Here is a 451,376-nt window from a genome sequence, read left to right as displayed (position 1 = left end):
CGAGCTGGCGTACGGCCACGCGAAGGCGATCATCCACGAGTACGACCTGAGGAGGGCCGCGCGCAAACTGCTGTGAGCGCGCACCACCGAGCCGACAGGCATCCGGCGATCCGCACGGCACGATCCGCACATGACGACCGGCATCCCATGACGAAGGGCCCGCGAACTGGTGGTTCGCGGGCCCTTCCCTCAGCTCGTCCGGCAGCCTGCCCAGCCGCCGGCGCCTGCTAGTCCCTGCCGCTGAAGATGGCGACCAGCCGCAGCATCTCCAGATAGATCCACACGAGCGTCACGGTCAGACCGAACGCGGCCAGCCAGGCCTCTTCCTTGGGCGCACCGTAGGTGATGCCGTCCTCGATCTGCTTGAAGTCGAGGGTCAGGAAGAACGCGCCGATCAGGATCGCCAGGATGCCGACGATCGCGCCGAGCGGGCCGCTGCTGCGCAGTCCGCCGTCCGGGGCGACACCGAAGGCCACCAGCAGCAGGTTCACCGCCATGACGACGATGAAGGCGATGGCGATGGTCATGCCGATGCGCGCGTACCGCGCGGTCACCCGGATCCAGCCCGCCTTGTAGACGAGCAGGGTCGCGCCGGTGACCGCCATGGTGCCGAGCACGGCCTGGAACGGCGCTCCGTGCCACTGCGTGTTGTACATCTCGCTGACGACACCGAGGAAGACGCCTTCGAAGGCGGCGTACCCGATGATCAGCGCGGGCGAGGCGGTGCGCTTGAAGGACTGCACCATGGCGAGCACGAAGGCGACCAGCGCGGAGCCGATGGCCAGGCCGTAGCTCGTGGCGGAGACCGGCAGGAGCGCCCAGGCCAGGACGGCGCCCACGACGACGGTGCCGAGCGTCATGGCCGAGCGCACGACGACGTCGTCCATCGTCATGCGGCCGGTGGTGGCCGGGGCCTGCGGCGGAGCGCCCTGCTGAAGGTCCTGCTGTGCGTACGGGTTCTGCGCGTAGGGGTTGCCGCCCTGCTGGGCGTACGGGTTCCCCTGCGTGCCGACAGCGGGTCCCCCGGCCTGCGGCGCCGCGTTGAAGCCCGCGTAGCCGTTGTCGCGGCTGAACCCCCGTCGCGAGAAGACCGGGTTACTGCTCCTCATTTCACTCCTCCATGGCCACAAGGCGTGGCCTTGGCCTCAAGGGTAATGGGTAGGCAAAGGAATGACCCTAGTGCTTGAGGAGGATCTTTCCCTCGTTGTGCCACCGTACGCGTGTGCCACCTGCTACGCCCGCACTGGTACGAAGCCGTGACACCGCTCGCGGAAACCGCCGCCGACGAGCGCTCACGGCGTTCACACAGCGTCACGACAGGGGGTCCGTGAGAGGAACGCGCGAAGAAGGGGGAGGAGGGGCGGGGGTCGGCCGGGAAGGGGGCCGACGGACCGTCACGGAGAGGGTGACGGGAGACCGGATGCGCGGCCGGCGGGCCACGCCCGGAGACTTCCGGCTGTGGCCCGCGTCCTGCTTCGCAGGGGCGCGAAGTGCCCGGAACCGGACTTGAACCGGTACGCCCGCGAGGGGCAGCGAGGTTTAAGCTCGCCGTGTCTGCATTCCACCATCCGGGCAGACCATGGGCTCCGCATCGAGGTTCCGAGCCTATCGGGACGCGTCACCCGAACAGCGGGCGCGCGTACCGATGTTGTCTTATTTTATTGGCGTCTGAGGGTGCATCAGCACACTGCACAGGCCGTCAGCACTTGCCACCAGCCTCCCGGACGCGTTGGGCCCGCGTACGCGGATTGACGGAATTTCACCGTCCGAGCGCGGTCGCGACGCGCCCCGGACCGGATACCGGCCGCGCTCCCGGGAGTACGGCGTCGCGGCCCGCCCTCACCCGGCTCCCCCGGCGCCCTGTCCCCGAGGTGCCCGCCCGTCCCCGGGACGTCCCTCCGTGAGCGGCCCGGACGCCCTCCCCCCGTCCGGTACGCACCGTCCCCGGGTCGCTTCGCGGGAGGTCACGGACGGTTCCGCCCCCGGCCGTCGCGGCGCCCGACCCGGACCGCTCTCAGGGCGCTCCGTCATCCCCAGGTATGACTCGGCGGCTCCCGGTCCGACCCGAGACTGCCCCCGGAACCGGAACAGCGGGTGACTACAACCCGTGGATCGGCACGGACGATGGAACACGTCCCAGCAACGTCCTCGTCCCGACAGGAGCACCCTCCCGTGACCACCACCCCGCTCGCCGGCACAAGCACCGCGGTCGCAGCCCGCGCCACGGAACTGTCCAAGGTCTACGGGCAGGGCGAGACCCAGGTGGTCGCGCTCGACCGGGTGAGCGTCGACTTCCGGCAGGCCGAGTTCACCGCGATCATGGGCCCCTCGGGGTCGGGCAAGTCCACGCTGATGCACTGCGTGGCGGGACTGGACACCTTCTCCTCGGGCTCGGTGCGCATCGGCGACACCGAGCTGGGCTCCCTGAAGGACAAGCAGCTCACCAAGCTGCGCCGGGACAAGATCGGCTTCATCTTCCAGGCGTTCAACCTGCTGCCGACGCTCAGCGCCCTGGAGAACATCACGCTCCCGATGGACATCGCGGGCCGCAAGCCCGACAAGGAGTGGCTGGACACCGTCATCAGGATGATCGGCCTGGCGGACCGGCTGAGCCACCGGCCCTCCCAGCTCTCCGGCGGCCAGCAGCAGCGCGTCGCCGTCGCCCGCGCCCTCGCCTCCCGCCCCGACATCATCTTCGGCGACGAGCCGACCGGAAACCTCGACTCGCGCTCGGGCGCGGAGGTCCTCGGCTTCCTCCGCAACTCCGTACGCGAACTGGGCCAGACCGTGGTGATGGTGACGCACGACCCGGTGGCCGCCGCCTACGCGGACCGGGTCGTCTTCCTCGCCGACGGACGGATCGTCGACGAGGTCCACGAGCCGACCGCCGACTCCGTCCTCGATCGCATGAAGCGGTTCGACGGCAAGGGCCGCACGAGCTGACACGGGCCGAGCCCTCCCTCCGCTCCCCCACTCCTCGTACACCTGGACTGAGAAGACCCATGTTCCGTACCGCCTTGCGCAATGTCTTCGCGCACAAGGCCAGGCTCCTGATGACCGTGCTCGCCGTCCTGCTCGGCGTCGCCTTCGTCTCGGGGACCCTGGTCTTCACCAACACCATCTCGGACGCCTACCAGAAGAGCTCCGCCAAGGGCTTCGGCCAGGTCGACGTCGCCATCCGCCCCGAGAGCGCGGCGGACAAGGGCGACACCCTCGGCCGGACGCACAAGTTGACGCGGCCGCTGCTCGACAAGGCGGCCGGTGTCCCCGGGGCCGCCTCCGCGATCGGTGTCGTCAACGGCTTCACCGCCATCGCCGACAAGGACGGCAAGCTCATCGGCGGCGGCTTCCAGTCGCAGGGCGGCAACTACTGGGGGGACAAGGACCCCCGCTATCCCCTGACGGCCGGACACGCCCCGCACGGCACCGGCGAGATCGCGATCGACGCCGAGACCGCGAAGCGGGCCGGCTACCAGGTCGGCGACACCGTACGCCTGTCCGTCGACGGCCCCGTCCTCAAGCCCGTGGTCGCCGGCATCTTCAGCACCGACGACGGCAACGTGGCCGCGGGTGGCAGCCTCGCCCTGTTCGACACAGCGACCGCCCAGCGCCTGTTCCACTCGGCCGGCTCCTACGACGAGATCGACGTGAAGGCCGCGCCGGGCACCAGCCAGAGCGCGCTGCGCGCGGCGATCGACGCCGTCGTGCCGAAGGACACCGCCTCCACGACCACCGGCAGGCAGCTCGCCGACGACCAGGCCGAGCAGATCTCCTCGGCGATGAGCGGCATGAAGACGGGCCTGCTGGTCTTCGCCGGGATCGCGCTGTTCGTCGGCACGTTCATCATCGCCAACACCTTCACCATGCTGGTCGCCCAGCGCACCAAGGAGCTGGCGCTGCTGCGCGCCGTCGGCGCCTCCCGCCGCCAGGTCACCCGGTCGGTGCTGATCGAGGCGTTCGTGGTCGGCGCGGTCGCGGCCGTCGGCGGGCTCGCCGCGGGCATCGGCATCGGCGCCGCGATGCGCTCCCTGATGGGCACGCTCGGCGCCACCGTGCCGGACGGCCCGCTGGTCGTCTCCTCCGGAACCGTCGGCACGGCCCTGCTCGTGGGCGTCCTCGTCACGATGCTGGCCGCCTGGCTGCCGGGCCGGCGCGCCGCGAAGATCCCGCCGGTCGCCGCGATGAGCAGCGTCCACGCGAAGGCGACGGCCAAGTCCCTGGTCCTGCGGAACTCGATCGGCGCGCTGTTCTCGGCCGCGGGTGTCGCGGTGGTCCTCTACGCCACGACGATGGACGGTTCGGACGGCCAGGCCCCGATGGGGCTCGGCGCGGTGCTGCTCATCGTCGGCGTCTTCATCCTGACCCCGCTGCTGTCCCGTCCGCTGATCGCCGCCGCGGCCCCCGTCCTGCGGGTGTTCGGGATCTCCGGCAAGCTGGCCCGGCAGAACTCGGTGCGCAATCCGCGCCGTACGGCCGCGACCGCCTCGGCGCTGATGATCGGTCTCACGCTGATCACCGGCATGACGGTGATGGCCGGCAGCCTCCAGAAATCGATCGACAAGATGGCCAGTTCGGCGATCAGGGCGGACTACGTCGTGTCGATGGCGAACGGCAACTCCCTCTCCCCGGACGTCGAGAAGAAGCTCGCCGCGGTCGACGGGGTCAGCGAGGTCAGCTCGCTGCGCGACGCGCCCTCCCGCATCGACCGGCGGACGGAGTTCCTGACCGGGGTCAACGGCGCGGCCATCGGGAAGCTCACCGACCTCGACGTCACCGAAGGCGCCTTCACGGTCGGCGGCACCCGGGTCGTGGTCGACTCGGACACCGCCACCTCCCACGGCTGGAAGGCCGGTTCGGACTTCCAGGTGTCCTACGAGGACGGCGCGAAGCAGAGCCTGACCGTCGCCGGGGTGTACAAGGCCAACGAGATGATCCGCGGCATCATGCTCGACAACGCGACGCTCTCCCCGCACCAGCGGGACGCCTCCGACATGCAGGTCATGGTGAAGACGGCGGGCGGCGCCTCGGACGCGGCCAAGGACCGGCTGGCGAAGGCCCTCGGCGACAACCCGGCCATCAAGGTCCAGGACAAGCAGGACATCTCCGACGACATCGCGCAGATGTTCACGCTGATGCTGAACATGCTCTACGGCCTGCTCGCGATGGCGGTGATCGTCGCCGTCCTCGGGGTCATCAACACCCTCGCGATGTCGGTCTTCGAGCGCTCGCAGGAGATCGGGATGCTCCGCGCGATCGGCCTGGACCGCAAGGGCATCAAGCGGATGGTCCGGCTGGAGTCCCTGGTCATCTCGCTGTTCGGCGGCGTCCTCGGTGTCGGTCTCGGCGTGTTCTTCGGCTGGGCCGCCGGTGAGCTGCTGGGCAGCAGGATGCCGACGTACGAACTCGTCCTGCCCTGGGGGCGGATGGCGCTCTTCCTGCTGCTGGCGGCCACGGTGGGCGTCCTGGCGGCGCTCTGGCCGGCCCGCCGGGCCGCCCGTCTGAACATGCTGTCGGCGATCAAGTCCGAGTGAGCGGGCACGGCGAGTCCGCGCACGGCGGCCTTGCCGCGGCAGCCGCCCGGGAGAAAGCCGAGGGGGTCCCGTTCCGGACGGAACGGGACCCCCTCGGTGTGCTCCGGCCCTTCGCGCGCCTCAGTTCCAGGTTCTCGCCCGCAGCGGCATCCCGGACGCGCCGGTCCCGTCCGGGGTCTTCACCGCCAGGATCTGGTTGACGCCGATCTGGTTGCGTTCGAAGGCGACCGCGCTGGCCACCATGTACAGACGCCAGACGCGGGCCCGGCCCGCACCGGAGAGCCGGACGGCGCGCGCCCATCCGGCCTCCAGGTTGGCGACCCAGCGGCGCAGGGTGAGTCCGTAGTGCTCGCGCAGGGCCTCGATGTCGCGCACCTCGAACCCGGCCCGTTCGAGCTGCGTCACGGTCGTCCCGACGGGCGCGAGTTCACCGTCGGGGAAGACGTAGGCGTCGATGAACTCGTTGACGGAGTACGAGGATTCGTCGCGCTCGGGGCGCCGCGCGATCTGGTGGTTGAGCAGCCGTCCGCCGGGGGCGAGGAGACGGCCGAGCACCTCGGCGTACTCCAGGTAGCGCTCGGCTCCGACGTGTTCGGCCATCCCGATGGAGGAGATCGCGTCGTAGGGCCCGTCGGAGACGTCCCGGTAGTCCTGCACCCGGATCTCCACCTTGTCCGTCAGCCCCTCGTCGGCGACCCGCTTGCGGGCGAACGCGGCCTGTTCCTGCGACAGCGTCACCCCGACCACGTTCGCGCCGTGGTCGCGGGCGGCGTGCACGGCCATCGAGCCCCAGCCGCAGCCGACGTCCAGAAGCCGCTGACCGGGTTCCAGATCCAGCTTCCGGCAGACGAGTTCGAGCTTGTCGCGCTGGGCCTCCTCCAGGGTGGAGCCCTCTTCCCAGTAGGCGCACGAGTAGACCATGGACGGGCCGAGGACGATCTCGTAGAAGTCGTTGCCGACGTCGTAGTGGTGGCTGATGGCCCGCCGGTCGGTGCGCCTGGTGTGCAGGTGGTGACGGCGGCGCACCTCCTCGGCGGGCGGGGCGGGCGGCAGCGGCGGCCCGGCCATCCGCACCAGCCCGCGGACCGCCGCGCGCACCTCGGGGTCGCGCAGCGCCTCCCCGAGCCCGCGCGCGTCCGGTCCTCGTTCCCAGACGAGCCCGGACAGCAGATCCAGGGCGATGTACAGGTCGCCCTCGACGCCCAGGTCGCCGGAGACCCAGGCGCGGGCGAGTCCCAGCTCGCCGGGTTTCCACAGCAGCCGGCGCAGGGCGCGCCGGTTGCGGACGACGAGCGCCGGAGCCGAGGGAGGGCCCGCTTCCGAACCGTCCCAGGCGCGGACGCGCAGCGGGAGCGGGGCTCCCAGCAATTGTTCGACAAGGCTTCTGAGCCGCGGCGCGGCGTCCTGCATGGCGTACACCTCCGAGACAGCACTCCCGAACGCTCCGACACCCGGTAAACATCTACCCGCTCAGCGCGCAGTCCCGCTTCCGCGACACAGATTCGCAAAATGCGTGTACGCACCACACGGTGAACGGCGGCCGGGCGGGCCCGGGAGTCGCGGCGCGGGAAACGCCGAAGGGGCCGCCCGCACCACGGATGGCGGGCGGCCCCTTCGGGGCGTTCGGTGACGCAGGGTCAGGAGGCCTTGGCCTTCTCCTCGGTCTTCACCGCGGGTGCCGGGGCGGCCGGAGCCGGCTTGGCGGCCTCGTAGAACTCCTCGCGCGGAGTCTCCATGGCGCCCAGGGAGACGACCTCGCGCTTGAGGAACATCGCGAGCGTCCAGTCCGCGAAGACGCGGATCTTGCGGTTCCAGGTCGGCATGGCCAGACCGTGGTAGCCACGGTGCATGTACCAGGCGAGACGGCCCTTGAGCTTGATCTTCATCTTGCCCATGACGATCATCGCGACGCCCTTGTGCAGACCGAGACCGGCCACGGCGCCCTTGTTGGCGTGCGCGTACTCCTTCTGCGGGAAGCCCCGCATACCGGAGATCACGTTGTCGCCGAGGATCTTGGCCTGACGCAGCGCGTGCTGGGCGTTCGGCGGGCACCAGGCGTTCTCGACACCGGCCTTGCGGGCGGCGACGTCCGGCACCTGGGCGTTGTCGCCCGCGGCCCAGATGTAGTCCGTGCCCTGCACCTGGAGGGTGGTCTGGGTGTCCACGTGGCCGCGGGGGCCGAGGGGCAGACCGAAGCGGGAGAGAACGGGGTTCGGCTTGACGCCGGCCGTCCAGACGATCGTGTTGGAGTCGACCTCGAGGCCGTTCTTCAGCACCACGTGGCCGTCGACGCAGGAGTCCATCGAGGTGGAGAGGTAGATCTCCACACCGCGGCTCTCCAGGTGCTCCTTGCCGTACTGGCCGAGCTTGGGGCCGACCTCGGGAAGGATCTTGTCCGCGGCGTCGACGAGGATGAAGCGCATGTCCTCGCGGGAGACGCTGCTGTAGTACTTGGCCGCGTCGCGGGCCATGTCCTCGACTTCACCGATGGTCTCGGCGCCGGCGAAGCCGCCACCCACGAAGACGAAGGTCAACGCCTTGCGGCGGACGTCCTCGTCCGTGGTGGAGTCGGCCTTGTCGAGCTGCTCGAGGACGTGGTTGCGCAGGCCGATGGCCTCCTCGATGCCCTTCATGCCGATGCCCTGCTCGGCGAGACCGGGGATCGGGAAGGTGCGGGAGACCGCGCCCATCGCGATGACGAGGTAGTCGAAGGGCAGCTCGTACGCCTCGCCCACGAGGGGGGCGACCGTGGCGACCTTGCGGTCCTGGTCGATGGTGGTGACCCGGCCGGTGAGGACCTCCGCCTTGGGAAGTACACGCCGCAGCGGGACGACGACGTGCCGCGGCGAGATGCTGCCGGCGGCTGCTTCGGGGAGGAAGGGCTGGTAGGTCATGTACGACCGGGGGTCGACGACCGTGACGGTCGCCTCTCCGTAGCGCATCTGCTTGAGGATGCGCCGAGCTGCGTACAGGCCTACGTACCCACCGCCTACTACGAGGATCCTGGGACGCTCCGTGGTGCTCATGCCATCGAGTATCCACCCGCTTCAGGGGGGTCGCTCGTGCGCCCCTTCACAAGCTTGGGCAGGGGCTCTGCTACACTCCGCGGCCCCCGCGATCGAGGCCCTGTCAGCCCGGGTGGACCACCGTACGGTTCGTACCGTTGTCAACACCGCGTGAGCTGCGGCCCAACCCGTTCGGCCGAGCGGACCGCACCCGTGTTTCACCGCCCCGAAACGTGGCCGCAACGCTTCACGGATCATGCTGCCTGACCCCAGGAGCCCCGGGAAAGGGTCCAAGTGGCCCCTTCGTCGCCCGGCAGGGCGCTTTTCCTTGTGAAGAACTTCACGAAGTTTCTCGACGGGACCTCGTCGGAGGGGTTCCGGGACCCCTCCGGACACGCTCATACGCTATCCGTTCCGCTCAGCCGAGGCTACCGATGAGTAGTGAAGGAGACCGGTGCCACGCCCGCGCGGCACCGCCGTGGAGCGCGTCAGAGGACCCGCGCGGCCGCCGGGAACACGAACGGCCCCGGCCGCCCCGGAGGGGGAGCCGGGGCCGCCCCACGCCCGCTGCGGGCACGTCGGCGGGCGCCGGTCAGTCGCCCCGCCGGCCCGCCTCGGCTTCCTCCGCCGCCTTGAACGCGATGCCGTCGAGGATGTCGTGCTCGCTGACCACGACCTCCTGCGCGCCGGTCCGCTCCATGATCGAGAGCAGGACGAGCGCGCCGGCCCCGATCACGTCCACACGGCCCGGGTGCATCGAGCCGATCGCCGCGCGCTCGGCGTGCGTGGAGCGCAGCAGCCACGCGGTGATCTCGCGGACGCGCGCGAGGGAGACCCGGGAGTGGTGGATCCGCTCGGAGTCGTACGCGTCGAGGCCCAGCGCGATCGCCGCGATCGTGGTGACCGAGCCGGCCAGCCCCACCAGGGTGCGCGCCTCGCGCAGCGGGACCGTCTCCTCGGCGAGGTCGAGGGCGGCCTCGATGTCCGCGCGCATGGCGGCGATCTGCTCCGCGGTCGGCGGGTCGGTGACGACGCCGTCGCGGACGAGGTGGCGCTCCGTCATCCGTACGCAGCCGACGTCCACCGAGCGTGCCGCGCGCACCGCATCGGCGCCGACGACGAACTCGGTCGAACCGCCGCCGATGTCCACGACCAGATAGGGCGTGCCGAGGTCGGAGCGCCCGGCCAGCTCCCTGGTCGCGCCGGTGAAGGAGAACCCGGCCTCCTGGTCGCCGGTGACGACCTCAGGCTCGACGCCGAGGATGTCCAGCACCCCGCGCACGAACTCGTCCCGGTTCTCGGCGTCCCGGGAGGCGGAGGTGGCGACGAAGCGCAGCCGCTCGGCCCCGTGCTCCTTGATGATCCGCGCGTAGGCGCGGCAGGCGTCGAAGGTCCGCTCCAGCGCCTCGGGGGCGAGCCGGCCGGTGCGGTCGACGCCCTGGCCCAGCCGCACGATGGTCATCCGCCGGTCCAGGTCGGCGAGTTCGCCGGTGCTCGGGTCCACATCGGCCACCAGGAGGCGGATGGAGTTCGTACCGCAGTCGACGGCGGCGACGCGGGTCACCGGTCGTTCTCCGCCGACTCGTCGGACTCCGCGGAGCCCTCCGTCTTCGGCGTGTCGCCGGGGCCGGTGACGCAGGCGCCCTTGCGCCACCACTCGGGCAGCATCGCGATGGCCTCGTCGCCGAGCGGGTTGACGCCCGGTCCCGCGGCCAGCGAGTGGGCCACCAGGACGTGCAGGCACTTGACCCGGTCGGGCATGCCGCCCGCGCTCGGGAAGCCCGCGAGGACCTCGATGGCGTCACGGCGCGCGATGTAGTCCTCGTGCGCGGCGCGGTAGGCCGCGGCCAGCTCGGGGTCGGTGGCGAGCCGTTCGCTCATCTCCTTCATGACCCCGTTGGCCTCCAGGGTCCCGATCGCGGACGCCGCCCGCGGGCAGGTCAGGTAGTACGTGGTCGGGAACGGCGTGCCGTCGGGGAGGCGGGGCGCCGTCTCCACCACGTCCGGCTGGCCGCAGGGGCAGCGGTGCACGATCGCGCGCAGCCCGCGCGGCGGCCGGCCGAGCTGCTGCTTGAAGGCCTCGACGTCGGCGTCGGTGGGCTCGGTGCGCGGGGTGGTGGGCGGTGGCGTTTCCATGCCGTGAGTCACGTGTCTTTCTGGTCAGTTCATGGTCGTCAGCGGTCTGCGGCGTCGGATTTGTCCACGCCGTCCCAGACATTGGTGTACCAGGGGCGGTCGGCGGTGCCGCGTTCGGCGCGGGCCTGCTTCGCGGCGTCCGGGTCGATCACGACGTAGCCGGTCTCGCCCGGCATCACATAGTGCAGCCGCTGCCGGATCTGCTGCTTCGCGTACGCGTCGTCCTGCCAGCGCGCCTTGAGGTCGCGCAGCTGCTCGACCCGCTCGCTGGCCTGCTCCCGCTGCCGCTCCAGGTCGCCGATCTGGGCGCGCTGGGAGACGTACTGCCGCATCGGGTAGGCGAGGGCGACGATCAGGGAGCACAGGACCATGGCCAGCAGCGCGGCCCGGCCGGTCAGCCGGGAGCGGCGCGCCTGCCGTTTGGTCTGGGAGCGGTAGACCCTGGCCGCCGTCTGCTCGCCGAGCAGCTTCAGCCTGGTCGAGGTGGAGAACCGGTCCCGGTCCTTCACGGCCATGAATCCCGCCTCCCCGCTGCCGGCCCGCGGTGGGGGCCCGTCACGTGCGTACGTCCCCGCACACGGTACGGGACCGGGTACGGGGACGTACGGAGGACGCTTGCCGAGCCGTGCGGCTCGGCGCTCGCGAACGGTGCTCGCTCAGCCCTTGAAGCGGGGGAACGCCGAGCGGCCGGCGTACACCGCGGCGTCGTCGAGGATCTCCTCGATGCGCAGCAGCTGGTTGTACTTGGCGACGCGGTCCGAGCGGGCCGGGGCGCCGGTCTTGATCTGACCGCAGTTCACGGCGACCGCGAGGTCGGCGATGGTGACGTCCTCGGTCTCGCCGGAGCGGTGGGACATCATGCACTTGAAGCCGTTGCGCTGGGCCAGCTCGACGGCGTCCAGGGTCTCGGTCAGCGAACCGATCTGGTTGACCTTGACGAGCAGGGCGTTGGCCGAGCCCTCCTCGATGCCGCGAGCCAGACGCTCCGGGTTGGTGACGAAGAGGTCGTCGCCGACGATCTGGACCTTGTCGCCCAGCTTGTCGGTGATGACCTTCCAGCCGGCCCAGTCGTCCTCGTACAGCGGGTCCTCGATGGAGACGAGCGGGTACGCGGAGACGAGCTCCTCGTAGTACTCGGTCATCTCGGCGGCCGAGCGGGACTTGCCCTCGAACTCGTACTTGCCGTCCTTGTAGAACTCGGACGCGGCGACGTCGAGCGCGAGCGCGATCTGCTCACCGGGGATGTAACCGGCCTGCTTGATGGCCTCGACGATGAGGTCGAGGGCGGCGCGGTTGGACTCAAGGTTCGGGGCGAAGCCGCCCTCGTCGCCGAGGCCGGTGGACAGGCCCTTGGTCTTCAGCACCTTCTTGAGGGTGTGGTAGACCTCGGCGCCCCAGCGCAGGGCCTCGGAGAAGGACTCCGCGCCGATCGGCGCGATCATGAACTCCTGGATGTCCACGTTGGAGTCGGCGTGCGAGCCGCCGTTCAGGATGTTCATCATCGGAACGGGCAGCAGGTGCGCGTTCGGGCCGCCGAGGTAGCGGAAGAGCGGCAGGTCGGACGCCTCGGAGGCGGCGTGCGCGACGGCGAGCGAGACGCCGAGGATGGCGTTGGCGCCGAGCGAGCCCTTGTTGTCGGTGGCGTCGAGGTCGAACATCGCCTGGTCGATCAGGCGCTGCTCGGTGGCGTCGTAGCCGACGAGCTCCGGGCCGATCTGCTCGATGACGGCGAGGACGGCCTTCTCGACACCCTTGCCGTGGTAGCGGTTGGGGTCACCGTCGCGAAGCTCGATGGCCTCGAACGCTCCGGTGGAGGCGCCGGACGGAACGGCGGCACGACCCGTGCTGCCGTCGTCGAGGCCGACCTCGACCTCGACCGTGGGGTTGCCTCGGGAGTCCAGGATTTCCCGGGCTACGACGACGTCGATGGACGGCACGAGCATCTCCTTATGGGATGTGACGCGGGTACGCGGAGCTTGGCAGCCCCGCGGGATGAGCCTAACCGGCTCAGGGGGATCGGCCAGCGATCGACCACCCCTTGAGCGGAACTGAGCGTACATATTGTTTCTGAACGGAACAAAAAAAGAAATAAAAAACCCCGCTCCGGCGCGTGCGGGGGAACACGCGCCGGAGCGGGGAGCCCGTGGGGACGGGGAGCCTCGACGGGTCTCCGGTGCGTGCGGAGACCCCACGAGGGGGCTGTTGCCTGCCGGGGTCGCGGCGCGGTGCCGGTGTCCCGGCCGCCGTCCGCCGAAAGCGGCCGGGTCGACCGGCGTGCCGCGCCGTCCGGATCGGCTCAGCTCAGCTCAGGTGCAGCTGCTGGCCCGGGTAGATGACGTCGGCGTCGGCGACGATGTCCTTGTTCAGCTTGAACAGCTTCTGCCAACCGCCCTTGACGTGCTTCTTCTCGGCGATCGAGCTCAGGGTGTCGCCCTTGACGACCTTGTACTCGCCGTCGCCCTTCTTGACCTTCTTGCCGGTCGGCGTGGTGACGGTCTTCTGGGCGGCGGGGCGCTCCGCGGAACGGGAGGCGGGCTGCTCCGTCGTCCGGGTGGCGGGGGCGCTCTGCGAGGCGCTCGACGAGGAGGGCGCGGACGGGGCCGCCGGGGCGGAGCCGCCGCCGTAGGGGGTGCTCGACAGTCCGGTGCCGCAGGTCGGCCAGGCGCCCTTGCCCTGCGCGGCGAGGACCTTCTCGCCGATGGTGATCTGCTGCGACTTCGAGGCCTGGTCGGCGCTCGCGGCATAGGCGGTGCCGCCGTACGCGGCCCAGGTGGAGGACGAGAACTGAAGGCCGCCGTAGTAGCCGTTGCCGGTGTTGATCGACCAGTTGCCGCCGGACTCGCACTGGGCGACGGCGTCCCACTCGGAGGCGGTGGCCGCGGAGGCGTTGCCGGCCGCCATCAGCGGGGCGGCGATGGCGACACCGGTGACACCGGCGAGAGCGGCGACGCGGGTGGCCTTGTTCGGGCGGCGGTGCTTGCCCTTGCTGGAGAACAGCATGGAGAGATCCCCTCACCGACGCCTGCGAGGTGAGCTGTCGGGTTCGGGCCGAATGAGTTGCCCGGCCGCATGCCTCGGATCCCGTCTCCAGGACGTCCGGCACGCGGCTTCACCCCAAGCCGATCCCGGACGTCTCTCGACTCCCGGGCCCGGCACTTACCTTGGGTCCCCCGCTCCTGCCTACGGCGCATGACGCGACGACTGTTCCCGTACGGCCGTTGGCAGGATTCGGCGTTGCGACCGTCGGGGCCCGCTGTGGCGAGCGGTCACGACCGTAAGCAGTCGATCGACGGAAATTCAAAGACGATCAGGGCTTCTGAGACCCATCTCTCACTTGCACCAAATGGGACATTACCCGGCGAACCGTGACGCGAACTCCCGCTACTACTGGGCCGTTTCGGCGACGACGGCAATGCTCCGACCAGGGACGACGAGGCCGGGACCGCTGTCGGCGGCCGACGTGTCGGCAGCGGCCGGCTTGTCCCAGTCGTCACCGAGGCCGAGGTCGCCGGAACCGTCCCAGATGCTGCCCAAGACCTTTGCGGCGTACGAGTCGTCGGCGGTGTCGCTCTCGGCGCTCGCGGCGTGCCGTCCGGCCGAGCCGTCGGCGGTGTCGCCGGTGGCGTCATCGGCGGCCTCGCCGCCGCGGTGGCGCCCGCCGGTGCCGCTCGGGGTGGCGGAGGCGCTCGAAGAGGCTTCCTTCTGCCCCGACTTGGCCGAATCAGCCGTTTTGTCGCTCTTGCCCGGCGTCGCGTCCGGAGTGCCGGAGGTCTGCGAAGCACTCGGCGCCGGGGTGCTGTCGGCCGAGGTCGAGGAGTTGCCCGAACCAGACGAATCACTCGAAGCGGACGAGCTGGGCGAAGTCGACAAACCGGAGGAAGTGTATGAACTGGAGTCGTCACCACCGCTGGACGAGTCGCCGGCCAGGCCCGTGTCGACGCTGATCTCGCCCGAGCCCTTACTGAGCCCGGAGAGCGGCCCGCAGGTCGGCCAGGCCTTGAGTCCCTGGTCGTCGAGCACCTTCTCGGCGACGGCTATCTGCTGCGAGCGGCTGGCCTGGTCGGCGGTCGGGGCGTAGTCCAGACCACCGTGCGCCTCCCAGTTCTCCTGGTCGAGCTGAAGGCCGCCGTAGTACCCGTTGCCCTGGTTGGCGCTCCACGCGCCACCGCTCTCGCACTGTGCCACCCGGTCCCAGGTGGTTCCGTCGGCGGCGCTCGCGCTCGCCGCGGCGAGCAACGGGATGGCGATCGCCGATCCGGTCACCCCTGCGGCGACGATGAGTGCCGGGGCCTGACGAGGGCGACGGTGACGGCCGTTCCCGGAGAGCATGCGGAAGCCTTTCGCGTGACAGCGGGGAGCAGCGCGACTCCCGTCAATCAGGAAGCACGGGGGCCGCGTTGATGGGTGAACGTAGTCGCAGTCGATCGCTGGTTACAAGTCGATGCAGTACAGATCACGCGAAGATCACAGATTTGATGGACCGTCATGTTCCGGTAGCCGTGGGAGCGCTCCTTCCGGTATGCGGAAGGAGCGCTTCAGCAGGGGAGGCGAAGGGTCGGCGATGGGCCGATCACGGCCTATTTGACCGGGGTGAACTCCACCGGAAGTGTGCGCAATCCCCGCATAATGAGGCCTCCGCGCCAGCGCAAATCAGCCGATTCTCCAGCGAGTTGGATGTCGGGAAGACGGTCGAGGAGCGTACGGATCGCGGTCTGCCCCTCCAGCCGGGCGAGCGGCGCGCCCAGGCAGTAGTGGATGCCGTGGCCGTAACCCAAGTGCTGAAGGTCACGTCGGGAAAGATCGAGCGTGTCCGGATCCTCGAAGCGTTCCGGGTCGCGGTCCGCCGCCGCGAGGACCACGAGCACGGGGTCGCCGGCCGCGATGTCCTGCCCGCCGATCCGCACGTCCTCGGTCGCGAACCGCCAGGTGGCCAGTTCCACGGGCCCGTCGTAGCGCAGGAGTTCCTCCACCCCCGTCTCCAGCAGACCGCTCTCCCCGGCCGCGAGGGAGGACTGGAGCCGCTCCCGCTGCCCGGGGTGGGTGAGCAGGGCGTGCATCCCGTTCCCGATGAGGTTGACCGTCGTCTCGAACCCGGCGAAGAGCAGGATGAAGGCCATCGCGGCGGCCTCGTTCTCGGTGAGGTGCTCCCCGTGGTCGGAGGCGCGGATGAGCCCGGAGATGAGGTCCTCGCCGGGCTCGGGCTCCGCGGTCAGCGCCTCGCGCTTGCGGTGGATGAGCTCGGCGAGATACCCGCGCATCTTCTTCACGGACCGGGCGACCCCGCCCCTGGGGCCGCCGCCGTGCCGGATCATCATGCCCGCCCAGTCCCGGAAGTCGTCCTGGTCCTCGCGCGGGACGCCGAGCAGGTCGCAGATGGCGTAGATGGGGAGCGGGAAGGCGAACTCGTGGATGAGGTCGGCGGAGCCCCTGGCCGCGAACCCGTCGATGAGCTGATCCGTCAGCTCCTGCACCCGCGGGACGAATTCGGCCACGCGCCGGGGTGTGAACGCCTTGCTGACGAGCCGCCGCAGCCGGGTGTGGTCCGGCGGGTCGATGTTCAGCAGATGCGTCATCAGCTCGGCCTTGCGCTCCCCGGGGATACCGGTCCGGCCCTTCGCGTGCGCGGGCTCGTCGTGGTGCGCGGGGTTCTTGGACAGCCGCTGGTCGGCGAGCGTCTGCTTGGCGTCGGCGTACCGCGTGACGAGCCAGGCCTCCACGCCGCTGGGCAGCCGGGTGCGGTGCACGGGCGCGTGCTCCCTGAGCCAGGCGTAGGCCGGGTACGGGTCGGTGGCGAACTCCCAGGTGAAGAGTTCGGGGGCGGCGCTGGCGGTGGCTTCGGGCTCGGTCACTCCCCGACGGTATCCGCAGCGGCCGACGGGCTCCCGACCGCACGGTGCCGGGCCGGCCGGGGCACCCACCCGACACCCCGGCCACCCGCCTCACGGACGCTCCGATCGACGCCCTAGCCGTCGCCCTGGTCGTCGCCCTGGTCGTCGTCCTAGTCGTCGCCCTGGTCGTCGTCCTCGGTGGAACCCTCGTCCCCGGTGGTCTCCCCGTGGCCCTCCGCCGCTCGGATCGCGTCGCGGTAGGTGCGGGCAGCCGCGCGCAGGGCCGCCTCGGGGTCGACGCCCTCGGCCTCCGCCCGGACGGCCATCGCCAGCAGTTCGTACCCCACGCCCTCGCCGGCGGGCAGCGGAACGTCGAGTCCCGCCGTGCGCGCCCGGGACGACAGCTTGGCCGACAGGGCCAGGCCCGCCTGACCGAGCGGGACGCCCTGGGTGACGGAGGTGCGCCGCTTCTCCTCGGCCTTGGTCCGCAGCCAGTGCTCCTTGACCTCCTCGGGCGTGGTGGCCGTCTCGTCCCCGAAGACATGGGGGTGGCGGTGGATCAGCTTGGCGACGATCCCGCCGGCCACGTCGTCGATCGAGAACGGGGCCTCCGGGTCGTCCTCGGCGATCCGGGAGTGGAACACGACCTGGAGCAGGACGTCACCCAGTTCCTCCCGCAGCTCGTCCCGGTCACCCTCCTCGATGGCCTCGACGAGCTCGTACGCCTCCTCCAGGCCGTACTTCGCCAGGCCCTCGTGGGTCTGACGGGACGACCAGGGGCACTCGGCGCGGATGCGGTCCATCACCTGGACGAGGTCGAGCAGCCGGGCGCCCGGCAGGTCGTACGAGGCGGGCAGCAGTTCCAGGTCGGGCATCCGTATCCGGCCGGAGCCGGCGAGACGGGCCAGACCGTCGGTGAGTCCGGCATCGCCCTCACCGGTGGCGACGACGACCACCGTGCGCCCGCCGGCACACGCGTCGACCAGCTCGCGCGCGCTCGGGGACTCGGTGTCGACGCCGACGCCTGCCTCGCGCAGATACGGCACCTGAGGGTGCGCTCCGTCCGAGCACAGCACCCGGTCGGCACCGTGCAGCGCCTGCCATGCCTGCCAGGACAGCAGACCGGGAGCGACACGGTGGCTGGTGGTGAGCAGGACGATCCGGCCGGGACCGCCGTCGCTCACGTCCTCGGCGGTCGCGTCGGACGCGGTCACGGCAGCCGCGGTCACGCTCTCGGCGGTCGCGTCGGACGCGGTCCGCCGGCCGCCCTGAGCGGCCCCCGTCGGTTCACTGGTTGCGTTCACCCCTCGAACGTAACCCACACCGCCGACACCCCCGGAGTTGTCCACAGGCCGGGGGCGAGGCGGCCGGTCGCGGCCGGTCGCCCCCCTGTGGACCAGGGCCCTAGGCGGGCTGCTGCGCGGCCGCCACGGAGACCTCACGCAGCCACGGCGTCCTCGCGTCGACGCGGCTGCTCTTCTGGACGTCCCAGGTGCCGTACCGCGGGTTCAGGTCCACACGCAGCTGCTTGGAGGCGGCGGACATGGCCTTCCAGAAGGCGGCCTTGCCCGCGGTGGTGTTCATGTCGGCACCGATCGCGGCGGCGAGCTTGCGGGCCTCGATCTCGGTACGGAGGCTGTCGTCGAGGCGCTTGGGAGCCACACCGTAGTTCGACAGCCAGGCCGTCTCCAGCGCCTTCGAGCCGCCCGCCTGCTGTTCGAGGGCCGCGCGCATCTGCTGGGAGTCCTTGCGGGTCACGGTCACACCGGCGTTCCCGGCCGCCCGGTCCAGGACCCGGTCCAGCACCATGCCGTGCAGGGTGTCGCGGGTCAGGGTGGCGGTGCTCGCGACGACCTGCGCGTACTGCGCGTCGTCCTTGCTGGCGGCCCGCTGCGCCGAGCGCACCTCGCCGACCCGGCTCTCCAGCTGCGAGACGGTGATCCGGCTGTCGCCGACGACGGCCGCCGCGCCCGGATGGGCATCGCTGCCACAACCGGTGAGCACGGGGGCCGCGGCGACGATCGCGGCGGAGAGGACGAGCGCGGTGCGACGGCGGCGGTGCAAGGAAGCCTCCCGAGGAGATTGTGCGACGGTGCACAAAGTCTTGCGGTGATCGATGGTAGGCAGTGGCCCGCCTCTCGGCCAGCCATTCGACCAACGATTCACGACGACTTCGGGCACCGCCGGGTCTTCCCCGCCTCGGGGAACGGCCGTTGTCCGCCCGTACGGGTGACGGCGGGCCGACCGGTCGCCCGATCGCCCCGCCGCGTCCGTCCCCTCCGCGGCCGTCGGCGCGTCAGCCGGTGATGGCGACCGGCGCGTCCCAGGCGTCGCGGTCCACGGTGAACGTGACGCCGCCGTGCGTCTCCTTGCTGTTGACCATGTACTGGTGCGCGCGGCTGTGGCCGGTGAACTGGGTGGCGCCCCAGGGCCAGTCGGTGGTCGTGGTGTTCGTCTTGTCCCACAACGCGTACCAGAGGTTGCCCGGCAGGTCCGTCTTGTCGGCGGCGGTCGCGACGGCCTTGGCGCTGGAGCTGGTGAAGCCGTAGTACCCGGAGCGGTACGTCTTGGCGCGCAGGGCCTTGTCGAAGGAGCGCACATACGTGAGCACGGCGTCGTTGCACGCCTTGTTCGTGATGTCGTACGACTCCATGTCGAGGTAGACCGGGCTGCCGGCCTTCATGCCGAGGGCCGATGCCTTGGCGACCGCGTCCGCTCCGTCGGCCGCGCCGAGCGAGGCGGCGGTCGCGGCGGTGATCTTCTCGGGGCTGCTCCCGGTCTGGCAGGAGGGCTGGGCGCCGACGTAGAGCGGGACGAGCTTCCAGCCCATGGTGCTGACCGACTTCACCCAGGACGCGGTGAGGTTGGGCTGGTTGCACCCGCGGTTCTTGCCGCCGATGTACACGGCGGCGGCTCCGTAGAAGCCTGTGTTCCATGCCTTCATCGCGTCGGACGAGGGCGCGGCGCAGGTGTCGAAGGCGCGGCCCGTGAAGGTCTTCTGGGCGGGCCAGGTCGTGGCCGCCATGGAGCTCTGCGCGGCGATGCCGGCACCGGCGACGACGGCGGCCCCGGCCACCCCCCAGGTGATGTACCTGCGCTTGCGCGACTGACGATGCTCGGACAAGTGAACCTACCCCTGGTTGTTCGGTGGTACGGCCGGTCGCGCGATGACGGCGAACACAGCGCGCGAGGAGGCGCGCACGGCACGAAACAGGTCAACTTAACGGGCCACGCATGCCCGTTCGGAAACGAAAGCCCCTGGAGAATCACAAGATCCTCTCAGGACACGGCAAAATCTAGCCACGCACCTGCCCCAGCCATTGCAAGGTCCGCCGGACCTCGGCCGCGAGCGGGTGTCCGGGTCCGTGCAGCCGTTCCACGTCGTGCAGCAGCCGGACCAGCGTGTCGCCGGCGGCGGCGCGGTCGCCGAGCGCGAGCAGCAGATGCCCGATGCGGCGGCGGACGTCGAGGGCGAGGTCCGGGTCGCCGCCCGCGTACCGGTTCTCGTAGTACGGCAGCAGCGCCCGGTACTCGGTGAGCGCCTCCGCCGGTTCGCCCAACTGCTCAAGGCACTGGGCGGATTCGTAGCGATGGCGCAGGGACTCGGGGTCGGCGAGGCCCGCCTCGGCGGCGCGTTCGTCGGCGAGGCGGCGCAGTTCGGGCAGTGCGCGCCGGTACTGGCCGTCGTCCATGAGGGTGGCCGCGTACTGCCTGCGCAGGGTGCGTACGACCGGGGAGCGCTCGCCGTGCTGCTGTGCGGCGGTGGGCAGGATCGCGCCGAGGATGTCGACGGCCTGGGTGATGCGGCCCTCGCCCAGAAGGCGCTTCACCTCGTCGACGGCGTCGGCGACATCGGGCCTGCCCGCTTCGGGCACGACGGGTGCGGGCCGGGGCGCGGGTGTGCGCGCCCGGTCCGGCCAGGGGGCGTGCGGGCGCAGGAAGGGGCGCGTGGGGTCGAGCGGGGCCCCGGTGGGGGTCCCGCGCGGAGGCAGGAGCGGCGCCAGTTGCTCGTACACCTCCTGCGCCGAGTCCGGCCGGTGCTGCGGGTCCTTGGCCAGCAGGCGCAGCACCAGGCTCTCCAGCGCCTCGGGGACCTCGGGGCGCAGCCGGCGCACGGGCAACGGCGGCTCGTACAGATGGCGGTGCAGCACGCCGAGCGCCGTCGAGCCCGTGAACGGCACCTCGCCGCTGAGGAGTTCGTGTATCAGCACACCGAGCGCGTACAGATCGGTGTACGGGCCGACCGCGCCGCCCATCGCCTGCTCGGGCGCCATGTAGGCGGGCGAGCCGATCGGGGAGCCGGTGTGCGTGAGGCGGGTGGTGTCGCTGTCCATGACGGAGGCGACCCCGAGGTCGAGGACGGTCACCGTGCCGTCCTGCTTCACCATCACGTTGCGCGGCTTGAGGTCACGGTGGACGATCGGCACGGCGTGCACGGCGCTCAGGACGGCGCACAGTTGCGCGGCGACCGCGACCGTCCACTGCCACGGGTAGGGGTCGTGTTCGGCGAGGTGATCGGCGAGGTCGGCGCCGTCCACGTACTGCATGACGAGGAACAGCTCCTCGCCCTCGCTGCCCGCGTCGTGCACGGTGACCAGGCCGGGATGGTCGACCTGGGCGGTCACCCGGCACTCGCGCGCGAAACGGCGGCGCAGTTCGTCGGCGTCCTGGCCGACGACCCTGTCGGGGCGCAGCAGCTTCACCGCGACGCGCCGGTCGAGCCGCTGGTCGTAGGCCGTCCAGACCTGGCCCATGCCTCCCTGCCCGATGAGCGTGGCCAGTTCGTACCGGCCGGCGACGACCCGTGCGGCCGCCCCGGTCACCGTCCGCCCTCGTGTCCGCCGTGCCCCCGGTCCCCGTGCTTGCGCAGGTAGTCGCTGAGTTCGTCGAGCTCGGCGCGCACCTGATCGATGCGGGCGGGCGCGGGACGCCCCGGCGGCGGAGGCTGGGGAACGGGAAGCCGGGACAAGGGCGTACTCGGCGTGTACGGCCCCGGTACGGGAGGCTGCGGCCGCGATGCGGGCAGGCCCGGGTACGGCGGCAAGGGCCGCGGATAGCCGTACGCCGCGGGGAAGGCCTGCGCGTAGGGCGGGGCGTAGCCCGTGAACCGCCGCTCCTCGGCGCGGGAACGGATGTCGACGATCAGGTGGTACGCGATGCTGCCGGCGGCGACGGTCCACGCCACGCCCAGCGCGACATCGCCTCGGTGGTCGCTGTCCGGCACCGTGCCGACGACCATGAGCGCGCCGATGGTCACCGGCAGCGACAGCCAGGCCGCCGCCCAGTCGAACCACCGTCCGCGCTGGAGCGCGACCCGGAACAGCGGAACACAGGCGAGCAGGCCGCACGAGAGGATCGCCGCGGAGGCGATCAGCACGCGCAGGGTGATGACGGTTCCCGCACTGCGGGTGGGTGGCGCCCCGTCGTGGCCGTACATGACTGCTCCCGGGCCTGCGTTCGATGTCGGAGTTCGAGCGTATAGGCCGACGCGGAAGACCGGTCCGGGGTTGTACGGAACCGTTGTCGCGCTGATCACTTCGTACGGCGCCGCGGGTGACGTATGGGGACGGACCAGCGGCAGCCGGGCGCGCGAACCGTGCGCGCGGGGGCCTCATCCCGGGGGCACGGTCCCGTCCGTCAGCCCGTCGTACATACCGCGCACGAGCTGGTCACCGAGTCTGCCCGCGTGCCGGAGCACCCGCTCGAACTCGTCGAGCGCCCGGAACCGGGCGCCGTAGCGCCGCTGTTCGTCCAGCGGGAGCCGGGGCAACTGGAGCCTGCGCACGTCGAGCCGGGTGGCGGTGGACGCATAACTGCTGGCCTGGCGGTTGTTGGCGGTGCCCCGCAGGAACCCGGCGAGGAACCACGGGTCGAGCGCGGCGGGATCGGGGTGCAGGAGCACGAGGTTGCGCCCCAGGACGGCGCCCGCCGTCGCGGGGTCGACCACCCGGACCACCGAGCCGCCGCCGAGCACCGGCACGACCACGTCGCCGGCCTCCGTCAGCACGGCTTCCTCCTCGCTCTCGGGCAGCGTCCCCGAGGGGCCGGTGCCGGCGAGCACGTCGTGGTCGGTGAGGACGGGCACGCGCGCGTGACCGCCGTTCCCGCCCGTACGCATCACCAGGGCGCTCCCGCGGGCGAGTTCACCGACGGTGGTGAGCGGCCAGCGGGCGGGCGGCGCCTTCACGGCGGGGGGCGGGGTGAGACCGGACGTCAGGCGCAGTGTCGCGTCCAGGCACGCGCGTACGGCCGCGAGCTGCTCGGCGCCGTCGGCCGCGGCCGGGGGCGGGAGGTGACGGGCCGGGGCGAGGTCGACATCGTCGTCGAGGAGTTCGATGACGGGAACCGAACGCGCCAGACCGGGCCGCTCCGGAAGGGTGCCGTCGCGGTCGTGGGCCCGCCAGGCGTCGAGCACGACGTCCTGGACGGCCTGCCAGTCGGGACCGCCCCGCCCCTCGCCGGCGAACTGCCCGGCGTCGGCGAGCAGCACCTCGGCCGGGCCGGGCGTCCTCTCGGGCCGGCGCAGGACCCACAGGTGCAGGGGGATGTTGTACGGGGCCGCCGCGCCGACCGGCAGGGCGACGACGGCCCGCAACGCGCCGCGGCGCAGCAGGTCGGCGCGGATCCGGCGGCCGGAACGGCGGGAGGCCGTGGCGGGCGGCATGAGCAGCACGGCGGTGCCGCCGTCCCGCAGCCGGGCCAGCGCGTGCTGCACCCAGGCCAGCTCGGACTCGGCGCGGGCCGGGAAGCCGTACTCCCAGCGGGGGTCGTAGGCCAGTTCGTCATGACCCCAGTTGCGCTCGTTGAACGGGGGGTGGCACAGGACGGTGTCGGCGCGCAGCCGCGGGAACGCGTCGGCGCGCAGGCTGTCGCCGACGGCCGCCCGCACGGTGGCCCGCCCGTGCAGGGCGAGCCGGAGAGCGGTGAGCACGGCGAGTTCGGGCGCGCTGTCCTGGACGTACAGCTCCTGGCCGGGGCGGGCGTCGAGGGCGCGCAGCAGGGCGCCGGTGCCGCAGGCCGGGTCGAGGACGGTGCGGGCGGGGCCGGCGAGGTCGGCCATGAGGCGGGCCAGCTCGGTGGGGGTGGGCGTGTACTGGCGCGGGTTGGCGTCGAGATGGCGTCCGAGCAGGAACTCGAAGGTCTGGCGGGCGCCCGACTCGGCGGCGAGCTCGGCCACTCCGCGCAGGAGGGGGGTGGAGGGGAACAGCTGGGGGCCGGTGGGGAAGGGCATCGCGGAGGCGCCGGGGGTGGTGGGGGTGGTGGGGGTGGTGGGGGTGACGCCAGGGACGGTTGGGGCGGCAGGGACGGCTGGGGCGACTGAGGTGGCAGGGGCGGCAGAGGGGTACGGCGTGGCCGATCCCCCTGGAACGGCGTCCGAAGTGTTCACAGCCACCGATCGATTCACAGTCGGCGGCACCCCCTCGCCCGCCTCGGCGTGAACGCCGCCTTCACCTCGCGCCCAGCCGAACCGCGGGGCGGCCACCTGCTCCAGCGCGGCGGGCAGCAGCGCGGCGAGACGCTCGTCGGAACCGGCGCTCGCCTCCAGCCAGACCGTGGGCCGGTCATGGATGAGCAGCAGCACGAAACCGGCGTGGGTGATCGCGGTGGCCGGGCCCTCGGGGTGGCCGGCGAGTTGCTGCCATACCCGTTCCCGCAACGGCACTTCGGCGATTTTGCCCTGGTGGCGCAGCCAGGCCTCGACCTCGGCGAGCGCGAACGACGGGCTGGTCTCCGTACCGCCGACGGGCTTGGGGAAGTCGGGGTGGCGGCGGCGCCAGTTGCTCACGGCCGCACGGCCGACGCCGGCCAGTCGTGCGATCCCGGCGGCGGTCACTTCGGTCGCGTTGTCCTGCACCCGACCCGCTCCCCTCGTTCCGACATTCCCCTGTGGTGTCGAGCATACCGGCGCAGACAAGATCTATCCGTTCACAGCGTGCACACAAGATACTGGGTAAACCGTGTTGACTCGATTCACAGGCTCTGGTCTCATTGACCCAGCGAACGAGCGGCCGCCGTCGAGGCGTCCGTCGGGGGGAGGAACAGTCGTGGGTATGAAAGGCAGGGCTGCGCTGAGTGCCACGGTGGGCCTCGTGGTGATCGGTGTCGTCTCGGCGAACGCCGGCGGCCACGGCCACGGCCTCGGTCACCCCGGCGGCGGCGCCGGCAAGGACTCGGTGTCCACGACCCCGCGGCCCCCCGTCCGGCAGCACACCGGTTCGGCCGGCACGGACGCGAACACGCGCTGACCCGTCGCCGTACACCCCGCACCGCCCGCCCCGCGCCCCGGGCCGCTCGCACCGCACCGCACCGCACCGCACCGCACCGCTTCGACTCTGCCCGGCCTGTCGCGCGTTCAGAGTTCCCGCAGCCGAAAGCCCTGCCCGAACGGACACCCGGCCCGTTCCGGCCTCACCTCGAAGGACAGATTCCGATGCGTCATCCCTCCCGCGCGGCCAAGGCAGTGCTCGTCGCCGCCGTTCTCCCGCTCGCCCTGACGGCCTGCTCCTCCGCGAGCGGCACCTCGTCCTCTTCCGCCACCGCGACCAAGGCGTCCAAGGACCCGAACGCCGGTCTGCTGACCGGCGCGCGGCTCAAGAAGACGCTGGCGCCCGCCTCCTTCTTCGCCGCCGGTTTCGCGGTCGACCCGAAGGGCGCACGGGACTCCGGCCCCATGTACACGGCACCGAGCTCCGCCCCCGCGGCGAAGCCCGACTGCTCCCTTCTCGGTGGCACCAGCTGGATATCGATCACCGGTGACGCGGGGGTCTCCTTCGCCCAGAACGACTACGTCAGCAAGAACACGTCCGAGGACATCGCCCAGGAGGTCGACACCTTCCGCGGTACGACCGCGACGACGGTGATGGCGCATCTGAAGAAGGCCGTCGCCGCCTGCGCCGGCTACACCGACTCGGACACGCACACCAAGGTGAAGGTCACCGGCGCGGACACCGCGGGTCTCGGTGACGCCGCCTACACGATCACACTGACCAACAGCGCCTGGCAGAACGGCTCGACGCTGATCGCGGCGCAGTCCGGGACGGACATCGTCTCGGTGATGTCCACGGACGGACACGACAACGGCGCGGCCACGGCGAAGAAGCTGACCGCCCGGATCGTGACCTCTCTGAAGGGGGAACACGCGCACGCGTGACGCAGGGGATGGGAACATGGCGCCCCCGAGCGGTTTCTCGGGGGCCCGGGATTCCTCTCGGGGGTTCGTGGGGTCTTCGGGGGTGTGATGGACAAGCGCTTGGAAGCCGGCTGGTTCCAGCGGCTGGCGTGGTCGGTGCTGGCGGTCGGATCGTTCGGTCTGCTGGTGTGGGTGCCGTTCCTGTACGTGGCGATCCGCCGCGGGCGCGGGTCCGACTGGGGCGCCTTCATCGCGTTCGCGCTGTACGAGGTGGGGTCGCTGTCGCTGGCGAACGTCCCGGCGGACAGGGGAGACGGGGCCCTGGGCCTGGTCGCCCTCACCACCTTCGCCGTCGCCGTGTGGCTGCTGGTGGGCCCCCTGTTCGACAAGCCCACCCCGCGCAACGCCATGGCCGGCGCGGTTCCGGCCCCGTGGCCGGGCCAGGGTGCCGGCAACCCCTACCTGCGCTGACACCAGGCGGCCCGCCCTCACCGGGCCGCGCCTCGCCGGGTCCCGCGCTGGACCCCGATCACCGGATGGGCCGGCGGCCCGGCGAGTACGTCGATGAACCCGCCGAGGACCGCGTCCCGCTCGGCGGGCAGGGCGTCGGCGAAGGCGGTGACCGCGCCGCCGGTCACGCGCCGACCCGTTCCGGGGCCACCCCCCCACGGCGGCCCCACCTCGCACCACAGCACCTTCCCGTTCCGGCCGAACAGATCGTCCCCGAGCGGATGGCCGCCCCAGGCGTCCGCGTAGTGGCACACGAGGAACAGCCCACGCCCGCCGCCCGCTTCGACCGGTACGGGACCGAGCACGCCGTGCCGCCTGTCGAACGGGGGCGGGATGCGCGGGTCGCCGTCCCGGACACTGATCCGCAGCCGGCCCCCGTCGAGGGCCCGGAGCCGCAGCGTCGCGGGGCCGCCCGAGTGCCGGTAGGCGTTGGTGACGAGCTCCGAGGCCAGCAACTCGGCCGCGTCGGAGACGGCGTCCATCCCGTACCCGCCGAGAACAGCCCTGAGGGTGACCCGGGCGACGCGGGGCGCGAGCGGATCGTGCGGGAGCTGGAGGGCGTACGCCCAAGAGGGGGACGCATCGGACTTCTGCGGGGATACGGTGACCATGAACGCCTCCTGCGGCGGGGGTATTCGGGTGCGCTCTACCAGTCCGGCCGGGCGGTGGCATGTCGCGGCTGCGATGCGCTTCCGGCTTACGGGCGGGCGGAGTCGAGCGACTTGGACTCTCCGACCGTAGGGCTAAAAGTAATAGCCCTGCTACCTTCACCGTGATAATCCCGGCGGATTCACCCGTGTGAGGGACCGGAGCCGATCCGTCGCCCGACGAGAGGAACGGCAGTGCCGCCCACCAACACCCCGACGCTGCGGCAACGTCGCCTCGGCATCGAACTGCGCAAGCTCCGCGAGCACGCAGGGTTCACCTCGACCGAGGCGGCGGCCGGACTGGGCTTGCAGCAGGCGCGGCTCAGCATGATCGAGGCCGGCCGCTACCCGGTGAGCGCCGACCGCGTACGCGCCGTCGCGCGCGCCTACGACTGTGCGGACGAACCGCTGCTCGACGCCCTCACGGCGATGACCGGACGGCGGACCCGCGGATGGTGGGACGACTACCGCGACCACCTGCCCGCCGACCTGGTCGACCTCGCCGAACTCGAGCACCACGCATCACGGTTGAGGGTCTCCCTGGCCATCCACATCCCGGCCCTCCTCCAAACCCCCGACCACACGCGGGCCATGCTGCGGGAGGCCGTTCCCGCCTTCCGCGCCTACGAGATCGAGCACCGGCTCTCGCACCGCATCAAGCGCCAGACGGTCCTGCACCGCGCCGAACCCCCGCCGTACACCGCGCTGCTCCACGAGTCGGCCCTGCACATCCAGTACGGCGGACCGGCCACCGCCCGGGACCAGTTGACACATCTCCTCGCCCTCAGCGAGGAGGACCACATCACGCTCCGGGTGATCCCCTACACCTGTGGGGGCTTCCCCGGAAACGGGCAGTCGATCAACTACGTGCACGGCAGCGACCCTCACCTCGACACCGTCCAGCTCGACACCCACCACGGCTGTGACTTCCTCGACGCACAAGCCCAGTTGGCGAAGTACCGAACTATCCTCGACCGCATGGAAACCGTCGCCCTCGAGCCCAAGCCCACCCGCGACCTCGTCAACAACGTCATCCGGAGCCTGTGAGCGGTGCCCTCCATAACCCCGTACACCTGGCAGAAGTCCACGTTCAGCCCCGACGGTTCGGACTGCGTCTACGTGGCCGGCACCCCCGCCGGAACGATCCTCCTCCGCGAGAGCGATGTGCCGGAGGCCGTGCTGGTCACCGGGGCGCGGCAGCTCGGTGATCTCATAGCCGCCCTGCGGACCGCGCCCGTTGTCGGACGGGGTCGGTAGGGTCGGCGCACCTGATCGATCGAGGAGCGCGCATGAGATCTCCGGCCGAGCTGGACGCCGTCCGGTGGTCCGAGCTGACCCACGCCTACGGCCCCGCCGAGGACGTTCCCGAGCTGATCAGGGCGCTGTACGGCGACGACGAGGAAGCCGCGAGCGAGGCGATCTACGAGCTCTACGGCAATATCCACCACCAGGGCACGATCTACGAGGCCTCGGCACCGGCGGTCCCCTTCCTCGCCCACGCCGCCCTGCACACGCCGGGCAAGCGCGAGGACCTGCTGATGCTGCTCGCCGTCCTCGCCGGCCACGACCCCGCGTTCGCCGAATCGCCGCACTGGCCCGCCAGCGATGTCGCCGCGGTCTGCGCGGAACTCTGCGTGGTGCTCCCTGAGTTGCTGCCGTGCCTCGGGGACCCGGAGCGCGGGGTGCGCCGGGCCGCGCTGCGGACGGTCGCGGCCGTGGCCGACCGGCTGTCGCCCGGCCTGCGGGGCCTGGCCGCCGAGCAGGTCGAAGCGCTCTACGCCGACGATCCCGTCCCGGCGGTGCGGGCGGACGCCCTGGTGGTCCTGAACCGCTTCGGCCGGGTCCTGGAACCCCTGGACAGCCCGCTGCCCGAGGTGCGGCTCGCCGCGGCCCAGTTGAGCGCCGAACGGTCCGGTCCGCCGTACGCACCGGAACTCGTGGAGGTCTTCGCCGAGGACGGTGCCGAACCCGACCCCGGAGAGGACGAGTTCCCCTGGCCGGACACCAGCACGCGGGGGGAACGGCTCAGCGACCTGCTCACCCGGGAACCGGACGCCGCCCTCACCGTGGCCGCCCGCTGGATCGCGGCCGGGGACATCGGCTCGCGCGGTTCCTGGCTGGCCGGAGGCATCGCCGAGAAGTGGCGCGACCGCGAGCGTGACGTCCTGGACCTGTTGACGGCCGCGCTGCCCCACCAGGGCAAGCCCACCTCCCTGCTGCGCACGATCGGCTACTGGGTCGAGTGCCTGCCCGAGCCGGACGCGGCCCTCCGGGACGCGCTCCACGAACGCGCCGGGGCCGACGGCGAGGCGGCCGAACCCGCGCTCCTCGCGCTGGTGCGCTCCCGCGACCCGCGCGCCCTGGACCTGGTACTCGATCGCCCCGGCCCCCGGCTGCTCGCGGCGGCGGCACGGCACTTCCCGGAAGCCGCCGAGCGGCTGATACCCGTGATCCGGCGCGAGCTGGCCGCGGGCGCCACCGGCAACGACGGCATCGCGCTGGTCCAGGCCCTGACCCCGTTCGGCACCGCGGCCCAGGCGGCCCAGCCCGAACTGACCGCCTGCCTCAGGACCCGCCGCGCGGCCATCGTCGCCGCCCGCCGACTCGGCGCCAACGGCGTGCGCACACCGGAGATCACCGGCCTCCTGCTCGAAGCGACGCGGAGCGGCGACCCCTCACTGCGGGCGTCGGCGGCAGTGGCCCACCACCAGGTGACCGGTGACCCCGACACCGCGCTGCGCACCTACGAGGCGCTGCTCTCGTCCCAGGGCCAGACCCACTGGTATCTGAGCGGCCTGGAGCCGATGGGCCCCGCCGCCGCTCCGCTGCTCCCCCTCGTCGAGCCCCTGCTGGAAGCCGGCCACGACTGGACCCGCAAGGCGGCCGCCGAGGCCCACCACTGGCTGACCGGCTCACCGGACCGGGCGGTCCCCGTCCTCGCCGCCCTGGCCGGACCCACGCCGGTCGGCCTCGGCGCCCTCAAGGCCCTGGTCGCGACGGGCCGTTCACCGAAGGACCTCCACCCCGCCCTCCGCGCCTACATCGCCTCTCCGGAACGCCTGGTCACCGACACCCCTCTCTCGGGCCAGGACCACCCCGACGACGAACTGCGCACGCTGTCCCGCCTGTTGCTCGCCCTGGACTGAGCGGCGCGGGCTCGGTTCACTTCGCGTGGAACCGGGCCGGAGCCTCCGTCGGGTTGCCGCCCGAGGGGAGTTTCTGGCCGGGGCAGCCCGCCAGGACCTTCTTCATGGCCGCCTTCTCGGCGGCGGTGACCCACAGCGCGTACTTCTTCTTCACCGCGACCTGCGCGGCGACATACGTGCAGCGGTACGTCTTGTTCGGCGGGAGCCAGGTCGCGGTGTCGCCGTCGCCCTTGCTGCGATTGGCGCTCGCGCCCACGGCCCGCAGGTTGAGCGGGTCGTTGGCCAGCGCTATCCGCTTGCGCGCGTCCCAGTACTTGGCGCCCGTCTGCCAGGCGTCCGAGAGCGCGACGAGGTGGTCGATGTCGACCAGGCTGCGCCCGCGGACGAACGTGACGTCCTGGCCGCCGTACGGATCGGGCCGGAGCGCCCCGCCGGACACCCTGCACTTTCCGTCGCTGAACTTCACGTCCTCCAGGTCCCGCTTGAGGATGTCGTCACGGGTGTCGCACCGGTTCGCGTCGGTGTCGGCCCAGGCCGTGCCGAACCGCTCCCTGGTGTACCCGGTCTTGGGCGCGCGCCCCTTGACGGTCAGCGAGTCCACGGCGGTGAGAGCCGCGCCGCCGCCACCGGCCGCGGTCTCCTGCGGCCCCGCCGAACCCAGGGCGTCCTTCTTGCAGCCGCTGACTCCGGCACCCATGACGAGCACCACCAGCGCGGCGGCGACCGCCCCACCCCTCAGACGCAGCACGGCGTCCCTCCCCTTCGCCTCCCCGGTCCGCCCCGATCGGACGTGATTCCCGTCTGCCCAAGGTAGTGGCCCGCAATCCCCGGCCATACCAGGCATCGTTGGGCAAGAGGTGCACGCCGGGCGTATCGTCGGTCGTGAGTCACCCGGGAAGGAGCTCTGGATGGGCATCTTCGACAAGTTCAAGCACAACCGGGCTGCGCAGGACAAAGCAGCGGACATGTCCGACGCCGCCGAGAAGCAGGTCAACAAGAAGACCGGCGACAAATACTCGGACAAGGTCGACGACGCGCAGCAGAAGGCGGAAGGCTCGATGGGCATGGACCGCGACCGGCCCCCGCAGCAGTAGCCGGAACGCTTCGAGCGCCATCCCCTCCAGGCCCCACCACGGCATCCCCGCCGGGTGGGGCCGGTTCCGTCCGGTCCGGCCGGCGCCCCCGCTCCCGGGGCACCCGCGGCCCAGAACTTGGCAATGCCTAGATACGGCGTACGCTGCTGTCATGGATCCCGTGAAGACGAGCGGTCCGGCGCGTCCGTACCACCACGGGGACCTGCGGCGCGCGATCCTCGGCGCCGCTCTCGACGTCATCGCCGCCGAGGGAGCCTCCGCGGTGAGCCTGCGTGATCTGGCCCGGCGCGCGGGCGTCTCCCACGCCGCTCCCGCCTACCACTTCAAGGACCGCGCCGGGCTGCTCACGGCCGTCGCGGCCGAGGGCTTCGGCCTTCTCGCCACGGCGCTCGACGGCGCGGGCGACGTGCGCGACGCGGGCGGGCGCTACGTACGCTTCGCGCGCGAGCATCCCGCCCACTTCCAGGTGATGTTCTCCCCGGAGCCGCTCCGCGCGGACGACCTGGAGCTGACGACGGCCCGGACCCTCGCCGTCCGGCGGCTGCGGGACGCCGTCTCCGCACCGCCCGCCGAAGGCCGCGGCGCCGACACCCACTTCGCCGGCATCGCGGCCTGGTCACTCGCCCACGGCTTCGCCACCCTGCTGATCGGTCACCACCTGGACGGCCAGGTGGGCGCGGAGGACCCCGCCGAGGTCTTCGAGTCCTTGACGAGCCTGCTGTTCCGCCCTCCGGCCCCCTCCCCCACCGGTGCGCCGTCCGCCTAGGACCCCAGCACCGTGGCCAGGAACTCCCCGGTCCAGCCGAGCAGTTCGCGTCCCACCAGGGGCTTTCCGCCGACTCGCGCGGTCTTCGGGCGCGGGACGAGGACCTGGTGGGCCGTGGGCTTGATGACGGTCCCCGGGTACAGGCGCTTGAGGCGCAGCTCCTGCGACTCCCTCAACTCCACCGGCGCGAAGCGAACGTTGTTGCCCTGGAGGACGATCTCGCCGACCCCGCAGGCCCGCGCGAGCATCCTGAGGCCCGCCACCAGGAGCAGGTTCTCGACCGGCTCCGGCAACTTGCCGTAGCGGTCGACGAGTTCCTCGCGTACGGCCTTGACGTCCTCCTCCGTGTTCGCGGAGGCGATGGAGCGATACGCCTGGAGGCGCAGCCGCTCGCCCGGCGCGTACTCGTGCGGGACGTGCGCGTCGACCGGAAGCTCGATCTTGACCTCCAGCGGCGGCTCCTCCTCCACCCCGCCCTCAAGGGAGGCGCGGTAGTCCGCGACCGCCTCGCCCACCATGCGCACGTACAGGTCGAAGCCGACCCCGGCGATGTGGCCCGACTGCTCGCCGCCGAGGAGATTGCCCGCGCCGCGGATCTCCAGGTCCTTCATCGCCACGTACATGCCCGCGCCCATCTCGGTGTGCTGGGCGATCGTGGCGAGGCGTTCGTGGGCGGTCTCGGTGAGGGGCTTCTCCGGCGGGTACAGGAAGTAGGCGTAGCCGCGTTCGCGGCCACGGCCGACCCGGCCGCGCAGCTGGTGCAGTTGCGACAGGCCGAAGTTGTCGCCGCGCTCCACGATCAGCGTGTTGGCGTTCGAGATGTCGATGCCCGACTCGACGATCGTCGTGGAGACCAGGACGTCGAACTTCTTCTCCCAGAAGTCGACGACCACCTGTTCGAGGGCCTGCTCCGACATCTGGCCGTGGGCCGTGGCGATCCGCGCCTCCGGGACGATCTCGCGCAGGCGGGCGGCCGCACGGTCGATGGACTCGACCCGGTTGTGGATGTAGAAGACCTGGCCCTCACGCAGCAGTTCACGGCGGATCGCGGCGCCGATCTGCTTCTCCTCGTACGGGCCGACGAAGGTCAGCACCGGGTGCCGTTCCTCCGGCGGGGTGGTGATCGTGGACATCTCCCGGATGCCGGTCACCGCCATTTCGAGCGTACGGGGGATGGGGGTGGCGGACATGGTCAGGACGTCGACGTTGGCGCGGAGCTTCTTCAGCTGCTCCTTGTGCTCGACGCCGAAGCGCTGCTCCTCGTCGACGATGACCAGGCCGAGGTCCTTGAACCTGGTCTCCGAGGAGAACAGGCGGTGGGTGCCGATGACGAGGTCGACCGAGCCCTCGCGCAGCCCCTCCAGGACCGCCTTGGCCTCGGTGTCCGTCTGGAAGCGGGACAGGGCGCGGACGTTGACCGGGAACTGCGAGTAGCGCTCGGAGAACGTGCCGAAGTGCTGCTGCACCAGCAGGGTCGTCGGGACCAGGACCGCCACCTGCTTGCCGTCCTGCACCGCCTTGAACGCGGCGCGGACCGCGATCTCCGTCTTGCCGTAGCCGACGTCGCCGCAGATCAGGCGGTCCATCGGGACCGTCTTCTCCATGTCCTCCTTGACCTCGGCGATCGTGGTGAGCTGGTCGGGGGTCTCCGCGTACGGGAACGCGTCCTCCAGCTCGCGCTGCCAGGGCGTGTCGGCGCCGAACGCGTGGCCCGGGGCCGCCATCCGCGCCGAGTACAGCTTGATCAGGTCCGCGGCGATCTCCTTGACCGCCTTCTTGGCGCGCGCCTTGGTCTTGGTCCAGTCGGCGCCGCCCAGGCGGTGCATCGTCGGGGCCTCGCCGCCGACGTACTTGGTGATCTGCTCCAGCTGGTCGGTGGGGATGTAGAGGCGGTCGCCCGGCTGGCCGCGCTTGGCGGGGGCGTACTCGACGACCAGGTACTCGCGGGTCGCGGTCTGGACGGTGCGCTGCACCATCTCGATGTAGCGGCCGACCCCGTGCTGTTCGTGGACGATGTAGTCGCCGGTCTCCAGGGTCAGCGGGTCGATCGTCTTGCGGCGGCGGGCCGGCATCCGGGCGCCGTCCTTGCCGGCCGCCTTCTGGCCGGAGAGGTCGGTCTCGGTCAGGACGGCGAGCCGCAGCGCCGGGTCGACGAAGCCGTAGTCGATGGAGCCGCACGCCACGTGCACGACGGAGGGGCCGATGTCGGCGAGGTCGATGTCGAGGCGGGCGGCGATGCCCTCGCCGCCGAGTACCTCGACGGTGCGGGCGGCCGGGCCGTGCGCCTCGGTGACGTAGACCGTGTGCCAGCCCTCGGCCAGCCAGCCCTTGGTGTCGGCGAGCGCGCGGGCGGTGTCGCCGCGGTAGGTCTCGGGGGCGTGCATGCCCAGCTTGAGGGTGTCCCCCACCCCGCCGGCGTAGGCGTCTGTCAGTTCTCCGTCGGCGGCGAACGGCGACACCGACCACCACATCATGTCCAGCTCGCGCGCCCGGTCCCGTACGTCCGCGATGGACCACAGGGAGGCCGCGCCGACGTCGATGGGCGCCTCACCGCCGCCCGCCGTGGCCGCCCAGGAGGCCTGGAGGAACTCCTGCGAGGTCGCGACGAGGTCGGAGGCCCGGGTCCGTACCCGCTCGGGGTCGCACACGACCGTCATCGCGCCCTCGGGCAGGACGTCGAGGAGCAGTTCCATGTCGTCGACGAGGACCGGGGCGAGCGATTCCATGCCCTCCACGGCGATGCCCTCGGCGATCTTGCCGAGGAGTTCACCGAGCTCAGGGTGGGCCTCGGCGAGGGCCTCCGCCCTTGCCCGCACGTCCTCGGTGAGCAGCAGTTCGCGGCAGGGCGGCGCCCACAGCCCGTGTTCGGCGACCTCCAGCGAGCGCTGGTCCGCGATCTTGAAGTAGCGGATCTCCTCGACGTCGTCGCCCCAGAACTCCACGCGCAGCGGGTGCTCCTCGGTGGGGGGGAAGACATCCAGGATGCCGCCGCGGACCGCGAACTCGCCGCGCTTCTCCACGAGTTCGACGCGGGAGTACGCGGCTGCCGCGAGCGCCTCGACGGTCTCGCCCAGGTCGGCGCTCACGCCGGTGCGCAGGATGACGGGTTCCAGGTCGCCCAGGCCCTTGACCTGCGGCTGGAGAACGGAGCGGATGGGGGCCACGACGACGGAGACCGGGCCGGTCTCGGGGTCGTCGGGGCGCGGGTGGGCCAGGCGCCGCAGGATGGCGAGGCGCCTGCCGACGGTGTCGGAGCGGGGGGAGAGCCGCTCGTGGGGCAGCGTCTCCCAGGAGGGGTACTCCGCGACGCCGTCCGGCGGGAGCAGGGAGCGCAGGGCGGCGGCCAGGTCCTCGGCCTCGCGGCCGGTGGCCGTCACCGCCAGGACCGTACGGCCGGTCTCGCGGGCGAGCGCGGCCACGGCGAACGGGCGGGCCGCGGGCGGGCCGACCAGGTCGACATGCCTCCGGTTGCCGTCGGCGGCGGCCTTCACCGCCTCCGTGAGGGCGGCGTCCTTGACGACGGCGTCGAGCAGACCGTGCAGGCTCATGAAGGGCTTCCATCCCGGGGAGTGGGCAACGCGAGACGCCCGACACGTGGGACGGGCCGGGGGCATCCAGCCTACGACTCCGGGCCCGCTCGCGCGTGACCGTCCACGGGAGGCCGGGCCCCGTCCGGCCGACGCCCCGGCCCCCGGACGCGCCGCGGGGCCCGGTCCGGGGAGAGTGTCTCTCCCCGGACCGGGCCCCGCGGGGCCACCGCGACCCCCGTCCACGGTGGCCCCTCCGACCGCCCGCCGGACGGCTAGTCCGTGGCGATCGCGTTCAGGACGTTCATCCGGCCCGCCCGGAACGCCGGGATCAGGGCGGCGAACAGGCCCACGAAGGCCGAGCCGACGAAGACCGCGATGATGGTCGGCCAGGGGATCTCCAGGACGTTCAGTCCCTCCAGGGCGAGGAGCTTCTGGGCGGTCGCGCCCCAGCCCATGCCCAGGCCGAGGCCCAGCAGCGCGCCGAAGAGGGCGATGACCACCGACTCCATACGGATCATGCGGCGCAGCTGACGGCGCGAGAGGCCGATGGCCCGCATCAGGCCGATCTCCCGGGTGCGCTCGACCACGGACAGGGCCAGCGTGTTCACCACACCGAGGACCGCGACGATGATCGCGAGGGCCAGCAGGCCGTAGATCAGGTTCAGCATCTGGCCGATCTGGTCCTTCAGTGCCTGCTTGTAGTCGGTCTGGTCGCGCACCTGGTACTGCGGGTAGTCGTGCAGGGAGGACTTCAGGGCCTTGTACGCGGTGGCCTGCTGCCCGTCCTTGGCCGACGCGAACACCATGGCGTCCAGCGGCATCTTGTCGGCCGGCACGTACTTGGCGAGCGTGGCGATGGAGATGTACTTGGCGCCCTTGTCGATGACGGCGTCGCTGCTGGTGATGGCCCGGACCGTCAGGTCCGCGGTGGCGCCGTCCTTGAAGGCGATCCTGATCTTCGACCCGAGGTGGACGCCGTGCGCCTTGGCGAAGTTCTCGTGCACGGACATCGAGTCGGGCAGGTAGGCGTCCTGGAGCTTGCCGGCGACCGTCTTGGTCCGCAGGTCGGTGGCGTACGAGGGGTCGGCCGCCGTGATGTCGGTGTTCTTGAGCGTCTTGCCGTCGGGGGTGGTGTAGTCGGCCTCGGTGGCCTTGTACTCGGTGACGCGGGCCAGCCCCGGCGTCTTCTTCACGGCCTGGACGGCCTGCGGGGTGAACGGCTGCCCCTTGTCGTTCTGGATGATGAAGTCCGTGCCGACCGTCTTGTCGAGCTGGTCGGTGGCGGAGGCGACCATGGAGGAGCCGACCACCGACAGGCAGGCGACCAGCGCGAGGCCGATCATGAGGGCGGCGCCGGTGGCGCCGGTCCGGCGCGGGTTGCGCAGGGCGTTGCGCTCGGCCATGCGTCCCACCGGTCCGAAGGCCCGCAGCAGGACGGCGCCGAGGACGCGCACCACACCGCTCGCGAGCAGCGGGCCGATCACGACGAACCCGAGCAGGCTCAGCACCACGCCGAGTCCGAGCCACATCGAGCCCTGGCTCGCCTTGCTCGCGTCGGCGGCGAGGTAGAGGGCGAAGCCGCCCGCGCCGGTGAGGAGCAGGCCGAGCACGGCCCGTACGACACCGGCCTTGGCGTCGGCGGGGGCGCCGGCGTCGCGCAGGGCGGCCATCGGGGAGACCTTGCCGGCGCGGCGGGCGGGCAGATAGGCCGCCAGGACCGTGACGACGACGCCGAGGACCATGCCGATGACCGGGGTCGTCCAGGCCACCGTCAGATCGTCGGTGGACAGGTTCATGCCGGTCATGCTCATGAGTTTCATCAGGCCGACGGCGATGCCGATGCCCGCGCCGACGCCGAGGACCGAACCGGTCACGCCGAGGAGCAGCGCCTCGGCCAGGACCGAGCGGTTGACCTGCTTGCGGCTGGAGCCGATGGCCCGCATCAGACCGATCTCGCGGGTGCGCTGGGCGACCAGCATCGAGAAGGTGTTGATGATGAGGAAGATGCCGACCAGGAAGGCGATCCCGGCGAAGCCGAGCATCGCGTACTTCATGACGTCCAGGAAGCTGCCCACGTCCTTGCGGTTGGCGTCGGCGGTCTCCTTGGCGGTCTGCACCTTGTAGTGGCCGCCGGTCGCGGCCGTCACGTCCTGCTTGAGCCGGGCGTCGCCGACGCCGGCGGCCGCGGTGACGTTGACGTTCGTGTAGACGCCGCTCTGCCCGACGAGCGTCTTCTGGGCGGTCGGCGTGTCCAGGTAGAAGATGGCCGCGCCGGGGTTGGTGACGGTGAAGGTGGCGATGCCGGAGATCTTCGCGGTGTGGGTGCCGACCGCGCTGATCACGCCGATCTCGTCGCCGAGCTTCAGGTGGTGCTTGTCGGCGGTGTCCGCGTCGATCATCACCTGGCCGGAGCCCCTGGGCGCCGCGCCGGAGGTCACCTTCATGGTGCGGGCCTCGTTGGCGTTCCAGCTGCCGACGATGGTGGGCGCGCCGCTGGAGGGCGAGAGGCTGTCCTTGTGCGCGTCGACGACGGTCACGGCGCTGGAGAAGACGGTGCCCTCCGCCGACTTCACGCCGGGCGCCGACCGCACCTGGGCGAGGACCGAGGCGGGCATGACCGGCGGCTTGCCGTTGCCGGACGTCGTCTCGCCGGTGTCCGAGGCGCTCTTGGCGCTCACCGTCACATCGGAGGAGGTGGCCGCGAAGAGCTTGTCGAACGTCGTGTTCATCGTGTCGCTGAACACCAGCGTGCCGCAGACGAAGGCCACCGACAGCAGGACGGCGACGGCCGACAGGGCCATGCGTCCCTTGTGCGCGAAGAAGTTGCGCATCGAGGTCCTGAGGACGGTCATGACGTCCGCCCGCGGGAGTCGAAGTCCTTCATGCGGTCCAGGACCTGATCGGCCGTCGGCTGGTGCATCTCGTCGACGATCCTGCCGTCCGCGAGATACAGCACCCGGTCCGCGTACGAGGCCGCCACCGGGTCGTGCGTGACCATCACGATGGTCTGGCCGAGCTCGTCCACCGAGCGGCGCAGGAAGCCCAGCACCTCGGCGCCGGCCCGGGAGTCGAGGTTTCCGGTCGGCTCGTCGCCGAAGATGATCTCGGGGCGGGCCGCCAGCGCCCGCGCCACGGCAACACGCTGCTGCTGGCCGCCGGAGAGCTGGGTCGGACGGTGCTTGAGCCGGTCCCTGAGCCCGACGGTCTCCACGACCTGGTTCAGCCAGGCCCGGTCGGGCTTGCGGCCCGCGATGTCCATCGGGAGCGTGATGTTCTCCAGGGCGTTCAGCGTCGGCAGCAGGTTGAACGCCTGGAAGATGAAGCCGATCCGGTCCCGGCGCAGCTGCGTCAGCTTCTTGTCCTTGAGCCCGGTGATCTCGGTCTCGTCCAGGAAGATCTGGCCGGAGGTGACGGTGTCGAGCCCGGCGAGGCAGTGCATCAGGGTGGACTTGCCCGACCCGGAGGGGCCCATGATCGCGGTGAACCGGCCCCGCGCGATGTCCACGTCGACCTGGTCGAGGGCGACGACGCGCGTCTCCCCCGACCCGTACGCCTTGACGACCTGTCGCGCCCGCGCGGCGACGGCCGTACGCCCTCCAGTGCCCTCGTGCCTGGGAATGCTGACAGCCGATGTCACGGTATGTCTCCTAAGTCGGCCGGCAGGGGGACCTGCCGGGCTGCGAAAGTCTTCGAGCGGGTGCGACCGGCCGCGGACGTCCGCGCAGTTGGGACGCGGTCGCCGGGCCGTGCCTTCAAGTCTGGTGTCGGGAGGGGGTCGTGCGCGCTGGTGCACGGCCCCGTCTTCTGCTGGGGAAAACCCCACCCCCGTGGGTGCGGTCCGCACGACCGGAGCGCGACCCCGACGACGTAGAACCAGGTTAGGAACGGCTTCGGCCTGTCTCCTCCTCCGGCGGGACGAACCCTCCCCGAGCCCTGGTACGGAGGTCCCCCTAGGGGTTCTCCACCCTCCGGTGGACACCTCCTCGGGGTCGGCTCCACCCCGGGACCCGCGCGGCCGCGCCCGAGCGCACCGCTTCCACCACACGAGCACCGGAGAACCTCCAGGGCGGCTCCCACGGAACTTCACAGGTAAACGCGGGTAACACCCCAGGTCACCGAAGTAAGCGCGTACCGGCCGCCCAGTTCGGCGAAACGGTCGCGCGGCCCCGCTACCTACGAGTAGCGTGCGCGCTGCTCACCCCCCGCTCCCTGCGGTCCCGCCCCGGACCCGAGCCACGCAAGGAGAACCGGGATGCCCGACGCGTTCTCGTCCCCCGAACACCCAAGGCCCCGTCAGCAGCAACCGCATCAGCAGTCCTACCCGCCGCCCACGTCCCCGCGAGCCCCCCTGTACCAGCCGTACGAGCCCTACGCGGACGACCTTCCGCACCCCGGCCGCCCGTCGCCCGAACCGGCCCCCGACCCCACCCGGCTGACCTACCCCTGGCAGCCCCGGCCCCGGCCGCCCGAGCCCCCGCAACGGCGGGTACCGCGCCACCGGCCGCTGGGACAGCACAGCGACATCAGAGTCCTGCGCGGCGCCTACCGCCGCCAGCGCCGCGTCGCGAGCCTCACCGCTCTCGGCTACTTCACCCTCTTCCTCGTCCTGTCGGCCTTCGCTCCCTCGCTCATGACCGGCACGGTGTCCGGCGGACTGTCGACCGGCCTGCTGCTCGGCCTGCTCCAGGTCCCCGTCACCTGCCTGGCCATCGCCCTGTACGAGCACTCCGCGCGCCGCCGCCTCGACCCGATCGCGGACCGGATCCGCAGACAGAGCGAACTCGACGCGAAGAGGGGGGCGGCACGATGACGGGGTTCACCACGTCCGCGCAGACCATGTCACTCGTGGCGTTCACGGCCGTCGCCACGGTCACCCTGCTGCTGTGCGTGATGACCGGCCCGGACCGCGACGACCTGGACGAGTTCTACACCGGCTACGGATCGCTCTCCCCGATGCGCAACGGCCTCGCCATCGCCGGGGACTACATCTCCGCGGCGAGCGTGCTCGGCACCGGCGGTGTCATCGCCCTGGCCGGCTACGACGGTGTGGTGCTCGCCCTGAGCACGGCCCTGTCACTGGTGCTGCTGATGTTCCTGCTGGCCGAACCGCTGCGCAACGCCGGGCGGTTCACCATGGGCGACGCGCTCGCACGCCGTACACCCGGCCGCGCCGTCCGCAACACGGCCTGCGCGGTGACCATCGTGGCGCTGCTACCACTGATGCTGGTCCAACTGGCGGGCGCGGGCGACCTGCTGGCGTTCATCCTCGGCTTCTCCTCCGACTCCCTCAAGACCGGCTGCATCATCGGCCTCGGCGCGCTGATGATCAGCTACGCGGCGATCGGCGGCATGAAGGGCACCGCCCTCATCCAGATCCTCAAGATCGTGATGCTGCTCGGCTCGGGCACGGTGGTCGCCGTCCTCGTCCTCCAGCGCTTCGACTGGAACCCCGGCAGCCTGCTGACCGCGGCCGCGGGCAACAGCGGGGTGGGCGACGCCTTCCTGCACTCCGGCCTCCAGTTCGCGGGCGGCGCCAGCCCCCGCCTGGACATGATCACCTCGGAGCTGACGGTCGTCCTCGGCGGCGCCTGCCTCCCGCACATCACCATGCGCATGTACACGGCGGACAGCGCCCGTCAGGTGCGCAGGTCGCTGTCCTGGGCGATCCCCTGCGTGGCCCTGTTCGTCCTCATCGTCAGCGTCATCGGCTTCGGGGCCACGGCCCTGATCGGCCGTGACGCGATCGCGGCGGCCGATCCGCAGGGCAACACGGCCTATCTGCTGGGATCCCGGGCCGCCTTCGGCAGCTCCGTCTCAACGGCCGAGACCCTGCTGTTCACGACGGTCACGACAGCGATCTTCCTCACGCTGCTCGCGTCCGTCGCCGGGATGATCCTGGCCTGCGCCAACTCCCTCGCCCACGACCTGTTCGCGCACAGCCGGCTCTTTCGCGGGCGGCGCCGGGGCGACGCGCTCTCCCCGCGCCGCGAGATGCTCCTCGCCCGGCTCTCCGCGCTGGCCGTGGGGGTGCCCGCCGTGCTGCTCTCCACCCTCGCCCAGCACCACAGCCTCCAGCCCCTGGTCACCCTGTCCTTCTGCATCGGCGCCTCCGCGATCGCGCCCGCGCTCGTCTACAGCCTCTTCTGGCGCCGCTACACCCGCGCGGGCCTGCTCGCCACCCTGATCGGCGGCACCCTCACCGTCCTCGTCCTCATGCCCGGCACCAACCTCGTCTCCGGCTCCCCCATCGCCGCGTTCCCGGACGCCGACTTCAACTGGTTCCCGTTCACCACGACCGGCATCGTGTCGATCCCGCTGGGCTTCGCCTACGGCTGGCTCGGAACGGTGGCCTCGGGCCGCCGGGCGGCGGAGGAACAGCGCAGGCAGTACGAGGCCGTGGAGGGCTGGATCCTGGCGGGGGCGATACGCAAGGGACGCTGACACCGGCCGGGACGACGGGACCGTGTGACCGGCCGGGACGAGTGGGCGGGCGGCCGGGTGGGGGACCCGTCACGGAGCGGCGGAGCGTGGGGCTACTCCGCCGGGGCCCGTCCGGTGAGCGACGTGAGGCTGCTGCGTACGTGGTCCATGTGGGCCCGTACGTGATCCCACCGCTCCCCGTGCTCTCGCAGCACCCGATCGGTCTCCCGCGCGACCCGCTCCTCACAGACCCGCGCCTCGGCGACCAGCCCGGCGGCCCGCGCCGCGGCGTCCTCCTGCCGGTGCCGATCCCACTCCCTGGCTTCCGCCAGGGCCCGCTCCGCCCGCGCGAGCGACTCCAGGGCGCGGGCCTCGTCCTCGCCCCGGCCCGCCTCGGACGCGGCCTCGCGCTCCGCGAGGGCCCGCTCGGACTCCGCCGACCGCGCGGTGTGCTCCGCGTCCTGCGCGGTGACGACGGCCTCCGTCCGCCGCCGCACCTCGCGCAGCACCGTGAGCACCTCCCCCCGGTGCTCCTTCACCTCGCGCCGCGCGGAGACCCGTACCCCGTCGGCCTCGGCCCGCGCGTCCAGCAGCCGCCGAAGAGCCCACTCCTCCGCCTCGTCACGCACCTCGCCCGCGTACGCCCGCGCGGCCTCCCGCACGTCCCGCCCCACCGCCTCGGCCGTCTCGGCCTCCGCGCGGGCCTCCCGCCGGGCCTCCGCCAGCAGGGCCGCGGCCTCCTCCTCGCCGAGCGCGAGGATCCGCCGCGCCCGCTCGCCGAGCTCCTCGTACGTCTGCGGGGCGAGCCGCGTCACGACCTCCCGCAACCGCTCCGCCTCGGCCTCCATGTCCTTGGCCAGCACGGTGAGCCGGGCGGCCCGCTCCCAGGCGGCGTCACGGTCCCGGGAGAGCGCGGCGGCGTACCCGTCGACCTGTTCGGGACGGTAGCCACGCCCCCGTACGGCCACGAAGCCGTACGGCGACACCGGTGTGCTGCTCATCCTTGGACCCCTCTCCGCCCGACCCACACGAAACGACGATTTCGCGCACATCTTGATGGATCACGCGGAAGTGTTCATAACGCGACACTCCGCCCGCCCATTTGGCACGAGACGGGTCAAGGGCGTGACATTTGGGGTCAGCGCCCCCGGTGCGCACGAAAGAGGCGCCCGGCCCGTGACCCGGGCCGGGCGCCTGCTCCGTACTGCCGTCGTCCTGCTTCTCGCCGGTCCCGCGACCGGCGGCGCTCTAGAGCAGTCCGTCCCACATCTCTTCCAGCAGGACCGACCACCAGCTCTCCGGGGAGGCCAGTGCCGCCGGGTCGAGCGAGGCGAGCTGGGCCTGGAAGTCGACGGTCCAGCGGCCCGCCTGCTCCTGGTTGAGACCGAACCGCAGCCGCCACATCCGCCCGAGCAGCGCCAGACAGCGAGCGAACTCGGGCAGCCCGGTGTTCACGAACTGCGGCGGCACGGGGGCGCCCCCGGGACCGGCCTCCACCGGCACGGCGACGATGTTCGCCGTGCCGTACTGGACACAGATCGCCTTGCCGAAGTCGCTGCCCATCACGAGGTACGAGCCCGCGTCCTGGGACGCCGGCACCCCGCGCTCCTGCGCGAGTTCGGCGAGGGTGGGCACCGGGCGGCCCGGCTGGGCCTGCGCCCAGAAGAACGGCCCCATGTCGACCGGCAGTCCCGCCACGACCAGGACGTGCGCCACGATCGGCGGCACGCCCTGCCGCGACACGGCCGCCTGGTCGAACCGGAACATCCCCGGCCCGAACGCCGCCGCCAGCTCCTGCGCGATCGCCTCCGGCGGGATCGGCGGCGCGGGCTGCACCGGCGGGATCGGCGCCCGCACCGGCGCCGGACGCGCCGGCCCGTCCGCCACCTGGTGCAACTCGCCCTGGTGCGCGAGAAGTTGACGCATCCCCTGCTGACGGCTCGCGTGGTCCGTGCCGTACGGGGCGATGCTCGTGATCCGCGCCTGCGGGAAGGTCTCCCTGATCATCCGCGCGCAGTACGCGCCCGGCAGTTCACAGGACTCCAACTCCGTGTGCAGTTCCAGCACTTGCTGCGGCGGTACGTTCATCGCCCGCAGCTCGTGCAGGATCTGCCACTCCGGGTGCGGCGTACCCGGAGCGGACCGCCGGATCAGCTGCTGCTCGGAGCCGTCCTGGGCCCGGTAGCGCAGCACGGCCTGATAGCCGGGCCCGACGGTCGGCTGCCCCGTCTGCGGATAGCCGTACGCCGGCTGCTGACCCGGCATCGGCTGACCCGGGAACGGCTGTCCGGGCAGCGGCTGCGGGCCGCCCGGCGGCATGCCGGGGGCCTGCGGAGGGGGCGGCGCACCGGGACCCCCGACCGGCGGGGCGAACATCGTCGCCGCGTGGTGCACCTCTCCGGAGGGCGCGCCCCCGGGAACACCGGGCGCACCCGGCGGCTGCGGAGCACCGGGGCCGCCCGCGGGGGGACCGGCCAGCATCGTCGCGGCGTGGTGCGCTCCGCCCGCGGGCGTGGCGCCCGGCGGGACGGGCGCGCCCGGGGCGGGCTGCTGCCAGGGAGCGCCGGGGACGCCGGGGACGCCCGGCGGCTGCGGAGCGCCGGGGCCGCCCACCGCGGGGCCTGCCAGCATCGTGGCGGCATGGTGGACACCGCCCGGAGGGGGCGTGGCGCCGGGCGGCTGCGGCGGGCCGGGCACCGCCTCGGGTCCGTCCGGCCCGAGCTGCGAGACGAGCTGCGTCGGCACATAGCCGCCCGCGGGCGCGCCCGGGACACCGGGAACCCCCGGCGGAGGCGTGGCGCCCGGCCGCGCGCCGGGTACCCCAGGGGCGCTCGGCGGATGCGGAGCACCGGCCGAGCCGCCGCGCGCCGCCCGGGGCGGCTGCGCCTTGCTGGTCGCGGCGTCGGCGATGTCACCGGCGTTCGGGGCCAGGGGCCTCGACGGCACGGCGGGCGGCGGCGTGCCGGGGACTCCCGGAGCCGACGGAGCGCCGGGCGGCGGAGTACCCGGACCGGCGCCGGGACCGTGGGGGAAGCCGTACCCGGGCGCGCCCGGAGGCGGCGTCCCGTGCGGGCCGCCGGGAACCGGGGCGCCGGGCGGCGGAGTTCCCTGGCCCGCGCCGGGACCCTGCGGATAGCTGTAGGCCGCGGTGTCCGGCAGGCCGTGGCCCTGCGAAGCGCCGGACGGCGCGGGGGAGTTCGGGGGCCCGGCCACGGGCGACACCGTCGTGTGCGGAAGCCGGCTGCCGCCGGACATCATGGCGGTCCGGTCGTACGCGGCGGCGGGCGGCGGGGTGCGCGAGTCGTCGAGGTCCGTGAGCGGCGGAGCGAACACGGTCGCGGGCAGCGGCACGGAACGGTCGTCACCGGGATCGGCGTTCGTGTCCGTCCCCGCCCACGGGGTCGCGTCGGCGGGGACGTCCGGCCGTGCGTCCCGCGGAACGGGTGCGTCGTCGGTCGCGGCGTCCGGCCACGCGGTGGCCCCACCGGGAACCGGCGCCACCTCCGGCGCACCCGAAGTGCCCGGCGTACCCGGCGTACCCGGCGTACCCGGCAGCGAACTCCCTTCCCCGACGGCCCCGTTCGCGGAGCCGGCGGCCGAGGCGGCCGCGGCCGGACGGGAACCCGCCCCGTCGGAGCCGGACGATCCCGACCCGGCGCGCCGGTCCGGGATCCCCATCCTGTCCGCGGCCTCCTGCAACCACTCCGGAGGACTCAGCAGGAACGACGTCTGGTTCAGGTCGACCCGGGCCGCGGGCGCCGGCGCCGGTTCCGGAGCGCCGGAAGGCACCCCGTACTCCTCCTCGTACCGGCGGATGACCTCGCCCACGGGCAGCGCGGGCCACAGCGTGGCCTCACCGCTGTCCCGAGCGATGACGAGCCGCTGCGCGCCCCCGTCGGAACGCGGCCCCTCGGCACGGTCCTCCGCCCAGACGACGAAGCCGAGTTCGAACTCGCGCACCCGCACCTCGCGGTGCTGGTACGCGGGCACGTCCCCGTTGATCCACTCTTCCGCGCGCTCCTGCGCCTGCGCGAAGGTCACCATCGCAACGTCACTCCCCCACCGAAGACACCGAGGAGACGGGCACGGCGTGCGCGAAGCCGCCGTCCACCATCAGATTCGCCACCGTCTCCAGCTCCGGCGGATTTCCGGCCAGCCGGGACAGGAACTGGTCGAAGTCGTCGCCGCACGGCAGCAGCAGCCGCTGCACCCGCTCGGCGGGCGGCCACGCGTCCTGGTCACGGACGTCGTCGAACGCGCAGAACCAGACCGAACCGATCCGGTCGCCCTTCACCTTCACCGCCAGCAGACCGCCCTGCACGAACCCGACACCCAGGTAGTCCTTCGTCAGGTGGTCGCGCAGACACTTGTTGACGTACACCAGGTCGTTGACCGCGGCCTCGTCGCGCACGGTGAACAGCGGCTGGTCCAGCAGGAGTCCGAGCTCGGCGTCGAGCGCCGCGCCCACCGGCGCGCACCCGCCCGCCGCCTTCAGGAACGACCGGTAGGCACCGGGCAGCCGGTAGCCGAGGTCCTCCTCGACCGCCAGCACCTGCTGCTCGGTGACCGCCACCGACGACTTCGGCAGCCCGAAGTGGGCGGGCCGCGTCTCCTGCAACGGCCGCGTCCCGCGCTTGGAATGATCGACGGCCGCGGTCGCGACACCGCCGTGGTGACGGAGCAGCGCCTTCACCTCGACCGGCACCAGTTCGAGACGCCGGGTGCCCGCCACGTGGTGCCACGTCCAGCCGTGCGGGGTCGCGACCGAGGGGATCGTGTCCCACAGCTCGTGTCCGGACGCGGCGAGCACGGCGTTCGCCGAGACGTAGTCCGTCAGCCTCAACTCGTCGACGCCGAAGCCCTCCGGGGGCTCGGCGATCTCCGCCGCGGCACGCGCGTAGAGCGAGAAGTCCGGATAGCCGTGCTCGTCGATCCGTACGCCTCTGGGGTGGCGCGCTGCCCGGACCGGATCCGGGAAGTGCACGACCTGCCCGGCGTAGGCCGCGTTCGGCGGCGCGGCCTGTCCCCCAGCCTGGGGGCTGGGAGGTGCCCCCAGCCCGAGCCGACCTGTCGTCATGGCGGTTGCCCCCTGTTACGGCGTCTTCAAGAGCTGGATGGAGCCCGGATGTCGACAGCCTATTCGGTTGTACGACACCGGTCACCGGGCCTCCGGTTCCGTGACCAGCCGTCACCTCGCAGTGACCGTATGCCGAAGGCCTGGCGTGTCGCGGCGCCCCAGCTACCGCTCCCGCCACGGCATTTGGCAGTCTGTCTCCGCACCGGGGGATGCACGGGAGGGAAAGACGATCATGAACGCGACGCATACGGCCACGTCCGGGGACCCCCGGGTCGGGTGGAGCAGCGCCGAGGCACTGCACGCGCCGGCTCTGCTGTACCGCCGCGACGGCATACTCCCCACCATCGCCGCGGCCCTCTCCGTCCGCGGCGCCACCCTCACCGGCACGGCCGCCCGCGGTGACCAGCCACCCGCTCTTCACCCGCTGGTCCAGGACTTCCTCGACACCCTCACGAACGCGCAGCGCGACCGCTTCACCGGGCGCTGCGCCGAAGCCATCCTGATCTCCCGGCAGATCGCCGCCGCCGACGCCGAGCGCAGCAAGCGGGCCGGCCGCAAGCCCATGACCAACGGCGAGGCCCGCAGGGCCCTCAAGGGGGCCAAGCTCACCGCCCGCCGCATCCGCGAGGACGGCGACCCGCTGCACGGCAGCTTCGCCGCCCCCTGCCGCTCGTGCACGGCTCTCAGCGGCCACTTCGGTGTCCGCATCGTCGACCCGGCGGCACCGGACGCCTGAACTCCCCCTCCCCCGTGACCGTACGTATGACGGCGTCCCGCGACGCCGAGTCCCATCCCTCGACGAACGAAGGGCAGATGCACTCCGAACGCTCCTCCTCCAGCCTCTTCTCCAGACCCGGCCAGGGGGGACCCGCCTCCCGTTTCCCCGAACCCGTGGACGCCGTGCTGCGGTCGGCGGGATGGCAGCCCGGGCGCTGGGACATAAAGCAGGCCGAGTACTGGGCCGACGAACTGCGCGGACACGAGTCATCGGCCGGGCACCGGCACGCCGTGTTCCCGGCGGCGGTCGAGGCGTGGGCGGAGTTCGGGGGGCTGCGGATCGGCTCCGCGGGGCCTGGGCGGCAGCTCGCGCCCGCCGCGCTCCACCTCGACCCGTTGCACGGGCTCCACATGGCCCGCACGCTCGGGGATCTCGGCCGCGCGCTCGACACCGAGGTCTGCCCTCTCGGCGAGGAGCCCGACTCCCACGCGCTGCTCGCCATCGACGCCGAGGGCCGGGTCTACACCCTCGACCACACCGGCGACTGGTTCCTCGGCCCGCACATCGACGCGGCCCTCACCACCCTCCTCACCGGCACGCCCCCACCCCGCCTGACCACCACCTGACAAACGTCCCTTCGCCCCCTCCGCCCCTACCCGACCCGACCCCGGGGGCGCCGCCCCCGGCCCCCCGCTCCTCAATCGCCGGAGGGGCTGGATTGGTCCCCGGAACCCGAAGGGCGGGCCACCCCTGGGGCTCCGCCCCAGACCCCGCTCCTCAAACGCCGGAGGGGCTGAAATCAGCCGGAATTCGGCGCGAGGGGACGTGCCGGTACATCGATGCCCGTCGCCACCGACGGTCACGCCTCACCCAACGGCGACGGGCTGATGCACCGGCACGGCCCCGACCCACCCACCGGACCGCACCCGACCCCGGTGACACCCCGGAGGGCTACGCGGGGATCACCGCCGACACCCGGAACCCGCCCGCGTCCGTGGGCCCCGACACGAACACACCCCCGAGCGCGGCCACCCGCTCCTTCATCCCCAGCAGCCCGTTCCCCCCGCTGGGCAGCCCCACGGAGGACCCCGCCCCCACCTCCGGCGGACACTCGTTCTCCACCTGCATCGCGATCTCGGACACCCGATGCGCCAGCCGGACGTACGTCTTGGCGCCCGCCGCGTGCTTGTGGACGTTCGTCAGCGCCTCCTGCACCACCCGGTAGGCGGTCTGCTCGATCTCACGGGCGTACGCGCGCAGGTCGCCCTCGACCGAGAGCGCCACGACCATCCCGGCCGCCGCCGACTGCCCGATCAGCTCGTCGATCTCGGCCAGACGCGGCCCCTCACCGCCCCCGGAGGCGTCCGCGGCCCGCGAGGCCGCGGCCGCCGCCGCGGCCCCCACCGCGGCCAACGGCACCACGGGCACCCGCCGGTCGAGCCCGTCCACGGTGCGCAGCACCCCGAGCATCTCCCGCAGCTCGGTGAGCGCCTGCCGCCCCATGTCCCCCACCAGGGCGGCGTTCTTCACGGCCTTCTCGGGATCCTTGCGGGCCACCGCCTGAAGCGCCGCCGCGTGCACGACCATCAGGGAGACCCGGTGCGCGACCACGTCGTGCATCTCCCGCGCGATCCGGGTCCGCTCCTCGTTGCGGGCCCACTCCGCCCGCTCCTCGGCCCGCTCCGCGAGCAGTTGCAGCTCCCGCTCCAGCGAGTCCGCCCGCTCCCGCAGGCTCTCCATGAGCCGCCGTCTGGCCCCCATGTACAGCCCGAGCAGCACGGGCGGCGCGGTCATCCCGATCGCCGTCGTGATGGAGGCGAACGGGACCAGCCAGTTCCCCATCGGCACATCCCCGCGCACCACGCCCTGGTGGGCCCGGACGAACGTGACGATCAGCATGCCGGCGAAGGACATCCCGGCCAGCGCGGCGGTGATGCGCCGCGGCAGCTCGGACGCGGCGAGCGTGTAGAGCCCGACGAGCCCCATCAGGAAGCCCATCTGGGCGGGCGTGACGGCGATGGACACCAGGACGACCGCGATCGGCCACTTCCGCCGTACCAGCAGGACGGACCCGGAGACCGCCCCGAACGCGACACCCACCGGTGCGGGCAGTCCCGCGTCGTGCGCGAAGCGGACCCCCTCGCCGCCGCACTCGAACGCGGACACCAGAGCGAGCCCCGCGTCCAGCACGGCACTACGCCATCCGACCCACCACCACGGCCCGGTCCCGGCCGCGGTGTGCTCTTCCCCCGTCGTGGTCATGGCTCCAGCGTACGGTTGCGCCCCGGACCATTTCCGGTGAGTTTTCGCGACTGGCCTACACCACACCCCGCCGGGAATCACCGGCCCCGGGAACACCGTCGGCGCCCCGGACGGCCGACCGGACCACGTGGTCATCTGCCGCGCCGGAGGCGCCGAGTTGTACCGTCGCACGGAGGGCGCCCGGTACGGCATAGTGTTGGGTGCCGACTCGACGAGCCGACCGAATGTCCGGTTCGATCGGGTTCATTCCCCCGTGGTGTAATTGGCAGCACCGTGGCTTTTGGTGCCATTTGTCCGGGTTCGAGTCCTGGCGGGGGAGCTTCGGTCGATCCCGTCCCCGGCAGTGCCCTCAGGACCCTCTCCCACATCGCTCCTGTTTCGCCCCGGTATCCTGCGGATGTCCACACCCCAGCCATCCACAGCCGAAGGGCAACCCCGTGAGCGCCATCCGCCCGGCCGCCGTCGTCGTACTCGCAGCGGGTGAGGGCACCCGTATGAAATCGGCCACACCCAAGGTTCTGCACGACATCTGCGGACGCTCGCTCGTCGGCCATGTGCTCGCCTCCGCGCGCGAGTTGGACCCCGAGAACCTGGTCGTCGTCGTGGGGCACGCCCGCGAGAAGGTCGTCGGGCACCTCGCGGAGATCGACCCGGGCGTCCGGACGGCGGTACAGGCCGAGCAGAACGGCACCGGACACGCGGTGCGGATGGCCCTCGAAGAGCTCGGCGGCGGCGTGGACGGCACGGTCGTCGTGGTCTGCGGCGACACCCCCCTGCTCAGCGGCGAGACCCTGCTCGCGCTGGCCTCGTCCCACAGCGCCGACGGCAACGCCGTCACCGTGCTGACCGCCGAGGTCCCCGACGCCACCGGCTATGGCCGCATCGTGCGCGACGGCGCGGGCGGCGCGGTCACCGCGATCGTCGAGCACAAGGACGCGACCGACTCGCAGCGCGCGATCCGCGAGATCAACTCGGGCGTCTTCGCCTTCGACGGCCAGCTGCTCGCCGACGCGCTCGGCAAGGTCCGCACGGACAACAGCCAGGGCGAGGAGTACCTGACGGACGTGCTCGGGATCCTGCGCGAGGCCGGGCACCGCGTGGGCGCGGCCGTCGCCGCCGACCACCGCGAGATCGCCGGGATCAACAACCGCGTCCAGCTCGCCGAGGCGCGCCGCATCCTGAACGACCGGCTGCTCACGCGGGCCATGCTGGCCGGGGTCAGCGTCGTCGACCCCGCGACGACCTGGGTGGACGTGACGGTCACGTTCGAACAGGACGCGATCGTGCACCCCGGGACGCAGCTCCAGGGCGCCACGCATGTCGCCGAGGGCGCCGAGGTCGGCCCCAACTGCCGGCTGAAGGACACCCGGGTGGGCGCCGGCGCCCGTGTCGACAACACGGTGGCCGACACCGCCGAGGTGGGACCCGGGGCGAAGGTGGGTCCGTTCGCCTATCTGCGTCCGGGCACCCGGATCGGTCCGAAGGCCAAGGTCGGCACGTACGTCGAGACGAAGAACGCGACGATCGGCGAGGGCACGAAGATCCCGCACCTGTCGTACGTGGGTGACGCGACGATCGGCGAGTACTCGAACATCGGTGCCGCGAGCGTGTTCGTGAACTACGACGGGCAGGACAAGCACCACACGACGATCGGCTCGCACTGCCGTACGGGTTCGGACAACATGTTTGTGGCTCCTGTCACGGTCGGGGACGGCGCGTACACCGCGGCCGGCTCCGTGATCACCAAGGACGTGCCGCCCGGTTCGCTGGCCGTGGCCCGCGGCCAGCAGCGGAATATCGAGGGCTGGGTGGCCCGCAAGCGCCCGGGAAGCGCGGCGGCGAAGGCCGCGGAGACCGCCTCCCGGGGACCGGAAGACGAAGGCTGACCGAAAAGCGGCGCGCCTGGGACGGCGTACCGTGATAAGTGCACATCCGTACCCAGCTGAGAGACCTCTCGCAAGCCAGCCGAGAAGGCCTCTCGCGCCCACTGAGAAGACCTCTGAGGAGACAGTGCTGTGACCGGGACCAAGACGACGACCGGCGAGAAGAAGATGATGTTCTTCTCCGGCCGCGCCCACCCCGAGCTTGCCGAGGAGGTCGCCCACAAGCTGGGTATCGGGGTCGTCCCGACGAAGGCCTTCGACTTCGCCAACGGCGAGATCTACATCCGCTACCAGGAGTCCGCACGCGGCGCCGACTGCTTCCTGATGCAGAGCCACACGGCTCCCATCAACAAGTGGATCATGGAGCAGCTGATCATGATCGACGCTCTGAAGCGGGCCTCCGCCCGGAGCATCACCGTGATCGTGCCGTTCTACGGTTACGCCCGTCAGGACAAGAAGCACCGCGGACGTGAACCGATCTCGGCGCGTCTGATCGCGGACCTGATGAAGACGGCCGGTGCGGACCGCATCCTCACGGTCGATCTGCACACGGACCAGATCCAGGGCTTCTTCGACGGCCCGGTGGACCACCTGTTCGCGCTGCCGATCCTCGCGGACTACGTGGGCGCCAAGGTCGACCGTTCCAAGCTCACCGTCGTCTCCCCGGACGCCGGCCGGGTGCGGGTCGCCGACCGCTGGTGCGACCGCCTCGACGCTCCGCTGGCCATCGTGCACAAGCGCCGCGACAAGGACGTCGCCAACCAGGTCACCGTCCACGAGGTGGTCGGTGACGTGAAGGGCCGCGTCTGCGTGCTCGTCGACGACATGATCGACACCGGCGGCACCATCTGCGCCGCCGCCGACGCGCTGTTCGCGCACGGCGCCGAGGACGTCATCGTGACGGCCACGCACGGTGTGCTCTCCGGTCCGGCGGCCGACCGTCTGAAGAACTCCAAGGTCAGCGAGTTCATCTTCACGGACACCCTGCCGACCCCGGGCGAGCTGGAGCTCGACAAGATCACGGTGCTCTCGATCGCGCCGACCATCGCGGACGCGGTGCGCGAGGTCTTCCTGGACGGTTCGGTGACGAGCCTGTTCGAGGAGCAGTAGGCCCCGGCCCCGCCGGTCGCCTAGATCGATTTCATGTACGGCCTCCCCGCCCCGTAAGCTGTCACAGTTGCTCGGCGAGGGAGGCCGCACCTGTGTGCGGCGGTCCGTTATCGACGCGCTCTTCGTAGCAGGCCGTTGTTCGGCCGGGTGACCACTTTCCCCACGTTCTACGAGGAGTGAACATGTCCGAGGTCAAGCTCGCCGCCGAGACCCGCACCGAGTTCGGCAAGGGTGCCGCCCGCCGCATCCGCCGTGAGGCCAAGGTTCCCGCGGTCGTCTACGGCCACGGCACCGAGCCGGTCCACATCACGCTTCCGGGCCACGAGCTGCTTCTCGCCCTGCGTACCCCGAACGTCCTGCTCACCCTGGACATCGAGGGCAAGACCGAGCTGGCGATCCCGAAGGCCGTCCAGCGTGACGCCATCAAGGGCAGCCTCGACCACGTCGACCTGCTTCTCGTGAAGCGCGGCGAGAAGGTCACCGTCGAGGTCTTCGTGCAGACCGAGGGCGAGCTGGCCCCGGGCAGCTTCCTCGTCGAGAACGTGCTGAACACCCTCACGGTCGAGGCCGAGGCCACCCACATCCCGGAGTCGGTCACCGTCTCCATCGCGGGCCTGGAGGCCGGTGCCTCCATCCACGCCAAGGACATCAAGCTCCCCAAGGGCACCACGCTGGCGATCGACGAGGACGCGGTCGTCATCCAGGTCCTGGCCGCCCAGGCCGAGGAGCCGGCCGCCGAGGGCGAGACCGCGGGCGACGCGGCCGCCGAGGCCTGATCCCCCGGGAAATCTTCATCTGTGTCAGCCGCCGCTCCTGCCGGGAGCGGCGGCTGCCGCGTATCAAGGACATATGGGAGACACGGACGTGACGACCGACGCCAACGCGCCCTGGCTGATCGTGGGCCTCGGCAACCCGGGCCCCGAGTACGCCATGAACCGGCACAACGTGGGCTTCATGGTGGCCGATCTGCTGGCGGGGCGGGTCGGCGGGAAGTTCAAGCGTGCGGGCAAGGCCCAGGCCCAGGTGATCGAGGGGCGGATCGGCCCGCCCGGCCCGGCCAACCGCCGGGTGATCCTGGCCAAGCCGATGTCGTACATGAACCTGTCGGGCGGCCCGGTGACGGCGCTGCGGGACTTCTACAAGGTGCCGACGGCGAACATCGTGGCGGTCCACGACGAGCTCGACATCGACTACGGCGTGCTGCGCCTCAAGCTGGGCGGCGGCGACAACGGCCACAACGGTCTCAAGTCCATGACCAAGGCGATGGGCGCGGACTACCACCGGGTGCGGTTCGGCATCGGGCGCCCTCCGGGCCGTATGCAGGTCGCGGACTTCGTGCTCAAGGACTTCGGGTCCGCCGAGCGCAAGGAACTGGACTACTTCGTGGACCGGGCGGCGGACGCGGTGGAGTCTTTGGTGATCGAGGGCCTGGAACGGGCCCAGAGCACGTACAACTCCTGAGGACCGGCCCGGCAGGCCCTGGGAGGACCGCCGGGCGGTCGACGTACCCGTACAACTGCCGACTTGTCCCCCGGCGGGGTTGACCGAGCGCTCGGCCATGGCCAATGATCCCCGCCATGCGTGCCGTCACCTCTCGTCAGAGCGCGACCGCGGCGCTGCGTTTCGGACAGCTCGCGGCGATGGGCGTGGTCACCGGGCTCATCCTGATCGCGGGCGTCTGGGCCTCCTGGGGCACCGCGCAGCACGTGATGCTGAGCAAGGGCCGGGAGCAGGGCACGATCGCCGTGCGGTCCTGCTCGGGAGACATCTGCACGGGGCCCTACACGCCGGTGTCGCCCGGTTCACGGGCGCGGGCCCACGTCGTCATCGACCAGTCGGTCGCGGTGGAGAAGGGCCGGACGTACACGGTCACGGTGAAGCCCGGCAGCGACGAGGTCGTCCGCAGCGGCCCGGCCGGTCTGCTCTACGCCTGGATACCGCTCGCGGGCGCGCTGCTGCTCGCCTCGGTGGTGGTCGCGGGCGGTCTGCGGCGGCCCCGGGCCGCCTGGCTGATGGCGGGCACGGGCCTCGCGCTGCTGACGGCGACGTTCCTGGTCCTCTAGCAACCCCACGGACGCGCGAAGGCGCCCCGCGCGCTCGTACGGGTACGAGCGCGCGGGGCGCCTTCGCGCGTCCGCCGGCCGGGCCGGCGGACTGCTCGCTCAGCCGGTGTTGCGCAGGCCCGCCGCCACACCGTTGACGGTCAGGAGCAGGGCCCGCGAGAGCAGCGGGTCCGGCGTCCGGCCGGCCGCGGCCTCGTCGCGCTGGCGCTTGAGGAGGGCGACCTGGAGGTAGGAGATCGGGTCCAGGTAGGCGTCGCGGATGGCGAAGGTCTGCTGGAGCACCGGGTGGGTGTCGAGCAGCTGCTCGCCGCCGGTGATGCGCAGCACCTCGCGCACGGTGAGCTCGTGCTCGGCCTCGATGGTGTCGAAGACGTGCTTGAGGTCGTCGGGGACGAGGGTGTCGACGTAGTGGCGGGCGATCCGCAGATCGGTCTTCGCGAGGGTCATCTCGACGTTCGAGAGGAAGTTCCGGAAGAAGTGCCACTGCTCGTGCATCTCGTCGAGCACGGTGTCCAGGCCGGCCTCGCGCAGTGCCTTGAGGCCGGAGCCGACGCCGAACCAGCCGGGCACGATCTGCCGGGACTGGGTCCAGCCGAAGACCCACGGGATGGCGCGCAGTCCGTCGAGCGAGACGCCCGAGCCGGGGCGGCGCGAGGGCCGCGAGCCCAGGTGCAGGTCGGCGAGCTGGTCGACGGGCGTGGAGGCGAGGAAGTACGTCGGCAGGTCGGGGTCCTCGACGAGCCTGCGGTAGGCGGAGTGGGCGGCGTCGGAGACGACGTCCATGGCCGCGTCCCAGCGGGCGAGCGCCTCGTCGGACTGGCGGGGCGCGGTGTGCAGCGCGGACGCCTGGAGGGTGGCGGCGACGGTCAGTTCGAGGTTCTCGCGGGCGAGCGAGGGGACCAGGTACTTGTCGGAGATGACCTCGCCCTGCTCGGTCACCTTGATCTCGCCCTCCAGGGTGCCCCAGGGCTGGGCGAGGATCGCGTCGTGCGAGGGGCCGCCGCCGCGGCCGACGGTGCCGCCGCGGCCGTGGAAGAGGCGCAGGCGCACGCCGTAGCGGTGGGCGACGTCGCGCAGCCGGCGCTGGGCGCGGTGGATCTCCCACTGCGAGGTGGTGATGCCGCCGAACTTGGAGGAGTCGGAGTAGCCGAGCATGACCTCCTGGACGTCCCCGCGCAGTGCCACCAGACGGCGGTACGAGGGGTCGGAGAGCATGTCCTCCAGGATCGTGTCCGCGGCCTTGAGCTCGTCGGTGGTCTCCAGGAGCGGCACGATGCCGATCTTGGCCCAGCCGGCGTGCAGGTCGAGGAGCCCGGCCTCGCGGGCGAGGACGGCGGCGGCGAAGACGTCGTCGGCGCCCTGGCACATCGAGATGATGTAGGACTCGATGACCTCGGGACCGAAGATCTTCAGGGCCCGCTTGACGGTCTCGAAGACGCCGAGGGTCTTCTGTCCGGCGGCGTCGAGCGGCGCGGGGGTCGGGGCGAGCGGGCGCCGGGAGCGCAGTTCCTTGGCGAGGAGCTTGGCGCGGTAGTCGCGCGGCATGTCCACGTAACGCCAGGACTCCTCGCCGAGCCGGTCGAAGAGCTGGCCGAGGGCGTGGTGGTGGGCGTCCGCGTGCTCGCGTACGTCCATGGTGGCGAGCTGGAGGCCGAACGCGGCGAGCGTGCGGATGGTGCGGTTCATCCGGCCGTCGGCGATCAGGCCGCCGCGGTGCTCGCGCAGCGAGGTCTGGATGAGGATGAGGTCGCGCAGCAGCTCGGCGGTGCCGAGATAGTCGCGGCCGTCCTCGTGGGGCGTGCCCTTGGCCAGGCGGAGCTTGGTGTTCTCCAGCTTCTGCCGGATGCAGGTGGCCTTGAGGCGGTAGGGCTCCTCGGCGTTGAGGCGCTTGTAGCGGGGGCTGATCTCCGGCAGGCGCTCCAGGTCGCTCTGGAGGGACTCCAGGAGGTCCTCGTTCGCGCCGGTGTAGCGGATGGAGTTCGACAGGAAACCGCGGAGCTCGTCGATGAGCTCCAGGGCGTCGTTGATGCCGTGCTCGTGCTGGAGGATCAGCACGTCCCAGGTGACGGCGGGGGTGACGTTCGGGTTGCCGTCGCGGTCGCCGCCGATCCAGGTGCCGAAGGTGAGCGGGCGGGTGTCGTCCGGGAGGACGACGCCGACGCGTTCGAGCTCGGCGGTGAGGTCCTCCAGGACGTCGCCGACGGCACCGGCGTGCAGCTCGTCCAGGTAGTAGATGGCGTTGCGGGCCTCGTCGGCGGGCTCGGGGCGTACGACCCGGAGCTCGTCGGTCTGCCACACCAGGTCGATGTTCTCGGCGAGGCGGGTGTCGTGGCGGCGGCGGTCGGCCTCGATGACCGGGGTCTCCAGGAGCGCGGCGATGCGCCGCAGCTTGTTGAGGACCGAACGCCGGGCCGCCTCCGTGGGGTGGGCGGTGAACACGGGGCGGACGTTGAGGTTCTTGACCGTCTCGCGCAGGTGCTCGGGGTCGGCGTCCTTGAGCCGGTCGGCCGTCCGGGCGAGGAGGCCGCCCTCGGCGGCCCGCTTGGCGCGCAGTTCACGGCCGCGGTGCACCTGCTCGGTGACGTTGGCGAGGTGGAAGTAGGTCGAGAAGGCGCGGACCAGCTTGGCGGCGGTCTCCAGCTCGGTGCCGCGCAGCAGCTCGGCGGCGGCCTCGCCGTCCTCGCGGGTCAGGCGGCGGACCTTCTCGACCAGTTCCAGGAGCTCGGTGCCCTCCTGCCGTACGAGGGTCTCGCCGAGCAGGTCGCCCAGGCGGCGGATGTCGGCGCGCAGTTCGCTGCTGGTCGTCGTGGTCTGGTCGTCGGCACTGCTCACAGGTGCGGCTCCTTGCAGTGGTGAAGCTCGTCTGAAGAGTGGGGGAATCTCGTCTGAAGCTCGTCTGGGAGGGAACCCGGGTGGCGACCGCGCGCGGCGGGTGCCGCTTGGGGAGGTGGCATCCGGGAAGAATCAGAACGGACCGCGCTGTCCGACCGACTCCAAGGATAGGTGTCCCCTCGGACGCGCAGGCTCACGGGCTCTTGCCGCCGGGCTACGCGCTGACATACTTACGACGCCGTAGGTTACGGACCCGTAGGTATTCCCGTCGGGCGACGGGAGGACCCTGGGTTTCGCACCCGGACACCTCCCCGTCGTTCCTCACCCTCGAACCCCACAGGGGACGCCACCATGACCACGAGTTCCGACGTGATCGACGACGCCTCGCAGGCGCACGACGACACCTCGCTCCCCGCCGCGACCCTCGGCGGCGAGAGGAAGGGGTCACTCGAACAGCTCACCCTTCTCCTCTTCATCACTGTCCCGTTCCTCGCGCTGCTCGCGGCGGTGCCGCTGGCCTGGGGCCGGGGTGGGGTGAGCTGGCTGGATCTGGGCCTGCTGGTCTTCTTCTACTACCTGGGCTGCCACGGCGTCACGATCGGCTACCACCGCTATTTCACGCACGGCTCCTTCAAGGCGAAGCGTCCGCTGCGGATCGCCATCGCGGTCGCGGGGTCGATGGCGGTCGAGGGTCCTCTCGTGCGCTGGGTCGCCGACCACCGCAAGCACCACAAGTTCTCCGACGCCGAGGGCGACCCGCACTCGCCGTGGCGGTACGGCGAGACGGTTCCGGCCCTGATGAAGGGCCTGTGGTGGGCGCACATCGGATGGATGTTCGACGAGGAGCGGACCTCGCAGGAGAAGTACGCGCCCGACCTGGTCAGGGACCCGGTGATCCGGGCGATCTCGCGCCAGTTCCTCCTCTGGACGCTGCTGTCCCTGGCGCTGCCTGCACTGATCGGCGGCCTGGTGACGATGTCGTGGTGGGGCGCGTTCACCGGGTTCTTCTGGGGGTCCCTCGTGCGGGTGGCCCTGCTGCACCACGTGACCTGGTCGATCAACTCGATCTGCCACGCGGTCGGCAGGCGTCCCTTCAAGTCGCGTGACCGTTCGGGCAACGTGTGGTGGCTGGCCGTTCTCTCCTGCGGCGAGTCCTGGCACAACCTGCACCACTCCGACCCGACGTCCGCCCGGCACGGTGTGGACCGCGGCCAGCTCGACTCCTCGGCGCGGATCATCCGCTGGTGCGAGCAGCTCGGCTGGGCGTACGACGTGCGCTGGCCGTCCCGCTCGCGTATCGACGCGCGCCGCAACGACGGGAACGGCTCCCGGCGCAAGACGGAAACCGCTGAAGCGGCATGATTGACGGCGTGGCGACCGACTCCAGCAGCACCTCGAACAGCAACGAGAAGCCGCGGCGCGCGCGCCGCACCCGCATGACCGGCGCCGAGCGCCGTCAGCAGCTGCTGGAGATCGGCCGCACCCTGTTCGCCGCCAAGGGGTTCGAGGGCACGTCGGTGGAGGAGATCGCCGCCAAGGCCGGTGTCTCCAAACCCGTGGTGTACGAGCACTTCGGCGGCAAGGAGGGGCTGTACGCGGTCGTCGTGGACCGCGAGATGCGGCGACTCCTCGACATGGTGACCGGTTCGCTGACGGCGGGCCATCCGCGCGAGCTGTGCGAGCAGGCCGCGTTCGCCCTCCTGGACTACATCGAGGAGTACACGGACGGTTTCCGCATCCTGGTCCGTGACTCCCCCATCCCGCAGTCGACGGGTTCGTTCGCCTCGCTGATCTCGGACATCGCCACCCAGGTGGAGGACATCCTGGGCCGTGAGTTCAAGAGCCGCGGCTTCGACTCGAAGCTGGCGCCGCTGTACGCCCAGGCCCTGGTGGGCATGGTCGCGCTGACGGGCCAGTGGTGGCTGGACGTCCGCAAGCCGCGCAAGGCGGAGGTGGCCGCGCATCTGGTGAATCTGGCCTGGCACGGTCTGGACGGTCTGGAGCCGAAGCCGCGGTTGATAGGGCATCGCAAGGCCTGAGGGCCGTGCGCGCTCCCGGCTCAGTCCCGGGCCGGGAGCGGCTCCAGGAATTCGAGGCGGTTGCCGACGGGGTCCTCGGAGAAGAAGCGCCGGTGGCCGGGCAGGTCCTCGTCCCAGGTGACGGGGGCGCCGGCGGCGGCGATCCGGGCGGCGAGGGCGTCGATGCCGGTGACGCGCAGTCCGGGGTGGGCCTTCTTCGCGGGACGGAAGGAGTCCTCGGTCCCCAGGTGCAGCTGGACGGCTCCCGCCAGGAACCAGCAGCCTCCGCGTCCGGCGAGGACGGGCGGCTTGGGCGTCTCCGTCATCCCGAGGACGTCCGCGTAGTACGCCCGCAGGCGGTCCTCGGAGCCGGGCGGGGCGGCGAGCTGGACATGGTCGAGCGCGGTGAGCATCAGCTCTCCTTCCGGGCCACGGCGAACAGCCTGCGGAAGGGCAGCACGGTGCCGTAGGGCTCGGCGGGGTAGGCCTCGCGCAGCAGGTCCCGGTACTCGGCGACGAAGGCCTCGGTGGCCTCGGGGTCGTCCGCGAGGGCGGTCAGCACGGGCCGCAGCGCGGTCCCCTTCGCCCAGTCGAGCACGGGGTCGGGACCGGTCAGCAGTTGCATGTACGTGGTCTCCCAGACGTCCGTGCGGCAGCCGGCGCTCTCCAGCCGGTCCAGGTAGACGAGCGGGTCGTGGACCGAGTCCGCGGAGCGCGGGGCGTCGCCGACGAGGCCCTTCCAGCGGGGGGAGGCGGCGAGTTCGCGCAGGCGGACGTGCAGTGGGGCGTCGGTGTTGCGGGGCATCTGGAAGGCCAGGGTGCCGCCGGGGGCGAGGGCGTCGAGCCAGCCGGGGAGCGACTCCAGATGTCCCGGCACCCACTGGAGCGCGGCGTTCGAGGTGATCAGGTCGTACGTCCCGGAGGGCGCCCAGTCGGTGAGGTCGGCGTGGGCGAAATCGAGGCGTCCGCCGCCGGCCGTGGGACCGGCGTGCTCCTCGGTGCGGGCCAGCATGTCGGCGGAGTTGTCGTAGCCGGTGATGTGCGCGGTGGGCCAGCGGACGGCGAGCAGGGCGGTGACGTTGCCGGGGCCGCAGCCGAGGTCGGCGATGCGGGCGGGCTCGCCCGGAAGGCCGCCGATCTGGGCCAGGAGGTCGGCGAAGGGGCGGGCCCGGTGGCGGGAGTGACGCAGATACTGGCCGGGGTCCCAGGTGGGGGTGGGGGCGGCAGCCATGGGTGGCCTCCTCGAAAGTCGCCGCGGGGTCGTCACCGCGCGGGGGGCGGCGGTGACCGGACCGTTCACTTCCCAAGCCTCACAGGAAAACTATCTCGACGTCAAGAGACTCGTTCTCAAGAAACTTCACATCAAGAGACTTCATGTCGACACAACCACTACACTGATCGTCATGGAGGACGAGGTCGATCGGCTGGTCGCTGCGTGGCGCCGGGAGCGCCCTGACCTCGACGTGGAACCGCTCGAGGTGCTCAGCCGGGTGAGCAGGCTGGCCCGGCACCTGGACCGTGCGCGCCGGCTCGCTTTCGCCGAGCACAGCCTGGAGCCCTGGGAGTTCGACGTCCTGACCGCGCTGCGGCGAGCGGGATCCCCGTATCAGCTCTCGCCCGGACAGCTGCTGACCCAGACGCTCGTCACCTCGGGCACGATGACGAACCGCATCGACCGGCTGACCAAGAAGGGTCTGGTGGAGCGCCTCCCGGACCCGAGCGACCGCAGGGGCGTGCTCGTCCGCCTGACGGACGAGGGGTGCGACCGCGCCGACCAGGCACTGGCCGGCCTGCTCGACCAGGAACGGGCCATCCTCGCCGAGCTGAGTCGGGGACAGCGCGGTGAACTGGCCGGACTGCTACGCCAGTTGACCGCCCCGTTCGACAACATCCCCGGTTAGGTCGACGGGTCCGACCCCGGCGCGCCTGGCCAGGGCCACGGCGGCGAGCGTGGAGTGCACACCGAGCTTGCCGAGAACGTTCTGCATATGGGTGCGGACGGTGTGCGGCGACAGGAACAGCCGCTCCGCCACCGCCTTGCGCCCGAGCCCGGCGACCATGCACCGCAGCACCTCGCGCTCGCGGGGCGTCAGCGACTCGACGAGCCGCTCGCTCTCGGTGCGGTGCTTGCGCGCGGCGGTGAGTTCGCGGAGCACTCCGGTGAGCAGGGCGGGAGGCAGATGCGTCTCGTCGCGCAGCACCCCCCTTATGACGGTGAGCAGGCGCGAGAGCGAGCAGTCCTTGGCGACCCATCCCGAGGCTCCCGCCTGGAGGGCGAGCGCTGCCCGGCGCGGATCGTCCTTCTCGGCCAGCACGACGATCCGTACGCCCGGCTGCCCGGAGCGGACCCCGGCGACGAGCGAGATGCCGTCGACCAGGCCGTCCTCGTTGCTCTCCTGGACGGGCACCGCCGGACGCATGCCGGGCAGATTGCCGCCCAGGTCGGCGTCGACGAGCAGCACGTCGAAGCGGCGGCCCTCGGCCGCCGCGCGTTCGAGGCAGCGCAACGCGGCCGGACCGCTGCCGGCGGCGGACACGTCGACGTCGGGCTCGGCCGCGAGCGCGGCGGCGAGCGACTCGGCGAAGATGCGATGGTCGTCGACGACCAGTACTCGGATGCGAACCACAGAAACCCCCACTGTCGGGGGACGATCCGTACGGGTACGGCGCCCGAGGTGATCCCGGGCCCGCTTGCGACCCGGAAAACGGGGTGCCTCCACCGCACGGCCGCCGCCGTGCTGGAAGTGCTACCCCCACTTCGGGCGTCGTACCCGACTGTCTCGCCCCCTGATCAGCACCGGCCCCCACCGGCACTGTTCATCAGAGTACGGGCGGGGGCGGGGAGCGGAAGGCAATTTGCAGAACTGGTTGGCCAGCGCGTTTATGGTGAGTCGTATGTTTCGTATCGAGACAGAAGACGACAAGGAGCGTCGGGATCTGCTCCGCAGGCGGCTGCTGGACACGAACACGGCGGCGTCCCCGGTGCTGCGCGCGCTGCGCGGAACCCCAGGCGAGCGTGAACTCCCGCTCCACGTATGGGCCTTGGACGAGGACGGCGAACTGGCCGGCGGGCTGGCGGGACACACCTGGACCGCCTGGCTGCACGTCACCTATCTGTGGGTCGACGACCGCCACCGGGGCGCGGGTCTGGGCAGCCGGCTGCTCACCGAGGCCGAGCGGACCGCCGCCGAACGCGGCTGCGCCGCCGCCCGCGTGGAGACCTGGGACTTCCAGGCCCCCGACTTCTACCGCAAACAGGGCTACGAGGTGGTCTCCGTGATCCCCGACTACCCCCCAGGAATCACGGAGTACACCCTGACAAAGCGCTTCAGCCCCTCCGCCGCACCTTCCAGCCCCTGATTCCCAGCCCCCGCCGGGGAGAGTCTCAGCCCCTCCGGCGTTTGAGGAGCGGGGGTCCGGGGGCAGCGCCCCCGGGTACGGGACGGGCAGGGGCGGAGGGGGCGAAAGAAGCTCAGGTCAGCCGATCCGCCGGGCCCCCGCAGAAGGAACGGCGGGAAACACCCGCGGAGCGGTGAACCCGGCCGCGGCAAAGGCTTCAAGCACCGCCTTGGTGACCGAGTCGACGTCGGCCGCTTCGAGCAGCACCACAGCCGACCCCCCGAACCCACCCCCCGTCATCCGCGCCCCGAGCGCCCCGGCGCCGTTCGCCACGGACACCACGAGATCCAACTCGGCACAGGAGATCCGCAGATCGTCGCGCAGCGAGGCGTGACCGTCCGTCAGGACGGGCCCGATCGCCCGGACGTCCCCCGCGTCCAGCAGGGAGATGACCCGGTCCACCCGGTGGTCGTCGGAGACGACGTGGCGGACATAGCGGCGCACGCGCTCGTCGGAGAGCCGGCCGAGGGCCGCGTCGAGCCCCTCGTACGCGACATCGCGCAGATGGGACACGCCCAGCTGCCGCGCCCCCTCCTCACAGCCCGCCCGCCGCTCGGCGTACGCCCCGTCGCCGAGCGCGTGCTTGACCCGGGTGTCGACGACGAGGAGTTCGAGCCCCTGGGAGGCGAGGTCGAAGGGGACCTGGCGGATGGACAGGTCACGGCAGTCCAGGTGCAGCGCGTGCCCCTCGGTGCAGCACGCCGACGCCGTCTGGTCCATGATCCCGCAGGGCACGCCCACGAAGTCGTTCTCGGCGCGCTGGGCGAGCCGTGCCAGCTCGGGCCGGGTGAGCCCGAGCCCGTACAGCTCGTCGAGGGCGAGGGCGGTGACGACCTCCAGGGCCGCCGAGGAGGACAGTCCGGCGCCGGTGGGGACCGTGGAGGCCAGATGGATGTCCGCGCCGCCGACGGCGTGGCCGGCCTCGCGCAGCGCCCACACCACACCCGCCGGATAGGCGGCCCAGCCGGTGTCCGACCGGGGCGTCAGTTCCTCGACGCGCAGTTCGACGACGGGTCCCTCGATGTCGGCCGAGTGCAGCCGCAGCACGCCGTCGGACCGGCGGGACGCCGCCGCGACCGCCGTGTGCGGCAGCGCGAGCGGCATCACGAACCCCTCGTTGAAGTCCGTGTACTCGCCGATCAGGTTGACCCTGCCGGGCGCCGCCCAGACGCCCTCGGGCGCGGCGCCGTACAGCGCCTCGAAGCCCTCACGTACCCCCACCTGCTCCACCTGTTACCCCTTCGCCGTGCTCTTCTGTGCGAACTCCCACGCGTCCGCGACGATGCCCGCGAGATCCGCGCGGGACGGGTTCCAGCCGAGCCGCTCACGGGCGGTCGCGGCCGAGGCGACCAGGACCGCCGGGTCCCCGGCGCGGCGCGGTGCCGTGACCTCGGGGATCGGGTGTCCGGTCACCCGGCGTACGGTCTCGATGACCTCGCGGACCGAGAAGCCGTTGCCGTTGCCGAGGTTGCAGATCAGGTGCTCGCCCGGGGAGGCGGCCTCGACCGCCAGCAGGTGCGCCTCGGCGAGGTCCGCGACATGGATGTAGTCGCGGACGCAGGTGCCGTCCGGCGTCGGGTAGTCGTCGCCGTAGACGGAGATGGCGTCACGGCGGCCCTGCGCGACCTGGAGGACCAGCGGAATGAGGTGCGACTCGGGGTCGTGCCGCTCGCCGCTCTCGCCGTAGGCGCCGGCCACGTTGAAGTAGCGCAGGGAGACGGCGCCGAGGCCGTGCGCCGCGGCCTCGCCGGTGATCATGTGGTCGACGGCGAGCTTGGAGGCACCGTAGGGGTTGGTGGGCCGGGTCGGCGCCGACTCGACGATCGGGGTCGTCTCGGGCTCTCCGTAGGTCGCGGCGGTGGAGGAGAAGACCAGCCTGCGCACGCCCGCCTCGCGCATCGCGGCGAGCAGGGCCATGGTGCCGCCGACGTTGTTGTCCCAGTACTTCTCGGGCTTCACCACGGACTCGCCGACCTGCGAGAACGCGGCGAAGTGCAGGACCGCGTCGTACGAGGGGTCCAGCCACTTGGCGGCGTCGCGGATGTCGCCCTCGACGAACGCGGCACCGGCGGGCACGCCCTCGCGAAAGCCCGTCGAGAGGTTGTCGAGGACGGTGACCTCGTGGCCCGCCTCCAGCAGGTGGCGCGCGACCACGCTGCCCACATAGCCGGCTCCACCCGTGACCAGGTACTTCCCACTCATGAACTCGCTACCTCTCGCAGTCGCTGAGCCGCGGTCTCCGGCGGCACGTCGTTGATGAACACGTTCATGCCGGACTCGGAACCCGCGAGGAACTTCAGCTTGCCGGAAGTGCGGCGAATGGTGAAAAGCTCGAGGTGGAGCGCGAAGTCGTCCCGGTTGACGCCTTCGAACCCCTCCAGCGGGCCGAAGGGAGCCTGGTGCCACGCCGCGATGTACGGCGTCGGCGGCTCGCCCGTCCCGTCCTCGTCACCGTCCGGGCCGTCGAAGATCCGGTCGAAGCGCCTCAAGAGTTCCAGATAGACCTGGGGGAACTCTGTGCGCGCCGCCTCGTCGAGGCCGAGCAGGTCGGGCACGCGGCGGCGGGGGTAGAGGTGGACCTCGTACGGCCAGTGGGCGGCGTACGGGACGAAGGCGAGCCAGTGCTCGCTCTCCAGGACGACGCGTGAGCCGTCGGCGCGTTCCCGTGCGAGGACGTCGTCGAACAGATTCTCCCCGCCTGTCGCGTCCTTGTGGGCGGCCAGGGAGCGCAGCATCAGCGTGGTACGGGGTGTGACGAAGGGGTAGCCGTAGATCTGCCCGTGGGGGTGACCGAGCGTCACACCGATCTCGGGGCCGCGGTTCTCGAAGCAGAAGACCTGCCGGACGGAGGGCAGATGGGAGAGTTCGGCAGTGCGGTCCGTCCAGGCGTCCAGGACGAGGGCCGCCTGTGCCTCCGTCAGGTCCGCGAAGGAGGCGTCGTGGTCGGAGGTGAAGCAGACGACCTCGCAGCGGCCGGAGTCGCCGGCCAGCGAGGGGAAGCGGTTCTCGAACACCACGACGTCATAAGAGGATTCGGGGATCTCGCTCAGTCTGCCGCCGGAGGACGGGCACAGCGGGCACTCGTCCGCCGGGGGGTGGTAGATGCGCCCCTGGCGGTGCGAGGCGATCGCGACCGAGTCGCCGAGGAGCGGGTCGCGGCGCACCTCGGAGGTGGTGACGGTCGGGTCGAGCGGGCGCCGGTCCACCGCGTCGCGCACCTGGTCGTCGCCCGCGTCGTAGTAGATGAGCTCACGACCGTCGGCGAGCCGGGTCGAGGTCTTCTTCACAGTCGGACTCCCCATCAGCACCCGATCAAACCTTCAAACATAACCGAACACAACAAACCACAAGCCACCACCGCAGTCAACGTCACAATCAAACAAAGGTCACCATCGAGAGGGTGTGCCCGCTGGATTCGGAGGCATAGATTCCGGTCCGATAGGTTCATGCGACGAAGCGAGTTCTGATGCAGTCCCCCACACATCCGCCCCAACCGGGCACCCTGCTCGCCGTCGAGTTGCGACTCCCCACGAACGCACTCGACTACACAATCCTCGGCATCTACTTCGTGGTCGTCCTGGGCATCGGCTTCGCGGCCCGGCGCTCGGTGAGGACGAGCCTCGACTTCTTCCTGTCCGGGCGCTCACTGCCCGCCTGGATCACCGGCCTGGCCTTCATCTCCGCCAACCTGGGCGCCACCGAGATCCTCGGCATGGCCGCCAACAGCGCCCAGTACGGCGTCTACACCGTGCACTGGTACTGGATCGGCGCCATCCCGGCGATGGTCTTCCTGGGCCTGGTGATGATGCCGTTCTACTACGGCTCCAAGGTCCGCTCCGTTCCCGAGTTCCTGCTGCTGCGCTTCGACAAATGGGCGCACCTGCTGAGTTCCGTGCTGTTCGCCTTCGCCGCCGTCCTCATCGCGGGCGTCAACCTCTACTCGCTCGCGATCGTGGTCGAGGCACTGCTCGGCTGGCCGCAGTGGGTCGCGATCGTGGTCGCCGGGTTCTTCGTCCTCGCCTACATCACCCTCGGCGGCCTGTCCTCCGCGATCTACAACGAGGTCCTCCAGTTCTTCGTGATCCTGGCGGCGCTGATCCCGATCGCCGTGCTCGGCCTGCACCGGGTCGGCGGCTGGGGCGGACTGACCCACTCCCTGGACAAGACCCACGGCACCGACTTCACGACGGCCTGGGGCGGTACGGGGATCGGCAGCGCCAATCCGCTCGGCGCCAACTGGCTGACCATCGTGCTCGGCCTCGGCTTCGTGCTCTCCTTCGGCTACTGGACGACGAACTTCGCCGAGGTGCAGCGCGCACTGTCGGCCAAGAACCTCTCCGCCGCCCAGCGCACCCCGCTCATCGCGGCCTACCCGAAGATCTTCATCGTCTTCCTGGTGATGATCCCGGGCCTGGTGGCGGCCGTCCTGGTCCCGAAGATCGGTACGAGCGCCTCGGGTCTCCAGTACAACGACGCGATCCCCTATCTGATGCAGGAGTTGCTGCCGAACGGGGTCCTCGGCATCGCGGTGACCGGACTGCTGGCCGCGTTCATGGCGGGCATGGCGGCGAACGTCTCGTCCTTCAACACGGTGTTCACGACCGACATCTGGGCGAAGTACGTGGTCAGGGACCGCGAGGACGGCTACTACGTCCGCTTCGGCCGGCTGATCACCGTGGTCGGTGTCCTCGCGTCGATCGGCACGGCCTTCCTGGCCTCGTCCTTCTCCAACATCATGAGCTACCTCCAGACGCTCTTCTCCTTCTTCAACGTGCCGATGTTCGCGGTCTTCATCGTCGGCATGTTCTGGAAGCGGGCGTCCGTGAAGTCCGGCTTCTGGGGCCTGCTGGCCGGGACGACGGCCGCGATGGTGAACTACTTCGTCCTCTACAAGCAGGACATCATCGGCTTCCCCTCCGACCAGGGCGCCAACTTCGTCTCCGCGATCGTCGCCTTCGTGGCCGGTGGCGTGGTGATGGTCGGGGTCTCGCTCTTCACCGCCCCCAAGCCCGCGCGGGAGTTGGAGGGCCTGGTCTACGGCACGGTGTCCCCCGGCATGGCCGAGCCGCCCGCCGCCGGCGACGACGCCTGGTACCGCAAGCCCGCCCTGCTGGGCTGGGGCGCGTTGATCCTGGCCGCCGCCTGCTACATCCCGTTCTCGTTCTGACCTCGCTTCGACGAGTCCCGGCCCACTCCGACGAGGGAGAATAAGGAAACCATGTCCGATTATTCGGAAAGCGACGCGCAACGCCAGGTCTCGGACCTGGAGAAGAAGTCCGCGACCGCCGCCCGCCTGTTCGACATCCGCCGCATCATCGGCGGCCTGTTCGTGCTCTACGGCGTCATCGTCACCGTCGCCGGCATCACCGCCTCCGACGCCGACCTCGCCAAGGCCGGCGGCATCAACATCAACCTCTGGACCGGCCTCGGCATGCTCGCCCTCGGCCTGTTCTTCCTGGCCTGGCTGTGGCTGCGCCCCTTGCCACCCACGGCGTCGGAGAGTCCGACCGAGGATCAGGGTCCGCCGGAGGTCTGACACCCGACGCCTGACCCCCGGCGTCCGGGGCCGGGGTTCCCAGGGAGCCCCGGCCCCGGCCCATGGCGCACCTTCACCAGGCTCTTTACCTCGTCTTCACTCTGTGATCAACTTCGCTGACGTGTACAAGACGGCCTCTGGGGAGGGGCCGTGGGGCAGGGGAGAGTCAGCGATGCACACCGCCGCAGCGGAAACGGTTCAACCATGCCCCGAATGCGGGACCGAGATCCGAACGGACGCCCGGTTCACCACGTGGTGCGCCGCCTGCGACTGGAACGTCGATCCGGAGCGGGCGGAGGAGAAGCGGGGACGGCTCGCCAGAGCCCGGCGCACCCAGGCGCGGCGGCACGGTGAGCGGCTGCTGGCGGAGCTGAGCGCCGGCGGGAACCTGAGTGCCCACCGCGACACCTCCTCGCTCCTCGCCGTGGCGCTCTCGCTGGTCGTCCACGCCCTGACCCTGGCCGTGACCGCCGGTGGCGTCTGGTTCCTCGTCACGGGATGGGGCGGCTGGGGCATGATCCCGGGCATCTTCCTCCTCGCACTGGCGTGGTCGCTGCGGCCCCGGTTCGACGGGCTGCCGAAGGACACACCCGTCCTGCGCCGCGCCGACGCGCCCGAACTCTTCGCGCTCGTCGACGAGATCGCCCGCGTGGCCGGCACCCGCGGGGTCGACGCGATCGCCGTCGACAACCGCATCAACGCGAGTGTCGCGAGCTACGGCGTGCGGGGCCGCCGGCTCCTCACGCTGGGGCTGCCCCTGTGGGAAGCCCTCACACCGCAGCAGCGGATCGCGCTGCTGGGCCACGAAATGGGCCACTACGTCAACGGGGACACCCGTCACGGTCGGGTCGTCGCAGCCGCCTTCCGTTCGCTGATCACCTGGCACTACTACTTCGAACCGGTCGACCACGAGCCGCTCGACGACACCGGCGCGCTCACGCTCCTGCTCAACGTGCTCTACGTCCTGCCCCGGCTGCTCGTCCGCGGCATCCTGACGCTCCTCGACCAACTGACCCTGCGCGCCACTCAGCGGGCCGAATACCTCGCCGACCGTGTCGCCGCCCGCACCGGTTCCACCGAGGCCGCGCTGGAACTCATGGACCATCTGCTGATCGCGGACTCGGCCGCCGTGACGCTGCGCCGCGAGGTCAACCTCGCGGCCCTGAGCGGCCCGCGCCGCACAGGGGCGTCCGCCGACCTGACGGACGGGCTGTGGGAGCGTCTCGCCGCGGACCTGGCGTCCGTGCCGGATCACGAGCGCGACCGTCAGCGCCGGGCCGGTGTCCTGAGAGGTCACAGCGTCGACGACTCCCACCCGCCGACCCATCTGCGCCACGCCTGCCTGCTGATCGGCGAACCCGTGCCCCCGGCCGTCACGACCGACACCGAGCGGGAGGACCGGATCACCCGGGAACTGGCCGCCGCACGCACGAAGCTGGCCCGCCAGATCATCCGGGACGGCTACTGACCAGGCACTAGTGCCGTTCAGGGGTGAACAGGCCGGCCGGTTCGGCGGCAGATGGTGATGGCACGGGTGTCGTGGGGGATGTGCAGGGATTGACATGCTCCTTGCCCTGAAGAGCGAGGATTCCGGCCTTCCTTGACTGGTCGCTGTGCCGCTACGCGGCACGGTTTCCGGTCGGGAATCCGTGGCTTCCTGTTTCTTCGCGCCGTGCCAGAACGGGTTCTGGTCCTACCGGCGCTCCGCAGGCCGATACCGCCAGTCCGGCGGCCTGTTTAATGTTGAGCGCCGCGTTGTGGTCCCGGTCGTGGAGGGTGCCGCAGGCGGTGCAGGTCCATTCCCGGACATTGAGGGGTTTGGGTCCGTCCTTGACCCCACAGGTGGAGCAGACCTGGGAGGTTGGTTCGAACCGGCCGATCCTGACCAGGGTGCGGCCGTACCGCTCTGCTTTGTACTCCAGCATGCCGATGAACTGTGCCCAGCCCGCGTCATGCACGGACCTGGCCAGCCGGGTGCGCGCCAGCCCCGCCACCGCCAGGTCCTCCACGCCGATCGCTTGGTTGTCGCGGATCAGTCGGGTGGAGAGTTGGTGGTGGAATTCGCGGCGTGCGTCGGCGACCTTGGCGTGGGCGCGGGCGACCTTGAGGCGGGCCTTGGTCCGGTTCTTTGACCCCTTCTGTTTGCGGGACAGGTCCTGCTGGGTCTTCTTCAGCTTCTTCTCCGCCCGGCGCAGGAACCGCGGGGAGTCGATCTTCGTGCCGTCGGACAGCACGGCGAAGTGGGTCAGGCCGAGATCGATGCCGGTCGTCTGGTCGGAGTCGGGCATCCGGGCCGCATCTTGAGTGGGGTCGGTATCGATGACGAAGGAAGCGAAGTACCTGCCGGCCGCATCCTTGATCACGGTGACGGAGGTGGGGGTGGCGGGCAGGGTGCGGGACCATTTCACCTTCACCGCGCCGATCTTCGGCAGGTTCAGCCGGCCGCCGCCGGTGATCTTCCAGCAGGCGTTGGCGGTGAACCGGATCGACTGCCGGGTGTCCTTGCGGGACTTGAAGCGGGGCGCACCCAGCCTGGGGCCCTCGCGGATGCCCTTGAGGGAGGCGAAGAAGTTACGGTAGGCGGCCTCGACGTCCCGCAGAGCCTGCTGGAGCACCACCGCCGACACCTCGCCCAGCCAGCAACGCTCCTTCGTCCGCTTCGCCTCGGTGATCAGCTTCCGGGACAGCTCGCCCGCCGCCGGGAACGCCAGCCCGGCCCTGAGGGCTTCCTCACGGACGCGGACCGCGTCGTTGAACACGACCCGCGCGCACCCGAACGCCCTCGCCAACGCAGTCTGCTGACCGGCGTCCGGGTACAGACGGAAGCTGTACCGGAGCTGCATGGCGATCACACTAAGCACGTCGAACCCGTGACGTCACCGGGAACACATAAGCGATCCTTCACCGTCACCGGGCAGAGTCCGGCTCCGCCGGAACGCCGCCGCACGATTCACTTCACCCCCGGCGCGTGCCGTCTTCGCGTACCGGGTCCCCCGACTGCCCGACAACGAGATCGAGTTGCGCGTCCGCCATCGAATGGAACGCAAAACTGTCATCGCCGACCACGCCCTCGTCCCCTACACGGCGGTGATCCATGAAGCGGCCCTGCGCATCAGGGTCGGCGACCGGACATCGGCTCACCGCCAACTGGCGGGCATCGTGGAGCTCTCCGAAGCGGACCACATCACGGTGCGCGTCATCCCCTTCGAACTCGACGGCTTCGCCGGAGCCACGAACGCGATGATGTACGTCGGCGGTGCCGTGCCCAAGCTCGACACAGCGGTACGCGACGCACCTCACGGCGCGGTGTTCATCGACTCCGAGGCACAACTGGGCACCTTTCGAACGCTCTTCCATATGGTGGAGGCTGTGTCACTCGAACCCACCCGTTCGCGTGACTTCATCCACCAGTTGGCGAAGGAACTGTGAGGCCTGCCGTGACCACTCCCGACAACTGGCAGAAGTCGTCCTTCTCGGGAAGCGGCGACGGCAACAACTGCCTCGAACTCGCCACCACCCCCGCCACCGCTCACCTCCGGGAGAGCGACGCCCCGGACACTCGGCTCTCGACCGGCCCGGGGGCCCTTGTCCATCTGCTGAACCACATAAAGAACGGCACCGGCGGGGAAGGCTGAGCCCATGACCGACAAACTCACCGTCAGTGTCCTCGGCACCGGGATCATGGGGGCCGCCATGGCCCGTAACCTCGCCCGGGCCGGACACGGCGTCCGTGCCTGGAACCGCACCCGTGACAAGGCCGAGCCGCTGGCCGCCGACGGCGCGCACATCGCGGACACCCCGGAGGAGGCCGTACGGGGTGCCGATGTCGTCCTGACCATGCTCCACGACGGCCCGGCGGTCCTCGACGTCATGCGCCGGGCGGCACCCGGGATGCGCGCCGGGGCCGTCTGGGTGCAGTCCACGACCGCCGGGACCGAGACGCTCGGCGAGCTCGCCGGGTTCGCCGACGAGCACGGGCTCGTCTTCTTCGACGCACCCGTCCTCGGGACCCGCGCCCCCGCCGAGGCCGGACAACTGACGGTGCTCGCCGCCGGTCCGGGCGCGGCCCGGGACACGGTGACACCCCTCTTCGACGCCGTCGGGGCCCGTACGGTGTGGACCGGCGAGGACGGCGCCGCGGGCAGTGCCACCGGGCTCAAGCTCGTCGCCAACAGCTGGGTCCTCGCCGCCACCGCCGCGACCGGCGAGGCGCTCGCCCTGGCCGAGGGCCTCGGCGTGGACCCGAAGGACTTCTTCGGCCTCATCGAGGGCGGCCCGCTCGACATGGGCTATCTGCACGCCAAGGCCGCCCTCGTCCTTCAGGACCGGCTGTCCCCGGCCAGCTTCGCCGTCACCACCGCGGAGAAGGACGCCCGCCTGATCGTGGAGGCGGGGCGACGGCACGGCGTGCGTCTCGACGTGGCCGAGGCCGCCGCCGAACGGTTCCGCCGCGCGGCCGCCCTCGGCCACGGTGACGAGGACATGGCCGCCGCGTACTTCGCGAGCTTCGAGGAGGGGAAGCCCCCCTCCTCGTAGCCCCGTTGGCGTGGACCCGTAGGCCGGTGCCCCCTCCGCCTCAGCGGGCGCCGTCCACGGTGCCGTGCGGTGCCTGCGCCGGGATCAGGCCCGCCCGGTCCAGCAGGCCCGTGCGGGCCGCGAGCGCCGCCGCCTCCAGGCGGGAGCCCACGCCCAGTTTCATCAGGACGCGCTGGACATGGGTGCGCGCCGTGGACGGGGCGATGCCCATGCCGGCCGCGATGAGCCGGGTGTCCTCGCCGTCGGCGACCCGCACCAGGACCTCCACCTCGCGCGGTGTGAGCATCTGGAGCAGCCGCTGGCCCTCGTCGTCGGGCTGGGCGGCGGGGTTCAGCAGCTCGCTGAAGGCGCCCTGGAGCAGTTGCGGGGCCACGGCCGCCTCGCCCGCCCTCGCCTTCATGATCGCGCGCTCGACGCCCTCGATGCGCTCGTCATGGCGTACGTATCCGGACGCGCCGGCGGCGAACGCGGCGGCGATCCCGCGCGGGTTCGGTACCGGGCCGAGCACCAGGACCGCCACCTGCGGGCGTTCCTTCTTGATCCGCACGACCGGGTCGAAGATCCCCGGTTCGGCGGGTGTCGCCGTGCCGATCAGGCACACCTCGGGTGCCCGCGTGATCACCAGCTCCGCCGCCCCCGCGGCGGGTGCCGCCGCGGCGAGCACCCGGTGCCCGCGCAGCTTCAGTGCCGAGGCCAGTGCCTCGGCGAGCAGTCGGTGGTCGTCGACCACCATGAGCCGGACTCCCATCAGGCAACCCCCAGTCCCCCCAAGCATCCCCACTGGTTCCCCGTGGATGACGAGCCCCCCGGCTCTTCATCCCCCGGAAGCTACACGCTTGTTCGACGTTGCGCTTCCCCTACTGGAGAGAAGTGCCCCGGAATATCGAAATCCCACCCAATACGAAGTGATGCGGGGTACGCGTGCGGCCCCGCCCCTGAGCAGGGACGGGGCCGCACGCGGTGTTTCGGGCCGGACAAAACAATCCGGAGAAACGATCACCGGGTTCTTTCGGAGATGATCATTTCTGTTTCACTCGAAAGGCGCCGGTCTACTTCGTTCCGAAGGCGATCGTGAGGTACGCCTTGTCCGTCGCGGAGGTCGGCTTGTCCGCGTAGACCTGGGACATGTACAGCCGCCCGCCGCCGTAGAGGATCTCGGCGTAATCCGGGAGCATGCTCGACTCCGCGTCACGGGTGGACTGGGTCGCCGGGTTCTCCATCAGCGTCGTCTCCTTGAAGGAGGTCCCGTCGATGGTGACGATCTGTCCGCCCTTGTCGTACGGCGGCCGCTTGTAGGCGAGGACGTTGGTGCCGTCCATGCGCAGCGGGGTGATGGTGTAGCCGTCGCCCGCGTCCGCGCGCTGGCCGGTCTGCTTGCCCGTGGCCAGGTCGAAGGCGACGATCTCGTTGGTCCTGCTGTAGTCGCCGGAGCCGTCGTGCTCCTCCGTCGGGATGTACAGCTTGTCGTTGCCGATGGCGAGCCCCGAGCAGTACTCGATCCTCGTGATGCCGTCGCAGCGGGCCGCGTACGTCTTGCCGGGGGCCGAGATCTTCGAGCGCAGCGTGCCGGTCTTGTTGTCGATGGAGAAGAAGTCCGAGATGCCGCTGCCGTCACCGGCGGAGTCGCCGACGTCGGCCGCCACGACCAGCGGGTCGGTGGAGACGACGCTGGCGTACTCGATGCCGGGCGACATCTTGTACTCGGAGATCACCTTCCCCGACGTCGGGTCGATGGTCTGGATGTGCAGCTGGCGCGTACTGCCGTACTCGCCGCACTTGCGGACCGCGACCAGCTTGGCGCCGCCGCCGTAGCCGGCGTCGTAGCAGCTGTCGCCCGTCTTCGGCGCCCACAGCACCTTGCCGGTGGAGATGTCGAACGCGCCGCCACCGCCCGTGCTGCCCGCGGCGACCGTGTTCCCACTGATCGTCACGTTGTCGAGGTTGATCTGCTGGTCACCGGACTTGACCGTCCGGGTCCACAGCTTGACGCCCGCGTCGAGGTCGATGGCGGCGAGCTGGGTGCAGCCGTGCGAGGGCTGCGCCTTGGTGGGCATGGCCGGCTCGTAGATGATCGCCGAACGGTTGGAGTCCGTGCTGTGCCGGCTGGCCTGGCACACCGGGCCGGGGAGCTTGATCGTCCAGGTCTTGGCGCCGGTGGCCGGGTCGTAGCCGTTGATCTCGGCGTTGCCGGTCTTGGCGTACACCTTGTCGGTGAGCCAGGAGCCCACCGTGGTCACGCTCGTGATGCCCTTGGGCACGGCGGGCGCGGGGATCTGGAACAGCAGCGAGGAAGCGGTGTTCGCCGGCACCTTCTCCTTGCCGTTGCTGCCCTTCTTCTCACCGCCCTTGGCGTCGCCGCCCTTGTCGCCCTTGCCTGCGCTCGTCCCCTTGGCGGCGGGCGTGTCGTTCTTGGACTGCGAGTACAGGACACCGCCGCCGACGATCAGCGCGACGGCCACCACGGCCGCCACGATGATGAGCAACTGGCTGTTGACCTTGCGCCCGCCGCCGCCCTGCGGGGGCTGCGGCTGCATCGGCATGGTCGGCGGCTGCGGGTAGCCGTACGGGGCCGGCTGGCCCGGGTAGCCGTAGCCCGGCTGGCCCGGGGGCGGCGTCTGCGGCGGATAGCCGTAGGGCTGCTGCGGGGCCGCGGGCGGGGCCGTCTGGGGGTAGCCGTAGCCCGGACCCGCCGCGGGCGGAGGCGCCTGCGGATAGCCGTAGCCGGGGCCCGCCGCGGCGGGCGGGGGCGTCGGCGGCCCGAAACCGCCCGGGACCGACTCCTGCGGCGGGACACCGAAGCCCGGCGCGGCCGGGGTCTGCGGAGCCGGGTCCTGCGGAGCCGGGGGCTGCGGAGCACCGAATCCCTGCGGGGCCGGGCTCTGCTGGGCCGGGTCCTGCGGAGCGCCGAAGCCCGGCGCGGCCGGGTCCTGCGGAGCCGGGTCCTGCTGGGCGTCGGGGGCGGGGGGCTCCCCGTCCGGGTTCGGCTGGGAGCCCGGGGCGGGGGCAGGGTCCTGCGGGGCGCCGAAGCCCTTCGGGGGCTCGTTCGGCGGCGGGGGCGGCTGACTCATGGCGTGAATACCTCGGAATACGAAGGGACGACGGGCCTGTGCGCGTGCGGGACGCGACGGAACGGGGCGGAGGCGTCGGTCACTTGCCGTAGGCCAGCATCAGCTTCTCCTTCGCCTGGTCATTGCCCGTCAGCCGGGTGGTGGAGATGTAGAAGCGCCCGTCCACGTAGTCGACGGCCTTCGAGTAGAAGCCGGCCTCGATGCTCGCGGTGCCCGCCGGGTTCTGGAGCAGCTTCACGGGGGTGTGCGCGCCGCCGCCCGTCGGGATCGACACGACGCGGCCACCGCTGTCGTAGGACGCCTCGACGTAGGCGATGAGGTGGGTGCCGTCCGTTCTCATCGGCATCATCGTCGCGTCCGCCGGGGACTTGACGCGCCACTTCTCCTTGCCGGTGGCGAGGTCGAACGCGACGATCTCGTTGGGGCCGCTCTTGGCCTCGGTCGGCAGATAGAGCGTGCCGGCGTCGGAGGCGGTGCCGAAGCAGCCCGTCAGATCGCGGTCGAGGATCGCGAAACCGCACTCGGGCGCGAACCCGTCGCCGCTCTTGAGCTGCGAGCGCAGGGTGCCGTCGGCCTTCAGCGCGGTGATGTTCACCTTCTTCTGCGCGTCGTTCGTCAGCGAGAGCACGACCGGGTCGACGGAGTAGGCGTGCCCGACCCGCCAGCCCTTGGGGATCTTCGTGGTCCACCGGGCCTTGCCGGTGGCCGGGTCCAGTTCCTGCACCTCGTCGTGCTCGGTGCTGCTGCCGGCCCCGCAGGACGAGACGGCCAGCAGCTTGGAGCCGCCCGCGAAGCCCGCCGGGTAGCAGCCGGCGCCGTACTTCTGCTTGTCCCAGAGCTTCTTGCCGCTGCCGACGTCGTACCCCGTTCCCGACATCGAGCGGCCGACCGTCAGCGTCTTGCCGGTGATGGACAGGTCGATCGAGATCGTGCTGTCGAACAGGGTGCCGTCCGCGACCTTCCCGCTCCAGCCCTTGGCGCCGGTGTTCAGGTCGATCTGCTGGAGCTGGTTGCACTTGGCGCTGCTGCCGGGGCCGCTCATGTAGGCGATGACGATCTTGTCGTCGGCCGTCTTCTGCCCGGTGGCCGCGCAGATCTTCTGCGGGAACGTCAGCGCGGGCCAAGTCGGCTTGCCGTCACCGACGTTGAAGGCGAAGAGCTGCGTGTAGGCGGCCTTCACCGCCGTCTTGCCCGTGATCCACATCCCCGAGGCGTCGGCACCCGAACCAGGCGCGTCCGGTGCGGACTTGTACCAGAGGACCTTCGCCTCGCCCGGCTTGCGCCCGGCGTTCAGGTCGTCGTTCTCCTGGCCGCCGTCACCACTGCCGTCACCGGGGTTGACCGGGGCGTCCGAGGCGGGCGCCGACACGGAAGGGCCGTTGCTCGGGCTGTGCCGCGCGACGGGCTTCTTGCCGTCACCACCGCCGGTGACCGCCCAGACGGTGCCGCCGACGACGAGCAGGCCCGCCACCGCCGCGGCGACGACGAGCGCGGGCTTCCCCCTGAAGGGGTTCTTCGAGCCGCCGCCGGGCTGCGGGGCACCGGGGGCGCCCGGGTAGGGCGCCTGGGCCGGATAGCCGTAGCCCGGCTGCTGCTGCGGATATCCGTAGGGCCCGGTCTGACCGTAGGAACCCGGCTGCTGCGGCTGTCCGTACGGGCCCGGCTGGGCGTAGGGGCCGGGCTGCTGCGGGTATCCGTAGCCGGGCTGCGGAGGCCCGGCGGGCGGGGTGTTCTGCGGCGCGGGCGGCTGCGCGGGAGGAGGGGGCGTGCCCTGCGAGCGCGGGTCGGGCGACCCGCCATGCGGCACCCCCTGCGGTGCGCCGAAGCCGCCCTGGGACCGCGGGTCCGGCGCGCCGGCACCGCCCGTCGGCGGCTGATCCTGCGGTGCTCCGAATCCGCCCTGCGGCGGCTGACTCGGCGGCTGACTCATCAGCGCGTCCCCCTGTTCACTGATGTGACCCCCCACCGGCGGCGCCGCGTTCGCGCCTCGTCCGGTGCATCTCAGACTGTTCTCAGACCGCTCTTTCTATCACTCCGGGGGGCGCGGGAAGGGGGCCGGTGCACGCCCTGTTCCCAAGGGAGAACCGGGCTGTGATGCCGTCGTTACGCGTCTTCACGGGGCCTTCACGCCAGGCGCGCAAGGCGGGTTCACCGCCGCCGGAACGCCGTCGAACACGGCGCTTTCGGCAACTCGGGGGCGCCCGGCGGCACTTGCGCGCCCATGGAGCGGGTCGCGTGCGCCGGACGAGTGCGCCGGACGGGCGCCGCCGTCACCTTCCGGGAGGCACCGCACGTCCGGCGAGGGGCCGGCCGCCCCTCGATGTCACCCGTCCCTCACGCGTCCTCGGCCAGCTCCAGCCAGCGCATCTCCAGTTCCTCGCGCTCACCCGCCAACTCGCGCAGTTCCGCGTCGAGTCGGCCCACCTTCCCGAAGTCGGTGGCGTTGTCGGCGATCTGGGCGTGCAGCTTGGTCTCCTTCTCGGAGATCTTGTCCAACTGGCGCTCGATCTTCTGGAGTTCCTTCTTCGCGGCACGCGCGTCGGCGGCCGACGCGGCCTTCGCCGGGGCGGGAGCGGCGGCGAGCACACCGGCCGCGGCCACCTCCTCCATCTTCCTGCGCCGCTCCAGGTACTCGTCGATACCGCGCGGGAGCATCCGCAGGGCGCCGTCGCCGAGGAGCGCGAACACGTTGTCCGTGGTGCGCTCGATGAAGAAGCGGTCGTGCGAGATCACGATCATGGAGCCGGGCCAGCCGTCGAGGAGGTCCTCCAGCTGGGTGAGGGTCTCGATGTCGAGGTCGTTCGTCGGCTCGTCGAGGAAGAGGACGTTGGGCTCGTCCATCAGCAGGCGCAGGATCTGGAGGCGGCGGCGCTCACCACCGCTGAGGTCCCCGACCGGGGTCCACTGCTTCTCCTTGTTGAAGCCGAACGTCTCGCAGAGCTGCCCGGCGGTCATCTCGCGGCCCTTGCCGAGGTCGACACGGTCGCGGACGGCCTGGACGGCCTGGAGGACACGCAGGTTCGGGTCGAGTTCGCCGACCTCCTGGGAGAGGTAGGCCAGCTTCACGGTCTTGCCGGTGACGATCCGGCCGGCGACGGGCTGCGTCTCGCCCTCGGTGCGGGCGGCCTCGGCGAGGGCCCGCAGCAGGGAGGTCTTGCCCGCGCCGTTCACGCCCACCAGACCGACGCGGTCACCGGGACCGAGCTGCCAGGTCAGGTGCTTGAGCAGCACCTTGGGCCCGGCCTGGACGGTCACGTCCTCCAACTCGAAGACGGTCCTGCCGAGCCGGGAGTTGGCGAACCGCATCAGCTCGCTCTTGTCGCGGGGCGGCGGCACGTCGGCGATCAGCTCGTTGGCGGCCTCGACGCGGAAGCGCGGCTTGGAGGTGCGGGCGGGCGCGCCGCGGCGCAGCCAGGCCAGCTCCTTGCGGACCAGGTTCTGCCGCTTGACCTCCTCGGTCGCGGCGATGCGCTCACGCTCGGCGCGGGCGAACACGTAGTCGGAGTAGCCGCCCTCGTACTCGTAGACCGAGCCCTTCTGCACGTCCCACATGCGGGTGCAGACCTGGTCGAGGAACCAGCGGTCGTGCGTGACGCAGACGAGCGCGGAGCGGCGTTCGCGCAGGTGCTGGGCGAGCCAGGCGATGCCCTCGACGTCCAGGTGGTTGGTGGGCTCGTCGAGGATGATCAGGTCCTGCTCCTCGATGAGGAGCTTCGCCAGCGCGATACGGCGGCGCTCGCCGCCGGACAGCGGGCCGATCACGGTGTCGAGGCCCTGCGGGAACCCGGGTAGGTCGAGACCGCCGAACAGGCCCGTCAGTACGTCCCTGATCTTGGCGTTGCCCGCCCACTCGTGGTCGGCCATGTCCCGGATGACCTCGTGGCGCACGGTGGCCGTGGGGTCGAGGGAGTCGTGCTGGGTGAGCACGCCCAAGTGCAGGCCGCCGGAGTGGGTGACCCGTCCGGTGTCGGCCTCCTCCAGCTTGGCGAGCATGCGGATCAGGGTGGTCTTGCCGTCGCCGTTGCGGCCGACGACGCCGACGCGGTCCCCCTCGCTGACGCCCAGGGAGACTCCGTCGAGCAGCGCACGGGTGCCGTACACCTTGCTGACGGACTCGACATTGACCAGATTGACGGCCATTTCTCTCCTGAACAACGGGGACGATCGACCGGACGATCGACCCTCAAGGGTAGTCCGCGCGGCGGACCACCCCCGCCGCGCGCCGTCCGCCCCCTCAGCCGAGCACGGTCGCTCCGGGCGCCGGGGACCGTGTGACCCGGACCGCCCGGCAGGTGCCGGAGGCAAGGAGCACCCGGCCGATGGCGCTCGCGGTCTCCGCGTCCGGCGCGAGGAACGCCGTGGTGGGGCCCGATCCGGAGACGAGCGCGGCGAGCGCCCCGGCCGCCTCGCCCGCGGCGAGGGTGTCGGCGAGGGCCGGGAAGAGGGAGAGGGCCGCGGGCTGGAGGTCGTTGGAGACGGTGCGCGCGAGGGCGCACGCGTCCCCCTTGGCCAGCGCGTCGAGCAGGTCCTGCGAGGCGACGGGCTCCGGGACGCGTACGCCCTCGTTCATCCGGTCGAACTCGCGGAAGACCGCAGGGGTCGACAGCCCGCGCTCGGCCATCGCGAACACCCAGTGGAAGGTCCCGCCGACGTCCAGCAGGCTCAGCCTCTCGCCCCGGCCGGTGCCGAGCGCCGCCCCGCCCACCAGGGAGAACGGCACGTCGCTGCCCAGCTCGGCGCAGATGTCGAGGAGTTCCTCGCGCGAGGCGTTCGTGCCCCACAGGGTGTCGCAGGCGAGCAGCGCGCCGGCTCCGTCCGCGCTGCCTCCGGCCATGCCGCCCGCGACGGGGATGTCCTTGGCGATGTGGATGTGGACGGCGGGGTCGATGCCGTGGCGGCGGGCGAGTTCCAGGGCGGCGCGGGCCGCGAGGTTCGTGCGGTCCAGCGGCACCTGGGCGGCGTCGGGGCCCGTGCAGGTGACGCGCAGCTCGTCAGCCGGGGTGACCGTCACCTCGTCGTACAGGCCGACCGCGAGGAATACGTTGGCCAGGTCGTGGAAGCCGTCGGGGCGTGCGCCGCCGACCGCGAGCTGGACGTTGACCTTGGCAGGGACGCGTACCGTCACCGTCTGCGTCACGGCTGGGTCGACTCCTCGTTCTCGGTGGCGTCGTTCTCGGCGGCGTCCGTGCTCCGGCCCGCGTCGCCGCGGTCCGCCGCCGTGCGGTTCTCGGCGATCCGCACGAACTCCTCGACCGTCAGCGACTCACCGCGGGCCTGCGGCGAGATCCCGGCGGCGACGAGCGCGGCCTCGGCGGCGGGGGCGGAGCCGGCCCATCCGGCGAGGGCGGCGCGCAGCGTCTTGCGGCGCTGCGCGAAGGCGGCGTCCACCGCGGCGAACACCTCGCCCTTCGTGGCCGTCGTCCGGATCGGCTCGGTGCGCCGGGTCAGCGCCACGAGACCGCTGTCGACGTTGGGCGCCGGCCAGAAGACGTTGCGCCCGATGGAGCCGGCCCGCTTCACGTCGGCGTACCAGTTCGCCTTCACGGACGGCACGCCGTACACCTTCGAGCCGGGCGGGGCGGCGAGCCGGTCGGCGACCTCGGCCTGGACCATCACGAGGGTGCGCTCGATGCTCGGGAAGGTGTCGAGCATGTGCAGCAGGACGGGCACGGCGACGTTGTACGGGAGGTTCGCGACCAGCGCGGTCGGCGGCGGGCCCGGCAGTTCCCGGACCTGCATGGCGTCCGAGTGCACCAGCGTGAACCGGTCGGCCCGCTTCGGCATGCGGGCCTCGACGGTCGCGGGGAGCGCGCTCGCGAGGACGTCGTCGATCTCGACGGCGACGACCCGGTCCGCCGTCTCCAGCAGGCCGAGCGTCAGGGAGCCGAGGCCAGGGCCCACCTCCACGACCACGTCGTCGGGCCGCACCTCCGCGGTCCGCACGATGCGGCGCACCGTGTTCGCGTCGATGACGAAGTTCTGGCCGCGCTGCTTGGTGGGCCGTACGCCGAGGACGGCCGCGAGTTCGCGGATCTCGGCGGGGCCCAGGAGGGCGTCGGAGGTGGGGCTGGTCACGAGCCAAGGGTACGGGGGGCCGGACCCCGGCCGTGCAGCCACGGCCCGCCGTGCCGCCGCGGACCCCGCCGGTGCCGGACTCGCCGGGCCGCCCGTGCCGGTGCCGGACTGACCGTGGCCGCCCGTGCCGGTGCGGGACCTGCCGGACTCGCCGGCGCCGGGCGCGCCCCGAGGCGCCCGTGCCGGCGGGGTCCGTGGCGAGGTCAGCCGTGCAGCCGTGGCCCGCAGTGCGGCCAGGGGGTCGTCCCGCGGCGCACGTACAGCTTCTTGGCCCTGCGGGTCTGTTCCGCGGCCGGGGCGTCCTGGGGGCGCCCCGTGCCGCCCAGCTTGTGCCAGGTGTGGGTGTCGAACTGGTAGAGGCCCCCGTAGGTGCCCGAGGGGTCCACGGCCCCGGGCCGGCCACCCGACTCGCACGCGGCGAGGCCCTCCCAGTTCAGATGGTCGGCGCCCCCGGGGGACGGGGGGTGCGGCTTCGTCCCGACCCGGACCATTCGGGTCTGCGGCTGCCGCACCACCTCGGAGCCGACGAGCCGGGGTCTTTGCCGGACGCCGTTGACGGTACGCAGGGTGTAGGTCAGGCGCCGCGCTCCGTACCGGCCCGGGTGTTCGACGACCTCGACGCCCTTGAACAGCGCGTCGTCGTCGGCCCGCCTGACCTCGAAGGGAATCCGTTCCTCGCGGACCTCCCTGCTCCCGGTGACCCGCAGGACGGTGACCGTCTGCCCGTCGCGCGGGAAGCTCCCGGCCGGCACGGAGGTCGTGTCCTGCCCGCGCAGGGTGACCCCGGCCTCCTGGACCGCCTCCGCGACGCTCGCCGCGTTCGTGCGGATCGTGCGTGCCCGGCCGTCGGCCATGACCGTGACCGCGCGTTCGGTGCGCACGTCGAGCTCCAGCCCTTCGCGCCCGATGCGCCGGGAGCGCGAGGCCGAAATGTGGGCGCCCTCGGCGCGCACCCCCAGCTGGCCGAGCGCCCCCTCCACTGTGTGCGCCGTCGTCCACACCCGGCGCCGCTCCCCGTCGATGGTGAGGTGCACCGGGCGCCCGTAGCGCACCGCGACCTCGTCCCCGCTGGCCAGGGCCGTGCCCGGGGCCGGCGCGACCATGTCGTGCGGGCCCACCTTCACGCCCTCGTCGGCGAGCAGTTCGGTCACGTCGCCGGCGAACGTGTGCAGCGTGCGGGGTCGGCCGTCGATGCTCAGCTCGATGGCCTTGTCGTTGGCGACGAACGCGGAGGTGCCGCCGGCGAGGAAGGCCACGACCAGGGCCTGCGGGATCAGCCGCCGCAGCGCCTCGGGGCGCTCGGGAACCCGCCTGCGCCGGGCCGCGCGACGCGCCTCGGCCCGCCCGGTGCCGGTGCCGGTTCCGGCGACCAGGGTGTCGGGCTGCGGACGGGGCAGCCGGGGCTCGGTCGGCGCGTCGGGCGCCACCGGGACGGCACGCACCCGGCGGGCGCCCGTCACGCCGTACAGGGGGGCCGGCGGCACGTCCGGTACCGCGGGCCGGGCGGCCCGCGTCTCCTGGACCGGACGCCAGGAGTCCGGGGCGGCCCCGCCGTACGGCGCGCCGGGCCCGTACCCGGCGCCACCGGAGTACCCCTCGGGCCCGGGACCGTACGCCGAGGGACCGGAGAAACCCTGCTGAGCGGCGTACGGCTGGTGACCGGACCAGGGCTGCCGACCGCCGTAGGCCTCCTGAGGGCCATAGGTCTCCTGATCGGCGTGAGCCTCATGAGCGCCGTAGGCCTCATGACCGGTGTAGGCCTGAACGGTGTCTGCCGGAGGCTCGTGGACGCCGTACGTCCAGGGGCTCGGCTGCTCCACCTGACCGGCGTACGTCTCGTGGCCCTGGTAGACGGCCTGTTCCGGGTACGCCCCCTGCCCCGCGTACGTCCCCTGATCGGCCCCCGGCGGGGCGCCCGCGCCGAGCGGGTCGGCCGCGGTGGGCGCCCCGGCCATGGTGGGGGCGCCGATGACGGCGGTGGTGGCTTCGGGGCCACCGGTCGGGATCGGTCCGTACATCCTGTACGGCTCGTACGGCTCGTACCGCGGGCTGCTCACGACGACACGCTCCAGGGTCCGGATCGGGCGACCAGAACCTAGCGGAGCGGTCGTCACTCTCCCAAGCAACGCGGCTACGCTGTGTCGCGACACTCCCGCGCCGAGGACCCCGGCCGGACCGGGAGGAACCCCGGGAACCGTTATGGATCAGTAATCGAACGCCCGCGCCGTATTGGCGGAGACCGAGGTCGCCAGGGTGTCCTCGTCGATGCCCCGGACCGCGGCCATGGCGCGGACCGTGACCGGAATGAGATACGGCGCGTTGGGCCGTCCGCGGTACGGCGCGGGGGTCAGGAAGGGCGCGTCGGTCTCGACGAGGACGAGTTCGAGCGGGGCCACGGCCAGCGCGTCGCGCAGCGGCTGGGCGTTCTTGAACGTCATGTTGCCGGCGAAGGACATGAAGTAGCCGGCGCGGGCGCACACCGCGGCCATCTCGGCGTCGCCCGAGTAGCAGTGGAAGACGGTCCGCTCCGGGGCGCCCTCCTCCGCCAGGACGCGCAGGACGTCCGCGTGGGCGTCGCGGTCGTGGATGACCAGGGCCTTGCCGTGCCGCTTCGCGATCTCGATGTGGGCGCGGAAGGAGCGCTCCTGCGCCTCCTTGCCCTCGGGCCCGGTGCGGAAGTGGTCGAGGCCGGTCTCGCCGACGCCCTTGACGTGCGGGAGGGCGGCGAGCCGGTCGATCTCCGCGAGGGCGTCGTCCAGCGCTCCGTCGCCGCCCGGTACCCGCGCGCCCTGCCGGGACCATCCGTCGGGGTCGCCGAGCACGATACGGGGCGCCTCGTTGGGGTGCAGGGCGACGGTCGCGTGGACGGCGTCGTGCGTGGCCGCCGTCTCGGCCGCCCAGCGCGAGCCCTTCACGTCGCAGCCGACCTGGACGACCGTGGTCACCCCGACCGACGCGGCCTTGGCGAGGGCCTCCTCGACCGTGCCGGACTGCATGTCGAGGTGGGTGTGCGAGTCGGCCACGGGAACGCGCAGGGGCTCGGGGAGCGGCGGTGCGGCGTTCCTGTCGGCGGCTGAGGCGGTGGAAGGCATGCCCCGATCCTACGAAGGGGGCATGCCCGGCCTCACCTCGCGGGGAGCCGGGAGGCCGTCCCGTGGGTCCCGCCCGCCGGGGTCAGCCCGCCCGGCGGTGCTGGAACGGGTGCAGCAGGTCCGAGAGGTGCCAGTGGTGCGGCTCCTTCGGCTCGTCGGAGGACGCGGTCCGCGTCTCCCCCTCAGGGACGTCCTCGGACGGCCGGGGTACCGGACGGCGGCTGCGGTGGGCCATGGAGTGCATGGACTCACGGACGGAGGACACCTGACCGGCGCGCATGATGCGCACCACGTGACTGTCGCAGTTCAGGCAGGTCGGCCGGCTGAGGGGCGACGGCACGACCTCACCGCTCGCCACGTACACCACGAACTCGGCACCGTCCGCGTCGCGGTGGTGCTCGATCTCGTAGGACTGTTCCCAGCCGTGCCCGCAGCGCATGCAGGCGAAGGAATACGATTCGTGAACGACAGCCGTCGCCGTGCCGCGATGCCTGGTCTGTTCGGTGACCTGACCAGCGGCGATACCGCCGGTCTGTCCTGTGGTCTCACTCATGCCAGCTCCTCTTGTCCGCTGGACAAGCACCTCCGTCGGTGGAATTCCCCCGGAATTCCGCCGATTCGCCGGTGGCGAGGGACGGGTACGTCCCTTCGTCCAGTGGACGCTTCTCGCGGCGCGAACGCATCCGGCCTGTCGAGTGTTGGAGTCGTTTTGGCCTTTCCTTGTCGGAACGCCCCGCTCACACGGCCTGATCTTTGCTTTCCACGATAGTCCTTTGCCCTTTTATGGGCCGCTTCGCTCGGCGTTCTTTGCCGCCACGACGGCGTCGAAGACGTCTCTTTTGGGAATTCCCGCTTCGGCGGCGACGGCGGCGATGGCCTCCTTGCGCCGCTCCCCCGCCTCCTCGCGCACCCGCACCCTGCGCACCAGCTCGGTGGCGTCCAGGTCCTCGGCGCCCTTCTCGGGGGCGCCCTCGACGACGACGGTGATCTCGCCGCGCACCCCCTCGGCGGCCCAGGCGGCCAGCTCGCCCAGCGGACCGCGCTTGACCTCCTCGTACGTCTTGGTCAGTTCGCGGCAGACGGCGGCCCGCCGCTGGGTGCCGAAGACCTCGGCCATGGCGGCGAGGGTGTCGTCGAGCCGGTGGGGCGCCTCGAAGTAGACGAGGGTCCGGCGCTCCTCGGCGACCTCCCGCAGCCGGGACAGCCGCTCTCCCGCCTTCCTGGGCAGGAAGCCCTCGAAGCAGAAGCGGTCGACGGGCAGACCGGACAGGGCGAGCGCGGTGAGCACGGCGGAGGGGCCGGGCACGGCGGTGACCTTGATGTCCTTCTCGACCGCGGCGGCGACCAGCCGATAGCCGGGGTCCGACACGGACGGCATCCCGGCGTCGGTCACGAGCAGGACCCGCGCCCCGCCGACGAGCGCCTCGACGAGTTCCGGGGTCCGGGCGGCCTCGTTCCCCTCGAAGTACGACACGATCCGCCCCGTGGGCTGGACCCCGAGGGCCTGGGTGAGACGGCGCAGCCTGCGGGTGTCCTCGGCGGCGACGACATCGGCCCCCGCCAGTTCCGCCGCGAGCCGCGGCGGCGCGTCCGAGATGTCGCCGATGGGAGTGCCTGCCAACACAAGGATTCCTGTCACGGTTCCATCCTCGCAGGGGCGCGGCCCGGCAAGCTCATCCGATCCGAGGGGCCCATGCGCGGGACTCCCACAGACCTGTTCCCTACGATGGCGCGGTGACCAGTACCGCGTCCTCCACGGACACCCGGCAGGGGCAGGGCCAGGCCGCCGACGACCGGCGGCCGTCGTGGCAGCAGCGGCTGCGCCGATTCGGCTACACGGCGCCGCCCCGAAGTGATGTGCGCGACCGGCTCGTACCGCCGTACGCCAAGCCAGGCCCCGGGATGTGGGCCGCGCTCGGGCTGCGTCAGGAGGTCGCCGACCGTTTCAACCGCTGGTCGGGCTGGATGGGCCCGCTCCTGGTGACCCTGTTCGCCGGGTTGCTGCGGTTCTGGAACCTGGGCAGCCCGAAGGCGGTGATATTCGACGAGACGTACTACGCGAAGGACGCCTGGGCGCTCTTCCACCGCGGCTACGAGGTCAACTGGGCCAAGGACGCCAACGATCTGATCCTCCAGAAGAACGGGCACGTGGGGGTCCCGAGCGACGCCGCCTATGTGGTGCACCCACCGGTCGGCAAGTACGTCATCGGGCTCGGCGAGTGGATGTTCGGCTTCAACCCGTTCGGCTGGCGCTTCATGACGGCGCTGCTCGGCACGCTGTCGGTGCTGCTGCTGTGCCGGATCGGGCGGCGGCTGTTCCGCTCGACGTTCCTCGGCTGCCTCGCGGGCACCCTGATGGCGGTGGACGGCCTGCACTTCGTGATGAGCCGCACCTCGCTGCTCGACGGTGTGCTGATGTTCTTCGTGCTGGCGGCCTTCGGCGCCCTGGTCGTCGACCGCGACAAGGCGCGGGCGAGGCTGGCGGCGGCGCTGCCTGCGGACGAGGACGGTAGCGTCCGTCCCGACGCCCACATCGCCGAGACGACCCGTCTGGGATGGCGGCCCTGGCGCTGGACGGCGGGCCTGATGCTGGGCCTGGCCATCGGCACCAAGTGGAACGGGCTGTACATCCTCGCCGCGTTCTGCGTGATGGCGGTCCTGTGGGACGTGGCCTCGCGCCGGGTCGCGGGCGCCCGGCAGCCCTACACGGCGGCTCTCCTGCACGACACCGGCATCACCTTCCTCGCGACGGTCCCGGTCGCCGTGGCCGTGTACCTGGTCTCCTGGACCGGCTGGATTCTCTCGCCGGACAACGGCAAGGGCGGCTACTTCCGCAACTGGGCCGTGACGGACGGACGCGGCGGCAACTGGACCTTCCTCCCGGACTGGCTGCGCAGCCTGTGGCACTACGAGCACGAGGTCTACAAGTTCCACGTCGGTCTGGTGTCGCCGCACACCTACCAGTCCAACCCGTGGAGCTGGCTCGTCCTCGGCCGCCCGGTCTCGTACTTCTACGAGTCCCCGATGCCCGGCAAGGACGGCTGCCCGGCCGGCGCGGCCGACAAGTGCGCCCGCGAGGTCCTCGCGCTCGGCACGCCCCTGCTGTGGTGGGCCGCCTGCCTGGCGATCGTGTACGTGCTGTGGCGCTGGGCCTTCCGCCGCGACTGGCGGGCCGGCGCCATCGCCTGCGGCGTCGCGGCCGGCTATCTCCCCTGGTTCATGTACCAGGAGCGCACGATCTTCTTCTTCTACGCCGTCGTCTTCGTGCCGTTCCTGTGTCTGGCGGTCACGATGATGATCGGGGCGATCCTCGGCCCGCCCGGCGCCGGAGAACGCCGCCGTGTCGTCGGCGCGGCGGGAGCGGGCGTCCTGGTCCTGCTGATCCTGTGGAACTTCATCTATTTCTGGCCCCTGTACACGGGCACCGCGATCCCCATCGACCAGTGGAGATCCCGGATGTGGCTGGATACGTGGGTCTAGGCCGACCCGGCTGACCGAAAAGAAGCGCAAGGGCGCATCCGTGAACGCCGTTCACGGATGCGTCTCCGTTTTGGGCTAACGATTCGGCGAAGGTGCGCATCACAGGTCCCGTCCGCCTCTACAGTGCTGAGTGGACCGGCTTTTCTGAACGCGTTCAGAAGTTCGGAGGAGGGTTCACGGGGAGGGGTTCACGCGATGCGCAAGGGGGCCAGGGCCGCCGTCATGGGCGGCGTGTTCGCGGTGATGGTGGGCGGCGCGGGGTACGGCGCCTACACCGTGGTGACCTCGATCGACGGGAGCGGCGGAACGGGAGCCGGCGGACCCGCCCCGGTCAGGACCGGGCCACCGAGCGGCGCCGAGGTCAGGGAAGCCAGCCGCGCGTTCTTCGCGGCCTGGGAGAAGGGCGACGCGGCCGAGGCCGCCGCCTACACGAACTACGCGTCGAGCGCCGAGGGGCTGCTCGCCGGCTACCGCGCCGACGCGCATCTGACCGACGTGCGGATCACCCCGGGCACCACGTCCGGGGCCAGGGTCCCGTTCTCGGTCAAGGCGACGGTGTCCTACGGCGGGAAGAGCAAGCCGTTCGCGTACGACTCCGAACTGACCGTCGTGCGCGGCGAGACCACGGGCAAGGCGCTGGTCGACTGGAAGCCCTCGGTCGTCCACCCGGAGCTGAAGGCCGGGGACACCCTGGTCACGGGCGAGTCGGCGAGCCCGGCGATCGAGGCCGTGGACCGGAACAACGTTGTCCTGACCAAGGAGAAGTACCCGTCCCTGGGGCCGATCCTTGACGCACTGCGGGAGAAGTACGGCGACAAGGCGGGCGGCACGCCAGGCGTCGAGCTGGCGATCCGGCACGGCGGCGAGAACGCCGGCGACACGACGCTGGTCACCCTCGCCGAGGGACGGGCGGGCAAGGTCCGTACGACCCTCAGCGCGAACGCCCAGGCCGCCGCGGAGAAGGCCGTCACCCGGTTCGCCGAGTCCTCCGTGGTGGCGGTGAAACCCAGCACCGGAGAGGTCCTCGCCGTCGCCAACCACCGCGCGGACGGCTTCAACGCCGCCTTCCTCGGCAAGCTCGCCCCCGGCTCCACGATGAAGATCATCAGCGCGGCGACCCTCATCGACAACGGCATCACGACAGCCAACGGGCCAGCGACCTGTCCGCCCACCGCGACCTGGCAGAGCCAGACCTTCCACAACCTCGTGGGCATGAAGCCGCAGCTGGACGCCACGCTCTCCGACAGCTTCGCGCGCTCGTGCAACACCGCCTTCGTGAAGTACGCGGACGACGTGAAGGTCGACTCGCTGACCGACGAGGCCCAGCAGCGCTTCGGACTCGGGCAGAACAACTGGAAGACCGGCATCGAGTCCTTCGACGGCTCGGTACCCGCCTCCGGCGGCCCGGACACCGCGGCCAACATGATCGGCCAGGGCCAGGTGCAGATGAGCCCGCTGAACATGGCGTCGGTCACGGCCACCGCGATGACGGGCGTCTTCCGGCAGCCGGTCATCGTGCCGCGCGCCCTGGACGGCCGTGAACTGGCCACCGCCAAGGGCCTGTCCGGCGGTACGGTCGCCCAACTGCGGGCGATGATGAACCGCACGGCCGTCAGCGGCACCGCGGCCCAGGTGATGGCCGGGCTCGGTGGCAGCATCGGGGCCAAGACCGGCTCCGCGGAGGTCGACGGCCAGGCCAGGTCCAACAGCTGGTTCACCGGCTACCGCGACGACATGGCGGCCGCCGCCATGACCCAGGAGGGCGGTCACGGCGGACAGGCGGCGGGCCCGATCGTCGCAGCCGTGCTACGAACGGGCGGCTGACGTCGCCGCGCACGGAAGGTGACCCTAGGGTGGTGCTTCTCGTGAGAAACGAGGGGCACGTGGGCACGGGGGCTTCACACGGCATCGCGGGACACCAGGGGACGGCGGAGGACACAGGGCTGTGGGCAAGAGAAGGCGCGTCGCCGAGCGACGGAAGACGAAGCGGCCCGCCGTACTCGGCGGGGTGATCGCCGTGGCCGTCGTCGGCGGGGCACTGGGCGCCTACAGCCTCTACGGCACCGGGGCGGCGGCCGGTGAGGGCATCACGGCCACCACCCGCAAGGCCGTCAAGACCGGCCCCCTGTCGGCCTCCGAGGTCACCATGGCCTCCACCGCCTTCCTCACCGCCTGGGAGAACGGGGACGTCGCCCGGGCCGCCGCGGCGACCGACGACTCGGCCGCTGCCAAGGCCACCCTGACCGGCTTCACCAAGGACGCCCACATCAGCGGCGTGACGGTGACCGGCGGCAAGCACACGGGCGCCGACGTCCCCTTCACCGTCAAGGCCACTGTCGCCTACAAGGGCCTGACCAAGCCGCTGTCGTACACCTCGAAACTGACGGTCGTGCGCCGGACCGCGGACGGGGTGGCGATCGTCGGCTGGAAGCCGTCCGTCGTCCACCCCGACCTCCAGGACGGCGACCGGCTGGTGACCGGAGACGCCGAGACGCCTCCCATCACCGCCCTCGACCGCCACGGCGGCGAGCTGACCGCCGCCAAGTACCCCTCCCTCGGCACCGTCCTCGACGGACTGCGCGAGAAGTTCGGCAAGACGGCCGGCGGCAAGGCGGGCATCGAGCTGCGCGTGGTCCGCAAGGCCGCGGCGAAGGGCGCCCAGAAGACCCCCGACAAGACCCTCCTGACGCTCAGCGCGGGCACACCGGGCAAGGTGGCGACGACGCTCAGCCCGACCCTCCAGGCGCAGGCCGAGCGTCTGGTGGCCGCCAAGCCGAAGGCGTCGGTGGTGCTGATGCGCCCCTCGACGGGCGAGATCCTCGCCGTCGCGAACACCGACCACGGCTTCAACACCGCCTTCCAGGGCTCGCTCGCCCCCGGCTCCACGATGAAGGTCATCACGGCGTCGATGCTCTTCGAGAAGGGCCTGGCCTCCCCCGACAAGCCGCACCCCTGCCCCAAGACGGCGACGTACGGCGGCTGGAAGTTCCACAACGACGACGACTTCGAGATCAAGAACGGCACGTTCAAGGCGAGCTTCGCGCGGTCCTGCAACACGGCCTTCATCACCCAGGCCGAGAAGCTGAAGAACGACGACCTGACCAAGCAGGCCCAGCAGGTCTTCGGCCTGAGCATGAACAACTGGGCCATCGGCGTGCCTTCGGTGGACGGTTCGGTGCCGGTGCAGAGCGCCGCGCAGATGGCCGCCTCGCTGATGGGCCAGGGCGGGGTCCGCATGAACCCGCTGAACATGGCGTCCGTCGCCTCCACGGTCCAGTCCGGCACCTTCCACCAGCCCTACCTGGTCTCCGCCTCGGTCGACCACCGCACGCTCGCCACGGCGTCCCGCACCCTGTCCGCGACCACCCTGGCCCAGCTGCGCGAGGTCATGCAGTACACGGCCGCCGCCGGCACCGCCGCCGAGGCCATGGCCGGACTCGGCCCCGACTTCGGCGCCAAGACCGGCTCCGCCGAGGTCGACAACCAGAAGCAGCCCAACGGCTGGTTCACGGCCTGGAAGGGCGACCTGGCGGGCGCCGGCGTGGTCCAGCAGGGCGGCCACGGCGGCAGCACCGCGGGCCCGATCGTGGCGGCCCTCCTGAAGGCGGGCTCGGCCGGCTGACCACGGCCGGCCGTCGTGGCGACCCGGTGGGGGCCGTTCGCGTGCACGGTGCACCGACCGCTAGCGTGCCGTGCATGAACGTCACCGATGAGAACGCCGGCGCGGGCCGGCCCTCCGAGGAGAGCGCCCCCGACCCCCGTTTCGCGGAGGCCCTGCGGGAACGGGGGCTCGCCGAGGTGATCGGACGGGTCCGGCGCTTCCCCGAGGCCGTCCGCACCACCGCCGAGGCCGCCGCGGCGCTCGGCTGCGAGCCGAGCCAGATCTGCACCTCGCTGTTCTTCGCCGCGGACGGGGTTCCGGTGCTGGTCCTGCTGGACGGCGCGGCGCACGTCGACATGGAGCGCGTACGGCGGGAGCTGGGCGCCGAGAAGCTCACCCGGGCCGGCGGCCGCCTCGTACGCGAGTCGACCGGGTACGGGCCCGGCGCAGTGCCGCCCTTCGGGCACCTGACCAAGACCCGTGTCCTGGTGGACAGTTCACTGCTCGGCCACGACACCGTGTGGACCTCGGCAGGCGCCCCCTTCACCGTCTTCCCGATGGACCCGCGGAGTCTGATCGCGCAGGCGGACGGAACGCTCGTGGATGTGCGCGAGCCTGCGGCGTGACCCCGCTCGTCGCCGCGGCCGTCCTGCTCGCCGCGGTCACCCACGCCGGCTGGAACGCGCTCGCCCACCGCATCGAGGACAAGCTCGTCGGCTTCACGCTGATCGCCGGCGGCGGGATGCTGGTCGGTCTGGCCATGGCGCCGTTCGTGCCGTTCCCCGCGCCCGCGGCCTGGCCCTACCTGCTCGCCTCGGCCTGCGTCCACGTCGCCTACATGCTGCTGCTGATGCGCTCCTTCCGGCTCGGCGACTTCGGGCAGGCGTATCCGATCGCACGCGGCACGGCCCCGCTGATCGTCACCGTCCTGGCGGCCCTCTTCGTCCACGAGGTGCCCGACGGCTGGGCGGCCTCGGGTGTCGCGCTGTCCTGCGCGGGACTGACGGGTGTCGCGCTGTGGGGTCTGCGCGGCCGGCGTCCCGACTGGGCCGCGATCGGCGCCGCTCTGGCGACCGGCGTGGCGATCGCCGGGTACACCGTCGTCGACGGCCTCGGCGTCCGCGCCTCCGGCACCTCCCTCGGGTACATCGCCTGGCTGATGACGGTCCAGGGCGTGGCCATCCCCGCGTACATGCTGTACCGCAGGCGCGGCGAGACGCTCTCGCTGCTGCGACCGCACGCCGCCGTCGGCCTGTTCGGCGCGGCCCTCTCCGTCGCGGCCTACGGCCTGGTCCTGTGGGCCCAGACCCGCGCGGAACTGGCACCGGTCGCCGCACTGCGGGAGTCCTCGATCATCGTCGGCGCGGCCATCGGGGCCGTGTTCTTCAAGGAGCGGTTCGGCGCGCCCCGGATCGCGGCGGCGGGGCTCCTGGTCGTGGGGATAGGGCTGATGCTGCACACCGGGGCCGGGTAGACGCGCCTCGGCTCGCCCCGCCTCGCCGACGACAACCCGACGGGGCGGCTACGCCGCGACGGCCGTGCGCACCGCCCGTATCAGCGCCTGGGCCCGTGCGTCCGCCGTCACGCTCTTGCGGAAGCCGTTGGTCACGTAGCCGAACGCGATGCCCGACTCGGGGTCGGCGAAGCCGAGGGCGCCGCCGCGGCCGGGGTGTCCGAAGGATCCCGGGGAAAGCAGCGGCGAGGCTCCGCCGTGGAGCATGTAGCCGAGGCCGAAGCGGGTGTTGACGACCAGGACCCGGTCGGGTCCCGCGGACTGTTCCGTCCGCGCGGCCGCCAGCGTCCGCGGGGTGAACAGCCGGACGCCGTCCACCTCACCGATCAGCGCGGCGTAGAAGCGGGCGAGGCCGTCGGCGGTGGCGATGCCGTTCGAGGCGGGAAGGACGGCCGCCCGGTAGGCGGGATCGTTCTCGTCGGGCATCGGGGTGATCGCGGCGAAGGCGCGGCGGGTGAGACTGCCCGGGTCGGCGTACGCCTCGGAGACGGCCCGCTTGGGGCGCGTCCTGAGGCCGCCCGGCGTGGACGGCGCCTCGGTCTGCGCGACCCGGCCCACCCGGCCGGCCACCGCGTCCGGAAGTCCGACCCACAGGTCGAGGTCGAGCGGACCGGCCATCTCCTCCGCGATCCACCGGCCGATCGTGCGCCCGGTGACCCGCCGGACCAGTTCGCCGGTCAGCCAGCTGTAGGTCTGCGCGTGGTACCCGTGCTCGGTTCCGGGCTCCCACACGGGTGTCTGGGCGGCCACCGCCGCGGCGGCGCGGTCGGGGTCGGCGGCCTCGGCGGGAGTGAGCGGGCGGTCCAGCACGGGGACCCCGGCGCGGTGCGCGAGCAGATGCCGTACGCGCGTGTGCTCCTTGCCGTGTGCCTTGTACTCGGGCCAGTGGGCGCCGACCGGCGCGTCCAGGTCGAGCTGTCCCCGCTGGGCGAGCAGCAGGAGTACGGCGGCGGCGACGCCCTTCGTCGCGGAGCGGACGATCTGGGCGGTGCCGCGCTGCCAGGGCTCGGTGCCGTCGACGTCACGGGTGCCGCCCCACAGGTCGACGACCTTGTGTCCGTCGCGGTACACGGTGACGGCGGCGCCCCGGTCCCCGAGCGTCGCGAAGTTGGCCGCGAACGCCTCCCTGACCGGCTCGAAGCCCTCCGCCACTGTGCCGTTCACGTCCACGCCCGCGCTCCCTGTCGCCTCACCACTGTCGATGGTGAGTCCAACACGCCGCCGCGGCCTTCGATTCCTAGCCCAGCACGATCGTGACCTCGATGTTGCCGCGGGTGGCGTTGGAGTAGGGGCAGACCTCGTGGGCCGCGTCCACGAGCTTGGCCGCCTTGTCCTCGTCGAGGACGGGGAGCGAGACGCTCAGGGCGACCGCCAGTCCGTAGCCGTGCTGCTTGTTGGGGCCGATCCCGACCTTGGCCGCGACCGTGGAGCCCGAGAGGTCGAGGCCGGCGCGGCGGCCGACCAGCACCAGCGCGTTGTGGAAGCAGGCGCTGAACCCGGCCGCGAACAGCTGCTCAGGGTTGGTGCCGTTCCCGTCGCCGCCCAGCGCCGGAGGCATCGCGACCTTCAGTTCGAGATGCCCGTCCTGGCTGGTCACGAAGCCGCTCCGGCCGCCGTGGGCGGTCGCCTCGGCGACATACATGATCTTCGTCGGACGGGTGTCGACTACGGCGCCGTCGATCACGGCAGGACCTCCCCCGGAGCGGGCAACAGAAGCTCGCACAGGCGCATCGCGCACAAATGCATCGCGCACAAGGTACCGGTCGGTATGGACCCCGGGAAGCCTCGGGTGGCCATGAGCTGTCAGCGCCCGCGCGCCGCCGCCTCCTGCGCGCGCTCCGTGAGCCGCCACAGCTCCTCGCGCAGCCGCGTGACGTCGGCCTCGCTCAGACCGGTCGCCTCCAGCAGCGCCCGCGGCACGTCCTCGGCGCGCTCCCTGAGCAGCTCGCCGCGCCCCGTCAGGGCGACACGGACCGAGCGCTCGTCGGCCGCCGAGCGTTCACGGCGGACGAGACCCGCCGACTCCAGCCGTTTGAGCAGCGGCGACATCGTGCCGTAGTCGAGGCGCAGGGCGGCGCCCAGGTCCTTGACCGTGGTCTCGCCGCGCTCCCACAGGACCAGCAGGACGAGGTACTGCGGGTAGGTGAGGCCGAGCTCGTCCAGCAGCGGGCGGTACGCGGCGGTCACGGCCCGCTGGGCGGCGTACAGCGCGAAGCACAGCTGGTCCTCGAGCAGCAGCGACCCGGCCGGCGGCGCGACGTCCTCTTGTTTCGTCACGCCCCCATTGTCACGGAGCGCGGGTCGAACCCGAAGGGAAGCTCCAGACGGTGGGTGCGCATGAGCCCGTCGTCGGAGAGGACGTCACCGGTCGCGCCGTCGGCGACGATCACGCCGTCGCTGAGGATCAGGGAGCGGGGGCACAGTTCGAGGGCGTACGGCAGGTCGTGGGTGACCATGAGGACGGTGACGTCCAACGAGCGCAGGATGTCGGCGAGTTCACGCCGGGAGGCGGGGTCGAGGTTGGAGGAGGGCTCGTCGAGGACGAGGATCTCCGGCTCCATCGCCAGCACCGTCGCGACGGCGACCCGGCGCCGCTGCCCGAAGGACAGGTGGTGCGGCGGACGGTCGGCGAAGGCCTCCATGCCGACGCTCTCCAGCGCCGCGCGGACGCGTGCCTCCAGCTCGGCGCCCTTCATGCCCGCGGCGGCCGGCCCGAAGGCGACGTCCTCGCGCACGGTCGGCATGAACAACTGGTCGTCCGGGTCCTGGAAGACGATGCCGACCTTGCGCCGGATCTCCGCCATGTGCCGCTTGCCGACGGGGAGTCCGGCGACCGTCACCGTTCCGGCGCCGCCGGTCAGGATGCCGTTGAGGTGCAGGACGAGGGTGGTCTTGCCGGCGCCGTTCGGGCCGAGCAGGGCGACGCGCTCGCCGCGTCCGATCCCGAAGTCGACGCCGAACAGGGCCTGATGCCCGTCCGGGTAGGCGAAGGCGAGGCCGGAGACCTCCAGAGAAGGAGCGGCAGGGGTCACAGGGTCCATCCCAACAGGCATACGGCGAGGGCGGCGGACGGAAGGGCGAGGGCGTACGACCACTGCGCCCGGGACGCGGTCACCTCGTCGATGACGGGCATGGAACCGGCGTACCCCCGGCTCACCATGGCCAGGTGTACACGTTCCCCGCGTTCGTAGGAGCGGATGAACAGGGCGCCCGCCGACTTCGCGAGCACCCCCCAGTGCCGCACTCCGCTCGCCTCGAAGCCGCGCGACTCCCGCGCGATCCGCATGCGCCGCATCTCGTCGGTGATGACGTCGCCGTAGCGGATCATGAAGGAGGCGATCTGCACGAGGAGCGGCGGGAGCTTCAGCCGCTGGAGGCCGAGGAGCAGTTCGCGCAATCCGGTCGTGGAGGCCAGCAGGACCGAGGCGGCGACGCCGAGGGTGCCCTTGGCGAGGACGTTCCAGGCGCCCCACAGCCCGTTGACGCTCAGGGACAGTCCCAGCACGTCCACCCGTTCGCCCTCGGCCACGAACGGCATGAGCACCGCGAACGCGACGAACGGGATCTCGATCAGCAGCCGCCGCAGCAGGACGCCCGCCGGTACGCGGGCCCTGCGGGCGACCACCGCGAGCAGCACGGCGTACAGCGCGAACGCCCACATCGCCTCGCGCGGGGTGGAGACGACCACGACCACGAAGGCGAGGGCCGCGGCGAGCTTGGTGTGCGGCGGCAGGGCGTGCACGGGCGAGTCCGCGTGCCGGTACAGCTTGTGCGCGTGCCCGGCCCCCACCTCAGACGCCTTCCGGCACGGAGGCGGGCGAGGTGTCGGCCGTACGTCGCCTGCGGACCGCCCAGAAGACGCCGCTGCCCGCGGCGACGGTGGCGCCCACGCCGATCACCCCGGCGAGACCGCCCGAGAGGCGGGCGTCGGAGACGTCCTTGACGCCGTATCCGGCGAGCGGCGAGTCCTCGGAGGCGTGGGCCTTCGTCCTGGTGTCGATGCCCTTGTCCTTGGCGACCTTCTCCAGGCCGTCGGGGCTCGCGGAGGCGTAGAAGCTGACGAACCCGGCCAGGACGAGGGAGGTGACCAGGCCGGTGATCCACACCTTGCGGTGCGAGGAGCGGGCCGGGACGGGGGTGGCGGCGGGGGTGTCGACGAGTTCCCCGTTCACCCGCAGCTTGAGCCGCTGCTGGAGGCCACGGGCGCCGTACACGAGATCGGGCCGTACGGCGATGACGGCACCGACGGTGAGGGCGGTGATCACCGCCTCGCCGATGCCGATGAGGACGTGGACGCCGACCATGGCCGTGGCGACCTTGGAGAGCGCGACGTCGGTGGTGCCCCCGACCGCGTAGACGAGGGTGAAGACGACGGCGGCGGCGGGAACGGAGAGCAGGGCCGCGACGAAGGACGCGACGGTGACCGAGCGCCGCTTGCGGGGCAGCACCTTGACCAGGACGCGGAAGACCACGTACGCGACGACCGTGGTGGTGATCGCCATGTCGGTGATGTTGACGCCGAGCGCGGTGAGGCCGCCGTCCGCGAAGAGGATGCCCTGCATCAGCAGGACGACCGAGACGCACAGGAAGCCGGTGAAGGGGCCGACGAGGATCGCGGCCAGCGCGCCGCCGAGCAGATGTCCGCTGGTCCCGGCGGCGACCGGGAAGTTCAGCATCTGCACGGCGAAGATGAAGGCGGCGACCAGGCCGGCGAGCGGCGCGGTGCGTTCGTCGAGTTCGCGGCGGGCGCCTCGCAGGCTCACGGCGAGGGCGCCGGCCGCGACGACGCCTGCGGCCGCGGAGACCGGGGCATTGATGAATCCGTCAGGAACGTGCACCGTCCGATGATAATGCCTTGTTGCGAATGACTTGCAAGAGCGCGACGACGCGAACAACTTGCGAAGGGCAGGCGTACGGAGGCACTTCACGGGCGCCGGGAGGCCGGACCGCCGGACGCTCGCGGCGGATGTGACCGCCGCCGCACACATGCCGGCCCCCCGACCGGGCAGGCGTTGCCTGAGGGAGGGTCACGGACGGCCGGAGAGCGGTTTCCGCGAGATGTGCGACATTTGAATGGTGACGGGATTCACAGCCTCCACATAGGTGACGCAGCGTAAGGAGTCGGTTCATGCACGCCGTCGAACAGTACGCACGCGCTCATATCGTCACGGACACGGCCGACTCCGCCGACGACGAACACCGGGCCGTCCCGGTGGCCCTCCGGTACGACCCGGAGACGGATCCGCGGCAGGTGCGCATCACCCTGCCCGGTCCCCATGAATGGATCTTCGAGCGCGAGCTCCTGGAGCGGGGCCTGCGGGTGCCGGTCGACAGCGGTGACGTCCGCATCTGGCCGTGCGGCCGCGTCCAGGCCGTCCTGGAGTTCCACTCGGCACAAGGGGTGGCGGTCGTGCAGCTCGACACGAAGGCGCTCATGCGCTTCCTCCGCCGTACCTACACGGCCGCCACCCCGGTGGCTCACTGACTCCGGATCAGTCCGGAGGCCCGCCGCGGATCAGACGCCGACCAGCTTCCGGTCGTGGTCCCCCTCGCGCGGCTTCTCGTCGAGCGCCCGCAGCCCCTCGCCCTCGACGTCGACGTTCGGCAGCAGGCGGTCCAGCCACCCCGGCAGCCACCAGGCCCGCTTGCCGAGCAGCGCGAGCACCGCCGGGACCAGTGCCATCCGGACGACGAACGCGTCGAAGAAGACGGCGATGGCGAGGCCGAAGCCGATCATCTTGATCATCGACTCGCTGGAGCCGATGAACCCGGAGAACACGGCGATCATGATGACCGCGGCCGCCGTGACGACCCGGGCGCCGTGCTTGAACCCGGTCACGATCGCCTGGCCGGGCTTCTCGCCGTGGACGTAGGCCTCGCGCATACGGGTCACGAGGAACACCTCGTAGTCCATGGCCAGACCGAAGACCACGCCCACCATGAAGATCGGCATCATCGACATGATCGGGCCGGTCTCCTCGACGCCCATCAGGCCGGACAGCCAGCCCCACTGGAAGACCGCGACGACCGCGCCGAGCGCCGCCATCACGCTGAGCAGGAAGCCGAGAGCCGCCTTCAGCGGGACGAGGATCGAGCGGAACACCACGATCAGCAGCAGGAACGCGAGACCGACCACGAGCGCGAGATACGGGATCAGCGCGTCGTTGAGCTTCTGCGAGAAGTCGATGTTCATGGCCGTGGAGCCGGTGACGAGCACCGTCGCGTCCGTCTCGGCCTTGATGCCGGCTCCCGCGCCGCGGATCGTGTGGACGAGGTCCTCGGTCGTGACGGAGGACGGCTTCGAGTCCGGGATCACCGTGATCATCGCGGTGTCGCCGGCCTTGTTGGGGGCCGCCGGGCTCACGCTCACGACACCCTTCATGTCCTTGATCTCGTCATGGACCGTGCTGAACGCCGTCTTGGGCGCGTCGCTCGCCTTCGCGTCGACGACGACCATCAGCGGGCCGTTGAAGCCGGGCCCGAAGCCGTCGGAGAGCAGGTCGTAGGCGCGGCGCTGGGTGGTGGACACCGGCTGCGAGCCGTCGTCGGGCAGGCCCAGCTGGAGCGAGGCGGCCGGGACCGCGGCCGCGCCGAGGCCGACCACACCGAGCAGCAGCACCGCGAGCGGGCGGCGGACGACGAAGCTCGCCCAGCGCGTGCCCATGTTGGGCCTGCCCTGCTTCTTGGCGGCCCGGCGGCCGCCGAGCAGCCTGCTCTTCTGTCCGGCCGGCTGGACCCTGCGGCCCGCGTAGCCGAGCAGCGCGGGGATCATCGTCAGGGCGATGAGGACGGCGACGGCGACCGTGCCCGCCGCGGCGACACCCATCTTCGTGAGCATCGGGATGTTGACGACCGACAGTCCGACCAGCGCGATCACGACGGTCAGACCCGCGAAGACCACCGCCGAGCCGGCCGTGCCGACGGCCCGTCCGGCCGCGTCCTCGCGTTCTCGGCCCTCGGCCAGTTCGGCCCGGTAGCGGGAGACGATGAACAGGGCGTAGTCGATGCCGACCGCGAGGCCGATCATCATCGCGAGGGTGGAGGTGGTGGAGCCGAGGTCGAGCGCGCTGGCGAGCGCGGTGATCGTCGAGACGCCGATGCCGACGCCGATCAGCGCGGTCAGCAGCGGCAGTCCGGCCGCGATCAGGGAGCCGAAGGTGATGACGAGGACGACCGCGGCGATGGCGATGCCGATGACCTCGCTGGAGCCGGTCTCGGGCGTCGCCTGGAGCGCGTCACCGCCGACCTCGACGGTCAGGCCCGAGTGCCGGGCGTCCTCGGCGGCCGCCTTCAGGGCGTCCTTCGAGGCGTCCTTCAGCTCCATGCCGGAGACCTCGTACCGCACCGAGGCGTAGGCGATCGAGCCGTTCTTGCTCACGGCGTGGACCTTGAACGGATCGGTGACGGAGGTGACCTCGGAACCGGTGCCGAGCACCTTGACGGCCTTCTCGACCGCCGCCTTGTTGTCCTTGTCCGCCATCTTCTCGCCGGCGGGCGCCTTGAAGACGACCCGTGCGGTCGCCCCGTCGGCGCTCATTCCGGGGAAGCGGCTCTCCAGCAGGTCGAAGGCCTTCTGCGCCTCGGTGCCGGGGATCGAGAAGGAGGACGATCCCGCGACGGGCGCGGAGGCGGCGCCGACACCCGCGAGCGTCAGCAGTGCCACCCATATCAGGGCGGCGAAATGCCGACGCCTAAAGGCGAGTCGGCCGAGTTTGTAGAGGAACGTGGCCACGAGGGCGTACTCCCGGTCAGGTCGTGGAAGGGCAGGGGCTGGTGTGATCACCCGAGTGGGGGCAGGGGGGATCAGCCCGACGACGTGAGCGGCGCGTCAGGTGCGGGTGCGGAGGTCCGCCGGTCGGGTACGACCACGGAGATCCGGCTGGGTGGGGCAGGGGTAGGAGTGGGGTGTCAGGCGCCGAGAGCGGGGAGGACCACGGCGTCTACATACGAATGCAGGAAGGCCTGCGTCGGTGGGAGCTCGTCGATCATGGTGCGGGCGGCGAAGGCGCCGATGAGCATGTGCATCACATACTCGATCGCCGGGTTGTCCGCACGGATCTCACCTCGGTCGACACCGCGCTGGAGGACCAGGCGCAGCTCTTCCATCTCCGGCTCGATCAGCCATTCCCGGAACGCCTTCAGCAGATCCGGATTCGAGTGCGCCGCCATGGCCAGGCCCCGCATCAGCGCGGAGTCCTGCTCCATCTGGCAGTCGTCCTGCCGGAGGGTCAGTGCGTGGAAGTCGCCCCGCAGGCTCCCGGTGTCCAGGTCGGAGAACTTCAGCGGCTTCTGGTGCCGCAGCGCTTTCACGACGAGTTCGGCCTTGCCGCCCCACTGGCGGTAGAGGGTGGCCTTGCTGGAACGGGTACGGGCCGCGACGGCGTCCATCGTGAGGGCGTCGTAGCCGACCTCCCGAAGCAGGTCGAGCACGGCCGTGTAGAGCTCGGCCTCACGCTCGGGCGTGATCCGACTGCGTCGCGCCGTTGCGGCTTCAGCCATCGCACTCACCTCTCCCGCTTCGAACGACACGGATTCGTATGCCCCTGAAGATACCCTCAGACGCCAGCGAAACGAAACCGTTTCGTACGTGTGCTGGGTCACGCCGGGGTGGGCCGGGGTCGGGCGGGGCTCGGTCGGGTGGGCCGAGGGCGCGTGGGCCGGGGTCGCGTGAGTCTGCGCCGGGCGGGCGGGGGTCGCGTGCGGGGCGCGTACGTTTCCGGACGCGCCCCATGCGCACCTCCCGTCTCCCCTTCCGCACCCGCGTCCCACAACGCGCCCCCCGTGCCACGAGTTGCCGGGGTCACTCCAGCGGAAAAGCATGGGGAGGTGAGCCACGAGTACGAGAACGCGACGACGGACGAGAACTCCCCCGGCTATCTGCGCTTCCCGCATCTGAGCGGCGACCGGCTGTGCTTCGTCACCGAGGACGACCTGTGGCTGGCCCCGCTCGGCGGCCGCGGACGCGCCTGGCGGCTCACCGTCGACCGCACCAAGGTCGGCCACCCCCGCTTCTCCCCCGACGGCCGGCGGATCGCGTACACGAGCTGGCGCAGCCTCGTCCCGGAGATCCATCTGGCCCCGGTGGACGGCGGACCGGGCCGCAGGCTCACCTACTGGGGCAGCGCCGACACCCAGGTGTGCGGCTGGTCCCCCGACGGCGACATCCTCGCCGTCGCCTCGCACGGCCAGCCCTTCTCGTACTTCACCTGGGCCTACTCCGTCCCCACCGACGGCGACCCCGGCCGCAAGCAGCCCTGGGGCCCGGTCTCGGACATCGGCGTCGCCGACATCGACGGCGAGCGCAGGACCCTGCTGCTCACCGGCACCCCGCCGCACGAACCGGCCGCCTGGAAGCGCTACCGGGGCGGGGCCATGGGCCGCATCTGGCTGCACGGCCGGCAACTGGTCGCGGAGCTCGGCGGCCATCTCGCCTGCCCGATGTTCGTCGGCGGGCGCATCGCGTTCCTCTCCGACCACGAGGGTGTCGGAAACCTCTACTCGTGTTCGTACGACGGCGCCGACCTGCGCCGCCACACCGACCACGACGCCTTCTACGCCCGGCACGCCTCCTCGGACGGCACCCGGGTCGTCTACCAGTGCGCGGGCGACCTGTGGATCGTCGACAACCTGTCCCCCGAGTCGGTCCCGCGCCGCCTCGACATCGTCCTGGGCGGCCCGCGCGCGGGACGGCGTTCGTACCCGGTGCCGGCCGCCCAGCACGTGGACAGCATCTCCGTGGACGAGACGGGCCGGGCCGGCGCGGTCGTCGTGCGCGGCAGCCTGTACTGGCTCACCCACCGCGACGGCCCGGCGCGCACCATCTCGGACACCCCGGGCGTCCGGGTCCGGCTCCCCGAGATGCTCGGCTCGGGCGGCCAGGTCGCCTACGTCACCGACGCGGACGGCGAGGACGCGGTCGAGATCGCCTACCTGCCCCGCGCGAGCGGCGCCCGTGAGCCGCGCCGCCTCGCCTCCGGCCGTCTCGGCCGCGTACAGGAACTGGTGTCCGACCCCCAGGGCGAACGCCTCGCCATCGCCTCGAACGACGGGCGGCTGCTGCTGCTCGACGCCACGGAGGAACCCGGCGAGGAGGACGCGCTCGGCGGGCTCGACGCGGCGGGGGACGCGGAGGAGGGAGAGGGGGAGGGGGAGGCCGGGGGCGGTGACGCCGGTGCGTCCGGTGACGCCTCGCGGGACGGATCCGCCTCCGGGGACGAGGACGCTGACGACGGCGAGGACGATGGCGGGGACGCTGGTGGGGACGCCGACGAGAACGACGGCGGCGCGGCGGCGGGATCCGGTGACGGCACGAAGCCGGGTCCGGGAGAGGTCGTCGAGCTCATCCAGTCCATCAACGGACCGGTGACGGACCTCGCCTTCTCCCCGGACGGGGCCTGGCTGACCTGGTCGCATCCCGGGATCGGGCGCTCCCTGCGGCAGATCAAGATGGCGCGCATAAAGGACCGGCTGATCGTCGACGTCACCAACGGCCGCTTCGAGGACGAGAACCCGGTGTTCACCCGGGACGGCCGCTATCTCGCGTTCCTGTCGTGGCGCGGCTTCGACCCGGTGTACGACGTGCACACCGGGGACCTGTCCTTCCCCCTCGGCTGCCGCCCCTATCTCGTCCCCCTGTCCTCCGCCACCCCCTCCCCGTTCGCGCTGAACCCCGACGGGCGGCCCGTCGCCGGAGGCCTCGACCCGATCGAGGACGGGGCCGGCGACGGCAGCGCGACGACCGTCGAACTCGAAGGCCTGGAGAGCCGGGTGACCCCGTTCCCGGTCACGGCCTCCAAGTACTCGGCGCTGCGCCCGGTCTCGGGCGGCGGCCTGGTCTGGCTGCGCTGGCCGATCTCCGGCGCCCTGGGCGAGACGTTCGCCAACCCGGACGACACGACCGGCCGTCCGACCCTGGAGTTCTTCAACATCGCCAAGGGGAAGAAGTCCGAACTCGTCGACCATCTCGACTGGTTCGCGGTGAGCGGCGACGGGTCCCGGCTGGTCGTCGTCGACGAGGGCGACCTGCGCGCCGTGCCGTCCACCGAGTCCGGCGACAGCGACTCCACCGTCTGGATCGATCTGCGCCGCATCCTGCACGAGGTGGACCCGCCCGCCGAGTGGCGCCAGGCCTACGCGGAGGCCGGCCGCATCATCCGCGCCTACTACTGGGACCCGAACATGTGCGGCATCGACTGGGACGCGATCCTGGAGCAGTACCGCCCCCTGGTCGAACGGGTCTCCTCCCCCGACGAGTTCGCGGACCTGCTGCGCGAGGTGCTCGGCGAACTGGGCACCTCGCACGCGTACGTGAGTCCGGCGCGCCGCAACGAGGGGCCTCCCCACTACCAGCGCTGGCAGGGCCTGCTCGGCGCCAACTTCGTCTGCCGTGACGGCCATTGGATGCTGAAGCGGATCCTTCCCGGCGACTCGTCCGACTCCAAGGCGCGTTCACCGCTGGCCGGCACCGGCATCCGCGAGGGCGCCGTCCTCACCCATGTCGACGGGCGGCCGGTGAACCCGGTCACGGGACCGTATCCCCTGCTGGCGGGCGCGGGCGGTACGACGGTGGAGCTCACCTTCACCCCGGCGGAGAGCGAGGGCCGCTCCCGCCGGGTGGCCGTGGTCCCGTTGATCGACGAACGCCCCCTGCGCTACCAGGACTGGGTGGCCAAACGCCGCCAGGTGGTACGGGAGTTGAGCGGCGGACACTGCGGCTATCTGCACATCCCCGACATGGGCGGCTCGGGCTGGGCCCAGTTCAACCGCGATCTGCGGATGGAGGTCTCGCGCCCGGCCCTCATCGTCGACGTACGGGGCAACGCGGGCGGCCACATCAGCGAACTGGTCGTCGAGAAACTGACCCGCACGATCCTGGGCTGGGACCTCACGCGCGACGCCCAGCCGGTGTCGTACGCCTCCAACGCCCCCCGCGGCCCGGTGGTGGCCCTGGCCGACGAGGCAACCTCGTCCGACGGCGACATGATCACCGCCGCCTTCAAACTGCTGGAGCTGGGGCCGGTCGTGGGGCAGCGCACCTGGGGCGGTGTCGTCGGCATGACCGGCCGGCACCGGCTCGGCGACGGCACGGTCATCACGGTGCCGATGAACGCCGCCTGGTTCGACGCGTACGGCTGGTCCGTCGAGAACCACGGCGTCGCACCGGACCTGGAGATCCTGCGCACCCCGCTCGACTGGGCCGAGGGCCGTCACGCCCAGCTGGACGACGCCATCCAGCTCTCCCTCGATCTGCTCCGCACCCACCCCGCCGCCTCCCCGCCCGACCACTCGGACGTGCCCGACAGAAGAAGGCCGAAGCTCCCCCCGAGAGCGAACTGACCTCGGAGGGCGAGGGGTTCGACGGGGGCGGGGGTTCGGGTTCGAGGGGCCGAGGGTTCGAGGGTTCGAGGGGTCCGAGGGTTCGAGGGGTCCGAGGGTTCGACGCGGCGACGGACCACGGGGGCAACGGATCGCGGGCACGAGGACGGGGCGCCCTCCGTGAAGAGGGCGCCCCGTTCAGGCCGAGCGGGTGCGTCGGTCAGGCGTCGTAGTCCTGGTCGAAGCGGTCCTGGGCCTGGCGCTGAGCACGCTCGGCCTCCGGCGCGCGCTGAGCGCGCTCCGCCTCCGGCGTCGCGTGGTCACGGCCGGCCGGGGCGCGTCGGCTCGCCTCGTCCTGGCGGCCTTCGGGACGCGTCTTCTTCTTGCCGGTCTGCTGCTTCATCCGCTCGGCCTTGTCCTTGAACTGGTCCTGCATGCTCATGTTCACTCCTGTTGCGGGTGAGAGGTTCGGCCCTCGACCTCCCTTACGAACAAGGGTGGTTGTCCGGGCCTCGACCAGACTGACACGCACGGACACCGCACGCACTTCGGTCAGTCACTCACCGTGAGACACGCCGGTGGGAGGCACCGGGAGTCCCCCCGGAACACCCCCACGGCGCCCCCGTCACCGTCCGTTCGCCGCCCCTCGGCCCGTCCCCATCACGGAGCAGGCGTCTCCCGTCCCCATCACGGAGCCGGAGCCTTCCGGCCCCGACACGGAGCGGGCGCCTTCCGGCCCCTCACGGGGTGGGCGATGTCCGCTCCTGCTCGTCGGCCGCCCCGCCCGCCCCGACCAGCCCGGTGCGCACACCGCCGAGACGCGGTTCGAACCGCCGCATCTCGCGCTGCCCGACCGACCCGATGACACTCGGCAGGTACCCCCGGAGACCCTGCATCCCGCGCAGCCAGCCCTGCGCGTACACATGGCTGGAGCGGCGCTCGATCCCGGCCACGATCCGGTCGACGGCCGGTCCCAGCGGGTACGTCTTGTTGGACGGCCACGGCAGCCGCTGCCGCAACTCCCGCATCACGTCGTCCTGATCGGCCCCCCGGACCATGTCCGTGTCGGTCCAGGACAGATACCCGACGCCGACGCGCACGCCCTTGTGGCCGACCTCGGCGCGCAGACAGTGCGCGAAGGCCTCCACACCGGACTTGGAAGCGCAGTAGGCCGACATCATGGGGGCCGGAGTGATGGCGGCCAGCGACGCGATCTGGAGCAGATAGCCCCGGCTCGCCGTCAGCGCCGGCAGGAACGCCCGCGCGGTGACCGCCGATCCGATCAGGTTCACCTCGATCACCCGCCGCCAGGCGACCGGGTCGGAGTCCACGAACGGACCGCCGCTGGCGACACCCGCGTTCGCGACGAGGATGTCCACCTTCCCGAACCGCTCCTCGACCTCCCGGGCGACCCGCGCCATCGCCTCGTGGTCGGTGACGTCGGCGTACCAGTGGTCGCTCTCGCCGCGCAGCCGCTCCGAGACCCGCTTCAGTTCCTCGGCCTCCAGGCCGACCAGCGCGACCTTCGCCCCGCGCGCGGAGAGCTTGCGCGCGAGGAGTTCACCGACACCACGCGCGGCCCCCGTGACGACGGCGACCTGTCCTTCAAGACCGACCTTGCTCATGCGCCCTCCTTGATCTCTGCGTCCCGGATCTCTGCGTCCCGCTCGGCTTCCGCGGCCTTCACGGCGTACGTGGCGACGAGTTCCCTGATCCGGGCGGTCACCAGTTCCGGCGCCTCCACCGGAGTCATGTGCCCGAGGCCCGGCAGCTCGGTGCTGCCGACACAGTTCGGCAGCGCGGCCACCAGGGCTCGGGCGTGCACGACGGGGGTCAGTCGGTCCACGCTGCCCGCGATCACCGCCGTCGGCACCCTCAACTCCCTTACGCCCGCTTCGAGATCGAGCGAGGCGAGCACGGCCGACCAGGCGTGGCGCACGGCCCGCGGACAGGCGTGCACGATCCGCGCGCACGCCTCCACCATGGCGGGGGACGAACCGGGGCCCATGGTCGCGTACTTGAGGATTCGCCGGGCGAGGGGCGTGACGGGCCCGAGCGGCGCGCGCGAGCCGAGCACGGCGCCGGTGAGCCGCGTGCGCAGCCGTCCGGCACGCCAGGGCAGTACCCGCGCCTCCTCGACCAGCCGCGTGCTGCCCGTGCTGCACAGCAGCGCCGCCGCCGCGTGCTCCTGGAACCGTGGCCGCGCGGAGGCCGCCATCAGCGTCATGCCGCCCATGGAGTGACCCGCCAGCACCGCCTTCTCGCCGGGCGCGAGGGTGGCCGCGAGCACCGCCTCCAGGTCGTCGGCGAGCGCCTCGGTGCTGTACGCCGGGCCCGCGGGACTGCGTCCGTGCCCGCGCTGGTCGTAGGCGATGACCCGGTGGTCGGCGGCGAGGTCCCGGATCTGGGCCGCCCAGAAGGCGGTCGAGCAGGTCCAGCCGTGCGCGAGGACGACGGGGGGCGCGCCCTCGGGGCCGTGCACCTCGACATGCAGCCGGGCGCCGTCGGCGGAGTGCGCGATCAGTTCCCGCGCCGGCACGGGAGGCGCGTACGCCTCATGCACCTTGTGCGCCTCGTACGTCGGTCGGCTCACGCTCCTGCCTCCACCTTCTTGGTGCGGGTGCTCTTCTTGAGCGGCTCGGGCGTGGCCGCCGGCGTTTCCCCGGGTGCGGGTTCCGCGGCGCGCAGCACCTCGTACTCCCCCAGGTCGACGCGGCGCGTGGCGCCCCGGAACTCGGTCGTCGTACCGGGCCACACGGTCGTGTTGACGCCGTTGGCGTCCAGGTACCAGCTGGTGCAGCCGCCGGTGTTCCACACCGTGCGCTTCATGCGTTCCTGGACCCGGTGGTTCCAGGCGTCGACGGCCGCGGGGCGGGCGTCGAGCGCCACCCGGCCGCCGAGGACGTCCAGCTGCCGTACGAAGTCCGCCATGTAGTTCAGCTGGGACTCGATCATCAGGATCATCGAGGAGTTCCCGAGCCCGGTGTTCGGTCCGATGATCGTCATCCAGTTGGGGAACCCGGCCGCGGTGGCACCGCGCAGCGACTTCATGCCGGTCTCCCACGCCTGCGCGAGCGTCCTGCCGTCCGCGCCGACGACCCGCTCGGCGATCGGCATGTCGGTGACGTGGAAGCCGGTCCCGAAGACGATCGCGTCGGCCTCGGCCCGGGTGCCGTCGGCGGCGATCAGCGTGGAGCCGTCGATCTCGGCGAGCCCGGAGGCCACCACGTCCACGTTGGGCTGCGTCAGCGCCGGGTAGTAGGCGTTCGACAGCAGGATGCGCTTGCAGCCGATCCGGTAGTCGGGTGTCAGCTTCGCGCGCAGGTCCGGGTCCTTGACGGCCCGTGCGATGTTCCGCTTGGCCAGCCGCTCGACCAGGCCGAGTTCGTCGGGCCGCTTGGTGAACGCCTGGACCTGGAGCTCCCGGATGCCCCAGAGCAGCCCCCGCCTGGCCTGCGCGGTGAAGGGCAGCTGCCGGTGCAGCCAGCGTTCGGCGCCGCTGATGGCCCGGTCGACGCGGGGCATCACCCAGGGCGGGGTGCGCTGGAACAGGGTCAGCCGGGCGACGTCCTTCTGGATCTCGGGCACGATCTGGATCGCCGAGGCCCCGGTGCCGATCATGGCCACGCGCTTGCCGCGCAGGTCGTAGTCGTGGTCCCAGCGGGCCGAGTGGAACACCTTGCCGGTGAACGTCTCGATCCCGGGGACCGACGGGATCTTGGGGTCGGACAGCGGTCCGGTCGCGGACACCACGACGTCCGCGGTCAGGAACCCGGCGCTCGTCTCGATGCGCCAGTGCAGCTTGTCCGGGTCCCAGGTCATCATCTTGACCTCGGAGTCGAACCGCAGATGGGGGCGCAGCCGGAAGACGTCGGCCACGTGCTCCAGATAGGCGCGGATGTGCTCCTGCCCGGAGAAGGTGCGCGGCCATTCGGCGTTGGGCGCGAACGAGAACGAGTACAGGTGCGAGGGGACGTCGCAGGCGCACCCGGGATAGCTGTTGTCGCGCCAGGTGCCGCCGACGCCGCCGGCCCGTTCCAGGACCACGAAGTCGGTGATCCCCTCGCGTCGCAGCCGTACGGCGGCGCCCAGCCCGCCGAAACCGGATCCGATCACCGCCACCCGTACATGCTCGTGCTCGGTCATCCCGACGCCTCCCTGATCCACCCGACCCTGCCAGTGAACACTGGCACAATCGGGAGGGTAGAGCAGCTTCGTACTCATGGGTAGGGGTCGCGACCGGGAAAGTTACCGGGGGTACGACGTAGGGTGCGGACGTGGCCGAGGGATCAGGAAAGCGCGGCGCGGAGACGCGCGAGGGGGACGCGGAGACGCGAAACCCCGGCAGCCCCCGCGAGTACCGCATGGAGGAACTGGCCGAGGAGGCCGGGATCACCGTGCGCACCCTGCGCTTCTACCGGGAACGCAAACTCATACCCCCGCCCCGGCGCGAGGGCCGTATCGCCTGGTACGACGACACCCATCTGGCCCGGCTGCGCACCATCTCGGCGCTGCTGGAACGCGGCCACACCCTGAACGGCATCGCGGAACTCGCCGAGGCCTTCGACCACGGCCGCGACGTCGGCGAACTGCTCGGTCTCGGCGAGCCCACCGAGGAGACCCCGGTCCGCCTCTCCCCCGAGGAACTGGCCGACGTCTTCGCGGGCCAGGCGACCGGCGAGAACCTCGCCGCCGCGCTCGACCTCGGCTATCTCGGCACGGACGGCGGCGAGATCGTGCACGTCAGCCGCCGCCTGCTCGACGTCTCGGCCGCCCTGGTCCGCGAGGGCATCCCGCTCGCGGACGTCCTGACGGCGGCCCGCCGCGTCCGCGAGCACACCGAGGCCCTGGCCGAACTCTTCACCACCCTGGTCCTCACCGAGGACCGCACCCCCGACGACCTCCACCGTCTGCGCCCCCTGGCGAAGAGCGTGGTGGAATCGGAACTGTCCCTGGCGATGGACCGCCGCCTACGGGATCAGCGAAACCCCCACAAGCGCCGGGACACCCGGCCCGAAGACCGCGACGAGGCCGCTCAGAGCTCGTAGACCACCGTGACCGGCGCATGGTCGGACCAGCGCCCCTCATGGGTCGCCGCGCGCTCCACGAAGCCCTTGACCGCCTTGCCGGCGAGCCCGGGCGTGGTGACGTGAAGGTCGATTCTCCAACCTGAATCATTGTCGAAGGCCCGCCCCCGGTACGACCACCACGTGTACGGGCCCTCGGTGTCCGGGTGCAGGGTGCGTACGACGTCGGTGTAGCCGCCGTCCTCGGCGTCGAGGACGCGGCCGAGCCATTCCCGCTCCTCGGGCAGGAAGCCGGAGTTCTTGCGGTTGGCGCGCCAGTTCTTGAGGTCGGCCTCGCGGTGGGCGATGTTCCAGTCGCCGCACACGACGACCTCGCGCCCGTCGGCGGCCGCCCGCACCCGCAGTTCCCTCAGATGGATGAGGAACGCGTCCATGAACCGGACCTTCTCGTCCTGCCGCTCCGTCCCGGCCTCGCCCGAGGGGAGGTAGAGGCTCGCGACGGTGACACCGGGCAGGTCCGCCTCGACGTACCGCCCACTGGAGTCGAACTCCTCGGACCCGAAGCCGATCCGGACGCGGTCGGGCTCCCGGCGTGTGTAAAGGGACACACCCGCGCGGCCCTTGGCGGCGGCGGGCGCGTGCACGACGTGCCAGCCCTCGGGCGCCCGCACCTCCTCCGGGAGTTGTCCGGGCTCCGCCCGCACCTCCTGGAGACACAGAACGTCCGCGGAGGTCTCCGCGAGCCACTCCACGAAACCCTTCTTCGCGGCGGCCCGGAGCCCGTTCACATTCACAGAGGTCACAGTCAGCACCCGGGCACGATACTTAATCCGTACGGCCGTCCAGAAGTCGATCTCCATCGGCACGGCCGGCCGCGGACCTCGTCCGCCCACCCCATCAGCTATCGCATAGATGTACGGTACTACGCATGAATTTCCGCCCGGTCACCTTCGACCACCCCGACGCCGTGAAACTCAACGATCAGGTTCAGGCCGAATATGCCGAGCGTTACGGCGACGGCGGCGACGCCACACACCTGGACGCGCGGATGTTCCTCCCCCCGCTCGGCCTCTATCTGATCGCGTACGACGAGCGCGACCGCCCGGTGGCCACCGGCGGCTGGCGCACCCAGGACGAGAACGACGAGGCCTACTCGGACGGAGACGCCGAGCTCAAGCGCATGTACGTGGTCCCCGAGGCCCGCGGTCTCGGCCTCGCCCGGCGCATCCTGGCCGCCCTGGAGGACGACGCCCGCGCGGCCGGCCGCACCCGCATGGTCCTGGAGACGGGCTCCAAGCAGCCCGAGGCGGTGGCCCTCTACGCGTCGAGCGGCTACGAGCCGTGCCCGAAATTCGGCTACTACCGCTTCCACGAACTGAGCCTCTGCTACGCCAAAGCCCTCTAGTCACCGGGGCGGTGTCCATCCGGCACCGCCCCGGCGGACCGAGCGCCCGGAGGCCCACCCGATGTCCACGACCCGACCCTTCCCGTACGTCCGGCCCGGAACGACGGCGGTGGTGATGGCCGCGGTGGCGGGGCTGGCCGTCGCGCCGGCCCTGACCGGCTGCACCGCCGGCCGGCACGACTCCTCCCCGTCCGCCCCGTCCACCCACGGATCACCGTCGGCCGCGGCGTCCGTCGCGCGAGAGTCACCGGTCTCCGACCGGACGCGGTCCCTGCCCGGCGAGTCCGTCACGAAGGCTCCGGACCTGCCCGGCCACAAGGTCGTCGCGCGGGCCGCGAACGTCCACGGCAGCCAGGAGATGGACGTACCGGGGGGAATCGGCCCCGGATCACTGTCGATCGCCGTGAACTGCGAGGGCCGGGGAACGCTGAGGGTCTCCTTGGATCACCCCGCCATGAGCTTCCCGGTCACCTGCACCGCGGGAAAGGTCGCCGGCGTCCTCAACACCCTGGATCGGCCTCACGGCGCCACCCACGCCCACGCGACGGTGACCGTCACGGCCCCGTCCGGCGTCCGCTGGTCCATCGCCGTCGCGCGCTGACCGAGGGACCGCCAGTCCCCGGGCCACCGGCGGGAGTTGCCACCGCCCTCCGGACATGGCAAGAGGCCCGCTCCCTGACGGGAACGGGCCTCTTGGCTGCGGTGGACCTGTGGGGATTTGAACCCCAGACCCCCTCGATGCGAACGAGGTGCGCTACCAGACTGCGCCACAGGCCCTTGCAACGAGTGAAACTCTAGCACCCCGATCGAGGTGCTCGGTAATCCGTTCCTGCCTGGTCAGCCGGACAGCAGCGAACCCCCGTCGGCACGCCTGTCACTCGTTGGCGGCGCGTGGCCGTTCGCCGTCCTCGTACTGGTCGAACAGCGGTGTCCGGCCACGCTCACGGGCCCGCCGCGCGGACGCGGCCCGCCGGGCGTCGCTGCGCGGGTCGTCGCCGGCCCCGGCGCCGTCGGGTTCCTCGGAGAGGTCCTGGCCGGCCGGCTCCGCCTCGGGCGCGCTCGGCTCGGCCGCGCTGGAGCGCGCGGAACTCCACGCGTCCGGCGCCCCCAGGTCCACGCTGGACGTCGCCCGGGGCGCGACCGGCGCGGTGACATAGGTCGGCAGGGGAACCGGCACCGGGTCCCAGCTGTCCCCCTGCGCGGGCCCGCACTGGCGTTCACGCTGCTGGTCGACCCACTCGGCGTGGTCGGTCTGCTCGACGAGGGCGCGCCGGTCGGCGGCGAGCGCGAGCAGGCCGGGGTCGGTGTCGGGGACCGCGCCCTCCTCCGGTTCGTCCGCCACGGGGTCGGCGGACGGCCGCCGGCGGGGCTGGCGCTCGCGGAGCCGCTGCGCCGCGACCTCGGCCCGGCGGCGGTCCATGGTGTAGGTGAAGCGCCGCCGTTCCTGGACCCGCAGATGCACGATGTACGAGCTCAGCATCAGGGCCGGTACCGCGGGCGCCCACAGGAACGTGAGCCCGCCCACGGCCGCCACGATCGCGCCGAGGGTGAAGGCGAGGAACAGCAGGACCGTCGTACGCCGACGGCGCGCGAGGGCCTTCGTGCGCCGGGCCCGCGCCGCGGCCTCCGCCGAGACCGCCCGGCGCGCGCCGGGCGCGGACTTGGCCGGAGGTCTCGGGGCGGACGTGCCCGACGGGTGCGCCGACGCGCCCGACTGGTGCGGCACGGACCGGGCGCCGCCCGAGGTCTCGTACCCGCCGCTCTCCTTGGCCGCCGGGCGGGCGCCCGGTTCCTGTTCCGCCTGGGCCGGTTCCGGCACCTGCACGCGTTCCTGTATGTGGGGACGGTGCCGGTCCGTCGCCTGGGGCCGGGTCGGGGATACGGCGAAGGCCCGGACGTCCACCGAATCGGTGACGCCGTCCGGGTCGGCGCTGGGCTCCTCCTCCTCGGCGGAGCGTGCGCGCAGGTCCTTGGCGTATCGACGCTCCATGCCCGCCCGTCCGGACAGCAGCCGGATGGCGGTGCTGAAGCGTTCCGTCGGACGGGCTTCGTTCAGCTCGTCCTGCCTACGGAGCCACATCGGCACCAAGTAGGCGGCCCAGGCCCCGACAATGACTGCGTAGATGAGGCCGCTGCTGCTCACGCCTCACACGGTAGAGGGGTTTGTGTGAGGCCATCTGCCAATTGAGCCGGTGTGTCGCGCGATCAGGCTGATATTTCGACCTTTTTTTGTGACCGATGCGATCAGCAGGCCACCGCGAGCGCGAATTTAATGCCGTGACGCGATCGCCCACCGATCATTTTCGAACACCTATTTCATTTTCCGGTACTGCCGGGCTTGCCCGGGTGCTGCCGGCCGGCCCCTTCCGATCCCACCTGATCCGAACTCCCCTGATCCGAACGGCCCGACGCCGAGCGCCTCCGCCGCCAGCGCGCGAGCAGCCCCTCGGGTACTTCCTCCGCGGTGAGCGCGAAGACGAGATGGTCCCGCCAGGCACCGTCGATGTGGAGATAGCGCGGGCGCAGGCCCTCTTCCCGGAATCCGAGTTTCTCCACGACCCTGCGGCTGGGCCCGTTCTCCGGGCGAATACAGACTTCGATGCGGTGCAGTCCGACCGTGCGGAAGCAGTGGTCGCTCACGAGCGCCACGGCCGTGGGCATCACTCCGCGGCCCGCCACCGACTGGTCCACCCAGTAACCGATGTGCCCGGAACACATCGAGCCCCAGGTGATCCCGGCCACGGTGAGCTGGCCGACGAGCCGCCCCTGGTACTCGATCACGAAGGGCAGCATGCGGCCCGCGTTGGCCTCGGCCCGCAGATGCCGGACCATCTGCCGGTACGTCGGCCGGTGCGCGATCGGGCCGCGGGGCGTGGGGGGCGGGATGGTCGCCTCCCAGGGCCGCAGCCAGTCACGGTTGCGCCGGTTCACCTCGCGCCAGGCCCGCTGGTCGCGCAGCCTTATCGGCCGGAGGACGACATCGCCGTCCACCAGCTCGACCGGCCAGGACGGGCTGTTCAGCTCGCACCCCCGGTGCCGTCGGGTCTCTGGTGGTCGCCGCCGCGGATCTGGTCGACGGCGTGGATGAGAAGGGGTTCCAGAACGGCGAGGCCGTCCCTGACCCCGCCGGTGGAGCCCGGCAGATTGACGATCAGCGTCCCCGCGGCGACTCCGGCGAGTCCCCGCGAGAGCGCCGCGGTGGGCACCTTGTCCCTGCCGAACGCCCTGATGGCCTCGGGGATTCCGGGGATCTCGCGGTCGAGCACGCGCAGGGTCGCCTCGGCCGTGCGATCGGTGGGTGAGATCCCCGTGCCGCCGGTGGTGACGATGACGTCGTAGCCCGCCTCGACCCCGGCGCGCAGGGCCTCCTCCACCGGGTCCCCGTCGGACACGACCCAGGGCCCGTCGACCGCGAAGCCGGCTTGCGTGAGGCCCGCGGCGACCAGAGGGCCGCCCTTGTCCTCGTAGACGCCGGCGGCGGCACGGTTGGAGGCGGTGACGACGAGCGCGCTGTAGTCCGCCGGGAGGGCCCCGCCGATGACGGTGTCGCCGCTCATGCCCGGCTCCAGTCGCCCGATTTCCCGCCCGTCTTCTCTTCCACCCGTACGTCCGTGATGACCGCTCCCTTGTCGACGGCCTTGACCATGTCGATCACGGTGAGGGCCGCCACGCCGACCGCGGTGAGGGCTTCCATCTCGACGCCCGTGCGGTCGGTCGTCCTCACGGTGGCGAGGATCTCGACGGCGTCGTCCGCGACCGACAGATCAATCGTGACACCGGCCAGCGACAACGGGTGGCACAGCGGGATCAGGTCGGGTGTGCGCTTGGCTCCCATGATCCCGGCGATGCGGGCGGTGGCGAGGGCGTCACCCTTGGGGACCCCTTCGCCGCGCAGCAGCTCCACGACACGCGGCGAGACCAGGACCCGTCCGCTCGCGCGCGCGGTACGGGCGGTCACGTCCTTGCCGGACACGTCGACCATACGGGCGGCGCCGGCCTCGTCGATGTGGGTCAGCCGGTTCTGCACGGGCGGTCCGGAGGTCTCCCCCCGGGGCGGAACAGTCATGTGCGTGGGCGCTCCCGGTCAGGGCCCGTCGCGGTGCGGCGCGTGGGCCTGGTGTGCGCGACACGTTACCGCCCGCCCGTCCGCCCCTGCGAAGCCGTCGGGGACCGTGCGCCCCCGGCGTGACCTGGACACCCCGCCGCCCGCGGACCGGCCGCTCAGCCGAGGAGTACCACCTCGACCTCGGCGCCGGGCTCGACCGAGGTGTCCTGCTCGGGGACGACGATCAGCGCGTCGGCGTGCGCGAGGGCGGCGACCAGGTGCGATCCGGCGCCGCCGACGGGCGTCACGCTGCCGTCCGCGTACGTGCCGCGCAGGAACTGCCGTCTGCCCTTCGGCGAGGTCAGCGCCTTGTCGGCGGAGAGCGTCGCCCTGGTCGTGGGCCGGTGGACGTCCGTCAGTCCCATCAGGGTGCGGATGGCGGGGCGCACGAAGAGCTCGAAGGAGACGTACGACGACACGGGGTTGCCGGGGAGCGCGAGCAGCGGTGTGTGGTCGGGGCCGATGGAGCCGAAGCCCTGGGGCTTGCCGGGCTGCATGGCGAGGGTGCGGAAGTCGATGCCGGCGCCCTCCTCGTCCTCGTCGGCGACCGAAGAGAGTGCTTCCTTGACGACGTCGTAGGCGCCGACGCTGACACCGCCGGTCGTGACGACGAGGTCCGCGCGCACGAGCTGGTCCTCGATGGTCGAGCGGAGGGTCTCGGCGTCGTCTGCGACGGCACCGACGCGGTAGGCGATGGCTCCCGCGTCGCGGGCGGCCGCGCACAGGGCGAAGCTGTTGGAGTCGTAGATCTGGCCGGTGCCCAACTCCTCGTCGGGCTGGATGAGTTCGCTGCCGGTGGACAGCACGACCACGCGGGGGCGGGGGCGCACCCGGACGGTGCCCCGGCCGATCGCGGCGAGCAGGCCGATCTGGGGCGGGCCGAGGACGGTGCCGGCTTCGAGGGCGCGGTCGCCCGCCTTCACGTCGCTGCCCCTGGCGCGCACGTGCGCGCGGGCCTCGGCGGAGCGGTGCACGTGGACCTGTCCGTAGGAGCCCTCGGGGGAAGCGCTGTGCGCGCGCATCCCGGAGACCGGCCCCTCGCCGAGGCCTCCGTCCGTCCACTCGACGGGGACGACGGCCTCGGCGCCGGGCGGCAGCGGGGCGCCGGTCATGATGCGGGCGGCCTGGCCGGGGCCCACGTAGGGCTGTTCGGCCTGGCCTGCCGCGACATCGCCGACGACCGTCAGGACCGCGGGGAACTCCTCGCTCGCGCCCGCCACATCCGCGACCCGGACCGCGTACCCGTCCATCGAGCTGTTGTCGAACGGCGGCAGGGAGACCGGCACCGTGACGTCCTCGAGCAGGACGCAGCCCTGGGCGTCGAGGAGTTGGAGCTCGATGGGTTCGAGGGGGCGGACGGTGGCGAGGATGTCCTCCAGGTGGTCGTCCACCGACCAGAGGTGATCCTGGCCGGTGGTGCGGGTCGCGGCGCTGCTCAAAGTCCTACATCTCCTCGGCTACGTAACTGCGGAGCCAGGTCCGGAAGTCCGGGCCCAGGTCTTCACGTTCGCATGCGAGTCTGACAATGGCACGCAGGTAGTCACCGCGGTCGCCGGTGTCATAGCGGCGGCCCTTGAAGACGACGCCGTGCACGGGGCCGCCGACCTTCTCGTCCGTGGCGAGCTGCTGGAGGGCGTCGGTGAGCTGGATCTCGCCGCCGCGGCCGGGCTCGGTGGTGCGCAGTATGTCGAAGATGTGCGGGTCGAGGACGTAGCGTCCGATGACGGCGTAACTGCTGGGCGCGTCGGCGGTGTCCGGCTTCTCGACCAGGCCGGTGACCTTGACCAGGTCGCCCTCGGCGGTGGCCTCGACGGCGGCGCAGCCGTAGAGGTGGATCTGCTCGGGCGCGACCTCCATCAGCGCGATGACGCTGCCGCCGTGCTGTTCCTGGACCTCGACCATGCGGGCGAGCAGGGGGTCGCGGGGGTCGATCAGGTCGTCGCCGAGCAGGACGGCGAAGGGCTCGTTGCCGACGTGCGGGGCGGCGCACAGGACCGCGTGGCCGAGGCCCTTGGGGTCGCCCTGGCGGACGTAGTGCATGGTGGCGAGGTCGCTGGATTCCTGGACCTTGGCGAGCCGGCTCGCGTCGCCCTTCTTCTGGAGGGCGGATTCGAGCTCGTAGTTGCGGTCGAAGTGGTCTTCCAGGGGGCGCTTGTTGCGGCCGGTGATCATCAGGACGTCGTCGAGGCCGGCCGAGGCGGCCTCCTCGACCACGTACTGGATCGCCGGCTTGTCGACGACCGGCAGCATCTCCTTGGGAGTGGCCTTGGTGGCCGGCAGGAACCGGGTGCCGAGGCCGGCCGCGGGAATGACAGCCTTGGTGATCCTGGGGTGCGACTCAGTCATGTCCGCAACCATAACCGGTGGCTATGTGCACAATCTGTGGCTCCGGACAATTCACGATTATATGAGCTGATTACGAGAACTACAGGAGCCACCTGTGAGAAGCACCGGACCCGAACCGGAGCCTGACAAGCGAACGTTGCGCCGGGGATTCCTGTCGGTGAGAGCCGGGTTGACGGCTGATGACGTGCGGGAAACCGCCGCCGCGCTCGCCGCCCGCGCCCTGGAACTGCCCGAACTGACGCGGGCCCGCACGGTGGCGGCGTACGTGTCCGTGGGGAGCGAGCCAGGCACGCCCGCGCTCCTGGACGCGCTCCACGCGCGCGGGGTGCGCGTCCTCCTGCCGGTCCTGCTGCCGGACAACGACCTGGACTGGGGGGCGTACACCGGCCCGGAGTCCCTCGTGGAGGTCCGGCACGGCGGGAGGATGGCCCTCCTGGAGCCCTCGGGCGAGCGGCTGGGTCCTGAGGCCGTCCAGGAGGCCGACGCCGTCCTGCTGCCCGGCCTCGCCGTCGACGCGCACGGCATGCGGCTGGGGCGCGGCGGCGGCTCGTACGACCGGGTCCTGGCCCGGCTGGAGCGCTCGGGCGCCGATCCCGCGCTCGTGGTGCTCCTGTACGGCACCGAGGTCGTGGACCGCGTCCCCGCCGAGGCCCACGACCGGCCCGTCCACGCCGTGGTGACCCCCTCCGGAGTGCGCCGCTTCCCCTGACCGACGGCGGACCCGAAGGCGGCGCCCGAAAGCGGGCGGCGGACGCGAAGTGGCCCTCCACGCGTGCGTGGAGGGCCACTTCTTCCGTCAGGACCGGCCTCGGGTCGTCGAGTGCGGCGGGACCGCCGACGACCTCCGGGGCGTCAGGGCTTCAGGACCAGGGTGTCGCTCGTCTTGTCGTCGACGGCCTTCTTGCTGAAGGCCCACGGCAGGAGCTCTCCCTTGGCCCACAGCTCCGTCTGGTCGGTGTAGTGCGCGCTGTAGGCGTGCCCCGAGGCGCCCGAGAGGTTGATCCACTTGGACTTGTCGAGATCCCCGAGGTTGACGACCATCCGCATCGAGGGGACCCAGACCACCCCGTAGCCGCCCGCCGCGTTCCAGCCGGTCGCGTTGACCGTCGCCTCGCCGCCGCTGAGGTTCCAGGGGCCGCGGTTGAGCATGTACTGGAGGAAGCCGGGGCCTTCGGTGCCGAGCGTCTGGTTCTTCAGGAACAGGCGGTGCAGCCGGCCCCAGTTCCAGGTGTCGATGTCCTTGCCGAGCTTGGCGGTCAGCTCCCACCGGGCGTCCGTCATGGCCCGGGCGAGCAGCTTGTCGCGGCTGGTGGACGCGTCGTCGGTCCGCGTCCTGGGCAGCTTCCACCAGTCGTTGTGCTCGTCGTCGATGATCTTGCGGATCACCTCGAACCAGCGGTCGCCGCCGTCCGGCTGCGCCTGGTCGGGCTCGCGCTCGCCGCACTCGCGCACGGTCTGGTCCTCGTCCGCGGGCCCGGTGGTGTCGACGCGCTCGACCCACAGGCACTGGCCCTTGACCCGCAGCTCCTTGGGCAGCTTGTTGCCGAAGGCGAGCTTGAGGATGTTGCGCCAGGTGGCGTTGAAGTAGGCGGCCGCGGCGGAGTCGGCGTCCTGGGTGTAGTCCCAGCCCTCCAGGAGCTTCTGCGCGTCGCGGACGTCCTTGTCGGGCACGTCGATCTTGAGCAGCCTGGGCACGAGCAGCTTGGCGATCTCGCTGCTGTTGTCCAGCTGCATCTGGCGCATGTCGTCGGTCGAGATCTTGGCGCCGCCCTTGGTCTTCGCCTCGATCAGATCGGTGATCCGCTGACTGCGGGTGCCGTAGCCCCAGTCCGTGGTGAGCGTGTACGGGTACTTGTCCGGGTCGACGACCGCCTGGTTGGCGGTCACGATGTAACCGCGCCTGGGGTTGTACTCGTAGGGCAGCGCGGACTGCTTGATGTAGCCGGTCCAGCGGTACTTGGAGTCCCAGCCGGGCGAGGGCAGCGAGCCGTCGTCGCCCTTGGCTCGGGTGGGGATCTTTCCGGGCAGCGTGTAGCCGATGTCGCCGCTCGCGCCGGCTCCGTCGGCGTAGACCAGGTTCTGGGAGGGCACCTGGAAGGAGGTGGCCGCCTTGCGGAACTCGGTCCAGTTCGACGCCTTGTCCATCGCGAAGACGGCGTCCATGGTGTTGCCCGGATCCAGCGCGGTCCAGCGCAGTGCTATCGCGTAGCCGTCACCGCGGTCGGGCGCTCCGGAGTCGACCGTGGCCTTCTTGCCGACCTGGACGAGTTCGTCGTCGCGGTCGGAGAGCAGCGGCATTCCGTCCTGGGTCTGCCGGACGACGATCGTCTTGGCGGACCCGCCCGCGACCTTGATCGTTTCCTTGCGGGTGGTGAAGGGCAGCACCTTGCCGTCGTACTCGTAGCCCTCGCCGGTGATCTTCTCCAGGTAGAGGTCGGTGACGTCGACCCCGGAGTTGGTCATGCCCCAGGCCATCTCCGCGTTGTGGCCGATGACCACGCCGGGCATGCCCGCGAAGGTGTAACCGGTGACGTCGTACTGGCACTTGGCGGAGATCGCGGTGCAGTGCAGGCCCATCTGGTACCAGACCGAGGGCAGCGACGCCGACAGGTGCGGGTCGTTGGCCAGCAGCGGCTTGCCGGTGATGGTGTGGCTTCCGGCGACGACCCAGGAGTTGGAGCCGATGCCGTTGCCGTTCACGCCGACCGCGGTGGGCAGGCCGTCGAGGACCTTGTAGAGCCCCGAGAGCTGGCTCTGGAATCCGGAGGGTGCCGCGGTGTTGCCCGCGAGCCCCGTGCCGGCCGTGGTCGTCGAGCCGGAGCCCGTGGAGTTCGTGGAGGAGTAGGTCCCGGTGACGCTGTCGTACGAGCCCTCGCGGACGATCGTCTTGTTCCGGCTGTACGGGTACTCCGGGTACAGGTCCGCGATCTGCTTCGGGCCGAGCCGGCTCGTCATCAGGGAGCGGTCGATCTCCTCCTGCATGTTGCCGCGCAGGTCCCAGGCCATCGCCTTGAGCCACGACACCGAGTCGACCGGGGTCCACAGGGTCGGCTTGTAGTCGTTGCTGAAGCCGAGGGCGGCGTACTCCAGGGAGAGGTCCTTGCCGCTCTTGTCCTTCAGGTAGGCGTTGACACCCTCGGAGTAGGCCTGGAGGTACTTCTTCGTGGAGGCCGACAGCTTGGTGTCGTACTCCTTCTTCGCGATCCTGTCCCAGCCCAGCGTGCGCAGGAACTCGTCGTTCTTGACCTGGCCCCCGCCGAACATCTCGGACAGCCGGCCCGAGGTCATGTGGCGGCGCACGTCCATCTCGTAGAACCGGTCCTGCGCCTGGACGAAGCCCTGGGCCATGAACAGGTCCTCGTCGGACGAGGCGTAGATCTGCGGGATCCCGTTGCCGTCGCGCTGCACGGTCACGGGCCCCGACAGGCCGTCGAGCTGGATGGAGCCCTTGGTCTGCGGGAAGGAGGCGCGCACCGTGCTGACGCTCCAGTACGCGCCGAAGGCGATGCCTCCGATGATGGCGAGAACCAGGACAATCAAGAACAGTCGGGCTTTGCGCCCCTTCTTCCTGCCGGACTTGCCGGGCTGCTGGCCGGAAGAGGCGGTGGTGTTGGGGGGCATCGCTGTCCTTGCTGTCCTAACGCGAGCGGCAGGCGGTCACGGAGTGCTGGGGCAACCATAGGCGCAGGGCCAACCGCGCCTTGACGCGGAGTGGGAAACCGGGAAGCACGACTGTTCGATCTTGCCTCCGGGAACGTCAAGAAAGCGTCAAGAGTTAGGTAAGGTAACGAAGTACTTGCACTGAAGTGGCCGGCTTCCGGTGCTGGGATCCGGACGCCGCCCGCGGCGGACCGGATCGGCGAGAAAGGAACAGCCCCTGACTGTCCACCACCTCAACCAGCTCCTGCTCGTGTGCTCGCTCGTCCTGCTCTTCGCGGTCGCGGCGGTCCGGATCTCCTCACGCAGCGGGCTCCCCACGCTGCTCGTGTATCTGGGGATCGGCGTCGCGATCGGCCAGGACGGAATCGGCGACATCCAGTTCAGCAATGCCGAGCTGACCCAGGTCATCGGGTACGCGGCCCTGGTCGTGATCCTGGCCGAAGGCGGTCTCGGCACGAAGTGGAGGGAGGTCAGACCCGCCCTGCCGGCGGCCTCCGCGCTGGCGACGGTGGGCGTCGCGGTGAGCGTCGGTGTCACGGCCGCGGCCGCGCACTTCCTGATCGGTCTCGAGTGGCACCAGGCGCTCATCATCGGGGCGGTCGTCTCGTCGACGGACGCGGCGGCGGTCTTCTCGGTCCTGCGCAAGATCCCCCTGCCCTCGCGCGTGACGGGCATCCTGGAGGCCGAGTCGGGCTTCAACGACGCTCCGGTGGTCATCCTCGTCGTCGCGTTCTCCACGGCCGGACCGGTCGAGCACTGGTACGCGCTGATCGGCGAGATAGCGCTGGAGCTGACCATCGGCGCCGCCATCGGTCTGGCGGTCGGCTGGCTCGGCGCGTACGGACTGCGGCACGTGGCACTGCCGGCCTCCGGCCTCTACCCCATCGCCGTGATGGCGATCGCCGTCTCGGCGTACGCCGCCGGCGCGCTCGCCCACGGCAGCGGCTTCCTCGCCGTCTACCTCGCCTCCATGGTGCTCGGGAACGCGAAGCTGCCCCACTGGCCCGCCACCCGAGGCTTCGCCGAGGGACTCGGCTGGATCGCGCAGATCGGCATGTTCGTGCTGCTCGGCCTGCTGGTCACCCCGCACGAGATGGGCGACGACATCGTCCCGGCCCTGCTCATCGGCCTGGTGCTGACGATGGTGGCGCGGCCGCTGAGCGTGGTCGCGAGCCTGCTGCCGTTCCGCATCCCCTGGCAGGAGCAGGCGCTGCTGTCCTGGGCAGGGCTGCGCGGCGCCGTGCCCATCATCCTGGCGACGATCCCGATGGTGAGCGGCATCGCGGAGAGCAAGCGGATCTTCAACATCGTCTTCGTCCTGGTCGTCGTCTACACCCTCATCCAGGGGCCGACCCTGCCGTGGCTGGCCCGCAAGCTCCGGCTCGGGGAGTCCGTCGGGGCCGCCGACCTCGGTATCGAGTCGGCGCCCCTGGAGCGGCTGCGCGGCCACCTGCTGTCCGTCGCGATCCCCAAGGGGTCGCGGATGCACGGTGTCGAGGTGGGTGAGCTGCGGCTGCCCCCGGGCGCGGCGGTCACGCTCGTCGTCCGCGAGGCGAAGTCCTTCGTACCGATGCCGACGACGGTCCTGCGCCGCGGCGACGAACTGCTGGTCGTGGCGACCGACCCGGTCCGGGACGCGACCGAGCGGCGCCTGCGCGCGGTGGGCCAGGGCGGCAAGCTCGCCGACTGGCTGGGCATCGGCGACGGCGGGGCGGAACACCGCGCACAGCACCGGACCGGTCTCTGACCCGCCCGAGGAAATTCTTACGCGACGCCGAACACACACGCGGAAGGACGCGGCAGGTCTCGGCAGAACGAGGGGCATTCACAGGCGCGCGACCGCACCGTGCTCTTTTTCACAGGCCCGGCGCCGGGCCCACCCCCTGTACGATGAGCGCACACCTTGATCGAACCAACTCTGCCTGACGCAGAGCTGGCGCGACCGTATGGCGGCCGTGACGTCCTTCCGCAGAGGACGCCGGTATCTACCGCAGATCCGCGCAAGAGGACAGCTCTCGGCGCCCCCGCACGGGCGCGCTACCAGGCGGCAGAAAGGCACGGCCGTGGCATCCACGGTCACCTCCCGCCCTGGCTACGGACAGTTGCTGCGCACCCGCGGCGCCTGGACGTTCCTGCTCCCCGGCTTCGCCGCCCGTCAGCCGTTCGCCATGCTGACGATCTCCATCGTGCTGCTCGTGCAGCACACCACCGGCTCCTACGGAGCGGCCGGCGCGGTCGCCGCCGTCACCGGTGTCTCCATGGCGCTGTTCGCACCCTTCACCGGGCGTCTGGCCGACCGGCACGGACAGCGCGCCGTCCTGCTGCCCGGCGTCCTCGTGCACACCGTGGCCGGCGTCTCCCTGACCGCGCTCGCGCTGGCGGACGCCCCCTTGTGGGTGCTCTTCGCCGCCGCCGTGCCGACCGGTGCCTCCGTGCCGCAGATCAGCCCGATGGTGCGCGCCCGCTGGGGCGTCAAGCTCCAGGACTCGCCCCTGATGCCGACCGCGGCCGCGTTCGAGTCCGTCACGGACGAGCTGACGTTCGTCTTCGGCCCCCTGCTCGCCACGGCGCTGTGCACGGCCGTCGCCCCCGCCGCGGGCCTGCTGACCGAGGCGTCGCTGACGCTGATCGGCGGTCTGCTGTTCGCCGCGCAGAAGAGCACGCAGCCCGCGGTCACCGCCGGTCACGCGCGCGTGGAGCACGGTTCCGCTCTGCGGATCCCCGGGGTACGCGTTCTGATCATGACCTTCCTGGGCATCGGCTCCGTCTTCGGCGGTATGCAGGTCTCGCTGGCCGCGTACAGCCAGTCGATCGGCGAGCCCGGCCTGAACGGTGTCCTGTACGGCGTCTTCGCGGCGGGCAACATGCTCTCGGGCATCGTCTGCGGCGCCGTCGCCTGGAAGGTGGCCCCGCAGCGACGGCTCGTCGTCGGGTACGCCGCCCTCGCGCTGGCCGCCTCCGGGCTGTGGGCCGCGAACTCGGTGATCGTGCTCGCCGGGCTCGGCCTGGTGGTCGGCATGTGCATCGCTCCCAGCCTGATCACCGGCTACACCCTGGTCGAGAGCCTCGTCCCGCGGGGCGCCCGCACCGAGGCCTTCACCTGGCTCACCGGTGCCGTCGCCCTCGGCCAGGCGGCGGCCGTCACGGTGGCGGGACAGCTGGAGGACAGGCTCTGGGGCGGTGCCGGATTCCTCGTCCCGATGGCCGGTACCGCACTGGCCCTGGCGACCCTGGTGACCCTGCGGTCGCGTCTCGCCCCGGGGGCCCCGAGCCGAGCCGTCGCGCGTGGCGTCGGTCACCGCGTGCCGGTGACAGTGGACTGATCTCGCGGAATACGTCAGTATGGACCGTCGTTAGCACTCACTGAGTGAGAGTGCCAGGAGGAAGACAAGTGCCGACCTACCAGTACCAGTGCACCGAGTGCGGCGAGGGCCTCGAGGCGGTGCAGAAGTTCACCGATGACGCCCTGACCGAATGCCCGAATTGCAACGGCCGCCTGAAGAAGGTGTTCTCGGCCGTCGGCATTGTCTTCAAGGGCTCCGGCTTCTACCGCAACGACAGCCGCGGCTCCTCGTCGAGCAGCTCGCCGGCGTCGAAGCCGTCGACGTCCGCGCCCGCGTCCTCGACCTCGGACGCCAAGTCCGCGTCGTCGACGTCCGGCTCCGGCTCCTCGTCCTCGGGCGCGAAGTCGTCGGGCACCGGCTCGGCCGGCAGCTCCGCCGCGTAAGGACTCCCGGTCCGCCGGGGCTCGCGCTCCGGCCCGCCGTGACCGGGGCCGCGCCGCACGGCCGTGCCACATGGCTCCCCGCCGTTCGGTTTCGCCGCGTGGCGGCAAGGCCTCACAGGGCTCGTTCCACGGGACCCCGCCGTCGCACGCGACGACGGGGTCTTCGGCGTCCCTGCGGCACGGTGCCTCCGTCCGGGTCCGGCGCGGCGCCTTCGCCCGTCACAGAGCCTGGGTCCGGTTCCGGCACGGCGCCTTCGCCCGGCACGGAGCCCGCTTCCGGTTCCGGCACCGTCGCCTCGACCCCTCCCGGGCACCGGCAGCAGCGGCCCTCTCCCCTGTGTGGGGCCAGCCCGTAGGGTGCCGTTCATGGCGAACACGGAGAACCCACAGACCTCGGCCGAGATCGGCGTCATCGGCGGCTCGGGCTTCTACTCCTTCCTCGACGACGTGACCGAGCTGCGGGTGGACACCCCGTACGGCCCGCCCAGCGACTCCCTGTTCCTCGGCGAGATCGCCGGCCGGCGGGTCGCCTTCCTGCCCCGCCACGGCCGCGGCCACCATCTGCCGCCGCACCGGATCAACTACCGGGCCAACCTGTGGGCGCTGCGCTCCGTCGGCGCCCGCCAGATCCTCGGCCCGTGCGCCGTGGGCGGACTGCGCCCCGAGTACGGGCCCGGAACCCTGCTCGTTCCCGACCAGTTCGTGGACCGTACGAAGGGCCGGTCGCAGTCCTACTTCGACGGGCTGCCGCTGCCCGACGGCACGGTGCCGAACGTGGTGCACGTGTCGCTGGCCGACCCGTACTGCCCCGTCGGCCGCGAGGTCGCCCTGGAGTCCGCGCGGGGACGTGACTGGGAGCCGGTGGACGGCGGCACGCTCGTGGTCATAGAGGGTCCGCGGTTCTCCACCCGGGCCGAATCGCTCTGGCACCAGGCACAGGGCTGGTCCGTGGTCGGCATGACCGGGCACCCCGAGGCCGCGCTCGCCCGCGAACTGGAGCTCTGCTACACGTCGTTGACGCTGGTCACCGACCTCGACGCGGGCGCCGAGACCGGTGAGGGCGTCTCTCACGACGACGTGCTGAAGGTGTTCGCCGCGAACGTGGACCGACTGCGGGGTGTGCTCTTCGACGCGGTCGCGGGGCTGCCGGCGAACGGTTCGCGGGACTGCCTGTGCACGAAGGCGCTGGGCGGGATGGACCCGGGCTTCACGCTGCCGTGACCCACGCGCACGCCCGCGCATGGGCCCACGCGCACGCACGGGCACGGGCACGGACCCGGCGGGAGCACGGACCCGGGCAGGGGCGGAACCTCCCGTTCGGGTGAGGGAGTTGTCCACAGAACGCGGGTGGTCCACGGGCGCCTGCGGACTTCGCCGCGAGAGCTCATCGTGGGATCGCAAGCCGGTCCCTCGTCGCAGGTGGTGGTCACCATGGCACAGCTCTCCCAGCACATCCGCCCGCCGGGCGCGGACACGCCTCCGACATGCGAGGTGCCGCAGTTCGCGCCCGTCCGGGTGCGGGGCGGGCGCCATCGGCTGCGGCTCCTGACCCGGCACAGGAGGCGGGCTGCCGCCGCCTGTCTGGCCATGACGGCCGCCGCGCTCGTGGCGGCCGGCCCCGGAGACGACGGGCGGGGCCGCGGCCACCCGGCGTCCACGCACCCGGCGGCGTCCGCGACCGCCTCCACCGCGGCCTCCTCGCGCGTACGCGGCCCGGGAGCCGTCGAGACGGTGCGGGCGCCGGTCCGGATCGCGGACGGCGCCACGGTCGGCCTGCTGCGGCCCGGCGACCGGGTCGACGTGGTCGCGGCGGACGGCGGCGGCACGGTGCGGGTGGTCGCGGCCGCGGCGCGCGTCACCGCGGTTCCGGACGTCGGCGCCACGGAGACCGGGGCGCTGGTCGTCCTCTCGGTTCCGCGGGCGACGGCCGCGCGGCTGGCGGGCGCCGGAACGACGTCACGGCTTGCGGTGACGCTGCGATGAGCGCCGAAACCGTCTCAAGTCCCTCGTTCGAGCTACCCAGTTCACCGGGTCCGACAGGGCCTGCCGTAGGTTGCGGAGCTGTTTGTTCCACAACCTGTGCGGAGGGGCCTCCTAGTGAGCGAAAACAAGCAGCCTGGCGTCTGGGACGGCTTCAAGGCCTTTCTCATGCGGGGCAACGTCATCGACCTGGCCGTCGCCGTGGTCATCGGAGCGGCCTTCAGCAACATCGTCAACTCCGTGGTGAAGGGCATCATCAACCCGCTGGTCGGAGCTGTCGGCACGAAGGACCTCGACAACTACAGCTCCTGCCTGGAGGCCCCCTGCACGGGCACCGGGGCGACCGCCACGGGCATCCGCATCATGTGGGGCTCGGTGCTGGGATCCACGCTCAGCTTCCTGATCACCGCCAGCGTCGTCTACTTCCTGATGGTGCTGCCGATGGCCAAGTTCCTGGCCCGGCAGGCGGCCCGGCAGAAGGCGAAGGAGGGCACCAGGGAGATCATCGAGGTGTCCGAGCTGGAGGTGCTCAAGGAGATCCGCGACGAGCTGGTCGCCCAGCGCGGTCAGCACGGCCAGGGACGCCGCGAGTACTGACGGCGAAGGCTTGGGCGGGCGCACGCCCGCATGGCGAGCGTCCGCGCCCTGGACATCCAGGCCGCGACCCCGGGGGTGAGAACACCCCGGGCCGGACTCAGATGTGGTGGGGCGGCTTCTCGTCGAGGAAGCGCTTCAGGTCGGCGGCACTGTCACCGGTGCCGTCGGCCCGCTCGCCCCACCCGCGGTCCGTATCGTCCGAGGACTGCTGGTTCAGCGGATCGTCGAAGACCAGGGCCGGCTTCGGATCGCGCGGTTCGGGGGCGGGGGCGGGACTCATGCCCCCAGGATACGCCGAGGGGACGGGGGCCCACCCCGGCCGAATCGTTCACCTCGGCGGCCCGGCGGCCTCGGGTTCCCGCCGCCCCCACGGCCCGGCATGGCACCGGAACCACAGCCCGGTACGCCACCGGACCCACAGCCCGGCACCCCGCCTGACCCACGGCCCGGCATCCCGTCGGCCTCGCGACCCCGACGGCGCTTGTGAAGGCATTCACAAGAATTTCCGGGACTTTTCTGCTGTGCTTGGCCCTATGACCTCGCGTTCTGCTCCGGATTCCGCCTCGCCACCACGGCCTTCGGGCCACTGGCCGCTCCGCAGAATGACCGCCCGCGGCCGCGACGAGGAGCACCGGGTCGCCTCACCGCTGGAGCTCCTGTTCGACCTGTGTTTCGTGGTGGCCATCGCCCAGGCGGGCGCCGAGCTGGTGCACGCCGTCGCGGACGGGCACGCGGGCCAGGGCATCCTCGACTACGCGATGATCTTCTTCGCCATCTGGTGGGCGTGGATGAACTTCAGCTGGTTCGCTTCGGCCTACGACAACGACGACGTGCTCTACCGCGTGGTCACACTGGTGCAGATCGCCGGCGTCCTGGTCCTCGCGGCCGGGGTGTCCAAGGCGTTCGAGAGCCACGACTTCCTGGTCGTCTGGCTCGGCTACGTCATCATGCGGCTCGCGATGATCGCGCAGTGGCTGCGGGTGGCCCGGTCCACCGGGGGGACCGAGAGAACCGCGGCACTGCGCTACGCGGCCGGCGTCCTGCTGTGCCAGGTCGGCTGGCTCGGCCTGCTGTTCGCGCCGGAGGCGGCTCGCGTATGGGTCTTCCTGGTCGTCGCCCTCGCCGAGCTGTGCGTCCCGCTGTACGCGGAGAAGGACTTCACCACGTCCTGGCATCCGCACCACATCGCCGAGCGGTACGGACTGTTCACGATCATCGTGCTGGGCGAGACGATCGCCGCCGCCACCGTCGCGGTGAAGTCGGCCGTCGACGAGCACGACGCGCTGGGCGAGCTGCTGCCCATCGCCGCGGGCGGCCTGCTGATCGTGTTCTCCGCCTGGTGGATCTACTTCGTGGTGCCGATCCACGGCCATCTGCGCTCCAGCGGGCAGGCCTTCCTGTGGGGATACGGCCACTATCTGATCTTCTCCTCGGCCGCCGCGATCGGTGCGGGTCTCGAAGTCGCGGTGGAGCAGACGGTCGGCACGGCGCACATCTCGGCGCTCTCGGCGTCCGCCGCGGTGACACTGCCGACCGCTCTGTACTTCCTCGCCGTCTGGCTACTGCACTCCCGTCACTTCAAGGTCGGCATCGCCCAGCAGCTCGTCCTGCCGACGACCGCGCTGCTCGTCATCCTGTGCACCTTCCTGGGCGACTGGGCGGTACTGACCGCCGGCATCGTCTCCGCGCTGTCGGTGGCGGTCGGGGTGGTGATGACGACGCGGACGGCGACACGGGAGACGGCGACGGGAGCGGCGGGAGGCGCGTAGAGAAGAAGAGAGGAGCGTGACCGCGGCCGGGGAAGACTGGGCGCATGACAGTTGACGCTCTGACAGATGTCGTGGGCCTGCGGGTGGGGCACGCGACGCGCAGCGGGGACGGTTGGCTCACGGGGACGACGGTGGTGCTCGCGCCCGAGGGAGGTGTGATCGCCGCCGTGGACGTGCGCGGAGGCGGACCCGGCACCAAGGAGACGGACGCGCTCGATCCGCGCAACCTCGTGCAGAGGATCGAGGCGGTGGTACTGACCGGGGGCAGCGCGTACGGGCTGGACTCGGCGTCGGGCGTGATGGCGTGGCTGGAGGAGCGCGGGCGCGGGGTGCGGGTGGGGCCGGACCCGACGCATGTCGTCCCTGTCGTGCCCGCCGCCTGCGTCTTCGATCTCGGGCGCGGCGGCGACTTCCGGGCGCGGCCGGACGCCTCCACCGGAGCCGAGGCGGTCGGGGCGGCCGACGCGAGCGGGCTGCGCGCGCCGGTGCGCCAGGGCTCCGTCGGCGCGGGCACGGGGGCGGTGGTCGGGCAGCTCAAGGGCGGGATCGGGACGGCCGGCGCCGTGCTGGAGTCCGGTGTCACGGTGGGCGCGCTGGTGGTGGCCAACGCGGTGGGATCGGTGGTGGAGCCGCGAACGGGAGCGTTGTACGGGGAGCTGGCGCGAGGGCGTACGGCGGGTCCGTCCGCCGCGGTGCGCGAGGCCGCCCGGCTGCGGCTCGCGGAGGCCGCCGCGAGGAACGCGCCGCCGCCGTTGAACACCACGCTCGCCGTCGTCGCCACCGACGCCGCCCTGACGCGGGCGCAGGCGCAGAAGCTCGCGGGTACGGCACACGACGGGATCGCGCGTGCCGTGTGGCCGGTGCATCTGCTGAACGACGGGGACACGGTGTTCGCGCTGGCCACGGGCGACCGGCCGCTCGCCGCCGGCAACCCCCTGGCCCTCAACGAGATCCTCGCGGCGGGCGCCGACCTGGTGACCCGCGCGATCGTGCGCGCGGTCCGCGCGGCGGAGCCGGTGGACGGGCCGGGCGGGGTGTGGCCGTCGTACGAGGAGCTCTACGGAGAGGCGGGAGCGGGGAGGTCGTAGCGTCCGGGAACTGGTGCGGCAAGGGCGCCCTGCCGGACAATGGGTGCGACGGCCGGAACCTTTCGCGGGACGCGTGGAACGCCGGAAGTACCGTCTGACGAGGGGCTTTTGACGTTCCCGTGAGCCGCGGGGGAACTCGTCGCGCGGCCCGCCCGTTTTCCGTCCGTACGTTTTCTCGGTTCGCGGACATGATGTCCGACCGAGGGGCTACGGTATGCACCCACAAGGTGACATGCAGCAACGCCGGGAGAAACCTTGAGCGTTCCGTACGAGACAGCAGCGTACGAACCACCCGAGTCGCCCGAGTCTCCGGAGGAGCATCTCGCACGACTTCTGGGCCGCGCCCTGAACTCGTTCGAGCTGCCCGACGAGGCGATACGGCGGCTCGACCGCGCGCTCGCGCACGACAGTTCGCTGCATTCCGCGCACCACAGCGCGGGACTGCACCGGGAGACGTACCGGCACACCTGGCTGCTCGCCGACGGTTCCGCCGTCACGCTGTGGGAGCTGGTGCACAACACGGCGACCGGTCGCGAAGCCCAGCACGAGGTCTACGCGGACGAGGAGGAGCTGCGCACGGCCACGGCCCGGCTCCCGCTCCCGCCGGACGCGCCGGACTTCGAGCTGCCCGTCTTCGTACAGCTGTCGTCGATCCCCGAGCCGCGACACACCTATGTGCCCGACGGCTCCGCCGATCACGCGCGCCGGCTTCTGCGGCGCGCGGAGAATCCGGACCGGCCGGACGCCGAGCTGACGTCTCTGCTGCTTCGGGAGGCGTTCGCGCACCAGATCACCCAGGCCTTCGGGCGTCCTTGCCGCGCGGGGCAGGCGGGGCTGTGCTTCTCGCTCTACGAGCACGCGTTCCTGCTGCGCGACGGGCAGGAGATCTCCCTGTGGGAGGTCGAGCACACGGCGACACCGGACCGGCGGCACATGTGCGAGGTGTACGCGTCCGAGGACGCGGCCCGGGACGCGATGGAGCGCCGGGCGGCGCGACTGGGCTGAAACGGGAGGGGGCCCGGCTCCTGAGGTGCCGGGCCCCCTCCCGTTCTGACCTCCGCGTCACACGGGTACCTAGCGGCGGACCGGGGCGGGGATCAGCCCCGGTCCGCGGGGATCAGCCCTGACCCACGAACTCCGGCTTCCGATCCCGGATCTCGTCCCCGCCCACTTCCTCGCCCTCGTCCTCGCTCTTGCCATCGCTCTCGTCCTCGCTCTTGCCCACGGCCGGGTCAGCGTCCTGGCCCTGAGTGTCCGTCTCGTCCTGTGCGCCCTCCACATGCTGGGCGGGCCGCTTGGGCAGGGCGAACATCAGCAGGAAGATGACGGTCAGCACGGCGGCGACCCAGCCCAGCGCGTGCTGGAAGGCGTTCACGAAGGCCGGGCCCACCTGGGCGGCAGTCAGCCGGTCCCCGATCTCGCCGAAGAAGAGGACCGAGACCAGGCCGAGGCCGAGCGCGTTGCCCATCTGCTGCACGGTGTTGATCAGGCCCGAGGCCGAACCCGAGTGCTCGCGCGGGACCTCCGAGAGCACGGCGTCCGTCAGCGGCGCCACGATGAAGCCCATGCCGGCGCCCATGACCACGAGCGGGAGGGCCATCTGCCAGGAGGCGATGTCCATGCCGTAGCGGTCGGACTCCCAGATGTAGACCAGCACACCGAGCGCCATGACCAGCGCGCCCGTCTGGAGCACCTTGCGTCCGAAGCGCGGGACGAGCAGTTGCACGGACATGCCCGCCGCCACCGAGACCGCGATCGAGAACGGCACTCCGGTCAGGCCCGCCCGCAGCGGGCTCCAGCCCAGTCCGATCTGCATGTACAGCGTCCAGACCAGGAAGAAGATGCCGAGCGCGACACCGAAGACGGTCTGCACCGCGATGCCCGCCGCGAAGCTCTTCACCTTGAACAGCGACAGCTCGACCAGCGGGGAACCGTCCCGCGCCGCCTTCCGCCGCTCGTACGCCACCAGCGCCGCGAAGACCACGAGGGAGCCGGCCATCGACGCGTATCCCCACAGCGGCCAGCCCAGTTCACGGCCGCGGGTCAGCGGGTAGAGCAGCATCAGCAGGCCGAGCGTGACGAGGGCGACGCCGACGAGGTCGAGCTTGAGGGCCTTCGGGGCCTTCGACTCGCTGATGAAGCGGCGGCCCAGAATCAGCGCGACCACACCGACCGGCAGGTTGATGAGGAAGATCGGCCGCCACTCCAGGCCGAAGAGGTTCCACTCGGTGAGCAGCGCGCCGAGGAGCGGTCCGGAGACCGCGCCCAGTCCGACGATCGCGCCGAAGAGGCCGAAGACCTTGCCGCGCTCGTGCGCCGGGAAGGTGGCGTGCACGATCGACAGGACCTGCGGCACCATCATCGCGGCCATGGCGCCCTGGAGGATGCGCGAGGCGACGAGCATCTCCGGGTTCACCGCGAACCCGCACAGCGCCGACGCGATCGTGAAGCCGGCCACGCCGAGGAGGAAGAGCCTCTTGCGGCCGTGGATGTCGCCGAGCCGGCCGCCGGTGACGAGTCCCGCGGCGAAGGCCAGCGCGTATCCGGCGGTGATCCACTGGATCTGGCTGAAGGTGGCGCCCGCGTCGCGCTGGATCGACGGGATGGCGATGTTGACGATCGTGACGTCGACGAGGTCCATGAAGGCCGCGGTCATCACGATGGCGAGGGCGAACCAGCGCCGTCGGTCGGCGACGGCGTCCGGTGCCGGGCTGCTCGGCGGCGGGCTGCTCGGTCCCGGGCTGCTCGGTCCCGGGCTGCCGAGCGCTGTCTCGGGGGTGTCGGTGGAGGTCATGCGACCAACCTAGAGCCCGATTAGGTCAGATCATGTCCTAGTTCTCCGGCACCCTGGGAGGTATGACGACGGATACGCCGGCGAGACTTCTCCAGCTCCTCTCCCTCCTCCAGACGCCCCGCGAGTGGCCCGGCGGCGAGCTGTCCGAGCGTCTCGGGGTGTCGCGCCGCACGGTCCGCCGTGACATCGACCGGCTGCGCGAGCTGGGCTATCCGGTGCAGGCGACCAAGGGCGCGGACGGCGGCTACCGGCTGGTGGCGGGCACGGCGATGCCTCCGCTCGTCCTCGACGACGAGGAGGCCGTGGCCATCGCAGTGGGCCTGAGGGCCGGCGCCGGGCACGCGGTCGCGGGGGTGGACGAGGCCTCCGTACGGGCGCTCGCGAAGCTGGAGCAGGTGCTGCCGTCCCGGCTGCGCCGTCGCGTGTCCACGCTCCAGGCCGCGACGACCGCGCTGACCAGCGGAGACGGGGCGAGCATCGCGCCCGAGACGCTGACGGTGATGGCGTCGGCCATCGCGGGACCCGAACGGCTGCGGTTCGCCTACCGTTCCGGGGACGGGACCGGGTCGCGGCGGCTGACCGAGCCGTACCGGCTGGTCTCCACCGGCCGCCGCTGGTATCTGGTCGCCTACGACCTGGACCGCGGCGACTGGCGGACCTTCCGCGTCGACCGGGTGAGCGAGCCCTTCGCGACCGGGGCCCGGTTCACCCCCCGCGATCTGCCGACCGGGGACGCCGCGGAGTTCCTCAGGCGGTCGATGTACCGGCGCCAGGAGACCTACACCTTCGATGTCCTCTTCGCCGCCCCGGCCGAGTTCGTCGCGGCACGTGTGCCCGCGTGGGTCGGCGCGCCCGAGGCGATCGACGCGCACAGCTGCCGGCTACGGGCCTCCTCCAGCGACTCGGTGGACTGGCTGGCGGTGCGGATCGCGATGGTCGGCTGCGACTTCACGGTCCGGGAGCCACGAGAACTGGCGGATTACGTAAAGGTGTTGGGCGCGAGGCTGAGCCGGGCGGGGGAAGTGCCGCAGACTGACGGCGCTTGACGGCCGGCGGTGAGCCGCCGCACCTCAGGGGCGGTGACACCCGGTGGACCGTCGGCGACGGCAGGTTATGTCGCTGTGGCAGAATCTGCCCCCGGGTCACCCCGGGGTTCAGGTTCGGGGTGGCCCGTTCTCGTATGTCCCGCTGTCCGGCGATCCGGCTACGTCCGCTGCGGCTCTCGCTCTCCCGCGATCCGGCCCCCTCCGCCGCGCCGTGCCCCGCGGCGAAAAAGGAGCCGAGCTCCGGCGCCGGGGGGGGAGGCGCCGAAGCTCGACTCTGGGAGAGTCCCGGCGCGGGGGGGGTGTGCGTCGGGACTCGGTTCTTGGGAGCGGTGTGCTTCCGTCAGTCACGTCCGGTCGGCGCTTCCGTCACGTACGTCGATCGGTGCGTCTGCTCGGTACTTCCGCTCGGTCCTTCTGTTCGCTTCCGCCGCTCGGACAGGGCCCGAAGCGTGGACCCTGAAGTCTTGTTCCCAGGGGTCGGCACGTTGAAGCGGCCTTACATGGCCATGTCTGGACGACTTGTGGCCAACGTGCCCCGGGTTCCCGTGTGCGGACCGGGCCGGGCGGGTTCCGTGCCCGCGCGGCGAATGAACCCGTACGGCCCACTCACCCCGCCCACGCGACCCGCCCCGCAGGCTCCGCGTGCCCCGGTCCAAGCCCCCTTCCGCGTTACGCCGCCGCGTCGAATCCGGTGTCGCGCGCCAGCTTCTTCAGTTCGAGCAGCGCGTGCTTCTCGATCTGACGGATGCGCTCACGCGTGAGCCCGTGCTCCTTGCCGACCTCGGTGAGCGTCCGCTCCCGGCCGTCCTCGATGCCGTACCGCATCTTGATGATGGACGCGGTGCGCTGGTCGAGATGGCCGATCAGGTCGTCCAGCTCCTCGCTGCGCAGCAGCGTGAGCACCGACTGCTCGGGCGAGACCGCCGAGGTGTCCTCCAGCAGGTCGCCGAACTGGGTCTCGCCCTCGTCGTCCACGGCCATGTTCAGCGAGACCGGGTCGCGCGCCCAGTCCAGGACGTCGCCCACCCGCTCAGGTGTCGTGCCGAGCTCGGCGGCTATCTCCGCGTGCTCGGGCTCGCGCCCGTTCTCACGGTTGAACTCACGCTGCACACGACGGATCCGGCCCAGTTCCTCGACCAGATGGACGGGGAGGCGGATCGTGCGCGACTGGTCGGCGATGGAACGGGTGATGGCCTGACGGATCCACCAGGTGGCGTACGTCGAGAACTTGAAGCCCTTGCGGTAGTCGAACTTCTCGACCGCGCGCACCAGGCCGGCGTTCCCCTCCTGGATCAGGTCGAGCAGGGGCAGGCCGCTGCGCGGGTAACGCCGCGCCACGGCCACGACCAGACGCAGGTTGGACCGTATGAAGACGTCCTTGGCGTGCTCGCTGTCGGCGACCAGCGCCTCCAGTTCCTCGCGGGACGCGTCCGCCTTCGCCTCCGCCTCACCGTCGAGGATCTGCCGCGCGAACACACCTGCCTCGATGACCTGGGACAACTCGACTTCCTTGGCGGCGTCGAGCAGCGGTGTTCGAGCGATCTCGTCGAGGTACATGCCGACCAGGTCGCGATCGGCGATTTCGCCGCCTCCGGCGCGAACACTGCGTGCCGCGTCGCCGGTCCTGCCTGTGGCGGACTGACGACGGGCGACGGCACGGGTTGCCATGCGTGCTCCCTTGCGTGGTGGGCTTGCGGGTGGTCCTGGACATCCGGTCTCACCCTCCCGGGTGCCCGGCATCTGAAGGAAACAACGACTGGAATCAGGACAGAATTCCCAACCGGCCTCTGGATTTTTCTGATCATGCAGTACCCTGTCGCACCACACAGCAGGGCCAATACGGTCAGAACGTACAGATGTGCAGGTCAGGCCGGGAGTGGCAACCGTCCCCGGCGCGCCCACGAACTCGTACGATCCCTACGTCCGTGAGACGCCCATCACATGCGCCGATCCCGCCTTCACACCGGAACTCCGTCGTCCGCGGCTGCTTTCCCACCCTTGAGGACGGATCGCACGGCCCGAAGGTTGCCGCGGACACGGATTCACAGGCGATTCCGAGGTACGCCGCGTCCAGCGCCTTCCCCGCGCCGCCCAGCCGAACCACGCCGGTCACCCCACCGGACCGCACCGACCGCCCAACCGCACCACGCCGGCCGTTCAGCCGAATCGCACCGGCCGTTCCAGTCGAACCGCACCGGCCCGTCAGCCGAACTGCACCGACCGCTTGGCCATTCCCAGCCAGAATCCGTCGATCACGGACCGCTGGCCGTCGAGTCCTCCGACGGCGTCCGCGGCGCCCATGGTGACGAAGAGCGGGGCGAAGTGCTCGGTGCGCGGATGGGCGAGACGGCCCGCCGGGGACTTGCGCTCGAAGTCGAGCAGCGCATCCACGTCACCGGCCTCCAGCGCACGGTGTCCCCAGTCGTCGAACTCGCTCGACCAGGCGGGGACGCCCCCGCCGGTGTGGCGCAGGGCCGCGAGATTGTGGGTGAAGAAGCCGGAGCCGACGATCAGCACACCCTCGTCGCGCAGCGGCGCCAGCTTCCGCCCGATCTCGAACAGCTGGACCGGGTCGAGCGTCGGCATGGAGATCTGGAGCACCGGGATGTCGGCCTCGGGGAACATCTCCTTGAGGGGGACGTACGCGCCGTGGTCGAGTCCGCGGTCCGGGATGTCCTGCACCGGCGTACCGGGCGCGCGCAGCAGTTTGCGTACGGACTCGGCGAGCCGCGGGGCACCGGGGGCGGCGTACGTCACTTGGTAGTAGTGCTCGGGGAAGCCCCAGAAGTCGTACACGAGCGGGACCGTCTCGATCGCGCCGAGGGCGAGCGGGGCCTCCTCCCAGTGGGCGGAGACCATGAGGATCGCCTTGGGGCGGGGCAGGTCGGCGGACCAGGCTGCGAGCTGGCCGGGCCAGACCGGGTCGTCCGCGAGCGGCGGGGCACCATGGCTGAGATAGAGGGCGGGCATGCGCTCGGATGCGCGGCGTTCCTCGGTGGCGGCGGACATGGCGGCTCCCTCCGGAGAGTTCCATCGTACGGCGGCAGTGCTTGATCTTTGAAGCAGTTTGCTTAAAGTCTCAAGTTCTCAGAACGAGACTACGGCGAGTTTGTTTAAGTTTCAAGGAGAGGCTCGTACAGTGGAGTACATGAACAAGGCACCCGCTCCCGCTGAAGAGCCCCGCTGGCTCACTGACGAGGAACAGCGCATCTGGCGCGCGTACATGCACGCCACGACTCTCCTGGAAGACCACCTCGACCGTCAGCTCCAGCGTGACGCGGGCATGCCGCACATCTATTACGGCCTGCTCGTGCAGCTCGGAGAGGCGCCGGGCCGCCGGCTGCGGATGACGGAGCTGGCCATGAACGCGAAGATCACCCGCTCGCGGCTCTCGCACGCCGTCGCGCGACTGGAGAAGAACGGCTGGGTGCGCCGGGAGGACTGCCCGTCCGACAAGCGGGGTCAGTTCGCGGTCCTGACCGACGAGGGCTACGACGTGCTGCGGCGCACCGCGCCCGGCCATGTCGCCGCCGTACGCCAGGCCCTGTTCGACCGGCTCGGCCCCGACCAGCGGAAGGCCTTCGGCGAGGCCATGCGGATCATCGCCGAGGGGCTCCAGCCGAAGGACGCGGGGGCGGATCTGCCCTGGCTGCGCTAGCCGAGCCCGTAGCGGATCGCGTCGGCGACCGGGCCCGGCCCAGGGACGAGGGCGAAGACGAGGACGTCGGCGTCGGCGTCGGCTTCGACTTCGACTTCGGCGACAGAAGGCAGAAGGCGGCGGACACGGACCGCGGACTGCGGACACGAGACCGCCCCGGCTCCCACATGCGGGGAACCGGGGCGGTCTCAGGGGTCGTACGGACGAGGCGTCCCCATCCCCGTCCGTACGCGAGGCACCGTCGTACGGGCTGTGGAAGCGGAGGTACCGGAGTTCGGGGTGGCCGTCGGGTCAGTGCGCGACGACCGGCACCTTCAGCTCGTCCTCTGCGCCCTCGCCCGAGCCGACGACCGCGGAGGTGTCCGGACGGCCGGTGTTGATCAGGGTGAAGGCGAGTGCGGCGGCGACCACCAGGATGCCGACGGCGAACCAGATGGCGTTGCTGTAGCCGTGCACCATGCCCTCCGCCTGGACCAGCTGCTGCTGCGCCTTGGTACCGGCGCCCGCCATGTGGTCCTTGATGTAGGCGGTGGTCGCGGAGGCCGCGATCGTGTTCAGCAGGGCCGTGCCGATCGCACCGCCGACCTGCTGCGAGGTGTTGACCATCGCCGAGGCGACACCGGCGTCACGCGGCTCGATGCCGTGCGTGGCCAGCGACATGGCGGGCATGAACGCCGTACCCATGCCGAGGCCGAGCAGCAGCATCGCCGGGAGCACCAGGGACGCGTACGACGAGCCGATCTCCAGCTGCGCCAGGAGCAGCATGCCGACCGCGGCGACCAGGAAGCCGGGGCCCATCAGCAGGCGCGGCGCGACCCGGGTCATCAGACGGGCACCGATCTGCGTGGAGCCCGTGATCATGCCCGCGATCATCGGCAGGAAGGCGAAGCCGGTCGAGATGGGCGAGTAGCCCTTCACGATCTGGAGGTAGTACGTGAGGAACAGGAACGTGCCGAACATCGCGATGATCGCGAGGCCGAGGGAGAGGTAGACACCGCCGCGGTTGCGGTCGAGGACGACGCGCAGGGGCAGCAGCGGGGCCTTGACCTTGGACTCGGTGAGGACGAACGCGGCCAGCAGCACGGCGGAGGCCACGAACAGGCCGACGGTCAGGGAGTCGCTCCAGCCGTTCGTCGCGGCGTGGGTGAAGCCGTAGACGAGGGAGACCAGACCGAGGGTGGACAGGACCACGCCCGGGATGTCGAGCGGCGAACGGTTGCGGCCGCCCTGCGGCTCACGGATGACGAAGTACGCGCCGGCCGCGGCCACGATCGCGAACGGGATGTTGACGAAGAAGGTCCAGCGCCAGTTCATGTACTCGGTGAGGACACCGCCGAGGATGAAGCCCACGGCGCCGCCACCACCGGCGATCGCGCCGTAGATGCCGAAGGCCTTGGCGCGCTCCTTGGCGTCGGTGAACATCACGGCGAGCAGCGAGAGCGCGGCGGGCGCCAGCAGCGCGCCGAACACGCCCTGAAGGGCACGGGCGCCGAACATCATCGCGCCGCTCTGCGCCGCGCCACCGAGCGCGGACGCGGCGGCGAAGCCGACCAGGCCCACGACGAACGCGCGCTTGCGGCCCCACAGGTCGGCGATACGGCCGCCGAACAGGAGCAGACCGCCGAAGGCGAGGGCGTAGGCCGTGACGACCCACTGCCGGTTGCCGTCCGAAATACCCAGGTCCTGCTGGGCGGAGGGCAGTGCGATATTCACGATCGTGGCGTCGAGAACCACCATCAGCTGGGCCAGCGCGATGAAGACGAGCGCCTTCCAGCGGTTGCTGTGCGCGTCGGACACCGGGTCCTGCACTGCTGTGGACGTGCCTGATTCAGACATGGGGATACCCACTCCGGGACTTCGTGGCGAAAAAAGGAAAGAAAAGGGGACGGCTCGTCGACGGTGACGGCCGGACAGCGGCTCGGCGGGCTCCCGTCCCTGATGACGGGCGCGCCTCACACGCGATGAGTTCGAGTCGTGACGGCTGTGCGGGCTAGGTGAGCTGTACGGCGGTCACACGCGTCGCAGTGCCTCCAAGTCGGCTGCCACTCCCGGCAGTTCGGAGCGGGCCGGGGCCCGCATACCGTCCAGGAACAGCTGGAGATGACGGTGGACGAAGCGGTCGATGCCCTGGCACGCGGTGCCCGGCAGCGGCCTGGTGAGCTGACTGACGGCGATCATGAGATCGCCCAGCTCGACATCGGGGCGCAGCTGTCCGGCCTCGCGGGCGCGGGCCATCAACTGCTGTATCAGTACGGTGATCCGGTCGCGCGCGGCGACCAGGTCGGGATGGTTCTGGTCGAAGTTCTCGGAGAGCATCGGGCACAGGGCGCCGATCCTCTCGTCGGCGGCGAAGTGCACGAAGCCGCTCAGCGCCTCGAACGCGTCGCCGTCCGCCGCGAGAGCCTCTTCGACCCACTCCGAGGTGCGGTCCATGACCGAGCACACGACCTCGCGGGCGAGGGCGTCACGGTCGGGGAAGTTGCGGTACACCGTGGCGTTGCCGACACCGGCCCGGCGGGCGATCTCGTCGAACGGCACGTCGGCGCCGAACTCGACGAACATCTCGCGGGCGGCGGCGACGATCCGCTCCCGGTTGCGCAGGGCGTCGGCGCGCGGCCGGGCCACTCGGCGCTGCACGGGGGTCGCGGTCTCCACGGGGTACTCCTCGGTGTGTCTCGAAGCCTGATTGCGATCCGGGGATTCGGTCCCCGTTTCGCTTGGACGTATGGCTAAACGGGGAAACGATCCCCGGTTATTTCCCTGATCCGGAACTGATGAGTGTGACCTGCGTCACATCACCCTCTCTCGCTTCACTCCCCTCCCTTCCTCACCCTTGGCACCTCCCTTTCCCACCCCTCCCACCTGCCCCTCACTCCCTCCGCGGCGCCGTCTCCCTTGCCCCGCCGCCTCTTCTCGCCCCCTTCGCCGCCTCTTCTCGCCACCCTCGCCAACTTTTCTCGCCACCCTCGCCACCTCTTCTCGCCGCCCTCGCCACCTTTTCTCGCCGCTCTCTCCCCCTCCTCGCCGCGCCTTCTCCCCTCCTCCAGCGGATGAACCCGATCGGGCTCATCCAGCGAGCGCACGGCGCGTCGGCGACACAGGGTGATCGAGAGGGTGCAGTCGGACACCGGTGGCTGCCGTGGAGCGAAGGGCCCCTGCATGCAGCCGTCCAGCCGCCGCATACGCCCGCGCCGTGTGGCCGCGCTGGCCACGGTGACCGTTCTGACGCTGGCGGTCAGCACCTCCGCCGGCACCGGACATCTGACGGCCGGCTCCGCCACGGCGGGCTCCAGGGCGCTGGCCCGCTCCACGGCGCTCGGCCCCTGCATGATCAGCGGCCCGTCGGAGGTCCAGATGGGCGAGGGAATACCGACCGCCCCCGGATACGCCCGCTCCACCGGCACGCTCCGGGCCCTGACGCTGATGGTCGACTTCTCCGACGCACCCGGCAAGGGCAGCGCCCTCGACCGCTACGACGAGTTCTTCCCCAAGACGCAGGACTGGTTCCGCACCGCCTCCTACGGCCGTCTCGACTACCGCCCCGAGGCCCCCGTCCGGCACTGGCTGCGGATGCCCAAGCCCTTCAAGGCGTACGGGATAGAACGCGGCGCGCCCTTCGACCCCGGGTACCGCGAACTCGTCCAGGACATCGTGGCCACCGCCGATCCCGAGGTCGACTTCCGCTCGTACGACATCCTGAACGTGCTGGTCACACCCAATGCCGGACCCTCCGCGCTGGACACCGTGCTGTCCGTGACGTTCGCCGGCAACACCGAGGCGCCGGTTGCCGACGGCGTCCCCGTCGCCAACGCGTCCTTCGTCTACAGCCGCCAGGACGACGGCTCGGGCTCCTACGCCGACACCGGTTACCGCGTCCTGCCGCACGAGAACGGCCACACCTTCGGCCTGCCCGACCTCTACACCCAGGACGGCGGCGCCGCGGTCGGGCACTGGGACATCATGAGTGAGGACTGGGGGGCCGACAACGATCTGCTCGGCTGGCACAAGTGGAAGCTCGGCTGGCTCGACGCCTCCCAGGTCGGCTGCGCGACGGCGCGCGGCACCGGCGAGTACACGCTGACACCGATGGCCCGGCGGGGCGGCGCCAAGCTCGTCGTCATACCCGTCGGCCCCCGGAGCGGGTACGTGCTCGAACTCCGCACCCGCGCGGGCAACGACTCCGCCGTCTGCCGTCCCGGCATCCTGATCTACAAGGTCGACGCGGACGTGGACACCGGGAACGGGCCCATCACGGTGTACGACTCCCACCCCGACAGCGGCGGATGCACCCGGTCCCCCAACGTCCAGGCGGAACTCTCCGACGCGCCCTACTCCCCCGGTGAGACCTTCAAGGCCGGCAAGGCGGGGATCACCGTCCAAGTCGCGTCGGCGGACGCCGCGGGGAACTATCGGGTGTACGTGACGCGCCACTGACCACCGGGCGAGCCGCGGAGGGCTCGTCAATCGCCGAGCGGACGAGCCGATGCCCATGCCGGGAAGCGCCGGCCTGCCGCGGTGGGCGGGCCGGCACAACCGTGGCTCCTCCGGGAGCCGCATCGGAGAGCCCATGTCATCCAGCCCCCTGCCATCCGGTCCCCTGCCGTCGGGCCCCGGGTCGTCGAGTCCCGCGCGGTCCGGGGTGTCCGGCACATCCGAGGCGTCCGAGGCATCCGGGACATCCGGGATCTCCGGGGTGTCCGGGGTGTCCGGCGCAGGCCCCGCGGCCGGCCGGCGGGCGGCTTCCGGGTCCGGCGCCGCCGGGTCCGCAGTCGTCGGGTCCGGCGCTGCTCGGTCCGCCGCCGGGTCCGACGTGCCCGACGAGGCGATCACGCCGCTGATCCGCGGGATCGCCGTGCTGCGGAGACTGACCGAGGCGGACGGGACGGCCGGTCCGAGCGGGCTCGAACGGGCCACCGGGCTGGCACGGCCCACCCTCGACCGGATCACCGCGACCCTCGCGCGCATGGGATACGTACGCCTCGACGGCCGGGATGTCGTCCTGGCCCCGCGCCTGATGGAACTCGGCAACGCCTATCTCGCCGCGCTCCGGCTCCCCCGGGTTCTGGACACGCACGCCGACGCGCTCGCCGACGACCTCGGCGAGTCGGTGTCCCTCGCCGTCCGCGACCGGGACGGCATCCGCTTCATCCATCAGGCGACCCGACGCCGCGCGATGTCCCTGAGCTTCAGCATCGGCGACCTGCTCCCCGCCGAACGCACCTCGCCCGGAGCGCTGTTCGCGTCCGAGTGGACCGAGGAGGAGTGGACGCGCTGGCGCGAGCGCCGCACGGCCGATCCGGAGGACCGCGGCTTCCCGGCGGTGCCGGCCCGAAGCCGGCCGTACGAGGCGAGGTCCGACGACCCCGCCTTCCCCGCCGCCCAACGCCCCACCGTGGGAGACGACTTCGAGCAACGCGCGGCCGAAGCGGGCCGGCTGGGCTGGGCGTTGGACGACCAGCTGATCGAACCGGGCCTCGTCGCCGTCTCGATGCCCGTACGGGAGGCGGGGCGGATCGCCTGTGTGGTGAACGTGGTGAGCCACACGAGCCGGCACGACGCCACCGGACTGCGGGACACCCTGCTGCCACGCCTGCGGGCGGCCGTGACCGCGATGGAACGGGCGCTGGAGCGGGACGCACCGGAGGCATCGGACGTGCCGGACGTACGGGAGGAACCGGGCTGGGCCCGCGCCTCCCGGCAGGAGCTGGGGCGGGAGTTCGTCGAGCCGCTGGCGCGGGGCCTGAGCGTGATCACGGCCTTCGGTGAGGGCCGCGGCGAACTGAGCCTCGCGGCCGTCGCCCGGGTCACCGGACTCACCCGCGCGACCGCTCACCGTGCGCTGATCACGCTGGAACACCTCGGATACGTCACCACGCACGACCATCTCTTCCGCCTAACCCCCCGCGTCCTGGGGCTCGGCTTCCCGCCACTCTCGCGGACCTCGCTCTCCGAGATCGCGGCCCCGCATCTGACCGATCTCTCCCAGCGGGTGCACGACTCGGTGTCGCTCGCGGTGCCGGTGGGCGACGAGATCCAGTACACGGGGCACGTCCCGGCCCGCGGCGCCACGAGCGTCCACGTCACCGTCGGCACCCGGGTACCCGCGTACGCGACCTCCCTGGGCCGGGCGATCCTGGCCGGCCTTCCGGAGGCCCGCGCGACGGAGGCACTGACCGGCGGCGCGGCCGAGGTGGATTCCCGGGCACCACTCATGGACCCGGAGCGGTTCAGGGCCGAACTGGACCGGGTGCGGGCGACCGGATATTCCCTGGTGGAGGGAGAGTTGGAGCGGGGAGTGCGGTCCATCGCCGTCCCGGTGCGCGACCGGGACGGACGGACCGTGGCCGCGGTGAACGTCACCACGCACGCCAGCCGCCACACCGCGGAGGCCTGCGTCGAGGACGTACTGCCCGAACTCCGCGCGACCGCGGCCCGCATCGAGGCGGACCTGTGCGTCGCGGGCCGCTTCCGCAGGGTGCGCCCGACCTGAACCGACGTCCGAGATCCTTCAACGGGCAATAAAATTACGGGAGTTACCACGGTGGCGTGAAGATGATCCGCGCGCTCGGGGCCCCGTTGACAGATCCAAAAGCGGGTTCCTAGCGTCGCTTGCGGCAGGACAAACGGCAGCCGAACGACAAGGAGCGTCCGGGTGGTCTCGTCGTGGTGAGGCAGGAGAGGTCCGAGCGAACCAGGCGCAATCTGATCCGGGCCGCCTCGGCGGTGTTCGACCGGTACGGCTACGAACGGGCCACGCTGTCCGCGGTCAGCGCCCGCGCGCAGGTCACCAAGGGCGCCCTGTTCTTCCACTTCGCGGCCAAGTCCGATCTCGCCCGTGCCGTCCAGGCGCAGGCCTGCGCGACATCGGGCGCCGCACTCGCGAAGCTGACGCTGCTGGAGGCCCCGGCCTTCGAGATAGCCACCGCCATGGCCCACACCCTCGTGGGCCTCCTCGAAAGCGACCCGACCGTCCGTGCGGGGGCCCGTCTGGCCCAGGAGATCAGGACCCCGGACGATCCGTCGCTCCACTGCCACGTCAACTGGCTCGGCGCCCTGAACCGGGTCCTGGCCCGGGCCCGCGACGACGGCTCGTTGCTCCCCGACGTCGATGTCGGCACGGCGGCCGCACTGATGCTGTCGATGATCACCGGTACGGCCACCCTGCCCCGGCCCCCCGCTCCGCCGACACCCCGCCGCCTCTCTCCCCAACAGTCCGGCGACCTGTGGCTGACCCGCATGCTCCACCTGACCCGCCCGGCCCTCTCACACCTCCCAGCCGGCTGACCCGCACGCTCCACCCGACCCGCCCCAAGATCACCCGAGCACCCGCCGCCTGAGCCGGTACGCCCATCTCTCCGCCCTCGGATCAGGCACCACCCGCTACACTGACCGCGATGGCTACCCCCTCACGGGCTGCCACCACACCCTGTCGCCAAGCAAGCCTGACCGGTCCGCCCACCCCGGCAGACCTCCAGACACGCTTTCCGACAGATCCCCGCCTTCGTAGCTCAGGGGATAGAGCACCGCTCTCCTAAAGCGGGTGTCGCAGGTTCGAATCCTGCCGGGGGCACACCACTGAGGGCCGGTTCAGAGGTTTGAGTCTCTGAACCGGCCCTTTGTTGTGATCCTGGGTCCTGGCCGTGCCACGCGTCGGGCCGCTGGCGGTGGCGATGATGCCGGGTGCGGCGTCTCCAGGAGAGGGACCACCCGGAATCCGGTGGTGGGGTGAAGCGTCTCCGGGGCCAGCGCGCTTCGATGGACTCGGCAGCCTCCTTGCGGGGCGTACTGCGGCCGTGAGACCTCGCGCGGGTCGTGTCCGCGTGCGGTCCAGGTGAGTCAGGTCGCTGTCGGTGGGCCCGGTTGTCCCAGGCCTGACTGGTAGGCGGCTACGGCCAGTTGGGCTCGGTCGCGGGCCTGGAGCTTGGTCATGGCGCGTTGGATGTGGGTGCGGACGGTCAAGGGGCTGAGGTGGAGTTCGTCGGCGATGTCGTGTTGGACATGCCGCGGGCGGCCATGACCGACAGGGTGGCGAGGTAGCCGAGGCTCACCGCGGCGATGGCGCAAAGGCCTGTGACGACGACCGAACGAGGACGGGTCCGCCGCACAGCAGACTCCTGGACCGGCGCCGCTCCGTCGTCGTGCGGCTGTCGGCAATCCGTCCTGCTGCACGCCCAGTACCCCGGCCCGCCCGCCGGTCTGCCGCCGGAGCGCGCCCTTCTGCGCGGCAGCGGTCGGTCGCGCAGCAGCGGTCGGTACCCCGGATGAGAAAAGCCGAAAGTAAAGAAAAAATTAGCCAGACTCACAGGTAAATCTCGGCCAACACTGGATACAGTCCGGCAACCCCCTTGAAGTAAGAACGTTCCTTACCGTTCACCTTCCGGCCCGTGATCCCCCCGGTCACGCCCGTCGGCAGGCCCACGCCCAGGGACGTTTGAGTGGCCGGGAGCCCGCGAGTGTCAAGATCATCTGTGTCCCCTCGGCTGCGCGCCGCAGGTGCCCGCCTCCTGCTGCCCGCGGTGATCGCCGTGGCGTTCGCCGGGCAGGCGGTGGGCGCCTTCCTTCCCAGCGTTCCCCTGCTCGTGGCCTCCACGGTCGTGGGACTGGCGGCGGACTTCGCGATGCACCGGTGGCAGCGGAGTACGGCCACCGCTCTCGGCAGGCTGCACGCGACCGTGTTCGTGCGCCAGGTCATCCGTGACCTGCTGCTGGTGACCGCCCTGATCCGGATCGAGGATCAGGACTACGAGACGAAGTACCTGGCTCTCTTCTGCGGTCTGCTGGTCTTCTACACCCTGCACTTCTCGTGCCAGGCGCTCGCGATCGTCGTGCGCCGCACCCGCACGCTGCCCGTGCTGACCCGCAACATCGACGCGTCGGCGCTGCGGCTGAGCCCCGCTCCCCCGGCGCTGCTGATGCAGCGCTCCGAGCAGCGGCTCCTCACGCTCTCCCTGCCGTCGATGACCGGTCTGCTGATCACCGCGACGGGCGACTCGGCCTGGTGGGCCGCCGCGGGCATCGCCGTGTCCATCGCGCTCGCGTCGGCGGCCGTCGGCCGGCTGCTGCTGCGGCTGCTGCCGGGCCGCAGGCCGGCGAAGGGCGATCAGGCGCTGGAGTGGTTCGAGGCGTGGCTGGCGGAGTACCGGCCGACGGTGGGCATGTACTTCTCCGGCGGCACGAGCTCGGCGTACCAGGCGAACATGTGGCTGGAGCCGCTCTCCCGGCTCGAGGGCCGACCGCTGATCGTGCTGCGTGAGCGGTTCATGATGAAGCACATCGCGTCCACCGACATCCCGGTCGTGTGCCTGCCCAAGGTCGCCGACCTGATGCGGCTCGAACAGTCCACGCTGAAGATGCTGATCCACCCGTCGAATTCGGGCAAGACCTCACAGGTGCTGCGCATCCCGAGCATCAAGCACGCCTTCGTCAACCACGGCGAGAGCGACAAGCTGTCCAGCTGCAACCCGTACGCGAAGGCGTACGACGAGGTGTGGGTGGCGGGTCCCGCGGCGCGCGAGCGGTACGCCCTGGCGAACGTGGGCATCGACGACAAGGACGTCGTGGAGATCGGACGCCCGCAGCTCGACGCGATCGAGCCGCACACCGGCGCGCCCGCCGGCCCGTACACCACGGTTCTCTACGCCCCCACGTGGGAAGGGTGGGACGGCAATCCGGGGAACACCTCGGTCGTCGAGGCCGGCGAGAACATCGTCCGCGCCCTGCTGGCCGACCCGAAGGTCCGCCTCCTGTACAAGCCGCACCCGCTGACCGGCTCGGTCGTCCCCCAGGCGGGAGCCGCCAACGTACGGATCCAGGAGGTGATCCGCGCCGCCAACGCCCTGCGTGCCACGGAACACGCCGGCGAGCGGCCGGCTCCCTCCGCCGCGGCGGAACTGGCCGCCCGCACCGCCGAGCTGGACCGGCTGACCACGGCCTCGTTCCGGGCGGGCGCGGACGACGCCGAGCGGATGCTGCTCCAGACCGTCCCGGAACCCGGCCGGGCCGCGGCCGTGGCCGCCGCGACGGCCGCCTGGGAGACCGCGCGCGAGGCCTCGTTCCCCGCGTGGGAGCACCAGATCGTCACCGAGGCCAGGCCGACCGTCTACGCCTGCTTCAACACTGCCGACCTGCTGATCAGCGATGTCTCCAGCGTCATCTCCGACTACCTGGCGAGCGAGAAGCCGTACGCCGTCACGAACACCAGCGGTCTGAGCGAGCTGGACTTCCGCGACACCTTCCCCACGGTCCGGGCGGGCGCCGTCCTGACTCCGGACGCCTCCGGCGTACCCGCACTGCTGGAGGCCGTGCGGCAGCCCGCGAAGGACCCGTACGCCACGGCCCGCGCCGAGCTCAAGCTGCGTCTGCTGGGCCCGTCCGACCCGCCCTCCGCCGTCCGCTTCGCGGACGCGGCCCGTGCCCTGTGCGCGGTGGCCGACGAACGCCGGGCGAGTACGGCGGGCTCGCTCCCGGCGATCCCGAGCCAGCGCGAGGTGAGCGAGACGCTGGAGAGCACGGGCGTCAAGGGCTGAGACACCTGAGCGGACACCCGAGCGGATACGACGGCGTCCCCCGAGCGGCCGGCCTCCTCGGCCGCCGCCCGGTCGCCCGGCCGGGCCGTCGCCCCGTCGCGCAGTCGGTACGGCTGTCTCCCACCCCTTGTGACACGGTCCGGGAGACGGCCGTACCGGCGCGCTATTACGCAGCTGTGACGGCGGACGCACAGCGCCGTCGCTCTTGGCGGGAAGACTTTCCCCATCGCGGCGGACGGCAGGCCGAGCGGACCGGCTCCGGTCCCGGCGGGCGGTTCCCGCGAGACTCTCTCTCCGCAGCGCCGTTCACATCTCTGGGGGAACCTCGATGTCCGCTCGAAACCGTCGGAGCACCGCAGCCGTCGTCACCGCGGGAGCCGCCGCGCTGCTCGCCCTCTGCGGCGCGGCCGCCAACGCGATGGCCGCTCCCTCTTCCGGGGGCGGTGCCAAGGGCAGCGCCGCGATGGTCGCCGCAGCCACGTCCGCCCATACGCTCACCGTGCCCCGGGGACTGACCATCAGCGACGGCACGCGTCACGTCCTGGTGAACGGCAGGTCGATCGACTTCGGCACCGTCGTCCGTGACCTGGCCTGGAACCCCGCCGGCAGCAAGGCCGCGTTCGTCGACGGGCACGGCAACCTCGTCGTCTCCGACCCCGACGGCAGCCACCGCGTCACCGTCGCCGTCAACCCGGGCGGGCAGACCTGGTCCCACCCCACCTGGCAGGTGGCGGCCGCCGACCGGCAGAACCAGATCCCCGCGAAGAACAACCTGATCTTCTCGGCCAAGATCCACGGCAGGACCGTGCTGGAGAGCGTCAAGGCCACCAGCAACCACGGGCGGCCGGCCAGGATCAGCCTGAACAACGAACCGGGCGAGAGCGGCCTCCCGCAGAGCGACAACACCTGGCCGAACGCCGGCGGCGGCTACGGCACGGCCGTCTACGAGAACACCCACAACGGCGAGGTCTACATCCGCGACGACTACCTGCGGCAGCAGGGCCACGCACTGGCCAAGGGGTCCGAGCCCGCGCTCTCCCCCGACGACGAGGAAGTCGTCTTCGTCCGCTCCGTCCACGGACACGACCACCTCTTCGTCGAGGACTTCGGCGGCTCCGCCCCGGCCGTCAAGGACGTCACCCCCCACGCCACCACCGACTACACCGAGCCCGCCTGGTCGCCGAACGGCAGGACCATCGCCTTCCGCGCCCCGAACGGCGTCTACACCATCACGAAGACGAGCCACGGATTCGGAGCGCCCGTCAAGGCCTCCTCCCACAAGGGCCTGCCCGCCTACCGCGGCTGAGCACCGCCCGGCCGGCCCTCGGAGCGGGCCAGTTCGGCCCGGAGCTCGGGCAGGTGCTGGTCGGCCGTGTCGTGCGGCAGGTACTCGACCACGTCGAGGAAGCGGAACAGGACCTGGGTCTTGGTGACCGCGAACTCGTAGTCGCCGTAGCCGACCACGGCGCCCATCTCCCCACGGACGGCACCCCGGACGACATGCGCGGTCATGCCGTCCGGGGTTTCCGCCGTCAGCCCTCGGCGCGCGTTGGGCCGCGCCAGATACGGGCAGACCATCGAGGCGTAGAGCATGCACGCGCGGTGCCCCGGGGCCTCCAGGGTCGCCGCCATGTTGCGGTACGGCCGCCCGGCGGCCAGCGCGTCGCCGATCGCGGCGCTCTCCGCGGCGCCGACCACCCGCCACACCGGCCCCTTGGGCATCAGGGTGTCGCACACCGAACACAGGCGCCGGCGCGCGCACTCGGCGCTGCGTCCGTAGTCGGTGAGCGCGAACCGGGGCTCGTCGCTCTCCCACGGGGTGATGGCGGGCACGGGGTACCCACGACTGTCACGAGGCCGGACCTCGACGGCGGCAGGCATGGGAACAGAATCGAATCGCACACCCCATGGTGAACCACGTGCCCTACCGCCGTCACCGCATCGGCCGACGGTCTCGCCCCTCGCCGTGCCAGGCGTCGCCGGGCAGACGGGAGGTCAGACAGGCCCTAGGCGGCGCCGCTGATGTCCGGGGCGATGTAGCGGCGGTGGAGCGGGTTGAAGGACAGGGCGGGTTCGCCGGTCAGGCCCGCCTTCTGGATCGCGGGGGCGAGCCGCTCGGCGAAGAAGGACTCGAACGCCTGCCGGGACTCCCAGACGTCGGTGACGTGCAGGCCCTGCTGATCGAACCAGGCCACGTGCACCTGTCCGCCGGCCCCCGGGATCTCCTCCCACCCGACGGCGTCCCGCACCGTGTCGTACTGCTCCGGCGTGGCTTCCGCCCAGTGCATCGACATCACGATTGCCATGTCCGGCTCCCTGTTGCTCGTAGTGGTGACGCCGCTCTCGGACCAGCAAACAGGCACCCGCCGCCGCTCACATCTCCACGGCGGCCGAAGGCGTGCCTCCCGCCGGTACCGGACACCGGGATCGTTCCACCCGCCGAGCCACGCCGGACAGAGCGTGCGGAGGCACACCGGCGCCCGCCGAGAGCCCCGTACGCTCACGGCGGGCGCTCCGTCCACCGTTCTCAGTACGAGTAGACGCGGTCCGTTCCCGGGCCGCCCGAGAGGGTGTCCGTGCCGGGGCCTCCGTGGAGGAGGTCGTTGCCGCTGTTGCCGTAGATCCTGTCGTTGCCCGCGTCGCCGTAGAGGCGGTCGTCGCCGCGCCCGCCCTGGATCAGGTCGGCGCCCGCGTTGCCGTGGATCGTGTCGTTCCCGTCGTCGCCGTAGAGGCTGTTGTCCTGGTCGACATAGCTGCCGTCGGCCTCGCTCACCCCGCCGCTCAGGACGTCGTTGCCGGGGCCGCCGTGGCAGGTGTAGCCGCAGGAGGTGAGGGTGTCGTTGCCGGCGCCGCCGAAGGCGCCCTCGCCGTAGACGCCGCCTCCTCCGGACAGGTGGTCGTTGCCGTCCTGGCCGTAGAGGACGTCACGGCCGTGGCCGGTGAGGGTGTCGTTGCCTGTCCCGCCGTAGATGCGGGAGTACCCGTGGTTGTCGGGGTCGACCGTCGCGGTGTCGTTGCCGTCGCCGAGGCTGACGATCAGGGTGTCGAGGTCGGAGGCGGAGGTGTTCGGCTCGGTGACCGTGCAGACCGCCTGGGTGGTGTCGCCCGAGGCGGGGCGGACACAGCCCGCGCCGAGGGAGATCCGCACCGTGTCGTCGAACGTGTAGATGTAGTCGGCGAGTTGGGAGTCGGGGTCGGTCGCGCCGAGAGCCCAGGAGATCTTCAGGTGGTTCGTCTGGCCGGCGGCGGCCGTGTAGTAGAGCTTCTGGCCCGTGGAGTGCACGGTGGCGCTCCCGGCGCTCGCGGCGTGCGCCGTCGGGGCCACGACCGCGGCGGACACGGCGGCCGTGGCGGCGACGAGCGCCAGCACGCTCGGACGGACGGTGGTGCGACGACTGGACATGGTTCCCCCTCGTGGGTCGGTGCGGCCCCGGCGGTCCCGGCCTGCTCGCCGTTCCGGAGCCGTGGGTGCCGGACGTGCGCGCCGCACCTGCGAAGTGGACATGCGCGTCCAGGCATCCCGTTCGACACCCCTGAGGGATGGGGAGTTGTCATCCCTGTCGTACAACTTGGCCTGATTCAGGGAGAGTTCATCTCCGATTGCCGTCCCCGTGGTGCGGACGGCTCCGGACGTTGACCGTCCGGGGACGCGGTGCGGTGGCGGAGCAGCGCGGGGGCCAGGGTCAGCGTGACGGCGACCGAGGCGGCCGCCATCACCGTCATCGCCGTCGCGGGCGAGGCGAGTTGGGCGATCCCGCCCGCCAGTGCCGCGCTCACCCCCTGGAGGGTGACCATGCCCGCCGTGTGGAGGCCGAGCGCGTGGCCGCTGAGTTCGTCGGGGATCAGGGCCACCAGGCGCTCCTGCTGGATCAGGCTCGCCCCGAAGCCGACCGAGGCGAGAGCGGCGAGGGCGGCCGCCACGGCCACGCCCGGACGCAGGACGAAGAAGAGGTACGGCGTCGCGAGCAGCAGCAGGAACGGGACGCCCAGGCGGGCACGGATCCGGGGCGGCAGCAGGCGTCCGGTCGTCACGTCCCCGGCGAACATGCCGAGGGCCGCGAAGGCGAACAGGACGCCGGCCCTGCTCGGCGCGTACGACACGTACAGCGATTCACAGCCCACGACCAGGCCGTTCGGCACCCAGAGCGCGAGATAGAGGGTGCGGCGCTCCGGCGAGGAGAAGAGGCGGGCGTTGGCGTGCCAGGTCCGGGCGACGGACGGACGGCCGAGGACCCGGGGCGCCCGGGGGGTCAGGCCGAGCCGGGCGGTCAGGGCGGCCGCCAGATACAGCCCGGCCGCCAGCAGGAGGGTGGCGCGCGGGGACAGCAGGGCCACCAGGACGCCACCGGTCGCGTACCCGGCGATCTGGGCGATCCCGCTCATCATGTTGAACACCGAACGCCCCAGCAGGTAGCCCTCCTTGGCGAGGATCTCGGTCAGCAGGCCCCACAGGACCCCGCCGCCGAAGGACTGGACGAGGCCGAGGAACAGGAGCAGCGCGAAGACCGCCGGGACCGGGAGACCGGGGATCGCCATGGCCGCCGTGCCGAGCCCGAAGAGGAACGCGATGCCCGCCACCGTGGCGCGCGGGGGCAGTCGGTCGGCGGCCGAGAGCAGGGTGGCAGCGCCGATCAGCTGGACGAGCGAGGGGCCGAACATGCTCAGCGCGGTGAGCAGCGGCGAGCCGGTCGCCCGGTACACGAGGGTGCCGAGGGCCAGACCGCTCACCGTGGAGGCGGTGGTGCGAAGGCAGGAGGACAGGAAGAGCGGGGTGAACTCCCGCGTGCGGAAGAGCTCGGAGTAGCTGCGCATCCGCGGAGTCTGTGGGCTCGTACGGGCGGCCGATAGTGTTTCGCACAGCGGCGAAACGTCCGGGGACACTCCGGGGAAGCGGGCGGTCCTGAGACGGGAAGCGGGCGGTCCGGAAACGGGAAAGCCGGGCGGGGACGGGAAGCCGACGGCCCGGGGACAGGCAAACCGGGCAGGGACGGGGACAAAGAAGCGAGGGCGGGGGCCGACATGGGCTGGTGGCAGGTGAACGCCGACACCCTGGCCGGAAGCCGCTTCGTCCTGTCGCCGCTCGCCGAGACGTTCGCCGCGCTGAAGCTGCTGCACGTCGGCACCGCCGCGCACCCCGGTGAACGCGCCTGGCTGGACGCCCACCTGCCGGCGTACCGCGGGCGGCTGGCCGCCGACCCGGTCACCGCTCTGCTCGTGCGCTGCGGCCTCGGACGGGAGTGGATCGCCGACTTCCTCACCCCGGCCCCGTACGGCGACGAGACCTTCGAGACCGAGGTCGCCCGGGTGCGGGAGGTCCCGCCCGTGGAGGCCCGCGGCCATCTCGTCCGCGCGGTGGGCGGCCCGCTGCCCGCCGCGCTCGCGGACCGCGACGATCTGCCCGGGCGGGCCGCCGCGCTGCTCACCGCCGTCTGGGAGGAGTCCGTACGCCCCGACTGGGAGCGGCGGCGGCGGATCCTGGAGGCCGACGTGGTGGCGCGGACCGCGCGGCTGGGCCAGGGCGGCTGGGCGGCGGCGCTGGACGGGCTGCGGCCCGGGACGCGCTGGCTCGGCGGCAACCGGCTCCAGGTCAACCTGCACGAGTACCCGCCGCGCGAGATCTCCGGCGCCCAGCTCCTCTTCGTGCCCGTCACACCGACCGCCGGATGGGTGTCCTGGGAGGAGTCCCGCCGCTACGCCGTGGTCTACCCGTGCTCGGGGGCGCTGGCCGACGCGGGGGGCGCGGTGGTCCCGGAGAGTCTCGGGGCGCTGCTCGGGACGGCCAGGGCCGGGGTCCTGGTCCGCCTCGACTCGCCGCTGTCCACCAGTCAGCTGGTCGCCGTGACCGGGCAGGGGCTCGGGTCGGTCGGCCGGCATCTGCGGGTGCTCCTCGACGCGCGGCTCGTGGAGCGGCGGCGGGCGGGACGGTCGGTGCTGTACTCGCGGACGGCCGCCGGTGAGGTGCTTGTCACAGCGCAGCGCGACCGGCGGTCCCCTGGGACCGGCGGGGGCGCCGCCTACCGGAGTTAGCATCCGTTTATGACTACTGACAACACCGGTTCCTCTGTCCTCGCCATCGAGATCGGGGCCCTCCAGGGGGGTTCCGCCGACCTGTCCCAGTACGCGGGCAAGGCCGTCCTCATCGTGAACGTGGCCTCCAAGTGCGGACTGACCCCCCAGTACGCGGGTCTTGAGCGGCTGCACGCGCGCTACGCCGACCAGGGCTTCACCGTCCTCGGCGTGCCCTGCAACCAGTTCCTCGGCCAGGAGCCCGGCAGCTCCGAGGAGATCGCCGAGTTCTGCTCCGCGACCTACGGCGTGACCTTCCCGATGACCGAGAAGGTCGAGGTGAACGGTGACGCGCGGCACGGCCTGTACGAGCGTCTGACGGGCACCGCCGACGCCGAGGGCCACTCCGGCGACATCCGCTGGAACTTCGAGAAGTTCCTGATCGGGCGCGACGGCACGGTCGTCGGCCGCTTCTCGCCGCAGACCGAGCCGGAGGCGGCGGAGCTGGTCTCCGCGGTCGAGAAGGCCATCGGCTGAACAGCTGTTGACCTTGCCCCTGGGGCAAGGGGGAGCGTCCCTGTCACCGGGCGGAAGGCGCCCGGTGACGGAGGATGACAGGGTGGACGAGGACCTGCTCACCATCGGCGCGTTCGCCTCGCGGGCGCGGCTCTCGGCGAAGGCGCTGCGGCTGTACGACCGGCTGGGTCTGCTGACCCCGGCGCATGTCGACGAGGTCAGCGGCTACCGCTACTACCGTGCCGAGCAGACCGAACGGGCCCGGCTCGTCGCGCTGCTGCGCCAGCTGGACATGCCGCTGGCGCGGATCGCGGACGTGGTGGAGGCGCCCGGTCCGCGGGCGGCCTCGCTGCTCGCCGCGTACTGGGACGGCGCCGAGGCCCGGTTCGCCTCGCAGCGGGCGCTCGCCGGTTACCTCCGTGGACGTCTTTCCGGGAGGAGTTCCGAGATGTACGAGAAGTTCGCCGTCGAGAGGGCCGAGGTGCCCGAGCAGGTCGTGCTGAGCGAGAAGCGGCACGTCCTGGCGCCCGAGCTGCCGGTGTGGATCCCCGGCTCGCTGGGACGGCTGGAGGAGGGCGCGGGCGAGGCCGGGGGCGTCTCCGGACCGCCGTTCGTCGTCTACCACGCCGAGGTCAGCATGGAGAGCGACGGCCCGGCGGAAGCGTGCGTGCCGGTCGCCGACGAGGCCGCGGCACGGGCCTGGGCGGAGCGGCAGGGCCGGGCCACCGGGGCCACGGTGCGCGTCGAGCCGGCCCGGAGCATCGCCTTCGTCCGCATCACCAAGGCCCAGGTGGCCCACCCGCAGATCCTCGCCGCGTTCGAGGCGGTCGAGGCCTGGGTCGGCGAGCGGGGGCTGTCCGTCGACGGGCCCTGCCGGGAGATCTACTTCGCCGACTGGGACGCGGCCGGCCCCGGGGACCCGGTGTGCGACGTGGCGTTCCCGGTGAGGTGACGGGCTCCCCCGGCCGCACCGCCGGGTGACAGGAGGCGAGGGCGTTGCGCGGCTGCCGCGCAACGCCCACCTTCGTGTGATGCAGCGCCCACCTTCGTGTGACATTGCGGGCACCGCACCCGGGAGCCGTGTACGAGTTGGGAGTTTCGGTGGTCTCGTCCCTCTCGGGAGTTCGCTGTGCCTTCTGTCGCTTCCTCGGTCCCTGTTCTCGCCCCGGTGCCGGGAGGCGGGGCATCCACGGAAGTGGCGGAGTACCGGCTCTCGTGGGAGGGCTACGGGTACACCGCCCGGGTCGCCCGGCACGGCTCCCCCGTCACCGAGCCGCTGCTGGTGCTCGGGGGGTCCGACCAGACGCGGTACTCGTGGATGCGGCACGAGCGCTGGCTCGGTGAGCTCGGGACGATCGTCACGGTGGATCTGCCCGGGTTCGGGGACGCGGACTTCCTGCCCGCCGAGCACGGGATCGGCTTTCTGGCCGAGTGCGCGGGCCATCTGCTGCGCGAGCTGGGGCTCGGCCCGGTGAACCTGTACGCGGGCTGCTACGGCGGGGCGGTGGGACTCCGGCTCGCCCAGCGGTATCCGCATCTGCTGCGCAGGATCGCCGTGCAGGGCATGTCGGACCACATCCCGCGCTGGTTCGCCGAGGCGCTCGTGGGATGGATCGGGCTCCTGGAGCAGGGCCGCGTGGAGGAGACCGCCGAGGAGTTCGTACGGTGCTTCGTGCCGCCGCCCGGCGACCGCACCGTCCGCAAGCACGCGGCCCTGACCCGGCTGATGTACCAGCAGTTCGCGGCGCAGAGCGAGCACGCCGTCACCGTGACCGTCGAGCGGAACCGGCGGCTGCTGGCCCACGAGTGGTACCGGCGGGCGCCCGTGCCCGCCGTCCCGTACCTCGTGTTCACCGGCGAGCACGACACGCTGACCACGCCCGACATGGTCCGCTCGGTGGCGGCGGACCTGCCGGGCGCCTGGTTCACCACGATCGCGGAGTGCGGCCATCTGGCCCATCTCCAGCGGCCCCAGGACTTCTGCGATCTGCTCGTCCGCTTCTTCCGCGACGCCAGGCCCGAGGACTCCGGCCTGCCGTACTGCGGTCCGTTCGAGCGGTTCTAGGGTCGGCGGGGCCCGGGGCTCAGCGGAGCTCCTCCGGGCACGGGGTTCCCCTGGGGAGCTGGTAGGGGGCCGCGAGCCGGTAGGTGCCCGGCTTCGGGGCGAGCAGCTCCGTCCAGATGTCGCCCGCCGCGGTCTCCTCCGTCGGCATCAGACAGCCGTTGAGGTTGTCGTACGTCCTCGGGGTGCCGTTCGGGCGGTGCTTGGAGGCCTTCGTCTCCTGGGGCGCCTTGAGGCTCTTGCCCTTCTCGTCGACGACGCTCAGCCACGGCGAGTACGGGATGCGGATGAGGATGCGGCCCGCCTCCTTCACCTCGATCGTCATCTCGCCCTGCTCGGCCAGGTCGACGACGGCGTGCGGCTCGGCGAGCGGCGTGGGGTCGGTGACGGTGAAGAGCTGCCAGTTGGCGTCGCCCCAGATCTGCCGGAGATAGGGCATGCCCCGCTGGACGAGCTCGCGCTCACGCTGGCCGCCGTCGCCGTCCGGTTCACCCTTGGGCAGCACGACGTAGCGGATGGCCCAGCGCTGGAGCCACTCGTGGTAGTTCGCGGAGTTGAGCGTGTCGTCGTAGAAGAGCGGGTTGCGCTCCATGTCGGCCTGCCGGTTCCAGCCCCGGGCGAGGTTCACGTACGGGGCGAGGGCGGACGCCTCGCGGTGCGAGCGGGCGGGGACCACCTCGACGCGGCCCTTCTCGGCGTCCGCCAGCTGGAGCTGGTGGACGAGCGGGGCCAGCTCGCGCGCCCAGGAGGCCGCGGGGGTCGTGTGCACGATGTCGTCGACCGTCTTGACGCCGATCCATCCGGTGAACACGGCGAAGGACAGGACGATGCCGTACCACCGGCGTGACTTCGGGACCGTGAAGGGCAGCGCGGCGATCAGGGCGACACCGGCGAAGAGCATCGCCAGGCGCGTGATGTTCGAGCCGATCTGGGAGCTGATGAGCCAGACGAGGAGCACGGAGAGGCCGTAGACCCCCGCCGTGATCCGTACGGTCGTCCACTCCTTGGGGACCAGGAAGTACACCGCGGCGGCGGACCCGAACGGCAGGAGGACCGAGAAGAAGGTCATCGGCTGGGTGCCCGAGAAGGGGAACAGCAGGGCCGAGAGCCCGACCACGACCGTCGGGGCGATGCCGAGGGCGTAGGCACCGGGGCGGCGCTTCTGGAGGAACATGGCCGCGGCCAGCAGACCCACGAAGAGTCCGGCGACCGGCGAGGCGGCCGTGGCGAGCGCGGCCAGCGGTGCCGCGCACAGGGCCTTCGCCCAGCGTTTGTAGCGCCAGCGGTGGGGCCAGCAGAAGACGACGGCGACCGCGCCGAGCGCGAACGCCGTGCCCAGGCCGTAGGTCACCCGGCCCGAGATGGCGTTGCAGAGCAGCGCGAAGACACCCGCGAGCGAGGTGGCGACCGGGTTCCGGACGGCTCGGCTGCGGACGAGGATGAGCGTCAGCAGACCGGCCGAGATCGTCCCGGCGATCATCATCGTCGTCCGGACGCCGAGCACCGACATCAGATACGGCGACACCACGCTGTAGGAGACCGGGTGCATACCGCCGTACCAGGCGAGGTTGTACGCCGAGTCCGGGTGACGGCCGACGAACTCCGCCCAGGCGTCCTGTGCCGCGAGGTCACCACCGCTGTTCGCGAACGTGAAGAACCACACGATGTGGAGGACGCCCGCGAAGACGGTGAAGGAGAGGACGGGGTAGCGGCGCAGGAGATCGAGGGGCTTGCGGCCGGTCGGCTCCGTGGGCTCGGCCGCCCCGGCCGACTCCGTCTCCTCGGCCGGCCCGGCCGTCCCGGTGGGTTCCGCGGACGGCTCCGCCGGCTCGGTCCCGCCGCGCTTCCCGGCGGGGTCATCGCCCGGGTCCGCGTCCGCTCCTACGTCACGGACGGCCTCGCGGGTGCCCGCGTGCAGCGGTATTCGCGGGCCCGTTCCCTGGCCCGCGTCCGCGTCGTCGGCGTGTGTCGGCTCCGCTGTCGCCACTGCAAGGTTCTCCCGCTGTCCCGTGGTCCGTTCTGGGCCGGGACCCGCGGCTCGCGAGCAGCCCCGATGAGCGCGACGCTAGCACGCACTCCGCCGGACGGCCCCCGTGTGGGGCACCGTCCGGCGGAGTGCGGTGCGGGTGACGTGGCCCGCCGTACGTCACCGGTGCGTGCGCGCGTACGTCACCGGTGTGCGCGGCGGCTCAGCCGACGCGGGTCAGCTTCGCGCCGAAGCCGGGCTCGGCGAGGTCCGACCGGAGCGCCACGGGGATCCGCACGGCCTCGCTGGACCCGTCGCCGACCCTCAGCTCGCCGACGACCGTGCCGGCCTTGCCGGTGTGCGGCACGGGCGAGGTGCCCTGGCCGATGCTCAGCCGGGTCTTCAGGCCCGGCCAGCCGATCGCCGTCATGTTCTTGGTGGCGACGACCGGGGTCCGGCCGCCGAGCTGGTCGTCCACGTACCCGACGACCTGGCCCTTCTTCACCACCATGGCGGTGACCAGGCTCTTCTGGACCTTGTCGATCAGCTTCTGGCTGTTGACCAGCGCCAGGTGGAGGCTGTCCCAGACCTTGCCGGTACCGGCGTTCTGGTTCATCACCGCGCCGTAGATCGTCTGTGTCCTGCCGTCCACGACCTTGGTCGCGGCCCACACCAGGTTGCCGCCCGCGGGCGTCGACGAACCGGTCTTCAGACCGATCACGCCGACCTGCTGGACCAGCAGGTCGTTGTTGTTGTAGATCGGGTTGGCCAGGCCCGGGATCTTGGCGCTGGCCATTCCGACGATGCTGCGGAAGACGTCGTTCTTCATGACCTGCTTGGCCAGCTTGATCTGGTCGGTGGCCGTGCTGACCGTTGTCTTCTGGAGACCGCTCGGGTCGGTGTACGTGGTGTTCGTCATGCCGAGGTCCTTGGCCGCGGCGTTCATCTTGGTGACGAACGTCTTGCTGTCGGAGTCCCAGCGGGCGAGCAGCCGCGCCACGTTGTTGCCCGAGGGGATCATCAGCATCTGGAGCATCTGGCGCTCGGTGAACTGCTGGCCCTTCGACATCGCCGCCGTCGACTCGTCCGGCAGCTTCGACTCGTCCTCGGCCTGCTGGTCGACGGTGATCTTCTCGCCGTCCTCGTTCCCCTTGAGCGGGTGCTCCTGAAGGATCACGTACGCCGTCATGATCTTGGCGACGCTCGCCGTGGGGGACGGGGTCTGCTTGCCGTCGGTCCCGAGGCTGCCCACGCCGTCCACCTCGATCGCGGACTGGCCCTGACCGGGCCAGGGCAGGTCGAGGGTGCCGCCGCCGAAGGTGTACGTGCTGTCGGCGCTCAGCGCGAGGGCCGGGGTCGGCAACGGACGGAAGGCCTGCGCGACTGCAAAGATCACCGCGAGCAGGAGGACCAGCGGGGTCCAGATCTTGACCCGCCGCACCAGGGTGCGGACCGGGGTCTGCGGCGGCGGCGGCGTGTTCGTCAGCTCGGCGAGCAGGTCCAGCGGGGGCTTCGGCGGAAGCGGCAGCTGTGTGGTGCGCTCCGGGCCGACCTGCGGGATGGCCGCGGTGGCCGCCGCGGGCCGGTCGACGTGCTTGGGGGCGGGCGTCGGCGCGGCGGGGCGCTTCGGCGCGGCGGGGGCGGGGGCGGCCTTCGCGGCGGCGGGCTTCGCCGCCGGCTCGGGCTTCGCGGCGGGCTCGGGCTTCGCGGCGGGCTCGGGGGCGGGCTTCGAGCGCGCCGGCGGGAAGTCGTCGAGCCGGTTGAGGGGGACGAACTTGCTGGTGCGCACCGGGGTGCCCGCGGGCTTGGCACCGGGCTCGTCGGTGTCCTGGCCGGCGGGCTTGTCGGTGCGCTTGTCCGCGGACTTGTCCGTGGGCGCGTCCGTCGGTCCGGCCGTGGGCTTCTCGTCGGCCGGCTTCCGGGCGGCGCCGCCCAGCTTGAGCATCGTGGTGGGCTGGTCCACGGCCGGGCGCCGCGGGGTCTTGAAGACGGCGGTGGGCTGATCGACGCGGCGCTCGGGGGCGGGGGCCTCGTCGGCATCGGTGTCCGAGGTCTCGTCGGTCACCGCGTCGGAGGGCTCGTCGGACGTGGCGCCGGAGGTCTCTTCGGGCGTGGCGCCGGTGGGCTCCGCGTCCGCGGGTTCGTCCGTCGGGGCGTCCACGGGCTCGTCGGTGGGCTCGGAGCCCCCGACGCCGTCGGAACGGCCCTCGGGGGTGGCTACGGGGGCGGCTACGGGCTTGTCCTCGGGCGCGGCGTCCTGCGGCTCGTCCCCGGACTCGGGGTCGTCCTCGTCAGAGTCGGCGGACGCCTCGGTGTCGGTGTCGGTGGACGCGTCGGAGTCGGGACCGGAGGCGGGTTCGGTGGTCTCCCCGTCCGTGCCGGACGCCTCGTGTGACGCGTCGGACCCCTCCGGAGCGCTCTCGTCCGTCGCGGAGGCCTCCGAGGACTCGGAGGCACCCGGCTCATCGGCGGGCTCACCGTCGACGTCGGCGTCAGCCCTGGCGTCGGCATCGGCATCGGCGGCGTCAGCCTCCGTGCCGTCCGTGTCGGCGTCGGAACCGTCCGGGTCACCGTCGGTGGCGTCGGCCTCGTCCGTGGCCCCGTCGCGGCCCTCGGAGCCCGCGTCGGCGCCGGAGCCCGCGTCGGTGCCGCTCTCGGTGTCGGCGTCGGCCGAGTCCGGCTCGTCCGATCCGGCGACCCACGCGGCGACCGCGGCGCGCAGCCGGGTGTCGCCCTCGGCGTTCTTGCCCCCGGACGCGCCGTCGCCTTCGGCGGACTCGGAGACACGCTCCGGCTCCGCCGTACGGGGGGCGTCCGCCTTGGGGGCCGCCTCACCCGACAGCGCCTTCGTCGAGAACACCGCCGTCGCCTGATCCACCCGTACCGTGGCGGCCCGCTCGCGGGCCATCGCCATCCGGGGGTCGGCCGGAGCCGGGCTCCGGGTCGACGTCGACGCCGGCGCGGCCGCCCGCGCCGGACTCGGAACCGACGCCGGGGCCTCCGGCGTCGCTTCTGCCGACGACGCCGACGACTCGTGCTGCTTCGACCTGTCGGGGGACTCGCCCGCCACCGATGCCTCCTCCATGCGGCGCGCGCCCTCCGCGCGCCGAAAACGAACCGTCAAACCCTTGAACCGCCGCCCGGACACCGCTGTCCGAACCATGTACCAGTGTCCTGTGCCAGGGCTCGACCCATGCGGTAGACGAGAACGACATACCTGCCGGTTCCCTCATATTCCGGTCACGCGCTCTCGACAGACCAATGTGAGAGGGGTCACCCTGTCATTCATCCACGCGGGGAGGCATGGATGGGCAAGAGCCGCAGAACAATTCCGGAGGAGCTTCTGCTGCTGGCGTTGGACCCGACCACGGGTACCACCGCGCAGCCGCAGTCGCTCGACCTCGGTCTGGCCGGAGCGCAGCTAGTGGAGCTGGCGCTGGCCGGACGGATAGCCCCAGACGGGGATCGTATCGCCGTGGTGGTGCCACGGCCGACCGGAGATCCAACACTGGACTGTGCGTTGGAACTCCTTCGCCGCCGCGGGGCACCCGTACGCGCGGTCAACTGGATCGGCGGACCCCGCCTGGGGCTCCGTCAGACCTACCTCTCGCATCTGGAGAGGTGCGGCATGGTCCATGCCGTGGCCGGCCAGATGTGCGGGGTGCTTCCGACGACTCGCTACCAAGCGACGGACACGGACATCAGCCGGGAGATCCGAACCCGGCTGGACAACGCGATCCGCACCGGCGTACCGCCGGATCCGCGGACCGCGGCGCTCGCCGCTCTGGCCCACGCGGTCGGTCTCGGCAAGCACCTGTATCCGGGGAACGAGGGACGATCGTCCCGGTCCCGGCTGCGGGACCTGATCAGGCACGACCCCATGGGCGGACTCGTGGCGCACGCCGTGATGGACGTCCAGAGCGGTGTGGCCGCACAGCCGCGCCGCAACCCGGCACCACCGGCAGGCCGTCCGGCCACCGCCGGAGTCAGGTCCGCACCGGAGACCGCGCGCGGTGTTCCGGCGCAACCGCGCCATGGTTCGATGGCGCGCGCCGTGGCGCACTGAGCCGCGGGCCCCGAGGGCCCGCTTCAGGCACCACCGGCAGCATCCGCGGCGAACAGCACGCCCGCCGCCCACGCCGCCGGTACAGGCACCACCAGCACCACCAGCACCGCCATGAGAAAGCCAGCGCCGCACCGCAGTCCCCATGATCCGGTTCGGGAGCCGCAGGTTCGCGCGGGGCGGCTGGGACCGTACGTCCGGACGACGACACGGCCCCGGCGCCCCGCGCGACCGCATCCGAGGAGAGGACCGTCCGCGAGCGGGCCAGGCCCCGCGGGGAGAGCGCACCCGTCCGCGTCCGACCCGGGCGCCGGCGGTGATCTCCGCGGTCCTTCACGGGAGTTCGCGAGGTCCGGAACGACGCCCCATGGCCGCGTATACACGCAGATTCCGCGAACTTGCGCCCACCCTGCGCATATACGCCGTTTCCCAGCGGTAGAAAGCACCTTGGTGGCAATCTGCTCAACAGCAGATACGCAAAGTACAGGCCCGCAGCCGGAGGTGCACGTCCCGTGGCGTCAAGTGTCAATCCCACCGTCCGGCGACGCCGGCTGGGCCAGGAGCTTCGGCGGCTCCGCGAACTCAAGGGCATGACGGCCGAAGAGGTCGCCGAGCGTCTCCTCGTCTCGCAGTCGAAGATCAGCCGGCTGGAGAACGGCAGACGCAGTATCAGCCAGCGCGACGTCCGCGATCTGTGCGGGGTCTACGAGGTCGAGGACCACCGGATCGTCGACTCGCTGATGCAGATGGCCAAGGACTCGCGCCAGCAGGGCTGGTGGCACTCCTTCGGCGACATCCCGTACAGCGTCTACATCGGTCTGGAGACCGACGCGGCGAGCCTGCGGGTGTACGACCCCCAGGTCGTCCCCGGCCTGCTCCAGACCCGGCAGTACGCCGAGGCCCTGATCGCGGGGGCACTGCCGGAGACCGCGCCCGCCGACATCGACAAGCGCGTCCAGGTGCGGATGAAGCGGCAGGAACGAATCTCCGCCCCCGACAACCCGCTGCGCCTGTGGACCGTCCTCGACGAGTCCGCCCTGCGCCGCGCCGTGGGCAACCGCTCGCTGATGCGCGAGCAGCTGGAACACCTCGTCGAGCAGTCCCAACTCCCGCACGTCACCGTGCAGGTGATCCCCTTCGACATGGGCGCGCACCCGGGTCTCAACGGCCAGTACGCGATCCTGGAGTTCCCCGACGCGGCCGACTCCAGCGTCGTCTACATCGAGGGCGTGACCAGCGACCTGTATCTGGAGAAGGCGAACGACGTCCAGAAGTACAGCGTGATGTACGAGCACCTGCGGGCCCAGGCCCTGAACGTGGAGCAGTCGCGGCAGTTCATCGCGGACATCGCGAAGGATTACGCGCGCTGATCGGCGCGGAGGCGGCCTCACGGGGGCGCCTCCGCCGATGAGTGGCCGGACCCTACACTGTCGCCGCCCCAGCGGGGAAGACCCCCATGGAATATGCCATCCAGTCGAGTGAATAGTCGCTTCGCCAGCCGATGTTGGCGAGTAGCGTCGATCACGCCATCGAGCAACGACGTTGGCGCAATCCGGACTGCGGGTCTCCTGACGGATCCGTAGCCCGGTGACCGTGCGCCGGCGGCTTCATGGCGGCAACTCATCGACGAACGACAGCTTTCTGGAGCGATCATGGCAATTCAGCAGGGCGCCCTCGACACCTGGACCAAGTCTTCCTACTCCACCGGCAACGGCGCCTGCGTCGAGGTCAAGTCCCCGGTCGTCTCGGCGATGGCCGTCCGGGACTCCAAGGTCCCCGCCGGCCCGACCCTGGCCTTTCCCGCGGATGCCTGGAACGTCTTCGTCGCCGACGTGAGCCGGGCGGCGTCCGGTCTCGTCTGACCCGTATGGCCGGACAACTTCATAGGTTCCATCGACAGAGCCCTCTCGTCCGGCCCGCCGTCCTGGCCGAGAGGGCACCGCTCTTCCCTTTTGGCCCGGTTCACCTCAGCTGGTTCACGTAGGTGTCCGTTCCCGGGATCGTGGGGACGAACGGGGCCACCAACTCCACCTTCCCCAGGCCCGATTCGGCCACGGCCTCGTCCAGGCCCGTGAAGTGCGTCTCCCAGCACTCACGGGGATCCGCCTGGAGGAACCACAGCAGGGTCAGCCGGGTGTCGACACCCTCGACCTGCTTCACGTACGTCATGCGGTCGCCGGGGAGCGGGGTCGGCCGGAAGACGGTGACGAGGGCTGCGGGTGAGCCCGCCAGCCGCCTCGGGAGGTGGCGGGAGCGCAGCCACTCCAGCAACTCGGCGCGCCGCGCGGGGGATTCGGCGTCGACGACCTCGACCACGAGGCCGGCGTAGGGGTGGTCGAGGGCGTGGAAGTCACGGGGGCCTGCGGCACCGTCGCGGTAGACGGTGGCCTCGTGGTCCTGGAAGGCCGTGAAGACGTGCGTACGGTCCTGGTAGACGCGGCCGTCGCGGTTCAGCCGCTTGTTGATGCCGACGGTCCACCTCATGTGGTCGTCGTAGCGGCCGTCGGTGACCCAGTAGGTCGAGATGTAGCAGCCCGCGGTGACCGGCTGGGCGACGGCCGACTTCTCGGGGTAGCGCAGCAGCTGGAGGTCGCGGGTGGCCACCCAGCGGCGTCCGGCGTACATCCACGGCATGGCCATCGCGCCCGCGTAGTAGTGGTCGTCCTCGTACCAGCGGTTGTAGGCGTACTCGTGGCCCGGGTGCGGTTCGACCAGGGTGATCAGGGCGTGGCCCGGGTGGACGCCGTACGGGCCGAGGGCGGCCAGTTCCGCGTAGGTCTCGCTGCGGGTCTCCTCCGGCATGACGAACCCCTTCCTCTCCTGGACGTGCGCGGGACTTCCTTCCTCCGCCGGACGCCCATACCCTGACGCCCCGTCAGACAATGCGCCAGAGCCGAGGAGGCCCCGGATGTCTTTGCTCACCGGCAGGACCGTGGTGGTGTCGGGTGTCGGAGCCGGGCTCGGCCATCAGGTGGCGGCGGCCGTGGTGCGCGACGGCGGCAACGCGGTGCTCGGGGCGCGCACGGAGGCGAACCTCGCCAAGTCGGCGGCCGAACTGGACCCGGACGGCGCGCGCACGGCGTTCCGGGCGACGGACATCACCGACGAGGGGCAGTGCGAGGCGCTCGCGGCGCTGGCCGCCGAACGCTTCGGGCGGATCGACGCGGTGGTCCATGTCGCCGCCTGGGACAGTTACTTCGGCGGCCTGGAGGACGCCGACTTCGCGACCTGGCAGGCGGTCATCGACGTGAACCTGCTCGGCACGCTGCGGATGACCCGCGCCTGCCTGCCCGCACTGAAGGAGCGCGGCGGTTCGGTCGTCGTCATCGGTACCCAGTCGTCGGTCGCCGCGCCGAGCCAGGTGCGCCAGGCGGCGTACGCGGCCTCGAAGGGCGCGCTGACGAGCGCGATGTACTCCCTGGCCCGCGAGCTCGGCCCGCACCGGATCCGGGTCAACACCGTGCTGCCCGGCTGGATGTGGGGCCCACCCGTCGAGGCGTACGTGCAGTTCACGGCGTACACGGAGCAGGTGCCCGAGGCGGACGTCCTCAAGCGGCTCACCGAGCGGATGGCACTGCCCGAGCTGGCCACGGACGGGGACGTCGCGGACGCCGCGGTGTTCCTGGCGTCCGACCGGGCGCGGGCGATCACGGGGCAGTCGCTGCTGGTGAACGCGGGCGAGATCATGCGGTAGTCGGTGCGGCCGGCGGCCCCTCTCCCAGGCGCACGGGACCCGCATCCCGTACGGCTGTCGCGTTCTCCTCACTGGGCAGGTCTGGCGAAGTGCCCGCCCATGGTGTGGCGCACGTCACGAGCACGACAACCGCCGGGTGGGTAAAGTGGAGGCAAAATCGTTCTGCTTTCTGATCTGCGTTCATATCTGTGACCGTGCGAGGTCTTGACCGGCCGGTCGGACCGGCGGTTCAATCCCCGAAGTCCCCGCTCCCGCACGGGGCAGCCCGATGCGTCCTGGCGAAGTGCCGTCCGGCATCAGCAGGTTCACAAGGCTGACCCCTGGAGGGGGCACATGAACGGTCTCGACTGGGCCGTCCTGGTCGCGTACTTCGGCGTGATGACCGCGATCGGCGTCTGGTCCCACAAACGCGTGGACGACGTCGGCGACTTCTTCACCGCGGGCGGCAAGATGCCGTGGTGGCTGTCCGGCATCTCCCACCACATGTCGGGCTACAGCGCGGTGATGTTCACCGGCTACGCCGGCATCGCGTACACCTACGGCATCACCTCGTACGTCACCTGGGCGCTGCCCATCGCCATCGGCGTGGCCATCGGCGCCAAGGCCTTCGCGCCCCGGCTCAACCGGCTGCGCTCCCGGCTGCACGTCGCCTCACCCCTCGAATACCTCAAGGACCGCTACAACGTGCCGACGCAGCAGGCGCTGGCCTGGTCCGGCATCCTGCTGAAGATCGTGGACGTCGGCGCGAAATGGGCGGCCATCGCCACCCTGCTCAGCGTCTTCACCGGCGTCACGCTCACCCAGGGCATCCTCATCACCGGCGGCATCACGGCGGTGTACTGCACGATCGGCGGTCTGTGGGCGGACGCGCTCACCGAACTCGGCCAGTTCGTGATCCAGTTGCTGGCCGGTGTGTCGATGCTGGTCATCGTGCTGAACAAGATCTCCGACCAGGGCGGCCTGTCCAAGGCGCTGGACTCGCCGAAGCTGCACGGTCACGCGAACGGGTTCGCCGGTCCGTATCTGACGGTGTTCTTCATCGCGTACCTGTTCATCAAGCTGTTCGAGTACAACGGCGGCATGTGGAACCAGGCGCAGCGCTACATGGCCACCGGGAGCGCCAAGGAGGCCACGCGGTCGGCACTGCTGTCCGCCGGGCTGTGGTTCGTGTGGCCGGTCGTCCTGTTCATCCCGATGTGGCTCTCGCCGCTCCTGGTCACGGCACAGAAGCCGGACGGCTCGGACGCGTACGGCCTGATGACCGAACAGCTGCTGCCGCACGGGCTGCTGGGCCTGGTCGTCGTCGGTTTCTTCTCGCACACGATGGCCATGTGCTCCTCGGACGCGAACGCCATCTCGGCGGTGTTCACCCGCGATGTGATGCCGGTGCTCTCACGGGCCGCGCGTGCCTGGGACACCCGGGCGGGGCTCATCGCGGGCCGCGTCACCACGGTCGCCTTCCTCGGCTTCTCCATGGCGGTGGCGACCCAGGTCAACTCCCCCGCGTTCAAGGACATCATCACCGTCGTCATCAAGTGGGTGGCGGGTCTGATGGGGCCGATCGCGATCCCGTTCATCCTGGGCCTGCTGCGGCCGTTCCGCCGGTCGGGCCCGACGGCGGCGCTGACCAGCTGGGCCTGCGGGCTGCTCGCCTTCTTCCTCGTCAACTACCACCTGGACTTCTCGCAGCGCACGGATGTGAGGCTGGAGTACCAGGTCTCCGTCCCGATGGTCATCTCCCTCGTCCTGTACGTCCTCATCGGCTTCCTGCGGCCCGAGGACACCCCGGAGCGGGACGCGGTCATCGAACTGATCAACACGGACGACGACGGCTCGGCCGCGGCGGCGATCCCGGCACCGGCGGGAGCGGCGGAGGGCGCGGTGGGCACGCCGGTGAAGGACTAGGTCCCCGACCGTCGCCGGACCCTCAGGCGCGCGGGTAGCGGGTGAGCCAGGCCGGGGACGAGCCGGCGGGACCGTGCAGCGCGGGCCCCTGGGTCATCTCCATCGCGAAGTCGTCCGCGAGGACCAGCACCGTGGGACGGCCCTCCAGCTCGGCCAGCCAGGCCGGCGGAAGGGCCGTCTCGCCGTGCAGCGCGCCGAGCAGACCGCCGGTGAGGGCACCGGTGGCGGCGGAGGGCCCGCCGTGGTTCACCGAGAGGCACAGGCCGTGCCGGACGTCCTCACCGACCAGCAGGCAGTACACCGCGGCGGCGAGCGGCCCCTCGGAGACGCCGCTCACGGCGAGTTCCTGGACCCGCTCGGGCGAGGGCATGCCCTGCCGCACGGCGCCCAGCGTTTGCTGGAGCGCGGCGGCCACCGGCTGGTGCCCGGGGCGGACCGCGAGCAGCGCGAGGGTCTGCTGCACGGCCGCGTCGGGGTTCTCGCCGCGGGCGAGCGCGTGCACGATCACGGCGTACGCGCCCGCCGTCAGATACGCCGAGGGGTGGCCGTGCGTCTGCGCGGCGCACTCCACCGCGAGCTGCATCACGAGCTGCGGCTCCCAGCCGACGAGCAGCCCGAACGGCGCGGAACGGGCGGCGGCCTCGGCCCCCGGCTCACCGGGGTTCTTGGGCGCGTCCAGGGTTCCCATGATCTCGTCGGCGAGGCCGAGCAGACAGGCCTTGGCCGGGTCGCGGCGGGCGTAGAGCCACTCCTCGCGGGCCAGCCAGCCGTCGTCCTTGCGCCGCTCGTCGGGTCCCCAGTCGGTCTGGGTGGCCGCCCAGCGGCGGTAGGCGCGGTGCACGTCGGACGGCGGATGCCAGGCGCCCGTGTCGCGGCGCACCTGGGCGCGGACGAGCCCGTCGACGCCGAAGAGAGAGAGCTGGGTCAGATGGGTGAGAGCGCCGAGCCGGCCGTACGCCGGGGCGAGTCCCACCAGTCCCTCGGCGCCGTAGGTCTCCCGGATCGACTCCAGGGAGAGCCCGTCGACCGGCGCCCCCAACGCGTCGCCGACGGCCGCGCCCAGAAGCGTCCCGCGGACCCGGCTGCGGAAGTCCTGCTGCTCGCCCCGCCCCCAGACGGCACCGGCTGTCGCACCCACCGAGACCTCCCGCGGCACTGTCCGTACATACGTCCGACAGGTCGGCACAATAGTCGAACGGGAACCGCCGGTCCCCTCAGTCCAGCACCGGCAGCAGCTCGGGCAGATGGCCGTCGGAGGCGGTGGCCGCGAGCTGCCGCTCCTGCGGGACCTCGCCGTAGAGCGTGGTGCGAGGGCGGGCGGGGCGGCCCGCCGCCTCGGCCACCGCGATCAGGTCCTTGACCGACTTGTAGGAGCCGTAACGGGAGCCCGCCATACGGGAGATGGTCTCCTCCATCAGCGTGCCGCCCAGGTCGTTGGCACCGGAGCGGAGCATCTCGGCGGCACCCTCGGCGCCCAGCTTGACCCAGCTCGTCTGGATGTTGGGGATGTGCGGGTGCAGCAGCAGCCGGGCCATCGCCATGACCGCGCGGTTGTCGCGGGTCGTCGGGCCGGGGCGGGCGATGCCGGCCAGGTAGACGGGGGCGTTGGTGTGGATGAAGGGGAGGGTCACGAACTCCGTGAACCCGCCGGTCCGCTGCTGGATGCGGGAGAGCGTGCGGAAGTGGCCGAGCCAGTGCCGGGGCTGGTCGACATGGCCGTACATCATCGTGGAGGAGGAGCGGATGCCCAGTTCGTGGGCCGTGGTGACGACCTCGATCCAGGTCGCCGCGGGCAGCTTGCCCTTCGTCAGGACCCAGCGCACCTCGTCGTCGAGGATCTCGGCGGCCGTGCCGGGGATGGTGTCCAGGCCCGCCTCCTTGGCGGCGGTCAGCCATTCGCGGATGGACAGGCCGGTGCGGGTCGCCCCGTTCACCACCTCCATCGGCGAGAAGGCGTGGACGTGCATGCCGGGGACGCGTTCCTTGACCGCCCTCGCGATGTCGAAGTACGCCGTGCCCGGCAGGTCCGGGTGGATGCCGCCCTGCATGCAGACCTCGACCGCGCCCACGTCCCAGGCCTGGGCGGCGCGGTCGGCGACCTGCTCCAGGGACAGCGTGTAGGCGTCGGCGTCCGTGCGGCGCTGGGCGAAGGCGCAGAAACGGCAGCCGGTGTAACAGACGTTGGTGAAGTTGATGTTGCGGGTGACGATGTACGTGACGTCGTCCCCGACCGCCGCCCGGCGCACGTCGTCGGCGATCCGGCACAGGGCGTCCAGGGCCGGGCCGTCGGCGTGCAGCAGCGCGAGGGCCTCGTCGTCGGTCAGTCTCGTCGGGTCGTCGGCCGCGGTCGCCAGGGCCGCCCGTACGTCGGTGTCGATCCGGGACGGCACCATCCCGGGGGCCGCGGCCTCCTTCAGCGCCGCCCAGTCGCCGTACACGGTGTCGAAGTCCTCGCGGCGGTCGCCGGTGCGGCCCTCGGTGTCGACGGTGCGGTGCAGGTCGGTGCGCCCCGAGGACGTGAAGGCCTCCTCGGGCTCCTGCCAGGGCCGGCCCTCGACCACCGCGTCCGGCAGCGCGAGGCCGGTCTCCGGGTCCGCGAGCGCCCGTACGTGCGGCAGCAGCCGCGGGTCCAGCCAGGGCTCGCCGCGCCGCACGAACTCCGGGTAGACGCAGAGCCGTTCACGCAGCTCGAAGCCCGCCTCGGCCGACCGCTCGCGCAGCAGCTCGATCTGCGGCCAGGGGCGCTCGGGGTTCACATGGTCGATGGTCAGCGGCGAGACCCCGCCCCAGTCGTCGATCCCGGCGCCGATCAGCCGTCCGTACTCGCCGGCGACCAGGTTGGGCGGCGCCTGGAGGCAGGCGGACGGGCCCATGATGTGCCGGGCGACGGCGACGGTGGCGATCAGCTCGTCCAGCTCCGCGTCCGGCATACCGCGCATCGCGGTGTCCGGCTTGGCGCGGAAGTTCTGGATGATCAACTCCTGGATGCCGTGGTGGGCCCGGACGATCCGGCGCAGCGCGAACAGCGCGTCCGCGCGCTCCTCGTACGTCTCGCCGATGCCGATCAGCAGCCCGCTGGTGAAGGGCACGGAGGAACGGCCCGCGTCCTCCAGGACCCGCAGTCGCACGGCGGGCTCCTTGTCGGGGGAGCCGTAGTGGGGGCCGCCGGGCTCGGACCACAGCCGGGTCGCGGTGGTCTCCAGCATCATGCCCATGGACGGGGCGACCGGCTTCAGCCGTTGGAAGTCGGTCCACGACATGACACCCGGGTTCAGGTGCGGCAGCAGGCCCGTCTCCTCCAGGATGCGGATCGAGATGGCCCGTACGTAGGCGATCGTGTCGTCGTAGCCGTGCGCGTCCAGCCATTCGCGGGCCTCGGGCCAGCGGTCCTCCGGCTTGTCGCCGAGGGTGATCAGGGCTTCCTTGCAGCCGAGTTCGGCGCCCCGGCGGGCGATGTCGAGGACCTCGTCCGGGGACATGAACATCCCGTGGCCGGCCCGGCGCAGCTTGCCGGGGACCGTGACGAAGGTGCAGTAGTGGCACTTGTCCCGGCACAGCCGGGTCAGCGGGACGAAGACGCTCTTGGAGTACGTGATGACGCCGGGCCGGCCGGCCGCATCGAGGCCCGCGTCGCGCACCCGCGCGGCGGAGGCGGCCAGGTCGTCCAGGTCCGTGCCACGGGCCTGGAGCAGCACGGTGGCCTCGGTCAGGTCGAGCGCGACGCCGTCCCGCGCGCGCCGCAGCGCTCGCCGCATGGAGTTCGCCGTCGGCCCGGATCCGGGAGTCGCGCCCGTAGCGGAGGTCGTCATCCTTCGAGCATACGGTCGAGGTCGTCCGGCGCAGCGGGACACGAGGCCCTTCCCGCGCCGCGGGCGGTGAGGCCGGGTCCGGCCGCACGGCATCTGTCGGTCTCCCCGCAAGCCGTCGATTCCTTTGGTGTGCACGGGCGTTCACCGCCCGCTCGCACAGTGGTCCGTGGCACTTCGCATCACTCCATGGCACTGTCACGCCCGACCCCAGGGGAGCAGCAGTATGTGCGAGGACGACCACGGCATCGGCAGACGCGCGCTGTTCGTGACGGGGGCGGCCGCCGCCCTTACGTTGGGAGGCGTGACCTTTGGCGGCGGTGCGCACGCGGAAGCGGCGGACGAGAAGGAGACGCGGACGGTGCGCGGCACCCTGCCCACCGGCTCCCCCGACTTCGTGTATCTCCCCCTCGACGTACCGGCCGGGGTCGCGGAGATCAGGGTCTCCTACACCTACGAGAGGCCGTCGGTCCCCGCCGGCACGGCGGGCAACGCCCTGGACATCGGCATCTTCGACGAGCACGGCACGGAACTGGGCGGCCGGGGCTTCCGGGGCTGGTCGGGCGGCGCGCGCACGGAGTTCTTCATCCGCTCGGACGACGCGACCCCCGGCTACCTCCCCGGACCGGTCCGCCCCGGCACCTGGCACATCGCGCTCGGCCCGTACACGGTGGCGCCCCAGGGACTGGCCTACGAGGTCACGGTCACCCTGACCTACGGGAAGCCGGCCCCGGCGCCGGAGCCGGTGTACCCGCCCTCGCGCGCCAGGGGCCGCGGCCGTGCCTGGTACCGCGGCGACTGCCATCTGCACTCCTGGTACTCCGACGGCCGCCGCACCCCCGCGGAGATCGCCGCGCTGGCGCGGGCGGCGGGCCTGGACTTCATCAATTCCTCGGACCACAACACGCACGCGGCCCATCCGCACTGGGCGGACCAGGCGGGCGACGACCTGCTGATCATGCTGGGCGAGGAGGTCACCACCCGCAACGGGCACGTGCTGGCGCTCGGCACGGACCCCGGCACCTTCGTCGACTGGCGCTACCGGGCCCGCGACAACCGCTTCGGCCGGTTCGCGCGCCGCATCCGGGACGCAGGCGGCCTGGTGGTGCCCGCGCACCCGCACGCCACCTGTGTCGGCTGCGGCTGGAAGTTCGGCTTCGGCGAGGCGGACGCGGTCGAGGTGTGGAACGGCCCGTACACCCCCGACGACGAGGTCACCCTCGCCGACTGGGACAACCGTCTCGGCGCCTCCATGCGCGAGGGCCGCGGTTGGGTCCCGGCGATGGGCAACAGCGACGCGCACCGCGACCCCGACCAGGTCGGCTCCCCGCAGACGGTCGTCCTGGCCGACGACCTGACCCGCGAGGCGATCCAGGACGGCATCCGCGCGGGCCGCTCCTACGTCGCCGAGTCGAAGCTGGTCTCCCTGTCCTTCTCGGCGTCCGGTGCCAAGGGCGAACACGCGGGCATCGGCGAGCGGTTGCGGGTCGCCCCCGACACCCCTGTCACGATCCGCCTGGAGGCCACGGGCGCGCCCCGCTGCACGGTCCGCCTGGTCACCGACGAGGGCCTGCTGTTCACCAGCGACCCGCTGCCGGTCGCGGGCTCCGGCACGGTGGAATGGCACACGACGGCGTCCTACGCGGCGTACGTCCGCGCGGAACTCCGCCACGAGACGGCTGCGGGGCCGGTCCCGGGAGCGCTGGCGGCGTTCACGAACCCGATCTTCCTGGGGGCGTAGTCCAAGGGGAGCGTGAGGGAGACCGTGTTCCCTCACGCCCGCCCCTGGCGGCTCTGAGTTCTCTGGCCCGGCCTCTAGTTCTGGTAGACCTTGTCGGTGCCCGCTCCGCCGGAGAGCCTGTCCGTGCCGGCGCCACCGTGCAGCAGGTCGTTGCCGGTGTTGCCGCAGATCGTGTCGTTGCCGCCGTCGCCGTACAGCCTGTCGTCGCCCCTGCCGCCGTGGACGACGTCGGCACCGGCGCCGGCGTGGACGACGTCGTTGCCGTCGTCATCGTACAAATCGTTCTGGTGCCCGGTGGAAGTGCCGGTGAGACTGTCGTTGCCGGGTCCTCCATGGCACTTGGAGTCGCAGTCGGTGAGCGTGTCGTTGCCCGCGCCGCCGTCTGCGCCGTCGCCGTAGAAGCCCCCGCCGCCGTCGAGGCGGTCGTTCCCGTCGCCCCCGTACAACGCGGCGCCGGTATCGGCCTTGATGATGTCATTGCCCTTGCCGCCGTCGATCGTGGCCAACGCGCCGGCGACAGGCGGTGGAGCCAGTGGTCCTTAACGTGCGCATGCGGAAACGACCCTTCACGGAATCGGTGATGTTCAGGCCCGACGAAGAAAGCGCCGGTGGATTCGCCACCGTCGTCACGGGGTCAGCGGGCAGCGATCGGTGATCGAGTCGTGCGCCGCACCCCTGTACGGGGCTGCTGTTGTTTCTGGTTCACCCGTTTGGACACCGCACCCCGGGCGGGGGTTGTAGCGGAGTTCCGCTCGGTCCTGGCAGGCGGCCATGATTCCCCCGCCTTTGACCAGTCGGACACCGGACTGCCGCCTTCTCTTCGGTCTGTCAGACCTTCGCCGTGCCCCCGCACTCCGCCCACAGCAGCTTTCCGCCTCTCGACGCGCCCATCTCGCGCAGCACGGACACGCCCCAGGCGTCGGCGCAGGCGCGTACGAGGTGCAGGCCGCGGCCGTGTTCGGCGTCCGCCGGGGGAATGGAGGTGTGGGGCTGCCCGTAGCCGGGCGGGACGCCGGGGTCGGTGTCCCAGACGGCCACCGTCAGCCGGTCAGGACCCTTCGACAGGACACGGAGGGCGTACGGGCCCCGGGTGTGCAGATGGGCGTTGGTGAGCAGTTCGGAGGCCAGGAGCTCGGCGGTGGGGGCGAGTCCGGTGAGGTCGTGCGCGGCGAGGACGGTACGCAGGGTGGCCCGGGCGATACCGGGGGCGCGGGGATCGTGCGGGAGTTGGAGGGTGTAGGCCCACGGCGGCGATACGGTGGCCATCGGAAGTCTCCGATCACGAGAGGGGGTTGACTCTTCGTCTCCGGTGCCCAGTGACCTGGCCGCTCCGTCGAGCGGGGTTCTTCTGGGCGAGGGCGCCTGACAATCACCATAGAGCTGCGCAAGGATTGTTTTCACCCGATGACCGGATTCCTTAAGGGAGTTCCACTCGCGCGGGTGACGCCCCAACCTGGCGTACGACAGAGAGAGTTAGGACATGGCAGGCAGGGCTGCGCCCACCGCCCGACGCACACGGCTCGGTGTCGAGCTGCGCAAGCTGCGTGAGCGCGCCGGGATGACGACCACGCAGGCAGCCGCCTTGCTGGGCACCAGCTCCGGACAGTTGAGCAATATCGAAGTGGCCCGGTTCGGGGTGAGCGCGGAACGTGTCCGGGTGATGGCGCGTACGTACTCCTGCACGGAGCCGACTCTGGTCGAATCCCTGGTCGCCATGACCGGCGAGCGCAAGCGCGGCTGGTGGGAGGAGTACCGCGACATCCTGCCGTCCAAGTTGCTCGACCTCGCCGAGATCGAACACCACGGCACGAGACTCCACGCCGCGCACAGCATGCACATCCCTGGCCTGCTCCAGACCGTCGACCACGCACGCGAGATCTACCGGCAGGCTGTCCCCGAGATGACCCCTCCAGAGATCGAGCACCGGACCTCGTTCCGGCTGAAGCGACAGGACGCGCTCTACCGTGACCACCCGGCCCCCTATCGGGCGGTGATCCATGAAGCGGCCCTACGAATGAAGTTCGGCGGCCGGAACGTGGCGCGCACCCAGCTTGAGCACCTGCTCAAGGTGAGCGACCGCGATCACGTGTCGATCCGAGTCATCCCGTTCGACGCCGGCTCCTACCCCGGTTCGGGACAGTCGGTCTACTTCATGTGCGGCCCCGTACCAGCGCTCGACACAGCTCAACTGGACCAGGCCCACGGACCGGTATTCGTCGACTCCGAAGCCCAACTGGCCCAGTACCGGCTCCTCATCGACCGCATGGAATCCGTATCGCTCAGTCGCGTGGACTCACAGGATCTCATCCACGACATCGCCCAGCACCTGTGAAAGGACCCGAGATGCCCACCACGACCTGGCAGAAGTCGTCCTACTGCGCACAAGGCGAGGCCTGCCTCCATGTCTCCGGTACTTGGCAGAAGTCCTCACACTGCCAGGAAGGCGACGCCTGCCTCCACGTGGCCGCCTCCGGTGTTGCAGAAACGGTCCATCTGACCGAGAGCGCCGACCCCGCCCAGTCCATACTCTCGACCACCCCCGCCGCCTTCGACGCCCTTCTCCGCGCTCTCAAGGGCGACGGCCGCGGCTGAACCAGGGGGACTTCAGGACGCGTCCTGACCGGCCTCGGGGAGGAACAGGTCGGCCACGACGGCCGCGTGGTCCGAGGGCCACACGCCGCCGACCGGCCCGTCCCCGGCCCGCCGTACGGACCGGACGTGCCCGAGGCCGCCGGGACCCGGCGGGCCGACGTGGACGTAGTCGATGCGTGCGGCGGGGCTGTGCGGGCCGACGTGGGCGTTCGCCGGGTCCCAGGTGGCCGAGGGTGCCGTCGGGTCGGCGTACTCCCAGGCGTCGAGGAAGACCTGCCCGGGGACCACCGGGGACGTCTTGTACCCGCCGAACAGGCGGATCTCGTCGGAGTCCGGCCAGGCGTTGAAGTCCCCCGTGACGACCGGCGGGAAGTCGTCGCCGCCCCGGTGCGCGGCGACGAACTCCGCGAGGGCGGTGACCTGTTCACGGCGCACGCCCGAGGCGTGGACGGCCGAGGTGAGGTGGGTGGTGAAGAAGGGCACCTCGTGGGTGGGCGTGGCCAGCCGGGCGTACAGGGCGAGCCGTCCGTCGTACAGCCTGTCGGGCGCGGGCAGCCGCAGCACCTCCGAAGCCGTCACCGGCCAGCGGCTCAGCACGGCGTTGCCGACGTCGACCGTGGTGTCCCCGATCCGCCGCTGCCACCGGTCCGAGGCGTCGGAGGCCGCCCAGGTCCAGTGCATTCCGAGCTCGTCCGCGAGCCACCCGGCGAGGTTCTGGCCGCCGCACTCCCACACCTCCTGCAACCCGACGACATCGGGCCGCAGTTCGCGCAGCACGGTCAGGATGGCCTTCTGCCGCTCCTCCCAGGGCCCGAACCGCCACCAGAGGTTCCAGGTCACGACCCTCATCCGCAGCCACCCGCTCCCGTCGCGCCACACCGGAGGCCATTGAAACAACTCCCCCGCACCCCACACCAGTCGTCCGGAGCGGTTCCGGACACCCGCGCGGAGGGGGTCCCGGCCCGGTGGAACCCTCGGGTGTCCGGCCGCGGTGCGCGCAGGCGTCCCACCGGCATCCCAGGGTTCCGCGTTTCCGCAGATCGTCCGGGGTGGGACGGTTCCACCGTCCCAATCGGACGCCTGCCGTTGTCCCAGCCCCCCGCGAAATCCCATGCTGTGGCTGTCGCACCGGCCGACGCACGTCGTCGGCCCGGCAGCCGCACCACCCCGGCCCGCCGTTCACAGGGCACCGCCCTGTCCGCCGGTCCGGGGTGCCGACCACCGGCGCACGCGGCCTCTCCACGCATCGAGAAGGAAACGGGACACCATGAACACGCCTGCACGCAGGAACCACAAGAGCCCTCGGGTCCGGACGTCCTACACACTCGGGGCCGCGGCGGCCGCGACGCTGCTCGCGACCACGGCGTGCGGGCACGGCACGGCCGAGGCCTCGGACGGCTCCCGGCCCGCGGCCCGGCCGAGCGCGACGGCTTCGGCGAAGCCGAGCGGCGCCCCGAGCGAGGCCGGCGGCGAGAGTGCCGAGGGCGGCGGCACCACGGGCAGCGGTGGAGCCGGCGCCAAGGGCGGTGGCTCCACCGGCGGTGGCACCACGGGCAGCACGGGCAGCACGGGCACCGGCGGCAAGGGCGGCACCACGGGCGGGGGAGGCACCGCGTCCGGCGCCGGCGGCACCGTCGCCGCCTGCACCCAGAAGGAGCTCGGGGTGTCCGCCGTGAAGGAGCGGGACCTGCGTCACCTCGTTCTCACCGTGCAGAACGCGAGCGACAAGAAGTGCAGCCTCTACGGCTACCCCGTGGTGAAGCTCGGTGCCGACGCCCGGTTCACGACCCCGGTGATCAAGGACAGCGACGGGACCCCGGGCGAGCCCGTCACCCTCGACCCGGGCCGGGAGGCCTACGCCGCCCTGCTCGTCAGCAGCGGCAACACGGGCGAGTACGAGGCGAGGAGCATCACCCTCGGCCTCCAGGGCCGCACGCCGGGCAGCAGCGTGGGCAAGCCGATCGACGTCCCCCTGCCGGCCAGTGCGCTGTACGCGGACAAGAGCCAGCTCGTCACGTACTGGACGACCGCCTCCGGCTTCGCCCTGCGCTTCATCATGTCGAAGTGAGGAACCTCAGCCCGTGTTGGACAGGCGGTCCAGCCACTCCGTGAGCAGGGCCCGCTCGGCGGGGGTGAAGCCGGGGGCCGGGGTCTGGCGGAGTTGCGCGCCGAGGCGGGTCGCGGTCGCCGGAAGGCCGGGGGAGGCACCGGACGCCTGCGCGCCGGGCAGCGTGACGTCCGGGGTGAAGACGGAGGCGTGCACCGCGTCCCGTACGCGGCGCGACAGGCTCTCGTCCGTGAACGTCGCCGGGCGGGAGACCAGCATCAGGCAGACACCCACGTTCGAGGACATGATCATCTGCGCGGCGAGTTCGGGGGCGAGCCGCAGCTTGCCCTGTTCGGCGGCGCGGCGCAGGTCGCCGGTGAGGATCTGGTGGGCTTCGAGCGCCGCGGCGGGCGGGGTGCGCATCGCCGGGGAGTGCATCAGGCGGTAGAGGTTCGGGTTGCGCAGGGCGAACTCGGTGTGGCCGTCCCAGCCGTCGCGCAGGTCCAGGACCGGGTCGCTGCCGGGGTGCCGCTCCCGCTTGGCCGCCAGGTACCGCTCCCAGCCGTGGTCGACGACGGCCGACAGCAGGCCCTCCTTGTCGCCGAAGTGGCGGTAGAGGGCGGGGGCGCCGACCCCTGCGGCCTCGCACACCGCCCGGGTCGAGACGTCCCCGTCCGGGGAGTCGGCGACCAGTTCGGCGGTCACGGCGAGGATGCGCGCCTTGGTGCTCGCCGGGGCCGCGCCGGAGGTCGTGGTGTCGCTCATGACGGAGTTCCTGAGGTCGGCGGGAGGGCTGGCGGGACGGGCGCGCGGGCTCAGACGATGCCGCCGTTGGCGCGCAGGACCTGACCGTTGACCCAACGGCCTCCGGGGCCCGCGAGGAAGGCGACGACCGAGGCGATGTCCTCCGGGGTGCCGAGGCGCTCCAGGGGCGGCTGGGCGGCCAGCCGCGCGATGGTCTCCTCGTCCTTGCCGTCCAGGAAGAGGGCGGTGGCGGTCGGACCGGGCGCCACGGCGTTGACGGTGACGTCCCGGCCGCGCAGTTCGCGGGCGAGGATCTGGGTCATGGCCTCGACGGCGCCCTTCGTGGCCGCGTACGCGGTGTAGCCGGGGATGACGAGGCCCAGCACGGAGCTGGAGAAGTTGATGATCGTGCCGCCCGCGCGCAGCCGGCGCGCGGCCTGCTGGTCCACGACGAACGTGCCGCGGATGTTGGTGCGGTGCATCCGGTCCAGCGCGTCGAGGTCGAGGTCGACGAGCGGGGCCAGGGTCATGACACCGGCCGCGTGGACGACGGCGTCGACGCCGCCGAAGGTCTCCTCGGCCGTGTCGAAGAGGGCGGCGACCTCCGCCTCCTCGGCGACGTCGGCGCGGAAGGCGATCGCCTGTCCGCCCGCCTCGGCGATCGCCGCGACCGCCTTGTCGGCCTCGGCCGCGTTGCCCGCGTAGTTCACGACGACGGCGTACCCCTCGCGGGCCAGGCGTTCGGCGCTCGCGCGCCCGATCCCGCGCGAGCCGCCGGTGACGATCGCGACGCGCGGGGAGGTGCTCGGCTGCTCACTCATGGCGCTGCTCCTTGCCTCGGCCGGGATGGCGACGGCCACCACCCCGATGAGAGCAACGCTAACACTCACACCGTAGCGCCGCTACCTGAGCCGGTCGCCTCCCGCCGTAGCGCCGCGACGGAAGCCCTCCGCCTCACCCCGGCCAGACGATCGCCTGCGTCTCGCTGTACGCGTGCAGCGCGTACGAGCCCACGTCCCGGCCCACTCCGCTCTTCTTGAAGCCACCGAAGGGCGCCTCCATGTTGCGGCCGACCGTGTTGACGCCCACGCCGCCGGCGCGCAGCCGGCCCGCAACGCGGAAGGCGCGGGCCACGTCACCGGAGAAGACGTAGTCGATCAGGCCGTAGTCGCAGTCGTCGGCGAGGGCGATCGCCTCCTCCTCGTCGTCGAAGGGCAGCACGACGACGACCGGGCCGAAGATCTCCTCCCGGACGACCCTCATGTCCGGGGTGCAGTCGGCGAGAAGGGTGGGGGCCACGTAGAAACCGGTGGGCAGGGAGGGGCGTTCGCCGCCCGTCACGATCCGGGCGCCCTCCTTGCGGCCGAGTTCGACGTAGGACTCGACGCGGTCGCGGTGGGCCGCGGAGATGACCGGGCCGACCACCGTGCCCTGCTCGCGCGGATCGCCCACCGTCAAACGGGCCGCGTAGGCGGCCAGTTGACGGACGAGGGAGTCGTGGACGCCTCGCTGCACCAGGACGCGCGTCGGCGCCGTGCAGATCTGTCCGCTGTAGAACGAGAAGGTCGTGCCGATGCCCGCCACCGCCGAGCCGAGGTCGGCGTCGTCGAAGACGATGGCCGCGCCCTTGCCGCCCAGTTCCATCAACTGGCGCTTCATGCCGCGCCCGCAGACCTCGGCGATCCGCTGCCCGACCGCCGTCGAGCCGGTGAAGCTGACCATGTCGACGTCGGGTGAGTCGACCGCCGCCTCGCCGGACTCCGGCGTCGAGCCGCTGATCACGTTCACCACGCCCGGCGGCACGCCCGCCGCCTCCAGCGCCTCCGCCATCCGGTACACCGACAGCGGGTCCTGCGGGGCCGGCTTGACCACCACGGTGTTGCCCATCGCCAAGGCGGGGGCGATCTTGCCGGCCGGGTTGGCCCAGGGATTGTTGTACGAGGTGATGCAGGTGACCACGCCGACGGGCCGGCGCACGGCCAGCGCGCCCATCACGGCAGCCCGGCCGAAGGGGCCCGCCTCGTTGATCTGCGGCGGCAGCGCCGTCTCGACCGGCTCGGGCCGCGCGTAGCGCCGGAAGCGGGCCACCCCGACCCCGACCTGCATACCGCGCGCCGTCCCGGTGGTGGCCCCGCTCTCCGCCTGGGCGAGTTCGGCGTACGCCGCGAAGTTGCGCTGGACGACGTCCGCCGCCCGCGCGAGGACCGCGGCCCGCTCCTCGGCGGGTGTGCGCGACCAGGGCCCGAAGGCCTCGCGTGCCGCCGCGGCGGCCGCGTGCACCTGGGCCCGGGAGGCCTCGGGGGCGAGCCCGACCGTCTTCTCGGTCGCCGGGTCCCTCACCTCGTAGAACCCGTGGTCGGGCGCCACCCACGCGCCGCCGATGAACAGCCGCTGCCCGGTGCTCTCCGAGGCCGTCACCGGGTGCTCACCGTCCTGGTGTCGCGGCCGGAGCGCAGGACCTTGCCCGGCACCGCGCCCGTCACCACGTCGTCGCGGATCGCCTCGGTCCCGTTGACCCACACGGCGTTCACCCCGATCGCGCGGGCGTCGAGGCGTGGGCTGTCACCGGGCAGGTCGTGCACCAGCGTGGCCTTGCCCGCGTCGATCCGTTCCGGGTCGAAGAGCACCAGGTCCGCGTGGAACCCCACCTCGACGCGTCCGCGGCCGCGCAGCCCGAACAGGCGCGCCGGGTCGTCCGTCAGCATCTTCACGGCCTGCTCCAGGGAGGCCAGCCCGCGCCCGCGCAGACAGTCGCCGAGGAACCGGGTGGTGTACGGGGCCCCGCACATGCGGTCCAGGTGGGCGCCCGCGTCGGAGCCGCCGAGCAGGACGTCCTCGTGCCGCCAGGTCTCGGCGCGCAGGGCCCAGGAGTCCGGGTCGTTGTCGGTTGGCATGGGCCACAGGACCGTACGCAGCTCGTCGGCCGCGCAGATCTCCACCAGGCAGGCGAAGGGCTCCTGGCCGCGTTCGGCGGCGATGTCGCGCACCACGCGTCCGGTCAGGCCCTCGTTCGCGGCGCTGTAGGTGTCGCCGACGACGTACCGGCCGAAGTCGGCGAGCCGCCGGAAGACACCCGCCTCCTTGCTCCGCGCCCGCGCGAGCATCTCGGCGCGGACCCCGGGGTCGCGGAGCCTCGCGATGCGTTCGGGCACGGGCAGCGCGAGGACCGGTCCCCAGCCGGGGATCAGGTTCAGGGCGCAGAAGGTGCCCAGCGACATGTTCATCGGGGTGAGGATCGGCATGGTGAGCGCGACGATCCGGCCGCCGGACTTGCGGGCGCGCTCGCTCGCCTCCAGCTGGCGCGGGACGCGCTCGGGGACGGCGGCGTCGATCGTGAGGACGTTCCAGTTGAGCGGGCGGCCCGCGGCCGCGCTCATCTCCACGAACAGATCGATCTCGGCGTCGCTGAACTGGTCGAGGCAGCCGGCCGTGATCGCCTCGATCTGGGTGCCCTCGTGCTCGCCCACGGCCCTTGAGAGGGCGAGCAGCTCGGGGGGTTCGGCGTGCCGGGAGGCGACCGGCCGGCCGTCTCCGTCGGAGTGGGTGGAGGACTGGGTGGTGGACAGTCCCCAGGCTCCGGCGTCCATGGCCTCGTGGAACAGCCGCAGCATGGCGTCGAGTTGGTCCCGTGTCGGCTGTCCGCCCACCGCCTCGGGGCCCATCACGTACCGGCGCAGCGCGCAATGGCCCACCATGAAGCCCGCGTTGACCGCGATCCGGCCCTCCAGGGCGTCGAGATAGTCGCCGAAGGTGTGCCAGTTCCAGGGCGCGCCCTCTTCCAGGGCGACCAGGGACATGCCCTCGACCTTGGACATCATGCGGCGCGTGTAGTCGGCGTCCTCGGGGCGGGCGGGGTTCAGCGGGGCCAGGGTGAAGCCGCAGTTGCCACCCGCGACCGTGGTGACGCCGTGGTTGAGGGACGGGGTCGCGTAGGGGTCCCAGAACAGCTGGGCGTCGTAGTGCGTGTGCGGGTCGACGAAGCCGGGGGCGAGGACGAGTCCGTGCGCGTCCTCGCTGGTCCGGGCCGGCTCGGTGACCGCGCCGATCACGGCGACGCGGCCGTCCCGCAGTCCCACGTCCGCGGTGCGGGCGGGCGCTCCCGTCCCGTCCACGACGGTCGCGCCCTTGATCAGATGGTCGAGCATCGCGGAGGTACCCCCTGGACCTAGACGGCGGCTTGGCGGAACCGGGTGGTGCGGTGCACCGGGTCCGTGTCGATCTTCGGGATCACGTGCTCGCCGATCAGCCGGATCGTCTGGAGGGTCTCCTCCTTGGCGACGCCGACGGGCAGTCCGAAGCTGAGCTGGTCGGCGCCGGCCTGCTCCCAGCGCTTGCACTGGGTGAGCACCTCGTCCGGGTCGCCGCAGATCAACAGCTCTTCCTCGATGAGGAGCTCGACGAACTCCGCGTTGTACTCGGGGAGGGTCTCGGGCCAGACGGGGAAGCCCTCGGGGCGCGGGAAGGTGTCGTGGTAGCGGAAGACGAGGGAGGGCAGGTAGTGCAGCCCACCGCCGACCGCGATGCGGATCGCCTCGTCGTGGGTGGGCGCGCAGATGGCGGTGGTGGTCACCATCACGTTGTCGTTGACGAAGTCACCGATGGGCTCGGCGTCCACGACGGCGGTCTTGTACTGCTCCAGGACCCATTCCATGTCGGCGACCTTCTGCACGCTGAAGCCGAGCACGCCGAGGCCCTTGCGGGCGGCCATGGCGTACGAGGGCGGCGACCCGGCGGCGTACCACATCGCGGGGTGCGACTTCCCGTACGGCTTGGGCAGGATCTTGCGCGGCGGCAGCGACCAGTGCTTGCCCTGGAAGCCGACGTACTCGTCCTGGAGCCACATCTTCGGGAACTCGGCGATGGTCTCTTCCCAGATCTCCTTGGTGAAGTTCATGTCGGTGATGCCGGGGAGGAAGCCGAGGATCTCGTGCGAGCCGGCGCCGCGGCCGGAGCCGAACTCGAAGCGGTTGCCGGTGAGATGGTCGAGCATGGCGACCTTCTCGGCGACCTTGACCGGGTGGTTGACCTGGGCGAGCGGGTTGAAGATGCCGGAGCCGAGGTGGATGCGGTCGGTGGCGTGGGCGAGATAGCCGAGGTAGACGTCGTTGGCGGAGAGGTGCGAGTACTCCTCCAGGAAGTGGTGCTCGGAGGCCCAGGCGTACTTGAAGCCGGACCGGTCCGCCTGGATGACGTACTCGGTCTCCTCCATCAGCGCCTTGTGCTCGGCGAGCGGGTCGGTCTCGGCCCGCTTGCCCACATATCCCTGTACAAAGAGCCCGAATTCCAAGGCGGTTCACCGTCCCCATCCAGTTATCTGACGTACCGTCAGATTCTTTGAGCCGACTGTTCCACCGCGTGCGTGGACCGTCAATAGCTGATACGGCGTCAGAGGACACTCACGCCCGCGAGCCAGCCGCCGTCGATCACGAAGGGCTGCCCGGTGATGTACGAGGAGTCCTCGCCGGTCAGGAACAGGGCGAGGCGGGCCACGTCCTCGGGGCGGCCGATCCGGCCGAGCGGCACGAGCTTGGAGTAGAACGCGTCGAGCGCCTGCGAGGCCTCCTCGGCGTCCTGGCCCGGGGACAGCTGCGCCGGATTGCTCATCGCCGTGTCGACGGCTCCGGGGCAGACCGCGTTCACGCGGATCCCCTTCTCCGCGAGCTCCAGCGCCGCCACCCGGGTCAGACCGACGATGGCGTGCTTGGTCGCCGCGTACGCGCCCACGTACGCCATGCCCGTGAGCCCGGTGAAGGAGGCCGTGTTCACGATCGTGCCGCCGCCGGCCTCGGCGATCTCGGGTGCGAGGGTCTTGATCCCGAGGAACACCCCGACCTGGTTGACCTGCACGATCTGCATGAACTCGGTCAGCGGGGTGTCGACGAGCGCGTTGAAGCGCAGGATGCCGGCGTTGTTGACCAGCCCGTCGATCCGCCCGTAGGCCGCCTTCCCCGAGGCGACCGCCGCCGTCCAGTCCTCCTCGCGGCCCACGTCCAGGTGGACGTAGTGCGCGCCGATCTCCTTGGCCAGCTCCTCCCCCCGGTCATCGAGCACGTCCGCGACGATCACGCGCGCGCCCTCCGCCGCGAAGAGCCGCGCCTCCTGTTCGCCCTGCCCGCGCGCCGCGCCGGTGATGAGCACGACCCGCCCGTCCAGCTTGCCCATGCCGTGACTCCCTAGCCGAGGTGGGGGGCGACGTCCGCTCCGAACGCCGCCATCTGGTCCGTGAGTTCGTCGCGGCTCCGGCTGCGGAACCGCACCTGTATCTGGTGCACGCCCATCGCGCCGTACTCCCGCAGCGACGCGGCCAGGGCCTCGGGCGAGCCGCTCAGCGTGCGCCGCCCGACCTCCCAGCCGGGCTCTCCGACGTACAGCGGCTCGGTGATGGCGCCGATCGTGAGGGGTTCACCGAGGCCCGCCTCGGCGCGCAGGGCCGCGAGCCGGGCGATCTGCCCGGGCAGCCGGTCGCGCGGATCGCCCTGCGGCAGCCAGCCGTCGCCGCGCAGCGCGGCCCGGCGCACGGCGGCGGGCGAGGAACCGCCCACCCAGACGGGCACCCGCTGCCGGGCCGGCCTGGGCCGCTGGCCGAGCCCCTCGAAGTCGTACGTCTTGCCGTGGTGGACGGGGTACTCCTCGGGCCCGAGCGCGGCGCGCAGGGCGTCGATCGTCTCGTCGAGGACGGCCCCCCGGCGCTCGAAGTCGGCCCCGACCGCCTCGAACTCCTCCCGTACGTGCCCGGCGCCGACCCCGAGGATCAGCCGGCCGCCGGAGAGGTGGTCGAGGGTCGCGTACTGCTTGGCCGTGACGAGCGGGTGCCGGAGCCCGACCACCGCGACATGGCTGAGCAGCAGGACGCGCTCGGTGACGGCCGCGAGGAAGGCGAGCGTGGCGACGGGGTCGTACCAGACCGTGCTCATGGCGTCCGCGAGCCGGCGCGGTACGGCGACGTGGTCGCAGCTCGCGATGTAGGCGAATCCGGCGCGGTCGGCGGCGCGGGCGATCGCGACGAGGTCACCCGGACCCGCGTCCGCCTCCCACGGCTCGGCGTAGATGGTGCTCTGCGACTGGACGGGGAGCTGGATGCCGTACGCCAGCCGCCCTTCGGGAAGGATCTGCATGGGCCGCACCTCTTGTCTGACGGTCCGTCACTTCTTGAGCAGCGCTGCCATATTCATCGCTGACGCATCGTCAGACAAGGGGTGGGCGGATATCCGGGCGTCCGGTCCCGAGGGGCGCGGGGCGCACGCGGCCGCACGGGCGCTCAGCCCGCCCAGAGCCCTTCCGGCGTCAGGCCCAGCAGGTCGATCGCGTTGCCCCGCACGATCCGCTCGACCACGTCCGGGGCCAGGTGCCCCATCTGCGCCTCGCCGACCTCCTTCGACTTCGGCCAGGTGGAGTCGGAGTGCGGGTAGTCGGTCTCGTAGAGGACGTTGCCGACGCCGATCGCGTCCAGGTTGCGCAGCCCGAAGGCGTCGTCGAAGAAGCAGCCGTACACGTGGTCGGCGAACAGCTCGGACGGCGGCCGGTGGACCTTGTCGGCCACCCCGCCCCAGGCGCGGTTCTCCTCCCACACCACGTCGGCGCGCTCCAGGATGTACGGGATCCAGCCGATCTGCCCCTCCGCGTACATCACCCTCAGGTTCGGGAAGCGCTCGAACTTGCCGCTCATCAGCCAGTCGACCATCGAGAAGCAGCAGTTGGCGAAGGTGATCGTGGAGCCGACCGCGGGCGGCGCGTCGGCCGAGGTCGACGGCATCCGGCTGCTGGAGCCGATGTGCATGGCGATGACCGTGCCCGTCTCGTCGCAGGCGGCGAGGAAGGGGTCCCAGTCGTCGGTGTGCACGGACGGGAGACCGAGGTGCGGCGGGATCTCGGAGAAGGCCACCGCGCGCACCCCGCGGGCGGCGTTACGCCGGACCTCGGCCGCGGCGAGCCGGGCGTCCCACAGCGGCACGAGCGTGAGCGGTATCAGCCGCCCCCGGGCCGTCGGCCCGCACCACTCCTCGACCATCCAGTCGTTGTAGGCGCGCACCGAGAGAAGGCCCAGCTCGCGGTCGGCCGCCTCGGTGAACGTCTGCCCGCAGAAGCGGGGGAAGGTGGGGAAACAGAGGGCGGACTGGACGTGGTTGACGTCCATGTCGGCCAGCCGCCGGGCCACGTCGTACGAGCCGGGGCGCATCTGCTCGTAGGTGATGACTTCGAGCCGGATCTCGTCACGGGCGTAGCCCACAGCAGTGTCGAGGCGGGTGAGGGGCCGGTGCAGGTCCTCGTAGACCCACCAGTCCCCGATCGGCCCCTCATCGCCCGGCGCGCCCATCACGGGGGCGAACTTCCCGCCCAGGAAGGTCATTTCCTTCAGGGGCGCGCGAACGATGCGGGGCCCGGTGTCCTGGTACTTCGCGGGCAGCCGGTCCCGCCAGACGTCGGGCGGCTCGACCGTGTGGTCGTCCACCGAGATGATCCTCGGGAAGGCGGCCTGGGCGTCCTCCGAGGGGCTCTGCGCGGTTTCCGTGGTCTCCATACCGGCCACGGTAGCGCTGATCTGACGACCCGTCAGCTCCTTGACGGGTCCCTGTCCGAGGCCCGCCGGACCCCCTTCGCGGGCGAGTGGCGACGGCGGCTCGCGGATGAATGGGCGAGGAAGTGTGAGAAGCCTGTGTGAGGACCGTGCGGCCTCCCGGGCCGCGCCTTGTGATCGCCGTCTCGCACGGCTGACGCATCCGCCCTGAACAAGGCAAACTGGCCTCGTTGCACTGACGGTTCGGCAGGGGGAAGCGATGGACGGTGTGCCGCGCGTACCGAAGCAGTGGCGTCCGGGCTCCGAGGAGCCCGTGGCGTTGCGCTTCAGCGTGCTCGGCCCGGTGCGCGCCTGGCTCGGGGACGACCCGCTGCCGGCCGGGTCCCCGCAACAGCGCGCACTGCTGGCCGCGTTGCTGCTGCGCGACGGGCGCACGGCCACGGCCTCCGAGCTGATCGACGCCCTCTGGGGCGACGAGCCTCCCTCCCAGGCACTGGCCGCCCTGCGCACGTACGCCTCGCGCCTGCGCAAGGCGCTCGGCGCCGAGGTCCTGGTCAGCGAGTCCGGCGGCTACGCGATCCGTTCCCTGAGCGAGGGCGCCCTCGACCACGTGAACGCCCAGGAGCTCGCCGCCGACGCCGAGAAGGCGCGCGCCTCGGGCGATCTCTCCCGCGCCCGCGACCTGCTCCGCGACGCGCTGGCCCTGTGGGACGGCGAACCGCTCGCGAGCATCCCGGGACCCTACGCGGAGACCCAGCGGGCCCGCCTGGAGGAATGGCGGCTCCAACTCCTCGAATCCCGGCTCGACATGGACCTGGAACAGGCCTTCCACGCCGAGGCGGTCTCCGAACTCACCGCGCTCACCGCGGCGCACCCGCTGCGCGAACGCCTGCGCGAACTGCTGATGCTGGCGCTGTACCGCTCCGGCCGCCAGGCGGAAGCCCTCGCCGTGTACGCGGACACCCGGCGACTGCTCGCCGACGAGCTGGGCGTGGACCCCCGAGCGGGGCTGAAGGAACTCCAGCAGCGCATACTCCAGGCGGACCCGGGCCTCGCCGAGCCCTCCGCCCCCAAGGCGGAGCCCGTCGTCGCCCCCGTCCGCCCGGCCCAGCTTCCTGCCACCGTCACCGACTTCACCGGACGGGCGTCCTTCGTCCAGGAACTGAGCGACGTCCTCGCCGCGGCCTCCTCCGACGAGGGCCGGGTCATGGCCGTCTCGGCGCTCGCCGGCATCGGGGGCGTCGGCAAGACCACGCTCGCCGTGCACGTGGCCCACCAGGCCCGCGCGGCCTTCCCCGACGGACAGCTGTACGTCGACCTCCAGGGAGCCGGATCGAGGGCGGCCGAACCCGAGACGGTCCTCGGTGCCTTCCTGCGGGCCCTCGGAACCGCGGACTCCGCGATCCCGGACTCGCTGGAGGAACGCTCGGCCCTCTACCGCTCCGTCCTCGACGGCCGCCGCGTCCTGGTTCTGCTGGACAACGCCCGGGACGCCGCCCAGGTGCGGCCGCTGCTGCCCGGCACCGAGGGCTGCGCCGCCCTGGTGACCTCGCGCATCCGGATGGTGGACCTGGCGGGCGCCCATCTCGTCGACCTCGACGTGATGTCCCCCGAGGAGGCGCTCCAGCTCTTCACCAAGATCGTGGGCCAGGAGCGGGTCGCCTCCGAGCGGGAGGCCGCCCTCGACGTGGTCGCGGCCTGCGGCTTCCTGCCCCTGGCCATCCGGATCGCCGCCTCCCGGCTCGCCGCCCGCCGCACCTGGACCGTGTCGGTGCTCGCGGCGAAGCTCGGCGACGAGCGCCGCCGGCTGGACGAGCTCCAGGCCGGCGACCTGGCCGTCAAGGCCACCTTCGAGCTCGGCTACGGCCAGCTGGAGCCGGCCCAGGCACGCGCCTTCCGGCTGCTGGGCCTCGCCGACGGCCCGGACATCTCGCTCGCGGCCGCGGCGGCGGTGCTCGACCTCCCGGCCGAGGCCACCGAGGACCTGTTGGAGTCCCTCGTCGACACCTCGCTCCTGGAGTCGGCGGCCCCCGGCCGCTACCGCTACCACGACCTCGTACGCCTCTACGCGCGTGCATGCGCCGAACGCGACGAACAGCCGCCCAGCGAGCGGACGGCCGCCATGTCCAGGCTGCTGGACTTCTACCTGAGCACGGCGGCGGGCGTGTACGCGCTCGACCGCCCCGGCGACCGTCTGGTGGACCACCTGGAGCCGACGGCCCATCCGGGGCTGGCGTTCGAGGACCGGCACCGGGCTCAGGACTGGCTCTACGCCGAGGCCGTCTGCACCCTGGCGTGCGTACGCCAGTCGACGGGACCGGAGACCCTGGCACGCGCCGTCGACCTCCTGTGGGCCGCCTGCGACCTGGCCGAATCGGGGGCCAACGCCAAGGAGTACGAGGCCATCGCCGAACTGGCCCGCGTCGCCGCGCAGCAGCACGCGGCCCCGCGCGCCGAGGCCCGGGCGCTCACGACGCTCTCCTTCGTGCACCACATCACCGGCCGCTTCGACTCGGCCGACGCGGCGGCCACCCGTGCCCTCGAACTCGCCCTCGCCACCGGCGATCCGCTCACCAGCTGCTGGTCGTCCAACATCCTCGGCGTGATCGCGATCTACCAGAACCGTCACGACGACGGCGAGGCGCATCTGAACCGCGCCATCGACAACTTCCGTGCCTGCGAGGACCGTCCGGGCGAGGCGAGCGCCCTGTGCAACCTCTCCCGCATCCATCTGGCCACCGGCCGGACCGCGAGCGCGGTGGCCCTGGCCCAGCAGGGCACGGACATGTACGACGACATGGGCCACGCGCTCAAGGGCGCCAACGGCCGCTACGCGCTGGGTCTGGCCCTCACCCAGAGCGGTCAGCTCGGGCAGGCCGTCGACCGCCTCAGGGAGGCCCTGGAGGTCTTCCGGGACAGCCGCCAGCGCCTGTGGGAGGGCATGGCCCTGTTCCGCCTCGCCGAGGCGGACCTCGCCGCCCGGCGGCCGGCGCAGGCCGCGGGGAACGCGGAACTGGCGCTGACGGTCCTGCGGGGCATCGGCGGCGACTGGCGGCGGGGCAACGTGCTCACCGTGCTCGGCAAGGCCTTGAACGGCATCGGCCAGCTGGGCCGCGCCCAGGTCTGCTGGCACGAGGCCCTGGAGATCTACGAGCGGCTGCGCCTCCCGGAGGCCGACGAGGTGCGCGCCCTCCTCGACCCACTGGCCGTCGCCTGAGACCTTGCGCCTGCGCGTTCATCGTTCGTTTATCGCCACCCGGCACTCTTCGGGTTGTCGATCCGTCGCGTCGGGGGGCAGGCGGGACGACGAAAGGCCCACACCTCTAAGGTGAACCGGCCCAGAAGTGCCCGTCCGGCGGTCCTCGGGGGAGTTGCCGGGCGGGTTCTTCCCGACTACCGCAATCGCACATCGCGACGAACAGAACTGCCAGGGGAGCCAGTCATGAGCGACGACCTCAGCACCGACAACGTCCACGCCACGGGTGAGCCGACGGCCACGACGGACAACGTCCACGCCACGGACGAGCCCCTCAAGGGCAAGAACCCGATCGCCCCGGGCGAGGACACCGGCGACGCGTCCACGGACAACGTCCACGCCACGGGCGAGCCTGTCTGACCAGAGCCGCACCACACGGGGATCGGCCGCGGCGGCGCGGAGGGGGAGCCGCCGCGGTCGCCGTGTGTCCGGGGCCGCCGGCGCGGGCTCAGTGTCCGCGCAGCTCCCCCTTCACCACCTTCCCGCTCGCGTTGCGGGGCAGCCGGGTGACGAAGGTGATCGTGCGGGGCACCTTGTAGTTGGCCATCTCCCGGCGGGACCAGGTGATCAGGTCGTCGGCGGTGAGGGCGGAGTGCGGGCGGCGGACCACGTAGGCCTTGCCGACCTCGCCCAGACGGCTGTCCGGCACGCCGATCACCGCCACGTCGGCGATCTCGGGGTGCAGGCCGAGCAGTTGCTCGATCTCCGCGGGATAGGCGTTGAAGCCGCCGACGATGAACATGTCCTTGATCCGGTCGGTGATGCGGAGGTTGCCCTCGGCGTCGAGGACGCCCACGTCGCCGGTGCGCAGCCAGCCGTCCGGGGTCAGGACCTCCGCCGTGGCCGCCGCGTCCTCGAAGTAGCCGCTCATCACGTTGAAGCCGCGGACCAGGATCTCGCCGGGTGATCCGGGGGCCGCGGGGGCTCCCGAGGAGTCCGCCACCCGCACCTCGGTGTCCGGGACGGCCCGGCCCGAGGTCGAGGCGATCACCTCCGGCCGGTCGCCCCGGCGGCACATGGTGACGATGCCGCTCGCCTCGGACAGCCCGTACGCCGTCAGGACCGTGTCCACGCCGAGTTCCGTGCGCAGCCGCTCGACCAGACGCAGCGGGACCACCGCCGCGCCGGTCACCACCAGGCGCAGCGCGGAGAGGTCGTACGCCTCGCGGGCCGGATGGTCCAGCAGCGACTGGTGGAGGGTGGGCGGGCCGGGGAGGACGGATATGCGCTCCGCGGCCACGTTCGCCAGCACCGTGTCCACGTCGAACACCGGCTGCGGCACCATCGTCGCCCCGCGCATCAGACAGGCGATGATCCCGGCCTTGTAGCCGAAGGTGTGGAAGAACGGGTTCACGATCAGGTAGCGGTCGCCCTCGCGCAGGCCGGCCAGCTCGCTCCAGATCCCGTAGCCGCGCAGCGTCTGGGCGTGGGTGATCAGGGCGCCCTTGGGCCGGCCCGTGGTGCCCGAGGTGAAGATGATGTCCGAGGGGGAGCCGCCGGACACGGAGGTCCCGCGACGGAGCACCTCGTCGCGCCCCACGCCCTCGCCGTCCGCCAGGAAGTCCTTCCACGTACGGAAGTCGGCGGGGGCGTCGTCCGCGAGGACCACCACATGCTCCAGGTACGGGAGACCGGGGAGCGGGCCGGTTCCGGGGGCGGGGGCCTGGGCGGGAGCGGGGACCGGGCCGGGGGCGGGCGCCGGGTTCGGCTCTCCCGGGTCCCCCGGCTCCCCCGCCTCTCCCGCCGCCCGGCGCAGCGCCGCCACGTACGACGTGCCGAGGAAGGTTCCCGTCACGAACAGCAGCTTCGCCCGGCTCCTGGCCAGCACGTACACCGCCTCGGCGCCCTTGAAGCGGGTGTTGAGGGGGACCAGGACCGCCCCCGCGGACACCGCGCCGAGGGCGGAGACGATCCAGTCGAGGGTGTTCGGGGCCCAGACGGCCACCCGGTCGCCCGAGCGCACGCCGCTCGCCATGCAGGCCGCCGCGGCCCGCTCCACCCGGGCGCCCAACTCCTCGTAGGAGACCCGCGTCCGGCCCTCGACGACCGCCTCGCGGCCGGCGAACCGGGCCGCAGCCCACCGGACGAGTCCCGGGACGCCGCCCCACTCCAGGTCACCGCGCATCGAACACCTCCCGCCTCAACACCACTAGCTGACTGACCGTCAGATTAGCTGTAGCCTGACGGCCTGTCAGCAGCCGGGACCGTGTGCGGAGGTCACCCATGCCAGGGATCAAGGACGCCACAGCCGTCGTCGGAATCGGGCAGACCGCCTTCGCGAAGCAACTGCCCGAGTCCGAGAAGACGTTGGCCTGCCGCGCGATCCTCGCCGCCCTCGACGACGCCGGCATCGCGCCCGCCGAGGTCGACGCTCTCGCCTCCTACACCATGGAGGAGACCGACGAGGTGGAGGTCGCCAAGGCCGTCGGGCTCGGCGATCTCACCTTCTTCAGCAAGGTCGGCTACGGGGGCGGCGGCTCCTGCGCCACCGTCGCGCACCTGGCCGCCGCCATCACCGCGGGACAGGCGACGGTGGGCGTGGCCTGGCGCTCGCGCAAGCGGGGCAGCGGACCGCGCCCCTGGCGGAACACGGCCGTCCAGCTGCCCACCCCCGCCCAGTGGACCCGGCCCTTCGGGCTGCTGCGGCCCGCCGACGAGATAGGGATGCTCGCGCGCCGGTACATGCACGAGTACGGGGCCACCCGGGACCATCTCTTCAACGTGGCCCTGGCCTGCCGCAACCGTGCCAACCAGAACCCGGCCGCGATGATGTACGACCGCCCGCTGACCCGCGAGATGTACATGACCGCCCGCTGGATCAGCGAGCCGCTGTGCCTGTTCGACAACTGCCTGGAGACGGACGGCGCGCTCGCCTGCGTGCTCGTCTCCGCCGAGCGGGCCCGCGACTGCCGGCAGCGGCCCGTCTACGTCCATTCCGCCGCCCAGGGCCTGCCCGCCCAGCACCACGGGATGGTCAACTACTGGAACGACGACCCGCTCACGGGACCCGCCTGGACCGCCGCGCGCCATCTGTGGAAGCAGGCCGACCTCACCCCCGAGGACGTGGACGTGGCACAGATCTACGACGCGTTCACGCCCCTGATACCCCTCTCGCTGGAGGGCTACGGCTTCTGCGGGCGCGGGGAGGGCGCGGCCTTCACCGAGGGCGGGGCGCTGGAGATCGGCGGACGGCTGCCGGTCAACACCGGGGGCGGCGGGCTCAGCGAGGCCTATGTGCACGGCTTCAACCTCATCAACGAGGGCGTGAAGCAGCTGCGGGGCACGAGCACGGCTCAGGTGCCGGGTGCGGCCACCTGTCTGGTCACCGCGGGGGAAGGGGTCCCGACCTCCGCACTCCTGCTGAGGAACTGAAGGGGACGGGACGGCCGACATGACCGACATCGCCGACACGACCGCGAGCACCGGGACCGGCGGGACGCACGAACCGCTGCTGTCCCCCGTCCCCGACGACGACGGGGCACCCTTCTGGGAGTACGCGGCGCTGGGCGAACTCCGCGTCCAGGCCTGCGCCGACTGCGGTGAACCGCGCTTCCCGCCCCGCCCCTGCTGCCCGCACTGCCACTCCTTCGCCGACACCTGGCGAAGGATGAGCGGACGGGGCCGCATCTGGTCCTACGTCGTCCCGCATCCGCCGCTCCTCCCCGCCTACGCGGCGCTGGCCCCGTACAACGCGATCGTGGTGGAGCTGGACGAGGCGCCGCGGATCCGGCTGGCCGGGAACCTGGTGAGCGGGCCGGACGAGCCCATCGGCTCCGTTCCGCCGCGGCGGATACGGATCGGGGCCCGGGTGCAGGCGGTCTTCACCGAGGTGAACGGCATGACCGTGCCGCGCTGGGTCCTGGAGCGCGCGTGAGCGGGCGGACGGCCGGCGGCGGCCTCACGGTGAGCGTCGACAAGTCCTCCGGGGTCGCCGTCCTCACCCTCGACCGGCAGGACCGGCTCAACGCCGTGGATCTCGCGACGGCCGCCGAACTGACCTCGGCCTGGCGGGAGTTCCGGTTCGACGACACCGTGAGGGCGCTCGTCGTCACCGGCGCGGGGCGGCGGGCCTTCTGCACCGGGATCGACCGCTCCGCCGACGTGCCCCAGCCCAACTCCCCGTACATGGTGGACGATCCGCTCGCCACGATCGGGCCGAAGGCCAACGGCCTGTGGAAGCCTGTGATCGCCGCCGTGAACGGGATCGCCTGCGGCGGCGCCTTCTACCTGCTGGGCGAGTCGGAGTTCGTCGTCGCCGACGAGGAGGCCACCTTCTTCGACCCGCACACGACGTACGGAATGGTCAGCGCCTACGAGTCCGTCTACCTCGCGCAGCGGATGCCGTTCGGGGAGGTGGCGCGGATGGCGCTGATGGGCACCGCGGAGCGGGTCTCCGCGCGGCGGGCGTACGAGGTGGGGCTGGTCTCCGAACTCACCGCGCCCGGCGAGGCGTTGGCGGCGGCGGTCGCCTGCGCGACGGTCATCGCGTCCTACCCGCCCGAGGCCGTCCAGGGGACCGTGCGGGCGCTGTGGTCGGCGCAGGAGGCGACCCGTGCGGCGGCCCTGGCGCAGGCCCCGCAGCTCGTCTCCCTCGGGAACCTGCCGGGCGAACGGCAGGCGGAGCTGTTCACGGCCCGCCGACCGGGATTCCGGCTGCGCTGAGCGGCCTGCGCACGGCCGAGGCCCGACTGCGCCGAGCGGCCTGCGCACGGCCGAGGCCCGACTGCGCCGAGCGGCCTGCGCACGGCCGAGGCCCGACTGCGCCGAGCGGCCTGCGCACGGCCGAGGCCCGACTGCGCCGAGCGGCCCGGGCACGGCTGAGGTCCGGCTGCGCCGAACGGCGTCCGGACGGCCCGGGTCCAGGTGCGCCGAGCCGCGTCCGGGCGGCCCGGGTTCAAGTGCGCCGAGAGGCGTCCGGAGGGCAGGGACTCGGCTTTCGCTCCCGCTGGGACCGAGAAATCCTCGAACCGCGCCGGAGCGGGCCCCTCCGGTGTTCGCTCCCTGTGGCGGCCCGGTCACGCCGGGCGTAGCCTCACAGCCGGAACGGCTTCCGCAGGCCGTCCGCGCGAACGACGGCCGCCGTCCGGAGACCCTTCCGTGCCCGGTACGGCGGCCGTCACGCGAGTGCCGGGGGACCTCAGGACCTCACGTGGTCCGCGCGGTCCCGGTGCCCTTCTCCGCGTCCAGCGCGTACACACAGCGGTCCTTGCTGCACGCGTACACGACGCCGTCCTTGACCACGGGCGCCCCGGTGATCTCGCCACCGGTGGCCAGCTTCCAGCGCAGCCGCCCGTCGTCGGCCTTCAGGGTGTACAGCAGATGGTCCGTGGAGCCGAAGTGGATACGGCCCTCGGCCACCGCCGGAGCGCCCACCAGGTCGCCTCCGGCCTGGAAGCGCCACTTCGGGGTGCCGGTGACGGCGTCCAGGGTGTACAGGCCCTTGCCGCTGCCGACATGGACGTGTCCGGCGGCCACGAGGACCGGCTCGGTGGAGGCGCGGGACTCGGTGGCGATGCGCCAGCGGTCGCGGCCGTCGGTGGCGTCGAGGGCGTACACCGTGCCCAGATAGTCGGCGAGGTAGACACCGCCGCCCGTCACCGCCGGGCCCGGGGCGAAGGTGGGCGGGCTCAGGAAGACGGCCGGTGCCTCGAAGTGCCAGCGGACATGGCCGCCGGCGACGTCGACGGCGAGGACGCGGGTGCCCGCGCAGATGTAGACGTAGCCGTCGGGGGCATGGGTCATCCGGACCGGTACACCGCCGCAGGAGGCCGCGTCACCGATCGGGTACGACCAGCGCTCCTCGCCCGTACGGGCCTCCAGGGCGCGCAGCCGGGCGTCCTTCCAGACGTACACCGTGCCGTCGTGGATCGACGGTCCGGACTCCGGGGACTCGAAGTCCGTCTGGGCGCCGCTGATCTCCCAGAGCTTCTGGCCGTTCGAGGCCTCCCACGCCTGGACGCCGCCGCCGCGTGTGCCGGTGACGACCGTCCCCCGGTCGGCCTGGAGGGAGTAGACCCAGGCGTCCGTGGACAGGCGCCAGAGGTCGGCGCCCTCCCTGGCCTCCAGCGCGTACAGCGTCGGCCCGTCGGAGGCGTGGATGCGGCCGTCCGCCACGGCCATCGACCAGGCCACGTCACGGGTCTTGAACCGGCGCCGGCCGGTGGCGACGTCGAGGGCGTGGACTTCGAAGGACGTGACGTAGACGAGGTCACCGGCGACCGAGGGGGTGCCCCAGACGTCGTTCGACATGCGGAAGCGCCAGGGGCGCCAGCCCGCCGGGGCGTCGGGCGCCGGGGGCGCGGCCGTGGGCACCGGCGCCGGTTCGGCGCCGTTCACGCCGATGCGCGGACGGGACCAGGACGCGGCGAGCCCGGCTTCCGGAGGCGGCGCCTTCACGGCCGCCGCACGGGCGTCCAGGACCCGGGGTCCGGGGCCGATGGGCACCTGGGCGCCCGCGAGGCGCACCGGGCCGGTGTCGGGCGCGCCCACGGCCACCGGGGCGTGCGAGGGCGGCGGCGGCAGTGCCGGACGTCCGCCGGCGCCGCGGCCGCTTCCCCCGGCCGGCTGCTGGACCGGCGGACGGCCGCCCCTGCGGGTCTCGATCAGGCCGACCGCGCGCTCGGGCAGCCACGCCGAGGCCGTACCGCTGTCGTCGGATCCCGATCCGAAGAGGTGGGGTGCGAGCTGGGCCTGGAGGTCGGCGGGGTTGGGGCGGGCCGTGGCGTCCATCTGCATGCAGGACTCGATGAGCGGGCGCAGCTCGTCGGGCAGCCCTTCGAGGTCCGGGCCCTCGCGGAGCAACATGAAGACCGTCTCGACCGGGTTGGCGCCGTGGAAGGGCGCGTGTCCCGTGGCCGCGAAGACGAGCATCGAGCCGAGCGAGAAGACATCACTCGCACCGGTGACGCTGCGGGAGTCCTTCGCCTGCTCGGGCGACATGTAGGCGGGGGTGCCGACGGCCACGTTGGTCATGGTCAGACGGGTGTTCGAGACGCCGGAGGCGATGCCGAAGTCGATCACGCGCGGTCCGTCCTCGACCACGAGGACGTTCGAGGGCTTGAGGTCGCGGTGGACGAGTCCGGCGCCGTGGATCGACTGGAGCGCCTCGGCGACTCCGGCCGCCAGCCAGCGCACCGCCTGGGCCGGGAGCGGCCCGCACTCGTTCACTATCTCTTCGAGCGAGGGCGCGGGCACGTAGGCGGTGGCCAGCCACGGCACCGCGGCACGGGCGTCGGCGTCGACCACGGCCGCCGTGTAGAAGCCCGACACGGCGCGGGCCGCCTCGACCTCGCGCGAGAAGCGGACCCGGAACAGCTGGTCCTCGGCGAGCTCGGTCCTGACCGTCTTGATCGCCACGCGCCGGCCCGAGGCCGAGCGCGCGAGATAGACCAGCCCCATGCCGCCGGCACCCAGCCGGCCCAGCACCTCGAACGGCCCGATCCGGCGCGGATCGTGCTGCGTCAGCTGATCCACCACTTGCCTGCCACCTCCCCGTACGGGTCACGTCATCCACGTATGAACGCGGCCCAGTGCAGCGTCTCACCACCGCACCGCCATGGCGGCACGCACCCCGATTCTTCCTGGCCGAGCCGCCGGTTGCGAACCCGGGGGCGGATCGGGGTGTCTCATGACAAATCAGCCGCCCCGGCGGAAGTGCGGTCGCCGGGGCGCCACGGTTCAGGGCCGAAATGCGCTCCTCACCCCAGAAGTACCCCGCTCGGCGCCCCGGAAGTGCCGTCCCTCACGTCGAAATGCCGTGCCCCCGAACACGGAAGCGTTTCGGCCGGTGCCGCCGGGGCCCGCCCGGCGTCCGACGCCGCCGGAACATCCTCGGCGCCACCGCAACACCCGCGCCGCCGCCAGGATGTCACGCCTGGTGGCGGTGCTTTCACCGCTGGAGGACGGCGAACGAGGCACCCTGGTTGTCGGTGACGACGGCCACCCGCCCGTACGACGTGTCGAAGGGTGTCACCTGGACACGTCCGCCGAGCCTGTTCACCGTCCCGAGTGTCTCCTCGCAGTCCTCGACCCCGAAGTGCACGAGGAAGTGGGGCGGCATCTCGGCCGGAAAGACTCCCGTCACGGGAACGCGGCCGAAATCGGGGGTCGCGTCGGGCCCGAACAGGGCGTCGTGGAAGAGGGTGCCGTAGAAGCGGTCGACGGTAGCGGTGTCGCGGGCGTAGAGCTCGGCCCAGCAGAAGGTGTGCGGCTCGTGCCGCCGGGCGAAGCCGGTGTGGGTGCCGGGCTGCCAGAGGCCGAAGACGGCGCCCTCCGGGTCGGTGGCGAGGGCGGCCGTGCCCAGCTCGCCCGACGGTCCCACGGCCGTGGGCACGGCGATGATCCGGCCGCCCGCCCCCGTGATCCGGCGGGAGAGCGCCTCGGCGTCCGGTGTCGCGAAGTACACCGTCCACACGGTGGGCATGCGCCCGTCCAGCTTGGGCGTGAGGGCCGCGACCGGTTCGCCGTCGCGTTCCGCCCAGCCCTGCGGTCCTGACTCCTCGGGGAACGTCCAGCCGAAGAGCTCGCCGTAGAAGCGCTTGCCCGCCTCCACGTCGGGGAGCTGGGCGTCGACCCAGCAGGGCACACCCTCGGAGAAAGCGGCGACAACGGCTGATTCGGCCATGCGGCCAAGCTAACGGCCCTTTCGGCATCCCGCAGGGCGTGCGCGCCTGCTCCGGTGACGTCCCGTGCCTGCTCAGGGGCCTCTTACGGTCAGCCCGAGGGCCTTTTCGGAGCGCGGCGGGCACGGTCGCACCCCATTTGCAGTCGGCCGAATCGCGCTCCGATCACCCCTCGGTAAGCTGACGGCATGACAGGACAAGTGCGTACCGTCGACGGCCGCGTGGCCGGGCGACGTGGGCAGGCGACCCGGCAGAAGCTGCTCGACTGCCTCAGCGAGATGCTCAGCTCATCGCCCTACCGGGACGTCAAAGTCATTGACGTCGCCCGGAAGGCGGGCACTTCACCAGCGACCTTCTACCAGTACTTCCCGGACGTCGAAGGCGCCGTCCTGGAGATCGCCGAGCAAATGGCCGCCGAGGGCGCGGGGTTGACCCAGCTGCTCGAAGGCCGTTCATGGGTCGGCAAGGCCGGATGGCAGACCGCGCAGGAACTCGTTGACGGGTTCCTGGAGTTCTGGCGGAGGAACGACGCCATCCTGCGCGTGGTCGACCTCGGCGCCGCCGAGGGGGACAAGCGGTTCTACAAGCTCCGCATGAAGATCCTGAACTCCGTGAACAACTCCCTCACGGATTCGGTCACCGAGCTCCAGGCCAAGGGCAAGGTCGACAAGGACGTGAACCCGGCCGCGATGGCCGGTTCCCTCGTCGCGATGCTCGCCGCGGTCGCCTCGCATCAGAAGGGGTTCCAGACCTGGGGCGTCAAACAGGCCGAACTCAAGCCGAACCTGGCGCTGTTGGTGTATCTGGGTGTGACCGGGAAGAAGCCGACGAAGTAGATTCCCGCGTCCGAAACGCTCCAGCTCCTGTCATGCGGGCGGCAGTTCGTCCCGGAGGAACCCTCCGGCGGACCGCCGCCCGCTGCGCTGTTCACCCGGAGCCGGTCCCGCCCTCGGCGGAGCCGGCGGCCACCTGCCGGCGCACGAGCCTGAAGAGCCGGATCTCCCGGTCCACACGGGCCTGATAGGTGGCGTACGGCGGCCAGAACGCCAGCACCGTCCTCCAGACCTCCGCCCTCTCCTCGCCCGAAAGGAGCCGGGCGGTGACGGGAATGTCCTCGCCCTTCCAGTTGATGACGGCCTCGGGGCGGGCCAGCAGGTTCGCGGTCCAGGCGGGGTGATCGCTGCGGCCGAAGTTGGACCCGACGAGAATCCATCCGGACCCGGCCTCGGTGTTCCCGGCGGGCCCCTCCTTCTCACCCGGCGCACCGCCCTCCGGCATGCAGGCCAGCGGCGTACGGCGCTCCAGGCCGCTCCTGGCGCCGCGCGCGGTCAGGACGACACCCGGCAGCATCTGGGCGCTGAGCAGCACCTTGCCGCGGGTGAGCCGGTGCACGGCGCGGTCCAGGGCCGGTATCAGGTGAGGGGCCACCCTGGCGAACGTCCGGGTGGAGGACACCCGCTGCACCAGGCGCACCCCGGGCATCCTCCTCGCCCCTGTCCCCGCCCCCGCTCCCCGGCCGGAACCGGCTCCCGCGCTCCCGCCTCCGCGCCGCCTCCCGTCCGCCGCCATCAGACCGTCACCTCTCCACCGTCGAAGAGCCGTGCCGCGTCCGCCGCGTGCGCGCGCAGCCGGTGGACGAGGCCGAAGAGCAGGTCGTCGCCCGAGGCGCGCTTGAAGTAGAGATGGGCCTCGTGCTCCCAGGTGAAGCCGATGCCTCCGTGCAGCTGGACCGCCTCGGAGGCGGCGGTGCGCAGCGCCTCCAGTGCCTGGGCCAGGGCGAGGGCGCCCACGCGCTCACCGCCCGTCCCGGTGGCCCAGGCCGCGTAGTACGCCGCCGAGCGGGCCGACTGCACGGCCACGTACACGTCCGCGAGCCGGTGTTTGACCGCCTGGAAGGAGCCGATCGCCCGCCCGAACTGCTCACGCCGGCCGACGTGTTCGACGGTGCGCTCCAGCACCCGGTCGGCGGCGCCGACAGCTTCCACGGCCAGGACGGCCGCGGCGCCGTCCCCGGCGGCGGCCAGCGCCGCGGGCACGTCGGCCCGGTCGTCCCCCAGCAACTCGGCCTCCACCTCGCGCAGTTCGAGCCGGGCCTGCGGCCGGGTCGGGTCCAGGGCGGTCTGCCGTGCCCGTACGAGCCCCTCCGCGTCCTCCCTCACGAGGAACAGCAGCGTCCGGGACCGCGCGAAGCCGCCGGTGTGCGCGGCCACCACCAGCAGTCCGGCGCTGTGGCCGTCGAGCACCTGCGCCGCCTGCCCGTAGAGCCGCCAGGTGCCGTCCGTCCGGCGCGCCTGTACTCCCCCGGCGCGGCCGCCGCCGGCCCAGTCGCCGCGGTTGTCGCCCGCCAGGCCGAGGGCGGTGGCCAGGCCCGTGCCGGGGACCGCGAGGGCGGCGGTCAGCGCGCCCGAGGCGAGCGGCGGCAGCAGCGCGGCACGCTGTGCCTCGGTGCCCAGGGCCAGGATCAGCGGGGCGGTGAGGACGGCGGTGGCCAGCAGGGGCGAGGGGGCGAGGGCGCGGCCCGACTCCTCGCAGGCGAGGGCGAGTTCCGTCAGGGAGCAGCCGATGCCGCCGTACGCCTCGGGGAGGGCGAGTCCGGGCAGTCCGAGGTGCAGCGCGAGGGTCTCCCACAGCGCGGGGTCGTAGCCGGCCGGGGTCGCCTCGGCGGCCCGCAGCTCCTGTGGGCCGCACCGCTTCACCAGCAACTCCCTCAGAGTGCGGCGGATTTCCTCCTGCTCCGCGGTGAGACGGGCATCCATGGGCGGACTCCTCCCTCGTCGGGCGGCGGACGTCCCGGAGACACCCGGGCCGGCGGGACCGGCCGCCCTGCGTCCTGATCCGGCAAGCCGATCTGACGGGCCGTCATGTTAGGCCGGGGGGTGCCAGATGCACAGGGGTGCGACACCTCCCGACGGAGCGGCGATCTGATGTACCGTCAAATTCATGACGCATGCCACCCCGGGCCACAGCCGTCGCAAGGTCGCCGTCGTCGGCGTGTCCCTGTCCGACTGCGGCCGCGTGGACGAGGCGACCCCGTACGCACTGCACGCCCAGGCGGCGCGCCGCGCCCTGGCCGACTCCGGCCTGGACCGCTCGGTGATCGACGGTTTCGCCTCGGCGGGCCTCGGCACCCTCGCGCCCGCCGAGGTGGCGGAATACCTGGGACTGCGCCCCACCTGGGTCGACTCGACCTCCGTCGGCGGGTCCACCTGGGAGGTCATGGCGGCCCACGCGGCCGACGCCATCGCCGCGGGCCACGCGAACGCCGTCCTGCTCGTCTACGGCTCCACCGCCCGCGCCGACATCAAGGCGGGCCGCAGGACCGGCGACCTGTCGTTCGGCGCGCGGGGCCCCCTCCAGTTCGAGGTCCCGTACGGCCACACGCTCATCGCCAAGTACGCGATGGCCGCGCGCCGCCACATGCACGCCTACGGCACCACGCTCGAACAGCTCGCCTCGGTGGCCGTCCAGGCCCGCGCGAACGCGGCACCCAACCCGGAGGCGATGTTCCGGGCCCCGGTCACCGTCGACGACGTCCTGTCCGGGCCGATGATCGCGGACCCGTTCACCAAGCTGCACTGCTGCATCCGCTCCGACGGCGGCGCGGCGGTGCTGCTGGCGGCCGAGGAGTACGCGCGCGACTGCCGTACGGCCCCGGTGTGGGTGCTCGGGACCGGCGAGCACGTCTCCCACACCACCATGTCCGAGTGGGAGGACTTCACCGTCTCCCCGGCGGCGGTCAGCGGCCGCCTCGCCTTCGAGCGGGCCGGGGTCCGCCCGGCCGAGATCGACCTCGCGGAGATCTACGACGCCTTCACCTACATGACCCTGGTGACCCTGGAGGACCTCGGCTTCTGCGCCAAGGGCGAGGGCGGCGCCTTCGTGGACGCGGCGAAGGGGCGGCTCCTGGTGGGCGGGGAACTGCCGGTGAACACGGACGGGGGCGGGCTCTCGGCCCAGCACCCCGGCATGCGCGGTCTGTTCCTGCTGGTGGAGGCCGTACGGCAGCTGCGGGGCGAACTCCCGCCGGAACGACAGGTCCGTCGCCCCGACGGCACCCTGCCCGAACTGGCGGTGGCGTCGGGGACGGGAGGCTGGTTCTGCTCCTCGGCGACGGTGGTGCTGGGGCGGTAGGGCCCGGACTGCGGGCGGCCGGTCAGGGCAGGACGGTGACGGCGGCCGTGTCGTTGCCGGGGTTCGCGTCGTGGCGGCCGGTCGAGGGCCTGCCGTCCTCGTCGAGGGTCACGCCTCCCTCCCCCGGCCCGTCGAGGCGCAGGGTGAACGCGAAGTCCTGGCTCTCGCCAGGACCGAGCGCGTCCACCGGGCAGCTGTACGTCCCGTCGGCCGCGTCGCAGAGCGGCTCGTAGGTGTCCTCGTCGGTCTCTTCCATGGGCTCCTTCAGCACACCACCGGGCGGCGGCGGAGTGAACACCAGCCTCGTGCCGTAGCCGGGGTTGCCCGGCCCGTTGTTGCGGACCTTCAGCCGCAGGGAACGCCTCGTACCGGGGCTGCCGTGCAGTTCGACGCCGAAGACCTCGTAGTCGGCGTGGATGCCCAGGCGCACGCTGGTGGACACGATCCCCTCGGCGAAGGTGCCGTCCGTGTCGCGCGCGGACGTGACCGCGGCCTTCAGAGCCGGCCCGTCGCCGAGGTCACCGTCCGTCGGCACCACGGTGTTCTCGCCCGGCCCCAGGTCCAGCGGCCAGGCCTCCTGGCTGAACGAGGTGTACATCCGTGTGCTCGACGCGCGCAGACGCAGCGCGGGACCCAGGACGACGGCCCCGCCCGGCGGGATGCGCAGCCGGGGGAAGCGGCAGATCACCATGGGGCCGTGGCTCCGGTCCGGGTAGCGGCAGTTGGCGTACAGATGCCGGAAGTCCAGGGAATCCGACGTGAGTTTCAGGGCGAGACCCTGCACCGGGACCTCGCCGTCGTTGCGGACGACGAGCGGGACGGTGACGTCGGCACCCGGACGGACGCCGTCGATGACCTTGAGAGCCCGCACCTTCACCACCGGCTCGCCGACCACGACCCGGGTGCGGGTCGTCATCCTCCTCCCGTCCTTCGTCGTGAAGGTGAAGCGGACGACGCCCGTGTCCCCGGGTCTGCTGCCCTTCGCGGCGACCGGGTACACGCGGTCCAGGTCGGACCAGCTGTCGTAGTCGCCGCCGACTTCGCAGGTGACCCGCACCGTGCCGCCGTCACACCGGGGACCGTTCTCGCGCGGGCCCGCGGTCCTGAGCCGCACGACGCTCTCGGACCCGCGCACGTCGACGGTCAACCGGTGATCCCGCGCCGCGGAGTTGCGGCCCGCCCCGACGTCCTCGGCCCGGACACGGAACGGCACCTTGACCTTGGGCCCGGTTCTGTCGCCGTGCGGGCGCAGATAGAAGACCTCGGGGGCGGTGATCGAGGACTTCCGGTCCGTGACGGAGCCGCACCCGGTGAGCAGGAGCGGCAGCACGGTACCGAGAACGACGGCCCATGTCGTCCGTCTCGACGGACGGCTCCGCCGTCCCCTCGATGAGGGCTTCAGGTCACCACGCGGGTGAGCCCCCGAGCCTCCGGCCTGCGTCTGCCCCTGGCGCGATAATCGGGTCATGGGAACAGATCTACACGACGTGCTGAGGTCGCTGCGGGTGTGGGACGCCGAGCTGCCGTCCTTCGACCCGGCGACCGCGCCCGCCGAACCACTGGCGCTGTTCACGCAGTGGTTCACCCAGGCCGCGGAGGCCGGCCAGGCCGAACCGCACACGATGTCGCTCGCGACGGCCGGTGAGGACGGGCTTCCCGATGTGCGGACGGTGATGCTGCACGGCGCGGACGAGGACGGCTGGGCGTTCGCCTCGCACGTCACGAGCCGCAAGGGACGGCAGCTGGCCGCGCGGCCGTACGCCGCTCTCGGCTTCTACTGGCCCGCGCAGGGACGTCAGATCAGGATCCGCGGCCCGGTCACGGCCGCGTCGCCCGAGGAGAGCCTGGCGGACCTGCACGCCCGCTCCACGGGAGCGCTGGCCGCGGCCCTGGTCGGCCGGCAGAGCGACGTCCTGCCCTCCCGGGCCGAGTTGGACCGGGCCTCGGACGCAGCCTGGCAGCGGGCCGAGAGCGCCCCGGACTCCCCCGCCCCCACCTGGACCCTCTACCGGCTGCGCCCGGAGGAGGCCGAGTTCTTCCAGGGCGACGCCCGCCGGCGCCACACCCGGCTCGTCTACCGCCGCACGGGAACCGGCTGGGCCACCGAACTGCTGTGGCCCTGAGCCCGCGGGCGACGGCCACCGGAACCCCCTGAGCCCGACCGCCCCGCGCCCCCGGGGGTCCGGCCCTACGCCTCGTAGGTGAAGTCGTACGTCGCGAAGTCGGAGACGGGGCGGTAGCCGATGCGCCGGTACAGGCCGTTGCTGGTCGGATTGGCGAGGTCGGTGAAGAGCAGCACCTCCCGCACTCCGGTGGCGAGCGCGGCGCGGCTCACCTCGGCGGTGACGGCACCGGCGTACCCCAGGCCGCGCAGCCGCGCCGGGGTGTAGACGGGGGCGATGCGGAGCTGTCCCGCGACCGGGGGTGTCACGCCCGCCATGGCGACCGGGGTGCCGTCGGGGGTCTCCCAGAGCGTGATGCCGCCGTACGAGATCCGGTCGTCGGCCCAGGCGCCCGGCTCGCGGTGCCCGCCCTCGCCGATGGCCTCGGCGAACTCCGTGTACCAGCGGGCGAGCAGGTCCCGGTCGCCCTCGTCCGCGACCCGGGGGCGGCCGGGCGGCGCGGGCTCGGGCACCGTCAGGCCCGCGAGCCGGTACAGCCGCTCGCTCCGCAGCGGCTCGGCCCGCGCGCCGGTCCGCAGCCCCCAGGCCGCGGCGAAGACCTCGGCCGTGTCCTTGTCCGCGGAGACGCCCGGCACCTCGGTCCCCGTGTCCGCGAGCAGCGCGGCCAGCGACCGCGCGCCCGCCTCGTCCAGCGAGGTGAGATTCAGCCGGTACGGCGGTGTACGGAAGAAGGCGCCGAGGACGGCCCCGTCCCGCTCCAGGGTGCCGAAGACCGGCACGCTCCCGCCGTACTGGCTCATCCCCCGTCTGCGCAGCGCGTCCGTCACGGTCAGCGCGACGGTGTGCCGGTCGGGCCGCGAGCGGAGGAAGTCCCCGGCCCGGCCGAGAAACGCGTCGAGGTCGTGGGTGAGCCGCCAGTCGTACGTCACGGAGGTCATGCCGGATGATCCCCTGCGGCCGCGGGGCCGCGCCTCCGATTTTCCGCGGATGGGAGTGACCGGTGGGCCGGGAGAGGTTTGAATGGCTGGATGGCCGACGCGCACGTGCAGTTCTCCGTCCAGCCCGCCCCCGAGCTGACGGGCCTCGGCCTGCGGCTGCGCCCCTGGGACCCGGAGTCCGACGCCGATGTGTCGGCGTATCTGCGCGGGCTCACCGATCCCGAGTTCCAGCGCTGGAACACCCCGCTCAGGTTCGTCCGGGACATCGACGCCGCCCGCGAGTCGCTGCGGACCCGTGTCGCGGCGGCGACCAGCGGCACCGGGGTCCCCTTCTGCGTCACCGACGCCGAGTCCGGCGAGACCCTGGGCCATGTCGGCCTCAACGAGATCGACCACGTCATCAGCTGCGCCCGCATCGGCTACTGGGTCCTCCCGGAGTGCCGCGGACGCCGGGTCGCCACCCGCGCCCTCCTCCTGGCCGCCCGCTACGCCTTCACCGGCCTCGCCCTGCACCGTCTGGACCTCGGCCACGCCGTGGGCCACGAGGTGTCCTGCCGTGTCGCCGAACGCTGCGGATTCCGGCACGAGGGGACGCTGCGCGGCGCGATGTTCGAGGCCGGCCGCCATGACGCGTTCCGCGACGTCCACCTGCACGGACGGCTCGCCACGGACCCGGAACCGGCCCCGGAACCGGCGCCCGCCGGATAGGCCGGACCGCCCGGTGGCCACGCGGGCCCGGGTCCGGCCGGACCCGGAGGACCGGAGCGTGTCACCCGCCGGCGGCCGGTGACACGGGCCGGAACACGGGGATCCCCGCCCGGAAGGCCACCTCCAGCTCCATCCCGATCCGCAGCGCCGCCTCCTCGCAGCCGATCACCTCGGTCATCATCCGCGGCCCCTCCGCCAGGTCGACGACGGCGGCGGCGTAGGGCACCCGTCCGCCGAAGGGCGGCAGGTCGTTGCGGTGGACGACGGACCAGGTGTAGAGCGTGGCGCGTCCGCTCGCGGGGCGCCAGCCGACGTCCTCGCTCCAGCAGTACGGGCAGAACTCCCGCGGATAGTGGTGAACGCGGTCGCAGGACGCGCAGTGCCTGATCAGCAGCCGTCCCCGGGCAGCCGCGTCCCAGTACGGCCGGGTGAAGGCGTCGGTCCCGGGAACGTCGAACCCGCCTCCTGGGCCTGCCGCGCCCCGGCCGGTCCCGCTCACCGGAAGAGACCGAGCGCGCTGTCCAGGGACCAGGTCTGCCAGGACATCCCGAACAGGCCGACGGCCGAGACCAGCGCCATCATCGCGTTCTGTCCCTGCTCCGCCCAGTCGTGGATCATGAGGGTGAAGTAGAGGGCGTTGAGGAGCAGGCCCGCGACCAGCGCGACGGGAGTCAGCAGCCCGGTCACCAGCCCGAGACCGAGTGCCAGCTCCGCGTACACGACGACGTACGCCATTACCCTGGGGCGCGGTACGACGACCGTCTCGAAACCCGAACGCACGGCGTTCCAGCGGTGCTTGGAGGCGACATCGGCCGCCCACGCGATGCCGGTCCCGCGCTCGAACCAGCCCTTCCTGTCCTTGTGCCGCCAGCTCTCGAACCACCACAGCCCGAGCCCGATACGGAGCACGGCCAGCCATTCCGCCCCGCCGAGCCAGATCGTGTCCATGGCCGAACCTCCCGCAGAGGAGCCGTATCTGACGGAACGTCAGTTTCGACTCCCGGGAGCGCCCGCGCAAGGGGCCGGCACGGTCCGGCCGGGAGAAGGCGGCAGGCCCACCGTCACCGGCCCCCGCACCACTCCTCCGAGGGGGCGCACGGCACCACTCCCACGCTCCCGCGCGAGACGTACACCCCTGCGCCCACCTGCGACGGCACCGCGCTTGTCGCACCCCTTCACCACACTGAAGTGACCTACGCCACGAGGCCCACCCACCCCTCCCACAGTCGTGACCGGTTCGCAACCGATTCAGGTCTTGACCGAGACCTATCAAGCACAGCCGTGATTACGCTCGCGCTATGGCCGACTCGACTGCTTCCACGACCTCCCCCACGGTGCCCTCCCACGAGGACCGCCCCGTGTACGTGATCGGAGGCGGCCCCGGAGGGCTCGCGGCGGCGCACGCACTGCGCGCCCGGGGCGTACGAGCTGTCGTCCTGGAGAAGTCGGATCAGGTCGGCGCCTCCTGGCGAGGCCACTACGAGCGGCTGCACCTGCACACCACCCGCCGCCTGTCCGCGCTGCCGGGGCTGTCGATGCCGCGCTCGTTCGGCCGCTGGGTGGCCCGCGACAACGTGGTGCGCTACCTGGAGAAGTACGCCGAGCACCACGGTCTGGAGATCGTCACCGGTGTCGAGGTCTCCCGCGTCGAGCCCGCCCCCGGCGGTGACGGCTGGCTGCTGCACGCCACCGGCGGACGGGAGCTGACCGGCAGCGCGGTGGTCGTCGCCACCGGCTACAACCACACCCCACGCATCCCCGACTGGTCCGGCCGCGACACCTACACCGGCGAACTGCTGCACGCCGGCTCCTACCGCAACCCCGCCCCCTACGCGGGCCGCGACGTCCTCGTCGTCGGCGCCGGCAACACCGGCGCCGAGATCGCCGTGGACCTGGTCGAGGGCGGCGCCTCGCGCGTGCGGCTGTCCGTTCGCACCGTGCCGCACATCGTGCGCCGCTCCACGGCGGGCTGGGCCGCGCAGTTCACGGGCATCGCCGTGCGGCGGCTGCCGGTGCGACTCGTGGACGCGCTGGCCGGGCCGATGGCCAAGCTGAGCGTGCCCGATCTGGCGGCGCAGGGGCTGCCCCGCCCCGACACCGGGCTCTACTCCCGTGTCAACGAGGGCTCCATCCCCGTCCAGGACGTCGGGCTCATCGATGCCGTGCGCAAGGGCAGGGTCGAGATCGTGGCCGCGGTCGAGGGGTTCGAGGACGACAAGGTCGTTCTCGCCGACGGGGAACGGATCGCCCCGGACGCGGTGATCGCCGCGACCGGTTACGCGCGGGCGCTGGAGGGCATGGTCGGGCATCTCGGCGTGCTCGACGGGCGGGGGCGGCCGGTCGTACATGGCGGCCACGCCCCGAAGGACGCGCCCGGCCTGTACTTCACGGGGTTCACCAACCCCATCAGCGGCATGTTCCGCGAACTCGCCCTGGACGCCGAGAAGATCGCCAAGGCGGTGTCCCACCAGGCGACGACCACCCAGCCCACCGGCTGAGGCACCAACGGCATTTCGCCCCCTCCGCCCCTACCCGACCCTAACCCGGGGGCGCCGCCCCCGGACCCCCGCTCCTCAAACGCCGGAGGGGCTGGAATCAGCCGGAACCGGCGCGAGGGGACGTGCCGGTACATCGATGCCCGTCGCCACCGACGGTCACGCCTCACCCGACGGCGACGGGCTGACGCACGGGCACGGCCCCGACCCACCCAGCGGACCCGCACCGCGGTAGGCCGGCACCCCCGCCGGGTACCCATCAGAAGCCCACCCCTGCACAACGGTTCCTGACACGACGTCAGTTGCGTAATCTGACAGTGCGTCAGTTAACCATTGGCTGTCACACAGGAGCGGGCGGACCGATGCTTGGATCAACCCACGGCACCCTCACCACCGACTCCCGCCGGGCCAGGGTCATCGCCTGCGGCGAGCAGCCCTCCCCGGTCGTGCACGGACGACCGGCCGAGGTCGACGACCTGGACGTCAGCGGACGCCCGCTGTACGCCGCCGTGCCCGACCTGGACCGCTTCTTCCGTCCCGAGTGCGTGGCCGTCATCGGCGCCTCGGACGCCGAGGGCCGGCCGAACACCGGGATCACCCGGCAGCTGATCGGCTGGGCCGAGCGGGTCGGCGCCCGGCTCCACCCGGTGCACCCCACCCGCAGGGAGGTCTTCGGCCTGCCGTGCCTCCCCTCCGTCGCCGACCTGCCCGAGCAGGTGGACCTGGCGGTCGTCCTCGTCGGTGACCCCCTTCCGGTGATCGAGCAACTGGCCGAGGCCAAGGTGCGATTCGCGGTCGCCTTCGCGTCCGGATTCGCCGAGACCGGTGCCGAGGGCGCCGCCGCCCAGGCCCGCCTCGCCGCCGCCGTGCGCGGCTCCGGCCTGCGGCTGCTCGGGCCCAACACCAACCTCAACGCGTTCGAGAACTTCCGCGAGGACCTCGACGGCCCCGCGATCGCGCTCATCACCCAGTCCGGCCACCAGGGGCGGCCGGTGTTCGCGATGCAGCAGCTGGGCGTCCGCCTGTCCCACTGGGCCCCCACCGGCAACGAGGCCGACCTGGAGACCGCGGACTTCATCTCCTACTTCTCCGAACGGCCCGAGGTCGGCGCCATCGCCTGCTACGTCGAGGGGCTGAAAGACGGCCGCTCCTTCCTGCTCGCCGCCGACCGCGCCGCACGGCGCAAGGTGCCCGTCGTCGCGGTGAAAGTGGGCCGCACGGAGACCGGCGCCCGCACCGCCGCCTCACACACCGGCAAGCTGACCGGCGCCGACGCGGTGGTGGACGCGGCGATGCGCCAGTACGGCGTGATCCGCGTCGACGGACTCGACGAACTCCAGGACACCGCGGCCCTGCTGGCCCGGGCCCGCGCACCGCAGGCCGACGGGGTCGTCGTCTATTCGATCTCGGGCGGCACGGGCGCGCACTTCGCGGACCTGGCGAGCGAGGCGGGCCTGGAACTCCCGGTCCTCTCGGACGCCAAGCAGGCCGAGCTGCACACCTGGATACCCGACTACCTGAACGTGGCGAACCCGGTCGACAACGGGGGCCACCCGGTCGGCGACTGGCGCGGCCGGAAGATCATCGACGCGATCCTCGCCGACCCGGCCGTCGGCGTGCTGATCTGCCCGATCACCGGGCCCTTCCCGCCGATGAGCGACAAGCTGGCGCAGGACCTGGTGGACGCGGCGGAGCAGACGGACAAGCTGGTGTGCGTGGTGTGGGGGTCGCCGGTGGGCACGGAGGCGGCGTACCGGGAGACGCTGCTGGGGTCGTCCCGGGTCGCCACCTTCCGGACGTTCGCCAACTGCATCACCGCCGTCCGCGCCCATCTCGACCACGCGCGCTTCACCGCGGCCTACCGCTCCCCCTTCGACGAGGCCCCGCGCACCCCGTCGCCCTCCTTCCGCAAGGCGCAGGCCCTGATGCGCCCGGGCCAGCAGCTGAGCGAGCACGCGGCCAAGCAGCTGCTGCGCGCGTACGGGATCCGTGTGCCGCGCGAGCAGTTGGTGACCAGCGCGGCGGCGGCCGTGCGGGCGGCGAGCCAGGTCGGCTACCCGGTGGTCATGAAGGCCTCCGGCGCGCAGATCGCCCACAAGACCGAACTGGGCCTGGTCAAGATCGGGCTGACCTCCGCGAGCCAGGTCCGTGACGCCTATCGCGAGCTCACCGACATCGCCCGCTACGAAGGCATCTCCCTGGACGGGGTACTGGTCTGCCAGATGGTCGAGCGGGGCGTCGAGATGGTCGTGGGCGTCACGCACGACCAGCTCTTCGGGCCGACCGTCACCGTCGGGCTCGGCGGGGTGCTCGTGGAAGTGCTGCGGGACTTCGCCGTACGCGTGCCGCCGTTCGGTGACGACCAGGCGCGGGCCATGCTGTCCGAACTGCGGGGGCGGGCGCTCCTCGACGGGGTGCGCGGGGGGCCGCCGGTGGACGTGGACGCGCTGGTCGAGGTCGTGATCCGGGTCCAGCGCATGGCGCTCGAACTCGGCGACGGGATCTCGGAGCTGGACATCAATCCGCTGATGGTCCTGCCCCGGGGGCAGGGTGCCGTGGCCCTGGACGCCCTGGTGCTGTGCCGCTGATCCGGCTGCTGCCCCGGACCCACCGCTCCCCCCTGCCCGCCGACCCGCTCCGGCCAGGTCCCGCGCGCGCCGCGGCGAACCCGTCCGCACCCCTCGTACGAAACGGAGCACCTTCATGACCGACTCCCCCCGTGCCTCCGGCGAAGCTCCCGAACCTCGCGAATCCCCCGCAAAATCCCTCGACTCATTGATACGTCACGCCACTGACAACGCGGTCTCGTGGATCACTCTCGACCGGCCCGAGGCGATGAACGCGCTCACCTGGGACCAGCGGGAGCGCGTGATCGGCCTGCTCGCGGCCGCGTCCGCCGACCCCGGCGTACGGGCCGTGGTCATCACGGCCACCGGGCGCGGGTTCTGCGCGGGAGCGGATCTGCGGGGCGGGCCGCCCGCGGGCGAGCGGGTTCCGGGCGATGTCGCCCGCACCATCCGGCTGGGAGCGCAGCGCCTGATCGCCGCCGTCCTGGACTGCGAGAAGCCGGTGATCGCGGCGGTCAACGGCACCGCGGCCGGGCTCGGCGCGCATCTGGCCTTCGCGTGCGACCTGGTCCTCGCGGCCGAACCGGCCCGGTTCATCGAGGTGTTCGCGCGCCGAGGGCTCGTACCGGACGGCGGCGGCGCCTATCTCCTGCCCCGCCTGATCGGCCCGCAGCGGGCCAAGGAGCTGATGTTCTTCGGCGACGCGCTGAGCGCCGCGGACGCCGAACGGATCGGGCTCGTCAACAGGGTCGTACCACCGGGCGAGTTGGAGAAGACCGCCCGGGCGTGGGCGGAGCGGCTCGCCACCGGACCCACCCGGGCGCTCGCCCTCACCAAGCAGCTGGTCAACGCCTCGCTGGACACCGACCGCGGCAGCGCCTTCGCCGCGGAGGCGGCGGCGCAGGAGATCAACATGACGACGCTGGACGCCGTCGAGGGGGTCGCGAGCTTCGTGGAGCGGCGCACCCCTCGCTACGAGGGCCGCTGACGGAGCGCCCCCGGAGCGGCCCGGAATCCGGCCCCGGCCCCCGGTTCCAGCCCCGGCCGGTTCAGTCCTGCCGCAGTATGCGCAGGTCCCCCGCGTCGGGGTCGCCGAAGAGGACGAAGAGTTCCGGGTGGGCCTCGGTTCCGCCGATGGTCCAGTACGTGTCGTGCCCGCAGTCCCCGACGCGGACGACCACGCCGTCCCGCCGCTGGGAGGCGGGCCCGTCGGCGTACGGGTCGTAGCGGCCCGCGGTGTCGAGGAACCATGTGCCGACGCCGTCGCAGCGCGTGAACTCCTTGGTGGTCACGTCCCCGAACTCGGGCTGGGCGGGCACGGCCGAGAGCTCGGCCCCGCCGCCGGCGCTCAGCCGCAGCACGGCCCCGTGATCGCCGCGCCAGACGCCGGCGAGCCGGCCGGCGCCGAGCTTCGGGGGCTCGTAGGCGTGGACGAGTCCGGTGGCCAGGCCCACCGTGCCCGCCGCCACGACCAGTCCGCACGCCCCGAGGGCCGCGAGCGCCGAGCGGAGCCAGATACGGCCGCCGTCCTGCGGGCGTCCGGTGGCCCGCTCGCGCCGTCGCCTCCGGGCGACGGCCAGCGCCGGCGGTACACCCCACACGGAGAGCAGCAGGGCCCTGGCCCCGGTGGGCGGGAGGCCGAGCAGGAGGACCGCGAGCCCCGTCCAGGCCGCGCCGATCAGCAGGACGAGACCCAGGTGCCAGGCGCTCTCGGGGCCGGCTGCGCGACGGCGCGCGAGCCGGGCGAGAGCGGCCGCCGGCATCGTGCAGGTCACCGCGTGCAGCAGGCCCAGAGCGGCGAGCAGGGGCGGTCCGAAGACCAGTACGCACAGCAGGCCGACGGCGGCGAGTCCGCCGCCGAGACCCGCGCCGTGGTCGTCGTCGTCGAACGTCCCGACCCACCAGAGCGCGACGGCGACGGCGAACTGCACCGCGCAGACCGCGGCCGCGAGGTTCACCTCCGCGCCGGTCCATGGCAACGCGGGGCGCGTGGGCTTCCCTGAGTTCCCCGACCTCATGAGGCGAAAGATACGCGGGCGGGACACGAGGTGCCGCGAGGGGTTCCCGCCGTCGGCTCCGGCCGTGCGCACGCCCCGCGCACCCCTTCCCATCTGACAGGCCGTCAGCTTCAATGGTCGGTGTGATGGGACACGCAGGGATGGCCGCCGCCGCCGTCCGCTACCTCAGGTCGGCCGGGGCCCCCACCGTCGCGGGGCCCGTCGAGGCGCTGCCGCGCCCTGATCTGCGCGCGGTCGGCGAGGACGAACGGGCGCCGGTCGATCCGGCCCGGTTCCGGCGCGTCCTCGGGCACTTCGCGACCGGGGTCACGGTCGTGACGGCTCCGGCCACCGGCGCCGACGGCCCGGCCGGATTCGCCTGCCAGTCGTTCGCCTCGCTCTCCCTGGACCCCCCGCTGGTCTGCTTCATGGTCGGCCGTACGTCGGCGACCTGGCCGCGCATCGCCCGCGCCGGCGTCTTCTGCGTCAACGTGCTCGGCGCGCACCAGGGCGATCTGTGCCGCGGCTTCGCGGTGAGCGGCGCGGACAAGTTCGCCGGGGTCGCCCACGACCCCGCCCCGGTCTCCGGGTCTCCCCGCCTCGCGGGCGCGGCGGCCTGGGTCGACTGCACGATCCACGCGGTGCACACGGGAGGGGATCACCTGATCGTGGTGGGACGGGTGGACGCTCTCGGCGCGGGCGGCACCGACGGGGACGACTCGGACGTACGGCCGCTGCTCTTCCACAAGGGCCGCTTCCTCGGCTGACGCGGCGGGGGCGGGCCGTCAGGCGGGAGCGGCTGCCACCGCCGCGGCTCCCGCCCGGACCGGGGGACGGCGGCGCCGGATCACCAGGACCATCAGCGTGGCCGCCGCGCACAGCGCGCCCGAGGCGTACCAGACGACGTCGTACCGGCCGAAGTGGTCGCGGGCGACACCGGCGAGGAAGGCGACGAGCGCGGCCCCGATCTGGTGGGAGGCGAGGACCCAGCCGAAGACGATGGCGCTGTCCTCGCCGTACTGCTCACGGCACAGGGCGAGGGTGGGCGGGACGGTGGCGACCCAGTCCAGGCCGTAGAAGACGATGAAGAAGATCATCGGCGGGTGCACGGACGGGGCGAGCAGCATCGGCAGGAACAGCAGCGAGACGCCGCGCAGGGCGTAGTAGACCGCCAGCAGGCGGCGCGGCTCGAAGCGGTCGGTGAACCAGCCCGAGGCGACGGTGCCGACCACGTCGAAGACGCCGATGACCGCGAGGAGCGAGGCGGCCGCGGTGACGGGCATGCCGTGGTCGTGGGCCGCCGGCACGAAGTGCGTTTGGACCAGGCCGTTCGTCGAGGCCCCGCAGATCGCGAACGACCCGGCCAGCAGCCAGAAGGGGCCCGTGCGGACGGCGGAGAGCAGTACGTTCACCGCGCGCCGGGCGGCGCCCCGCACCGGTTCGGGCTTCGGCACGAACTCCTTTGCCCCGTACGGCATCTGGCCCACGTCGGCCGGATGGTCGCGCAGCAGCAGCCAGACGAAGGGGACGACCGCGAGGGCCGCGAGCGACACGGTGACGGCGGCCGGACGCCAGCCGTGCTGCGTGACGATCCAGGACAGCAGCGGCAGGAAGATCAGCTGGCCCGAGGCCGAGGCGGCCGTCAGGATGCCCGTCACCAGGCCCTTGCGCGCGGTGAACCAGCGGTTGGTGACCGTGGCCGCGAAGGCGAGTGCCATCGAGCCCGAGCCGAGCCCCACCAGCAGACCCCAGCAGAGCATCAGTTGCCAGGCCGTCGTCATCCACACGGTCAGCCCGGAGCCGATCGCGATCACGGTCAGGGCGACCGCGACCACCCGGCGGATGCCGAAGCGGTCCATCAGCGCCGCGGCGAACGGCGCCGTGAGCCCGTACAGCGCGAGGTTGATCGAGACGGCCGCGCCGATCGTGCCGCGCGACCACTGGAACTCCTGGTGCAGCGGGTCGATCAGCAGGCCGGGGAGCGACCGGAAGGCGGCCGCGCCGATGATCGTCACAAAGGTGACGGCGGCGACGAACCAGGCGCGGTGGACGCGGTGGGAGGCACGGGGGCGGACGGGCCGGGGGTCCTCCGGGGCCTGGGCGGCTTCGGTTGTCTGGGTCACGTCTAGAGCTTCGGGGAAGGTACGCCACTGAACCACTGGCCCAAGAGACAGCATTCGCTACGATCGGGCCATGGCCCCTTCCGGTACGCCGTCCCCGCACCGCGTCGTCGTCCTCGCCCTGGACGGACTGCTCCCCTTCGAGCTGGGCATTCCGCAGCGCATCTTCGGCAAGGCGCGGGACTCCGGGGGGCGCCCGCTGTACCAGGTCGTCACCTGCTCGGTCAGGCCGCCAGGACCCGTCGAGACGGACGCGGACTTCTCGGTCGTGGTCGCCAACGGACCCGAGGCGCTGGCCACCGCCGACACCGTCGTCGTCCCCGCCTCGTACGAGCTCGGACCCGTGCACCAGGAGGGCATCCTCACCCCGGAGCTGGCGGCCGCCCTCACGCACATCCGCCCCGGCACCCGTCTCGTCTCCATCTGCACCGGCAGCTACGTCCTCGCCGCCGCCGGGTACCTCGACGGCCGCCCCGCCACCACGCACTGGATGCACGCCGAGCACTTCCAGCGGCTCTTCCCGCGGATCGACGTCGACGCGGACGTGCTCTTCGTCGACGACGGCGACGTCCTCACCTCCGCCGGGGTCGCGGCCGGGATCGACCTGTGCCTGCATCTCGTACGGCGGGACCACGGCGCCGCCGTCGCCAACGAGGTGGCCCGCCGGACCGTCGTACCGCCGCACCGCGACGGCGGGCAGGCGCAGTACATCCGGCGCCCGGTGCCGGAGGCACGGTCGGCCGGCACGACCGCCGCCCGCGCCTGGGCGCTCGGCCGCCTGCACGAGCCGATCCAGCTGCGCGACATGGCCGAGCAGGAGTCCATGTCGGTGCGCACCTTCACCCGGCGCTTCCGCGAGGAGGTCGGTGTCAGCCCCGGTCAGTGGCTCACGCTCCAGCGCGTCGAACACGCCCGCCATCTGCTGGAGTCCAGTGATCTGTCCATCGACCAGGTGGCCCGCGACGCCGGTTTCGGCACGGCCCAGTCGATGCGCCAGCACCTCCAGGCGACCCTGGGCGTCAACCCGACCACCTACCGGCGCACCTTCAGATCCGGAGCCGGGACCGGCTCCGCCGGGTGACCGGTCGGCGGCGGGCGGCCGACGCGACTTACGCGGACACGGCCTAGAACGTCAGCACGGCCCGCGCCACCTTCCCCGCGTGCGCGTCCTCGGCCGCCCGCTCGAAGTCCTCGACCGGGTAGGTCGCCGTCACCAACTCGTCCAGGAGCAGACGGCCTTCGCGGTACAGCTCGGCGTACAGGGCGATGTCGCGCTGAGGGCGGGACGAGCCGTAGCGGCAGCCCAGGATGGACTTGTCCAGGTACATCGAGGAGACGAGGAAGGAGGCCTCGGCCGTCGCCGGGGGGACGCCGAGCAGGATCGCCTGGCCGTGCCGGTCGAGCGAGTCGACGGCCCGGCGGATGAGTTCGACGCGTCCGACGCACTCGAAGGCGTGCTGGGCCCCGGTGGGCAGGATGTCCTTGACCCCGTCCACCGAGGTCAGGAAGTGGGTCGCGCCGAACCGGCGGGCGACGGCCTCCTTGGCCGGGTTGGAGTCGACGGCGACGATCCGCAGCGCGCCCGCGAGCCGGGCCCCCTGGAGGACGTTGAGGCCGATGCCGCCCGTGCCGATGACCAGGACGCTGTCGCCGCGGTCGACCCGCGCTCGGTTCAGGACCGCTCCGACGCCGGTGAGGACTCCGCAGCCGATCAGCGCGGCGGACGGCAGCGGGATGTCCTCCGGGATCCGGACCGCCTGCACCGCCTTGACCACCGTGCGTTCCGCGAAGGCCGAGTTGGCGGCGAACTGGTACAGCGGCTCACCGGAGCGGGTGAACGGCCGCTGCGGCATGCCGATCGCCTTGCGGCACATCGTGGGCCGCCCCCGGTCGCACTCGGCGCAGGTCCCGCAGTTGGCGAGGGTGGACAGCGCCACATGGTCGCCGGGTCCGACATGGGTCACCCCCAGGCCCACCGCCTCCACCACGCCCGCGCCCTCATGGCCCAGCACCACGGGTACGGGGAACGGAATGGTCCCGTCCACCACGGAGAGATCGCTGTGACAGAGTCCCGCCGCGGCGATCGCCACCCGGACCTCTCCTGGACCCGGGTCCCGTACCTCCAGATCGTCCACGACCTGGGTCCGCTTCCCGTCGAAGATCACGCCTCGCATCGCGCCGGCTCCCCTCTTCCCGGGCCGCCCCGGGCGCTGTTCCCGGGCTGGTCCCGGGCTGATTCGGTCCGTACCGGGCCGTCCTCGCGCCCTACCTGGGTGCGCCGCCCGGAAAGCCGCGCCGACGCGACCCGGCCGACGCGCGCCGGGCCGGACTCGGCCGTTCCCGGCCGCCGTCGACCGGCGCCGGGCCCGTTCACGGCCCGCCCCGGGGCTCTTTCGGCAGGCCGAGGGCCCGCTCGGCGATGATCGTGCGCTGGATCTCGTCCGAGCCGCCGTAGATCGTGTCGGCCCGGCTGAAGAGGAACAGGTGCTGGTCCGGGGCGAGATCGTAGGGCCGAGCGGGCGACCAGTCCTGCGGGCCCACGGCCGAGGCGGCTCCCCGCACCTGGACCGCCAGTTCACCGAGCCGCCGGTGCCAGCCGCCCCACAGCAGCTTCGCCACACTCGGCGCGACCGGACCGCCCGGGCTCCCCGAACCACCCAGCGTGCGCAGGGCGTTCCACCGCATCACGCGCAACTCGGCCCAGAGCCGCACCAGTCGCTCCCGTACGACGGGATCCCCGGCCGCTCCGGACTCGACGGCCGTGCGCAGCACACGCCCCAACTCCTCGGCGAAGCCGATCTGCTGGGCGAGGGTGGAGACCCCGCGCTCGAAGCCGAGCAGGCTCATGGCGACGCGCCAGCCGCCGCCCTCGCCGCCGACCACGTGCCCGGCCGCCGCCACCGCCCCGTCGAAGAACACCTCGTTGAAGTCGCTCGTGCCCGTCAGCTGGCGGATCGGACGGACCTCGATCCGGCCGGGCTGGTCCATCGGGACGAGGAGGAAGGACAGCCCGTGGTGGCGGGTCGAGCCCGGCTCGGTGCGGGCGAGCACGAAGCACCAGTCCGCCTCCCGGGCGAGCGAGGTCCAGATCTTCTGTCCCGTGATCCGGTAAACCTCCTTCTCCCGTACGGCAGTTGTACGGATGCCCGCCAGGTCCGAGCCGGCGCCCGGTTCGCTGTACCCCTGGCACCACAGTTCCTCGCCGCGGGCGATCGGGGGCAGGAAGCGGCCCTTCTGTTCCGGTGTCCCGTGCGCGATGAGCGTCGGAGCCAGCAGGTTCTCGCCGATGTGCCCGGACCGGGCCGGTGCCTTCGAGCGGGCGTACTCCTCGGCCCACACCACCTGCCGGGTCAGGTCCGCGCGCCGGTTGCCGTACCCGTCCTCCTCCCAGCCGAGCCCGATCCAGCCGCCCCCGCCGAGTGCGCGCTCCCAGTCGCGGCGCGCGGGGGTGCCGGCCAGATGCTCCTCCAGCCAGGCCCGCGCCTCGCGCCGGAAGAGTTCGTCCCGCGCACCGAATGCGAAATCCACGCGCTCTCCTCCCGTCCGGTCCGGGGCACCCCGGGCCGGGACACGGCTAGGCGTTGGGGCGCGCCTTGTCCGCCGCGGCCCGCGCCATCGCCTCCAGCCGCTCCAGCAGCGGCATCGGATCGACGCCGACGGTCCCGGGCAGGAAGTCGGCGATCTTCTCCGGGGTCCAGGCGCCCTCGGCGTATCCGGCGCGCAGTTCGCGCGGCTGCGCCCATACGGCGATCTTGGGTCCGGCGATCGTGTAGACCTGCCCGGTGATGCGTTCCTCGCGGGCCCGGTCGGAGAGCAGGTAGACCACGAGCGCGGCCACGTCCTCCGGTTCGCCGATCTCCTTCAGCTCCATCGGCACGTTCGCCGACATGCGGGTGCGGGCGACGGGCGCGACGGCGTTCGCGGTGACCCCGTACTTGTGCAGCCCGAGGGCCGCGCTGCGCACCAGCGAGATGATCCCGCCCTTCGCCGCGCTGTAGTTGGCCTGCGCCACCGAGCCCTGGTGGTTGCCGCTGGTGAAGCCGATCAGCGTGCCCGAGCCCTGTGCGCGCATCACCGCGGAGGCCGCCCTGAACAGCGTGAACGTGCCCTTGAGATGGGTGGCGATCACCGGGTCCCACTCCTGCTCGGACATGTTGAACAGCATCCGCTCGCGCAGGATGCCGGCCACGCACACCACACCGTCGATCCGCCCGTACGACGCGAGCGCGGTGTCGACCACCCGCTGCCCGCCCGCCATCGTCGAGATGTCGTCGGCCACCGCGACGGCCTCCCCGCCGGCGGCCTCGATCTCCTTGACGACGGCCTCGGCGACCGAACTCGTGGGCTCGGCGCCCTCGACGGACACGCCGTGGTCGTTGACGACGACACGCGCGCCCTCGGCGGCCGCGGCGAGGGCGACCGCCCTGCCTATCCCCCGGCCCGCGCCCGTGACGGCGACGGCCTTGCCCGCAAGGAAGTTCCCCATGCCCGGCCCCTTCCCGCTGTTTCTGACGGTCCGTTAGATTCAACTCGGATTCTACGACCCGTCAGATACCTGGAGACAAGCCCCCGGGGAGGACTCATGTCGCGGCCGACGCTTCATCCGGAGTTCCACGAGATCGCCGAGCGCGTCAACAACTGGGGGCGCTGGGGGGACGACGACGAGATCGGAACGCTGAACCTCATCACCGACGAGGTGGTGCGGGAGGCCGCCGGGACCGTGCGGACCGGACGCCGCGTACCGCTCGCGCTGCCGCTCCAGCAGGACGGGGTGCAGACCGGGATGATCCCCGGACGGGTCAATCCGCTGCACGCCATGGTGCAGATCAACCAGGAGATCTTCGGCCCCGGCACGGTGGCGTGCAGCGACGACGCGGTGACCATGGGCCTCCAGGCGGCCACCCACTGGGACGCGCTGCCCCACGTCTCGCACTCCGGCCGGCTCTACAACGGACGCCCCGCCTCCACCGTCACCCCGCACGGCGGCGCCGAGTTCGGCGGGATCGACAAACCGCGGCACATCGTCTCGCGCGGTGTCCTGCTCGACGTGGCACGGGCGCGCGGCGAGCACCGGCTGGCCGGCGGACACGCCGTCACCCCCGAAGACCTGGAGGCGGCGGAGGAGTTGGCGGGCACGCGGGTGAGGGCGGGCGACATCGTGCTGGTGCGGACCGGCCAGATCCAGGTGTATCTGGCGGGCGACAAGCACGGGTACGGCTATCCGTCACCGGGCCTGTCGGTGCGTACGCCGGAGTGGTTCCACGCGCGCGATGTCGCGGCGGTCGCCAACGACACCCTGACCTTCGAGATCTTCCCGCCCGAGATCGAGGACCTGTGGCTGCCCGTGCACGCGCTCGACCTGGTCGAGATGGGGATGCTTCAGGGCCAGAACTGGAATCTCGAAGAATTGTCCACAGCCTGTGGACAAGAAAGCCGGTACGCCTTCCTGCTGTCGGCGATGCCGGAACCCTTCGTCGGCGGCACCGGCACACCGGTGGCACCCGTGGCGATCCTCTGACGATCCGCCCGCCCGACGGCGGCCTCAGGGCCCGGCCCGGTCAGGGGCGGTCGGCGGCGCGCCTCCCCCACTCTCGACTGCGCCCGGCCGGAAGGTCCCCACCTCGCCCCGGGCACGGCATCACGCGCCGCCATCCGTCTCCGGCGCACCCGCCCTGCCTCCCCTGACCGTGGGGGAGCCGACGCCGAATCGCGACCCGCACTCGCCGAGGGCTCCCGTCACCGGAGCCCTCGCCGTCCCCTCGCGGCGAATCGCTGAACACAAGCGTGATCAAACGGACACGCCACGTCAACACCTGATCGGTGATTTACGGTGTTCCACCCTATTTGAGACAGCGCGTACGGAAGCACGACCCGGCGCATTCGGCCACGACCGCGGCCGTGTACAGCACTTTCGTGCATACATGCACAAAAGCGAGATGGGGCGCGGAAGACGCGGGATCTCCTCGGCGGCCCTGGCCGCCGATACGGCGACCAGGGAAGGGCCGGTCCGGCCGCCTCAGACGGCCTCGTACGCGAACCCGCCGTAGGCGCCGTACGGGGAGTCCTGCGCCGCGCCCGAGGCGCAGCGGTCGAGTTCGCACCAGATGCGTTTGCCGGCGCCCTCGGGGCTCCAGCCCCAGCGGTCCGCGAGGCCGTCGACCAGTTCCAGGCCGCGGCCGTTGGTCTCGTCGCCGTCCGCGTGCCGGGGCATCGGCGGCCGGGCGCTGGAGTCGGCCACTTCGAGGCGCACGGTGGCGGCCCCCGCGCCGCCGCCCGGCAGGCACAGGCGCAGCACGGCCGGACACCCGGTGTGCACCACGGCGTTGGTGACAAGTTCGGAGACGAGCAGGATCAGCGTCTCGGCGAGTGGTTCATCGGCGTCTATCCCGGACCCCGCGAGCCTCGAACGGGCCCACCGCCGGGCTCGCCCCACCTCCGCGGGGTCGGGCCGGATCTCCAGCTGCACTTGAAGCACCTGCACCGCTCACACCATCCGAACCGGCGGACACATCGCCTCGCGCCTCACAAGGGCCACGATCGTAGCCATTTTCTGCATGGCCAGAACAAGGATCACGGAACGTGATTCCCTTGCGAGACAGCATGGTTGACGTACAGTCACCCCAACAAGCGCTTCGGGCATATTCCAGCGCGAAGGAGTACGCGTGCGGCATACTGTGCGACGCTCGCCACGGGGAGTCGAACAGGCAGGTGCGGGGGTCCGCCCTGCCGTACGAGCGGCGCGCATCGCCGGGTTCGGCGCGGCCTCGGGGGCAACACCGGGATGGCTCAGCCTCAGAACCACTCGCATCCCACACAAGGTACCGGAGCCCGGCGCCGACTCCAGGCCGTGACAAGTCACGCCTAGGACACAACACGGTCTCAACGCTCCGTGATCCCGCTCTGCCACGATCCGCGACATCCGTCCGCGTTCCTCCCGCGCCGCCCCAGCACAGCGGCCCTCTACACCGTCCGGGCCACCAGATCCTCGGCCAGCTCCTCCTCGCTCTGCGTGAGGCCGCCCGCACGGTGTGTGCGGATCCATGCCCTCTTCAGATGCAGATGGACGTCGGACTCCCAGGTGAAGCCCATGCCGCCGTGTACCTGGAGACAGTCGCGGGCGCCGCGCACGGCGGCCTCGTCGGCGAGCAGACGGGCCGCCGCGATGTCCGCCGGGTCGGCCGTGACCGAGGCCGCGTAGACGGCGGCGCGGGCCGTCTCGACCCGCGCGAGCATGCCCGCGCACAGGTGCTGCACGGCCTGGAAGGCGCCGATCGGCCGCCCGAACTGCTCACGTGTCCGGGCGTGTTGCACGGCGCTCTCACAGGTACGGGCCGCGCTGCCGAGCTGTTCGGCGGCGGTGAGGAGCGAGGCGACCAACCGGTCCGGCGCGCGGGCCCCCCGGGGTGCGCCGCCCGCGGACCGGTCGCCGGCGCCCGCGGGCAGCCGGTGCAGGGGGGTCAGCGGGTCCACCGATGCCAGCGGCAGGGCGCCGGTGGCGTCGCCCCGTACGACATCGGCCTCGTCCAGCCATTCCACCAGTCCCCCGTCGACGCGCCCTTGGGCGTGCCCTGCCTCCACGAGTCCCCCGTCGGCGGACGTCACCACCACCTCCCCGGTGGCCGCTCCGGGCACGGAGCCCGCGGCGAGATGGGTGGCGACGAGCGGGCCGGGCAGCAGGACCCGCCCCGCCTCCTCGAAGGCCAGCACGGCCTCCGGGAGACCCTGCCCGACACCGCCCCTCGCCTCGGGCAGGCGCAGCGCGAAGAACCCGGCCGCGCCCAGCTCGCGCCACAGCCCCCGGTCGAGCACACCCCCGCCCCCGGGAGGCTTCCCCTCCGCCCGGTCCACGGCCGCGCGCAGCTCCTCCCGCCCGAAGCGGCCCTCCAGAAGGGCGCGTACGCCCTGCCGCAGGGCCCGTTGGTCGTCCGTGAGCCGGAAGTCCACCGTGAAGCTCATCTCCCCTTGGGAAGGCCGAGGATCCGCTCGGCCACGATGTTCCGCTGGATCTGCGAGGTGCCCGCCGCGATCGTGTACGACAGGGACGACAGCCGGTCCAGGGTCCACTCCCGCCCCAGGTCGAGGGACTCGGGCCCGAGGACCTCGGCGGCGGCGTCGAACAGCTCCTGGCGGGCGTGCGAATAGCTCAGCTTGAAGACCGAACCGCCGACGCCGGGCACGCCCCCGGTCCCCTGCGCCTCGCTGACGTTCCACTGGGTGAGCCGCCACAGCGCGCGGAACTCGGCGTTCAGCCTGCCGAGACGGCGGCGCAGCACGGCGTCGTCCCAGCGGCCGTTCTTCCGCGCCTCACGGGCGATCTCGGACAGCACCCGTCGGCAGGCGACCACTTCGCCGACGAAGGCGGTGCCGCGCTCGTAGGAGAGCGTCACCATGGTCACGCGCCAGCCGTCGTTCTCGGCCCCGACCCGGTTGGCGACCGGGACGCGCACCTCGTCGAGGAAGACCTCCGCGAACTCGGTGGAGCCCGCGAGCGTGCGCAGCGGACGGACGGTGATCCCGGGCGCGTCCATCGGCATCGCGAGCCAGGTGATGCCCCGGTGCTTGCGCGCCTCCGGGTCGGTGCGCACCAGCAGTTCGCACCAGTCGGCGACCTCGGCGTGGGAGGTCCAGATCTTGGACCCGCTCACCACGTAGTCGTCGCCGTCGCGCCACGCGCGCGTGCGCAGTGCCGCGAGGTCGGATCCGGCGTCGGGTTCGCTGAAGCCCTGGCACCAGACCTCCTCGCCGCGCAGCACGGGCGGCAGCCAGCGCGCCCGCTGCTCCGCGCTCCCCTCGGCGGCGACGGTCGGCCCGGCGTGCAGCAGCCCGACGAAGTTGGCCCCCACGTAGGGGGCGCCCGCCTTCTCCGTCTCCTCCAGGTAGATGAGGTGCTGGGTGGGCGTGACACCCCGGCCGCCGGCGTCGACGGGCCAGTGCAGGCCCGCGTAGCCGGCGTCGTACAGCATCCGCTGCCAGCCGAGGTCGTACGCCCGCCGGGCGGGCCAGTCGTGCGGGGACGGTTTCGGCGGCAGTGCCGGAAGGACCACGGCGAGCCAGTTCCGCAGGCGCGCGCGGAACTCCTCCTCCTCGGGCGTGTACGTCAGGTCCACTACAGGTCCAGGTCGAGCATGCGGATGGCGTTGCCCCGCATCAGCTTGTGGACCGTCTCCTCGTCGAGGCCCTTCACATGGTCGAGGGCGACCTCCTTGGTGTGCGGGAAGGTCGAGTCGACGTGCGGGTAGTCGGTCTCGAAGGTGGCGTTGTCACGGCCCACCACGTCCAGGGACGCGATCCCGTGCTTGTCGCGGAAGAAGCAGCAGAAGATCTGCCGGTAGTAGTACGCCGACGGGGGCTCCGGGATCAGGTCCCTGACGCCGCCCCAGGCGCGGTGCTCGGACCAGACGTCGTCGGCGCGCTCCAGGGCGTACGGGATCCAGCCCATCTGGCCCTCGGAGTAGGCCAGTTTGAGGCGCGGGAACTTCACCAGGACGCCGCTGAACAGGAAGTCCATCATCGAGGCCATGGCGTTGTTGAAGGACAGCGAGGCCTGGACGGCGGGGGGCGCGTCGGGGGAGGCGGCGGGCATCTGGGAGGAGGAGCCGATGTGCATGTTCACGACCGTCCCGGTCTCCTGGCAGACCGCGAAGAACGGGTCCCAGTGGCCGGAGTGGATGGAGGGCAGCCCCAGGTGGGTGGGGATCTCGGAGAAGGTGACGGCCTTGACGCCCCGGGCGGCGTTGCGGCGGATCTCGGCGACCGCGAGATCGATGTCCCACAGCGGGATGAGGCACAGCGGGATCAGCCGGCCGCCGCTGTCGCCGCACCACTCCTCGACCATCCAGTCGTTGTAGGCCCGCACACAGGCCAGGGCGACCTCCTTGTCGTGGGCCTCGGCGAAGGTCTGGCCGCAGAAGCGCGGGAAGGTGGGGAAGCAGAGGCTGGCCTCGACGTGGTTGAGGTCCATGTCCTTGAGCCGCTCGGCGGGGTCCCAGCAGCCGGGCCGCATCTCCGCGCGGGTGATCCCCTCCAGCGTCATCTCGTCGCGGTCGAAGCCGACGGCGGCGATGTTGCGCTTGTACGGGAACCTCAGGTCCTCGTAGATCCACCAGTCGGTCGGGGGGCCGTCCGGGTCCATGGTGATCCGGTACTTGCCGCCGACGTAGGCGAGTTCACCGATTCCCGCGGTGAGCGGCTTCGGGCCCCGGTCGCGGTACTTGCGCGGCAGCCAGGTCTCGAAGAGGTGTGCCGGCTCGATCACATGGTCGTCGACGCTGATGATGCGCGGCAGTTCGGTCATGGTCCCCTCCGCCTGGCGTACGTTTCTGATGACCCGTCAGATCCATCTGCTCAAGCAGGCTAGCCCCGCGCCTATGGACCGACAAGGCGCCGAGCCCTACGCTCTGCCCACGATCTGACTACCCGTCAGTTACATGGGAGCCGAAGGAACCGTCCCAGGGGGCCGACGTGAACGACACCGCACATGCCCTGAGTTCCGCGCGCACACTGTGGGAACTGGTCGACCGCCGGGCCGGCCTCACCCCCGACCGGCCCGTCCTGCTCCAGGAGGACCGGTCCCTGACCTTCGGCGAGCTGCGCGACCGCGCCGAGCGGGTGGCGGCGGGCCTCCACGAGCGGGGCGTACGCCCCGGCACGGTGGTCGCCTGGCAGCTGCCCACCCGGATCGAGACCGCCGTGCTGTCCTTCGCGCTGGCCCGTCTCGGCGCCGTGCAGTCGCCGGTCATCCCCTTCTACCGCGACCGAGAGGTCGGCTTCGCCCTGCGGGAGTCGAAGGCCGAGTTCTTCGCCGTGCCGGGCGAGTGGCGCGGCTTCGACCACACCGCGATGGCGCACCGGCTCGGCGCGAGGAACGTCTTCGAGGCGTACGAGGAACTGCCCGAAGGCGACCCCGCCGTCCTGCCCGCCCCGCCGTCCGACGGCACCTCCGTCCGCTGGATCTACTGGACCTCGGGCACCACCTCCGACCCCAAGGGCGTGCTGCACACCGACCGTTCACTGATCGCGGGCGGCTCCTGCCTCGCCCACGCGCTGCACCTGTCCGAGAACGACGTGGGCTCGATGGCCTTCCCCTACGCGCACATCGCCGGGCCCGACTACACCGTGATGCTGCTGCTGTACGGCTTCCCGGCCGTGGTGTTCGAGCACTTCGCGCTGCCCGCCGCCCTGGCGGAGTACCGCCGGCACGGCGTGACGGTGGCGGGCGGGTCGACCGCGTTCTACTCGATGTTCCTGGCCGAGCAGCGCAAGCGGCCCGGCGAGCCGGTCATCCCCACGCTGCGGCTGCTCGCGGGCGGCGGGGCCCCGAAGCCGCCCGAGGTCTATCACTCGGTGGTCCGCGAGATGGGCGTGCAGCTCACCCACGGGTACGGGATGACCGAGGTCCCGATGATCACGATGGGCGCGCCGGACGACACCGCCGAGAACCTGGCCACCACGGAGGGCAGGCCCCCCGAGGGCATGGAGATACGGATCGTGGACGCGGCGGGCACCGCCCGGCCCGCCGGCGCGGACGGGGACGTACGGCTCCGCGGGGAGGCCGTGTGCCAGGGATATCTAGACCCGGCGCAGACCGCGGAGGCGTTCGACGGGGACGGGTTCCTGATCACCGGGGACGTGGGGCATCTGACCGGGAGCGGTCATCTCGTGCTCACCGGCCGGGTGAAGGACATCATCATCCGCAAGGGCGAGAACATCTCCGCCAAGGAGATCGAGGACCTGCTGCACCGGCACCCGGCCGTCGGCGACGCCGCCGTGATCGGGCTGCCCGACGCCGAGCGCGGGGAGCGTGTCTGCGCGGTGGTGGAGCAGCCGCCGGGGGCGCCGGAGCTGACGCTGGCCGCGGTGACGTCGTATCTGCGCGGGGAAGGGCTGTCCGTGCACAAGCTGCCGGAGCAGCTGGAGGTCGTGGACGCCCTTCCGCGCAACGAGGCACTGCGAAAGGTACTCAAGTACCGGCTCAGGGAACGCTTCTCGGGGTGACCCCCGCCCCGGTCCCGCCCTGCCTGCCGTTCTGGCCGGTCCGGTTATTCCGGGACGGTGAAGTAGCGGGCGAAGGCGGTCACGATCTCCGGCTCGCCGATGCGTCCGTCGGTGTCCGTGTCCAGGGCGCCGGCCACGGTGGCGGCGAGGCTCTCGCCCACTCCGAGCGCCCTGAGGACGCGGGTGGCCTCCCCGACCGTGGCCGCGCCGTCCCCGTCGGTGTCCGCCACGGCGAGGGCCGCGTGCAGGAAGGGGCGGGCGATCTCGGCGAACCGCTCGGGGTTGTCGCGCAGCCGCTTCACGGCGCCGCTCACGAACTCCTCGCGCGTGATCCGCTGGTCGCCGTCCCGGTCCGCTATCCCCGCCATGCCCTGCCAGAACGCCTCGGCGCCGACGTAGAGCGCCTGGCCCTTGTCCGACCGGGCCGTCGTGCCGAACTCGGCGAGCACGGCCTTGGCCGCGGCACTGAAGTCCTCCCGGTCGATGTAGCCGTTGCCGTCCTGGTCGAAGCCGGCGAACCGGGCGGCGATCCTGCGCTCGTACTCGGAACTGACCATGGGTGTTCGGCCCGCCTCACTTCTCAGCCGGCCTCGGCCGGACTGCGGTTCATCTGCCACGGAGCGTACGACGCCCGAACCGTCCGGCGGGCCGGAAAGCGACGGTTGTACCGCGACCGGGAGAATTCCCGGACAACGGCGTCGCGATGCCGTCAGGCCGACAGCGGGCGGGACTCCTCGTCCCTCGCGGCGTCGACGTCGGGGTAGACGTCGAAGAGCCGGCGCACCCCGAGGGCGCCGAGGACACGGTTCACATGGGAGCCGTCGGCCGCGCCCCGGGCGGGCAGGATCAGCCGCAGGCGCCCGCGGCAGGAGCGCATGAGACGGCGGGCGGCGATCAGGACGCCGACACCGCTGGAGTCGCAGAACACGACCTCGGACAGATCCAGGACGACGCTGTGCCGGCCCGCGGCGACCACGTCGTGGACGCTCTGGCGCAGCGCCGGCGACGTGACGAGGTCCAGTTCGCCCGACACCCGCAGCACGGCCCACTCGCCGTCGGTCACGTCGGCCACGTCGGTCACGTGGGTCACCTTGAGCGTCACCGCCACGCCTCTCGCTCGCCTCGCCCAGCAGAAACGGAAGCACTCCGTACGCTTCCTTCCAGCGCGGCTGCCCAGCCGTAGTTCCATGAAACACGGATCGCGCCAGGAAGAAACGCCTGTCTACGGTCGAAAATGCTTCACGATGGTTCTCTTTCGGTCGCATACGGCCAGCTACGGTCAGGCTGAGGGGTGGAAGCGGCGCGCTTCTACCATCCACCGCCCGCCCAGGGGCGCACATTGACGCAAAGGGGCGTGCGTTGTCGGACGTGCCGACTACATTCAAGACAGCGGTCGCGCACAGGCTGGACGACGGCACCGCATGACGGGACAGAGGCAGGGGACACGGCCGGCACAGCGGCCGAAGGCAGGGACAGGCGCCGGGCACGACCAGGTGAGGGGGCCGCATGGCGACGCAGGACGCACCGCCCCGCTGGGACCGCAGGATGCAGCAGCGGCTCTCGCGCGGTGAGGCGGCCGCGCTCGGCGAGCTCTACGACCGGTTCGCCTCGCTGGTGCACGGTCTGGCCCATCGCGTGCTCGGGGACGAACGGGCCGCCGACGGGATCACCCGCGAGGTCTTCACCCACGTCTGGGAGAACCCCGACGCGTACGACCCCACCCAGGGGCCGCTGCGTTCCTGGGTCGCCACACTGACCCACCGTCTGGCCGTGCAGCGCCTGCGCGCCACCGAGACCGCCGCGCTCGCCCAGGGCGGCGACGGCACCGCCGAGGAGCTGGAGCGCAAGGTCCGCAGCGCGTCCGTCGCCGCCCGCGCGGACTACATCGTCACCTCCATGCCCACCCCGCTGCGGACCGCGCTGGAACTGGCGTATTTCCAGCGCCGCGACTACCGCCAGGCGGCCGCCGATCTCGGCGTCACCGAGGACGAGGCCCGCCGCCGGCTCCGCCTCGGCCTCCAGCTGCTGTCCACCGCCCACGACGCCGGGCCCTCCGGCGCGCCACCGGAACCCGGGGGTGCGCGGTGAGCCGGGAATCCGGCCGGTTCGCCTCGTCCGACGACGAGGAGGGGCGCGAGAACGGCCACGAGGGCGTGCACGGGAACACGGACGAGAACGAGGACGGGCACAGCGCGATGCGTGAGGACGGGCACGAGGACGCGGGAGGCGCCGGACCGCGGCCGGGCGGGCCGGCCCGCATACCGCCGCCGCGCGCCTCGGTGGAGGACACCGGGCTGCCGTTGCCCGAACCGGTCCCGGCGCCGCTGGTCCTCGAACACCGGGTCCTGAAGTCGCTGCTGGGCGCCTGGGCGCTGGCCGCCTGCTCGGCCGACGAGACGACCGCCGTCGAGGAACACCTCGGGCACTGCGGCTCCTGCGCGGAGGAGGCGCTGCGGCTGCGCGAGGCGGTCGGACTGCTGCACCCACCGGAGAGCCTCGACCTGGACCCGGCCCTGCGCACCCGTGTCCTGACGAGCTGCCTGGACCGGCGCCCGCCGCGCATCCCGGTCCCCGGGTGGGCCGCTCCGTACGACGCGGAGACCGCCCGGCTCGACGCCCTGCTCCAGGACATCGGCGGCTCCGAATGGCACGCGCCCGTGCGGCTGCGCTGGTTCGAGGGCGACCGGCCCGTGAGCCGCCGTACGACGGTCGCCGGGGTCATCGCCCACCTGCTGAGCGTCGACGGACTGGTCGCCGTCGCGCTGGGCCTGGAGGACCCCCTCGGCGGGACCGGCGAGCAGGGGCCGACACCGCAGGAACGCACCGAGACGTACTGGCGTTCCACGCGCGTCCCGCACACCCGGTCCGTGCGCGGGCCCTGGCGGGAGCAGAGCCACGACATCGTGCGGACGGCGTCGTTCGTGGAGGAGGGCGCCCCGGCCGCGGGCGGGGTCGCGGGCGGGGAGGCCTCCGGGCGGCTCACCGTGGCCTACGGCGGTTTCGAACTGCCGCTCAGCGACTCGATGCTGGACCGGGCCTTCGAGTGCTGGGTGCACGCGGGGGACATCGCCGACGCGGTGGACTACCCGTACGAACCCCCGGCTCCCCGGCATCTGCACCGGATGATCGACCTGGCCGCGCGGATGCTGCCCCTCGCGCTCGCCGAGCGGCGCCGGGCCGGCCTCGCCGACCGGTCGGTCCGCCATCTCGTCACCGCGGGTACCCCCGGGCGCAGTCTGCGCCTGGAGATCGAGGGCTCCGGGGGCGGCGAATGGCTCATCCCGCTCGACTCGCCCGGCGCGGTGGGCTCCGCCGATCACGAGGTGGCTCATGTCGCGCTGGACGGGGTGGAATTCTGCCGCCTGGCCGCCGGCCATGTGTCCCCCGAGGAGGCGGCCGCCGGACAGGACGGCGACCGCGAGGTCATCAGAGACGTCCTGTTCGCGGCCGCGTCGCTGAGCCGGATGTGACCCGCGGACCGGACGGTCGGACATGTTCGGGCGGTCGGGCGGTCTGAGGCAGGCCTGAGCGGCCGGCCGGGCAACGCTCGGAGACAGGCCTGAGCAGCCGGACAGCCGGACGGTCAGCGGTCAGCGGTCAGCGGTCAGCGGTCAGGCGAAGACGACCGTGCGGCGGCCGTTGAGCAGGATGCGGCGCTCCGCGTGCCACTTCACCGCGCGGGCCAGCGCCTGGCACTCCACGTCACGGCCGATGGCGACCAGCTGGTCGGGGGTGACGTCGTGGCCGACCCGCTCGACCTCCTGCTCGATGATCGGGCCCTCGTCGAGGTCGGCGGTCACGTAGTGGGCGGTCGCGCCGATGAGCTTGACCCCACGGGCGTGCGCCTGGTGGTAGGGCTTGGCGCCCTTGAAGCTCGGCAGGAAGGAGTGGTGGATGTTGATGATCCGGCCGCTGAGCTGCTTGCACAGGTCGTCCGAGAGGACCTGCATGTAGCGGGCGAGGACGACCAGCTCGACGCCCTTCTCGCGCACCAGCTCCAGCAGCTGCGCCTCGGCCTCGTCCTTCGTGTCCCTCGTCACCGCGATGTGGTGGAAGGGGACGTCGTACGACCCCACCAGCTCGGCGAAGTCCGTGTGGTTGGAGACCACGGCAGCGATGTCGACGGGCAGCGCGCCGATCCGCGCCCGGAAGAGCAGGTCGTTCAGGCAGTGGCCGAACTTGCTGACCATGAGGACGACCCGCATGCGGTCCTCGGCCCGGTGGATCTGCCAGTCCATGTGGAAGGCGTCGCCGATCGCCGCGAAACTCGCCCGCAGTTTCTCCACCGTCACCGGCGACTCCGCCGAGAAGTGGACGCGCATGAAGAACAGACCCGTGTCCTGGTCGCCGAACTGCTGGCTGTCCACGATGTTGCAGCCGGTCATGAACAGGTAGCTGGACACGGCGTGCACGATGCCCTGCTTGTCGGGGCACGACAGCGTCAGGACGTACTGCTCGGCGGCGGGCGCGGTCCCGCGGACGGACGGCTCATTCATGCGGGACAGGGTTTCACACCGGACGCCCGCGCAGGAGTGCCGTCCCGCCACGCGGACGCCGCCGGGCACGCCTCACGGCCGCCGGACCAGGGCCGACGGCGGTGACGGCGGCTATGCCGACCGCGTCAGGATGCGCAGGACCTCCAGGGTCCGCGGAGGCGTGTCCGGGTCCTCCCCGTCGCTCGACGCCATCCGTACGTGCGCGGCGCGCGCGGCCGCCAGGGCGTCCGGCCATGCCTGGTGGTCGAGATAGGCGGAGACCGGCGCGTCGGGACCGACCTGGTGCATGATCCGCAGGACCCGCAGGACGGCGCTGTCCACGAGGGCGGCCTCCTGGGAGTCCCGGAAGATCGTGCCGACGTATTTCTCGGCCGACCAGTTGTCCAGCCAGGTGTCCTCGACCAAGCGGTACACGGCGTCCGTGACGTCGCCGTATCCGTCGACGCCGGCGAGCCAGACGTCTCTCTGGAACACGGGGTCGGAAAGCATGTGCAGCGCGGAACGCACATTGCTGCGCCAGCGCCACCACGGCATGTCGTTCAGTGGCATGCCGCCCATGGTGGAGGAGCGACGGCCACGGCGGGAAGAGTTCTCCGAGTCTTGCACGGTCACCGATCGTACGTTCCTTGTGAAAAACAGTTCATCGACCCCTGCAATTCACCTCTGCGTCACCCGGTGTCGACCGCGAGTCACACCAAGGTTTCTGGTGTGGGGGAATCGTGCATGCCCATGACCGGTAGGCGACGTACCCGCACCACCTCCCCCACTCCGCCCCGGCCCCGCAAGGCCAAGCTGCTGTACGCGAGCGCCTTAGTCGCATGCGCGTCGGTCGCCGTCGGATGCGGGGTCATCCCTGGTGCCACGGGGGGCTCCGGGGATGGCCCCGTCAAAGTGATGACCTGGGCCCCCGAGAAGACCAACGCGACGAACAAGCCCGGAATGCCGGCGCTGGCGAAGGCCTACGCGCGCTGGGTCAACGCCCACGGCGGCATCAACGGCCGGCAGCTGGAGATCATCACCTGCAACGACCACAACGACCCGGTCGACGCCTCGCACTGCGCGGAGCGGGCCGCGGACGAGAAGGTCGTCGCGGTCGTGGGGTCCTACAGCCAGCACAGCCGCGCGTTCCTCGCTCCGCTGGAGAGCGCGGGCATCCCCTACATCGGAGGCTTCGGGGTCACCGACGACGAGTTCACCAGCCCCATCTCCTATCCCGTCAACGGCGGTCAGGGCGTCCTGCTGGCGGGCCTCGGCGAGCAGCTCGGCAAGAACTGCGGACCGGTCTCGCTCATACGCCCCGACACCATCGCGGGTGACGAGCTCCCGGTGCTGCTCGACGCCGGCCTGAAGGCGCTGGGGCACCCGCAGGCCGCGGACCAGCGGGCGGCCGAGGACGCCACCGAGTACTCCCGGCCGACGCAGCTGGCGCTCCAGCACGCGACGTCCGAGCCCGGCCGGCAGGGCTGTGTGGTCCCCGCGCTCGGTGACCGCACGAACACGTTCATGGACTCCTTCCGGCGCGACAGCGCGGACTACCGCAAGGTGCACACCGGAACGGTCATCGGCAGCATCGACCAGTCGCAGATCGACGCCACCGGAGGCAAGTCGGGCCCCTACGAGGGTTCGTACGTCACCGGCTGGTACCCGACCGCGAACGACGCGCGCTGGTACCCGATGCGCGCGGTGCTCAAGGAGCAGGCGTTCGGCGACAACCGGATCGACCCCGCCGACGCCGGGGTGCAGACCACCTGGATCGCCTACACCGTGCTCAAGAAGGTCATCGAGTCCCTCGGCGCGGGGGAGATCTCGGCCCTCACCATCCGGCGCGAGCTCGACGACGGCCTCAAGGTGAGCACGGGCGGACTCACGCCCACCCTCAGCTGGCGCTTCGACGCGCAGACGGCGGCCGCCGACTTCCCGCGCCTGGTCAACGCCGACGTCACCTTCCAGGTCATCCGCGACGGTCAGCTGACCTCGCAGCGGGGCGGGTTCGTCAACATGGCGAAGACGCTGTCCAACGCGGACCAGTAGGCGCGACGAGAAGCCCGGCCCCCTCACCGTTCGGTGAGGGGGCCGGGCTTCTCGTCGTGGGTCACAGCTGGGTGCGGGTCCGCTGCGTCAGGCCGTACTTGGACGCGATGGCGTTCCACAGCCCGGCGGCCTTCTCCTTCTCGGCGGAGGCCGTGCCGCTGGCCGCGTCGCCGGCCTGGGTCTGCCCGGTGGTGCGGGCGTGACCCTTGTGGCAGCCCTTCTTCCCGTTGCCGACCTGGTCGGCCCAGGCCGCGTAGTGGTTGTCGGCCGCCGCGGAGGCCTTCCAGGCATTGGTGAGGGAGGTCGACAGCTGATCGTGGTTCGGCAGCTTGTCGACCGCGAGGGAGGAGAGCCGGGTGACCAGCTCGCCGCGCTGCTTGGCGGCGTCCCGCAGATCACCGGCCGCCTGGCCGAGGTTGTTGCACGCCTTCACGTTCGCCACGGCGTTGATCACCGAGCCGCGGCTGTTGGAGCTGTCCGCGAGGAGCTTATCCAGCTCTACGGCCTGCGCCTTCACCGGATCGGCGGCGGCCGAGGAGCCCTGCGAGGCGGGCGCGGTCGCGGCCACCGTCTTGCCGGTGTCGTCCGTGCCGCCGCCTCCGCCTCCGCCGCCGCTGAGCAGGGCGCCGGCGCCGACCCCGAGCACGATGATGCCGACGCCGACCGCCGCGATCACCGGGACGCGCGAGCCGCTGCGGCCACCGCCGCCCGCGTCGGACGGGCCGCCGCGGCGGCCCGCCGCCCGGCCTCCGGGCCCGCCCGGGCCGGGCTGGGCTCCGTACATGTCACCGGCGCCGCGCGGGGCCTGCGGGGGCCCCGCGTCGATACGGGGCAGCGTCTGGGTCGCTCCGGCCGGTGCCGGCTCGGTGCGGAAGAGATTGTCGAACTCCGCCGGGGGCTGCCGCTCCCCCGGAGCGCCGGCGGGCATCCCGTAGCCCCCCGACGGCTGCGCGGGCACGGGCGGGATGTACTGCGTGGCGTCGGCGTCCGAACCCCGCGCCTGCTGTCCGAGGTACTGCGGGATGCCGGTCCCGGACTCCGGGGGCAGCGCGCCCGGACCGACCGGCGGGATGAACTGGGTGGCGCCCTCGTCCGGCGCGGCGGCGACCGGCGGTATGAACTGCGTCGCCCCCTCGTCGGCACCCGGGGCGGCCGGTATGTACGGGATGTACTGGGTGGCGCCGTCCTCGCCGCCGGGCGGAAGCGGAACGCCCTGCTGCTCCTGGGACCCGTAGGCGCCGTAGCCGTCGTATCCGGAGGCGGCGTGCGAGCCGTGCGCCCCCGGCGCATAGCCGTTCCCCGCGCCGTACGCCGAGGACGGCGCGCTCTCGGGCGGCAGGGGCGCGGAACCGGATCCCGGCTGCCCGAAGCCCTGCGCCTGCTGTGCGCCGTGCGCGTCCGGCGCCGCCCAGCCCGCGGAATCGGAGGGCACGGAGGCACCCCACGACTGGGTGGCGTTCACCGGTGCCCCCCAGCCGTCACCGGACCGGGGCGCCTGGGCGGCCGACTGGTCGGGGCCCCACTGGCCGCCCCAGGCCGGACCGCCGGCCGGGGCCGCGCCGTCACCCGTCGTGCCCGGCAGCAGCGGCTCGCTGCCGTCGGAGGGCAGCACGATGCCTTCGCGCGCGGGCCGCGCCGAGGGCTCCTCGCCCTGTCCACTCTGCGTCACCGGGACTCCTACGAATGGGGGACCTTCGGAATCATCGGCTCACGCTACCGGGTCCCCGCGACCCCTTGCTACGCAGCACCTGAGGTGACCGCCGCACTGTGTGACAGGGGTAACGAAACGGCCCCCGATTGCGCTGTATCTCACTCCCTTCCCCCACCTCGCCCTCGTTTTCCCGGAGTTCACGTCGGTACGGGCCATATGTTCACGGGAGCGGGGCCGGAAGCCGCGGAAGAGAAATGATCACACCCCGCCCCCGGGAACGCTCACGCCGCCGCCTGGAGCTCCATGCGCGCCCCGAACTCCCGCACCACGGCCTCGTCCCGGAACGGCTGGAGGCGCTGTTGCAGATCCTCCAGATACTCGGCGCCGCGGTTGGAGCGGAGCGTGCCGAGGAGTTCGACGGCCCGCAGACCGGTGTGACAGGCCTGCTCCACCTCGCGCTGCTGCACCTGCGCCGTGGCGAGCAGGACATAGCCGATGGCCCGGCGGCGGGCACGCGACTCGGGAAGGCCGGCCAGGGACTCCTCGGCGCACCGCGCGGCGGCCTCGGCCTGGCCGAGGTCCCGGTGGCAGTGGGCCAGTTCGTCGGCCAGATAGGCCTCGTCGAAGTGCGCGATCCACGCCGGGTCGTCCCCGGAGGCCGCGTCCGCGTTCTCCAGGGCGGTGACGGCCCGCCCGGAGGCCACCTGCGCGGCGCGCGCGTCGCCCATCAGCGCGTGCCCGCGCGCCTCGGCGGCGTGGAACATCGACTCCGCCCGCGGGGTCACGCGCCCGCGCGATCCTTCCTGGGCCGCGCGGGCCAGCTGCGCGATCTCGCGGGGATTGCCGAGCTGGGCGGCCAGGTGGCTCATGGACGCGGCCAGGACGTAGCCGCCGTAGCCGCGGTCGCCGGCCGCCTGCGCGAGCCGCAGCGCCTGGATGTAGTAGCGCTGGGCGAGCCCGGGCTGGCCGGTGTCGATGGCCATGTACCCGGCGAGCTCCGTCAGCCGGGACACGGCCGCGAACAGCTCGCGTCCGACCGCCTCGCGGTAGGAGCCGGCGAGCAGACCGGAGACCACGCTGTTCAGGTAGTGCACGACGACCGGCCGCACGTGCCCGCTGCCGTACTGGTGGTCGAGATCGACGAGGGCCTGGGTCATCGCGCGGACCGCCGCCACGTCCGAGAGCCCGACGCGCGGGCCCGCCGACCTGGCCACCTGCGAGTCGGGGGAGGAGATCAGCCAGTCGCGGCTCGGCTCGACGAGCGCGGAGGCGGCGACGGACGACCCGGACAGGAAGTCCCGCCGTCCCACATCGCTGCGCCACAGCTCGCAGACCTGCTCGATGGCGCCCAGTATCGTCGGCGAGAACTGGAGGCCGACGCCGGACGCCAGGTTCTTGCCGTTTGCCATGCCGATCTCGTCGATCGTGACCGTCCTGCCGAGCTTGCGCCCCAGCGCCTCGGCGATGATCGCCGGGGCCCGCCCCCGGGGCTGCTGACCGCGCAGCCAGCGCGCGACGGACGTCTTGTCGTAGCGCAGGTCGAGCCCGTGCTCCGCTCCGCACATGTTGACCCTGCGGGCCAGCCCGGCGTTCGAGCAGCCCGCTTCCTGGATGAGTGCCTGAAGCCGCTCGTTCGGCTGCCTGGCGATCAGAGGCCTTGCGGCCATGGCGTACCCCCCTGTGGCTGCGGTGCCTGTCCGCGCACCGAGTTGACGTGCCTCACCGGCCGGTCGCGTCCGGGCGGCCGGCCAGGAAGATCAATGCCCCGCAGACATACCGAAGATGCGGGACATGTGAGGATTGCCGGGGTAAGGGAGCTCGCCCGACCCCACCCCTGGTTACCCGCTCCCGGCTGCCGTTCCCCCCGCGCGCCCCCGCACGTGCATCCATGCGCCCCGGGCGGGGAATCGATGCTCCTCCCCCGCGCGCGTGTCCCCCGTAACCCGGGGTGGACGCGGGAGTTGAGGTCCACGTGGAAGAGACCATCGCAGGCACCGAGTCCGCACAGATCCCCCAGCAGCGTGGCGAGTCGCTGCGGGAAACCGCCGTGCGCTATGCCGAGGAACGCCACTGGGACGTGTTCCCCGGCACCTGGCTGGAAGCGGCCGGCGGGGTGCAGCTCTGTTCCTGCGGCGATCCCGCCTGCGCCGCGCCCGGCGCGCATCCGGCGCGCGAGGACTGGGCGAACCTGGCCACCGGCAGCGCGACCGTCGCGCGGCGGCTCTGGTCGTTGCAGCCGTCGGCGTCGATCCTGCTGCCCACGGGGCGTACGTTCGACGCGATCGAGGTGCCCGAGTCGGCCGGGTTCCTTGCGCTCGCCCGGATGCAGCGGATGGAGCTCGCCCTCGGCCCGGTGACCTGCACCCCGGACCGCCGTATGCACTTCTTCGTGCTGCCCGGCGCGGCGGCGAAGCTCCCCGATCTCGTACGGGCGCTGGGCTGGCCGCCGGCCTCGCTCGACCTTCGCACACTGGGCGAGGGCGCCTACGTGGCCGCGCCGCCGACCCGGATCGGCTCCCGGGGTGCCGTGCAGTGGGCCTGCCGTCCGACTCCCGCGAACCGCTGGCTGCCGGACGCGGAGGAGCTGATCTCCCCGCTGGCCTACGCGTGCGGACGGGACCGGTAGGACCGACCGGCGGGGACCGGTACCGGTTCTCGGCCCGTCCGGCGGGCGTACGCGCTTAGGGTGCCTGTATGAGCGAGGGAGCGAAGGACGGCGGTGTGCCCGCCGTACGTGTGCGGGGGCTCTGGAAACGGTTCGGTGAGCAGGTCGCCGTGGCCGGGATCGATCTGGAGCTTCCCTCGGGGCAGTTCATCGGGCTCGTCGGGCCGAACGGGGCCGGCAAGACCACCACGCTGTCGATGGTGACCGGGCTGCTCAGGCCCGATCAGGGCACCGTCGAGGTCGTCGGTCACGACGTCTGGCGCGACCCGGCGGAGGTCAAGGCCCGGATCGGCGTGCTGCCCGAGGGACTGCGGCTCTTCGAGCGGCTCTCGGGGCGCGAACTGCTCGCGTACAACGGGCGGTTGCGCGGCCTTCCCGGCGCCGAGGTCGACAAGCGCGCAACCCAGCTCCTCGACGTCCTCGACCTCGCCGGCGCCCAGCACAAACTCGTCGTCGACTACTCGACCGGCATGCGCAAGAAGATCGGTCTGGCCTGCGCGCTCCTGCACAACCCCGAAGTCCTCTTCCTGGACGAGCCGTTCGAGGGCGTGGACCCGGTCTCCGCGCAGATCATCCGGGGCGTTCTGGAGCGGTACACCGCCTCCGGCGCCACCGTCGTCTTCTCCTCCCACGTGATGGAGCTGGTCGAGTCGCTGTGCGACTGGGTCGCCGTCATGGCGGCCGGACGCATCCGGGCACACGGTCCGCTCGCGGACGTACGCGGCGGCGCGCCCTCGCTCCAGCAGGCCTTCCTGGAACTGGTCGGCGCACACGGCCGCGGGACCTCGGCCGACCTGGACTGGCTGGGCGGCGGGGCTCCCCGGTGAGCGCCGCGACCGGCGTCTCCACCGCGTCGATCACCCCCGTCGTCGTCCGCCTGAAGCTGGCGCTCCTGCGCAACGGACTGCGGCAGTCCGCCGGGCGGCGGGCCGCGTTCGTCGCGTCCACGGTCCTCGTGCTGCTCTTCGCCGTGCTCCAGCTGATCGGCCTGATCGCGCTGCGCGGCAACACGCACGCCGAGGCCGTCGGTGTCCTGCTCACGGTGATCCTGGCCATCGGGTGGACGGTGATGCCGCTGTTCTTCCCCAGCGGCGACGAGACGCTCGACCCGACGCGGCTGGTGATGCTGCCGCTGCGGCCGCGGCCCCTCGTCCGGGCGCTGCTGGCCGCCTCCCTGGTCGGTGTCGGCCCGCTCTTCACGTTCTGCCTGCTGCTCGGTTCGGTGATCGCGGTCGCGCACGGGGCGGCCGCGTACGCGACGGCGGTGGTCGCCCTCGTACTCGCCCTGCTGGTCTGCGTGGCCCTCGCGCGGGCCGTCGCCGCCGCCAACATCCGGCTGCTGTCCAGCCGCAAGGGCCGCGATCTGGCGGTGCTCAGCGGGCTGGTCGTCGCGGTCGGCGCCCAGCTGGTCAACTTCGGCGCGCAGCGGCTCGGTTCGACGGGCGGACTGGCGAAGCTCGACCCGGTGACGGACGTGCTGCGCTGGATCCCGCCGGGGTCGGCGGTCGGCGCGGTGGACTCGGTGAGCGAGGGGTCGTACGCGGCCGGGATCGTCCAGCTCGCGCTGTGCGCGGCCGCCCTGGCGGGGCTGCTGGCGCTCTGGTCCCGCCATCTGACCCGGTTGATGACCTCGCCCGACGGGTCCACGCTCCAGGCCGCGGAACCCGCGGGGCGCGAGCGCGGCCCGTCGGGGCTCGGGCGGCTGCTGCCGGCCGGACGCACCGGCACGGTCATGGAACGCAGCCTGCGGTACGTGTGGCGTGATCCGAAGACGAAGGCGGCCTGGGTGACCTCGCTGGCCATCGGTCTGATCGTGCCGGTGTTCAACGCGCTCCAGGGCACCGGCTCGGTGTACTTCGCCTGCTTCGCGGCGGGGATGCTCGGGATCCAGATGTACAACCAGTTCGGGCAGGACACGTCCGCGTTCTGGATGGTCGCGCTGACGATCTCCTCGACCCGCGACGCCTATGTCGAACTGCGCGGGCGCGCGCTGGCCCTGCTGCTGATCACCCTGCCGTACGCGACGCTCGTGACCGTGGTGACGACCGGGCTGCTCGGCGCCTGGGCGAAGCTGCCCGAGGTGCTCGGCCTGTCCTTCGCGCTGCTCGGCGCGATGCTGGCCACCGGCGCGTGGTCCTCGGCCCGCTTCCCGTACTCCATCCCCCAGGAGGGCTACAAGAACGTGGCCCCCGGTCAGGGCGGTCTCGCCTGGATCGCCATCTTCGGCGGCATGATCTCGGCCGCGCTGCTCGCCGCCCCCGTCATCGCCCTGACGATCTGGCTGAACGTCAGCGCCGGCGGTGACCGCTGGACCTGGCTGCTGCTGCCGGTGGGCGCGGGCTACGGGGCGCTGATCACGCTGCTGGGGCTCAGGCTCGCGGCGCCCCGGACGGCGGGGCGGCTGCCGGAGATCCTCACGGCCGTCAGCAAGGGGTGAGGCTCATCGGCTCCTGCCGGTGAGCACTCCGTCGAGAAACGGCTCGATCGCGCCGCGCCAGGCCTCGGGCCGGTCGTAGTGGACGAGGTGGCCGGCGTCCGCGACCTCCGCGTACTGGCCGCGCGGCAGGACCCGGACCATCTCCTGGGACTCGGCCCGGCCGAGCTCGCCGTCGAGGCCGCGGACGACCAGGGCGGGGCACTGGACCTGGGCGAGCTCCTCCCAGTGGGCGTCGTACACCCAGGTCTGGCGGGACTTGAGCATCTGTTCGGGTGCGAAGACGGGGCGCCAGCCGTCGGTGGACTCGTGCATCACCTCGGCGTAGAACTCGCCGCGGGCGGGATTGCGGCGCTCCACCCAGGGATCGTCCTCGCCGAACCACTTCCGTACGTCGGCGAGGGTGGCGAAGGGGACGGGCCAGGCCTTGAACCAGTCCTCCCACTCGCGCTGGGAGGCGGCGCCGAGCGCGGAGGCCCGCATGTCGCAGATGATCAGCGCGCGGACGAGATCGGGGCGCTTGGCGGCGAGCTGCCAGCCGGTCAGGGCGCCCATGGCGTGACCGATGACGACGGCCGGTCCGAGGCCGAGCTGGTCGAGGGCGGCTTCGGCGTCCTCGACGTAGGCCTCACGGGTGTACTCGGCCTCCGGGGCCTTGTCGCTCTGGCCGTGGCCGCGCTGGTCGAGGGCGACGGCGCGGTGCCGCTCGGAGAGCCAGCGGGCGGTGGACGCCCAGTGCGAGGCGCGGCCCATGAGGCCGTGCAGTAACAGCACGCCGGGCGCCGCGGACGCCCTCGGCCGGTCCTCGTCCTTCGGGGGATCGGCGAACTCCCAGGCGGCCAGGCGCACTCCGCCCGCTCCCGTCACGTCGATGCGCCGCACCATCGGTAATGGCACCCCCCTAGCTCGCTCGGACCGCCGCGCACCAGCGCTTCCCTGCCGGTCCACCCGTACGCTTCCTGCCGCTGTTCCCGCCGTGCCGGTCGATGTCCCTCGTGGGCTCCCGCCACATCGTCACGTTATCGAATGCGGATTCGAAAATGGCCTTTCCGGCCGCAACACCCCTCGTTCGAGTGACCGCCCACCAGGATTGACGGCCGTCGCCCGGGGGAGATCTTCAGCGGGAGGCGGACCGCTCGGGGAAAACGGTCCGAAGGGAATGACCCTGGGAGCTCGGGGCTCCGGGTCAGCACAGGGGAGGACAGGCCCCGGCGCCGTAAGGCGCCGGGGCCCTCGCCACGTCTGCGGCACATCCTCACGCCCCCTCTCCGACCGTGCGCCATCGCTCCCGGACACGGTCAAGAGCCCTCAGGTCATATGCCTCACGCGACAGCCTCGCACGCAAACGGTCGCGGCGCTGCGATTCGGCACACTGAATCTTGGTTTCGACATGGTCGCGAAAACATCACAACTGCCTCTGCCGTCACAGCAGTTGACGCGCCCGAGGCGGGTACGGGACGGGTGGGTCCCAGGGTGTCCGGCGTGCTCCCGGACGCCGACGTGGAGGTCAGCGGCTGCCGGCCTCCGGGTCTGCGCCCGGGAGCTGCCCCTCGCGGGTACCGGAAGGAGTCAGCGCTTGGCGACGAACACGTGCGAGGCGACGTCCGGCTCCAGCTCCGCGGCCTCACCGCCGCTGCCGACGAGTACCCCGCCGGCCGACTCCGTCACGCTGACCACGGAGCCGGGCTGCACGCCCGCCCGCCGCAGCGTGTACATCAGCTGGGCGTCCGTCTGGATCGGCTCCCCGATCCGCCGTACGACGACGGTCTTGCCGTCCAGACCCGGGTCCAGCTCGGACAGCGAGACCATGCCCTCGTCCAGGAACGGGTCCGCGCCGTCCTTCTCGCCCAGTTCCTCGAGGCCCGGGATCGGGTTTCCGTACGGCGACTCGGTCGGGTGACGCAGCAGCTCCAGCACCCGCCGCTCCACCGCCTCGCTCATCACGTGCTCCCAGCGGCAGGCCTCCGCGTGCACCTGCTCCCACTCCAGGCCGATCACGTCGACGAGCAGACACTCGGCGAGCCGGTGCTTGCGCATGACACGCGTGGCGAGCCTGCGTCCCTCGTCCGTGAGCTCCAGATGCCGGTCGCTCGCCACCGCCACCAGGCCGTCGCGCTCCATCCTCGCCACGGTCTGGCTCACCGTCGGGCCGCTCTGGTCGAGGCGCTCCGCGATCCGGGCGCGCATGGGGACAACGCCTTCCTCCTCCAGCTCGAGGATGGTGCGGAGATACATCTCCGTGGTGTCGATCAGTCCGGACATTCGTGCCCCTCGATTAGCTCTGCCGGAGACTCGATGGCCCACCGGCTTGTGCGCTGGCCCTGAACTCAATTCTGACGCATAGCACTGACAACCGTGCCTCGCCGTCCGAACCGCTTGATACCGATCGCCCCGGAATCCGCGGGAACAGGGCTCCCGGCCCGCCCGCGCGCGCCTCCGCGTCGCGCCCGTGAGCGCCCCGCAAGCCGTATTGACAGGGCAGTGGTCCAGACCGCAACGTGATCCGCGACACGACGGGAGTACGGCCACGCCGGGCGACCGGTTCAGCCGTCCACCCGCCCTGCGCCGACGAGACGTCCAAGCCGACGAGACTTCTAAGGGGCTTCGCCGATGAGCGACAGCAAGCTGGCCGGGCAGTTCTTCGACGCCGCGATCGGTCTGCTGCGGCAGGTGAGGGACGAGGACGCCGGGGAGATCGAGGCGGCCGGGGCGCTGATCGCCGACACCGTGGTGGACGGCGGCCGGCTCTTCGCCTTCGGCGCCGGCCATTCCTCGCTCGCCGCGCAGGACGTCGTCTACCGCGCGGGCGGTCTCGCCCTGATGAACCTGCTCACGGTGCCGGGGGTGGTGGGCGTCGACGTCATGCCGGCGACCCTGGGCTCCGCCCTGGAGCGGGTCGACGGTCTGGCGAGCGCGGTGCTCGACTCCAGTCCGCTGCGCTCCGGCGACCTGCTGGTGATCATCTCGCTCTCGGGCCGCAACGCGCTCCCCGTGGAGATGGCGATGAAGGCGCGCGCCCTGGGGGTGAAGGTCGTCGGCGTCACCTCCGTCGCCTACGCCACCGGGACCTCGTCACGGCACGTGTCCGGCACCTACCTCAAGGACCACTGCGACGTCGTCCTCGACTCGCGCATCCCCATCGGCGACGCCGAGCTCACCCTGGACTCCATCGAGGCCCCCTTCGCCCCCGCGTCGACCGTCGTCACCTCGGCCCTCCTCCAGGCCGTCATGGCCACCGCGGCCGGCGACCTCGCGGACCGCGGCGTCGAACCGCCCCTGCTCCGCTCGGGCAACGTCGACGGCGGCCACGCGTGGAACACCCGGGTGATGACGGAGTACGGGGACCGGATCTTCTACCGGCGCTGAGGGCGCACGGCCCGGGGCCCCCTCGGCACGGGCGGACCCCCTCGGCACGGGCGCGTGCTCGCCGGGGTGGGACGCCGCGAGCCACGGCGAGCGGGTGTGCGCCCGCGGTGGCCTCAGGAGCCGCCGGCCAGCTCCTCCAGGTCCAGGGCCATCGCGATCCGTACGGCCACGTCCTCCGCGTACATCGCGTCCGCGCGCTCGAACCGGCTGCGGCCCGCGCTCCGCAGGAACGTCACGACCCCCAGCGTCCGGCCGCGGCTGCGCAGCACCGCGCACAGGGCGTGCACGGAGTCGCGCGGCCACTGCCGGGCCAGCGCCCACTCGCGCGCCTGCTCGGGGTCGGCCGCGGCCGCGTCGGCCCGGACCGAACCGGCGCGGTCCACGCACTGGAGCGCGGGGTGCCCCGCGCCGTAGCGCAGGGGCAGTCCGGCCTTGCCGCCGATGTGGCTCGGCCCGGGCGACCCGGCGGGCGTGGCGACGGTCCGTACGAGCCGTACGGGCCCCTCCCCGTCCGCGGGACCGCCCCCGGCCACCCGGTCGACCAGGGCGTGGTCGGCGAAGCCCGCGAGGGCGAAGTCGAGGTGCAGGGAGGCGGCCTCGCCGGGGTTCTCGCACTCGGCGGCGGCCCGCGCCGCGCGATGCAGCTGCTGGGCGCGGAAGCGCAGCAGCGCCGCCTCCTGCTCGGTCTGCTTGGCCTCGGTGACGTCCTGGAAGAGCCAGCCGACGCCGAGGGGCACGGGCTCCTCGGCGAGCGGCGAGGCGAGCCGCACGAAGCCGCTGAGCCAGCACCGCCGCCGGTCGCCCTCCGGCGTGCGCACGTTCACCCACATCTCGGCGGGTGCCGGGGGCGCGCCTTCGGACAGGACATGGGTGAGGGCGCTCTCCAGTTCCTCGACCCCCTGGGCGAGCAGGTCGCCCAGGGGCCGGCCGAGGACGGAGCCGCGTCCGGCCCCGAGGGCCTGGGCCGCGTGGGCGTTGACCACGGCGGGCCGCAGGTCGGCGTCGACCAGCACCACGCCCCAGGCGGCGTCCTCGAAGAGCGCCTCGCTCAGGGCGATCGAGCGTTCGAGGTCGATCTGGGTGTGCACCTCGCTGAAGGCGCAATACACCCCGGCGGGCTTGCCGTCCGGGCCGCGCACGGCGGCGGACTGGGTGCGCACGAGCACCCTGCCGCCGTCCTTGGTCAGGAGCGCGAACTCGTGCACCTGGCGGCCGGACGCCTCCATGGACGACATCAGCCGGCCCTCGACCTCCTCGGCGTCCGCGGTCCGCACGGCCCAGCCGGCGAACCCGCGCCGCCCCACCGCCTCGGCCGCCGTCCACCCGAGAATGCGCTCGGCCTCGCGGTTCCAGTGGGTGAGGACCCCGTCGGCGTCGAAGGCGCACAGGGCCGCGTCCATGCCGTCCAGCAGCGCGGCGAGCAGATCCGAGCCGTCCCGCTCGGGCTCGTCCGGCCCCAGCTCGTCGGTGGTCCCACGACGCCGGGAAGCACTCACCTGGACCCCCTGCTGGCTGCGTCCGCGCCGAGGCGCGACGCACGACAGTTCACTCACTCGTCACCATTCAACTCGAACGTGACCCAGCCCACACCTCGTTCCTCGAAGATGAGGGAAATCCCCACGTGCCGAGAACGACGCGAACGCCGCGAATAAATCGCTTGAGCCCTGCGGGACGGGTTCCTAGAGTTCTCCACACGTAGGAGAGGAGGTGGTTCGGCTCATGACGGAAACCCGGACGTACGAGGTGGCTGCGGGCTGACGGCCCGTTGTCGGACTCGGTTCGGCGCCGGACCGGCATGCGCGCAGCGCATGCAGCCGGCCCAATCCAACGCAGTCACCCGACCCGTGAGCTCGCCGGTACGTCCGGCCGGCCCCGTCGCCGCGAGGCGGAGGGACCCGAGCTCACGGGTCGTTCGCGTTCTCGGCCCGCTTCCACGCCCGGACCCCCTTCAGTGACCTGGGCCACAGGCACACCGCGCGGACCGCAGTACGCTGTGGCCATGCCTCCGATGCTCGTCCGACGCCGCCACGTGGACTACGTGCGCGTCACGAGCATGGGCTGTCGGCGCTCTGCCTGACGGGCCCCCTTCGCGCACAGCCTTCTCTCCCTCCCCCGGCACCCGTGGCCCCCGCCCCACCCCTGGCGGCCGCCCGGGTACCCGTACACCCCGCGGACGCATCTCATGACGACGAACACGTCTTCCACGCCTGCCCCGACCGGGCGGTTCCCCTCGTACCAGCAGCTTCCGATCATCGACCTCTCGGCGGCCGGCCGCGGCCCCCAGGCACGGGCGCTGCTGCACGCGCAGCTCCACAGCGCGGCCCACGACGTGGGCTTCTTCCAGCTCGTCGGGCACGGCGTGACCGAGGCCGAGACCGGCGCGCTGCTGCGGGCCATGCACCGGTTCTTCGCGCTCCCCGAGGCCGACCGGCTGGCCCTCGACAACGTCGGCTCACCGCACTTCCGCGGATACACCCGAACGGGTGATGAGCGCACCGGCGGCAGCCGGGACTGGCGGGACCAGCTCGACATAGGCGCCGAGCGGCCCGCGCGGCCCCCTCGCCCCGGTGAGCCCGCCTACTGGTGGCTCCAGGGCCCGAACCAGTGGCCGGCCGCGCTGCCGGAGCTGCGGACGGCCGCGCTGACCTGGATGGAGCGGCTGAGCGCGGTCGCGGCCCGGCTGCTGCGCGAGCTGCTGACCGCCATCGGGGCTCCGGCCGGGTTCTACGACCCGGTCTTCGGGGAGCGGGCGCATCCGCATCTGAAGCTGGTGCGCTATCCCGGGAGCTCCGGCGACGGGGCCGGCCAGGGCGTGGGCGCGCACAAGGACTACGGATTCCTGACGCTGTTGCTCCAGGACCGCGTCGGCGGGCTCCAGGTGCAGCGCGAGGACGGCCTCTTCCACGACGTGCCGCCGCTGCCCGGCGCCTTCGTGGTCAATCTGGGCGAGCTCCTTGAGGTCGCCACGAACGGGTACCTGCTGGCGACCAACCACCGGGTGGTGAGCCCGGCGGGGGCCACCGAGCGGTTCTCGGTGCCGTTCTTCTACAACCCGCGCCTCGACGCCCGGATCGAGCCGCTGCCCTTCCCGCACGCCTCCGGCGCGCCCGGCGTCACCGACGACCCCTCGAACCCGCTGTTCGCCGAGTACGGGCTCAACGAGCTCAAGGGCAAGCTGCGGGCGCACCCGCTCGTCGCCGCCCGCCATCACGCGGAGCTGCTCGCTCCGGCGTGACGACCGGCGGCGGGCACGGGCCGGCGCACGCGGTCAGTGCGCGATGTCCGCGTATCCCTCGACCTCCTGGGGGCCGCGCGAGCCGGGGCCCATGTAGAGCGCCGAGGGGCGCACCAGGCGGCCGGTGCGCTTCTGCTCCAGGATGTGCGCCGACCAGCCGGCGGTACGGGCGCAGGTGAACATGGACGTGAACATGTGGGCCGGGACCTCGGCGAAGTCCAGGACGATGGCCGCCCAGAACTCGACGTTCGTCGCGAGGACACGGTCCGGGCGGCGGGCGTGGAGCTCGGCGAGGGCGGCCTTCTCCAGTGCCTCGGCGATCTCGAAGCGCGGGGCGCCCAGCTCGCGCGCGGTGCGGCGCAGCACCCGCGCGCGCGGGTCCTCGGCGCGGTAGACGCGGTGACCGAAGCCCATCAGGCGCTCGCCCTTGTCGAGGGCCCGGCGGACGTAGGCGTCGGCGTCACCGGTGCGCTCGATCTCCTCGATCATGCCGAGGACACGGGAGGGGGCGCCGCCGTGCAGGGGGCCCGACATGGCGCCCACGGCCCCGGAGAGGGCGGCGGCGACGTCCGCGCCGGTCGAGGCGATCACGCGCGCGGTGAAGGTGGAGGCGTTCATGCCGTGCTCGGCGGCCGAGGTCCAGTAGGCGTCGACGGCCGCGACGTGCTTGGGGTCCGGCTCGCCGCGCCAGCGGATCATGAAGCGTTCGACGACGGAGTGCGCCTTGTCGATCTCGTTCTGCGGGACCATCGGCAGGCCCTGGCCGCGGGCGGACTGGGCGACGTACGACAGGGCCATGACGGCGGCGCGGGCGAGGTCCTGGCGGGCCTGCTCGGCGTCGATGTCGAGGAGGGGTTTGAGGCCCCAGACGGGCGCGAGCATGGCGAGCGCGGACTGCACGTCGACGCGGATGTCGCCGGAGTGGACGGGGATCGGGAACGGCTCGGCGGGCGGCAGACCGGGGTTGAAGGCGCCGTCGACGAGGAGTCCCCACACGTTGCCGAAGGAGACATGGCCGACGAGGTCCTCGATGTCGACGCCCCGGTACCGAAGAGCGCCGCCCTCCTTATCGGGTTCGGCGATCTCCGTCTCGAACGCGACGACTCCTTCGAGTCCGGGTACGAAGTCGGACATCAGGCGGCTCCTCGTGATGTGTGCGACGGATGGTGTTGTCGGGGTTGAGGTGACGCTGCGCCCCTGTAGGGGTGCGGTCGACGGTGAGGTGCTTCGCCGGCCGGTTCCACGGTCGTCCGCGAAGACTTCCGGATGTTCCCCGGCCGGTCTGCGCCGACTCGCGGTCCGAAAGCGGTCACCCCGGTGATGCCCCGTACGGCCGGTCCTCCAACCGGAACGGCATCAGCACGATATCCCCGAGTGCCATCTTTAGGGAGAGTACGCGGCACTGAGTGCCACCGCGTGACGAAGCACACCCGCCGCCCACCGGCCGCACGGGCGGGCCCGGATGGGGCAGGATGACGGCGTGAACGATCGTTTCCCGGACGAATCCACGACCGAGCCCCTCATCCAGGCCGCGGCCGAGGCCGCCGAGGCCTCGCACGAGAAGATCGCCGCCGACCCCGCCTCCATGCGCGCGCACTACCGCGCCGAGGGTCTCGACGAGGGCGATGTCGCCGCGCACCCCATGGAGCAGTTCTCCCGCTGGTTCAAGCAGGCGGCGCAGGCCGCGCTGCACGGCTTCGTGCACGAGCCGAACGCGATGATCGTCTCCACGGCCGACGCCGAGGGCCGCCCCAGCTCACGCACCGTGCTGCTCAAGCAGTACGACGACCAGGGCTTCGTCTTCTACACCAACTACGACTCGCGCAAGGCCCTCGAACTGGCCCGCAACCCGTACATCTCGCTGCTCTTCCCCTGGCACCCGATGGCCCGGCAGGTCATCGTCACCGGGACCGCGCGGCGCACCGGACGGGACGAGACCGCCGCGTACTTCCGCACCCGCCCGCACGGCTCCCAGCTGGGCGCCTGGGCGAGCTCGCAGTCCCAGGTCATCTCCGGACGCGACGAGCTGGACTCCATGTACGCGGAGCTGAGCGCCCGCTACCCGGAGGGTGAGCGGGTGCCGGTGCCGCCGCACTGGGGCGGTTTCCGGATCGCCCCGCAGTCGGTCGAGTTCTGGCAGGGCCGCGAGAACCGCCTGCACGACCGGCTGCGCTACGCGGCCGAGCCCGACGGCAGCTGGCGGATCGAGCGGCTCAGCCCCTGAGCGGCGGACCGTACGGCTCGGGCCGCACGGCTCGGGCCGCACGGCTCAGGGGCCGGCCGGCGGCTCAGCCGAGCGCTTCCTCCACGATCGTGCCCCACTGCGCCACGACCCGCTCGCGGCGGGCGGTGTCGTCGGTGAGCAGGTTCGCGAGGCCGAGGCCGCGAGCCATGTCGAGCAGCCCCTGCACCGTCTCGCGCACCCCAGGCCTGGATTCGTCCGCGCCCAGGAGGTCCACCGCGATCCGGTGGCTCTCGCGCCCCACACGGCCTTCGAGCTCGGTGACCCGGGCCCTGAGCTGGTCCTCGTTCGAGGCCGCGACCCACAGATGCAGGGCGGCGCGGAACAGCGGTCCGGTGTAGAGGGTGACGAGGGCGGCGACGACGGCACGCCGGTCGGCGGGGCCGTCGGGGAACAGGTCCCGCAGGGCGTTGGAGCGCTCCTCGGCGACGTACTCGACGGCCGCCGTGAAGAGGTCCTCGCGGGTCGGGAAATGGTGCTGGGCGGCGCCCCGGGACACCCCGGCGCGCTCGGCGACGACGGAGACCGTGGAGCCCGCCCAGCCGTGTTCGGCGAGGCAGGCCACGGCGGCGGCCAGGAGCCGCTGCCGGGTGGCCCGGCTGCGGTCCTGTTTGGGGACGTGCGGAGTACGTGCCGCGTGTTCCGTCGCGCTCACACCACCCATGCGGGATCCCGTCGTTCGAGGAAGGCCGTCATCCCCTCGCGGGCCTGCGGGGAGGAGAACAGCCGGGCCGAGAGCGCGGTCAGGTCCGCCGCGTCGCGGTCGAAGGTCTCCAGCACCTTAGCCGTGAGCAGCGCCTTCGTCTCGGCGAGGGCTTCGGGGGCCGACCGGCGCAGCCCGTCGAGCACGGGCGCGAGGACGGCGTCCACGTCGTCGCCCGCGGCCGTGAGGAGCCCGGTGCGCACGGCCTCGGCGGCGTCGAAGCGTTCGCCGGTGAGGTAGTACCGGGCGAGTCCGCGCGGGTCGGCGCGGGGCAGCAGCGGCAGCGAGATGACGGCGGGGGCGACCCCGATCCGCACCTCGGTGAAGGCGAAGCTCGCCGCCGGGCCCGCCACCGCGATGTCGCAGGCTCCGAGCAGCCCGAGGCCGCCCGCCCTGACGTGTCCCTCCACCCGGGCCACGACGGGCCTGCCCAGCTCGACGATCCGGCGCAGCAGGCCGACGAAGGCCTCCGGCGGCGGGGGGTCGCGCAGGTCGGCGCCCGCGCAGAAGGTGTTCCCGGTGTGGGTCAGGACGACGGCGCGGACGTCGGCGTCCTTTCCGCAGCGGGTGAGGGCGTCGGAGAGCTCGCCGACCAGGGCGGCCGACAGGGCGTTGCGGGTGGCGGGCGAGTCCAGGGTGAGCGTGGTGACGCCCCGCTCGTGTTCGGTGCGGACGACGGTCATGACAGGCCTCGCAGTTCGCGGCGCAGGATCTTCCCGGAGACGGCCCGCGGGACGGTGTCGATGAAGGTGACCAGACGGACCCGCTTGTACGGGGCGACGCGCTCGGCGACGTACAGCATGACCTCGTTGCGCGTCAGGTCCGCGGCGGCGGGCTGGCGCACCACGAAGGCGTGCGGGACCTCGTTGTTGTCCTCGTTGTAGGCGCCGATGACGGCGGCGTCGGCGATGCCTGGGTGGGTGAGCAGCAGTGCCTCCAGCTCGGCGGGGGCGACCTGGAAGCCCTTGTACTTGATGAGCTCCTTGACCCGGTCCACGACGAACAGCCAGCCGTCGGCGTCGACATGGCCCACGTCCCCGGTGTGCAGCCAGCCGTCCGGGTCGATCATCGCGGCGGTCGCGTCGGGGCGGCCGAGATAGCCCTTCATGACCTGGGGTCCGCGGACGACGATCTCGCCGGGTTCGCCGACACCGACGTCCTTGTCCGGGTCGTCGAGCGAGACGATGCGCATCTCGGTGCCCGCGACGAGCTTGCCGACCGTCCCCGGCGGCGGGTTCTCGGCGTCCAGCGGGACCACGTGCGTGCCGGGCGACAGTTCGGTCATTCCGTAGGCCTGGCCCACCGGCGGCAGCCCCAGCCGGGCCGAGCAGGCGGCCGCGAGCGCGGCGTCCAGGGGCGCGGCCGAGCAGAGGATGTACTTCAGGGACGACAGGTCGTACTCCGCGACGGCGGGGTGCTTGGCCAGCGCCAGGACGATCGGCGGTGCCACGTACAGACCCGTGATGCGGTGTTCCTGGATGGCGGCGAGGAAGGTGTCGAGGTCGAAGCGGGGCAGCACGACCACGGTGGCGCCCTGCCGCAGCGGCGCGTTCATCAGGGCGGTGAGCCCGTAGATGTGGAAGAACGGCAGCACGGCGAGGATCCGGTCCTCCGTGCCCATCGGCATGGCCGGAGAGAGCTGGGCGAGGTTGGTGGCTATGGAGCGGTGGGTGAGCATCACGCCCTTGGGGACGCCCGTGGTGCCCGAGGAGTACGGGAGCGCCGCCACGTCCTCGACGGGGTCGATGTCCACCTCCGGTTCGGGCGCGGTGCTGCCCAGCAGGTCGAGCATGGACCGGTGACCCTCCGCCTGGTCACAGACGAAGATCTCCCGTACGCCGCCCGCGAGTTCGGCGGCCCGGCGGGCCGTCTCCAGCAGGGGGGAGACGGTCACGATCCAGCGGGCCGAGGAGTCCCCCAGCTGCTTGGCGAACTCCTCCGCCGTGGCGAGCGGGTGCACGGTCGTGACCGAGGCCCCCGCCCGGGTGGCGCCGTAGAACACCACGGGGAACGCGATGGTGTTGGGGCTGTGCAGGGCGAGCACGTCGCCCTTGCGCAGTCCCGACTCGGCGAACGCGGCGGCCAGCCGCCGGTGGTACTGGTCGACCTGTGCATAGGTGAGGGTGGTGCCGTCGACGCCGTCGACGAGCGCAGGCGTCTCGCCGCGTTCGGCGGCATGGCCCAGGACGGCCTCGTGGATGGGTTCCTCGACGGCCGGTACATCGGCGTACTCGCTGCGGAACACGGTTCCTCCTAGAGCGCTCAGTACGACTTGGGCAGGCCCAGGGTCTGGTGGGAGACGTAGTTGAGAATCATCTCCCTGCTGACCGGTGCGATACGGGACACGCGCGCCGCCGTGATCAGGGAGGCGAGGCCGAACTCCCGGGTCAGGCCGTTGCCCCCGAGGGTGTGCACCGCCTGGTCGACAGCCCGTACACAGGCCTCCCCGGCCGCGTACTTGGCCATGTTGGCGGCCTCGCCCGCCCCGATGTCGTCGCCCGCGTCGTACAGGTACGCGGCCTTCTGCATCATCAGCCGGGCCAGTTCGAGCTCGATGTGGGCCTGCGCGAGCGGGTGGGCGATGGCCTGGTGGGCGCCGATCGGCGCCTTCCAGACGGTGCGCTCGCGGGCGTACTCGACGGCCCTGGCGAGCGCGAAGCGGCCCATGCCGATCGCGAACGCGGCCGTCATCACCCGCTCCGGGTTGAGCCCGGCGAACAACTGGAGCAGCCCGGCGTCCTCGTCACCGACCAGGGCGTCGGCCGGCAGCCGCACCTCGTCCAGGGTGAGCTCGAACTGCTTCTCCGCGCTGGCCAGTTCCATGTCGATCTGCCGCCGCCCGAAGCCCTCGGCGTCGCGCGGGACGATGAACAGGCAGGGCTTGAGGCTGCCGGTGCGCGCGTCCTCGGTACGGCCCACGATCAGCGTCGCGTCGGCGATGTCGACGCCGGAGATGAACACCTTGCGGCCGGTCAGGACCCAGTCGGTGCCGTCACGGCGGGCCGTGGTGGTGATGCGGTGCGAGTTGGAGCCGGCGTCGGGCTCGGTGATGCCGAACGCCATCGTGCGGGTGCCGTCCGACAGGCCCGGCAGCCAGGTGCGCTTCTGCTCCTCGGTGCCGAAGCGGGCGATGACCGTGCCGCAGATGGCGGGCGAGACGACGAGCATCAGCAGCGGACAGCCGGCCGCACCCAACTCCTCAAGCACGATGGACAGTTCGGCGATGCCGCCGCCTCCGCCGCCGTACTCCTCCGGGAGGTTGACGCCGAGATAGCCGAGCTTGCCCGCCTCGGCCCACAGCTCGTCGGGGTGACCGCCCTCGGCGACGGCCTTGGTGAGGTACGCCCGGCCGTAGCGCTTGCCGAGCGCGGCGACCGCGGAGCGGAGCGCCTTGTGTTCGTCGGTCTCTGTGACAGGGCTCATGAGGGCTCCTCGGTAAGGAGAGTACGGAAAATGCGGCCTGTGCATAGCGGTCGGGCCCGCCCGGCGGACCCCTCGCGCGGTGGTGCGGCCCGGCGCCCCGGAGCGGGGCGCCGGCTCATCCGGCGTCGGTCTCCGGTGCCCCGCCGGGCGCCGTCTCCTCCGTGACGACGGCCAGCAGCGCGCCCACCTCCACCTGCTGTCCGACGACGGCGTGCAGAGCGGTGAGCGTCCCCGCCGTCGGCGCCGAGATCCTGTGCTCCATCTTCATCGCCTCCAGCCACAGCAGCGGCTCACCGGCCCGCACGGCGGCGCCCTCGGCCAGTCCCTCGGCCACCCGGACCACGGTGCCGGGCATCGGCGCGAGCAGCGAGCCCGGGGCACGGTCCGCGGACGGGTCGGGGAAGCGGGACAGCTCGGTCAGCGCGGTCGCGTTCACGAAGATCCGGCCGCCTTCGTACCGCGCGACCTCGAACGTCCGCCGTACGCCCGCGACTTCGAGGACGACACGGCCCGCGTCGGTGTGCAGCACGCGCACCCCGTCGGCCGCGAACCCCTCCCGGGTGTGCCGGTAGCGGGCCTCGTGCTCGGTGCCGTGCATGCGGTAGCGCTTGGTCTGCGGCTGCGAGGCCAGGTTCCGCCAGCCGCCGAACCGCGAGCGCCCGTGCGCGTCGGCCAGGGCGGCGGCCAGCGGGGCGTACGGGTCCGGGGCGGGCTCGGTCAGCGCCGCGAGGTGACGGTCGTAGAAGCCCGTGTCCATGCGGGCCTCGGTGAACTCCTCGTGGCGCAGCGACCGTACGAGCAGATCCCGGTTGGTGACCGGGCCGTGGACGGTGGCCCGCTCCAGGGCACCGGCCAGTCTCCGCACCGCCTCCGCGCGGGTGGCGCCGTGCGCGACGACCTTCGCGAGCATCGGGTCGTAGTGGATGCCGACCGCGTCGCCGTCGGCGAACCCGGTGTCCAGCCGGACGCCGTCCGGGACGGCGATCCGGTACAGGGTGCCGGTCTGCGGCGCCCACGCGCCCGCCGGGTCCTCCGCGTACAGCCGGGCCTCCACCGCGTGACCGCGCGCGGGCGGGGGCTCGCTCTCCAGCCGCTCCCCCTCCGCGACCCGCAGCTGAAGCGCCACCAGGTCGACCCCGAACACCGCCTCCGTCACCGGGTGTTCGACCTGGAGCCGGGTGTTCATCTCCAGGAAGTGCGCGGTGGTGCCGGCGACCAGGAACTCGACCGTGCCCGCGCCGACGTAGTCCACCGCGCGGGCGGCGCGCACCGACAACTCGTACAGCGTGCGCGTGAGTTCGTCCCCGAGTCCGGGGGCGGGCGCCTCCTCGATCACCTTCTGGTGGCGGCGCTGGAGGGAACAGTCCCGGGTGCCCAGCGGCCAGACCGTGCCGTGCGCGTCGGCCAGGATCTGCACCTCGACGTGGCGGCCGCCCTCCACATAGGGCTCGACGAACACCTCGCCGTCTCCGAAGGCGCTCAGCGCCTCCGCCCGGGCCCCCTCCGTCTCGGCTTCCAGGTCGGCCAGTTCGCGGACGATCCGCATCCCGCGGCCGCCACCGCCCGCGGCGGCCTTGACCAGCACCGGGAGGTCCTCGGCCGTGACCCGTTCCAGGGGGGCGAGCCCCATCAGCTTCTTGGCCCGGGTCTTGGACGCCATCGCCTCGATCGCCTCGGGGGACGGCCCGACCCACACCAGACCCGCGTCGATCACCGCCCGCGCGAAGTCCGCGTTCTCCGACAGGAACCCGTACCCCGGGTGCACGGCGTCCGCGCCCGCCTCCAGCGCGGCCCGCACGATCAGATCGCCCCGCAGATAGGTCTCGGCGGGCGTCGACCCCGGCAGCCGCACCGCCGCGTCCGCCTCACGCGTGTGCAGCGCGTTCGCGTCGGCGTCCGAATACACGGCGACGGTGCGCACCCCGGCCGCGCGGCAGGTGCGGAAGACCCGGCAGGCGATCTCGCCCCGGTTGGCGACCAGCAGACTCGAAATCACGAGATCCCTCACATCCGGAAGACGCCGAAGCCACCGCGCGCGCCCTCGAAGGGCGCCGTGTGGATCGCGGACAGGCACAGGCCGAGGACGGTACGGGTGTCGCGCGGGTCGATGACCCCGTCGTCGTACAGCCGCCCTGACAGGAACATCGGCAGCGACTCGGACTCGATCTGCTGCTCCACCATGGCGCGCAGCGCCGCGTCGGCGTCGTCGTCGTAGGGGTGGCCCTTCGCGGCGGCCGACTGCCGGGCGACGATCGACAGGACGCCCGCGAGCTGCTGCGGTCCCATCACGGCCGATTTGGCGCTGGGCCAGGCGAACAGGAACCGCGGGTCGTAGGCGCGGCCGCACATGCCGTAGTGCCCGGCTCCGTAGGAGGCGCCCATGAGCACCGACAGATGCGGGACCCGCGAGTTGCTCACCGCGTTGATCATCATCGCGCCGTGCTTGATGATGCCGCCCTGCTCGTACTCCTTGCCGACCATGTAGCCGGTGGTGTTGTGCAGGAAGAGCAGCGGGATGTCGCGCTGGTTGGCCAGCTGGATGAACTGGGCGGCCTTCTGCGACTCGGCGCTGAACAGCACGCCCTGGGCGTTGGCGAGGATGCCGACCGGGTAGCCGTGCAGGCTCGCCCAGCCGGTGGTCAGGCTCGTCCCGTACAGCGGCTTGAACTCGTCGAAGTCCGAGCCGTCGACGAGCCGGGCGATCACCTCGCGCGGGTCGAAGGGGTGCTTCAGATCGCCGGGGACGATGCCCAGGAGCTCGTCCTCGTCGTACTTGGGGGGCTCGGCCGGGGCCGGATCGCCGTACGCCTTGCGGTGGTTGAGCCGGGCGACGACCCGGCGGGCCTGGCGCAGCGCGTCCCGCTCGTCGACGGCGAAGTAGTCCGCGAGACCCGACACGCGCGCGTGCATCTCCGCGCCGCCCAGGGACTCGTCGTCGCTCTCCTCGCCCGTGGCCATCTTCACCAGCGGCGGCCCGCCGAGGAAGACCTTCGCCTTCTCCTTGACCATGATCACGTGGTCGGACATGCCGGGGACGTACGCGCCTCCGGCGGTCGAGTTGCCGAAGACCACGGCCACCGTGGGGATGCCGGCCGCCGACAGCCGGGTCAGGTCCCGGAAGATCGCGCCCCCGGGGATGAAGATCTCCTTCTGGGAGGGCAGATCGGCGCCCCCGGACTCGACCAGGCTGATGCAGGGCAGCCGGTTGGCGAGGGCGATGTCGTTGGCCCGCAGCGCCTTCTTCAGGCTCCATGGGTTGCTGGCGCCGCCGCGCACGGTCGGGTCGTTGGCGGTGATCAGGCACTCGACGCCCTCGACCACGCCGATACCGGTGACCAGCGAGGCGCCCACCGTGTAGTCGCTGCCGTAGGCCGCGAGCGGCGACAGCTCCAGGAAGGGCGTGTCGGGGTCGAGCAGCAGCTCGATGCGCTCACGGGCCAGCAGCTTGCCGCGCTTCCGGTGCCGCTCGACGTACTTCTCGCCGCCGCCCGCGAGGGCCTTGGCGTGCTCGGCGTCCAGGCGGGCGAGCTTGGCGAGCATGGCCTCGCGGTTCGCCCGGTAGTCCTGGCCGCCCACGTCCAGGGCGGACGAAAGGACCGTCATAGGAGGACCTCCGGGATATCCAGGTGACGGGAGCGGAGCCATTCGCCGAGGGCTTTGGCCTGCGGGTCGAAGCGGGCCTGGGAGGCGACGCCTTCGCCGAGGATCCCCTCGACGGTGAAGTTCAGGGCGCGGAGCCGGGGCAGGAGGTGGCGGACCACGGTCAGCCCGCCGCTCTCCGGGACCAGTTCCCGGAAGCGGTCGGCCGTCAGCTCGTGGGCGAGCCAGCGCCAGGCCTCGTCGGTGCGGACCCAGACGCCGACGTTGGCGTTGCCGCCCTTGTCGCCGCTGCGGGCGCCGGCGACCAGGCCGAGCGGGGCGCGGCGCACCGGACCCGCGGGCAACGGCTCGGGCAGGGGCGGTTCTTCGAGCGTCTCCAGTACGAGCGTGTCCTGGGCCGGGAGCACCGACAGGCGGCTCCCGTCGGGCAGGACGGCCCTGTGGTCGACGGCGTCCTGGGGGACGTACACATCCTCGAAGACCCCATAGGGCGCGCCCTTTCCGGGTGGCGCCACCACATGGAAGCCGGGGTAGCTGGCGAGGGCCAGTTCGATGGCGGCACCGCTGAGCGCGCGTCCCACGGTGGCCTGGTCGGGGTCGCGGACGACCAGCCGCAGCAGGGCGCTGGCCGTCTCCTCGGTGTCCGCGTCGGGCCGGTCGGTGCGCACCAGCTCCCAGCGTGCCTGTGCGGGCGGCGACTTGGCGAGCGCGTCGCCCATCTGCCCGCGCACCAGCGCGGCCTTGGCCTCGATGTCGAGTCCGGTCAGGACGAAGGTCACCTCGTTGCGGAAACCGCCGAGCCTGTTGAGCCCGGCCTTGAGGGTGGGGGGCGGCGCCTCGCCGCGCACGCCCTCGATCCGCACCCGGTCCGGCCCGTCCTGGCTCAGCCGTACGGTGTCCAGGCGGGCGGTGACGTCGGGTCCCGCGTACCGGGCGCCCCCGGTCTCGTACAACAGCTGCGCGGTGACCGTCCCGACGTCGACGAACCCGCCGGTGCCGGGGTGCTTGGTGACGACGCAGGTGCCGTCCTCGTGGAGCTCCGCGAGCGGGAAGCCGGGCCGGCGGAGGTCGCCCTCGCCGAAGAAGGAGTAGTTGCCGCCGGTGGCCTGGGTGCCGCACTCCAGCACGTGTCCGGCGACGACGGCTCCCGCGAGCCGGTCGAAGTCCGTGGGCCGCCAGCCGAAGTGGGCGGCGGCGGGCCCGGTGACCAGGGCCGCGTCGGTGACCCGTCCGGTGACCACGATGTCCGCGCCCGCCAGCAGGCACTCCGCGATGCCGAAGCCGCCGAGGTAGGCGTGGGCGGCGAGGCTGCCGGGGTAGGAGGGGGTGAGGTCGTCGCCCTCGACATGGGCCACGCGCACCGGGATGCCGAGCCGTCCGGCCAGCGCCCGCACCGCGTCCGCGAGCCCCGCCGGGTTGAGGCCCCCGGCGTTCGTCACGATCTTCACGGACCGCTCGTGCGCCAGACCGAGACAGTCCTCCAGCTGCCGCAGGAAGGTGCGGGCGTATCCGGCGGCGGGGTCCTTCAGCCGGTCCCGGCCCAGGATCAGCATGGTCAGCTCGGCGAGGTAGTCGCCGGTGAGGACGTCCAGTTCGCCGCCGGTGAGCATCTCGCGCAGGGCGTCGAAGCGGTCGCCGTAGAAGCCGGAGAAGTTGCCGATGCGCAGCGTCACTCCTGGTCCTCCTTCGGCGGGCGTCCGTCACCGGGCGGGCCCGCGAAGGCCTGGGCGATGTCGAGCCAGCGGTCGGCGTCGGGGCCCTCGGCCTTCACGGCGACGTCGGCGCGGTTGGCCCGCTGGGTGACCAGGAGACAGAAGTCGAGCGCGGGACCGGTGACGCGCTGGGAGGCGTCCTCGGGCCCGTAGGTCCACAGGGCGCCGGAGGGGGCGAGGATCTCCACCCGGAACTCCTCGGCGGGCGCGGCGAGGCCCTGCGCGCCGAAGGCGAAGTCCCGGGTGCGCACGCCGATGCGGACCACATGCCTGAGCCGGTCGGTAGGGGTACGGACCACACCCAGGGCGTCGGCGATGTCCTGGCCATGGGCCCAGGTCTCCATGAGCCGGCCGGTGGCCATGGAGGCACCGGACATGGGCGGGCCGTACCAGGGGAAGCGGGTGCCGGGCACGGCCGCGCGCAGGGCGCGGTCCAGAGCGGCGCGCCCCGTGCGCCAGCGTTCCAGCAGCTCGGCGGAGGGGAGCCGTGCTCCGTCGTCGGCGCCGTCGTCCACGAACGTCCCGGGTGCCGCGAGGGCCTTCTCGACGAGGCCGTGGAAGGCGCCGGCGTCCGTGACGGACAGCAGGGCGGAGTGGTCGGTCCAGGCGAGGTGGGCGATCTGATGGGCGACGGTCCAGCGGGGCGCGGGCGTCGGGAGCGCCCACTGCCGCGGGCTCGACTCGGCCACCAGCCGGTCGAGTTCCTCGCTCTCGTCACGCAGATCGTCGTACACGGGCGTCGGATCGGACACGGTGGAGTTCCTCTCGGGCACGGCAGTGTGCGACGCGGTGCGCAGTCGGGTGCGGTGCGGGGTCCTGCGCGGTGCGTTCTGGAGCATGGCAGCGGACCTAAAAACAAGCAAGCATGCTTGCATTAATTCCTTCTCCGGAACGAGCGGATCCGGTGGCGGCGTGTCCATCAACTCGGTTGAAGAGCCCAACCATTGGGCGTTCTCAGACATCTAATCCCACGTAACGCACCGAGTCTTTTCCCGCATATCAGCTCCAAACGACCGCCCAGCAGCCCGGCAGCAGCCGGAGTCCGGGTACCGAACGACGTCGCCGCCGGAGGAACGGCACGTCCGGACCACCGCCGCCGAGTTCCCGAGGAAGCCCATGCACCAACCCCGAGTCAGCGTGATCGTCCCCGCCTACAACGCCATGCCCGAACTCACCGAATGCATCACTTCGGCGATGGAGCAGACCATCGGCCTGGACCGACTCGAGATCATCGCGGTGAACGACGGATCGACCGACGGCACCGGCAAGGAACTCGACCGGCTCGCCGCTCTGTGCCCCTCGCTGCGCGTCATCCACCAGGAGAACTCGGGCACCGCGGCCGTCCCGCGCAACGTCGCGCTCGACGTCGCCCGCGGTGACTTCGTCTTCTTCCTCGACTCCGACGACTACCTGGGCCCCGACGCGCTGCGCCGCATGGTGGCCATGGCCGACGAGAACGACACCGACATCGTGCTGGGCAAAATGGTCTCGGTGGGCGGCCGGCCCGTGCCCACCGCGGTCTTCGGCAACTCCCAGCCGCGCACGGACATCTTCTCCTCAGCCGTCTATTCGACCCTCGGCTGCTGGAAGCTCTTCCGCCGATCGCTGCTGGAACGGCTGAACCTGCGCTTCCCGCCGTTCCGCAACACCGAGGACAAGCCGTTCACCGCCGCCGCCTACCTCGGCGCGGACGGCGTCTCCGTGGTCTCGGACTACGACTGCTACTACCACCGCGACCGCGCGAACGGGAACAACCTCACCCGCACCGCGCAGAACCTGAGCCACCGGATGCGGGGTACCCGGCTGTGCTTCGAGACGGTGGCCCGCCGTCTGGAGCCGGGGCCGCGACGCGACCAGATCATGCGCCGGCACGTCGAGTGGGAACTGTGCGGCCCGCTGTGGTGGCTGCTGCTCCGGGAGAGCGAGGAGGACATCCGCGACCGCATCTACCCGGAGATCCGCGACTGGGTGGAGCGCTGGGTCACCGACCCGATCGTCGAGAAGCTCGAACCGCGCGACCGGCTGCTGCTGCACCTTCTGCGGGCCGACCGGTTCGAGGAGGTGATGACGGTCATCCGCGACGCCAAGAAGGACGCCGGGCGCGGTCACGTCATCGACGCGGGACGGGTCTACTGGGCGCATCCGCTCTTCCGCGACCCGGCGGCGGGGGTGCCGGACAGCGCCTTCGAGGTCACCGGCCGGCTGCCGGTGCACCACCGGATCGAGTCGGCGGGCGCGCCGCGGGACGGCGTGGTGCGGCTGACCGGCCACGCCTACATCGAGGACGTCGCCTCCTCGGACGCGGCCACCGAGCTGGTGCTGCGCTGCCACGACGGGAACCACCCCGAGATCCGCGTCCTCGCGCCGGTGCACGCCGTCCCCGGGCTCCCGGACGACGAGCGCTACGCGAACGCGGGATTCGTCGCGGACATCGCCCTGTCCACGGCGGCGGCAGGCGGCCCTCTGGGCCACGGCCGATGGAACCTCTTCCTCGACGTACGGGCGCAGGGTGTCAGCCGCACGGTCCGGCTGAAGGGGCCCGAGGCCGGGCGGACGCCGCGGTGGACCATGACGACGGGCACGGGCGAGCCCACCGCGGTCACCCCGCACCTGACCGGACAGGGTCACCTCTCCCTGGACGTCGGCCAGGACGTGCCCCGCGACGACACCCCCTGCCAGGTGACCGGGACGTCGTGGCACAGGTCGCGCAAGGGCACGCTGGTGGTGACCGGCACGCTGGCCGGCGAGGGCGCGGGGGACATCGGGGCCCTGCGCCTGCGTGCGGAGAACGCCACGGGCGACCGCCGCGAGGCACCGGCGTCGCTCACCCGGACCGCCGGGAGGTTCACGGCGGAACTCCCGGTCAAGGGCCTGCGCCCGGGCCGCTGGACGCTGACCCTGCCCCTGTCCGGTCCGTCCGCCTCCCCCGTCGCCGCCGTCCCCTGCCTCGCGGGGCTGGGCCGCACCCGCTGGTTCCACCTCGCCCGCCCCTACGGCGTCCGGCCGGTCAAGGAGGCCTCGGAGACGACGCTGGTGCTGGAGATCCACGCGGTGGACCTGTCGGGGGCCGTGCGACGGAAACTGCGGGCGGTGACCCGCAGGCTCCGGAAATAGCGGCTGCGCGCACCCGCCACGGCGGCGGGCGGTCAGCGCCGGACCGTCGGCAGGTGGCCGACGGGTGTCCGGCCCGCGGAGGCCGGCCGCCATCGGTCCGCCGCCGTCGGAGGTCGCATCGCTCCCGAGGTGCCGGGCGCCGGTTCAGGACAGGTCGGGGGCCGGCTTCTTCGGCCGTCCCCGGCCCACCTGCGTCCGCACCGCTCCCATGCTCGCGCCGATGACCAGGGCGATCGCCGCCGCCTGAGCGGCGGACAGGGCCTGGTGCAGGATGAGGAAGCCCGCCGTCGCCGCGATGGCGGGCTCCAGGCTCATGAGGATCGCGAAGGTGGAGGCGGGCAGGCGGCGCAGGGCGAGGAGTTCGAGGGTGTAGGGGAGGACCGAGGACAGGACCGCGACCGCCGAGCCCAGGGCCACCGTGCCCGGGTCCAGCAGCCGGGTGCCGGACGCGACGATCCCCAGCGGGAGGAACAGCAGCGCCGCCACCGCCATGGCCAGCGCCAGACCGTCGGCCTGGGGGAATCGGCGGCCCGTACGGGCGCTGAAGACGATGTACGCCGCCCACATGGCGCCCGCCCCGAGCGCGAAGGCCGCGCCCACCGGGTCGAGATCGCCGAACCCTCCGCCGCCCAGCAGGAAGACCCCGCACAGGGCCAGGCCCGCCCAGACAGCGTTCACCGCGCGGCGGGAGGCCAGCACCGAGAGGGTGAGGGGGCCGAGCACCTCAAGGGTGACGGCGGCGCCGAGGGGGATGCGGGCGGCCGACTCGTAGAAGAGGCCGTTCATCGCGCCCATGGCGATGCCGAAGACGGCGACCGTCCCCCAGTCGGCGCGCGAGTGTCCGCGCAGCCGGGGGCGGCAGACCACCAGCAGGATCACCGCGGCCGCGAGCAGGCGCAGGGTCACCACGCCGAGCGCGCCGGCCCGCGGCATGAGGGTCACCGCGAGCGCTCCGCCGAACTGGACCGAGATCCCCCCGGCCAGCACCAGCCCGACGGGCCCGAGCCGGCCGGGCGCGCCGCCCGCGGGCACGGGAACGTGGCCCGTCCCCGCCGAGGGCGACGACGAGGTGGTGGTGGCGCTGGGGATGCTCACGGGCGGTCCTGGGGGCTGGCTCAGTCGGGTGTGCAGCACGATGTACTGCCGAGTCCAGGGTAAGAGACTTCGTCAGGAGTGTGAACCGCTCATGTAGCTGTCCTGGATGCTGAGACCCCGCTGGGTCCTTTCCGGGTCAGCGGCGGGCCATGTAGACGTCGAGCGCCTTGTGCAGGAGCCGGTTGATGGGAAGGTCCCACTCGCCGAGGTACTCCGCGGCCTCGCCGCCCGCGCCCGCCTTGAAGCGCAGGAGGCCGACGAGGTGGTCGCTCTCGTCCAGGGTGTCGGTGATCCCGCGGAAGTCGTAGACCGCGGCGCCCAGCGCGTGGGCGTCGGTCATCATGCGCCACTGGATGGCGTTGTTCGGCTGGACCTCGCGCTTGCGGCCGGTGGAGGCGCCGTAGGAGTACCAGACGTGGGTGCCGACGGTCAGCATGGTGGCCGCGGCGAGGACGTCCCCCTCGTGACGGGCGAGGTAGAGCCGCATGCGGTCGGGGTGCTCGGCGGTCAGCGAGGTCCACATCCGCTGGAAGTAGGGCAGCGGGCGCGGGATGAAACGGTCGCGTTCCGCCGTCTCCGCGTACAGCTCGTAGAACGCGGGCAGATCGTCGTAGCCGCCCCTGACCACCTCGACGCCGGCCTTCTCGGCCTTCTTGATGTTGCGCCGCCACTGCTGGTTGAGGCCCTTGTGGATCTCCTCCAGGGAGCGTCCGGCGAAGGGGACCTGGAAGACGTAGCGCGGCTGCCCCGCCGCGAAGCCGTCCTCGCCGCCCGGCTCGGTCCGCTGCCAGCCCATCGCCCGCAGCCGCTCGGCGATCTCGGCGGCGCCCGGTTCGTTCGAGGTCGCCGTCACCTCGCCGAGGCGCCGCGCCGCCGGATCGGCGATGGCCGTCTTGACCGTGTCCGCGCTCCAGCGGCGCGCGACCACGGGCGGGCCCATCTTCACGGTGAACGCGCCGCGCGACTTCAGATGCGCGACCATCGGCCGGAGCCAGCGTTCGGCGAGGTCCGGGGCGTGCCAGTCGATGACGGGACCCTCGGGCAGATACGCGAGATACCGCTTGAGCCTCGGCAGCGGCCGCAACAGGACGAGACCGGCACCCTGGAGGCGCCCGTCCGTGTCGAACCAGCCGAGGCTCTCCGCACGCCAGTCCGGCTTCACGTCCCCCCAGGACGGCACCTGCATATGGCTGGCCGAGGGCCGCGAGCGGACGAACGTGAGGTGTTCGTCGCGGGTGATCGCCTTCAGGCGGAGAGTCATGCGTGCCGCTCCTCGGAGTCCTTCGGCCAGTGCGATGTCAGCGTACTGACGCGGTTCCCCCGGACCCTTCCTCCCGCGGCCCGTCGTCCAGCGCCTCGGCGAGTACCTCCGCCAGGTGGCGGCCACGGCGGTGCGAGGACTGGGCCAGCTGGGTGCGGCAGGAGTAGCCGTCGGCGAGGATCACCGCGTCGGTGCCGGCCGCCCGGACCGCGGGGAGCAGCTGCTCCTCCGCGCAGGCCCTGGACACCTCCTCGTGGCCCCGCTCGAAGCCGAAGTTGCCCGCGAGGCCGCAGCAGCCGCCGGCCAGGGTGCCGGTCAGGCCCGCCGCCTCGCGCAGCCGGCGTTCGGGCCCGTCGCCGAGGACGGCGTGCTGGTGGCAGTGCGTCTGACCGGTGGCCGGGCGGTCCAGGCGCGGCGGGCTCCAGTGCGGGGCGTGGCGCTCCAGCGCCTCGGCGAAGGTCGTCACCGCCGCCGCCAGCCGCGCCGCGCGCGGGTCGCCCGGCAGCAGTTCGGGCAGGTCCGTGCGCAGGGCGGCGGCGCAGCTCGGCTCCAGCACGACGACCGGGAGGCCGTCCATGGCGAGGTAGGGCTCCATCAGGTCGAGGGTGCGGCGCTGGACGGCGCGGGCGCGGTCGAGCTGGCCGGTCGAGACGTAGGTGAGTCCGCAGCAGACGCGCCCGCGGCGGGGCGGGAGCAGGGTGCGAAGGCGCAGGGGGCCCCGGGTGACCCCGTCGCCGATGGGCCCGTGCCGCCACGGTGTCCTCGGGGGCAGCAGCACGGTCAGCCCGGCGGCCTCCAGGACCCGTACGGCGGCACGGCCGACGGAGGGTTCCAGGTGCTCGGTGAAGGTGTCGGGCCACAGAAGAACCGTCCGCTCCCCGAACCCCGGGAACAGCTCACCCTCCCCGTTCCGTTCGCGTTCGTGCGCGCGTGCCCGTTCGCGGAACCGCGCCGCCCACCAGTGGCTGAACGTCTCCGGTGCCAGGCGCGGGATGTCCCGGCCGGGGGCGACACCGGCCAGGCGCTTGGCGACGGCGGCCAACAACCGTACGGACGCGAGGGAGTTGACGAGACGGGCCGAGCGGGTGCGGGTCACCGCCGCGAGCCAGAACGGGAGCCGGCCCAGGGCGTAGTGCGCGGCGGGCCGGCGCCGGCCCGCGTAGTGGTGGTGGAGGAACTCGGCCTTGTACGTGGCCATGTCGACGCCGACCGGGCAGTCGGACCGGCATCCCTTGCACGACAGGCACAGGTCCAGCGCGTCCCTCACCTCCGTCGAGCGCCACCCGTCGGTGACCAGCTCACCGGCGAGCATCTCGTGCAGCAGCCTGGCCCGCCCGCGCGTGGAGTGCGCCTCCTCGCCGGTCGCCCGGAAGGAGGGGCACATGACGTCGGCGCCGCCGGACGCCGGTGCCGTACGGCACTTGGCGACGCCCACGCAGCGGCGCACGGCCGCCGTGAAGTCGCCGCCGTCCGCCGGATAGCCGAACTCCACGTCCACCGGGCGCCTCGGCAGCACCGCGAACCGCAGGTTCTCGTCCAGCCGGTGCGGGCGCGCGAGCATGCCGGGGTTGAGCAGGGCGTCCGGGTCCCAGAGGTCCTTCGCCCGCTCGAAGAGACGGACCATCGCGGCGCCGTACATGACCGGCAGCAGTTCCGCGCGCGCCTGCCCGTCGCCGTGCTCGCCGGACAGCGAGCCGCCGTGGGAGACGACGAGGTGCGCGGTCTCCTCCGAGAAGCGCCGGAAGCGGGCCACGCCCCGCGCGGAGATCAGGTCGAAGTCGATCCGGACGTGGATGCAGCCGTCGCCGAAGTGCCCGTACGGGGTGCCGCGCAGCCCGTGGGCCGTGAGCAGGGCGCGGAAGTCCCGCAGATACGCGCCGAGCCGGGCGGGCGGCACCGCGCAGTCCTCCCAGCCGGGCCAGGCCTCGGCGCCGAGTCCGCGGCCCCCGCCGGGCGGGGCGTCCTTCCCGGCGTACGGCATCCGGGTCGCGGTGCCGGCGGCGTCCTCCCGCAGCCGCCACAGCGCCCGCTGCCCCGCCGGTTCGGTGACCACCAGAGCGTCCCGTACGTCGGCGGCCCGCACGATCGTGTCGGCGGCGGCCCGTGCCTCGGCCGGGCTCGCGCCGCCGGTCTCCACGAACAGCCAGGCCCCGCCGCGCGGCAGCCCCGCGTCGGCGGGCACGAGGTCGGCGGCCATGCCCTCCACGGTCAGCGGACCGTACCCGAGCAGGCCCGCCGCGGCGTCCGCGGCGGCGCTCTCGTCGGGGTAGGCGAGGACGGCCAGGGCCGTCGCCCCGGGCGCCTCGACCAGGCGTACGACCGCTTCGGTGAGCAGGCCCCAGGTGCCCTCGGAGCCGCAGAAGGCGCGGGCAGTGTCCGCGCCCCGCTCGGGCAGGAGCGCGTCCAGGGCGTATCCGGAGATCCGCCGCGGGAGCTCGGGGAAGCCGGTCCGCAGCAGCGCCAACTCGCTCTCGACCAGGGCCTTCAGACCCTCCGGGGCGCCCTGCCAGTCGCGGCCGAGGCGGCGCGTGTCCCCGTCGGCGCCGACGACCGTGAGCTCGCGCACGCTGTCCGCCGTGGTGCCCCAGGCGACCGAGTGGGAGCCGCAGGAGTTGTTGCCGATCATCCCGCCGAGGGTGCAGCGGCCGTGCGTGGAGGGGTCGGGGCCGAAGCGCAGGCCGTGGGGGGCGGCGGCTTCCTGGAGGCGGTCCAGGACGACGCCGGGCTGGACGACGGCCGTGCGGGCGTCCGGGTCCAGCGCGAGGATCCGGTTCATGTGGCGGGTGAAGTCCAGGACGACGCCGGTGCCCGTGGCCTGTCCGGCGATCGAGGTGCCGCCGCCCCGCGCCACGACCGGCACGCCGTGCGCGCGGCACACGGCGAGCGCGGCGGCCACGTCACCGGCGTCCCGCGGGGCCACCACACCGAGCGGTACGCGCCGGTAGTTGGAGGCGTCCATGGTGGTCAGCGCCCGTGCCGTCGCGTCGAAGGAGACCTCGCCGCGCACGGCACGCGCCAGCTCGGACCGCAGCGCTCCGGCGAGCCCCTGGTCCGTGTGTCCTTCCGGCCGTGCGCCCAGATCCGTCATGTCTCCAGCATGCCGCCGGGCACCGGCCGTGGTCCTGCGGACGTGCACCCGAAAGGCCCCGACATGCCGAGGCGATCATGAAACCGCTTTTCCAAGCTTCCCAATCGGATCACGAACTCTCATATAGTGAAGGTGAGTTGAGCATCATGTGTCGCTTCTCGCCCAGGACCGATCGAGGACACGACCGAGGACACGTTCTCCCCCCAAGAACACGACCGAGGACCCATTGATGACCCCGCCCCTGCCCTCCGGCGAACGACCCGGCCCGCGCGCCGCGGCCAAGGCCGCGCTGATCTCCGCCGTCCCGGCCGCCGCCGCGGTGGTGGCCGCCGTGCTGCTGGCCCCCGAACCCGCCCGGATGCCCCTCGCCTGGGGCACCGGCGCCGCCGCGTTGCTGCTGTGCGCGGCGGTCGCGGTGGCCGCCCACGCCGTACGGGCCGGACGCCTCGCCCTGCGACGCCTCGACGGCGTCACCGAGGACGTCGGCCGGCTCCTCCAGGAACGCGCCAGGATGGCCGAGGAGTTCGGCCAGGAACGCGCCCGGCTCGCCGACGAGGCCACCCGTGAGCGCGCCCGCGCGGCCGAGTCCGCGGCCCAGGACCGAATCCGTCTGACCGACACGGCCGCCCGCGAACTCGCCCGCCTCACCGAGGAGTTCGCCGAGGAGCGGGCGCTGCTCACCGGCGACCGGGCCCGGCTCACCGAGCGCAACGCCGAACTCTCCGAACACGTCAGGCGGGCCGTCGGCGACCGTGCCGCCGCGATCTCGGCGACCGCCAACGCGGCCGCCCGGATGCAGGCGCTGTCCACCGGCATGCTGGCCGACCTGCGGGCCATGGAGGAGCGGCACTCCGACGAGGACGTCCTCGCCGACCTCCTCCACCTCGACCACCGCACCGCGCAGGCGGGCCGCCTCGCCGACTCCGTCGCCGTGCTGACCGGCGCGCGCTCGGGGCGCCGCTGGGCCCGCCCGATCGTCATGGAGTCCATCCTGCGCGGCGCCATGGGCCGCATCGGCGGCTACCAGCGGGTGCGGGTCCACTCCGCCAGCGAGGCCGCCGTCGCCGGACACGCCGCCGAGGGCGTCATGCACGCGCTCGCCGAACTCCTCGACAACGCCGCCAACTTCTCGCCGCCCACCGCCGAAGTGCATGTGTACGTCGAGGAGGTCCCGGCCGGTGTCATCGTCTCCGTCGAGGACAGCGGCCTGGTCATGGGCGACGTACAGCTGCGCCGCGCCGAGCGCGCCGTCACGGGCCCCGTCGGGCCCCGGTCCGGACTCGGCGGCCTCACCGGCACCCGTCTCGGCCTCTCGGTCGTCGGCCGGCTGGCCCGCAAGCACGGTCTGAAGGTGTCCTTCCGGCCCTCCGCCCGCGGCGGCACCGGCGTCCTGGTGCTGATCCCGCAGGACATCCTCACCCAGCCGAACCTTCCCTACGCCGCCCCGCTCGCGGCCGGGCCCGAGCCCGCCCCGTCGGCCCCGACCGCCGTCGACGGCCACCCCTCCGCGCCGCGGTCCCCCGACGGCCAGGAACCACCGGAGCCCGGACGATCGCCGCGGGCGCACGAGTCCCTCACGTCCCGGGAATCGGCCGCGTCCCCCGTGTCGTACGCCGCCGCCCGCGCGTCCGGTGACCTCGACCCGGACCCCGTGCCCACCCACGACTCGCCCCGGCACGAGCAGGACCCCGCGTCCACCGGCGGCCTCCCCAAGCGCCGCCGCGGACGCACCCTCGCCCACGCCGAGCGCAGCCGCTCGCACACCACGCCCCCGGCCGACGCCGAACCCCGTACCGGCGAGGCCCCCGGGAACCGGTCGGCCGCCCGCTTCGGGACCTTCCGCCAGGCAGTGCGCGGCACCGGACCGGCCGCCCCCGCGGCCGTGCCGTCCGACGGCCCGCAACCGGCCGAGACCCCGGCACGGCCCGAGGACCGGACACCACCGTCCACCAGTTCCCCCACCCCCACCGCGCACGCGCTCCCGGAAGGCGACACCACCCCATGACCGGCACCCTCACCGCCGACGAGAAGCTCACCTGGCTCATCGAGGGCCTCCTCGAGCGCACCCCGGGCGCACGGCACGCGCTCGTGCTCTCCCGCGACGGACTGAAGCTGTGCCGCACTCCGGAGCTGTCGGTCGACCAGGCCGACCAGCTCGCCGCCATCGCCGCCGGCATCCAGTCGCTGTCCCACGGCGCCTCCGTGGAGTTCGGCGACGGCAGCGGAGGCGTGCGCTCGGCGATGGCCGAGTTCTACGGAGGGGTGCTGTTCATCGTGGAGGCGGGGGACGGCGCGCACCTCGCCGTCGTCACCGCGGAGGACGCCGACGCCGGACTGGTGGGACACAACATGAGCGAACTCGTGGAACAGCTGGGCGAGCACCTGACCGCGCCGCCCCGGTCCTCATGAGCCGTCCTGGCAGGGACGACGCGCCCGACCGGCTCTACACCCTCACCGGAGGACGCACCCGGTCCGGCCCCGACACCCCCTTCGACCTCGTGACCCTGGTCGTCGCCGAGTGCGATCCGGTGGCGGGCATGCAGTCCGAGCACGCCGCGATCCTGCGGCTGTGCGAACGGCCCACCGCGGTCGTGGAGATCGCGGCGGAGCTGAGGCTGCCGGTGTCGATCACCCGCGTCCTGCTCGCCGACCTGCTCTCCACGGGCCGGGTCAGCGCCCGCCACCCGCACACCACTGTTCCCTCCGGTCTTCCCGATCCCGACATCCTGGAGCAGGTGCTCGTTGGACTCCGTAACCTCTGACGCTCGTGCGCCCCTGTCCGCGTCCGCCGACAACGGCCTCAAGATCGTGATCGTGGGCGGCTTCGGTGTCGGCAAGACGACCCTCGTCCGCTCGGTCAGCGAGATCCGCCCCCTCAACACCGAGGAGACGATGACGCAGGCCGGCGAGGCCGTCGACGACATCAGCGAGGTCCGCGGCAAGTCCGCGACCACCGTCGCCTTCGACTTCGGACGCATCACCCTGGACACGCACAACATCCTGTACCTGTTCGGCGCGCCCGGACAGGAACGGTTCTGGTTCCTGTGGGACCGCCTCTTCTCCGGAACGCTCGGGGCGATCGTCCTCGTCGACACCCGTCGTATCGACGAGTCCTGGTACGCCATCGACCGCCTCGAACACCACGGCACGCCCTTCATCGTGGCCTGCAACGACTTCGGCGGCCCCCCGCACACCCGCGCCCAGATCCGCGAGGCCCTCGACCTCGACCCGCACGTACCGCTGCTCGACTGCGACGCCCGCTCCCGGGAGTCCGGCAAGCGGGTGCTGATCACCCTGGTCGAGCACATCCAGTCCCTCTCCGCCCGTCACGGCGTCGCAGCCGCGGAAGGCGCCCTTCACTCACCGGAGCCCGCGCTGTGACCCCCGCCTCCGCCTCCGCGCCCGTCCCCCTCGGCGGCCCGCGGTTCCAGACCGAACCCGCCGAGCTGTACCGGGAGATGCGGCGCGACCACGGCTCCGTCGTGCCCGTCGTCCTCGACGGCGGCATCCCGGCCTGGCTCGTGCTCGGCTACCGCGAACTGCACCAGGTCACCGGCGATCCGCAGCTCTTCAGCCGGGACTCGGAGCTGTGGAGCCAGTGGGAGCGCATCCCCGACGACTGGCCGCTGCTGCCGATGATCGGCCGCCGACAGCCCTCCATCCTGTACACCGTCGGCGAGCGCCACCGCGAACGCGCCGCGATGATCAGCGACGCCCTGGAAGCCATCGACCCCTCCGAACTGCGGTCCCAGGCCGAGAAGTTCGCCGACGAACTGATCGACGCGATCTGCGCCAAGGGCGAGACCGACCTCGTCGGCGACTACGCGGCCCTGCTGCCCGTACGCGTCCTCGCGACGCTCTACGGCTTCGCGGACGACCAGGGCCCCGGCCTCGTGACCGCCCTCAACGACATGATCAACGGACGCGAGGGCGCGCTGGCCGGACAGCAGCATCTCGCCTCCTCCATGGCCCGATTGATCGCCGACCGCAAGGAGAGCCCCGCCGACGACGTCGTCTCCCGGATGCTCGCGAACACCTCGGGCTTCGACGACCTGGAGATCGTCCAGGACCTGATGGTCATGATGGCCGCGGGCCACCAGCCGACCGCCGACTGGATCGGCAACTCGCTGCGCCTGATGCTCACCGACGAGCGGTTCGCCGCCTCCCTGTTCGGCGGCCGGCACAGCGTCGCCGAGGCCATGAACGAGGTCCTGTGGGAGGACACCCCCACCCAGAACGTGGCCGGGCGCTGGGCCTCCCGCGACACCCAGCTCGGCGGCCGCCGGATCCGCTCCGGCGACCTGCTGCTGCTCGGCCTCCAGGGCGCCAACTCCGACCCCCAGGTCCGCACCGACAGCTCCGCGCTCACCGGCGGCAACAACGCCCACTTCTCCTTCGGCCACGGGGAGCACCGCTGCCCGTTCCCGGCGCAGGAGGTCGCCGAGGTCATCGCGCGGACCGGGATCGAGGTCGTCCTCGACCGGCTGCCGGACATCGACCTGACGGTACCCGCCGACTCGCTCACCCGGCGCCCCTCCCCGTGGCTGCGTGGCCTGAGCGAACTGCCCGTGCGCTTCACGCCCGTACCCGTCCTCTGAGACCCCCCATGCACCCGGCCGGCGCACCCCGCCCGGCCGGGGCCCGGGGCTGTCCCCATGCCCCGGGGGAAAACGCTTCACCCCCACCTCAGCCCTTGGAGGCACCCCGCATGAGCACCGGTACCGAAGAGACCCGCATAGTCCTGGACCCCTTCGTCACCGACCTGGAGGGCGAGAGCGCCGCGCTGCGCGCCGCGGGACCGCTCGCCGCCGTCGAACTGCCCGGCGGTGTCCCGGTGTGGGCCGTCACCCACCACGCCGAGGCGCGCGCCCTGCTCACGGACCCCCGCCTGGTGAAGGACATCAACGTCTGGGGCGCCTGGCAGCGCGGCGAGATCGCCCCCGACTGGCCCCTGATCGGCCTCGCCAACCCCGGCCGCTCCATGCTCACCGTGGACGGCGCCGACCACCGGCGGATGCGCACCCTGGTGGCACAGGCGCTGACCCCCCGCCGGGTCGAGCAGATGCGCGAGCGGATCGCGAAGCTGACGGAGAGTCTGCTCGACAACCTCACCGGCGACGTCGTCGACCTGAAGGCCGACTTCGCCTACCCGCTGCCCATGTACGTCATCGCCGACCTCATGGGCATCGAAGAGTCCCGGCTGCCGCGCCTCAAGGAGCTCTTCGAGAAGTTCTTCTCGACGCAGACCCCGCCCGCCGAGGTCATCGCGACCCTCACCGAGCTCGCCGGGATCATGGCCGAGACGGTGGCGGCCAAGCGCGCCGAACCGGGCGACGACCTGACCAGCGCGCTGATCCTGGCCTCCGAGGACGGCGACCACCTCACCGACGCGGAGATCGTCTCCACCCTCCAGCTCATGGTCGCGGCGGGGCACGAGACGACGATCTCCCTGATCGTCAACGCGGTCGTCAACCTCTCCGCCCACCCCGACCAGCGCGCCCTCGTCCTGTCCGGCGAGGCCGACTGGTCCGCGGTGGTCGAGGAGACACTGCGCTACGACACCCCGACCTCGCACGTCCTCATCCGCTTCGCGACGGAGGACGTCCCCGTGGGCGACAAGGTGATCCCGGCGGGCGACGCGCTCATCGTGTCGTACGGCGCGATCGGCCGCGACGAGAACGCCCACGGTCCCACCGCGGGCGACTTCGACATCAGCCGCACCGGCGGGAACCGGCACATCTCCTTCGGCCACGGGCCCCACGTCTGCCCCGGCGCCGCCCTGTCCCGCCTGGAGGCCGGCGTCGCCCTGCCCGCCCTGTACGAGCGCTTCCCGTCCCTTGACCTGGCCGTCCCGGTGGCGGACCTGCGCAACAAGCCGGTCGTGACGCAGAACGACCTGTTCGAGCTGCCGGTCCGGCTCACCGCCGAGTGAGCCGGACCCACGAGACCGCGGGCCGCCGGAGGGGCCCCTCGCCCCTCCCGGCGGCCCGCGCCGTCAACACGGCCCGTCTCAGCCGACGGACGACGTTTCACCGAGGTTTCCCGGAACGGCTAGGCTCCGGACGTGGCTGATATCCAGATCCCCGCTGACCTCAAGCCCGCCGACGGACGATTCGGCGCCGGCCCCTCCAAGGTGCGGACGGAGGCACTGGACGCGCTCGCCGCGACCGGCACCTCCCTGCTCGGCACCTCCCACCGCCAGGCCCCGGTCAAGAACCTGGTCGGCAAGGTGCGCGAGGGCGTACGCGAGCTGTTCTCCCTGCCCGACGGGTACGAGGTCGTCCTCGGCAACGGCGGCTCCACCGCGTTCTGGGACGTCGCGACGCACGGCCTGATCGAGAACAAGTCGCAGCACCTCACGTTCGGCGAGTTCTCCTCCAAGTTCGCCAAGGCGGCCAAGCTCGCCCCGTGGCTGGCCGACCCGACCGTGGTCTCCTCCGAGCCGGGCACGCACCCCGAGCCGGTCGCCGAGGCGGGCGCCGACGTCTACGCCTTCACCCACAACGAGACCTCGACCGGTGTCGCCGCCCCCATCAAGCGGGTCGCGGGCGCCGACGAGGGTGCCCTCGTCCTGGTGGACGCCACCTCCGGCGCCGGCGGCCTGCCCGTCGACATCGCCGAGACCGACGTCTACTACTTCGCCCCGCAGAAGTCCTTCGCCTCCGACGGCGGCCTGTGGATCGGCGTGTTCTCCCCGGCCGCGATCGAGCGCGCCGAGCGGATCCACGCCTCCGGCCGGCACGTCCCGGAGTTCTTCTCGCTGCCCACGGCGATCGACAACTCCCGCAAGAACCAGACGTACAACACCCCGGCGCTGGCCACCATCTTCCTGCTCAACGAGCAGCTGGAGTGGATCAACGGCCAGGGCGGCCTCGCCTGGTCCACGGCCCGCACGAAGGACTCCTCCAGCCGCCTGTACCGCTGGGCCGAGGACAGCAAGTACGCCACCCCGTTCGTGACCGACGCGGCCAAGCGCTCGCAGGTCATCGGCACGATCGACTTCGCCGACGAGATCGACGCCACCGCGGTCGCCAAGGCGCTGCGCGCCAACGGCATCGTCGACACCGAGCCCTACCGCAAGCTCGGCCGCAACCAGCTGCGCGTCGCCATGTTCCCGGCGATCGACCCGGCGGACGTCGAGGCGCTGACGCACTGCGTCGACTACGTGATCGAGAAGCTGTAACCCTTCCCGGGACCGTGGCCGAGGGGCGTCGGGCGCGCGAGCGCGCCGGACGCCCCTCGACCGTTTCCACGGGGCCCCGCCCGCCGGTCAGCGGCGGCGCAGGCGCCGGAGACCGAGGACGACGGCGAAGAGGGCCGCGACCGCGATGGCGCCGACCTTGACCTGACCGCTCATACCGCCGCTCCCGTCGCCCGCGGCCGAACCGCCGCCCTTGGACGACGAGTTGGCGCCGGAACCCGCGGCACCCGGCGCGTCCTCGGGCTGCACGGGGCTGTCGGCGCCCTCACTGCCGTACATGAGCTTCGATCCGTCGGGCGTGTAGGTGATCGACTCGCCCTGGCCCTGGAGGGGCACGTTCAGGCGTTCCTGGCGCTTGATCCGCCCGTCGTTCCAGGCGTACGCGATGCCGCCGAAGTAGCCGCGCACGGCGAGCTGTCGGCCGTCGGGGGAGAACGCGCCGTCCGTGACCCACAGATCGATGGCGGCGATCGGCTTGAAGACGTTCGTGGTGGTGGCCGAGAGCCGGGCGGGGCCCTCGTAGAGGTGACCGCCGTCCTCGTTCTTGTCGGCGATGTAGACGCGCCCCGTCTTCGGATGCACCATCAGCGCCTCCGCGTTGCGGGGGCCGTCGGAGTACTTCACGACGTACTGGGTGGCACGGATCGTCTGGTCCTTGAGCACCTTGGGCTCGGGGAGCTTGTAGATCCACACGTGGTCCCACTTGCCGCCGAGGTTGTCGCCGATGTCACCGGCGTAGAGGTCGCCGTCGGGGCCGAGCGAGATCGCCTCGACGTCCCGGGGCCTGCCGACCCCGCTCATGGTGATCGTGGCGAGCGTCCGGCCCGTCCTGCTGTCGACGGCGTACAGGTAGGGACCGTCGTCGCTGTCGTTGTGGGTCCAGTAGACGCCCGGGTGGATGCGCGAGGCGGCGAGCCCGCTGGACTCCTTGATCCGGGGGTCCTTGATGGTGAATCCCCCGTCACCTCCGTCGGCGAGCGCGGGCGCCGCCAGGGTGAGGACGAGGGCCGCTCCGGCAAGGGCTCCGGCGGCGGCTCCGGACACGAACGAGGGCGATCGGCGCATGCCCCCAAGCCTGCCATCCCACCGGGCCGTTCACGTCGCCGCGGTCCACCCGGCCCCCGCGGGCGGGCGTGTCCAGCTTCACACCGCCGGGGCCCGTGGCACCTGGGCCGATCGTCCATGATGATCGGATGCTCAGGTTCATGCCCGTCGGCGACTCCATGACGATCGGTAGCGCGGGCGAACACACATGGCGTTACCGGATGTGGCAGCACCTGCGCGCGACGTACGGGGGCCCGTTCAAGATCGTCGGACCGCGCGAGGCGCTCTACGACCAGGCGACGGGATCCCCCGACTCCTACGAGTACGCGGACCCGGAGTTCCCCCGCGCCCATCTGGCCGGCTGGGGCGAGGGCTGGCTGCACATGGCCCCGCTGATCCGCGAGGCGGTCCGCGCGCAGCGCGCCGACGTCCTGCTGGTCTCGCTCGGGCTCATCGACCTCGGCTTCTACACCAACGCCGTCCAGACCGCCGACAACGTCCGCGCCTTCGTCGAGGAGGCCCGCGCCGCGAACCCGCGCGTCCGCATGGTCCTGTTCCCGGTGATCCCGAACGTCCGCGCCCGGGACGACGCACCCTTCGCCGCCGAGGTGGCCGCCTTCAACGACCTCCTCGCCAAGACGACCGCCGACCTGGACGAACCGCGCTCCCCGCTCCTGCTCGCATCCCCGCCCCCCTCGTTCGACACCGACTTCGACACGTACGACGGCACCCACCCGAACGCGAGCGGCGAGCACAAGATCGCGGAGGGTTTCGCGGAGGCGATGCACCAGGCCTGGGACCTGGGCGAGCCGTACGCGGCGGTATCGGCCTGACCCTCCCGGGGAGCCGACGGGTCGCTCCACGACCCGTCGGCGCCGTCACCCGGCCCGCTCTTGCCTAGAGCGCACTCCACGCCGTTGGCTGGTGAACCATGAAGTACACACAGCTCGGACGCACGGGGCTCAAGGTCAGCCGGCTCGTCCTCGGCACGATGAACTTCGGACCGCAGACGGACGAGGCCGACAGCCACGCGATCATGGACGCGGCGCTGGACGCCGGAATCAACTATGTCGACACGGCCAACGTCTATGGCTGGGGCGAGAACAAGGGCCGCACGGAATCGATCATCGGGAACTGGTTCGCCCAGGGCGGCGACCGGCGTGAGCGGACGGTTCTCGCGACCAAGGTGTACGGGAACATGGGCGCCGAGGGCGAGCCGTGGCCCAACCAGGACAAGCTCTCCGCCCTGAACATCCGGCGGGCGGTCGACGCGAGCCTCAAGCGTCTCCAGACCGACTACATCGACGTCTACCAGTTCCACCACGTCGACCGGTCGACGCCGTTCGAGGAGATCTGGCAGGCCATCGACGTCCTGGTGCGCCAGGGGAAGATCCTCTACGTGGGGTCCAGCAACTTCCCCGGCTACAAGATCGCCCAGGCCAACGAGATCGCCGCCCGCCGCGGCGGGACCATCGGCCTGGTCAGCGAGCAGTGCCTCTACAACCTCGCCGAGCGCCGCGCCGAGATGGAGGTCATCCCGGCCGCCGAGGAGTACGGGCTCGGTGTCATCCCCTGGTCGCCGCTGCACGGCGGACTGCTGGGCGGTGTGATCAAGAAGGAGGTCGAGGGCGGCCGCCGGGCGAGCGGCCGGGCCGCCGACGCCCTCGCCGGCACGGCCGTACGCGCCCAGATCCAGGCCTACGAGGATCTGCTGGAGAAGCACGGTCTTGAGCCCGGAGAGGCCGCGCTGGCCTGGCTGCTGACCCGTCCCGGCGTCACCGGCCCCATCGTGGGCCCGCGCACCGCGGATCAGCTCGCGTCGGCGCTGCGCGCGGTGGAGCTGGAGCTCTCGGACGAGGTCCTGGAGGGGCTCGACGAGATCTTCCCGGGCCCGGGGCCGTCCCCCGAGGCCTTCGCCTGGTAGCGGAGCCGTCCCCCGGGGGCGTCCCCGGGGTCTTCGCCCGGTGGGGCGGTTCGGCGGTGGCGGTCGTTACCTGACCGCCGCCGCCATGGCGACGACGAAGAACATCAGCACGAGCACGCCGGCCATGACGCGATTGCGGGTCTTGGGGTTCACGCCATCGAGGTTAACCGGCCGTCCGGACCCCGCTGTCGTCCGCCCCCAGCGGCCAGCTGGCCACCGTTTCGTATCGGGGCTGCTCACGGGGCACTCCCGAGGTCGGCAGGTTGCTGCGGACGAGACACAGCTCACCCACGGTCCAGGGCGTTCCCGCGAACGCGTCCAGCACGGCGGCGTACGGCTTGAAGTCCGTGGAGGAGCGGCTGCGGGCCACCGTCAGATGCGGACGGTAGCGGCGGTGCTCCTCCATCGTGACGCCCGCCTTGCGGCCCGCCGCCTCCGTCCGGTCCGCCAGCAGCCGCAGGGTCTCCGTCTCCCCCGTCGCGCCGACCCACAGGGCACGGTCGCCGAAGTGGCCGCCGCCGCGCAGGGACAGGGGGAAGGGGCGGGTGCGCCGGGCGGCCCGCAGCAGCCGTTCCGAGAGGTCCGGGACGATGTCGTCGGCCGTCTCCCCGTAGAACGCGAGGGTGAGGTGCCAGCCGGGGCGGCCCGTCCAGCGCAGGGTGTCCGCACCCGGCATCCGCTGCAACGCGTCCACTTCCGGGGCGAGTTCACGCACCGCATCGGCAGGGGGCAGGACCGCGGCGAAGAGTCTCATGGGACCAGCCTTCCAGGGAACGGCACCCGGCACACGGGAGTATCGAAGGGCCACAGGAGGCGCGGCCGTGCTCGGGGTACGGCCGGGGCGGCCGGGGTACGGCCCGGGTACGGCCGAGACGGCCCGGGTACGGCCGAGACGGCCGGTCGCTGGTGCGGGCCGGCCGCCTCGGGAGTCGCCGGTCACACCGCGGTGGCCAGCTGCTCCTCGGTCCGCACGCGGGGCACGAAGCTGACCCTGGGGCGGCCCTGGTGCCACCCGAGGGAGACCCGCAGACCGCCGACGCGGGCCAGGACCAGACCGATCGCCGTCGCGGCGACCGCCGAGACCAGTCCGCCGAGCGCGAAGCCCACCCGGGGCCCGTAGGTGTCGGTGACCCAGCCGATCAGCGGCGCGCCCAGCGGCGTGCCGCCCACGAAGACCATCATGAACAGCGCCATGACCCGGCCGCGCATGGCCGGGTCGGTGGCCATCTGGACCGAGGTGTTCGCGGTGACGTTCACCGTCAGCCCGAAGATCCCGATCGGGACCATCAGCAGCGAGAACAGCCAGAGCGTGGGGGCCGTGGCGGCCACCACCTCCAGCACCCCGAACGCCACCGCGGCGGCGATCAGCACGCGCAGGCGGGCCGTGCCCCGCCGGGCCGCGAGCAGCGCCCCGGTCAGCGAACCCAGCGCCATCAGCGTGTTGAAGAGGCTGTAGGCGCCGGCGCCGGAGTGGAAGATGTCGTCCGCGTACGCCGACAGCCAGACGGGGAAGTTGAAGCCGAAGGTGCCGATGAAGCCGACGAGGACGATCGGCCAGATCAGTTCGGGCCGGCCGGCGACGTAGTGGAGGCCTTCGCGGAGCTGGCCCTTGGCACGCGGCGCCCGTTGGACGACGTGCAGTTCGCGGGACCGCATCAGCAGCAGGCTCGCGAGCGGGGCCACGAACGACAGGCCGTTGAGCAGGAAGGCCCAGCCGGTGCCCACGCCGGTGATCAGCAGGCCCGCGACGGCGGGCCCGACCAGTCGCGCGGACTGGAAGTTGGCCGAGTTCAGGCTGACCGCGTTCTGGAGCTGACCGGGGCCGACCATCTCGGAGACGAAGGACTGGCGTGCCGGGTTGTCGACGACGGTGGCCACCCCGACGGCGAAGGCGGCGAGGTAGACGTGCCAGACCTGGACGTGGCCGGAGAGGGTCAGGAAGGCGAGGACGAGGCCGGTGACGGCCATCGCCGTCTGGGTGACGAGCAGGGTGGGGCGCTTGGGCAGTCGGTCGACCAGGACACCGCCGTACAGGCCGAAGAGCAGCATCGGCAGGAACTGGAGCGCGGTGGTGATGCCGACCGCGGCGGAGGAGCCGGTCAGGCTGAGGACCAGCCAGTCCTGGGCGATGCGCTGCATCCAGGTGCCGGTGTTGGAGACGACCTGGCCCAGGAAGAACAGCCGGTAGTTCCGGATCTTCAGGGAGCTGAACATCGAGGAGGAGCGGGGGGAGTCGCGGGTGGATGCGGAGTCGTGGGTGGCTGGTGCGGGGGCGGAGTGTGCTCCGGGTCCCGTACTCAAAAGGGCTCGCCTCCAGGGCATGGGGGACGTCGGCGTCGTGTGGGGCGTCGGCGCTTGGGGGGGGGAGGGCGGCCCTGTCCCGTGCGATCCGGGATCGGACGGGGAGCCACCGGCGATCAGATGTGCGCGAGCTTCTCCAGGACGGGGGCGGCTTCGCGGAGCTTGGCCCATTCGTCCTCGTCGAGAGCCTCGGCCAGTCCGGCCAGGAACGCGTTCCGTCTGCGGCGGCTCTCTTCGAGCATCGCCTCCGCCTTGTCGGTCTGCGTCACCACCTTCTGGCGCCGGTCCTCGGGGTGCGGCTCCAGCCTGACGAGTTCCTTGGCCTCCAGCAGCGCGACGATGCGCGTCATCGACGGGGGCTGGACGTGCTCCTTGCGGGCGAGCTCGCCCGGCGTGGCGCTGCCGCAGCGGGCGAGGGTGCCGAGCACCGACATCTCGGTGGGGCTCAGCGACTCGTCGACCCGCTGGTGCTTGAGTCGACGCGACAACCGCATCACTGCGGAGCGCAAGGCGTTCACGGCGGCCTCGTCGTCGCCATGGGTGAGGTCAGGCATGTTCTTTAGCGTAACTCATTACTCTCGCTAAAGAACAACGGGGCCCCTGTGAAATGCGCCATCGGACGCGGAGATCACTCATATGAGTGAGATCGCACCGGAAAGTGACCCGATTCCGGTCGGGAAACGGCGACCCTCGACTCCATGGGGACCAGCGTGCTCAGCCTGCGTATCGACGGGGAGCTGCTCGAACGGCTCCGCCACCATGCCGCGAAACGCGGAATGAGCGTCCAGGACTATGTGGTCCGGACGCTCATTCGCGACGACTTCGACGAGCGGTTCCAGACCGCCGTCGAGGAGACGGAGAAGTTCTACGGGGTCACGTGACCCCGCGCACGGCCGAGGACGTCGGTGCCGCTCAGGTCAGGCCGAGGGCCGGCATGAGGTAGTAGAAGGTGAACACCGCCGACACCACGTACATGGCGACCGGGATGTCACGGCCTCGGCCCGCCGCCAGGCGCAGCACGACGAAGGTGATGAAGCCCATCCCGATGCCGTTGGTGATCGAGTAGGTGAACGGCATCATCATCATGGTCACGAAGGCCGGGATGGCGATCGTGTAGTCCGCCCAGTCGATCTCCTTGACCGAGTGGGACATGATCAGGAAGCCGACCGCGATCAGCGCGGGGGTGGCCGCCTGGGACGGGACCATCGTGGCGACGGGGGTCAGGAACAGGGCGACGGCGAACAGCCCACCGGTGATCACGTTCGCGAAGCCCGTCCTGGCGCCCTCGCCGACACCGGCCGTGGACTCCACGAAGCAGGTGGTGGCCGAGGAGGACGAGGCACCGCCCGCGGCGACGGCGATGCCGTCGACGAACAGGACCTTGTTGATGCCGGGCATGTTGCCCTGCGCGTCCGTCAGCTTGGCCTCGTCGCTGATGCCCATGATCGTGCCCATCGCGTCGAAGAAGCACGACAGCAGCACGGTGAAGACGAACAGGATGCCGGTCAGCACGCCGACCTTGCCGAAGCCGCCGAAGAGGCTGAACTGCCCGACGAGCCCGAAGTCCGGGCTGGCGACCGGGTTGCCGGGCCACTTCGGGGTGGTCAGACCCCAGGACGGGATGGTGGTGACGGCGTTGATGATCACCGCGGCGACCGTCATGGTGACGATCGAGATGAGGATGGCGCCGGGCACCTTGCGCACGATGAGCGCGAGGGTCAGCAGGGTCCCGAGGATGAAGATCAGGACCGGCCAGCCGTGCAGGTGACCGTCAGTGCCGAGCTGGAGCGGGACCGTCGTCTGGGCGATGTCCGGGATGCGGGTGACGAAGCCGGAGTCGACCAGGCCGATCAGCATGATGAACAGGCCGATGCCGATCGCGATGCCCTTGCGCAGGCCGAGCGGCACCGCGTTCATGACGCGCTCGCGCAGACCGGTGGCGACCAGGAGCATCACGACGAAGCCCGCGAGGACCACCATGCCCATGGCGTCCGGCCAGGACATCCGGGGTGCGAGCTGGAGGGCGACGACGGTGTTCACACCGAGGCCCGCCGCCAGCGCGATCGGCACGTTGCCGATGACACCCATGAGGAGCGTGGTGAAGGCGGCGGTCAGCGCGGTCGCGGTGACCAGCTGCCCGTTGTCGAGGTGGTGCCCGTACATGTCCTTCGCGCTGCCCAGAATGATCGGGTTCAGCACGATGATGTACGCCATCGCGAAGAAGGTGGCGAAACCGCCGCGGATCTCCCGCGAGAGGCTGGAGCCCCGCTCGGAGATCTTGAAGTAGCGGTCGAGAGCGCTCTGCGCGGGCCGGGACTCCGGCTCCTGCGGGGCGGGGGCCTTGGTGGCGGCCGAGGTGGACATGCGGGTCCTCAAACGTGCAGGGGGACGGGATGTGATCGAACCTGGTCAGTGGTCGTTCACCAGCAGGTTCCCCCAGGTCGCTGTTGGTGTTTCCTACGAATACAACTGGCCAGACTCGGACTGTTTCAGTATGAACATATGAGTCGGAAATCGCTATCTCCGCGCGTAGACCCTTGCCGTACAAGGGGAGACAGGGCCCGGACACGACCGGTCGCCGACCCTCGTAAGCTGTGCACATGGCGAAGTGGACCCCCAAGCACGAGGCGCCGGAGCCCCTGGAGGGCCCCGTGGTCGCTACCATCACGGGCGGCACGATCCTCTGGTTCGTCCTCTTCCTGGTGCAGCTGCCCTTCTACGGCTGGTTCGACGACCACGGACACCTGTGGTGGCTGTGGACCTGTCTGGCCGGAGCGGGCCTCGGGCTGATCGGCATCTGGTACGTGCGCAAGCGCGACGCGGCGATCAAGCGCGCCGGGCCGGCCGGTTCCCCGGCGGCTCCCCTGACGGAGTGAGAGCGCCGAGGGCGGCTCCGCGGCGACTCCCCTGACGGAGTGACGGCGGGCTCCCCGACGGTCCCCGGAACGGCGTAACGGCCCCTCTCCTCCACCCTGGGCAGCATTCCCCGACGCCTCAGCTCCTCCCCAGGTCGGAACTTCGGCCCACTCGGCGGGTGAAGCCGCATATCGGCACGTACCGTCGATGGCATGACCCACACCGACGCGGGCGCCGGACTCGATCCCGTTCACCCCGTGCCCATACCCGCCTCCCGGCGGGCCGAGGGGCTGTCGGCCGCCGAGGTGGCCGAGCGGGTCGCGCGCGGCGAGGTCAACGACGTACCCGTCCGCAGCAGCCGCTCGGTGGGCGAGATCGTCCGGGCGAACGTGTTCACCCGGTTCAACGCGATCATCGGTGTCCTGTGGCTGATCATGCTGTTCGTGGCCCCGTTCCAGGACAGCCTGTTCGGATACGTGATCATCGCCAACACCGGGATCGGCATCATCCAGGAATGGCGGGCCAAGAAGACGCTGGACTCGCTCGCGGTGATCGGCGAGGTGAAACCGACCGTCCGCAGGGACGGGGTCGCCGCCGAGGTGAGGTCCTCGCAGATCGTGCTCGGGGATCTCATCGAGATCGGACCGGGCGACAAGGTCGCCGTCGACGGAACCTGCGCCGAGGCCGACGGACTGGAGATCGACGAATCACTGCTCACCGGTGAGGCCGACCCCGTCGTCAAGCACACCGGGGACGCGGTGATGTCGGGCAGTTTCGTGGTCGCGGGAAGCGGCGCGTTCACCGCGACCAAGGTGGGCCGGGAGGCGTACGCGGCCCAGCTCGCGGAGGACGCCTCCCGGTTCACGCTGGTCCACTCCGAGCTGCGCAGCGGTATCTCCACGATCCTCAAGTACGTGACCTGGATGATGATCCCGACCGCCATCGGCCTGGTCATCAGCCAGCTCGTCGTCAAGCAGCACGGCTTCAAGGACTCGATCGCGCGGACCGTCGGCGGGATCGTCCCGATGGTCCCCGAGGGGCTGGTCCTGCTCACCTCGGTCGCCTTCGCGATCGGCGTCATCCGCCTTGGCCGAAAACAGTGCCTCGTGCAGGAGCTTCCCGCCATCGAGGGCCTCGCCCGCATCGACACCGTCTGCCTGGACAAGACCGGCACCCTCACCGAGGGCGGCATGGACGTCACCGAGCTGCGGCCCCTCGACGGCACCGACGAGTCGTATCTGCGCAAGGTCCTCGGCGCGCTCGGCGAGTCCGATCCCCGGCCCAACGCCTCCCTCCGGGCGATCATCGCCGCCTACCCGGACAACGAGGAGTGGCGCTGCACCCAGTCCCTGCCGTTCTCCTCCGCCCGCAAGTACAGCGGCGCCGGGTTCAGCGAGGGCAACGGCGAGTCCAGCACCTGGCTGCTCGGCGCCCCCGACATCCTGCTGCCCGCCGGGGACACGGCGCTCACCGAGACCGAACGGCTCAACGAGGCGGGACTGCGGGTGCTGCTGCTCGCGCGGACCACCAAGGACCTCGACGACCCGGAGGCCGCCGCGGCCGCCCGGCCCGCCGCGCTGGTCGTGCTGGAGCAGCGGCTGCGTCCGGACGCGGCCGAGACCCTGCGCTACTTCGCCGAGCAGGACGTCAAGGCCAAGGTCATCTCCGGCGACAACGCGGTGTCGGTGGGCGCGGTCGCCGGGAAGCTGGGGCTCACCGGCGAGGTCGTCGACGCGCGCGGGCTGCCGGCCGAACCGGCGGAGATGGCGGAGTCCCTGGAGAAGGGCACGGTCTTCGGCCGGGTCACCCCGCAGCAGAAGCGGGACATGGTCGGCGCCCTCCAGTCGCACGGGCACACGGTGGCGATGACCGGCGACGGCGTGAACGACGTGCTGGCCCTGAAGGACGCCGACATCGGGGTGAGCATGGGCTCGGGATCCGAGGCGACCCGCGCCGTGGCCCAGATCGTGCTGCTGAACAACAGTTTCTCGACGCTGCCCTCGGTGGTCGGGGAGGGCCGCCGGGTCATCGGGAACATCACCAGGGTCGCGACGCTGTTCCTGGTGAAGACGGTGTACTCGGTGCTGCTGGCCGTGCTCGTGGTGTGCTGGCAGGTCGAGTACCCCTTCCTGCCGCGTCATCTGACCCTGCTGTCCACCCTGACGATCGGCATCCCGGCGTTCTTCCTCGCCCTCGCCCCCAACAAGGAGCGGGCCCAGCCCCACTTCGTGCGGCGCGTGATGCGGTACTCGATCCCGGGCGGGGTCGTGGCCGGGACGGCGACCTTCGTGATGTATCTGATCGCCCGCCATCACTACACGGGCGCGGGCTCCCTGGAGGCGGAGACGAGCGCCGCGACGCTGACGCTGTTCCTGGTCTCGATGTGGGTGCTCGCGATCATCGCCCGGCCCTACACCTGGTGGCGGATCTGCCTCGTCGCCTCGATGGGCGGGGCGTTCCTGCTCGTGCTCATGGTGCCGGGGCTTCAGCACTTCTTCGCGCTGAAGCTGGTCGGCGCGACGATGCCGTGGATCGCGGTGCTGATCTCGGCGGTGGCGGCGGCTGTCCTGGAGTTCCTCTGGAGATGGGTCGACCGCCGCGTTCCCGCGTAGGGACCGCCGTGGAACGCGGGAGGTCCCCGGCCCTGGGGCCGGGGACCTCCTTGGCGCATCAGGTGTTACTGCACGTCCACGTAGTCACCCGTGGCGCTGACGGCCGGGGTGGTCGTGGTGCCGGCGAAGCTGTAGCGGAAGTAACCGTCGGCGGTGGCCGTCGTGGTCGTCTTCAGGTTGCCGGAGCTGTCCGTCTTGATCGTCTTGAGGGTGGTGTAGGTGCTGCTGCCCGCCTTGCGGAACTGAAGCTTCACCGACTGGGTGCCATAGCCGTAGTACTTGGCGCTGTCCCAGCTCGCGCGGGTCAGGGCGCCGGTGACCGTGACGGTCTTGCCCTTCTTGACCGGCTCCGGAGAGGCGTCGACGGTCAGCTTGGAGTAACGCTGGAGGTTCAGGGCGCCCAGGTCGCCCTTCCACTTGATGTTGTTCTCGTTGTTGACGTCGACGGCGAGCGCGCCGACCTTCCACGCGCCGGCCTCGGCGGAGGTCAGGTCGTCGTAGTCGGCGCCGGGCACCGGACGGAACTGGATCTTGGCCGTGCACTTGAGCACGGTCGAGCTGGAGGCGGTGCAGGTGCCGCCCTCGTCGCCGCCGAGGATGTCGGTCGGGTCGGTGATCGACGTGCCGCGGTAGAGCACCGGGCCGCTGTCGAAGGCGCTCTTGCTGATGTTCGAGGGGTGCGTGACCGTGTAGGTCGCGCTGACCGTGACCTGCGCCGAGGCGCCGACCACGATGTTCTTGCCACTGTTGATCACGACGTTGGAGAAGGTGACGCCGGAGACCGGGTTGCCTGCGGCCTGCGCGGCCGGCACGGCAAGAGCGGAGAGGGCCAGGGCGCCGGTGACGGCGGCCACGGTGGCTCGTATGCGCATGGGGTTCCCCAGGTGGAGAAAGGGGGTCCCGGAGGTGGTCGTTCCTCACGGCTCGTCGTCTGCACGGGACCCAAGTGATCGGTGAGTCTGTTGACTCAAGGTGTGAGATTAGTGAGGGGTGCGACAGGTTGTACGGGTGGGGTGAGGGAATCGGAGTTTTTAGGTCCGCATGACGCGGCGATGACGAAACCCAGAGAGAAGCCCGGGCGCCGGAGCCGGTCGTTCCGGGTCAGTCGAACCAGCGGTCCCTGGCCAGCTCCTCCGTGCGGGACGGGTCCTCAAGCAGCGCGGCCACCTCGAAGCGGCGCGGCCACTGCCCCGCCGACCAGGCGAGTCCGGCGGCGACACCCTCCAGCGTGGCGGCGTGCAGCACCCCGTCCCGGGAACGGCGCCAGTCGAGCTCGGTGCCGTCGACCACGAGCTCCTCGTGCTCCACGTACGAGGCGGGGGTCGCGGGGCCCAGCAGGACCCGTACGGACTCCGGTACGTCGTGCTCGGCGCCCTCGGAGGTGACCTCGCCGGTGACGGACTCGCTGAGCCGCCGCACCTGGAACAGTTCGGCGAGTTCGGCGGCCCGCGAAGGCGGCACCGGCAGCAGCGGCACCCCGCCGGTGAAGGCCAGCAGGTCCGGGGAGTCCACGACCACCGCGTCGGCCGCGTCCACGACCCGCACCTCGCCGTCCACGACCGCCCTCAACTCCTCGGGCAGGGTCACCTGTTCGGGGTCGAGATCGGCCAGCGCGCCGTACAGGGCGTGCAGTTGGGCTCCGGTGACGTGGCGGTCGGGGTCGGCGAGCCGGTCGAGCAGTTCGGCCGCGCCGCCCGGCTCGTCCAGCAGGGCGGCCACGGACGTACGGACGCCGAGCGCGCGCAGGACCTGCTCGTCGTCGAAGCCGGTCGCGTCGGCCTCGTCGTACAGGCCGCGCAGCAGCGGATCTCCGCCGGCGGCCCGCAGACCGGCCGGTCGGCGCCCGCCCAGCACCGGGTGCCCGCGCAGCCACCACGCCGTGTACGGCCGGACGATCTCGTGCGTGCCGTCCGGGAGCAGGACGCGCACCTGCTGGATGATCGCGTCCCGCAGCGGCGGCCGGGAGAGCAGCGCGAGGGCCTGCGGCCAGTGGTCGTCGTCCACCAGGTCCAGATCCCGTACAGCCACGATCTCGGTGGCGACGGGCGGCACCGGCGAGTCGGGCAGCCGGTCGAGGACGTCCTCGCACCACACGTCCACCGCGTCCAGCAGACCCGCGTCGTCGGGCTCGGCGAAGTCCGCGTCCCGCGGCTCCAGTTCGTCCGGATCGAGGACGACGTCGGTGGCGCGCACCAGGGCGAAGCCCGCGAGGACACCACAGGCGGCGAGCGGCTGCTCTCCCCAGCGATCGGCCAACTCGTTGTCGACGAAGGCGAGTTCATCCTCGCGCATGATCCGGGCGAACGGGCTCTTGGGCAGCACGAGTTCACCGGCGGGCGCGAGTTCGCCCTCCTCGTCCGGCAGGGCGAGCGCACCGAGCCAGGGCTCGTCACCGGGTTCGAGCGCGGCGTCACGGACCAGCGCGAGGACGGTGTCCGCGAGCTCCTCCGCGTCCAGGGTGTCCTCGTCCCAGGCCCCGCCGTCGTCGTCGAGCGAGGCGGCGACGGCGGCCCGCACCTGCGGAGTGGTGAGCACCGCGCGCGGCGACGCCGGCAGGGCGCCCAGCTTCTCCAGGAGCGGGTGGGCCGCGTCCGGGTGCGCGACCTTGAGGCCGAGACGGGCGAGCGTGCCGGGGGCCACCAGGGATTCCCCCGCGGTGGGCAGCAGGATCTGGCGGGGCCCGATCGTCGTCCGGCCGTCGGCGAGCGGCACCGGCAGTCCCGACAGCCGGTCCGGGTCGACCCCGGCGAGGCTGTCGTACAGGCGGTGCCACCACTCCGGGTCCTTCTCCAGACCGGCCAGCCGGTCCACGGCCTCGGTCAGCGCGACCCGGGCGACGCCCAGCGTGCGCAGTTCCACCCGTCGTTCGAGCCCGGCGGGCAGCAGGCCGGTCAGCACCTCGGCGAGCACCCGGACGGTCTCGGCGCCCGCGCCCTCCACCACCTCGGCGTCGCGCGGCCGCAGGGCAGCGGGGTTCTCCGCCGCGCTGCTCACGGGCCAGTCCTCGTGGGCGTCGACCGGGAGCAGCCGGTCCGGCGGGGCGGCGGGCGGCAGGAACGCGGTGCGCGGCAGCCGGTCCAGGATCGCCTGCCGCAGCGCTCCGTCGAGTTCGCCCTTGCCGAGCGGGCCGGGCACCAGGTCGATGATCCCGGTGTCCACCGGCCGCCAGGAGGCGAGGAGCTCGGCGTAGGCGTCCGCCGCGCGCTGCACCAGGAACTCCGTCAGCGGGCCGGGGGCCGCGTGGCGGCGGGTGGTGTCGAGCGGGAAGGAGGCGATGAGGAGTGCGGGCACGCCGAGGGCTTCGTCGCTCGGGGTCGGCGCGTGCACGACGGGGCTGGTACGGGGCCGGGCCGGGGCTCCGTCGGCGCCGACCGGGACCGCCCAGGTCACCGACCACCGCGGACGCAGCCGTTCCTCGACCGGGCGGTCGGCGAGCAGGGCGGGGTCGAGGGGGCCGTGCGCGGCGACGGTGCGGTAGCGGGTCGTGCCGTCGCGGGAGTCCTCGATGACGGTGCCGTCCTCGGCGGCGGTGCGGCGCAGGGTGCGGACCTCGTCGTCGCCGATCTCGACGACCACTTCCTCCAGGCCGGGCAGGGCCAGCAGGAGGGCGTCGTCGACGGTGCGCAGGAGGCGCTCGGCGAGATCCTCGGCCGCGGTGTCGCGCAGCGGCAGGATCACGGCGGTGTCGTACGGGCCGGGGGCGGTGCCCTCGGCCGCGAACGGAAGCCTCAGCAGCGGGACATGGCCGTCCCGGCGGCGGATCTCGTCGCCGAGTCCGTGGCTGTCGGCGGCGGTGCCGGCGGCGAGGTCGCGGGCCTCGGCGAGCGACCAGCGGACGCCGCCGCCGCGGCCGACGACGGCGGGCTCGTCGGTGACGGCGAGGACCGCGGCGAAGCCGACGCCGAAGCGGCCCACGGCCGTGTCGGGGGCGTCCCGCTTCGCGGAGGCCCTGAGGGTGGCGAGGGACTCCACGCCGACCGTGTCGAGGGGGGCGCCGGTGTTGGCGGCGACGAGGACGCCGTCGCGGAGCGTGAGGCGGAGCCGGCCGGGGGCGCCGGCGCGGGCCGAGGCGTCGGCGGCGTTCTGGGCGAGTTCCACGACGAGTCGGTCGCGGTAGCCGCCGAGGACGAGGTCCTCCTCGGCGTTGGCGTCCTCGCGGAACCTGGCCGGGCTGGTCGCCCAGGCGTCCAGCACTCCGCGGCGCAGGCGCGCCGTGCCGAACGGGTCCGCACCCTCGGCAGCAGGCCGCACGAACTTACTCACGGGTTCACTCTCCCTCTCGCCTGGCGCGACCGCGAATGCTGCACCGGGCCGCGGCATGAAGGTACCGCGCGGTTCGCTGCGCGGGCCGTCGCGGGTTGGGCCGGTGGGTGGGTCGGGGCCGTGCCGGTGCCTCAGCCCGTCGCCGTCGGACGAGGCGTGACCGTCGGTGGCGACGGGCATCGATGTACCGGCCCGCCCCCTCACGCCGGATCCCGGCTGGTTTCAGCCCCTCCGGCGTTTGAGGAGCGGGGGTCCGGGGGCGGCCGCCCCCGGGTTCGGGTCGGGTAGGGGCGGAGGGGGCGAAAGAAGGCTGTTGGCGGGGCCGGAGAGACGCGGCGAACACTGGCTCCCCGGGGATGAGTGGCGCCGGTTCCGGCCCAGGGGCCAGTTACGAGTGGCCCAGCTCCGCCTCGGAGTCGTCCGTCGTCGACGGGACGGAGCCCGAGTCGGGGGACGGACGGAGCGGGAACGGGTCCACCTGGGTCTCGTCGATCACCGGAAGCGGCGGCCGCGGCGGCGTCGGCATGACGGCGGCCTCGGAGTGCCCCCCGCACCCGTACGCGAGCGACACCACACGCCCGTCCGCAGGCGAGAACTCATTCGCGCAGACACCGAACGCCTGCCCGAGCGAACCCCCGATCCGGTTCAGGAAGCCGCAGCTGACACACGTCGCGGGCGCGGCCTGCGCCATCGCGGTCTTGGCCCCGTACGACTCCTCCCAGCGGTCGGCCGCGACATGCAGCCCGTACCGGGAGAGCACCCGGGCCCGGCGCAGCCCCAGTTCCTCGGCCACGGAGGCGATCGAACCCCGGCGCGGGACCATCGGCAGCTGCGCGGGCGTCCCCGCGGTCACCTCCGCGTCCTCCGCCTCCACCAGCTCGGCCATGTCCTCGGAGACCGCGGAGTTCGGCGCGGGCTCGTCCTCGCCCGAGTAGCCCGGCTCCAGCCGGAGATCCTCGGCGTCCGTCGGCAGCAGGTCCCCGGGACCCATGTCACCGGGACGGAGCCGTTCGCTCCACGGCACCCACTCCGGGGCCAGCAGGGCGTCCGTGCCGGGCAGCAGGACCGTCTCGTCGAGGGTGACGATCTTCGCCCGGGAGGCGCGGGCCACGGTCGAGGCCCAGCGCCAGCCGCGGTACCCGGGCTCCTTGCACTCGAAGTAGTGCGTGACAACGCGGTCCCCCTCGGAGACCATGCCGAGATGCTCGCCGACGACGCCCGGATAGGCGGCTTCCTCGGCTGCCGCGCGCGCGAGGTCGACGGCCTCGGCGCACAGACGGTCTGGGGTGCGGCTTCGCGTTGTCGCTGCGCTCACAGGTATCGCTTCTCTCCTACGCCGTCTCACGGGTGCGCCAGTCCTCGGCGGGGGTGCGGACGGAGCGGACCATGGGGCCGCGTCGACGTCCGCGCCCGATCGCACTCGGGCGCACCTACGCCATCCATTCTGCGGGATGGCCGAGAGGCGCGCGGCCGAGAACAATCGCCGCAGGCGCGTTACGCACGCTACCTTCTCCTGGCCCCTGGGCCCACACCGGCGGCCGTCTTCGGTGCTCCGCGCCGAGGATCTTCGCCATGCCGCGGTCCCCGGACCCCGCCGCACCCGAAGTTTCTCACCCACCCACCCGTCCCGCCCCGCCCGAAGGGCCCCACTCGGCCCCCGTACGCGCGGTAACCGCACTACGCACCCCGAACTCGGGGCACTATGACGGAGTGGCGTCCGCAAGGTCACCCCAGGGAGCAACCGGTGTCGGTGGCGCCAAGGGGAGCAACCGGAGTGGCGGATCGGGCCGGCTCGCCGGGTCCGTCCGTGCGATGGGACGTGCCCTGCACTTCCCGGTGCGCAAGACCGCGCGCGGCATCCGCAAGGCGACGCACGCCCACGGGGCGGGCGAGTCGGGCCTCGGGAAACTGATCGAACTGCACGCGGTGAACGGCGCGGGCGACGTCATGATCACGGTGGCGCTGGCGTCCACCGTGTTCTTCTCCGTGCCGACCGACGAGGCCCGCAGCAGGGTCGCCCTGTACCTGGGCATCACCATGGCACCCTTCGCCGTCCTCGCCCCCGTGATCGGCCCGCTGCTGGACCGCCTGCCGCACGGCCGGCGGGCCGCGATGGCGGGCTCGATGCTCGCGCGGGCGATGCTCGCCCTGATCCTGGCGAGCGCCGTCGTCACCGGCACCTTCGAGCTGTATCCCGCGGCCCTCGGCGTGCTCGTCGCCTCCAAGGCGTACGGCGTGGTGCGCAGCGCCGTCGTACCCCGGCTGCTGCCCCCCACGTTCTCGCTGGTCAAAGCCAATTCACGGGTCACCCTCGGCGGGCTCCTGGCCACCGGTGTGGCCGGGCCGATCGCCGCCGTGCTCCAGACACTGGGGGCCCGCTATCCCCTCTACGGCGCCTTCACGATCTTCATCGCCGGTACGTTCCTGTCGTTCTCCCTGCCCCCCAAGGTGGACTCCGCCAAGGGCGAGGACACCGCGCTGCTCGCCGCCGACGCGGACCATCTGCACGGCCCGCATCTGAAGAAACCCCCGCGCCCCGGGCTGCGGACGGTGGGCACGGCCGTCACCCACGCGCTCGGCGCCAACGCCTCGCTGCGCTGTCTGTCCGGCTTCCTGATCTTCTTCCTCGCCTTCCTGCTGCGCGAGCACCCGCTCACCGGCAAGAGCGCGGCGGTCTCGCTCGGCCTGGTCGTCGTCTCGGCGGGCGTGGGCAACGCGCTCGGCACGGCCGTCGGGGCCTGGCTGAAGCAGCGCGCCCCGGAGATCATCGTCGTTACCGTGGTGGCGTTCGTGCTGGCCGCCGCGATCGTCGCGGCGCTCTTCTTCGGCACCCTGATGGTGGCGGCCCTCGCCGCGATCGCCGGCTTCGCCCAGGCGCTCGCCAAGCTGTCCCTGGACGCGCTGATCCAGCGCGACGTCCCCGAACTTGTCCGGAATTCGGCGTTCGCGCGCTCCGAGACACTGCTCCAGATGGCCTGGGTCCTCGGCGGCGCCATCGGTATCGCGATGCCGCTCAACGGCCCGCTCGGTCTCTCCGTGGCCGCCGGGATCGTCGCCGTCGGGTGGCTGACGACCGTGCGCGGACTGCTTCGGGTGGCCCGGCGCGGCGGATCGGCCCGCAGCCGCGTCTCCTGAGCCGCGCGGGGGCCTCGTACGGCACGCCGCACCCCACGTGGGGGCACGGGTGGGCCTGCCCGATAACCTTCGGTCATGACCTCCCTGCCCCGCGGCAGAGCCGCTAATGGACAACGCGCTGCGCGCCGTCGCCGCGCCGTCGCCACGGTCGGCGCCGTTTCCGCCGGACTCCTCGCCCTGTCCGCCTGTGACAAGCCGACCCCGATGGCCACCGTCACGGTCGGCGACAAGTCGGTGAGCTCCGAGGCCGACTGCTACAACGACGGCAATGCCGTGAAGACCGCGGACCTGACGAGCTGCCTGCGGTCCAAGGACATCAAGTCGATCGACGTCGACCCCGACGCGACCGTGCGGTTCGGCGTGGACCCGAAGATCGCGGACAACGGCTGGACGATCCTGATGAACGGGCAGCAGCTGCTGCCCGAGAGCACCAAGAAGACGTACCTGACGATCCCGGGCAGCGTCTTCTTCAACCAGCAGTACGGCGCCACCGGCAGCTCGACGCTCGTCTCCATCAAGGAGGGCGACAAGACGGTGACCGGCCTGTGGTCCTTCAAGTTCAAGAAGGACTCGGACAACTGATCGCCGCCGCCGGGCCGAGGGTGCTCGTGGCCACCGCCGTCTCCGCGGAGAGGGAAGCGGTGGCCGGGGCGTCTTCCGGCACGGCGCGGGAGATACGGCTCCCGGGAGCGACGCTCCACCGGACCGGCGGGCTCGATCTGCTCGCCGCCGGTGTCGGCCCCGCTCTCGCCGCCGCCTCCGTCTCCGCCGCGCTGACGCGGGCCGCCCTCAACGGCACGCCCTACGGCCTCGTCGTCTGCGCGGGCATCGCCGGCGGCTTCCGGCCCGGGGCGCCCGTGGGCTCCCTCGTGGTCGCCGACGACATCGTCGCGGCGGACCTGGGCGCCGAGGCGCCCGAGGGGTTCCTGCCGGTCACCGAGCTCGGCTTCGGAACCGTCAGCCACCGGCCTCCCGAATCACTCGTACGGGCTGCCGCGGCGGCCACCGGCGCCGGCGTCGGAACGATCCTCACGGTGTCGACCGTGACCGGCAGCGCCGCCCGCGCCGCCGAACTGCGCGCCAGACACCCGCGTGCCCTCGCCGAGGCGATGGAGGGCTTCGGGGTCGCCGAGGCGGCCGGCGCGCACGGTGTGCCGGTCCTGGAGATCCGCGCGGTGTCCAATCCCGTCGGCCCCCGCGACCGCGCCGCGTGGAACATCGGTGCCGCCCTCGCGGCCCTCACCGACGCCTTCGGGAAGCTGACGCCCCTGCTGGAGAGTTGGAACCCTCATGAGCGCACCGACTGAAACCGCCGAAGCCCTGCGGATCGCGTACTCCCCCTGCCCCAACGACACCTTCGTCTTCGACGCGTGGGCGCACGGCCGGGTGCCGGGCGCGCCCTCGCTGGACGTGACGTTCGCGGACATCGACATCACCAACGGGATGGCCGAGCGCGGCGAGTTCGACGTACTGAAGGTGTCGTACGCCGTACTGCCGTACGTCCTCGACGACTACGCGCTGCTGCCCTGCGGCGGTGCGCTCGGGCGCGGCTGCGGCCCGCTCGTGCTGACCAAGGAGGCCGGAGCCGACCTCACGGGCCGGACGGTGGCCGTGCCGAGCGAGCGGTCGACGGCGTATCTGCTGTTCCGGCTGTGGGCGGCGGACACGGTTCCCGGCGGGGTCGGCGAGATCGTGGTCATGCCGTTCCACGAGATCATGCCGGCCGTGCGGGACGGGAAGGTCGACGCGGGACTCGTCATCCACGAGGCGCGGTTCACGTACCAGAACTACGGGCTGCACAAGCTCGCCGACATGGGCGAGCACTGGGAGCGGACCACCGGGCTGCCGATCCCGCTGGGCGCGATCATCGCCAGGCGGTCGCTGGGAGCGGAGCGCCTGCTGGAGCTCGCCGAGGCGGCCCGCGCCTCGGTCCGCGCGGCCTGGGAGGACCCCGAGGCCTCCCGGCCCTACGTCCTGGAACACGCCCAGGAGATGGACCCGAAGGTCGCGGACCAGCACATCGGTCTGTACGTCAACGAGTTCACGGCCGATCTGGGCGAGCCCGGCTACGCGGCGGTGCGCGGGCTGCTCACCCGCGCGGCGGCCGAGGGGCTGGTACCGCCCCTCGGACCGGACGCGCTGGCGTTCCCCTGATCCCCGGTCACCCGCACCGGACCTCACCGGCCTCCGGCGGCCGGGGTCCGGTCACACGTCGAGCTGGTCGGCGACCGCGCGCAGCAGGCCCGCGATCTGCTTGCCCGAGGTCTTGTCGGGGTAGCGGCCCTGTTCCAGGGTGGGCGTGATGTTCTCCAGCAGGGTCGTCAGGTCCTGGACGATGGAGGCCAGTTCGTCCGGCTTGCGGCGCTGGGCCGCCGCCACCGAGGGGGCCGGCTCCAGAAGGGTCACCGAGAGCGCCTGATCGCCGCGCTGACCGGCGACGACACCGAACTCGACACGCTGGCCGGGCTTGAGGGCGTCTACTCCGGCGGGCAGGACCGAGGAATGGACGAAGACGTCGCCGCCATCGTCCCGGGAGAGAAAGCCGAAGCCTTTCTCTGCGTTGAACCACTTGACTTTGCCGGTGGGCACGTCTGTCCTCGTCCTCGTACTCGTCGGAAACTTCTCTGGGATCGGCTCGGGTGGTTGCGGCGGCAACTGCCCGGAAAACGCCTCTGGATAGCACGACAGCGGGTCAGCCGACCCGCCGGTACCAAGGCTAATGGTCCGTCGGCTCGTGACAAGACGTCGCTGGATTGTTCCTTCGCGCAGGGAACTACCCTGGTGGAGTGCCTGACAAAACCCAAGCGAATTCCGTCGAAGCCGGTGACCGGCTGATCCGTGCCGGTGCCATCGTGTTCTTCGTCGGAGCGGTGGCCACACTGGTCACCGTGGCCCCGCTGTTCCTCGGAACGAAACCCTTTCCGTTCTACATGTTCGGCTTGAGCATGCTCATGGGGGTGGGATTCCTGCTGGCCGCGGCGGGCGTGCTCCGATCCGCCGCCGAGGGCCGCCGACGGGCCCGCGCCGCCCGTTGCTGACGGCACCCGTCCGCGGCTCCCGCCCGGTTCACCGGCGGTGGTTCTCCAGCCATGCCGGGAACTGTGTGAGGTCGGCGAGGACGACGTCCGCGCCCGCCGCGCGCAGTTCCTCGGCGTCGCACGGACCGGTCGCCACGGCCACGCTGTAGGCCCGCGCGGTGCGCGCCCCGCGTACGTCGCCGGTGTGGTCGCCGACGTACACGCTCGCGCCGTGCTCGCGGAGCGCCACCGCCTTCTGCTCGGCCCACAGGCTGCCGACGACGTCGTCCGCGTCGATGCCCAGGTGGTCCAGGTGCAGCCGGGCGTTGGGCTCCCACTTCGCGGTCACCACGACCGCGCGTCCGCCCGTCGCCCGCACCGCCGTGACGGCCTCGCGCGCGCCGGGCATCTCCAGCGTGCCGGCGATCGCGTGTTCGGGGTACATCTCGCGGTAGAGGTCGGCCGTCGCCGCTATCTCCTCGGCCGGGAACCAGTGGGCGAGTTCCTCCTCCAGCGGGGGCCCGAGCCGGGTGACCACGAGATCGCAGTCGACGTACGTCCCGGTCCGTTGCGACAGCGCCTCGAAGCAGGCGTGGATCCCCGGACGGGAGTCGATCAGGGTCATGTCGAGGTCGAAACCGACGGTCAGCGCTGGTGAGGTCATATGGGCCATTGTGCCCAGGCCGCCCCCGCCCCGGTCCAGGCGTTTTCGCCAGGGCCGCGCCACGCCTCCCGTGCCGTGCGGGTCAGGCGGCCCGCGCGACGCGGGTCCGGGGGCGTGCGGGATTCAGCGGGTGCGCTGGGAGCGCCACACCAGGTACAGGGCCGAGGTGAGCGCCGCGCCGCGGACGACGAAGGGCCAGGTCTGCGCCAACGCCTCGTTCATGTGACCCGCGGCGACGGGAGTGCCCCAGCGGCCGTTCGCGCGGCCCCAGAGCCAGACGATGCCGGCCGCGGCGGACAGTCCCGGCAGCACGAGGACGGCCCCTTTCGACTCGGCCCGGGTCAGCCGGCGCGAGCCGTAGGCGATCAGCCAGCCGAGGCCGAGGGCGAGCCAGTTGCCGAGGACGGCGCCCGCGACGAGCAGGGCGGCGGCGAGCAGGAGCAGCGGGTTGGTCCAGCCACCGAGGCGCGGCAGGAGCAGGCGCGGTCCGCGGCGGACGGGGGCGGCCTCGGCGGCCGGTTCGTCCTCGGGGGCCGGTGCCGTCGTCTCCCCGGCCGGCTCGGTGTCGGTGCCGTCCTTGTCCCCCGGGGGCGGCTTGAGCAGTTCGGGGATCTCGACGCCGCCGACGAACCCGGGCACGCTGTCGCCGAGTCCGAAGGGGCTGTCGGTCGACCGCCACCAGTCGGGCCGGGTCACGCTGTCGCCCAGTTCGGACGCGCTCGCCAGATGGGGCGGGGAGGGCACGTCGGCCCCGGCGCTCTCGGCGGGCCGTTCGGGAGCCGGACGGGGGCGGGGGACGACGCGGCGCAGTCCCTTGGGGCGTTCCTCGGGTTCGGCGGCGGCGCGCTGGGACGGTACGGCGGCCCAGGTCCTGGCGTCGGCTCCGGCGGTGCCGTCGCCCTTTCCGGCCGCCGCGACGATGGCGTCGGGGGTGCCGAGGCGGTCGAGGATGCGGCGGACGGCGGCGGGGCTGTCGGCGCCGGCTCCGGCCCGGCGGCGGTCGATCTCCTCGCGCAGTCCGGTGACCAGGCGCATGCGGGTCGACGACGGCAACTGCCGCTGCTGGGCCAGGTCGCCGACCCGGCTCAGATAGTCGAAGACCAGCTGGTCGCTCTCGATCCCCACGAAGTCCCCTCCGGGGCTGGTGCGTTGGATACCCCGCGGTGACGAAGGTACCGGTTTTCGGGTGGGCCGGAGCGTCCCGTCCGGGGCTCGGGCAGCCGTACGACGTCCGGTGGCGCGCGAGATCGCGCGGGTCGCTGACGGTTCACCGGCCAGGGGCCGGGTCCGGCGAGCGTGCCACCCGCTACCGTTGACAGGATGAGCCCCGAGACGACCGTCCCGCGGTCCCTGGCGGAAGCACTCCGCGCGCGGGACGACGCCTCGCTGTCCGCCCTCCTGAGGTCCCGGCCGGACCTGATCACCCCCGTCCCCACGGACCTCACCCAGCTGGCGACGAGGGCGGGCACCCGGGCGTCGGTCGTCCGTGCCCTGGAGCGTCTCGACCGCTTCACGCTCCAGACGGCGGAGGCGCTGGCCGTGGCGCGGGAACCGGCGACGTACGAGGAACTGCTCGGGCTGCTGGCGGGCGACGACCGGGACCCGGCGGTCACGGCGGCCTTCCCGCACGCGGTCGGGACGCTGCGCGAGCAGGCGCTCCTGTGGGGGCCCGACGACCGCCTCCGGCTGGTCCGCACGGCACGCGAACTGCTCGCCCCGTCCCCGCAGCACCCGTCCCCGACGGGGCTCGGGCCCACGGTCGGCGAGGCGACGGCCGGCATGTCGCCGGGGCGTATCCAGGAGATCGTGGCCGCGGCGGGGCTGGCGTCCACCCATGACTCGGTGTCGGCGGTGACGTCCCTCAGCGGCCTGTTCGCCGACCGCAGCCGGATGTCGGCGCTGCTCGACGAGGCTCCCGCGGAGGCCGTCGAGGTGCTGTCCCGGCTGGTGTGGGGGCCGCCGTACGGGCAGGTGACGGCCGAGCCGGCGGCGCATCTGCGCTGGCTGATCGGCCGGGGGCTGCTGCTGCCGACGGCGCCGGGCACGGTCGTGCTGCCCCGGGAGGTCGCGCTGCATCTGCGGGCGGGCCGCGCGCACCGGGTGACGGAACCGGTGCCGCCCGCGGTCGAGGCCGCGACGGTCCACAGTCCACAGGCTGTGGACGGCGCCGCGGCCGGTCAGGCGTACACGACGCTGGCGACGGTCGAGGAGCTGCTGAAGGACTGGCACGAGGGCGGTCCCGCCGTGCTGCGCGCGGGCGGCTTGAGCGTGCGGGACCTGAAGCGGACTGCGGTGGCGCTCGACGTCCCCGAACCCGTCGCCGCCTTCTGGGTGGAACTGGCCTACGCGGCGGGCCTGGTGGCCTCGGACGGAGAGGCGGACGAGCGGTACGCGGCGACCCCGGCCTACGACACCTGGCTGGAGCTGCCCGCCGCGGAGCGCTGGGCGCGGCTCGCCACGGCCTGGCTCGGGGCGACCCGCACGGCCGGTCTGGTCGGCGGACGGGACGCGAAGGACCGTACGCTCTCGGCGCTCGGCCCGAACCTCGACCGCTCCGCGGCGCCCGAGGTCCGCCACCGCGTCCTCGCCCTGCTCGCCGAACTTCCCGAAGGCGCCTCCCCCGGCACGGACTCGCTGCTGACCCGGCTCCACTGGGAGCGGCCCTCGCGCTCGGTGCGGCCCGCGCCGGACGACCTGCGGGCCCGGCTGGCCCGCTGGACGCTGTCCGAGGCCGAGCTGCTCGGGGTGACCGGGCGGGGCGCGATGTCCGCGCAAGGGCGGGCGCTGCTGGGTCTGCCCGCCCCCGCGGGCACACGGGCGGCCCAGCCGTCCGGTCCTGGCGACCGGCTTCCCGCCCACCCCAGACGGCGCCACTCCGCCGCCTCCCCCGTGTCCGCTCCGGTGCCGCACTCCCCGGCCGAGCGGGCCGCGGCGGCGGCCCGGGCCGCCGGGCTCCTGGCGCCGCTGCTGCCCGAGCCGCTGGACCACGTCCTGCTCCAGGCGGATCTGACGGCGGTCGCTCCGGGTCCGCTGGAGCGTCCGCTGGCCGACACCCTCGGGGTGCTCGCGGACGTCGAGTCCAAGGGCGGGGCGACGGTGTACCGCTTCACCCCGGCCTCGGTGCGCCGGGCGCTCGACGCGGGCCGTTCGGCGTCCGACCTGCACGCCTTCCTCGCCGCCCATTCCCGTACGCCGGTCCCGCAGCCGCTGGCCTATCTGATCGACGACATGGCGCGCCGGCACGGCCATCTGCGGATCGGGGCGGCGTCGGCGTACGTCCGCTGCGACGACGAGGCGGTCCTGAACGAGATCCTCGCCGACAAGCGGTCGCAGGAATTCGGGCTGCGGCGGATCGCGCCGACGGTGCTGGTCGCGCAGAGCGACCCGTCGAGCCTGCTCACCGGTCTGCGGGCGATGGGCTTCGCGCCGGCCGCCGAGTCGGCGGAGGGCGATGTGCTGATCAGCCGGGCGCACGCCCATCGCACCCCGCCGCGCACGGCCCCCGAGCCGGTGCCCGACGGTCCGCCGGTCCCCGACGCCACGCTCCTGGGTGCCGCGGTCCGCGCGATCCGGGCCGGGGACCTCGCCTCCACGGCCCCGCGCAAGGACGACGCGGCCACCGGCCGTCCCGGCGACGGCGCCCTGCCCCGTACCAGCTCCGCCGAGACGCTGGCGACCATGCAGGCCGCCGTGATGACGGGCGAGGCGGTGTGGATCGGCTACGTCAACGCCGAGGGCGCGGCCAGCCAGCGCGTCATCGCCCCCATCCGGGTCGAGGGCGGCTTCGTGACGGCGTACGACCACACGGCGGACGAGGTCCGCACCTATCCGCTGCACCGGGTGACGGGGGTCGCGGAGCTCGCCGACGACCCGTCGTGACCACCCGCCGGTAGGGCACACTGGACGTTTGGCCGAGCATCCGCGCCGGGTGCCGCCACGCAGAAAGGCACGGGTGTGAACGGACCCCTCATCGTCCAGTCCGACAAAACACTTCTGCTGGAAGTCGATCACGAGCTGGCCGACGCCTGCCGTCGGGTCATCGCTCCCTTCGCCGAGCTGGAGCGGGCTCCCGAGCACATCCACACCTACCGGGTGACACCGCTCGGCCTGTGGAACGCGCGGGCCGCAGGGCACGACGCCGAGCAGGTCGTGGACGCGCTGGTGGAGTTCAGCCGCTATCCGGTCCCGCACGCGCTGCTGGTGGACATCGCCGAGACGATGGACCGCTACGGACGCCTCACGCTGAGCAAGCACCCGGCCCACGGGCTGGTCCTGACGTCCACGGACCGGCCGGTCCTGGAGGAGGTGCTGCGGTCCAAGCGGATCGCCCCGCTCGTCGGCAACCGGATCGACCCGGACAGCGTGGCCGTGCACCCCTCCGAACGCGGCCAGATCAAGCAGACCCTGCTGAAGCTGGGCTGGCCGGCCGAGGACCTCGCCGGGTACGTCGACGGTGAGGCGCACGCCATCGAGCTCGACGAGACCGGCTGGGCGCTGCGGCCCTACCAGCGTCAGGCCGTGGAGAACTTCTGGCACGGCGGCTCCGGGGTCGTCGTGCTGCCCTGTGGCGCGGGCAAGACGCTCGTCGGGGCCGGCGCGATGGCGCAGGCCAAGGCGACCACGCTCATCCTGGTCACCAACACCGTCTCCGCCCGGCAGTGGAAGCACGAGCTGGTGAAGCGGACCTCGCTGACCGAGGACGAGATCGGCGAGTACAGCGGCACCCGCAAGGAGATCCGCCCGGTCACCATCGCCACCTACCAGGTGCTCACGACCCGGCGGAAGGGCGTCTACCCGCACCTGGAGCTCTTCGACTCCCGCGACTGGGGCCTGATCCTCTACGACGAGGTCCACCTGCTGCCCGCCCCGGTCTTCAAGTTCACCGCCGACCTCCAGGCCCGGCGCCGGCTGGGGCTGACGGCCACGCTGGTACGGGAGGACGGGCGCGAGTCGGACGTCTTCTCGCTCATCGGGCCCAAGCGGTTCGACGCGCCCTGGAAGGAGATCGAGGCGCAGGGCTACATCGCGCCGGCCGACTGTGTCGAGGTGCGGGTGAACCTCACCGACTCCGAGCGGCTCGCGTACGCCACCGCCGAGAACGAGGAGAAGTACCGCTTCTGCGCCACCACCGCGACCAAGCGCAAGGTGACCGAGGCGCTGGTGCGCAGGTTCGCCGGTCAGCAGATCCTCGTGATCGGCCAGTACATCGACCAGCTCGACGAGCTGGGTGAGCATCTGAACGCGCCGGTGATCAAGGGCGAGACCAGCAACGCCCAGCGGGAGAAGCTGTTCGACGCGTTCCGGGAGGGCGAGATCAGCGTGCTCGTCGTGTCCAAGGTCGCGAACTTCTCCATCGACCTGCCGGAGGCCACGGTGGCCATCCAGGTGTCGGGGACCTTCGGCTCCCGCCAGGAGGAGGCCCAGCGTCTGGGCCGTGTCCTGCGCCCGAAGGCCGACGGCCACAAGGCCCACTTCTACTCCGTGGTGGCCCGCGACACGATCGACCAGGACTTCGCCGCCCACCGCCAGCGCTTCCTGGCGGAACAGGGCTACGCCTACCGGATCATGGACGCCGACGAGGTACTGAGCTAGTTCCAGCTCCTCCGGCGTCTGAGGAGCGGGGTCCGGGGCGGAGCCCCAGGAGGTTGTCCGGGGTGGAAGGAGCGGGCGTACGCGTCAGCGGCGCCTGACGCCCGCTTCTTCGCCGTACTCGCCGAGCAGGACGACCCCGATGGCGGCGCGCCCGAACACCTTGACGGCCTTCAGGGCGTCGCCGAGTCGGTGCCGGTGATCTACGGAGGTGACGGCCGTCGCGCCCCGCGCGACGGGTCCGGGATGGGCAGGACCTGGGGTGAAAGTGGCTGCGCTCATATCTCCATGGTGCGACTCCGCCGACCCGAACGGCGTCGGTCCCCGGACCGAACCTCCCCACCCCTCAGGTACCGCTCCGGTCCCTCTGCCGTACATCTCACGGCGGACCCCGCCCCCTAGGGACTCCGGGGCCCGACCCCGAGAGGGCGGGCGGGCCACGGGAAAACCGTTGGCCCCCGCATCGGTCCGTCGCCTAGAATCTCCGGTCTTGCCCGCCTCCCCCGACGGAGTGCCGCCGTCCGGCCGGAAACCGGACGGCATCCGGAATCACACCGGATTCCGCAGGGATTCCGAACGGATTCCCAACGAAATCCGCAGGGATTCCGATCCGCATCACTCGCGCAGCACGTGCCAGAGCACCGCGGTACTCCCGCAGCACCCCCACAGCAGGTTTCCCGGAGGCAAATCCCTGTGTCCACCCTGTCCGACGGTCCGTCCGGCGCCCCGTCCACGTCCGACGATCCCCTCTCCCGCGAGCGCTCCCACCTCACCCACTCCCGTTCGGCGCTGCGCGCGATGCGCGAGGACGCCGAGAACCTCGACATCCGCGACGTCACCGCGAACTGGGTGAACGCCGAGGTGCTGCACCGGCAGATCGCCGAGCGCATCAAGGCCCTCGCCGACCTCAGCCACACCCCGCTGTTCTTCGGACGGCTCGACTATCTGCACGCCCCGGGCTCCGACCTGGCCGAGGGCGCGAAGGGCGAGCGGTTCTACATCGGGCGCCGCCATGTCCACGACGCCGACGGCGACCCGATGGTCATCGACTGGCGCGCGCCGGTGTCCCAGCCGTTCTACCGGGCCTCGAAGAAGGACCCGATGGACGTCGGGCTGCGCCGCCGCTTCGGCTACACCGGCGGCGACCTCACGGCCTACGAGGACGAGCACCTCTCCGACCCGGCCGAGACCGCCACCACCAGCAAACTGCTCCAGCAGGAGATCGAGCGCCCGCGCGTCGGCCCGATGCGCGACATCGTGGCGACGATCCAGCCCGAGCAGGACGAGATCGTCCGGTCCGGGCTGTCCGGTTCGGTCTGTGTGCAGGGAGGCCCCGGCACCGGGAAGACCGCCGTCGGTCTGCACCGGGTCGCCTATCTGCTCTACGCGCACCGGGAGCGGCTCGCCCGCACCGGCACCCTGGTGATCGGGCCGAACAAGTCCTTCCTGCACTACATCGAGCAGGTCCTGCCCGCCCTCGGCGAGCTGGAGGTCAAGCAGGCGACCGTCGACGATCTCGTCGCGCATGTCGAGGTGCGCGGCAGCGACGAGGCGCCTGCGGCCGTGATCAAGGGCGACGCCCGCATGGCCCAGGTGCTGCGCCGGGCCGTGCGCTCGCACGTGAGCGTCCCGACCGAGCCGGTGGTGGTGGTCAGGGGTTCACGCCGCTGGCGCGTCCCGGCGTACGAGCTGGAGGAGATCGTCCGGGAGCTCCTCGACCGGGACATCCGCTACGGCGCGGCCCACCAGGCCCTTCCGCAGCGCATCGCGCACGCCGTGCTGGTCCAGATGGAGCGCTCCGGGGAGGCGCCGGACGACCGGGTGCAGGACGCCGTCGCCCGCAACGCCTCCGTGAAGGCGGCCGTCAAGGCGATCTGGCCGCAGGTCGACCCCGCCAGGCTCGTGCTGCGGCTGCTGGGCGACGCGGAGTTCCTCGCCGAACACGCGGAGGGTCTGCTGGACGAGGCCGAGCAGAAGGAGATCCTCTGGGCCAAGCCGGTGCGCGGGGTGAAGAGCGCGAGGTGGTCGGCCGCCGACGCCGTGCTGATCGACGAGGTCACCGACCTGGTCCAGCGCACCCACTCCCTCGGGCACGTGGTGCTCGACGAGGCGCAGGACCTCTCCCCGATGCAGTACCGCGCCGTGGGCCGGCGCTGCACGACGGGATCGGCGACCGTGCTCGGCGACCTGGCGCAGGGCACGACCCCGTGGGCGACCCGGAGCTGGGAGGAGGCCCTCGCGCATCTGGGCAAGGGCGACGCCGTGGTCGAGGAGCTGACCGCCGGTTTCCGTGTCCCCACGGACGTCATCACCTACGCGTCCCGGCTGCTGCCGCACATCGCGCCCGGTCTGACGCCGGTCGCCTCGGTGCGGGAGAACCCCGGCTTCTTCGAGGTGCGCGCGAGCACGGCGGACGCGGACGTCCTGGACGCGGTCGAGGAGCTGCTGGCCCAGGAGGGGTCCGTCGGACTGATCGCCGCCGACGCCCGGATCCCCGTACTGGCCGAGGCGCTGACGGCGGCCGGGCGCGGATATCTGGGTCCGGGCGAGGAGACGACGGCCGAGACCCGGCTGACCCTGGTGCCGGCCTCGCTGGCCAAGGGCCTGGAGTACGACTACGTGGTCCTGGACGAGCCGCGGGCGGTCGTCGACGGCGAGCCGGACGAGCGCACCGGGCTGCGCCGCCTGTACGTGGCGCTCACCCGTGCGGTCTCGGGCCTGATCGTGACGCACGCGGCACCGCTCCCGGCCGAGCTGACCTGACCGGCCGACGGCCCCCGGCGCGGATGCCGGGGGCCGTCGACCGCGGTGCGCCGGGGCTTACTTGAACTTCCTGCTGGTGGCCAGGTAGACCTGCTGGGCGTTCGCCCCCAGGTGCGGCCCGGTGATGAACGTCTTGCGGTCGCTCAGGGAGTTGTTGGAGACCAGATAGGTCCGGCCGTTGTGGGTCATGAACCAGGGTCCGCCGGACGCGCCGCCGTTCATGGTGCAGCCGATCATGAACTGGGCGGGGACGTTGCTCGCGAGCACGAACCGCTTGGTGGCGCCGTGGCAGTCGTACATCTTCGAGCCGTCGTAGGGCGCCTCGGCCGGGTAGCCGCGGACCTTCATCGACGTGACCTTGTTGGCGGCCGGGGCGCCGAACCACACCGGCAGGGCCGAACCGAGCTGTTCCTGAAGGGACTTGCCGCCGCTCTCGGGCTTGACGTGGAGCACGGCGTAGTCGTATCCGGAGGCCGCGTTGCCGGTGTGGGCGCCGCCCGTCATCCACTGGGAGGACGTGGTGGCCCAGTCGGCCCACCAGATGCCGTACGGGGAAACGGACTTGGCGCGCGGGTCGGTGATCTGACGGCTGCTCAGGTTCGCGGAGTTGTTGTACGAGGGGACGAAGGCGATGTTGCGGTACCAGCCGCCGCCCTTGCCCGCGTGCACGCAGTGGCCCGCGGTCCACACCAGGTTGGACTTGCCGGGGTGTGCCGGATCGGTGACGACGGCGGCCGAGCAGACCATGTTGCCCTGGGGCGAGGAGAAGAACATCTTGCCGACCGGCGGCGCGTAGTGGTGGTAGGTGCCCTTGACCTTGGCGGCGGTCTGCTTGGTCACCCGGCCGTCGGGGAGGTAGGAGGTGGCGCCGCTGCCCGAGCCCGAACTGGTGCTGCCCGCCTGGGCGACCGGGATGCTGGCCTTCGCCTCGGCCATCTTCTCCGGCGACCAGAAGTCCTTGATGTACGGGTTGGCGAAGTCCTCGGCCTTGGACGCCCAGTGGCTGTAGTCCTGCCACCCCCCGTTCCTCCACTTGTCCAGGGCGGCGCCGCTGAGTTCGGTGGGGATGCCCGAGGGCAGCTTGTAGCCGCCGATCGAGACGGAGCCGTCGCCCTTGCCCGTACCGGCGCCCTTGCCGGCCTGGGCGGACGCCGAGGGCCGGGCGGCGGCCCCCGTGTCGTCCTTCTTGCTGTCACAGGCCGTCGTGGTGATCATGACGGCCGCGATCACGGCCGCGGCTGCCGCGAGCGTGCGGCTGCGTATGGATGGCATGAAGCCCTGTCCCCCTGAGACTGCTGTGCTGCCGCACCGCTGTCGCCGGCACGCACACATGTGTGATTGTCATGCCCCAGACGATCGGGGCACGATCAAATATGCACGCGAAAAAGCCGTGCGTTGACCGCCTCGTGACGCTCACAACACAACAACTACGTTGCGGAGATGGATCCGTGACCTGCCGGGCCGGACCCACCACGCGAACGCGGGGCGCCGGGGCTACGCGTCGACCGCGGTCCGCCACTCCCGCACCGACTCGGCGGAGACCGGCCCCGTCCAGCCCCGCGGACGAGCGGCACCGCCGATGTGGAAGGCGTCCAGGCCCGCCGCGCGCAGCTCCGGCAGATGGTCGAGGCGCAGACCTCCGCCCACCATGATCCGCGGCTCGTAGCCCGGTTCACCGCGGTGGGCGGCCTCGGCCGCGAGGACCGTGAGTCCGTCGTCGACCCCGGCCGGGGAGCCCGCGGTCAGATAGGCGTCGAGGCCGGGCAGGTCCGCGAGCTGCTTGCGCAGGGCGTCCCGGTCGGCGGCGCGGTCGATCGCGCGGTGGAACGTCCAACGGCAGCCGTCCAGTTCGGCGACGACGCGCTCCACGGCGGCCAGGTCGGGGCCGTCGTGCTCATCGAGGAAGCCGAGGACGAACTCGTCCGCGCCGGCGTCGCGCAGCTCGCCCGCGGCCCGCACGAGGGCGTCGACGCCCTTCGCGCCGCCCGCGGAGAAGCCGTCGGACAGACGCAGCATCACGCGCAGCGCGATGTCGACGGAAGCACGGATCCCGGCGAACGTCTCCACCGACGGGGTCAGTCCGTCGGCCGCCATGTCCGTGACCAGCTCCAGCCGGTCCGCACCCCCGGCCTGAGCCGCGACCGCGTCCTCCACCCCGAGGGCGATCACCTCCAGGACTGCGCTCTTCCGCTCACTCATCGGACCTCTTCTCCTGGGCCGCTATAGGTCTAGTCCAATCAAACAGTACGCGGACGAGCACGGGGGGCGCGAGAAGATCGCGGGGCCGCTCTGGTTGATCTTTCATCTAACTTCCTCATGTGTGAAGATCATGTGATGGTTACGTGGAGGGGTGGGCCGGTGCGGCGACGCGGGTGGGGTGCGGCCGTTCTGGCGGTCGCGGCGGTGTCCGGGGCGCTGGTCGTCCAGGGGACCGGTGGCGGGGGCGAGAGCGGTTCCGGTACCGGGCCGATCCGCGCCCGTGCGAGGACGGCGGCGCTGACGGTGGCCGACGGCGGCACGTCGGCCCGTCTGGACCGGCGGGACACGGCGCCCTTCAGCATGCTCGGGATCACCTGGGCCGAGCCCTCCGCACGGATCGCGGGCGCCATCGAGGTCCGGACCCGGGACACGGCGCGTCACACCTGGTCGACATGGCTGCGGCTGGACGGCGACAACGGGGAGGGCGAGCGGGGCGCGTCCCGCGGCGGCACCACGCCGGCTTGGGTGGGCCCGTCCGACGGGGTCGAGGTGCGGATGTCCGGCCGGCCCGCGCAGCCGCTGCCCGGGGGCCTCCGGCTGGACATGATCGACCCCGGCGGCGCCTCGGCCTCCCGGATGGAACCCGCCGGGTTCGTGATGGACCCGGCCGAACCCACCACCGGCGACGCCACCGGTCCGGCCGAGCCGACGAACCCGGCGGACACGACGGACCCGGCCGCCACGGACCGGCCCGCGGAGACCTCCTCCCCCGGCCCGTCCGCGTCGCTCACCTCCGAGCCACCCTCCGACCCGGCGACCGGGTCGCCGGCACCGCCGTCCGCCGGGAGCACGAGCGCCTCCCCGGCCGCCTCCGCGTCGGACGCGGTCTCACCGGCCCCGACCACGACCGTGCCCCCGGCCCCGCCGTCCACCGTGCCCCGCCCGCCGATCACCTCGCGTGCGGGCTGGGGCGCGGACGAGACCATCAGCCCGGAGGAGCCGGGCTATCTGCCGGGCGGGAGCATCAAGGCGGTGGTGCTGCACCACACCGCCACCTCCAACGACTACACCTGCGCCGACTCCGCGGCGATCATCCGGGCCGTCTACACCTACGACGTGGAACAGCTGACCTGGAAGGACATCGGCTACAACTTCCTCGTCGACAAGTGCGGCACGATCTACGAGGGCCGCAAGGGCGGTGTCGACCGGCCCGTGATGGGCGCGCACGCCTACGGCTTCAACTCCGAGACCACGGGCATCGCGATCATCGGCGACTACAGCGACGTGGCCCCCTCGAAGGAGGCGATGACCTCGGTCGCCCGGCTCGCCGCGTGGAAGCTCGGCCAGTACGGCGTCGACCCGACGGGCACCACCACCCTCACCGCGGGCGCGAGCGGACCGAACTACTTCCGCCGGACCTGGGACGCGGGCACCCGCATGACCTTCCCGGTCATCCACGGCCACCGCGACGGCTACAACACCGTGTGCCCGGGCGACGCCTACTACGCCCTGCTGCCCACGGTCCGCGCCTGGGCGGGCGGCGCGGTCGAGGGGCTCACGCTGGACTCGGTCAGCGGCACGGGCGCGTCCGGCACCGGCGTCCTCGCCGACGCCCCCGTCACCGTGAAATGGTCGGCCTCGACCCCGGCCCCCCTCGTCGAGCGGTACGACGTCCTGGTCGACGGCGGGGTCGCGGCCACCACCGCCGGCACCGCCTCCGCCGCCGAGGTGAAGCTGACCCCGGGCACCCACACGATCGCGGTGCGGGGCGTCCACCAGTCCGGCAGGACAGCGGTCAGCGCGGACGTCACCGTCCTCGCCGAGGCCACCCCGGCCACCACCGCCCCGCCCGCTCCGACGGCCTCCGCCGGTCCGACGGCCACCGTCCGGGCCACCCCCACGCCGAGCACCCCGGCCGGGACCACCTCCCCCGCCCCGGCGACCAGCACCCCGGCCAAGACCGCGTCGCCCACCCCGACGGCCACCGCCGACAGGACCCCGCCCTCCTTCTCCAGCAAGCCGGATCTCGCCCTGCGCACCGGCACGGTGAGCACCACGGCCGTCCCGGTCACCCTCAAGTGGAAGGCCACCGACGCGAAGGGACTGAAGGAGGTCCGCCTCACCGCCCCGGTCGCGAAGACCTACGGCCCGACGGTCACGAGCGCGGGCCTCACCGCCAAGTCCGCTGTCGCCACGGCCTGGAGGATGACCGCGTACGACAAGGCCGGCAACACCGCCGCCGCCTCGGTGAGCCGTACCCCCGTGATCCTCAAGGAGAGCGCGGCCACGAGGTCCGGCACCTGGACGTCCAAGTCGTCGAGCGGCTACCTGGGCGGCGTGTCCTACGGCAGCTCCGCCAAGAACGCCTCGCTGACCTGGACCTTCACCGGTCACTCGGTGGCCCTGGTGGTCTCGCGCGCCGCGACCTCGGGGCAGGTGTACGTCTACGTGGACGGCCGGAGGACCGCCACCGTGGACCTGAGGTCGACGACGACGAAGTACCGCGACGCCGTCTGGACGACGGGCTGGACCACCGCGGCCAAGCACACGGTCAAGCTCGTGGTCGCCGGAACCGCGGGGCGGCCCGCGGTCACGGCCGACGCGCTCGTGTACCTCAAGTGACCGGCCCGGCCCGGTTCAGCCCTGGCTCCCGGGCAGTTCGAAGGTGATGTGCGGGGCCAGGGCGCGCAGGAAGTCCGGGGCGTCGAAGATCTCGCCGGCGGAGGCGACCCCCCTCGTCCTGATCCGGCCGGTGAGGATGCGGCCGAGCGCCTCCACCACGAGCGGCGCGGTGACGGCGTAGATGTCCCGGCCCCGGACCACGGCCCGGCGTTCGGCGCCGCCGGAGCGGACCACGACGTCGACGACGAAGGTCTGCCCGGACCGCCCGTGCCCGTCGACCGCGCTGGGCGCCGGGGTGTCCGGGGCCGCGAGTTCCCCGGCCGCCTCGACGGTCATGTAGGTGCGCACCTCCGGGACGGCGACATGGCTGGGCACGGTGACCACGTCGGCCATCGAGAACTCCCCGATGACGGCCCGCGGGCCCAGCGGGCCCGGGAACGGCCACTCCAGGGTGGGCGGCGCGTCCTGGACGTACTCAAGCCGTCCCTTGGTGTACCGGACGCGCCGGCCGCCGCGCCGCTCCCGGGAGACCGCGCCGGCCGCGCGCGTCCCCGCGGTGGGGTGCCAGCCGCTGAGCCCGTACGCGATGTGCGCCTCGTCGGCCGCGGTCCACTCGCCCATCGCGGCGGTGACCAGCAGGTCGCCGAAACCGCCGTAGAAGGCCATGGCGGGGACGATCACGGCTCCCGCCGCCTCGGCCCGGTCCGTGAAGTGCGCGAACGTGTCGAGGTTGGCCTCGATCTCGGCCGCCACGTCCACGTACGGGATCCCGGCGCGCAGAGCCGCCTCGATCACCGGGGCGGCCGTCGTGGCGAAGGGCCCGGCGCAGTTGACCACCGCCGCCGCTCCGGCCAGCGCCTCGTCGAGGGACACCGGATCACCGACCGTGGCCGGACGGACGTCCAGACCCGGCCACGAGGCCGCGAGGTCCTTCAGCTTCCCGGCGTCCCGGCCGGAGAGGACCGGGGTGAACCCGCGCTCCAGCAGCTCGGCCACCACGAACCGTCCCGTGTGGCCGTACGCGCCGAACACCGTCACCGTCTTTCCCGACTCCATGGGTACTCCCCCGTGCTCGAAGTGAACTGCCCTGCTCCGTCACGGACATCCTGGCCGGAGCGGGGACACGGCACGAGTGTCCGGAACGACACGCCCCATACACTTCCGGACATGACCTCTGTCGCGCTGGCCGTCACCGACGGGATGCTGCACTTCGAACTGGGCCTGGCCTGCGAGGTCTTCGGCTCCGCGCCGGACGCCGTGAAGGTCCCCTGGTACGACCTCGCGCTCTGCGGGCCCGAGCCCGTGCGCGTCGGGCCGTTCCGGCTGGAGCCCGGCCACGGCTTCGACCGGCTCCCCCTCGCCGACACGGTGATCGTCCCGGGCTGGGCCGACGTCGACCGGGAGCCGCCCGCCGGCCTCGTCGACGCGGTGCGCGCGGCCCACGAGGCGGGCGCGCGGGTGGCCTCGCTGTGCACCGGCGCCTTCGTCCTGGCCGCCGCCGGACTGCTGGACGGCAGACGCGCGACCACGCACTGGGCCCACACCCGGGCCCTGGCCGCCCGCCACCCCCGGGTGACGGTGGACCCGGACGTCCTCTACGTGGACGACGGCGGCGTGCTCACCTCCGCGGGCAAGGCCGCCGCCATGGATCTGTGCCTGCACCTGGTGCGCCTCGACCACGGCTCGTCGGTCGCCAACACCGTCGCCCGCAATCTGGTCGTGCCCCCGCACCGGGACGGCGGTCAGGCGCAGTTCGTCAGCACCCCGCTGCCCGCCCCCGGCCACCACCCGCTGGCCGAGCTGCTGCCCTGGGTCATCGAGCGGCTGGACCGTCCGCTGACCGTGGAGGACCTGGCCCGCCGGGCCCGGATGAGCTCGCGCCACCTGGGCCGCCACTTCAGGGCGGTGACCGGCACCACCCCGCTCCAGTGGCTGCTGATCCAACGGATCCGCCACGCCCAGGAGTTGCTGGAGACCACCGACGCGGGCATCGACACCATCGCGGCGGCCACCGGCATGGGGACGGGCACGACCCTGCGCCGCCACTTCAACCGCACGGTAGGCGTTCCTCCGGACGCCTACCGCCGCACCTTCCGCTCCCGGACCGGCCCGGCACCGGCGGACGGCGCCTCGGCGGGGAGTTCCGGGGCGGGGACAATGGACTCATGGCAGCAGAGAGCAACCGCCACCCCGCCCACGAGGAACTGACCGGGCGCTGGGCGGACACCGTTCTGGCCGCGCGGGACGGCGACGGGTCCGGCCCGGCGCCGGAGGCGTACGCGCGCAACCTCCTGGACCGCTGGGCCGAGCCGCAGCGCCGCTACCACACCACCGGCCATCTCCTCGCGGTCCTCGACCACATCGACGTGCTGGAGGCCCACGGCGAGCGGGCCGCCGATCCGGCCGCCGTGCGCCTGGCCGCCTGGTTCCACGACGCCGTGTACCTCCCCGACCGCTCGGAGAACGAGGAGCGCTCGGCCCGGCTCGCCGAACGCGCGCTGGCCGAACTGGGCGTCGCCCCGGAGCGTACGGCCGAGGTCGCCCGGCTGGTCCGGCTGACCGTCACCCACGACCCCGCCGCCGACGACACCGACGGTGCGGTCCTGTGCGACGCGGACCTGGCGATCCTGGCCTCGCCCCCGGCCGCGTACGCCGCCTACACCGCGGCCGTCCGCGAGGAGTACGCCTTCGTCCCCGACGACGCCTTCCGTCTGGGCCGCACGGCCGTGCTGCGCCAACTCCTCGGTCTCCCCAGGCTGTTCAGGACCGCGTACGGCGCCCGCACCTGGGCCGCTCCGGCCCAGCGGAACATGGAGGCGGAGCTGGCCACGCTCAGCCCCTCCGCCATCTGAGAAGCGGGGCAATTCCAGCCCCTCCGGCGTTTGAGGAGCGGGGTCCGGGGCGGAGCCCCGAGGACGGGGAGGGCAGGGGCGGAGGGGGCGAAAGAAGTCCTTGGCCGGAACGGGGCGAGGAGGCGACCGGGGCGGCGGCGACCCGGCCCGGCGGAATCGATTCGACGTGCGGCGTACGACCCCGTACGAAGGGGGCATGCCTCCCAGCCACGGCCCCCTCAAGCCGGACATACCCGTCCGCGCCGCCGCCCCCGAGCACGCCCCCGGCGGGGCCCGGATGCCCCTGTCCGTCTACGTCCTCGCCCTGTCCGTCTTCGCCCTGGGCACCAGCGAGTTCATGCTCTCCGGCCTGCTGCCGTCCATCGCGCGGGACATGGGCGTGACGATCCCCCGGGCGGGCCTGCTGATCTCGGCGTTCGCGATCGGCATGGTCGTCGGCGCACCCCTGCTCGCGGTGGCCACCCTGCGGATGCCCCGGCGGACCACCCTCGTCTCCCTGATCGCGGTCTTCGGTCTCGGCCAGGTGGCCGGAGCCCTCGCGCCGGACTACACCGTGCTCTTCGCCTCACGGATCGTCAGCGCACTGGCCTGCGCGGGCTTCTGGGCGGTCGGCGCGGCCGTGGCCGTCGGGGCGGTGCCGGCGACCTCGCGGGCGCGGGCGCTGGCCGTGATGATCGGCGGCCTGTCGATCGCCAACGTGCTGGGGGTGCCCGCGGGCGCCTTCCTCGGCCAGGGGCTCGGCTGGCGGGCCGCCTTCTGGGCCGTGGCGGCGGCGTCCGCCGCCGCGCTCGTCGGCATCGTGACCCTCGTCCCGCCCATCGCTTCCCCGCCCGAACGGCCGCGGCTGCGCGGGGAACTGCTCGTCTACCGCGACGGCCAAGTCTGGCTGTCCGTCACCACGATCGCGCTGACCGCGGCCGGTGTCTTCTGCGCCTTCAGCTATCTCGCCCCGCTGCTCACCGAGGTCGCCCGCCTCGACGCCAGCTGGGTCCCGACCGTGCTGGCGTTGTTCGGCGTGGGCGCGCTCATCGGGACGGCGCTCGGCGGGCGCTTCGCCGACGCGCATCCGTTCCGGGTCCTGCTGGGCGGCATGGCGGCGGACATCGTCGTGCTCGTGGCGTTCGCCCTGCTCGGGCGGTACGCCGTCGCGGCCGTCCTGCTCTCCTTCCTCCTCGGGGTGGCCTGCTTCAGTACCGCCCCGGCGCTCAACGCCCGGATGTTCCAGCTCGCCGCGGCCGCCCCGACGCTGGCGGGCGCCACCACCACCGCCGCCTTCAACCTGGGCAACGCCGCCGGTCCCTGGCTGGGCGGCGCCGTCATCGACGCGGGGCTCGGCTACCCGGCCACCGCGTGGGTGGGCGCCGTCCTGACGGCCGCCGCGGTCTGTCTGACCCTCGCGGCGCTGCGGCCGCACCGCCGGGCGCCGGGCGCGGCGGCCGCGGGAACGGCGGAGAATCCCGTACGCCCCCAGGGGTGATCCGTCCTATTCTCGGCCGCATGACAGACATGGGCGGGGATCAGGTCGAGGAAGCCGTCGCGAGCGGTGCGGCGCTGCTGCGGGCGGCGGCCGGAGGCGACTGGGAGGGGGTACGGGCGGGCCGGCTGGAGTGGAGCTGCCGGCGGACCGCCGAGCACATCGCCAGTGATCTCATCGCGTACGCGGGGCAGTTGGCGGGGCGTCCCGAGTCCGCGTACGTGCCGTTCGGCATCACGCTGGACGAGGGCACCGGCAACGCGGAGGTCGTCGACGTGATCGAGACGACCGGCGCGCTGCTGGTCGCCGCCGTCCGCACGACCCCGCGCGAGGTGCGCGCCTTCCATCCGTACCCGTTCCTCAGCGCGAACCGCGAGGGCTTCGCCGCGATGGGGGTGGCCGAGGTCCTGCTGCACACGCACGACATCGCCGAGGGGCTCGGCCTGCCGTACGAGCCGCCGGCCGCGCTGTGCACGTGGGTCCTCACCCGGATCTTCCCGCAGGTGCGGCCCGAACCCGACGCCCCGTGGAGCACTCTCCTGTGGGCGACCGGGCGCGGCGACCTGCCCGGCCGGGAGCCGCTCACCGAGTGGCGCTGGAACAACAACCTGGTGATCGACGCCGAGCGGCTCACCCTCCAGGGGGTCACCCCGGCGGCCGCCGCCGATCTGCGCGCGGGCGGCACGGGCGGTTTCGCGTGGATCGACGGCGGCCCGTTCGAGGGGACCCGGGACGCCGCCGGAATGGTCGTGAGCGCCTACGAGAAGGGGGTGCACCGGCCGGAGTGGGGCATGTTCGTGCTCGTGCGGCGCGAGGACGGGCTGGCGGTCGGCGCGATCGGCTTCCACGGCGTGCCCGACGAGGGCGCACGCGCCGAGGTGGGCTACGACCTCGCGGAGAAGGCCCGCGGCCACGGCTACGCCACCGAGGCTCTGCGCGCCCTCGCCGACCAGGCCCTCGCCCGCGACGACGTGAAGGTCCTGCTCGCCGCGATCGACCGGGACAACGCCCCCTCGCAACGGGTCATCGCCCGGGCCGGTTTCACCCGGGTGAGCGAGGACATGGAGCAGCTGGCCCGCGAACTGCACGGCCTGGAGGAGCCCTTGCGGCTGTACGCCCGCGAAAGCTGAGCGCCGGCTCGCCCCACGGGGCCGGCTGCCGCGCCGCGGGGTCGGCGGGCGGCTCAGGACCGGTGGGCGCGGCTCAGGGGCGGTGGGCGCGTTTGCGGCGGCGCAGTCCCGAGCCGTGCAGCAGCCGTACGACCTCACGGCTGCTGACCTCCACCGCTCCTGCGGCGACCGCGTCGGCGTAGCGGTGGGCGGGGATGTCGTAGTGGTCGCGCTCGAAGGCCCGCGGGGGCGCGCCCAGTTCCTCGGCGAACGCGTGGAGTTCGTCGTAGGAGACGTCGCTGATCAGGTGGGACCAGACACGGCCGTGCCCCGGCCAGGTGGGCGGATCGATGTAGACGGTCACGAGGGCGGGTTCGTGCCGGTCGCCGAGCCGAGCGAGCCCACCGGGGAGATCTTCACACCGGCCTCGTGGCACACCCAGTGCGGGTCGGGACCCAGTTCGGGCTCGACGTCCAGCGCGTGCGGGCCGCCGGAGGTGCACACCGGGCACAGCGGCCATCGTCCGTGCCGTTCCAGGAGCGCGTCCTGCACGTCCTGGGCGACGAGCCCGGCGACGAACTCGACGCCGTCCGGCCACTGCTCGACCCACCAGCGGCGCTGCACCACCGACTCCTCGACCAGGGAGACGACGTCCGCCTCGGCCACCTGGCCCGCGATCAGGTCGGCGAGCACACGGGCGCGTGCCGCGTGCAACGCCTGCTCCAGGGGGCTGAGGGGAGGATTGCCGGTGGGGTCCATGTCCCCATTGTGAGCACCCTTGACCGTATGCCCCAAAGGAAAATATCTTTCATGATGTGACCAATGACGTGAAGGAAATTTTCGCGGGTGGGGCTCCGCCCGCCCCCGCGGCCCTCGCGGCCAAGGTGCGCACCCTCGCCCCCTCGATGACCCGCTCCATGCAGCGGGTCGCCGAGGCCGTCGCCGGTGACCCGGCCGGCTGCGCGGCCCTCACGGTCACCGGGCTCGCCGGGCTCACCGGCACCAGCGAGGCCACCGTCGTCCGCACGGCCCGCCTCCTCGGCTACCCCGGATACCGCGACCTGCGTCTCGCGCTCGCCGGGCTCGCCGCCCAGCAGCAGTCGGGCCGGGCCCCCGCCGTCACCGCCGACATAGCCGTCGACGACCCCATCGCGGACGTCGTCGCCAAGCTCGCCTACGACGAGCAGCAGACCCTCGCCGACACCGCCGCCGCCCTCGACACGGTCCAGCTCGGCGCCGCCGTGACCGCCATAGCCACCGCCCGCCGCGTCGACATCTACGGCGTCGGCGCGTCCGGGCTCGTCGCCCAGGACCTCCTCCAGAAACTGATGCGGATCGGGATCATCGCCCACGCGCACAGCGACCCGCACCTCGCGGTGACGGGCGCGGTGCAACTGCGCGCCAAGGACGTGGCCATAGCCATCACGCACTCCGGGTCGACCGGCGACGTCATCGAACCGCTGCGGGTCGCCTTCGAGCACGGCGCGACGACGGTGGCGATCACGGGCCGCCCGAGCGGACCGGTCGCGCAGTACGCCGACCACGTCCTCACCACCTCCACCGCTCGCGAGAGCGAGCTGCGCCCGGCGGCCATGTCGTCGCGCACCAGCCAGCTGCTGGTGGTGGACTGTCTGTTCGTGGGGGTCGCCCAGCGCACCTACGAGACGGCGGCGCCCGCGCTGTCCGCCTCCTACGAGGCCCTGGCCCACCGTCACTCCCCGCGCACCGGCCGATAGCCGCTCCGCACCACCGAACTCATCGGAAAGAGCCGCCTCTCCATGACCTCCATGCCCGACCACGGCGATCTCCGAGCAGAGCTGGAGACGCTGACGACCGAGGCGTTCCGCCCCGAACTCTCGGAGATCGACCGGCTGCCCACCCTGGAGATCGCCCGGCTCATGAACGGGGAGGACACGACCGTTCCGGCGGCCGTCGCCGCGCAGCTCCCGCGCATCGCCGCCGCGATCGACGGCATCGCGGAGCGCATGGCGCGCGGCGGCCGGCTCATCTACGCGGGCGCCGGGACCGCGGGCCGGCTCGGTGTCCTGGACGCCTCGGAGTGCCCGCCCACGTTCAACACCGATCCGTCCCGGGTCGTCGGAGTGATCGCGGGCGGCCCGACGGCCATGGTCACCTCGATCGAGGGCGCCGAGGACTCCCGGGAACTGGCGGCCGCCGACCTGGACGCGCTCGCCCTGACCCCCGACGACACCGTGGTCGGGGTCTCCGCCTCGGGCCGCACCCCGTACGCGGTGGGAGCGGTCGAGCACGCCCGCAAGCAGGGCGCGCTCACGATCGGCCTGTCCTGCAACGCGCACAGCGCCCTCGCCTCCGCCGCGGACCACGGCATCGAGGTCGTGGTCGGACCCGAGCTGCTCACGGGCTCGACCCGGCTGAAGTCCGGCACGGCGCAGAAACTCGTCCTGAACATGCTCTCGACGATCACGATGATCCGGCTCGGCAAGACGTACGGGAACCTGATGGTCGACGTACGGGCCTCGAACGAGAAGCTGCGGGCCCGCTCCCGCCGGATCGTCGCGCTCGCCACCGGCGCCTCCGACGCGGAGATCGAGCGCGCGCTCGCCGCCACCGACGGCGAGGTGAAGAACGCCGTCCTGGCGATCCTCGGCGGGGTGGACGGGCCCACCGCCGCCCGCCTTCTGGAGGAGTCGCAGGGCCATCTGCGCGCCGCGCTGGCGGCTTCGGCCGGCTGACCAGCACGCTCGGGGAGTGCGCACACCGGACTCCACCACAGCAGCGGCGATCCTCCCCCTCGTGGGCGGACCCGCGAACGTCCTCACCGTCGCCCACTGCATGACCCGGCTCCGGCTGGGTCTGCGGGACCCGGGCCTGGTGGACGAGGAGGGCCTGCGGGCCCTTCCCGCCGTCCTCGGCCTGGTCGCGGACGACCGTTCGTACCAGATCGTGCTGGGCCCCGGCACGGTCGCCCGCGTGTCCCCGGCGTTCGAGGCCCTGCTGACGGCCGACACGGACCCGGCGGCCCCGTCCGGCACCGGCCCGGTCCCGGCCGCTCCGCCCGGCACCGCGCCGGACACCACCGCGGCCCTGCTCGCCCGGCGCGGCGCCGGGCTGAAGGCCGCCAGGACCCGCCGCAACGCCACCCCCCTCAAGCTGTTCCTGCGGCGGATCGCGGACGTGTTCGTGCCCCTGATCCCCGCCCTGATCGGCTGCGGGGTGATCGCCGGACTCAACGGCCTGCTGGTCAACCTCGGCGTGCTGACCGGGCTCACCCCCGCCCTGACCGCCATCTCCTCCGGGTTCATGGCCCTGATCGCCGTCTTCGTGGGACACAACACGGCCAAGGTGTTCGGCGGCACCCCGGTCCTGGGCGGCGCGGTGGCCGCCGTCGTCGTGTACGCCGGGGTCGCCAAGGTGACCGTCCTCGGCGTGACGCTCGCCCCCGGGCAGGGCGGGGTCCTGGGCGCCCTGTCCGCCGCGCTGCTCGGGACGTACGTGGAGAAGTGGTGCCGCCGCTGGGTGCCGCCCACCCTCGACGTCCTGGTCACCCCCACGCTCACCGTGCTGCTGACCGGCCTGGTGACGCTGTACGCGCTGATGTACGCGGCCGGGCAGCTCTCCGCCGCCATCGGCACCGCCGCCGCCTGGCTGCTCTCCACCACGGGCGCCTTCGCCGGGCTCGTCCTCGGCGCCCTGTTCCTCCCCCTGGTGATGCTGGGCCTGCACCAGGCCCTCATCCCCATCCACACCACCCTCATCGAGCAGCAGGGCTACACCGTGCTGCTGCCCGTGCTCGCCATGGCCGGCGCCGGCCAGGTCGGCGCCGCCCTCGCGGTCTACGTCCGGTTGCGCCACGACACCTCGCTGCGTACGACCATCAGATCGGCGCTCCCGGCCGGTCTCCTCGGCGTCGGCGAACCCCTGATCTACGGCGTCTCGCTGCCGCTGGGCCGCCCCTTCGTCACGGCCTGCGCTGGCGGAGCGGCCGGCGGTGCCTTCATCGGCTTCTTCTCGATGCTCGGCGACCGGGTCGGCTCGACGGCCATCGGCCCCTCCGGCCTGGCCCTGTTCCCGCTGCTGTCCGGCAACCGGGGCCTCACCGTCACCGCGGCGATCTACGCGGGCGGTCTGCTCACCGGGTACGCCGTCGGGTTCGCGGCCACCTACTTCCTCGGCCTCGGCGGCATTCCCGCGACCGGCCCCGACGGCGACCTCGGCGGCGCCTCACCGGACCGCCAAGCGGAACAGGCCACGGTGTAGCCGCGCTGTCGGTGGCGCGTGCGACGCTGGGGACATGAACCACGCACAGCTGACCGCCCTGGGCCGTGCTCTGCGGCTGCTCGGGGAGCACGGCGACGCCCTGAACGCCGACACCCCCGACGCCAAGCTGCACGAGGTCAAGGCGGACCTGAAGCGGGCCCTTGACCTGCTCGACGAGACGGTGACCACGGCCAAGCCGACCACCCGTTGCGCCGAGCACCCGAACGGCCCGGTGGACGAGAGCGCCCCGGACCGCTGTCTGCTCTGCGAGACCCGCCGCCGCACCGCCCGCCGCACCGAGGTGCACGACTCGTACGCGCACGGCCGGGCACCCGCCCCTGACGAGCTGCCCGACCGCACGATGTCCCGCTACGGAGTGCGCGGAGACCGCCCCCAGCCCCAGCAGCGCTGGCTCCCGGAGGTCTGGAACGGCCAGACGTGGCTCCTGTGCGGCACTCCCCGCCGCGACCGCCAGGAAGCCGAGCGCTATCTGGCCGCCGAGCGCCGGGCCCCCCGCCCGGGCATGGCGTACCGCCTCGTCCACGAGTTCACCGACTACGAGGTGCTGCGCATCTGGGGCACGCCGGTGAAGGTCGACATCGAGCCGATGGGCAACCTCTAGGCGGGCGGTCCGGCCGGGCCCCGGGCCCGGCGGTCAGGGCAGGCGCCCTCCGCGTTGATCCTTCGCACCCGGGCCCGCAGCACCTCCCCCGGCGGCGCCGCCCCGAGAGCGTCGGGCGGACAGTCCCACTCGATTCCCCCGCCCGGCGGACGCAGTTGTACGAGGCCGCCCTCGCGCCCCATCACCTGGCCGAGGCGCCCGTCCCGCACGTCGATCGCGTACTCCTCGCCCGACGTCATCTCCATCCCACCGATCCCTCCACGCTGAGTATTCCGGTTCGACACCCAGAGTGATCGGCAGATCCGTAGCCTGGCCAGAGTCGGCGCTCCAACAACCTCATCTGTTCGACAGGGAGTCGCCATGCCCGGCCCCAAGGACCTCGACCCGTCCTCCTCCCCCCGCGCGATGATCGGCGCCGAGCTGCGGCACGCCCGCGAGAACGCCGGCCTGAGCCAGTCCGAGCTGGGTGAACCCCTCTTCGTCAGCGGTTCGTTCATCGGCCAGCTGGAGTCGGGCACACGGCGCCTCCAGCTGGAGTACGCCGTCCAGACAGACGAGATCCTCGGGGCGAAGGGCTTCTTCGAGCGCAATTGCCGGGCCCTGGCCAGGTCGAAGTATCCGGACCACTTCGTGGAGGCAGCGGAACTGGAGGCGGCCGCCACGGGGATCAGGCACTACCTTCCGCTGCTCATCCCGGGCCTGCTCCAGACTCCGGCGTACGCCGCTGCCTTGTTCCGCACCTACCGGCCGACCGCCTCCGACGCAGACATCGACGAGTTGGTGGCCCATGCTTACGAACATGGAGACCAACCCCACTGATCGCAGGCCAAGTTCGCCGACCTGGCGCAAGTCGACCTACAGCGCGGGCGACGGCGGCGACTGCCTGGAAGTCGCCCTCGGTGCAGGCCGCGAAGGCCCTCTCGTCCGGGATTCCAAGAACCCCGGGCCCGTGATCGGATTCGGCGCCGCCGCCTGGGGCACCTTCGTCGGCCACGTCGGCGCCCGCTGACACAAAGGGACGGCGCCCGCGTCGCGGCGGGCGCCGTCCCTCCCCCGTTCCTCCCGTCACCGGGAAGTCGTGTCAGCTGAGCGTGCGCAGAGCGGCCGCGTCGTACGGAGCCAGCTCGTCGAAGCGCCCGGCCAGGACCTTCGCCGCCCACTCGGGGTCCTGGAGCAGCGCGCGGCCGATGGCGACGAGGTCGAACTCGTCGCGCTCCATGCGGTCGAGGAGGTCGTCGATGCCCTTGACCGGGGAGCCCTCGCCGACGAAGGCCTTGATGAAGTCGCCGTCGAGGCCGACCGAGCCGACGGTGATGGTGGGCTTGCCCGTCAGCTTCTTCGTCCAGCCGGCGAGGTTGAGGTCGGAACCGTCGAACTCGGGCAGCCAGTAGCGGCGCGTGGAGGCGTGGAAGGAGTCGACCCCGGCCGCGGCGAGCGGGGCGAGGATCGCCTCCAGCTCCTCCGGCGTCTCGGCGAGCCGGGCGTCGTAGGCCTGCTGCTTCCACTGCGAGTAGCGGAAGATGACCGGGAACTCGGGCGAGACGGCCGCGCGCACCGCGGCGACGATCTCCGCCGAGAACTTCGTACGGGCCACCGGGTCGCCGCCGTAGGCGTCCTCGCGGCGGTTGGTGCCGGCCCACAGGAACTGGTCGAGCAGATAGCCGTGGGCGCCGTGCAGTTCGACCCCGTCGAAGCCGATGCGCTCGGCGTCCGCGGCGGCCTTGGCGAACGCCTCGATGACGTCGTCGAGGTCCTGCTGGGTCATGGACTTGCCGGTGACCTCGGCGCCGTCCTTGTAGAGGCCGGAGGGGCCGACCGCCGGGGCGTCCGCGAAGGGCGGCTCGCCCGCCTTGCGGACCATGCCTATGTGCCACAGCTGCGGGACGATCGTGCCGCCGGCCGCGTGCACGGCGTCGGCGACCCTCGCCCAGCCGGCCAGCTGGTCCTCGCCGTGGAAGCGCGGCACGTCGTTGCTCTGTCCCGCCGAGTCGTGGCCGACGTACGTGCCCTCGGTCACGATGAGGCCCACGCCCGCGGCGGCGCGGCGGGAGTAGTAACCGACCACGTCCTCGCCCGGGACACCGCCCGGCGAGAACATCCGGGTCATCGGGGCCATGGCGATCCTGTTCGGGACGGTCAGGCCGTTGATGGAGACGGGACGGGACAGGATCTCGGCGGCGCGGGACGCGGCGTCAGCGGTCACGTGGGGGCTCCTCGGAGAGGTGGTCGGTATGACGTCGAACGGTCTGCGAGGCAGGAGATTCCGTACGGTATGTGCACGTGCATCGACTGCTCGTCAGCGTCAACCGCCGTACCGGCCACGGCATTCCGCCGCGCCCGCCCGGGCCGCTGTGATCCGGGCCACCCTCCGGGCCCGCCGTACGCGCCTCCGCCGCCGGAGCCGGGCCGGGGAACGCCCGAGGGCGGCACCCTCCCCTGGGGGAGGGTGCCGCCCTCGGAACGTCAGGACGATGATCGACCGGGGTCGATCAGAAGTCCATGTCACCGCCCGGCATGCCGCCCGGAGCGGCCGCGGAGGCCTTCTCCGGCTTGTCGGCGATGACGGCCTCGGTGGTCAGGAACAGCGCGGCGATGGAGGCGGCGTTCTGAAGAGCGGAACGGGTCACCTTCGCCGGGTCGATGATGCCTTCGGCGATCATGTCGACGTACTCACCGGTCGCGGCGTTCAGGCCGTGGCCGACGGGCAGGTTGCGGACCTTCTCGACGATGACGCCACCCTCGAGACCACCGTTGACGGCGATCTGCTTGAGCGGGGCCTCCAGGGCCAGACGCACGGCGTTGGCGCCGGTCGCCTCGTCACCCGTGAGCTCGAGCTTCTCGAAGACCGAGGAAGCCTGGAGCAGGGCCACGCCACCACCGGCGACGATGCCCTCCTCGACGGCAGCCTTCGCGTTGCGAACGGCGTCCTCGATGCGGTGCTTGCGCTCCTTGAGCTCGACCTCGGTGGCGGCACCGGCCTTGATGACGGCCACGCCGCCGGCCAGCTTCGCCAGACGCTCCTGGAGCTTCTCGCGGTCGTAGTCCGAGTCCGAGTTCTCGATCTCGGCACGGATCTGGTTCACGCGGCCGGCGACCTGGTCGGCGGAGCCGGAGCCGTCGACGATCGTGGTCTCGTCCTTGGTGATGACGACCTTGCGGGCGCGGCCCAGCAGGTCGATACCCGCGTTCTCCAGCTTGAGGCCGACCTCCTCGGAGATGACCTCGCCGCCCGTGAGGATGGCGATGTCGCCGAGCATGGCCTTGCGGCGGTCACCGAAGCCCGGAGCCTTGACGGCGACGGACTTGAAGGTGCCACGGATCTTGTTGACGACCAGGGTCGACAGGGCCTCGCCCTCGACGTCCTCGGCGATGATCAGCAGCGGCTTGCCCGACTGCATGACCTTCTCCAGGAGCGGGAGCAGGTCCTTGACGGAACCGATCTTGGAGTTGGCGATCAGGATGTACGGGTCGTCGAGCGACGCCTCCATACGCTCCATGTCGGTGGCGAAGTACGCCGAGATGTAGCCCTTGTCGAAGCGCATACCCTCGGTGAGCTCCAGCTCCAGACCGAAGGTCTGGGACTCCTCGACGGTGATGACGCCTTCCTTGCCGACCTTGTCCATCGCCTCGGCGATGAGCTCGCCGATCTGGGTGTCGGCGGCGGAGATGGAGGCCGTCGAAGCGATCTGCTCCTTGGTCTCGACATCCTTCGCCTGCTCAAGGAGGGCACCGGAGACGGCCTCGACGGCCTTCTCGATACCGCGCTTGAGGGCCATCGGGTTGGCGCCGGCGGCGACGTTGCGCAGGCCCTCGCGGACGAGAGCCTGGGCGAGGACGGTCGCGGTGGTCGTACCGTCACCGGCGACGTCGTCCGTCTTCTTGGCGACTTCCTTGACCAGCTCGGCGCCGATCTTCTCGTACGGGTCCTCGAGCTCGATCTCCTTGGCGATGGAAACACCATCGTTGGTGATCGTGGGCGCGCCCCACTTCTTCTCGAGGACGACGTTACGGCCCTTGGGGCCGAGGGTGACCTTGACGGCGTCGGCGAGCTGGTTCATCCCGCGCTCGAGACCGCGCCGTGCCTCCTCGTCGAACGCGATGATCTTGGCCATGTGAAGTGGTCCTCCCGGACGGGGTGGATTTCTCCGGATCGTGCCCGCGCCCGCGACGGACGGCCCTCGAACCCTGTGGTTCCTTGCCCCACAGGCCCGTGAGCCTCGCCGGCCCGATCCAAGTTCTGTCACTCTCACTGGGAGAGTGCTAACGCCAATGATTAGCACTCGACCCCTGCGAGTGCAAGCGCCTCTCATGAAAACAGCCCCCTGGCCCAGCCCCCGCCCGGGGTTCCGTCCAGCACGCGCACGCGGGCATGCGCGAGGCGGGGGGCGACCGGGAAACGCACGAGGGGCCCGCACCCCTGGTGGGATGCGGGCCCCTCGTGCGTGAGTTGAGTCGGTGGTCGTTCGCGCCCGGATCAGACGGCGAGTTTGACCATGTCCGCCTGCGGACCCTTCTGGCCCTGCGAGATCTCGAACTCCACTCGCTGACCCTCTTCAAGGGTGCGGTAGCCGTCCATCTGAATCGCGCTGTAGTGCACGAAGACGTCCGCACCACCGTCGACCGCGATGAAGCCGTACCCCTTCTCCGCGTTGAACCACTTGACGGTGCCCTGAGCCATGCCTAACTCCCCTATTACTGGCCCTTGCACAGATCCGCACTTCGCGGATCCGGGTCAGACCTCACCCCCCAAACGGTTGGGGGTGTGCGCCGGAACGCGTCGACCGCGGCTGAATGTATCTGTCCAACTGCCCTCTGCAACAGGTCAGTCGGACGAGAATTCTGGGCATGGCCGATCAATGATTTGCGGAGAATACGCAAGGATCCGGGGCAAGTCGGGCCCCATAAATGCCATAAAATACCCAAAAAGGTGAGCCACTTTGGCTACTTCTTATCGGCGCCAGAACGGCAACTCATATGCGTCCGGCATGAAACCAACATCGAAAACAAACCGGCTTCCCCAACTCTAGCGCGTTCAACCCTACAGAATTGCCCCCTCCGCTTGTCTCGCGGAAGGGGCAATTATGTGAACGCGATGTGTTCGGCATTACCGAGGGTAACGATCAGCCTCCGGCGACGGCCGGAATGATCGAGACTCCGGACCCCGCCGGGGTCGCCGTCTCCAGGCCCTGCTCGAAGCGAACGTCGTCGTCGTTGACGTACACGTTGACGAAGCGGCGCAGCTTGCCCTGGTCGTCCAGGACGCGCGCGGCGATCCCCGTGTGCTTCTTCTCCAGGTCTCCGATGACCTCGGCGAGGGTCGCGCCCTCGGCCGTCACCTCGGCGGCCCCACCGGTGTAGGTGCGCAGAATGGTGGGGATGCGGACGTTGACGCTCATGATGCGAGACCAGCCTCTCGGAAGGAGTCGAGGTTCGGGCGGATGGTCGCGGTCAGCCCGGTGTCGGAGGCCACCGCGTCCAGGGTCTTGAGGCCGTCGCCGGTGTTCAGCACGACGGTGGTCAGCGTCGGGTCGAGCAGACCGTTCTCGATCAGCTTCCGGGTGACACCGACGGTCACACCGCCCGCCGTCTCCGCGAAGATGCCCTCGGTGCGCGCGAGCAGCTTGATCGCGTCCACGATCTGCTCGTCGTCCACGTCCTCCACCGCGCCGCCGGTGCGCCGGGCGATGTCGAGCACGTACGGGCCGTCCGCCGGGTTGCCGATGGCGAGCGACTTGGCGATGGTGTCCGGCTTCTGGGGCCGTACGACGTCGTGGCCGGCCTTGTAGGCCACGGAGACCGGGGAGCAGCCCTCGGCCTGGGCGCCGAAGATCTTGTACGGCCTGTCCTCGACGAGTCCGAGTTTGATCAGCTCCTGGAGACCCTTGTCGATCTTCGTGAGCTGGGAGCCGGAGGCGATCGGCACGACGAGCTGGTCGGGGAGCCTCCAGCCGAGCTGCTCGCAGATCTCGTACGCCAGGGTCTTGGAGCCCTCGGCGTAGTAAGGCCGCAGGTTGACGTTGACGAAGCCCCAGCCCTCGCCGGCCGCGTCGCCGATCAGCTCGGAGCAGAAACGGTTCACGTCGTCGTAGTTGCCCTCGATGCCGACGAGCTCGCCGCCGTAGACCGCGGCCATGACGACCTTGCCCTGCTCCAGGTCGTGCGGGATGAACACGCAGGAACGGAAGCCGGCGCGGGCCGCGGCGGCGCCCACCGCTCCGGCGAGGTTGCCGGTGGAGGAGCAGGAGAGGGTGGTGAACCCGAAGGCACGGGCCGCTTCGATGGCCTGGGCGACGACGCGGTCCTTGAAGGAGTGCGTCGGGTTGCCCGAGTCGTCCTTGACGAAGAGCTTTCCGGCGTCGACGCCGAGCTCACGGGCCAGGTTGTCGGCCCGGACGAGCTTGGTCCAGCCAGGGTTGATGTTCGGCTTGTCCGCCACGTCCGCGGGGACGGGCAGCAGCGGCGCGTAGCGCCAGATGTTCGCGGGTCCCGCTTCGATCCGCTTGCGGAGTTCCTCGGTGTCGTACGCCGAGAAGTCGTAGGCGATCTCGAGCGGGCCGAAACACTCCTCGCAGGCGAAGACCGGGCCGAGCGGCACGCGGTGTCCGCACTCGCGGCAGGAAAGCGCCGCGGCCGGGCCGAGGTCCACCGGGTCGGCGGAGTTCGTGGTGCTTGCAACTGTCTGCGCAGCCATGGAGGCGAGGCCCTTTCTCCTCATCTTCCTCACGGCGCACTTCGCCGTGAGACGGATTTGGCACCTTCCCGAGCCGGGAGCCTCGCGACGCGATCGACATCGATCGCTACGAGACCGGCTGGAGGGTTGCCGGGGCTTCATCGGGCCGTATCCCTCTGCCCCTCTGGATGAGCGGTATTTGATTGTTGAACTGTTGAACACGATACGCGCCGACGATCCAGGACATGCGATGGTCATGCGCGTTGTTCAAGACTGTAACCGAAGGCCAGGACAGTTGAGATAGTCGTCCGAACGGCGAGACGAGCCCATCGATCCGCCGCCGGCCGCAGCGGGCACGCCGACGACGGCGTGTGATCAGACAGTGAGGAGCCGCAGACGGTGCTGAGAGAAGTCGAGAGCTGGCTGAGCACACGCTCCTGGTCCGTGACCGACCGCCCGCTCCACAAACTCATGGCAGCCAAGCGCGTCACCGGCTCGACGGTCAGTGTCGTGCTGCCCGCGCTCAACGAGGAGGAGACGGTCGGCGAGATCGTCGCGATCATCCGCCACGACCTGATGCAGCAGGTGCCCCTCGTCGACGAGATCGTCGTCGTCGACTCCGGTTCGAGCGACCGTACCGCCGCGGTCGCCGCCGCCGCGGGCGCGCGCGTCGTGCACCGCGACGACATCCTCCCGCGGATACCGGCCGTGCCCGGCAAGGGCGAGGTGCTGTGGCGGTCGCTCCTCGTGACGAGCGGGGACATCGTCGCCTTCGTCGACGCGGACCTCAGGGAGTTCTCGTCCGACTTCGTCTCCGGGATCGTGGGCCCCCTGCTCACCGAGCCCGGCGTCGACCTCGTCAAGGCCATGTACGACCGCCCGATGGCCGGCGGTGGCGGGCAGGGCGGCCGGGTCACCGAGCTGATGGCCCGCCCCCTGCTGAACATGCACTGGCCGCAGCTCGCGGGCTTCGTCCAGCCGCTCGGCGGCGAGTACGCGGCTCGCCGCTCGCTGCTCGAACAGCTCCCCTTCCCCGTCGGTTACGGCGTCGAACTGGGCATGCTCGTCGACGCCCTGCACCTGGTGGGCCTGGACGCCCTCGCCCAGGTCGACGTCGGCGTGCGCAAGCACCGCCACCAGGACGGCCAGGCGCTGGGCCGCATGGCCGCCGCGATCTACCGCACCGCGCAGCTCCGGCTCGCCCGCGGCCATCTGATCCGCCCCTCCCTGACCCAGTTCGAACGCGACCGGGACGGTTTCCGGCCGCGCACCTACTCCGTGGACACCGAGGAAAGGCCGCCGATGACCGAAATGTCCGAGTACCAGACGCGCAGAGCCGCGTAGTCCGGCGCCCACGGCCGCCGATCGCATACGGCCGAAGGGCGCGTTTGAGCGTTTCGAGACGGGGCTAGGTTTCGAGGCATGGCTTCAACGCATGGTGCCCACAGGATTCTGGTCGCCTCCAACCGCGGCCCGGTCACCTACGAGGTACGGGAGGACGACTCGCTGCACGCCCGGCGCGGCGGCGGTGGACTCGTCTCGGGTCTCTCCGCGATCGGGCCGGACGCGGGTGCGCTCTGGGTGTGCTCGGCCCTCGGCGACGGCGACCGGGAGGCCGTCCGGCGCGGGGTCGGCGAGGACGGCGTACGGATGCTGGCCATCGACGCCGCCACGCACGCCGACGCGTACAACGGCATCGCCAACTCCGTGCTGTGGTTCGTCCACCACATGCTGTACCAGACCCCGCTGGAGCCGGTCTTCGACGCGGAGTTCCGGCGGCAGTGGGCGTCGTACCGCGCCTACAACCGTGCCTTCGCCGAGGCGCTCGCCGAGGAGGCGGCCGAGGGCGCGTCGGTGCTGGTCCAGGACTACCACCTGTGCCTGGTGCCAGGGATGCTCCGCGAGCTGCGCCCCGACCTGCGCATCGGCCACTTCTCCCACACCCCCTGGGCACCCGAGGACTACTTCCGGATGCTCCCCGACGACATCCGCGCCGAGCTGATGGCGGGCATGCTCGGCGCCGACCGGGTGGCCTTCCTGACCTGGCGGTGGGCCACGGCGTTCATGCGCTGCGCGGAGCAGACCGAACCCGGCCGCTACGTCGCCACCCGGCCCTCGGGCGGCTCCCCCGCGATCGAGCACCTGGACGGCGCCGGGCCGCCCGTGCGCGAGACCCGGGTCGGCGTGCACGGCCTCGGGGCGGACGCCGAGTTCCTGCGCGAGCGCTCGCACCGGGCGGACGTCGGGGAACGCATGGCCGCGCTGCGCGAGGAGATCGGCGCGGGCCGCAGGACGATCGTGCGCGTCGACCGGACCGAGCTGTCCAAGAACATCGTGCGGGGGATGCTGGCGTACCGGCAGCTGCTCGACGACCACCCCGAGTGGCGCGAGCGGGTCGTCCACGTGGCCTTCGCCTATCCCTCGCGGCAGGACCTCGCGGTCTACCGGGACTACACGGCCGAGGTGCAGCGGCTCGCCGACGAGATCAACTCCGGGTACGGAACGCCCGGCTGGACTCCGGTGGTGCTGCACGTGAAGGACGACTTCGCCCGCTCGCTCGCCGCGTACCGGCTGGCCGACGTCGCCCTCGTCAACCCGATCCGGGACGGCATGAACCTCGTCGCCAAGGAGGTCCCGGTCGTCTCCGACGAGGGCTGCGTGCTGGTCCTGTCGCGGGAGGCCGGGGCGTACGAGGAACTGGGCGAGGACGCGATCTCCGTGAACCCGTACGACATCACCGGCACGGCGCGGGCGCTGCACGAGGCACTCGGCATGCAGCCCGGCGAGCGCGCCGAACGCACCAAGCGCCTGTCGGCGGCGGCCACCGCCCTCCCCCCGGCCCAGTGGTTCCTGGACCAACTGCACGAACTCTCTTCGAGTTAGCCCCGGCCGGATCGGTCCAGCCCCTCCGGCGTTTGAGGAGCGGGGTCCAGGGCGGAGCCCCGGGTACGGGTCGGGTAGGGGCGGAGGGGGCGAAACAAGCCGGTGCCCGACCCGCCCCACCCGCAGGGGGACGAACCGGCCCGGGTCAGGCGAGTCGGGCCGCGATGGCGGCGAGGAGGCGGACGACCCCGGCGGGCCCGTCGACCACGAGGTCGGCGCGTTCGGCGAGTTCGGCGACCTCCGAGCTGCCACTGCACACGAGCAGCCCCGGAACCCCGTCGGAGCGAAGCTTGTCGACGGCGGCGAAGGCGGGCAGATCCCCCAGGTCGTCCCCCGCGTACAGCACGGCCTCGGCCCCGGTCTCCCGGACGTACTCCACGAGGGCCACACCCTTGTCCATGCCCGGCGGACGCAGCTCCAGGACCATGCGCCCCGGCTCGACGATCAGCCCGTGCCGGGCGGCGAGCTCACCCAGCGGCTCCCGCAACGCCTCGAACGCGGCCTGCGGATCGGCGGCCCGCCGCGTGTGCACGGCGACCGCCCGGCCCTTCTCCTCGATCCAGGTGCCCTGCCAGGCACCGATCCCGTCGAGGAACCCGGGCAGCTCGGCGCGGACGGCGGCCACACCGGGGTGCGGGGCGGGGGCGGTGACCGTACCGCTCACCGCGTCCCAGCGCTCGGCGCCGTAGTGACCGAGGACGACCAGGTGCTCCAGGCCGGGTACGCCCGCGAAACCGCCGTGGCGCACGGCCACACCGGCCGGGCGGCCGGTGACCACGGCGACGGAGGCGACCTTGGGGGCGAGCGCGGCGAGCGCGGGGACCGCGTCGGGGTGCGCCCGGGCCCGGTCGGGATCGGGAACGATGGGGGCGAGGGTGCCGTCGAAGTCGAGCGCGACGACCGTCCGGGCGGGGTGCGTGAGGATCGCTTCCAGAGCTTCGCGCCCGGCGGGGGTCACCGGGGCCGGCAAGGAGTCCTTGGATTCGGGGTGGGTGCCCATGGAACGACCCTATCCGGGTGGCGCCGGACGCACCCCCGACTCACGCCCGAGCAAGCGCCTCTCCCCCCGGAATGCCCGGATCCCACCTCGCCAAGACCTTCTCTCGCCCCTCCCGACCCGGGGGCGCTGCCCCCGGACCCCCGCTCCTCAAACGCCGGAGGGGCTGAATTTTCCGGCCGGGGCCGGATCCTGCCAGCGTTCATCGTTCGTCGCGGCGGGCCTCGCGGACACGGCGGAGTCTGTTGACCGTCACGGGGTCGTGCGCCAGGGCGCGCGGGTCGTTCAGCAGTGCGTTGAGCAGCTGGTAGTAGCGGACCGGGGCCAGGCCCAGCCGTTCGCGTATGGCGCGCTCCTTGGCGCCGGGGCCGGAGAAGCCGCGGCGCTCCAGGGCGAGAATGCTCCGTTCGCGCGCGGGCAGCTCTTCCATGGACAGCACGGTAGTCCCCGGCACCGACAGGCACCGGGTCCGGGGCCGCCGGGCGAGGGGCAGGAGACCGGCACAGCCCCTGGCCGCCCTGCCCCGCGTGCCAGGTCACGTCTCGGAATGCGGATAGACCAGCTCCATCCCGCGAGTGGACTAGACCTTTCCAGGGGTAAAGCGCGACACTGTCCCCCGTGAGACACGTCATCGCCCTCGATGTGGGCGGCACCGGGATGAAGGCCGCCCTCGTCGGGGTGGACAACGAGCCCTCCCCGGACCGCCCCGGCGCCCCGCGGCAGGACCCCGGGCACCCCGCGCTGCTGCACCAGGCCCGTCGCGCGACCGGCCGTGAGCGCGGGCCCGACGCCGTCGTCGAGGAGATCCTCGACTTCGCCGCCGAACTGCGCGCCTACGGCGAGGAGCACTTCGGCGAGAGCGCGGCAGCGGCCGGCGTCGCCGTCCCCGGCATCGTCGACACCCAGGGCGGCATCGCGGTCTACGCGGCCAACCTCGGCTGGCGCGACGTCCCGCTGCGCCGGCTGCTCGGCGAGCGGCTCGGCGGCGTGCCCGTCGCGCTCGGGCACGACGTGCGCACCGGCGGCCTGGCGGAGGGCCGGATCGGAGCCGGAAAGGGAGCGGACCGCTTTCTGTTCGTCCCGCTGGGCACCGGCATCGCGGGCGCCATCGGCATCAACGGCGGTGTCGAGGAGGGCGCGCACGGCTTCGCGGGCGAGATCGGCCACATCGTCGTACGGCCCGGCGGATCCCCGTGTCCGTGCGGGCAGCGCGGCTGTCTGGAGCGGTTCGCCTCCGCGGCGGCCGTCAGCCAGGCCTGGGCCGAGGCCTCCGGCGACCCCGGGGCGGACGCTGCGGACTGCGCCAAGGCCGTCGAGTCGGGCGACCCGAGGGCGCTGGCCGTCTGGCAGGAGGCGGTCGACGCTCTCGCCGACGGCCTGGTCACCGCGCTCACCCTCCTGGACCCCCGCATGCTGATCATCGGTGGCGGGCTCGCCGAAGCGGGGCAAACGTTGTTCACACCCCTGCGGGCCGCGGTCGAACGACGCGTCACGTTCCAGAAGCTGCCGTCCATCGTCCCCGCCGCCCTCGGGGACACCGCCGGTTGCCTCGGTGCCGGGCTCCTCGCCCGGGACCTCCTGAACACCACTTCTACGACTCCCCGGAGGTAACCACCCGATGGCTCCTAGCAAGGTTCTCGCCGGCGCCCGGGTGGTACTGCCCACCGGGATCGTGCACGACGGCCGCGTGATCATCGACGGCCGGCGGATCGCCGGAGCGGGCGCCCCCGGGACGCAGCCGGCCGGAGGCGGCGCGATCCCCGCGGACACGCCGGTGACCGACCTCTCCGGCCACTGGGTGGTCCCCGGCTTCGTCGACCTCCACAACCACGGCGGCGGCGGAGCGTCCTTCACCTCGGGAACCACCGAGGAGGTCCTGCGGGGCATCCACACCCACCGGCTGCACGGCACCACGACCGTCGTCGCCTCGACCGTCACCGGCGACATGCACGGCCTCGCCGAGCGCGCCGGGATGCTCTCCGAACTGGCCGAGCAGGGCGACCTCGCGGGCATCCACTTCGAGGGCCCGTTCATCTCGCCGTGCCGCAAGGGCGCCCACTCCGAGGAACTGCTGCGCGACCCCGACCCTGCGGACGTCCGCAAGCTGATCGACGCGGCCCGCGGCCGGGCCAGCATGGTCACGCTCGCCCCCGAACTGCCGGGCGGCCTCGACTCCGTGCGGCTGCTCGCCGAACACGGGGTGATCGCGGCGATCGGGCACACCGACGCGACGTACGAGCAGACGAAGGCGGCCATCGACGCCGGCGCGACCGTGGCGACGCACCTGTTCAACGCGATGCCGGCGCTCGGGCACCGGACGCCGGGACCCATCGCCGCCCTCCTGGAGGACGAGCGGATCACGGTCGAGCTGATCAACGACGGCACGCATCTGCACCCCGCCTCGCTGGAACTGGCCTTCCATCACGCGGGTCCCGGCCGGGTCGCGTTCATCACCGACGCCATGGACGCGGCCGGTTTCGGCGACGGCCGCTACATGCTCGGCCCGCTGGAGGTCGAGGTCGCGGACGGCGTCGCCCGCCTGGTGGAGGGCGGTTCGATCGCGGGCTCAACCCTGACCCTCGACCGCGCCTTCCAGCGCGCCGTCACGGTCGACCGGCTGCCGGTCGAGGACGTCGTCGCGGCCCTCTCCGTCAACCCCGCCCGCCTGCTGGGCCGGTACGACCGCGTGGGCTCCCTGGAGCCCGGCAAGGACGCGGACCTCGTGGTCCTCGACGCCGACTTCGCGCTCAAGGGCGTCATGCGCGGCGGCGAATGGGTGGTCGATCCCCAACTGGGGTGATTCATACCTTTGTTGCTTACGGCGGTTGGCCCGGGGGGACTGGGCCGACCGCCGTTGTGTTTGGCATGATCGAGCCTCCGGAAACACCGGCGGGCGTCCGACAGGCGCCCACGTCACAGAACTCTTCGGGGGAGGTCGGCCCAGGTGATCCTCACGGTCACACTGAACACCGCTCTCGACATCACCTATCGCGTACGGGCACTGCGCCCGCACGGCTCGCACCGGGTGACCGAGGTGACCGAACGGCCCGGCGGCAAGGGCCTGAACGTGGGACGGGTGCTGGCCGCGCTCGGGCACGAGGTGACGGTCACCGGGTTCACGGGCGGCGCGACCGGCCGCATCGTGCGGGACCAACTGGCCGAGTCGGCCGGGGTGGTGGACGCGCTCGTCCCGGTGGAGGGACCGACGCGCCGCACGATAGCCGTGGTCGACACGACGACCGGTGACACGACCCAGCTCAACGAACCGGGTCCGGCGATAACCCCCGCCGAGTGGGCGGCCTTCCAGGAGACGTACGAGCATCTGCTGCGCTCCGCCTCGGCGGTGGCCCTGTGCGGCAGCCTGCCCCCGGGCGTCCCGGTCGGCGCCTACGCCCAACTCGTGCGCACCGCACGCGCGTCGGCCGTGCCGGTACTGCTGGACACCAGCGGCGAGCCGCTGCGCAGGGGAGTCGCCGCCCGTCCCGACATCGTCAAGCCGAACGCCGAGGAACTGGCCGAACTCACCGGCTCCCACGAGCCGTTGCAGGCCACCCGCAACGCGCGGCGGCGCGGGGCGCACGCCGTGGTCGCCTCCCTCGGCGCGAACGGACTGCTCGCCCACGCACCCGAGGGCCACTGGCGGGCGACCCCGCCGGTGCGGGCCCACGGCAACCCGACGGGCGCGGGCGACTCCGCCGTCGCGGGTCTGCTGTCGGGACTGGTGGAGAAGCTGGACTGGCCGGCCCGGCTCGCCCGCGCCGTCGCCCTGTCGGCCGCGACGGTGGCCGCACCGGTGGCGGGCGAGTTCGACCGAGCCCTGTACGAGAGCCTGCTGCCCCGGGTGACGGTCACGACCGAGGCCGCCGCCGCCTGACGGGAACCGGGCGGGAACAGCGCAAAGCCCGGCGGATCCGAAGAACCGCCGGGCGCGAAGAGCCTACTTCCCGCCTACTTCCAGCCTGATTCGAGCGAGAACTGGTCGAAGTTCGCGTCGCACTGGTTGCCGTCCGCGCAGGAGATCTGGATGGTGTTGGTGCCCTTGTTGAGCGTGATGTCCGCCCAGGTGTTGGTCCAGCCCTTCGCGTAGTCGCCCTCCGCCGCGTGCGCGAAGTTCTTCAGGTTGAGGGGGCGGTCCTGTGCGGTGCCGTTGACCGTGAGCGTGGCGTTGGCGTCCTTGCCGGGGACGCCGTAGTTGACGTTCAGGGTGTACTTGCCGGCCTTCTGGATGCCGCTGACGTTCCAGACGACCGACGCGCCGACGTGGTTGAAGCCCGTCACGTAGACGCCGCCGTCCGCCTTGGCGCCTGTGACGTCCGACGCCGTGGTCACGCCCGCGCCCAGGTTCAGCGTCTTGGCGTCCGTCTTGGGGAGGTCCGCGGGCGTGTCGGCGCCCTTCGTCTCCGACTGGGTCGGGGACGCGCTCTGGGCGGTCGACGCGGTCGGGCCCGCCTGGTCGCCCTTCTTGTCGCCGTCCCCGCCGCCCAGCATGGCGATGCTGATGCCGATCACGACGGCGGCGACCACGGCGACCGCGCCGATGAGAAGACCCTTGGTGTTCGGGCCACGGCCGCGCCCGCCGCCGTCACCGTGACCGGGCATCGGCGTCCGCGCGGTCTGCGCGCCGCCGGGAGCGGTCTCGGGGGCTCCGTAGTGGGCGTTCGGCTGGCCGTAGCCGCCCTGCTGCGGCACCTGGCCGTACGGGGCGGTGGCGGCCTGCTGGCCGTAGGTGCCTTGAGCGGCCTGCTGGCCGTACCTGCGCTCGCCGACCGCCCGCACCCGGTTGACCGAGCCCGGGTAGCCGTAGCCACCGCCTCCAGAGGGCGGCGTGGCTCCGTTGGCCTGACCGTCGGCGTACAGATAGCCGAACGGGTCGTCCTCCTCGGGCGTGCTCGCGCCGTTGTTGCCGGGCGTCATCCCTTGGTCTCCTCAGCGGGTGCGGTTCTGATGCGGTACACGAATGAATGGCGAGCCTACCCGGTTTCGCTCGGCCAAACGGGGGTCCTTGACCGCATCGACGTACTGACCTGCGTCTTACCCCGCACGCCGATGCTGTCTGGGACGAGAACGTTTCTCGACATACATCCGTTCGTCAGCGGATTTCAACACCTCGTCCGCCGTCATCCCGCAGTGGGCCCAGCCGATGCCGAAACTCGCGCCCACGCGGACGGCCCGCCCGTCGACCCTGATGGGAGGAATGATCGCGTTCCGCAGGCGTACGGCGAGGTCCTGGGCGTCCGCGCGGCCGAGGCCGTCGGCGAGCACGACGAACTCGTCGCCGCCGAGCCGGGCCACCGTGTCGCCGTCGCGGACCCCGTGGGTGAGGCGGCGGGCGACCTCGATGAGAACCTCGTCACCCGCGTTGTGCCCGAACCGGTCGTTGATCGACTTGAAGCCGTCGAGGTCGCAGAAGAGCACCGCGAGCCCCTTGGTGCCGTCGTCCGTCTCGCCCTCGGGGGCGATGGTGTGCACATGGTGGTCGAAGGCCTCGAACGCCTCCGCGCCGGCCCGGAAGTCGAAGCCGTGGCCGTTCCCGTCGTAGGCCGGGTGGCCGTCGTCGTAGTCGCCGGAGGGGTCCGTGTGCCCGTACGCCGCGTCCAGCGAGGCGACCGCGCCCGGCGGCAGCGACTGCGGGCGCCGGCACAGACGGGCACCGAGCCGGGAGCGCAGCTCGGCGGAGTTGGGCAGGCCGGTGAGGGCGTCGTGCGAGGCGCGGTGCGCGAGCTGGAGCTCACGGCGCTTGCGGTCCTCTATGTCCTCGACGTGGGTGAGCAGGAAGCGCGGGCCGTCGGCGGCGTCCGCGACGACCGAGTTGCGCAGATGGACCCAGACGTAGGTGCCGTCGCGGCGCCCGAGCCGCAGCTCGGCACGGCCGCCCTCGGCGGAGGTGCGGAGCAGGGTGCCGATGTCCTCGGGGTGCACGAGGTCGGAGAAGGAGTAGCGGCGCATCGCGGAGGCGGGCCGGCCCAGGAGCCGGCACAGGGCGTCGTTGGTGCGCAGGATGCGGCCGTGCTGGTCGCCGCCCATCTCGGCGATGGCCATGCCGGAGGGGGCGTACTCGAAGGCCTGGCGGAAGGACTCCTCGCTGGCGCGCAGAGCCTGCTGCTCGCGCTCCAGACGGACCAGGGCGCGCTGCATATTCGCGCGTAGACGGGCATTGCTGATGGCGATGGCGCCCTGGAACGCGTACATCTGGAGGGCTTCGCGGCCCCAGGCGCCCGGCCTGCGGCCGTTGCGCGGCCGGTCCACCGAGAGCACGCCGATCAGCTCGCCGTGGCCGCTGCCGCCGCCCGAGCCCGAGACGTTCGGGGTGTACATCGGCGCGAAGAGCCGGTCGGAGGGGTGCCACTCGTCCTCGAAGCGGGGCGCGGGGCCGTCGGTGTACCACTGCGGTACGTCGTCCTCGTCGAGGACCCAGCCCTCGGTGTGCGGGATGAACCGCAGGTCGCCCCATGCCTCGCCCATGGTGAGCCGGCGCTCCCAGGAGGTGCGGGAGCCGACACGGCCGGTGATGAGGGCCTCGGCGGCGGAGTTCCCGGCGAGAGCGGCGACGACGAGGTCACCGTCGGGGCGTACGAGGTTGACGCAGGCCAGCTCGTAGCCGAGCCCGGTGACCACGCCGTCGGCGACGGTCTGCAACGTGTCCGCCAGGCTCCGGGCGGTGTTCATGTCCGCCATCACCTGATGCAGCTGCCGCAGGGTCGCAAGACGGACGTAGGGCTCCGACTCGGTCTCCATGCGCCCTCCCCTCGAGACCTCGCAGCAACTCCAGGGTTCCCTCGGCGTTCCGGCTGCTCTCCGGTTCCCTGCTGACTGTCCGGCGCTCCCCCTGGAACTCCTTCACGCCGTACTCTTCGGCAGCTTCCCCGCATAGCGCCTCAGCCACTGAATCACAGCGCGCTCCCCACTCGGTACACAGGGTCAACAAAATATGGCTCCTGTGACTCAAGTCACAGCGTAACCTGAGCAATTGAGTGGAGTTTCTGCATTTCATTGTGCGTTTACAGAGACGTTGTCGGCCGTCCGTGCAGAACCTGTGCACGTCCGCGCCCGCCGGACGGCCACCGACGAGCGTGCCGGACGGGTACCGACGAGAGTAAGGCCACCCGGCCCCTCTCCGTCCCCGGACCTAGGTCCCGGATCGGGCCGAGGTCCGATGCGGCGCCCTCGGTGCGGAGACTAGCGTTTCGGCGTGCTCACGACTTCCCCCGCTCTCCCCGTCCCCCCGTCCGTGCATGCTGAGGGGGTGAGCAACGACGAGTTCCGCGCCGCCATGACCCGGCTGGCCGCCGGTGTGGTCCTGGTGACCGCGCACGAGCCCGCGCTGGCCCCGGACGGGCCGCGCGGGGAGGACGTCGGCATGACCGCGACCGCGTTCATGTCCGTCTCCCTGGACCCGCCGCTCGTCCTGGTCAGCCTGCGCGAGGGGTCCCGGATGGACGACCTGCTCGACGAGCAGCCGCTGTGGGGCGTCTCCGTGCTCGCGGAGAGCCAGCGGCACATCGCCGGCCGCTTCTCCATGAAGGGCCGCATCAGCGACCGGCTCCTCTTCGAGGACATCCCCTACGTGCGCGGGGAGGCCTCCGGGGCGCTCCTGGTGGGCGGCGCGCTGGCCACCCTGGAGTGCAGCACCGAGCAGCGGATCGCCGCGGGCGACCACACCCTCGTCATCGGCCGCGTCCTGACGGCCCGGGTACCGAGCGCGGACGGCGGCCCCCTGACGTACTTCAAGGGCCGCTACCGCCAACTGGGCTGAAGCGGCCGGGGGGCCGGGGCGGCCGGGAGGGCGGGACAGCCCTTAGCCCCAGTCGCGGCCGGTGCGGCCCCGCTTGGTGTCGGAGCGGGCCTTCTTCTCGCGCAGCCTGCGTTCGTTGACGCCCCGGGGGATACGGGTGGCGCGGCGCGGTCTGGGCGGCGGGGCGGTGGCCTCGGCGAGCAGGGAGGCGAGGCGCACGGCCGCCGTCTCGCGGTTGCGCCACTGGGAGCGGTGCTCGGAGGAGCGCACGCTGACGACCCCGTCCACGAGGCGTCCCTCCAGCTTCGCGAGGGCGCGGTCCTTCCAGACGGGCGGCAGCGCCTCGGTGGCCGCCAGGTCGAAGCGGAGCTCGACCTGGGTGTCGCTGGTGTTCACGTGCTGCCCGCCCGGCCCGCCGGAGCGCGAGAATCGCCACATGAGCTCGGCCTCGGGCAGGGAGACGGAGCCGCGGATGACATAGGGACCGGACATGTGTTCATGGTCGCCCGTGCGACCGGTCCGCGTCACCCTTTTTTCGGGGTCGGCCGGGGCGAAGGGGGGAGTCCGGGTAAAAATGGTAAAGACAGACGGAACCTCGGGTACCCCCCTTGGCGTTCATAGGGGTGACGGTAGCTTCGTCCCCAGTACGAAGCCCGTACGTCACGAGGGAAGGGACTCCCAACAATGGCTGTAAGCCTGTCCAAGGGTGGCAACGTCTCGCTCACCAAGGAGGCTCCGGGCCTGACCGCCGTCACCGTGGGCCTCGGCTGGGATGTCCGCACCACCACGGGCACCGACTTCGACCTCGACGCCTCGGCCATCGCGGTCAACCCCCAGGGCAAGGTCTACTCGGACGCCCACTTCGTCTTCTTCAACAACAAGCAGACGCCGGACAACACCATCGTCCACACCGGTGACAACACCACGGGTGAGGGCGCCGGCGACGACGAGGCGATCAACGTCAACCTCGCGGGTCTCCCCGCCGACATCGAAAAGATCGTCTTCCCGGTCTCCATCTACGACGCGGAGACCCGCTCGCAGAACTTCGGCCAGGTCCGCAACGCCTACATCCGCATCGTGAACCAGGCCGGCGGCGCCGAGATCGCCCGCTACGACCTCTCCGAGGACGCGGCCACCGAGACCGCCATGGTCTTCGGCGAGCTGTACCGCAACGGCGCCGAGTGGAAGTTCCGCGCGGTCGGCCAGGGCTATGCCTCGGGCCTGGTGGGCATCGCGCAGGACTTCGGCGTCAACGTCTGACGGTCCGCCGCGCGCACATGACGAGAAGAGCCCCCGGACTCCGGTTCACCGGGGGCTCCTCTCGTGCGCGGCTCACGGGTGGGCCGGCTTGCCCTTTCCGTACAGCCAGTCCTTCCAGATCCCGCTGAAGTCCTTGCCGGGCGCGGCCTTCTCGACGTACGCGGTGAACTCGGCGGTGTCCGCGTTCGCGTGCCGATGCGCGGCGGCCCAGCCCTGGACGATGTCGTAGAAGGTGTCGTCGCCCACCAGTTGACGGATCTTCTGGAGGACCATCGCGCCGCGGTAGTAGACGGGCGGGTCGGAGATCTGCGCGGGACCGGGCGGGTCCGCGGGCGGGAAGGCCCAGATCTCGCTGCTGTCGACCGGTTCGTAGTAGTCGCCCTTGTAGAGGGAGTCGAAGATCTTCTCGGCGGAGTCGCCGCCGTGGTCCTCGTGCCACAGCCACTCCGCGTAGGTGGCGAAGCCCTCGTTGAGCCACATGTCCCGCCAGGACTTCGGGGTGACCGAGTCGCCGAACCACTGGTGGGCCAGTTCGTGGACCAGGGTCGCGGTGTCGGGGGCGCCGGGGAAGACCGGGCGCGTCTGGGTCTCCAGGGCGTAGCCCGCGTCGTCGGGGCGGTCCACGATCGCCCCGGTGGAGGAGAAGGGGTACGGGCCGAAGTTGTACGCCTCCCAGTCCATGATCTCGGGGATCTGCCCCAGCACCTTCTCGCTCGCCCGCTTCTGGTCCGGGTCCACCGCCACGTAGACCGGCAGCCCGTTCTTCGCCGTCGAGCGGGTGATGTCGTACCGGCCGATCGCGAGGGTCGCCACATAGCTGGCCATCGGTTCGGCGGTGTGCCAGGCGTACGTCGTTCTGCCGTTCTTGGTCGACTCGCTCGTCAACTCGCCGTTGGAGACGGCCTGGAGGCCCTTCGGGACGGTGATCCTGATGTCGTACGACGCCTTGTCGGAGGGGTGGTGGTCACCGGGGAACCAGGCCATCGAACCGGTGGGCTCGCCGAGGCCGAGGGCGCCGTCGGCCGTGCGCAGCCAGCCCTCCTTGGAGGCGTCGGCGTCGGTGATCGTCCGGGGGGGCCCGGAGTAGCGGACCGTCGTGCGAAACGTCTCGCCCTGGTCGAGGTCGTCCCGCGGGCGCACGGTCAGCTCCTGTCCCGCCCGGCTCCAGCCGGCGCGGTGGCCCTCGACCTCGACGTCGGAGACCCGCATCCCCAGCAGGTCGAGATGGAAGGCGCTCAGGTCCTGAAGGGCCCGTGCGGTGATCTCGGCCGTCCCCGTCAGCCGCTTGTGCCCGGGGTCGTAGGAGAGGGTGAGTCCGTAGTGCGTGACGTCGTACCCGCCGTTGCCCATCTTCGGGAAGTACGGGTCGCCGACGCCCGCCGCGCCGGGCTTCCCGTGCACGGAGTCCCCGCCGCAGGCGGTGAGCCCGGCGACGAGCGCGAGGGCCAGGGCAAAGGGGACGGCGGCGGAAGATCGGGGCACATCAGCGATCCTAGGCCGCCGGTCACCGGCCCGCGGGGCGGTGACCGGCCCCGGCGGCCCCGACGCTCCGGGTACGGCCGAAAACCGCCGCCCCGGCGCCCCCACCCCGGCCGGAACCCACCGCCCCAGCACCCTCGGGGTCCGGACCGCGCCCCCCGTCCCGGCACCCCGATCCCGACCCGAACTCCGCGTCCCGGCACCCCAGTCCCGACCCGAGCCCCGTCCCGACCCCCCCGATCCCGACCGGAGTCCGTCCTCCCGGCACCCCGGGTCCCGACCTGAATCCCCCGTCCCGGTGCCCCGGTTCGGGCAGGGGGTGTCCTGGCGGGGCGGGCGGGCGGTGGGATTCCCCCGGCGTGACACCATCACCTCGTGCTCGACATCGGCTACGCCCTCTCCAACCGCTTCCCCGACCCCCCGCAGACCGACTACCGCCGCGCGGACGTCCGCGCGCTGCGGCACGACCTGTTCTGCGGCGACGTCTACCTCGCCGACACCAAGACGGACCACGAGGTGTCCACGGGCTGGGGCTGGGTGCCGGTGCTCGACTTCGCGTGGGCGCTGTGCGACATCGTGGAGCAGCTCGACCGCGACCCGCTCGGCAGCCGGGCCTCGCGGCCCCAGCAGGCGGAGCTGGACTTCACCGAGTCGACCGACCGCATGCTCTTCGAGCGCCGCTTCGGCTGGGTGGACGTCGAGGCCGACTGGATGGCGCGCGACGAGGAGCCGCTGACCTTCTCCCACACCGAGCTCCGCCGCGAGGCCCGCGACTTCCTGCACGATCTGCTCGCGGACCTCATCGACCTGCACGAGGACCTGGCCGAGAACCCGGCGATCTGGACGCTCCAGGCCCGCTTCCCCCGCGTCTCCTAGAGGCCGGCCGGTCGGCCGGCGGGTCTCAGGTCCTCTCCGCCCCGCCGTCCACCCGTACCCCCAGGGCCGCCGCGAGCACCGGTGCCAGGTCCAGGAGCTGGTGGGTGCTGATGACCGCGCCCGCGAGCCGCTCCACACCCCGCGCGATGTCCAGTTCGGCCGCCGCGCGCAGGTCCACGTCCACGAGGGTGGCCTCGGTGAGGTCGGCTCCCCGCAGGACGCAGTCCACGAACTCCACCCGCTCCAGACGGGCGCCCCCGAAGTCCGGCTCGACCAGGACACAGCCCTCGAAGACGACGTCCTTGAGTCTCGCCTTGCGCAGGTTCAGATAGTCGATCTTCCCGCCGCGCACGACCACCCGCTCCAGGACGGAGCCGTGCAGCTGCACCCCGCCCATGCGGGCGTCGACCAGTTCGACATCGCGCAGCGTCGACTCCGCGAGATCGGTGCCGACCCCGCGGATGCCGGTGAGGACCGAGTCCAGGACGCGCGCGTGGTGCAGCCGGGTCTCGTCCAGCGCGCAGCCCGTCAGGGCGCAGTCCATGAAGCGGGCTCCTCCGCCGTCCTGCCCGGCGAAGTCCGTGTCCCGGAACTCCAGCCCGTCGTAGTCGCCGTCCGGCTCCAGTCCGCCGCCGTCGTGCGGCTCCAGCGGGGGCAGCCGCAGCTCCGGCCGCCGTGCCGCCCTCGGTCCCGCTCCCGGCGCCTTCGCACCCGGCCCGCCGCGCCCGCCCGCCACTCTCCTCGCCATGCCCCCATCCTGCCCGCCCCCACTGACAACCGGCGCCCGCCTGCGCGAACGCCCCGCACGTCACGTTCGGGACCACCTTGACCTCAAGCGGACTTGAGGTTGAACCCTGGTGACGCGACCCCGCGGGCCCCCTGGACCCGCGGTCCCGCAGACCCCGCAGACCCCGCAGACCCCGCAGACCCCGCAGATCTCACAGATCCCGAAGATCCCGCAGCCCGAGGAGCCCCCGATGTACGCGATCCGTCTGCACGCCTTCGGTCCCGCCGGGAATCTCGTCCACGAGCGGACCGCGGATCCCGAGCCGGGGCCCTGCCAGGTGCGGATCGCCGTGGCCGCCGCGGGCGTCCATCTCCTGGACACCGCCCTGCGCGCGGGCATGCGGGGCGGCCCGGCCCCCGCGCCCGTCCTCCCGACCGTCCCCGGCCGCGAGGTCGCCGGGACCGTCGAGTCCCTCGGCGAGGGCGTCGCCGGGCTCTGGCTCGGTCGACGCGTCGTCGCCCACCTCGGCTTCGCCCCCGGCGGGTACGCCGAGCTGGCCGTCACGGATGTCGAGCGCCTCCACGACATCCCCGGGAACCTCGACTTCGCTCAGGCCGTCGCGATGATCGGGACGGGCCGTACGGTCATGGGGATCGTGCAGTTCGCCGAGTTCGGCCCCTCCTCCGTGGTCGTGGTGCCCGCGGCCGCGGGCGGTGTCGGCACGCTTCTGGTGCAGTACGCGCACCACGCGGGAGCGACGGTGGTGGGCCTGGCGGGCGGGCCGGAGAAGGTGGCGCTGGCCCGCGCGAACGGCGCCGGCCCGGCCGTCGACTACACCGATCCCGGCTGGCCGGAGAAGGTCCGCGCGCACCTCGGCGGCCGGGCGGCGACCCTCGTGCTCGACGGCGTCGGCGGCGAGATCGCCAGGGAGGCCGTCGCGCTGCTCGGCCCCGGCGGCCGGCACCTCGTCTTCGGCTGGTCGGGCGCGGGCCTGCGGGGCGGCTCCCCCTACCTCGTGGACGGGGTGTCGGAGCAGGTGCTCGGCCCGGTGATGATGCGTGAGGCGGGCGGACCCGATCCCGTACGGACCCTGGAGCTGCGGGCCCTGGCGGAGGCCGCCGCCGGTCGTCTCGTCCCGGCCGTGACCCGCTTCCCCCTCGCCGAGGCGGCCTCCGCGCACCGGGCCCTGGAGAGCAGGGCGACGACCGGAAAAGTGGTGCTGGAACCCTGACCACGAGCGGGTGGAACGCGCCCCTGAGGCGATATGACCCAAAGATGCGACTCATTCCGATTCATGGTCTTCTGAGCCAATGAGTGTCACCCGGACAGGTGAACCAGAGGCGGCGGTGGGTCCCGACCCGCATCGCTGGTGGGCGCTGGTGGTCATCGCGCTCGCCCAGCTGATGGTCGTGCTGGACGCGACGATCGTGAACATCGCCCTCCCCTCCGCACAGCGCGATCTCGGCATGTCCGACGGCAACCGGCAGTGGGTCATCACGGCCTACACGCTGGCCTTCGGCGGGCTGCTGCTGCTCGGCGGCCGGATCGCCGACCTCGTGGGGCGCAAACGCACCTTCGTGATCGGGCTGATCGGCTTCGCCCTGGCTTCGGGACTCGGCGGCGCGGCCACCACGTCCGGCATGCTGTTCGGGGCCCGCGCCCTCCAGGGCGCCTTCGCCGCCCTGCTCGCGCCCTCGGCGCTGTCCCTGCTGACCACGACCTTCACCGACCCCAAGGAACGCGGCAAGGCGTTCGGCATCTACGGCGCGCTGGCGGGCTCGGGCGCGGCGATCGGCTTCATCGTGGGCGGCCTGCTGACGGAGTATCTGAACTGGCGCTGGTGCCTGTACGTCAACATCCCCATCGCGATCATCGCGGTCTTCGGCGCGTTCGGGCTGCTGCGCGACCGGCCGGGCCACAAGAACGTCCGGCTGGACGTGCCCGGTGCGGTGCTGGGCTGCGGCGGGCTCGTGGCGATCGTCTACGGGGTCAGCGAGGCCAACTCGCGCGGCTGGTCGGACGCGCTGGTGCTGGGTCTGATCATGGGCGGGATCGCGCTGCTGGTCGGGTTCGTGTGGTGGCAGAACAGGGCGCCGAGCCCGCTGCTGCCGCTGCACATCGTCAAGGACCGCAACCGCGCCGGCTGCTTCCTGACGATGGGGCTCGCCATCGTCGGCATGTTCGGCGTGTTCCTGTTCATGACCTACTACCTCCAGGTCATCCTCGGGTACTCGCCGGTGAAGACGGGTCTCGCGTTCCTGCCGCTGACCGTCGCGATCATCATCGGTTCGACGCAGATCGCGGCACGGCTGCTGCCGCGCGTGGCGCCGCGCATGCTGATGGTCCCTGGCATGCTCCTCGCGGCCGGCGGCGTGGTGATGTTCACGCAGCTCACCGTCGAGTCCGACTACGCGGGCCAGTTGCTGCCCGGTCTGCTGCTGATGGGCCTCGGCATGGGCCTGACCTTCATGCCGGTCTTCGCCACCGCGACCGCCGGGGTCGCCCCGCAGGACGCGGGCGTGACCTCCGCGACGGTCAACACCTCGCAGCAGGTGGGCGGTTCGATCGGCACGGCGCTGCTGAACACCATCGCCACCACCGCCAGCACGGCCTACATCACCGCCCATCTGCGCAATCCGGCGCAGAAGGCGCTGATCGTCCGGGAGGGCGTCGTCCACGGGTACACCGTGGCCATCTGGTGGGCCACCGGCTTCATGCTGCTGGCCGGGCTGGTCGCGGGGCTCATGGTCACGGCCAAGGCCCCCAAGCAGGTGGCGTCGGGCGCGGCGGTCCCGGAGTCGGTGGGCTGACCGCACCCGCACCGCCGCCCGCCCCGGCCGGTCAGTGGCGCCCGGCCACCCGGTCCGCGATCCGGGCCAGCCGCGACGACCGCGCGCTGCGGGTGGCCAGTTCACGGCGGTCGGCCGTGCGGTAGGTCGCGTACATGCCGTGGACGCCGATCCAGCGGAACGGCTCCGGCTCCCACTTGCGGACCTTGTGGCCGACCCAGGGCAGCTCGGTCAGCCCGGTCGCGCCCTCCTCCCCCGAGTCCTGCCGGACGAGGTCGCGCAGGGTGCGGCCGGCGAGGTTGGCGGTGGCCACGCCCGAGCCGACGTAGCCGCCGGCCCAGCCGAGGCCGGTCGAGCGGTCCAGGGTGACGGTGGCGCACCAGTCGCGCGGCACCCCGAGCACGCCCGACCAGGCGTGGGCGACCCGGACACCGGCCAGCGACGGGAAGAGGCGGACGAGGATCTCGTACAGGGCGTCGACGGTGGCCTCCTGGGTGCGGCCGTCGTTGTCGGTGCGCGAGCCGAAGCGGTACGGGACCCCGCGGCCACCGAGCGCGATCCGGCCGTCGGCGGTGCGCTGGGCGTACATGTAGGCGTGGGCCATGTCGCCGAGCGTCTCGCGGCCCTCCCAGCCGATCCCGGCCCACTGGCCGTCGGTCAGCGGCTCCGTCGCGATCATGGAGGAGTTCATCGGCAGCCAGGTCCGCCTCTGGCCCTTGAGGCTCGCGGTGAAGCCCTCGGTGCAGCGCAGGACGTAGGGGGCGCGGACGGTGCCGTACGGGGTCACCGCGTGCCCCGGGCGGATCTCGGTGACCGGCGTCCGCTCGTGGACGGTGACGCCGAGCGCCTCGACGGCCGCGGCGAGTCCCTTGACCAGCTTGACCGGGTGCAGCCGGGCCCCGTGCGGGGTCCAGGCCGAGCCGGCCGCGTCCGCGACGCGGATCCGTGCGGCGGTCTCCTTCGCGCCGTACAGCTCGCGGTCCTTCTCGCCGTACGACAGCTCGTGCTCGTGGAAGGCCTTCAGCCGCGCCAGCTGGGCGGGCGTGTACGCCACCTCCAGGACACCGCCCTGGTGGATGTCGGCCTCGATGCCCTCCTCGGCGGCCACCCGGACGACCTCGTCCACGGTGGCGTTCATGGCCCGCTGGAGCCGTACGGCCGCCTCCCGGCCGTGCAGTCGCGCGTACCGGTCGCGGCCCGCGATGCCGTTGTAGAGCCAGCCGCCGTTGCGCCCGGAGGCCCCGTAGCCGCAGAACTTCTGCTCCAGGACGGTGACGCGCAGGGAGGGGGCCGCCTTCTTCAGGTAGTACGCGGTCCACAGTCCGGTGTAGCCGCCGCCGACCACCACGACGTCCGCGGTCGCGTCGCCGGACAGCGGCTCCCGGGGCGCGGGCAGACCGTCGTCCGCGTACCAGAAGGAGACGCCACCGTTCACGACCTTGCTCACCGAGCTGCTCATGGCGGGACGTTAACTCCGGTGAGCGGCGACTGTCTCCTTCGGATTCCATGCTTTTCCGCGCCCCCTGGTCAACGGATAACAGGCCAGCCCGAGGAGAACCGAGGTGAAATGCCCGAGATCGGTGAAGGTGCGCCCGGTCACGAGGGGAATTCCGTACACCCCAAGAACGACCACGAGATACGCGTACCGCCAGGGCTCCGCGATCCGGTACGTGAGCACACCGACCACGCCCGCCAGGGCATAGCTCACTCCCACGTCGAGGGTGTCGACCGCGGTGTGCGGTGCCACGCCGTGCTGGATCGCCCAGAGCAGCGCACCCTCGCTGACCAGCGTCGACACGACGTGTGCCACCACGTTGACCGCCAGCCAGCGGGCGGTTCCCAGCCAGCGTTCGGCCGGCGCCTGGAAGACGGTGTAGAGGACCGCGTACGGCAGCCAGCGCCCGCCGTCGATCCACATCGCGCTCGCGAACAGCACCCGCACCGGGTTGTTCGACAGCTCATGGAGATTGGTCGAACGCTGCCGCAGGAAGTCCTCTTCGAAATCCGGGGACATGTGGTGCAGGGCCACGGTGGTGATGAAGAGAATCGCCAGCCAGACGTATGTGCCCGGCGCGCCGCGCACATACGTCCACACCCTGTGGAAGAACCGCTCACCCCGCATGAACTGCTTCACCCATGCCGGTAGTGTCCCGTATGCGAGCGACATTCCCGACGAGCCACCCATGCCGGGAGAGCCTTCGGCGCGGAGCCCATGTGTCGCGTACGCAACATCCGCCTGTGAAATGGCCGAATCGACCGGGTGTTCGTAAGCGGCCTCGCTACTCTCTGGTGCCGTGAACGTCACTGATGGTGCGGGAGTGCTCCGCTTCTCCTTACTGGGACCCCTGCGCGCCTGGCGGGGTGAGACGGAACTGCCCCTCGGCTCACCGCAGCAGAGGGCCGTGCTCGCGGTGCTGCTCCTGCGCCGCGGGCGCGCGGTCGGCGTCGGCGAACTCGTCGACGGCCTCTGGGGACACGACCCGCCGACCGGGGCCGTCCCCGTGCTGCGCACCTATGTGTCACGACTGCGCAAGCTGCTCGAGTCCGGCCGGGCCCCGGGCGCCCCGCCCCGGCTCCTGGTGTCCATCGGGGACGGTTACGCGCTGCGGACCGAGGAGATCACCAGCGACCTCGGCGACTTCGAGGAGAACCTGGCGCGGGCCGAACGCCGTCGCGCCCGGGGCGACAGCCGCGGCGCCGCCCGGCTGCTGGACACCACGCTCGCGAGCTGGCACGGCACCCCCCTGGCCGGGGTTCCCGGCCCCTTCGCGGAGGCCGAACGGACGCGTCTGGCCGAACGGCGGCTGACCGCCCTGGAGTACCGCCTCCGCGTCGAGCTCGAACTCGGCCGCCACGAGACGGTGCTGCCCGAACTGGTGGCACTGCGCGAGGCCCAGCCGCTGCGCGAGGCCGTCTGCGAACTGCTGCTGGTGGCCCTCTACCGCTGCGGCCGGCAGGCCGAGGCCCTGGAGGTCTACACGAGCACCCGGCGCACGCTCGTGGACGAGCTCGGCATCGAACCCGGCCCGTCCCTGCGGGCTGCGCACGCCCGGCTGCTGGCCGGGGACCTGGACCTGTCCCCGCCGCCGGTTCCCGTACCGGCCGCGGACACCGGCGCCGCGGACCCCGTGGACGGTCCGGACAGCGAACCGGCGAACGCCCCCGGCCGGAACGATCCGCCGTATCCGGGAGGTGACGTACACCCCTCCCAACTCCCCGCCGACCTGCCCCTGTTCACCGGACGGGACACCGAACTCGGTCTGGTGGACGCGCTGTTGCCCACCGACGGCCATCCGGACACCGCCGTGATCGGGCTCATCAACGGCATGGCAGGAGCGGGCAAGACCACCCTGGCCGTGCACTGGGCACACCGGGTCGCCCACCGCTTCCCCGACGGCAGCCTCTATGTGAACCTGCGCGGATACGACCAGGGCGGCTCCGTCATGGACCCCTCCGAGGCGCTGGAGACCTTCCTCGTCGCCCTCGGCGTCGCCCCGCAGGCCGTCCCCGAAGGACTCGACGCGCAGGCCGCCCTCTACCGCAGCGTCCTCGCCCGCCGACGCGTCCTGATCGTGCTGGACAACGCCCGCGACAGCGCCCAGGTACGACCACTGCTGCCCGGCACCCCGGGCTGCCTCGTCGTCGTCACCAGCCGCAGCAGACTGACCGGGCTCGTGGCCGGTCACGGCGCCCACCCGCTCACCCTCGGCCCGCTGACCGCCGACGAGGCCCGCGCGATGCTCACCCGCCGCCTCGGCGCGGCCCGCGTGGAAGCCGAACCCGAGGCCGCCGAGGCCATCGTCGAACTCTGCGCCCGGCTGCCGCTGGCCCTCGCCATCGTCGCGGCACGGGCCGCCCACCACCCCGGCTTCCGGCTCGCGGACGTGGTGGCCGAACTCCGCGAGACCCACGGAAGCCTGGACGCGTTCGCCGGCGGCGACGCCCACACGGACGCGCGCGCCGTCTTCTCGTGGTCGTACCACGCGCTGCCGGCCCCCGCCGCGGAACTGTTCCGCCGGCTGTCCCTGCACCCGGGACCCGACATCGGCACGGCCTCGGCCGCCGCCCTGGCCGCGGCACCCGCCCGCCCCGTGCGCGCGCTGCTGGCCGAACTCACCGGAGCCAGCCTGCTCGGCGAACACGCGCCGGGACGCTTCGCCTTCCACGACCTGCTGCGCGCCTACGCCCGCGAACTGGCCGACACCGAGGACACCGGGGAGCTGCGTGCCGGGGCGCTGCGGCGCATGCACGACCACTATCTGCACACCACCCACCACGCCTCCGCGATCATCAGCCCGCTGCGCGAGACCCTTCCCCTGCCGCCCAGCACAACGGACGGCGCCGCGGTCCGGTTCACCGGACGCCGACAGGCCATGCAGTGGCTGCGCACCGAACGGCACGTCCTGCGGGCGGTCGTCGAGCACGGCGCCGCCCACGGCTACGAGGACCACGCGTGGCGCACCGCCGCGGGCCTCGACCTGTACTTCGACCGGCTCGGCTTCTGGCACGACCTGATGGAGATCAACAGCGCCGCGCTGCGGGCCGCACGGGCCGTCGGCGACCGGACCGGCGAGGCACACGCCCTGCGCGGCCTGGGCTTCTTCCACACCCGGTTCGCGCACTCCGCCGAGGCGCGGCGGGACCTCGGCCGCGCGCTGGAGCTGTTCCGGGCCGAGGGCGACGGGCCGGGCGAGGCCCGCACCCGGCGCTGCCTGGCCTACCAGGCCAACGGGGAGGGCCGGTTCAGCGTCTCGCTCGACCACTACGCGCACGCCCGCGAGCTGTACCGGGCCGAGGGCAACATCAGCAGCGAGGCCATCGTCCTGAACGAGGTCGGCTGGACGTACATCCTGCTCGGCGAGCACGACAAGGCGATGGAGCACTGCGAGAAGGCCGTCGCGCTGCACCAGGAGACCGGCGACCCGATCGGCGAGGCCGCGGCACAGGACAGCGTCGGCTACGCCCACCACCAGCTCGGCCAGTACGAGTCCGCCGTCGAGCGCTTCGAGCGGGCGCTGGCGCTCTACCGCGAGGTCGGCGACCACTATCTGGAGGCGGACACCCTGCGGCACATCGCCGACTCCCGGCTGGCCGCAGGCGACCGCGGGGCGGCGATCGGCGCCTTCCGGGCGGCGCTGGCCCTCCTGGAGGAGAACGCCCACCCCGAGGCCGCGGATCTGCGGGAGACCCTGCGCGACCTGAACGCGGCCGAGCCCGGGGAGAACGGGCCGGACGGGGGCGACGCCGGCTGACGGCACCGGGACGGAGGGACGGAGGGACGGACGGCCGGGTGCGGGCTGCGCGACCGGACGCGGTCCGGGCGATCCGACCCGCCGGGTGCGGCCGGGCGTGGTCGGGGGCGGGCTGTGCGATCCGACCGCCGGGCGGGGCCGGGTGCGCTCAGGCCGCCGTGCGGGTGGCCGTGTCCGGCCGGCGCGAGCGGGCGTCCTCGTCCGGGGCGACGCCGTGCTCGCGCAGCGCCAGCCGTAAGCCGCGCAGCGCGTAGTAGACCCGGGACTTGACCGTGCCCTGGGGAATGCCCAGGACCTCCGCCGCCTCCTGGGTGGTGCGGTCCTCCAGGAACGTCGCCCGGATCACGTCGCGGTGGGCGGGGGTGAGCGCCCGCAGTGCCTCCTGCACCACGATGGACGACAGCATCCGCTCGATGTCGTCCACCTCGGCGCCCAGTTCGCTCAGCCAGGTGGCCCCGCCTATCTCGAGCGGGCGCGCCATCCGCGTCCGGTGCGCGTCGATGACGAGGTTGCGGGCGACCCGGAACATCCAGGGACGTACGGCCATCCCCTCGTCGTCGACCAGGTTCCGCTTGTTCCAGCAGCGCAGCAGCGTCTCCTGGATGACGTCCTCGGTACGGTGCGTGTCCCCGCCCAGCATGCGCAGCACGTACGTGTACAGCGCCGGGCCGTGCTCCAGGTAGAGGTCGCGCAGCGCCCGCTCCTCGGAAGAGGCCGCGCTCGCCGATCCGATGACGGTGACGTTCATGGTTGTGCTCCTGTTCCTTGGGACGACCTGGCCGGCAGAGGGACCTGGGGCCGGGGCCTCCGGGGGAACGGAGTGTCCCGAGGGGAGTTCCACGTTCGTTTGACGTCGGGTCTACGAAGCGATGGACGAGCTGGCCGGGACGGGTGTGACCACCGATGCCCCCGGGGGCATCGGGTCGCGGGGGGCGCGGGGAACGGGTCGCGGGGTCGCGGGGGGTGGCCGGGGTTCAGACGTACGCCTCCAGGTCGTCGACCTGTCCGCGGACCTGCCCGATGAGCGCCGCGTAACCGGGGGGCAGCAGACCGTTCCGGTCCAACATGGCCCACATGTGCAGGAGTTCGCGTCCGTGGGCGACGACGGCCCGGTCGTCGTCGAGCTGCTGCCAGGCCGCCGCGGCCCGCGCCACCTCCGCGGGTGCCCGGCCGTCCCTGGCCCCGCAGCGGATCCGGGCCACGGCCAGCGCCAGCACGATCGCCTCCCGGTGGTCTCCGCGCAGGTGCGCGAGGTACGCCTCGACGGCGCGCGCCTCCACGGCGTACGGGTGCTCGGCGCCCAGCGTGTCCGTCAGGCCCTCGCGCAACTCGCTCGCGTCGGCGAACGCCTCGTCGAGACGGCCGTCGGCGGCCAGCGCGTTGACGCGGGCGATCCGTTCGGCGAGGTCGGCGGGGAGCGCCGTGGTGACGGTGGGAGCCGCGACGGCGGCCGGGTCCGGCATCTCGGCCCGGGCGGCGGCCGTGGCCCGCGCCCGGGCGACCGCGGTGGCGACGGCGGAGGCACCCTCCGGGGAGGGGGCGGGAACGACGACGGTGGGGGCGGGCGGAGGGGGCACGGACGCGAGGGCGCCGGGTGGCTCGTCGTCCGGGTCCAGGACGCGGCTGGAGCCGTCCGGCAGGACCTCCAGCAGGAACCGCGCGGCGCCCGGAGCGTCGTACACCATCGCCACCACGGCACCGCCCCGCTCCCGCGCGTACCCCTCCAGGCGGTCGAGGACGGCCTCGTGCACGGACGCGCCGGGCTCCGGGACCAGGGTGTTCCCGTCCATCTCGGCGAGCCCGTCGCCGGAGATGTACACATCGAAGCGGGCCATGGCCGTCCTCCTCAGGTGGTGGCCGGCGTGGGGCCGGCCGTGGTCGCGTCCGGGTCGGGCGTGACGCCCGGGGTGGCACCGGAGGGAGGCGCGCCGATGCCCTGGTACTTCGCGAACTGGGCCCGTACGGCGAGGACATAGCCCTGTGCCTCGTTCGTCTGCGGCACCCCCCTGGCCGCGCGGACGGCGTCCATCCCGACGTCGTAACCGGCCAGCGCGAGGTCCAGGACGGTGTTGGTGGTCCCGTTCCCGTCGCTCTGGTCCACCTCGCCGGCGTCGATCATCTGCTGGCCCTGCTTGGCCAGTTCGCACAGGTAGCGGCCCTGCGCCATGATCGAGTCCTTCGCGTCGAGGGCCGAGGTCTTGCCGTTGTCGTCGTCGCCCTTGCCGTACTGGGTGAAGATGTCGGGCGGCAGTTGCGAGAGGCCCTTCTCGCCGTTCGGGCCGACCAGGGCGCTGTTGAAGCCGGACTCCTTCTCGATCTGGGACGCGATGACGATCGGGCCGATGGCGCCGCACAGTTCACCGGCCTTCTGGATGGGATCCACCAGGTCCGAGGGAACCGTGGACGTGTCGAGCTCACCCTTGCCGTCGCCCTGGAAGATGCCGAGGGTCTGGTCCGCGGTGTCCTGACTGGGCGGATCGCCCCCGCCTCCGTGGAACAGCAGATACAGCGCGATCAGCGGGGCCAGCAGGACACCGAACCCGCCCATGATCACCACGACGACCAGCGTCCCGGCCAGGGCGAGCGGTGACAGCAGACAGCCGCAGCCGGTGCCCGCGATGATCCCGTTCCGTACGGCGGCCGACGTACCGCCTTCCCCGCTCTCCTCGCTCATGAGCGCCCGCCTTCTTCCCCTCGCCTTGAACCGCTGTGGCCACACGGCCCGTTGTGCTGTCCGACGGGCTCGACAGATCCAAACGGGCCCCGGGGCAAAGAAGTTCAAACCAGTGGAAACCAGATGAGCCAGAGCAGCCGATCAACGAGCGAAGAGGGGGGCGGGGCACACATGGGCACTCCTTCGGCGATGCCGCCGGGCCCGGAGGCATGGGTACGGGGACCGAAGAACCCGCGGCAGACGCCACCGGAAGCACGGCCCGTTGCTCCCGAAGCGGAGGGAACCGGCCCGGCGACGGCACCACAGGCCCCGCCCCCGGCCGCCACGACCACGGCTGTCCCGGCCGCGTCGTCCGCAGCTGTCCCGGCCGCGCCGCCCGCGGTTGTCCAGGCCGCCCCGGTCACCACGACGGCGGCTGTCCCGGTCACCACGACCACGGCTGTCCCGGCCGCGTCGTCCGCAGCTGTCCCGGCCGCACCGGCCGCGGCCGTCCCGGTCGCTCCGGCCCCGGCTGGTCCGGCCGTCCCGGTGGCACCCGTCGCCGGAACCCCGGCTCCCGGCACCGGGGCCGCGCCGGCCCACGTCCCCCCGGAACAGCGGGCGTTCACCGCGTCGCCCCCGGCACAGGCCGCCGCGCCCCGGCCGAGGACCGCCACGGCGCGGTCGGCTCCCGGGCGGCGTACGGAGCGTGTTTCCGCGCCGGAGCCGTCCTGGGGCGAGCCGAAGCGGCCGAGGGCGACGCGCGGCAGCTCACGCGACGAGATCGGCTGGGTCAAGGCGCACGGCGGCTCCGGCGCGACCTCGCTCGCCGAGGTGTTCGGCGGGGTGGAGGTGGGAGCGCGCTGGCCGGACCCGGCCCGCGGCGAGCCACGCCGGGTCGTCCTGGTCGGCCGGACCAGCGCGCGCGGACTGCGGTCCGTCTCCCAGGCGCTCGGCGCGCTCAAGGACGGCGACGCCTCCCAGGGGCTCGAACTGCTGGGCGTGGTCCTCGTCGCCGACGCCCCCGGGCGGCTGCCGCTCGGTCTGCTGCGCCGCATCCGCGTACTGCGCTCCGTCGCCCGGGTGCACCGCGTGCCGTGGATACCGGCCTGGCGCACGGGCGGGCATCCGAAGTCCGTTCCCAGACAACTCGCCACGCTCGCCGCACTGGTGGGCGCGGACCTCTACGGCGAGGGAGCCGTCTCGTGAACCGGTCCCTCCTCGACCCGCTGCTCCTCGCCGCCTACACCCCGCCCGTGGAGGCCGACACGATCCTCGGCCTGCTCGCCTGGTGCGCCTCGGCCTGCGGTGTCGGCGGCCTGATCATCGTCGGCATCCAGATGGCGCTCCAGCTGCGCCGGGGCGATCCCGGCGAGGGCGGCGAGCACTTCCGCGGCGTCTTCTTCGTCACCCTGAGCTGCCTGGTCGCCACCTGTGCCGGTCCGCTCGTCGCGGCGCTGGGCAGCCTCCAGCTCCTCGGCCCCTGATCCTCGGCGTGCCGGGCCCCTGACCGTCAACCGCGCGGACACGGACTCCCGTTCCTCAGCCGCAGGCCCCGACACGCCGTCCCGCAAAGCCAGTCGTCCTCGCGCCCACCGCTCGCAGCGGGCGCCGAATCCCACGGAGACCGTCATGTCCTCTCTGCTCGAAGCAGCCTCCAGCGTCCTCGCCGCAGGCGTCCCGCAGCCCGCGGCCAACGCCCCCGGAGCGCTCACCTCCAAGGTCAACACCGTCCTCGGCATAGCCGCCTGGGCCGGTACCGCCGCCGGTGTCGCCGGGGTGCTGATCACCGGCGCGATGATGGCGGTGTCCGTCAAGCGCGGCGAGAGCTCCGAGCACATGAGCCGGCTCGGCATGGTGCTCGGCGGCTGTGTCCTCGTGGCCACCGCGGGCCCGCTGATCAGCTTCGTCTTCGCGTAGGCCCGGCGGACGGTCGTGATGTTCAAGCGCAGGGAGCGCCGGCTCGCGGAATCCGGGCCCTACTACAAGCAGCGCAGCTGGCAGCTGTCGGCGGGATTCCTGGCCGTCGTGGCCGTCGTGGGCGGGGTCGTCACCGTGCTGTCCGGCCCCGACACCACCACGGCCCACGCGAACGCCGCGGCCTCCTCCGGCCCGCTGGCCGGCCCGTCCGCGAAGGACGGCCGGCCCCGGGGTTGCCGCACCGACGACAGCGCGGGGGCCGAACTGCCCAAGGCCGCGCCCAAGGACGTCGGCTGGCGCACGCTCGGGGTCGCGCGGGTGCCCGTGTCCGCCTCCGCGGGGCCGACCCGGATCGAGGGGCCCCTGTGGTGGTGCTACGCGCACACGCCCACCGGGGCCGCGCTGGCCGCCCATGTCATCCCCTCGCAGATGAGCGGCTCGGACTGGCGCACGGTCACCGAGCAGCAGGTCGTCTCCGGCCGGGGCCGCGACATGTTCGAGTTCCAGCGCGCCACCGTCCAGAGCACCGACACCCAGAGCAGCGGTACCACCGTCGCCACGTACGCGGGCTTCTCGGTGAGCTCGTACACGGACAGGGCGGCGACGGTCCGGCTGCTCATCAAGAGCGCCCAGGGATACGCGGCGACCGACATCTCCCTGCGCTGGAGCGGCGGCGACTGGAAGGTCGCGCCCGACGACAACGGTTCGCTGCACTCGCCGGTGTCGGCCGTCCAGAGCACCAACGGCTTCGTCCTGTGGGGGGTTTGACGTGAACTGCACGTCCGGGAATCCGGTCATCGACCTGGTGAAGGGGTTCTTCAGTTTCCTCGGCGATCCCATCGGGACCATCGTCGACCTGATCGCGAAGACCATCCTCGCGGGCGCGGTCGCGGTGTTCGCCGCGCTGACGACCAACGTCCCCACGCTGGAGCAGACCCAGACGTCGAAGGACATCAGCGGCGACACGCAGTGGATCGTGGTCTACCTCGCCGTCGGCTCGCTGCTCTTCGCGGCCTGCCGCATGGCCATCGAGCGCAAGGGCGACGCGGGCCGCACGGCGCTGAAGGGCATCATGCGGGTGGTGCTCGTCTCGGGTGCCGCCACCACCGTCGTCGTGGCCGCCGCGGCCGTGGGGGACAGCTACTCCAACTACCTCTTCAACAACGCCGTACGGGACTCGCTGAACAACGTCGGGGCCTGCTCGGACGGCAGCGGCATCCAGTCCTTCCTGCTGCTGGTCCTCGCGTTCCTGCTGCTGATCGCGGGGATCGTCCACACGGTCCTGATGTACATCCGGCTCGGCGTGATGATGCTGCTGCTGGGCACCCTCCCGCTGGCCGCCGCCGCCTCGATGACCGACTGGGGTGCCGGCTGGTGGCGCAAGCACATCGGCTGGATGATCGCCTGGCTGCTCTACAAACCCGCCGTCGCCCTGGTGCTCAACGCCGGCATGGCGATGATCAACTCGGGCAAGAACAGTGGCACCGGTGACGTCAGCAGCATCAACACCAGGATCGCCGGCATCGGCGTCATGCTGCTGTCGGCCATCGCCCTGCCCGCGCTGCTGAAGCTGATCGTGCCGGCGACCGCCGCCATGGGCACCGGCAACCCGATGTCCTCCATGGGGCAGGCGGGCTCCAGCCTCGCCAGCGGCGCGGTCCAGCTCGGCGGCAGCCGTGGCTCCTCCGGCGGCGGCGGGGGGATGGGCCCGAGCGGGGCGACCGGATCCGGCGGCTCCGGCGGCTCCTCCGGAGCGGGCGGCTCGGCCGGTGCCGGCGGCGAGTCGGGTGCCACCGGTTCGGGCGGCGCGAACGGCGCGGCCGCGGCGGGCCGGGCCGGTGCCTCGGGTGCCTCGGCGGCGGGCGGCGCGGCCGCGGCCGCCGGACCCGCGGGGGTTGCCGTCCTCGCGGCGGTGGCCGCCGCGCAGGTGGCCAGTTCCACGGTGACCGGCGCCGTCGAGGGCGCCGACGGCGAACTGGGCCACAACAAGTGATCCCCGTCGCCTGACCCCGCCCCCGCTGTTCCTCTCCCCCTCCAGAACGGCCGCCGGGTTCCCGCTCCCCCCGCGGGAACCCGGCGGTCCCACCGCGCCGCGCCCGACCCCCGTCACCTCGCGAAGGGAAACCGGACCCATGTCCGAAGCCGTCATCCATCCGACCTACGGAAACTGGCGCAGGCCACGACGGCCGGGGCTCGGACCGCTCGGACTCGTCGGCACCTTCGGGGTCTTCGGCGGGCTCATCGTCACCCTGCTCGCGTCGCTGATCTCCCTGTACGCGGCGCTGGTCGTGCTCGTACCCACCGTCGTGTTCCTGGTGCCGCTCGCCGTCCGTACCCAGGACGGGCGCAACGTCTACCAGCTGATCACCCTGCGCATCGGCTGGTGGCGCCGCAAGGCGAAGGGCGCGCACCTCTACGTCTCCGGCCCGCTGTCCGCCCGCCCCGGCGGCCGGTTCCGCCCGCCGGGCCTGCTCAACAAGGTCTCCGCGACCGAGGGCCGGGACGCCTACGACCGTCCCTTCGGCGTCCTGCACCACCCGGTCCGCAACCTGTACACGATCGTCCTGGGCTGCGACCCCGACGGCGGCTCGCTCATCGACCCGGACCAGGTCGACGTCTGGGTCGCGCTGTGGGGCGAGTGGCTGGCGCGGCTGGCCCACGAACCCGGGCTGCGCGGCGCCACCGTGATCGTGGAGACCGCCCCCGACCCGGGCACCCGGCTCGCCCACGAGGTGCTGCCCCGCATCCACCCCGACGCCCCGCCGGCCGCCCGCGCGGTCATGGAGGAGGTCGTCGACCGGTACCCCAGCGCGTCCTCCGAGATGCACACCTACGTCACCCTGACCTACGGCGTCCCGCCGGGCCAGCGGCGCAAGAAGGCCGACGTGATCTCCGATCTCGCGATCCGTATCCCGGGCCTGCTCAGCGGGCTCGTCGCGGCCGGAGGCGGTGCCGCCTATCCGCTGTCCGCCGAGCGGATCGCCGAGGTCGTCCGGGTCGCCTACGACCCCGCCGTCGCCGCCGACGTCCTCAACGCCCGCGCCCAGGAGGGCGGTACGGGCCTGGAGTGGGACGACGCAGGCCCCGCGGCCGCCGTCGAGACCGTGAACAGCTACCAGCACGACTCCGGTGTCTCCCGGACCTGGCTGCTGACCCTGGCGCCGCGCGGCACCATCCGCTCCTCGGTGCTCCGGGGCATGCTGGAGGCGGCCCCCGGTACCCGCCGCAAGCGGGTCGCCCTGGTCTACCGGCCCATCGACCCCGCCACCTCGGCCCGCATCGTGGAGGCGGACCGGCGCAGCGCCCAGTTCATGGCCTCGTCCGGCAAGGGCATGGTGCAGGCCCGCGCGGCCTCCGAGGTCAGGGCGGCGGAGCAGACCGCCAACGAGGAGGCCTCGGGCGCCGGTCTCGTGGAGTTCTCGCTGATGCTGACCGTCACCGTCGACAGCATGGAGGAACTGGCGGACGCGAGCGTGACCGTCCGCAACCTCACGGCGGCGTCCCGGGTGCTGATGCGGCCCGCCGACCGGATGCAGGCGGCGGCGTTCAGCTGCACCCTGCCCGCCGGGATCCTCCCCTGGGAGCAGACCCTCGTCCCGCACGAACTCCAGGAGGCGCTGTGAGCCGGCGCGAGCAGAAGCAGGCCGAACGGGCGGACCGGCTGGCCGAGGAGCGGCAGACTCTCACGGCCGCGGACGGGGGCGCCGAGGGAGGAAGCGGCACGGCGAGCGCCCTGACGAAGCGGGCCTCGAAGGGCTCGCCGAAGGAGACGTCGCAGGGGGCTCCGAAGGGAGTTTCGGCGGGTGCTTCGACGGGTGCTTCGAAGAAGGCGTCCAAGGCTGCGGCGAAACCCCGTGAGCTCTTCGTCCCGCACCGCGGCTGGTACGGCGTGGGCGGCGGGCGCGTCGGCTACATGGATCCGCCCACCATGTGGCGTGCCACCACCGTGCAGGCGTGCGGCATGTGGCCCTTCGCCGCCGGTTCCGGGTCGCCCATGACCGGGGTCCCGCTCGGGCAGCACCTGTTCACCGGCGCCACCGTCTGCGGCGACCCGCTGAACTGGTTCACCCGGGCCCGCTACATCTCCAACCCCTCCCTGTTCATGCTCGGCATGCCGGGCCTGGGCAAGTCCACCCTGATCAACCGCATGCTGATCGGGCTCGCCGCCACCGGTGTCGTCCCGCTCGTCCTCGGCGACCTCAAGCCCGACTACGCCGACACCGTCCGCGCGCTCGGCGGCCAGGTCATCTCCATCGGCCGCGGCCGGGGCGGCATCAACGTCCTGGACCCCGGCGCCATGGGCGAGGCCGCCGCGAAGATCGGCGGCGAGGCCGGAGAGGTCCTGAAGGCCGAGGCCCACGGCCGTGTGCTGAACATGGTCGCCGCCCTCATCACCATCGTCCGCGGCCGTCCCATGGACGACCACGAGCAGTCCGTGCTCTCCGCCGTCCTGCACCATCTGCGCGAACGGACCCCGGAGGGCCGGACGGTGCTGCTGCCCGACGTGCTGCGGGTGCTGACCGAGGGCCCGCCCCGGGTGCGCGCGGTCACCCTCGACCGGGGTGACGACGCCCGCTACCGGGACGCCGTCGACCCGCTGCACCGCTCCCTGCTCGGCATCCTCGACGGCCCGCTCGGCGACACCTTCGCCTCCGAGACGTCCACCCGGATCGACCCCGCCGCGCCCGCCGTGTGCATCGACATCTCCGGCATCGGCGAGGCGGACACCCAGCTGACCGCCGCCGCGATGCTCGCCGCCTGGTCCGACGGGCTCGGCACGGTCGCCGCCTCGCACGCCCTCGCGGACGCCGGACTCGCGCCCAGGCGCTGGTTCTTCACCGTCCTCGACGAGCTGTGGCGCCCGCTGCGCGCCGCCTCCGGCATCGTCGACCGCATCGACGCGCTGACCCGGCTGAACCGCTCGCTCGGCCTCGGCGACGCGAAGATCACCCACACCCTCAAGGACGCCGAGGCCCTCGGCACCGACGCCGACCGCGCCAAGGCCCGCGGCTTCGTCGAGCGGGCCGGGATGGTGGTGTGCGCCGGGCTGCCGAAGACCGAGATGGAGGACCTGGGCAAGGTGGTCGGCCTGTCGCGGCGCGAGATCGAGCTCGTCTCGTCCTGGTCGTCGCCGCCCGGCTGGGGCGTCAACGGCGACAACGAGGAACCGCCGGGCCGCGGCCGCTTCCTCATCAAGGTCGGCGGCCGTCCCGGCATCCCCATCAAGGTCGCCATCACGGACGCGGAGCGCCGGCTGCACAACACCAACACCCGCTGGACGCCGAACGAGGACGCCGTCGAGAAGGCCGCCGCCCGCGCCGCCGAACAGGTGGCACGGGCCGCGCGGGAAGGCCTCCACGGACTCCCCGGCGCACCCGGGGCGCCCGGGACCGAGGCGGCCGCCGGGCGGTGGACCGCGTGAGCGCCCCCCGCGGCGGAAGCGACCCGCACGACCTGCTGCCGTGGGCCGTCGTCGCCGTGGCCGGCACCGGTCTGCTGGTGTTCACCGTCGCCTGGTCCGGCGGCACCCTCGGGGCCGGACTCTCCGGCGGCGGCTGGGCGGCACCGCCGTTCGCCCTGTCCACCGCCACCCGCCTGCTCTCGGGCGGACCGGGCGCGCTGTGGCCCGACGCTCCGGCCGCCGCCGTCTACGCGGGCATGCTCGGTCTGCTGATCCTCGTCACGCTGCCCGTCGTCCTGCTCGTCCACCTCCTCATGGACCGGTCCGCCCGTCCCAAGGGCCTGGCCGGACGGCGGGAACTGGCCGCCATGTGCCCCAAGGGCATCGAGGCCCGCGCCCGCGAACTGCGCCCCGGCCTCAAGGGCCGCGACCAGGTGCACCCGGACGAGACCGGCAACCTCCTCGGCGACCTGGAGCCCAAGGGCCCCGAACTGCGCAGCAGTTACGAGGACGTGGAGCTCGATCTGATGGCGCCCCGCGCCGGCAAGTCGACCGGGATCGCCGTGCCCCGGGTGCTGCGCGCCCAGGGCGCCGTCCTGCTCACGTCCAACAAGTCCGACGTGTACGCCGTCACCCGCGCCGAACGCGCGAAGGCGGGCACGGTCTGGACGTTCGACCCGCAGGGCATCGCCCACACACCGCGCGCGATGTGGTGGAACATCCTCGGCGAGTGCCACACCATCGAGGGCGCCCGCCGGATGGCCGGCCACTTCGTCGCGTCCGTCAACGACGACACCGCGAAGAAGGACTTCTGGATCTCGGCCGCGCAGAACACGCTCACCGCGCTCTTCCTCGCCGCCGCCCGCGGCCGCACCCCGCTGACCGAGCTCCTCGGCTGGCTCGCCGACCCCGCCGACCGCACCCCGGTCGACCTGCTCCGCGAGGTCGGACTCGTCGCGATGGCCGAGCAGCTGCAAGGCACGGTGCGGGGCGCGGTGGAAACACGGGACGGGATCTACGAGACCGCCCGGCAGACCGTCTCCTGTCTCCTGGACCCCGAGATCCTCGCCTGGGTCACCCCCGACCCCGACCTTCCCGAGTTCCGTCCCGACCGGCACGTCCTCGGCAACGACACGCTCTATCTTCTGTCCAAGGACGGCGGCGGTTCCGCGGCCGGTGTCATCGCGGGGCTCGCCGACGCGACGATGCGGGCCGGGGTCGTGGCCGCCGAGCGCATGGGCGGACGCCTCGACCCGCCGCTGACCGCGGTGCTCGACGAGGCGGCGAACGTGTGCCGCATCTCCGATCTTCCCGACCTGTACTCGCACTTCGGCTCACGGGGCATCAACGTCGTGACCCTGCTCCAGAGTTACCGTCAGGGGGCCCGGGTGTGGGGCGAGGTCGGCATGGACGCGCTGTGGAGCGCGGCGACCGTCAAGCTGCTGGGCGCGGGCCTGGACGACGCCGACTTCGTCCAGAAGATCTCCACCCTCGTCGGCCAGCACGACGTACGCACCCCGAGCGTCTCGCGCAGCAAGGACGGCACCTCGCGCTCGTACTCCTACCGCCAGGAGGCCGTCCTGCCCCCCGACCGGATCCGCGCCCTGCCGAAGGGGACCGCGCTGCTCCTGACGACCGGCGTCAGGCCCGCCCTGATCCGGCTGCGCCCCTGGTACAAGGAGCCCGGGGCCGGGGCCATCTCGGCGGCGGCGAAGGCCGAGACGGAGGCGATCACACGGCGGGCGGCCGAACGGGCGCTGCCGGGCGTGAGTCTGGGCAAGCCGGCACCCGGCCGGGACGCCGCGCCAGCGTGAGCGTGCGCAGCAGCAGTTCGGCGGGACCGTAGCGGACCCGGCTCATCAGCCAGGCCCCAAGGGCCAGTTGGAGGCCGTACAGCAGCACGCAGCCCGCGAGGACGAGGGCGGTGCCGACCCGGTCGTAGAGCCCGAGGCCGTAGCCGGTGAACACCAGGGCCAGGACGAGCGACTGGGTGAGGTAGTGGCTGAGCGCCATGCGCCCGGAGGCGGCGAGCACGCGCGCCGCCGGGCGCACGGCACCGGCCGACAGGAGCACGGCGCACGCGTACGACGCCGTGAGGGCCGGCGCGGTCAGCAGCGACACCGCGTGCCCGACCAGGAACCACCGGCTGTCCAGGGGCCCGTTCGCACAGCACGCGGTGACGACCCCGCCGGCCAGGCCGACCGGCAGCCACCGCGCGAGGGTCAGGCGCAGCCATCGCCGGTCCCGCCCGCGCCGCTCCACCAGTCCCGTGCCGGCCGCCGCGAGTCCCGCCAGGAACGCGGCCAGCATGTCCGGCGCGTACATCAGGTTGGCGCCGAGGGCGGTGGGCAGCTCGCGCAGATGCGCCCCGATCACCGACAGGGCACCGCCCCGGTAGGCGGCCACGCTGTCCGCGACCCGGGGCGCGTACGCGGCCGGGGTGAGCGGCCGGGTGAGGGCGACGGTCAGCAGCCCGTAGCCGAGCAGCAGCACGGCCAGTCCCGCCACCAGGACGGCCGCGAGGCGCACGGCGGCCCGGGGCGTGAGGTCGCGCAGCCCGTACAGGACCAGGCCGAGGGCGGCGTACGTCATCAGGATGTCGCCGGGGTAGAGCAGCACCGCGTGCGCGAGGCCGAGGCCGAACAGCCCCGCCGTGCGCCGCAGATGGAGCGCGGGGAAGACGGCGCCCGCCCGCCGGGCGGCCCGCCGGTGCAGGACGAAGCTGTAGCCGAACAGGAAGGAGAAGAGCTGGTAGACGGTGGTCGTCGCGGTCACCGCCCACGCGGCCGCCCGGTCGGCGGCCGAGGCGCCTGGAGGGCCGCCGAACGCCGTGTAAGGGCCCGCCATCAGCTGGGCGTTGACGAGCAGGATGCCGAACAGGGCGAATCCGCGCAGCACGTCGAGCTCGTCGACCCGCCCGGGGCCGCCCGACGCCCGCCCGGTGTCCGGCGACCCGGCCGGACCACGGCTCACGAGGACACCACGACGCCGGTGGCGAACGCCAGGGTCGAGGACAGGAACCATCCGAACGACGGCGCCAGCAGATGGCGCAGCGTCCACAGCCTGGCCGTGGCCGGCCGGTTCCGCGTGTAGACCACGGGCACGCTGCCGCCGACCGGCGGCAGTCCGCACAACGGCCCCCGCCACCCCGGGTCGAGGACCAGCCCCCGCCCCAGCTGGTCGGGGAACACCACGACGCCGCCCCATCGCCGGTCCGCGGCGCCGCGGGACGTCACCCGGCCCATGACCCGCAGTCCGCGCAGCGACAGCCGCATGGCCCCCAGCGCCGACCGTGTCGCCAGCGCCAGAAAGCCGAGGCCGAACCCCGTGCACAGCGCCAGCAGCACCAACTCCGCGCCCATACCGATCCCTTCGTCCGCCGACCGCACCTGGGACGCACAACGGGGCGCGCGCCCCACCGGTTCATACCCGCGCTTTGAACCACCGGACGCCACCGCCCCGTTGTGGGAACGACCCCGCCCCGCACACCTCGTGCGACGCCCATGGAAGGAGCTTCGGCACAGATGACACGGACCGTGCGCGCACCCGGCCGGCGGACGGCGGCGACCGTCACCCTGGCCCTCGCCCTGATGGCGACGGCCCCGCAGCCGGCCCGGGCCGATCCCGGCACCCTCACCGAGGTACGCGCCGAACTCGACCGGCTCTACCACGACGCGGAGGTCGCCACCAACAAGTACGACGCCGCCGACGAGAAGGTGACCGGGCAGGAGAAACGCGTCCACGCGCTGCGGTCGCGGATCGAGGCGGCCCAGACACGGCTGGACCGGCTCACCTCCCTGGCGGGGGCGGCGGCCCGCGCCCAGTACCGGGGGGACAGCCTGCCCGCCGAGATGCAGTTCGCCCTCTCCGACAACCCCGAACGCGCCCTGGACAACGCCTCCTTGGCCCGGCAGGCGCAACAGGCCACCCAGGGGGTGCTGACCGCCCTGAGCACCACCCGCGAGGACCTGGGGACCCGCACCGATCAGGCCGCGGCCGAACTGAAGCGGCTGCGGGCGAGCCGCGGCGCCCGCGACACCGAACGGCAGGCGATCGAGAAGCACATCGCCGCCGCGAAGAAGCTGGAGTCGCGGCTGGAGAAGAAGGAGGTCGAGCGGATCGCCGCGCTGGAGAAGAAGGAGGCCGACAGCGCCCAGGCGAAATGGGTGGGCACGGGCATCCTGAAGAAGGTCGGCACCGAGGCCACCCCGGCCGGGAGAAAGGCGATCGCGTTCGCCACCCGCCAGCTCGGCAAGCCCTACGTGTGGGGAGCCGAGGGCCCCGACTCCTTCGACTGCTCCGGCCTCACCTCACAGGCCTGGCTCGCGGCGGGCCACCCGATCCCGCGCACCTCGGAGGAGCAGTGGCGGCGGCTGCCGCACGTCCCCGTCGAGGACATGCGGCCCGGCGACCTCATCATCTACTTCTCCGACGCCAGCCACGTGGCCCTCTACATCGGTGGCGGAAAGATCATCCAGGCTCCCCGCCCCGGCCGCTGGGTGTACGTCTCCCCGGCCGCGTCGATGGAGATCCTCGGAGTGGTCCGGCCGGACGCCTGAACCGCGGCACGGACGCGGGTGAGGGGCGGACCGGTGCGGTCCGCCCCTCACCCGTGCCGGGCCCGTGAAGGCGTCCGCGTCCCTGGACGCGTCCCGTCAGCCCTGGGCCCGCGGTGTTCCGGGCGACGGCCCGAACGGGTCGACGGCGTCGACGGAGGGCACCTCCTTCGGGCGGTGCGAGCCGGGCTTGCAGCCGGCGAACACCCCCGACGGGTCCCTCAGGTTCTGCATGATCGGGGCCAGGTAGTCCCGGTGCCAGGCGGCCGGACCGCTCGGACCGGCATCGGAGCCGGTGTCGCTCAGCTCCCCCCAGGCGAGCCACAGCCCGTGCAGCTGGGCGACCGCCTCCGGGTGCTCCCACCAGCGCGAGCACCACGGAGCCAGGGAGGTGACCTCCCGGCCGTAGACCGGCAGCAGCACATGGTGGACCCACAGGGTCAGCTGGCGCAGCGCCCGGCCGTACTCCGGCGCCTCCAGATAGAGGATGAACTTCGGGGCGGGGGGCGGTGCCGGAGTCTCCGGCACCGCCGCCTGCTCGGCTTCGGACGTCTGGACGGTCATGGCACTCCTTCCGGAGGGGCGGTGCGAGCCGCGTCGGACTGTGGTCGGCGAGGCCGTGGGGCGCGAGGCCCGGGTCTCCCGTCCGGGCACACAACGCGCGCGTGCCGTACGGGGTTCACGGATCCGGCGGATCGCCGGTCCCGGGGACGGGTTGAACCGCCCGGACGCGGCGCCCGTTGCAGTTGTCACGGCCGCCGGGGCGGACCGGGAGGGACCGGTCCGGGCGGCGGCTCGACAGCGCGAGTGAACGGCAGTCACTCGTCACCGGCGAGGAGGACCGCACGATGGCGCTTTTCGACGAGACGAAATTCAGGTCCGACGAAGCAGACATCAGGGCCGGCCTGAAGAAGTACGGCCTGCACAAGGACAAAGCCTTCATGCAGGCCTTCGACGGCTACATGGACCAGCTCCACCTGAACGGCCTGTGGCTCAACAAGGGGCACACGCCCGGCCCTCAGTGGGCGGGCAGCGCGGCGACCGACCTGATCGCCCAGTTCGACCGGCTCAACGCGCTGCACGTCCCGGCGGACTGGTGGCGCGCGCACAGGCGGGACAAGAACTTCGACCAGTTGAGGGACGCGAAGGCGCGGGAGACCTTCGAGAAGAAGTACCTGTGGAGCAAGACGGAACCGTACTATCCGGCCCGGGAGGCCGCGAAGGCCGGCGGCATGATCCTGGAGGTCTCGCCCCCGGGAGAACTCTTCAACGGCAAGGACTGCGGGTTCCAGCGATGGTCGGACGCCCCGGTCCAGGCCGAGCTCTGGACGTACATGTCGAACCACTACGTGGACGGCACGCTGGGCAGGGTCGAGGGAGTGATGCTCGGCGGCCGGGTCGAGAACAGCGTGCTGACGAAGTACGAGTGGCCGCACCTGAAGGCCCGGATCGAGGCCGGTCTGGTCTCCGACCTGCACATCAAGGTGATGGGCTTCAGGAACGACTCGCAGGAGTCGGGGGCGTGGTCGCTGGAGACGAGGGCGACGTACAACGTCCACTCGCAGGGCTCGTTCGACCAGATCCCCTCGCCGGACGACCCTCAGTTCGCGGACAAGCAGAACCGCTGGCGCAACCAGGAGAAGGCGCGCAACGCCAGCAAGGCCTCGGCCAGTTCGTCGAGTTCCCAGGACAGCACGGCCAGCGGCCTCTCGCTGAAGACCTTCCACAAGGCGTTCGACGATCCCAGCGCGGTCGTCGTCCTGTCGGACCCCACGACGGGAAGGTCGGCGGGCGCGGACAGCCCGGACGATCTCTCACGGGTGGTGACCCGTCAGCTCACCAGGGCGGACACCAACGCCTCTCTGCAAGGGGCGAGCCGGGAGGCGACCGTGGAGGCGGTGCGGGCCGAACTACGGGCCCAGGAGGCCGCCGTCCACTCCCTGGACCAGAAGCTCACGGCCTTCCACGAGGAGCAGCGGCGCAGGGCCAGCACCTCGGCCTGGCCCGGCACCCCGGACTACGGCGCCCAGCTCTCCCAGGGCATGTCCACCATGGACCTCGGGACCTCCGCCGCGCGGTACTCCCCGACGGGGGACTACTCCCCCACGGCGGGAACGCCCGCGGTCGGGGACCACTTCGAGCAGGGCGGCCTGCGCACCCAGCAACCGCTGTACACCTACTCCCTCCAGCCGACGGGCACGGGCCAGGGGTACTTCCCCCAGAGCGAGTCGCCCGTCCAGGAGGACGCGTTCGCCTATCCGCCGTCGCCGGTCGGGAACACCGGGGCGTACCACCCCTCGTACAGCGACCCGCAGCGGAACACCCCGAGCACGGGCTCGGCGTCCTCGGACTTCGGAGAGCCCCTGAGCCAGGTCCCGAGGAACCCCAGCCCTCCGTCCGAGGCCCCGGCGCAGAGCTCGTCGTCGGCGAAGAAGAAGACGAAGGAGCCGAAGAGGGAGGCGAAGGAGGCGAAGTCGGGGGGCGGTCTCGCGGCGTGGGTGCGGGGCGATCAGTACAAGAAGAAGCCCGGCGGCCCCAGCAAGAGGTAGGGGGCGCCGGACCGGTGGCGGCCGCCGGCCGGAGGGTTCCCCGGCCGGCGGCCGCCGCCGTGCGCACGGGAGGTGCTCAGCTGCTGCCCCGGACACGGCCGGTGCCGTTGCCGTTGCCGCCGTTCGTGGTGTTGGTCCGCTGGACCATGGTCGTCGTCCGGCGCACAGGTGTGGGGCGGCTCGTGGTCGATCCCGTCGAGACACCCGTCGCGACCGAGTCCTGCCGTCCCACCATCGGCCTCCCGGCGGGCAGGATCGGCGACTGCTGCTGGTCCGCGGGCAGCGACGAGGACGACGCCGTCGGCGCCGTGGGAGCGGGTACGGATGTCGGGTTCACCGTCGTACTGGAGCCCACGGCGGGATCGGCGGGCGCGGGGGACTGCTGCGCCGTCGGGGAGCTGTAGCTCCAGGAGGCGGACCCGGCCTGCAACGCCGCTCCCGCCGACTGCCAGTTGTTCTGGCTGGACTGCGGGAGGGTGGTGTCGTTGCCGTAGCCGGACGCCACGGCACCGCCGATCCCCACCGCCGCGGCGGCTCCCTGTGCCAGATACGCCTTCTCACCGGTGTTGTAGTAGTTCACCCCCGCCTGGACCATGTAGGCGGCGTTCTTGACCCCGGCCAGCCCGACACCCGCCATGTTGAGGTGGTTGTTGTCGGCACCCTTGCCTGCGGCCTGGAGGACCAGCGGGACGGCCTCGAAGGCGAAGCGCTTGATGTGCTCCCGGTTCTCGCTGAGCCATTCCTGCGCGTTCTGGCTCCACCGGTACACGGCACCCTTCTGGGCGTCGGCCGCGAGGAAGGTCTGCGCCTCCACGTCGAAGACGCCCACCGGGTTCTGGAGGGGCGGGTCGGTCGCCGGCAGGGGCGGCGGCGGGCTGGCCGGCGGGGTGGCCGCCAGACTGACCGCGGGACTGGCCGTCACGGCCTCCGGACTCGCCGACACCCCGGGCGGCGTGACCGACACCCCGGGCGGGGTGACCCGGCCGGGCGGCGGGGTGGTGTTCGACTGGAAGGTCGACGACCCGGCGGCGGCCGTGTAGGACATCGTGGAGCCACCGCTCTCGGCGGTGGTGAAGGACTCGTTGTCCGAGCCCTGGTCGCTCCGTGGCATGTGCGGACTTCCTTTCCTGCGTCGCTGGCGCGCTGGTGTGGGTGCCGCCGCCTCTCTCCGGTGCCGCTCTCCCCGGTGCTGCCTTGCCCGGCCGTCGTTGCCCCGGCCGGTGCCGCTCCTCCGGTCGCAATGCCCCGGCCGGTACGCGCGTCACCCAGTCGTGGGCACAACGGGGGCGTACCACCGGGGGGTTCAATCGCGGCTGTCCGCCGGTCGCCGGCGCCCGCCATTGAACTGCCTCGCGCCTGCGGCCCGTTGTGCTTCCCGAACCCGTGTCGGCACCCGGCCGACGCCGCACGGCCGAGAGGTCCGGAGGTACGCCCATGTCCGCCACCCACGCACGGCGTTTCGCGGCACACGGTCTGCTCGCACGCCGCCGGTCCGCGCCCGCCGCGAACGCGTGCTACGACCGTGCGGCCCCGCGGCGCCCGGCCGACGGCGCCCCCTGGTTCCCCGAGGCTCCGCTGCCCCCGGGCCTGCTGCCGCTGCCGAGCGGCTTCGAGCTGCGCGGGGCCTGACCTCCCGGCCTTCCGAACCTTCCGACGCTCAGGTCTTCCGACGCTCAGGTCTTCCGACTCTTCGATCTTCCGACTCTTCGATCTTCCGACATGAATGAGGGGCACCGTGGCGATCGACAACGTGGCTCCCCGGAGCCCGGCCCGTCCGGCCCGGCTGGCGCGCGAGCTGCTCAAGACCGAGTACGGCCTGCGGAACCAAGGGCGCGGCGGGACGAGTCCGGCCGACGCGGACAGCGTCTGGCAACGGCTGCTCGCCGAACTGCGACGCCTGATGCGTCCCCTGCTGGGCGGCTCGCGCCCGGGGCAGGGTGGCGGGGGCTCCGCGCCGGACGGTGGACAGGGCGGCGGGCAGGGTCTCGGGCCGGGTCTCGGGCAGGGCGGCTCACCGGGGAACGACCAAGCCGGACCGCGGCCCGGCCCGGAGCACCCCGGATCGGGGCATCCCGGCCCTGGACAACCCGGACAACCCGGCCCCGGGCGTCGCGTGCACGAGGGCATGGCACTCCTCGAACAACGCATCCTCCAACTGCCGGCGCACGAGCGCGAGGCGTTCGAGGACGCGGTCCTGGACCTCGTCAGGAACGACAGGAAGTACCGGGAGGCGTTCGAGAGGTCCCCCGAGAGCATGCCGCTCGTCGCGCGCTGCGCCGCCAGTGCCTACGAGAGGGAGATGGCGCGGGAGGCGCCCGGGCCGCCCGTCCCACCAGGGTCGCGGTGGGAGCGCCCCGCGCGGAGCCGGGACGTACCGACGATCGAGATGACGCCCCCGTCGCCCAGGACCGGCTTCGGGGCCCCCGAGCCGGACGAGATGACCGACGGGCACGGCTTCCGGGAGGCCGAGCGCACCGCGCTGGCGGAGCGGACCACCGGCGCCGGCTGGGTCCCCCGTGCGAACAGCGTCGTGGACGGGCAGGGTTTCCTCTCCGCCGAGCACGCCGAGCACTCCGAACACGCGGCGCAGGAGGTGCGGTTGGGGAACGGCGCCCCATTCCCCACTCCTTCCGGCCTCGAACCCCCGGTGTCCTCGGAGTCCCCGTCGCGGGACCTGGCCGCTCCGGTCTCCCCGCTGCCGTACGCGGCCACTCCGGTCTCCCCGTTGCCGTACCCGGCGACCCCGGTCTCCCCGCTGCTGAGCCAGGCGGCCCCCGTGTCCCCTCCGCCCGGCCGGGCAGATCCGGTGTCCCCGTCCGGCTCCGCCCTCGTACCCTCGCCGATCACCGGTGACGGTCATCGGGCCCTGAGCCATTCGCTCGACGCCTTCTCCGGGTCCTCGGCCTCCAGGAGCCCCGGCTCGCCCGCGCGGTCCAGGGCGGTCGGCCCGTCGTCCACTGCACAGAGCGCGCCCGCCCCGCGCACGGTCCGGCACGCGTGACATCCGGCGCCGGTTGAACCGTCCTCGCCCGCACCCCGTTGTGCGGGTGAACCCCACGGCACCGAGGGAGACGTATGTCAGGCGGTCCGCTCCGGCTCGGCGGCCTCCGTGGCGCGGGCGTCGGACGGCCCGTCCTGCGGACGGTCGAGTCGCGCGCGGATCTTCTCGGCGTCCGGATGGTCGAACTCCACGAAGATCGCCAGGGCCTGCCGCCAGCTGTCGCGCGCGGCCTCCGGTTCGTCGGCGTCCAGTTGGGCGTCCCCGAGGTTGCCCAGGGTGTGGCCCTCTCCCCAGCGGTTGCCGATGTCCCGGTGGGTGGTGAGCGCCCGGCGGTAGTGGGCCACCGCCGCTTCGTGGTGCCCCAGACGGCGGTGGACGGTGCCGAGGATGTCCAGGGCGATGCCCTCGACCCACCGGTTGCCGTTGGCGCGCAGGACGACGAGCGCCTGGTCCAGGATCGCGACGGCCTCGTCGAACCGGCCGAGCCGCTGATAGGCGTCGCCCAGGTTGCTGAGCGCGATCCCTTCGCCCCAGGCACCGCCGACGACCCGGTCGAAGTCCAGGCCCCGCCGGATGTACTCGACGGCCTCGTCGAGCTGCCCGGACTGGAGATAGGCGTCGCCCAGGTTGGCCACCGCCGACTCCGTGCCGTCGTCGTCCCCGAGCACCTCGTAGGCGGCCATCGCCCGGTGCAGGTACGCGATGGTCTCGTCGAACCGGCCCGAACTGCGCAGCGCGGCCGCCATGTCCGCGAGCCCCTGGGCCTCGCCCTCGCGGTCGTGGGCGGCGCGGGCCGCGGCCAGACCCACCCCGGCCGTGTCGAGCCAGTCGTGCATGTGACTGCGGAGGTAGAAGAACCCCCACAGCACCGCGGGCAGCCGCCAGGCGATGCCGGGATGCCCGGAGGCGGCGGCCTGGTGCACCGCGCTGACCAGGTTGCCCCGTTCCCTCTCGCACCAGTCGAGGGCCTCGTCGTGCGTCGTGAACGCGCGCGGCCGGCACAGCGGGGGCGGTGGATCGAGGGGGATACGGCGCCGCCGCGGGGTGATGTGCGGGTAGGCGGCGTCGGCACTGTGCAGGTACCAGGAGAGCAGCCGCTCCACCGCCCGGTCCCGCTCCCGCGCCGTCTCCTCGACGCGGACCCGTTCGGCGGCGTACACGCGCAGCAGGTCGTGCAGGGTGTAGCGGCCCGGAAAGTGCTCGATGAGCAGATGGGCGCGGGTCAGCTCGACCAGCAGGCCGCGGGCCTCCCGGGGCGCGAGCCCGGCGAGAGCGGCCGCGGCGGGCGCGGAGATGTCGTGCCCGGAATGCAGGCTCAGCAAGTGGAACAGGCGCGCGGCCGGAGCGGACAGCGCCCTGTACGACCAGGAGAAGACGGCCCGTACGTCGGTGGTGAGATCGTCGCCCCCGGCGAAGGCGTCGAGACTGCCGTGGCTCTCACGGAGCTCGTCGACGATGGCGCTGAGCGGGAAGCCGGGGTGCGCGGCGGCGTGGGCGGCGACGATGGACAGCGCCAGCGGCAGCCGGGCGCACCGCTCGACGATCTCGTCCACCGCCCGTGGCTCGGCGGCCGGCCGGCCCGCGCCGAGGCGGCGCGCCAGGAGGTCGTACGCCTCGGCGGGCGTCAGCTGGTCGAGTGTCAGCGGATACGCCCCTTCCGCGGCGACCAGTCCGGTGAGCTGGTTGCGGCTGGTGACGATGACCAGGCAGCCGGGAGAGCCGGGCAGCAGCGGGCGGACCTGCTCGGTGTCACGGGCGTTGTCGAGCAGGACGAGCACCCGCCGCCGGGCCAGCATGCTGCGGTAGAGCGCCGCCTGGGCGTCGAGACTGGCGGGGATGCGCATCGGGGGGACACCGAGCGCGTCGAGGAAGGTCCGGATGGCGTCCTCCGGCGTCACCACGACGCCGGTCGGATCGAAGCCGCGCAGATTGACGTAGAGCTGTCCGTGGGGGAAGCGGTCGGTCATCTCGTGGGCCCAGTGCACGGCCAGGGTCGTCTTGCCGATCCCCGCCATGCCGCCGATCGCGCCGATCACCACCGCGGCGGGAGCCTTGGCCCCCTGCGGCAACAGGGCCCGTACGCGTTCGAGTTCCGCCTCCCGGCCCACGAACGTGGGCAGATCGGCTGGCAGTTGGGCCGGAGTCGCCGCGTGGGCGGGGACGGCGGGCGGGGCCGGGAGCGCGGACGGCTCGGGTTCGGACGCGCGCGAGGGGCCCGCGCCGAGGGAGGCGCCAGGGGCCAGGGAGACATCGGCGGCCAGGATGCGGTCGTGCAGATCCCGCAGCGGCGCGCCGGGTTCGATGCCCAGCTCGGCCACCAGGGTGCCGCGCGTCGCGCGGTAGGCGGCCAGCGCCTCGGCCTGCCGCCCGGACCGGTAGAGCGCCAGCATGAGCAGCCGGCACAGCCCCTCCCGCAGCGGGTGCTTCGCGGTCAACGAGACCAGTTCGGCGACCACTTCGCCGTGACGTCCGAGCTCCACGTCGACGTCCAGCCGCAGTTCCAGCGCGGCCAGCCGCTGCTCGTCCAGCCGGGAACCCTCGGACTCGGCCAGCGGTCCGGGGACTCCCGCCAGCGCGGCCCCGTGCCAGTCACCGAGCGCTGCGTGCAGCAGATCCGCCGCCGCGGACGGATCACCGGCGGCGACCAGTCTCCTGGCGTCGGCCACCCGCTGCTCGAACACCCCCAGATCCAGCGCCCCTTCGGGAATCCGCAGCAGATATCCGTCACCGACCGAGACGACCACGCTGGGGGCGTCGGCCGCGTCCCGTTCCGGTTCCAGACCCTTGCGCAGGCGCGACACATAGGTCCGTACGACCGACACGGCGGCCGCCGGCGGGTCCTCGCCCCAGACCGCGTCGAGGAGTTCGCCGAGCATGACCGGCCGGCCCCGCCGGAGCAGCAGCGCCGCCAGCACGGCCCGCTGCTGCGGGGAACCGACGTCGACCTCCCGTTCACCACGCCATGCCCGAACCGGCCCCAGCACCGCGAAACGCACGGATTCCTCATAGGCGTTCACTCTCCGCACTCTACTGAACACCCCATTCCACAAAGGGGCGTTGAGTGTGTGCAAGCGGCCACACATCTCTTCCGGTTCCGTCTCGATCCGTCCTGGATCTGAACCGTTCGCGGGCGGATCCCGTTGCGCTACGAGGACCCGAGGCGACGGGCCCGGCAGGCGCCACGCGGCCGGACACGTCAGGAAGGAAGCGCCATGAGCCGAGGCGAACAGACACCCGAAGAGACCACGGGGGCCGCACCCGCCGTGCCCGAAGAGCCGGCCCCCGCCCCCGGCTTCGCGGTGGTCATCTCCGGCGACGGCACGGCCGCCATCGACGGCGAGCCCGTACCGTCGGCTGACGGGGTGACGGTCGACGCCGCGATCCTCGACACGCTGCACGGGTACGCACGCGACCGCGGCACCACCGTGACCGCCACGATCTCGGACCCCGCCGCGGGGTACGTGGCGTCCGTGGAGGTGGACCCGGACGGTTCGAGCACGCTCGTGGACCAGCGGGAACAGCCGGCGGCCCCGGCACCACCGAGACGTGCGACGACTCCGGAGACCGGAACCGAGGCCGAAGCCGAAGCCGAAGCTGAGGCCGAGCGGGACGACCATCCGTACGGCGAGGCCGAGGACGAGGACACGGCCCAGGCCGAGGCCGACGAGGACTACGGGGACGACGAAGCCGAGGTCGAGGCCGACGAGGACTACGGGGACGACGAAGCCGAGGTCGATGACGACGACGACTTCGACATGGAGGCGTACACGCTGGAGCAGCAGCGCCGACGGGAGTCCACGACACCGCCTCCGCCCCCACCCCCCGTCCCGACCCCCGCCTCCGACCCAGCCTTTGCCCCTGCCCCAGAGTCCCGCCCCGCTCCACACCTGGTCCGCCGGGCCGGGGCACGTCAGTCGGACGACGAGTACAAGGGGCCGGGGCTGCTGCACAGGCCGCTGGTCGTCGGCCCGGTGGCCCTCGTCGCGGCCGCTCTCGTCATCGTGCCGCTGGTGATGCTCGGCACCGGCGGGTCGCAGGACGGCGGACACCGTGAGGAGGCCGCCCGGTCGAGCGACGAGACGAGCGCGAGCCCGCAGGCCGGCAGGTCGGGGCCGGTGTCCACCGCGTCCGCGAGCGCTTCGCCGTCCTCCGGCCTCTCGGCCTCGCCGTCGGCCACGCCGAAGAAGCCGAAGGGCGCGAAGGGGTCCAAGGGGTCCGAGGGCTCCGGCGCGACGAAGGACCCGGCGAGCGGCGGCGGGGTCACGGTCACCGTGACCGCCAGGCCGCCACGGGCCACGGTGACGGCGAAGCCCGCCCAGGACACCGCCGCCACCGCCGTGAACCGTCTCGCCCGGAACGATCCCTCGGGGCGGCACGTCTGCTACCGCGCCTACGTCTCCGGTCAGGGCTGGCAGAAGCCCGTGTGCGACGGCACGATGGCCGGCACGTCGGGCCGGAACAGTCCGATCAAGGCCCTCAACATCGCGGTGTCCGGCGGCGGCGGCTCGGCCGCGAACGCCTTCGTCCACAAGCCCGGCTCGACCGACGGACGCGGCACCTGGGAACCGCACTGGACGGCCGTGATCGCCGACGGCAGGAACAACTACATCGGCAGCACGAAGAAGAGCGCCCCCGTCATGTCGGGCTTCGCCATCAACATCGGCAGCGGCCGGATCTGCCAGACGGCCAAGGTGCACGGCTTCGACTGGGGCGCCCAGGGCTGCGCCGACGCCCGCCCCGGTTACGTCTTCGGCGGCGCCCTGGAGAACGACCGCTGGCTGGAAGCGGTCACGTTCACGGTCTGAGTCCCCGAACATCACGACGCATCGGTACAACCAAACGCAGAGGTCAGGGGTCTCACGCGTGTCCGGCACCCCCCTGCCGGCCGTTCTCGCAGCGACAGGCGTGGCCGTACGGCAGTCTGTCCGCCCTCTCCAGGAGTCCCATGCGCCTCAAGCAGGTCTCGCTCGCGGCGGCGATATCCGTCGTCGCGGGTCTGACCACCGCCGCCGTCGGTCTGACCGGTCCTGTCGCCTGGGCCGACGGCGACACCAGGGCCGCGCTGCCGCTGTCGCACTACGCCCACGTGGTGGTCGACGGCGCGCACCAGCACGTCTTCCTCAGCCAGGGCGCCGGCACGACCGGCATCGTGGTGACCGACCTGTCCGGCGCCGTCGTCACCACCATCGACGCTGAGCAGGGCGCCGACGGCCTCGCGCTGTCCGCCGACGGCAGGACGCTGTACGCGGCCCTGACCGACGGCGACGCGATCGCCGCCGTCGACACGGCGACGCTCACCGAGACCGGCCGCTTCGGCACCGGCACCGCCAGCGCTCCGGTCTCCGTCGCCGTGGCCGGCGGCAAGGTCTGGTACAGCTACACGGCCGACGACGGCAAGGGCACCGTCGGCTCGGTGGACCCCTCGGCCGCCGACCCCGTGCCGACCCCGCAGCCGGTCATGCCGCACTGGCCGGCCGCCCCCCTCCTCAGCACGGGCGGCGGGGTGCTCGCGGTGAACGCGGCGCAGGACGCCCACTCCTACACGACCCACATCGCCACCTACGACGTCGCCTCGGGGACCCCGTCCCTCAAGGTCGACATGGGCCTCGGCGGCGCGGCGACGGGCCCCGTCCAGATCACCCCGGACGGCACGAAGCTGTTCGTTCCGCAGTCGGCCGCCGTGTACGTGTACAGCACGGCGGACCTCAGCGCCGTCAAGCCGTACGTGTACTACACCGGCGGCGTCAACTCCTCCCCCGACTCCGTCGCGTTCGACTCCGACGGCACGATCGCCCTCGGCAGCACCGCGGGCTCGGGCGCGGGCGCCTACCTCTACGCGGCCGACCAGTTCGCCGAGAACCACGTCGCCTTCCCGGCCGGCACCGTCGCCCCCGACGGCCTCGCCTGGGGCGCCGACGGCCGCACGCTCTACGCCGTCACCCAGGACAACGGGTCCTACGCCCTCGCCGTCCTCGGCGACGCCAAGCTCACGGACACCACGCTCACCCTGAACTCCCCGTCGCCGTACGCGATCCCCGCCCAGCGGTTCACGGTGAACGGAACGGTGGGCGGCCACGGCTTCGTACCGGCCGGCGCCACGCTGAAGGTCACCCGCGACGGCGCTCCTCTGCCCGACGCCACGGTCGGCGCGGACGGCTCGTTCGGCATCACCGACACCCGTCAGGACGAGGGCGGGTACACCTACGAGGTGTCCTACGGCGGCGACGCGACGCACCGGCCCGCGACCACCTCGCAGAAGGTGTGGGTGTCCAGGGTCCCAACCTCCGGCCCGTTCGCGGAGTTCAGCTCGCTGGCGCCGGACAAGGTGGCCTTCACCGGCACGGTCATGACCGACCTGACCCGCGGCCCCTTCGCCCAGGGCGACACCGTCCAGGTGACCCGGACGAACGAGGACACCCACGAGTCGGTCCAGCTCCCCGCGGCCCCGCTCGACCCGGCCACCGGCACGTTCACGGTCGCCGACGCCCCGGGGACGGCCGGATGGTTCACCTACCGCCTGTCGTTCGGGGGTGACATCACGCACCAGCCGGTCTCGAACGACGCGAGCTTCACCGTCTCGCCCTACGCCCCGGCGCTCACGCTGAAGGCCCCCACGACCGCCACGCGCGGCAAGGCGCTGAGCTTCGGCGCCGTGCTGAGCGTCGGCCCGTACGGCAGCGGCGAGAAGGTCACCGTGACCCGTACGGACGCGGCGCACACCACGACGCCCGTGACGTGGACGGCTCCCGTGGCCGCCGACGGCACGATCACCGTCAAGGACACCCCCACCATCGGCGGCGCCAACGTCTACACGGTCGACTACGCGGGCGACTCCCGCCACCGGGCGGCAACCGCCTCCGCGACTGTCCAGGTCTCGCGCGCCACGACGAGCCTGACCTTGACCACCAACGCCACGACCTACGCGTACGGCGCGACGGCCACCGTGACCGCCCACCTGGGCACCACGGAGAACGGCCGTACGGTCTCGCTCTACGCCACGCCCGCCGGCGGCAGGAAGACGCTGGTCAAGACGGGCACCGTGGACGGCAAGGGCAACCTGACGGCCACGTACAAGCTCGTCGGCAACACGACGTTCACCGCGTCCTACGCGGGCGACTACCGCTACGCCCCGGCCACGGCCACCCGCGCCGTGAGCGACCAGGTGAAGATCGCGCAGACCCTGAGCGGCTCCTACACGACCACCACGTACAGCGGCACCACCTACCGCGTCTACCACCACACGGTGCAGCCGACGGTGACCACGACCGTGTCGCCGAACAAGTCCGGACAGTGCGTGCACTTCCAGGTCCAGCAGTACTACAGCGGTGCCTGGCACACGCTCAGCACCTCGGGCTGCTTCACGCTCGGCTCCAAGAGCGCCGTGGCGGCGCGGCTGAGCCTCTCCCACGCGGTCGGCCAGAAGTTCCGGGTGCGCTCGGAATACGTCCACGGCTCGAAGGACACCACCAACGTGAGCACGTGGGGCGGCTGGCAGTACCTGACGGTCAGAACCTGACCACCGGATCCCGAGAGCCCGTTCGCTCGCGGCGACCTCAAAGGTCGGGCCGGCCTTCGCGGCCGGCCCGAACAGTCCTGCGTGGGGCGGGACGTCGTGCGGTGTACGGCGCCGGCCGGCCCGGTCGGTCACCTATGGGGCGTGGATCTCCCTGATGATGCGGGAGTCCCAGTCGCACCAGACCAGGCCGGGAAGGAAGGCGCCTCCGGCTTCGTCGAGGTGGTCCTCGACGTAGGGGATGTTCGCGTCGCAGACCTCGATGGCGTTGTCGAAGAACTGGGTGGTGTCCGGGTTGGCGTGGAAGCTCCAGCGCGGGTTGTAGGCGGCCGTCCGCTTGACGATCCGCGTGATCACGTGAGGCCGGTCGGTGGTCTCGCCGCTGACGAGTTCCCGGGCGTGCTCGATGTCCCCGCTCTTCGTGAGCTTGATGACGAACTCCTCCCGCGTGTGGTCGGTCATCACGAAGTACGCGGGGGCCTCGGCGGCGGCGCGGGCCGGCTGGTGGCTGAGGGTGCCGGCCTGAGAGGGCTGTGCCGCGGCGAAGGACAGCACGCCGACGGCGGCCAAGCCGACCGCCTTGGTGAACATGTGTCGCATGAGGGTTCTCTCCTTAGTCACAGGCGTCGTACACGTCACGACTAGTCACTCGGCATATTCAAGCAGCTACATTCAGTAATCATGCCGAGGGCGCGGTCCGCGTCGCGGCGGGCGAGGACAGCGCGAACGCCATGGCCACGACGGGCCAGGACGACGAGCCGCCGGCGGAAGCGGGCATCGGTGACCGTCGCCTCCACGACGGGAGCCGCCGCACAGCGGGCGCGATCCTGAACGAGCAGGGGGTGGACATGCCGACCGGGGCGGAGATCCTGCGGCACACCCGGATCAGCCAGACCCACCGCTACGTCAAAGGCCGTTCGCGCCTCTCGAAGGACGCCATGCGCCGCAGGGGAGACACCTTCCCGCCCGCACCGCCGCACCCACGGAACGCAAAAGCCCAGCTCAGACACCATCTGAGCTGGGCTTGCAAGAGAGCCCCCTGTCGGATTCGAACCGACGACCTACGCATTACAAGCTGTCCGGGCTTGGTCCACAGCGATCCAGGAGCGTCCGTCCATCGCTCACGCCGCAGGTCAGGCGATGTGGCGGACGTTCACGGACGAACCTGAACCGCACCGGATTGGGCAGCAATCGAGACTAAAACTGAGACTGGCCGACAGCCAGTCAGCCTCGCATGCAAGGTTCGCTCGCGGCGGCCTAGCAGGACCCCGGAACCTCCTAGTGATCGCGGTGTTCACATCGCGGGTTAGGGCGCGGATACTGACTGTAGTCAGAGCGGCGATGCTGCCGCTTGACCCTGCGTCAGGGGAGGGGCCATGGGAAGCATCACGCTCACAGTCGAGCAGGACCATGTCGAGGGCGTAGCAAAGCTGAACGATCCAGTGGGCGCTGTAGTTGAGCTGATTTGGAATTCCCTAGACGCGGATGCAACGAAAGTAACTGTAGAGATCGAACGGAATGAATTTGACGCCGTCAGCAAAGTGACGGTCTCAGATGACGGCCACGGAATGCCTTCCGAGTCCTGCGAATCCTATTTCGACAAGCTGGGCGGCTCGTGGAAGAAAACTGCGCTGGTCTCCACCGATAAACGGCGCGCCATGCACGGCCGCAACGGCCAAGGGCGCGTCAGAGCTTTTGCGCTGGGGCAGAGCGTACGGTGGACCACCATCGGAAATGGAATCGACGGCAATGTAGAAACCCGGATCGAAGCAAGTCGCCTAGCTATGCGCGACTACTCGATTAAAACGATCGGAGTCACCACAGAAGAAACAGGCACCAGTGTTGACGCTTGGGGATCCGTCCCCCATCTGGATCGCCTGCTAAACACCGCCCGGGTAGTCGCGTCCCTTACTACCGAGTTTGCCCTTTATCTCGAAACTTACCCCGACACCACAGTCGTCTACGATGGAATCCGGGTGGACCCCGGGCAAGTGCAGGTCCATTCAGCCATTTACACTCTTAGCGCAGTGAATGATCTCCCCGCGCCAGAACTCAGGGTGATTGAGTGGCGCAAAGGGGTGACACGCGAGCTAGCGCTATGCGATTCAAGGCGAATGCCCTTGGTGAAGCTTCGCCCTGAAATTCAAGCACCTGGGTTCAACTTTACGGCCTATCTGTCTTGGAAAGGGTTCGAAGATCGCCCGCAAGATCTGGCACTCGTCGACTGGGACGAGGACTCGCCAGCATCAGCAGTGGTCGAGGAAGCTCGGGGACGACTCCGCGAGCACTTTCGGAGCAGGGTAGACGACCGGCGTCGCGAACAGGTCCTAGAGTGGCAGAGGGAAGAGGTGTACCCGTACGTCGGAGAGCCAATTGAACCCACGGAGATTACCGAGCGGGACGCATTCGATACGGTCGCGACTACCATCGCCAAACACATCCCGAAAGCTCGAAGCGCTAGAAAGGCAACGCTCGGCCTCCTGAAAGAGACACTGGCCGCCAAGCCTGATCAGACACCTGAAATCCTTGAACGCTTCTTCTCCCTTACACGACAGGAAAAAGAGGAGCTTGGCCTCCTCTTGAAGCGCACGAGTTTGACGTCTCTCATCCGTACTTCTACGGAGGTCACCGACCGCCTTGACTTCCTGCGGGCTCTGGAGATTCTACTCTTCGAACCTACCGCGAAAAAGGTGACGAGGGAGAGGGATCAGCTACACAAGATCCTGGAGAACGAGTCATGGGTTTTCGGCGAAGAGTATTCACTCATGGTCAGTGAGCGCGGCCTGTCAGAGGTGCTCCGAAAGCACTTGTCTATCCTACGCGCTCCCGAACCTGAAGATACGAATGTGCGCCTCCTAGATGGAAGCGCTGGCAGGGTCGACCTCATGCTGTCTAAAACCACTGTGTGGGTGCAGAAGCCTCACCATCTGGTTGTGGAACTGAAACGTCCAAGCGTCAAGCTGGGAATGACGGAATACGCCCAGCTCGCGAAATATGCGGCCACCATCGTCGCAGACGAGCGCTTTCGAGGAACCGAGGCGAACTGGGATTTTTGGCTCATCGGAAACACGATGGACGATGTATTGAAGGGCCTCACCTGTCAGCCCAATCTTCCGCCCGGCCAAGCTGGCGCAATCGGCTCTAGCGCAAGACTGTGGGTCCGCGAGTGGAGTGAAGTGCTCCAAGAGTGCAAGCAACGACTGCACTTCTACCGCGACAGGCTGGACTACCAGTCCACGGATGAACACGCTCTGGAGTATCTGGTTCGCAAGCACGCCAACGCCACGCCAACAGTCCTGTTGCCGGACGACGACGATGTTCTAGCGGCGCCGGCCGCAGACTTGCCGACTCCCCAGTATCTGGTTCGCAAGGACGCCAACGCCACGCCAGCAGTCCTGTTGCCGAGCGACGACGATGTTCTAGAGGAGCCAGCCGCAGACTTGCCAGCTCCCCGTGGGGACGACTCGATGTCGCCTGCGTCCTCGGCGTCGGATTAGGCAGTTAGCTAGCCAGAGCCCTCCAGCGCACGAACGGCAAGCCCTGATCGACTGATTTGATGCCTCCTGGACCTCGGTCAACGAGCTGGGGTCCAGTGATGCTCAACTCATGCAGCGAACCGGAGTCGTTGGGGAGCAGGGACCCGGTCTGTGAAGCCGTGATCCGCCGACCGTGCTTCACGCTGCGCGAGCCACCCAGATACGCGGGGCCCGCCGTTCACTGCGCCGCCCTCACGGACAGTACGAACGTGGCTGAAGCCGTGCGCGAGGTAGTACCGCTGGAGTGCCGCGTTCGTCGTCCAGGCATCCAAACGGAGCCACTGTGCACCTGCGCGATGCGCGCGATCGCCAGCCCAGTCGAGCAGCCTGCCACCCAGATCTTGCCCGGCGTACTCCCGAGCAACGGTGAGCTTGTTGACGAACATTGACGGCTCAATGAGTTCGTCGTTCGTCCAGAGCCCCGCCTCCGCGTCCGGGGTGAGCGTGATCGTGCCCGCAGTTGTATGACCGTCTCGGAGCATGAATACAGTGCCAGCCTCAATGGTGGCCAGAAGCTTGTCAGCAGGGTACGGGCGGCTCCACTGATCGGACCCGAGACCCCTCAGCCACGCCGCAGCCTCTTCACGAAAGGCAAGCAGCTTGGTCACGTCGTGCGATTCTGCGGCAGTGATGATCACGCGTTCTCACTTCGGGCGGACAGTTCGCCGATCTCGTAATTCATGCGGTTCAGGTCCCCCCGGAACGTGGTGATCGTGCACCGAATCGGGCGATCGGCCGAATAGCCCGTTCGCGTCCAGATCATTACGGGAACTCCAGCTCCGATTTCCAGGAGGCGGGCCTCTTCCGGCGTGGGCATCCGAGCGGCGATCTCGTCGAAGTATCCAACTTGCTCGATCCCTCGCGATGCGAGATAGCGAGTCGTACCTTCCTCGATGTCTCCCGGCTCAGCCAAGCGCGGCGAGACGTCGACCAGCCACGACGGATAGTAGGTCGCTTGTGTGGACCACGGGACGTCGTCAACGTAGCGATGACAAAACCGCAATACGGCCTTCGTGCCTGCGGGGACCTTGAGCCGCTCAGCGACGTCGCTTGACGCCGGCAGCATCTCCACACGGAAGGTCTGATGCGGCCGACGCCCGGCGTTCGTGACGTCTGTGCTGTAGGCATCGCCGTTCTGCGGGAAGGTCAGGTTTTCGAAGCGAGATGCGTTCAGTTCGAACACCTCGTGTGACTTGACCTCGTACCCCAGCCCTTGGCTAGACGTGATTAGGCCCTCACTGACCAGCAGACTTAGGCCGTTGCGGACCGTGTTCCTGGACGCGTCGAACCGCTGCTGCAAGTCGTTCTCAGAGGGCAGCCGCGCCCCCGGCGCATAGGTGCCGTTGTCGATCTCGCGACGCAGGATGTCGGCGACTTGCCGGTACTTCGGCTGCTTGGTCATAGCCCCATCATGACGCACTCGCGCAACTTGTTGGTACATGTAAGCCCAACCCTCTTGACGTCTCACCGTCCGTGGGTGCAGCATCACTGCATCAGCTTGTACCAACAAGTTGAGCAGGTGGTGCAACACCATTGAGTGTGCCTGCCTGCACTGACAGTGCTCGGTGAGTACCCGTGAAGACGGGAGCCCCTGATCAGGGGGTTACCAGGCCCATCGGAGCGGCCGTTTTTTGACAACTGAATGGGGATCACGCTGCCTCTCCCCGGCCAAGTAGGCGGCCTCGCGGGTTCTCCCGCGTGACGTTCAGAGCTACCCCAGCCCTCCGCAACCCACCTTGTTGCGGGCCGGTTGCCTCCGCTGCTCGTCTCGTACGAGCAGCGCCGAGGGGAGCCGGATCTACCGACTTCAACGGCGCGCGGCCCCGGTGCTGGAACACCGGGGCCGCTGTTCGGGCCGTTCCTGTGTGAGAGGAACACGACCCAATGAACCCCATCGTCACTGTTCGAGAAGCTGTTACCGCGTTCGCCGACTTCATGGAGCCGACGGACGCGGAGCTGGACGCGATCGAGGTGGAGATGCCCGCGATCCTCGCGGACGTCGACCTGCTCGACGCGCAGATCATCACGCTCGACCGCACGCCGACCGAGCTGGACGTCCGGCGCATCCGCCGGGCGTATCGCCGGCTGCTGGCCGCCGAACGCGACCTCGCCAACCGGGCCGCCGGCGGCGCGACGGGCGGTGTGGCATGAGCCTTCACCGCAAAGGGCGGGCCGCTCTCGTGCTGGCCCTGGTCGCCGTGGTCGCCATGGCGTTCCGGGTCTCGTGGAACGCGTTGCGGGACATCGCGAACGCGGTCGGCGCGGACAACACGGCCGCGACGCTGTACCCGTTCGTGGTCGATGGCCTGATGGCCCTGGCCCTGGTCGCGACCCTCGTGCTCGCGGGTAGGGACCGGACGTTCGCGCTGCGGGTGCTGGGCACCTACACGCTCGCCTCCCTGATCCTCAACTACGTGCACGGCCTCGTGCCCAAGCTGCACGACGCCCGGCTCGACTGGACGCGGCTCGCCGACTGGGACCCCGCAAACTGGGCCCTGGTCCTGCTCGCCACATCGCTTCCGGTTGGGTCGATCTACTTCGGCTCCGACCTGGTCGCCAAGGTGCTTCACCACCGCCCCGCCCCGATTTCGACGCCGGACGCGAATGCGGAGAAATCTACCGAGATCATAAAGAATCGGTCTACCGCTGACCTCCCGGTATCGACCCCGGCACCCGCCCCGGTACTCCCGACGCAGATGCCCGATCCGGTGGCCGTGGACTTCCTGAAGTCGACTCAACAGGCCAAGCCGATTCCGCACCGGGTGCCCGTTGAGATCGAGGGGCGTTCGGTCGCGGCGGAGTCGACTCGATCGCGCCGCGCGACCGGGCGGGTTCCCGATGTTGCCCGATCGGCCCGGCCGCGCCGCACCACTGAGCAACTGATCGATGAGGCCCGCACGGCAACGGCCGGTTGGTCGGACGACCAGATCACGGCTGAGGGTATTCGCCGCACGGTCCGCACGTCGCCGGCCAACGCCCGGATGCTGCGCGACACCCTGCTCACCGAGCGCGCCGCCAACACCGTCTGATGGGCGGCTCGTTCGGCAAGTGCTTCGACCCGAACGGTGCCCGCCACGGTTTACCGACGTTCCCGTGGCGTCTGGCCCCGGACGGGTTCGCCACCCGACGGCAGTTACGGGCCCGGGGGCTACGGCCGGGAGGTCAGCCGATCGCGGCGCAGGTTCTGCGTCCGCGCTACCGGCGGGGCCCGCTGGTCGCCTACCTCTACCGCGTCGACCGCGCCAAGCCCGTCCGCCCGATGACTGCGGGCCGGCGGGCCGCGCTCGCCAAAGCGATGCTCGCGCGCCGCACCTGCCCGCAGTGCCGCACCGACGCCGGATACGTCATCCCCGCCTCGCTCGGGACCTGCGTGCCCTGCGCCTACCCCGACGACCAGCGCGCCGCATGAACCCTCCCTCCACACCTTGGAGTTCCGCTGTGACCAGCACCAACGCTGCCCCGGGCAGCATCGAATACGCGTGGCACGCGCACGTGAGCGTGCCCGGCGAGGGCCCCGGGTTCGCCCACGGCACGGTCACGGCCCCCGCGTTCTTCTGCTTCGACCGGGTCACCCGCGAAGTCGCCGCTTGGCTGCGCGCTCAGGGCTCGACCGTCCAGCTCGCCGACATTCACCTCATCCTCGCCCCCAACGCCGGAAAGGCGGTCTGACCATGTCCAAGCCCGACACCCGTCGCCTGGACCGGGCGATCCGCGAGACGAACCGCAAGCTCGAAGCCGTCCGATGCGGCGAACTGTGGCCGCTCACCGGCTCCGAGCGCCGTCAGATGCTCGCCGCCGTCGCGGGCGGCTCGTACCGGGTGATGCGCGGCAAGAGCACCGGCCGCGCCGAGAACCGGATCGACTCGGTCTCGACCTCGGCGGAGACGCGGCTGATCGCGGAGATCACCGCGTTGCAGATCGAGCGGCAGCGCATCGTCACCGAGGCCGCCCGCGCCAAGGCCGCCAAGAAGTCGTCCGGCTGGTGGTGACCCGCACCGCGCCACCCGCCCGCACCGCACTTCCCCCATCACTTTCACCCCGTTCCGGGGCAGTCAGGAGTCCGCTTCACCATGAGTGAGAACGTCGTTCACCTGCACAAAGACACCGAGTCGGCCGCCGTGACCACGTTGACCGTGGTCCCCGAACCGGCACCCGCCGCGCCGGTCCCGCTGTGGGTCCGCTCCGGACGCGCCATCCGCACGGCGGTCACGCACGAGACCACCAGGGCGACCGCCCGCGCGGTCGCCCGGCACACCCTCTACGTCGCCGGGGGCGCGCGGATCGCGGCGAAGCGGACATGGGACGGTCGGACCGCCTCCCGCTACGAGCGGATGTTCCGGGCCGCCGAAGCCGCGGGGAACCACGAGGTGGCGGCGGAGTGGGAGGAGCGCGGGCAGCACTTCCGCGAGGCCCGCCACCGCCGCCGCATGGACCTGCTCCACTCCCCGCTCGACGCGGCCAAGGGCGTCGCCGTGAGCGCGGGCATGGGGGTCGGTTCGCTGGTCGCGCTCGGGGTCGTGATGGCGATCGCTACGAAGGACGTCACGCAGGTCGTCACGCCGTTGATGGCCACGATCGAGTTCATCAACCTGCTCATCACCATCGTTCAGGTGGTGTGGGGCCCGGCCCTCGCCGTCGGCCCGTTCCTGGCGCTGCTCGCCTTATGGGCGGTGGGCAGCAAACAGCAGGCCGCACCCGCTTGGGCCCTGCCAGACACCGTCCGCAGCAGCGAGGGGGAGCCGATCACCCCGTCGATCGTCGTCAAGGCACTGCGCGACCTCGGCGTCCCCGCGCTCCGCAACGCCATCAAGGACATGGGCGACGCGGGCGCGAGCATGCTCGGACCGATCCGGATCGCCGGATGCGGCGTCGAGGTCGACGTCACCCTGCCCTCGGGGGTGTCCACGATCGAGGTGCAGAACCGCAGGCGGAAGCTCGCCGAGAACCTGACCCGGCACGAGCACGAGGTGTTCATCACCATCCCGCAGGCCGCCCGCACGGTCCGCCTGTGGGTCGCCGACTCGGGGGCGCTGGACGAGCCGATCGGCCCGTCCCCGCTGGTCACCGACGAGACCATGACCGCCGATTACGCCAAGGGTCGCGCACCGTGGGGCGAGGACCTGCGGGGCGACGCGGCGGCCCTGTCCGTCTACCAGCGGCACCTTCTGATCACGGGCCTGTCCAACCAGGGCAAGACCGCCGCGCTCCGCTCGCTGGCCCTGTGGGTCGCGCTGGACCGGTCTGTGGAGTTCTGGGTCGGGGATCTCAAGGGTGTGGGTGACTGGGCCATGTTCGAGGGGCTCGCCACGCGCTTCATCCAGGGCCCGACCGACGACCACGTCATCCAGGTCACGATGATGCTGGAGGACGCGGTGGAGGAGATGAACCGGCGTCTGATGGCGCCGCCCGGAACGCAGTTCCCGGCTCTGATCGTGAACGTGGACGAGGCGCAGGTCGCGTTCATGTGCCCGCTCAAGGACGAGGACAAGCGGCCCTACGGCGGATCGTCGTCCAACTCCCGGTACTTCATGGCCGCCCGCAAGATTCACAACCAGGGCCGCGCGGTCAACGTGCTGCTGTGGCAGGGCACGCAGGACCCGACCGACCAGAACCTTCCCAAGCTGGTCCGCGAGGGAGCCCACACCCGCGCCTCCCTCGCGCTGGGCACCGAGTCGCAGTCCCGCATGGCACTCGGGGACAAGGCCGTGAACGGCGGCGCCGCCCCGCACCTGCTGCGCCCCGGGCTCGACAAGGGAACGCTGGTCGTCGCGTCCGACGGCATCCAGGCCCCGGCCGGGCAGTCGTCCATCACGGTCCGCACGCACTACATCAGCACCGAGGAAGCGACCGCGATCGCCGACCGTGCCAAGGCCCTGCGGGACGGGGTCACCACCCTGACCGTCATCGAGCGGGGCGAGGACCGCGACCCGCTCACCGACATCCTCGCCGCCCTCGGCGACGCCCCGAGGGTCCGCACCAAGGACGTCCTCAAGCGGCTCGCGACGCTGAACGAGCAGGCGTACGGCGGCTGGTCGTTCCTGGACCTCAAGCGGGTCCTGGACGACGCCGGCGCGGAGCCCTACAAGTCCGACGGCGTCATGGTCGTCAGCCGCGACCGCGTCACCCAAGCACTCGCCAACCGCGACGGGAACGGTTCCGCTTCCCTCGACGGATGACAGGGAGCCGACCCCGCCCGGGTCAGGGAGGCAGGGAGAACTCCCTGTAAGCCTCCCTGACCCGCCTCCCTGGCCCTGAGCTGCACAAATGATCGCTCAGGGAGTCAGGGAGGCATCCCAGGTCAGACCCCGAAAACCCCCTCCACAGCCCACCCCCGAGGGTGTGCCTCCGCCTCCCTGACCGAGCACCGGAAGGGATTCCGCATGTACCCCGAACACCCCGCCCATCTGCCCGCAGAACGGGCCGTGACCGTCCACCAGCCGCAGCCCCTCGCCCCCTACGACCCGGGCCACTCGGTGGCCCTGGACCCGTACGGCGAGCGTCAGGCCGTGGTGTGGGTGCCCGACGCCTACGGGCGCATGGTCCCCATGCCCAAGCACCTCGCCCCCGCCCCGATCCTCGCCACCGAGCCGCGCGACCTGACCCCGCTCCCGCTCCTGGACCCCGTCGCTCAGCGCTTCCTGGGCGCGGGACTGGGGGGCGGCGCCCTCGCGGCCGGTATCGGCTACGGCGTGGGCGAGATCGTCAGCGCCGCCGCCGGAATCAGCGGCGGAGCACTCGTGTGGGTCGCCGTCATCGTCCTCGCCCTGCGCGCCCCGGCCCGCGCGATCAGCGGAGGCAAGGGCAGCACGGTCAACATCCGCAAAGCCGTCATCAAGCGCAGCCACTTCCATGGCTGACCAACGGAAGGACAACCCCGCAATGCGACTGCGACTTGAGGTCGTCGGCTGGTCCCGCCGAACGCTGGTCCTGACCGACACCCCCCGCCCGGACTGCCCCGACTGCAAGGGCGCCGGCGCCATCGAGCGCGACTACGGCGACTACGACACCGGCGAGTACGCGGGCACCGAGTGCTACCCGTGCGACTGCTGGACCGAGTGGCGCACGGTACTCCTGCCTCTCCCCCGCCTGCCCCGCATGCTGCGGCGGCGCGTCGCCCACCGAGACCCCTGGCTCGACGAACCGCCCTTCTAGATACGCCAAGGGCGACCCCCACTCCGCCAAGAACCGGGGTCGCCCTTGCTGTCCAGCAACTCATCAAGGAACTGGAGACATCCAGCATGAACCAACCGACCGACATCCGGCGAGCCCTCGTCTTACGGCTCGGACACGGTGACGTGTTCCGGGTCCTGGACGCCTACTCGTGCATCGGCGGCGCCACCGCCGGCTACCGGCGTGCGTTCGGCGCCGACTGCCACGTCACCCTCGCCCCTCGGCTGGAGGTGGCCGCGTGAGCGAGCACCTGCTGAACGCGGCACTAGAGGCTGCTGCTCGCGGCTGGTACGTCTTCCCTCTCCGCCCGGGTGTCAAGTTCCCTGCTCTGCATGGGGAGCGGACGTGCACCGGAACGGGAGCGTGCACGAGCGGGCACCGGAAGTGGGAGCAGCGCGCCACAATCGACCCTGACCGCATCCGCGCCACGTGGTCCACTGGGCCGTTCAACGTCGGCATCGCAACCGGCCCCTCCGGGCTAATGGTTGTCGACCTGGACACGCTCAAGCCCGAAGACCTGAAAGGAACGCCTGACGGCGCGACTTCCTTTGCAGCGCTCTGCGAGCGCGCCCGAGAATCTTCGCCGGACACCTACCGGGTGCGGACCGCGCGCGGTGGGGAGCACCTGTACTTCACCCAACCCCCGGGCGTGCGGCTGAACTCCACCAAAGGACGCCTCGCCAAAAGGATCGACACCCGGGGATGGGGCGGCTACGTCGTCGCCGGCAGCATCACCCCCACCGGAGACTACGAGCCGCTCTGTGGCTCTGAGACGGCCCCTCTGCCCTCCTGGCTCCGAAACATCCTGCAACCCGCCCCCAAGCCCTCTCGGGCCCCTTCCGTGGCCGTAGCAGGGCAATCCCGTCGATACGCGGATGTAGCGCTCGCCGCCGAGGTACGGAACGTCGCGATGGCTCAAGTCGGCGAACGGGAAGCCATGTTGTTCCGGGCCGCACGCGCGTTGGGGCGGTTCGTCGCGTGGGGCGACCTCCCCCGGCACGTGGTCGAACAGGCTCTTCAGGAGGGGGGCGAGGCGGCCGGCCTGTCCGCGTCCGAGTGCCGCTCGACCCTGCGGAGTGCTCTGGACTGGTCAATTGCCCACAACCAGAGTCGCCGGGCGACGGCATGAGCGACCGCCAGCATCCCCATCTGAAGAGCATCACCACCACCCCGGACTGCCCCCAGGTCGCTGCACAGCCTGTGGACAATCCGGCCGTGGGCGAGCCGAAGGGCGTCGCCGAAGGCGTCCCCATTGCTGTTCGCCCTGGCCCGCACCCGGACGACGGGCGCCGCCCCGTGGCCTGGCTCCACATCATCGCGCCGCCCTTGTGGAGCGTCAGCCCGTCCGCGCGTTCCTGGTGCACCTGCGGCTACGAGCGGCACGCCATCGGTCGTGCCGCCGTGCTGCAACTGGTCGCCGCTCACACCGAACACCGCACCGTGTGCCCGCTGTTGGCCCCCGACTCGGAAGGGAGGACCGCCGCATGACGACCAACGACGTTCGCGCGGATCTGTGGGAAGGGTTCGAGGACATCGAGCCTGAGCAGATCACCGGCCCCGCCTGGGACGAACCCGTACCCCTGCGGGCACGCCCGCCGCTCCCCGACTTCCCCGTCCACGCCTTCCCGGCCTGGTTGGGCAGCATGGTGCGCGGGGTCGCCGAGGAGACCCAGACCCCGGCGGACCTCGCCGGGTGCCTGGCTCTGGCGGTCCTCGCCACCGCCGCCGGCGGACGCGTCAAGGTCTGCGTACGCGGGCACTGGCGTGAGCCCGTGAACATCTACACGGCCATCGCCCTGCCTCCCGGCAACCGCAAGTCCGCCGTGTTCGACCTCATGGTCAAGCCGCTGCTCGATGCGGAGAAGGCCCTGATCGAACTCTCCGGACCCGTCAGGGCTGAGGCGGAGACCCTGGCCAAGCTGGCCAAAGCGGCCGCCGAGAAAGCCGCCGCCAAAGCAGCGAACGCGGAGCCCGAACACCGCGCCACCCAGACAGCCGAAGCCGTCCAACTCGCGCAGGACGCGGACAAGATGAGGATTCCTGCCGAACCGCAGCTCGTCGCGGACGACGTGACGCCGGAGAACGTCGGCACGCTCCTGGACGAGCAGGGTGGGCGGATCTCCTGCCTGAGCGCCGAGGGGGAGCTGTTCGACATCATCGCTGGCCGCTACACGGGCAAGCCCAACATGGGGATGTTCCTCAAGGGGCACGCCGGGGACATGCTGCGGGTCAACCGGCAGGGCCGCAGTGCGCAGCACGTCGACTCACCGGCCGTCACGATCGGTCTGGCCGTTCAGCCGGAAGTCCTGGACGCGCTCAGCCGCATCGACGGGGCCGACGGGCGCGGGCTCCTCGCCCGCTTCCTGTACTCCAAGCCCCTTTCCCTGGTCGGCTTCCGCAACCTGACGCCCGCCCTGCTGGACGAGCAGGTTGCCGCCACCTACGCCAAGCACCTGGCGGGCATGACGCTCGCCCTGTCGGACTGGACCGACCCTGCCCTCATCCAGCTCACCCCGGAAGCCGACGCGGTGCTCCTGGCCTTCCAGAAGGTCACCGAGTCGCGTCTCGGGCCGGACGGGAGTTTCGCTCCGATCGTGAAATGGGCGTCCAAGCGAGACGGGGCAGTCGCCCGCATCGCCGGACTCCTGCACCTCGCCGCCCACCCCGAGGACGGATGGCACAAGCCCATCGAGGCGTCCACCATGGCCGCCGCTACCGAGCTGGGGGACTACTTCACCGCGCACGCCTTGGACGTGTTCACCGTCATGAGCGCCGGCCCCGCCCACGAATCCGCGGTGACCGTCCTCGCCCAGCTCGTCTCCAGCAACCCCGCACAGTTCGCCAAGCGAGAGCTGTATCGGTCGCTGCGCCCGGCCGACTTCCCCGAGATCGGCGACCTCGACCCCGCGCTCGCCCTGCTCGAAGAGCACGGCTGGATCCGCCAACTCCCGCCCCCGCCTCGGTCCAGCAAGGGCGGCCGGCCGCCCTCGCCCCGCTACGAGACCCACCCGCGCATCGCGCGCGGAGCCTGACAGAACCCCCAGACCGCCGACAGAACTGACACAACCCCCCGCGCAAACCGCTGACCTGCACAAACGACCATGATCCCGGTTATGACAGAACTGAGTTAAAACCTGACAGAACTCCCGGCGGCCCGCCGGGCGTCCTGTGACAGAACCTCCCCCGACGAGGTTCTGTCAGGTTTTAACTCAGTTCTGTCAGAGATCCAGAACACACCAAAACCTCAGGTCAACGGCTCGCCGGGGAGGTTCTGTCAGTTCTGTCAGCGGATTGCGGCCCTACCGTCAGAAAGTGCCGAGGAGGCAAGCAGCATGAGCACCGCCGTTCGCCCCGTTGAGCCCCTTCTCTACACCCCCGAGGAAGCAGCCGAAGCCCTACGGCTGGGTCGATCCACGGTCTACGAACTCATGGCTGATGGCGTCCTGGCCTTCGTGAAGCAGGGGCGGTGCCGCCGCATCAAAGTGGCCGTCCTCAAGGCCTACGTCGACAGCCTCTAACCCCAGCCCGCCAAGGCGGCCCCGGACGATTCGTCCGGGGCCGCCTCTGTCTTGGAGAGATGCATGAGCCCGCGCAAGTCGAACCTGGAATCCACCATCTACCTCGGCGATGACGGCTGGTGGCACGGTCGCGTCACCATGGGCGTACTGCCCGACGGGAGTCCCGACCGCCGGCACCGCATGGCCCGCACCGAGCCCGCCGTGCGTCGCAAGGTCCGTGAACTGGAGAAGCTGCGTGACGAGGGCCGCGCGACCAAGGCGGGCCGTAAGCCCACGGTCGGACAGTGGATGGAGACCTACCTGACCGACATCGCAAGCCTCAAGCTCAAGCCCCGCTCGCTGGACGACTACTGGTCCAAGACCCGCAACGACATCATCCCCGGCGTCGGAAAGCACCGCATCGACAAGCTCGCCCCCGAGCACCTCGAACAGATGTACCGGACCATGCTCGACGCCGGGCGCGCCCCGTCCCACGTGGTCAAGGTGCACCGCATCCTGTCGCGGGCCCTGAAGATTGCCCACCGCCGCCGCATGATCGGCGAGAACGTCGCCACGCTGGTCGACCCGCCCAGCATCGAGGAGACCGAGACGAACCCGTTCACCCAGGAAGAGGCGAAAGCGTTCCTGGAAGCGGCTGCTAAACGGCCTACGTTCATGCGGTGGATCGTCGGGGTCGGCATGGGCTTCCGGCAGGGCGAGACCCTGGGACTGCGCTGGCAGTACGTCGACCTTGAGGCGGAGCTGTTCCACCCCCGGTGGCAGCTCCAGCGACTCACATGGCGGCACGGCTGTGGGGATGCGCACGCGTGCGGGGCGCGAGTGCATCGGTTCGAGCCCTGTCCCCCCGAGTGCGCCACGCACAAGGGTTACAAGCGCGGTTGCCCAAAGCCGTGCACCAAGACATGCGTCAAGCACGCGAGCATCTGCCCGGACCGCAAGGGCGGAGGACTGGCCTTCACTCGTCCCAAGACGAAGAAGAGCACTAACCCCGTACCGATCCCGCCCGCCTTCACCCCCTATCTGGTCGCACACAAAGCGCAGCAGGACGAAATGCGGGAGGCGGCAGGCGAACTCTGGCAGGAGCACCAAGCCGTGTTCACCCGAGCCGACGGTCGCCCCATCGACCCCCGCGACGACTGGGGAGAGTTCAAGGAGCTACTGGCAGAGGCGGGCATCGGTGACCGTCGCCTCTACGACGGGAGCCGCCACACGGCCGGCACGATCCTGAACGAACTGGGGGTGGACATGCCGACCATCATGGAGATCCTGCGGCACACCCAGATCAGCCAGACGCGCCGCTACGTCAAGGGCCGCTCGCATCTCTCGAAGGACGCCATGCGCCGCATGGGAAACGCCTTCCTGCCCGCCCCGGAGCAGGCGTCCAAACCCGCGACTGAGACTAGAACTGAGACTGCGGACCGCCGCGCAGCCCGCTCCCGCGCCCGCCGTCGCATCCGCTGAACGCAAAAGCCCAGCTCAGACCACGTCTGAGCTGGGCTTGCAAGGGAGCCCCCTGTCGGATTCGAACCGACGACCTACGCATTACAAGTGCGTTGCTCTGGCCATCTGAGCTAAGGAGGCCTGCCGCGCGCCGGGGCGTGCGTGCCCGTGCAGTGTACCCACGTCACAGCGGGGAGCCGTCGGGAGTTTCCGCGAACTTCACCGGTGCCGGGGTGCTGACAGAACACATGAACGCCAGGTAGCGTCCTGACCCAGTTCACTCAGATGGACTACACCACTATGGGCGTTTCCATAGTGGAACACCACCTTTACAACGGATCGTCCGGCACGTTCCTGCCGGTGAAGGGGGCCCCTCACCATGGCCACTGTCTCGTTCAACAAGGCGACCCGCATCTACCCGGGTGGCGACAAGCCCGCCGTCGACCAGCTGGAGCTCGACGTCGCGGACGGCGAGTTCCTCGTCCTCGTCGGTCCCTCCGGCTGCGGAAAGTCCACCTCCCTGCGCATGCTCGCGGGTCTCGAGGACGTCAACGGCGGTTCGATCCACATCGGCGACCGCGACGTCACGCACCTGCCGCCCAAGGACCGGGACATCGCGATGGTGTTCCAGAACTACGCGCTGTACCCGCACATGACCGTCGCCGACAACATGGGCTTCGCGCTCAAGATCGCCGGCGTCAACAAGGCCGAGATCCGCCAGAAGGTCGAGGACGCGGCGAAGATCCTCGACCTCACCGAGTACCTCGGCCGCAAGCCGAAGGCCCTCTCCGGCGGTCAGCGCCAGCGTGTCGCGATGGGCCGCGCGATCGTGCGCGAGCCCCAGGTCTTCCTCATGGACGAGCCGCTGTCGAACCTCGACGCCAAGCTCCGCGTCTCCACCCGTACGCAGATCGCCTCGCTCCAGCGCCGCCTGGGCATCACCACGGTGTACGTCACCCACGACCAGGTCGAGGCCATGACCATGGGCGACCGCGTGGCCGTGCTCAAGGACGGTCTGCTCCAGCAGGTCGACTCGCCGCGCAACATGTACGACCGCCCGGCCAACCTCTTCGTCGCCGGCTTCATCGGCTCCCCGGCCATGAACCTGATCGAGGTCCCGATCACCGACGGCGGCGTGAAGTTCGGCAACAGCGTCGTCCCGGTCAACCGCGAGGCCCTGAAGGCCGCCGCCGACAAGGGCGACCGTACGGTCACCGTCGGCGTCCGCCCGGAGCACTTCGACGTCGTCGAGCACAACGGCGAGGCCGCCAAGTCGCTCTCCAAGGGCACCGAGGACGCCCCGGCCGGCCTGGCCGTCTCCGTGAACGTCGTCGAGGAGCTCGGCGCCGACGGCTACGTCTACGGCTCCGCCAAGGTCGGCGACGAGCAGAAGGACCTCGTCGTCCGCGTCAACGGCCGCGCGGTCCCGGACAAGGGCGCCACGCTGCACGTCGTGCCGCGTCCGGGCGAGATCCACGTGTTCTCCACCTCGACGGGCGAGCGCCTGTCCGACTGACGTCCGCGTCATCCGGGCGAAGGCGCACACCCCATAGGGGTCGAATTCACCCACGTTGACGAAGGGGGCCCCGCGGCTGACCGCGGGGCCCCCTTCGTTGTCGACAAATACCCCGGCAGACCGGGCATTTCGACCTCCGCGCGATCCCCGTACGGACCCCGCGGGGCTCCGCGCGTCAACCCGCTACCCCGAAAAACCAACTTCCCCGTCCCCCGAACTGGTGACTAAATGTCGCCAAATCATCACCCCGCGCTACCCTCACTCGCGTGAAGCACTCCACCACTAACCAGCGGCCCCGGCGTGGCCGCGGCCCGGCCCGTCAGATCGGCCGCACCCTCGCCCTCGTTCTGCCTGTCGTCCTGGTGCTCTCCGGGACTCTCGCGGTCACCCAAGTCAACTGGTCGGGGAATCCCTCGAGCTCGGTGCTCACCGCGTCCTCCGAGGAGGTCTCGACGCGAGCCGTCTCCCGTGCCCCGCAGGACGTCCTGCGCGACAAGCTGCTCCTGGAACTCCAGGACAAGAACCCGGGGGTGGCCCTCACCCACCTCCAGGAGGCGGTGAACGGCCGTCCGTCGCTCGCGAAGCACTGCGTCTCCATCGCCCGCGCCCTGGGCCGCGCAGCGGTCCGCGCGTACGGGCCGACGCGCGCCCAGTCCTTCGCGCGGCCAGTCTGCGACACGGCGTTCGCCTCGGGGGTCGCGGCCACCCATCTCTGAGGGCGTGTCCCGAGCTCCCGGCTCCGAGGTCCCGGCCTTCCGTCGGCGCCGGCCCGCGGTCTCGCCGCGGCGGCCGGTTCCGGTCGGCGCGGCGGCCGGTTCCGGTCGGCGCGGCAGCCGGTTCCGGTCGGCGCGGCAGCCGGTTCCGGTCGGCGCGGCAGCCGGTTCCGGTCGGCGCGGCAGCCGGTTCCGGTCGGCGCGGCGGGAACCCACCGCGGCGCGGTAGGAGCTGATTAAGGAACGGCCGGCCCGGGAATCCGCGTGCGGGGCGCCACGTACAGTTCGGACATGACCGATCCGAACGCCGCGTCGCGCCCCGTTCAAGCCGTCGTCCTGGCCGGCGGCCAGGGCTCCCGGCTGCGTCCCTACACCGACGACCGGCCCAAGCCGATGGTCGAGATCCCGGGCACCGGGACACCGATCATCGGCCACCAGCTGACCTGGCTCGCCGAAGAGGGCGTGACCGACGTCGTCGTCTCCTGCGGTCACCTCGCCGAGGTGCTCCAGAAGTGGCTCGACTCGGCCGACCTCCCGCTCTCCGTCACGACGGTCGTCGAGACGGAGCCCCTCGGCCGCGGCGGCGGCCTCAAGTACGCAGCCGCGCATCTGCCGCACCCCGAGCTGCCCTGGTACGCGACGAACGGTGACATCTGGACCCGTTTCTCGCTGCGCGACATGGCCGACTTCCACGCCGAGCGCGACGCCGTCGCCACGCTCGCGCTGGCCCGTCCGCGCATCCCGTGGGGTGCCGTCAAGACGGACGGCTTCGGGCACATCACGGACTTCATCGAGGCCCCGCCCTCCACGTTCGAGATCAACGCGGGCGTGTACGTCTTCTCGCCGGAGTTCACCGAGATGCTCCCCGAGCGCGGTGACCACGAGCGCACCACGTTCCCGCGCCTGGCCCGCGAGCGCCGGCTGTCCGGCTTCCCGATCCCGCAGGGCGCCTACTGGCGCGCCATCGACACCGCCAAGGACCTCACGGAGGCGGCGAAGGAACTCGCCGCCCTGGGCCGCTAGGGCGTATCCGCCGGACGCTCGGGGCCCCCGGACGGGATCACCGGGGCCCACCGGGGACCGCCGGGGACCACCCTCACGGCCCCGGGCCGCTGAGGGGCCCCGGGGCATCGCCCTCGCGGCCCCCGTAGGCCGCCGCGCGACCCCAGAGGCCACCCCGCGCCGCCCGCGCCGCCCGCGCCGCCGAAGGCGCCGAGGAACAGCCCTCGCCGCCCACGAGAGCCAGGCACGACGGCAGGGCCCCGCACAGCGTGTGCGGGGCCCTGCCGTCGTGGTGCCCGCCCATGGGGGGCGGCGGGCCTCAGCCCAGCAGGCCGCCCACCAGACCCGGCTGGCCGGTGGAGGAGCTCCCGCCGGTGGAGGTACCGGTCGAGGTGCCCGTACCGCCCGTGCCGCCGGCGCCACCGGCACCGCTGCCACCGGTCGACGTGCCGCCGCCGCTGGAGGGACCCGCGCTGGTGCTCGGGGCCCGGCCGACCGGCGAGGACTGCTGCGGCGGCGCCTGGCCGGTGCCCTGGGTCTGGCTGGGCTGCTGCCCGCTGCCGGACGGGCCGCCGGTCGCCTGGGTCGCCCCCGGGGTGGCCGTGTGCGACGGGGTCGCGGAAGAGCTGTGCGTGGGCGTCTGGGAGGCCGAGGGGGTGGCCTTCTGGTGCCGCCGGCCGGGCGTCTCGGGGAGCGGGGAGCCCGGCAGTTCGTTGCGCGGGGCCTCGCCGGGACCGGGGACGACGATCCGGCTGGAGTCGCGGACGGCACCGCCGAGGAGCGAGCCGACGAGCAGGGTCAGCCCCACGACGACGGCGGTGAGCAGCGCGCCGCGCCGCAGCACCCGGGCGCGCAGGTCCCAGATGTCGGCGCGCGGCCCGAGCGTCCGCCAGGCCTCGCCGGCGAGCCGTCCGTCGGCGCTGTAGACCGGGGCACCCGCGATGATCAGCGGGGACCAGGCGGCGAGATAGATGATGTCGGGCGCGTCGTACACGGGCACCGTCTTCCAGCTGACGGTGACGATGAGCGCCGCCGACAGTGCCGCGCCGACGACGGCCGCCACCCGCTGCCACAGGCCGAGGACGGTCAGGACGCCCACGATGACCTGGAAGAAGGCGATGACGAGCCCGGAGCCGACGGGGTGCTGGAGCGCGAACTGCCGCAGCGGCTCGGCGACTTCCCACGGGTGCAGGGTGTTGAGCCACTTCACCATGGAGCCGCGCTTGCCGCCGTCGAAGTAGACGGGGTCGCAGAGCTTGCCCATGCCCGCGTAGACGGAGATGAAGCCGAGGAAGACGCGCAGCGGAAGCAGCACGACCCCGAGGTTCATCCGGCGCCCGGGGTGATAGGCGTGCCGCACGGTGTCGGTGCCACGCCGCCTGACGGGGGCTTCGCCCTCCGCCTCGTCGAAGCGGTCGTCCTCGTAGCCGTCGTCGTCCCCGAAACCGCCGTCCGGGTAGGCGGGTTCGCCGTACGGCGGCCCCGCGTACCGCGGTTCGTCGTAGGCGCTGCCCACGCTGCGCATCTGGGGCAGCAGCCGCTGCTCTTCGCCGAGGGGGGCGCGCTGGCTGCCGACGAGGGGCGTCTCGACCGTGTCGACGGTCAGGTCGCCCGCGTAGCCCGGCTGTCCGCCGATCCGCGGGATGACCTGGGTCGAACCGGCGTCCGCCGTCGGCCTCTTGGAGCCGTGGGTCACGCCCGCGCTCCGTACGGCCTGGAGCAGGCGATGGGCGCCGGTGTCGTCCGGCGCGGACTTCCCGCTCCAGACGACGGGCGCACGGCGGCGGGCCCCGCCGGCCGGACCGGCCCCGCCCGCTCGGCCCGGAGCGCCGGCGCCGGGGGAGCCCAGGTTCCGCGCGATGCGCGGGGACTGGCCCCGTGACGCACCCGCCAGCTGGACGCGGAAGCTCGCATGGTTGACGATGACCTGCGCCGGATCGCTCGGCACCTTCACCATGCTCAGCGCGGGAACGTCGTCGAATCCCGACGAGCGGTCCCCCGTGGGTGTGCGGGGTGTTCTGGTGTCCACACTCATCTAACCGAGTGACGTGTGGTTAGGACACTGCTTTGACCACGCCGAACTGTCCGGACCGCGTCAAGATCGTTCCGGAGGGCCCGGGCACCCCCCGAAGGTGACCGCCCGGGCGCCCTCTCAGGCGCGTCGGCGCGCCGCCTCGTACAGCACAACTCCCGCCGCCACACCGGCGTTCAGCGACTCCGCGCCACCGGGCATCGGGATCCGCACGCGGAAGTCGCAGGTCTCGCCGACGAGTCGGGACAGGCCCTTGCCCTCGCTGCCGACGACGATGACGACGGGGCCGCCGAGGGCCTCCAGGTCACCGACCTCGACCTCCCCGTCGGCGGCCAGACCGACCACCACGAGGCCGGCCTTCTTGTACGACTCCAGGGCGCGCGTCAGGTTCGCGGCGCGCGCGACGGGCGTACGGGCGGCGGCACCGGCCGACGTCTTCCAGGCACCGGCGGTCATGCCGGCCGCGCGCCGCTCGGGCACGACGACGCCGTGGCCGCCGAACGCGGAGGCGGAACGGACGACGGCACCGAGGTTGCGCGGGTCGGTCACCCCGTCGAGGGCGACGATCAGCGGGTCCTGGCCCTCGTCGTACGCGGCGGCGGCGAGGTCCTCGGGGTGCGCGTACTCGTACGGCGGGACCTGGAGGACGAGGCCCTGGTGGTTGAGCCCGTTGGTCATGCGGTCGAGCTCGGGGCGCGGGGCCTCCATCAGGTGGATGCCACCGCGCTCGGCGACGAGCTGGAGCGCCTCGCGGACCCGCTCGTCGTTGTCGATGAACTGCTGCACGTACAGCGTCATCGCGGGGACGCCCTCGCGCAGCGCCTCGACGACGGAGTTGCGCCCGACGACCATCTCGGACGTGCCCTTGCCGCCACGGCCCTTGGGGTGGGCGGGGCGGCGGACGATCTGCTTCGCCTTGGCGTTGGCGACGCGGTTCTTCTTGTGGCCCTTGCGCGCCTCGGCGGGCGGGGTCGGGCCCTTGCCCTCCAGGCCCCGGCGTCGCTGGCCGCCACTGCCGACCTGCGCGCCCTTCTTGCCGGACATGCGGCGGTTGTTAGCAGCCATGACCTACCTGTCTGTGTGAGACGTGCGTGCGTACGTAATGAAGTGTGCCGCCCGGAGGTCCGGGCGGCACAATCGATCAAGGCCGACCGAGGTCGGCCGGGACCGCCGGAGCGGATGCTCAGCGCGGTCCGAGCGTCCAGCGCGGCCCCTGCGGGCCGTCCTCGATGACGAGGCCGGACTGGTTGAGCCGGTCGCGGATGGCGTCCGCGGCGGCCCAGTCCTTGCGGGCGCGGGCGGCCTCGCGCTGGTCGAGGACCAGATGGACGAGGGTGTCGACGACGCCGTGCAGATCGTCGCCACGGTCGCCCTCCTCGGCCCAGGCCTCGTCGAGCGGGTCGAGTCCGAGGACGCCGAGCATGGCCCGTACCTCGGCGAGGCGGGCGACGGCGGCTTCCTTGTCGTCGGCGGCCAGGGCGGAGTTCCCCTGGCGGACCGTCGTGTGCACGATCGCGAGAGCCTGCGGGACACCCAGGTCGTCGTCCATCGCCTCGGCGAACGCGGGCGGCACCTCGGCGGCGGGCTCGACGACGCCTCCGGCCTTCTCGACCACCCGCTGCACGAAGCCCTCGATGCGCGCGAACGCCGACTCGGCGTCACGCAGGGCGCCTTCGCTGTACTCGATCATCGAGCGGTAGTGCGGGGTGCCGAGGTAGTAGCGCAGCACGATGGGACGCCACACCTTGGTCATCTTGGAGACGAGGACCGAGTTCCCGAGGGACTTCGACATCTTCTCGCCGCTCAGGGTGACCCAGGCGTTGTGCACCCAGTACTTCGCGAACTCGTCCCCGAAGGCCTTGGCCTGCGCGATCTCGTTCTCGTGGTGCGGGAAGATCAGGTCGATCCCGCCGCCGTGGATGTCGAAGGCGCTGCCCAGGTACTTGTGGGCCATGGCCGAGCACTCCAGGTGCCAGCCGGGACGGCCGCGGCCCCAGGGCGTCTCCCAGCTCGGCTCGCCCGGCTTCACGGCCTTCCACATGGCGAAGTCACGCGGGTCGCGCTTGCCGGTCTCGCCCTCGCCCGAGGGCTGGAGCAGGTTGTCGAGCTCCTGGTTGGAAAGCTGGAGATAGCCGTCGTACGACCGCACGTCGAAGTAGACGTTCCCGTCGGCCGCGTACGCGTGACCGCGCTCGATGAGCCCGCGCATCATCTCGATCATCTCGGGGATGTGGCCGGTGGCACGGGGCTCGTAGGTGGGCGGCAGGCAACCGAGCGCGTCGTAACCGTCGTTGAAGGCACGCTCGTTGTCGTAGCCGATGGACCACCAGGGGCGGCCCTGCTCGGCCGACTTTTCGATGATCTTGTCGTCGATGTCCGTGACGTTCCTGATGAACGTCACGTCGTAGCCGCGGTACGCGAACCACCGGCGCATGATGTCGAAGTTGAGGCCCGAGCGGATGTGCCCGATGTGCGGTGCGGCCTGCACGGTGGCGCCACACAGGTAGATCGAGACGCAACCCGGCACGAGCGGGGTGAAGTCACGGATCTGCCGGGCGCTGGTGTCGTACAGGCGAATGGTCACCACTCCAGGGTAGTGGGCCCTGGGTAGTGCCCCGCGCCCCTTTCCCCGGCAAGGCCATGTATTCGTGACATACGGGGGGCGCTCGCCGTCCGGCCAGTGCACGGGGAGGAGCCCCCCGGGCGAACCGCGGCCGGAACGAGGGAGCGCCGGACACGCGCCGCCCGGTTCCGGCCGTCCCGGCGGCCGGTGTTCAGCCGACCCGTACGACCAGTGCCGTGGCGACCGCCATCAGGCCCTCGCCCCGGCCCGGGAACCCGAGGCCGTCCGTCGTGGCACCCGAGACCGAGACCGGCGCCCCGGCCGCTTCCGACAGGATCTTCTGCGCCTCGTCCCGCCGCTTGCCGATCTTCGGGCGGGGCCCGACGACCTGGACCGCGACATTGCCGATCACGAAACCGGCCTCGCGGACGATCCGCGCCGCCTCCGTCAGCAGCACGACCCCTGGCGCCCCGGACCATTCCGGGCGCCCGGTGCCGAAGTGGGCCCCGAGGTCGCCGAGGCCCGCCGCCGAGAAGAGCGCGTTGCAGGCGGCGTGCGCGACGACGTCGGCGTCGGAGTGCCCGGCGAGTCCGGGCCCCTCCCCGTCCCACCTCAGACCGGCGCACCACAGTTCCCGGCCTTCCTCGAAGGCGTGGATGTCGGTACCGATCCCGACCAGCGGGAGCACCAGGCCCTGGACCGGACTCCGTGCTTCCGCTTGTCCCTGTCCCTGGCTCTGTCCCGTGACCGCGCCCTGTCCTGGCGTCCGCTCCGGCGTCTCAGAACCCATCGTTCAGCCTCCGCCGCGCGAGAACCGCCTCCGCCAGGACCAGATCCAGCGGGCGCGTCACCTTGAACGCCTCCTCGTGGCCCGGCACGACCACGACCCGCACGCCCAGCTGCTCGACCATGCTCGCGTCGTCCGTCACGTCGTCGGTGACGGTCTCGTGGGCCCGCAGCAGCGTCTCGCGGTCGAAGCCCTGGGGCGTCTGCACCGCGCGCAGCCGCGCCCGCTCGGGGGTGGCCACGACCGGCTCGGGCTCCCCGGCGACGGCCGCGGGCTCGACCTCTTTGACGGTGTCGGAGAGCGGCACCGCCGGCACGACGGCGTGAGCGCCGTCCCGTACGGCCTCGATGACGGCGTCCACGGTGTCGACGGGCACGAGCGGCCGGGCCGCGTCGTGGACCAGGACGATGTCGAAGCCGGGGGGCAGCGCGTCGAGGCCGTACTTCACGGACTCCTGGCGGCTGTCACCGCCCGGGACGACGACGAAGTCGGTGCGCTCGGGCAGCGCGTGCGCGTCGAGCAGCGTCTTGACCTCGGCCGTGCCGTCCGGCGGGGCCACGACGACGACCAGGGAGACGGCGCGGGACGCGGCCATCGCACGGACCGCGTGGATGAGCATGGGCGTGCCGTTCAGCGCGCGGAGCGCCTTGGGGGCGCCCGGACCGAGGCGCACACCTCGTCCGGCGGCCGGAATCACGGCGGCGGTGCGGGCCTCCGACGGCGAAGGGAGCGAAACGTCAGACATCGGTTCCTGTCAGGTTTGTGTGCTCGACCGGGATGGGTATGGCCTGGGGGTACCCCCCGCTCGGAGAGCTGGGGGAGCGCCGGGCGCGACGCCTTGACCGGACCCTTCCGTGACATCCGGTCATGCCGACCGCCCGGGTCGGTATCCCGAGTATCGGATACGCCGGTATACCTCGGGAAAGCCGATGCCGGGTGAACACCCGGTTTACCGAATGGGCGCGGGTACGAACATGCCGCAGCGCCCGGCGACAGCAATATGGTAATTGCGTCATCGGGCACCGCGGCATTTTCATTGCGCTGCTGCGCGGGCTTGGGCGTACGTCAAGACGACAGGCGTCTCGGCGACTGAGCCGGCGTCAGGACGCGAGGACCTCGTCGAGTAGGGCCTCGGCCTTGTCCTCGTTGGTGTTCTCCGCGAGGGCGAGCTCGCTCACCAGGATCTGGCGCGCCTTGGCGAGCATGCGCTTCTCACCTGCGGAGAGTCCGCGCTCGCGCTCACGACGCCACAGGTCACGCACGACTTCCGCGACCTTGATGACATCGCCGGAGGCGAGCTTCTCCAGATTTGCCTTGTAGCGACGCGACCAGTTCGTGGGCTCCTCGGCGTACGGCGCGCGCAGCACCTCGAAGACCCGGTCCAGCCCGTCCTGACCGACCACATCACGTACGCCGACGAACTCCGCATTGTCCGCTGGCACACGTACCGTCAGGTCACCCTGGGCGACCTTCAGCACCAAGTAGGTCTTGTCCACGCCTTTGATCTGGCGAGTTTCGATGGCCTCGATCAGCGCGGCCCCGTGATGGGGATAGACCACGGTGTCGCCAACCTTGAACGTCATGTGACAGGTACCCCTTCCGTGGCTATCCAGAGTAACACGGAAACGGCGTCTTCTGAATGGCGTTTTCGCAGGTCAGGGCATATCTCGGGGCTTGACAACCGCAACAGGAACGTGCTGCGAGGGGCGAGCGGAAGAGGGTATTCGCAGGTCGGAGCCGCTGTCCATGCGGAGTGAAACGCGTACGTTACACACACCCGGGGCGCGTCGCCAGGGTCTGAACATCCCGTTTTGTCCTGCCCCAAGAGCGCGACTTCCGCTACTCCGTTCGATGGACGCAGCCGAGTACGAGACGAATCCGGAATTGATCAAGGAGTTCGATGATCATGCGCTCATCGGCCCTCGACGACCCCGTGATCCTTTTCCCGGAGAGCCGGGCATTCATTCCACGAAATACGCAAGCCGAAGTCCGCGGAACAGTCGGCGGAACTTATGTGAATGGCGGACGGTGCGCGGTCAAAGTAGCGGACGGGCCATCGGAGGGGACCGTGGCGGGCGGGGCGCACACCCGGCGCAAGGGGGTCCGCGGGGGCATGCCCGCCACCACGGCCCGGACGTCCGAGCGGACCCCCGAATCCCCTCGGACGAGCAAAGTCGGCGGCTTGGGGAGGGTCGGGTGCGGTCGGGCGGGAACGGATCGGTAACCTAAGGCCGCTGACAGACCCTTAGGGCGGCTTTACACAGAGGTCGTCCTGCTTCGCCCACGTTCAAGGAGTTGCCGCCGCCGTGAGCAGCAGCCTTCGACGCGGCACTCCCGCCGCCGCCGTCATCGCGTTCTCGATCGCCTCGCTCGCCGCGTGCGGCGCCGGAAGCGACGCCCAGACGCTGGAGGTCAAGCCGGACAACGCGGCCACCTCCGTCGGCGTCATCAAGGTCCAGAACGCGCTCGTCATCACCCAGCCCGACGTGAAGGCCACCGGTCCCGCCGTGGTCTCCGCGACGCTGTTCAACAACGGCACCACCGCGCAGACGCTGGACTCGGTCAGCGTCGAGGGCGAGGGCACCGCCCAGATCACCCCCGCGAGCGGCAAGGGCAAGCTGAGCATCCCGCCCGGCGGCTCGGTCGTCCTCGGCGGCAAGGGCAACGCCTCCGCGGCGCTGTCCAGCCCCTCCCAGACCGTTCTGAACGGCAGCGTCCAGAAGGTCACCTTCACGTTCAGCCAGACCGGTGACGTGAGCCTGGGCGCGTACATCGTCCCGGCCGAGAGCTACTTCACCAAGTGGGGCCCGAGCGACATCCCGGCGGCGCCCGCCTCCTCCTCCGCCCCGGCCGCCTCGCCGTCCGGTTCGGTCTCCGGCTCCCCCTCCCCGTCGGGCTCCACGTCGGGCCAGGCCGGCACGACCGCCTCGTCGAGCGCGAAGGCCACCGCGTCGGCGTCCGCCGGCCAGTGACGCCGGACGCGGGCCAGGACCTGTCCGACAGGCTCTAGGCAGGCGCGCACAGCAGTCCGTACGCCGAAGGGCGGGACCCCCTCTCCGGGGATCCCGCCCTTCGGCGTAGTGCCGCGCCGTACCGGCGTGTCGTGCTGCCGTGTCGTGCTCCGTGTCCTGCCACGGGGCGACGGGGCCGGTCTACGGCTCGAACTTGTAGCCGAGACCGCGGACCGTCACCAGGTAGCGGGGCGCGCCCGGGTCCGGCTCGATCTTCGCCCGCAGGCGCTTGACGTGGACGTCGAGGGTCTTGGTGTCACCGACGTAGTCGGCGCCCCACACCCGGTCGATGAGCTGCATACGGGTCAGCACGCGGCCCGCGTTGCGCAGCAGCATCTCCAGGAGGTCGAACTCCTTCAGCGGCAGGTCGACCTTTCCGCCGGAGACGGTGACCACGTGACGGTCGACGTCCATCCGGACGGGACCGGCCTCCAGGGCGGCCGGGGCGACCTCCTCGGGCTCCCCGCGGCGACGCAGGACGGCCCGGATGCGGGCGACCAGCTCACGGGAGGAGAAGGGCTTGGTGACGTAGTCGTCGGCTCCTATTTCGAGTCCGACGACCTTGTCGATCTCGCTGTCCTTGGCGGTGACCATGATCACCGGGACGTTGGAGCGGCCGCGCAGCTGACGGCAGACCTCGGTGCCGGGCAGGCCCGGCAGCATCAGGTCGAGGAGAACGAGGTCGGCGCCGTTGCGCTCGAACTCGTCCAGTCCGTCGGGCCCGGTGGTCGCGATGGCGACCTCGAAGCCCTCCTTGCGAAGCATGTACGACAGGGCGTCGGAGAACGACTCCTCGTCCTCGACGACGAGCACACGGGTCACGGAAGGACCTCCGGGGCAGGAAGCGGTTCGTACGGGGATGTGACGGTGGTCGTCCCGTCGGGCTGCCCGGTCTCGTTCTCTTCGTCGAGTCCGGGCATGTGGTGATCGGTGACGCGCTCGCGGGCCGCGCTCGCCTCCGGCAGCCGCAGGGTGAACGTGGAGCCCTGACCCTCGGAGCTCCACACCGAGACCTCCCCGCCGTGCGAGGCGGCCACGTGCTTGACGATCGCCAGCCCGAGGCCCGTACCGCCGGTGGCACGGGAGCGGGCGGGATCGACTCGGTAGAAGCGCTCGAAGATGCGCTCCTTGTCCTTGTCCGAGATGCCGATGCCCTGGTCGGTCACGGCGATCTCGATGTGTTCCCCGCCGGGCGCGGTCACCCGGCGGGCGGCTATGCCGACGCGGGTGCGGGCGGGTGAGTAGTTGACGGCGTTCTCGACGAGGTTGCCGAGCGCCGCGGCGAGCTGGCCCCGGTTCCCCCACAGGCTGAGGTCGGCGGTGCCGCCGGCCGCCATGGTGATCTGCTTCGTGCCGGCCTGGTGGCGGCAGCGGTCGATCGCCTCGGCGACCAGTTCGTCGACCCGGACCGGCTCGGCGTCCTCCAGGGGGTCGTCGTTCTGCACCCTCGACAGGTCGATGAGCTCCTGCACGAGGTTGGTGAGCCGGGTGGCCTCTATCTGCATGCGTCCGGCGAAGCGCTCGACCGCCTCCGGGTCGTCCGAGGCGTCCATGACGGCCTCGGAGAGCAGGGACAGCGCTCCTACGGGAGTCTTGAGCTCATGGCTCACGTTGGCGACGAAGTCCCGCCGTACCGCTTCGATGCGGCGCGCCTCCGTCAGGTCCTCCACGAGAAGGAGGACGAGCCTGGATCCGAGGGGAGCGACTCTGGCCGAGACGGCGAGGGCCTCTCCCCGTCCCGTGCCCCTTCTCGGCAGGTCCAGCTCCACCTGTCGTATCTCCCCGTCACGACGGGTGTCACGCGCCATGTGGAGCATCGGTTCGACGGCCAGCTTGCCTCCGCGCACCAGCCCGAGGGCGTACGCCGCCGAGCTGGCCTTGACCACGGCGTCCGCTTCGTCGAGTACGACCGCGGACGACCTGAGCACGGACAGCACGGTGTCGACGCCGGGCGGAAGCACGGCGTCCGTGTGCAGGGAGGTGCGGGTCGGGCGTTTCTGGTCGCGTTCGCTCCAGCGGAACGCCAGCATGGCGATGACACCGGTGAGCACTCCGGCGATCGCTGCCGCTGCGGCGACCGCCGCGTTCACGTCCATGCACCCAGGTTAGGCATGGCGTAGCTCCTGGCCACAGCCATCCGAGTGCGAGCTCGAACACTCGTCGCCCAGAGTTCACCCAGGAGCCAGTGCTGATTCACTTGAGATGCCGGAAACGGACGCGTACGGGGCCGAACGTGGGAACGTGGGGTTCCAGGGCCCTCCGGCGGCCGCGGCTGCCCGGTCCCGGACCCCGGACCCCGGACCCCGGAAGCTGACGTACGAGAGGGACGACCACATGCGTGACGCGTATCACGAGGAACTTGACTCGATCGGCGACGGCCTGGTCGAGATGGCCCGGCTCGTCGGGTCGGCGATCGGGCGCGCCACGACGGCCATACTCGATTCCGACCTGAAGCTGGCCGAGAGCGTGATCGCCGCCGACCAGAGGGTCGACGATCTCCAGCACGAGCTGGAGGCCCGCGCGATAGCCCTGCTGGCCCGGCAGCAGCCGGTGGCGACGGACCTGCGGATCGTCGTGACCTCGCTGCGGATGTCGGCCGACCTGGAGCGCTCCGGCGACCTGGCCCAGCACGTGGCCAAGCTGGCCCGGCTCCGCTTCCCCGAGCGCGCGATCCCGCACGACCTGCACGCCACGATCCTGGAGATGGGCCAGCTCGCGCAGCGTCTGATGGCCAAGGCCGCCGAGGTGATCATCACCAAGGACGTCGACCTGGCGATGCAGCTGGAGCAGGACGACGACGACATGGACCTGCTGCACCGCACGCTCTTCCAGCACCTGCTGGACGACAAGTGGAAGCACGGCATCGAGACAGCCGTCGACGTGACCCTCCTCGGCCGCTACTACGAGCGTTTCGCGGACCACGCCGTCTCGGTCGCCAAGCGCGTCGTCTACCTGGTCACCGGAGAACACGCCGACGAGCTCCAGCCGGACATCCAGCCGGTGACGGGGGTCGAGGGCGCGTAGCCCTGCCGGGCGGACACCAGGTCCACGAGCCCTCCCCGACACGAACGGCGAGACCGAACTCAGCGAGACCACTCGTCCTGGCGAGGCCGCTCGGCCTGGCGAGACCACTCGTCCTGGCGAGGCAGCCCGGCCTGGCGAGACCACTCGCCCTGGCAAGGCAGCCCGGCCTGGCGAGACCACGTCCGCTCAGCCCGGCGAGGCCGCTCGGGCTCGCTGAGCTCGGTCCCGGGGCGCCGGGTCGGTGTGCCTCTTCCGTCCCGCCGCGCCGATGGGCCCGGACGTTCCCGACCGGGAACGGCCGGGCCCGGCTGCTTTCCGAGTCGGCGGACGGCCGCCGGGCCCGGCGGCAGGGGGCGGCGCGGGCTGGTCCGGGGGCGCCCCGGCCCGCGCATCGTGCTCCGGGCGCGCAGGACGCCTCAGTGCGCCGTTGATGCGCCCGCCGGGCTGGGCATGAGATGGGCGACAGGAGCCGTGCGGCGCGGTGTGCGCCGACGCCTCCGTGCCAGAAGGAGGGACCCATGCCCGAATCCCCGAGCACGCCCGACCCGACCCAGGACCGCGACACCCAAAAGCCCGCCGAGATCAAGAGCCTCCCTTTGTTCGGCGCCTGCGGCTGCGGCTCAGGCTGCGGCTGCGGCTGCCAGTCGGGCAATCCCTGCCAGTGCGGCTGATCGCAGACGTACGGACAGAAGGACCCCGTCGCCACGACGGGGCCCTTCGCCCTTCCCTCACCCCTCACCCCTGAGCCCTCACCCCTGGGCCCTGGGCCCTCACCGACCCGCGATCGACCGGCCCGGCCCGCGTGCGAACCCGTACACGCGAGGACCGGATGCGCTCGGAACGGACCGAAATCTGCGCGATTGTGGTGCTGTTGTCCGATTGACCGTGGTCTGACCGACGAACTCTGCTACCTCTGAGACAGGGGAGGCGGGCCTTGGCCCGCGGCGGCGCGAGGGGCGTCGCCAGGAGGGGACACACGTGAGCACGACACCACGAGACACGGTCATCGCCATCGAACAGAAGGCCGTCGACCGCGCCTACGACTGCTACGAGGCCCGGCTCGCGGAGATGACGTCTCCGTCGGCGGCCACCGCTTCCGCGAGCGGCAAGGACGGCATCGCGGTCCACGAGAAGGCGCGGAACGCGGCGGAGGAGTACGGGGGTCTCGGGGGCGAGGCCCTGGTCATCAGCCGCGTCGACGTCCAGGAGGAGGGCGAGGCCGAGCCGGAGACGTTCTACGTCGGACGGCGCCATGTCTTCGACGCCGAGACCCGCGATCAGGTCGTGGTCTCCTGGACGAACCCGCTCGCCGTGAGCTGGCACAACGCCCTGCCGGAGACACCCGGCGAGGTGCTCCTGCGGCGACGCCTGCGGTGCGCCGGACGCCAGGTCGAGGACTTCCTGGACGAGATAGCCCCGGCGGCGGAGCCGCATCCCGGGTCGCCGCATCCCGAATCGCCGTACCCCGGGTGGCCGGAGTTCGGACGCGGGACCGGCGCGCCACCCGTCTCCGCGGAGGAGTCCGCCCCGCTCGAAGCCCCGGAGCGCACCGACGTACTCGAAGACCGGGACCGCCTCGAAGCCCCCGACGCCGTCGAGGGCGAGAGTTCCTCCGGGGAGGTCGAGGACGAGGGCCCGCCGGAGGGGACGGGGAAGGCGGGGAGCGCCACCGCCCCGCCCGCCGGAGGCCGCCACGCACGGCCGCGTACCGTCCCGTCACCGCGCCACCCCGCCGGCAGACGGCGCCAACGGCCCCAGCCGGTCGACGAGTTCCTCCTGCGGGAGCTGCGCCGCTCCCGCGACGGCCGGATGCGGGACATCGTCGAGACGATCAGACGGGACCAGATGGCACTGGTCACCCGTTCCCCGGCGGACGTCCTCGTCGTCCAGGGCGGCCCCGGCACCGGAAAGTCCGCGGTCGGCCTGCACCGGGTGACCTGGCTCGTCAGCAACGACCACTTCCGCGCGCAGGACATCCTGGTCGTCGGACCGCACCAGAACTTCCTGGAGTACGTGGGGCGCGTCCTGCCGACCCTCGGCACCCGGAACGTCACCGCCGTACAGCTGTCCCGCCTGTGGGAAGGGCACGTCCGGGGCACGGACTCCGCCACCGCGCGGCTGGTCAAGTCCGGCGAACGGATGGCGGCCGTGCTGCGCCGACGGGTGGAGAGCGAGTGCCGGCCCGAGGCCCTCGACACCGTCGTCTCCGCCCCCTCGCACGCGCAGGACGAACCGGCGTTCGTCGTGGTCGTGGGCGGCACGTCCCTGCGTCTGCCGCGCTCGGAGGTGTTCGGTCTCCTCCACGGCACCCGGGAGGGGACCGAGGGCTACCGGGCGCGCAGGGACCGCTTCCGCACCCTGCTGGTGGACCGGCTGCTGGGTGAACTCGTCCTGATCGCCCCGCACCGCAGCAGGGACGCCGGCGTGCGCCGCGACCTGGAGCGCAACCGGCAGGTCACCACGCTCGTGGACCGGATCTGGCCCGCGCTGAGTCCCGAGGAGGCGCTGCGCGGACTGCTCAACTCCCCCACCCGGTTGCGGGAGTGCGCCGACGGGATCCTCGACCGGGACGAACAGGCCTGTCTGCAAAGGGAGAAGGCCGACAGCGCCGCCGAAGAGCCTTGGACGGCGGACGACTTGGTGTGCCTGGAGGAGCTGCGCTTCCTCATCGCGGGCGAGAGTCCGCGGAGGTACCGGCACATCGTGGTCGACGAGGCTCAGGACCTCACCCCGATGCAGGCGCGATCCCTGCGCAGACGGTGTCCGACGGGCTCGATGACCGTGCTCGGCGATCTGGCCCAGGCCACCGGACCGCATTCCTACACCAGTTGGAAGCGGTTGGGCGCCATCCTGTCCGACCGGGGCGACTGGCGCGTGGCCGAGCTGAACACCAGTTACCGCGTCCCTGCGGAGATCATGGAGTTCGTGGCACCCCTGGCCCGGGCCGTCGCCCCTTCCCTGCCCTACCCGGCGGCCGTACGACGGGCCGGGGACGGGGCCGTACGGCTCGTCGCCACGACCCCCTGGGAACTGCTGGACGACGCGGCGACCCGTGCGGCACGGCTGGCCGGCACGAACGACGGCCGCTCCCCGCGGTCGATCGCCGTCATCGTTCCCGACGACTCCGGCTGGCTGGAGGAGGTCCGGCGGCGCGTCGACCTCGTGGACGGCATGACCGAGGAGACCCTGCGGACCGTGTCCGTGCTCCCCGCCGCCCAGGCCAAGGGGATGGAGTTCGACCACGTCCTGGTCCTGGAGCCGACGGCCGTCGCCGCCGGGGGTCCCGCCGGGCTGCGCCAGTTGTACGTCGCCCTGTCCCGCAGCACCCAGACGCTGACGGTCCTCCACACGACACCGCTGCCGCCCGAACTCGGCACGGCGCCCGACGACGGCAGCGGCGAAGTCGCATCCGCCTACGCCTACTTGGCGACCTCGCCGGGAGCGTCCGCGAGGGGAACGCAAGCCGGAGCCTCCACCGTCGGCGCTTCCGTCCTCGGCACCTCGGCCGTCGGCACCTCCGGCTTCGGCGTCTCGGCCGTCGGCACCTCCGGCTTCGGCACTTCGGCCGGTGACGGCTCCGCCGACGACCTGCCGGTCGGCGCTCCCGTTGAGATACGGGTGCTCGGCCCCGGCCCGGGTTCCCACCTGAAGGTGAAGGTCCTCGCGCCCGCCACGGAGCGGACCGTCCTCCTCGTCCCCCGGCACGGCGAACCCACCCCGGCCACCGGCTCACGGCTGGACGGCTGGGTGACCCGCAACGAGGGCCAGTTGAGCCTGGTCTCGGCGGGCGAGTTCGGCCGCCGGTCCATCTCCGCGCGGATGGCCCCGCGTTACGAGGCCGCGCTCGGCGTCCTGCGGGACATCGCGTACGGCGACGGCGCGACCCCGCCGGACGCCATGGTCCTCCTGTCCGAGCTGAAGGGCATGGCGGCCCGCTGTCTGAGACGCGACCGGGTCGACTGGCTGAGCGTGTGGCGGTTACTGGGCTCCGCCGACCGCGACCGGCTGAGCGATCTCGCGGACCTCGCCCAGCGGACCCGCCTGGCGGTCGGGGCGGGCGACCCCGGGCTACGGGCCGCCCTCGCCGACGACCCGGTGTTCCGGCACTGGACCGACACGCTCGACCGGGCCCGGGCCGGCCTCCGCCACCGGATCGACACCGGACCGGAGACGGGGGCGGAGACGGAGACCGTGACGCCGTCCGGCACGGGAACACCCCGCGAGGTCGGCCCCCCAGCCGGAGCCGTGCCGCCCGGATCCATGTCGGCTGGCGAGGTCGGGACACCCCCCGGAGCCGAGACACCAACCGAGGTCGGCACACCATCCGGGCCCGAGACCCCAACCGAAGTCGGCACACCACCCGGGCCCGAAACGCCTGGCGAAGCGGCACCGGCCACGACGACCGCGGCCCGACCGGCCGACCCGCGCACACCACACGAACAGAAGGACACCGACCCCATGAACACTGTCGCCCTCCTGAAGGCCGACCCCGCCCCGTCCGAGGCACGGAAGGCGTGGAGCGAGGCACTCACGCGGCGCCTCGACGTCGAGGCCCAGACCGACCGGGACTGCAACACCCACGAGGCCGTGCGCTACGAGTTGAAGGCCGCCCTCCTGCGAGCGGGACTGCGGCCCTCGGACTCCCGGGTCTCCGACGCCACCCTGGAGGGCCCGGACGGTCTCTCCCGCTACGAGGTGCTCGGCGCCGACCACTCCGGCTACCCGCAACTGCGCGCGGGAGCCGCCCGGCTCATGGAACTCGACCGGGTGGAAGGCCGTTGTGCGGACGTCCGGTACCTGGTCCTGTCCGAGCCGCCCGCGGACGCCTGGGCCCCCGACGCGATCCGGGAGGCCTTCGGCGTGCACGTCGTCTGGCGTACGGATTCGGGCTGGCACGGCCCCGACGCACGAACGGCGCTGCGCCTGACCGACTGACGGTGGATGCCGATTCCCCGGGGCACCGCGCCCTTGTCTACGAAGGACCCGCAGACAAGGGCGCGATGTCGTCCGGGCACCTCAGACGGTGGCCTCAGACCTCGACCGTCAGACGGCGGGCCTCAGCCGGTGGAGCTCAGACCGCGGCCCTCAGACGGTGGACCTCAGACGGCGGCCCTCAAATGGCGGGCGAAGAACCGGGCCCCTGATTCGATCTCGAACGGGGGGACGCCGGTGTGCCCGCCGAGGTTGGCGTGCAGCGTCTTCTCCTTGGAGCCGAAGGCGTCGAACAGGTCCAGGGCCGCCTGCCGGTCGTTCCCCTCGTCGTCCCACTGCAACAGGACGTGCAGCGGAATGGTGACCCGGCGGGCCTCCTCGAACATGGCCGCGGGCACCAGACTCCCGGCGAAGAGACCGGCGGCCACGATGCGCGGCTCGACCACCGCCAGCCGGATGCCGATGGAGATCACTCCCCCCTCGAACCCGACCGGACCGTCGATCCCGGGCAGCGACAGGAGCGCGTCCAGTGCCTCCCGCCATTCCGGGACCGCCTTGTCGACCAGCGGGAGGACGAGCCGGTCGACGATCTCGTCGCCGACCGGTTCCCCGGCCTGCATCGCCCGGCGAAGGTCGGCGCGGGCCTGGTCGACGGCGGCCCAACGGGGCCGGTCACCGCTCCCGGGGAGCTCGATGGTGGCCGAGGCGAAGCCGTACCGCGCCGCGTAGTACCGGGCCCGCCCCGCGATCCGGGGGTACATCCTCTTCAGTCCGAGCGGAGGGTGACCGATCAGGATCAGCGGCGTCGTCGCGTCCGCGGACGCGGGCGTCCACAGGATGCCGGGGATCTCGCCGAGGGTGAATTCGCGTTCGAGGACACCGTCGTCGAGACGCTGTTCGGAGGTGAACTGCATGGTCGTGCCTTTCGGGAATACGCTTGAACGGCGCTCCCGGACGACCTATCGCCCGGCCGTGACCACGGAGGAGAGCACCCATGTCGATACTGCGTTCACGGGTACCACCTCCTCGTTCTCTCGCACGGCTGCCGCGAAAGTAGCAGCACCCGCCTCGACCCGCCAAACGGTTTTCGGCCCGCCGCGATCCCCCTGACGCGGAAGATCGAGAAGGCATCGACGCCGCTCCGGCAGAGCCCATAGGATACGGCGCTCGATCCAACAGTGATCATGCAAAGAGGGGGCGCGGGATGCTACTGACCTGCCGGAAGTGCCGAGAGCGTGAAGTCGCATTCGACGGGATCAAGGGACTGTGTCCGGTCTGTCAGCAGGAGAGCGACTTGTCGAAGCCGCCTCAGCGTCGCGGCCGCAACGACAAGGCGGCGTTGCTGGTCCAGTCCAGAGTGAGTCCCGGCCGGGTCTCGCTGTCGGGCCCGCTGCTCACGGTGCTGGGCGCGGCCGCGATAGCCATCGCCAACGAGGCCGTGCGGTTCTCCGCCGAGCGCACGCGGGCTCACCAATGGGCCTTGGCCGCCGCCGCCGACAACGGCTACGACCGCCAGGCTCTGCACAGCGCGCTCCAGACGATCAGCACCACGGGCCTGTTGCGCTTCGCGACCTTCATGGCGGTTCTGTACGCCTACCAGCGGTGGGCGCGCGTCGGCCACGCGAACGCCATGTCACGCACCGACATCGGACTGGGTTGGATCAGAGCCCTGCCGGGCGGCACCGGAGTCGTATGGACCTACGGCGGGTGGTTCCTGTCGGTCTTCGCCGCGCTCTACGTCTCGTTCGTGACCAACTCCGGCCTCCAGACGCCCGACGACTACGAGACCGCGGCGAACGTCGACGCCGGCTACAGCCTGGTCCGCATAGCCCTGGCCGTCCTACTGAGCGCGTTCTCCGTGCAGTTGACCCTCGGGCTGAACAGACTGCTGGCCACGCCACAGACGACGGACATGGCCGACCGGCCCGTCGAGCTGAAGACCGTCGCCGAGGAGTGACATACCGGCGTCGGCCACCGCCCTCCTCGACATGAAGGCCAAGTGACCTGCATTCAGTACACCGTTGATGGTCGCTGCCTGCCGTCCACGGAGGACCGGAGCGGACCGGAGCGGACCGGACAAGCAGGCGCGAATAACGTAGGGCGTGACGTGTCACGAGCGGCGTACGGTGACGAAATGAACGCGCCCGCGACCGGCCGGGAGGGCTTCTCCTACCTCGCCCCGCTCTTCAACGCCGCCGCCGTCTACCGAGCGGACAATCACTTCCGGCTGTTGCCCGACGCGGCGGAGCGCAGCAGTCTGGCCAAGGACGACGAGCCCTTGGGACCGTTGGGCGCGGCCAAGTACGTCCGGTCCTCCTTCTCGGCCGGCCTCATGCATGTCGAGGCCTTCACGCAGCTCGTCACCGTCGCGCAGCAGGTCGACCTGCACAGCCCTTGGACCTTGCTGCGCGGGGCCCTTGAGAACTTCGCCACCGCCACCTGGCTCCTGGCCGGCAAGAACCGCGATGAGCGTCGCCACCGGGTGCTGTCCCTGTGGGCGGAGGACTTCCGCAACCGCGCCCAGCACGAGAGGGACACGAACCACATCCCCACGCCGGACGGCAAGACCGGAACGGAACGCCGGGAAGAGGTCAGGCAACTGGCCCTGGCCCTCGGCCTGCCCAGCCTGACGAAGCCAGAGGCCACGAGCATCATCTACGAGGCCGCCACGGGCGCCAGGCTCGAGCCTGTCCCGACCCAAGCACTGTGGCGTGTGGCCTCCGGCTTCGCCCACGGCCGCTTCTGGCCCAGTCTCCGCGCCACGAAGATCCGCAGCGCGATACCCACCCCGAACGGCGGCGTCCTCGTGAACTTCGGCATCGACGACACCCTGCTGGAACACATGGCAGAGGCCTGCCGAAAGCTCCTCGAACACACAGCCAGCCGATACACGGCACGCAGCACCGCTCCATGCCCCCTGCCCCCAGACCGCGAAAACGCCCCCGACCCACGCCGCTGACGCAGATCGGGAGCGTGATCACGTTCTCTACTTCTTCTTGCCCTGGGTCTTGCCGGGGATCTCGGTGACCTGCGTTTTCGCTGCTCAGGAGAGATGGGCTCGGGCGCCTGGTGGTCGTCATTGGTCGTCCTTGGCCGCTGTTGAGCAACGTCGGACGGCCCTGAGACGGCCCAGCTTCAGCCCGCTCGACCGACAGCCGGCACCTTCGACACGCCCCGTCTGAACCTCAGCCGACGACAGTCAGCCACGACGGCGGGTGCGCCAACCGACCACGCACGCTTATGCCTCGCTTGACCGTTTGCCATCGGACTTTGACGGACGCGAGTGTGTGTCATCGGAGTTTGATCACCGCAGGTCAGCGACTCAGCGCACCGAAGGTGCATTGAGTCGCTGACCTGCACTTATGTGCAGTTCCTCGTAAACGTGTAGGTCAGAGCCTTGCGATCGTCATGCAGGCTGCTCGATTTGTGGGGACGGGGGGTCAGGAAGGCTTGACCGTCGAGACCGGGGTGACGGTCACCTTGTTGTCGCACTCGGCCCACCACCCGTCGTTCAGGGCGACCTGGTGCTTCCCGGAGTGCGGCAGCCCGATGTCCATCGTCGGATACGCCGCCGGGGTCTTGCCCGACACGCAGTAGCCGTCGCCCTCCCCCTGGACCTGGACGAAGGTCAGCTTCGCCCACGCCTTGCCGTGCGGCCGGACCGTCACGGTGGCCGCCCTGCCGGTGGGGGTGACCTTGAGCGGGGTGTTGTGGGCGGGGGAGCCGTTGCCGGCGCCCGCGACGGTCGGATGGCCCTTCAGGACGCACGTCTTCCGGGAGACGTTCGTGAACTGCACGACCGCCGCCCCGGTCCCGGTCCCGACGGGCCGGTGGGCGGCCTGCCGGGCGCTGACCTGGAGGGCGGAGGCCGGGCAGGCGGGCGGCGGGGTGGAGGTGGTGGTGCTCGCCGCCATGGCGGTGCCGGGCAGGATGCCGGTCACCGCCATGGTGACGGCCGTGACAGCCGTCGTCGCCAGAGCCGCCCTGCGAATGCCGTTGCTGTGACGCATGTTGTCGTCCCCCTGAGTCGTCTCGTCCGCGGGTTTCGGTCGTCGGTTGTTGCCCCGCGGTACGCGTGGTCGTGGTGCGTGAGTGCAGATAGGGCGGGAGAGCGGCAGGGTTCCGTGCGGCAACTACTTGTGACGGAACGGTGACGACAGGCTGCACCCGTGCAGATGGCCGTTGCTGACCAAGACAATCTGCGAAACGCTGGGCTGCACGATTCACGAAGCCATCGACGTGTTCGCGGCCCGGTATGAGGAACTGCGCCGTGATCGCCCCGACGACTTCACCGTCGCACCCGAGAAATACGGCCGGGGGTACTACTCCTGATTAGCGCACCGGTGGGACGCGCGACTGCCGTCGATCACCGCTTTAGGAGCGAGGGTGGTCGGCTACCGGTATGACCTGCGGATCCACTGCCTTGCGCGCCAGCCGGCGGCGTCGCCCTGGCGAACCCTGGTTCCCCGTGAGTCCCCGTACGTTCTGGCACGAGAGTGGCACGGCCTCAGACCGCGCCGTGCCCCCTCGATGCGAACTATTGGCACGGTTGATCGCTGAAGTTTGGCGGGCACGTCAGACGGTCGCTCAGGGCCGGTGATGGTCAAGGCCGGGCGCGATGGTTGCTGTACAGCACGACCTCACCCGCGCCGGCCCTGCCGTGTGGATCAGAACGGGAGCATGTCTGGTTCCTCAGAGATCCGTCGGGCGAACTCATCGACGACCTGGGGGACGACTCGCTGAGCATTTTCATCCCGCAGTGCCTGCACGAGGGCTTTCCTGACGTTTGTGTACGACTGTCCCGCGTGAGACGAGCGAGTCTGGCTGACTGCCCGCTCAAGCTTTGCCAGGTGGGCCTCCACGATGGGCATCGCCTTGTCGTACTCGCTCGGGTCCGTGGCCATGGGGGCATCCGATCAGGGCAACCAGAGCAGGTCAACACTTGCGGGGAGCCGCTATCGGCTGATGGTGACACCTCACCTGGTAACCAGCCTTTGAGGTCTGGCCTCATCCTTATCAGGTAGATCCTTTGAGGCTCCCGGGCCTGCATTAAAGCCGCTCCGTTCCCTTAGATCGGCCGTTCAGGTCCGTACTGATCCGCAGTCGTTCGTCGCTGTTGGTGTCAGCCATTGATGTCAGACATCAGTCGCCGCTTGACGCTCCGACCAAGACCGATGAAGCTCGAAGCCACGGAGCGTCACGGAGTCCACGTAGATTCCGAAGCTCGATCGCCGATTACCGAAACGTCACATTCGGTGCGGTATGGCTCCGTCCTGCCAGCGGTAGAGGTCGCGCAGCAGGGAAATCTCAGCGCCATGATGGATCAGTTCCCTATTGACATGCAGGACCCTGTTCTCCATGGGAAACCGCTCGGGACCCACTGTGGGGGGATTCTCCAGGTCAGCGTCCGAGAGCGCGCGGACCCCCTCGTTCCATCTCCCGTACATCTCATCGAGCTGTTTCAGCGCCTCGTCAGCGGTCCCCGCGTAGGCGAACGTCTGGGAGTCGACGTCCTGGCCGCCGAAGTACCATCCGACCCGATAGCCCAGACACGAGACGATGATGTGTGCCAGCCGCCAGGCAATCGTGGTCACCGGCGCTGGCACCGGGCCAGGGGACGCGAAGTCCACCGTCCACGCCCCCGAACCTTCCGGCATCGGTGCGGCCGACGTGCCACGCGGGCGGACGCTCCAGCAGCCGCGCACCGGCTCCCAGAAGTACTCCTCATCGGTAAGACCGTCCAGCCGTGGCCGCAGGTTCGTGCGCCAGTGCCAGTCCAGCTGCTCCCCGAGCCGCTCGCCTCTTGTCATTTCCGCACACTACATACAACGGAGACCCGGCTGCGCTCTATCCACTGGGCTACAAGCATTCAAGTCGTAGGCCATGAAGGGGATTTGAGACAAATCAGGAATCCAGGCGATCACGGCACAGACTTCCGTAACCCCCACCACCCCCAGCTCCCATCCCGTCCGCTACGGGCCCGCGGTCTGGAACGGCGCCCCCACCATCCCGGTGCCGGCCGATCCCCCGCTGGAGGCATTGTCTTGACCGCGGGCCGCTCTATGCGGTGATCGACTCATGGCCGTCGGCCCTATCCACCTTGGTTCAAGCCCCGGCTGCGCCTCCGCGCGCCCACCCCAGCAGACCTACTGAGTTACAACTTTCTCTACTTTGCCGCTCGCACACCGACAGGGCATCGAACTTCCAGCCTGCGCATACGACTTCAAGCAGAAGAGGCCTGGGCGGATCGTCCAAGTGATGCGTGTGCCGGCGTGGGTCACTGAGACTGTGCACGGCTGCATGCGTGAGAGTGCTTGCCGGGTCTCGATGCGCCCCTCGTACAGCCAGGCCCACGCCTCGTCGGAGGCATCGGCGTCGAGTGCCGGGGAGATCGTGCGGAGAGCGACCGCGACCCACCGGTCGGCCTGCGGCGCACTGTAAGCGTCGAAAGATGCTCGGAGCTCTGGCGGATCGCCTTCGGGGAGTTCTTCGGTCCAGCACTCGCACCAGTAGCCGCGCCGCGGCTTGTCCATCAGCACGGGTGGCCTCCCCTGCGGGCCCCGGTGAAGAGCGCCGCGGTGACCGTGTGGCCGCCCTCGCTGTCGTGGACGACGACCCGGTGCGCGATCACGCTGACCATGCCCAACCCCCGGCCGTGCTCGGCCTCCTGGTCCTGATGCTCAACGGCCGGAGCCGCTCCCGTGAGTTCCCGCCGGTCGAAGTCACGTTGCCGTGGAAGGTCGCGGACGGTCCCCCGGTGACCAAGCGACTGATCTTCACCGGACCGCACGGAGGTCATGTCTGGCGCACGTCGCTCAACGAGGAGGCGTGGAAGCGGGCGCTGGCCGGCGCCGGGGTGCTCCCGGTCCCCGAGCGTGCCCAGCCGTACGCCGAGTCCCGCGAGAACGGGATGCACGCGCTCCGGCACTTCTACGTCAAGGCCCTGGCCGAGTACCTGGGCCACTCCGACCCCGGCCTGACGCTGCGGGCGTACGCCCACCTCATGCCATCCAGTCAAGAGCGCACTCGGAACGCTGCCGCGCGAATCTTTAGCGGAACTAGCCAGGGCGGATAAAAAGGCGCCGATTAGCGAAGCGGACAAGGAACGCGATTAGAAGGGCGGTTAGCAGCGTCGACTAGAAGGGTGGTTAGTGGTGGCGATTAGAACGCGCTGTTATGAGTGCGGATTACCTTCCAGAAGCATCTAATCATCTGCTCCTCCGCCACCAACTGCCTGTTGTGCGTGCATGCACGCCCGTTGTGCGCGCGTGCACAACGGGCACGCAGGCACATGACGTTTGAACGAAGGGGTCATCCAGGCAGACAGAAGGCGCCTGCAAACTATGTTTTGGAGCGTCGTACATTCAATGGCAGTAGGCCCTCACCTGGAGATTTGTCAGAGGGGCTGAACGTCTGAAATGCTTTACGCGAAATTCAGGGCCGTTCCCCTGTCCGGGAGCGGCCCTGTCTCCGATATAGCAACGCATCGCATCCTTCGGAGGAGACCTATGGTCCCACGCGCAGGTGTCACCGTCGACGTCTGGTTCCGCGACTTGCCGATCGCGCTCATCGGTACAGCCGGCGGCGCGCTCGCCCTCTGGGCCCACGCGCCAAGCCGGATCGCCGTCCCGGTGGCGCTGCTGATCGTCCTCGACGTTCGCGTTCGCCGCTGGCGTCGTCGCACCTGACGGCCCAGAGACGGCCCAGCCCCACCAAAAAGCCCCCGCCCTGCCGAAAAGCAGCAGGTCGGGGGCTCGCTGGTGTCGGGTTACTTCTTCTTGCCCTGGTTCTTGACCGCCTCGATCGCGGCCGCGGCCGCGTCCGGGTCGAGGTAGGTGCCGCCCGGGTTCAGGGGCTTGAAGTCGGCGTCGAGCTCGTAGGAGAGCGGGATGCCGGTGGGGATGTTCAGGCCCGCGATGTCGGCGTCGGAGATGCCGTCGAGGTGCTTGACCAGGGCGCGCAGCGAGTTGCCGTGGGCCGCGACCAGGACCGTACGGCCGGTCAGCAGGTCCGGGACGATGCCGTCGAACCAGTACGGGAGCATGCGGACGACGACGTCCTTGAGGCACTCCGTCTGAGGGCGCAGCTCGGGCGGCAGGGCCGCGTAGCGCGCGTCGTCGAACTGGGAGTACTCGGCGTCGCGGTCCAGCGCCGGCGGCGGGGTGTCGTACGAGCGGCGCCAGAGCATGAACTGCTCCTCGCCGAACTCGGCGAGCGTCTGGGCCTTGTCCTTGCCCTGGAGTGCGCCGTAGTGACGCTCGTTCAGGCGCCAGCTGCGGTGGACCGGGATCCAGTGGCGGTCGGCGGACTCCAGCGCCAGCTGCGCGGTGCGGATCGCGCGCTTCTGGAGCGAGGTGTGGACCACGTCGGGCAGCAGGCCGGCGTCCTTGAGCAGCTCACCGCCGCGGACTGCCTCCTTCTCGCCCTTCTCGTTGAGGTTGACGTCCACCCATCCGGTGAACAGGTTCTTCGCGTTCCATTCGCTCTCGCCGTGGCGGAGGAGGATCAGCTTGTACGGTGCGTCGGCCATGGCTCCGAGCGTAATCCACCCCCGCGACCGCTCGCTCCCTCGGTCATCAGTCGGACACGACAGCCCCCGGACGGCCGTCCCCCGCCCGCTTCGACGCCCTTCAGTTGACGGCATCTGTTAATTGAGTGGTTCTCGGAGGCCACCGAATCGTAAGTTGTGCTCACCGCTTGAGCCGCTTACATCCGTGGGGGATCCATGCCTGCCGCCGTCATGAGACGTGCTGTCCGAGAGACCGTCTCAGGACTCCCCCGCGAGTTCTGGTGGCTGTGGACCAGCACCCTCATCAACCGGCTCGGTGCCTTCGTCGCCACCTTCATGGCGCTGTATCTGACCCTCGACCGCGGCTACTCCGCCTCGTACGCGGGTCTGGTCGCGTCCCTGCACGGCCTCGGCGGAGTGGTCTCCTCGCTCGTCGCGGGTGTCATGACCGACCGGTTCGGGCGGCGCCCCACGCTGCTCGTCGCGCAGGTGTCGACGGCCGCCTCGGTCGCGCTGCTCGGCTTCATGCACGACCCGGTGGCCATCGCAGCGGTCGCCTTCCTGGTCGGCATGGCCAGCAACGCCTCCCGGCCCGCGGTGCAGGCGATGATGGCCGACCTCGTCCGGCCCGAGGACCGCGTCCGCGCCTTCTCGCTCAACTACTGGGCCATCAACCTCGGGTTCGCCGTCTCCTCGATGGGCGCCGGCTTCATCGCCGAGTTCAGCTACCTCGCGGGCTTCCTCATCGAGGCCGGCATGACCCTCGCCTGCGCGCTCGTCGTCTTCGCGAAGCTCCCGGAGTCCAAGCCGGTGCAGGCCGCCAAGGGGGCGGAGGCCGCGGTCGGGCTCGGGACGGTACTGCGCGACGGACGGTTCATGAGCGTGGTCGGGCTGTCGTTCCTCGTCTCCCTCGTCTTCCAGCAGGGCTCCGTCGGACTGCCGATCGCCATGGGCCGGGCAGGTTTCACCCCGGCCGACTACGGCACGGCGATCGCCGTCAACGGCGTCATGATCGTCGCGCTCCAGATCCCGGTCGGCCGTTTCATCGAGCACCGGGACCCCAAGTCGCTGCTCGTGATCTCGTCGCTGCTCGCCGGGTACGGGTTCGGGCTCACCGCCTTCGCCGGCTCGGTCGGCGTCTTCACGCTCACCGTCTGCGTGTGGACCCTCGCCGAGATCGTCAACGCCCCGACGCAGACCGGCCTCGTCGTCCGTCTCTCCCCGGTCCACGGCCGGGGCCGCTACCAGGGCATGTACACCCTCTCCTGGGCCCTCGCCGCGCTCATCGCCCCGGTGATGTCCGGCGTCGTGATCGACCGTTTCGGCGCGGCCTGGCTCTGGGGCCTGTGCGCGGTCGTCGGCACGGCGGCGGGTCTCGGGTACGGGCTGCTCATGCGCCGGCTCCCGGCGGACGAGCCGTCACGGGAACCGGTGAGGGAAGCGGCGCGGGGGCCCGTACGAGAGTCCGTACGGGAATCCGTACGCGAACCTGTACGGGTGTCCGTTCCGGAGACCTCGCAGGGGTTCGGCGGCGTCGACTCCGACCTTCGGGCCGCGATCGGGGCCGGGATCGAGGTCCCCTCCGGTCCCTCGGCCACGGACGCGCCCCCCACCGCACCTCGCGCCGAGACCACCCCGGCCTGACGGCTCCCGCCCCGAGCCGTGGGTCTCCGGCCGGACCAAGGGCACTCCCGGCCCGCTGCTCCCCGGACCACGGAAGCCCCCACCCCGGCGGCCCCGCGGACACAGCGCGCCTCACGGATGCATCCGCGCCCCCTTCACCACCTTGTCCACCGCGTTGCGCGGCCCGTACACCGCGATTCCCACCAGGTCCAGTTCGGCGGTGGGCACGGCCCGTACCGCCGCGCGGTTGTCCCGGTCGTTGCCCGTGGCGAAGAGGTCCGACGTGAAGACCGCGCGCGGCAGCGCCCGGGACAGCGCCCGGCCGTGGGCGGCGGTCAGCGTCTCCTTGGAGGCCTCCAGGACCAGCACCGGCTGCCGGAACATCGGCAGGTAGGAGACCCCGTCGGCGTCCTCGTAGGGATCGCCGATCACCTCGGGGACGAGCGTCCCCAGGCCGCTGACGAGGAAGGCGGTCACGTTGAGCCGCTGCCAGGGCTCCAGGTCGTCCCGCAGGACGACGGTGATCTTGGTGTCGAAGCGGACGGGCGCCGCGTCCGGAAGGTCCGCGCCGCCCACCGCGCCGGCGCCGGAGGGGCCCGGGCCCACCGTGCCATCACCGGAAAGGCCCGTCACGTTCCCGCCGCTCGTCGCGTTCCCGCTGCTCGTCTCACGCTCGCTGCTCATGCGATGAGACTGCCGACCGGTGCACGCCGTCGTCTTGTACGTTCTTTGCGTGCCCCCTCAGCGTGAGATGTCCGCGTGGCGCCCGAGCGTCCCCGGGATCGTCGAGGTGTTCCACGCGCACTACACCGAGTACGCGTACCCGATGCACGTCCACGAGGCCTGGACCCTGCTGATCGTCGACGACGGCGCCGTCCGCTACGACCTCGACCGGCACGAGCACGGAACCCCGCGCGACACGGTGACCCTCCTGCCGCCGCACATCCCGCACAACGGCGAGCCCGCCACCGAGCACGGTTTTCGCAAGCGGGTCCTCTACCTCGACGGCTCGCGGCTGGCCGACGACCTGATCGGGCCCGCGGTGGACGGTCCCGATCTGGCGGATCCCGTACTGCGGGACCGGGTCGCCCGTCTGCACACGGCGCTCGCCCACCCGGGGGACGAGCTGGAGGCCGACAGCAGGCTCACCTTGATCGCGGACCGGCTGCGCGGCCTGCTCACTCCCCGCGTGGCCGTGGAGGCACCGCACACCGACCGGCCGCTCGCCCGCAGGCTGCGCGAACTGCTCGACGAACGGATCGTGGCGGGGATCGCCCTCGACGAGGCCGCGCGGCTCGTGCACGTCCACCCCGCGCACCTGGTCCGGGCGTTCAGCGGCGCGTTCGGCATCGCCCCGCACCAGTACCTGATGTCCCGTCGCGTGGACCGGGCCCGCGGTCTGCTGCTCGACGGACGGGCGCCGGGCGAGGTGGCGGCCCTGACCGGTTTCTACGACCAGTCCCATCTGACCCGTCATTTCCGCCGGCTGGTGGGGGTGACTCCGGGGCGGTACGGGCGGTCGTGAGCCCCGTGGCGCGGCGGGCGGACGGCATGCCGTGACGCCGGGACCGGGCCGCCCGGGAGCGGATCAGGCGGAGGGCCGCCGGGTCAGATTCGCGAAGGCGTCCAGGTTGCGCGTCGACTCGCCGCGGGACACCCGCCAGGCGTACTCCTTGCGGATCGCGGAGGCGAAACCGAGCTCCAGGAGCGTGTTGAAAGCGCCGTCGGCGGCTTCGAGGACGGACCCGAGGAGCCGGTCCACCTCCTCCGGGGTGACGGCGGCCAGCGGCAGCTTGCCCGCCAGATAGACGTCTCCGAGGGGGTCGACGGCGTACGCGACTCCGTACAGCTTGAGATTGCGCTCCAGGAGCCAGCGGTGCACCGCTTCATGGTTCTCGTCCGGGTGGCGGATCACGAACGCGTTCAGCGACAGCGAGTGTTTGCCGACGATCAGCGAGACCGTCGTCGAGAGCTTGCGGGTGCCGGGCAGTTTCACCACGTACGAGCCCGCCCCCGGGCTCTCCCACTCCAGCTCGGCCTCGGTGAGAACCCGCTCGATGATCGACACTGCGTCAGCCATGGCCCGAGCGTACGTGACCGGTGCCGGGGACGACTCACCCTGTGGACAACCCCGCCCGGCCCCGGGGAGCGGACGGCGGTGTCAGGCGTGGTGGGCGCGCTGCCGACGTCGGTGGTCCTGTGCCGCCGCCGTGTACACGTCCGCCGTCGCCGCCGCCGCGGTGTCCCAGCCGAAGCGCTCCGCGTGCCGCGCCGCGGCGGCGCCCATCCGGGGAACGAGCGTCTCGTCGTCGGCGAACGCGCGCAGCACGCGCGCGTAGTCGGCGGGATGGTGGCCCTGGACGAGGAAGCCGGTCTCCTCGTGGCGTACGGCCACCGGCAGACCGCCGACCTCGGCCGCGAGCACCGGCGTCCCGGCCGCCTGCGCCTCGATGGCGACGAGCCCGAAGGACTCGCTGTACGAGGGCATGACCAGCACCGAGGCGGCCCGGAACCAGTCCGCGAGCTGGTCCTGTCCGACGGGCGGCCGGAACCGTACGACGTCGGCGATGCCCAGCCGCGCGGCCAGTTTCTGGAGCCCCTCGGGCTTGGCGAGCCCGCTGCCGCTCGGACCTCCCACCACGGGGACGACGATCCGGCTGCGCAGCTCCGGCCGCTCGTCGAGCAGGACGGCGACGGCGCGCAGCAGCACGTCGGGGGCCTTGAGGGGCTGTATGCGGCCCGCGAAGAGGGGGATCAGCGCGTCCTGCGGGAGACCGAGCCGGGCGCGGGCGGCGGCGCGGCCGTCGGCGGGGCGGAAGCGGTCGAGGTTGACCCCGGGGTGGACGACGGCGACGCTTCCGGGGGCCGCTCCGTAGTGGCGTACGAGTTCGTCGGCCTCCTCCGCGGTGTTCGCGATGAGGCGGTCGGCGGCGCGGACGATCTGGGTCTCGCCGATGACGCGGGCGGCGGGTTCGGGGGTGTCGCCCTCTGCCAGCGCCGCGTTCTTGACCTTGGCCATGGTGTGCATCGCGTGCACCAGGGGGGCGCCCCAGCGCTCGGCGGCCAGCCAGCCGACGTGGCCGGAGAGCCAGTAGTGCGAGTGCACGAGGTCGTAGTAGCCGGGGCGGTGACCGGCCCAGGCCTGCATGACACCGTGGGTGAAGGCGCACAGCTGGGCGGGGAGGTCTTCCTTGGCGAGGCCCTCGTAGGGGCCCGCGTCGACGTGCCGGACGAGGACGCCCGGAGCGAGTTCGACGGTCGGCGGGAGTGCCGCGGTCGTGGCCCGCGTGAAGATCTCGACCTCGATGTTGATCGCGGCGAGCCGCTGGGCGAGTTCGACGATGTACACGTTCATGCCGCCCGCGTCGCCCGTGCCGGGCTGGTGCAGGGGCGAGGTGTGCACGGAGAGCATGGCGACACGGCGGGGCCTGCGGTGCAGTCTGAGCCGTGAAGGTGCCGCCGGGGAGCGGCGCCCGAGCCTGCTCACGTACTGGCTCACGTGGCGATCCTCCTTGCTGCGGGCATGCCGGTCGGAGGGCGTGTCACGCCCTCCAGGAGGTGGAACGCCGGAGGTCTCCGCTCCATTTCCCTTTTACCGAATCATTGCCCGAAGTCGCTCAACCGTTCGGTTCGGGAGGCGTCTGCTCCACGGCGCGCTTCCGCGGCGGTGGCGACGGCGGGCGCGCGTCGTCCACAGCCGGTGGGGGTGGGCACCGGCTGCCCACGGCCGGTGGGGATGGGCACCGACTGTCCACAGCCGGTGGGCATGGGCGACCGCTGTCCACAGGCGCGGCGACGGCGGGCGCCAGTTGTCCACAGGGTCACCCGGCCCGTGCCGGGGCCGCCTACTCTCGTACGCATGACAGCCCGCGCAGCGTCCCTCCCCCACTCCCGGCCCCGGTCGAGCGGTGGGACCCCCGTCGTGGGCACGGTGACGCGCGGGACGACGAACCCCAACCGCCTGCGCCGCATGGACCGCTGGATCGCGGCGGTGCACGGCGCCGAACTGCGCCGGGCCCCGGAACCGGTGGCGGTCGATCTCGGCTACGGCGCCGCGCCGTGGACCGCGGTCGAACTGCTGACCCGTCTGCGCACGGCCGCGCCCCGCACCCAGGTGTTCGGCATCGAGATCGAACCCGCGCGGGTCGCCGCCGCCCGCCCGTACGAACGCGAGGGCCTCACCTTCCGGCACGGCGGCTTCGAGGTCCCGGTGCCGGGCCGGCCGCAGCTGATCCGGGCGGCGAACGTACTGCGCCAGTACGACGAGGACCAGGTCGCCGAGGTCTGGCGGCGGCTCCGCGCACGGCTCGCTCCGGCGGGCCCCGGCTCCCGGGGCGGTCTGCTCGTCGAGGGCACCTGCGACGAGATCGGCCGTCGGCACGTGTGGGTCGCCCTCGGCCCGGAAGGCCCGCGCACGGTCACCTTCGCCACCCGGCTCGGGTCCCTCGACCGCCCGTCCGACCTGGCCGAACGGCTTCCCAAGGCCCTCATCCACCGCAATGTGCCGGGTGAGCCCGTGCACTCCTTCCTGCGCGACTTCGACCGCGCCTGGGCCGCCGCCGCTCCGTACGCCGCGTACGGCGCGAGACAGCGCTGGATACGCACGGTCCGCGACCTGACGGCCGACTGGCCGGTCGTGGACGGGATCACGCGCTGGCGCCAGGGCGAAGTGACGGTGCGCTGGGAGGCGTTGGCGCCCCGCACCTGAGGGGGCGAACGGCTCCGGCGGGTCGCGACGGCGTCCGGGAGACGTCGAGTGCGTGACCGACGGGGAACGATCTCGGTGCGTCGCACGTCACACCAGCCGGGGGATGAGATCGTCGTGCCGAAACGGGCTCCGGGGAAGGGAGTTCCCGCCTGCCTCGCATGCGAGGGGAAGGGAGTTCTTGCCCGGCTCTGTCGCATTGCGCGCCGACATGGCACGATCCCCAGGCGTCCGTAAGTTACTGACGGTAAATCAGCTAGGGGGCGGGACAATGGGATCCGGCAAGCGGTGCCTGACCACGGCGGCCATGGCGCTGGCCTGCGCGTGCGCCTGCGTGGTGCTGGCGTCACCGGGGACGGCCTACGCGACTCCGGAACCCAAGCCGGCGCCGACCGCAACCCCGGTGGCCGTCCCGACTCCCGTGAGCACCAAGGACCTTGAAGCGGTCCGCAAGAAGCTCGACAAGCTCTATCACGACGCGGCGGTGGCCACGGACGCGTACAACGCGGCCGAGGAGAAGGCCCAGAAGCAGTCCGCCGAGATCGTCGGACTGGCCCAGCAGATCGTCAAGGGCCAGGCGAAGCTGGACGCGCTGAAGGACCGCGCGGGCGCCGCGGCCCGCGCTCAGTACCGCGGCGGCGGGCTGCCGCCCGAGGCACGGCTGTGGCTGAGCGACGACCCGCAGGAGTTCCTGGACGGCGCGGGCGTGGTGCGCCAGGGCGAGCACGCCACCAAGGGGCTGCTGGACGAGATGGCGCGCACCCAGCAGGACTTGCGGCAGTACGCGAAGGACGCCTCCGACCAGTGGCGCCGGCTGGAGGCCGACCGCGAGGCCAGGGCCGAGGCCAAGAAGAAGATCAAGCAGCGGATCTCCGACGCCGAGAAGCTGGAATCCCGGCTGGAGAAGAAGGAGAAGGAGCGGCTCGCCGAACTGGAGGAGGAGGCCGCCCGTCAGGCGCAGACGGTCTGGCTGAGCTCCGGCGTCCTCGCGGACATCCGGAGCGACGCGTCCGAGCAGGGCAAGAAGGCCGTGAAGTACGCGACCGACCAGATCGGCAAGCCGTACGAATGGGGCGCCGAGGGCCCGAAGACGTACGACTGCTCGGGACTCACCTCGCAGGCCTGGGCGGCCGCGGGGCACCCGATTCCTCGCACCTCGCAGGAGCAGTGGAAGCAGCTCAAGCACATCGACGTCAAGGACATGCGCCCCGGCGACCTGATCATCTACTTCGACGACGCCAGCCATGTCGGGATGTACATAGGGGACGGCGCCATCGTGCACGCCCCGCGCCCGGGTCGCACGGTGACGATCACGGGCGCGGGTTCGATGCGGATCCTGGGTGTCGTGCGGCCGGACGCGTAGCCCGCCCGGTCGGGCCGCGTGCACCGGCACCGCACCGGCCGGGGACGGGCGGGCCCGAGCGGACGGCCTCGGGCAGACGAGTGTCGTGTCCGGCGGCGTGAACGGCGGGCGTCCTCACGGGTGGCGGCGCGCGCGTGACCCACCGCACGTGACCTACCGCACGGTTGCCCCGGCTCCCCGCACTCGGGGAAGTGACCTTAGTCATTCCCGGGGGAAACGCGTCCTGTCCAAATGCGTTACGGGATGCGGCATATGACGGTGGCCCTTTGCCCGGCGCCGCGCCGTACGCCATTCCGCTGCGGCACCGGCGGGCGCTATGGTCCCCGTCGGTGGGTCGAGGTCCTTCGCCCGCCACGCCCTCGGGGGGAGGGAAGGAACCCAGACGATGCCCGCACCCGTACCGCGGCAGAGAGCGATCCCGGCCGTGGAGAGTGGTCAGGCTCAAGCCGTGTTCTCACCCGGCGGCCCATCCGGAGACACCACCGGCGGCCCCGCCGGGACCGCACCGGAAGCCCGCACCACACCGGAAGCCCACACCACGACCACGATCACCGGCACCACCCATCTGACCCTCCTGGTCATCGAGGACGACCCGGCGGGTTCGCTCGGCGTGCCCGAGATGCTCGACGCGGCCGGCAGGCCGGTCCGGGTCCGCACCGCCCGCAACCTCACCGAGGCCGAGCGGCTGCTCACCGACGACGTCCACTGCATCCTGCTCGACCTCGCGCTGCCCGCGCCGGGCCGGGCGGCGGACAGCGAGGACGAGCTCGCGACGCTCAAGCACGTCCTGCGGCTCGCGCCCGGCCACGCCGTCCTCGCGCTCACCGCCTCCGGCGACGCCGAGCGCGGCACGGAGGCGGTGCGCGTCGGCGCCCAGGACTACCTCTTCCGCGACGAGCTGGACAGCAGGCTGCTGAGCCGGGCGATCCGGTACGCGGTGGAGCGGAAACGTTCCGACAAGGCCGAACGCCGGCTCACCGAGTCCAAGCTGCGCGCCCAGGAGAACGCCCGTCTGGAGCGCGGCCTGCTGCCGACCCCGCTGCTGGAGGGCTCCCCGCTGCGCTTCGCCGCGCGCTACCGGCCCGGCCGCTCGCGCGCGCTGCTCGGCGGCGACTTCTACGACACCGTGCGCACGGCCGACGGCACGGTGCACGCGATGATCGGTGACGTCTGCGGGCACGGGCCCGACGAGGCCGCGCTCGGTGTGGAGCTGCGGATCGCCTGGCGCGCCCTGACGTTCGCGGGCCTGTGCGGCGACGAACTGCTCTCCACGCTCCAGCAGGTCCTGGAGCACGAGCGCGAGAACGACGAGATCTTCGCGACGCTGTGCACCGTGGACATCGCGCCGGACGGGCGCCGTGCCGGGCTCTGTCTGGCCGGTCACCCCTCGCCGCTGATCGCGCGTCCGGGCCGGCCCGCCGAACTGCTGCCGTACGACAACAACGGCCCCGCGCTCGGGCTGCTCCCGAACGCACGCTGGCCGCGCATGCAGGTGGAACTGGGTGCCGCGTGGAGCCTGATGCTCTACACCGACGGCCTGATCGAGGGCCACACCGGCGTGGGCAAGGAACGCCTGGGGCTGGACGGCATGGTGGCCATGGTCCGGCGCCAGCTCGCCCAGGGACTCCAGGGCGAGGATCTGCTGCGCGCCGCGGTGAACGAGGCCCGCGAACTCAACGGCGGCGAGCTGGCGGACGACGTGGCCGTGCTGCTGCTGGACCGGACCCGCTAGCGGGTTCGCTCACGCCCGCGTTCACGGACGCGCCGACACGTTCGCTCACGCCGGAGTTCCGGGCTGCGAAGTGGCCGCGGTGGGGGCGACCCCGCCGCGCGAGGGCGCTCGAAGGCGGGGGTTACCGGCCGCCGTTGTACGGGCCGTACGGGCCGTCGCTGCTGCTGCCGCCTCTGCGGCCCCTGCCCCCGCCGGAGACCTGGCGCAGCGCGGGACGGACGTCGACGAAGAAGACGATCGTGGCGACCAGACCCGCGAGCTGGAGGAAGAGCATCGGCACCAGCAGGTTCACCGCCACGGTGATCCCGAGGATGATCAGCCAGAACACCTTGTTCTGCTTGTCCGCGGCGCGGTAGGCGTCCTCGCGGGCGATCGCGGCCAGGACCAGGGCCACCACGGCGAGCACGAGCATGGCCGTGAAGATCAGCCACATCAGACCGCCGAATGCCGTCATCAGCACAATGCCCACCGCCCGTTCGCGTCGTCTCTACGGTCACCGTACCCGGAGAACGGGCCGGGAACTCTGAGAGTGCCCGGCCCGTCCGCGCACGGCGGAATGCTGTCCCCGCGCTCGCCTACTTCGCGGGCGGAGTCGTCTTCTTGGCGACGGGCTTGCGCACCGAGGCCTTCTTCGCCGGGCCCTTCTTGGCGGCGGAGTCCTCGGCGGCGGCCGCGGGCTTCACCTCATCCCTGACCTCGACCGGCTCGGCCTTCGGCTCGACGGCGATGGCGAAGTCCTCGATCTCCTCGGCGGCCTCGCCGCGCCAGGTCCGCACGGTCTGCTCGCCGTGCTCGGCGACCTTCTCGTACGTCTCCCGGGCCTTGACCGCGTACTCGGCGGCGACGCCGACACCGCGCAGGGCGAGGTCCTGGGCGGACTCACCGAGCTTCTTCAGGTCGGTGTCGAGGCTGCTGATGAGCTCCGTCACCTTGGTCTGAAGGGTCTCCTGCGCCACCTTGGCGCGCGCGGTGGCCTTCTCCTGGACGGCGTTGGGGTCGATGTTCTTGACGGTGTCGATCCGCCCCGGGGCCTCGGCGCGGATCTGCTCCACGATGCCCGGGACCTTCTTCGCCTGCTGGACGGCCAGGTCGGCGGTGCCGGCGAGGAAGTAGAGCGGGGTCGGGTCGGTGGCGGCCTTGCGGATGTCGTCGGTGATGGCCATGACGATGGTCCTCCCGTAATCGCTTTCAGCTGAGGGTTTCGTGGTCCGCGCAGCGGTCAACTCGCGGTCTGCTGCGGACCGGCATCGCTGCCGTCGGCCGTGCGGGGGCCGCGGACGGCGGTGTCCGGTGAAGGCTGGGCGTCTTCCGCGTCCTGAGTCCCGGGTCCGGCGGTGCCGCGGCCTTCGCCGCCGCCGGTCGCCTCGACGCCGTGACCGGTCTCGTCCGCCGGCACGATCTCGAATCCGTTCTCCTTGCGGAAGGACTCGTAGATCTGGAGCAGCACCTGCTTCTGCCGCTCGTTCAGCGTGGGATCGGCGAGGATGACGGCACGCGTCTCCACCTCGTCGCGGTCCCGTTCGGCGTCGAGGATGCCGGCTCGCACGTACAGCGTCTCGGCGGAGATCCGCAGCGCCTTGGCGACCTGCTGGAGCACCTCCGCGCTCGGCTTGCGCAGCCCGCGCTCGATCTGGCTCAGATACGGATTGGACACCCCGGCGGCGTCGGCGAGCTGCCGCAGGGACAACTGCGCGGTGCGCCGCTGTTCCCGCAGATATTCACCGAGATTGCCGACGTTGAGCGATGCCATGGCTCCACCTTGCCCCATCCTCGCTAACTTTTGCAAGCACCTGCTTGCAAAAGTGTGTCGCTCCTGCGGAGGCGGGCTTCCCCTCCCCAGGAGTCATGCTGGAACAGGATCATCGCCTCGCGAGGGGAGGGACCCCGTGATCGCTCTCGTCACCGGGGCCAACCGCGGTATCGGGCGCGAGACCGTCCGCCGGCTGGCCTCCGACGGGCACACCGTCTATCTGACGGCCCGGTCCGCCGAGGCCGCCGCCGGCGCGGCCCGGGCGATCGGACTGCCCGGCGTGCGCCCCCTCCGCCTCGACGTCACCTCCGAGGCCGACATCGCGGCGGCGGCCCGGGACATCGACGCCCTCGACGTGCTGGTCAACAACGCGGCCATCACGTACGACACCTGGCAGCGTGCCGTCACCGCCGACCTGGAGGTCGTACGGGAGGCCGCCGAGACCAATCTCTACGGGCCCTGGCGGCTGACCCAGGCGCTGCTCCCGCTGCTGCGCGCGAGCCGGCATCCACGGATCGTGAACGTCTCCAGCGAGGCCGCCTCCCTCGCGGCCATGGGCGCGGGGACCCCGGCCTACTCGGCGTCCAAGGTCGCTCTCAACGCCCTGACCAGGATGTTCGCCGCCGAACTGCGGTCCGACGGGATCCTCGTGAACGCCGTCTGTCCGGGCTGGGTCGCCACCGACATGGGCGGAGCGGGCGGGCGGCCGGTCGAGGAGGGGCGGCGGGCGTCGTCTGGGCGGCCACCCTTCCGGACGACGGCCCCACCGGGGGCTTCTTCCGTGACGGCCGGCCGCTGTCCTGGTGAACTCCCGGATTCACCAGGGCAGGGGGCGGGAGTGGACCACGTCGAGGCGCGACACCGCGCGGGTCAGAACGACGTAGAGCCGGTGCAGGCCCCGCTCCTCGGCCTCCGCGATCGCCGCCGGCTCCACGGCCACGACATGGTCGTACTCCAGGCCCTTGGCCAGACTCGCGGGCAGCACCGCGACCCGGGCGCCCGGCTCGTCGGCCCCGGCGGCGCCGATCCCCGCGGCGCCGAGCGCCTCCCGTAGCGCCGCGACGTCCGCGTCGGCGGCGATGACACCGACGGACCCCTCGTGCGCGAGCGCCTCGCGGACGGCGACGACGGTCTCGGCCGTCAGGTCGGAGGCCGGCCGGATCCTCAACTCGCCGTCCCTGCGCAGCGACCGGGCCGGCGGGACACCCACGCCCAGGCGCTCAAGGACCTGGTTGGCGAGCTCGACGATCACCTCGGGCACCCGGAACCCGGCCGTCAGCGGTACGACGGCGGCATCCGGTCTGCCCAGATGGGCGAGGAGTTCGCCCCACTCCCGCGCCGCCCAGGGAGTCGTGCCCTGCGCCAGGTCCCCGAGCACGGTCAGCGACCCGAAGGCGGCCCGCCGCGCGATGGCCCGGCACTCCATCGGCGAGAGGTCCTGCGCCTCGTCGATCACCAAGTGGCCGTATCCCTCGGGGTGTTCGATCAGTCCGGCGATCTCGTCGAGGAGGACGAGATCTGCGGCCGACCAGCGCGCCGACTTCCACGAACGCGGCGGCCTCGTCCACAGGATCGCCTTTCGCTCGTCGGCGTCGAGGATCCCGCCGGCCGCCCGCTCCAGCGCCCCGGCGTCGGTGAGGAGCCGGGCGAGCAGTTCCTCGGGGCGCACCCGGGGCCACACCGCGTCGACGTACGCGCCGACCGGCCGGGCCCGCGAGATCCGCTGCGCCCAGGCGTTCGTCTGCGGTCCGGCCCGCAGCTCGGCCCGCTCCCGTACGTACCGCACGACCCGTGTCCGCACCCGCTCCCGGCCCACGGCGTACGGGGGTTCCTCGGCGCGTACGCCGTCCACGATGCGGCGCAGTACGGCGACGGGGACGCGCCAGCGGTAGGTGCCGTCCGGTACGGCGAGGCCGTCGGCCGGTGCGCCGATGTTCCCGTACAGCGCCCGGCGCAGCACCCGGGCCATCCGGGCGTCGTGCTTGACGACCGCGGCCCGTTCGCCGTCCTCGCCGGTCACCGGACGGGAGGCGATCTCCTCCCCGACGGTCGACTGGCGCACCCCGGTCTCGCCGAGCGCGGGAAGGACTTCCGCGATGTACGAGAGGAAGACCCGGTTGGGGCCGAGGATCAGCAGGCCGCCGCGGCGGACGCGCTGCGGGTGGGTGTAGAGGAGGTAGGCGGCCCGGTGCAGGCCGACGGCCGTCTTGCCGGTGCCCGGGGCGCCCTGCACACAGACCGAGGCGGCGAGGTCGGCTCGTACGAGATCGTCCTGTTCGGGCTGGATGGTGGCGGCGATGTCCCGCATGGGGCCGACCCGGGGGCGCTCGATCTCCTCGGCGAGGATCGAGCCCGCCCGGGCGACGGACTCGCTCTCGACGGTTCCGGCTCCGGCCGGCTCGGCCCCGAGGGGTTCGTCCTCCAGTCCCGTGAGGTCGGCGGAGTCGCCGCGGCTGCCGGGGGCCCAGCCGAAGCGGCGGCGGACGGCGACGCCCTGGGGGTCACGGGCGCCGGCCTGGTAGAAGGCGCGCGAGACGGGGGCGCGCCAGTCGACGACCAGGGGCGGGGCGGCCGGGTGTTCCCTGATCCGCAGCCGCCCGATGTGATAGCTCTGCCCCGCGTGGTCGCCGGCCGCCGCGGCCGAGTCCTGGAAGTCCAGCCGGCCGAAGAACAAGGGGCCCTGAGGCAGCTCCCGCATCTCCTTGGCCCGGCTGCGCAGTTGATACCCGAGCACCTCGGCGTCGGCCCCGGAGGCGGAGACGTCCTCGCCGGTGACGACGTGTTCCTCGGCTCCGTCGACCATCGCGGCGAGGGCGGCACGGCAGACGTCGTGGAAGGCGCGTCCGCGGGAGAGGGAGCGGGTGAGCGGCAGGTCCGGGGCGGGCTGGGGGCCGGGCTGCGGGGCGCGGTCGGTCGGCGTCATTCCGTCCAGGATACCGGAACAGTTAACCGAGTAACATTCTTTACCGGGTCACGCACTGACGGGAGGGCTCGCGGCGGCCGGGCCGAGACGGGTCCCGGTCACGCCAGCCGCGGGAATCCGGCGGCCAGCCGCGCGAAGGCCCGCCCGGCTGCCGCCTCGGCGTCCGGGCGTACGGCCGTCACCGGCTCCCCCGCCGCGATCCGCCGCAGGTTCTCCTCGGCGAGGATGCGGCGCACGGCCGTGATCTGTCCGGCGGCGAGCCGTGCGTCGAGCCCCGCCCCCAGCGGCTCCGCGAGGGCTTCGGCGAGGGCGGCCTCGGACCGCTCCAGGTACCCGTACATCCGCGCCACCAGCGACGGCGTCCCGTAGAGCAGCCGGTGGAAGGCGAGGATGCCGGGATGGTCGTTGAGCCCGGTGACGGGGTCCTCCCGGCGCAGACCGTCCAGGAAGTGCTCGCGGAGCGCGTCGATGGCCGAGCGTCCGTCTGCCCGGCCCTCCTCGACCACCCGCGCGGCCTCGGTCTCGTGGTCCGCGAAGCGGTGCAGGACCAGATCCTCCTTGGACGGGAAGTACCGGAAGAGCGTCGGCTTGGAGATCTCGGCGGCGGCCGCGACCTCGGCGACGGACACGGCGTCGAACCCCTTCTCCAGGAAGAGGCCGATGGCGATGTCGGAGACGGACTGGTACATCCGTCGCTTCTTGCGCTCACGCAGACCGATGTCACTCATGCCCACGAGCCTACGCACCGCGCGGGACCCGGCTCAGGCCACCGGCTCCGCCGCCGCCCCCCGCTTCCCGGACCGGCCGCCGAGCCCGGCCCATTCGCCGAGCGCGGCCGCGACACGCCCCGGGGCCGGCACCTCGCCCATCCCCAGCGGTTCCGCCGCGGCGCCCAGCACCCTGTGCAGTGCGTCCCCCGCCTGCGCGAGAAGACCCTCGTCGACCGTCCGCTCCTGCTTCAGCGACAGCGCCGTCCGGATGACGTCGGTGAAGACGGACTGGGCCCTCTTGTACGCGAGCAGCTTCGGCAGGTCCGCCTCCCAGCCGGCCGAACTGCCGGGGGCGACGCTCTCGACGGCCTCGCACCACTGCTTGGCCATCCAGCCCTCCTGGTCAGCCGGATACCGCATCAGATAGAGATGGGTCGCCAGGTCGTACAACGGGTCCCCGAACATCGCCAGTTCCCAGTCGATCGTCCAGAGCCGTTCTTCTTCGTCGACCACGAAATTCTCGCGGTGCAGATCGGCGTGCAGGAGACAGAAAGGGCGGTCGGTCAGTTTCGACGCGTGCTCTCGCAGACGCTCGAAGGAGATGTCGTACAGCCCCAGGGCGCTGAACAAGCCCTCGAAGTCAGGCATGTTCCGCCGGTACACCCGATCCTGCGTGAACAGGATGAGCCGTTCGAGGAATCCGTCGGTGTCACCTTCGCAGGAGCGGTCGGCGGCGGTGCACGTCCGTTCCACGGTGAGGGCATCGGACCTGACCCGGGCCAACTGCTCGAAGAGGGAGACGATCTGCCCGGTGAGACGGGCCGGGACCTCGCTGCCGGATCCGTACAGCGCGCCCAGCGTCTTTCCCTCGATGAACCGCTGGAGACCGGTGGGGCCCACCTGGATGAGGTCGGGAATGCCGCTGATCCGCCCGTCCAGCGCGCGGAGCAGCTGTTCCTCGGACGCGAAACAGCGCCGGTCGAACCACAGCAGGCCGGGCCGCGGTTCCCGGCATTTCCAGCGAACCGGCTCGCCCTTTCCGGTCCCACCCGGCAGCGGACACACATACGTCTCGTGGTGGTAGCCGTGAAGCGGTCCCTCGACCGCACTCACGTCGCCACTCAACTCAACGGCTCGCTCACGAGCCGGGGAGGCCGATTCGGGTGACATGGACCGTTCTCTCGCGTAACCACAGTCAATTGAAGCCACATTCGAAGAGGGGAGAACGGTACTCCGTCGCCACTCGTGCCCGGGCATAGTCCCAGAAGAGCACCGACCTCCGCGCCGGCCGGCTCCTCGTTCACTCCCCCGGGGCAGCGCGCGCCATCAGGGTTGACCCGGCATCGCGCGCAGCACCCTGAGGACGGTCTCCAGCGAGGCCACCACCTGCTCGGCCCCGGCGTCCCGCAGCTCCTTCTCCTTGTCCCCGTTACGCGCGTAGCCGAGGAACGGGACGCCGGCCCGCTCGGCCGCGTACAGGTCCGAGGGGGTGTCGCCGATCATCAGCGCTGTGGACGGATCGGCGCCGAGGGCGTTAAGGGCCCGATTGAGGCAGTTCGGGTCGGGCTTGAGGTGGTGCAGATGCCGGGTGCGGCCGTAGATGTGGGGGGCGAAGCACTCGGCCAGGTCACGGCCCTCCAGGTAACGGGCTGCCGTGCGCGGTGAGTTGTTGGTGGTGATCGCCAGCCGGGCGCCGACGGCTCTCCAGGTCCGTATCACCGCGTCGGCGTACTCGGTGGGCCATGCCTTGTCCACGGCCTTCAGCTCCTGCTGGGTGAACCGTGCCTCCAGTTCGGCCACCAGGTCGCTGCGCGGGCGCCGCCGGTCGACCGCGTGCAGCACCACGAGGGGATCGGGGTGTTCACGCTCCTCCGGGGTCAACAGGCCGTGCATTCCCTGCTGTTCGAGCCACTCGACCAGATGCCTGGCCACCCGCTCGGCGGCGTGTCCGGCGTACAGCCTGCACACCGGCCCGTCGAAGTCGAAGAGCACGAAGCGCGCCCGGGTGATCGTGTCCCGCAGGTTCTCCGTCTGTGCCGCCACCGCGTCGGTCTGCGTCGTATCAGAAGTCACAGGGAAAGTCTCAGGTCCGTGGTGATGGTTTCCCAGAGGGCGTCGAACCACGTCTGGGACTCTTCCACGAACGCGGTGTCCCGGCCGCCGGCCCGCTTCTCGAAGGAGAAGAGCAGGGACGCGGAGCCGAGGGCGTCGTACATGTCCAGCACTCCGTCGTCCTGGGTCGGCTCCTCCCGCCTCATGATCGTGTAGTACGCCATCAGCGCCTCCGACTCGTTGAGCAGGTACATCTTCACCGGCGGGGTGAAGGGCAGCGCCCTGAAGGCGACATGGACCTCGATGCCGTGGGAGGAGCGCAGGGACTGGAGGTTGTGGCGCAGGACATGGCCCTGGGCGTTGCGCTGCTCAAGCCAGCGCCGGTGGACCGGATCGTCGTCGTCGCCGCCGTGGCCGTCGACGGAGACGGGGAACGCCAGGTTGATCTTCCGGCTGGGCAGGAGGATCCGGACGTCGACGCGCTCCGGCAGGACCCTGCCGTCGTGGATCTGGCGGAGCGGCTCGCCCAGTGCCAGCGTCAGCGTCTCCGAGGTGAGACACACCGCGTCGATCCGCACATGGGGGACGGAGAACGCCTCGGCGAGACGGGGGGCGAGGCCCACCATGGTCGGCTGCGGTCCGTTCCTGGTGCGGGTGACCTCCGCGATCCGCGGCGGGCTGCCCTTGCTGACGTTGCTGAGCAGGCCGTCCTCCTGGAGTTCGCGCAGGGCGAGGCGGACCGTGCCGCGTTCGACGCCGAACTCGTCCGCCAGTTCCGCCTGGGTGGGCAGACGGTCCCCGGCCTTCAGCTCTCCGGTGCGGATGCGGTCCCGCAGGACATCGGCGATCTCCTGGGGCGAAAGCCTTTTGTTGCTGTCACTCGCCACAGCGTTCTCCTGAGTCACGACCAAACGGTATAACTCTCCCCCATCTTTGGGGAGTTACTCGAAAGTTGTTTATGGATAGTTACCAAGTGGGGACAACCTAAGCAGAGTTGGTTACCAACTTGGCCAAGATGGCGGAAGTTTTGCCTCCCCTCTCCCGTCCATGGCGTCGATCACCCCGAACAGGTCACCGAAGAGATGCAGGAGGAACCACCATGCCCGCCATCACCCTCCTCTCCGCCGTCTTCGTCGTCGGCTGCGAGCAGCTCGTTCGATGGCAGTACGGACCGACGGGCATCGTCGGACTGTTGCTGCTCGCCGTCGGTATCAAGGCGAAGAACCCCACGTGCAGCTCCATCGGGGCCTGTGTCCTGGCCCTGCTGGTCGCGGGTCCGGCCATCAGTTCGTGATCAGCAGTTCCGAACTGATCGTCTCCCAGAGCGCGTCGAACCAGAGGTGGGACTGTTCCACGAACGTGGTGTCCCGCGGTCCCACCCCCTGGCCGAAGGGGAACAGCATCGACTGCGTGCCCTGGGCGTCGTACATCTCCAGGTACTCGTGGTCGATCTCCTCGCCCCGCCGCGCGAGCGTGTAGTACGCGAAGAGCGCCTCCGCCTCGTTGAGCAGGTACAGCTTCACGGGCGGGGTGAAGGGCAGCGCGCGGAACGAGACCCGCACGTCGATGCCGTGCGTGGTCCGCAGCGCCAGCAGACTGTGCCGCAGCACCCGCATCTGGGCGTTGCGCTGGGCCAGCCAGCGAAGCCGTGGACGGTCGTCCGAGCTGCCGTCGACCGAGGCGGGAAAGGCGAGGTCGATGTCCCGGCTGGGAAGCATCACCCGGACGTCGACCTTGGCCGGTTTCATGCGTCCGGCGTGAATCTCGCGCAACGGCTCGCCCATGGCGAGGGTCAGCGACACCGCGGTCAGACACAGCGCGTCGATCTCCACGTGCGGGACCTCGAAGGCCGCCGTGATCCGCGGCGCGAGCGCCACCATGGTGGACTGCGGCTGGGCCTGCGGCCCGGTCAGCGCCCTCTCGGGATGGTCCGCGACCGTCGCAGGACTCCCCTTGGACACGTTGGCGAGCAGGTGCTCGGACTGGAGGATGCGCAACGCCTGGCGCACCGCGCCGCGTTCGACGCCGAACTCTCCGGCCAGTTCGGCCTGGGTCGGCATGCGCTGGCCGGCCCGCAGCTGACCGGACCTGATCCGGCTGCGCAGCTCGTCGGCCACCTCTCGGTGTGACCTCGGCGGCCGTGGTGACCTGTTCCGCCCGTTGACGACGGCATGCTCCGGCTCCACAACCAGAACCCTACAACTTCCCGCCATCTTTTGGCAGTTGCCGGATAGGTGGTTATGAGTCGTCCCAACACGGAGATAAGTAAGAGTGAGTTGGTAGCCAACTTGCACAACATGGTCAAACTTCCGGAGGGTTGGCCGCCGAGGACCGTCGGAACACGCGACGGCCGGGGCGGACGGTCCTCAGCGGGGGTCCGCCTCCCCGTCCCGAAGGAGGGACCGTCATGCCGCTCGTCGCCCTCGCCGTCGCCGCCCTGGCCATCGGATTCGAGCAACTCATCCAGTGGGAGTACGGGCCGATGGGCATCATCGCGTTCGTCGCGCTGTCCGTCGGGCTCAAGGCCCGGAACACCACCGTCAGCGGCATCGGGGCCGTGATCCTCGTGATGCTGCTCGCCCAGTCCGGCTGAGCGGACCCCGTCGTCCGCCGGTCCGGCTGACCGCGCTCCCTTCCGGAGGGGAGCCGGGAGCCCGGTCAGTCAGCACCACCGCACCACCCCGTACCACCACAACTGAATCGCTACGGATCAATGGTCGAAGCCGGGGCAACCGCCGCGGCGACCGCAGGAAGCGTCACCCGCACCCGCACGGAAGGAGAACCGCCCGCAGACAGCCACGGTTCAGAAGACGTCCGGGCACCACGGTCGCCTGGACGTCCGCAGCAGGGCGTCGGCCAGACGGGCGGCGCCCTCCCGCCGTTCCCCGACCCGGCCGAGCTCCACCAGCCTGACCGCCGACTCGTCCCCGAGCCACAGGGTCGACAGATCGGCGATGGAGAGCGACAGGTCCGCCTCCTCGGCGGTCGGCACGCAGGTCGCCGTGCCGTCCGAAGCGGCCCGGAGCCGGTAACGGCCGCCGTCGGGACCGCTCTCGTCCACCACGTCCAGCACGAGCGTGCCCCCGGTCCCGTACGTGCGCGCCTCCAGGGCCCGTACGACATCCAGGATCCGCACCCAGAGCCAGTCCGAGTGGCGGGTGACGCGGGCGGCGCGCGGGTCGGGCAGGAACTGGGGCAGCAGGTCGTCGGGGGCGCGCCGGCCGGTCCTGACCCGGGTGATCCAGTCGATCGAGCAGAGGTAGGTCCACAGGGCGCGCTCGGCCGCCGGCGTCACCGCGAGCAGCCAGTTCACCTCCGCCGTGTTGCCGGGCTGGTTGGAGTCGCCCCAGGTGTCGTCCGCCGTGTAGGAGACCAGGCCCTCGATCTCGCCCGACGCCGAGCGGTACGACGCGTAGAACGGTTCCTTCCAGGTGCCGCCGAACCGCAGCAGGCCGGTGTTGACCTGCCACCACCGGTTGTCGCGGTCGACCACGCCGGGCCGGCCGCGCCGGAACCGCTCGTGCAGTTCGGGGCCCGCCTTGCGTACGTCCTCGGCGTCCAGCAGGTCGATCCGGGCGCCGTCTGCCGGACCCGCCCAGCGGGGGTCGAGACCGGTGCGCGGTACGTCGACGGTCCACTCGGTGGCGGTGGTGGCCGGGCCGAAGCCGTAGCGGCCGTAGATCGGGTACTCGGCGGCGATGAGCGTCGCGACGACATCGCCGCGCTGCCTCGCCGCCGCCAGGTCGGCCTTCATCATGCGGGTGAGCAGACCCCGGCGGCGGTGCGTGGGCGAGACGGTCACGTTGGAGATCGCGTCCGCCGGGACGGCCGCCCCGCCGACCGCTGTGAGCTCCTGCGGGAACGACCTGAACGTCGCCACGCAGCGGGAGCCGTCGAACGCGCCCAGGGTCCTCGACAGGATGACCCCGGAGGCCCGGTTCTCCAGCTCCTCGTCCGAGACGGCCGGCTGCTGGAGGAACCCCGTCTTCAGGGCACGCAGCCAGTCGGGGAGATCGGGGACGGTGATCGGCCGTACGCCGATCGTGTCGCCTGCGTTCGGGCGGGGGGCGTCGCTGGCACCGTGCGGGGTCATGGGACCACGCTAGGCGGCCCCCGGCCGGGGTGTCGCGGGATTTTCCCGCACCTGGCACCCCGGCACGACACCGGCCTCGGACCCTGACCGGACACCGGCCTCCGGCTCTGACCGGACCCCCGGCTCGCGGCCGGGCAGATCCCGGCCTCGTACGCCAGGCGTGCCCCGCCTCACGACCCCGGCGACCCCGGCCTCGTGCCCCGCGAAGACCCTCGCCTCGCACTCCGGGCGCCCCCGGACCCAAGGCCCCTGCCATCGGCTGAGGCGGACCCCAGGTCCCTGGTCGGGGCTCGGCCGCTGTGTCCCCGGAATCAGAAGGCCGCCCGGATCTCGCCCACCTCTCGGGCGCCGCCCAGCAGCGGTGCGCTGCCGATGCGTGTCACCACCGGCGCGTCCACGCCCAGCAGGGACAGGGCACGGGCCAGGACGGGACCCAGCGCACGGCCGCCACCGTCGTCGATCTTGAAGGCGAGGGCGCGGCCGTCGGGCAGGGCGACCGCCTGGACGGCCTCGGCGCCCATCTTGGACAGGACACCCGGGACCTCGCGCATCAGCCAGGTGTCGGGGCGACGGGTGCCGGCGACGTACTCGGGGTGGGCGCGCATGGCGTCCGCCACCCGGCGTTCGGCGGAACCCGGGGCCGCCAGGACGAAGGAGCGGAAGGCACGGGCGAGACCCGTGAGGGTGATGGCCATCAGGGGCGCCCCGCAGCCGTCCGTGCCGACCGCCGCGACGGGCTCCCCGGCGGCCTCCTCGACCACGGAGTGGATCAGCTGCTGGAGGGGGTGCCCGGGGTCGAGGTAGGACTCCGTGGGCCAGCCGCGCTGCGCGCACACCGCCAGCATCGCCGTGTGCTTGCCGGAACAGTTCATGGTGACACGGTCCCGGACGGCACCGGAGGCGAGGTAGGTCTCGGCCTCGACGGGGTCGAGCGGCAGGTCCGGCGGGCACTGGAGCTGTCCGGCGTCCAGCCCGTGCTCGACGAGCATCTTCTGGACCAGATCACGGTGGAAGATCTCGCCGGAGTGGCTCGCGGCCGCGAGGGCGAGGCGCTCCCCCGCGAGGTCCAGGCCCGCGCGCAGGATGCCCACCGCCTGCATGGGCTTGTTCGAGGAGCGGGGGAAGACCGGTGCCGTCACGTCGCCGAGCGCCAGCTCGACGCCGCCGTCGGCGGCCAGCACCACCAGACTGCCGCGGTGGTGCCCCTCGACGAAGCCGGAGCGCACGACCTCGGCGAGGACCGGGAGCGCGACGGACGCGGGAGTGGGGGCGGGAGCGGGAGCGGCGCCAGGTGTGCCGGGGACACCGCGAGTGCCGGGGCTGCGGGTCTCACCCGGTGCACCCGGTGTGCCGGCGGATATGGACGGGCCTTCGGACGTGCGGGGAGCTGCGGACATCGGCGGTGGCCTTCCGGAACGGGGACCCGCTCGGAAGGCGGCGGCCGGGTCGTGGCCCGGACGGCGCCCCGCCTGCGCGGAGCGGAATCACGCCTCTTGGAACCCGGCGCGCCCCTCGGCCCCGGGATCGCCGGGGCCGCCACGTCACATGAGCAGGTCGTCTACTTGTGCTTCCCCTTCACGGTACCTGCGGGCGATCTCGGCGCTGCAATCGTCGGCCGTGCGCTGGAGCCGCTGGCGCCGCCGGGAGACCTGCTGTTCGTAGCGGACGAGGCGGCCGAGACCCGCGCCCAGCTCGTCGTCCGTCCGGGCGTTCAGGTCCGACAGCTCCACCTCGGCGAGCATGTCCGCGGCCAGCGCGCGGTACTCCTCGCCGTGCGGGGTGCCCACGGTCACATGGCGGGCCGAGGAGCGGTACCGGGCCGGCGCGTCCGTCAGGATCTCCGAGAGCCGCTCGACGACGGAGGGCTTCCCCCGCTCCGCGGGCGAGAGGTGTCCGGCGGCCGGGCCGGACAGCCGGCGCTCCCCGCGGCGCGCGAGCTCCGCGCGGAGGATGTCGATGCGTCCCTGGAGCAGCCGCCGGACATAGCTGAGGTCGGCCTCGTCCCGCTGGGCGTCCCGGCGCAGCGTCCGCAGTTCGGGCAGCCGGAGCACGGTGATGCCGGTCAGGGCCGGATCGGCCGCCAGCGGGGCGCTGTCCGTGCGCTGCACCGGCGGCCGGGCCGTGATCGCTTCCGCCCGTGCGTCCGTGCGGGTCAGTGACACGGCCGCGATCTGCTGCCCGGTCCTCGATGTGCTCATGTACCTCTACCGTCCCCTCGACCGGCACGGTCCGCCCAACGGCCGGACCGCAACACCCCGCATGGTGCCACCCCAGATGGCCGCTATGTGACCGAGTGACCCGATCGGCCCCAGATGGCGGGTTGGTTACCCCGGAAAATCACGCGAAGGGCCCGCACCCGCGCGACGCAGCCATGACACGGCATCATGGTCCGCATGCGTGCGGTGGTGCAGAGAGTGGACGGCGCGAGCGTCGTCGTGGACGGTGAGACGGTCGGCGAGATCAGCGGCGAGGGCCTGTGTGTCCTGGTCGGGGTCACCCATGGGGACACCAAGGAGAAGGCGGCCCAACTCGCCCGCAAACTCTGGTCGGTCCGGATGCTGGCCGACGAACGGTCCTGCTCCGACGTCGACGCGCCGCTGCTCGTCATCAGCCAGTTCACGCTGTACGGGGACGCCCGCAAGGGCCGCCGTCCCACCTGGAACGCGGCCGCTCCCGGCGATGTGGCCGAGCCCCTGGTCGACGAGGTCGTCGCCCAGCTCCGCGCACTGGGCGCCACCGTGGCCACGGGCCGGTTCGGCGCCCGGATGCGGGTCTCGCTGACGAACGACGGCCCGTTCACCGTCCTCCTGGAGATGTGAGCCGCGGGGCCCGGCCGAGGTGAGCCCTACGGCTCGACCACGACCTCCTGCGCCGCCGCCGTGGAGTCCGCCATCAGCGGGGCGTCCACCGGCACGTTGCGCTTCACGAGGGCCAGGGCGATCGGGCCGAGTTCGTGGTGGCGTACGGAGGTGGTGATGAAGCCGATCGTACGGCCGTCGGGGGTCCCGTCCGCGACGCGCAGCTCGGTGCCGTGCGGGGGCAGGACCACCTCGCTGCCGTCCAGGTGGAGGAAGACCAGCCGACGCGGGGGCTTGCCCAGGTTCTGGACGCGGGCGACGGTCTCCTGGCCGCGGTAGCAGCCCTTCTGGAGGTGCACGGCGGTGCCGATCCAGCCCAGTTCGTGCGGGATGGTGCGGTGGTCGGTCTCGAAGCCGACGCGGGGCCGGTGCTGCTCGACGCGCAGGGCCTCGTGGGCGAGGAGTCCGGCCGGCGGTCCGGCCTTCTCCGCGAAGGACTCCAGGTCCGCGCGCGGCAGGAAGAGATCACGGCCGTACGGGGTCTCGCGGACGACGACTCCCTCGGGGACCTCGGCGATCGAACCGGCCGGGAGCTCGACGACGGCGAAGTCGGCGGTGCGGTCGGCGACTTCGACGCGGTAGAAGAACTTCATCGACTCCAGGTAGGCAACCAGCGAGTCCTGGGTGTCCGGTTCCGTGTGGATCCACACCGTCGTGCCGTCGTCGACGAGATACAGGGCGTGCTCGATGTGGCCGTTCGCGGAGAGGATCAGCGCCTCGGTGGCCTGGCCGGCCGGGAGGTCGGTGACGTGCTGGGTGAGCAGCAGGTGCAGCCAGGCCAGCCGGTCGTCGCCGGTGACGGTGACGACACCGCGGTGCGCGAGGTCCACGAAGCCGAGGCCGTCGGCGAGGGCGCGCTGCTCACGGAACAGGTCGCCGTAGTGGGCGGCTACGCCTTCGTCCACGCCTTCGGCGGGAACGGCGCCCGGCAGGGACAGGAGGGGGCTCTTCATGGACATACACACTACGACCGCGCGGTCGCGGAATTTATTTCGGTCACTTCTGAAGGGCCTGGCAGTCCTTGCAGCGGCCGAAGATGGCGAAGTGCTTCATCTCCGTCTCGAAGCCGAAGGATTCCTGGAGCTTCGCGGTGAACTCGGCGGCGACGGAGACGTCGGCCTCGATGACGTTCGAGCAGTCGCGGCAGACGAGATGGATGTGATGGTGCCGGTCGGCCAGGTGGTACGTCGGCGCGCCGTGCCCCAGATGGGCGTGGCTGACCAGCCCGAGCTCCTCCAGGAGCTCCAGGGTCCGGTAGACCGTGGAGATGTTGACCCCCGACGCCGTCTTCCTCACTTCGCCGAGGATGTCGTCGGGGGTCGCGTGTTCCAGGGTGTCCACTGCTTCGAGGACAAGCTGGCGCTGAGGCGTCAGCCGGTAGCCGCGCTGCCTGAGGTCGCTCTTCCAGTCGGTGCTCACCACACTGGAAGTCTAGGACCATTCCCGGGGACGCCGCCCTGGGGGAACGGCAGGGCGGCCCGGGACCGCGCGGCGGGGTCCTACTTGAAGAAGGCGATTCCGTCGTCCGGCATGTCGTCGGGCAGGTCCTTGGCCCAGCGCTCGACGTCCTCCGGGGTGACGACCTTCTTCAGGTGCCCTGACATGTAGGGGCGCAGCTCGACCTCGGGGGTCTGCTTCTCGCCGACCCACATGAGGTCGCTGTTCACATAGCCGTACAGGCGCTTGCCACCGCTGTAGGGGCCGGAGGCGGCGGTGCGGGCGACGGCGTCGGTGACCAGGTCGATCTGCGGCTTCTTGTCGGCCAGCTCGCCGTACCAGATCTCGACGACGCCGTCGTCGCGGGTCATCACGACCTCGACCTTGCGGTCGGCGTCGACGCGCCAGAAGCCGGTCTCCGTCTCCAGCGGCCGGACCTTCTCGCCGTTCTCGTCGAGCACCCAGCTGTGCGAGCGGTACTCCAGGAAGTCCCGCCCGTCGTGCGTGAAACTGACCTCCTGCCCGAAGTTGCACTTCTCGGAGCCGGGGAAGTCGTGGACACCGACTCCGGCCCAGTCGCCGAGCAGGAAGACAAGGGGGACCAGGTCCTTGTGGAGGTCCGACGGGATCTCGATCATGAGCTGAACAGTTCCTTGGTGGGGGTCAGCGCTGGCCCTGGTACAGCTTCTTCACGGTCAGCCCCGCGAAGGCGAGCACGCCGACGCAGACCAGGACCAGCAGGGTTTCGAAGAAGATCTCCACGGGGTGCTCCTCGGTGAGCGGAACGGGTCCCCGCCCGGGCACGGCCGGGACGGGGGAGGTACACAAAGGCCGGGCCCCAGCTTACGCGGCTGGGGCCCG

At 71.8% G+C, this 451,376-nt stretch carries 386 protein-coding genes, 5 tRNA genes, 7 pseudogenes and 2 riboswitches (1 of these 400 cut by a window edge); of the genes and pseudogenes, 190 read left to right on the top strand and 208 right to left on the bottom strand.

The window, feature by feature from the left end; all coding sequences use genetic code 11:
• Window positions 1-76: the end of a DUF4287 domain-containing protein gene (locus ACZ4AA_RS13175; protein WP_467600111.1), read on the top strand. It extends 155 nt beyond the left edge of the window; the window shows 76 of its 231 coding nt (coding positions 156-231); its start codon lies off the left edge, out of view; its stop codon occupies window positions 74-76.
• A gap of 151 nt (window positions 77-227) precedes the next feature.
• On the opposite strand, the gene ACZ4AA_RS13170 is transcribed toward ACZ4AA_RS13175, so the two are convergent.
• Window positions 228-1,109 carry a Bax inhibitor-1/YccA family protein gene (locus tag ACZ4AA_RS13170; RefSeq protein ID WP_467600108.1) on the bottom strand — a complete coding sequence of 294 codons (882 nt, stop codon included), beginning with the start codon at window positions 1,107-1,109 and terminating at the stop codon, window positions 228-230.
• 382 nt (window positions 1,110-1,491) lie between these two features.
• Window positions 1,492-1,574 (bottom strand) — tRNA-Leu (locus tag ACZ4AA_RS13165).
• A gap of 598 nt (window positions 1,575-2,172) precedes the next feature.
• Between ACZ4AA_RS13165 and ACZ4AA_RS13160 the strand changes: the two genes are divergently transcribed.
• Together ACZ4AA_RS13160 and ACZ4AA_RS13155 are read left to right on the top strand one after the other, a co-directional pair.
• Window positions 2,173-2,943 carry an ABC transporter ATP-binding protein gene (locus ACZ4AA_RS13160; protein WP_467600105.1) on the top strand — a complete coding sequence of 257 codons (771 nt, stop codon included), beginning with the start codon at window positions 2,173-2,175 and terminating at the stop codon, window positions 2,941-2,943.
• Between the two features lie 59 nt (window positions 2,944-3,002).
• Window positions 3,003-5,531: an ABC transporter permease gene (locus ACZ4AA_RS13155; protein WP_467600102.1), complete on the top strand. Its 2,529-nt coding sequence runs from the start codon at window positions 3,003-3,005 to the stop codon at window positions 5,529-5,531.
• A 120-nt stretch (window positions 5,532-5,651) separates the two neighbouring features.
• Here ACZ4AA_RS13155 and ACZ4AA_RS13150 read toward each other — a convergent pair whose 3' ends face one another.
• From ACZ4AA_RS13150 to ACZ4AA_RS13080, 15 genes are all read right to left on the bottom strand, one after another.
• On the bottom strand, window positions 5,652-6,941 hold the full coding sequence (locus ACZ4AA_RS13150) for a class I SAM-dependent methyltransferase (protein ID WP_467600099.1): 1,290 nt from the start codon (window positions 6,939-6,941) through the stop codon (window positions 5,652-5,654).
• Window positions 6,942-7,168: 227 nt separating this feature from the next.
• Window positions 7,169-8,557 carry an NAD(P)/FAD-dependent oxidoreductase gene (locus tag ACZ4AA_RS13145; protein ID WP_326787331.1) on the bottom strand — a complete coding sequence of 463 codons (1,389 nt, stop codon included), beginning with the start codon at window positions 8,555-8,557 and terminating at the stop codon, window positions 7,169-7,171.
• A gap of 571 nt (window positions 8,558-9,128) precedes the next feature.
• A complete protein-coding gene (locus tag ACZ4AA_RS13140; RefSeq protein ID WP_467600095.1) occupies window positions 9,129-10,100 on the bottom strand; it encodes a Ppx/GppA phosphatase family protein in 972 nt (323 codons plus the stop codon).
• On the bottom strand, window positions 10,097-10,672 hold the full coding sequence (locus tag ACZ4AA_RS13135; protein WP_467600092.1) for a DUF501 domain-containing protein: 576 nt from the start codon (window positions 10,670-10,672) through the stop codon (window positions 10,097-10,099). Before ACZ4AA_RS13135 ends, ACZ4AA_RS13140 begins: the two co-directional genes overlap by 4 nt.
• A gap of 38 nt (window positions 10,673-10,710) precedes the next feature.
• A complete protein-coding gene (locus tag ACZ4AA_RS13130; protein ID WP_467600089.1) occupies window positions 10,711-11,187 on the bottom strand; it encodes an FtsB family cell division protein in 477 nt (158 codons plus the stop codon).
• 141 nt (window positions 11,188-11,328) lie between these two features.
• Entirely contained in the window at window positions 11,329-12,615 is a 1,287-nt protein-coding gene (eno, locus tag ACZ4AA_RS13125) for a phosphopyruvate hydratase (protein WP_467600086.1), read from the bottom strand.
• 358 nt (window positions 12,616-12,973) lie between these two features.
• Window positions 12,974-13,672 (bottom strand): transglycosylase family protein, encoded by a 699-nt coding sequence (locus ACZ4AA_RS13120; RefSeq protein ID WP_467600083.1) that lies wholly within the window; start codon window positions 13,670-13,672, stop codon window positions 12,974-12,976.
• 4 nt (window positions 13,673-13,676) lie between these two features.
• Window positions 13,677-13,870: riboswitch (cyclic di-AMP (ydaO/yuaA leader) on the bottom strand.
• Window positions 13,871-14,056: 186 nt separating this feature from the next.
• Window positions 14,057-15,001 carry a transglycosylase family protein gene (locus ACZ4AA_RS13115; protein ID WP_467600080.1) on the bottom strand — a complete coding sequence of 315 codons (945 nt, stop codon included), beginning with the start codon at window positions 14,999-15,001 and terminating at the stop codon, window positions 14,057-14,059.
• 248 nt (window positions 15,002-15,249) lie between these two features.
• Window positions 15,250-16,521 (bottom strand): cytochrome P450 family protein, encoded by a 1,272-nt coding sequence (locus ACZ4AA_RS13110; RefSeq protein WP_467600077.1) that lies wholly within the window; start codon window positions 16,519-16,521, stop codon window positions 15,250-15,252.
• Between the two features lie 149 nt (window positions 16,522-16,670).
• On the bottom strand, window positions 16,671-17,714 hold the full coding sequence (locus ACZ4AA_RS13105; RefSeq protein WP_467600370.1) for a nucleoside triphosphate pyrophosphohydrolase: 1,044 nt from the start codon (window positions 17,712-17,714) through the stop codon (window positions 16,671-16,673).
• 190 nt (window positions 17,715-17,904) lie between these two features.
• Window positions 17,905-18,564: a SurA N-terminal domain-containing protein gene (locus ACZ4AA_RS13100; RefSeq protein WP_467600074.1), complete on the bottom strand. Its 660-nt coding sequence runs from the start codon at window positions 18,562-18,564 to the stop codon at window positions 17,905-17,907.
• Window positions 18,565-18,796: 232 nt separating this feature from the next.
• Window positions 18,797-19,624, bottom strand: a complete 828-nt coding sequence (locus ACZ4AA_RS13095) for a glycoside hydrolase domain-containing protein (RefSeq protein ID WP_467600071.1) — start codon at window positions 19,622-19,624, stop codon at window positions 18,797-18,799.
• Between the two features lie 172 nt (window positions 19,625-19,796).
• Window positions 19,797-21,281, bottom strand: a complete 1,485-nt coding sequence (locus tag ACZ4AA_RS13090; protein WP_467600367.1) for a protein kinase domain-containing protein — start codon at window positions 21,279-21,281, stop codon at window positions 19,797-19,799.
• A gap of 38 nt (window positions 21,282-21,319) precedes the next feature.
• The gene (locus tag ACZ4AA_RS13085; protein ID WP_467600068.1) at window positions 21,320-21,937 is read right to left on the bottom strand and encodes a hypothetical protein; all 618 of its coding nucleotides are present in this window, start codon (window positions 21,935-21,937) and stop codon (window positions 21,320-21,322) included.
• A gap of 174 nt (window positions 21,938-22,111) precedes the next feature.
• Window positions 22,112-24,355, bottom strand: coding sequence for an N-6 DNA methylase (locus ACZ4AA_RS13080; protein ID WP_467600065.1), 2,244 nt, complete (start codon window positions 24,353-24,355; stop codon window positions 22,112-22,114).
• A 196-nt stretch (window positions 24,356-24,551) separates the two neighbouring features.
• Between ACZ4AA_RS13080 and ACZ4AA_RS13075 the strand changes: the two genes are divergently transcribed.
• The 3 genes from ACZ4AA_RS13075 (at window position 24,552) to ACZ4AA_RS13065 (ending at window position 26,101) form a co-directional block, all read left to right on the top strand.
• On the top strand, window positions 24,552-24,746 hold the full coding sequence (locus tag ACZ4AA_RS13075; protein ID WP_467600062.1) for a hypothetical protein: 195 nt from the start codon (window positions 24,552-24,554) through the stop codon (window positions 24,744-24,746).
• Between the two features lie 185 nt (window positions 24,747-24,931).
• Window positions 24,932-25,651: a hypothetical protein gene (locus ACZ4AA_RS13070; protein ID WP_467600059.1), complete on the top strand. Its 720-nt coding sequence runs from the start codon at window positions 24,932-24,934 to the stop codon at window positions 25,649-25,651.
• Between the two features lie 87 nt (window positions 25,652-25,738).
• Complete coding sequence (locus tag ACZ4AA_RS13065) at window positions 25,739-26,101, top strand: hypothetical protein (protein WP_467600057.1); 363 nt, start codon at window positions 25,739-25,741, stop codon at window positions 26,099-26,101.
• Between the two features lie 17 nt (window positions 26,102-26,118).
• Here ACZ4AA_RS13065 and ACZ4AA_RS13060 read toward each other — a convergent pair whose 3' ends face one another.
• Window positions 26,119-26,751 (bottom strand): ATP-binding protein, encoded by a 633-nt coding sequence (locus ACZ4AA_RS13060; protein WP_467600054.1) that lies wholly within the window; start codon window positions 26,749-26,751, stop codon window positions 26,119-26,121.
• A gap of 231 nt (window positions 26,752-26,982) precedes the next feature.
• Between ACZ4AA_RS13060 and ACZ4AA_RS13055 the strand changes: the two genes are divergently transcribed.
• The 3 genes from ACZ4AA_RS13055 to ACZ4AA_RS13045 are packed head-to-tail and all read left to right on the top strand — an operon-like array spanning window position 26,983 to window position 29,933.
• Entirely contained in the window at window positions 26,983-27,834 is an 852-nt protein-coding gene (locus ACZ4AA_RS13055; RefSeq protein ID WP_467600051.1) for a helix-turn-helix domain-containing protein, read from the top strand.
• Window positions 27,835-27,837: 3 nt separating this feature from the next.
• Window positions 27,838-28,044 (top strand): DUF397 domain-containing protein, encoded by a 207-nt coding sequence (locus tag ACZ4AA_RS13050; RefSeq protein WP_467600048.1) that lies wholly within the window; start codon window positions 27,838-27,840, stop codon window positions 28,042-28,044.
• A 32-nt stretch (window positions 28,045-28,076) separates the two neighbouring features.
• Window positions 28,077-29,933 (top strand): hypothetical protein, encoded by a 1,857-nt coding sequence (locus ACZ4AA_RS13045; RefSeq protein ID WP_467600045.1) that lies wholly within the window; start codon window positions 28,077-28,079, stop codon window positions 29,931-29,933.
• Between the two features lie 16 nt (window positions 29,934-29,949).
• Here ACZ4AA_RS13045 and ACZ4AA_RS13040 read toward each other — a convergent pair whose 3' ends face one another.
• Window positions 29,950-30,681 carry an HNH endonuclease family protein gene (locus tag ACZ4AA_RS13040; protein ID WP_467600042.1) on the bottom strand — a complete coding sequence of 244 codons (732 nt, stop codon included), beginning with the start codon at window positions 30,679-30,681 and terminating at the stop codon, window positions 29,950-29,952.
• A gap of 160 nt (window positions 30,682-30,841) precedes the next feature.
• Here ACZ4AA_RS13040 and ACZ4AA_RS13035 point away from each other — a divergent pair, with 160 nt between their 5' ends.
• Window positions 30,842-31,027, top strand: a complete 186-nt coding sequence (locus tag ACZ4AA_RS13035; protein ID WP_467600039.1) for an Rv0909 family putative TA system antitoxin — start codon at window positions 30,842-30,844, stop codon at window positions 31,025-31,027.
• Between the two features lie 151 nt (window positions 31,028-31,178).
• Window positions 31,179-31,793 carry a TetR/AcrR family transcriptional regulator gene (locus ACZ4AA_RS13030; protein ID WP_467600036.1) on the top strand — a complete coding sequence of 205 codons (615 nt, stop codon included), beginning with the start codon at window positions 31,179-31,181 and terminating at the stop codon, window positions 31,791-31,793.
• On the opposite strand, the gene mfd is transcribed toward ACZ4AA_RS13030, so the two are convergent.
• From mfd to ACZ4AA_RS13015, 3 genes are all read right to left on the bottom strand, one after another.
• Window positions 31,790-35,341, bottom strand: coding sequence for a transcription-repair coupling factor (mfd, locus tag ACZ4AA_RS13025; protein ID WP_467600033.1), 3,552 nt, complete (start codon window positions 35,339-35,341; stop codon window positions 31,790-31,792). The two genes, ACZ4AA_RS13030 and mfd, sit on opposite strands and share 4 nt — an antisense overlap.
• A 254-nt stretch (window positions 35,342-35,595) precedes the next feature.
• Window positions 35,596-38,175, bottom strand: a complete 2,580-nt coding sequence (locus tag ACZ4AA_RS13020; RefSeq protein WP_467600030.1) for an ABC transporter permease — start codon at window positions 38,173-38,175, stop codon at window positions 35,596-35,598.
• On the bottom strand, window positions 38,172-38,960 hold the full coding sequence (locus ACZ4AA_RS13015; protein ID WP_467600027.1) for an ABC transporter ATP-binding protein: 789 nt from the start codon (window positions 38,958-38,960) through the stop codon (window positions 38,172-38,174). Before ACZ4AA_RS13015 ends, ACZ4AA_RS13020 begins: the two co-directional genes overlap by 4 nt.
• Before the next feature lie 615 nt (window positions 38,961-39,575).
• Here ACZ4AA_RS13015 and ACZ4AA_RS13010 point away from each other — a divergent pair.
• Together ACZ4AA_RS13010 and ACZ4AA_RS13005 are read left to right on the top strand one after the other, a co-directional pair.
• On the top strand, window positions 39,576-40,133 hold the full coding sequence (locus ACZ4AA_RS13010) for a DUF485 domain-containing protein (protein ID WP_467600024.1): 558 nt from the start codon (window positions 39,576-39,578) through the stop codon (window positions 40,131-40,133).
• Window positions 40,130-41,764 carry a sodium/solute symporter gene (locus tag ACZ4AA_RS13005; RefSeq protein ID WP_467600021.1) on the top strand — a complete coding sequence of 545 codons (1,635 nt, stop codon included), beginning with the start codon at window positions 40,130-40,132 and terminating at the stop codon, window positions 41,762-41,764. The genes ACZ4AA_RS13010 and ACZ4AA_RS13005 overlap by 4 nt, the downstream gene beginning before the upstream one ends.
• Before the next feature lie 92 nt (window positions 41,765-41,856).
• On the opposite strand, the gene ACZ4AA_RS13000 is transcribed toward ACZ4AA_RS13005, so the two are convergent.
• The 3 genes from ACZ4AA_RS13000 to ACZ4AA_RS12990 all read right to left on the bottom strand — a co-directional run bounded on the left by ACZ4AA_RS13000 (window position 41,857) and on the right by ACZ4AA_RS12990 (window position 46,820).
• Window positions 41,857-42,744, bottom strand: a complete 888-nt coding sequence (locus tag ACZ4AA_RS13000; RefSeq protein WP_467600018.1) for a cellulose-binding protein — start codon at window positions 42,742-42,744, stop codon at window positions 41,857-41,859.
• A gap of 247 nt (window positions 42,745-42,991) precedes the next feature.
• Window positions 42,992-45,787: an SUKH-4 family immunity protein gene (locus tag ACZ4AA_RS12995; RefSeq protein ID WP_467600015.1), complete on the bottom strand. Its 2,796-nt coding sequence runs from the start codon at window positions 45,785-45,787 to the stop codon at window positions 42,992-42,994.
• Window positions 45,788-45,794: 7 nt separating this feature from the next.
• Window positions 45,795-46,820, bottom strand: a complete 1,026-nt coding sequence (locus ACZ4AA_RS12990; protein ID WP_467600012.1) for an SMI1/KNR4 family protein — start codon at window positions 46,818-46,820, stop codon at window positions 45,795-45,797.
• A gap of 232 nt (window positions 46,821-47,052) precedes the next feature.
• On the opposite strand from ACZ4AA_RS12990, the gene ACZ4AA_RS12985 reads away from it, so the two are divergent.
• The gene (locus tag ACZ4AA_RS12985; protein WP_467600009.1) at window positions 47,053-47,556 is read left to right on the top strand and encodes a YwqJ-related putative deaminase; all 504 of its coding nucleotides are present in this window, start codon (window positions 47,053-47,055) and stop codon (window positions 47,554-47,556) included.
• A gap of 77 nt (window positions 47,557-47,633) precedes the next feature.
• Window positions 47,634-48,164, top strand: a complete 531-nt coding sequence (locus ACZ4AA_RS12980) for an SUKH-3 domain-containing protein (RefSeq protein WP_467600364.1) — start codon at window positions 47,634-47,636, stop codon at window positions 48,162-48,164.
• A 325-nt stretch (window positions 48,165-48,489) separates the two neighbouring features.
• Here the strand turns inward: ACZ4AA_RS12980 and ACZ4AA_RS12975 are convergent, their stop codons facing one another.
• On the bottom strand, window positions 48,490-49,800 hold the full coding sequence (locus ACZ4AA_RS12975) for a sensor histidine kinase (protein WP_467600006.1): 1,311 nt from the start codon (window positions 49,798-49,800) through the stop codon (window positions 48,490-48,492).
• 247 nt (window positions 49,801-50,047) lie between these two features.
• On the opposite strand from ACZ4AA_RS12975, the gene ACZ4AA_RS12970 reads away from it, so the two are divergent.
• From ACZ4AA_RS12970 to ACZ4AA_RS12945, 6 genes are all read left to right on the top strand, one after another.
• Window positions 50,048-50,119 (top strand) — tRNA-Gln (locus ACZ4AA_RS12970).
• Window positions 50,120-50,237: 118 nt separating this feature from the next.
• Window positions 50,238-51,686 (top strand): bifunctional UDP-N-acetylglucosamine diphosphorylase/glucosamine-1-phosphate N-acetyltransferase GlmU, encoded by a 1,449-nt coding sequence (gene glmU, locus ACZ4AA_RS12965; protein WP_467600003.1) that lies wholly within the window; start codon window positions 50,238-50,240, stop codon window positions 51,684-51,686.
• A 129-nt stretch (window positions 51,687-51,815) separates the two neighbouring features.
• Window positions 51,816-52,793, top strand: coding sequence for a ribose-phosphate diphosphokinase (locus ACZ4AA_RS12960; protein ID WP_467600001.1), 978 nt, complete (start codon window positions 51,816-51,818; stop codon window positions 52,791-52,793).
• Window positions 52,794-52,975: 182 nt separating this feature from the next.
• Window positions 52,976-53,569, top strand: coding sequence for a 50S ribosomal protein L25/general stress protein Ctc (locus ACZ4AA_RS12955; protein WP_389405136.1), 594 nt, complete (start codon window positions 52,976-52,978; stop codon window positions 53,567-53,569).
• Between the two features lie 73 nt (window positions 53,570-53,642).
• On the top strand, window positions 53,643-54,254 hold the full coding sequence (gene pth, locus ACZ4AA_RS12950; protein ID WP_467599998.1) for an aminoacyl-tRNA hydrolase: 612 nt from the start codon (window positions 53,643-53,645) through the stop codon (window positions 54,252-54,254).
• Between the two features lie 104 nt (window positions 54,255-54,358).
• Window positions 54,359-54,856 (top strand): hypothetical protein, encoded by a 498-nt coding sequence (locus ACZ4AA_RS12945; RefSeq protein ID WP_467599995.1) that lies wholly within the window; start codon window positions 54,359-54,361, stop codon window positions 54,854-54,856.
• 99 nt (window positions 54,857-54,955) lie between these two features.
• On the opposite strand, the gene ppc is transcribed toward ACZ4AA_RS12945, so the two are convergent.
• Entirely contained in the window at window positions 54,956-57,688 is a 2,733-nt protein-coding gene (gene ppc, locus ACZ4AA_RS12940; protein WP_467599993.1) for a phosphoenolpyruvate carboxylase, read from the bottom strand.
• A gap of 351 nt (window positions 57,689-58,039) precedes the next feature.
• Between ppc and ACZ4AA_RS12935 the strand changes: the two genes are divergently transcribed.
• Both ACZ4AA_RS12935 and ACZ4AA_RS12930 read left to right on the top strand, forming a co-directional pair.
• The gene (locus ACZ4AA_RS12935; protein WP_467599990.1) at window positions 58,040-59,050 is read left to right on the top strand and encodes an acyl-CoA desaturase; all 1,011 of its coding nucleotides are present in this window, start codon (window positions 58,040-58,042) and stop codon (window positions 59,048-59,050) included.
• On the top strand, window positions 59,047-59,727 hold the full coding sequence (locus ACZ4AA_RS12930) for a TetR/AcrR family transcriptional regulator (protein ID WP_467599987.1): 681 nt from the start codon (window positions 59,047-59,049) through the stop codon (window positions 59,725-59,727). The genes ACZ4AA_RS12935 and ACZ4AA_RS12930 overlap by 4 nt, the downstream gene beginning before the upstream one ends.
• 20 nt (window positions 59,728-59,747) lie before the next feature.
• Here ACZ4AA_RS12930 and ACZ4AA_RS12925 read toward each other — a convergent pair whose 3' ends face one another.
• Both ACZ4AA_RS12925 and ACZ4AA_RS12920 read right to left on the bottom strand, forming a co-directional pair.
• Window positions 59,748-60,119, bottom strand: a complete 372-nt coding sequence (locus ACZ4AA_RS12925; RefSeq protein WP_467599984.1) for a VOC family protein — start codon at window positions 60,117-60,119, stop codon at window positions 59,748-59,750.
• Window positions 60,119-60,937, bottom strand: coding sequence for a trans-aconitate 2-methyltransferase (locus tag ACZ4AA_RS12920; RefSeq protein WP_467599981.1), 819 nt, complete (start codon window positions 60,935-60,937; stop codon window positions 60,119-60,121). Before ACZ4AA_RS12920 ends, ACZ4AA_RS12925 begins: the two co-directional genes overlap by 1 nt.
• Before the next feature lie 172 nt (window positions 60,938-61,109).
• Between ACZ4AA_RS12920 and ACZ4AA_RS12915 the strand changes: the two genes are divergently transcribed.
• A complete protein-coding gene (locus ACZ4AA_RS12915) occupies window positions 61,110-61,607 on the top strand; it encodes a MarR family winged helix-turn-helix transcriptional regulator (RefSeq protein WP_037628157.1) in 498 nt (165 codons plus the stop codon).
• Here the strand turns inward: ACZ4AA_RS12915 and ACZ4AA_RS12910 are convergent.
• A complete protein-coding gene (locus tag ACZ4AA_RS12910; protein ID WP_329300128.1) occupies window positions 61,566-62,333 on the bottom strand; it encodes a response regulator transcription factor in 768 nt (255 codons plus the stop codon). The genes ACZ4AA_RS12915 and ACZ4AA_RS12910 overlap by 42 nt on opposite strands.
• A gap of 256 nt (window positions 62,334-62,589) precedes the next feature.
• On the opposite strand from ACZ4AA_RS12910, the gene ACZ4AA_RS12905 reads away from it, so the two are divergent.
• Complete coding sequence (locus ACZ4AA_RS12905; protein ID WP_467599976.1) at window positions 62,590-63,066, top strand: GNAT family N-acetyltransferase; 477 nt, start codon at window positions 62,590-62,592, stop codon at window positions 63,064-63,066.
• A gap of 117 nt (window positions 63,067-63,183) precedes the next feature.
• Here ACZ4AA_RS12905 and galK read toward each other — a convergent pair whose 3' ends face one another.
• From galK to galT, 3 genes are read right to left on the bottom strand one after another with little or no spacing between them, the layout of a single operon-like run.
• A complete protein-coding gene (galK, locus tag ACZ4AA_RS12900) occupies window positions 63,184-64,326 on the bottom strand; it encodes a galactokinase (RefSeq protein ID WP_467599973.1) in 1,143 nt (380 codons plus the stop codon).
• A gap of 12 nt (window positions 64,327-64,338) precedes the next feature.
• Complete coding sequence (gene galE / locus ACZ4AA_RS12895) at window positions 64,339-65,307, bottom strand: UDP-glucose 4-epimerase GalE (RefSeq protein WP_467599970.1); 969 nt, start codon at window positions 65,305-65,307, stop codon at window positions 64,339-64,341.
• Window positions 65,304-66,392: a galactose-1-phosphate uridylyltransferase gene (galT, locus tag ACZ4AA_RS12890; protein WP_467599967.1), complete on the bottom strand. Its 1,089-nt coding sequence runs from the start codon at window positions 66,390-66,392 to the stop codon at window positions 65,304-65,306. Before galT ends, galE begins: the two co-directional genes overlap by 4 nt.
• 179 nt (window positions 66,393-66,571) lie before the next feature.
• Here galT and ACZ4AA_RS12885 point away from each other — a divergent pair, with 179 nt between their 5' ends.
• The 3 genes from ACZ4AA_RS12885 (at window position 66,572) to ACZ4AA_RS12875 (ending at window position 70,109) form a co-directional block, all read left to right on the top strand.
• Window positions 66,572-68,272 carry a sodium:solute symporter family protein gene (locus ACZ4AA_RS12885; protein WP_467599964.1) on the top strand — a complete coding sequence of 567 codons (1,701 nt, stop codon included), beginning with the start codon at window positions 66,572-66,574 and terminating at the stop codon, window positions 68,270-68,272.
• A 51-nt stretch (window positions 68,273-68,323) separates the two neighbouring features.
• Complete coding sequence (locus tag ACZ4AA_RS12880) at window positions 68,324-68,641, top strand: hypothetical protein (protein ID WP_467599961.1); 318 nt, start codon at window positions 68,324-68,326, stop codon at window positions 68,639-68,641.
• 172 nt (window positions 68,642-68,813) lie between these two features.
• Window positions 68,814-70,109 carry a M48 family metallopeptidase gene (locus ACZ4AA_RS12875; RefSeq protein WP_467599958.1) on the top strand — a complete coding sequence of 432 codons (1,296 nt, stop codon included), beginning with the start codon at window positions 68,814-68,816 and terminating at the stop codon, window positions 70,107-70,109.
• Window positions 70,110-70,260: 151 nt separating this feature from the next.
• On the opposite strand, the gene ACZ4AA_RS12870 is transcribed toward ACZ4AA_RS12875, so the two are convergent.
• A complete protein-coding gene (locus ACZ4AA_RS12870; RefSeq protein WP_467599955.1) occupies window positions 70,261-71,484 on the bottom strand; it encodes an RNA-guided endonuclease InsQ/TnpB family protein in 1,224 nt (407 codons plus the stop codon).
• Window positions 71,485-71,593: 109 nt separating this feature from the next.
• On the opposite strand from ACZ4AA_RS12870, the pseudogene ACZ4AA_RS12865 reads away from it, so the two are divergent.
• The 3 genes and pseudogenes from ACZ4AA_RS12865 to ACZ4AA_RS12855 form a co-directional block, all read left to right on the top strand.
• Window positions 71,594-72,070: pseudogene (locus ACZ4AA_RS12865) on the top strand (DUF5753 domain-containing protein); the annotation flags it as partial.
• A gap of 8 nt (window positions 72,071-72,078) precedes the next feature.
• Complete coding sequence (locus tag ACZ4AA_RS12860; RefSeq protein WP_467599952.1) at window positions 72,079-72,276, top strand: DUF397 domain-containing protein; 198 nt, start codon at window positions 72,079-72,081, stop codon at window positions 72,274-72,276.
• A 4-nt stretch (window positions 72,277-72,280) separates the two neighbouring features.
• The gene (locus ACZ4AA_RS12855) at window positions 72,281-73,177 is read left to right on the top strand and encodes an NAD(P)-dependent oxidoreductase (protein WP_467599949.1); all 897 of its coding nucleotides are present in this window, start codon (window positions 72,281-72,283) and stop codon (window positions 73,175-73,177) included.
• Window positions 73,178-73,217: 40 nt separating this feature from the next.
• Here the strand turns inward: ACZ4AA_RS12855 and ACZ4AA_RS12850 are convergent, their stop codons facing one another.
• The 10 genes from ACZ4AA_RS12850 to rsmI form a co-directional block, all read right to left on the bottom strand.
• On the bottom strand, window positions 73,218-73,925 hold the full coding sequence (locus ACZ4AA_RS12850) for a helix-turn-helix transcriptional regulator (RefSeq protein WP_467599946.1): 708 nt from the start codon (window positions 73,923-73,925) through the stop codon (window positions 73,218-73,220).
• Between the two features lie 301 nt (window positions 73,926-74,226).
• Window positions 74,227-76,245 (bottom strand): outer membrane protein assembly factor BamB family protein, encoded by a 2,019-nt coding sequence (locus tag ACZ4AA_RS12845; protein ID WP_467599943.1) that lies wholly within the window; start codon window positions 76,243-76,245, stop codon window positions 74,227-74,229.
• A 79-nt stretch (window positions 76,246-76,324) separates the two neighbouring features.
• A complete protein-coding gene (locus ACZ4AA_RS12840) occupies window positions 76,325-78,175 on the bottom strand; it encodes an outer membrane protein assembly factor BamB family protein (RefSeq protein WP_467599940.1) in 1,851 nt (616 codons plus the stop codon).
• A gap of 404 nt (window positions 78,176-78,579) precedes the next feature.
• Complete coding sequence (locus tag ACZ4AA_RS12835; protein ID WP_467599937.1) at window positions 78,580-80,385, bottom strand: ABC-F family ATP-binding cassette domain-containing protein; 1,806 nt, start codon at window positions 80,383-80,385, stop codon at window positions 78,580-78,582.
• A gap of 94 nt (window positions 80,386-80,479) precedes the next feature.
• Window positions 80,480-81,382: a 4-(cytidine 5'-diphospho)-2-C-methyl-D-erythritol kinase gene (locus ACZ4AA_RS12830; protein WP_467599934.1), complete on the bottom strand. Its 903-nt coding sequence runs from the start codon at window positions 81,380-81,382 to the stop codon at window positions 80,480-80,482.
• On the bottom strand, window positions 81,379-82,320 hold the full coding sequence (gene rsmA / locus ACZ4AA_RS12825; protein ID WP_467599933.1) for a 16S rRNA (adenine(1518)-N(6)/adenine(1519)-N(6))-dimethyltransferase RsmA: 942 nt from the start codon (window positions 82,318-82,320) through the stop codon (window positions 81,379-81,381). The genes ACZ4AA_RS12830 and rsmA overlap by 4 nt, the downstream gene beginning before the upstream one ends.
• Window positions 82,321-82,523: 203 nt before the next feature.
• Window positions 82,524-84,140 carry a ubiquitin-like domain-containing protein gene (locus tag ACZ4AA_RS12820; protein WP_467600361.1) on the bottom strand — a complete coding sequence of 539 codons (1,617 nt, stop codon included), beginning with the start codon at window positions 84,138-84,140 and terminating at the stop codon, window positions 82,524-82,526.
• Window positions 84,141-84,524: 384 nt separating this feature from the next.
• Window positions 84,525-85,412, bottom strand: coding sequence for a TatD family hydrolase (locus tag ACZ4AA_RS12815; RefSeq protein WP_467599930.1), 888 nt, complete (start codon window positions 85,410-85,412; stop codon window positions 84,525-84,527).
• Between the two features lie 82 nt (window positions 85,413-85,494).
• The gene (locus ACZ4AA_RS12810; RefSeq protein WP_467599926.1) at window positions 85,495-85,965 is read right to left on the bottom strand and encodes a hypothetical protein; all 471 of its coding nucleotides are present in this window, start codon (window positions 85,963-85,965) and stop codon (window positions 85,495-85,497) included.
• 228 nt (window positions 85,966-86,193) lie between these two features.
• Complete coding sequence (gene rsmI / locus ACZ4AA_RS12805) at window positions 86,194-87,051, bottom strand: 16S rRNA (cytidine(1402)-2'-O)-methyltransferase (RefSeq protein ID WP_467599923.1); 858 nt, start codon at window positions 87,049-87,051, stop codon at window positions 86,194-86,196.
• Window positions 87,052-87,146: 95 nt separating this feature from the next.
• On the opposite strand from rsmI, the gene ACZ4AA_RS12800 reads away from it, so the two are divergent.
• The 5 genes from ACZ4AA_RS12800 to ACZ4AA_RS12780 all read left to right on the top strand — a co-directional run bounded on the left by ACZ4AA_RS12800 (window position 87,147) and on the right by ACZ4AA_RS12780 (window position 93,967).
• Window positions 87,147-88,892 (top strand): dolichyl-phosphate-mannose--protein mannosyltransferase, encoded by a 1,746-nt coding sequence (locus ACZ4AA_RS12800; protein WP_467599920.1) that lies wholly within the window; start codon window positions 87,147-87,149, stop codon window positions 88,890-88,892.
• Between the two features lie 195 nt (window positions 88,893-89,087).
• A complete protein-coding gene (locus ACZ4AA_RS12795) occupies window positions 89,088-90,716 on the top strand; it encodes a penicillin-binding transpeptidase domain-containing protein (protein ID WP_467599917.1) in 1,629 nt (542 codons plus the stop codon).
• Window positions 90,717-90,837: 121 nt separating this feature from the next.
• On the top strand, window positions 90,838-92,514 hold the full coding sequence (locus ACZ4AA_RS12790; protein WP_467599914.1) for a penicillin-binding transpeptidase domain-containing protein: 1,677 nt from the start codon (window positions 90,838-90,840) through the stop codon (window positions 92,512-92,514).
• Window positions 92,515-92,588: 74 nt separating this feature from the next.
• Complete coding sequence (locus tag ACZ4AA_RS12785) at window positions 92,589-93,119, top strand: YbaK/EbsC family protein (RefSeq protein ID WP_467599911.1); 531 nt, start codon at window positions 92,589-92,591, stop codon at window positions 93,117-93,119.
• Window positions 93,116-93,967 (top strand): EamA family transporter, encoded by an 852-nt coding sequence (locus ACZ4AA_RS12780; protein WP_467599908.1) that lies wholly within the window; start codon window positions 93,116-93,118, stop codon window positions 93,965-93,967. The genes ACZ4AA_RS12785 and ACZ4AA_RS12780 overlap by 4 nt, the downstream gene beginning before the upstream one ends.
• Before the next feature lie 48 nt (window positions 93,968-94,015).
• Here the strand turns inward: ACZ4AA_RS12780 and ACZ4AA_RS12775 are convergent, their stop codons facing one another.
• The 6 genes from ACZ4AA_RS12775 to ACZ4AA_RS12750 all read right to left on the bottom strand — a co-directional run bounded on the left by ACZ4AA_RS12775 (window position 94,016) and on the right by ACZ4AA_RS12750 (window position 98,844).
• The gene (locus tag ACZ4AA_RS12775; RefSeq protein ID WP_467599905.1) at window positions 94,016-95,176 is read right to left on the bottom strand and encodes a serine hydrolase domain-containing protein; all 1,161 of its coding nucleotides are present in this window, start codon (window positions 95,174-95,176) and stop codon (window positions 94,016-94,018) included.
• 67 nt (window positions 95,177-95,243) lie between these two features.
• Window positions 95,244-95,648, bottom strand: a complete 405-nt coding sequence (locus ACZ4AA_RS12770) for an organic hydroperoxide resistance protein (protein ID WP_467600358.1) — start codon at window positions 95,646-95,648, stop codon at window positions 95,244-95,246.
• 161 nt (window positions 95,649-95,809) lie between these two features.
• On the bottom strand, window positions 95,810-96,283 hold the full coding sequence (locus ACZ4AA_RS12765) for a MarR family winged helix-turn-helix transcriptional regulator (protein WP_467599902.1): 474 nt from the start codon (window positions 96,281-96,283) through the stop codon (window positions 95,810-95,812).
• The gene (locus ACZ4AA_RS12760) at window positions 96,280-97,047 is read right to left on the bottom strand and encodes an energy-coupling factor ABC transporter ATP-binding protein (protein WP_467599899.1); all 768 of its coding nucleotides are present in this window, start codon (window positions 97,045-97,047) and stop codon (window positions 96,280-96,282) included. Before ACZ4AA_RS12760 ends, ACZ4AA_RS12765 begins: the two co-directional genes overlap by 4 nt.
• Window positions 97,035-97,796 carry a cobalt ECF transporter T component CbiQ gene (gene cbiQ / locus ACZ4AA_RS12755; RefSeq protein WP_467599896.1) on the bottom strand — a complete coding sequence of 254 codons (762 nt, stop codon included), beginning with the start codon at window positions 97,794-97,796 and terminating at the stop codon, window positions 97,035-97,037. The genes ACZ4AA_RS12760 and cbiQ overlap by 13 nt, the downstream gene beginning before the upstream one ends.
• A gap of 1 nt (window position 97,797) precedes the next feature.
• Window positions 97,798-98,844 (bottom strand): energy-coupling factor ABC transporter permease, encoded by a 1,047-nt coding sequence (locus tag ACZ4AA_RS12750; RefSeq protein WP_467599893.1) that lies wholly within the window; start codon window positions 98,842-98,844, stop codon window positions 97,798-97,800.
• A gap of 290 nt (window positions 98,845-99,134) precedes the next feature.
• Between ACZ4AA_RS12750 and ACZ4AA_RS12745 the strand changes: the two genes are divergently transcribed.
• Complete coding sequence (locus ACZ4AA_RS12745) at window positions 99,135-99,491, top strand: SsgA family sporulation/cell division regulator (protein ID WP_467599890.1); 357 nt, start codon at window positions 99,135-99,137, stop codon at window positions 99,489-99,491.
• Window positions 99,492-99,521: 30 nt separating this feature from the next.
• On the opposite strand, the gene ACZ4AA_RS12740 is transcribed toward ACZ4AA_RS12745, so the two are convergent.
• Window positions 99,522-101,738, bottom strand: a complete 2,217-nt coding sequence (locus ACZ4AA_RS12740) for an MMPL family transporter (RefSeq protein ID WP_467599888.1) — start codon at window positions 101,736-101,738, stop codon at window positions 99,522-99,524.
• A gap of 176 nt (window positions 101,739-101,914) precedes the next feature.
• Window positions 101,915-102,505 (bottom strand): TetR/AcrR family transcriptional regulator, encoded by a 591-nt coding sequence (locus ACZ4AA_RS12735; protein ID WP_467599885.1) that lies wholly within the window; start codon window positions 102,503-102,505, stop codon window positions 101,915-101,917.
• Between the two features lie 327 nt (window positions 102,506-102,832).
• On the opposite strand from ACZ4AA_RS12735, the gene ACZ4AA_RS12730 reads away from it, so the two are divergent.
• A complete protein-coding gene (locus ACZ4AA_RS12730) occupies window positions 102,833-106,342 on the top strand; it encodes a S41 family peptidase (protein ID WP_467599882.1) in 3,510 nt (1,169 codons plus the stop codon).
• Window positions 106,343-106,541: 199 nt separating this feature from the next.
• Here ACZ4AA_RS12730 and ACZ4AA_RS12725 read toward each other — a convergent pair whose 3' ends face one another.
• From ACZ4AA_RS12725 to ACZ4AA_RS12710, 4 genes are all read right to left on the bottom strand, one after another.
• The gene (locus ACZ4AA_RS12725; RefSeq protein ID WP_467599879.1) at window positions 106,542-106,763 is read right to left on the bottom strand and encodes a hypothetical protein; all 222 of its coding nucleotides are present in this window, start codon (window positions 106,761-106,763) and stop codon (window positions 106,542-106,544) included.
• Window positions 106,764-107,061: 298 nt separating this feature from the next.
• Window positions 107,062-107,946 carry an SDR family oxidoreductase gene (locus ACZ4AA_RS12720; protein WP_467599876.1) on the bottom strand — a complete coding sequence of 295 codons (885 nt, stop codon included), beginning with the start codon at window positions 107,944-107,946 and terminating at the stop codon, window positions 107,062-107,064.
• The gene (locus ACZ4AA_RS12715) at window positions 107,943-108,914 is read right to left on the bottom strand and encodes an alpha/beta fold hydrolase (RefSeq protein ID WP_467599873.1); all 972 of its coding nucleotides are present in this window, start codon (window positions 108,912-108,914) and stop codon (window positions 107,943-107,945) included. The genes ACZ4AA_RS12720 and ACZ4AA_RS12715 overlap by 4 nt, the downstream gene beginning before the upstream one ends.
• Window positions 108,911-110,467, bottom strand: a complete 1,557-nt coding sequence (locus tag ACZ4AA_RS12710) for a flavin-containing monooxygenase (protein WP_467599870.1) — start codon at window positions 110,465-110,467, stop codon at window positions 108,911-108,913. The genes ACZ4AA_RS12715 and ACZ4AA_RS12710 overlap by 4 nt, the downstream gene beginning before the upstream one ends.
• A gap of 218 nt (window positions 110,468-110,685) precedes the next feature.
• Here ACZ4AA_RS12710 and ACZ4AA_RS12705 point away from each other — a divergent pair, with 218 nt between their 5' ends.
• Window positions 110,686-111,369 carry a MerR family transcriptional regulator gene (locus ACZ4AA_RS12705; RefSeq protein WP_467600356.1) on the top strand — a complete coding sequence of 228 codons (684 nt, stop codon included), beginning with the start codon at window positions 110,686-110,688 and terminating at the stop codon, window positions 111,367-111,369.
• On the opposite strand, the gene ACZ4AA_RS12700 is transcribed toward ACZ4AA_RS12705, so the two are convergent.
• On the bottom strand, window positions 111,357-112,160 hold the full coding sequence (locus tag ACZ4AA_RS12700; protein WP_467599867.1) for an exodeoxyribonuclease III: 804 nt from the start codon (window positions 112,158-112,160) through the stop codon (window positions 111,357-111,359). The genes ACZ4AA_RS12705 and ACZ4AA_RS12700 overlap by 13 nt on opposite strands.
• 116 nt (window positions 112,161-112,276) lie before the next feature.
• On the opposite strand from ACZ4AA_RS12700, the gene ACZ4AA_RS12695 reads away from it, so the two are divergent.
• Both ACZ4AA_RS12695 and ACZ4AA_RS12690 read left to right on the top strand, forming a co-directional pair.
• Window positions 112,277-112,753: a GNAT family N-acetyltransferase gene (locus tag ACZ4AA_RS12695; RefSeq protein ID WP_467599864.1), complete on the top strand. Its 477-nt coding sequence runs from the start codon at window positions 112,277-112,279 to the stop codon at window positions 112,751-112,753.
• 61 nt (window positions 112,754-112,814) lie between these two features.
• Window positions 112,815-113,354: a hypothetical protein gene (locus tag ACZ4AA_RS12690; protein WP_467599861.1), complete on the top strand. Its 540-nt coding sequence runs from the start codon at window positions 112,815-112,817 to the stop codon at window positions 113,352-113,354.
• A gap of 102 nt (window positions 113,355-113,456) precedes the next feature.
• On the opposite strand, the gene ACZ4AA_RS12685 is transcribed toward ACZ4AA_RS12690, so the two are convergent.
• The 7 genes from ACZ4AA_RS12685 to galU form a co-directional block, all read right to left on the bottom strand.
• Window positions 113,457-113,530: transfer RNA gene (locus ACZ4AA_RS12685), tRNA-Ala, on the bottom strand.
• 97 nt (window positions 113,531-113,627) lie between these two features.
• Complete coding sequence (gene sepX, locus ACZ4AA_RS12680) at window positions 113,628-114,896, bottom strand: divisome protein SepX/GlpR (RefSeq protein ID WP_467599858.1); 1,269 nt, start codon at window positions 114,894-114,896, stop codon at window positions 113,628-113,630.
• Between the two features lie 173 nt (window positions 114,897-115,069).
• The gene (locus tag ACZ4AA_RS12675; protein WP_467600352.1) at window positions 115,070-115,747 is read right to left on the bottom strand and encodes a GNAT family N-acetyltransferase; all 678 of its coding nucleotides are present in this window, start codon (window positions 115,745-115,747) and stop codon (window positions 115,070-115,072) included.
• A 23-nt stretch (window positions 115,748-115,770) separates the two neighbouring features.
• On the bottom strand, window positions 115,771-116,310 hold the full coding sequence (locus tag ACZ4AA_RS12670) for a MogA/MoaB family molybdenum cofactor biosynthesis protein (RefSeq protein WP_467599855.1): 540 nt from the start codon (window positions 116,308-116,310) through the stop codon (window positions 115,771-115,773).
• Window positions 116,307-116,819 (bottom strand): cyclic pyranopterin monophosphate synthase MoaC, encoded by a 513-nt coding sequence (moaC, locus tag ACZ4AA_RS12665; RefSeq protein WP_467599851.1) that lies wholly within the window; start codon window positions 116,817-116,819, stop codon window positions 116,307-116,309. Before moaC ends, ACZ4AA_RS12670 begins: the two co-directional genes overlap by 4 nt.
• 155 nt (window positions 116,820-116,974) lie before the next feature.
• Window positions 116,975-118,297, bottom strand: coding sequence for a molybdotransferase-like divisome protein Glp (gene glp, locus ACZ4AA_RS12660; protein ID WP_467599848.1), 1,323 nt, complete (start codon window positions 118,295-118,297; stop codon window positions 116,975-116,977).
• Window positions 118,298-118,301: 4 nt separating this feature from the next.
• Window positions 118,302-119,204 (bottom strand): UTP--glucose-1-phosphate uridylyltransferase GalU, encoded by a 903-nt coding sequence (gene galU, locus ACZ4AA_RS12655; protein WP_467599845.1) that lies wholly within the window; start codon window positions 119,202-119,204, stop codon window positions 118,302-118,304.
• Window positions 119,205-119,298: 94 nt separating this feature from the next.
• On the opposite strand from galU, the gene ACZ4AA_RS12650 reads away from it, so the two are divergent.
• On the top strand, window positions 119,299-119,913 hold the full coding sequence (locus ACZ4AA_RS12650) for a 5-formyltetrahydrofolate cyclo-ligase (RefSeq protein ID WP_467599842.1): 615 nt from the start codon (window positions 119,299-119,301) through the stop codon (window positions 119,911-119,913).
• Between the two features lie 143 nt (window positions 119,914-120,056).
• Here ACZ4AA_RS12650 and ACZ4AA_RS12645 read toward each other — a convergent pair whose 3' ends face one another.
• A complete protein-coding gene (locus ACZ4AA_RS12645) occupies window positions 120,057-122,825 on the bottom strand; it encodes a penicillin acylase family protein (protein WP_467599839.1) in 2,769 nt (922 codons plus the stop codon).
• A 199-nt stretch (window positions 122,826-123,024) separates the two neighbouring features.
• Between ACZ4AA_RS12645 and ACZ4AA_RS12640 the strand changes: the two genes are divergently transcribed.
• The 6 genes from ACZ4AA_RS12640 to mscL all read left to right on the top strand — a co-directional run bounded on the left by ACZ4AA_RS12640 (window position 123,025) and on the right by mscL (window position 129,168).
• A complete protein-coding gene (locus tag ACZ4AA_RS12640; protein ID WP_467599836.1) occupies window positions 123,025-124,611 on the top strand; it encodes a potassium/proton antiporter in 1,587 nt (528 codons plus the stop codon).
• A 199-nt stretch (window positions 124,612-124,810) separates the two neighbouring features.
• A complete protein-coding gene (locus ACZ4AA_RS12635) occupies window positions 124,811-126,187 on the top strand; it encodes an MFS transporter (protein ID WP_467599834.1) in 1,377 nt (458 codons plus the stop codon).
• Window positions 126,188-126,255: 68 nt separating this feature from the next.
• Window positions 126,256-126,591 carry an FmdB family zinc ribbon protein gene (locus ACZ4AA_RS12630; protein WP_467599832.1) on the top strand — a complete coding sequence of 112 codons (336 nt, stop codon included), beginning with the start codon at window positions 126,256-126,258 and terminating at the stop codon, window positions 126,589-126,591.
• 366 nt (window positions 126,592-126,957) lie between these two features.
• Window positions 126,958-127,812, top strand: coding sequence for an S-methyl-5'-thioadenosine phosphorylase (locus ACZ4AA_RS12625; protein WP_467599830.1), 855 nt, complete (start codon window positions 126,958-126,960; stop codon window positions 127,810-127,812).
• Between the two features lie 210 nt (window positions 127,813-128,022).
• The gene (locus ACZ4AA_RS12620; RefSeq protein ID WP_467599828.1) at window positions 128,023-128,574 is read left to right on the top strand and encodes a hypothetical protein; all 552 of its coding nucleotides are present in this window, start codon (window positions 128,023-128,025) and stop codon (window positions 128,572-128,574) included.
• Window positions 128,575-128,688: 114 nt separating this feature from the next.
• On the top strand, window positions 128,689-129,168 hold the full coding sequence (gene mscL / locus ACZ4AA_RS12615) for a large conductance mechanosensitive channel protein MscL (protein WP_467599825.1): 480 nt from the start codon (window positions 128,689-128,691) through the stop codon (window positions 129,166-129,168).
• Between the two features lie 97 nt (window positions 129,169-129,265).
• Here mscL and ACZ4AA_RS12610 read toward each other — a convergent pair whose 3' ends face one another.
• On the bottom strand, window positions 129,266-129,448 hold the full coding sequence (locus ACZ4AA_RS12610) for a hypothetical protein (RefSeq protein WP_339129897.1): 183 nt from the start codon (window positions 129,446-129,448) through the stop codon (window positions 129,266-129,268).
• Window positions 129,449-129,701: 253 nt separating this feature from the next.
• On the opposite strand from ACZ4AA_RS12610, the gene ACZ4AA_RS12605 reads away from it, so the two are divergent.
• The 3 genes from ACZ4AA_RS12605 (at window position 129,702) to ACZ4AA_RS12595 (ending at window position 133,030) form a co-directional block, all read left to right on the top strand.
• Entirely contained in the window at window positions 129,702-130,937 is a 1,236-nt protein-coding gene (locus ACZ4AA_RS12605; protein ID WP_467599822.1) for a low temperature requirement protein A, read from the top strand.
• A 44-nt stretch (window positions 130,938-130,981) separates the two neighbouring features.
• Window positions 130,982-132,025 carry a P1 family peptidase gene (locus ACZ4AA_RS12600; protein ID WP_467599819.1) on the top strand — a complete coding sequence of 348 codons (1,044 nt, stop codon included), beginning with the start codon at window positions 130,982-130,984 and terminating at the stop codon, window positions 132,023-132,025.
• A 255-nt stretch (window positions 132,026-132,280) separates the two neighbouring features.
• Window positions 132,281-133,030 carry a DUF6227 family protein gene (locus tag ACZ4AA_RS12595; RefSeq protein WP_467599816.1) on the top strand — a complete coding sequence of 250 codons (750 nt, stop codon included), beginning with the start codon at window positions 132,281-132,283 and terminating at the stop codon, window positions 133,028-133,030.
• Between the two features lie 112 nt (window positions 133,031-133,142).
• Here the strand turns inward: ACZ4AA_RS12595 and ACZ4AA_RS12590 are convergent, their stop codons facing one another.
• Window positions 133,143-134,681, bottom strand: a complete 1,539-nt coding sequence (locus ACZ4AA_RS12590) for an MFS transporter (RefSeq protein ID WP_467600349.1) — start codon at window positions 134,679-134,681, stop codon at window positions 133,143-133,145.
• 200 nt (window positions 134,682-134,881) lie between these two features.
• Between ACZ4AA_RS12590 and ACZ4AA_RS12585 the strand changes: the two genes are divergently transcribed.
• A complete protein-coding gene (locus ACZ4AA_RS12585; protein ID WP_467599813.1) occupies window positions 134,882-135,865 on the top strand; it encodes a helix-turn-helix transcriptional regulator in 984 nt (327 codons plus the stop codon).
• Between the two features lie 669 nt (window positions 135,866-136,534).
• Here ACZ4AA_RS12585 and ACZ4AA_RS12580 read toward each other — a convergent pair.
• Together ACZ4AA_RS12580 and ACZ4AA_RS12575 are read right to left on the bottom strand one after the other, a co-directional pair.
• Entirely contained in the window at window positions 136,535-137,533 is a 999-nt protein-coding gene (locus ACZ4AA_RS12580) for a sigma-70 family RNA polymerase sigma factor (RefSeq protein WP_467599811.1), read from the bottom strand.
• Between the two features lie 534 nt (window positions 137,534-138,067).
• Window positions 138,068-138,874: a dioxygenase family protein gene (locus ACZ4AA_RS12575; RefSeq protein WP_467599809.1), complete on the bottom strand. Its 807-nt coding sequence runs from the start codon at window positions 138,872-138,874 to the stop codon at window positions 138,068-138,070.
• A gap of 139 nt (window positions 138,875-139,013) precedes the next feature.
• On the opposite strand from ACZ4AA_RS12575, the gene ACZ4AA_RS12570 reads away from it, so the two are divergent.
• Window positions 139,014-139,523: a MarR family winged helix-turn-helix transcriptional regulator gene (locus ACZ4AA_RS12570; RefSeq protein WP_467599806.1), complete on the top strand. Its 510-nt coding sequence runs from the start codon at window positions 139,014-139,016 to the stop codon at window positions 139,521-139,523.
• A gap of 291 nt (window positions 139,524-139,814) precedes the next feature.
• Here the strand turns inward: ACZ4AA_RS12570 and ACZ4AA_RS12565 are convergent, their stop codons facing one another.
• The gene (locus ACZ4AA_RS12565) at window positions 139,815-141,359 is read right to left on the bottom strand and encodes an MFS transporter (protein WP_467599802.1); all 1,545 of its coding nucleotides are present in this window, start codon (window positions 141,357-141,359) and stop codon (window positions 139,815-139,817) included.
• A gap of 174 nt (window positions 141,360-141,533) precedes the next feature.
• Window positions 141,534-142,178 (bottom strand): TetR/AcrR family transcriptional regulator, encoded by a 645-nt coding sequence (locus ACZ4AA_RS12560; protein ID WP_467599799.1) that lies wholly within the window; start codon window positions 142,176-142,178, stop codon window positions 141,534-141,536.
• Between the two features lie 504 nt (window positions 142,179-142,682).
• Between ACZ4AA_RS12560 and ACZ4AA_RS12555 the strand changes: the two genes are divergently transcribed.
• The 4 genes from ACZ4AA_RS12555 to ACZ4AA_RS12540 all read left to right on the top strand — a co-directional run bounded on the left by ACZ4AA_RS12555 (window position 142,683) and on the right by ACZ4AA_RS12540 (window position 147,093).
• Complete coding sequence (locus ACZ4AA_RS12555; protein WP_467599796.1) at window positions 142,683-143,957, top strand: M6 family metalloprotease domain-containing protein; 1,275 nt, start codon at window positions 142,683-142,685, stop codon at window positions 143,955-143,957.
• Between the two features lie 376 nt (window positions 143,958-144,333).
• Entirely contained in the window at window positions 144,334-146,013 is a 1,680-nt protein-coding gene (locus tag ACZ4AA_RS12550; RefSeq protein ID WP_467599793.1) for an IclR family transcriptional regulator domain-containing protein, read from the top strand.
• Window positions 146,014-146,132: 119 nt separating this feature from the next.
• Complete coding sequence (locus tag ACZ4AA_RS12545) at window positions 146,133-146,807, top strand: ScbR family autoregulator-binding transcription factor (protein WP_467599789.1); 675 nt, start codon at window positions 146,133-146,135, stop codon at window positions 146,805-146,807.
• 213 nt (window positions 146,808-147,020) lie between these two features.
• A tRNA-Arg gene (locus tag ACZ4AA_RS12540) sits at window positions 147,021-147,093 on the top strand.
• 266 nt (window positions 147,094-147,359) lie between these two features.
• On the opposite strand, the pseudogene ACZ4AA_RS12535 reads toward ACZ4AA_RS12540, so the two are convergent.
• Window positions 147,360-147,538 (bottom strand): annotated as a pseudogene (locus ACZ4AA_RS12535) (response regulator transcription factor); the annotation flags it as partial.
• A gap of 453 nt (window positions 147,539-147,991) precedes the next feature.
• Between ACZ4AA_RS12535 and ACZ4AA_RS12530 the strand changes: the two are divergent.
• Window positions 147,992-150,049, top strand: coding sequence for a hypothetical protein (locus tag ACZ4AA_RS12530; RefSeq protein ID WP_467599786.1), 2,058 nt, complete (start codon window positions 147,992-147,994; stop codon window positions 150,047-150,049).
• 328 nt (window positions 150,050-150,377) lie between these two features.
• Window positions 150,378-151,355: a TolB family protein gene (locus ACZ4AA_RS12525; RefSeq protein ID WP_467599783.1), complete on the top strand. Its 978-nt coding sequence runs from the start codon at window positions 150,378-150,380 to the stop codon at window positions 151,353-151,355.
• On the opposite strand, the gene ACZ4AA_RS12520 is transcribed toward ACZ4AA_RS12525, so the two are convergent.
• The 4 genes from ACZ4AA_RS12520 to ACZ4AA_RS12505 form a co-directional block, all read right to left on the bottom strand.
• Entirely contained in the window at window positions 151,343-151,882 is a 540-nt protein-coding gene (locus tag ACZ4AA_RS12520) for a hypothetical protein (protein ID WP_467599781.1), read from the bottom strand. The genes ACZ4AA_RS12525 and ACZ4AA_RS12520 overlap by 13 nt on opposite strands.
• A 173-nt stretch (window positions 151,883-152,055) precedes the next feature.
• Entirely contained in the window at window positions 152,056-152,355 is a 300-nt protein-coding gene (locus tag ACZ4AA_RS12515; RefSeq protein ID WP_467599778.1) for a hypothetical protein, read from the bottom strand.
• Between the two features lie 221 nt (window positions 152,356-152,576).
• The gene (locus tag ACZ4AA_RS12510; RefSeq protein ID WP_467599775.1) at window positions 152,577-153,452 is read right to left on the bottom strand and encodes a calcium-binding protein; all 876 of its coding nucleotides are present in this window, start codon (window positions 153,450-153,452) and stop codon (window positions 152,577-152,579) included.
• Between the two features lie 176 nt (window positions 153,453-153,628).
• Complete coding sequence (locus ACZ4AA_RS12505; protein WP_467599772.1) at window positions 153,629-154,861, bottom strand: MFS transporter; 1,233 nt, start codon at window positions 154,859-154,861, stop codon at window positions 153,629-153,631.
• A gap of 207 nt (window positions 154,862-155,068) precedes the next feature.
• On the opposite strand from ACZ4AA_RS12505, the gene ACZ4AA_RS12500 reads away from it, so the two are divergent.
• The 4 genes from ACZ4AA_RS12500 (at window position 155,069) to ACZ4AA_RS12485 (ending at window position 158,636) form a co-directional block, all read left to right on the top strand.
• Window positions 155,069-156,076: an ArsR/SmtB family transcription factor gene (locus ACZ4AA_RS12500; protein ID WP_467599769.1), complete on the top strand. Its 1,008-nt coding sequence runs from the start codon at window positions 155,069-155,071 to the stop codon at window positions 156,074-156,076.
• 9 nt (window positions 156,077-156,085) lie between these two features.
• Window positions 156,086-156,592, top strand: a complete 507-nt coding sequence (locus ACZ4AA_RS12495) for a glutathione peroxidase (protein WP_467599766.1) — start codon at window positions 156,086-156,088, stop codon at window positions 156,590-156,592.
• 82 nt (window positions 156,593-156,674) lie between these two features.
• Complete coding sequence (locus tag ACZ4AA_RS12490; RefSeq protein ID WP_467599763.1) at window positions 156,675-157,523, top strand: MerR family transcriptional regulator; 849 nt, start codon at window positions 156,675-156,677, stop codon at window positions 157,521-157,523.
• A 177-nt stretch (window positions 157,524-157,700) separates the two neighbouring features.
• On the top strand, window positions 157,701-158,636 hold the full coding sequence (locus ACZ4AA_RS12485; RefSeq protein ID WP_467599760.1) for an alpha/beta fold hydrolase: 936 nt from the start codon (window positions 157,701-157,703) through the stop codon (window positions 158,634-158,636).
• A gap of 19 nt (window positions 158,637-158,655) precedes the next feature.
• Here the strand turns inward: ACZ4AA_RS12485 and ACZ4AA_RS12480 are convergent, their stop codons facing one another.
• Together ACZ4AA_RS12480 and ACZ4AA_RS12475 are read right to left on the bottom strand one after the other, a co-directional pair.
• Window positions 158,656-160,620, bottom strand: coding sequence for an MFS transporter (locus ACZ4AA_RS12480; RefSeq protein ID WP_467599757.1), 1,965 nt, complete (start codon window positions 160,618-160,620; stop codon window positions 158,656-158,658).
• A gap of 202 nt (window positions 160,621-160,822) precedes the next feature.
• Window positions 160,823-163,684, bottom strand: coding sequence for a D-alanyl-D-alanine carboxypeptidase family protein (locus ACZ4AA_RS12475; RefSeq protein ID WP_467599754.1), 2,862 nt, complete (start codon window positions 163,682-163,684; stop codon window positions 160,823-160,825).
• A 222-nt stretch (window positions 163,685-163,906) separates the two neighbouring features.
• On the opposite strand from ACZ4AA_RS12475, the gene ACZ4AA_RS12470 reads away from it, so the two are divergent.
• The 3 genes from ACZ4AA_RS12470 to ACZ4AA_RS12460 all read left to right on the top strand — a co-directional run bounded on the left by ACZ4AA_RS12470 (window position 163,907) and on the right by ACZ4AA_RS12460 (window position 166,524).
• Window positions 163,907-164,665: a GOLPH3/VPS74 family protein gene (locus ACZ4AA_RS12470; RefSeq protein ID WP_467599751.1), complete on the top strand. Its 759-nt coding sequence runs from the start codon at window positions 163,907-163,909 to the stop codon at window positions 164,663-164,665.
• 509 nt (window positions 164,666-165,174) lie between these two features.
• Window positions 165,175-166,032: a helix-turn-helix domain-containing protein gene (locus ACZ4AA_RS12465; protein WP_339129937.1), complete on the top strand. Its 858-nt coding sequence runs from the start codon at window positions 165,175-165,177 to the stop codon at window positions 166,030-166,032.
• A gap of 282 nt (window positions 166,033-166,314) precedes the next feature.
• Window positions 166,315-166,524 carry a DUF397 domain-containing protein gene (locus ACZ4AA_RS12460; protein WP_467599748.1) on the top strand — a complete coding sequence of 70 codons (210 nt, stop codon included), beginning with the start codon at window positions 166,315-166,317 and terminating at the stop codon, window positions 166,522-166,524.
• Between the two features lie 100 nt (window positions 166,525-166,624).
• Here the strand turns inward: ACZ4AA_RS12460 and ACZ4AA_RS12455 are convergent, their stop codons facing one another.
• Window positions 166,625-167,464: a hypothetical protein gene (locus ACZ4AA_RS12455; protein ID WP_467599745.1), complete on the bottom strand. Its 840-nt coding sequence runs from the start codon at window positions 167,462-167,464 to the stop codon at window positions 166,625-166,627.
• A 106-nt stretch (window positions 167,465-167,570) separates the two neighbouring features.
• Between ACZ4AA_RS12455 and ACZ4AA_RS12450 the strand changes: the two genes are divergently transcribed.
• A complete protein-coding gene (locus ACZ4AA_RS12450) occupies window positions 167,571-168,356 on the top strand; it encodes an SDR family oxidoreductase (protein ID WP_467599742.1) in 786 nt (261 codons plus the stop codon).
• 333 nt (window positions 168,357-168,689) lie between these two features.
• Window positions 168,690-170,261 (top strand): sodium:solute symporter family protein, encoded by a 1,572-nt coding sequence (locus ACZ4AA_RS12445; protein ID WP_467599739.1) that lies wholly within the window; start codon window positions 168,690-168,692, stop codon window positions 170,259-170,261.
• A 22-nt stretch (window positions 170,262-170,283) separates the two neighbouring features.
• On the opposite strand, the gene ACZ4AA_RS12440 is transcribed toward ACZ4AA_RS12445, so the two are convergent.
• Together ACZ4AA_RS12440 and ACZ4AA_RS12435 are read right to left on the bottom strand one after the other, a co-directional pair.
• Entirely contained in the window at window positions 170,284-171,399 is a 1,116-nt protein-coding gene (locus tag ACZ4AA_RS12440; protein WP_467599736.1) for an ADP-ribosylglycohydrolase family protein, read from the bottom strand.
• A 76-nt stretch (window positions 171,400-171,475) separates the two neighbouring features.
• Window positions 171,476-174,070 carry a bifunctional FO biosynthesis protein CofGH gene (locus ACZ4AA_RS12435; protein ID WP_467599733.1) on the bottom strand — a complete coding sequence of 865 codons (2,595 nt, stop codon included), beginning with the start codon at window positions 174,068-174,070 and terminating at the stop codon, window positions 171,476-171,478.
• Between the two features lie 223 nt (window positions 174,071-174,293).
• On the opposite strand from ACZ4AA_RS12435, the gene ACZ4AA_RS12430 reads away from it, so the two are divergent.
• A complete protein-coding gene (locus ACZ4AA_RS12430) occupies window positions 174,294-175,808 on the top strand; it encodes a CehA/McbA family metallohydrolase (RefSeq protein ID WP_467599731.1) in 1,515 nt (504 codons plus the stop codon).
• Window positions 175,809-175,882: 74 nt separating this feature from the next.
• On the opposite strand, the gene ACZ4AA_RS12425 is transcribed toward ACZ4AA_RS12430, so the two are convergent.
• Complete coding sequence (locus ACZ4AA_RS12425) at window positions 175,883-176,314, bottom strand: calcium-binding protein (RefSeq protein WP_467599728.1); 432 nt, start codon at window positions 176,312-176,314, stop codon at window positions 175,883-175,885.
• A gap of 322 nt (window positions 176,315-176,636) precedes the next feature.
• Entirely contained in the window at window positions 176,637-177,074 is a 438-nt protein-coding gene (locus ACZ4AA_RS12420; RefSeq protein ID WP_467599724.1) for an ATP-binding protein, read from the bottom strand.
• Between the two features lie 214 nt (window positions 177,075-177,288).
• On the opposite strand from ACZ4AA_RS12420, the gene ACZ4AA_RS12415 reads away from it, so the two are divergent.
• Window positions 177,289-178,140, top strand: coding sequence for a helix-turn-helix domain-containing protein (locus tag ACZ4AA_RS12415; RefSeq protein ID WP_467599722.1), 852 nt, complete (start codon window positions 177,289-177,291; stop codon window positions 178,138-178,140).
• Between the two features lie 11 nt (window positions 178,141-178,151).
• The gene (locus tag ACZ4AA_RS12410) at window positions 178,152-178,400 is read left to right on the top strand and encodes a DUF397 domain-containing protein (RefSeq protein WP_467599719.1); all 249 of its coding nucleotides are present in this window, start codon (window positions 178,152-178,154) and stop codon (window positions 178,398-178,400) included.
• A gap of 12 nt (window positions 178,401-178,412) precedes the next feature.
• Here ACZ4AA_RS12410 and ACZ4AA_RS12405 read toward each other — a convergent pair whose 3' ends face one another.
• Window positions 178,413-179,249 carry an endonuclease/exonuclease/phosphatase family protein gene (locus ACZ4AA_RS12405; protein ID WP_467599716.1) on the bottom strand — a complete coding sequence of 279 codons (837 nt, stop codon included), beginning with the start codon at window positions 179,247-179,249 and terminating at the stop codon, window positions 178,413-178,415.
• A gap of 418 nt (window positions 179,250-179,667) precedes the next feature.
• On the opposite strand from ACZ4AA_RS12405, the gene ACZ4AA_RS12400 reads away from it, so the two are divergent.
• Window positions 179,668-180,468: a DUF4232 domain-containing protein gene (locus ACZ4AA_RS12400; RefSeq protein WP_467599713.1), complete on the top strand. Its 801-nt coding sequence runs from the start codon at window positions 179,668-179,670 to the stop codon at window positions 180,466-180,468.
• A gap of 6 nt (window positions 180,469-180,474) precedes the next feature.
• Here ACZ4AA_RS12400 and ACZ4AA_RS12395 read toward each other — a convergent pair whose 3' ends face one another.
• From ACZ4AA_RS12395 to ACZ4AA_RS12360, 8 genes are all read right to left on the bottom strand, one after another.
• Window positions 180,475-181,212: a TetR/AcrR family transcriptional regulator gene (locus ACZ4AA_RS12395; RefSeq protein WP_467599710.1), complete on the bottom strand. Its 738-nt coding sequence runs from the start codon at window positions 181,210-181,212 to the stop codon at window positions 180,475-180,477.
• Between the two features lie 50 nt (window positions 181,213-181,262).
• Window positions 181,263-182,012, bottom strand: coding sequence for an SDR family oxidoreductase (locus ACZ4AA_RS12390; protein ID WP_467599707.1), 750 nt, complete (start codon window positions 182,010-182,012; stop codon window positions 181,263-181,265).
• Window positions 182,013-182,145: 133 nt separating this feature from the next.
• A complete protein-coding gene (locus ACZ4AA_RS12385; protein WP_467599704.1) occupies window positions 182,146-183,609 on the bottom strand; it encodes an aldehyde dehydrogenase family protein in 1,464 nt (487 codons plus the stop codon).
• Complete coding sequence (locus tag ACZ4AA_RS12380) at window positions 183,606-185,336, bottom strand: N-acyl-D-amino-acid deacylase family protein (protein ID WP_467599701.1); 1,731 nt, start codon at window positions 185,334-185,336, stop codon at window positions 183,606-183,608. Before ACZ4AA_RS12380 ends, ACZ4AA_RS12385 begins: the two co-directional genes overlap by 4 nt.
• A gap of 20 nt (window positions 185,337-185,356) precedes the next feature.
• Entirely contained in the window at window positions 185,357-186,478 is a 1,122-nt protein-coding gene (locus tag ACZ4AA_RS12375; protein ID WP_467599697.1) for an LLM class flavin-dependent oxidoreductase, read from the bottom strand.
• 98 nt (window positions 186,479-186,576) lie between these two features.
• The gene (locus ACZ4AA_RS12370; protein ID WP_467599694.1) at window positions 186,577-187,353 is read right to left on the bottom strand and encodes an SDR family NAD(P)-dependent oxidoreductase; all 777 of its coding nucleotides are present in this window, start codon (window positions 187,351-187,353) and stop codon (window positions 186,577-186,579) included.
• Window positions 187,354-187,364: 11 nt separating this feature from the next.
• A complete protein-coding gene (locus ACZ4AA_RS12365) occupies window positions 187,365-188,306 on the bottom strand; it encodes a TIGR03619 family F420-dependent LLM class oxidoreductase (RefSeq protein WP_467599691.1) in 942 nt (313 codons plus the stop codon).
• Window positions 188,307-188,449: 143 nt separating this feature from the next.
• The gene (locus ACZ4AA_RS12360; protein ID WP_467599688.1) at window positions 188,450-189,709 is read right to left on the bottom strand and encodes an amidohydrolase family protein; all 1,260 of its coding nucleotides are present in this window, start codon (window positions 189,707-189,709) and stop codon (window positions 188,450-188,452) included.
• A 256-nt stretch (window positions 189,710-189,965) separates the two neighbouring features.
• Here ACZ4AA_RS12360 and afsR point away from each other — a divergent pair, with 256 nt between their 5' ends.
• Window positions 189,966-192,923 carry an SARP-family global regulator AfsR gene (gene afsR / locus ACZ4AA_RS12355; RefSeq protein WP_467599685.1) on the top strand — a complete coding sequence of 986 codons (2,958 nt, stop codon included), beginning with the start codon at window positions 189,966-189,968 and terminating at the stop codon, window positions 192,921-192,923.
• Between the two features lie 225 nt (window positions 192,924-193,148).
• Window positions 193,149-193,322: a hypothetical protein gene (locus ACZ4AA_RS12350; RefSeq protein ID WP_385395298.1), complete on the top strand. Its 174-nt coding sequence runs from the start codon at window positions 193,149-193,151 to the stop codon at window positions 193,320-193,322.
• An 88-nt stretch (window positions 193,323-193,410) separates the two neighbouring features.
• Here the strand turns inward: ACZ4AA_RS12350 and ACZ4AA_RS12345 are convergent, their stop codons facing one another.
• Window positions 193,411-195,087 (bottom strand): fatty acid--CoA ligase family protein, encoded by a 1,677-nt coding sequence (locus ACZ4AA_RS12345; RefSeq protein WP_467599682.1) that lies wholly within the window; start codon window positions 195,085-195,087, stop codon window positions 193,411-193,413.
• A gap of 98 nt (window positions 195,088-195,185) precedes the next feature.
• Here ACZ4AA_RS12345 and ACZ4AA_RS12340 point away from each other — a divergent pair, with 98 nt between their 5' ends.
• Genes ACZ4AA_RS12340 through ACZ4AA_RS12330 form a run of 3 tightly spaced genes read left to right on the top strand, consistent with a single transcriptional unit; the run spans window position 195,186 to window position 197,624 of the window.
• On the top strand, window positions 195,186-196,334 hold the full coding sequence (locus tag ACZ4AA_RS12340) for a lipid-transfer protein (protein WP_467599679.1): 1,149 nt from the start codon (window positions 195,186-195,188) through the stop codon (window positions 196,332-196,334).
• 19 nt (window positions 196,335-196,353) lie between these two features.
• Window positions 196,354-196,836: a Zn-ribbon domain-containing OB-fold protein gene (locus ACZ4AA_RS12335; RefSeq protein ID WP_467599677.1), complete on the top strand. Its 483-nt coding sequence runs from the start codon at window positions 196,354-196,356 to the stop codon at window positions 196,834-196,836.
• Window positions 196,833-197,624 (top strand): enoyl-CoA hydratase/isomerase family protein, encoded by a 792-nt coding sequence (locus ACZ4AA_RS12330; RefSeq protein ID WP_467599674.1) that lies wholly within the window; start codon window positions 196,833-196,835, stop codon window positions 197,622-197,624. Before ACZ4AA_RS12335 ends, ACZ4AA_RS12330 begins: the two co-directional genes overlap by 4 nt.
• A 483-nt stretch (window positions 197,625-198,107) precedes the next feature.
• Here ACZ4AA_RS12330 and ACZ4AA_RS12325 read toward each other — a convergent pair whose 3' ends face one another.
• The gene (locus ACZ4AA_RS12325; RefSeq protein ID WP_467599671.1) at window positions 198,108-200,438 is read right to left on the bottom strand and encodes an outer membrane protein assembly factor BamB family protein; all 2,331 of its coding nucleotides are present in this window, start codon (window positions 200,436-200,438) and stop codon (window positions 198,108-198,110) included.
• 412 nt (window positions 200,439-200,850) lie between these two features.
• Window positions 200,851-201,585: an AfsK-binding protein KbpA gene (kbpA, locus tag ACZ4AA_RS12320; RefSeq protein ID WP_467599668.1), complete on the bottom strand. Its 735-nt coding sequence runs from the start codon at window positions 201,583-201,585 to the stop codon at window positions 200,851-200,853.
• Window positions 201,586-201,783: 198 nt separating this feature from the next.
• On the opposite strand from kbpA, the gene ACZ4AA_RS12315 reads away from it, so the two are divergent.
• The gene (locus tag ACZ4AA_RS12315; protein ID WP_467600346.1) at window positions 201,784-202,419 is read left to right on the top strand and encodes a TetR family transcriptional regulator; all 636 of its coding nucleotides are present in this window, start codon (window positions 201,784-201,786) and stop codon (window positions 202,417-202,419) included.
• A 91-nt stretch (window positions 202,420-202,510) separates the two neighbouring features.
• Here ACZ4AA_RS12315 and ACZ4AA_RS12310 read toward each other — a convergent pair whose 3' ends face one another.
• The gene (locus ACZ4AA_RS12310; RefSeq protein WP_467599664.1) at window positions 202,511-203,065 is read right to left on the bottom strand and encodes a nitroreductase/quinone reductase family protein; all 555 of its coding nucleotides are present in this window, start codon (window positions 203,063-203,065) and stop codon (window positions 202,511-202,513) included.
• A gap of 86 nt (window positions 203,066-203,151) precedes the next feature.
• Window positions 203,152-204,339: an acyl-CoA dehydrogenase family protein gene (locus tag ACZ4AA_RS12305; RefSeq protein ID WP_467599661.1), complete on the bottom strand. Its 1,188-nt coding sequence runs from the start codon at window positions 204,337-204,339 to the stop codon at window positions 203,152-203,154.
• A 184-nt stretch (window positions 204,340-204,523) separates the two neighbouring features.
• Between ACZ4AA_RS12305 and ACZ4AA_RS12300 the strand changes: the two genes are divergently transcribed.
• Window positions 204,524-205,714: a thiolase C-terminal domain-containing protein gene (locus ACZ4AA_RS12300; protein WP_467599659.1), complete on the top strand. Its 1,191-nt coding sequence runs from the start codon at window positions 204,524-204,526 to the stop codon at window positions 205,712-205,714.
• Window positions 205,715-205,736: 22 nt separating this feature from the next.
• Here ACZ4AA_RS12300 and ACZ4AA_RS12295 read toward each other — a convergent pair whose 3' ends face one another.
• Window positions 205,737-207,044, bottom strand: a complete 1,308-nt coding sequence (locus tag ACZ4AA_RS12295; RefSeq protein WP_467599656.1) for a COG1361 family protein — start codon at window positions 207,042-207,044, stop codon at window positions 205,737-205,739.
• 136 nt (window positions 207,045-207,180) lie between these two features.
• Here ACZ4AA_RS12295 and ACZ4AA_RS12290 point away from each other — a divergent pair, with 136 nt between their 5' ends.
• A complete protein-coding gene (locus ACZ4AA_RS12290) occupies window positions 207,181-207,837 on the top strand; it encodes a pyridoxine/pyridoxamine 5'-phosphate oxidase (protein ID WP_467599653.1) in 657 nt (218 codons plus the stop codon).
• Between the two features lie 65 nt (window positions 207,838-207,902).
• Here ACZ4AA_RS12290 and ACZ4AA_RS12285 read toward each other — a convergent pair whose 3' ends face one another.
• Window positions 207,903-208,775, bottom strand: coding sequence for a GNAT family N-acetyltransferase (locus tag ACZ4AA_RS12285; protein ID WP_467599650.1), 873 nt, complete (start codon window positions 208,773-208,775; stop codon window positions 207,903-207,905).
• A 90-nt stretch (window positions 208,776-208,865) separates the two neighbouring features.
• Here ACZ4AA_RS12285 and ACZ4AA_RS12280 point away from each other — a divergent pair, with 90 nt between their 5' ends.
• Window positions 208,866-209,483: a GNAT family N-acetyltransferase gene (locus ACZ4AA_RS12280; protein WP_467599647.1), complete on the top strand. Its 618-nt coding sequence runs from the start codon at window positions 208,866-208,868 to the stop codon at window positions 209,481-209,483.
• A 61-nt stretch (window positions 209,484-209,544) separates the two neighbouring features.
• On the opposite strand, the gene ACZ4AA_RS12275 is transcribed toward ACZ4AA_RS12280, so the two are convergent.
• Window positions 209,545-209,982, bottom strand: a complete 438-nt coding sequence (locus ACZ4AA_RS12275) for a Zn-ribbon domain-containing OB-fold protein (protein ID WP_467599644.1) — start codon at window positions 209,980-209,982, stop codon at window positions 209,545-209,547.
• Complete coding sequence (locus ACZ4AA_RS12270; protein ID WP_467599641.1) at window positions 209,979-210,431, bottom strand: DoxX family protein; 453 nt, start codon at window positions 210,429-210,431, stop codon at window positions 209,979-209,981. The genes ACZ4AA_RS12275 and ACZ4AA_RS12270 overlap by 4 nt, the downstream gene beginning before the upstream one ends.
• A gap of 350 nt (window positions 210,432-210,781) precedes the next feature.
• Here ACZ4AA_RS12270 and ACZ4AA_RS12265 point away from each other — a divergent pair, with 350 nt between their 5' ends.
• The 3 genes from ACZ4AA_RS12265 to ACZ4AA_RS12255 all read left to right on the top strand — a co-directional run bounded on the left by ACZ4AA_RS12265 (window position 210,782) and on the right by ACZ4AA_RS12255 (window position 215,533).
• Entirely contained in the window at window positions 210,782-211,981 is a 1,200-nt protein-coding gene (locus ACZ4AA_RS12265; protein WP_467599638.1) for a flavin-containing monooxygenase, read from the top strand.
• Between the two features lie 359 nt (window positions 211,982-212,340).
• Window positions 212,341-214,566, top strand: coding sequence for an acetate--CoA ligase family protein (locus ACZ4AA_RS12260; protein ID WP_467599635.1), 2,226 nt, complete (start codon window positions 212,341-212,343; stop codon window positions 214,564-214,566).
• A gap of 115 nt (window positions 214,567-214,681) precedes the next feature.
• A complete protein-coding gene (locus ACZ4AA_RS12255; protein ID WP_467599632.1) occupies window positions 214,682-215,533 on the top strand; it encodes an enoyl-CoA hydratase/isomerase family protein in 852 nt (283 codons plus the stop codon).
• A 61-nt stretch (window positions 215,534-215,594) separates the two neighbouring features.
• Here ACZ4AA_RS12255 and ACZ4AA_RS12250 read toward each other — a convergent pair whose 3' ends face one another.
• The gene (locus tag ACZ4AA_RS12250; RefSeq protein ID WP_467599630.1) at window positions 215,595-216,563 is read right to left on the bottom strand and encodes a hypothetical protein; all 969 of its coding nucleotides are present in this window, start codon (window positions 216,561-216,563) and stop codon (window positions 215,595-215,597) included.
• A 125-nt stretch (window positions 216,564-216,688) separates the two neighbouring features.
• On the opposite strand from ACZ4AA_RS12250, the gene ACZ4AA_RS12245 reads away from it, so the two are divergent.
• On the top strand, window positions 216,689-217,309 hold the full coding sequence (locus ACZ4AA_RS12245) for a flavin reductase family protein (protein WP_467599627.1): 621 nt from the start codon (window positions 216,689-216,691) through the stop codon (window positions 217,307-217,309).
• Between the two features lie 18 nt (window positions 217,310-217,327).
• On the opposite strand, the gene ACZ4AA_RS12240 is transcribed toward ACZ4AA_RS12245, so the two are convergent.
• Window positions 217,328-218,665, bottom strand: coding sequence for an MFS transporter (locus ACZ4AA_RS12240; RefSeq protein ID WP_467599624.1), 1,338 nt, complete (start codon window positions 218,663-218,665; stop codon window positions 217,328-217,330).
• A gap of 70 nt (window positions 218,666-218,735) precedes the next feature.
• Between ACZ4AA_RS12240 and ACZ4AA_RS12235 the strand changes: the two genes are divergently transcribed.
• Window positions 218,736-219,743 (top strand): GlxA family transcriptional regulator, encoded by a 1,008-nt coding sequence (locus ACZ4AA_RS12235; RefSeq protein WP_467599621.1) that lies wholly within the window; start codon window positions 218,736-218,738, stop codon window positions 219,741-219,743.
• A gap of 43 nt (window positions 219,744-219,786) precedes the next feature.
• On the opposite strand, the gene ACZ4AA_RS12230 is transcribed toward ACZ4AA_RS12235, so the two are convergent.
• The 3 genes from ACZ4AA_RS12230 to ACZ4AA_RS12220 all read right to left on the bottom strand — a co-directional run bounded on the left by ACZ4AA_RS12230 (window position 219,787) and on the right by ACZ4AA_RS12220 (window position 223,148).
• A complete protein-coding gene (locus ACZ4AA_RS12230; protein WP_467599618.1) occupies window positions 219,787-220,836 on the bottom strand; it encodes a Zn-dependent alcohol dehydrogenase in 1,050 nt (349 codons plus the stop codon).
• A 196-nt stretch (window positions 220,837-221,032) separates the two neighbouring features.
• Window positions 221,033-222,190 (bottom strand): acyl-CoA dehydrogenase family protein, encoded by a 1,158-nt coding sequence (locus ACZ4AA_RS12225; RefSeq protein ID WP_467599615.1) that lies wholly within the window; start codon window positions 222,188-222,190, stop codon window positions 221,033-221,035.
• 46 nt (window positions 222,191-222,236) lie between these two features.
• Window positions 222,237-223,148, bottom strand: a complete 912-nt coding sequence (locus tag ACZ4AA_RS12220) for an SDR family oxidoreductase (RefSeq protein ID WP_467599612.1) — start codon at window positions 223,146-223,148, stop codon at window positions 222,237-222,239.
• Between the two features lie 96 nt (window positions 223,149-223,244).
• Between ACZ4AA_RS12220 and ACZ4AA_RS12215 the strand changes: the two genes are divergently transcribed.
• The gene (locus ACZ4AA_RS12215; RefSeq protein ID WP_467599609.1) at window positions 223,245-224,180 is read left to right on the top strand and encodes a cyclase family protein; all 936 of its coding nucleotides are present in this window, start codon (window positions 223,245-223,247) and stop codon (window positions 224,178-224,180) included.
• Between the two features lie 498 nt (window positions 224,181-224,678).
• On the opposite strand, the gene ACZ4AA_RS12210 is transcribed toward ACZ4AA_RS12215, so the two are convergent.
• From ACZ4AA_RS12210 to ACZ4AA_RS12195, 4 genes are all read right to left on the bottom strand, one after another.
• Window positions 224,679-225,143 carry an ATP-binding protein gene (locus tag ACZ4AA_RS12210; RefSeq protein ID WP_467318543.1) on the bottom strand — a complete coding sequence of 155 codons (465 nt, stop codon included), beginning with the start codon at window positions 225,141-225,143 and terminating at the stop codon, window positions 224,679-224,681.
• Window positions 225,144-225,622: 479 nt separating this feature from the next.
• A complete protein-coding gene (locus ACZ4AA_RS12205) occupies window positions 225,623-226,618 on the bottom strand; it encodes an acyl-CoA dehydrogenase family protein (RefSeq protein ID WP_467599606.1) in 996 nt (331 codons plus the stop codon).
• Window positions 226,615-227,769, bottom strand: a complete 1,155-nt coding sequence (locus tag ACZ4AA_RS12200) for an acyl-CoA dehydrogenase (RefSeq protein ID WP_467599603.1) — start codon at window positions 227,767-227,769, stop codon at window positions 226,615-226,617. The genes ACZ4AA_RS12205 and ACZ4AA_RS12200 overlap by 4 nt, the downstream gene beginning before the upstream one ends.
• Window positions 227,769-228,956 carry an amidohydrolase family protein gene (locus ACZ4AA_RS12195; RefSeq protein WP_467599600.1) on the bottom strand — a complete coding sequence of 396 codons (1,188 nt, stop codon included), beginning with the start codon at window positions 228,954-228,956 and terminating at the stop codon, window positions 227,769-227,771. The genes ACZ4AA_RS12200 and ACZ4AA_RS12195 overlap by 1 nt, the downstream gene beginning before the upstream one ends.
• A 167-nt stretch (window positions 228,957-229,123) precedes the next feature.
• Here ACZ4AA_RS12195 and ACZ4AA_RS12190 point away from each other — a divergent pair, with 167 nt between their 5' ends.
• Window positions 229,124-230,656 (top strand): class I adenylate-forming enzyme family protein, encoded by a 1,533-nt coding sequence (locus ACZ4AA_RS12190; RefSeq protein ID WP_467599597.1) that lies wholly within the window; start codon window positions 229,124-229,126, stop codon window positions 230,654-230,656.
• A 44-nt stretch (window positions 230,657-230,700) separates the two neighbouring features.
• Here ACZ4AA_RS12190 and ACZ4AA_RS12185 read toward each other — a convergent pair whose 3' ends face one another.
• Both ACZ4AA_RS12185 and ACZ4AA_RS12180 read right to left on the bottom strand, forming a co-directional pair.
• Window positions 230,701-231,213: an EF-hand domain-containing protein gene (locus ACZ4AA_RS12185; protein WP_467599594.1), complete on the bottom strand. Its 513-nt coding sequence runs from the start codon at window positions 231,211-231,213 to the stop codon at window positions 230,701-230,703.
• A 152-nt stretch (window positions 231,214-231,365) separates the two neighbouring features.
• Window positions 231,366-231,764, bottom strand: a complete 399-nt coding sequence (locus tag ACZ4AA_RS12180) for an STAS domain-containing protein (protein WP_467599591.1) — start codon at window positions 231,762-231,764, stop codon at window positions 231,366-231,368.
• A 398-nt stretch (window positions 231,765-232,162) separates the two neighbouring features.
• Here ACZ4AA_RS12180 and ACZ4AA_RS12175 point away from each other — a divergent pair, with 398 nt between their 5' ends.
• Window positions 232,163-232,744 (top strand): sigma-70 family RNA polymerase sigma factor, encoded by a 582-nt coding sequence (locus ACZ4AA_RS12175; RefSeq protein WP_467599588.1) that lies wholly within the window; start codon window positions 232,163-232,165, stop codon window positions 232,742-232,744.
• 107 nt (window positions 232,745-232,851) lie between these two features.
• Window positions 232,852-234,126, top strand: coding sequence for a zf-HC2 domain-containing protein (locus tag ACZ4AA_RS12170; RefSeq protein ID WP_467600343.1), 1,275 nt, complete (start codon window positions 232,852-232,854; stop codon window positions 234,124-234,126).
• A 141-nt stretch (window positions 234,127-234,267) separates the two neighbouring features.
• On the opposite strand, the gene purU is transcribed toward ACZ4AA_RS12170, so the two are convergent.
• The gene (purU, locus tag ACZ4AA_RS12165) at window positions 234,268-235,152 is read right to left on the bottom strand and encodes a formyltetrahydrofolate deformylase (protein ID WP_467599585.1); all 885 of its coding nucleotides are present in this window, start codon (window positions 235,150-235,152) and stop codon (window positions 234,268-234,270) included.
• Window positions 235,153-235,263: 111 nt separating this feature from the next.
• The gene (locus ACZ4AA_RS12160) at window positions 235,264-235,764 is read right to left on the bottom strand and encodes an SCO4402 family protein (RefSeq protein ID WP_467599582.1); all 501 of its coding nucleotides are present in this window, start codon (window positions 235,762-235,764) and stop codon (window positions 235,264-235,266) included.
• A gap of 117 nt (window positions 235,765-235,881) precedes the next feature.
• Between ACZ4AA_RS12160 and ACZ4AA_RS12155 the strand changes: the two genes are divergently transcribed.
• A complete protein-coding gene (locus ACZ4AA_RS12155; RefSeq protein ID WP_467600340.1) occupies window positions 235,882-237,183 on the top strand; it encodes an ABC transporter substrate-binding protein in 1,302 nt (433 codons plus the stop codon).
• Between the two features lie 61 nt (window positions 237,184-237,244).
• Here the strand turns inward: ACZ4AA_RS12155 and ACZ4AA_RS12150 are convergent, their stop codons facing one another.
• Both ACZ4AA_RS12150 and ACZ4AA_RS12145 read right to left on the bottom strand, forming a co-directional pair.
• Entirely contained in the window at window positions 237,245-238,852 is a 1,608-nt protein-coding gene (locus tag ACZ4AA_RS12150; RefSeq protein ID WP_467599579.1) for a hypothetical protein, read from the bottom strand.
• A gap of 263 nt (window positions 238,853-239,115) precedes the next feature.
• On the bottom strand, window positions 239,116-240,501 hold the full coding sequence (locus tag ACZ4AA_RS12145; protein ID WP_467599576.1) for a transcriptional regulator: 1,386 nt from the start codon (window positions 240,499-240,501) through the stop codon (window positions 239,116-239,118).
• 305 nt (window positions 240,502-240,806) lie between these two features.
• On the opposite strand from ACZ4AA_RS12145, the gene ACZ4AA_RS12140 reads away from it, so the two are divergent.
• From ACZ4AA_RS12140 to ACZ4AA_RS12130, 3 genes are all read left to right on the top strand, one after another.
• A complete protein-coding gene (locus ACZ4AA_RS12140; RefSeq protein ID WP_467599573.1) occupies window positions 240,807-241,460 on the top strand; it encodes a bifunctional DNA primase/polymerase in 654 nt (217 codons plus the stop codon).
• 68 nt (window positions 241,461-241,528) lie between these two features.
• On the top strand, window positions 241,529-242,326 hold the full coding sequence (locus ACZ4AA_RS12135) for an ABC transporter ATP-binding protein (RefSeq protein ID WP_467599569.1): 798 nt from the start codon (window positions 241,529-241,531) through the stop codon (window positions 242,324-242,326).
• The gene (locus tag ACZ4AA_RS12130; protein ID WP_467600337.1) at window positions 242,299-243,936 is read left to right on the top strand and encodes a transporter; all 1,638 of its coding nucleotides are present in this window, start codon (window positions 242,299-242,301) and stop codon (window positions 243,934-243,936) included. Before ACZ4AA_RS12135 ends, ACZ4AA_RS12130 begins: the two co-directional genes overlap by 28 nt.
• A 3-nt stretch (window positions 243,937-243,939) precedes the next feature.
• On the opposite strand, the gene ACZ4AA_RS12125 is transcribed toward ACZ4AA_RS12130, so the two are convergent.
• Window positions 243,940-244,818 (bottom strand): alpha/beta fold hydrolase, encoded by an 879-nt coding sequence (locus tag ACZ4AA_RS12125; RefSeq protein ID WP_467599566.1) that lies wholly within the window; start codon window positions 244,816-244,818, stop codon window positions 243,940-243,942.
• Between the two features lie 684 nt (window positions 244,819-245,502).
• Window positions 245,503-246,195, bottom strand: a complete 693-nt coding sequence (locus tag ACZ4AA_RS12120) for a metal-dependent transcriptional regulator (RefSeq protein ID WP_467599564.1) — start codon at window positions 246,193-246,195, stop codon at window positions 245,503-245,505.
• A gap of 348 nt (window positions 246,196-246,543) precedes the next feature.
• On the opposite strand from ACZ4AA_RS12120, the gene ACZ4AA_RS12115 reads away from it, so the two are divergent.
• Window positions 246,544-247,299 (top strand): SIS domain-containing protein, encoded by a 756-nt coding sequence (locus ACZ4AA_RS12115; RefSeq protein ID WP_467599561.1) that lies wholly within the window; start codon window positions 246,544-246,546, stop codon window positions 247,297-247,299.
• Window positions 247,300-247,412: 113 nt separating this feature from the next.
• On the opposite strand, the gene ACZ4AA_RS12110 is transcribed toward ACZ4AA_RS12115, so the two are convergent.
• A complete protein-coding gene (locus tag ACZ4AA_RS12110; protein WP_467599558.1) occupies window positions 247,413-248,795 on the bottom strand; it encodes a PAS domain-containing protein in 1,383 nt (460 codons plus the stop codon).
• 686 nt (window positions 248,796-249,481) lie between these two features.
• On the opposite strand from ACZ4AA_RS12110, the gene ACZ4AA_RS12105 reads away from it, so the two are divergent.
• Window positions 249,482-250,534 carry an isopenicillin N synthase family dioxygenase gene (locus ACZ4AA_RS12105; RefSeq protein ID WP_467599556.1) on the top strand — a complete coding sequence of 351 codons (1,053 nt, stop codon included), beginning with the start codon at window positions 249,482-249,484 and terminating at the stop codon, window positions 250,532-250,534.
• Between the two features lie 33 nt (window positions 250,535-250,567).
• Here ACZ4AA_RS12105 and ACZ4AA_RS12100 read toward each other — a convergent pair whose 3' ends face one another.
• On the bottom strand, window positions 250,568-251,668 hold the full coding sequence (locus ACZ4AA_RS12100; RefSeq protein WP_467599553.1) for a citrate synthase 2: 1,101 nt from the start codon (window positions 251,666-251,668) through the stop codon (window positions 250,568-250,570).
• Between the two features lie 451 nt (window positions 251,669-252,119).
• On the opposite strand from ACZ4AA_RS12100, the gene pdxH reads away from it, so the two are divergent.
• Entirely contained in the window at window positions 252,120-252,758 is a 639-nt protein-coding gene (gene pdxH / locus ACZ4AA_RS12095) for a pyridoxamine 5'-phosphate oxidase (RefSeq protein WP_467600334.1), read from the top strand.
• A 64-nt stretch (window positions 252,759-252,822) separates the two neighbouring features.
• Here the strand turns inward: pdxH and ACZ4AA_RS12090 are convergent, their stop codons facing one another.
• From ACZ4AA_RS12090 to ACZ4AA_RS12055, 8 genes are all read right to left on the bottom strand, one after another.
• Window positions 252,823-253,440, bottom strand: coding sequence for a TetR/AcrR family transcriptional regulator (locus ACZ4AA_RS12090; protein ID WP_467599550.1), 618 nt, complete (start codon window positions 253,438-253,440; stop codon window positions 252,823-252,825).
• The gene (locus ACZ4AA_RS12085) at window positions 253,428-254,162 is read right to left on the bottom strand and encodes an enoyl-CoA hydratase family protein (RefSeq protein WP_467599547.1); all 735 of its coding nucleotides are present in this window, start codon (window positions 254,160-254,162) and stop codon (window positions 253,428-253,430) included. The genes ACZ4AA_RS12090 and ACZ4AA_RS12085 overlap by 13 nt, the downstream gene beginning before the upstream one ends.
• The gene (locus tag ACZ4AA_RS12080; RefSeq protein WP_467599544.1) at window positions 254,159-255,724 is read right to left on the bottom strand and encodes a 4-coumarate--CoA ligase family protein; all 1,566 of its coding nucleotides are present in this window, start codon (window positions 255,722-255,724) and stop codon (window positions 254,159-254,161) included. The genes ACZ4AA_RS12085 and ACZ4AA_RS12080 overlap by 4 nt, the downstream gene beginning before the upstream one ends.
• A 17-nt stretch (window positions 255,725-255,741) precedes the next feature.
• The gene (locus ACZ4AA_RS12075; protein WP_467599542.1) at window positions 255,742-256,902 is read right to left on the bottom strand and encodes an acyl-CoA dehydrogenase family protein; all 1,161 of its coding nucleotides are present in this window, start codon (window positions 256,900-256,902) and stop codon (window positions 255,742-255,744) included.
• Between the two features lie 115 nt (window positions 256,903-257,017).
• Window positions 257,018-258,898 (bottom strand): acetyl/propionyl/methylcrotonyl-CoA carboxylase subunit alpha, encoded by a 1,881-nt coding sequence (locus ACZ4AA_RS12070; protein ID WP_467599539.1) that lies wholly within the window; start codon window positions 258,896-258,898, stop codon window positions 257,018-257,020.
• An 8-nt stretch (window positions 258,899-258,906) separates the two neighbouring features.
• Window positions 258,907-260,505: an acyl-CoA carboxylase subunit beta gene (locus ACZ4AA_RS12065; protein WP_467599536.1), complete on the bottom strand. Its 1,599-nt coding sequence runs from the start codon at window positions 260,503-260,505 to the stop codon at window positions 258,907-258,909.
• The gene (locus ACZ4AA_RS12060) at window positions 260,502-262,175 is read right to left on the bottom strand and encodes an acyclic terpene utilization AtuA family protein (protein WP_467599533.1); all 1,674 of its coding nucleotides are present in this window, start codon (window positions 262,173-262,175) and stop codon (window positions 260,502-260,504) included. Before ACZ4AA_RS12060 ends, ACZ4AA_RS12065 begins: the two co-directional genes overlap by 4 nt.
• Window positions 262,172-262,966, bottom strand: coding sequence for a TIGR03084 family metal-binding protein (locus ACZ4AA_RS12055; RefSeq protein ID WP_467600331.1), 795 nt, complete (start codon window positions 262,964-262,966; stop codon window positions 262,172-262,174). Before ACZ4AA_RS12055 ends, ACZ4AA_RS12060 begins: the two co-directional genes overlap by 4 nt.
• 364 nt (window positions 262,967-263,330) lie before the next feature.
• On the opposite strand from ACZ4AA_RS12055, the gene ACZ4AA_RS12050 reads away from it, so the two are divergent.
• Window positions 263,331-265,328 (top strand): glycosyltransferase, encoded by a 1,998-nt coding sequence (locus ACZ4AA_RS12050; RefSeq protein ID WP_467599530.1) that lies wholly within the window; start codon window positions 263,331-263,333, stop codon window positions 265,326-265,328.
• Window positions 265,329-265,472: 144 nt separating this feature from the next.
• Here the strand turns inward: ACZ4AA_RS12050 and ACZ4AA_RS12045 are convergent, their stop codons facing one another.
• The 3 genes from ACZ4AA_RS12045 to ACZ4AA_RS12035 all read right to left on the bottom strand — a co-directional run bounded on the left by ACZ4AA_RS12045 (window position 265,473) and on the right by ACZ4AA_RS12035 (window position 270,772).
• Complete coding sequence (locus ACZ4AA_RS12045) at window positions 265,473-266,423, bottom strand: EamA family transporter (protein ID WP_467599527.1); 951 nt, start codon at window positions 266,421-266,423, stop codon at window positions 265,473-265,475.
• A gap of 136 nt (window positions 266,424-266,559) precedes the next feature.
• A complete protein-coding gene (locus tag ACZ4AA_RS12040; protein ID WP_467599524.1) occupies window positions 266,560-267,684 on the bottom strand; it encodes a lipid II:glycine glycyltransferase FemX in 1,125 nt (374 codons plus the stop codon).
• Between the two features lie 37 nt (window positions 267,685-267,721).
• Entirely contained in the window at window positions 267,722-270,772 is a 3,051-nt protein-coding gene (locus ACZ4AA_RS12035; RefSeq protein WP_467599521.1) for an FAD-binding and (Fe-S)-binding domain-containing protein, read from the bottom strand.
• A 229-nt stretch (window positions 270,773-271,001) separates the two neighbouring features.
• On the opposite strand from ACZ4AA_RS12035, the gene ACZ4AA_RS12030 reads away from it, so the two are divergent.
• The 7 genes from ACZ4AA_RS12030 to serC all read left to right on the top strand — a co-directional run bounded on the left by ACZ4AA_RS12030 (window position 271,002) and on the right by serC (window position 277,955).
• Window positions 271,002-272,777 carry a sensor histidine kinase gene (locus tag ACZ4AA_RS12030; RefSeq protein WP_467599517.1) on the top strand — a complete coding sequence of 592 codons (1,776 nt, stop codon included), beginning with the start codon at window positions 271,002-271,004 and terminating at the stop codon, window positions 272,775-272,777.
• Window positions 272,774-273,181, top strand: coding sequence for a roadblock/LC7 domain-containing protein (locus ACZ4AA_RS12025; RefSeq protein ID WP_339130030.1), 408 nt, complete (start codon window positions 272,774-272,776; stop codon window positions 273,179-273,181). Before ACZ4AA_RS12030 ends, ACZ4AA_RS12025 begins: the two co-directional genes overlap by 4 nt.
• Window positions 273,178-273,534, top strand: a complete 357-nt coding sequence (locus tag ACZ4AA_RS12020; RefSeq protein ID WP_467599514.1) for a DUF742 domain-containing protein — start codon at window positions 273,178-273,180, stop codon at window positions 273,532-273,534. The genes ACZ4AA_RS12025 and ACZ4AA_RS12020 overlap by 4 nt, the downstream gene beginning before the upstream one ends.
• Window positions 273,515-274,153, top strand: coding sequence for a GTP-binding protein (locus ACZ4AA_RS12015; protein WP_467599511.1), 639 nt, complete (start codon window positions 273,515-273,517; stop codon window positions 274,151-274,153). The genes ACZ4AA_RS12020 and ACZ4AA_RS12015 overlap by 20 nt, the downstream gene beginning before the upstream one ends.
• Entirely contained in the window at window positions 274,150-275,370 is a 1,221-nt protein-coding gene (locus tag ACZ4AA_RS12010; RefSeq protein WP_467599508.1) for a cytochrome P450, read from the top strand. The genes ACZ4AA_RS12015 and ACZ4AA_RS12010 overlap by 4 nt, the downstream gene beginning before the upstream one ends.
• A gap of 110 nt (window positions 275,371-275,480) precedes the next feature.
• Complete coding sequence (locus ACZ4AA_RS12005) at window positions 275,481-276,704, top strand: cytochrome P450 family protein (RefSeq protein WP_467599505.1); 1,224 nt, start codon at window positions 275,481-275,483, stop codon at window positions 276,702-276,704.
• A 132-nt stretch (window positions 276,705-276,836) separates the two neighbouring features.
• The gene (gene serC / locus ACZ4AA_RS12000; protein WP_467599502.1) at window positions 276,837-277,955 is read left to right on the top strand and encodes a phosphoserine transaminase; all 1,119 of its coding nucleotides are present in this window, start codon (window positions 276,837-276,839) and stop codon (window positions 277,953-277,955) included.
• Between the two features lie 87 nt (window positions 277,956-278,042).
• Here serC and ACZ4AA_RS11995 read toward each other — a convergent pair whose 3' ends face one another.
• On the bottom strand, window positions 278,043-279,038 hold the full coding sequence (locus ACZ4AA_RS11995; RefSeq protein ID WP_467599499.1) for a WD40 repeat domain-containing protein: 996 nt from the start codon (window positions 279,036-279,038) through the stop codon (window positions 278,043-278,045).
• A gap of 128 nt (window positions 279,039-279,166) precedes the next feature.
• Here ACZ4AA_RS11995 and ACZ4AA_RS11990 point away from each other — a divergent pair, with 128 nt between their 5' ends.
• Window positions 279,167-279,850 (top strand): SGNH/GDSL hydrolase family protein, encoded by a 684-nt coding sequence (locus tag ACZ4AA_RS11990; RefSeq protein WP_467599496.1) that lies wholly within the window; start codon window positions 279,167-279,169, stop codon window positions 279,848-279,850.
• A gap of 98 nt (window positions 279,851-279,948) precedes the next feature.
• Window positions 279,949-280,941, top strand: a complete 993-nt coding sequence (locus ACZ4AA_RS11985) for an aldo/keto reductase (RefSeq protein WP_467599494.1) — start codon at window positions 279,949-279,951, stop codon at window positions 280,939-280,941.
• A gap of 163 nt (window positions 280,942-281,104) precedes the next feature.
• Here the strand turns inward: ACZ4AA_RS11985 and thpR are convergent, their stop codons facing one another.
• From thpR to ACZ4AA_RS11970, 3 genes are all read right to left on the bottom strand, one after another.
• Window positions 281,105-281,695, bottom strand: coding sequence for an RNA 2',3'-cyclic phosphodiesterase (thpR, locus tag ACZ4AA_RS11980; protein WP_467599491.1), 591 nt, complete (start codon window positions 281,693-281,695; stop codon window positions 281,105-281,107).
• A gap of 182 nt (window positions 281,696-281,877) precedes the next feature.
• Window positions 281,878-283,155 (bottom strand): MFS transporter, encoded by a 1,278-nt coding sequence (locus ACZ4AA_RS11975; RefSeq protein ID WP_467599488.1) that lies wholly within the window; start codon window positions 283,153-283,155, stop codon window positions 281,878-281,880.
• A 203-nt stretch (window positions 283,156-283,358) separates the two neighbouring features.
• Entirely contained in the window at window positions 283,359-283,796 is a 438-nt protein-coding gene (locus ACZ4AA_RS11970; RefSeq protein WP_467599485.1) for a MarR family winged helix-turn-helix transcriptional regulator, read from the bottom strand.
• 144 nt (window positions 283,797-283,940) lie between these two features.
• Between ACZ4AA_RS11970 and ACZ4AA_RS11965 the strand changes: the two genes are divergently transcribed.
• The gene (locus ACZ4AA_RS11965) at window positions 283,941-284,123 is read left to right on the top strand and encodes a ribbon-helix-helix protein, CopG family (RefSeq protein ID WP_015659639.1); all 183 of its coding nucleotides are present in this window, start codon (window positions 283,941-283,943) and stop codon (window positions 284,121-284,123) included.
• Window positions 284,124-284,154: 31 nt separating this feature from the next.
• Here ACZ4AA_RS11965 and ACZ4AA_RS11960 read toward each other — a convergent pair whose 3' ends face one another.
• Window positions 284,155-285,606, bottom strand: coding sequence for an NCS2 family permease (locus ACZ4AA_RS11960; RefSeq protein WP_467599480.1), 1,452 nt, complete (start codon window positions 285,604-285,606; stop codon window positions 284,155-284,157).
• 236 nt (window positions 285,607-285,842) lie between these two features.
• Here ACZ4AA_RS11960 and ACZ4AA_RS11955 point away from each other — a divergent pair, with 236 nt between their 5' ends.
• Together ACZ4AA_RS11955 and ACZ4AA_RS11950 are read left to right on the top strand one after the other, a co-directional pair.
• Entirely contained in the window at window positions 285,843-286,118 is a 276-nt protein-coding gene (locus tag ACZ4AA_RS11955; protein WP_467599477.1) for a DUF2530 domain-containing protein, read from the top strand.
• A 192-nt stretch (window positions 286,119-286,310) separates the two neighbouring features.
• A complete protein-coding gene (locus ACZ4AA_RS11950; protein WP_467599474.1) occupies window positions 286,311-288,710 on the top strand; it encodes a cation-translocating P-type ATPase in 2,400 nt (799 codons plus the stop codon).
• 65 nt (window positions 288,711-288,775) lie between these two features.
• Here ACZ4AA_RS11950 and ACZ4AA_RS11945 read toward each other — a convergent pair whose 3' ends face one another.
• From ACZ4AA_RS11945 to ACZ4AA_RS11935, 3 genes are all read right to left on the bottom strand, one after another.
• Window positions 288,776-289,582: a hypothetical protein gene (locus ACZ4AA_RS11945; protein ID WP_467599471.1), complete on the bottom strand. Its 807-nt coding sequence runs from the start codon at window positions 289,580-289,582 to the stop codon at window positions 288,776-288,778.
• A gap of 229 nt (window positions 289,583-289,811) precedes the next feature.
• A complete protein-coding gene (locus ACZ4AA_RS11940; protein WP_467599468.1) occupies window positions 289,812-292,973 on the bottom strand; it encodes a sacsin N-terminal ATP-binding-like domain-containing protein in 3,162 nt (1,053 codons plus the stop codon).
• A gap of 388 nt (window positions 292,974-293,361) precedes the next feature.
• Window positions 293,362-294,288 (bottom strand): DUF3027 domain-containing protein, encoded by a 927-nt coding sequence (locus ACZ4AA_RS11935; RefSeq protein WP_467599465.1) that lies wholly within the window; start codon window positions 294,286-294,288, stop codon window positions 293,362-293,364.
• 395 nt (window positions 294,289-294,683) lie between these two features.
• Between ACZ4AA_RS11935 and ACZ4AA_RS11930 the strand changes: the two genes are divergently transcribed.
• From ACZ4AA_RS11930 to ACZ4AA_RS11915, 4 genes are all read left to right on the top strand, one after another.
• A complete protein-coding gene (locus ACZ4AA_RS11930; RefSeq protein WP_467599462.1) occupies window positions 294,684-296,108 on the top strand; it encodes an MFS transporter in 1,425 nt (474 codons plus the stop codon).
• 75 nt (window positions 296,109-296,183) lie between these two features.
• Window positions 296,184-296,690 carry a DUF2771 domain-containing protein gene (locus tag ACZ4AA_RS11925; protein WP_467599459.1) on the top strand — a complete coding sequence of 169 codons (507 nt, stop codon included), beginning with the start codon at window positions 296,184-296,186 and terminating at the stop codon, window positions 296,688-296,690.
• A gap of 26 nt (window positions 296,691-296,716) precedes the next feature.
• Complete coding sequence (locus ACZ4AA_RS11920) at window positions 296,717-297,415, top strand: futalosine hydrolase (RefSeq protein ID WP_467600328.1); 699 nt, start codon at window positions 296,717-296,719, stop codon at window positions 297,413-297,415.
• The gene (locus ACZ4AA_RS11915) at window positions 297,399-298,262 is read left to right on the top strand and encodes a 1,4-dihydroxy-6-naphthoate synthase (RefSeq protein WP_467599456.1); all 864 of its coding nucleotides are present in this window, start codon (window positions 297,399-297,401) and stop codon (window positions 298,260-298,262) included. Before ACZ4AA_RS11920 ends, ACZ4AA_RS11915 begins: the two co-directional genes overlap by 17 nt.
• A gap of 51 nt (window positions 298,263-298,313) precedes the next feature.
• Here the strand turns inward: ACZ4AA_RS11915 and ACZ4AA_RS11910 are convergent, their stop codons facing one another.
• Window positions 298,314-298,697: a cold-shock protein gene (locus ACZ4AA_RS11910; RefSeq protein ID WP_467599453.1), complete on the bottom strand. Its 384-nt coding sequence runs from the start codon at window positions 298,695-298,697 to the stop codon at window positions 298,314-298,316.
• A gap of 197 nt (window positions 298,698-298,894) precedes the next feature.
• Between ACZ4AA_RS11910 and ACZ4AA_RS11905 the strand changes: the two genes are divergently transcribed.
• On the top strand, window positions 298,895-299,146 hold the full coding sequence (locus ACZ4AA_RS11905) for a hypothetical protein (RefSeq protein WP_467599450.1): 252 nt from the start codon (window positions 298,895-298,897) through the stop codon (window positions 299,144-299,146).
• Between the two features lie 28 nt (window positions 299,147-299,174).
• Here ACZ4AA_RS11905 and ACZ4AA_RS11900 read toward each other — a convergent pair whose 3' ends face one another.
• Both ACZ4AA_RS11900 and ACZ4AA_RS11895 read right to left on the bottom strand, forming a co-directional pair.
• The gene (locus tag ACZ4AA_RS11900; protein ID WP_467599447.1) at window positions 299,175-299,798 is read right to left on the bottom strand and encodes an HAD family hydrolase; all 624 of its coding nucleotides are present in this window, start codon (window positions 299,796-299,798) and stop codon (window positions 299,175-299,177) included.
• A gap of 114 nt (window positions 299,799-299,912) precedes the next feature.
• Complete coding sequence (locus tag ACZ4AA_RS11895) at window positions 299,913-300,914, bottom strand: hypothetical protein (RefSeq protein WP_467599445.1); 1,002 nt, start codon at window positions 300,912-300,914, stop codon at window positions 299,913-299,915.
• A 195-nt stretch (window positions 300,915-301,109) separates the two neighbouring features.
• Between ACZ4AA_RS11895 and ACZ4AA_RS11890 the strand changes: the two genes are divergently transcribed.
• Both ACZ4AA_RS11890 and ACZ4AA_RS11885 read left to right on the top strand, forming a co-directional pair.
• Entirely contained in the window at window positions 301,110-303,668 is a 2,559-nt protein-coding gene (locus tag ACZ4AA_RS11890) for a helicase-associated domain-containing protein (protein WP_467599442.1), read from the top strand.
• A 75-nt stretch (window positions 303,669-303,743) separates the two neighbouring features.
• Window positions 303,744-305,381, top strand: a complete 1,638-nt coding sequence (locus ACZ4AA_RS11885) for a DNA repair helicase XPB (protein ID WP_467599439.1) — start codon at window positions 303,744-303,746, stop codon at window positions 305,379-305,381.
• An 84-nt stretch (window positions 305,382-305,465) separates the two neighbouring features.
• Here ACZ4AA_RS11885 and ACZ4AA_RS11880 read toward each other — a convergent pair whose 3' ends face one another.
• Window positions 305,466-305,660, bottom strand: coding sequence for a hypothetical protein (locus ACZ4AA_RS11880; RefSeq protein WP_467599435.1), 195 nt, complete (start codon window positions 305,658-305,660; stop codon window positions 305,466-305,468).
• 411 nt (window positions 305,661-306,071) lie between these two features.
• Between ACZ4AA_RS11880 and ACZ4AA_RS11875 the strand changes: the two genes are divergently transcribed.
• On the top strand, window positions 306,072-308,141 hold the full coding sequence (locus ACZ4AA_RS11875; protein ID WP_467599432.1) for a HelD family protein: 2,070 nt from the start codon (window positions 306,072-306,074) through the stop codon (window positions 308,139-308,141).
• Between the two features lie 57 nt (window positions 308,142-308,198).
• Here ACZ4AA_RS11875 and ACZ4AA_RS11870 read toward each other — a convergent pair whose 3' ends face one another.
• Entirely contained in the window at window positions 308,199-309,413 is a 1,215-nt protein-coding gene (locus tag ACZ4AA_RS11870) for a trypsin-like serine peptidase (RefSeq protein ID WP_467599429.1), read from the bottom strand.
• 222 nt (window positions 309,414-309,635) lie between these two features.
• Window positions 309,636-310,340, bottom strand: a complete 705-nt coding sequence (locus ACZ4AA_RS11865; protein ID WP_467599426.1) for a copper homeostasis protein CutC — start codon at window positions 310,338-310,340, stop codon at window positions 309,636-309,638.
• A gap of 159 nt (window positions 310,341-310,499) precedes the next feature.
• Between ACZ4AA_RS11865 and ACZ4AA_RS11860 the strand changes: the two genes are divergently transcribed.
• Window positions 310,500-312,962 carry an N-acetylmuramoyl-L-alanine amidase gene (locus ACZ4AA_RS11860; protein ID WP_467599422.1) on the top strand — a complete coding sequence of 821 codons (2,463 nt, stop codon included), beginning with the start codon at window positions 310,500-310,502 and terminating at the stop codon, window positions 312,960-312,962.
• A gap of 15 nt (window positions 312,963-312,977) precedes the next feature.
• Here ACZ4AA_RS11860 and ACZ4AA_RS11855 read toward each other — a convergent pair whose 3' ends face one another.
• Window positions 312,978-314,018: a saccharopine dehydrogenase family protein gene (locus ACZ4AA_RS11855; protein WP_467599418.1), complete on the bottom strand. Its 1,041-nt coding sequence runs from the start codon at window positions 314,016-314,018 to the stop codon at window positions 312,978-312,980.
• A 111-nt stretch (window positions 314,019-314,129) separates the two neighbouring features.
• Here ACZ4AA_RS11855 and ACZ4AA_RS11850 point away from each other — a divergent pair, with 111 nt between their 5' ends.
• The 4 genes from ACZ4AA_RS11850 to ACZ4AA_RS11835 all read left to right on the top strand — a co-directional run bounded on the left by ACZ4AA_RS11850 (window position 314,130) and on the right by ACZ4AA_RS11835 (window position 318,418).
• Window positions 314,130-315,170, top strand: a complete 1,041-nt coding sequence (locus ACZ4AA_RS11850; RefSeq protein WP_467599415.1) for a helix-turn-helix domain-containing protein — start codon at window positions 314,130-314,132, stop codon at window positions 315,168-315,170.
• Window positions 315,128-315,814, top strand: coding sequence for an HD domain-containing protein (locus tag ACZ4AA_RS11845; RefSeq protein ID WP_467599413.1), 687 nt, complete (start codon window positions 315,128-315,130; stop codon window positions 315,812-315,814). Before ACZ4AA_RS11850 ends, ACZ4AA_RS11845 begins: the two co-directional genes overlap by 43 nt.
• Window positions 315,815-316,091: 277 nt before the next feature.
• Window positions 316,092-317,291, top strand: coding sequence for a Cmx/CmrA family chloramphenicol efflux MFS transporter (locus ACZ4AA_RS11840; protein ID WP_467600325.1), 1,200 nt, complete (start codon window positions 316,092-316,094; stop codon window positions 317,289-317,291).
• A gap of 20 nt (window positions 317,292-317,311) precedes the next feature.
• Window positions 317,312-318,418 (top strand): GNAT family N-acetyltransferase, encoded by a 1,107-nt coding sequence (locus tag ACZ4AA_RS11835; RefSeq protein WP_467599409.1) that lies wholly within the window; start codon window positions 317,312-317,314, stop codon window positions 318,416-318,418.
• A gap of 73 nt (window positions 318,419-318,491) precedes the next feature.
• Here the strand turns inward: ACZ4AA_RS11835 and ACZ4AA_RS11830 are convergent, their stop codons facing one another.
• Both ACZ4AA_RS11830 and ACZ4AA_RS11825 read right to left on the bottom strand, forming a co-directional pair.
• Window positions 318,492-318,761 carry a DUF4031 domain-containing protein gene (locus tag ACZ4AA_RS11830; RefSeq protein ID WP_467599406.1) on the bottom strand — a complete coding sequence of 90 codons (270 nt, stop codon included), beginning with the start codon at window positions 318,759-318,761 and terminating at the stop codon, window positions 318,492-318,494.
• Window positions 318,758-319,156 (bottom strand): hypothetical protein, encoded by a 399-nt coding sequence (locus tag ACZ4AA_RS11825; protein ID WP_467599403.1) that lies wholly within the window; start codon window positions 319,154-319,156, stop codon window positions 318,758-318,760. Before ACZ4AA_RS11825 ends, ACZ4AA_RS11830 begins: the two co-directional genes overlap by 4 nt.
• A gap of 56 nt (window positions 319,157-319,212) precedes the next feature.
• Between ACZ4AA_RS11825 and ACZ4AA_RS11820 the strand changes: the two genes are divergently transcribed.
• The 4 genes from ACZ4AA_RS11820 to ACZ4AA_RS11805 are packed head-to-tail and all read left to right on the top strand — an operon-like array spanning window position 319,213 to window position 323,258.
• A complete protein-coding gene (locus ACZ4AA_RS11820; RefSeq protein ID WP_467599400.1) occupies window positions 319,213-320,133 on the top strand; it encodes a MurR/RpiR family transcriptional regulator in 921 nt (306 codons plus the stop codon).
• A gap of 42 nt (window positions 320,134-320,175) precedes the next feature.
• Window positions 320,176-321,111, top strand: a complete 936-nt coding sequence (murQ, locus tag ACZ4AA_RS11815) for an N-acetylmuramic acid 6-phosphate etherase (protein ID WP_467599397.1) — start codon at window positions 320,176-320,178, stop codon at window positions 321,109-321,111.
• A gap of 16 nt (window positions 321,112-321,127) precedes the next feature.
• On the top strand, window positions 321,128-322,636 hold the full coding sequence (locus ACZ4AA_RS11810) for a PTS transporter subunit EIIC (protein WP_467599394.1): 1,509 nt from the start codon (window positions 321,128-321,130) through the stop codon (window positions 322,634-322,636).
• 34 nt (window positions 322,637-322,670) lie between these two features.
• The gene (locus tag ACZ4AA_RS11805; protein WP_467599391.1) at window positions 322,671-323,258 is read left to right on the top strand and encodes a hypothetical protein; all 588 of its coding nucleotides are present in this window, start codon (window positions 322,671-322,673) and stop codon (window positions 323,256-323,258) included.
• On the opposite strand, the gene ACZ4AA_RS11800 is transcribed toward ACZ4AA_RS11805, so the two are convergent.
• A complete protein-coding gene (locus tag ACZ4AA_RS11800) occupies window positions 323,255-323,503 on the bottom strand; it encodes a hypothetical protein (protein WP_467599388.1) in 249 nt (82 codons plus the stop codon). The genes ACZ4AA_RS11805 and ACZ4AA_RS11800 overlap by 4 nt on opposite strands.
• A gap of 115 nt (window positions 323,504-323,618) precedes the next feature.
• On the opposite strand from ACZ4AA_RS11800, the pseudogene ACZ4AA_RS11795 reads away from it, so the two are divergent.
• Both ACZ4AA_RS11795 and ACZ4AA_RS11790 read left to right on the top strand, forming a co-directional pair.
• Window positions 323,619-324,044, top strand: a pseudogene (locus ACZ4AA_RS11795) (helix-turn-helix domain-containing protein); the annotation flags it as partial.
• Window positions 324,045-324,057: 13 nt separating this feature from the next.
• Complete coding sequence (locus ACZ4AA_RS11790; RefSeq protein WP_467599385.1) at window positions 324,058-324,267, top strand: DUF397 domain-containing protein; 210 nt, start codon at window positions 324,058-324,060, stop codon at window positions 324,265-324,267.
• A 72-nt stretch (window positions 324,268-324,339) separates the two neighbouring features.
• Here ACZ4AA_RS11790 and ACZ4AA_RS11785 read toward each other — a convergent pair whose 3' ends face one another.
• From ACZ4AA_RS11785 to thrC, 5 genes are all read right to left on the bottom strand, one after another.
• Entirely contained in the window at window positions 324,340-325,461 is a 1,122-nt protein-coding gene (locus tag ACZ4AA_RS11785) for an NADH:flavin oxidoreductase (protein WP_467599382.1), read from the bottom strand.
• Window positions 325,462-325,747: 286 nt separating this feature from the next.
• On the bottom strand, window positions 325,748-327,370 hold the full coding sequence (groL, locus tag ACZ4AA_RS11780; protein WP_389404309.1) for a chaperonin GroEL: 1,623 nt from the start codon (window positions 327,368-327,370) through the stop codon (window positions 325,748-325,750).
• 362 nt (window positions 327,371-327,732) lie between these two features.
• A complete protein-coding gene (locus ACZ4AA_RS11775) occupies window positions 327,733-327,936 on the bottom strand; it encodes a cold-shock protein (protein WP_005315736.1) in 204 nt (67 codons plus the stop codon).
• Between the two features lie 442 nt (window positions 327,937-328,378).
• Window positions 328,379-328,654 (bottom strand): MoaD/ThiS family protein, encoded by a 276-nt coding sequence (locus ACZ4AA_RS11770; protein WP_385395028.1) that lies wholly within the window; start codon window positions 328,652-328,654, stop codon window positions 328,379-328,381.
• Window positions 328,651-329,949 (bottom strand): threonine synthase, encoded by a 1,299-nt coding sequence (gene thrC / locus ACZ4AA_RS11765; protein ID WP_467599379.1) that lies wholly within the window; start codon window positions 329,947-329,949, stop codon window positions 328,651-328,653. The genes ACZ4AA_RS11770 and thrC overlap by 4 nt, the downstream gene beginning before the upstream one ends.
• A 17-nt stretch (window positions 329,950-329,966) precedes the next feature.
• Window positions 329,967-330,123: riboswitch (SAM riboswitch) on the bottom strand.
• Window positions 330,124-330,327: 204 nt separating this feature from the next.
• On the opposite strand from thrC, the gene ACZ4AA_RS11760 reads away from it, so the two are divergent.
• The gene (locus ACZ4AA_RS11760; RefSeq protein WP_467599376.1) at window positions 330,328-331,272 is read left to right on the top strand and encodes a glucosyl-3-phosphoglycerate synthase; all 945 of its coding nucleotides are present in this window, start codon (window positions 330,328-330,330) and stop codon (window positions 331,270-331,272) included.
• Window positions 331,273-331,350: 78 nt separating this feature from the next.
• Complete coding sequence (locus ACZ4AA_RS11755) at window positions 331,351-332,811, top strand: alpha,alpha-trehalose-phosphate synthase (UDP-forming) (RefSeq protein WP_467599372.1); 1,461 nt, start codon at window positions 331,351-331,353, stop codon at window positions 332,809-332,811.
• A gap of 145 nt (window positions 332,812-332,956) precedes the next feature.
• Here ACZ4AA_RS11755 and otsB read toward each other — a convergent pair whose 3' ends face one another.
• A complete protein-coding gene (gene otsB, locus ACZ4AA_RS11750; protein WP_467599369.1) occupies window positions 332,957-333,811 on the bottom strand; it encodes a trehalose-phosphatase in 855 nt (284 codons plus the stop codon).
• A gap of 199 nt (window positions 333,812-334,010) precedes the next feature.
• Complete coding sequence (locus ACZ4AA_RS11745; protein ID WP_467599366.1) at window positions 334,011-334,238, bottom strand: DUF3263 domain-containing protein; 228 nt, start codon at window positions 334,236-334,238, stop codon at window positions 334,011-334,013.
• A gap of 227 nt (window positions 334,239-334,465) precedes the next feature.
• Between ACZ4AA_RS11745 and ACZ4AA_RS11740 the strand changes: the two genes are divergently transcribed.
• The 3 genes from ACZ4AA_RS11740 to ACZ4AA_RS11730 all read left to right on the top strand — a co-directional run bounded on the left by ACZ4AA_RS11740 (window position 334,466) and on the right by ACZ4AA_RS11730 (window position 337,682).
• The gene (locus tag ACZ4AA_RS11740) at window positions 334,466-335,419 is read left to right on the top strand and encodes an ROK family protein (protein ID WP_467600321.1); all 954 of its coding nucleotides are present in this window, start codon (window positions 334,466-334,468) and stop codon (window positions 335,417-335,419) included.
• 7 nt (window positions 335,420-335,426) lie between these two features.
• A complete protein-coding gene (nagA, locus tag ACZ4AA_RS11735; protein WP_467599363.1) occupies window positions 335,427-336,608 on the top strand; it encodes an N-acetylglucosamine-6-phosphate deacetylase in 1,182 nt (393 codons plus the stop codon).
• A gap of 144 nt (window positions 336,609-336,752) precedes the next feature.
• A complete protein-coding gene (locus ACZ4AA_RS11730; protein ID WP_467599360.1) occupies window positions 336,753-337,682 on the top strand; it encodes a 1-phosphofructokinase family hexose kinase in 930 nt (309 codons plus the stop codon).
• A gap of 74 nt (window positions 337,683-337,756) precedes the next feature.
• On the opposite strand, the gene ACZ4AA_RS11725 is transcribed toward ACZ4AA_RS11730, so the two are convergent.
• Window positions 337,757-338,722: a CBM35 domain-containing protein gene (locus ACZ4AA_RS11725; RefSeq protein ID WP_467599356.1), complete on the bottom strand. Its 966-nt coding sequence runs from the start codon at window positions 338,720-338,722 to the stop codon at window positions 337,757-337,759.
• A gap of 117 nt (window positions 338,723-338,839) precedes the next feature.
• Window positions 338,840-340,543: a diguanylate cyclase CdgB gene (gene cdgB, locus ACZ4AA_RS11720; protein WP_467599353.1), complete on the bottom strand. Its 1,704-nt coding sequence runs from the start codon at window positions 340,541-340,543 to the stop codon at window positions 338,840-338,842.
• Window positions 340,544-341,078: 535 nt separating this feature from the next.
• Between cdgB and ACZ4AA_RS11715 the strand changes: the two genes are divergently transcribed.
• The gene (locus tag ACZ4AA_RS11715; protein ID WP_339135563.1) at window positions 341,079-341,561 is read left to right on the top strand and encodes a flavin reductase family protein; all 483 of its coding nucleotides are present in this window, start codon (window positions 341,079-341,081) and stop codon (window positions 341,559-341,561) included.
• A gap of 42 nt (window positions 341,562-341,603) precedes the next feature.
• On the opposite strand, the gene arfB is transcribed toward ACZ4AA_RS11715, so the two are convergent.
• Window positions 341,604-342,032, bottom strand: a complete 429-nt coding sequence (gene arfB / locus ACZ4AA_RS11710; RefSeq protein ID WP_467599350.1) for an alternative ribosome rescue aminoacyl-tRNA hydrolase ArfB — start codon at window positions 342,030-342,032, stop codon at window positions 341,604-341,606.
• Between the two features lie 192 nt (window positions 342,033-342,224).
• Here arfB and ACZ4AA_RS11705 point away from each other — a divergent pair, with 192 nt between their 5' ends.
• Window positions 342,225-342,800 (top strand): TerD family protein, encoded by a 576-nt coding sequence (locus ACZ4AA_RS11705; RefSeq protein WP_467599347.1) that lies wholly within the window; start codon window positions 342,225-342,227, stop codon window positions 342,798-342,800.
• Between the two features lie 72 nt (window positions 342,801-342,872).
• Here ACZ4AA_RS11705 and ACZ4AA_RS11700 read toward each other — a convergent pair whose 3' ends face one another.
• On the bottom strand, window positions 342,873-344,282 hold the full coding sequence (locus tag ACZ4AA_RS11700; RefSeq protein ID WP_467599344.1) for a M1 family metallopeptidase: 1,410 nt from the start codon (window positions 344,280-344,282) through the stop codon (window positions 342,873-342,875).
• Between the two features lie 372 nt (window positions 344,283-344,654).
• Here ACZ4AA_RS11700 and ACZ4AA_RS11695 point away from each other — a divergent pair, with 372 nt between their 5' ends.
• Window positions 344,655-345,155, top strand: coding sequence for a hypothetical protein (locus ACZ4AA_RS11695; protein WP_467599341.1), 501 nt, complete (start codon window positions 344,655-344,657; stop codon window positions 345,153-345,155).
• 25 nt (window positions 345,156-345,180) lie between these two features.
• On the opposite strand, the gene ACZ4AA_RS11690 is transcribed toward ACZ4AA_RS11695, so the two are convergent.
• Window positions 345,181-345,903 carry a pentapeptide repeat-containing protein gene (locus ACZ4AA_RS11690; protein WP_467599338.1) on the bottom strand — a complete coding sequence of 241 codons (723 nt, stop codon included), beginning with the start codon at window positions 345,901-345,903 and terminating at the stop codon, window positions 345,181-345,183.
• Window positions 345,904-346,132: 229 nt separating this feature from the next.
• Here ACZ4AA_RS11690 and ACZ4AA_RS11685 point away from each other — a divergent pair, with 229 nt between their 5' ends.
• Window positions 346,133-347,113 (top strand): zinc-binding dehydrogenase, encoded by a 981-nt coding sequence (locus ACZ4AA_RS11685; protein WP_467600317.1) that lies wholly within the window; start codon window positions 346,133-346,135, stop codon window positions 347,111-347,113.
• A 79-nt stretch (window positions 347,114-347,192) separates the two neighbouring features.
• Window positions 347,193-348,692 carry an MFS transporter gene (locus ACZ4AA_RS11680; RefSeq protein ID WP_467599335.1) on the top strand — a complete coding sequence of 500 codons (1,500 nt, stop codon included), beginning with the start codon at window positions 347,193-347,195 and terminating at the stop codon, window positions 348,690-348,692.
• Window positions 348,693-348,723: 31 nt separating this feature from the next.
• On the opposite strand, the gene ACZ4AA_RS11675 is transcribed toward ACZ4AA_RS11680, so the two are convergent.
• Window positions 348,724-350,130 (bottom strand): NAD(P)/FAD-dependent oxidoreductase, encoded by a 1,407-nt coding sequence (locus ACZ4AA_RS11675; RefSeq protein WP_467599332.1) that lies wholly within the window; start codon window positions 350,128-350,130, stop codon window positions 348,724-348,726.
• Between the two features lie 9 nt (window positions 350,131-350,139).
• Entirely contained in the window at window positions 350,140-350,793 is a 654-nt protein-coding gene (locus ACZ4AA_RS11670; RefSeq protein WP_467600314.1) for a rhomboid-like protein, read from the bottom strand.
• Window positions 350,794-350,965: 172 nt separating this feature from the next.
• Between ACZ4AA_RS11670 and ACZ4AA_RS11665 the strand changes: the two genes are divergently transcribed.
• Window positions 350,966-353,923, top strand: coding sequence for an AfsR/SARP family transcriptional regulator (locus ACZ4AA_RS11665; RefSeq protein WP_467599330.1), 2,958 nt, complete (start codon window positions 350,966-350,968; stop codon window positions 353,921-353,923).
• Window positions 353,924-354,071: 148 nt separating this feature from the next.
• On the opposite strand, the gene ACZ4AA_RS11660 is transcribed toward ACZ4AA_RS11665, so the two are convergent.
• The 3 genes from ACZ4AA_RS11660 to ACZ4AA_RS11650 all read right to left on the bottom strand — a co-directional run bounded on the left by ACZ4AA_RS11660 (window position 354,072) and on the right by ACZ4AA_RS11650 (window position 356,597).
• Window positions 354,072-354,671, bottom strand: a complete 600-nt coding sequence (locus ACZ4AA_RS11660; RefSeq protein ID WP_467599327.1) for a sigma-70 family RNA polymerase sigma factor — start codon at window positions 354,669-354,671, stop codon at window positions 354,072-354,074.
• A gap of 226 nt (window positions 354,672-354,897) precedes the next feature.
• Window positions 354,898-355,758 (bottom strand): hypothetical protein, encoded by an 861-nt coding sequence (locus ACZ4AA_RS11655; RefSeq protein WP_467599324.1) that lies wholly within the window; start codon window positions 355,756-355,758, stop codon window positions 354,898-354,900.
• Between the two features lie 11 nt (window positions 355,759-355,769).
• Entirely contained in the window at window positions 355,770-356,597 is an 828-nt protein-coding gene (locus ACZ4AA_RS11650; RefSeq protein WP_467599321.1) for a lytic transglycosylase domain-containing protein, read from the bottom strand.
• Between the two features lie 528 nt (window positions 356,598-357,125).
• On the opposite strand from ACZ4AA_RS11650, the gene ACZ4AA_RS11645 reads away from it, so the two are divergent.
• The 8 genes from ACZ4AA_RS11645 (at window position 357,126) to ACZ4AA_RS11610 (ending at window position 365,711) form a co-directional block, all read left to right on the top strand.
• On the top strand, window positions 357,126-357,785 hold the full coding sequence (locus ACZ4AA_RS11645) for a DUF6668 family protein (RefSeq protein ID WP_467599318.1): 660 nt from the start codon (window positions 357,126-357,128) through the stop codon (window positions 357,783-357,785).
• Window positions 357,782-358,063 carry a hypothetical protein gene (locus tag ACZ4AA_RS11640; protein WP_467599315.1) on the top strand — a complete coding sequence of 94 codons (282 nt, stop codon included), beginning with the start codon at window positions 357,782-357,784 and terminating at the stop codon, window positions 358,061-358,063. The genes ACZ4AA_RS11645 and ACZ4AA_RS11640 overlap by 4 nt, the downstream gene beginning before the upstream one ends.
• Window positions 358,064-358,208: 145 nt before the next feature.
• On the top strand, window positions 358,209-358,496 hold the full coding sequence (locus ACZ4AA_RS11635) for a hypothetical protein (RefSeq protein ID WP_467599312.1): 288 nt from the start codon (window positions 358,209-358,211) through the stop codon (window positions 358,494-358,496).
• Window positions 358,497-358,514: 18 nt separating this feature from the next.
• Window positions 358,515-359,264 carry a DUF8175 domain-containg protein gene (locus ACZ4AA_RS11630; protein WP_467599309.1) on the top strand — a complete coding sequence of 250 codons (750 nt, stop codon included), beginning with the start codon at window positions 358,515-358,517 and terminating at the stop codon, window positions 359,262-359,264.
• Window position 359,265: 1 nt separating this feature from the next.
• Window positions 359,266-360,489 carry a hypothetical protein gene (locus tag ACZ4AA_RS11625; protein WP_467599307.1) on the top strand — a complete coding sequence of 408 codons (1,224 nt, stop codon included), beginning with the start codon at window positions 359,266-359,268 and terminating at the stop codon, window positions 360,487-360,489.
• Window positions 360,490-360,628: 139 nt separating this feature from the next.
• Window positions 360,629-362,119 carry an SCO6880 family protein gene (locus ACZ4AA_RS11620; RefSeq protein ID WP_467599304.1) on the top strand — a complete coding sequence of 497 codons (1,491 nt, stop codon included), beginning with the start codon at window positions 360,629-360,631 and terminating at the stop codon, window positions 362,117-362,119.
• A gap of 290 nt (window positions 362,120-362,409) precedes the next feature.
• Entirely contained in the window at window positions 362,410-363,918 is a 1,509-nt protein-coding gene (locus tag ACZ4AA_RS11615) for an ATP/GTP-binding protein (protein ID WP_467600311.1), read from the top strand.
• Entirely contained in the window at window positions 363,915-365,711 is a 1,797-nt protein-coding gene (locus ACZ4AA_RS11610; protein ID WP_467599301.1) for a type IV secretory system conjugative DNA transfer family protein, read from the top strand. The genes ACZ4AA_RS11615 and ACZ4AA_RS11610 overlap by 4 nt, the downstream gene beginning before the upstream one ends.
• On the opposite strand, the gene ACZ4AA_RS11605 is transcribed toward ACZ4AA_RS11610, so the two are convergent.
• Window positions 365,629-366,870: a DUF418 domain-containing protein gene (locus ACZ4AA_RS11605; RefSeq protein WP_467599299.1), complete on the bottom strand. Its 1,242-nt coding sequence runs from the start codon at window positions 366,868-366,870 to the stop codon at window positions 365,629-365,631. The two genes, ACZ4AA_RS11610 and ACZ4AA_RS11605, sit on opposite strands and share 83 nt — an antisense overlap.
• Window positions 366,867-367,259 (bottom strand): DUF3592 domain-containing protein, encoded by a 393-nt coding sequence (locus ACZ4AA_RS11600; RefSeq protein WP_467599296.1) that lies wholly within the window; start codon window positions 367,257-367,259, stop codon window positions 366,867-366,869. The genes ACZ4AA_RS11605 and ACZ4AA_RS11600 overlap by 4 nt, the downstream gene beginning before the upstream one ends.
• 162 nt (window positions 367,260-367,421) lie before the next feature.
• Here ACZ4AA_RS11600 and ACZ4AA_RS11595 point away from each other — a divergent pair, with 162 nt between their 5' ends.
• On the top strand, window positions 367,422-368,456 hold the full coding sequence (locus ACZ4AA_RS11595) for a C40 family peptidase (RefSeq protein ID WP_467599294.1): 1,035 nt from the start codon (window positions 367,422-367,424) through the stop codon (window positions 368,454-368,456).
• Between the two features lie 96 nt (window positions 368,457-368,552).
• On the opposite strand, the gene ACZ4AA_RS11590 is transcribed toward ACZ4AA_RS11595, so the two are convergent.
• Window positions 368,553-369,017: a DUF4913 domain-containing protein gene (locus tag ACZ4AA_RS11590; protein WP_467599291.1), complete on the bottom strand. Its 465-nt coding sequence runs from the start codon at window positions 369,015-369,017 to the stop codon at window positions 368,553-368,555.
• A 284-nt stretch (window positions 369,018-369,301) separates the two neighbouring features.
• Between ACZ4AA_RS11590 and ACZ4AA_RS11585 the strand changes: the two genes are divergently transcribed.
• On the top strand, window positions 369,302-371,002 hold the full coding sequence (locus tag ACZ4AA_RS11585; RefSeq protein WP_467599288.1) for a hypothetical protein: 1,701 nt from the start codon (window positions 369,302-369,304) through the stop codon (window positions 371,000-371,002).
• Window positions 371,003-371,078: 76 nt separating this feature from the next.
• On the opposite strand, the gene ACZ4AA_RS11580 is transcribed toward ACZ4AA_RS11585, so the two are convergent.
• Window positions 371,079-372,113 (bottom strand): hypothetical protein, encoded by a 1,035-nt coding sequence (locus tag ACZ4AA_RS11580; RefSeq protein WP_467599285.1) that lies wholly within the window; start codon window positions 372,111-372,113, stop codon window positions 371,079-371,081.
• A 323-nt stretch (window positions 372,114-372,436) separates the two neighbouring features.
• Here ACZ4AA_RS11580 and ACZ4AA_RS11575 point away from each other — a divergent pair, with 323 nt between their 5' ends.
• A complete protein-coding gene (locus ACZ4AA_RS11575; protein WP_467599282.1) occupies window positions 372,437-372,631 on the top strand; it encodes a hypothetical protein in 195 nt (64 codons plus the stop codon).
• A 106-nt stretch (window positions 372,632-372,737) separates the two neighbouring features.
• Entirely contained in the window at window positions 372,738-374,003 is a 1,266-nt protein-coding gene (locus ACZ4AA_RS11570; protein ID WP_467599279.1) for a hypothetical protein, read from the top strand.
• Window positions 374,004-374,080: 77 nt separating this feature from the next.
• On the opposite strand, the gene ACZ4AA_RS11565 is transcribed toward ACZ4AA_RS11570, so the two are convergent.
• Entirely contained in the window at window positions 374,081-377,020 is a 2,940-nt protein-coding gene (locus ACZ4AA_RS11565) for an AfsR/SARP family transcriptional regulator (protein ID WP_467599276.1), read from the bottom strand.
• Between the two features lie 195 nt (window positions 377,021-377,215).
• Here ACZ4AA_RS11565 and ACZ4AA_RS11560 point away from each other — a divergent pair, with 195 nt between their 5' ends.
• Window positions 377,216-378,808, top strand: a complete 1,593-nt coding sequence (locus ACZ4AA_RS11560; RefSeq protein ID WP_467599273.1) for a hypothetical protein — start codon at window positions 377,216-377,218, stop codon at window positions 378,806-378,808.
• A gap of 140 nt (window positions 378,809-378,948) precedes the next feature.
• Window positions 378,949-381,519 (top strand): hypothetical protein, encoded by a 2,571-nt coding sequence (locus tag ACZ4AA_RS11555; RefSeq protein ID WP_467599270.1) that lies wholly within the window; start codon window positions 378,949-378,951, stop codon window positions 381,517-381,519.
• A gap of 132 nt (window positions 381,520-381,651) precedes the next feature.
• Here the strand turns inward: ACZ4AA_RS11555 and ACZ4AA_RS11550 are convergent, their stop codons facing one another.
• Entirely contained in the window at window positions 381,652-382,116 is a 465-nt protein-coding gene (locus tag ACZ4AA_RS11550) for a BP74-related protein (RefSeq protein WP_467599267.1), read from the bottom strand.
• 164 nt (window positions 382,117-382,280) lie between these two features.
• Between ACZ4AA_RS11550 and ACZ4AA_RS11545 the strand changes: the two are divergent.
• A pseudogene (locus ACZ4AA_RS11545) lies at window positions 382,281-382,493 on the top strand (tyrosine-type recombinase/integrase); the annotation flags it as partial.
• Window positions 382,494-382,892: 399 nt separating this feature from the next.
• Window positions 382,893-385,013, top strand: a complete 2,121-nt coding sequence (locus ACZ4AA_RS11540; RefSeq protein WP_467599265.1) for an ATP-binding protein — start codon at window positions 382,893-382,895, stop codon at window positions 385,011-385,013.
• A 107-nt stretch (window positions 385,014-385,120) separates the two neighbouring features.
• Here the strand turns inward: ACZ4AA_RS11540 and ACZ4AA_RS11535 are convergent, their stop codons facing one another.
• Window positions 385,121-385,690: a GNAT family N-acetyltransferase gene (locus tag ACZ4AA_RS11535; protein ID WP_467599262.1), complete on the bottom strand. Its 570-nt coding sequence runs from the start codon at window positions 385,688-385,690 to the stop codon at window positions 385,121-385,123.
• A complete protein-coding gene (locus ACZ4AA_RS11530) occupies window positions 385,687-386,454 on the bottom strand; it encodes a GntR family transcriptional regulator (RefSeq protein WP_467599260.1) in 768 nt (255 codons plus the stop codon). Before ACZ4AA_RS11530 ends, ACZ4AA_RS11535 begins: the two co-directional genes overlap by 4 nt.
• A gap of 482 nt (window positions 386,455-386,936) precedes the next feature.
• Here ACZ4AA_RS11530 and ACZ4AA_RS11525 point away from each other — a divergent pair, with 482 nt between their 5' ends.
• From ACZ4AA_RS11525 to ACZ4AA_RS11460, 14 genes are all read left to right on the top strand, one after another.
• Complete coding sequence (locus ACZ4AA_RS11525) at window positions 386,937-387,203, top strand: DUF6284 family protein (protein WP_467599257.1); 267 nt, start codon at window positions 386,937-386,939, stop codon at window positions 387,201-387,203.
• On the top strand, window positions 387,200-388,081 hold the full coding sequence (locus tag ACZ4AA_RS11520; protein WP_467599254.1) for a DUF2637 domain-containing protein: 882 nt from the start codon (window positions 387,200-387,202) through the stop codon (window positions 388,079-388,081). Before ACZ4AA_RS11525 ends, ACZ4AA_RS11520 begins: the two co-directional genes overlap by 4 nt.
• Window positions 388,081-388,461 carry an RRQRL motif-containing zinc-binding protein gene (locus ACZ4AA_RS11515; protein ID WP_467599252.1) on the top strand — a complete coding sequence of 127 codons (381 nt, stop codon included), beginning with the start codon at window positions 388,081-388,083 and terminating at the stop codon, window positions 388,459-388,461. The genes ACZ4AA_RS11520 and ACZ4AA_RS11515 overlap by 1 nt, the downstream gene beginning before the upstream one ends.
• Before the next feature lie 29 nt (window positions 388,462-388,490).
• Window positions 388,491-388,721, top strand: coding sequence for a hypothetical protein (locus tag ACZ4AA_RS11510; RefSeq protein WP_467599249.1), 231 nt, complete (start codon window positions 388,491-388,493; stop codon window positions 388,719-388,721).
• Between the two features lie 2 nt (window positions 388,722-388,723).
• Complete coding sequence (locus ACZ4AA_RS11505) at window positions 388,724-389,041, top strand: hypothetical protein (RefSeq protein WP_467599246.1); 318 nt, start codon at window positions 388,724-388,726, stop codon at window positions 389,039-389,041.
• 81 nt (window positions 389,042-389,122) lie between these two features.
• Window positions 389,123-391,228, top strand: coding sequence for an ATP-binding protein (locus ACZ4AA_RS11500; RefSeq protein ID WP_467599243.1), 2,106 nt, complete (start codon window positions 389,123-389,125; stop codon window positions 391,226-391,228).
• 204 nt (window positions 391,229-391,432) lie between these two features.
• Window positions 391,433-391,909, top strand: a complete 477-nt coding sequence (locus tag ACZ4AA_RS11495) for a hypothetical protein (protein WP_467599240.1) — start codon at window positions 391,433-391,435, stop codon at window positions 391,907-391,909.
• Between the two features lie 22 nt (window positions 391,910-391,931).
• Window positions 391,932-392,204 (top strand): hypothetical protein, encoded by a 273-nt coding sequence (locus ACZ4AA_RS11490; RefSeq protein WP_467599237.1) that lies wholly within the window; start codon window positions 391,932-391,934, stop codon window positions 392,202-392,204.
• An 86-nt stretch (window positions 392,205-392,290) separates the two neighbouring features.
• A complete protein-coding gene (locus ACZ4AA_RS11485) occupies window positions 392,291-392,464 on the top strand; it encodes a hypothetical protein (protein WP_467599235.1) in 174 nt (57 codons plus the stop codon).
• Window positions 392,461-393,351, top strand: coding sequence for a bifunctional DNA primase/polymerase (locus tag ACZ4AA_RS11480; protein WP_467599232.1), 891 nt, complete (start codon window positions 392,461-392,463; stop codon window positions 393,349-393,351). The genes ACZ4AA_RS11485 and ACZ4AA_RS11480 overlap by 4 nt, the downstream gene beginning before the upstream one ends.
• Window positions 393,348-393,710 carry a hypothetical protein gene (locus ACZ4AA_RS11475; RefSeq protein WP_467599229.1) on the top strand — a complete coding sequence of 121 codons (363 nt, stop codon included), beginning with the start codon at window positions 393,348-393,350 and terminating at the stop codon, window positions 393,708-393,710. Before ACZ4AA_RS11480 ends, ACZ4AA_RS11475 begins: the two co-directional genes overlap by 4 nt.
• Window positions 393,707-395,254, top strand: a complete 1,548-nt coding sequence (locus tag ACZ4AA_RS11470; protein ID WP_467599226.1) for a YfjI family protein — start codon at window positions 393,707-393,709, stop codon at window positions 395,252-395,254. Before ACZ4AA_RS11475 ends, ACZ4AA_RS11470 begins: the two co-directional genes overlap by 4 nt.
• A 300-nt stretch (window positions 395,255-395,554) precedes the next feature.
• A complete protein-coding gene (locus tag ACZ4AA_RS11465) occupies window positions 395,555-395,740 on the top strand; it encodes a helix-turn-helix domain-containing protein (RefSeq protein ID WP_190171268.1) in 186 nt (61 codons plus the stop codon).
• A 63-nt stretch (window positions 395,741-395,803) separates the two neighbouring features.
• On the top strand, window positions 395,804-397,201 hold the full coding sequence (locus tag ACZ4AA_RS11460; protein ID WP_467599223.1) for a tyrosine-type recombinase/integrase: 1,398 nt from the start codon (window positions 395,804-395,806) through the stop codon (window positions 397,199-397,201).
• A gap of 46 nt (window positions 397,202-397,247) precedes the next feature.
• Here ACZ4AA_RS11460 and ACZ4AA_RS11455 read toward each other — a convergent pair.
• A tRNA-Thr gene (locus ACZ4AA_RS11455) sits at window positions 397,248-397,321 on the bottom strand.
• Between the two features lie 238 nt (window positions 397,322-397,559).
• Here ACZ4AA_RS11455 and ACZ4AA_RS11450 point away from each other — a divergent pair.
• The 3 genes from ACZ4AA_RS11450 (at window position 397,560) to ACZ4AA_RS11440 (ending at window position 400,432) form a co-directional block, all read left to right on the top strand.
• Window positions 397,560-398,696 (top strand): ABC transporter ATP-binding protein, encoded by a 1,137-nt coding sequence (locus ACZ4AA_RS11450; protein ID WP_467599220.1) that lies wholly within the window; start codon window positions 397,560-397,562, stop codon window positions 398,694-398,696.
• 266 nt (window positions 398,697-398,962) lie between these two features.
• Window positions 398,963-399,412 (top strand): hypothetical protein, encoded by a 450-nt coding sequence (locus tag ACZ4AA_RS11445; RefSeq protein WP_467599217.1) that lies wholly within the window; start codon window positions 398,963-398,965, stop codon window positions 399,410-399,412.
• A gap of 288 nt (window positions 399,413-399,700) precedes the next feature.
• On the top strand, window positions 399,701-400,432 hold the full coding sequence (locus ACZ4AA_RS11440) for a nucleotidyltransferase family protein (protein WP_467599214.1): 732 nt from the start codon (window positions 399,701-399,703) through the stop codon (window positions 400,430-400,432).
• A gap of 298 nt (window positions 400,433-400,730) precedes the next feature.
• On the opposite strand, the gene ACZ4AA_RS11435 is transcribed toward ACZ4AA_RS11440, so the two are convergent.
• The 6 genes from ACZ4AA_RS11435 to ACZ4AA_RS11410 all read right to left on the bottom strand — a co-directional run bounded on the left by ACZ4AA_RS11435 (window position 400,731) and on the right by ACZ4AA_RS11410 (window position 407,376).
• Window positions 400,731-402,446, bottom strand: a complete 1,716-nt coding sequence (locus ACZ4AA_RS11435; protein WP_467599211.1) for a DoxX family protein — start codon at window positions 402,444-402,446, stop codon at window positions 400,731-400,733.
• Window positions 402,447-402,563: 117 nt separating this feature from the next.
• Window positions 402,564-403,508 carry a 23S rRNA (guanosine(2251)-2'-O)-methyltransferase RlmB gene (gene rlmB / locus ACZ4AA_RS11430; RefSeq protein WP_387299504.1) on the bottom strand — a complete coding sequence of 315 codons (945 nt, stop codon included), beginning with the start codon at window positions 403,506-403,508 and terminating at the stop codon, window positions 402,564-402,566.
• Window positions 403,509-403,626: 118 nt separating this feature from the next.
• Window positions 403,627-405,027 carry a cysteine--tRNA ligase gene (gene cysS / locus ACZ4AA_RS11425; protein WP_467599208.1) on the bottom strand — a complete coding sequence of 467 codons (1,401 nt, stop codon included), beginning with the start codon at window positions 405,025-405,027 and terminating at the stop codon, window positions 403,627-403,629.
• A 190-nt stretch (window positions 405,028-405,217) separates the two neighbouring features.
• On the bottom strand, window positions 405,218-405,796 hold the full coding sequence (ispF, locus tag ACZ4AA_RS11420) for a 2-C-methyl-D-erythritol 2,4-cyclodiphosphate synthase (protein WP_467599205.1): 579 nt from the start codon (window positions 405,794-405,796) through the stop codon (window positions 405,218-405,220).
• Window positions 405,786-406,538, bottom strand: a complete 753-nt coding sequence (ispD, locus tag ACZ4AA_RS11415) for a 2-C-methyl-D-erythritol 4-phosphate cytidylyltransferase (RefSeq protein WP_467599202.1) — start codon at window positions 406,536-406,538, stop codon at window positions 405,786-405,788. Before ispD ends, ispF begins: the two co-directional genes overlap by 11 nt.
• Window positions 406,539-406,893: 355 nt before the next feature.
• Window positions 406,894-407,376 (bottom strand): CarD family transcriptional regulator, encoded by a 483-nt coding sequence (locus ACZ4AA_RS11410; protein WP_003953493.1) that lies wholly within the window; start codon window positions 407,374-407,376, stop codon window positions 406,894-406,896.
• A gap of 723 nt (window positions 407,377-408,099) precedes the next feature.
• Between ACZ4AA_RS11410 and ACZ4AA_RS11405 the strand changes: the two genes are divergently transcribed.
• On the top strand, window positions 408,100-408,765 hold the full coding sequence (locus ACZ4AA_RS11405; protein WP_467599199.1) for a copper chaperone PCu(A)C domain-containing protein: 666 nt from the start codon (window positions 408,100-408,102) through the stop codon (window positions 408,763-408,765).
• A gap of 180 nt (window positions 408,766-408,945) precedes the next feature.
• On the opposite strand, the gene phoP is transcribed toward ACZ4AA_RS11405, so the two are convergent.
• Both phoP and phoR read right to left on the bottom strand, forming a co-directional pair.
• Window positions 408,946-409,617 (bottom strand): two-component system response regulator PhoP, encoded by a 672-nt coding sequence (gene phoP / locus ACZ4AA_RS11400; protein WP_466162299.1) that lies wholly within the window; start codon window positions 409,615-409,617, stop codon window positions 408,946-408,948.
• 5 nt (window positions 409,618-409,622) lie between these two features.
• Window positions 409,623-410,900, bottom strand: coding sequence for a two-component system sensor histidine kinase PhoR (gene phoR, locus ACZ4AA_RS11395; RefSeq protein ID WP_467599196.1), 1,278 nt, complete (start codon window positions 410,898-410,900; stop codon window positions 409,623-409,625).
• 238 nt (window positions 410,901-411,138) lie between these two features.
• Between phoR and phoU the strand changes: the two genes are divergently transcribed.
• Both phoU and ACZ4AA_RS11385 read left to right on the top strand, forming a co-directional pair.
• A complete protein-coding gene (phoU, locus tag ACZ4AA_RS11390; protein WP_467599193.1) occupies window positions 411,139-411,828 on the top strand; it encodes a phosphate signaling complex protein PhoU in 690 nt (229 codons plus the stop codon).
• A gap of 978 nt (window positions 411,829-412,806) precedes the next feature.
• Entirely contained in the window at window positions 412,807-416,763 is a 3,957-nt protein-coding gene (locus ACZ4AA_RS11385) for an AAA family ATPase (RefSeq protein ID WP_467599190.1), read from the top strand.
• A 164-nt stretch (window positions 416,764-416,927) separates the two neighbouring features.
• On the opposite strand, the gene ACZ4AA_RS11380 is transcribed toward ACZ4AA_RS11385, so the two are convergent.
• On the bottom strand, window positions 416,928-417,674 hold the full coding sequence (locus ACZ4AA_RS11380; RefSeq protein WP_467599187.1) for an alpha/beta hydrolase family protein: 747 nt from the start codon (window positions 417,672-417,674) through the stop codon (window positions 416,928-416,930).
• 380 nt (window positions 417,675-418,054) lie between these two features.
• Between ACZ4AA_RS11380 and ACZ4AA_RS11375 the strand changes: the two genes are divergently transcribed.
• Both ACZ4AA_RS11375 and ACZ4AA_RS11370 read left to right on the top strand, forming a co-directional pair.
• Window positions 418,055-418,717, top strand: coding sequence for a hypothetical protein (locus tag ACZ4AA_RS11375; protein WP_467599185.1), 663 nt, complete (start codon window positions 418,055-418,057; stop codon window positions 418,715-418,717).
• 177 nt (window positions 418,718-418,894) lie between these two features.
• Entirely contained in the window at window positions 418,895-419,719 is an 825-nt protein-coding gene (locus ACZ4AA_RS11370) for a hypothetical protein (RefSeq protein WP_467599182.1), read from the top strand.
• Window positions 419,720-420,200: 481 nt separating this feature from the next.
• On the opposite strand, the gene ACZ4AA_RS11365 is transcribed toward ACZ4AA_RS11370, so the two are convergent.
• Entirely contained in the window at window positions 420,201-420,770 is a 570-nt protein-coding gene (locus ACZ4AA_RS11365) for a DUF4232 domain-containing protein (RefSeq protein ID WP_467599179.1), read from the bottom strand.
• A 172-nt stretch (window positions 420,771-420,942) separates the two neighbouring features.
• Between ACZ4AA_RS11365 and ACZ4AA_RS11360 the strand changes: the two genes are divergently transcribed.
• On the top strand, window positions 420,943-421,092 hold the full coding sequence (locus ACZ4AA_RS11360; RefSeq protein ID WP_467599176.1) for a hypothetical protein: 150 nt from the start codon (window positions 420,943-420,945) through the stop codon (window positions 421,090-421,092).
• Between the two features lie 335 nt (window positions 421,093-421,427).
• On the opposite strand, the gene ACZ4AA_RS11355 is transcribed toward ACZ4AA_RS11360, so the two are convergent.
• The 4 genes and pseudogenes from ACZ4AA_RS11355 to ACZ4AA_RS11340 all read right to left on the bottom strand — a co-directional run.
• Window positions 421,428-421,664, bottom strand: coding sequence for a hypothetical protein (locus tag ACZ4AA_RS11355; protein ID WP_467599174.1), 237 nt, complete (start codon window positions 421,662-421,664; stop codon window positions 421,428-421,430).
• Window positions 421,665-422,006: 342 nt separating this feature from the next.
• Window positions 422,007-422,570 carry a DinB family protein gene (locus ACZ4AA_RS11350; protein ID WP_467599171.1) on the bottom strand — a complete coding sequence of 188 codons (564 nt, stop codon included), beginning with the start codon at window positions 422,568-422,570 and terminating at the stop codon, window positions 422,007-422,009.
• Between the two features lie 336 nt (window positions 422,571-422,906).
• Window positions 422,907-423,293: a hypothetical protein gene (locus ACZ4AA_RS11345; protein ID WP_467600307.1), complete on the bottom strand. Its 387-nt coding sequence runs from the start codon at window positions 423,291-423,293 to the stop codon at window positions 422,907-422,909.
• Window positions 423,293-423,463: pseudogene (locus tag ACZ4AA_RS11340) on the bottom strand (ATP-binding protein); the annotation flags it as partial. The pseudogene ACZ4AA_RS11340 and the gene ACZ4AA_RS11345, both read right to left, overlap by 1 nt.
• Here ACZ4AA_RS11340 and ACZ4AA_RS11335 point away from each other — a divergent pair.
• A pseudogene (locus ACZ4AA_RS11335) lies at window positions 423,449-423,835 on the top strand (site-specific integrase); the annotation flags it as partial. The pseudogenes ACZ4AA_RS11340 and ACZ4AA_RS11335 overlap by 15 nt on opposite strands.
• 433 nt (window positions 423,836-424,268) lie before the next feature.
• Window positions 424,269-424,448, top strand: coding sequence for a hypothetical protein (locus ACZ4AA_RS11330; RefSeq protein WP_467599168.1), 180 nt, complete (start codon window positions 424,269-424,271; stop codon window positions 424,446-424,448).
• A gap of 80 nt (window positions 424,449-424,528) precedes the next feature.
• Here ACZ4AA_RS11330 and ACZ4AA_RS11325 read toward each other — a convergent pair whose 3' ends face one another.
• Window positions 424,529-425,290, bottom strand: coding sequence for a phosphoglyceromutase (locus ACZ4AA_RS11325; RefSeq protein WP_328450998.1), 762 nt, complete (start codon window positions 425,288-425,290; stop codon window positions 424,529-424,531).
• 195 nt (window positions 425,291-425,485) lie between these two features.
• Here ACZ4AA_RS11325 and ACZ4AA_RS11320 point away from each other — a divergent pair, with 195 nt between their 5' ends.
• Window positions 425,486-426,913, top strand: a complete 1,428-nt coding sequence (locus ACZ4AA_RS11320; protein ID WP_467599165.1) for an MDR family MFS transporter — start codon at window positions 425,486-425,488, stop codon at window positions 426,911-426,913.
• 111 nt (window positions 426,914-427,024) lie between these two features.
• Here the strand turns inward: ACZ4AA_RS11320 and ACZ4AA_RS11315 are convergent, their stop codons facing one another.
• Window positions 427,025-427,468 carry a DUF2000 family protein gene (locus ACZ4AA_RS11315; RefSeq protein WP_467600304.1) on the bottom strand — a complete coding sequence of 148 codons (444 nt, stop codon included), beginning with the start codon at window positions 427,466-427,468 and terminating at the stop codon, window positions 427,025-427,027.
• Window positions 427,469-427,643: 175 nt separating this feature from the next.
• Here ACZ4AA_RS11315 and ACZ4AA_RS11310 point away from each other — a divergent pair, with 175 nt between their 5' ends.
• Window positions 427,644-428,417, top strand: a complete 774-nt coding sequence (locus ACZ4AA_RS11310; protein WP_467600301.1) for a helix-turn-helix transcriptional regulator — start codon at window positions 427,644-427,646, stop codon at window positions 428,415-428,417.
• 63 nt (window positions 428,418-428,480) lie between these two features.
• Here the strand turns inward: ACZ4AA_RS11310 and ACZ4AA_RS11305 are convergent, their stop codons facing one another.
• On the bottom strand, window positions 428,481-428,972 hold the full coding sequence (locus ACZ4AA_RS11305; RefSeq protein ID WP_467599162.1) for a type III secretion system chaperone family protein: 492 nt from the start codon (window positions 428,970-428,972) through the stop codon (window positions 428,481-428,483).
• An 81-nt stretch (window positions 428,973-429,053) separates the two neighbouring features.
• Entirely contained in the window at window positions 429,054-430,391 is a 1,338-nt protein-coding gene (gene mshA / locus ACZ4AA_RS11300; protein WP_467599159.1) for a D-inositol-3-phosphate glycosyltransferase, read from the bottom strand.
• 360 nt (window positions 430,392-430,751) lie between these two features.
• Between mshA and ACZ4AA_RS11295 the strand changes: the two genes are divergently transcribed.
• From ACZ4AA_RS11295 to ACZ4AA_RS11285, 3 genes are all read left to right on the top strand, one after another.
• Window positions 430,752-431,600 carry a class I SAM-dependent methyltransferase gene (locus ACZ4AA_RS11295; protein WP_467599156.1) on the top strand — a complete coding sequence of 283 codons (849 nt, stop codon included), beginning with the start codon at window positions 430,752-430,754 and terminating at the stop codon, window positions 431,598-431,600.
• Window positions 431,601-431,868: 268 nt separating this feature from the next.
• A complete protein-coding gene (locus tag ACZ4AA_RS11290; protein WP_467599153.1) occupies window positions 431,869-432,960 on the top strand; it encodes a C40 family peptidase in 1,092 nt (363 codons plus the stop codon).
• A gap of 385 nt (window positions 432,961-433,345) precedes the next feature.
• Window positions 433,346-434,692 (top strand): PP2C family protein-serine/threonine phosphatase, encoded by a 1,347-nt coding sequence (locus tag ACZ4AA_RS11285; protein WP_467599150.1) that lies wholly within the window; start codon window positions 433,346-433,348, stop codon window positions 434,690-434,692.
• 121 nt (window positions 434,693-434,813) lie between these two features.
• On the opposite strand, the gene ACZ4AA_RS11280 is transcribed toward ACZ4AA_RS11285, so the two are convergent.
• The 3 genes from ACZ4AA_RS11280 to ACZ4AA_RS11270 all read right to left on the bottom strand — a co-directional run bounded on the left by ACZ4AA_RS11280 (window position 434,814) and on the right by ACZ4AA_RS11270 (window position 436,442).
• Window positions 434,814-435,152, bottom strand: coding sequence for a DUF2516 family protein (locus ACZ4AA_RS11280; protein ID WP_339130183.1), 339 nt, complete (start codon window positions 435,150-435,152; stop codon window positions 434,814-434,816).
• A gap of 115 nt (window positions 435,153-435,267) precedes the next feature.
• Window positions 435,268-435,855 (bottom strand): hypothetical protein, encoded by a 588-nt coding sequence (locus tag ACZ4AA_RS11275; protein ID WP_467599147.1) that lies wholly within the window; start codon window positions 435,853-435,855, stop codon window positions 435,268-435,270.
• A gap of 56 nt (window positions 435,856-435,911) precedes the next feature.
• Window positions 435,912-436,442, bottom strand: coding sequence for a helix-turn-helix domain-containing protein (locus ACZ4AA_RS11270; RefSeq protein WP_467599144.1), 531 nt, complete (start codon window positions 436,440-436,442; stop codon window positions 435,912-435,914).
• Between the two features lie 136 nt (window positions 436,443-436,578).
• Between ACZ4AA_RS11270 and ACZ4AA_RS11265 the strand changes: the two are divergent.
• A pseudogene (locus ACZ4AA_RS11265) lies at window positions 436,579-437,249 on the top strand (SDR family NAD(P)-dependent oxidoreductase).
• A gap of 10 nt (window positions 437,250-437,259) precedes the next feature.
• Here the strand turns inward: ACZ4AA_RS11265 and ACZ4AA_RS11260 are convergent.
• The 5 genes from ACZ4AA_RS11260 to ACZ4AA_RS11240 all read right to left on the bottom strand — a co-directional run bounded on the left by ACZ4AA_RS11260 (window position 437,260) and on the right by ACZ4AA_RS11240 (window position 443,038).
• A complete protein-coding gene (locus ACZ4AA_RS11260; RefSeq protein WP_467599141.1) occupies window positions 437,260-439,365 on the bottom strand; it encodes a HelD family protein in 2,106 nt (701 codons plus the stop codon).
• 98 nt (window positions 439,366-439,463) lie between these two features.
• The gene (locus tag ACZ4AA_RS11255) at window positions 439,464-440,093 is read right to left on the bottom strand and encodes a TetR family transcriptional regulator (protein WP_467599139.1); all 630 of its coding nucleotides are present in this window, start codon (window positions 440,091-440,093) and stop codon (window positions 439,464-439,466) included.
• Between the two features lie 33 nt (window positions 440,094-440,126).
• A complete protein-coding gene (locus ACZ4AA_RS11250) occupies window positions 440,127-441,188 on the bottom strand; it encodes a phosphotransferase (RefSeq protein WP_467599136.1) in 1,062 nt (353 codons plus the stop codon).
• A 213-nt stretch (window positions 441,189-441,401) separates the two neighbouring features.
• On the bottom strand, window positions 441,402-442,148 hold the full coding sequence (locus ACZ4AA_RS11245) for an HAD family hydrolase (protein WP_467599133.1): 747 nt from the start codon (window positions 442,146-442,148) through the stop codon (window positions 441,402-441,404).
• The gene (locus tag ACZ4AA_RS11240) at window positions 442,145-443,038 is read right to left on the bottom strand and encodes a winged helix-turn-helix domain-containing protein (RefSeq protein WP_467599130.1); all 894 of its coding nucleotides are present in this window, start codon (window positions 443,036-443,038) and stop codon (window positions 442,145-442,147) included. Before ACZ4AA_RS11240 ends, ACZ4AA_RS11245 begins: the two co-directional genes overlap by 4 nt.
• A 188-nt stretch (window positions 443,039-443,226) precedes the next feature.
• Between ACZ4AA_RS11240 and ACZ4AA_RS11235 the strand changes: the two genes are divergently transcribed.
• A complete protein-coding gene (locus ACZ4AA_RS11235) occupies window positions 443,227-443,421 on the top strand; it encodes a hypothetical protein (protein WP_339130199.1) in 195 nt (64 codons plus the stop codon).
• Here the strand turns inward: ACZ4AA_RS11235 and ACZ4AA_RS11230 are convergent.
• Complete coding sequence (locus ACZ4AA_RS11230) at window positions 443,411-444,319, bottom strand: FadR/GntR family transcriptional regulator (protein WP_467600298.1); 909 nt, start codon at window positions 444,317-444,319, stop codon at window positions 443,411-443,413. The genes ACZ4AA_RS11235 and ACZ4AA_RS11230 overlap by 11 nt on opposite strands.
• Before the next feature lie 215 nt (window positions 444,320-444,534).
• On the opposite strand from ACZ4AA_RS11230, the gene ACZ4AA_RS11225 reads away from it, so the two are divergent.
• On the top strand, window positions 444,535-444,720 hold the full coding sequence (locus ACZ4AA_RS11225) for a hypothetical protein (protein WP_037622368.1): 186 nt from the start codon (window positions 444,535-444,537) through the stop codon (window positions 444,718-444,720).
• 210 nt (window positions 444,721-444,930) lie between these two features.
• Here ACZ4AA_RS11225 and ACZ4AA_RS11220 read toward each other — a convergent pair whose 3' ends face one another.
• The 3 genes from ACZ4AA_RS11220 to ACZ4AA_RS11210 form a co-directional block, all read right to left on the bottom strand.
• The gene (locus tag ACZ4AA_RS11220) at window positions 444,931-446,220 is read right to left on the bottom strand and encodes a GNAT family N-acetyltransferase (RefSeq protein WP_467599127.1); all 1,290 of its coding nucleotides are present in this window, start codon (window positions 446,218-446,220) and stop codon (window positions 444,931-444,933) included.
• A 311-nt stretch (window positions 446,221-446,531) separates the two neighbouring features.
• Entirely contained in the window at window positions 446,532-447,617 is a 1,086-nt protein-coding gene (locus ACZ4AA_RS11215; protein WP_467599124.1) for an asparaginase, read from the bottom strand.
• A gap of 144 nt (window positions 447,618-447,761) precedes the next feature.
• Window positions 447,762-448,418 carry an RsiG family protein gene (locus ACZ4AA_RS11210; protein WP_467599121.1) on the bottom strand — a complete coding sequence of 219 codons (657 nt, stop codon included), beginning with the start codon at window positions 448,416-448,418 and terminating at the stop codon, window positions 447,762-447,764.
• Window positions 448,419-448,613: 195 nt separating this feature from the next.
• Here ACZ4AA_RS11210 and dtd point away from each other — a divergent pair, with 195 nt between their 5' ends.
• Window positions 448,614-449,039, top strand: a complete 426-nt coding sequence (gene dtd / locus ACZ4AA_RS11205; RefSeq protein ID WP_467599118.1) for a D-aminoacyl-tRNA deacylase — start codon at window positions 448,614-448,616, stop codon at window positions 449,037-449,039.
• A 26-nt stretch (window positions 449,040-449,065) separates the two neighbouring features.
• On the opposite strand, the gene ygfZ is transcribed toward dtd, so the two are convergent.
• The 3 genes from ygfZ to ACZ4AA_RS11190 form a co-directional block, all read right to left on the bottom strand.
• A complete protein-coding gene (gene ygfZ, locus ACZ4AA_RS11200; RefSeq protein WP_467599115.1) occupies window positions 449,066-450,031 on the bottom strand; it encodes a CAF17-like 4Fe-4S cluster assembly/insertion protein YgfZ in 966 nt (321 codons plus the stop codon).
• A 43-nt stretch (window positions 450,032-450,074) separates the two neighbouring features.
• Window positions 450,075-450,500 carry a Fur family transcriptional regulator gene (locus ACZ4AA_RS11195; RefSeq protein ID WP_385399604.1) on the bottom strand — a complete coding sequence of 142 codons (426 nt, stop codon included), beginning with the start codon at window positions 450,498-450,500 and terminating at the stop codon, window positions 450,075-450,077.
• 77 nt (window positions 450,501-450,577) lie between these two features.
• On the bottom strand, window positions 450,578-451,153 hold the full coding sequence (locus ACZ4AA_RS11190) for a heme-binding beta-barrel domain-containing protein (protein ID WP_467599112.1): 576 nt from the start codon (window positions 451,151-451,153) through the stop codon (window positions 450,578-450,580).
• Window positions 451,154-451,376 lie beyond the last annotated feature (223 nt).

The sequence above is a fragment of the Streptomyces sp. NPDC024698 genome, from assembly GCF_055559015.1.
The sequence above is the reverse complement of the archived record's forward strand: the minus strand, read 5'-3'. Positions and strand labels throughout refer to the sequence as shown.

What these genes read in the sequence shown, in the direction of transcription:
- ACZ4AA_RS13170 (WP_467600108.1), bottom strand. Translation starts at nt 1,109, where the DNA reads ATGAGGAGCAGTAACCCGGTCTTCTCGCGACGGGGGTTCAGCCGCGAC.
- ACZ4AA_RS13155 (WP_467600102.1), top strand. Translation starts at nt 3,003, where the DNA reads ATGTTCCGTACCGCCTTGCGCAATGTCTTCGCGCACAAGGCCAGGCTC.
- ACZ4AA_RS13150 (WP_467600099.1), bottom strand. Translation starts at nt 6,941, where the DNA reads ATGCAGGACGCCGCGCCGCGGCTCAGAAGCCTTGTCGAACAATTGCTG.
- ACZ4AA_RS13145 (WP_326787331.1), bottom strand. Translation starts at nt 8,557, where the DNA reads ATGAGCACCACGGAGCGTCCCAGGATCCTCGTAGTAGGCGGTGGGTAC.
- ACZ4AA_RS13135 (WP_467600092.1), bottom strand. Translation starts at nt 10,672, where the DNA reads ATGGAAACGCCACCGCCCACCACCCCGCGCACCGAGCCCACCGACGCC.
- ACZ4AA_RS13130 (WP_467600089.1), bottom strand. Translation starts at nt 11,187, where the DNA reads ATGGCCGTGAAGGACCGGGACCGGTTCTCCACCTCGACCAGGCTGAAG.
- eno (WP_467600086.1), bottom strand. Translation starts at nt 12,615, where the DNA reads ATGCTCGTGCCGTCCATCGACGTCGTCGTAGCCCGGGAAATCCTGGAC.
- ACZ4AA_RS13120 (WP_467600083.1), bottom strand. Translation starts at nt 13,672, where the DNA reads ATGCTGTTCTCCAGCAAGGGCAAGCACCGCCGCCCGAACAAGGCCACC.
- ACZ4AA_RS13115 (WP_467600080.1), bottom strand. Translation starts at nt 15,001, where the DNA reads ATGCTCTCCGGGAACGGCCGTCACCGTCGCCCTCGTCAGGCCCCGGCA.
- ACZ4AA_RS13085 (WP_467600068.1), bottom strand. Translation starts at nt 21,937, where the DNA reads ATGTACGGCCACGACGGGGCGCCACCCACCCGCAGTGCGGGAACCGTC.
- ACZ4AA_RS13075 (WP_467600062.1), top strand. Translation starts at nt 24,552, where the DNA reads ATGAAAGGCAGGGCTGCGCTGAGTGCCACGGTGGGCCTCGTGGTGATC.
- ACZ4AA_RS13070 (WP_467600059.1), top strand. Translation starts at nt 24,932, where the DNA reads ATGCGTCATCCCTCCCGCGCGGCCAAGGCAGTGCTCGTCGCCGCCGTT.
- ACZ4AA_RS13065 (WP_467600057.1), top strand. Translation starts at nt 25,739, where the DNA reads ATGGACAAGCGCTTGGAAGCCGGCTGGTTCCAGCGGCTGGCGTGGTCG.
- ACZ4AA_RS13060 (WP_467600054.1), bottom strand. Translation starts at nt 26,751, where the DNA reads ATGGTCACCGTATCCCCGCAGAAGTCCGATGCGTCCCCCTCTTGGGCG.
- ACZ4AA_RS13045 (WP_467600045.1), top strand. Translation starts at nt 28,077, where the DNA reads ATGAGATCTCCGGCCGAGCTGGACGCCGTCCGGTGGTCCGAGCTGACC.
- ACZ4AA_RS13035 (WP_467600039.1), top strand. Translation starts at nt 30,842, where the DNA reads ATGGGCATCTTCGACAAGTTCAAGCACAACCGGGCTGCGCAGGACAAA.
- ACZ4AA_RS13030 (WP_467600036.1), top strand. Translation starts at nt 31,179, where the DNA reads ATGGATCCCGTGAAGACGAGCGGTCCGGCGCGTCCGTACCACCACGGG.
- mfd (WP_467600033.1), bottom strand. Translation starts at nt 35,341, where the DNA reads ATGAGCCTGCACGGTCTGCTCGACGCCGTCGTCAAGGACGCCGCCCTC.
- ACZ4AA_RS13020 (WP_467600030.1), bottom strand. Translation starts at nt 38,175, where the DNA reads ATGACCGTCCTCAGGACCTCGATGCGCAACTTCTTCGCGCACAAGGGA.
- ACZ4AA_RS13010 (WP_467600024.1), top strand. Translation starts at nt 39,576, where the DNA reads ATGCCCGACGCGTTCTCGTCCCCCGAACACCCAAGGCCCCGTCAGCAG.
- ACZ4AA_RS13005 (WP_467600021.1), top strand. Translation starts at nt 40,130, where the DNA reads ATGACGGGGTTCACCACGTCCGCGCAGACCATGTCACTCGTGGCGTTC.
- ACZ4AA_RS13000 (WP_467600018.1), bottom strand. Translation starts at nt 42,744, where the DNA reads ATGAGCAGCACACCGGTGTCGCCGTACGGCTTCGTGGCCGTACGGGGG.
- ACZ4AA_RS12995 (WP_467600015.1), bottom strand. Translation starts at nt 45,787, where the DNA reads ATGGTGACCTTCGCGCAGGCGCAGGAGCGCGCGGAAGAGTGGATCAAC.
- ACZ4AA_RS12990 (WP_467600012.1), bottom strand. Translation starts at nt 46,820, where the DNA reads ATGACGACAGGTCGGCTCGGGCTGGGGGCACCTCCCAGCCCCCAGGCT.
- ACZ4AA_RS12985 (WP_467600009.1), top strand. Translation starts at nt 47,053, where the DNA reads ATGAACGCGACGCATACGGCCACGTCCGGGGACCCCCGGGTCGGGTGG.
- ACZ4AA_RS12980 (WP_467600364.1), top strand. Translation starts at nt 47,634, where the DNA reads ATGCACTCCGAACGCTCCTCCTCCAGCCTCTTCTCCAGACCCGGCCAG.
- ACZ4AA_RS12975 (WP_467600006.1), bottom strand. Translation starts at nt 49,800, where the DNA reads ATGACCACGACGGGGGAAGAGCACACCGCGGCCGGGACCGGGCCGTGG.
- ACZ4AA_RS12955 (WP_389405136.1), top strand. Translation starts at nt 52,976, where the DNA reads ATGTCCGAGGTCAAGCTCGCCGCCGAGACCCGCACCGAGTTCGGCAAG.
- pth (WP_467599998.1), top strand. Translation starts at nt 53,643, where the DNA reads ATGGGAGACACGGACGTGACGACCGACGCCAACGCGCCCTGGCTGATC.
- ACZ4AA_RS12945 (WP_467599995.1), top strand. Translation starts at nt 54,359, where the DNA reads ATGATCCCCGCCATGCGTGCCGTCACCTCTCGTCAGAGCGCGACCGCG.
- ACZ4AA_RS12935 (WP_467599990.1), top strand. Translation starts at nt 58,040, where the DNA reads ATGACCACGAGTTCCGACGTGATCGACGACGCCTCGCAGGCGCACGAC.
- ACZ4AA_RS12930 (WP_467599987.1), top strand. Translation starts at nt 59,047, where the DNA reads ATGATTGACGGCGTGGCGACCGACTCCAGCAGCACCTCGAACAGCAAC.
- ACZ4AA_RS12925 (WP_467599984.1), bottom strand. Translation starts at nt 60,119, where the DNA reads ATGCTCACCGCGCTCGACCATGTCCAGCTCGCCGCCCCGCCCGGCTCC.
- ACZ4AA_RS12920 (WP_467599981.1), bottom strand. Translation starts at nt 60,937, where the DNA reads ATGGCTGCCGCCCCCACCCCCACCTGGGACCCCGGCCAGTATCTGCGT.
- ACZ4AA_RS12915 (WP_037628157.1), top strand. Translation starts at nt 61,110, where the DNA reads ATGGAGGACGAGGTCGATCGGCTGGTCGCTGCGTGGCGCCGGGAGCGC.
- ACZ4AA_RS12905 (WP_467599976.1), top strand. Translation starts at nt 62,590, where the DNA reads ATGGTGAGTCGTATGTTTCGTATCGAGACAGAAGACGACAAGGAGCGT.
- galE (WP_467599970.1), bottom strand. Translation starts at nt 65,307, where the DNA reads ATGAGTGGGAAGTACCTGGTCACGGGTGGAGCCGGCTATGTGGGCAGC.
- ACZ4AA_RS12885 (WP_467599964.1), top strand. Translation starts at nt 66,572, where the DNA reads ATGCAGTCCCCCACACATCCGCCCCAACCGGGCACCCTGCTCGCCGTC.
- ACZ4AA_RS12880 (WP_467599961.1), top strand. Translation starts at nt 68,324, where the DNA reads ATGTCCGATTATTCGGAAAGCGACGCGCAACGCCAGGTCTCGGACCTG.
- ACZ4AA_RS12875 (WP_467599958.1), top strand. Translation starts at nt 68,814, where the DNA reads ATGCACACCGCCGCAGCGGAAACGGTTCAACCATGCCCCGAATGCGGG.
- ACZ4AA_RS12870 (WP_467599955.1), bottom strand. Translation starts at nt 71,484, where the DNA reads ATGCAGCTCCGGTACAGCTTCCGTCTGTACCCGGACGCCGGTCAGCAG.
- ACZ4AA_RS12855 (WP_467599949.1), top strand. Translation starts at nt 72,281, where the DNA reads ATGACCGACAAACTCACCGTCAGTGTCCTCGGCACCGGGATCATGGGG.
- ACZ4AA_RS12850 (WP_467599946.1), bottom strand. Translation starts at nt 73,925, where the DNA reads ATGGGAGTCCGGCTCATGGTGGTCGACGACCACCGACTGCTCGCCGAG.
- ACZ4AA_RS12845 (WP_467599943.1), bottom strand. Translation starts at nt 76,245, where the DNA reads ATGAGTCAGCCGCCCCCGCCGCCGAACGAGCCCCCGAAGGGCTTCGGC.
- ACZ4AA_RS12840 (WP_467599940.1), bottom strand. Translation starts at nt 78,175, where the DNA reads ATGAGTCAGCCGCCGAGTCAGCCGCCGCAGGGCGGATTCGGAGCACCG.
- ACZ4AA_RS12835 (WP_467599937.1), bottom strand. Translation starts at nt 80,385, where the DNA reads ATGGCCGTCAATCTGGTCAATGTCGAGTCCGTCAGCAAGGTGTACGGC.
- ACZ4AA_RS12815 (WP_467599930.1), bottom strand. Translation starts at nt 85,412, where the DNA reads ATGCCTTCCACCGCCTCAGCCGCCGACAGGAACGCCGCACCGCCGCTC.
- ACZ4AA_RS12810 (WP_467599926.1), bottom strand. Translation starts at nt 85,965, where the DNA reads ATGAGTGAGACCACAGGACAGACCGGCGGTATCGCCGCTGGTCAGGTC.
- ACZ4AA_RS12795 (WP_467599917.1), top strand. Translation starts at nt 89,088, where the DNA reads ATGCGCAAGGGGGCCAGGGCCGCCGTCATGGGCGGCGTGTTCGCGGTG.
- ACZ4AA_RS12785 (WP_467599911.1), top strand. Translation starts at nt 92,589, where the DNA reads ATGAACGTCACCGATGAGAACGCCGGCGCGGGCCGGCCCTCCGAGGAG.
- ACZ4AA_RS12770 (WP_467600358.1), bottom strand. Translation starts at nt 95,648, where the DNA reads ATGTATGTCGCCGAGGCGACCGCCCACGGCGGCCGGAGCGGCTTCGTG.
- ACZ4AA_RS12760 (WP_467599899.1), bottom strand. Translation starts at nt 97,047, where the DNA reads ATGGACCCTGTGACCCCTGCCGCTCCTTCTCTGGAGGTCTCCGGCCTC.
- ACZ4AA_RS12745 (WP_467599890.1), top strand. Translation starts at nt 99,135, where the DNA reads ATGCACGCCGTCGAACAGTACGCACGCGCTCATATCGTCACGGACACG.
- ACZ4AA_RS12735 (WP_467599885.1), bottom strand. Translation starts at nt 102,505, where the DNA reads ATGGCTGAAGCCGCAACGGCGCGACGCAGTCGGATCACGCCCGAGCGT.
- ACZ4AA_RS12725 (WP_467599879.1), bottom strand. Translation starts at nt 106,763, where the DNA reads ATGAGCATGCAGGACCAGTTCAAGGACAAGGCCGAGCGGATGAAGCAG.
- ACZ4AA_RS12720 (WP_467599876.1), bottom strand. Translation starts at nt 107,946, where the DNA reads ATGAGCAAGGTCGGTCTTGAAGGACAGGTCGCCGTCGTCACGGGGGCC.
- ACZ4AA_RS12710 (WP_467599870.1), bottom strand. Translation starts at nt 110,467, where the DNA reads ATGACCGAGCACGAGCATGTACGGGTGGCGGTGATCGGATCCGGTTTC.
- ACZ4AA_RS12705 (WP_467600356.1), top strand. Translation starts at nt 110,686, where the DNA reads ATGGAGGAACTGGCCGAGGAGGCCGGGATCACCGTGCGCACCCTGCGC.
- ACZ4AA_RS12695 (WP_467599864.1), top strand. Translation starts at nt 112,277, where the DNA reads ATGAATTTCCGCCCGGTCACCTTCGACCACCCCGACGCCGTGAAACTC.
- ACZ4AA_RS12690 (WP_467599861.1), top strand. Translation starts at nt 112,815, where the DNA reads ATGTCCACGACCCGACCCTTCCCGTACGTCCGGCCCGGAACGACGGCG.
- ACZ4AA_RS12670 (WP_467599855.1), bottom strand. Translation starts at nt 116,310, where the DNA reads ATGAGCGGCGACACCGTCATCGGCGGGGCCCTCCCGGCGGACTACAGC.
- moaC (WP_467599851.1), bottom strand. Translation starts at nt 116,819, where the DNA reads ATGACTGTTCCGCCCCGGGGGGAGACCTCCGGACCGCCCGTGCAGAAC.
- galU (WP_467599845.1), bottom strand. Translation starts at nt 119,204, where the DNA reads ATGACTGAGTCGCACCCCAGGATCACCAAGGCTGTCATTCCCGCGGCC.
- ACZ4AA_RS12645 (WP_467599839.1), bottom strand. Translation starts at nt 122,825, where the DNA reads ATGCCCCCCAACACCACCGCCTCTTCCGGCCAGCAGCCCGGCAAGTCC.
- ACZ4AA_RS12635 (WP_467599834.1), top strand. Translation starts at nt 124,811, where the DNA reads ATGGCGGCCGTGACGTCCTTCCGCAGAGGACGCCGGTATCTACCGCAG.
- ACZ4AA_RS12625 (WP_467599830.1), top strand. Translation starts at nt 126,958, where the DNA reads ATGGCGAACACGGAGAACCCACAGACCTCGGCCGAGATCGGCGTCATC.
- ACZ4AA_RS12620 (WP_467599828.1), top strand. Translation starts at nt 128,023, where the DNA reads ATGGCACAGCTCTCCCAGCACATCCGCCCGCCGGGCGCGGACACGCCT.
- ACZ4AA_RS12610 (WP_339129897.1), bottom strand. Translation starts at nt 129,448, where the DNA reads ATGAGTCCCGCCCCCGCCCCCGAACCGCGCGATCCGAAGCCGGCCCTG.
- ACZ4AA_RS12605 (WP_467599822.1), top strand. Translation starts at nt 129,702, where the DNA reads ATGACCTCGCGTTCTGCTCCGGATTCCGCCTCGCCACCACGGCCTTCG.
- ACZ4AA_RS12600 (WP_467599819.1), top strand. Translation starts at nt 130,982, where the DNA reads ATGACAGTTGACGCTCTGACAGATGTCGTGGGCCTGCGGGTGGGGCAC.
- ACZ4AA_RS12590 (WP_467600349.1), bottom strand. Translation starts at nt 134,681, where the DNA reads ATGACCGCGGCCTTCATGGACCTCGTCGACGTCACGATCGTCAACATC.
- ACZ4AA_RS12585 (WP_467599813.1), top strand. Translation starts at nt 134,882, where the DNA reads ATGACGACGGATACGCCGGCGAGACTTCTCCAGCTCCTCTCCCTCCTC.
- ACZ4AA_RS12580 (WP_467599811.1), bottom strand. Translation starts at nt 137,533, where the DNA reads ATGGCAACCCGTGCCGTCGCCCGTCGTCAGTCCGCCACAGGCAGGACC.
- ACZ4AA_RS12575 (WP_467599809.1), bottom strand. Translation starts at nt 138,874, where the DNA reads ATGTCCGCCGCCACCGAGGAACGCCGCGCATCCGAGCGCATGCCCGCC.
- ACZ4AA_RS12570 (WP_467599806.1), top strand. Translation starts at nt 139,014, where the DNA reads ATGAACAAGGCACCCGCTCCCGCTGAAGAGCCCCGCTGGCTCACTGAC.
- ACZ4AA_RS12565 (WP_467599802.1), bottom strand. Translation starts at nt 141,359, where the DNA reads ATGTCTGAATCAGGCACGTCCACAGCAGTGCAGGACCCGGTGTCCGAC.
- ACZ4AA_RS12555 (WP_467599796.1), top strand. Translation starts at nt 142,683, where the DNA reads ATGCAGCCGTCCAGCCGCCGCATACGCCCGCGCCGTGTGGCCGCGCTG.
- ACZ4AA_RS12525 (WP_467599783.1), top strand. Translation starts at nt 150,378, where the DNA reads ATGTCCGCTCGAAACCGTCGGAGCACCGCAGCCGTCGTCACCGCGGGA.
- ACZ4AA_RS12515 (WP_467599778.1), bottom strand. Translation starts at nt 152,355, where the DNA reads ATGGCAATCGTGATGTCGATGCACTGGGCGGAAGCCACGCCGGAGCAG.
- ACZ4AA_RS12510 (WP_467599775.1), bottom strand. Translation starts at nt 153,452, where the DNA reads ATGTCCAGTCGTCGCACCACCGTCCGTCCGAGCGTGCTGGCGCTCGTC.
- ACZ4AA_RS12505 (WP_467599772.1), bottom strand. Translation starts at nt 154,861, where the DNA reads ATGCGCAGCTACTCCGAGCTCTTCCGCACGCGGGAGTTCACCCCGCTC.
- ACZ4AA_RS12500 (WP_467599769.1), top strand. Translation starts at nt 155,069, where the DNA reads ATGGGCTGGTGGCAGGTGAACGCCGACACCCTGGCCGGAAGCCGCTTC.
- ACZ4AA_RS12495 (WP_467599766.1), top strand. Translation starts at nt 156,086, where the DNA reads ATGACTACTGACAACACCGGTTCCTCTGTCCTCGCCATCGAGATCGGG.
- ACZ4AA_RS12475 (WP_467599754.1), bottom strand. Translation starts at nt 163,684, where the DNA reads ATGGAGGAGGCATCGGTGGCGGGCGAGTCCCCCGACAGGTCGAAGCAG.
- ACZ4AA_RS12470 (WP_467599751.1), top strand. Translation starts at nt 163,907, where the DNA reads ATGGGCAAGAGCCGCAGAACAATTCCGGAGGAGCTTCTGCTGCTGGCG.
- ACZ4AA_RS12460 (WP_467599748.1), top strand. Translation starts at nt 166,315, where the DNA reads ATGGCAATTCAGCAGGGCGCCCTCGACACCTGGACCAAGTCTTCCTAC.
- ACZ4AA_RS12455 (WP_467599745.1), bottom strand. Translation starts at nt 167,464, where the DNA reads ATGCCGGAGGAGACCCGCAGCGAGACCTACGCGGAACTGGCCGCCCTC.
- ACZ4AA_RS12450 (WP_467599742.1), top strand. Translation starts at nt 167,571, where the DNA reads ATGTCTTTGCTCACCGGCAGGACCGTGGTGGTGTCGGGTGTCGGAGCC.
- ACZ4AA_RS12445 (WP_467599739.1), top strand. Translation starts at nt 168,690, where the DNA reads ATGAACGGTCTCGACTGGGCCGTCCTGGTCGCGTACTTCGGCGTGATG.
- ACZ4AA_RS12435 (WP_467599733.1), bottom strand. Translation starts at nt 174,070, where the DNA reads ATGACGACCTCCGCTACGGGCGCGACTCCCGGATCCGGGCCGACGGCG.
- ACZ4AA_RS12430 (WP_467599731.1), top strand. Translation starts at nt 174,294, where the DNA reads ATGTGCGAGGACGACCACGGCATCGGCAGACGCGCGCTGTTCGTGACG.
- ACZ4AA_RS12420 (WP_467599724.1), bottom strand. Translation starts at nt 177,074, where the DNA reads ATGGCCACCGTATCGCCGCCGTGGGCCTACACCCTCCAACTCCCGCAC.
- ACZ4AA_RS12415 (WP_467599722.1), top strand. Translation starts at nt 177,289, where the DNA reads ATGGCAGGCAGGGCTGCGCCCACCGCCCGACGCACACGGCTCGGTGTC.
- ACZ4AA_RS12410 (WP_467599719.1), top strand. Translation starts at nt 178,152, where the DNA reads ATGCCCACCACGACCTGGCAGAAGTCGTCCTACTGCGCACAAGGCGAG.
- ACZ4AA_RS12405 (WP_467599716.1), bottom strand. Translation starts at nt 179,249, where the DNA reads ATGAGGGTCGTGACCTGGAACCTCTGGTGGCGGTTCGGGCCCTGGGAG.
- ACZ4AA_RS12400 (WP_467599713.1), top strand. Translation starts at nt 179,668, where the DNA reads ATGAACACGCCTGCACGCAGGAACCACAAGAGCCCTCGGGTCCGGACG.
- ACZ4AA_RS12395 (WP_467599710.1), bottom strand. Translation starts at nt 181,212, where the DNA reads ATGAGCGACACCACGACCTCCGGCGCGGCCCCGGCGAGCACCAAGGCG.
- ACZ4AA_RS12390 (WP_467599707.1), bottom strand. Translation starts at nt 182,012, where the DNA reads ATGAGTGAGCAGCCGAGCACCTCCCCGCGCGTCGCGATCGTCACCGGC.
- ACZ4AA_RS12380 (WP_467599701.1), bottom strand. Translation starts at nt 185,336, where the DNA reads ATGCTCGACCATCTGATCAAGGGCGCGACCGTCGTGGACGGGACGGGA.
- ACZ4AA_RS12370 (WP_467599694.1), bottom strand. Translation starts at nt 187,353, where the DNA reads ATGGGCAAGCTGGACGGGCGGGTCGTGCTCATCACCGGCGCGGCGCGC.
- ACZ4AA_RS12365 (WP_467599691.1), bottom strand. Translation starts at nt 188,306, where the DNA reads ATGCAGATCCTTCCCGAAGGGCGGCTGGCGTACGGCATCCAGCTCCCC.
- ACZ4AA_RS12360 (WP_467599688.1), bottom strand. Translation starts at nt 189,709, where the DNA reads ATGGAGACCACGGAAACCGCGCAGAGCCCCTCGGAGGACGCCCAGGCC.
- afsR (WP_467599685.1), top strand. Translation starts at nt 189,966, where the DNA reads ATGGACGGTGTGCCGCGCGTACCGAAGCAGTGGCGTCCGGGCTCCGAG.
- ACZ4AA_RS12350 (WP_385395298.1), top strand. Translation starts at nt 193,149, where the DNA reads ATGAGCGACGACCTCAGCACCGACAACGTCCACGCCACGGGTGAGCCG.
- ACZ4AA_RS12345 (WP_467599682.1), bottom strand. Translation starts at nt 195,087, where the DNA reads ATGCGCGGTGACCTGGAGTGGGGCGGCGTCCCGGGACTCGTCCGGTGG.
- ACZ4AA_RS12340 (WP_467599679.1), top strand. Translation starts at nt 195,186, where the DNA reads ATGCCAGGGATCAAGGACGCCACAGCCGTCGTCGGAATCGGGCAGACC.
- ACZ4AA_RS12335 (WP_467599677.1), top strand. Translation starts at nt 196,354, where the DNA reads ATGACCGACATCGCCGACACGACCGCGAGCACCGGGACCGGCGGGACG.
- kbpA (WP_467599668.1), bottom strand. Translation starts at nt 201,585, where the DNA reads ATGGCCGAATCAGCCGTTGTCGCCGCTTTCTCCGAGGGTGTGCCCTGC.
- ACZ4AA_RS12310 (WP_467599664.1), bottom strand. Translation starts at nt 203,065, where the DNA reads ATGCCCGGGGTGCGCCTGGTGCAGCGGGTGTCCTCCACCCGGACGTTC.
- ACZ4AA_RS12305 (WP_467599661.1), bottom strand. Translation starts at nt 204,339, where the DNA reads ATGGATGCCCGTCTCACCGCGGAGCAGGAGGAAATCCGCCGCACTCTG.
- ACZ4AA_RS12300 (WP_467599659.1), top strand. Translation starts at nt 204,524, where the DNA reads ATGACGCATGCCACCCCGGGCCACAGCCGTCGCAAGGTCGCCGTCGTC.
- ACZ4AA_RS12290 (WP_467599653.1), top strand. Translation starts at nt 207,181, where the DNA reads ATGGGAACAGATCTACACGACGTGCTGAGGTCGCTGCGGGTGTGGGAC.
- ACZ4AA_RS12285 (WP_467599650.1), bottom strand. Translation starts at nt 208,775, where the DNA reads ATGACCTCCGTGACGTACGACTGGCGGCTCACCCACGACCTCGACGCG.
- ACZ4AA_RS12280 (WP_467599647.1), top strand. Translation starts at nt 208,866, where the DNA reads ATGGCCGACGCGCACGTGCAGTTCTCCGTCCAGCCCGCCCCCGAGCTG.
- ACZ4AA_RS12270 (WP_467599641.1), bottom strand. Translation starts at nt 210,431, where the DNA reads ATGGACACGATCTGGCTCGGCGGGGCGGAATGGCTGGCCGTGCTCCGT.
- ACZ4AA_RS12265 (WP_467599638.1), top strand. Translation starts at nt 210,782, where the DNA reads ATGGCCGACTCGACTGCTTCCACGACCTCCCCCACGGTGCCCTCCCAC.
- ACZ4AA_RS12260 (WP_467599635.1), top strand. Translation starts at nt 212,341, where the DNA reads ATGCTTGGATCAACCCACGGCACCCTCACCACCGACTCCCGCCGGGCC.
- ACZ4AA_RS12255 (WP_467599632.1), top strand. Translation starts at nt 214,682, where the DNA reads ATGACCGACTCCCCCCGTGCCTCCGGCGAAGCTCCCGAACCTCGCGAA.
- ACZ4AA_RS12250 (WP_467599630.1), bottom strand. Translation starts at nt 216,563, where the DNA reads ATGAGGTCGGGGAACTCAGGGAAGCCCACGCGCCCCGCGTTGCCATGG.
- ACZ4AA_RS12245 (WP_467599627.1), top strand. Translation starts at nt 216,689, where the DNA reads ATGGGACACGCAGGGATGGCCGCCGCCGCCGTCCGCTACCTCAGGTCG.
- ACZ4AA_RS12235 (WP_467599621.1), top strand. Translation starts at nt 218,736, where the DNA reads ATGGCCCCTTCCGGTACGCCGTCCCCGCACCGCGTCGTCGTCCTCGCC.
- ACZ4AA_RS12230 (WP_467599618.1), bottom strand. Translation starts at nt 220,836, where the DNA reads ATGCGAGGCGTGATCTTCGACGGGAAGCGGACCCAGGTCGTGGACGAT.
- ACZ4AA_RS12220 (WP_467599612.1), bottom strand. Translation starts at nt 223,148, where the DNA reads ATGGGGAACTTCCTTGCGGGCAAGGCCGTCGCCGTCACGGGCGCGGGC.
- ACZ4AA_RS12215 (WP_467599609.1), top strand. Translation starts at nt 223,245, where the DNA reads ATGTCGCGGCCGACGCTTCATCCGGAGTTCCACGAGATCGCCGAGCGC.
- ACZ4AA_RS12205 (WP_467599606.1), bottom strand. Translation starts at nt 226,618, where the DNA reads ATGAGCTTCACGGTGGACTTCCGGCTCACGGACGACCAACGGGCCCTG.
- ACZ4AA_RS12195 (WP_467599600.1), bottom strand. Translation starts at nt 228,956, where the DNA reads ATGACCGAACTGCCGCGCATCATCAGCGTCGACGACCATGTGATCGAG.
- ACZ4AA_RS12185 (WP_467599594.1), bottom strand. Translation starts at nt 231,213, where the DNA reads ATGGTCAGTTCCGAGTACGAGCGCAGGATCGCCGCCCGGTTCGCCGGC.
- ACZ4AA_RS12175 (WP_467599588.1), top strand. Translation starts at nt 232,163, where the DNA reads ATGGCGACGCAGGACGCACCGCCCCGCTGGGACCGCAGGATGCAGCAG.
- ACZ4AA_RS12170 (WP_467600343.1), top strand. Translation starts at nt 232,852, where the DNA reads ATGCGTGAGGACGGGCACGAGGACGCGGGAGGCGCCGGACCGCGGCCG.
- purU (WP_467599585.1), bottom strand. Translation starts at nt 235,152, where the DNA reads ATGAATGAGCCGTCCGTCCGCGGGACCGCGCCCGCCGCCGAGCAGTAC.
- ACZ4AA_RS12155 (WP_467600340.1), top strand. Translation starts at nt 235,882, where the DNA reads ATGACCGGTAGGCGACGTACCCGCACCACCTCCCCCACTCCGCCCCGG.
- ACZ4AA_RS12145 (WP_467599576.1), bottom strand. Translation starts at nt 240,501, where the DNA reads ATGGCCGCAAGGCCTCTGATCGCCAGGCAGCCGAACGAGCGGCTTCAG.
- ACZ4AA_RS12135 (WP_467599569.1), top strand. Translation starts at nt 241,529, where the DNA reads ATGAGCGAGGGAGCGAAGGACGGCGGTGTGCCCGCCGTACGTGTGCGG.
- ACZ4AA_RS12125 (WP_467599566.1), bottom strand. Translation starts at nt 244,818, where the DNA reads ATGGTGCGGCGCATCGACGTGACGGGAGCGGGCGGAGTGCGCCTGGCC.
- ACZ4AA_RS12120 (WP_467599564.1), bottom strand. Translation starts at nt 246,195, where the DNA reads ATGTCCGGACTGATCGACACCACGGAGATGTATCTCCGCACCATCCTC.
- ACZ4AA_RS12115 (WP_467599561.1), top strand. Translation starts at nt 246,544, where the DNA reads ATGAGCGACAGCAAGCTGGCCGGGCAGTTCTTCGACGCCGCGATCGGT.
- ACZ4AA_RS12105 (WP_467599556.1), top strand. Translation starts at nt 249,482, where the DNA reads ATGACGACGAACACGTCTTCCACGCCTGCCCCGACCGGGCGGTTCCCC.
- ACZ4AA_RS12100 (WP_467599553.1), bottom strand. Translation starts at nt 251,668, where the DNA reads ATGTCCGACTTCGTACCCGGACTCGAAGGAGTCGTCGCGTTCGAGACG.
- pdxH (WP_467600334.1), top strand. Translation starts at nt 252,120, where the DNA reads ATGCGCGCGCACTACCGCGCCGAGGGTCTCGACGAGGGCGATGTCGCC.
- ACZ4AA_RS12090 (WP_467599550.1), bottom strand. Translation starts at nt 253,440, where the DNA reads ATGGGTGGTGTGAGCGCGACGGAACACGCGGCACGTACTCCGCACGTC.
- ACZ4AA_RS12085 (WP_467599547.1), bottom strand. Translation starts at nt 254,162, where the DNA reads ATGACCGTCGTCCGCACCGAACACGAGCGGGGCGTCACCACGCTCACC.
- ACZ4AA_RS12075 (WP_467599542.1), bottom strand. Translation starts at nt 256,902, where the DNA reads ATGAGCCCTGTCACAGAGACCGACGAACACAAGGCGCTCCGCTCCGCG.
- ACZ4AA_RS12065 (WP_467599536.1), bottom strand. Translation starts at nt 260,505, where the DNA reads ATGACGGTCCTTTCGTCCGCCCTGGACGTGGGCGGCCAGGACTACCGG.
- ACZ4AA_RS12050 (WP_467599530.1), top strand. Translation starts at nt 263,331, where the DNA reads ATGCACCAACCCCGAGTCAGCGTGATCGTCCCCGCCTACAACGCCATG.
- ACZ4AA_RS12040 (WP_467599524.1), bottom strand. Translation starts at nt 267,684, where the DNA reads ATGACTCTCCGCCTGAAGGCGATCACCCGCGACGAACACCTCACGTTC.
- ACZ4AA_RS12035 (WP_467599521.1), bottom strand. Translation starts at nt 270,772, where the DNA reads ATGACGGATCTGGGCGCACGGCCGGAAGGACACACGGACCAGGGGCTC.
- ACZ4AA_RS12030 (WP_467599517.1), top strand. Translation starts at nt 271,002, where the DNA reads ATGACCCCGCCCCTGCCCTCCGGCGAACGACCCGGCCCGCGCGCCGCG.
- ACZ4AA_RS12025 (WP_339130030.1), top strand. Translation starts at nt 272,774, where the DNA reads ATGACCGGCACCCTCACCGCCGACGAGAAGCTCACCTGGCTCATCGAG.
- ACZ4AA_RS12020 (WP_467599514.1), top strand. Translation starts at nt 273,178, where the DNA reads ATGAGCCGTCCTGGCAGGGACGACGCGCCCGACCGGCTCTACACCCTC.
- ACZ4AA_RS12005 (WP_467599505.1), top strand. Translation starts at nt 275,481, where the DNA reads ATGAGCACCGGTACCGAAGAGACCCGCATAGTCCTGGACCCCTTCGTC.
- ACZ4AA_RS11995 (WP_467599499.1), bottom strand. Translation starts at nt 279,038, where the DNA reads ATGCGCCGATCGCCCTCGTTCGTGTCCGGAGCCGCCGCCGGAGCCCTT.
- ACZ4AA_RS11990 (WP_467599496.1), top strand. Translation starts at nt 279,167, where the DNA reads ATGCTCAGGTTCATGCCCGTCGGCGACTCCATGACGATCGGTAGCGCG.
- ACZ4AA_RS11985 (WP_467599494.1), top strand. Translation starts at nt 279,949, where the DNA reads ATGAAGTACACACAGCTCGGACGCACGGGGCTCAAGGTCAGCCGGCTC.
- thpR (WP_467599491.1), bottom strand. Translation starts at nt 281,695, where the DNA reads ATGAGACTCTTCGCCGCGGTCCTGCCCCCTGCCGATGCGGTGCGTGAA.
- ACZ4AA_RS11975 (WP_467599488.1), bottom strand. Translation starts at nt 283,155, where the DNA reads ATGTTCAGCTCCCTGAAGATCCGGAACTACCGGCTGTTCTTCCTGGGC.
- ACZ4AA_RS11970 (WP_467599485.1), bottom strand. Translation starts at nt 283,796, where the DNA reads ATGCCTGACCTCACCCATGGCGACGACGAGGCCGCCGTGAACGCCTTG.
- ACZ4AA_RS11965 (WP_015659639.1), top strand. Translation starts at nt 283,941, where the DNA reads ATGGGGACCAGCGTGCTCAGCCTGCGTATCGACGGGGAGCTGCTCGAA.
- ACZ4AA_RS11960 (WP_467599480.1), bottom strand. Translation starts at nt 285,606, where the DNA reads ATGTCCACCTCGGCCGCCACCAAGGCCCCCGCCCCGCAGGAGCCGGAG.
- ACZ4AA_RS11955 (WP_467599477.1), top strand. Translation starts at nt 285,843, where the DNA reads ATGGCGAAGTGGACCCCCAAGCACGAGGCGCCGGAGCCCCTGGAGGGC.
- ACZ4AA_RS11950 (WP_467599474.1), top strand. Translation starts at nt 286,311, where the DNA reads ATGACCCACACCGACGCGGGCGCCGGACTCGATCCCGTTCACCCCGTG.
- ACZ4AA_RS11945 (WP_467599471.1), bottom strand. Translation starts at nt 289,582, where the DNA reads ATGCGCATACGAGCCACCGTGGCCGCCGTCACCGGCGCCCTGGCCCTC.
- ACZ4AA_RS11925 (WP_467599459.1), top strand. Translation starts at nt 296,184, where the DNA reads ATGACCTCCCTGCCCCGCGGCAGAGCCGCTAATGGACAACGCGCTGCG.
- ACZ4AA_RS11915 (WP_467599456.1), top strand. Translation starts at nt 297,399, where the DNA reads ATGAGCGCACCGACTGAAACCGCCGAAGCCCTGCGGATCGCGTACTCC.
- ACZ4AA_RS11900 (WP_467599447.1), bottom strand. Translation starts at nt 299,798, where the DNA reads ATGGCCCATATGACCTCACCAGCGCTGACCGTCGGTTTCGACCTCGAC.
- ACZ4AA_RS11890 (WP_467599442.1), top strand. Translation starts at nt 301,110, where the DNA reads ATGAGCCCCGAGACGACCGTCCCGCGGTCCCTGGCGGAAGCACTCCGC.
- ACZ4AA_RS11880 (WP_467599435.1), bottom strand. Translation starts at nt 305,660, where the DNA reads ATGAGCGCAGCCACTTTCACCCCAGGTCCTGCCCATCCCGGACCCGTC.
- ACZ4AA_RS11870 (WP_467599429.1), bottom strand. Translation starts at nt 309,413, where the DNA reads ATGCCATCCATACGCAGCCGCACGCTCGCGGCAGCCGCGGCCGTGATC.
- ACZ4AA_RS11865 (WP_467599426.1), bottom strand. Translation starts at nt 310,340, where the DNA reads ATGAGTGAGCGGAAGAGCGCAGTCCTGGAGGTGATCGCCCTCGGGGTG.
- ACZ4AA_RS11855 (WP_467599418.1), bottom strand. Translation starts at nt 314,018, where the DNA reads ATGGAGTCGGGAAAGACGGTGACGGTGTTCGGCGCGTACGGCCACACG.
- ACZ4AA_RS11850 (WP_467599415.1), top strand. Translation starts at nt 314,130, where the DNA reads ATGACCTCTGTCGCGCTGGCCGTCACCGACGGGATGCTGCACTTCGAA.
- ACZ4AA_RS11845 (WP_467599413.1), top strand. Translation starts at nt 315,128, where the DNA reads ATGGCAGCAGAGAGCAACCGCCACCCCGCCCACGAGGAACTGACCGGG.
- ACZ4AA_RS11840 (WP_467600325.1), top strand. Translation starts at nt 316,092, where the DNA reads ATGCCCCTGTCCGTCTACGTCCTCGCCCTGTCCGTCTTCGCCCTGGGC.
- ACZ4AA_RS11835 (WP_467599409.1), top strand. Translation starts at nt 317,312, where the DNA reads ATGACAGACATGGGCGGGGATCAGGTCGAGGAAGCCGTCGCGAGCGGT.
- ACZ4AA_RS11825 (WP_467599403.1), bottom strand. Translation starts at nt 319,156, where the DNA reads ATGGACCCCACCGGCAATCCTCCCCTCAGCCCCCTGGAGCAGGCGTTG.
- murQ (WP_467599397.1), top strand. Translation starts at nt 320,176, where the DNA reads ATGACCTCCATGCCCGACCACGGCGATCTCCGAGCAGAGCTGGAGACG.
- ACZ4AA_RS11805 (WP_467599391.1), top strand. Translation starts at nt 322,671, where the DNA reads ATGAACCACGCACAGCTGACCGCCCTGGGCCGTGCTCTGCGGCTGCTC.
- ACZ4AA_RS11800 (WP_467599388.1), bottom strand. Translation starts at nt 323,503, where the DNA reads ATGGAGATGACGTCGGGCGAGGAGTACGCGATCGACGTGCGGGACGGG.
- ACZ4AA_RS11790 (WP_467599385.1), top strand. Translation starts at nt 324,058, where the DNA reads ATGGAGACCAACCCCACTGATCGCAGGCCAAGTTCGCCGACCTGGCGC.
- groL (WP_389404309.1), bottom strand. Translation starts at nt 327,370, where the DNA reads ATGGCCAAGATCATCGCGTTCGACGAGGAGGCACGGCGCGGTCTCGAG.
- ACZ4AA_RS11775 (WP_005315736.1), bottom strand. Translation starts at nt 327,936, where the DNA reads ATGGCTCAGGGCACCGTCAAGTGGTTCAACGCGGAGAAGGGGTACGGC.
- ACZ4AA_RS11770 (WP_385395028.1), bottom strand. Translation starts at nt 328,654, where the DNA reads ATGAGCGTCAACGTCCGCATCCCCACCATTCTGCGCACCTACACCGGT.
- thrC (WP_467599379.1), bottom strand. Translation starts at nt 329,949, where the DNA reads ATGGCTGCGCAGACAGTTGCAAGCACCACGAACTCCGCCGACCCGGTG.
- ACZ4AA_RS11755 (WP_467599372.1), top strand. Translation starts at nt 331,351, where the DNA reads ATGGCTTCAACGCATGGTGCCCACAGGATTCTGGTCGCCTCCAACCGC.
- otsB (WP_467599369.1), bottom strand. Translation starts at nt 333,811, where the DNA reads ATGGGCACCCACCCCGAATCCAAGGACTCCTTGCCGGCCCCGGTGACC.
- ACZ4AA_RS11745 (WP_467599366.1), bottom strand. Translation starts at nt 334,238, where the DNA reads ATGGAAGAGCTGCCCGCGCGCGAACGGAGCATTCTCGCCCTGGAGCGC.
- ACZ4AA_RS11740 (WP_467600321.1), top strand. Translation starts at nt 334,466, where the DNA reads ATGAAGGCCGCCCTCGTCGGGGTGGACAACGAGCCCTCCCCGGACCGC.
- nagA (WP_467599363.1), top strand. Translation starts at nt 335,427, where the DNA reads ATGGCTCCTAGCAAGGTTCTCGCCGGCGCCCGGGTGGTACTGCCCACC.
- ACZ4AA_RS11725 (WP_467599356.1), bottom strand. Translation starts at nt 338,722, where the DNA reads ATGACGCCCGGCAACAACGGCGCGAGCACGCCCGAGGAGGACGACCCG.
- cdgB (WP_467599353.1), bottom strand. Translation starts at nt 340,543, where the DNA reads ATGGAGACCGAGTCGGAGCCCTACGTCCGTCTTGCGACCCTGCGGCAG.
- ACZ4AA_RS11715 (WP_339135563.1), top strand. Translation starts at nt 341,079, where the DNA reads ATGACCCGGCTGGCCGCCGGTGTGGTCCTGGTGACCGCGCACGAGCCC.
- arfB (WP_467599350.1), bottom strand. Translation starts at nt 342,032, where the DNA reads ATGTCCGGTCCCTATGTCATCCGCGGCTCCGTCTCCCTGCCCGAGGCC.
- ACZ4AA_RS11705 (WP_467599347.1), top strand. Translation starts at nt 342,225, where the DNA reads ATGGCTGTAAGCCTGTCCAAGGGTGGCAACGTCTCGCTCACCAAGGAG.
- ACZ4AA_RS11690 (WP_467599338.1), bottom strand. Translation starts at nt 345,903, where the DNA reads ATGGCGAGGAGAGTGGCGGGCGGGCGCGGCGGGCCGGGTGCGAAGGCG.
- ACZ4AA_RS11685 (WP_467600317.1), top strand. Translation starts at nt 346,133, where the DNA reads ATGTACGCGATCCGTCTGCACGCCTTCGGTCCCGCCGGGAATCTCGTC.
- ACZ4AA_RS11680 (WP_467599335.1), top strand. Translation starts at nt 347,193, where the DNA reads ATGAGTGTCACCCGGACAGGTGAACCAGAGGCGGCGGTGGGTCCCGAC.
- ACZ4AA_RS11675 (WP_467599332.1), bottom strand. Translation starts at nt 350,130, where the DNA reads ATGAGCAGCTCGGTGAGCAAGGTCGTGAACGGTGGCGTCTCCTTCTGG.
- ACZ4AA_RS11670 (WP_467600314.1), bottom strand. Translation starts at nt 350,793, where the DNA reads ATGCGGGGTGAGCGGTTCTTCCACAGGGTGTGGACGTATGTGCGCGGC.
- ACZ4AA_RS11660 (WP_467599327.1), bottom strand. Translation starts at nt 354,671, where the DNA reads ATGAACGTCACCGTCATCGGATCGGCGAGCGCGGCCTCTTCCGAGGAG.
- ACZ4AA_RS11655 (WP_467599324.1), bottom strand. Translation starts at nt 355,758, where the DNA reads ATGGCCCGCTTCGATGTGTACATCTCCGGCGACGGGCTCGCCGAGATG.
- ACZ4AA_RS11650 (WP_467599321.1), bottom strand. Translation starts at nt 356,597, where the DNA reads ATGAGCGAGGAGAGCGGGGAAGGCGGTACGTCGGCCGCCGTACGGAAC.
- ACZ4AA_RS11635 (WP_467599312.1), top strand. Translation starts at nt 358,209, where the DNA reads ATGTCCTCTCTGCTCGAAGCAGCCTCCAGCGTCCTCGCCGCAGGCGTC.
- ACZ4AA_RS11630 (WP_467599309.1), top strand. Translation starts at nt 358,515, where the DNA reads ATGTTCAAGCGCAGGGAGCGCCGGCTCGCGGAATCCGGGCCCTACTAC.
- ACZ4AA_RS11620 (WP_467599304.1), top strand. Translation starts at nt 360,629, where the DNA reads ATGTCCGAAGCCGTCATCCATCCGACCTACGGAAACTGGCGCAGGCCA.
- ACZ4AA_RS11615 (WP_467600311.1), top strand. Translation starts at nt 362,410, where the DNA reads ATGGATCCGCCCACCATGTGGCGTGCCACCACCGTGCAGGCGTGCGGC.
- ACZ4AA_RS11600 (WP_467599296.1), bottom strand. Translation starts at nt 367,259, where the DNA reads ATGGGCGCGGAGTTGGTGCTGCTGGCGCTGTGCACGGGGTTCGGCCTC.
- ACZ4AA_RS11595 (WP_467599294.1), top strand. Translation starts at nt 367,422, where the DNA reads ATGACACGGACCGTGCGCGCACCCGGCCGGCGGACGGCGGCGACCGTC.
- ACZ4AA_RS11590 (WP_467599291.1), bottom strand. Translation starts at nt 369,017, where the DNA reads ATGACCGTCCAGACGTCCGAAGCCGAGCAGGCGGCGGTGCCGGAGACT.
- ACZ4AA_RS11585 (WP_467599288.1), top strand. Translation starts at nt 369,302, where the DNA reads ATGGCGCTTTTCGACGAGACGAAATTCAGGTCCGACGAAGCAGACATC.
- ACZ4AA_RS11580 (WP_467599285.1), bottom strand. Translation starts at nt 372,113, where the DNA reads ATGCCACGGAGCGACCAGGGCTCGGACAACGAGTCCTTCACCACCGCC.
- ACZ4AA_RS11575 (WP_467599282.1), top strand. Translation starts at nt 372,437, where the DNA reads ATGTCCGCCACCCACGCACGGCGTTTCGCGGCACACGGTCTGCTCGCA.
- ACZ4AA_RS11560 (WP_467599273.1), top strand. Translation starts at nt 377,216, where the DNA reads ATGAGCCGAGGCGAACAGACACCCGAAGAGACCACGGGGGCCGCACCC.
- ACZ4AA_RS11555 (WP_467599270.1), top strand. Translation starts at nt 378,949, where the DNA reads ATGCGCCTCAAGCAGGTCTCGCTCGCGGCGGCGATATCCGTCGTCGCG.
- ACZ4AA_RS11550 (WP_467599267.1), bottom strand. Translation starts at nt 382,116, where the DNA reads ATGCGACACATGTTCACCAAGGCGGTCGGCTTGGCCGCCGTCGGCGTG.
- ACZ4AA_RS11540 (WP_467599265.1), top strand. Translation starts at nt 382,893, where the DNA reads ATGGGAAGCATCACGCTCACAGTCGAGCAGGACCATGTCGAGGGCGTA.
- ACZ4AA_RS11530 (WP_467599260.1), bottom strand. Translation starts at nt 386,454, where the DNA reads ATGACCAAGCAGCCGAAGTACCGGCAAGTCGCCGACATCCTGCGTCGC.
- ACZ4AA_RS11525 (WP_467599257.1), top strand. Translation starts at nt 386,937, where the DNA reads ATGAACCCCATCGTCACTGTTCGAGAAGCTGTTACCGCGTTCGCCGAC.
- ACZ4AA_RS11520 (WP_467599254.1), top strand. Translation starts at nt 387,200, where the DNA reads ATGAGCCTTCACCGCAAAGGGCGGGCCGCTCTCGTGCTGGCCCTGGTC.
- ACZ4AA_RS11515 (WP_467599252.1), top strand. Translation starts at nt 388,081, where the DNA reads ATGGGCGGCTCGTTCGGCAAGTGCTTCGACCCGAACGGTGCCCGCCAC.
- ACZ4AA_RS11505 (WP_467599246.1), top strand. Translation starts at nt 388,724, where the DNA reads ATGTCCAAGCCCGACACCCGTCGCCTGGACCGGGCGATCCGCGAGACG.
- ACZ4AA_RS11500 (WP_467599243.1), top strand. Translation starts at nt 389,123, where the DNA reads ATGAGTGAGAACGTCGTTCACCTGCACAAAGACACCGAGTCGGCCGCC.
- ACZ4AA_RS11495 (WP_467599240.1), top strand. Translation starts at nt 391,433, where the DNA reads ATGTACCCCGAACACCCCGCCCATCTGCCCGCAGAACGGGCCGTGACC.
- ACZ4AA_RS11490 (WP_467599237.1), top strand. Translation starts at nt 391,932, where the DNA reads ATGCGACTGCGACTTGAGGTCGTCGGCTGGTCCCGCCGAACGCTGGTC.
- ACZ4AA_RS11485 (WP_467599235.1), top strand. Translation starts at nt 392,291, where the DNA reads ATGAACCAACCGACCGACATCCGGCGAGCCCTCGTCTTACGGCTCGGA.
- ACZ4AA_RS11475 (WP_467599229.1), top strand. Translation starts at nt 393,348, where the DNA reads ATGAGCGACCGCCAGCATCCCCATCTGAAGAGCATCACCACCACCCCG.
- ACZ4AA_RS11470 (WP_467599226.1), top strand. Translation starts at nt 393,707, where the DNA reads ATGACGACCAACGACGTTCGCGCGGATCTGTGGGAAGGGTTCGAGGAC.
- ACZ4AA_RS11465 (WP_190171268.1), top strand. Translation starts at nt 395,555, where the DNA reads ATGAGCACCGCCGTTCGCCCCGTTGAGCCCCTTCTCTACACCCCCGAG.
- ACZ4AA_RS11460 (WP_467599223.1), top strand. Translation starts at nt 395,804, where the DNA reads ATGAGCCCGCGCAAGTCGAACCTGGAATCCACCATCTACCTCGGCGAT.
- ACZ4AA_RS11450 (WP_467599220.1), top strand. Translation starts at nt 397,560, where the DNA reads ATGGCCACTGTCTCGTTCAACAAGGCGACCCGCATCTACCCGGGTGGC.
- ACZ4AA_RS11440 (WP_467599214.1), top strand. Translation starts at nt 399,701, where the DNA reads ATGACCGATCCGAACGCCGCGTCGCGCCCCGTTCAAGCCGTCGTCCTG.
- ACZ4AA_RS11435 (WP_467599211.1), bottom strand. Translation starts at nt 402,446, where the DNA reads ATGAGTGTGGACACCAGAACACCCCGCACACCCACGGGGGACCGCTCG.
- rlmB (WP_387299504.1), bottom strand. Translation starts at nt 403,508, where the DNA reads ATGGCTGCTAACAACCGCCGCATGTCCGGCAAGAAGGGCGCGCAGGTC.
- ispF (WP_467599205.1), bottom strand. Translation starts at nt 405,796, where the DNA reads ATGGGTTCTGAGACGCCGGAGCGGACGCCAGGACAGGGCGCGGTCACG.
- ispD (WP_467599202.1), bottom strand. Translation starts at nt 406,538, where the DNA reads ATGTCTGACGTTTCGCTCCCTTCGCCGTCGGAGGCCCGCACCGCCGCC.
- ACZ4AA_RS11410 (WP_003953493.1), bottom strand. Translation starts at nt 407,376, where the DNA reads ATGACGTTCAAGGTTGGCGACACCGTGGTCTATCCCCATCACGGGGCC.
- phoR (WP_467599196.1), bottom strand. Translation starts at nt 410,900, where the DNA reads ATGGACGTGAACGCGGCGGTCGCCGCAGCGGCAGCGATCGCCGGAGTG.
- phoU (WP_467599193.1), top strand. Translation starts at nt 411,139, where the DNA reads ATGCGTGACGCGTATCACGAGGAACTTGACTCGATCGGCGACGGCCTG.
- ACZ4AA_RS11380 (WP_467599187.1), bottom strand. Translation starts at nt 417,674, where the DNA reads ATGCAGTTCACCTCCGAACAGCGTCTCGACGACGGTGTCCTCGAACGC.
- ACZ4AA_RS11370 (WP_467599182.1), top strand. Translation starts at nt 418,895, where the DNA reads ATGAACGCGCCCGCGACCGGCCGGGAGGGCTTCTCCTACCTCGCCCCG.
- ACZ4AA_RS11365 (WP_467599179.1), bottom strand. Translation starts at nt 420,770, where the DNA reads ATGCGTCACAGCAACGGCATTCGCAGGGCGGCTCTGGCGACGACGGCT.
- ACZ4AA_RS11355 (WP_467599174.1), bottom strand. Translation starts at nt 421,664, where the DNA reads ATGGCCACGGACCCGAGCGAGTACGACAAGGCGATGCCCATCGTGGAG.
- ACZ4AA_RS11350 (WP_467599171.1), bottom strand. Translation starts at nt 422,570, where the DNA reads ATGACAAGAGGCGAGCGGCTCGGGGAGCAGCTGGACTGGCACTGGCGC.
- ACZ4AA_RS11345 (WP_467600307.1), bottom strand. Translation starts at nt 423,293, where the DNA reads ATGGACAAGCCGCGGCGCGGCTACTGGTGCGAGTGCTGGACCGAAGAA.
- ACZ4AA_RS11330 (WP_467599168.1), top strand. Translation starts at nt 424,269, where the DNA reads ATGGTCCCACGCGCAGGTGTCACCGTCGACGTCTGGTTCCGCGACTTG.
- ACZ4AA_RS11325 (WP_328450998.1), bottom strand. Translation starts at nt 425,290, where the DNA reads ATGGCCGACGCACCGTACAAGCTGATCCTCCTCCGCCACGGCGAGAGC.
- ACZ4AA_RS11320 (WP_467599165.1), top strand. Translation starts at nt 425,486, where the DNA reads ATGCCTGCCGCCGTCATGAGACGTGCTGTCCGAGAGACCGTCTCAGGA.
- ACZ4AA_RS11310 (WP_467600301.1), top strand. Translation starts at nt 427,644, where the DNA reads ATGTCCGCGTGGCGCCCGAGCGTCCCCGGGATCGTCGAGGTGTTCCAC.
- ACZ4AA_RS11305 (WP_467599162.1), bottom strand. Translation starts at nt 428,972, where the DNA reads ATGGCTGACGCAGTGTCGATCATCGAGCGGGTTCTCACCGAGGCCGAG.
- ACZ4AA_RS11295 (WP_467599156.1), top strand. Translation starts at nt 430,752, where the DNA reads ATGACAGCCCGCGCAGCGTCCCTCCCCCACTCCCGGCCCCGGTCGAGC.
- ACZ4AA_RS11290 (WP_467599153.1), top strand. Translation starts at nt 431,869, where the DNA reads ATGGGATCCGGCAAGCGGTGCCTGACCACGGCGGCCATGGCGCTGGCC.
- ACZ4AA_RS11285 (WP_467599150.1), top strand. Translation starts at nt 433,346, where the DNA reads ATGCCCGCACCCGTACCGCGGCAGAGAGCGATCCCGGCCGTGGAGAGT.
- ACZ4AA_RS11275 (WP_467599147.1), bottom strand. Translation starts at nt 435,855, where the DNA reads ATGGCCATCACCGACGACATCCGCAAGGCCGCCACCGACCCGACCCCG.
- ACZ4AA_RS11270 (WP_467599144.1), bottom strand. Translation starts at nt 436,442, where the DNA reads ATGGCATCGCTCAACGTCGGCAATCTCGGTGAATATCTGCGGGAACAG.
- ACZ4AA_RS11260 (WP_467599141.1), bottom strand. Translation starts at nt 439,365, where the DNA reads ATGACGCCGACCGACCGCGCCCCGCAGCCCGGCCCCCAGCCCGCCCCG.
- ACZ4AA_RS11255 (WP_467599139.1), bottom strand. Translation starts at nt 440,093, where the DNA reads ATGAGTGACATCGGTCTGCGTGAGCGCAAGAAGCGACGGATGTACCAG.
- ACZ4AA_RS11235 (WP_339130199.1), top strand. Translation starts at nt 443,227, where the DNA reads ATGCCCGCCATCACCCTCCTCTCCGCCGTCTTCGTCGTCGGCTGCGAG.
- ACZ4AA_RS11225 (WP_037622368.1), top strand. Translation starts at nt 444,535, where the DNA reads ATGCCGCTCGTCGCCCTCGCCGTCGCCGCCCTGGCCATCGGATTCGAG.
- ACZ4AA_RS11220 (WP_467599127.1), bottom strand. Translation starts at nt 446,220, where the DNA reads ATGACCCCGCACGGTGCCAGCGACGCCCCCCGCCCGAACGCAGGCGAC.
- ACZ4AA_RS11215 (WP_467599124.1), bottom strand. Translation starts at nt 447,617, where the DNA reads ATGTCCGCAGCTCCCCGCACGTCCGAAGGCCCGTCCATATCCGCCGGC.
- ACZ4AA_RS11210 (WP_467599121.1), bottom strand. Translation starts at nt 448,418, where the DNA reads ATGAGCACATCGAGGACCGGGCAGCAGATCGCGGCCGTGTCACTGACC.
- dtd (WP_467599118.1), top strand. Translation starts at nt 448,614, where the DNA reads ATGCGTGCGGTGGTGCAGAGAGTGGACGGCGCGAGCGTCGTCGTGGAC.
- ygfZ (WP_467599115.1), bottom strand. Translation starts at nt 450,031, where the DNA reads ATGAAGAGCCCCCTCCTGTCCCTGCCGGGCGCCGTTCCCGCCGAAGGC.
- ACZ4AA_RS11190 (WP_467599112.1), bottom strand. Translation starts at nt 451,153, where the DNA reads ATGATCGAGATCCCGTCGGACCTCCACAAGGACCTGGTCCCCCTTGTC.